This window comes from Ligilactobacillus sp. LYQ60, assembly GCF_045033015.1.
Taxonomy (GTDB): domain Bacteria; phylum Bacillota; class Bacilli; order Lactobacillales; family Lactobacillaceae; genus Ligilactobacillus.
This window is the reverse complement of record NZ_JBJFZV010000001.1, coordinates 115,343-567,073: the sequence shown is the minus strand read 5'-3', so window position 1 is coordinate 567,073 and position 451,731 is coordinate 115,343. Positions and strand designations below refer to the sequence as shown.

Below are 451,731 nucleotides of genomic sequence, written 5' to 3'. Positions count from 1 at the left end.
GTTCTTGCAAGGGATTCAAGAGCAAATATTATAAATAATTATGGGAAACGGGTTTACCAAGAATAGCGGGTTTACCCATTTTTTAATTCCTGCGTAAGTGTAGAAATCTATTGATATTAATTACTACTTTTTGTAAATAACGGTCAAAATAACGGTCAACATTTCAGTCTGTCTAATAGCTGTTCAATTTGATTATCACTTTTAGCTCGGTATTCATCTATCAAATAGGCGTAACGCTCCGATGTGATTGTCATGTTGGTATGCCCAAGGCGTTTACTGATTGCGTATAGATCAACACCGTTGTACAGCAAGTAAGCCACGTGTGAGTGCCTCAAACTGTGGAAATGGAACCCTTGTTTAGTTATTCCTGCCGATGCCATAACTTTGTGGAGAGTTTTGTTAGCACCTATATAAGAAGGCGGTAACCCGTCAGACGGTTTTGCGAAAACCAGTTCGTTATCATTGACCTTTAAATCGTGTAAGCACTCCAGCAAACCATCATTCACTTTCAGCGTACGGTTACTTCCTTCTGTTTTAGTGCTTTTAAATTGACTATTAATGAAGTCCCACGCTTTATTTACGTTAACCGTGTTCCACGTAAAGTCAATATCTTTCCATGTTAGCGCCGCGATTTCTCCAATACGCATGCCCGTATAGATGGCGGTTAAAATCATATAATACGAGGGCGCTTGTGGTGTCATTCGTTCTTTACATGCCTTAATAAGGTGTACGATTTCGTTAACGCTCATGTATTCGACTTTGCGTTCCCTTTCCTTGTTGCCGGTAAGGTAAACTTTCTGCGTAAAATCTATGGTAATGTAACGGTCGTAGATTGCCGAGTTGACGCATGATCTGATAAGCGCATTAACTTTCCGCACGGTTCCCGGTGCATGTGTTTTCCCGTATTCATTGATAAGTTTCTGATAATCATAGCGGGAGATTTTATCAATGCGCTTGTTCAGCTGCATATGTAACAATGTGCTGACAGCGTTGTAACGCTTAATTGTGTTTATTGCTAGTCTGCTCTCTTTGTAAGTTTGAAACCAATCGTCAAAATAAGCGGGGAACGAAACGTTAGTTGGTCGTTTTCCGCTATTAAGTTTATTCTCCATCTCAACAGCATAGCGTTTAGCTTCTGATTTTGTTTTAAACCCGCCTTTAGACACTTCTTTTTTTATCCCATTATCATAGTATGTTATCCGTGCTTGCCATTTATTGCCACGTTTGCGGTAGAACGCCATTGTCATCCCTCCTGAACGTACGTTCGATTAGTATGCTAAATAAAACCCCCGAATAGGGGGAGAGCAAAGTTAATTGCCTTGCTCCATACTATGTTGTAACTGTAATTCACCAGTTGTTTTCAAATTGTCCGGCGTAGCGTCCAGTGCTTGCTGGGCTGTCATGCCGTCATGTTGCATTTTGTAAGCGGCGGGTGACATGCCATAGCGATTCACGAAGTCGTGCAAATTGTTAGCAGTAGCAGGCTGGTTTTGTGGTTGAGTGTTCCGTACAACTGCCTGCTTGTTAGCGGGTTGTTGCTTACCGGTAGCCTGCTGTTTGACCTGACTGGAAAGAGATGATGATGATGAGCTACTACTACTCTTTGAACTTGAACTACTGATTTTACTGGAACTTTTATGCGTTTTAGGGTGGTGGCCGGTCGTGTGATGAGTTGAACCGCCGCAACCAGCAAGCCCAAGTGACGCTAACAGTACGATTGATAGGGCGATAGATTTTTTCATGCTAGTTCTCCTAAATTTTTATAGTCCTAATATTTGCTTTTTCTTAGCGTCAAATTCTTCCTGAGTTAAAATTCCATCATCAAGTAATTGCTTGAATTGCTTGATTTGTTCTACGTCAGACAAATTTTGTGACTTTTCCGGAGAACGATTAGAGCTTTGATTTTTTGTTTGATTAAATTTTTTTATTTGGGAGTTTAGTTCATCACGAAGTTTTTTAGCCGAGTTTTTCGTTATGTTGCGCAGGCTGACGCTTCCAAAATCAGATGTAATTTTTATTCCCGCAAGTACCAACCCTGCATTTATAGACACTGCGCTTATTTTATTGAGCGGAATATCCGTAATATTCCCACCAACAAACATATTTGCGTTATATAGGAATACACGTTTGTCGGTGGTGACTGCAAGGACAGTATGCCCGTCTTCGTCGGTGCCCGTAGTTGCAAAAATAATTAACTCATCATTATCAAGAACGTCTTTAAGACGTGACACCTCTTTTTTTGTGTGCCAAACATCATGATTGTCAATACACACTTCTTCCAGTCGGTCAATGATTTTATCTGTTTGTTTGTCTCGTCCTTTTAGACGGTTAAGCGACTTTAGTTGCATGATATATAACCCCTTAAAGTATTTTCCGTAGCTTTTTACGTCTTCAACTGTTGGACGATAGGTAACCCTCTATTCGTTCTCTTACCAGGTTTTCAAGATGAGCTGGTATCAATAAGCATTCCATTAGATCATTTACATTGGCCTTGGACCTATCCCTTTCACTAAAATATAACGGCAAGAGCAAATCAATCGCCATTTTGTTTGCTTCACATTCAATTTTTGCTCGGCTCCCGTATGTAGCCCGATAGAATGCAATATCGCAGTTTGAGTGGAGCAAAACATGACCAATCTCATGTGCTAACTGAAATGGTATCTCACGTTCCTTGTGCCAGTGTCTGTTCATTACTATTCGCTTTGCGTAAGATAGCGAACAGGGTGGCGTATATTCATCTAACTCATCAACCCAGAAGATACGAATGCGGTTGTACTTGGCTATCCCTTCCAAGTAATCACGCACAATTTCGTTCATCTACTTATCCCCATATTCTCCTGTTTCCAAAATTCTTTTGATGAGTTCTAAATCCTTTTTTGGTATGCGTTTACCTTCGTAGGTAAATATTGCACTGTCGTCAATTACAGGTGACAACTCAACCCGCTCTTTTGATTGCCCATTTAATAGGTAATCGACAGTTACAGAGTATAATTCAGCAATTTTGGATACTACCTCAAAATCTGGTTCACGAGAACCGTATTCGTAATTAGCGTAAGTCTGCATACGTATCCCTAATAATTTCGCAACGTGTGTTTTGCTCCAACCTTTTTTAGTACGTAACATTGATAATCGTTCACTAAATGCACTCATAAATTTCACCCCCTAACTATTCATATCGTTTAACTAACACTTGCATTATATAGTAATGTACACGTCTTAGGAATATTTTTTCTCAAAAAGTAAAAAAAAGTATTGCACTTACACGTATTGTGTAATATTATAAAAATGTCGATGAGGGGAGGGACAGCAAATGGCAATCGTTAAAGAAAACGCCGCAACGATTTTAAAGCAGTACATTAAGGATAACGGTTTAAAAAAGGCGTTTGTTGCTGAGAAAGCTGGATATAGTCCACAGGTTATGTCAGCGATTTTGACGGGAAGAAAAAAGTTTGATGGAGATGTTGCTTTGCGTATGGCAAAAGCACTTAATGTCGAAGTAGATATTTTTTTAGCCTGAAGTTAAACAAAATGTGTAATTAATACACGTAAATAAACGAAATGAGGTGATTACATGCAAACATTAGAAGCTCACGTATCAATCAAAGTTCCCGAGGAATATGTGCTAGTTAAACGAACTGAACTTCAAGAACTCAGGGACGAAACGGAGCGTGGTGTTACGTGGGGACTTGCTGATATGAAGCGAGAGCTACACATTCCAAAATCATTGCCATGGATAAGGGAGGCTGTGCTTAAACCGAACCGCCAAGAGATTGACAGGAAGAATGGTGGCTGGTGTGTGTTCGGTGAAGGTACGGGTCACCGTTATTCCGTTCAGCCAAGCGGAGCGAGGAAGTGGTTTGAAGAAAACTGGAAGCGAATTGATTGGGACGAACCCTTGGAGGGTTACGAATAAAGATCACGTGGAAGGACGTAGTTGCGATTGTCGTTGGTTTAATTCTGGGGTTGCTTATCCCGAAAGATTAGGAGGACAAAACATGAATTGGAGATTTGCTTCATTACTGGTTAGTGCATTCGCATTGGGTGCTTCGTTCGTCATGCTGTTCAGCTATGTAACGTGCTTCTACGGGCTGGGTATGATGATTGGTTTAATTGCTGGGTGGTTGGGCTACTTCTGGGGGCGTTCCGATGAAGCACGAGGGCATTAAAAAAGCCACCGCTGGAGACGGTGGCCGAAAAAACAAAAACTTCATCAGTGAGTGTATGCCAAAAGAATTACAGTGTCAATACTTCTTTGGTGGGCTGCACCGAGTAATGAAGGAGTTATCGCCTAAAAAGCAAGGATTACTGCTGGAAATGTTAATCACGATTAATAAAGGAAATGAGTTTGAGCAAATAGCGCTACATGAACGGAGGAATACAAAATGAACGAACTTACAGCACAGCCGAAAGTCACGTATACCCCGGCGAAAATTGAGCTGAACAACCACGAGAAGATTGCAGAACTGGTTAAGCGAGCGGTCGAAAAGTATGACGGACTGGTGGTAACGCCGGAAACGTTGGCAGAATGCAAATCGTCACGGGCTGAGTTGAATAAGCTGATTAAAGCTCTGAACCAGAAGCGTATTGATATTCATAAAGAATACGAGAAGCCGTACAACGAGTTCAAAAAACAGATTGACGGTTGGACGAACGAGCTTTCAGTGGTGGTTGCCCAACTCAAGGACGGCATTAGCGTCGAAGAAGAAAAAGAGCAGGAAGAACGAAAAGCGGTAGTGGAGCAGTTGATTGCTGAAATGAGTGAGAGCTACCACGTGCCAGCAGAAAACATTGAAATCACTAAGAGTTGGTTAAACAAGGGCATGTTCACCAAGACGATGAAGCCAGCGAAGAAACTGCTTGAAGCCGTTAAGGGTGCGTTTGATGTAGCACTGCACAAAAAGGACGCAATCGAAACTGTCCGCCGGTACGCTCACAACATGCACGTTGACGCCGAACCATACGTCCGCCCGATGTTAGCGCCTGAATGGAACGGAATTGCCAGCGATGTAATGGCGCTGATTGATGAGGATTGTGAGAAGCGGGAAGCATTGGCGGAAGCTGAACAGGAACAAGTCGCAGCGCAAAAAGAACAGTTAGGCAAGACCAGCAATGGAGAATTAGTCAATCAAGAAACAGGCGAACACGTTCAAGAGATACAGCAAGTTACTTTCACGCTGGAGGGGACGAAGGAAGCCATTGATAAGGTCGCCCAAGCAATCATTGAGAGTGGCGCACAAGTCACTTATAAGACCAGCCGGAAAACCATTTTGAAAGGGGCTGAATAACCATGACGACAAGTAAGCGGGAAGAAATCATCAAGAAGTTATCAGCGGTAGACGTTAAGCCGTTTTTGAAAGAAAAGATGAAGCTGTCGTACTTGAGCTGGGCGGACGCATGGCGTATCTTAACCGGCTTATATCCGAATAGCACTTACGAAATCAAGGAATATCCGCAGTTTGAAGTGGTAGACGGGAAAGCAGTTCAGATTGGGACAACCGATTACCGCTTAACCAATGCGGGGTGCGAGGTTTCAGTGACAGTCAACATTAACGGCGAAGCGTTCTCAATGAGCCTGTACGTCATGGATAGCCGGAACAAGGCGGTTAAACAACCTGACTACGCTCAGATTAATAAGACGCAAATGCGGTGCTTAGTTAAGGCGATTGCGTTAGCAGGTTTGGGGCTGAACGTATACGCTGGCGAAGATATACCGACTGATGAGAGCTTGAAGCGGAATGGCGTGGATAAAGAGAGTCAGCAGAAACAAGTGGAGTTGAAAGCTAAGCGTCAAGCGTACACAAAGATGTTAAGCCAAGCGTCTGGCGGTGATAAGAAGCTGGCGCAGATGTTCCAACAACGGGCGCAGAAAGTTGCCAGTGAAATGGACGCTACGTTTAGTGCAATGGAGCCGTTGCAGAAAGCCACATTGATGATTAAGGCACTAAACAAGGTTATTGCCGAACAGCAACAGGCGCAACAAGAAGCCGAGGGTGTAAGTGATGAAACCGAGTTCCCAATCTAGTTTCTACGGCACGCTGGAGAGCGTCGCTGGCAAAACGTTATCAGTTGCTTTGGCAGATGATTTAGACCTCGCAAAAGTAAATAGATTAGCGAACGGGAAAAAGCCTGTAATCGAGCTAAAAGTGGCAGACGGGCGGGTAATTAGTCCAGAGCAACGCAAGCTGTTCTTCGCCTTGCTTCGTGATTACTGCGACTACACCGGTTACCTCATGGCAGAAGCCGAAGATATGTTCAAGTGGATCACCGAGCGGACGTTCCAAGTAGAACCGTTCAGCATGAGTGATTGCAGTGTTAGTCAGGCGAACCTGATTATCAGCGTGCTAATTGAGTACATGTTCGAGTACGATATTCCGTTCAAATACAAAACATGGCAGAGCATTCCGGACTACTTCCCAAAGCAAATGTTGTGTTTGCGAAAACGGCGGTGCGTGATTTGCGGACGACCGGCTGACCGAGCGCACGTGTTCGCCGTTGGCATGGGACGTAACCGAGAAAAGGTTCACCACGGCGGAAATTATGTTATGAGTTTGTGCCGGGTTCATCATACAGAGCAACACAAAATTGGCATTAAGCGATTTATCGAGAAATACCATATCAAGCCAGTCAAAGTTAATCGGGAGGTGGCAAAGCAAATTGGTTGGAAGTATTGAGCGTTGGGAGGATATCCCGGGTTACGAAGGACTGTATCAGGTATCAGATTACGGCCGGGTTCGCATGGAGAACAGCCGGCGGTTGTTGAAGCCGTTCGATAACGGCAAAGGTTATCTCCGTATCAAGCTGAACAACGATAGTGGACGGCGAGCGTTCTACGTTCACAAGTTGGTTCTAGCAACATTTAGCGATAAACCACTGAATTATCCGTTGGAGGTCAACCACCGAAACGAGATTAAGAGCGACAACCGGTTGGCAAACTTGGAGTGGGTAACCAGACGAGAAAACATGAATTATGGTACAGCGCATATACGCATTGTACGAGCACTCCAGCGTCCTTGTGTTCTGGTAAGAAACGGACAGGCGATGTATTTCAGTGGCGAGAATGAGGCGTCACGGGCGTTAGGACTGCATTGTGACGCAGTTAGTGGTGCATTATCCCACGGCTACAAGGTTAGCGGATATGTGGTGAAACGTATCGAGAAAAAAGAAATGGCAACAATCTAGGGGGGACGAAATCATGAATATTACAGCATTAGTTGGGCGATTAACAAAAGACCCGGAACTGCGATACACGCAGAGCGGAACGGCAGTGTGTGAGTTTACGCTGGCCGTTCCCCGGGACTTTAAAAACGCACAAGGCGAATACGAGAGCGACTTCATCCGGTGCATTGTCTGGCGCAAGAGCGCAGAGAGCTTTGCTAACCATTTTCACAAAGGTTCCCGGACGCAGGTAACTGGACGTATTGAAACTGGAAGCTACGAGGACAAGAACGGGAACACGGTCTACACGACAAAGGTGGTTGTCGAAAATTGGGGGTTCATTGATACGAAAACCGAAAACGACCAGTACCGGCAGAGTAACGGAAACCAGAGCAATAACCAACCGCAAAGCAACCAACAAGGCGGAGGTTCTGATTGGCCACAGGGTGGCGGCACAACAACGATTTCCGACGAAGATTTGCCGTTCTAAAGGGGGAGATTTAAATGACAAAATCGAAGCAAAGCAAGGAAACATTCCGTACCGGAAGCGAAATTGTGAGCGTGTGTATTCCGCTAGCACTTATGCGGTCGGCGAATTTATCTTCCGAGGACAAGTTGGTGTGGGTGTTAGCGAAAGTGCAGGAGAAACTGGAACTGGAGATTACAGCAGATGAACTTGCCGCTAGGTATCATCTAGATCCATATTCGGTTGATGAGAATATTAACAACCTGTATGCGGACGGTTACTTAATCGACAAAAAAGGATGTTAGGGGGAGATTTAAATGACACGTTACGGAAAATGTTTTTGGGAACAACGGATGGTCGTTCCAAGTACGCTTTTGCGTACAAAGCACCTAATGGATAGCGACAAGCTGGTGTACTTCCTGCTGTCAGCGCTGGACGGAGATAGCCGTCACGTGAGCGCAAAGGAAATATCCAAGTACTGCGAGATGAACGAGAAGCTGGTTGGCATGTGCCTTAACCGGTTGACAGAAGCCGGTTACCTAGATGAAGAAGGTGATTTCGATGAATAGCTTATTAATCGAAGAACCACCGCTACAAGTTTTGCCAAGTTTAGCGTGCAAGGTGGGGTTGAATGAAGCAATCGTCTTACAGCAGTTCCACTACTGGTTACAGCGGTCAAACAATGTTCAAGACGGTTATAAGTGGATATACAACACGTATCAAAACTGGAATAAACAATTTCCGTTTTGGGGAGAACACACCTTACGTCGGGCGATTAATAGCCTGGAAAAACAAGGATATTTAATTTCAGCCAACTTCAATAAGGCAGGGTTTGATAAGACGAAATGGTATCGGATTGATTATCCAAAACTACTGGACAGACGATGTGTCCAAAATGGACAGACGAGTAGGCCAGATTGGCCAGATGGAACAGGCCAAAATGGACAAACCAATACCAATAGACTACCAGAGAATAACAAACAAGAGACTAACAGTAATAATGTCGAGCGGCAAACCGCTCCCGCCAGCAAGCTGGAGCAGGCCACTGAAATTGTCGGCTACCTGAACAAACGGGTTGGCACACACTATCGAGCAACCACCCGTAAAACACAGACGTTGATTAAAGCCAGATTGAATGAAGGCTTTACGGTTGATGACTTTAAACGAGTTATTGATAACAAGGCGGATGAATGGTTGGGCGACCGGAAGATGGAAAAGTACCTGCGTCCGGAAACACTGTTTGGAACGAAGTTCGAGGGCTACCTGAACGAACGAAGTACGCCACGGGTTGGTGGTGACGGCATAGTAGTTGGCACTGATTACGCCAAGTTGGCAAAAGAGCAGGACGAAGCCTATCAGAAATCACTGGAGGACTTGGGCGAAGTTCACGATAAGGAATTGCCGTGGTAGGAGGTGGTTGCGGTGCAAAGCACATGTTCCTTGTTGAATAAGCGGGTGTTGATACGCCTTGCCCGAGAACACGGAGTGCCGTTGGACGTGATTAACCGTCGGGAAACGCCGGAAGAACGCCAGAAGCGCAAAGCAAAAGAGGAACGGGAATTAACAGCACAGTTTCTGCGCCAAGAAAAGCAACAATTTCTGCGCAGGTGTTCGTTGGTCGATAGTCGTAAGGAGTTCTGTAAAACGTTCAACCAGTTAGATCAGAACTCCAGTGCGGAATATAAGCAAGCTGCCCGCAAGGTAGTTGGTGAGCTTATCCCGGCGTGGTTGGACGGCAGTACGGGCAACCTGTTGCTGGTAGGTAAACCAGGTGTCGGAAAGACGTTGCTGGCGATTTGTGCGATTAACCGATTGAACGAAGCGAACCAGTCCGACAAGACGTTTAAGCCACTGTTTATCTCAATGGCACGGCTAAAGGACGTGATTATGCGTTCCCGGCTAGAACGTGATGAGCGGGCTAGTAATGCGGTTCATTGCGTAATGAGTGCGGTTAACAAGGCAAACCTGATTGTCCTTGACGATTTAGGGGCAGAAAGTGATATGAGCCGAAATGGTGGTGCGTACCAGACGATTAAAGAAGCTCTGTTGCAAATCGCCAAGCGGTATGACGAGATACCGTATATCCTCACCAGCAATCTTGATACGGACGGCATTGTGCAGTTATACGGTGACCGGGTAGCAGATAGGTTAGTACCGAAGAAAAACGGCACGGTTATTCGGTTGACAAAGACGAACAGTCACAGGGGGGTGTAGTTATGCGAGTGGTGCGAGTAGTAGCTAACGGTTGGGCAATGGCGGTGACTACCGATAACGGTAACGAATATCGGTTTGTGGGTGATAACTGCCCACGAGTAGTTGTGGGTGAGGAGCTTCCGGTTGGTTGTCACCCGTACAAGGTGATTACGTCATTAGGACAAGTGATTGAGTTGGGGTAGCGCTAGAACTCACCCAGAGCGCCATAGGAGCGTTTTGAGTGATGATGAGAGGAATTGCACATAAAGACAATAAAACGCAATCAGGAGGTGATTAACGTGGTTAGAATGTTAATCCCATATGAGCCGGTCGAACAAGCCCGCCCACGGTTCACCAGTCGAGGAAAATTTGTACGGGTGTACGACCCACCAAAGGTAGCCAAATATAAAAAGCTGGTACGGCAATACGTTGCTGAAACAATGGCAATGCGTGGCATTGAGCAGTACCACGATATGGCGTTGAAGGTCACGTTTGTGTTCTTTCGTCCCATTCAGAAGTCGGTTAGCAAGACAGAACGCTACCGGCGGTTGACGAACAAGCATAAGCCGGTACAGAAGCCGGACACGTCCAACTACATTAAGTCGCTGGAGGACGCATTAAACGGGTTACTGTGGGACGATGACAGCCGGATAACGCAGATTAAGGCATTGAAGCGTTACGGTGAATTACCGTCAACGGAAATCATAGTAGAGGAGGATAGATAATGCTAGGGACGATTGTGGCTGAATATTTTAGCGAGAAACGACCCGATTACGAATACTACGCTGGGAAACTGGAAGCCCGGCTTTATGACAACGGGTGTGAGGACTGGTTCGCTGAACCAACGTACAACGGTATCGAAGTCATGTGGCGCAACCGCATTATGTTCGCCACGTATTATTCAGACGACCACCAGATCAGGGTATGCAGTACCGGATTAATTCCTAACGATTACCAAATAGCGTTGTTTCTGACGAGCGGGACGGTTGATGAGATACGAAAGGAGCAGGCGAACCAAGATGAATGTGATTAGTAAGTATGAAGTGACTGACGTTTATGAATATTTATTGAGCATTGATTTATGCGGTGTTGGTTTAGTAACAGACTTAGAAGATATGAGTGCGAGTGAGAAACAGAAACTAGCGGATGATTTTGCCATGATTGAGGTTCGACGGTTTAACAAGAACAAACACTGTCGAGTCTTTTCGGAGCGGGAAATCATTGAGCATTGGGCGGAAAAAGGCGTGAAAGTTCAGGTGAAACGAGTATGACACCGGAACAGTATTACCGGGACTATATTTCCGGCGACCCGTTACGGCGGTCGGCAGAGTGGGAACGGAAGTACAGCGAAGAACTGTTTTTCCACGATGATCTACCGCCGATTTGGTTGGAGATGAAAAGTGTTGAATGCCATTTAACGAAACAGCAGAAAGAACAAATTCTATACGAAGAGTTGGCAAAGGTTGTCAACCCGGCGTGCGAATTATAAAAGTAAACTAGCAGCCGAAAGTGAGGAACGTGGATAATGGCAGAATTACAGCCTGATTACTACAAGGGAAAAGATGGTAACGACTTGTTCGACCGGTTTGAGCATGGACTGCTGACGCCTGATGAAGTAGCTGGTTTCTATAAGGGAAACGTGATTAAGTACCTGACCCGGTTCAAAAAAAAGAACGGGCTGGAAGATTTGAAAAAAGCACGGGTATATCTAACACGGCTGATTGATTTTGAGGATGTTAAGGAGGACGAAAAATAATGGAATCACGATTATTAAGTGCATGGACGCACAACGGAGTTCGTTGCTGGGTGCGAGAGGTAAAGGTCAGCGATGAAAAATGGTACTGCGGTTACGTTGAGTGTGTGTTTGCCGAAGTGGCGGCAAGTGATTATTTGACGTTTTCAGAGTACATTACGTTCAGCGACGATATGGCAGAGTTATTGAACCGTGACAACGTGCCAACGGACGAGGGAATTCCGGCGATTGGGTTCGATACGCAGGGCGAGCCAGACCAGGCGTTCGAGGACACGTTTAAACGAACTGAACGACTGGCAGACGAGGTTGCCGAGGTTAATCAGAAGGTGCTTGATTTGTACCAGCCAGAACACCAGCTGACTTTCGAGGACTTCACGAAGAAGGTTATCGACTGGGCAGACGATAAGCACCTGCTAATCGAGCGAAACGCTGATACCGGAGAATTTGCTAAACAAGCGAATATCAAGCGCTCCCGGCAGTTACTCAAGTTCCACGAAGAATGCGGTGAGCTAACCGAAGATTACCTCAAGGGCAATGCCAAGCATATCGTGGATAGTTTCGGGGACGTGCTAGTGACGCTAGTTATTTTCGCCAAGCAAATGGATATTCCGCTGGATAAGTGCTGGAATAGGGCGTGGTCGCATATCAAGAACCGGACAGGCAAGACCATCCACGGGACGTTCGTAAAGGACGGTGATATGTAGTGGACGCAATCGAGAGAGCCAAAACAGCATTCTACGATTACGAATGTGAGTTATACGGAGAATATGGCCATTCTTATTCAAAATTGCCGGACGATCATCCCAAAATTGTTAAGTTGCAAGCGCTGATGAATTGTTGGTGTGGTTTACTCCATAATAAGCGAGCAAATAAAGCTCCGGGAAGAAAACGAAAGAAGCTAGTACAAGGACGAGAATCACTAGCACAAGTTGATGAGTGTATAAAAGCACGCTGTTTTTTCCAACTGGATAAGGTGAGCCAAGCGCACGTTAAGCCACTGACGGATGATGAACGCCGAGCAGCGATAAAGGTTATGCGTCAGGGTGGATCAGTGAGTGATTTAGGCAGGGCAATCCACCGTGACCACGACGGCGTAATGCGGGCAATCGTTACCGGTGTCTTTGACATAGATGATGTTGCTGAATGGCGGTGGTTAATGAACCATCGTTATATGGCAAGGTCGAATGACGGGAAAATTGTTTATGCTAAAAATGTTGGTGATATTAGATTAGCAACAGGACTACACTGGGTTGATACAAAGAAAGCATTGGACGAAGCCGTCCCAGTTAAACAATGGACGTTAATTAAGATGAATCACGATAATATCCCCCAAAATACCTTAATCTAGCGCACGTCAGCGTTATCTTAGCAGGTAAAATATGGTATGTAAGCAGTTCACTTTGTGTCGCTGGCGCAGGATTACAAAAATACATGTTTCTTTTACTTACGCCGTGCCTGCCAAACGGTTCGTGACCGTTGTCAGTGATTCACCCTAAGGGGTGGCGTAATTAGTTATCTGGTTTACGGCTACGGTTAGCTTGTCTGGGTTCAACTCCCGGAGCGTAAATTCGGCACATAAAAAAGGTTTGGAAAGCCTGTGCCGAAAAGCAATTACAATTTCCACTGTTTCAGTTGCCGTACCGGTATTGTGGTGGTTCAACTCCACCAGCGGCAGTTTATCGGGGTGACCCGGTAAAAATAAACAAACGTGATTTGTGCTATCGGTAGTGGTGCAATTCCGCTGGCGATATTTGCCGGAGATACCGGTGACATTAAAACAGCTTTAGTAGTAGACCCGGTTCGCCGGGTTTTGTTTGATTAAAAGAGGTGATTGTGTGATTGACCTGTTAGAAAAGTTAGATTATGACGCAACCGCCAAGCGAGTTGATTATTACCTGTCCGTGGTCGTGGCAAGATTGCTACGGATAGCGAACGAAAACCCAGCCGTGTTGAAGTCACCAAGCATGGACGGGATGCCGAAAAATCCGCATTACGAAAATGTAAACGAAACAAAAATGCAGAAGTACATTGATGCCAAGACAGAGATTAATGCGGTGGGAATGGTAATTATGCGGTGTTCAAGTGTGGCACAGGCCATACTCACGAAGCTGTATATTAATCATCTACCGAACGTTATTGTTTGCGATAGTATCGGATACTCTCATTCACAATTCGCACACTTGAAGAAGGAAGCACTGAACGAGTTTGCTGACCGGTTTGAATGCGTCAAAGGTGGGCGGGATTTACATGTGTTCCGTCAGGACTAGAACTTTAATAACTTTTCACAATTTTTGTGTAATTTTTACATCCATAATCTGGGTTGATCTTGTATTATTAGTCTTGCTAAGAGATAGCTTTTAGCTCGGTAAATGAAACTAGGAGAGCACCAACATTGTATCGGTGCTTTTCTGTTTTATTCTTACTTCCATATAAATAAAGTGATATACTTCCCAACGGTAGGAGTGCATAAGGCACCATAGCAAAACAATCTCCTTTTTACCGTTTATTAATTTAGTGCTTTGCATTATGCCTTATGTTCTTCTAAAAAAGCGACGTTAACGGATAGTAGGTTTCCTTTGTTAACGTCGTCTTTATATTAGTAGAGAAAGTTTGTGTTGACTTATAAAATAAGACCACCAGAGTAAAAACTCCGGTGGTCTTATAAATTTTGCAAGTAGCAAGATAATTAAGATGGACTATCCGTGGTTAGTATATTAATTATTTGAAACCGCTATAAAACTTAAGTAGACGGTTAATAATACATATGCTATTCTACACGGGTGAGCCAGAGAAATTCTGTCTCCAAAGACTTTCTCTTTTGGCTCACAACACGTTTCTATTGAACGGCGACATTACCAGCAGTAATCTTTTTATTTATCATTATGCTGGATGTCGTCGTTTATTTCGTCAAGGAGTATAACACATATTTGTGATTTTTGTTTATTTTTAATTACCATGCTGTTTTAAAACTTGCTGAATTTTTTCTTCAAACCCACTTAAAGCAGCGAATGGAGTAAAGATTGCAGCTCGTTGTTTCTTCGGCATTCGCGGATAGCGCAGGTGGGATTGGTAATCAGCGTTAATTAGTGTGGTTTGATTGTATTTCATACAGGTATACCTCCAAAACGTTATATGCGAACAAGTGTTCGATATTAAATATAATCGTCCTTTGGATTAAAAGCAAATCGGAATTTTTGTCAAAAAAATATTGACATGTACTCTAATGAGTGTATTATGATGAGTGTAAGGTAATTGCGAAAGGAGCGATAGCGATGATTAATCGAACAATTACAGTAGAGTACATGATTAACAACGAGACGGGTAAGATTGGTTTTAGTCTGAAAGAAATTGCGGAACCGGGTCAACATGGTTGGGAGGTTGATTGTCAAGAAAAAGAGCGATTGTTTACTCGGTTTACTAACAAGGGTAAGGTGTCAAAGCCACAGAGATCATCGTTGGCGATTATCAACGAAAGGGCGGAAGAGCTGCTACAACAAGAGTTACAGATTGAATCTGAGCGGGAAGTAGATACAGCGCGGGCGTTAGAGCTGGTGGAAATTGTAGATAATGCGTTTATGAACACGGATAAAAATACTAAATGGGTTACGATTAAGACGAAAACAAGCCACTCGGCATGGTATCGTTATGGCGGACAATTGCACACGCCGTCCTTGTACTTAACACAAGTTCCTGCTAGTGTTGAGGAGCAGGCGAGAGAATTGCAGTCAATTCGTCGTAAGCACCAGAACGACAGCATGTTCGACTTTAACAAGACGTCTTACTTGAAACAGGAGATACGAATTGCTGACCACGATAACGGGGGGTATTACTAATGTTTGTGAGTTACGATAGTACAGATCTAATTGCCGAAGTCAAAGAGGATATTTCGGTGTTCGGCGAACGGATGGAGGTCTACGCCATCTATTCGTTGTTCCCGGATTTTGACAAACTGTTCATCACAGACTACGTTTACGCCGAAAAACCAGAGCGGGACGAATACATGACTGACGATGAGTATTCGGGATTAGTTAAGTCATACAACGAACAAATCGCATCACTTGATAAAACCAAGCACGAATTAATGACGCTTGATGAGTTACTAGCTGCTCTAGAGAAACAAGATGCGTTGATGTAATAATAGATAGGGTGATTTGCGTGGTAATGTCAGAAGCCCGAAAAAAGGCGAATAAAAAATGGAATCAGAATAATAAGGAACGTATAAGGTATCTCAATGCACGGTCGGCGGCACGAGGATTTATCCGCAACAAGGCAACTGCTGATGATCTAGACGAGTTGCTAAGTTTGATTGATGAACGCAAGAAGCAATTAGAAATCGGAAACTGACCGGACATTTACTGGAAAAAGACCGGACACACACCGGACAAACAAGAGTGTATATTGATAGCGTAAAGAATGGCGATAGCGAAATGCTGTCGCCTTTTTTGATTGGTTGATGTTCAGCACACCGGTAAAGGAGGTGAGTAGAATTGCCATGAAAGTAACACAAAAACAAATACTTTTCGCAGATGAGTATTTGCGAAGCGGAAACGCCTATCAGTCGGCGATTAAGGCGGGTTACTCCAAAAACTACGCTAAGGCGAAATCGTCCAGCTTGTTGGAAAAGGTTGGAATTAAGGACTACATTGCCGAGAAGCGTAGAGAGATTGAATCGCACAAAATCGCCGACGCAAGGGAAGTCATGGAGTTCTATTCATCCGTTATGCGCGGCGAAACAAAAGAAACAGTGGTCGTTTCAACACCGCTGGGCATGAAGCAGACGGTGAAGGAAGCTGATTTAAAAACAAGAATACAGGCTGGTAAGGAATTAATGAAGCGTTATCCGGGCAATGATCCGGTTGTTGAACAGCAGTTACGGAAACTCAAGGCAGACGCACGTATTTCGGAGCAACGGGCAAAGGCAATGGAGGAAAGCGGCAATGCTGGGATAACGGCTATCAAGTTCGTTGATGATTTGGGGGACGATGAAAGTGGCACAGGTGACGAACAGTCTTAATACGATTGTCGGTGGCGGGTATAACGTTTACTGGCACGATAAGCACTTTTACCGTGTCGTCAAAGGCTCTCGTGCCAGCAAAAAGAGCAAGACCACGGCACTGAACATGATCTACCGCATTATGCGTTATCCGTGGAGCAACGTGTTAGTTGTCCGGCGATACTCAAATACAAACCGGCAATCAACGTACAGTGATTTAGTGTGGGCAATCAATAAGTTCCACGCCCAGCATTTGTTCAAGCTGAACCCGTCCATGCCCGAGATTGTATACAAACCAACCGGGCAAAAGATCATGTTTCGGGGGCTGGATAAGGAATTAAAGCTGACGTCCGTTTCCGTGACACATGGCGTGCTTTCGTTTGTGTGGGTCGAAGAAGCGTATGAAATTGAGAGCCAAGACAAGCTCCAGACGTTGGCCGAAAGTATTCGTGGGAAAATTGATGACCCGGAAGGCTTTAAGCAGATTACGGTGACGTTTAATCCGTGGAACGAAAATCATTGGTTGAAGCGGACGTTTTTCGATGAAGATACCCGGTTGAGTGATACGTTCAGCCTGACAACCACGTTTCGGTGTAATGAGTGGTTAGACGAGCAGGATAAGCAACGCTACCTTGACTTGTACCGGACAAACCCTAGACGAGCGAAGGTTGCGTGTGACGGTGATTGGGGAATAACCGAAGGGCTGGTGTTCGAGGACAATATCGACCAGCAAGAGTTTAATATTCAAGAGAAGCTAACCGAATGCGGGTTAGCTTCTTTTGGTTTGGACTACGGTTTCGGTTCAGACCCGAACGCCTTTGTTGCGGTGGCGATTGACCGCAGGCACAAAGAGCTGTGGGTATATGACGAGATGTACAGTCACCACCAGACAACGCCGAACACGGCGGAGTGGTTGAAGTCACACGGTTACGAGCGAGCGAATATCTATTGCGATAGTGCGAACCCGGAACGAACAGCCCAGTTGAATGATTGCGGGGTCGTTAATGCGGTGAGTGTGCAGAAGACACCGATTGAGGTTGGTATCGACCAACTATGGCAGTATCAGATACACGTTCATCCGAAATGTAAGAACCTGTGGCGTGAGCTTAATTCGTACGTGTTTGACAGCGACAAGTTAGGCAACACGTTGAACACGCCGAAGGACGAAAATAACCACGAAATTGACGCCCTTCGTTATGCCATGCGTCCATATTTGAATGACTATGACGGGTCGTTGGGTGTCAACTGGAACGAGCAATACGAAATTGGCGAAAGAATGGGGGTTAACTACTGATGAAGATTGAGAAAAAACAGCGTTTTAACGGGCAGGCAAACCGAGTGTATCGAGTGCCAGTTACCCGTTTTAATGCAATTAAGGATAACCCGAATGCCTTAATGGAGTTGGCGTACCAGTTTATTCAAAACCACCAGAATTACCAAGTGCCACGCATTCAGGAGTTAAAGCAGTACTACTTGGCGCAGAACGACATTAAGAACAAGGCGGACAGTCCGAACCCGTATCACTCCAACAATAAGATTGCGAGTGCGTTCGCCCGTTACATTACTAATATCCGGGTTGGGTACTTCTTGGGTAACGATATTCAGTTTAAAGTGCAACAGACGGGCAGCGTTCAGCAGAGCGTTGCTGATAAGTTGGACGAACAGTTGCAGGTGTTCAACCAGACGAGCGATGAGAGCTACATTGAGGAACAGATTAAGAAAGATTTGTCGGTGTGTGGTCGGGCGTATGATCTGGTGTTTGTGAACCCGGGTGAAACCACGCTGAATTTAGCGGTTGTTGACCCGGAAACAGCGTTTGTTGTCTATGACGACAGCGTGAAGGAACAGCCGTTGTTTGCGGTGCGGTATTACCAGACTGGCGTACTGGATAATGACCTGGTGGAACAGTACGAGATTTACACCAGCGATACGGTGTTCCGCTTCCACACTGACGGTGGTTTTCCGGAAATGAATACGCCTATGCCGTACGCCGTGCTGGATAGCCAAGAGCCGTTGTTTTTCGGTCGGGTACCGATGACCGAATACTACAACAATGATGAACGGACGGGTGACTGGGAGCCGGAGCTTGATTTGATTGACGCACTGGATGACAGCGTATCGAGCATGGCCGATTTTCAGGACGATTTCGACAACGCCAACATTATTTTGACGGGTAAGTTCGCCAACCTGACTGAACCAGTGTATAAGCTGGATAAGGACGGAAAGAAGGTAATCGGTGCGGACGGACAACCGATTGTGCTGGAGCCAGCGCACCCGAACGTCAACCCACACAACCATTTGTGGTACTTGGAGCCGTACGCCCAGCCAACGGGTATCAACGGCGGACGAGCAATGGTAAACCCAGACGCCAAGTACCTAACGAAGACGTACGACAGTGATGGTTGGAAAGAGTACACCGACTTCTTGATTGGCGAGGTTCACAAGTACACGAACACGCCGAACGTTAATGACCCGAACTTCGCTTCTAACGCTTCTGGGGTTGCCATGAGCTACAAGCTCTGGGGCGCAGACCAAGAGCGGAAAATTCAGGAAGCCTTATACAAAAAGGGGTTGTTCAGTCGGCTATGCGCTTGTGTGGCGTACTGGCAGAAGCTGAATATCCTACCGCAGGCAGTCAATACGGCTACGTTGGCGCAGGTCATCCAACCGAACTTCGTGCCGAACCTGCCGAAGAACGACCAAGAAACGGCGTTGCTGGTGCAGACGTTGAACGCTACCGGATTGTTCAGTGCCGAAACATTGCGTGAGTTAGCTGAGCCAATTACGGGAGTTTCAGCAGATACGGAGCAACAGCGGGACGATGACGAAACGGTTAAGCAACAGAACGCTACGGACGCCTACAATCAGGGCGTGACAGGGATTGGTAAGGTGTTTGCCACGGGTGAACCGGCAGTGGTTGAACAACCGGTAAAGGGTGATGAAAATGAACCAGCAGAAACTGATTAACGACCTGAACCGGGTATTTAATCCGAATGACAAGAGCGTTAAGGAGTTATTGCGGTTGGTGAGTGCCGCTAAAGGGAAGCAGGTTGCTGATTTAAGCTATTACATCAACAACGGTATTCAGTGGAATGCAGACGCTAAGCCGGAGGATGTAGTACGTGTTCTGAATGATCTAAAGCAGTTGCAGGTAGAAGTTCACAAGGCAGAGCAAAACGGCGTAGAGGGCTTGTCGGCGGCGTGTGGTTTGATATTAAACGATCTACCGTACAAGACTAATGCAGACGTTGCAAAACTCCAGTCACGGGTGAATAACGCTAAATTGGGGTTGGACGTGTACAACGCCTTAACCGATAAGCAGTCCGATGTGGTCGATAAGATTGCAAACGTGGTTTCACATGATGTTAAGCCGGCACCAATTAAACATAGTGCTGAAATGGACGAACTCATGCACACGAACTTTGATCGATATCACCCGCAAGCAACCCGAAAAGCACTAGCGAAGATTGCTTACCGTAACGCCACGGATAAGTCACCAGTTGAGTTGATTTACCACCACGTTAACGAGATGAGTATGGACTTAGATAACGTGATTGATTTTGCGTTGAAGAATAACGTCAACCAAAACGTACTCAAGGATAAGGTGCGCAAGGTGATCGCCAAGAACCAGCAGAAAGATTTGCTGGACGGCAAGTGGGAACGTGCGGTCAGTCAGTCATTCTCAAAAGAAGCTAAGAACTTCCAGCGTATTTTTGTGACTGAGTTAAAAGCCCGGCAGGTTCAAGCGTCGGCGGCGGCATTTAAACACATGGGTTACAAGCGATTTAAAACGTACACCCGGCATTCTAATAACGTGTGTCGGTATTGTATGGGGATGGACGCCAAGGCGGCGTACATTGATGATTTGCAGCACGGCGTGAACGCACCGCCCTATCATCCGTATTGTGGGTGCAACATTGAGCCAGCAATTTAATATCTTGTCCCAAGTAAGACGTTAAAAGGCTTATTTTTTTATCGCCGACGGGCGCTAAACGGAATCTAGCCGACGGGCGTAAAACGGAGGAGGTTTTGTCATGAACGACGAAGCAGAAGAAAAGCAGGGACAGGTTACGGAAAACTCCGAACCAACATTTACCGACGAACAACAAGAACGTATCGACCAGTTAATCGCCCAGAAGGTCGCCAAAGAACGCAAGAGAAGCGAACTTAAAATGGCGGAGCAAGAGAAGCAGTTCAATGAGCGACTGGAAAGCGAGAAGAAAAAGATTGCCGAGCGTGCCAAGATGTCCGCCGAAGAACGAGCACAGGCAGAACAGGCTGACCGTGAGAAGGAATTGCAAGCTAAGAGCGCAGAGTATGACAAGAAGCTCAACGAGTTAACCACGAAGTCAATGCTCATTGACGAGGGAATTAGCCGTGACATGCTCCCGCTTGTCATGGGACGGAATGAGGATGAAACCTCACGTAATCTGGAACTGTTGAAAGCATACGGACAGCAGATTAAGGAAAGCGTGACGGCTGAACTACTGAAAGGCAAGCAAGCCCCGGCGGCTTCGACACCACGTGCCCCGCAGATTGCGGTCAAAGATAACCCGTGGTCGGAGGACGCATGGAACTTGACGGAACAGCAACGTATTTGTACGGAAGACCCGGACAAAGCACGGGAATTGATTGCTCAAGTAGGGACAATTAGCCGTTATCACGTTACGCCGGTTGAGTAATAAAGGAGAGATGTAGAAATGACAGTAGATTATACGCAAGCAACGCACTTATCCGATATGCAAGTGCCGGTCAACTGGGCACAGTACATTATCGAACGGTCAACAGCAAGTAACGCCTTTTTCAAGAGCGGTGTAGTTGCTGATAACACACCACAGCTTCACACGCTGGGGACGGGTGGATCAGTCGTTAATATCCCGGCATACAAGCCGTTAGATATTGCTGACCCGCAACTCCCGGACGACACCACGGACTTACAGCTTCACAGAATTACGACTGACCTGTATCAGGCACGTAAGTTGGGCTTCGACCAGGCATGGAGCGCTACGGACTTAGCGACTGAATTATCTGGTTCAGACCCGTTGACAGCTATTGGTGAGTCACTGGCGGACTATTGGAGTTCAGTTTACGAGAAGGTCTTGGTCGCTACGTTGAACGGGGTATTTGCTTCTTCGAGCATGAAGGGTGTTAACCAGTTTGACGCAACGTCTGGCAAGGACGCCACATTCAGCCTGACAAACTTCAACGAAGCACGGTTCATGTTGGGCGACCACTACAAGGACTTAGCACTGGTTGTAATTCATTCAGATATTCTGAAAGCATTACAGAACGCTAACCTTGTTGACCCGAAGAGTGGTTCATCAAACACGTTCGTTATCAACGGTAACGCTAACGTGCCAACAGCAATCACCGCACCAGACGCTGGCGACAGTATCAAGGGTGTTCAGATTGTTGTAGATGACGCTCTGGCAAAGGACAGCTCTGGCAAGTACACGTCATACCTGTTCGCTAAGGGTGCAATTTCATACGCCGAGTTCCCGGTAGAACACGCCGTTGAAACGGGTCGTGACTCACTTGTTAACCATGGGGTGGACTTCCTTGTTAACCGGCGGCGGTTCGTTATGGCGCCACAGGGTGTGTCATGGAACGAAACAGCATTCGGGACGGACAAGAAGTTCCCGTCACTGACTGACCTTGCCAACGGTGCCAACTGGGTGAAGAAGTTCGACAACAAGCAAATTCCGGTCGTTAAGTTCGTAACGTCCGCAGACGCAGTTGCGGCAACGACGACTTCTACGGCTTCAAGCCATTAATTAGGAGGTGGACGCAATGGCAATGACGGATATTGAGCGAATTAAGACGCTGGTTGGCGTAGCCGTTGATGAACAGACGGAAGCCCGGCTACAAATCTATATCGACAACGCTAAAAAGGCCATTTGCGTCTTTATCGGTAAGGACGTGACCGACTTTCCGGATGAGTTGAGTTATATCGTGGACGCAATCACGCTGGCGAAATACAACAAATTCCATAACGAGGGCATTAACAGTATCAGTGAAGCTGGACTGTCGATGACCTTTAATGCGAACGACCTACAACCGTATTACAACGACCTGCAAGCATGGTTAGACCGTAATACAGGGTTAGGCAATAGCGGAATTGCGGTCGGTTGGGAGTGATGTGGTATGCGTTACGACCAAGACGTAATTTTGCTTAAACGCCAGCCAAGCACGAATGATAATACCGAAACGTTAGATCATGTTGACACGTACACAGAAACCCGGGTCAAGGCAAACTTGCAACGGGCGAACGTAACGGTCGGAACGGGTGAAACGTATGAGGCAACCATTATTCGGGTGTTCGGCGAGTACGAAGCGGATAAGATTGCTTTTCCGCAGACGTATAAGCCCGGGGACGATAGCACGATGTATAACGTTCAAACGGTGCAACACCATTTCCGGCGCACTGATTTCTTCATTGCAGAAAGCGAAGTGGTATGGCATGTCGGATAACGAGTTACCAACAGTTAAGTTTGGAGTAAATCTGGACGCATTTAAGCAGGCCAGGACAGCGGCACAAGCGTTAGCGGACGCTGGTATGCCGGAAGCGTTGGCCGAGTTTGACCGTGAATTTCAGCAAGCGCAACGATTATCCCGTCAGTTCGTCCTCCAAGCTGGCGCCAAAGAGGTGGACGCTGCGCAGAAATTAGAAAGTTCATTGGTCGGGCATAGCAAGAGCAGATATGTACCTACCGGAACGTTGCAGGGGTCGATTAAGCCGGAGATTAGCCCGGACGGGTTATCGGTATCAGTCGCACCACACGCAACAACCGCTCAAGTTAAGCAAGCCCGAGGAGGGAAAGCAGACGGCAAGGTAACACCGTACGGCCCGTTCGTTGAATTTGGGACGTACAAAATGGCACCTGAACCGTTCATGAAGCCCAGCGGTGAACGAGTAGCAAATGAACTGAAAGGCGATTTTGAAAACACGGTACGGCGAGCAATCGAATAGGAGGTGAACCGATTGTCACCAGAAACAGACCTGTTGCTGGCTGTTAAACGGCAACTGAAACAGATTGGTGTTCCGGTTTATGACTTCGGGGAACAAGTGCCAAACAAGTTCCCGCAGATTGTTGTAAACCTCATGAACGAACAAGAGCAGAACGACTTACGGCAGATGGACTACATGAAAGTATCGCTCATGGTGGACGTTTATACCAAACGTAATCTCATGGGACGAGCCTATGACGTAGCCCACAATGTTCGAGTTGCAATGCAGACAGTGGCAACTACGTATTGGCCGATTAGGTACGACACGTTTAGTGAGCGGACGATGACCGATACAACGCAGGGTGGCGACAAGCTCCTGCGGATCAATTATATTTTTGACTATTTTGTTTACGGAAAGAAAGGGGTATAGATTATGGCGATTGAATGGCAACACGACGCTGAATTAGACGTAGAAAGCGCAGATAAGATTGTTTACGGGATTAAGTTCCCGTGGGACAAGCCAACTGACCTTATCCGCATGTTAGGGGTACAGGCGGCAACGTCAACCACAAACACCCGGACAGTAACGAACGTGAACACCAAGAAAGGTGTGCTTCACGCTTCTGGTTCTAAATCCGAAACGTTTGTCGTTGATAGCTATTGGTTAATGGGCGACACGCTCCAGGAAATGCTCAAGCGTGCCGTTGATGAGGACGTCGAAATCGGTATTTGGCGGATTGACCTGAACCAAGTTAAGTCTAGTGGTGGTAAGCGGTACTTCCGAGCAGACTTCGCCGAAGCAACGCCTAATGGTGTTCCTGAAACCGAAGCGGTTAACAACTTACTGCACTCTAACATCACGTACAACATTAACGGTTCTTCACAGCCGGGAATTCTGTGCGAGGACGAGTTAGACCCGAAGATTTTGGAAATGAGTATTAAGCTGTTCAACTTTGCTCACAACACAGACTTTGGGGGTAAGGAAGACCCGAAGCCGACTGTTTGGGAAACATGGCAACAGTCACACACTGTTGACCAGCCTTCAACTGTGGCAAAGCCGAATGTTGAAGGCAGTTCATCAACGAACAGCGAAACGGGAAAGGCAGAAACAACAACTGCCACTACCACAAACGGTGGTAAGTAGGCTTAATAACAATACAGATTAGGAGGAAATCTAGTTATGGAAACACTTAACATTAACAACAACGCATACACACCGAAGTTTAACTTTGCATTCTACAAGCAGGTTTCAAAGGAAAATGCCGCTGATAATCAGGACGGGTTCACAATGCTGGTTAATGACCTGTTAGCCGGTAGCGTGGACGCAATCGTGTCTGCATACTACTACGGCATGGCATGGTACAAGCGTAACCAGCCATCACAGGAAGCCATTGTGGACGCATTAAGCGATACGGTATTTGCGGACGAAGGCCGGACGCAAAAGGAATTTGACAACATCATTGAGGAGATGAAAGCGTCAAATTTCTTGAAAGCTCGTTTGAACCAGTTCGTCAAGGATATGGACGAAAACATGGACTTAATGCAGGAACGGGTCGACAAGGAAGCGGACGACAATCCGGACAAGGATACGGAAGCAGCCGTACTTCGGCGGATGACGGGTCAGCTCGACCACCTGAAACAACTTATCTCGACACCATCAGTTACGCCCGGCGTATAGGGTTAAGTGTTTCTGAACTGGACGAAATGTCGCCGGTTGAGTTTCGGGCGGCAGAGCGGGGGTATCAGTTACGACTGCTAGATGAGCAGGAGCAACGTCTGACCCCACAGATTGCCGTAGACGCTTCGTTGCAAGGTTCTCTGACTGATTATGTCGAGCGGACGCACCAGAGCGTTGGCGAAGCCCGCAAGAAGATACTGGAAGAAGCCAAGAAACAGAAGGTAAAACCGAAACAAACCGTAGCGGCGTTAGCTTTACAGGAGATTCTCAAAGAAAGGGGGTAGAGCCATGGCAGTTGTCGAACAGCAATTCGTGTGGAAGTTCATTGACCAAGTTACGAACGGCGTAAACCGTGCCAAGCAGGCAATTATGGAAGCCCAAGAAGCCGTCAAAGGCAGTGGGACAGAGATTGCGGCACAAGGCGCACATTGGGCGGAATACAGTGCCAAAGCCACCAACGCAATGGACAAGGTGCAACATGACGCTGTAAGCCTCAAAACGGACGTGGAGAGCGCTATTAATGGTACAGATGACAAGGTTAAGAACGCTGGTAGTAGTTGGTCGAGTTTCAGCACGAAGGCTAAAGAAGCGATTGATAAGGTCGTCAACACCGCAAAGAACATGAAAGAGGGCGTAATGAACTCTTTAAGTGGTGCTGAAAAGAACGTTGACCGCTTCGGGTCGGCAATTAACAAGCTCCCCCGTGAAAAGACCACCGAAATCAAGGCAAAAATTGAGGACGGTAATCTAGGCAAGTTCTCCCGTGAAGTCCGTGACGTGCCTAAGCGCAAGGTCACGGAAATCAAAGCGGAAACGAACCAAAGTGTCTTATCACGTATTATCAACTCATTTAAAAAAATACCGAGCCATAAGGAAGTAAACGTTGAAGTGAAGGATCATGCTTCTAGTGCGTTATCTTCCATTGGTGAACGGACGAGTGAAACGGGACACCGTTTTAGCGCATTAAAGGATATAATGCTGGGAACATTCGTTGGCGGTGCAATTACGGCCGGAATTGGCGCATTGGGCAGTAAGTTGTCTGAATTAGGACATGAAGCCAGCGAAACTGCCAAGGAAAATCAGGTCATGTTGCAAACGTGGAACACCTTAACTGGTAGCGTTGGCAAGGCAAACGATATGGTTGCCAGCATTCAGCATTTGAGCGTTACGACCGGGCAATCGGTTGATTTGGTAAACGAACTGGAGCAGAGCTTCTATCACTTGAATAGTAGCAAGTCACAGGCGGATAACCTTACGCAATCCATGTTGAACATGGGTGACGCCGTTGGGTTGTCTGGTGAACAGTTAAAGGCCGTGTCGCAGGACATGACGCACGCCATGGCAACGGGAAAAGTTACTGCTGGTGAATTGAACCAGATTGGGGGCTACTTCCCGATGATTGACGAAGCAATGGCGCATGCGTGCCATACTTCGGTTGCTGGGATGCGCCAAATGGCAAGGCAAGGTAAGATTTCGGCTTCAACGTTGGAGCAGGTGTTCAACGAGTTAGGGCAGGATAAGTACGGCAAAGCTGCCGAGAATATGTTGCAGACCATGACTGGTATGGAACGGACAATCAAGGCACGAGTGCCAATGTTACTGTCTGATTTCGAGAAGCCATTTCTTGAAGCTAAAAGCCCAGTCTATGGCGCTATTTCTAAGTGGGTCACCGACAAGAGTACGGACACCGCATTTAAGCGGTTGGGTGACGCTGTATCAAAAGGTATGCAAGTGGTTACGAAGGCGTTTATTGGTTCCGGTGACACTCAAACTATCGAGCGTGAGTTTAATCGAGCAATCGCCAACATGACACGTGCAGTTACCAGTTTCTCAAGTTTTGTAGCGCAACACGCTGACACTATTAAGGCAGCATTCAGCTCCATGGGTTCGGCCGTCAAGATTGCGTTTGAGGTTGTTGGTTCGGCAATTAAGACCGCAGTCAATGTGCTGGGTAGTGTGATTGGTATGTTTACTAAGACTGGCGATAGCGGTAAGAAATCGGCAAACGCCATGCAGACCGTTGCCAGCGCATTGAAGAAGCTGTCCGAGAACAAGGCGGCAATTAAAACACTAGGTGACGCACTGCTGGCGTTTTTAGCCGTGAAGAAGTTTACCGGCTTTGTTAGTGGTTTGAGTAAAGTTGGCGGAGCAATTAAGGCGTTAGGCGCAACTAAGAACGTTATTAGTGGGTTGACTGCTGCATTTGGTGCTCTAAACGTTTCAATGCTTCCAGAAATAGCGATTGCTGCTGCGATTGCGGTAGGTGTAATTGCTTTGGGATTTGCCTTTACGGAGGCGTATAAGCATTGTGCTACGTTCCGGGGTATTGTTAATGGAATTGGCGATATTCTAGGGAACCTTGCTAAGGCGTGCGTAAACCTTGTTAAGGACGGAATTAACTTAATCGTTAGCGCATTCAAGCTACTAGGCGTGATTGCAAAGAGCGTATGGAATGCCATCCCAAGTTCTTTCAAAAAAGGCATTAGTACCTTAATCAAAGGCATTGCCGATTTCATCAAAGGTGATGTAAAAGCATGGCAAAACTGGAGTAAAGGACTTCTTGAATTGACGGAAGGCCATTGGGGAAAAGCAGGCCGATATTTCTCTAAGGGCTTTAATTCGTTGTTTAAGGGCTTAAATAGCTGGATTAAATCCTCACAGAAAGCGTGGGGACAATGGACTAGAGGTCTTTTGCAACTAATAACCAAGCATTGGGGTTCTATCGGTAAGTTGTTTAGTAAAGGCTGGAAAGACGTTCAAAAGTTATTTAAGAGTGGAAGCAAACTTCTGCAAAAGGGCTGGCAATCACTTACCAAATCTATTCAAAACTTATGGTCGAAATCATGGAACAAAGTTTCCTCAATTACGGCAAAAGTTTGGAAAGATATTACGTCAAAGGTGTCAAAAGGTGCTGAACGAGTGCGTAATTCTGTTTCGCAAGGGATTAGCAGAGTTAAGACTGAGTGGGATAAAGATTGGAATAGGATCAGTTCTACTACTGTTCATATCTGGAACGGTATTAAAGACAAGGTGAGCGAGGGAATAAGTCACGTACGTAGCGATATTTCAAGCAAAATGAACCGTATCAAAGGAGATTGGAGTTCTGCATGGAACACTATTAGTTCAGTTGCTTCCCGTATTTGGGGGACAATTAAGTCAAATATTCAGAGCGTGATTAATTCTATTGCCAGTCACATTAGTAGCACGTTGAATACCATTTCTGGTGCTTGGTCAAGTGCATGGAACGGCATGAAATCAGCATTTCGTAGTATTTGGAATGACATTAAAGGTGCCGCCGAAAGTGGTATGAACGGTGTCATTAACGTAATTAATGGTGCAATCAGCGGTATTAACAAAGTTTGGTCTTTCTTCACCGGGAAAGGAACGGGACTGAGAGAAATCGGACACGTTCACTTTGCAAAAGGTGGTATTGTCGGCGAACGTAAAGGTGCGTTATCCGTCATCAATGACGGCGCTGGCCCACACTGGAAAGAACTGGTGCGGACACCAAGTGGCGAATACTTTATGAGTAATCAACGAAACTGGACAGGACTGCTTCCGGTTGGTTCCCGGGTGTACAGCGGCGAAGAGACGCACGCTATTATGCAAATGGCCGGTGTAGAACACTATGCAACCGGCGGTATCGTTGGCATGCAAGCGCAGCACTTTGACGGTGGTGGCTGGGTTCAGGAAGGTATCGACTGGGCTAAAGGCGCATGGAACAACGTTAAGGACTGGCTCGGTGATAAGCTAGACGCTTTGGATGATTTTCTGGATGACCCGATTAAGGCGTTGAAAGGAATTATCCAGAAGGCGGCAAATGCACTGCTGGGGCTTGTTCCAAGTCAGTACCGTGGTATTGGTAAGTGGGTCGTTGATAAACTACCTTCCGCAATGAAAGACTGGGCTGTTAAAATTCTGAAACCGATTGAAGAAAAATTATCGGAAGAAGAAGGCGGCAGTGGAAACTGGCGTGAAGTTATTCATCATGCCGCACATTTAATGAACGTTCATCTTTCGGAAAATCAGGTCAGTCGATTACTCCGGCAAATTCAAACGGAATCAGGCGGTAATCCGCATATCCGACAGCAAATTACCGATATTAACTCAATCGAAGGACACCCGGCGCAAGGGCTGTTGCAGTTCATTCCGTCCACGTTCAATGCGTGGGCAATGCCGGGACACCATAACATTATGAGTGGGCTAGATCAGATTATGGCGGCAATTAACTGTCTGAACCACGGTGGCGAAGGTGGTTGGGGCAACATTGGTAACGGTCACGGCTGGTGGACTGGTGGCGAAGTTTGGGGCAAACAGTTAGGCTGGGTTGGCGACAACACGGAAGGTCACGAGTACGTGATTAACCCGTATGCTCCAAGCGCAAAACCACTGCTGGAGAAAGCAGTCAACGAAACCATGCTGGCGCAACCCGAACCGTCACAGGCACCGGTTCATGCGGATAGTGCAGACGGTGACAAGTTGGACGAAATTGTCGAGCTGTTAAAGATGTTGGTTGCTAAGGATATGACGATTAGTCTGGAAGACAGCGCACAACGTCTGCGGAAACAAGACGCACACGTGCTACGTATGCAAACGAAACAGGGGGTGTTCTAGAATGCAAATTTTCTCAAAACGAACCGACAAGCCCCACGCTTATAAGTTTGGGGAATACCAGAACCCTCTAGCTTATGACCCGGTAGAGCTTGCTATCAGTGAAGACGGCAAGAACTGGGTATCGGCGTTTGATGTTGGCGATATGGACGGGATATACCTGTACGACTATGATTGGCAAACACCAGTCACCGCCGACACGTATAGCACGTTAGGGCAACGGAACGGGCAGAATCTAACCGCAAGTCGTTATGACAGTCGGCAAATTACGCTTACGTTCCTCGCCCGGTGTCTGGACGAAGATGACGAAAAGCTGGCACTCAAGGCAATTACCAATTACCTTGTTAGCCGGACGCCATACTGGATTACGTTTGCAGACTGCGGTTACCGGATGTATCTGGTGAAATACACTAGCATGACGGCAACGTATATCAGTGAGAAAAATCTTGAGATACAGGTAACGCTTACTAATCTTACTGGGGTTGGGCAGAGCGTAGTTAGTTCATTAAACATTGATAATGCCGTGGCATTCGGGTTGGGGTTACGAGAGAACGAGAATTACAGCTATCAGTTTAGCGGTAACTCATTCACGGTCTACAATCCGGGTGATCTACCGGTTGACCCGATTGTGCAAAATGATTATTTTGTGCTGACAATTCATGCGAACGGGAAGCCGAGTATCAAGAACAACGATACTGGCGACACGTTCGTCATGAACAACAACGTCAACAAAAGTCAGTCGTTGGTATTGAACGGGGTTAACCCGTATCTTGACGGAAACGGGTGCGGTAATCAGACGAATAACGGGGTCATTCGGTTGCAACAAGGGGAAAATCACCTAAGCGTGTCGGGGTGTAACAACTTCTCTTGTTCGATTGACTTCTTTTTTAAGTACCTAAACTGATGTATCAGTACCCAACAATTACGGTGCAAACCCGGGACGGGGCGACACGTGAACGATTACCTATCCCGGATATGCAGGCTTCCTTCAAGGAAACATGGAACGTCAATGATACATGGCAGATCGAGTTTACGGTGATGGATAACGCTGGTTACCGGACGGCGATAGGGTTGTTGGCGGTTGAGAATATCATCAACTACGGCGGACAGCAGTTTTATATCAACAGCATTAACCGGGTAATTAACAATGGTACGAGTACGTATAGTGTGACGGCAACGCACCAGTATTTCACAGACAGTGCTAATTTACGGATTAATGGTTCGCCGAATAGTGGTAACTCAGCGGATAGCAACGGAACGCCAACCAGCTTTCAGGACGCCGTGAACAAGTTCTTGAACGGTAACGACCAGGGTATCAGTGCCGAGTTTCACGGTAATTTTCCGATTGCGACTATCGAAAGCCCAAGCGGGTCATTCCAAAGTTTCTTTTCATCACACGCTGGCGACTACAATGCGGTTGTGGTTCCGAACGGCAAGCACTGGGTGTTTTACACCACAGACGCTTTTCGGCAAGATAACGGACGCACAATGTTCTACGAACACGACAGCGAAGACGTCAAGCTAGGCATGGATAGTAGTTCGATTGTTAATCAGGCGCAGTGCTACGGCAAGGCCAACCAGAATGACAATAATACGACCACGTATGCGGTTAACTTCTTGTGGAGCAATCAGGGGTCAATCGACCGTTGGGGGCTTCATCGAGGAGACGTTGTTCAGGATGACCGGTTTACCGACCAGAACTCAATGCAGCGTTATGAGGACAATCACCAGCAAATTGACCCGAGCATTACGTTAACGTTGAATGCTTTTAGTGATGAGGGTTACCAGAAAGGCGAAGTCATCCACCTTATTATTCCTAAGTATGATTGGAAAACCACGGTAACGCTGAACCACATTGAGCGTAACCCGTTCAACGAGAAGGACGTGCCAACGCTGGCATTCGATAATACTGCAATCAGTGTTAATGACGTAAACGCCGCTTTACGGCAACAAATCAAAGGTATCCATGAACACGTGGGTTCGATGATCGGCGTTGTAAGTAGCGGTGGAACTGATATTGAAAACCACATGGCGGACGTAAATGTTACGTGGTCGGAAGGCGAGGTGGAAGATTTACATGGCAAACTCAAGCAACTCTACGGATAGTTATGGTGTGGGGTTTGGTTACGACAGTACCTTAGGCGAAGGTAAATGCTTTGGGTACACCGACAACGGCGTATTTCATGGCAAAATTACCCCATTAGGAATTGTCTACGACCAGACAGACGCTGACCGCATTTGGTCGCTTATCAAGGATAAGCTAACGCAGAGCCAGCCGGTTCTGCAGCTTCCACTTTACGTGGTAAATGCCAGCGGGAAGCACTTCATGATTGACGTTGACAACTACGGCAATATCACGGCAAGGGGGATTGACAATGACGCAACTACCAACGGTCACAATTAACCTTTGGGACGGTTCGCCGGGGAGTTTAAATCCAACTAATTTAGGGAACTTCAAGGCTATTCAAAACTTTCTGACCCAGCTATCCGAAGTTGAAAGTTCATTCATTCCAGTGTTGGGCTACACGTTCGATTTGACCGATATTGCGGTTGCTGACCGAGCGGCACGGTTGCAGTGGTTGAAGAATGCCCAGACCTTGCTGGATATGCTCCCGGAGCTTGTTAATGATAGCCGATACACCGATTACGACTTCGAGTATGAAGTGCCGGTTATTCCGCAGGGACTAGAGCTTGATAAGGACGCCCTGAACCAGTTCTGGAAAGCAGTCGCTGATGATATCGGTTTTGCGGTCAGAGAATTACAACACATGATTAACGAATTAGAAACACCTGCTAATCAGTAGGTGTGTTTTTTTAAAGGAGATGATAAGACGTGAATGACGCAGATATTACGGCAATCATGCCGGAAGAAGAGATTTATCAGGTTGCTGAACCAAGCACCGTTAAGATGGTTAATGGTCAGTTGGTATATATCATGCTGGATATTTCTAAGCCGGTTAATACGTTTCTTGACTTACGGAAGTACTTCAACGGCGGGCAAGGCGACCACGGTAACGTTCTACCATTAATGTTCGCCCAGAATGGACGCCCGTTAAATACGGCAGGCTACACGGTCAAAATGCAAGGGGAGTACCCAGACGGAACGCTGTTTGACCTAACCGCTACGCCGTCGGGTTCGGGTAACGCCATTTTCAATCTTAAATTTCTACCTGGGTTCTTCCAAACGGTTGGTCGGTACACTTTTAGGATTGTGTTAGACAATGGAACAAACAAACTTTCATCCAAGGCGTGTTTCTTTGACGTTGAGCCCGATTTGCTATCCATAGCGATAGATTTCGTGGACGGGGTATCGCCCTTCGACAATGAGTATGAAGAATGGAAGGCTAAGGTTCAGCGGGAAGTAAACCAGTTAACGGAAGAAGTTACCACCTTAATGGCAAGTGCTAGTGATTGCAAGGCGTTATTAAATCAATACGTTAAGAGTGCGCAGGCGTTTGTCGACGCCGCAGTTACCAAGGCATTGGCGGACGTGCCGAAGCTGGACGGGAATAATATCTATTCGGGGATGAATACGTTCAATGGCACGGTGCGCGGGAAAAACGTAATGGCCGATAACTTTATGGGTAATCTTAACGGGAACGTTAATGCTCAAAACGTAGATATCCTGGGTGGTTTGAAATTTGAGGATGACATACTGAAAGATGTCGGATTTGATATGCGTCACGCTTTATTTTCGTGTCAATACGAAGCGAACGCTTCACCGGGCGGTTGTAGCGAAGGGCTAACAATCCTCAATAATGGCATCCAGAAGTCACAAAGTTCGGACAACAATTATTTCCACTTTATGGGGTTCAGGTTTTACAATCCGGCAGGGAACTACGAGATTTGCATGATGGAAATTCATGCCAACTGTTCTCTTAATCCAGACGCTATGGGCAAGCCGATTATTCAGTTCCCAATTAATTTCCATTTTTTGGAAGGGTTGGATCAAACGCCATTTATGCTAGATGGCCACGAATTGATGATTGACCAACAGAATAAGACGTTAGTTTATCTCAACAAAATTGAGCGGTATAACTCATCGGGTGCTTGTCCGAATGATTGCCATGACGCCAAGATGATTTAGGGGGTGCAGAAATGAAATATATCTATCGCTATGACGGACAGTCACCAACGGGGATGGTAACGGTCGAAGTTGACGATGATTACACGTTGAAGGCAGGCGAAGCGACTGAATTGCCGGCAGGATTCACTCCGTATAAGTTAGTTGACGGCAAATTAACCGCTTCTACCAAAGAAGAAAGCGACGCATTCTATCAGAAGCAAAACGGCAATAGCATGGCAACGGCACCGCAGATTACGCCAACGCAACAAATGATGGCGGTGTTTACTAAACAGATGAGTACGTTGTCTGGGCAAGTCACTGCCTTAGAACAAACAGTGGCCGTTCAAAACAAACAGATTGCCGAACTTAAAGGAGGAAAATAGTTATGGGAAATGACGTATTATTCGAGATGATTAAAACACAGTGGTCGTGGGGTGTCTATAAGAGTATTGATGATTTGCAGGTTTACGTTAACGCCGGGTGGATCACCGCTGAACAAGCCAAAACGATTGCAGAACCAGCTTCAAGCGGAGCTGGTTCTGTTGCTTCTCCGGCAACTTCGAGTAACTAACTTTAATCAAAAGTGGTGGGTGGGCAGTGGAATAGGAGGTGTGCCATGGCAAACCTAAACGGACAATTAGTGATTGCTAACGGACAGTATGAGTTCAAACACGGCGATACGAACAGCGAAATCCAGTTCGTAGCCTATGATATGCAGGGCTCCAAGGTGTCACTGCAAAAGGACGGGTCAGCGAAGTTCGTCATCAGTAATACCATGGGCGTTTGCAAAATGCTGACTGCCACAGTAGCAGCGGGCTATATTTTTAAGCTCAAAACGAGCGACCTATCTGCATTGCCAGCAGGTAACTACACTGTTGAGCTAGACGTGTTGGACGCCCAAGGTGGTAAGCGGATATTCCCCGTGGATAACAGTGCCACGGTGATTACGGTTACCCCCGACGCTTTGACCGTCACCAACGGTGTTGTGCCAACAAGTTCGTTGAGTGATTTTGAGGATGACCTTAAAACTTATACTCAACAACAAACAGCGCAAGCTATGGCGGACGTAAATAAGGCGACAGACGACATTAAAAAGGATTTCGACCAGTACGTTAATCAAATCGGCACTTCAACGGTGGCTAAAGTTAATGCAAATAGTACCGCAATCAGTACTAACGCAGATAAAATCGGTAAAGTCTCGGATATGGTTGATACAATGCCTGATATTGTTTCATTACTAGCAAATCTGAACAGCGTTAATCTGTGTTGGAACTCAGATTTCTTAGGCAATGAAGGGATATGGGTCGAATGGGGACTCCCTGCGGATTGGGGAAGCAACGTAACGGGCCATCAACCAAGTGGAACGAATAATTGGTATGGGCACCGGGCATGTAAAGCTAATGATTGGGTAGACGAGAACACCGTTTACTTCAGTCGACCAATCAGAATTGGGAATGGGTTTGATAGTAATAACTTTACGATTTCGGCCAGCGTTCAGTCTTATGTATATAGCCAGAGTAATAAGGGTCAAGTTGTATATATGGTTCAATACGACGATAACCGGGAATTTAAAAATCCGATTAATGTTGTAATCGGGGTCAATGACGACAAGAGTGCTGGTTGGAAATTGCTGAAAAAGGAAAATATCCAAATTCCGAATACGAAACCATGGGTACGGTTCGCTATGAGGGCCAAAGGAAATACCGTAGACGACATTAAGGGTGCTTATGATATGTTCAGCGAACCGATGATTGTTCGCGGTAGTACGGTACCTAGTTATGTTTCGAGTTCAACGTATAAGGGGGGATAAGGATGACTTTTTTAGGCATAAGTCTTGAGGATTGGACTGCAATCATTGGTATTGCGGGAACGTTTCTGACAATTCTAATTCGGGGATTTAAGTGGGCGTTTCATAGTGCTTACTTGGAAGAAAGCGAGGAGAACAAGAAGACTTTTGACCGCTTAACTGACACGGTGAGTACATTGAATCGCACAGTAGAAAGTCTGCGGGATGACCTATCGAAAAACAATAGTGTCCTTAATGAACACGAAAAACGATTGATTGTATTGGAGACAAAAGAGGGCATTTATGACGACGTAAAGGTCAGAAAGGGTGATTATGATGATGAATGAGATTACACAAATCGTGGTTGCGGTGGCAGGCATTCTAACGCCTGCCCTTTGTTTATGGGTCGCAAATTTGGTTAAGAAATATATTCCAACAAAGCCCTTGCTTCAAGCGCTAGAACAGTTTGCTAAGGACGCCGTAGTGCTGGCAGAAAAGGCTGGCGCTCCGGATAAAATGCAGTATGCCGAGGTTATGCTCCAAGATATGCTAGTACGGGCAGGGTTTGATAAACAGGACACCGACTTATTACGGGGGTGTCTGGAACACGCCTACTGTGAGCTGAAAGAAGATATTGAGCGGGTTTACAGCACGCCCAAGATTAAACCAGCCGAACCGTCCGGAGGTGAGGATTAATGAAACATAAACGCCTATTAGCGTCCGTCCTGGTGGCCGGCGCTTTTTTGTTAGCACAAAGTCCAAATAGTGTGAGTGCGAACCGCTCACAAGGGGTCGATTTAGCCCGGTATCAGGGTTATACGGCGCAGTTTGGGCGAGCTGATGATGAGTTCGCTATTTGCCAGATTGGTGGGTATCAGGGTGGACTGTACTTACAGAACACCTACAATTCGCAGGTGGCGACCACGATTGCGCAAGGTAAACGGGCACATACGTATATCTGGTACCAAGTTGGCGGTAATGCGGGCTTAGGACGGCAGGTGGTTGATTACTTTCTGCCTCGGGTGCAAACACCGAAAGGGTCAATCATTGCGTTGGACTACGAAGCCGGGGCTGGTTGGAACGTGGAAGCGAACACGGACGCCATTATCGCAGGTATGAATAAGATTAAGCAGGCGGGCTACACGCCGGTTTACTACTCATATAAACCATATACGGTAGCGCACGTAGACGTTAACCGTATTGTGCAAGCATTCGGTAACCAGTCTGTCTGGATAGCAGCGTATCCGTGTCCGGGGAGTGCTTCGCCGAACTACAACTACTTTCCGTCCATGAACGGGGTCAGCATTTGGCAGTTTGATGATAACTACAACCGCCAGGGTATTGACGGTGACGTGGACTTAACCGGTATTACGCATAACGGTTACCACGGTAACAATCAGCCAAAGCACGAAACCCCAGTAATTAAGCAGGGACAACAGGCTGACAAGACCCCGAAACGGGAGATTAAACCGGGCTATACGGTTAAGGTCAACTTCTCCGCTGACTGCTGGGCAACCGGGCAACGTATTCCGAACTGGGTAAAAGGCAAGGCTTACGCGGTACAGGAAGTCCGAGGTAACCGGGTCTTATTGTCTGGCATTATGAGTTGGATCAGTAGAAATGACGTGGAGATATTACAGACTGCCCACCAAGCACGGACGGAAAACGCCACTCCAGTTAGCGGGACGTATGTAGTCCAAGTTGGTGACACGTTAAGCGGGATTGCCAGCCGGTACGGCATAACGTGGCAGGCGTTAGCTAGTCTGAACCACCTGTCGAACCCGAATTACATCTATGTTGGGCAACGGTTGAAGTTACGTGGTGGTACAGCTGGGGGACACAGCTACGTCGTGCGTCCGGGCGACAATCTCTCCACGATTGCCAGCCGGTTAGGGACATCCGTTTCGCATTTATCTTCATTAAATAGTATTCGGAACGTGAACCTGATTTATCCGGGTGAAAAATTGAATTACTAGCAATCAGCCTTCCGCATTCGTGCGGGGGCTTTTTGTGTATAGTATAGACATATGTAATAATGTAGTTACTGGGAGTTAAGCTCCACTTATTAAGACGACCCCAAGCTGTATGGCTGGGGTCGTTTTGTACATATCAGTCAAAAATAGCGTATAATAAAAACACCCCCGCCGGGCTAATAGCCGTTCGAGAACGGAGTTACCCAACGGGGAGCGACCAAAAGGTCTTTCAATAGACTTATACCTAGCACGCTGATTAGACGTGTCCCTTTCTATAACATCTACTACTGGTTAGGTAGCTTTTAAATTATACCACCAGCTAATTGAATTTGGTGGTTAATGTGTTATTATGTAGGTGTTAATAGACTTATACCGACCTTTCTTGGGTCTGCAAGCTGATTACTTGCGAGATGTGAGGGTGGTATCTCACAAGGGCGGGGCTGTGGTTAAGCACAACGCCCATACATATAACGACTTCCTACTGTGGTGGTGGGAAGTCGTTTTTGTTATACATATAGAAGTGACGTAAAGAAAGTAAAAGACAATAAAAAAGACCGTTTTTGGCGGCTTAACGGTCAAAAAACGGTCATACAGCCTACAAATACCTACATATAAGTAAAGTATAGGTTCTTGCAAGGGAACTTTCCCGCCGTTATGAATACCGGCGGCGTATTTGCGGTTTGTTGGCTTATCCGTGTGGCTTATTAGTAATGCTGTTGAGTATTATCGGTGCGGTACATTGGTGGTTAATGCCAATGCTTCACCAGTTTGTTCCACCGCGGCAATCTTCAACGCTTGATTGGACATTGGTAGTTCGAATAATTATGGGAGCTATTTTGTGCAGCGGCGGGGTATATTGCAGTCGGATAGTTATCTGGTGGTGGCGCCAGCGTTCATTAAACCGCCATATTTGGTACAGCCAGTTACCGATCATTGGTCGCTTTTATCGGTACTACTGTGCGTACATTATTAGTTTTAATCTAGGTCAGTTATTAGTAAGCGGACTTGAACTTGCGCAGGTTGGTGAATTGTTGTTACGGTTTCCCTCAGGTAGTGTTCTTTATCAGCTTGGAGCAGAGTTTACCCAGACAATGATGGTGGGAAAGGCGATTAGGAATTTTACTGAACAAATCCCTTTTATCCCCGATGAAATTGCGACCTTTTTTGAGCGGGGTCAGGCAACAAGAACAACCGGACAAGCGCTTTTGATGTTTGCTGATGTAAGTTATCGTCGATTTGTGCAGGCGCTTGACCGCTTATTAACGTGGATTCAGCCGCTTTTCTTTATTGTGATTGCGGTGTTGATTATTGGAACTTACGTGGCAATTTTAGTTCCACTATATTCGAGTATTGGGAGGATAAATTGATGTTTAAAAAACGGGTACCGGCGTTTACGCTGATTGAAATGACGGTTGTTCTTTTTATCATTAGCCTATTGATTTTAATCGTGCTACCCAATTTAAGTGCGCAACGGAAAGGAGCTAATAAGGTAAATAATCATGCTTTGCAAACGGAGCTTAATACTCAAGCGCAGCTTTATATGCAGGCCCACAATATTGATAATCCCCGCAACGTTCACCTGAAAGAACTGCAGGATGAGCATTATTTATCAGCGGCGCAGGTGAAAAAAATTAATGCGGAAGGGTTAAAGATTGATGGGACGACGGAGTAAACCGGGATTTACGTTAATTGAGACGACCATTGTTCTTCTAATTGTCACTATACTTGCGGGAATGGTTACTGTAGGGCCGGGAAAACGGTGGCAGGCTGCCTGGCAGGAACGGTGGTTTTTTAAACGGTTTAATGCTATCTGGATTGAGACTGTGACTAATCCCCGGTTGCTTCAGACGAACAAAACAGTCGTCTTTACGAAAAATCAAGTGCGGTTTATCGTTGATCAACATGAGTGCCACGTAATCGCTGTCCCAGCATCACTGCACCTGTTGCGGTATCAGGTGGTGAAAGTTGCACCCAGCGGAAGCGTAACGCCAGTAACGGTATGCTATCAAAGCCCGTCAAATAGGTGCAATAAGGTGCTTGTTTTTCAATTAGGATATGGAGGGCAATATAAGTATGAGGAAATTCAACGGTAAGCAAAGTAATGGTTTCTTATTAGTTGAGGCCGTTACTGGATTAGTATTGCTGGGAGTAACGCTTGAGATTACTGCGTTTTTTGGTAGTGCTCTTTTGCATGAAACCCGGCAAGCATACGGAGAGCTTCATCGCGCCCAATTGATGGATGAGCGGGTTCACCACATCGATGTCCACCAACAGCGGCGGATAGTGATAACAGATCGGAGCGGGAAAAATGAGATTACGTGGTAGCGCGGCCTTTACGTTGGTAGAAACGATAATTACCCTGCTAGTTGTTGCGGTGATCGGAACGAGTGCGGGGGTTACTATTCGTTGGTTAGGGACTCAGGAACGGTTTTTGCAACCAACGGTTCTTACATGGCATTCTTTTTGCCGTTTATTAACCGATGATCGGTTTCGCTTTAAGGTCGATCGGGTTATGACTCACGAACTGCATTTAATCAGTTTAGAAGATCACCAGCGCTATGATTTTGAATGGCGCGGGAATGAAATTCGAATGTATCGTTTGGGGCATGGTTATATGCCAATTTTACGAAATGTGACGGCGTTTAAAACCGTTGCACATCCGCCTATTATTCAACTGGACGCAATGGTTGATCACCGTCATTATCAAGCAACATTGTATATGAGGGAGTAAGAAATGCGGGGATTTACGTTTTATTTTAGTATGGTTGCGATCATTACCGTGACGGGGGTTTTATTGGGATTAACGATAATTGACCGGGGAATAATTATGGGGATGAAAGAACAGACCAATTACTACATTGCACGGGCGCTGGCAACGCTTGCTATTCGGCGAAAAGAAAATGGTAAGTTAGTAACTAATAGAGGAACAGTTGATGTTCAGAATAATGTCGTTACTGTGCGGCTTCGAGAAGGGCCGGTAATTCAGTTTAAGCGTTAGGGAAGGGTGTGATAGAATAAGCGGTAGTTATCTTATTTGAAATGGAGCTGGGCTTAAGTGGCGCTTGAAGACGTAAAGAAAGAATACGCGAAGATTGTTGCGGTGGTAAAAACGTTGCAGGATACGCTAGATATTTCGTACTTTGACGCGCTAATTGAAACAGCTGACAATCTGGCGGCCGGTGAGGTGCACGTTGAAGATGGTCAGCCAAGCGAAGAGGTTCAGCATCAGTTGCTTGAACGGTATCAGAAAATTCATTTAGATTCCTTTTCACGGGATGAAGCCCGGCAGTTACTTCAATTGTTAATTTTAAATGCGTACCGTGAGGAACGAGTTCAGGCTAACCACCAGATGACGCCAGACACGGTTGGAATTCTGGTGGAGTACGTGATTGAAAAAATTATTCCTCATAAAGATTTGCAAATTCTTGATATTGCTGTTGGAACGGGTAATTTGTTAATGACCGTTGTTAACCGTCTTCAAACTGTAAGTGATCACCAGATAACTGCATACGGGGTTGATAACGATGATACACAATTAGCACTTGCCGGCGTGATGGCGGAGTGGGGACAAGCACCCGTTGAACTGATTCATCAGGATGCGATTAGCCAGTTGATGGTTCCACAAACTGACCTAGTAATTGGTGACCTTCCCGTTGGGTATTATCCGATCGATGAACGGACGGCTACGTACGAAACAAGGGAGTCTGCAGGGCATTCCTATGTTCATTATTTAATGATCGAGCAGGCGCTCCGTAATCTTGTTCCGGGTGGATGGGGTGTTTTTATTGTTCCCGTCAATTTGTTTAGTGACGAACATGCGCAACGTCTTTTGGAGTATATCAAGGAAGTTGGGTATCTTCAGGGAATGTTGGGGTTACCCGCTGATTTATTCCAAACAGAGGTTGCCCGGAAGGCGGTCTTGATTATTCAAAAGCAGGGAGGAAATGCTAAGCAAGCCCCCCAGATTCTTTTAGGTGATTTTCCCTCCTTTAAGGATAAGGAAGAATTTCATAAATTTTTGAACAGCATTACGCAGTGGGAACGACAATCCTTTACGAAATAGTAAAGAGGGAGATCTAAAGTGAAAAACACCGAAAAAAAAGAACGGCGAGCCGCTCAAATTGCAAAGAAGAATGAGCGCATTAAGGAACAGGCCAGTGAGCTTATTATGCAAAGTGATACGCGAATGTTGATTGACGGTCGTCCTTACGAATTGGTTAAAAATTATAGAGATGGTTTTCAGGTTGAAAAGCTCCAGGAACGTTTTAGTCATGTTTTAACGAAATATGACTACATTGTTGGTGACTGGGGATACGATCAGCTCCGGCTACGGGGATTCTATCGTCACGGGAGTAAATTCGGATCGTCCACGCAGAGTATTGATTTGTTGGAGGATTACCTGACAGAGTATTGTAATTTTGGGTGTGCGTATTTCGTTCTTCATAACTTAGATGTTCAGGTTCCTAAAATGCCTCGGCATCGTCGACGGCAAGGGAGTAACATTCGGTGTCGTGTAAATAAGCGCCAGCCGTCAAAGGGCTATGCAATTCATCGTAGAGAAAAGTCAACGCCTTCATCTCCCCGGAATGGTTCTCGTCCGGAAAATGGAAGGCGACACTTTACTATTCAACAAAAAAAACATAAACGGGGTTAGGGATTAAGGATGAAACAGTATCGCGGTTTTTTAATTGATTTAGATGGAACTATTTATCGTGGGGCGGAACCAATTCCTGCTGGGAAACGATTTATTGAACGTCTTCAAGATAATCATATTCCGTTTTTACTCTTAACTAATAATAGTACGCGAACCCCGCAGATGGTGGTTGACCACTTAGAGCATAATTTTGGAATCCACGTTACCACAGATAATGTGTATACATCCGCAATGGCAACGGCTGATTATTTGGCGAACCAACAAGCTAGCGAACCGCCAACGGTTTACCCAATTGGTGAACGGGGGTTAAAAGAGGCACTTTTTCAGCAAGGGTTTAAGTACGATGAAATTCACCCGGATTACGTTGTTGTTGGATTAGACCGGGATGTCACTTACCATAAGTTTACGGTTGCGACGCTTGCTGTTCGGCGGGGAGCACGGTTAATTGGGACGAATGCTGATAGTAATTTGCCGAGTGAATGGGGAATGATTCCAAGTGCTGGTCCCCTGGTAACTTTCATGGAGTACGCAACGCAAACAAAGGCGCAGTATATTGGAAAACCAGAACCACAAATTATGGACGTAGCGGTAAAACGACTTGGATGTCCGCGTGAAGCGTTGGCTATTGTTGGTGATAACTACATGACTGATATTAAAGCAGGAATTAACGCTCAGGTTGACCAAATTCTTGTTTACACTGGTCTCTCTACCCCAGAATTAGTTGCAGCCCAACCCGTTGCTCCAACGTGGGAAGTTCAGTCGTTGGATGAGGTTCCCGTTAACTCCCATGCTTAAGGTGCGGTTAACAAGTTGGGGCTGGTGGACCGTTATCTTTGCCACGCTGGTTTGTGGAACAGTAACCATAACGATTAACTGCTTTCCGCTGTACGAATGGTTTGTCTATAATCATCACCTAGGAGCGCAGGTTGGGTGGCCTGCTAGGCGGGTAATGATATATTACCTGCAGTTATTGGAGTTTCTTCAGATTCCAGGAGTTCATTTAGGACGCAGCCTCCCCATTACGGCTAAAGCAATGTTTCATCTTCATCAGGTGAAGGTCTTTATGATGATTAATAACTGTTTTACCTGTGGTTTAATTCCCGTAGCTTGGATTGGCTGGCGTCATCTTAGGGCTCGTCGGGAGCGGTGGTTATTACTACGCCCATTGGCATGGACTGCTTTAGGATTAATTATGGTGATGGGTTGGATGTGCCTTGATTTTAATTCCTTTTTTATTACCTTTCACCAGATCCTTTTCCAAAACAATGATTGGCTATTTAATCCAAAAACGGATCCCGTCATCAAACTTCTTCCAGAATCGTTCTTTGCTGCAAGTTTTGGGGTGGTGGTTGGATTAATTGGAGTTGAGATGGCCATGATATGGTGGATCTGCTGGAAAGAATTATGGAATGATGAGGCGAGTGGTTTAGGATAATAACCGGAAAAATGCAGGCAACTAACTGGCAATATGGTATGATATTGAAGGAAAATGGTTCGGTCTTGTAACCAGCTATTAATCTGCGCCGGAAGAAAATTCACGGCAAAGAGGAATGACGATATGCCAAGGATTATTGTGACACTTTTGATAACAGCGTTAATTGCAACGCTTTTAACACCGTTAGTTCGGAAAATCGCGCAGCGGATTGGTGCGTTGGACCGCCCGAATGCTCGGCGGGTTAACCAGGTTCCCATGCCGACAATGGGTGGATTAGCAATTTTTATTGCGTTTACTGTTGCTAATTTTTGTTTGTTGCGGGATCAATATCCCGGGCGCCAGCTAACCTGGTTGTTTGTTGCAGAGTGCGTAATTATTATTACGGGAATGCTCGATGATCTTTTTGAGCTCCGTCCGTTTCAAAAATTAATTGGAATAACGATTGCGGCTGTAATAACGTATTGTGCAGGAATTCGGATGGCAATGGTTACCTTACCGTTTACCGGAGAAGTGCATCTGCACTGGTTGAGTTTGCCAGCAACATTAGTTTGGATTATTGCAATCACTAATGCCCTTAATCTAATTGACGGGCTAGACGGCTTGGCTACCGGGGTGGCATGCATTGCATTGACGACAAGTGCGCTGATTGGTTACTTTTTTCTGGGGACGGCTAATATCTTTGTTTCGATTATGATGTTGGTGTTAGTTGCGGCAATGCTGGGCTTCTTGCCGTACAATTTTTATCCAGCTAAGATTTACTTGGGTGATACCGGATCGCTGTTTATCGGGTTTATGATTGCTGTTTTCTCACTTTATGGGTTGAAGAACGCCACAATCATTTCAGTGATTATTCCCGTGATTATTTTGGGGGTGCCTATCACTGATACGGTGTCGGCGATTCTCCGTCGGGCGCTCAACAAAAAGCCCATTATGCAGGCGGATAAACATCATCTTCATCACCGTTTAATGGCCATGGGTTTATCCCACCGGCAAACAGTGCTGGTAATTTACGGGATTGCTTTAATCTTTTCGTTGATTTCGTTGCTATACGCACTGTCTAGTTTTTGGGGAGCGCTAATTTTAACGGTAGCCGTTTTACTAGGGGTGGAATTGTTCGTCGAAGCAATCGGACTTGTTGGTAGTCACCGGCAACCATTGTTAGACTTGATTCGGATTATTGTCTTGCGGGAAGAGCCGCAGGATGGTCGGCGCCATTAATGATAGGGACAATAAAAAAGCTGGGACATGGTGATATGTCTCAGCTTTTTACGATGTCTTGTTTTACATAGCACTAAACAATTGTCGTTCCGTGAACCTGGCTTATTTTAAGGGCGGTAACTAGTTTTTCGTAGTTATCACGGGTAACACCACCGCCTGGCATAATTACAATTCGTTCGGCGGCATAGTCGATTAGCTGGCGGAGGTGGTCAAGATTGGCTGTAATTGGATTTGATGCAGCTCCCCCGTGAGTTAAAATTCGGTCGAATCCCCGGTTAACCAGGTAATCGATTGTTTGTTTTTGTTGCGGCCATGCTAGTTCATCGAAAGCCATGTGCATGACTAGTTGCATTCCTCCAGCAGCTGCACTTAATTGGTCCATTACCTCAACGTCAAGTGTTTTTTGGGGGGTGAGAGCGCCAAAAGCAACGGCATCAATTCCAAGGGCTTGAGCCTCAAAAATATCTGCCTCCATTATTTTGACTTCAGTGTCAGTATAAATAAAATTTCCTCCGCGTGGCCGAATCATTGCAGTTACTGGGATATGAAACTCAGCAGCATATTTATGGGTTTCTGCCATTACCCCCTTACTTGGAGTAGTTCCACCAACGGCGAGGTTGTCACAGAGTTCAATTCGCCGGGCGCCGTTTTGAATGACGGTCGGAACGGCCGTAAAGTTTTCAACGCATGCTTCCTTAATAATCATAATTGTCTCTCCATTTCTAGTTGATTAATGGTTAACGGGATGCGCAAATGAGACACAGATGGCCTCTGGAGTAGCAATTCCTTGTTGGATAATGGTTAATTTTCCGGTTTGCTGATCCCGGGCATAAAGGGTGCCGCTATCGCTTTTTTGGTTAACCGCAAGAACAAAATGCTCTGTAGGGTCAAGCGCAAAGTCTCGTGGAAAGTCGCCTGCCGTACTTATTTGTTGGATAAGGTTTAGGGTTTTATTTTGGGTAGCGAAGACGGCAATCGTGTTATAACCCCGGTTTGAAACGTATACAAACCGACCGTCTGTGCTTACCCGAACGGCTGCACAACCGTTATATTTTGTCCAGTCGGTCGGGATTGTGGGAACAGTTTGTTCAATCCGGAAAAGACCGGTGAGGGGCTCGTATTGTAGGCGAGAAATCTGACTACTTAGTTCGCCAACAACGTAGGCCGTGTTTGAATGGGGGACGAATGTAAGGTGCCGCGGGCCGTAACCGGCCGGGAAATGAACAACTGCTTGAACACTAAGCTCTCCGTGGCTGGTGACGTTATACGTTGTTAACGTATCGCTTCCGAGGTCAATCGCAAAAAGGCGTTTGTCTGGGGTAAGCCCACACATGTGAACGTGAGCGCTCTTCTGTTCTGGCCGGGGACCACTTCCTGTGTGCTGGATGGTAACGCCCCGACTTAACGTATGATCAGGATTTAGCCGGTAGCTCGTGATTGTTCCTTTATGATAATTGGCGGCAAAGGCCAGTTGTCGGTCATTATCAATGCACACGTGGCACGGGTTAGGACCGTCGTCTAGCACCCGATTGTTTAACCGGTGGCGGTTCATCGCGTAACTTAATACGCCGCCTTGGCCCCACTGGGAAGCAATGCTAATTAACTGGCCATCAGGCGTTTGTTGTAAATAGGTAGGGTTTTCGACCTCGAGGTATAGTTGCGGTTCATCCACTTGCCCCGTGATGGTGTCAAGGGTTCCGGCGTAAATTCCTTGGCTGGTTTTTTTGGTATACGTTCCAAGTAAAAAGTGCTCTTTCATTCCATTACCCTCCGTATAATTACTCTGTTTTAGTATATCATTTCACCCACAGAAGCGAAGGTGCAGTGTGGTAAAATGAGAGCTGAATTGATAGGAGTGACGGATGATGAAAGCTGTAGTTAAAGAAATTGGATCCGATGCGCTTCAACAGGGTGATCCATTTTTGGTCTTATTCGAAGAAGACGCGGCGCCCATGCTCCGGCAGGTAGCGGTTCTTCAGCAATTTATTGACCGAACACCGGTAACCTTACAGGCAGGAAAGCAGATTATGATTGGCGATCAGGAGTACACGATAACTTTTATTGGTCCGGTTGCAAATGAGAACTTAATAACGATCGGGCACACTGTTTTGGTTTTTGATGACGTACCAGCAGAGCCGCGGCATAACGGAATTTACCTTACACCTAAGCGGATACCCCGAATTGAACCGGGAATGACCATCACTTACGGGGAGGAATAGTAGTGGCTAAGCAAAAAAAACTTAAAAAAACAAACGAGGAACGGTATTTAGACCAACATGGGATTGTGTATACCGAGAAGAACTTTGACTGGGTTGGTCGGGGGCAGGCGGCCCTGGATGATGCAGCTGCTGTGGGAGTGGCTGCTAAGAGTATTCTAAAAACGATTGTGTTGCAAGCTAACAATGATCCGCACGACTACCTGGTTGTTTGTTTACCGGTTGAAGATGAAATTGATTTGAAGACCGTTGCCCGGGAACTAGGGAAAAAACAGCTTCATTTAGCTGATGCGAAGCGGCTAGTTAACATTACGGGATACGTTCATGGAGCCAATACACCGATCGGAATTCATGCGAATAAGGGATTTCCAATTTACTTCGACGAACGAATTCGGGAGTTTTCAGAAATTTCTGTATCGGCTGGAAAGCTTGGCCGGTCTGTTCGGGTGAACAGGGCGGCATTGGTTAATTTGGTGGAAGGCCAGTATATCCATGTTATTCACGGATAAGGGTTGTGTTCTAGAAGTTAACGTGTTAGATTAAGAATGCATTTAGCAATTATTTAATTGGGTTGTTGCTAATCATTAACGTAGCCGTTCGCCGTGCCCACACCGAATGGTTACGCTTTTTTTATGGATGAAAGAGGAATGGATTATGACTAACCATATTGTGTTATTTGAACCGCTGATGCCTGCTAATACCGGAAACATTGCCCGAACCTGCGCGGGAACTAATACGGTCTTGCACCTCATTAAACCGTTAGGGTTTTCGACAGATGATAAGTATCTTAAGCGGGCAGGGTTAGACTATTGGGATAAGGTTAGGATTGTGTACCACGATAACTTACCCGCATTTATGGGAACGTTAACGGGGGCCGAAGACCTTCATATTGTTTCTAAGTTTGCGCTGCATGATTATGCTAGCGTTAATTATAACCGCCCAGAACGTGATCAGTATTTCCTGTTTGGAAAGGAAACAACGGGATTGCCTGAGCCGTTTATGCGTCAACATCCTGCCGAATGTATTCGGATTCCTCAAAATGATGAACATATTCGGGCGTTGAACTTATCCAATACCGCGGCAATTATTATCTATGAGGCGCTCCGGCAGCAGGCTTTTCCGCATCTTGAGCGGGTTCACCGGTACGAAAACGATAAATTAAAGTAGGGAGGGACACCATGGCACGGAAGCAAACAACTCCCCAGAAGAAATCAGCTTCCCGGAAAAAGAGGGCTAAAAAGGCTTCTCAACAAGTAAGCGCCCGTTCTTTGCGGGTTAGCGGGGTAGTGGTGACATTAGTGGCCGCTCTTGGCCTTTTTAAGCTTGGCTTTATTGGAACATTAATTGATAACGTTGTTCGGCTTGTTTGGGGTGATGCCTACCAACTGGGAAATATCTTGGGGCTTATTTTGGGGGCCTTTTTATTAGTTACTGCTAAGTGGCCTAAGATAACAGCGCGGTATGGAGGCGGTGGAGCTCTCGTTTACTTCGGGGTAATGCTCTTTTTAACCATTCATACCACTACGGCCCTGGGAGCGCATAGCCACTTTATTCGGATTACGTGGAACACAATTGTCAACGATCTGCTCGGAGAAAGTGTTGCCAGTTCGGTTGGGGGCGGACTAATCGGAGCAGTGGCATATACCGGGACGTTTTTCCTAGTTGCCCAACCAGGGAGTTATTTGGTGGCTGGGTTGGCAGTAATTATTGGTTTGTGCGTTCTTAGCGGGGTAACCGTTCAGGAAATGATTGATGGAATGGGACGAATTATGCAAGCCGGGTTACAGCATTGCGGTATGTGGGGCCACCAGTTAATGGCAACGTTGCGGGAACGTCGGGCAAGCCAGCAGACCGCTAAGGAGCAAAAGCCCGCTTGTGTGACCCCAACGGCTTCTCCGAAGCAAGATGATGTCGAACAGTTCCCGCAGTCGGTGGCTGACCGTACGGGGAACAGCGTTAAGGAAAGTACACTTAATACGCAGGTGGCAAACTGGAGTGACCAATCCCCCGCCCCCCAAAAGTCTGCTGCTCAATCAGTTGAGATTTCAGCAACCAAGGCAAATCCTAACTACCAGTTACCGCCAATCAGCCTGTTGCAAGATGTCGCCCCAACCGATCAGAGCAAGGACAGGGAAATTATTGCTAAGAATCAACAGGTTTTGCAGCAGACCCTGACAAGCTTTGGGGTGGATGCGGAGATTAAGAATACCATTCTTGGCCCGGCGGTAACGAAGTACGAACTGCACCCCGCGATTGGGGTAAAGGTCAGTAAGATTGTGAACTTAGCGGACGATCTCGCATTAGCGCTGGCAGCCAAGGATATTCGAATTGAGGCCCCCATCCCTGGAAAAGCTTTAATTGGAATTGAAGTGCCTAACCAACAGGTAGCGACGGTTGCGTTTAAGGATATTATTTCTGCCCAGCGAAAGGATCCAAAGAAACCCCTGGAAGTTCCGTTAGGACGGGATGTATCGGGGAACCTAGTGACAGCTGATTTAGCGAAGATGCCCCACCTCTTGATTTCTGGTTCAACTGGAAGCGGAAAATCGGTCGCAATTAACGGCATAATTACGAGTCTCCTAATGAAGTGCCCTCCGGATCAAGTTAAGTTAATGCTGGTGGACCCCAAAAAAGTTGAACTAGCGGTGTATAACGGGATTCCTCACCTGTTGACGCCCGTGGTGACTAACCCGAAAAAGGCGGCAATGGCCCTTAATAAAATGGTTAAGGAAATGGAGCGGCGGTACGATCTATTCGAAGATACTGGTCAACGAAACATCGCTGACTATAACGCGATGGTTGCGCGTCAGAACGCAGATCAAGGGACCGAAGAGCCGACCTTGCCGTACGTTGTTGTAATCGTTGATGAGTTATCTGACTTAATGATGGTTGCTTCGGATGCGGTTGAAGGCGCGATTATTCGACTTGCACAAAAAGCGCGAGCTGCCGGGATCCACATGATTTTAGCGACGCAGCGGCCGTCTGTCGATGTTATTACTGGGTTAATCAAGGCCAATGTTCCGTCCCGAATGGCCTTTGCGGTGGCGTCAGGAACGGACTCACGGACAATTCTGGATGTGACGGGTGCAGAAAAGCTATTAGGCCGTGGTGATATGTTGTTCAAGCCAATTGATGCGAATAAACCTGTTCGGGTTCAAGGAGCATTTATTTCGAGGCAGGACGTTGAAAATGTGGTTAACTTTGTCAAGCAGCAACAGGAAGCAGAGTACGATGAAGCGTTAAATATTTCAGATGAGGATATCGCGGATTCTCAGCCGACTGAATCAGGGGAGGACGCTTTGTTTGATCAGGTAGTTGATCTTCTTCGCCACGAACAGCGGTGCAGCGTATCGATGTTACAGCGGCGGTTTAAGATTGGGTACAATCGGGCGGCCCGAATTGTTGATGAGTTAGAAAAGAAGGGAATTGTTGGTCCCCAGGATGGGAGCAAACCCCGACAGGTTTTTTTGCCAAAAGATGAATAGCGTTCGTAACATGTAGTGGAGATTAAGTAAATCTCCACTACATGTTGTTTAATAACGGTGGTGTGCATGATAGAAATTATAAATAAGGATTAAATGAAGGGTGAATTAAATATTTGATGCATTCGTTATGATGATTTTTACATCAGCCCAGCGGATGGTCCTCAGGTAAATTACTATTTGTGGTGAAGTGCCTTAGGGGGCTAGTTGATACCCTTAGCGGAGGAATTGGACCGGTTTAAAAAGTCAGGTAGGAAATTAACGGGGATGAGACGATTGGGGGAATAATGATTATTCACGAATGGTTGGTTGGGAGGCTGGTACCCTGAAGTTAACCAGTGAGAAATAGGGGAGCGGCCGTTTTAGTTCTAGAGTGTTCGGTGTATAATTATCCCGCGAATTAATACGGAAGGAGGCGCAGGTATGCGCCGAAGGTTAACAACGGGGGTTCACCTGATGGTTCTCCCTACCAGTCAGTTTAAAACTATCCGGGTGATGGTTTCATTTGCAACGAAGATTATCAGTCCGGAACAGCTTGCTCAGCGGGCCCTCCTAGCAAACATTTTGGAGGTTAGCAGCATGCGGTATCCAACTCAACGGGCGGTTGCGCGGGCGCTGGCGGAGTTGTATGGGGCAAATTTTGGCACGACCGTGGTGCGGAAGGGGACCCGGCATGTGATTAACTTTATTTTAACCATTCCGGCTCCTCAATTTATTCCGGAGCATCCGGCTCTTCTGACTGCTGGCCTTGATTTTTTGCGGGAAATGATTTTTCATCCGTTATTACAACAGGGTCATTTTGAGGATGGCATGGTTGAACAGCAGCGACAGATATTGGATGACTACTTAACAGGAATGGTAGACGATAAGCAGACGCTTGCGGCCCAGCGATTGGCTGAAGAGTACTTTAATGACCCGGCGCAGCAGGTGGGCCCGCTAGGAGCGGTTACTGATGTGCGTATGCAAAATGCGATGACATTAGCGGTTGCCTACCAGCAAATGTTAACGGCAGATGAGGTCTTTATTGGTGTTACGGGTGCCGTGGATGAAGTGCCGGTAATTAATGCGGTGGCGGAGCGATTACCGTTTGATCCCCGGTGCCCCCTTGAGCGTGAAGTGACATATCATCAACCAGAACGGGCAATCGTTACTGATCGGGTGTTAAAATTACCTGTCAGTCAAGCTAAGTTTGACCTTGCATTCCGGTTACCAATAGCGTACGGGACGCCGGACTATTATGCTGCCGTGGTAATGAACGGCCTCTTTGGTGGAACGGCGTTATCGTATTTGTTTACAACTGTGCGTGAACAGGCCAGTCTAGCGTATTATGCTAACAGCACGTATGATGTGTTCCGCCAAACCGTAATTGTTGAAACGGGAATTGAAGCCAAAAACGTTACGGTGGTCCGGAATAAGGTGCTGACTCAGTTGCACCGGTTGCAAACGGGGGAGATTTCCTCCGCTCGGTTAGACCAAGTTAAGGCAACGTTGATTAACGATTATCGGGCTAACCTTGATTTACAGGGTACTCCGCTTAATAGGGAACTTACGCGTCAGTTGATAGGACAGTCAGTTAGTGTTGCCAAGGTAATACGACGGATAGAAGCTGTCACGAAGCAAGCCGTTATGCAGGCTGCCCGGAAGTGTCAGTTACAAGCGACAATATTATTGAAAGGGGCGACCGGGGATGCGCCAAATTAAGTACGATCAATTACATGAGACCCGGTATCAGTTAACGTTAGCCAATGGATTACGGGTTAACCTAATGTCGCGTGCTGGGTACCAAAGGAGTTATGCGTTACTAACGGTTAATTACGGTGGAATTGACACGGTCGTAACGTACCGGTCGGGAAAGCGGGTAACGTATCCGGTGGGGACTGCTCATTTTTTGGAACACAAAATGTTTGAAAAACGGGATCACGATGCGCTTGACCTCTTTGGAAAATACGGGGCGGATGCAAACGCCTTTACGAGTTACACCCAAACAAGTTATCTGTTTAGTACAACTACTCACTTAACGGAGTGCTTGCAAATTTTAATTGATTTTGTAACCAATCCGTACTTTTCAGCAAAAGGGGTGGCAAAGGAGCAGGGAATTATTGGGCAGGAGATTCAGATGTACCAGGATGATCCTGAATGGCGACTTCTGGCACAACTGGGACAAAATATGTATCCGCAAACAGCGTTAACTGCTGACGTAGCGGGGACTCAAGAATCGATTGCAGCAATAACGCCAGCAATGTTGTATGCATGTTGGGCAACGTTTTACCAGCCGGCGAACATGACGCTGTTTGTTACGGGCGGGTTTGACGTTCAACGAATTGCCACGTTTCTTCAGCAACTTCCGTTACCTGTCCGGCCGGCGCCGGCGTTTGTCCGGCAGCCTGTTTTATTGGCTTCTCCGGTGCGGTCAACAACGTTGCGGTTGGCGGTCACCCGGCCACGAATTGCGGTAGGATTACGGGGGACAACAGCATCTATTTCAGGAATTCCAGGATTACGGGCCCGCCTTGCCGGGCAAATTGGGCTGTACATGCTCTTTGGTGAAGAGACGACGTTTTATCAGCGACATTATGAAGCTGGCTTGCTGGATGATAGCTTTAGTGCCACCTATGAGTATGAACGGGGCTATCATTTCATGACAATTACGGGGGAAACACCCCGGCCACAGGAATTACGGCGGGTTATTTGCCACCAGCTTACTCAGGCATCGTCGTTATTGTTGAATGCAAACGGCGCATTTGCGCGGGCAAAGCGGGAGTATACGGGACGGTATCTTCAAGCAATTAATTCGCTTGAGGCGGTGGCTGATTCTGCGGCAGCGTTTCCGGGTGATGTGACGTTATTTGAAGCGTTTGGTGAATTGCAGCGGTTAACGCTAGCGGAAGTACGGGCGCAAATGAAAAACATGGTAAGCCAAAAACCGTGCGTAGTAATACTTTTACCGGGAGATGATTAATAATGAAGTGGGCGTTAGTTTGTGGGGCATCCGGTGATATTGGAACGGCCGTTGCGCGGCGGTTAGCGGCGCAGGGTTGGTCGTTGTATCTACATTATCATACGGGAAAAGAGCGAATAGCTTCCTTGATAACTGAGTTACAGACGCAATATTCACGTCAGGATTTTCTCCCCATTGGGGCTGATCTGAGCGCGTTAACCGCTGCGCCGACAATTGCCGAACAGTTATTTAGCTTAGATGCTGTTATTTTTTCTCAGGGAACCACCGAATACGGATTATTTCATGACAGTGATCCGCAACGGTTTGCTTCCATGTTAAAGGTTCAGCTGCAAACACCACTACGGCTGGTGCAGTTGGTTGAAGATAAATTAGCTCACAGTCAGGCCGGCCGAATTGTGTTTGTGGGTTCAGTCTACGGGGGAAGAGGAAGTGCAATGGAAGTGATGTACAGTACCATTAAGGGGGCGTTGAGTGCATTTGCACAGGCCTACAGTCAAGAGGTGGCAGCAACGGGGATTACCGTTAATGTCGTTGCTCCTGGGGCAGTGGATACGCGGATGAATGCAATGTTTGATGATGAAACGCGCGCGGCAGTAGCTGCCGAGGTGCCCGCTGGTCGGTTTGCAACTCCCCAGGAGATTGCGTACTGGATAACGGGGCTACTTCAGCCGGAAGCACAGTATATGACGGGGCAAACGCTTTATGTCACCGGAGGTTGGCTTAAGTAGAAACTGCGGTTTTAAACGGATGGAATGTGCTATACTGATGAGGAACTTGAAGTGGAAATCATTGCTTATTGGAGAGATTCCTGATGGATAATATTGGACAAACATTGAAAGCTGCGCGGGAGAAGAAGGGGTATACCCTTGATGATTTGCAGCAGATTACTAAGATTCAAAAGCGGTACTTAATCGCAATTGAAGAGAACAATTTTGATGCACTTCCAGGGCAATTTTATGTGCGGGCGTTTGTGCGCCAATACGCTAATACCGTTGGTCTCGATGGAGACGCGGTTGTTGCTCAGTTAGTTAAGGAGGGGGCTTCTAGTAGCGCAGCAGGGACGACCGAGCAGCCTCTTTTGCGGCGTCGGCAAAATGGTTCCGTTCCGGTAGCAAAGGATAATGTGTTGGAGCGGGTAAAGCAGCAATTACCGCTAATTACCATTATTGGGGTTGTTGTTTTGATTATTGGCGGGGTTGTGTATGCATCTGTTCGGAATCAGCGGGCAACGCAGCACCAAATTGCACAAACAAGTCGGAAAGTGGCGATCAATAACAACGTTCGCCATCACCATTCAGCGGTGCCGCAAAGTTCCACTAACAGTAATCAGGTAGCCGAAAACGTTCATTCGGCTGCTGTAAGTAGTTCGGTGACATCAATGACGAGTCGTTTGGCTTCTTCGCAGTCTTCAATGACCGCGCATCACAAGAAACAATCGTTTAAGTTAACTAGGAAGAGCGGGAAGACCTTTGTTTACAAAATGAAGAACAACGATGGAAATAACGTGATCCAGTTAACGGGGAAGGCCGCTGAATCGTGGTGTTCCGTTGCCGTTAACGGGGAAACCCTTTGGCAGGGAACGTTAACGGACGGGGTTAGCCGGCAAATTCAAATTCCGGCAGCAGCAACTAACGTTCAGATTAGTCTGGGAAATTCCAAGGGAACGCTAATTAAGTTCAACGGACGAAAATTTAATTTTTTGAAGGCGAACCATAAACTAACCGTGCGAAGTATCGTTATTAACATGGGGACGGTTTCCTCACAAGCAATCAGAACCAAAACAGACGGGACGTTGCAAGCAGCGAACCGGAACTATTAACATCTAGGAAGGAATTAATAGAAAATGAACTTACCAAATAAGTTAACGGTTGGCCGCATCGTGCTGATTCCTATTTTTATGATTTTATTGGCGGTTCCGTGGCAGTGGGGAACTATAACTGTTGCTGGGACGGTGATTACTTGGTCTCACTTAATTGCGGCGCTTGTATTCGCAGGGGCATGTGTGACTGATTTTATTGATGGTCAGATTGCCCGGCGGCAGCACCTTGTCACTAATTTTGGCAAATTTGCTGATCCTTTAGCGGATAAGATGTTAGTGATGACGGCTTTTATCTTTCTTGTTCAGTTGGGAAAGGCTCCGGCTTGGGTGGCAGCAATTATCGTTTGCCGGGAGTTAGCGGTAACGGGGCTGCGCTTAATCGTTATCGAAAACAACGGACAAGTAATGGCAGCAGCGATGCCAGGAAAGATTAAGACGTTTACGCAGATGTTTGCAATTATTTTTCTCCTGTTGAATAATGTCTTTTTTGCTGCCCTTAACTTTCCGATTGGGTTAGTGTTGCTTTATATTTGTTTGTTCTTTACGGTTTACTCGGGGTGTGATTACTTTTACCACAGCCGGGCAGTGTTTGCAGATTCATTCGGGAAAAAATAAGGATGTGATTAAAATTGCGGGCTTGGTAAGCACCATAGCGGTGATTGCTCGGGCCTGTAATTTTTAAATTAATAGAAAACAGGATGATTAGTGCAAGATTAACACGTTAAGGGCGTAATTAATAAATGAAGGGGTTCATGTAATGGAAGAATTGCAACAAGTTGCCCGTCAGGTGGGGGCTAGCTTAATTGAACGTGGACAGACAATTACTGCGGCTGAGAGTTTAACCGGCGGCCTTTTTCAGGCCACGCTAACGGCGGTTCCTGGAATTTCTGATGTTTTTCCGGGCGGGTTTGTAACTTATTCCAACGAAGCAAAGAGTGCATTGTTGGGGATTCCAGCGCCGGTAATTAACCAGTTTGGGGTTGTTAGTGAAGAAGTTGCAGTGTGGATGGCACGCCAAGCCCGTAAGATTATGCGGACAGACATTGCAGTTTCATTTACTGGTGTGGCTGGCCCCGCTGAGTTGGAAGGAAATCCCGCTGGAACGGCGTGGATTGGGATAGTAAGTGAACAAGGAAAGGTTACACAGAAATACCGGTTTGATGGTGATCGGGATAGTGTTCGGCAGCAATGCGTGTTAACGGCGTTACAGCAGGTTTTTACGGAGCTGGGCAAACATTAGTTCGCGTTTTTCTTGATTTTTAAGGATAAGTCCGGTATTCTAAGGAAGGTAAGCCGGAGTTCGGCAGAAAAACTTGGACGGAAAGTAGGAATGATTTTTGGCAGATGAACGACAAACAGCGCTTGATAACGCATTAAAGAAAATTGAAAAAAGTTTTGGAAAGGGCTCCATCATGAAGATGGATGAGCAGGTTAATACGGAAATCGAAACCGTTTCAAGTGGATCGATTGCCCTTGACGAGGCGCTTGGTGTTGGCGGATATCCGCGGGGACGGATTATTGAAATTTACGGTCCTGAAAGTTCGGGAAAGACAACGGTTGCCCTCCATGCTGTGGCTGAGGTGCAGAAAATGGGTGGCAAGGCTGTCTATATTGACGCTGAGAACGCGATGGATCTTTCGTACGCCAAAGCACTCGGCGTTAACACAGGTGATTTGATTCTTTCTCAGCCTGATACTGGAGAAGAAGGTCTTCAGATTGCGGATATGTTGGTTACTTCGGGAGCAATTGATATTATCGTTGTTGATTCAGTTGCTGCGTTAGTTCCACGAGCTGAAATTGAAGGCGAAATGGGTGACGCCCACGTTGGATTGCAAGCCCGGTTAATGTCCCAGGCACTGCGGAAGCTTTCTGGTTCAATTAATAAGACCCGGACGATTGCAATCTTTATCAATCAAATCCGGGAAAAAGTGGGGGTTATGTTTGGAAACCCCGAAACGACTCCTGGTGGTCGGGCGCTTAAGTTCTATTCAACGATTCGGTTGGAAGTTCGGCGGGCCGAGCAAATTAAGCGTGGGAGCGATATTATTGGTAACCGGGTTAAGATTAAGGTCGTAAAGAATAAGGTTGCGCCGCCGTTTAAAGTTGCTGAAGTTGATATTATGTACGGCGAAGGAGTTTCTAAGACCGGCGAGTTGCTTGATATGGCCGTTGAAAAAGATATCATTAAGAAGAGTGGCTCATGGTTCGCGTATGGTGATGAGCGTATTGGACAGGGACGGGAGAATGCGAAAACTTACTTGAAAGAACATCCTGAGGTGATGAAGGAGGTCACCGCAAAAGTACGGACCGCTTATGGAATTGCATCGCCGGAAGAGGAACAAGAAACACACCCGGATGAGCTTCCGTTGGATGATCAAAAGTAAAGGGAATTAATCGTTGATCGGGCGTGAAATCGCTGGATTGACGATTTTATTCTTTAATTCGGCAATTTGATTGATTGGTTATCTGAGTATTGACACTGCTCGCACCGGACGCTTAAAATAGTGCTGTGTGCAATTAATCAAATAACATCTAAAACTCGATTTGCTAATTAGACGATGTGGAGGTGTAGCATAATGATGATTTTTGCTATCCTCGCCGTCGCCGTTATAACGTTAGTGGTTGGTTTTGTTTCAGGAACGGTTTTTCGGAAGCGGACTTACGAAGCGCACCTTGATCAGGCTACGCAGACTGCCGATGGAATTATTCAACAGGCAAATAAGGATGCTCAGGCTGCTAAGAAGGAAGCACTTTTAGAAGCCAAGGACGAAAATCACCGTTACCGGAAAGAGGTTGAACGCGAATTAAAAGATCGACGGGCTGAGGTTCAGCGGCAGGAAGACCGATTAATTCAACGGGAGGCCACCCTTGATCACAAGGATGAATCCCTTGAAAAGCGGGAACAAACGCTTGAGCATAAGGAGAATCGGTTGGCCAACGATCGTAAAGCGCTCGAAAACAAAAACAAGAAGGTTGACTCACTCGTTGCGCAACAGCAGGAACGACTTGAGGAAATCGCTTCGCTAACTGAGGACCAGGCAAGGGGTCAGATTCTTGCTAAAATGAAGGATAAGTTGAGCCGGGAACGGGCAATTATGATTAAGGATTCCGAGGCGGAAGCGAAAGCTGAAGCCGATCGCCGCGCCAAAAATCTAATTACCCAGGCAATTCAGCGGTCTGCTGCGGACACCGTATCTGAATCAACGGTGTCGGTAGTCAACCTTCCAAACGATGATATGAAGGGACGGATTATCGGTCGTGAAGGACGGAATATCCGTACCTTAGAAACATTAACGGGAATTGACTTAATCATTGATGATACTCCCGAAGCAGTGGTGCTGAGCGGGTTTGATCCCGTGCGGCGTGAAATTGCGAAAATTGCCCTTGAAAAGTTAATTCAGGATGGGCGGATTCATCCGGCCCGGATTGAGGAAATGGTCGAAAAGGCTACCAAAGAAATGAATAGCAAGATTCGGGAAACCGGGGAGCAGGCTATTTTTGATCTCGGTTTACATTCGATGCACCCTGACTTAATTAAGACGGTTGGCCGGATGAATTACCGGACTAGTTATGGGCAAAATGTTCTCAATCATTCGATTGAGGTTGCAAAGCTAGCAGGAGTGCTGGCAGCTGAGTTAGGCGAAGATGTTACAATGGCGAAGCGCGCAGGATTGTTACATGATATTGGTAAGGCCATTGATTATGAAGTTGATGGCTCACACGTTGAAATTGGGGTTGAATTGGCGAAGAAATACCACGAAAGTAAGGTTGTGGTTAACACCATTGCCTCCCACCACGGTGATGTGGAACCCCAATCAGTGATTGCGGTTCTGGTTGCCGCAGCGGACGCGATGTCTGCTGCACGGCCAGGCGCTCGGAGTGAATCACTTGAAAGTTATCTTCATCGGTTGAAGAAGTTGGAGGAGATTGCGAAGAGCTTCAAGGGTGTTCATAAGAGTTACGCAATTCAAGCCGGCCGTGAAGTGCGGGTGATTGTTGAACCAAGGAGGGTTAATGATCTGCAGGCGACAACACTTGCTCACGACATTAAGGCAAAAATTGAAGATGAGCTCGAATATCCGGGCCAGATTAAGGTGACGGTAATTCGGGAAACCCGGGCAATTGACTACGCTAAGTAGGACTCCGGAAAACGTGACGGTCATGACACTGATTATGACCGTCACGTTTGTTTTACAACTCCTTAGCGATATAATTCCCGCAGGATGATTATGATAGAATAATAACGAAATTAATAAGAAGGGCGTCTAAACCATGCAGTTTTTATTTATCGGTGACGTGATGGGTACGGCGGGCCAACAAATGGTTACGGAATATCTGCCTGGATTAAAGAAAAAATATCACCCCCAGTTAACCATCATTAACGGGGAAAACGCTACTCGGGGTCGGGGAATCAACGAAAAGGTTTATAAAAAGCTTTTGGCGGCCGGAGCAGACGTAATTACGATGGGAAACCATACGTGGGATAATTCGCAAATTCAGGATTTTATTGACCATGCTGATAAACTGATTCGGCCGGCTAATTTTGCGGCAACGGTTCCGGGAAAGGGGTACTGTACCGTGAAGGTTAACCAGCATAGGGTTGGTATAATCAACTTGCAGGGGCGAATTTTCATGAATCCGTGTGATGATCCGTTTGCAGCAGCGCACCGGATTATTAAGCAGCTTAGGGAACATGACCACGTTGATGCAATTTTTGTTGATTTTCATGCGGAAACAACGAGTGAAAAGGAGGCGTTTGCCTGGCACTTTGACGGGCAGGTGACCGCGGTTGTTGGGACGCATACACACGTTCAAACAAACGATGCCCGCGTATTGCCAAAGGGCACCGCGTTTATGAGCGATGCGGGGATGACCGGACCGTACGATGGCATTTTAGGAATGGAACGGACCGCAGTAATTGATCGGTTTTTAACCCAAATGCCCGTTCGGTTTACCGTTGATGAAGACGATCGGGCAACGTTGTGCGGTTGTGTGGTGGAAACGAAGGATACTAATCCGTTCGTTGCCCGGCGCATTTTTCCGGTTCAAATTAGCCCGGATCAGCCCTTCTTTGAATAGGCGAGTTTGGTGTGGAGGTGAGAGAAGCGATGGCAAAAAAGACAACGCCAATGATGGAACAGTATCTGGCGATAAAAAAACAGTATCCGGATGCATTTTTGTTTTACCGGCTTGGCGATTTTTACGAAATGTTTTATGACGATGCGGTGAAGGGTGCCCAGCTTCTGGAACTAACCCTCACTGCTAGGAATAAGCAATCAAAGGAAAAGGTGCCAATGTGCGGGGTACCCCACCACGCAGTGCAGAATTACATTGATATTTTAGTTGACCAGGGGTACAAGGTTGCGATTTGTGAACAGATGGAGGATCCCAAGCTAGTAAAGGGAATGGTTAAACGGGAGGTTGTCCAACTCATTACTCCAGGAACGTTGGTTGGTCAGACGGAGACCAACGCCAAGGACAATAATTACCTAACAGCGCTCCACGAATCACAGGATGCGGTTGGCTTGGCTTACGTTGACTTATCCACCGGTGAATTGCAGGTTACCCACCTCACTGATCTGCCTGCAGTGGTAAATGAACTAATCAGTTTACAAACTAAAGAAGTTGTCCTGGATGAAAGCGTTACGACTGCAACTAAGAAGCAGTTAAAAAAACTCCGCATATTACAGTCAACACAAATTCAGGTTAGTGATCATGCTGAGGTAGGATTTGCTAGTCAGGGGTTAACTGACCAGAATGAATTGGCGGCAGTTAAGCACCTTGTTTCCTACCTCATTGTCACCCAAAAGCGGGCGCTTACTCACCTTAAACGGGCAGTTAGTTATACCCCAACAGCGTTTTTAAAGCTCGACCATTCTGCCGTAACTAACCTTGATTTGGTGAAAAATTCACGGACGGGGAAAAAAGCAGGGACGTTATTATGGTTGTTGGATAAAACCAAGACGGCAATGGGGGGACGGATGCTTCACCAGTGGATTCGCCGGCCATTGCTTGACGCTTCGGTAATTCATGACCGGCAGGAGCGGGTGACCGTATTACTGGAAAACTTTATGGAGCGTTCGGCCCTGCAGGAAGAATTAACTCACGTATACGACCTAGAACGACTGGTTGGGCGGGTTGCCCTGGGAAACGTTAATGGGCGTGACTTGGTGCAACTCCGAACGTCTTTGGAACATATTCCCCAACTCCGGCACATTGTTACCGAACTTGATACTGGAGCGTTTACGGCATTATTGGATGATTTGGATCCGGTAAGTGACGTTACGGACCTTATCCACCATGCAATCGTTGATGATCCGCCCGTGACCATTACCGCCGGAGGGCTTATTCGACCGGGGTATAGTGCGCAACTTGACGAGTATACGGAGGCAATGACGAACGGGAAGCAATGGATTGCTGACCTAGAGCAGCAGGAACGGAAAACAACCGGAATTAGTAAGCTTAAAATTGGGTTTAACCGTGTTTTTGGTTACTATATCGAGGTTTCCCGGGCCCATCTTGATAAGGTTCCACGGGGCCGGTACCAGCGGAAACAAACGTTGGTTAATGCTGAGCGGTTTATTACGCCTGAATTAAAGGAAAAAGAACAACTGATTCTTGGAGCTGAGGACCATGCCGTTGCTCTTGAACACCAGCTCTTTATGGAAATTCGGGAGCAAATTAAACAGGCCATTCCGCGATTACAACGTTTAGCAGCAGCCGTTGCCCAACTTGATGTTCTTCAAAGTTTTGCTACGGTAAGCGAGGAGGGACAGTTTGTTTGCCCAACGTTCGATCTCAAGCACAAGGACATGGTAATTGAGCAGGGATGGCATCCTGTAATTGCTAAGGTAATTGGGACGGAAGAGTACGTTCCCAATGACGTGCAATTGACGCAGGATGCACAGATTTTACTGATTACCGGGCCGAACATGTCCGGGAAAAGTACCTATATGCGGCAGGTTGCCCTTACGGTGATTATGGCACAGATAGGATGTTATGTTCCGGCTAAAAAAGCACAGTTACCGTTGTTTGATCAAATTTTTACTCGGATTGGGGCGGCGGATGACTTAATTGCGGGAAATTCGACGTTCATGGTTGAGATGCAGGAGGCTAACGCAGCGCTAAGTAACGCCACCGCTAATAGCCTGTTGCTCTTTGATGAACTTGGACGAGGGACGGCGACGTATGATGGCATGGCGCTTGCCCAGGCAATTATCGAATATGTTCATGAGCATGTGCGTGCTAAAACACTCTTTTCCACCCATTATCACGAACTCACGCAATTAACGGCGCAACTTTCGCACCTCAAAAACGTGCACGTTGGGGCGGTTGAACGGGACGGAAAGTTAATTTTTTTGCATAAAGTGGCACCAGGGCCGGCCGATAAATCTTATGGGATTCACGTTGCTAAGCTGGCGGGAATGCCAGAATCATTAATTAAGCGAGCAACCGTGATTTTACAACAGTTGGAAAAAGCGGGTGATTCGCAGCCGGCGGTTCCGGAAGCGAAAGCAGATGAGCAGCTATCGTTGTTTGTTCCGGAAACGTCTTTGGTTCCGCATTCGAAAAAGGATACAGTTGCTGATCCGATTGTGACTGAGTTACGGCAATTAAACTTAATGGGAATGACGCCCCTTGATGCGATGAACATTCTTTACAAGTGGCAACAACAACTTCAGGGAGGTGGTAGTGATGACACGAATTCATGAGCTTCCCGAAAATCTGGCGAACCAAATTGCTGCCGGGGAGGTAATTGAGCGGCCGGCTTCGGTGGTAAAGGAGCTGGTTGAAAATGCGATTGATGCCCACGCTCAACGGATAACGGTTGAGTTGACGGATGCCGGATTAAAGACGATTACGGTAACTGATAACGGGACGGGGATTGCCGGCGAGGATGTTCCGGTGGCATTTCGGCGGCATGCGACAAGCAAAATCACGGACCGCACCGACTTGTTTCGGGTGCATACCCTTGGTTTTCGGGGCGAAGCGTTGCCAAGTATTGCGTCAGTCGCGGACGTGACGCTCACAACGGCGACTAAGGAAGCGCAGGCGGCGACCATGATTCGCATTAAGGGTGGCGAGCAGGTGGCCTTCGAGCCAACGGCGCATCGTCCGGGAACTGTGGTGACCGTTGCGGGGTTGTTTTATAACACTCCCGCCCGGTTAAAGTACCTTAAAGCGCCTGCGACCGAACTCGCCCATACCAGTGACCTTCTTAGTCGGATGGCTCTTGGTCACCCGGAAATTTCGTTTAGGTTGGTTAATAACGGGCGGACTTTGCTGCAAACTGCCGGGAACGGTAAAATGCAACAGGTCATTAGTGCGGTCTACGGCGTCCGGGTTGCCCGGGAAATGCTTGCGGTTGATCAGCAGGACCTTGATTTTCACGTTACCGGGTACATTGCCAAACCCACGATGACCCGTGCGGCTAAGAAATACATGACAACCCTGATTAACGGCCGAACGGTGATTAATCCTGTGTTGCGGGCGGCAATTCAGGAGGGATACGGCACAAAGTTAATGGTGGGGCGGTTTCCCATTGCGGTAATTAATATTCAACTTGACCCGTTATTAGTGGATGTGAACGTACATCCTACTAAACAGGAAGTACGGTTAAGTAAGGAAGATCAGTTGGTAACATTGATTACCGCTGCGATTCAGGAGGGGCTCGCAGGTGCGAATTTAATTCCTGCCGCTACTGGTCATCATGGTCACTGGGAAAGTTCTTCCCGAACAAAACATAGCCAGCAGCTGGATTTTCAGACCAGCCTTCATGCCCAAGCGGTTCGTAATCGGGTACACGCCGCAGTAATGGGGGCTTCTCCTGTCGCGCCTTCCCGCGCGCAGAAGGAGCAAGTTGTTGCTACGGATGATCACCCGGCTACCATTACAATTAAGAGTCGGGCAGACCTTACCAGTCCAATAATGCAGGCGTGGGATCGGCACTATCAGGTAAAGGTTAGTGGCGAAAACGGTAAGGTACATGAGGGTGAACGCTTTCCCCGGTTGCAGTATCTTGGACAGGTTCACGGGACGTATTTGTTAGCTGAGGGCGCTGATGGATTATACTTGATCGATCAGCATGCGGCCCATGAACGGGTGAAGTACGAAGAAATCACTACTGCTGCAGCAAATGAACACGTTTCAATGCAAGAATTGCTTGTGCCGGTGGTGTTAAGTTACCCCGCGAGTGACGCACTAATTGTGAGTGAGCGCTTAGGTGATTTAAAACAGTTGGGGTTAACGTTAACGGATTTTGGTCAGAACACGTTTATTGTACGGGAACACCCGACATGGATGGGCAGGGCTGATGTTGCTGAACAAATTAGGACGATTGTGGATACTGTGATTACTCACCGAAAGATTACCTTGGCCCGGTTACGGGAAGCGGCGTTGGCCATGGCTAGCTGTAAACGAGCGATTAAGGCAAATCATCATCTTGAGCCGGCGCAAGGACAAGCTCTTTTGGCTCATTTAGCGGAGTGTACTAATCCGTATAACTGCCCCCACGGCAGGCCCACAACGATCCATTTCACGGCCAATGAGTTGCAGCGAATGTTTAAGCGAATTCAAGATCCCCACCATAGTAAGCGGTCGTGGAACCAGTGATTAAGGAGGGAAACCATGTATGAGTACTTAACGGGGTTAATTACTGCTATAACCCCCGGATACATTGTTGTGGATGTGGCAGGCGTTGGTTATCGGGTGCAGGTAGCGAATCCGTTTCGGTTTTGTGAAAATGAAAAACAGCGGGTATACGTGTATCAGGCTGTCCGTGATACGGCCGTTACGCTCTATGGCTTTAGCTCCCTGGAAGAAAAAGAACTTTTCTTACGTCTGATTAGTGTTGCAGGAATTGGTCCTAAGAGTGCGCTGGCAATTTTAGCCAACGAAGACCATGCCGGTTTCATTGCGGCCGTTGAGGCGGATAACGTAAATTATTTGGTTAAGTACCCGGGGATTGGTAAGAAGACCGCCAAACAGATTATCTTGGATCTTAAAGGGAAGCTGGCGCCGGTAGCCGTTGAATCGCCTAATAAGGAAGTTGTTCAACCACCCACCGATGATCCGGCTCTCCGAGAGGCGGTGGCTGCTTTAAGTGCCCTGGGATATACTAAAGCGGAGGTTAAGCGGGTGACCAAGAAGCTTCGTGACTTTGAGGGTCAGTCGACTGATGAGTATCTTAGAGAAGCGCTCCGGTTGATGATGAATTAACGAGAGGAGGGATCGAATGGATGATGAAGAACGGTTAGTTTCGGCTGTAAACAGTGATGCGACTGAGGAACAAGGGGAAGGTTCGTTACGTCCCCAAACATTGGGTGATTACATCGGGCAAAATAAGCTCAAACAAGAGATCGGAGTTTACATCAAGGCTGCTAGACAGCGGGAAGAAGCGTTAGACCATGTTTTACTATACGGTCCGCCGGGGCTCGGGAAAACAACGATGGCCGTAATTATCGCTAACGAGTTAGGAGTTAGCCTTAAGCAGGCGAGTGGCCCGGCAATCGAACGGCCGGGTGATCTAGTGGCGCTTCTTAATGAATTGACGCCGGGAGACGTATTATTTATTGATGAAATTCACCGTCTTCCCAAGAACGTCGAAGAAATCTTGTATTCGGCCATGGAAGACTATTACATTGATATTGTTGTTGGTCAGGATGCTGGTGCCCACGCCGTTCACTTTCCGCTTCCGCCGTTTACCCTCATCGGGGCGACCACCCGCGCAGGAATGTTGGCGGCACCGCTGCGAGACCGGTTTGGGATTAACGGTCATATGCAGTATTACACCGAGGATGACCTGGTGGCGATTATTTGCCGGTCAGCGCAAGTATTGCACACGGCGATAAGTCGGGAAGGGGCTCATGCGATTGCTCAGCGGTCCCGGGGGACCCCGCGGATTGCAAACCGCCTTCTTAAGCGGGTACGGGATTTTGCGGAGGTTGCTGGGAAGGAAACGGTTGACCCTGAAATTGTGGATTATGCCCTTCAATTATTACGTATTGATGAACGCGGACTGGATGAAAACGACCGGCGGGTTCTTACCACAATGATTGAATTATATGGTGGTGGCCCCGTTGGGCTAACCACGATTGCGGCTAATACGGGCGAAGAGGCAGAAACAGTAGCGGATATGATTGAGCCGTACCTTATGCAAATTGGGTTCTTGAAACGAACGGCGCGGGGACGGGTAGTAACACCGGCAGCTTACGAGCATTTAGGGATTCCGTATAAGCGAGGTTAGGACGGTTGGCAAGAGCGGTCGTTTTTGGTATGGTTATGTTTAGACTATAACTAAGGAGTGTTATTAATGGGCTCGGTTACGACCATCATAATGTTTGTGGTTCTTTTCGTTTTGATGTACTTCATCATGATTCGGCCACAAAAAAAGCAGCAACAGCAGCACCAGGAAATGATTAACAACTTACATGTTGGGGATCACGTTGTCATGATTAGCCGGTTACACGGAAAGATTGACAAGATTAATAAAGCGGATGGGACGATTTCCGTTGATTGTGACGGGATTTACTTGACGTTTGACGTAAATGCCGTAATGAACGTGATTCCGGCAACGGCGGGTGACGAGATTTCCGTTGATAAAGAACTTGCTGAAAAAGATAAGGAAGAGCAACAGGATGACGCCGATGCGGCGGAGGATAATTCTTATAACGCGAAGTAATTAATTGCAATAAAAGCGTCTCTTTGACAGAAGAGGCGCTTTTATTATGTTATACAGATGGTTTTCTTTCCCTCTAGTATCTTTCAGAAAAATAATGTTTATTGATATGATTTGACAACCTTATAATAATGAGGTAGAGTACTTTGTGGAGCTAAACAATAGCTCGATGAAAGGAAGGTGCGTGTGATGCCAGTGATGAACGCGCAGGAGATTATGGACTTGATCCCTAATAGAAGTCCGATTTGCTACGTTGATTACGTTGACGAGATCGTTCCGGACAAGATGATTCGGGCAACGAAAAATGTCACCATTAATGAAGATTACTTTCGGGGACATTTTCCAGGAAATCCGGTAATGCCTGGGGTGTTAATCGTTGAGACTGCTGCACAGGTTGCTTCCATTTTGATTTTAAAATCACCAGCTTTTAAGAATAAAACCGCGTACCTGGGTGCTGCCAATAAGGTTAAGTTTCGGCAAATGGTACGTCCTGGGGCAATTCTTCATTTTACCGTTGAAATTATTAAACAACGACGTAACATGGGAATTGTTCGCTTCACCGCGACGCTTGCTGATGATAAAAAAGCTTGTAGCGGTGAGTTGGTCTTCATTGTTGATAACCAAGAACGGCGACAGTAGGTAATTGTAATGGGAGTAAGGGAATGAAAACGGGAATTAAAATTGTGGCAACGGGAGCGGCAGTTCCAGAGCGGATCGTAACGAATGATGATTTGAGTACGTTTTTGGATACGTCAGATGAGTGGATTAGGCCGCGGACGGGAATTGAGTCCCGCCACATTAGTACCGGCGAAAACACCGCTGATTTGTGCACCCGGGCAGCTCAGCAAATGCTAGCGCGGAGTGGATGGGACCCTGCAAGTTTGGATTTGATTATCGTGGGAACAATGTCACCCGATGCATGTACGCCAGCGACAGCGGCAATCGTTCAGGGACGGATCGGGGCGGTTAACGCTGCATGCTTTGATCTTTCCGCTGCATGTTCTGGATTTGTGTACGGTCTCCAGGTTGCCCAGCGATTTCTGGCAACTGGAGCACGTCGGGCCCTTGTTATTGGGGGCGAGGTGTTATCCAAGTTGGTAGATTGGCAGGATCGGCGAACTGCAGTGTTGTTTGGAGACGGTGCTGCTGGGGTTCTTTTGGAAACGCAGCCTAATGATGAAAGTGCCGCATTTCTGGCTGGCCAGATGTGGGCGGACGGAACGGCATATGATAAACTACAAGCAGGGCAGACAGCCCCCTTGCAGTCGTTTCCTCCGCAGCAACAGCGGTGGGAGTATGCTCCGTTTACAATGGACGGGCATGCCGTCTACCGGTTTGCAACAAACGAAGTTGCACGGTCGCTAATGACGACATTGGAAGCGGCAGGGATGACTGCCGCTGATGTCGACTATTTTTTGCTACATCAAGCAAATTATCGTATCATAGATGTGATTGCTAAAAAAATTGGTCAGCCGGTTGCCAAGTTCCCAGTAAATATTGCGAAGTATGGAAACACATCTGCAGCAAGTATTCCGCTCTTACTGGACGAACTGGTGACCCGAGGGACGCTCCGCCCTGGAGCAGTGATTGCGCTGAGTGGTTTTGGCGGTGGTCTGACTGTGGGAACACAAATTATTCGATTCTAAATCATGGTAAAGGAGTTATATCAATGACTGAAGAAGAAATTTTTGCTAAGGTACAGGAAATTGCAGCCGAAGAATTAGACGTTGACAAGGCGAAGATTACGCTGACGACGAACATCAAGGACGATTTGGATGCTGATAGCTTAGACCTCTTCGAAATCATGAGCGAACTTGAAGACGAGTTCGAAATTGAGCTGGAGGCCGACGAAGATATCACGACGGTTGAGGACGTTGTTAAGTACGTTAAGAAGGAACTTGACGCTAAGGACTAATTTAATTTGATTTAGATAGGAACTGAACACCATGAAATTCGGGATTTTATTTAGTGGTCAGGGGGCCCAGTATGCAGGAATGGGTTGTGATCTGTACGCAAATGATGACTTATTCCGAAAGGTTGTTGATGCGGCGAGTCCGCATGTAGGTTACGACGTTGCTGCAGTCCTCAGTGATGAGGACCGGCTAAACGAAACGAAGTATGTTCAACCAGCCATTGTTGCTGTCGAACTCGGATTAATAGCGATGCTCAAACGGGATGTGCCCACGCTTGCCGTTGGCGGAATGGTGGGTTTATCGCTTGGTGAGTACGCTGCATTGATTGCGGGTGGCGCGATGCCGTTTAACGCCGGAATGGATGTTTTACGGGCTCGGGCGGCAGCAATGCAAGCAGACGCCGATGCCCGGCCAGGAGCAATGGCAGCGGTATTAAATCCTGATGTTGAGCAGGTTAGACAGGTATGTGCGGCGTGCTCTGATCAGGGCAATCAGGTCGTGATTGCTAATTATAATTCCCCGAAGCAAGTTGTCATTGGTGGTGATCAGGCTGCAGTAGCCGCAGCAAGCAAACAATTAAGGGATGCTGGTGTGCGGCGCGTGGTTCCATTAAAGGTAAGCGGGGCGTTTCACACCCCGCTTTTTGTAAATACGCAGCAGAAGTTGGCGGCGGTATTGCCGCGACTTACGTATTGTCAGCCTGATTATCCGGTAATTAGCAACACCACGGGAAGACCATTTGAAAAGGATGAAATTGCGGCGGTGCTCACCAAGCAGGTTAGCACGCCGACCCACTTTGCTGATTGTGTTCGATTTATGATTACTAAAGAACGGATTACGGCAACCATTGAGGTGGGGCCAGGACAGACGCTTAGTAAGTTTACCAAGCAGATTGACCGGCAGGTGACGCGGTACCACGTTGATAGTTTGGATGGATACCAGCAACTGCTAGCGATGTTACGGGGGGAAGAGTAATGAAATTAAAGGATCAGGTTGTATTTATCTCGGGTTCGTCCCGGGGACTGGGGGCACAGATGGCCGTGCGATTTGCCGCTGAAGGTTGCAAGGTGATTTTAAACGGCCGGAAGGGGATCCCAGACGAATTAATTGACCAACTCAACGAATATGGAGTACAGTACGCAACGGTACTGGGTGACATTTCAAAGGCAGAAGACGTTAAGCGAATGACAAAGGAAGCCTTTGAGGCGTTTGGTCGGGTTGATGTTTTAGTTAACAATGCCGGAATTACTAAGGATACCCTGCTTGTGGGGATGAAAGAAGCTGACTTTGAACAGGTAATCAACGTTAACCTGAAAGGAACGTTTTTGATGACTAAACTGTTCATGAAGCGGATGAACAAGCAACGTTCAGGGTGCATCATTAATATGGCAAGTGTTGTTGGGTTACACGGCAATGTTGGCCAAGCAAGTTATGCCGCAAGTAAGGCGGGGGTAATTGGTTTAATGAAAACAACTGCCCGGGAAGGTGCTTTGCGGGGGATTCGGTGTAACTGCATTGCTCCTGGGATGATTAAATCTGATATGACCGATGCCTTAAGCGATAAGGTTAAGAAGCAAATTATGGAACAAATTCCGTTAAAGCGGTTCGGAACGCCCGATGATGTAGCGGACGTTGCCTTGTTCCTGGCTAAGAGTGATTACGTAACTGGTCAGGTAATTTCCGTGGATGGCGGAATGACAATTTAGTTGGAGGGATAGCATGGCGAGAGTCGTTGTAACGGGGATGGGCGTTGTTGCGCCAAACGGAATTACCCGGGATGAATTTATTGAAAACACGTTTGCGGGGAAGGTTGGTATTAAGCCAATTACTAAGTTTGATGCCACGGATACCGGAATTAGCGTGGCTGGTCAGGTTGACGGGTTTGATTATAAGGACCGTGTTGGCCGGGAAGGGCGGCGGATGGACCTCTTTTCACAGTACTCGGTTCATACGGCGTTAGAGGCAGTTGAGCAAGCTGGAATCACCCCTGAAAACACCCGCGGGGAAGATATGGGGGTAATTTTTGGAACCGGAATTGGCGGCCTTTCTACCATCCAAAAGCAGATTTTAAAAATGGGGAAGCGGGGTCCCCGGGCGGTCTCGCCGCTGTTCGTTCCGGAAATTATTCCGAACATGGGGGCCGGCAACATTGCAATTCGGCTTGGTGCGAAAAATACGTGTATGACGATTGTAACGGCGTGCTCAACGGCAACCAATTCAATCGGTGAGGCTTTCCGGCAGATTAAGGAAGACCGTGCTGAGGTGATGATTACTGGTGGCGCAGAAGCACCAATCGATATGATTGGAATCGCGGGTTTTGCCTCCCTTACGGCATTATCCAGGGAGAGTGATCCGCTGAAGGCATCTACGCCGTTTGATGAAAACAGGAGTGGTTTTGTGCTCGGTGAAGGAGCCGCTGCTCTTGTCCTTGAAAGTTACGACCACGCAGTATCCCGGGGAGCGAAAATTTTAGCCGAGGTTGTTGGTTATGGAAGCACGTGTGACGCTTACCACATCACTGCTCCTGATCCAACCGGGGCCGGTGCGGCCCGGGCACTTAAGCAGGCTATGGATGAAGCGGGGGTTACCCCTGACCAGGTCGGCTACCTAAATGCTCACGGAACGGCTACGCACGCCAATGATGTTGGTGAAGCAAAGGCAATTAACCTTGCGTTTGGGACTAATAGTGACCTGCAGGTTTCAAGTACCAAATCAATGACCGGTCACCTCTTAGGAGCAGCTGGGGCGGTTGAGGCCGTTGCAACGGTTGCCGCTCTTCAACGGGGGGAACTTCCGCCGAACATGGGGATGACCAAGCAGGATCCGGAATGTCAGATTAACGTGGTAACTGAACCTGGGACCAAGGCCCCTGATTTAGAGTATGCGATGAGTGACTCCCTTGGCTTTGGGGGGCATGATGCGGTACTAGCATTTAAAAAATGGAGTGACTAAGCGTGAATTTTAATGAAATTAAGGACTTAATGGCGGAGTTTAATGCGTCCCCGACCCGGGAATTGGAGATTACCGAAGAAAATGGATTTCGGATTCGGCTGAGTAAGAATGATGCGCCACAACAGGACGGAAACGATTCCCCGGTAGTAGCGCCAGCTAGCCAGCCAGTAGCTCCAGCACCGGTTAAACCAACGCAACCGGTTGAAGTTTCTCAACCAAAAGAAGAACCGGTTCAAGCTAAGGCAACCCAACAAGAAGGCCCCGTAATTAAGGCGCCGATGGTAGGGACGGTTTACTTACAGGCTAAGCCAGATAGTCCCGCTTACGTGACGGTTGGTCAGCCTGTTCATAAGGGCGACGTTGTTTGCATCATCGAGGCAATGAAGATGATGACGGAGATTAAGAGTGACGTTGACGGGGTGATTGCGGAGGTCCTTGTTGATAATGAAGACCTTGTTGAATTTGATCAACCCCTCTTCCGCGTAACGGAGGGATAACAATGGGAATGGACATTAATGAAATTAAAAAGATTATTCCGCACCGTTATCCGTTCTTACTAATTGACCGGATTGAAGAAATTGTTCCTGGTGAAAAGGCGGTTGCTATTCGGAATGTGACAGCCCACGAAGAAGTGTTTAATGGCCATTTTCCGGATAATCCGGTCCTTCCGGGAGTGCTGATTGTTGAGTCGTTGGCGCAGACCGGAGCGGTGGCGTTACTGTCACAACCGGAATTTAAGGGGAAAACGGCGTTTTTTGGCGGCATTAAAAACGCCAAGTTTCGGCGGATTGTTCGGCCGGGTGATCAGTTACGCCTGGAAGTAACGCTCGAAAAGTTGAAGCATAATATCGGTACCGGAAAGGGAATCGCAACGGTCAATGGCAAGAAAGCTTGCTCGGCAACGTTGACGTTCTTTATCGGTGATGACGAAGAGACGGGGCGGTAAGTGCATGTTTAAGAAAGTATTGGTTGCTAACCGGGGCGAGATTGCTGTTCGAATTATTCGTTCCTTAAAGGAAATGGGAATTAAAACGGTTGCGGTATACTCGGTAGCGGATCAACACAGCCTGCATGTTCAATTGGCTGATGAAGCTGTCTGTGTTGGCGGAAACCGGCCGCAGGATTCGTATTTAAACATGAAGAATATCCTTGCGGCGGCTGTTGGCACTGGGGCAGAGGCGATCCATCCTGGATTCGGATTTCTTTCAGAGAACAGCGAATTTGTTGAAATGTGTGAGGCTTGTGGGATTACGTTCATTGGACCGCGTTCGGAAACCATCGAGTTAATGGGAAATAAGGCCAACGCCCGGGTACGGATGCAGCAGAGTGCGGTTCCCGTAATTCCGGGGAGCGATGGGTTTATTGCCGATGCGGATGAGGCGCTTAAGGTGGCGGCTAAGGTTGGTTATCCGGTAATGCTCAAGGCAGCAGCTGGTGGTGGCGGTAAGGGTATTCGCCGGGTTGACCGGAAAGAGAATCTGGTAGCGGCGTTTAATAATGCGCAGCGCGAAGCTCAGAGTGCGTTTGGCGATGGGCGGATGTACCTTGAAAAGATTATGACCAATGTCAAACACATTGAGGTGCAGGTGTTCCGGGATAGGAGTGGACATATGGCGTATTTCCCGGAACGGGATTGTTCTGTTCAACGAAATAAGCAAAAAATGATTGAGGAAAGCCCGTGTAGTCAGTTAACGACAGCTGAGCGGGCGCACCTCGGTGAGATTGCCCTACGCGCAACCGAAGCGATTGATTATTTGAATACCGGGACGATTGAGTTTTTAATGGATCAGGAGCACCACTTCTACTTCATGGAAATGAACACTCGAATTCAGGTTGAGCATACGATTTCAGAAATGATTACTGGGATTGACCTCGTAAAGGCCCAAATTATTGTTGCTGCTGGCGGCGACTTACCGTTTACGCAGGATGATGTGCAGATTTCTGGACACGCGATTGAATGTCGGATTAACGCCGAAGACCCCCAACGGGATTTTATGCCGGCGGTTGGAAAGGTCACAAAGTTGTACCTGCCGGTTGGAAATCTCGGTGTTCGAATTGACTCTGAGCTGTACCCGGGAGCAACCATTTCACCATACTATGATGCGATGATTGCCAAGGTGGTTGCATGGGGGCACGATCGGGCTGAAGCAATTGCCAAAATGACGCGGTTACTTAAGGAAATGCGCGTCGAAGGGGTTACCACTAACCAGCAGTTCCACCTTGAAATATTAAAAGACCCGGTTTTTCGGGCTGGGACATTTACGACGGATTACGTCGAGACACAGGTTTTGCCGCGTTGGAAAAAGAAGATGGGTGATAAATAATGCGACTGTTTGACTTGAAGACCCTCCGCAGCCAACACGTTAAGGCTGATAAGGAGGCCATGGATAAGGTGCCCGAGGGACTATGGCAAGCGTGTCCAAAGTGTCACCAAACGGTTTACCATAAGGAATTAGGGAAGTATAAGGTTTGCCCTCAGTGCGGGTACGGGTTTCGAATCGGTGCCCGGGAACGGTTAAGTTGGTTGGTTGATAAGAACCAGTTTACCGAGTATGATGCAGACCTTCAGACGAATGACCCGTTATCCTTTCCGGGATACCGCGATAAGATTGCTGTCTGTCAGGCAAAAACAAATCTCAATGATTCGGTTTTGACCGGAGTAGCAATGATTAAGAAGCAGCGGTGTGCCTTGGGAATCATGGATCCCCAGTTTATTATGGGTTCCCTTGGCGGAGTCACTGGTGAAAAAATCACACGGCTTTTTGAACGGGCAACCCGAGAACAGTTACCCGTTGTTTTGTTCACGTCATCTGGCGGCGCGCGCATGCAGGAAGGAATTGTTTCCCTGATGCAAATGACCAAGATTTCCCGGGCGGTGAAGGATCATGGCGATGCAGGGCTCTTTTATTTAACGGTCTTGTGTGATCCGACGACCGGGGGAGTTACGGCAAGTTATGCGATGCAGGGTGATATTATCCTCGCAGAACCTCGTTCGTTAGTAGGTTTTGCTGGGAAACGGGTAATTGAACAGACAATGCACCAGAAAGTTCCGGCTGATCTTCAGGATGCTGAGACGGTTTTAAAGGATGGATTTATCGATGCGATTGTCCCGCGGGATAAAATGCGCGCAACGGTTGCGTGGCTTTTGAAGTATAATGTGATGGGAGGAAGAAACAATGGCTAAAGGTGATAAGCAAACAGCGGCGGCCATTGTTGCTGCCGCCCGGGGGCCAAAAAAGATTACGACCCCAGAACTGATTCGCGGCTTATGCAGTGAGTTCATGGAACTCCACGGTGACCGTGGGAACGGGGATGACCAGGCTGTTATCGGTGGAATTGGGATATTCAACCAACAGCCGGTGACCTTAATTGCAACGGATAAGGGAACAAGCGCCGAGGAGCGGATTGCCAAGAACTTTGGAAGTCCGCTACCGGCTGGTTACCGGAAGTCCAGGCGGTTAATTATGCAGGCGGCTAAGTTTCACCGGCCGGTTGTTGCGCTTGTTAATACGTCTGGAGCGTATCCGGGACAAGCGGCAGAGGAAAACGGTCAGGGCGAGGCTATTGCACGGAATCTTCTTGAGTTAAGTACCGTACCGGTTCCCATGATCACCATTATTTTTGGTGAAGGAGGAAGCGGCGGGGCCCTTGCCTTGGCCTGTGGTGATGAGGTGTGGATGCTTGAAGATTCAATGTACTCGGTTTTATCACCAGAGGGATTTGCATCAATTCTGTGGAAGGACAGCAGTCGTTCAGCGGAAGCTGCTGAGCTTCTTCAATTGACACCCCAGGCGCTATTAAAGCAGCAGGTTATTGAGGGAATTATTCCCGAACCTGGTTCGCACAAGAAAGTTGTGCGGAATATTGCTGACGTCCTTAAACGTGAGTTACCCCGGCTGCAACGGATGACAACGACTGAACTGCTTGAGCGGCGGAAGCAACGCTATCGGAAGTTTTAAGTAAAGGAGTAATGGAAAGTGGGATTATTATCAGGAAAAAAGATTCTCGTTATGGGGGTTGCCAATAAACGCTCCATTGCCTGGGGATGTGCGCAGGTAATGGAAGAGCAGGGTGCGGAGATTATTTACACCTACCAGAATGAGCGGATGAAGCGTGGAGTGAGCCGGTTGGTTGAGGATGATAATCGGCTCGTAGAATGTGATGCTGCTAATGATGAAAGTATTCAGCAGGCATTTAAAACCGTGAAGGAGCGTTTTGGCAAAGTTGACGGCATTGTTCATGCAATTGCGTTTGCCAAAAAAGAGGAGCTCGAGGGAAGCATTTTAAATACAAGTCGTGATGGCTTTGCGCTTGCTCATGATATATCGGCATACTCCCTAATTGCCGTTGCAAAGTACGGGAAGGATATCCTAAATAATCCGGCAAGTATTGTCACTCTTACTTACTTTGGGTCAGAACGGGCCATTCCAAGTTACAATGTAATGGGAATTGCTAAGGCATCGCTGGAAGCAAGCATGCGCTACCTTGCCCGGGATATGGGCGAGGACGGCGTGCGGGTGAACGCCATTTCTGCCGGAGCAGTTCGGACATTAGCCGTTACGGGGATTCACGGGCATTCAGATCTGCTGAAGATTTCAAAGGAACGAACGGTTGATGGTCAGTCCGTAACAACTAAGGAAATTGGTGGGCTATGCGCCTTTTTGATGAGTGATCTGTCAACCGGGGTTGTTGGTGATGTAATTTACGTTGATAAGGGTGTTCACTTGATTTAATGATTAGGTGATTAAGGCCTGAATAGAGCAATAATTATATTATTATGTTTTTCGTTAAGGTTGAGGCGTTAGTCTCAACTTTTTTTATGGTAAAAGTTAGGGGAATTTGAATCGTCCTGTTGTTAATTAGTGGGTTTCTCGCTAAAATGGTGGTGAATACTCTGGAAAGTGGTGCGAGAATAATAATGACAAAAAAGCAGAAGGCGTTGTTCGTAATCTTCGGCGGAACGGGGGACCTTGCACGGCGGAAGCTCTATCCGTCCCTTTTTAAGCTGTACCGGAAGGGGTTTCTTGATGACGACTTTGCGGTGATTGGGACTGCTCGCCGGGAGTGGACTGATGATCATTACCGCGAGGTTGTCTTGGATTCGATTCGGAAGTTAGTGCCAACCACGATTGATCCGAACGAGTTTGCGAGTCACTTCTACTACCAGGCTCATAACGTGAATGATACGCAGCACTACGTAACCCTCCGGCAACTAGCTGAGCGCCTTAATGAACAGTACCAGCTTGGGGGAAACCGAATTTTTTACATGGCAATGTCGCCTAAATTTTTCAGCGTGATTGCCAAGCACCTTAAGACCCAGGGATTGGTAACCCCGGAAGGGTATAATCGGTTGGTAATTGAAAAACCATTTGGAAACGACCTCGAAAGTGCCCGGAAACTTAACGCTGACCTGCGCAAATACTTCCCGGAGGAATCGATTTTCCGAATTGATCACTACCTTGGAAAAGAAATGATTCAGAATATTTCCGCATTGCGTTTTGGGAATAACCTGTTTAATGCTTTGTGGAATAATCGCTACATTGATAATATTCAGATTACGCTTTGCGAACCGCTTGGGGTGGGAACCCGGGCTGGGTACTATGAAGGAGCAGGTGCTTTGCGGGACATGTTTCAGAATCATGTCTTACAAATTGTCTCGCTATTAACGATGAATTCGCCGGCATCATTTACTGATGAGGATATCCGGCGGGAGAAAATGAGCGCTCTTAAAGCACTTAAATTTTACAGTGCCGATGAGATTAAGCAAAACATTGTTCGGGGTCAGTACGACGCGGCGAACGGAATGAAGGGGTACCGTGAAGAAACAGGGGTTGACGAGTACTCTGGGACCGAAACGTTCGTGGCGGGGAAGCTGATCGTGGACAACATGAGTTTTGCTGGGGTGCCAATCTACTTCCGGACAGGAAAACGGATGCGGTGCAAGCAGTCCCGGGTGGACGTTGTGTTTAAGAACCTGCCAGCACGAATTTTTAAGTACGGTGAAATTCGGCAGAATGTGCTGTCGATTGAGGCGGACCCGCATTCTCGGATGTCATTGCAGCTCAATACCAAGAAGGAGGGGCAAGGATTCGCCATCCGGCCGATTAATCTTGAGTTTAAGGCCAACGAAAACGAAATTCCTGGGGCTTACGAGAAACTGCTTTTGGACGTTTTATACGGGAATGCCATGAACTTTACTCACCTGGAAGAGCTGCTTTATTCGTGGCAGTTTGTGGATGCCATTGAGCAGGTCTGGGATGACGAAGGAACGCCGGCAGATTTTCCAAATTATGACTGTGGAACGATGGGACCCCGGAGTGCAATGGAATTGCTGGCCCGGGACGGAAAGTTCTGGGTATATGATCCAGAATAAAGAAGTAAATTACGGGGCCGTGGCGGTTGTCACGGCCCCTTTAATTCAGTAAAGGAGAAAGTAGATGTATTCGGTTCAGGAAAAGCGGTGCCCGTTTTATCTACGGGGTAATTTTTGGATATTGTGTATCATTGGGATGTTACTCGTTATTGGCAGTGTGGGTGGCATCCGGTGGAGAATCTGGCAAGTACGGACCTATGAAGTGCAACGCACCGCAGCGGTTGCCTCACGGGTGCACTTATCGTCTAAAAGACTGGCACAGTATACGGGAGCGCATGGCCATGCGCCCGCTTCTGAACAGGTTTTGGGTGTTCCGGATCTCCAACAGGATATGGCTAGTCGGTTTACGGGAAATTCGTGGGCCTACCGCTTTCGGAAACCGGGAGGATGTAATTATGTTCATTCCGTTGAAGCGCCAACTCCGCGGAAGTCAGGTTTTATATCCCAGCATTAGTTGGCGGATTGGAAGGGATATTCGTCCAGGATTGTATCAGATGACATTAACCGCAACTAATAGTGACCCGGCAGGGATTGAGGTGGATGGTGGGTTGGCCTACCTAAAGCCACATCCCCGAAAGAAACGCCAGTTTAATTCAGTAACGGTCGCACTTCATCGTGGTTAGGAAATTAAGAATGATTCTGGGGTGTTGTGTTTTAAGTAATTGGCCCCACTTAAACACCCCCGGTCATTGTTACTTATAGATATGGAATACCAAATTGGGAAGGACCTTCCGGCGGGGCGGTACCGGATAATTGCTGAACAGGGGAAGGCGCGGGTTAAAATCCAGAAAAAACGGCGATGAGATAACAACCAAAAAGATTAAGCCTAACGGGAAGCGAACGAGTGTAGTCGTTACTTTTTATCGGGGTGAGAAACTCGAATCCGGTCCGAATATTTTTCGGTTAGTCCCAATGAAAAAGTGACGGGGAATTAGGGGTTAATTATTTACTTTTTATTTAAAATACGGTATTGTGAAGTGGTTGTTTGTTAAGAAATTGATAAGGAGTAGTTTCACCAATGTATACCATTAAGAACGATAAAAAACCGCTATACCGCCGGTGGTGGTTTTGGCTAATACTTGTGGTGATTCTTATGGGGGGCAGCTTCATGGGAACGGTGGTGCATGATGTGCACCGGATGGCTCAAACCGAACGGCGTACGCCTAAGAAACACCATAAAACTGATCAGGCGGATAAGAAGGCTGAACAAGCTCAGGAAAAGGTGCCCCGGGCGATTGCCGCTCCCAACAAGCAGCAGCGGGAGCAGCTTGTTAGTCAGGCAAAGAGTGGGGCGGATTTGCAAGCAGTCACGGCGGGCCAGCCTCAGGTAATTCATTTTGACCAGGACGACCAAACTATTAAGACAACGGTAGATAATAATGGCCAGATTAAACCTGGGCGGTACGCCGTCAAGTTGACGCGGGCCAATAAAAATTTTGATGATGATTTTCATGAATTATCGTTTGAAGCACATAATAACATCTATTATGTGAATGGCGCCCAAACTGATAACATTATTCAGGGGGTAGCAAACCTACCTGCTGGCCGGGAAGTGAAGTTGAAGGGGGGTAAGGGTGATACCATCACCTTAATCCCTCTTAAAAACCAGGAGCGGGCCGACCAATTTATCTATAATGGTGATTCGGTCCGGTCAACCGCTGATGTGCAACCGGGAATTTATCAGGTAACCTACTGTGATACAACGAGGGCTGATGATCAATCTATTGTGTCATTTGATGGTAATAATTGTTATGACTACTTCACACTATATGCTCATCCAAACATGAAGAAGCATCACTACACAAGTGTGGTGGTAGCCATCCAGAAAGACCAGAAGATTGAAGTGGCTAGTGGTGCGGTTCACCTCCAGCGGGTTCAGCTGCCCCCCAAGCCCCATAACCTGATTCTTGGTTCAGCCGTATACGCGGTGGGGCAAGACTTACCAGCCGGGCGGTACAAAGTCCGGGTTTTGAGTGGCTCGGGTAACATTGGAAAGGCGGATGGGCTTACAACGTTTGCTCGCCTTAAAAAACACGAAACAACAACGGTAACCTTAAAGAAGGGGACAAAGATTGAGATTAACCCGGACGTAGTTTCGTTGACCTATATTGGAAACTAGGAGGTGAAGGGAATGAACGAATTGGGACTAACCCCAACGACGTTGCTTTGGATTTGGGCCGGCCTGGCGGCGCTCTTTCTTATCATCGAGTTGTTTACGACCCAGTTAGTGGCAATTTGGTTTGCCGTTAGTTCAGTCGTTAGCCTGGGGTTGCAGGTGTGCCACGTTAGCTTAACGGTTCAGCTAGTTCAGTTTTTAGTAACCGGGATTATTCTGGGAGTAATTTTTCACCCGCTTGCCAAGCACTTGCTACAACGGCATGGCTATCACCCGCTCAATATTGCGGAAACCGTGATTGGAAAGCACGGGCGGGTAACGGTTGCGGTTAAGGATGGTACTGGTCGGGTAACGGTTGCAGGGGATGATTGGAAAGCAACAGCTGATCATGATTTACCCGTTGGTTGCCAGGTAGTGGTCACTGCGCTGAATGGCGTTACGGTGACAGTGGAAAAAATTAAGCAGGAGGATGACAAATGATTTTTTTAATTTTATTGCTGATTTTAGTTGCGGTAGTTGTGTACGTACTCGGTCATATTCGGGTTGTTAGTCAGAGTCAAAGCTGGGTTGTGGAGCGATTGGGAAGTTACTACGCTACCTGGACAAACGGTGTTCACTTTCTGGTTCCGTTTGTCGACAATGTGGTAGCTAAGAACTCCCTTAAGGAACAGGTAATGGATTTTCCACCACAGCCGGTGATTACGAAGGATAACGTTACGATTAAGATTAATACCGTGGTTTATTCTCAGGTGACGGATTCTAAACTGACGACTTACGGAATTGAAAACCCGGTCGCCGCGCTTGAAAACTTAACGGCAACGACGCTTCGGAACATTATTGGGGATTTGGATCTTGACGAGACATTAACGAGCCGGGACATCATTAATACCAAAATGCGGACCATTTTGGATGGCGCCACCGATAAGTGGGGAATCAAGGTTAACCGGGTGGAAGTAAAGGATATTACGCCGCCGGCTGAAATTCAGAATGCCATGGAAAAGCAAATGAAAGCTGAACGGGAACGCCGGGCTCAGGTGCTGGCTGCTGAAGGAAACAAGAAAGCCGCAATTCTGCAGGCGGAAGGGCAAAAAGAATCTCAAATTTTGCAGGCTCAGGCCGATAAGGAATCAGCGATTCAGGTCGCTGAGGGGCAAAAGCAGTCCCGAATTTTGGAAGCTGAAGGGCAGGCTGAGGCAATTCGGCAGGTTCAACAGGCCACAGCTGACGGACTGAGTGCAATTAGTCAGGCGGACGTAACGGATCAGACGTTAACCGTTAAGGGCTTAGAGGCCGTTAAGCAGTTGGCGGATGGACAAGCAACAAAGTTGGTAATTCCGAGTGAGTTGCAGAACATTGCGAGCCTTGGCTCCGTGTTTAAGGCCAGCGTAACGGATGCTCCCGCTAAAAAACAGGCCACGACTGACCAGCAGAACTAACGCGCCGAGGATACTCAATGGAACGGAAACAGTTTAGTTATGGTGTCCGGAAGGCTCCTAAGCAGTCGGGGGAAAACGTCCCGTCCAAGAAGGGGATAGCACGGTTATGGACGCTTGCCATTATACTAACCTTTGTTGAGATGGCGCTGAATTTTACTGCGGAAATATTTTTGAGGCATTCTTCGCTCTATGCGCAGGTCGTCGTTTCACGAATTATGTGGTGTGGTTACGTATTAATTGCTTGGCTACTAGCGTGGTGGACGTTACGCAATGTTCTGTCATTACGTCAAAGTGGGTTTGCCGCTCTGGGGGTGATGATGGTGACCGTTATCCTAGGATGGATTGCGCAGATTGTGATTGTTGAAACGATGGACCGGTGGTTGATGGCGGCTGCATTACACGGTGCAGATAAGGCGATGGCGGGGATTAGTCTTCTGTGCGATTTTGCGATGGCTAATGTATTCATTATTACCGCAGTTATAACCACCATTGTTTTCTTTGTGGTTAGGCATGTTCAGCAGCGATGATGATTTTTACGAAAAATAAGCATTTCACCGTGAGGGATTTGAATATGCGAGGGGTTGGATCATAGATTCCGGCCTCTTTTTTAGCGTAAAATTAAAAGAAGTTGCACGAACACGTGTGCGGCGTTTTAATAAAAGGAAGAACGATTGTGGGGATGATTTTGTGGTTGGACAACGAAAAATTATTCACGTCGATATGGACGCCTTCTACGCATCAATTGAAATGCGGGATCACCCAGAATTACAAAACGTGCCGCTTGTGGTAAGCCGGAATCCTCGACATTCCGGGGGACATGGGGTAGTGGCAACTGCCAATTACATTGCGCGGCAATACGGGATTCACTCGGCCATGAGTGCACAAGAGGCCCTTCGGCGGTGCCCACAAGCTCACTTTCGGCGGCCAGACTTTCCCAAGTATCACCGGGTTTCCGACCAGATTCATGCGCTTTTTCACGAGTATACCGATATGATTGAACCGGTTGCTTTGGATGAGGCATACTTGGACGTTACGCGAAATAAACAGGGAATCCGGTCAGCAATTGTGGTTGCCCGCCAGATTCAACGGGCCATCTTTGAGCAAACCCACCTGACTTGTTCGGTAGGGGTGGCGCCAAATAAATTTTTAGCAAAGCTTGGATCGGAATACCGTAAACCAGTTGGTGTGGCGGTTGTCCGGCAGGAGGATGTGCGGGCCTTTCTTGATCCGCTTCCCATTGAGACCATTCGGGGCGTGGGGAAGAAGACCGTTGTAAAAATGCATGCTATGGGAATTGAAACGGGGGCGGACTTATATGCGGTGAGCGATACGGAGTTAATCCGGCGCTTTGGTAAGGCGGGTCACCTGTTTTATGAACGGATTCGGGGGATTGATCCCCGACCAGTTGAATGGCAACGGGAGCGCAAATCAATTGGAAGTGAACGAACGTTTGACCAGCCATTGATGAGTGGTGTTGAAGTTGAGCGCGTAATGCATGCGACGGCCGAACGGCTTGTTAGTGAACTTCACCGGAAACAAAAACACGGGAAGACGCTTGTCATTAAGGTGCGGAATGCGGCGTTTGAAACGGTTACGCGGCGGATTACCCTGGATGATTACTTTGAAAATGATGTTCAAGAAATTCAACGGTATGGGCAGCAATTATTTGACGTGGTTCAACCGGATGCTATTAACGTTCGGCTGTTGGGTTTGACGATGACTAACCTGGATGACGTTGCCTTTGAGAACATCCGCCTCCCGCTTTAGGCGGGGAATTTGCTATACTGGGTAACAGGAAGGTTTTGAAGAAGGGACCGATAAGGATGACAGTACAAGATGAAATTATTAATAAGATTGAAGCTGCACCAACGATTATTATTCACCGCCACCAGCGGCCGGATCCGGATGCCGTGGGAGCTCAAGCAGGGTTGGCAACCATTTTGCGGGCAAGTTTTCCGGGTAAGCAGGTCTATCAGGTTGGGCAAGACGTGCACAGCCTTGATTGGATTGCCAAGGAACAGACCATTGACGATGCGGTTTATCAGCACGCTTTGGTGATTGTTTTGGATACGGCAAATGCGCCGCGGGTTGACGATGCCCGGTATACTACGGGAGCTGATCTCATTAAAATTGATCATCATCCAGCAGAAGATCAGTATGCGCCGTTAAACTGGGTTGTCCCAGAAGCATCAAGTACGTCTGAACTGATAGTGGACCTTGTTTCAGCGAGCCACGGGAAGCTTCACTTAACGCCCGAAGCAGCCCGGATGCTGTATGCCGGGATTGTTGGGGATACTGGCCGGTTTATGTACGATAATACGACACCGCATACGTTGGAGGTTGTTGCTAAACTTTTCCGGCAGGGAATTGATGCTCCGGCGGTTAACCGGAAGTTAAGCGATATTTCCCTTCCGGAGGCGCGGTTGGCTGCATTTGTATATCAAAATATGGAGATTACAGCGCATCACGCTGCTTTTGTTGTGATTAAACTGGAAGATATTGCCCGGTTAGGAATTAAGGATGCTGGGACGTCCAGTGTTGTTTCCCTTCCCGGGATGATTGCGGATGTTTTGTGTTGGACCGTAATTGTTGAGCAACGGGACGGAACATACCGGCTCCGAATTCGGTCAAAGGCGCCGGTGATTAATGAATTGGCAAAGAAGCACGATGGTGGCGGTCATCCCCTTGCTAGTGGAGCGGTTTTACATGATGAAGAGCAGATCCCGGACTACGTGGCTGAGTTAGATGCTCTCGCAGCGAAGTATGAGGAGGAACACCAGTGATGGCGACCTTTGCAGATTTTAAATTTCAGCCGTTTATCATGAAGGCGTTGGCAGCGATTAACTTTAGCCGTCCGACGGAAGTGCAGCAACGGCTAATCCCAACGATTATGGCGGGGAAAAGTGTTGTGGGGCAATCTCAGACTGGAAGCGGGAAGACGCATACGTTTCTTCTTCCGATTTTTAACGCGGTTGATCCCCGGATTCAGTCGGTTCAAGCTGTTATTACAACCCCGAGTCGGGAATTGGCTTATCAAATTTACGATGCCGCCAAGCAGATTGTGCGGTTTAACCCGGCGATCGTGGTGCAAAATTACGTGGGAGGAACTGATAAACAACGCCAAATCAGCAAGCTTCAGCGGGCACAACCCCAGATTGTTATTGGTACCCCAGGGCGAATCAATGATTTGATTCGGCGAGGCGCGCTTGATGTTCACCGCACTAAAATGTTGGTGGTTGACGAGGCTGATATGACGCTCGACCTCGGTTTTTTAGCGGAAACGGATGCCATTGCCGGAGCAATGCCGCGTGATCTTCAAATGATGGTCTTTTCCGCCACGATTCCGGAAAAATTACGCCCATTTTTACGGAAATACATGGAAAATCCGGTAGTCGAAGTGGTGGAAAACCAGCATGTAATTAGTCCCACGATTGATAACTTCTTGTTATCAACGAAGGGGCGTGACCGAAATCAGCTGATTTTGCGGCTACTCACTATGGGAGAACCGTACCTGGCATTAGTATTTACTAATACTAAGGAACGGGCTGATGAATTGAGTACTTATCTGCGGCACCAGGGATTACGCGTTGCTACCGTTCACGGGGGAATTCAACCCCGTGAACGAAAGCGGGTTATGCGTGCAATTCATAACATGGAATACCAGTATGTGGTTGCGACTGACCTTGCAGCCCGGGGAATTGATATTGAAGGGGTGTCTTTGGTAATTAATGATGATCTTCCCCGTGATCTAGAATTTTTTGTTCACCGGGTTGGGCGAACCGGGCGCAACGGATTGTCCGGGACAGCAATAACCTTGTATGGGCCGGGCGATGACCGCCAAATTAAGGAACTTGAAGGGATGGAAATCCATTTTAAGCCTAAAGAGTTAAAAAATGGTCGGTTAGTTGATACGTACGATCGACGTCGGCGCCAGCAGCGGGGAAAACGTCAGGATCATATGGATCCGCAACTCCGAGGAATGGTCAAGAAGGCTAAGAAGAAGCATAAACCGGGATACAAAAAAAAGATTAAGCGGGTAATTGCAAAGGATGCTCAGCAAAAACGCCGGATTGAACGGCGTCAGAAAATGCGAGCTCAGCGTAAGCAACACCGTGATAACTGGTAATTGACAACTAGGGAGGACGTTTGCTATTCTTAGGTGCGGCAGGATATGCGGTCTGCTAGCGTTCTGCAGCGAGGATCCTGGTGGTGCGACGGATCTAGAATGAGGTAGCCTGTGCTCCCTGACTTAAAACTAAATGAACTAATTATTAAGAGGTAAACGACTAGCATCGTTGCAAGTAAGGTGGTACCGCGCAAAGGCGTCCTTACGTTGTGACGGTGCTTTTTATCGTTGGAAAGGAATTGTTACTATGAAAAAACTAACGAGTGCTCAGGTGCGCCAGATGTATCTGGACTTCTTTAAGAGTAAGGGGCACGACGTGAAAAAGAGTGCGCCGTTAATTCCACACGATGACCCGACGCTCCTATGGATTAATTCCGGGGTAGCAACGATGAAGAAGTACTTTGATGGGACGGTTGTTCCTAAGAACCACCGGATTACAAGTTCCCAAAAGTCTATCCGGACAAATGACATTGAAAACGTAGGACACACTGCCCGGCACCACACGTTATTTGAAATGTTGGGGAACTTCTCCGTGGGAGACTACTTCAAGGAAGAGGCGATCACGTGGGCGTGGGAATTACTTACGAGTCCGGAATGGTTTGCGTTTGATGCGGAAAAACTATACGTAACGGTTTACCCGAAGGATACAGATGCTAAGCGGTATTGGCAAGAGGTTGGTGTTTTACCAGGCCATATTTATGAGGCTGAGGATAATTTCTGGGACATCGGTCAGGGACCAAGTGGTCCGGATTCCGAGATTTTCTATGATCGTGGGCAGGAAATGAATAACGTTGCTGAGGATGATCCTGAAAATTATCCGGGAGGGGAAAACGAACGGTACCTGGAAATTTGGAACATTGTGTTCTCTGAATTTAACCATAAGCCGGATGGCAATTACGAACCACTTCCGCATAAGAACATCGATACTGGAATGGGGCTGGAACGGATTGTTTCCATTTTCCAAAATGCGCCGACAAATTTCGAAACGGACCTGTTTTTACCAATCATGGACGCCACGGCGGCAATGGGTCCTGGCGTTAAGTATGGGGATGCACCAACAACCGATGTGTCGTTTAAGGTCATTGCTGACCATATCCGGGCGGTTACCTTTGCGATTGGCGATGGGGCCTTACCATCTAATGAAGGGCGCGGTTATGTCATTCGGCGGTTAATCCGCCGGGCGGTCATGCACGGTCAAAAGTTGGGAATTAAGGGCGCGTTCCTTTACAACCTTGTCCCTGTTGTTGGTGAAATTATGAAATCTGCGTATCCGGAAGTGCTTGAACAGGCGGATTATATCCAGAAAGTTATCCGGATGGAAGAAGAACGCTTTAACGAAACCTTAGCCGCAGGAATGCAGTTGCTAGATGATTTAATTGCTGAAACAAAGCAAGCCGGAAAAACGGAAATTCCGGGTGATGGGGCGTTCAAGATGTATGATACGTACGGCTTCCCGTTTGAATTAACCCAGGAATACGCGCATGATGCGGGCATGGTGGTTGACCAGGCTGGGTTTGACGCTGCCATGAAGGAGCAGAAGGACCGGGCTCGTGCTGCTCGGAGTGATGCTAAGTCGATGGGGGTTCAAAACGGACTGCTCACTGATATTAAGACGCCGAGTGAGTACGTGGGGTACCGCCAGTTAAGCATCGACGGAACGTTAAGGAACATCATTGTTAATAATGAACTAGTTGATCAAACCGCCCGGGGCGGGGCCCAGTTAATTTTTGATAAGACTCCGTTTTACGCTGAGATGGGCGGACAGGTCGCTGATCAGGGAGTAATTAAGGATGAAGACGGTGAGGTTGTTGCCCGCGTTACGGACGTCCAACATGCACCAAACGGGCAAAACATGCACACGGTTAAGGTGCTTGGCCCGCTGGTAACGGGCCGCACCTATAGCCTTGAAGTTGATCGGGAATTCCATAATAAGGTAAAGAAGAACCATACCGCAACGCACCTTTTAGACCAAGCTTTACGCGATGTTTTAGGTGAGCATACGCATCAGGCAGGTTCATTGGTTGAACCAACGTACTTGCGGTTTGACTTTACCAACCTGGGGGCCGTTACACCGGGGGATCTCGAACGGGTTGAACAGATTGTAAACGAAAAGATTTGGGCGGCACTTCCGGTAGAGACGGTCGTTACGGACATTGAATCCGCCAAGAAGATGGGGGCCATTGCCCTCTTTTCGGAGAAGTACGGTGATACTGTTCGGGTGGTTAAAGCTGGTGATTACTCGATGGAATTCTGTGGTGGGAACCACGTTGATAACACGAGTGAACTGGGACTCTTTAAGATTGTTTCTGAATCTGGGGTGGGTGCCGGGACCCGGCGGATTGAGGCGGTCACTTCCAAGGAAGCGTACGAATACCTGAAACAGCATGACAACTTACTAACAACGGCCGCCGCAAAGGCAAAAGTTGTTCAAGTAAAAGATTTACCAGAACGGGTCGACCAGCTTCAGGGGACCATTAAGCAGCTTGAACGGGAAAAACAATCCTTAGAAGACAAGTTTGCTTCCCAGCAGGCTAGTGACGTTTTTCAGGACGTTCAGGAAATCAATGGTAAGACATTAATTGCCGCGCAGGTAAACGTTTCTGGCATGGGTCAACTCCGGCAGCTTGCCGACCAGTGGAAGGCCAACGGCTACTCAGATATTTTGGTACTGGCAACGGCCACGGAAGACGGTAAGGTAAACCTCATCACCGCAATGAGTGATGCGCAGGTTAAGGCTGGCTTGAGGGCCGGTGATCTGATCAAGGCGATTGCGCCGCTTGTTGGTGGTGGCGGTGGTGGCCGGCCAAACCTCGCACAGGCTGGGGGAAAGAAGTCGGCTGGTATTCAGGATGCCCTTAAGCAGGCAGCTGAGTGGGTAGCACAGCAGTAAATTAAACGGGCAGAATAGAAGTTGCAAACCGACTGAATTGTGAAGATCGGTTCGGAGGGGACGCACTTTTACTCAGCCCGTTTGTTTTATATGCGTAAAAAAAGCGAGAAGGTTGCGGTTTATCTTCCCGCAACTCTTGTTTTTAAAACGGTTATGGTATACTGAAAGCAGATTATGTACGGGAGCTTAGTTCGGAGGTGGCATGATGAAACCAACTGATAAAACAGTATTCTTTAATTTTGATGCTGATAATCCCCAAAGTGTTCATGATACGCTCGTGACCGTTTACCAGGCATTGGAGGAGAAGGGATATAACCCAATTAATCAGATTGTTGGTTACCTTCTATCTGGCGACCCGGCTTACATTCCACGGTTAAATAATGCCCGTAACTTGATCCGAAAGCACGAGCGTGACGAAATTATTGAGGAGCTTGTGCGGGCATACTTGAATAAGGAGGACTAGTACGCGTGGGACGATTGATGGGATTAGATGTCGGCTCACGGACCGTCGGTGTGGCAGTGAGTGATCTTCTTGGGTGGACCGCCCAGGGGGTTGAGATTGTTTCGATTAACGAAAAAGAAGAGCAGTTTGGCCTTGAGCGGATTGCCGCCCTTATCACTGACCATGATGTGAGTGCTTTTGTAGTGGGATTGCCCAAAAATATGAATAATACGGAGGGTCCCCGGGTAGAAGCAGCACGGCATTATGGTGAATTACTTAAGGAACGCTTCGGGTTACCGGTAGATTATCAAGACGAACGGCTAACAACCGTTGCGGCGGAGCGGATGCTGGTTGAGCAAGCGGATACCTCCCGGGCAAAGCGCAAGAAGGTTATTGATAAGTTGGCGGCAAGCCTGATTTTGCAAGGGTACCTTGACCGGAAGGGACCGTTGACTGCAAAATTAAATTAGAAACGAGGAGATTAAATGGCACAGGAACAGGACGACTTAATTACGTTGGTTGATGATCAAGGCAATGAAAGTCTTTACCGCATCCTTTTTACGTTTGATTCGGAGGATTATGGTAAGTCGTATATTCTGTTGGTTCCAGCTGATGCTGAACCAGACGAACAGGTGGACGTGTTGGCCTTTTCGTTTAAACCGGATGAAAACGGAGAAGCAAAAGACGCAGATCTATTTGAAATTGATGACGACGATGAATGGGACATGGTTGAAGGTGTGCTTGACACGTTCCTCAATGACGAAAATATGCAGTAGTGGTTGATTAATTAGAAGCACAAGGAACGTGAACAAAAAACGAGGTTGGAACTTAGCCGTTCTAACCTCGTTTTTTAATGTGTTATGTTTGCCGGAACATACGTTGGCTGAATATTTCCTGCGTGAAGCGTTACATGACCAGAAAGGAGGTTCTTAATTGTCTGATTGAAGGCGGGGAACTGGTTTGCCGGAAGAGTAATTGTTGTGGTAACGGCTGTCGTGTAGTCGGTCGTTAGTAGCGGAATATGGTGCTGTTGTAGGTAATTTTGGAGGGTTTGAAACCGTGCATAATCGGTTGTAACGGTGATAGTTTGCTGGGAGCGCTTTGTCATAATGGTTGTTGCATTGATTGCGGCGCTTGTTACTTTCCGATAAGCCCTAATTAATCCGCCAGTTCCTAGTTTAATGCCGCCAAAATAGCGGGTTACAACTGCCGTGACATCGTGGAGGTGGCGTTGCTGAAGGGTACTGAGAATGGGAACGCCTGCTGTTCCGGAAGGTTCGCCGTTATCGCTCATTCGTTGAAACTGGTCGTTGTCACCGATAACGGTGGCAAAGCAGTTATGTCGGGCCTTACGTTCAGTTGTATTAACCCGTTCAATAAAAGCAGTTGCCTCTTTTGGAGAAGTTGTGCGGGTAATTCGGCAAATAAATATTGATTTTTTAATTGTGAGGGTGGCCTTTCCAGGAGTTGTAATCGTGTAATACGGTGTCAAAGCTAATTCCTCCGATAAATTATTCCCCTTTAAGCGTAATTATATGGTGAAGGAGGGATTGGGATGGAAAAGAGCGAACTATACGGGCGGCTTGTGGCAGGTCCGTTACCCGCCGGTCTAAGGAATAGCCCACAAATCCAACAAGTTCCGGTGATTCACAGGTGGGGGCCGGTAGTGTGGTGTTTACGGTGCGGGCAGGTAACGTGGCGGCAAGGGCGGTTGCCGCACCATCACGCATACTGTCCCCAGTGCCTTCAACTCGGGCGGGTTAGTACATTAACTTCATTATACACTATTCCCGAGCCAAATGATTTTCACTCTGATGGGAGCCGGTGCGTATGGCGGGGAAAGTTGTCGCCTGCGCAAGCCCGGATAGCAGAAAAGATTAAGCGGGCCGTTCAGCAACGGCGCCGTTTTCTGGTGTGGGCGGTGACGGGAGCTGGGAAAACGGAAATGCTTTTTCCAGGACTGGAAGCGGGCCTCGCTGCCGGTTGGCGGGTTGGGGTGGTTACCCCCAGGATTGATGTTTGTCGGGAACTTTTCCCCCGGCTACGGACTGCATTTCCAGCTGTGACTGCCATTCTTCTTACGGGGGATGAGTCGACGCCATACCGGTATACACAACTAGTTGTCGCGACGACCCACCAACTTTTGCGGTTCTACCGGGCGTTTGATCTTTTAGTAATAGATGAAGTGGATGCTTTTCCGTTTATTACGGATAAAAGATTACATTATGCTGCTGCACGGGCGATTAAGGAGGATGCAGCGGTGCTGCTTCTTACTGCTACGCCGTCATCCCAATTGCTTAAAGTTATACGGCGGCATCGCTTCCAGATTGGGATGCTTCCTGCCCGGTACCATGGCTATCCTCTTCCCGAACCCGTGTTTGTTCGGATTGGGCATTGGGAACGCTTAATTCACCGACAGATGTTCCCCACAAAGATTCAAGCAGCGTTAGCAGGATGGCAGGAGCGTTGTTTACCAGTATTAATTTTTGTTTCCCGGATTAAGTGGTTAAAACCAGTCCTGCGTGCGCTTCAACGACAGTTACCGGCTTGGCGGGGAACGAGTGTCTATGCGGCTGATCCACGCCGGCAAGAAAAGGTTGCTGCAATGCGGAAACATCGGGTGCAATATCTAGTTACCACAACGATTCTTGAACGAGGAGTAACCTTTCCGGACGTTCAGGTTATTATTTTAGGAGCGGATGATCCGGTGTTTACTGTTGCGGCTCTTGTTCAAATTGCTGGCCGGGTTGGACGATCCCCCACCGCACCAACGGGAACCGTTTTATTTGGATGTACCCGGATAACGCCGGTTGTTCGGGCGGCTTACCGTCAAATTCGCGCCCTTAATCGGGCTGCCCGGAGGATGGGATGATGAATTGCTTGTTATGTGGGAGAGCTTTAAAAACCTTGTCCTCCTTTAGGTGGGTGTTATCGTGGCAGAGAATACAGGATGATTACCTGTGTTCCGCTTGCCGAAAAGAATTTGTACGACTTACCGGGTCAACGTGTCCGGGATGTGGCCGTAAATGGCCAGAATTGTGTCCGGACTGCCGACGATGGCGAACCCAACAGCCGTCTTTGTTATGTAACCGGGCATTATACGCGTATAACAATGCAATGCGTACTTATATGCAACGGTATAAGTTTCAGGGCGATTATCGGCTTCGACGAGTTTTTAGCGATGAACTTCAGACCGCTTTAACGAAATGGTATCCCCGGTGGCAGGGATGGATATACGTCCCATTGCCGGTTGATGATATAACGTGGCAAACACGTGGGTTTAATCAGGTGGTGGGGTTTCTTTCCGGCATTGCTATTAAAGAGGGATTAATGATGATCCCTTCTTGCCACCAAAAGCAAAGTACTAAGACTCGCACCGCCCGGTTACAAACTAAACAACCGTTTCAGGCTAAGCCAAGTGCCGCGCGGTTCGCGCGTGTCGTGTTGGTTGATGATGTTTATACTACGGGACGGACACTGTATCATGCGCGAAAAGCCCTGACTGCAGTGGGGGTTCAGCACATTCGTTCGGTAACTCTGGCTCGGTAAGAAAGGGAGATTTCTTAGTAGAGATAATTGTTTCCGGTAGTGCTTTATCATATAATATAGATGTAGACGAGATGCACTTGCACCGCGTTAGTAAGCGCGTTCACTTGAATGTACTTACGTGTGAAAGGAGAGGGTACTATGTTAAAGTACAACGTTCGTGGTGAGAATATCGAGGTTACGGCAGCAATTCGAGAATACGTGGAGAAGCGGTTAGCCAAGTTAGAAAAGTACTTTGCTGATGCGACAAAGCCAACTGCGCACGTTAACTTAAAGGTTTATCCTGACAAAACCGCTAAAGTGGAAGTAACGATTCCGTTACCGTACCTGGTTCTACGGGCTGAAGAAACTTCTTCTGACATGTATGCAAGTATTGATTTAGTCACTGATAAACTTGTTCGGCAGATTAAGAAGTATAAGACAAAGGTTAACCGGAAATCACGGGAAAAGGGCGTTAAGGATATGGCCTTCGTGACGCCCGCAACGGATGATGATCAGTCAGACCAGCAGTTTGAAATCGTTCGGAACAAAAACATTGCCTTAAAGCCAATGGATGCTGAAGAAGCGATTCTACAAATGAATATGTTAGGGCATAATTTCTTTATCTACCGTGACGCCGAAACGGCGGATGTTAATATTGTCTACAAGCGGCGTGACGGACGGTATGGAATGATTGAAGCGGCTGATTAGCATTAACTTTGGTGATACGGAAGCGGGGTTTATAGGATGACCCCGCTTCTCGTGTTTTAAAAAGTTGCACGGCATCAATAAATTTGATAGTATCAAACATACTATGAGGGGTGATATGTAATGGCAAAAGCAAAGTTAGCGGTCGGCGATAAGGTAACCTGCAAGAAGATGGGGGCTTTAAAGCATGATTTTGAGGGTACCTTGGAGAAACTATACGATAATTCGGGGTTGGTTTCTATTACTAAGTATGATGACGAAGACCGGATTGCCGTTAGCGATTACCATGAACGGGTAATTATTGCCCAGAAGAACATGAAAAAAATCTCGTAATTCACATGACAAGCGAAAATGAGTATGGTATACTAACTTTCGTTCGATGCGGGTGTAGTTTAGTGGTAAAACTCCAGCTTCCCAAGCTGGCATCGCGAGTTCGATTCTCGTCATCCGCTTAAGTGACATCTCATTGTTTGTGGGATGCCTTTTTAATACCTGATGAGAAAGAAGAGTACTGCAGAGGAGGACAAAAGCGAGTCTGGAAGGGTGGAAGCCGGGCGTTCGGCCTGCAGGAAGCGCGCTTTTGAGGGTTTAGTTAAATATCAAAGTGGATTGAAGATCAATTAGAGTGGTACCGCGGGAAGCCTCGTCTCTTTAATAAAGGGACGGGGTTTTTCTGCTGAAAGGAGTTAAAATGGTAGACTATAAGCAACAAATTGCGGCTCGGATTTCCGCTACGCTCGGTGCGCCAACCCCTGCTGAAGAAATTATGGATAAGGTTGAGGTTCCTAAGGAGATTGCGCGTGGGGATTACGCCTTCCCGGCATTTATCTTAGCTAAGGTCCTCCACAAGGCACCGCAGCAAATCGCAGCTGATTTGGTCACCCAAATTGACAAAACGGGGTTTGAGAAGGTCGAAGCGGTTGGCCCGTACGTTAACTTTTTCCTTGATAAGGCGAAGTATAGTCAGGAAATTTTGGCAACGATTTTAAAGAAACAGGAGCATTATGGCGACCAGGATCTCGGCCACGGAGGGAACGTGACGGTAGATATGTCCTCCCCTAACATTGCTAAACCGTTTTCAATGGGTCACCTCCGATCGACGGTAATTGGGAATGCAATTGCACTCTTGCTTGCGAAGACGAATTACCATCCAATTAAGATTAACCACTTGGGTGATTGGGGAACCCAGTTTGGAAAGCTCATGGCGGCGTACACGTTGTGGGGGAGTGAAGAAGAAGTCAAGCAGGACCCGATTAACACCTTGTTGAGGTACTACGTGAAGTTCCATGAGGAGGCTGAAAAGGATCCAGCGCTTGATGATCTGGGCCGGAACTGGTTCAAGCGGCTTGAAGACGGTGATGAAGAAGCAACCCGACTGTGGAAGTGGTTCCGGTCGGAATCATTGAAGTCGTTTATGCGAATTTACAAGAAACTGGGAATTGACTTTGACTCGTACAACGGGGAAGCCTTCTATAACGATAAGATGGATGAGGTTGTTGACTTGCTGAAACAAAAGGGGCTTTTGCATGAAAGTCAGGGAGCTCAGATCGTTGATTTGGAGAAATACAACCTTAATCCGGCATTAATTATGCGTTCGGACGGTGCTACTCTCTATATTACCCGGGACCTGGCAGCAGCCCTGTACCGAAAGCGGACATACAACTTTGTTCAGTCTTTGTACGTTGCCGGTAACGAACAAACAAATCATTTTGATCAACTAAAAGCCGTTCTAACGGAGATGGGGTACGATTGGGCCGATGAAATTCATCACATTGGGTTTGGCCTTATTACCAAGGACGGGAAGAAGATGTCCACCAGAAAAGGGCATGTAGTGCTCCTTGATCAGGTGCTTAACGATGCGATTGGCCTAGCGGAGAAACAAATTGCCGCCAAAAACCCGACATTAGCTAATAAAGACAAGGTCGCCAGTGCTGTGGGAATCGGGGCGGTAGTCTTCCACGACTTAAAGAACGAACGGCTAAACAGCTTTGACTTTAATCTGGACGAAGTTGTGCGGTTTGAGGGAGAAACTGGGCCGTACGTTCAGTATTCCCACGCTCGGGCAATGAGTATTTTGCGGAAGGCAGGGAATCCGCAACTAACAGCAGACCAGGCATTTGCCGTTGATGATCCGCAGGCCTGGGAGACTCTGCGGTTACTGGGAGATTTTCCGGCGGTTGTCAAGCGGGCGATGGACGAATACGAACCATCCGTGGTCGCCAAATACGCGTTGCACCTTGCGAAGGCGTTTAATAAGTACTACGCACACTCCCGAATCCTGACGGAGGATGCCGGCCGGAATGCTCGCCTAGCACTTGTTAAGTGCGTTGCCTTAGTTCTCAAAGAAGCCCTGCGACTTTTAGGTGTTCAAGCACCAGACGAAATGTAATAAAAAGTATTACCATCATGGAGGATGAGCCGTTGTCTTGTCCTCCTTATTGTTTCATTCCAAGTAAATGGTTGGGGGAATGAAGTGGAAAAGGTGTATGGGGCGTCAATTTATATTTTGGAGTGTGGCAACTTTCAGGTGGGATTCTTTGTTTAAAAGCTGCCGCATCTTGCTTCTAATCCGGGTATAATGCTAAAATAAGAACCGATATTCTATTGGATTACGGCCCAAGTGCCGGGACTTGAAAATATACGACTGAGAAGGGATTAAATCAATGACAAACATCCTGAAAAAATGGGTCGAAAGTGATAAACGTGAACTGCGACGACTAGGAAAAATTGCTGATAAGGTCGAGGCGCTCGCTGATAAAATGGCGGCTTTGTCTGACGAAGAATTAAAGGCGCAAACTCCCGCGTTAAAGGAGCGCTATGCAAAGGGGGCGACCCTTGATGAACTTTTGCCGGAATCCTTTGCGGTCTGTCGGGAGGGGGCCAAGCGGGTTCTTGGGTTATACCCGTACCGGGTTCAGATCATTGGGGGAATTGTCCTCCACGAAGGAAACATTGCCGAAATGAAAACCGGTGAGGGGAAGACCCTGACGGCAACGATGCCGGTTTACTTGAATGCACTTGCTGGTAAGGGAGTTCATGTAGTGACGGTTAATGAATATTTGGCCGGCCGGGATGCCACGGAAATGGGTGAACTGTACGAATGGTTAGGGTTAAGCGTTGGATTAAACGTCGCCAATAAGTCACCCGAAGAAAAGCGGCAGGCGTATAACTGTGATATTACGTACTCGACGAACAGTGAACTTGGCTTTGATTACCTGCGGGATAACATGGTGGTCTACAAAGAAGACATGGTTCAGCGGCCGTTAAATTTTGTGATTGTCGATGAGGTAGACTCAATTCTGATTGACGAAGCCCGGACGCCACTGATTATCTCGGGGCAATCAACTGGGAAAACTGTTCTTTACAAACGGACGGACCGGTTTGCAAAGACCCTTACCAAGGAAGACGATTTTAAGATTGACCTTGAATCAAAGACCGTATCGCTGACAGAGCAGGGAATCCAGAAGGCGGAGAAGTACTTTGCCTTACGGAATCTGTTTGATCCGGATAATACGGCTTTGACGCACCACCTTGATAATGCTTTGCGGGCAAATTACATTATGCTTCGGGATAAAGATTACGTTGTGCGCGATGGTGAAGTACTAATTGTTGACCAGTTTACCGGGCGGATTATGGACGGCCGGCGGTACTCTGACGGGTTGCACCAGGCCATTGAGGCTAAGGAAGGTGTTAACATCGAGGAAGAAACCAAGACGATGGCCAACATTACGTATCAAAACTTCTTCCGGATGTACAAGAAGTTATCCGGGATGACGGGGACGGCTAAGACGGAACAGGAAGAATTCCGTGAAATTTATAACATGGAAGTCATCACAGTCCCAACCAACAAACCAGTTATTCGGAAGGATAAGGCGGATTTACTGTACCCAACGTTAAAGAGTAAGTTTGCGGCGGTAGTCGAAGACATCAAGAAGCGGCATGCCAAGGGGCAGCCAGTTCTGGTTGGGACCGTTGCCGTTGAAACGTCTGAATATCTGTCAGGATTACTTGATCAGGAAGGGATTCCCCACGCTGTTTTAAATGCTAAGAATAATGCCAAGGAAGCCGAGATTGTCGCTAATGCTGGTCAAAAAGGAGCCGTAACCATTGCGACGAATATGGCCGGGCGGGGAACTGATATTAAACTCGGTCCTGGGGTCCGGGAAGTTGGCGGTCTTGCCGTTATTGGGACGGAGCGGCACGAATCCCGGCGGATTGATAATCAGCTGCGGGGACGGTCTGGTCGGCAGGGTGATCCGGGATTAAGTCAGTTTTATCTTTCGCTCGAAGATGATCTAATGCTTCGCTTTGGTTCAGAAAAGATCAAGGCCGTGTTAGAGAAAATGAAGGTTGCTGATGACGATGCAGTTATCCAATCCCGGATGATTACCAAGCAGGTTGAATCCGCCCAGAAGCGGGTTGAAGGAAACAACTACGATACGCGGAAGCAAGTCCTTCAGTACGACGATGTAATGCGGGCCCAGCGGGAAGTAATTTACGCCCAACGGCAACAGGTAATCATGGAAGAAGAAAGCTTAAAGCCGGTAATCATGCCGATGATTAAGCGGACCGTTAAGCATGTTGTTGAGGTGCACACCCAGGGAAACAAGGATGAATGGGACTTAGAGGCCATTCTCGATTTTGCCCAGTCAAGCATGGTAAAGGAGGATACGATTGCCCTTGATGATTTAGAGGGAAAGGATCCCCAGGAAATCATGGGTTATCTGGACGAACGGGCTGAGGAAGTCTACGCTAAAAAGCAACAACAATTACCTGATTCGGAGCAGATGCTTGAGTTTGAGAAGGTCTGCATTCTTCGGGTAGTTGATACCCGGTGGACTGATCATATCGATGAGATGGACCAGCTCCGGCAATCAATTGGACTCCGGGGCTACGGACAGTTGAATCCGCTAGTTGAGTACCAGTCCGATGGCTTCACGATGTTTGAACAAATGGTTGCTGACATTGAAGAAGACGTAACGCAGCTGTTCTTGAAAGCGGAAATCCGGCAAAACGTTAGGCGGTAGCTGATAGGAACGAAACATGGTGGGGAGGTGCGGATGAAAATCCCAGCCTCCTTTTTGGACGGAGGAGATTTTGAATGGAATTAAGTGATTACCGGCGTGAAATTAAGGTAATGAATGAAAAAGTCGCAGACTTTGGGAGGTCTCTTTGACTTAGATCGGTTAGCAGAAGAAATTGCCGATAATGAGCACCAAATGGCAGCTCCGGGTTTTTGGGACAACCAGCAGGCCGCGCAAAAAGTGATTGCCGCCAATAATCAATTGAAGGCAAAGTATGATAATTATAAACAGCTTGGAGCAGCGCTGGAAGATTTAACTGTTTTGTGTGAGATATTAGCAGAGGATCCAACTGATTCGGACGTGCAGGTTGAGTTAGCCGCAAACTTTGAAGCGGTTCAAAAGAAGTTGGCAGACTACCAGCTGCGGATGCTGTTAAACGAACCATACGATCAAAATAACGCTATTTTAGAAATCCACCCAGGAGCTGGGGGAACCGAGTCCCAGGACTGGGGAAGCATGCTTTTTCGGATGTACCAGCGGTGGGCTGACCAGCACGGGTTTGCCGTTGAAACGGCGGACTACCAGGTGGGGGATGAAGCCGGAATTAAAAGCGTAACCCTTCTGATTAGGGGGGATAACGCGTATGGATACCTTCGGGGCGAAAGGGGGGTTCACCGATTGGTCCGGATTTCTCCGTTTGATGCGGCGGGTCGCCGGCATACTTCGTTTGCGTCGGTAAACGTAATGCCCGAACTTGACGATTCCGTTGAAGTTGAACTTCGGCCTGAAGATATTAAAATGGAGGTTTTCCGGTCAAGCGGTGCCGGGGGTCAACACATTAATAAGACATCTTCTGCTGTTCGGTTAATTCATATCCCAACGGGAATTGTAACTTCCAGTCAGGCGGAACGGTCCCAGTTTCAAAACCGGGCAACCGCAGAAAAAATGATGCGGGCTAAGCTCTACCAAATGAAACTAGAAGAACAGGCCAAGAAGAAGGCTGCTATTCAGGGAGAGCAGCTTGAAATTGGGTGGGGTTCCCAGATTCGCTCGTACGTTTTCCATCCATACACGATGGTTAAGGATCACCGGACCAATTATGAAACGGGGAACGGTCAGGCGGTTATGGATGGTGATTTGGATCCGTTCATTAATGCGTACCTTCAGTGGAAACTGCAACAACAAAATCCCCAGTAGGAGTTAGTAAATGAAAGTAGTTGGGTGGCTCCTCGGAGCGATCGTATTTAATCCATTATTATGGTTGGGTGGCGTGATGCCCGGAATTAATTACCTGGTACGAATTCGTCAGGAACGCCACCAGTGGCGCCAAGCCGTTGACCGTGATTGGTATGAGGGCCGGCACTTTATCATGGCTTTTGGCGGAATGGCTCTCATTGGTATTGGCGGGACAATTTTGATGCGGGTAACCGTAAGTTGGGAGTTGGTGGCTGTTTATGGTTTTCTCGCTGGAATAGTGGCATTAACCAATTGGTGGCATAATTTAACACCGCTGTTGATTTTAGTTCCAGTTGGGCTGACACTGATTACCAAGGATGGTGGTGCACTGCACGCTACTTTAGTATTTACAGTGTTTATTTGTATCACCCGGTTAATTTTAAGCTTGTTTGGTGGTCAGAAGGTTAGTCCCCGGATGGTAATGAACCGGCGTCACCATGTCTTTGCGCGGTACGAGTGGCGGGAAACGACCATCCTACCGGTGTTTGTGATGGTAGGAACCCGTCAAGGCCCGATTCCCATTATCATATTTTTCCCAGTAGGGATTCACCGGGTAATTCAGGAAAAAACAACGGCACCGGTAGTGCGCCACCTTCAAATGGTGACTGGCATTCAGTGCGGACTGGCGCTTTTAGGAAGCTTTACGGGGTACTCGGCGCTCCGGGCGGGGCTAGGTGTTGCGTTGGTAATGGTGAGCTGTTACGATATTGGCAATCAATGGTGGCGAATCCACCATCACTCCCCGGTTGTGACGGCCGCAACGGATGGAATCCGGGTAGTCGCTGTTCGTCCAGCAACGCCAGCAGCGCGGATGGGATTACGTCCGGGTGATGTTGTGGTGGCGTGCAATGATGCGCCGGTCCATAATCACCGGGAGTTGTACGCGGCCCTGCAACGCAGCGCAGCGTATTGCCGCTTGCGCGTTCGGACAGTGACGGGGGACATGAAGTTAGTTGAGAGTAGTTTATATGCGGGGGTTCCCCATGAAGTGGGAATTGTGACGTTCCCCGCAGCGGTTTATTCACGGGTAGGTGAGCTAAAATGAAGGAATCCCGGATTCACCGGTCAACACAAAATAAGTTTTTATTAGGCGTTTGTGGTGGGTTAGCGGCCCACTGGGGAATCAGGGCAAACTACCTGCGCGCAACGTGGGTAGGGATTACCGTTATCTGCATGTTGTTTCCCCGAATGGTTGTCTTGCCGGTGGGATTATACCTGGTATGTTACCTGCTGATGGGGGCACCGGAAGATGGTGAGTCGACTAATTCGCGGTCGGCGTGGACTGATATGTTTACTAACCGGACGACCACTTCAGCGCGGCAGAAGCGCCCAGCGGGAAGAAAGATTATTACTGATGTTCATGAACGAGACGTCCATGAACACCGAGAGGACGATTAACGTGGGTTTTTGGAAACGAATTATCATTAATGCCATTGTTTTCTTAGCGGTAGCGGGCTTTTTCCCGGTAGGTTTTCATGTGGCCAACATTTGGGTTTCCCTGATTGCGGCTGTTGTCTTGAGTGTCCTTAATATGGTAGTTAAGCCGTTATTAACGGTTATTTCATTACCAATTACTGTGCTGACACTAGGACTCTTTTCGTGGGTAATTAACGCGGTAATGTTGGAGTTAACCGCCTTGGTGGTTGGAGGAGCATTTGCCTTTGCTAACTTTGGGTGGGCGCTGGTAGTGGCGTTAATTATTAGCGTGGTTAATGTAGTGATTACAAACTATTTTACGGATTAGTGAGGCGAATTAGATGACGGAAAATAAGCGTCGTTTTAAAGTGGAAATTGGCGGCAAGGAATACATTATCATTGGGGAGGCTAGTATGGCCCGCATGAATGCGGTCGTGGGTATAGTGAACCAGCAATTGGCAGCGATTAAGGAGCAGATGCCCGGGATTTCAGATGAACGGGCGGCAATTTTAACAGCTGTAAATGCAGTGGCCGACCAACTTGCGCTCCAACAAAAAAGCAAGGAGTAAACGTCCTTAGGAGGTTGACGGGATGGTTTCCGTAATTATTGTTCTGTTACTATTGTTAGCGCTGCGGCATGGTTACCGGCGGGGATTAATTCGAGGAATTTTGAATTTTATTAGCGTGATCGTTACGTTTATCATCAGTATTCGGTTGTCCGGTACGGTGGGCCGTTTTTTGGCGGGAATTTTTCCAGCGGTTGCGAATACCGGAGACTGGCTTCTTTTGCGCGCTAACCTGAACCTGATGTTTTATAAGTTCGTTGCGTTTTGGGTCGTGGCGATTATTTGTGGGATTATTGCACGGTTTATTGTTCGGGCAATCAATCGGATTGCAGATTTGCCGCTTCTTGCAACGCTTAACCGGTTAGCAGGGGCGGTGTTTTCATTTTTAACGGCCTACGTGGTTATTTTCGGTGGGCTCCTTTTGTTAAGCGCTTGGCCAGTAGCATCTGTTCGGCAAGCAGTCAGTACGTCAATGGTGGCGAATGCCATGTTAATGAAGACCCCGGGGTTGTCAACTATGACGACTAACAGCGTTACTCCTGCAGAGCAGGGGGGGTCTGGCCAACAACAACCGGTTATTAACGAACAATAGCCGTAGGGGGGATATGATAATGAATAAAAAAACCCTGATTACCTTAGAGTATGCAAAAATTAAACATGCTGTGCGGGAAGAGACGACAACGGCGATGGGAGCGCAACTCGTTGACCAACTAACCCCCCACACGGATTTGACGTGGGTTAAAGAGCAGTTAGCTGGTACCCAGGATGGAATGGATGTGTTGCGGTTGAAGGGCGGGATCCCGCTTCCACAACTTGTAACAATTACCCCCGCGCTTAAACGGCTTAAAGTGGGAGCAACCCTTAACGGGAAAGAGCTTGCTTCAATTGCCCGGGTGCTCCGCGCGGCAAACGAGGTGCGGGTGTTTTTTAAGCAGTTGACTGCAGAGCAGGATGCGCAACTCCCCGTTATTACGCACCTTTTAGAACAGTTGGTAACACTTCCTAAAATTGGAAGTCGTTTGATTCGCTCCGTTGAGTTTGATGGTCACGTTACTGACGATGCTTCGCCGGAACTAAAACGGCTTCGGCACCAGATTACTAGTACGGAAGCAAATATTCGGGCGGAACTAAATAGTTATACGCACGGCGCAAATGCGAAGTACCTGAGTGATGCGGTTATTACGTTGCGGGATGACCGGTACGTTATTCCGGTCAGAGCGGAAAACCGCGGCCGGTTTGGGGGTGTCGTTCACGACCAGAGCGCATCTGGCCAAACGCTCTTTGTTGAGCCAGAACAAATCGTTACCCTTAACAACCGGCTTCGCCAGCAGCAGTTAGCAGCAGCTGAAGAAGTTCGACGAATATTAGCGGAATTATCAGCGTTACTTGCGCCGTATACGACTGAGCTTGCAGGGAACGCGGCGGTATTAGGCCAGCTTGATTTCATTAATGCCAAGGCCCGGTACGCTAAACACCTCCGGGCAACCAAGCCGGCGATTTCCCCTAAAAATGACGTGTATCTCCGTCAGGCATGGCACCCACTTTTAGATCCAAAGAAGGCGGTGAAAAACGATCTCGCTATTGGGGCGGATTATCAGGCGATGGTAATTACGGGGCCCAATACCGGGGGGAAAACAATTACGTTGAAGACGTTTGGGTTGATTCAGTTGATGGGACAGTCCGGGATGTTTATCCCCGCGGCTGAGGAAAGCCGGATTGGCGTCTTTAGTGATATTTTTGCCGATATTGGGGATGAACAGTCCATCGAGCAAAGTCTTAGTACATTTTCAGCGCATATGACAAACATCGTTGCGATTATGCGGCAGGCGGATGCGCGCGCGTTAGTCCTCTTTGATGAGCTTGGTGCTGGAACGGATCCCCAGGAAGGAGCGGCGTTAGCAATTGCCATTCTGGATGCAGTTGGCGCGCGGGGCAGTTTTGTTGTGGCGACGACGCACTATCCAGAATTAAAGGCCTACGGGTACGAACGGCCAGGAACAATCAACGCTTCAATGGAATTTGACAGCAAAACACTTCAGCCAACGTATCATCTGTTGGTTGGAATTCCTGGACGGAGTAATGCGTTTGATATTGTCCAGCGGCTGGGGATGGATCCGACGGTAGTTACAGCAGCTCGTAATTTAACTGCTGATGATAACCAGGATCTCAACGATATGATTGCCGATTTAGTTGCAAAACGCCGGCAACTTGAGAACGATCAGGTTGCGCTTAATAAAAACCTTGAGGCGGCGACGGAACTGCACGCTGATTTGAGTAAACGGTTTACTCAATTTATCAACGAGCGAGAGCAACTGATGAACCAGGCGAAACGGTCCGCTAACGAACTGGTTGCCAATGCTAAAAAGAAGGCTAACGCAGTTATTAGCGACCTGCGGCGGATGCGGAACGAGCAACACGCCCCCGTTAAGGAAGATAAATTGATTGCGGCCCAAGGAAAGCTAAATGCCTTAGAGCAGAACCCGACGTTAAGGAAAAACCGGGTATTGCGACGGGCAAAGCAACAGTATGTTTTTCATGCCAACGATGACGTTCTTGTTAAATCGTATGGCCAACGCGGAGTGCTTCTTCGTAAGGTCGGGAACCACCAGTGGGAGGTTCAGCTGGGGATTTTGAAAATGAAGATTGATGAGGCGGACCTGGAGAAGGTGCGTGCCCCGCGAAAGAAATCCGGTGGAAAACGGGCACATCCAACCGTTAAAACGGCCCGTGCAAGTCACGTATCACCCACGTTGGATTTACGCGGAGAACGTTATGATGCCGCAATGACGAAGGTTGATCGTTACCTAGATGCCGCTCTTTTAGCCGGGTATCAGTCAGTGACGATTGTGCACGGAAAGGGAACCGGAGCACTTCGAACGGGTATTACAAACTACCTTAAGAATAACGCAGCAGTAAAGAGCTTTAACTTTGCAGCCCCGAATGCGGGCGGAAACGGTGCAACGGTGGTACACTTTAAGTAGTTTCGGTGGAGGCATCTGATGCACCGGGAAACATAAACTGTGTTATAATTACTTACGAAAAGTAAGAAAGAAGGGGTTAACATGGAAGAGTTAACGACAAAGAATTTTGATGAGAAGACTGCACACGGCGTATCGTTCACCGACTTTTGGGCAACATGGTGTGGTCCTTGCCGGATGCAGGGACCGGTTGTTGAAGAGCTTGACGATGAAATGGGTGATCGCGTACATTTCAGCAAAGTGGATGTGGACGAAAACCAAGAGTTGGCCCAACAGTTCGGAATCATGAGTATCCCAACGATGTTAATTAAGAAGGACGGGAAAGTTGTTGATACAATTGTGGGTTACCATCCAAAGGAAGCCCTAAAGAAGGAAATCGAACAATATTTGAACTAAGTGTAAACAATAAGCAGGTCAGTGTTAGAAAAACGCTGGCCCGTTTATTGTATTAAGCCTAAGCTGTAGAACAAGTGGTGATTGTCACGGCGTAGCTTGTTCGGCATAATGGAAGCAAGTTGATTGGAGGGTGATTACGTGAAAAAGACGGTTGTAGTTGCAACGGGCAATGCGGGAAAAGCGCGGGAATACGCAGCGCTTTTTGCCCCAAAGGGATTGACCGTTAAAACGTTGGCGGATTTTAACGATGTTCCGGTAATTCATGAGACGGGAACAACCCTTAGGGAAAACGCCATGATTAAGGCCCAAACAATTGCTGAGGCGTTGACAATCCCCGTTTTGGCGGATGATACAGGGTTGTTTGTAGATGCGCTGAACGGAGAGCCTGGAGTATATACCGCCCGGTATGCGGGTGATCACGATGATGCAGCCAATCGCGCAAAATTGCTGACGAACCTTGTAGGGGTTCCAGTGGAAGAGCGAACGGCCCACTTTGAGACGGTCATTGTGGCGGTTAAGCCTGATGGAAGTGCGCCGTTAATTGCTACGGGACGGTGTGACGGTCAAATTACGCTGCACGAACAGGGGGTTGCCGGGTTTGGGTATGATTCACTTTTCTATTGTCCGAAAGTGCACGCAACGTTTGCGGAGACAACGGTGGCTGCAAAGAATAAGGTAAGTCACCGCGGTCGGGCAATGCAACACTTAATGATGCAGTTTGATGAGTGGTGGAATTAGCAGGAGTGGACTGTGAAAAGGGAAGCACATTATATCCAGGACCGGTTAATCTTTTGGTGCCTTACTACAATGATCCTGTTTGCTGCAAATATTCTGCTTCAGAGTCAGTTCCTTGCATGGGTGGTTTTGATGGCCGTCGGGTGGTGCGTGGTGTTACTGGTTTTATGGTTTCTCGCACTGATAAAAAAGTAGTAGTTAAGAGTTGACAATAGTGGCCGAACCTGTATAATAGTAAGAGTACTTTTGGTATTGCCCGTTGGTCAAATTGGTTAAGACGTCGCCCTCTCAAGGCGGAGTTACGGGTTCGATCCCCGTACGGGTGATAAGCAGAACATGTGCGATGGACTGTGATTAATCACAGTCCATTCTTTGTAGTACTAGTTGCAGTATAAAATTGTTATAATAGAGTTAAAGATGGAACTGTCAGAAAGGAGATCAACATGCTAAGAAGAACTAAGAACCTTTTACGTGCGTATGGTGTTTCTTACGATAAAGAGCACGTTAATCCAATGATGGTACCTGAGCGGGTGTACGTTCTACGCTTTGGCAAGGATCCGGATAATCTGAACAACCGGTTTATCGTTGATTATAATTATACGATTACTGGCCGGATTAAGATTAACAAGATTTCACTTCGCCTGCATAAACAGGTGCATCCGCGGGAATTTGACAATGAAGCGCAACTGTTAAGTTATTTGAAGCGGAAGGCATACCGTTATACCGGGAAAAAGCAGTGTGAAATGCACGTGGCTAAAGGAAAATAATAAAGGCGAAAGCGGTGCTGGGAGATTTTCCGGCGCCGCTTATTGTATTTTTATTAAGGATAGCCATAATTTAAAATAATATTATTTATAGCAACGGTTCGCTCGACTTACTAATTTGGTTTCATTATACTAGAAGCAGACGTTAATGAGCTTAGGTGAAAGGATGAAAATAATGGTTAAACGTAAAGCGATTATGATTGGTGCGGGGTTAGCGAACATGGCGGCCGCTGTGTATCTGATTCAGGAAGGAAAGTGGGATGGCGAAAACATCACATTCTATAGCCTTGATGACCATGGTTCCAATGACGGATCAACCGATAAGGCGCAGGCCGGCGAGTATTGGAACAAGAATTACCCGATGAATAATACAAAGGGTTTTATTGCCCGGGGTGGCCGGATGTTAAACTACCGGACGTATGTAGATTTGATGGATCTACTAGCGCGGGTCCCATCAGTAACGGAGCCGGGAATGACGGCGGCAGAGGATACGCGCGATTTTGACGCTTACCATCGGACGTATGATAAGGCACGGTTATTAAAAGGCGGTGTCGGCATCGTTGATGGCGGGAAACTTGGATTGAATAATAAGGATCGTTTGTTATTAACGAAGCTGGTGATGATGCCGGATAGTCAGGAAGAACTGCTTGATAACGTAACAATTGCTGAGTACTTTAAGGATGACCCGCACATGTTTCAGACGAACTTCTGGTACATGTGGGAGACAACCTTTGCTTTCCGAACACAAAGCTCCGCACAGGAATTACGGCGTTACATGCACCAGATGATTTACGAATTCACCCAAATTGAGCATCTTGTGGGGGTTAATCGAACACGATACAACCAGTATGAAAGTATCATGTTACCCCTGATTAAGTATTTACAAGGACAGGGATGCCACATTATTCTAAACCGGCGCGTTACGGATTGGGAATTTAAGGAAACAACCATGCAAGATGAGATTACTGTTACGGGATTGGTAATGGAAAATACTGAAACGGGGGAAGAAGAACACGTTACCGTTGATGATGATACGGCGGTAATCTTTACTAATGGTTCAATTACCGACGCCGCTACTATCGGGGACTTTAATACACCTGCATCTGAAAACATGGACTATGGGGCGGCTTCAAGTCTATGGAAGAAGGCCACGGAGCACTTCTATAACCTTGGGAATCCGGATAAGTTTTTTGCAGATCGTGATGCGAGCGAATGGGTTAGCTTCACGTTAACAACGAATAACCATCTTCTGTTAAACGAAATTACGCGAATTACCACCCAAGAACCAGGAAATGCCTTGAACTCCTTCATTTCAACGGAACCGATTACGCCGCTTGGTCACGAGGACGTCAATATGTCGATTGTGGTGCATCATCAGCCGCACTTTACAACCCAGAAGCCGAACGAGACTGTTTTGTGGGGGTATTTCTTGTATCCGCGGCGCCACGGTGAGTTCGTTGACAAGCAGTACATTAAGATGACCGGGAAGGAAATGCTTGAAGAATTAATTGGGCAGCTGTCTAAGGTTGATCCGGGGCCGGTAAATATTAAATCAAAGAAAAAGGAAATTATGGCCAGCGTAGTTAACTGCATTCCAGTTTACATGCCGTATGCTTCCGCCTTGTTTAACAATCGGGCTAAGAGTGACCGGCCGGAGATAATTCCGGCAAACTCCACGAACTTAGCGTTTACGGGGGAATTTGTTGAACAGCCGTATCAGATGATTTTTACCGAACAAAGCGCGGTTCGTTCTGGCGAAATTGCTGCGTTCCACTTTGCGGGAGTACCGATGAAACGGTTAGTTAAAAACCCGCGGTACGATAAGGATCCGAAAACGTTATTCCGGGCAACTAAGAAGATGTTTGAGTAGGATAATTAGTAGTGTTAATGACGTCCCAGCTGGGACGCCATTTTTTTGCGAAAAAAACGCGAAATGTTATTGACAGTAAAGGAATAAATTAATATACTGTAAAAGTCGGTTGATAATTATTGGGCATTAGCCAAACTGGTAAGGCAGCGGACTCTGAATCCGTAATGTACTGGTTCGAATCCAGTATGCCCAATCACTGGGAGTTCACGGAGGTGGGCTCTTTTTTTATATCTAAAGGGGGGAAAAGAAGCGATGTTTGCCCAAACAACGGCGTTATTAAACCAAATGATTACGACCGGCGTAGTCCCGGGAATGGCGTGGGCGCTAATTCACGGCGATACGGTAATTAAGCGTGTCGAGGGGAAGGCGGCCGTGATCCCTCAAGCCGAACCTCTCCGTCCAGGAATGTTATATGACGTAGCCTCCCTTACAAAGGTAGTGGGGACGACTACGGTGTTGTTGCATTTGATGGAGGCTGGACAGCTGGATGTGGATTGTCCGGTAGTAACGTATCTTCCGGAGTTTTTTGATTCCCGCGTTACTATCCGGCACTTGTTGACCCACACGGCGGCAATTAGCGGTTATATTCCCCACCGGGACCAGTTAACGGGTTCCCAGTTAATTAATGCATTGATGGGCCTTCATATTGGTTCACGGTTGGGGCGGCAGGTGCGTTATACGGATTTGGGATTGATTTTTGCTGGTTTAGTGGTTGAGGCTGTGACGGGAATGCCCGTTCAAGAGGCCATTAGGCGCATTGTCCTTCGACCGTTAGGAATGCGGCACAGTACGTTTACTCCGCGTGATCCGGCTAAGTGCGTTCCCACTACGGTGACGCCAGGCGGGAATGTTTTACGTGGTGTTGTTCATGACCCGAAAGCCCGGCAATTACAGCGTAGGTGTGGGTCAGCTGGTTTGTTTACAACGCTGGATGATTTAATTACCTTTTGTCAGTGGATGATGACGGATGAATTCCAGCACCCGATTATTAGCAGCGCGCTTATTAACCGGCTTTTCGCTGATTGGACTCCAACAGGAACGCTGGGGCGGTCTTTGGGATGGGATCTTCGATATACGTCTAGCGGGCAGGTATGTCTTCACCACACAGGTTATACCGGGCCAATGCTGTTGATTGATAAACAGGCGCACGATGCGTTGATTTTACTGACTAATCGGGTGCACCCGCAGCAAGATAATCACACGTTTATTGATCGACGAGCGGAGGTAGTGCAGGTTTACCTTGCTGAAAAGGAGTCGGTTTCATAAGTCTAGTATATGGGAGAAAATAATTTCAGGGGGAATGAACAATGGGTGAACCATATTTCTTAACGCCAGTTTTTCAGGAGAAAATGTGGGGCGGTACCCGGCTTCATGATGAGTTTGGCTATGATATTCCCAGTGATCACACGGGAGAATGTTGGGCCATATCCGCCCATCCGCATGGACTGGCCACGGTGGCAACCGGACCGCATCGGGGAATGTCCCTTGATCAGGTGTGGGCCAAGCACCGGGATGTGTTTGGGAACGCCCCAGGAAATGTTTTCCCGTTACTCACTAAGATTTTGGATGCGAAGATGGATCTTTCCGTTCAGGTACACCCGGATGACGCATACGCAATGGAGCATGAGCACGAACCGGGGAAAACGGAGTGCTGGTACGTGATTAAGGCCGATCCGGGTGCAACGATGATTTATGGTCATCATGCTAAGAACCGGGCGGAATTACGGAAAATGGTTGAAACGGGACAATGGAATCAACTCCTTCGGCGGGTTCCCGTTAAGGCGGGCGATTTCCTGTACGTTCCGAGTGGGACTGTTCATGCTATCGGAAAGGGAATTATGGTCCTTGAAACGCAGCAGAGCAGTGATACAACGTACCGTTTTTACGACTTTGACCGTGTTGATCCGATAACGGGGAAGAAGCGGCCGCTTCACATTGAGCAATCCGTTGCGGTGACGAACGTTCCGCATAGTGATCCGCAGTTAACCCTGGAAAAGACCATCATCGGGGACGTTAGGGTAACACGATTTGTAAAGACGCCGTTCTTTACGGTTTATCGCTGGCAGGTTGTTGATGGAGCCGGGACGTTTGCGCGGGGAGAAGCTCCATATACGTTGGTTTCGGTACTGGATGGTGTTGGTAGCATTACGGTTAATGGGACCGCCTATTCATTGCGAAAGGGACAACATTTTATTCTACCTAATGATGTAAGGCGGTGGACGCTAGCAGGAAATCTCGTGGCAATCGCGTCGGAGCCGGGAGAACGGGTATAAAATATAATTTTTTGCTCGTGTAGAATAAAAAACCTATTACCGCCATTTGAAGTGGTAATAGGTTTTTTATAATGGATGTTACTTTAATTTATGTTCGTGATGCCATGTGAACTGTAAGTACGCAATATATAGCGTAATTAATTGGAACGTATTATGTGGGTCAAGTTCGAATATTTTTTTGATACTTAGTAAGCGATGGTTTAACGTATTGCGATGGATATGCATTTTATTAGCGGTAATTTTAATACTTTGGTTATAACGAATGTATTCGCCAATTGTGGCAATCAATTCTTGGCCGAAAGTAGTTTGGGATAACCGGTTAAATCTATCTACTAATGATTCCAAATGAAAATTTTGGCTCATTAAATCACTAATTAGAGCGACATCTTTATAATAAATCATCTTTGGATTATGAAGAATTTGCTGGATTTCAATCGTTTGATAGGCTTGATCAGCTGAATTGCCAAGGTTTATATTGGGTTCTCCAATTCCTAAAGGTAATTGTTTGGTATGACAAATTTTAATCAGGTGATTAATTGTTGATGCTTGGTAGGTAATTACGATTGAGGTTGACCCAGTTGGGGAGAGTGTAAAGTCCTTTGGATTAACATAAATTGAACGGATAAATTGTGGTGTACAGCGAACCGCAAGGACACGCCACTGGTGATTCAGGTTAATTTTAAGTTGTTGTGCCTCCAGAACAAAGGTTGTGCGTTGCATAATATCCGTTTTTATTTTGATCCATTGATTTAAAAAACGGTTAAGTTGATCATGGTGCGAATTTTGTTGGCGGTTAATTTCAGATTGGTGAAGTAATAACTCAGCGGTGGCTTGTAATAGAGAAGCCAGCGGGGTAACGGTTTGGGGATTACCAGTAATTCCAATCACACCAATAACTTCTCCGCCATAGAATAACGGCATGTTGACTCCTGGTTGTCCATGGGGTCCGAACGATGCATCCATGGGTAAAATTTTACGTTCTTCAATTGCTTGTAACGCACCAACATGAAGTGTATTAATTCTGTCGTGATTGCCACTAGCAATAATGTATCCATGTTCATTCATAATATTGACATTATACGGAATTCGTTCCATTGCGGCGTTGACGATTTCCTGGGCTAGATCAGCTGTTAATTCCATTTGGATTCCTCCATATTTGTTTTAGCAAGTAAAACGGGATGGGATTTGATGAATCCCCATCCCGTGTTAATTTATTAGGAGTGCATGAAAGCTTTGATTAAACGGCCTACTTCCTCGGCCGTTTGTGACAAATCATGTCTTGTGTCGGCTAAAGCTTGTTTTAACGGTTTGGCGCCGGTTGGGGTTGAAAAGATGGCGTCAATTCCATCAGAGCTGTATAGAGTATCGATTCCTTTACCAATATTACCCGCTAGCACAATGACTGGCGCATGCGGAGCAACGGATTTGGTTGCGCGTGCGACGCCAAAAGGAGTTTTACCATATTGTGTTTGAAAATCAATTTTTCCTTCACCCGTAAGCACAACATCAGCATCTTGGGCACGTTGTTTTAGTTTAACCGTATCGATTATTAAGTTGACCCCTGCTTTTAATTGTGCGTGGCAAAAGGCCAACAAGCCAGCTCCTAATCCTCCGGCAGCGCCGGCGCCGGGTGATAATTCAACGTTCATTCCTAAATCACGGGTAATGAGCTGGGCGTAGTGATGGAGATTTTTATCCAAAGAATTAACCATTGATGGGGTTGCCCCTTTTTGAGGGCCAAAAACCATTGCAGCACCATTTTTACCAGTAAGCGGGTTAGTAACGTCAGAAGCAATTTGGATTTGGGTATGGCTAATCCGGGGATCGATTTCCGCAATGTTAATTTGTTCTAATTTGTCCAGCATGCCACCTCCCCAGGATAGTTCTTTCCCTTTTTTATCAAGTAAGTGTGCTCCCAATGCCTGCGCCATTCCCGCACCACCGTCGACTGTTGCACTTCCGCCGATACCAATTAAGATTTTTTTGACATCATGATCAAGTGCATTTTTAATTAATTCGCCAGTACCGTAAGTGGTTGCTACTAATGGATTTAGTTCCTTTGATTGCATTAATTCCATCCCGCTGGCTGCTGCCATTTCGATTACAGCTGTTTTATGGTCGCCAAGAAGGCCGTATCGGGCGTTGATTTTACGCCCTAAGGGGTCATGTACTGGCGTTGTAATAAAATGACCATTGGTGGCATCGATTAAAGATTGGACCGTTCCTTCGCCGCCATCTGCCATTGGAATAAGTTCGTAATCTGCTTTTGGAAAAACACGTTTCATCCCGGTCATCATTAATTGGGCCGCTTCTTTGGCGGTAACTGACCCCTTAAATGAATCTGGAGCAATAACAATTTTCATTATAATCATCCTCCAATTTTATTTTATAAATGTAATAATCCGTACATTATGGTAGCAGTAATCATAGCGGCTGTTCCGCAAAGCGCCTCAAAAATGATGGCCTTGGACCGTTCTTTAATATTCATGTGCATGGCATTTTGCGTAACGTGAAAGTAGTTTCCTTGGGGAAGTGAATCGATTACGATTGCACTGCAGTGAACCATTGCTGCTGCTGCTAATGGGGCGACGCCAAAATCTAGAATTGCTTTCGAGAAAGCTTTTGTAGCCAGGATAACGCCAGTAGAAGTTGAGGCGGCAGCGCCAGACATTAATAGTCCTGACAATGGTGCAAGTAAAACGCCAGGAATATGCATTGTTTTAATTCCAGTGATTAATAATTGCGGGAACGTTGATTGCGTTATTGTTGCGCCAATTGCACCTGCTCCGATTAAGATGAGGACGACATCGGTCATTTTACTAATTCCGGTTGCCGCAAAGGAACGAAGGTGCTTCCCTTGGTGCATTGCAAGTGCACCGATTATGGCGGCAAGGGGTAAAACGTACATTGCGTCTAAATTACATTTTTCTAACCATGCTAGATGAAAAATTGCGCCAATCGGAGTCAATAACAGGAGAATGATTGCGACGGTCGGCGCAACTAATGCACTCCCAAGTGAAGGTAACTGTCTTTTGGCGTTCTCAGTATCCTTAATGTCTGCGGAAGTAACTTGACTTCCAAGGTGTTGAATACATATTACGACAATGACCGTTGTCGCTAACGTTGTCAATGCAGGAACAAAATCTGCAATCATTACTTGGCTAAGTTGCAGTCCAAAACCGTGAGCAGCGGCAATTGTATTGGCATTTGGTGAAATGATATTACCTGCTTTGCCGCCGCCCGATAAGGCAATTAGTAGGGCAAGTTTAGAGATGTTTAGCTTTTTGCCGACTTCTAGGGCAATTGGGGCCATAATAATAACCGTTACTGGAATAAATACACCTACTGCAGTAATAATCATTGAGGCCAATGCTAACGCTAAAATAGCAAACCGGTCGCCTAGTTTATGTACAATTGTTCGTGCAAGGGTATCGGCAGCGCCTGATTCCATCATTACACCTGCTAGCATTCCTGCAGCAAGGACGCGCATAACCGTACCCATTACGTTAGCGGCGCCGTGAACGATAACGTTAATTGCCTGTGTTAAGCTGGCTCCGCCCAAGATTGCACCAATTAAGGCACCAACCATTAATGAATACACCGGATTAAGCTTCTTTAAAATTAAAATGATTGCAAGGGCTAATCCCAATAATGCTCCCCACCATGTGATCATAAAATCTCCCCCTTTTTTATTGTGATAAATTATACTATATTTGCAGTTTAAGAAAGAATATGTGGGAATTCAATGTTCATTTGCATAATAATAACCGCTAAAATACAGGAATATTTGTGTATCATTGTTTTTTGCTGTGAATGCAGAACAAGTGACAAAAATCACTAGGTTACGTAAAAAAATAACCATCCACGGTGAACGAGAAATTTACGTGAATGGTACAGCTGAAAATGTTTAGTACGTTGGTTTGATTTTTAATGCTTTCGCCGCACTCAAATCCGCGTCGGGATACTTGCGTTTCAAGGCAATGAGAAGCAGGCGTTTTGCTAGTTCGCCGTTTCTAGCAAGCACCGGGCCGTGAAAGTACGTACAGAAGGTGTTTTTATGAATGGCCCCTTCCGTTCCGTCCTGACCGTTGTTTCCGTGGCCCTCGATGACTTGCCCAAGCGGCCGTTCGTTTTTTCCGAGGAAGGTCATTCCGTTGTGGTTTTCAAATCCATGGTAGATTTGTCCGGTTTCGGCATTTTTAATTTTAATGTCACCGATAAAACGGTTATTTTCCTGGGTTTCAGTGCGGTGGTCCAGGGCGTGGATCCCCTTTATCTTAGTGCCATCCGCCCCGACGTAGTATTCACCAAGAAGCTGGTAGCCTCCACAAACGGCAAGCAGCGGGCCGTCCGTTTCAATGTATTGGATAATGGCATCGCGCTTTGTTTGAATGTCATCAGAAACAACCTTTTGTTCCAGGTCTTGTCCCCCGCCAAAGAGAACCAAATCGGTGTTATCTGGGTCAAATTGCTGGTCAAGGGAAATAACTTCGGGGGTAATGTGGATGTTCATCTGCTTGGCATAGTACTGAAGCGTTAGGATATTTCCGATATCACTGTACGTATTAAGAAGGTTTCCGTATAGGTGGGTTAAGTGTAATTCGTATTTCATTACTTCATCTCCCCGTTAATGTATCCATCACTGGCAAGGAGCGCGCGCAACTGCAGCACCGCGGTGTACGTTGCGAGAACGTATACGTGTTTGGTGGGCATTTGTTTGATTGCTGTAACTACATCCTTGAGGTTTTCTTTGTGGTCAAAATGTTCTTCCGGAACGCCGGCAACCCGCAAGCGGAACGTAATATCGCGGTACCGCTCGCCACCGGTAAGAACCGCTGGAATCCGCTCGAACGGGAGGTCTTCAAACCGGCCGTCCCAAATCCAACTGGTATCAATTCCATCGGCGTAGTTCGCGTTCAGGAGGACCGCCAGCGAAAACGGTTCGTTGTCGGTTTTAATCATTTGTAATACCTGGTCTAATCCAACTGGGTTCTTAACGAGGATAAGCGTAACGTCCTTACCATCAAGGGGAATAACTTCCTGGCGGCCAAAGACCTTCTTGTCATTCGTGCTAAGTTGATGGACAATATCTTCCGGCAAAACGCCCATTTCCCGGGCAACGGCGTACGCGGCCAAGGCGTTGTAGATGTTATACGTGCCCCCAATGTGGAGGGTAATTTTATGGTTATTAATCATAAACGTTGATGATTGCGGCGTTTGGTTAACGATTGTTGTTACCTGGTAGGTTAGGCCTGGCCGGTGGAAATCACAGTGGGGGCAAAAGTACTTCCCTAGATTACCGTAAACCAGTTCCTTATACCGTAGAATGTGGTGACATTTAGGGCATAGCAATCCGTCCGTGTTAGCAGGGGCATTCTGGATTTTATCAGGCCGATTAGCAAACCCATAGTATATGATTTTGTTAGGAAGGGTTACGCTGTTGAAGATGGGTGCATCTCCGTTAGCGATAATAAGTGCATCGGGGTGCATTCGTACTCCCTTAAGGATCTTGTTATATGTGGTGTAAATTTCACCGTAGCGGTCCAGTTGGTCACGAAAAAGATTCGTGAAGACGTATGCTTTAGGGTTAACGTATTGCGAAATTAACGGGACGTTTGCCTCGTCGGTTTCAATCACCGCGAGGTGTCTTCCGCTTTTAGCTTTTTGGTTAGTTAAAAATGCCGTAACGATTCCCTGCATCATGTTTGACCCGCTGGGATTTGTTAGGATGTGCGGGAAGGCCGGGCGAAGCGCTTTAACCGTTAAATTAGTGGTAAGGGTTTTGCCGTTTGTTCCCGTAATGATAATGACCTCGTAGTTTTTAGCAAGTGTTGTTAGCACGGCTGGGTCAATTTTAAGTGCCAGGCCGCCGGGAAACGAGGTTCCGCCGCGGTGAAGGACATCGTGAAGGAGCCGGTACGATGATTTCCCCGCAAGGGCTGCAAATGAACTTCTAAGTGTCATGCCTTTATTATCCTTTCGTATCAAAAGCTTCCCCTGAATTTTATCATAAAACGAGTGCGGCGGCGGGATCGGACTACCAGTTGGTGCATTTTAGCGTAAAATCAGCTATACTTAGACGGAAAGACTGATAGAGGATGTGAAGTAGGGTGGCACAGCTTTTTTTTCGGTACGGTGCAATGAACAGTGGGAAAACCATTGAAATTTTAAAGGTGGCCCATAACTACGAAGAAGAAGGAAAACAGGTCATCATCATGACGAGCAGTGTTGATGATCGGGCAGGTCAGGGAGTAATTGCGAGCCGGATCGGACTAAAGCGAAGGGCGGAAATTATTTATCCGGAGACAAACGTTTTTGAACACGTTAAGGCGGTTCCCGGAAAGGTTTCGTGTGTACTGATTGACGAAGCAGAGTTTCTTCAGCGACACCATATCATGGAACTTACCCAGATTGTTGATGAGCTAGGGATTCCGGTAATGACGTTTGGGTTGAAAAATGATTTTCGGAATGAGTTGTTCGAAGGGACTAAGTATCTTCTCTTGTATGCCGATAAAATTGAGGAAATGAAGACGATTTGCTGGTTCTGTGAACGGAAGGCCACGATGAACCTTCGGGTTAATGAAGGGCATCCCGTTTACGATGGCGAACAGATTCAAATTGGGGGTAACGAAGCGTATTATCCGGTTTGTCGGGAACACTACTTTCATCCGAACGAGGAATTAATCCACCAGAACGTAAAGGAGGATTACGATTAATATGGATAAGTTATTTGACCGGTTACAAATGTTAGCTGACCGGTATGAAGAATTGGGCGGATTGTTGTCAGATCCGGACGTCATTGCTGACACCAAGCGGTTTACGAAGTTGTCCAAGGAGATGGCTGACCTAAAGGAAACCGTTGAAAAGTATGACCGTTATAAGAAGGTTGTTCAGCAGATCAAGGATGATGAGGAAATGCTTGATGCGGGCATGGATGATGAAATGACGGCCATGGTTAAGGAAGAACTCGCGGCCTCTAAGGAGGAGAAGGAGCAGCTCGAAGATGAAATTAAGATTCTGTTGATTCCCAAGGACCCTAACGATGATAAAAACATCATTATGGAAATTCGGGGTGCCGCCGGGGGAGACGAAGCGAGTCTCTTTGCTGCTGATCTTTTTTCGATGTACAGCAAGTACGCTGAGCGGCAGGGATGGAAGTTCCAGGTAATTGATAAGAATCAGACTGAAGTCGGGGGCTTCAAGGAAGTTGCAGTTTTGATTAGTGGGAACCAGGTATATTCAAAGTTAAAGTACGAGAGTGGGGCCCACCGGGTACAACGGGTACCGGTAACCGAATCAGCTGGCCGGGTACATACCTCAACAGCGACGGTGGTAGTTATGCCTGAAGAAGAGGACGTTGAGATTGAAATTGACCCAAAGGATATTCGGGTTGACGTTTACCGGTCGTCCGGAGCTGGTGGACAGCACATTAATAAGACGTCGTCTGCGGTACGAATGACCCATTTACCAACGGGAATTGTTGTTGCAATGCAAGATGAGCGTTCCCAACAACAAAACCGGGCGAAGGCGATGCAGATTTTAAAAGCGCGGGTGTACGACTATTACGCAACGAAGGAACAAAATGAGTACGACGAAAACCGGAAGTCAGCGGTTGGAACCGGAGACCGGTCAGAGCGAATCCGGACGTATAATTACCCCCAAAATCGGGTTACGGATCACCGAATTGGGTTGTCCTTAAATAAGTTGGATCGGATTATGAACGGAGAACTTGAAGAGATTATTGATGCCCTTGTTCTTTACGACCAAACCAAAGCGCTGGAAGAGCTCCAAAATGATTAGCCAGCCGACGTATTTTGAAGCCCAACAGTGGGCTTTTTCTTATGTTGCAGCCCATGGTGGTTACCGGGAAGATGCAACGTGGTTATTGCGTGCCCCTCATGAGTGGGATGCGACCGCGTTGCTCGTTCATTTGCAAGAGCCCATGCCGGTTACAGAGTGGCACCGGTACCAAGTCAACGTTCAACGGGTATGTACCGGTTGGCCGCCCCAGCAGCTGGTCGGGAAAGCACCGTTTTTTGGACGGTGGTTTACCGTGACGGAAGATACGTTGATTCCCCGGGTGGAAACGGGTGATTTGGTTGAGTGGCTCCTTGCAGATTATCCGGGGAGTGCGCCCAAGCAAGTTGTTGACATTGGGACCGGGAGCGGCAACATTGGAATCACGCTGAAGTTAGCTCATCCAGAGTGGCAGGTAACGTTAACGGATATTTCACCGTGGGCTGCACGGGTGGCGCGCCTCAATGCCCGTCAGTTAGGGGCAGTTGTTAGCGTAACAGTTGGAGACTTAACCGCGCCGTTAACCGGACAATATGACGTGCTTGTTATGAACCCGCCATATATTGCGATGACGGAGCAATCCCAGATGGATATAAGCGTGCGTAAGCATGAGCCTGTCAGGGCACTTTTTGCCCCGGAAAACGGGTTAGCAGTGTACCGCCGGTTAGCAAAAGAAGTGTTTCGGATTTTATCCCCCCACGGGCGGATATACCTTGAGATCGGCTGGCATCAGGGGGAAGCTGTTCGCCAACTCTTTGAAGGGCAGTTTCCAGCTGCGCAGGTAACAGTCCGTCAGGATGAAGCGGGCCATGACCGTATGGTGCGAGTATGTTTATAGTGAAAATGAGGACTATGGTGAAAGGAAGCGGTAATAATGATGATTACGCGGATTTATCAGCCAGACGAATACGAAGCTGCGGCAAAGGAGATTCAGCTTGGCGAATTGATCGCTTTTCCAACGGAGACGGTCTATGGCCTTGGTGCGGATGCCACTAATGAGCAGGCGGCCAAGCGGGTATACCTGGCAAAGGGCCGCCCGTCTGACAACCCGTTGATTGTGACGGTTAGTTCACAGGCGATGATGGAGCGCTTTACCGGACCGGTGGATAAGCGGGCCCAACGGTTAATCGACCATTTCTGGCCAGGTTCGCTGACGTTAATCTTTAACGTTGCTCCGGGAAAACTATCCAAGACGGTGACGGGGGGGCTGACTACGGCGGCATTCCGGTGTCCTGCCAACGAAACAACGCGGAAGATGATTGCGGCGGCTGATACGCCAATCGTTGGACCATCAGCCAACACTTCTGGAAAACCAAGCCCAACAACAGCCCAACATGTTTATCACGATATGAATGGTCGGATTGCGGGAATTATTGATGACGGACCGACAAAGGTGGGTGTTGAATCAACCATCCTTGATCTTAGTAAGGGGCAGCCGACAATTCTTCGTCCTGGAGCGGTTACGCCAGAAGAAATTGAGGGCGTCCTTGGTTGTCCGGTATTAGCTGATAATCATCACGTCGGGAAAACTGAAATTCCCAAGGCACCTGGGATGAAGTACAAGCATTATGCGCCAGCCGCTCAGGTACTAATTGTCGCTACTGATGAGTGGCCGGAGGCACTTCGATGGGCTGACCGGCAGGAAAAAAAGGTTGGCGTAATGGCGTCAGCGGTGCTGAAAAAACAGACGTCCCACCCGTTCTTTGATATAGGGGCGGATGTCGCAACGGCTAGTCGCAGGCTCTTTGCTGGATTACGGTATTTTGATAGCAACGTACCTGTTGATTACATCCTTGCTCCCGCATACCCTGAAGAAGGGCTAGGAATGGCGTACATGAACCGGTTGCGAAAAGCAGCAGGAGACCAGTTCTTCCACGGTTAGTATGGTATGATTATGATGATTAAGCCGGTACCGTGATGCCGGGATAGGAGCGTGACAGCATGAAAAACTTTACGGTGGTTAGTCACCCGTTGGTTCAGCATAAATTGACGATTATTCGGGATAAGGATTGTAGCACAAATCAATTTCGGCAATGCGTGACGGAAATCGCCCAGCTGATGACGTATGAAGCAACCCGGGATTTTCCCTTGGAGGATGTTACGGTAACGACGCCAATGGGAACGGCAACGGAAAAGAAGCTTGGCGGGAAGAAGCCTGTCGTGGTTCCAATTTTACGAGCCGGAATGGGGATGCTGGATGGAGTGTTGGATATGCTTCCGTCTGCTAGGGTAGGATTCATCGGAATGCAACGGGACGAAGAAACCCTGGTTCCGGAAGAGTATTATGCTAAATTTCCCCATAAACTTAGTGACAGACAGGTAATCATCATCGACCCGATGTTAGCAACGGGGGGCTCTGCCATGATGGCAGTCGAGGCGCTCAAGCAACGGGGGGCAAAACGAATTAAGTTCCTAAGCATCGTGGCGGCTCCTGAGGGGGTTGATAAACTGATGGCTGCTCATCCTGACATTGAGCTGTATGCAGCAGCCCTTGATGACCGTCTTAATGAAATTGGGTACATTGTTCCGGGGTTAGGTGATGCGGGTGACCGGTTATACGGAACAGTCGATGTGAATTAGGGTAATAATTTCCGGATTTGGACGGGGAATCGGCTGAATCCGGTTTTTTGGTATGCGGTTTATTATTCGCTGTTTTGGGAATAACGCTGCCTTATCGGGGTGTTGTTAGGACAGGATTGTTCGGTATTGGCCTAAGAAATTTCCAAATTAACTTTGTGAAATTGAGGTGTAAGTGGTATGATTCTACATGTATTCACGGGATTTTTGCCCCTGAATTCTCTTATGGTTCGACCTTATTGTTTAACCGTATGATTTTATTTGAAAAGAGGTGAGACTTGTGGATGAATCGTTTCAAATTGTGAAACTTTTTGGGATTCCCTTCAACGTAAGTAACATCATCTCTGGGACCCTAGTGGCATTTGTTTTTCTTGCCCTTGTTTTTTGGTTTTCCCGTGACTTGAAGCTTAAGCCGACGGGACGGCAAAATATGCTGGAATGGCTAATTGATTTCACAAACGGGATCATCAAAGGAGTTCTTCCCGATGAAGAAGGTAAGAAGTACCGGCTGTTCGCTTTCGTACTTTTTGCATTTATCTTCATCGCTAACCAGGCAGGGCTGATCTTCCAATTTGATATTGCAAAGCACGGACAGGACTTTAACTTCTTCCGGAGTCCGACGGCATCAGCAACAACAACACTGACGTTGGCGTTGATGGTGCTGGTTCTGTCCCATGCTGCAGGGGTACAGAAATTTGGCTTTAAGGGTTACGTTAAGAATACGTACTTAAAGCCGTTCTTTTTCCTATTTCCGATTAACCTGCTGGAACAATTCACCAATTTCATGACGCTAGCACTCCGTTTATTCGGTAACATTTACGCCGGGGAAGTACTGTTGGAGGTTATTGGAGGTCTTGTTAAGGCAGGACCGGTTGGTTTTGTTTCATCAATTCCGCTTGAAATGATTTGGCAAGCATTCTCGGTCTTTATTGGAGCGATCCAGGCATATGTCTTTGTCACACTGACAATGGTGTATATTTCACAAAAGGTCGAAGAAGAGTAGTGAAGTTGGAAGCAACTTCGTGAGAGGTACATTAAGGAGGAATTTTATTATGGCTTCTAGTATTATTACAGGTTTAGCTTTACTTGGTGCAGGGCTCGCCGCAGGGTTGGCTTCTGTTGGTACTGGTGTTGGTAATGGGCTCGTTATTTCGAAGATGCTCGAAGGGATGTCACGGCAGCCAGAATTAACTGGTCAGTTACGGACAAACATGTTCATTGGTGTTGGGCTGATTGAAGCTGTGCCGATTATTTCAATCGTTATTGCCTTCATGTTACTTGCTAAGTAGTTCCTTATATCAGCTGCGTAAATATAGTAATAAGGAGGTGCTAAGCGATGAATTCGATGCTTTTAAGCGCAACGTCTGGTGTTCAATGGGGCGATTTCCTCTACTACCTGATTTTGTTCATTGTCATGGCATTAGTTGTTAAGCATTTTGCTTGGGGACCAGTGACTAAGATGATGGATAAACGGGCTGAGAAGATTGCTAGTGACATTGACTCTGCAGAAAAGTCCCGGCAGAAAGCCGAACAGCTTGCTGCTCAACGCGAAGAGGCGCTGAAGAATTCACACGTTGAGGCTTCCCAAATTGTTGACCGGGCGAAGAAGAACGGCGAACAACAGAAGGCTGACATCGTTGATGCCGCCCACAAAGAAGTCGCAACGCTGAAGGCAAACGCAAAGAAGGACATTGAGCAGGAACGGCAAGAAGCCATTGACGGTGTGCGGAATGATGTTGCTGAATTGTCCATTGAGATTGCTTCGAAGGTTATCAAGAAAGAACTTTCTGCTGATGACCAGAAGGCCTTAGTTGACTCTTACATTGAAGGGTTGGGGAAGCAAAATGTCACAAAGTAATGCAACGATCGCCCGGCGTTATGGAACGGCGTTGTTTGAACTTGCGCAGGAAAAGCAAGTACTTGAAGATGTGCAGGTTGAGTTAACAACGCTTAACCAGGCGTTTAACGAAGAATCACAATTTATGTTGTTCATGACCAGTCCTCAGATTACAGAGAAGGCTAAGCAGGCCATGTTAACAGCGATAACTGCCGACCTGTCACCGGTAACGAAAAACCTGGTAACTATGCTGTATGATTACCGGCGATTAGTTAACTTTGATGGGATTGTCAGTGAATTTAACAGATTAAATGATGAGTACCATAGGACGGTCCGAGCAACCGTAACGACCGCCATTGAGTTGGATGATGAGCAGAAGGACAAGCTTGCCTCTTCATTTGCTAATGTTGTAGGTGCAAATAAGGTTGTGGTTGACACGGTTGTTGACGAGTCGATCATTGGTGGGGTAATTCTCCATTCAAATAGTTACATCTATGACGGTTCAATCAAGTCCAAGATTGAGCACATCAAGCGTCTGTTATTAAAATGATTTAAAGAGGTGAGACTTTTATGAGCATTAAAGCTGAGGAAATCAGTGCTCTGATCAAACAGCAATTAGCAAATTACCAAGATGAACTTACTGTTGAAGAAGTCGGTACCGTAACGTATGTTGGGGACGGAATTGCCCGGGCAAACGGGTTAGATAACGCCTTATCAGGTGAACTGTTAGAGTTTGCTGACGGTACCTACGGAATGGCACAGAACCTGGAACAATCTGATGTCGGAATCGTTATCCTGGGGGACTACAAGGGAATCCGGGAAGGCGATACCGTTAAGCGGACTGGCCGGATTATGGAAGTACCAGTTGGTGAAGAATTAATTGGTCGGGTTGTCAACCCTCTTGGGCAGCCGGTTGATGGTTTAGGTGAAATCAAAACGACGAAGACACGGCCAATTGAGCATAAGGCTCCTGGCGTTATGGAACGGCAATCTGTTTTTGAACCTCTTCAGACCGGGTTAAAGGCGATTGACTCCCTGGTTCCAATTGGCCGGGGACAGCGTGAGTTAGTGATTGGTGACCGGAAGACCGGGAAAACGTCCGTTGCTATTGATACAATTATTAACCAGAAAGATCAGGATATGATTTGTATCTACGTTGCTATCGGGCAGAAGGATTCGACCGTGCGTGCTCAAGTTGAAACGCTGCGGAAGTTCGGCGCAATGGATTACACCATCGTTGTAACTGCTGGACCGTCATCACCAGCGCCGATGCTGTGGTTAGCACCATATGCTGGGGCAGCAATGGGCGAAGAGTTTATGTTTAACGGTAAGCACGTCTTAATTGTTTACGATGACCTTTCAAAGCAGGCCGACGCTTACCGTGAACTGTCACTTATTTTACGGCGGCCGCCTGGACGTGAAGCATATCCAGGGGACGTTTTCTACCTGCATTCCCGGCTGCTTGAACGGGCTGCCAAGCTAAGCGATGATCTTGGCGGTGGCTCGATGACAGCTCTTCCGTTCATTGAAACGAAGGCTGGCGATGTTTCGGCCTACATTCCAACGAACGTGATCTCAATTACTGATGGTCAGATCTTCCTTGACAGTGACAACTTTTACTCAGGAATTCGGCCGGCGATTGATGCCGGAACGTCTGTTTCTCGTGTTGGGGGCGCTGCCCAGATTAAGGCAATGAAGAAGGTTGCCGGAACTCTTCGGTTGGATCTTGCTTCATTCCACGAACTAGAGTCGTTCGCTCAGTTCGGTTCAGATTTGGATGCGGCAACGCAGGCTAAGTTGAACCGTGGGCAACGGACGGTTGAGGTATTAAAGCAGCCGCTTCACAAGCCGCTTCCAGTCGAGAAACAGGTGTTGATTCTGTACGCCCTGACGCATGGGTTCCTAGACACCATCGCGGTTGCTGATATTTTAAGATACCAGAATGAAATGTTTGCTTTCTTTGATAGTAACCACAAGGATTTGTTAGATGTCATCGCTAAGACGGGTGACTTACCGGATACTAATAAGCTTGATGCTGCAATCAAGGAATTTACTGAAACATTTCAGCCAAGCGATAAGGGTAGCAAATAAGAAGGGTGGTGACATAAATGGCTGGTTCACTGCAAGCAGTTAAGCGGAAGATTGCTTCAACTAAGAAGACGAAGCAAATTACCAGTGCAATGCAGATGGTTTCAACGTCCAAGTTGAACCAGATTCAACACCACACAACGAGTTACCGTGAATATGCCGATAAAGTACGGAGTGTGATTACCCACCTTGCTAAGTCCCACTTACTTGCTGCTGCTGCGGCTGGTTCTGAGGATGCGCCTGCTGAAAGGAAGAGCGGCCTTGGAATGCTGATCCAGCGGCCTGTCCATAAAATTGGGATTATGGTAATCACCTCGGACCGAGGGCTGGTTGGAAGCTATAATAGTAATATCATTAAGCAGACAATGGAAGTTATCCAGAAGGGAAAGCACACCAAGGATGACGTTGTGATTCTTGCAATTGGCGGAACCGGTGCGGATTTCTTTAAGAAACGGGGATTCACCGTGGAATACGAGTACCGGGGTGTTAGTGACGTGCCGACGTTTCGGGAAGTGCGGCCAATCGTGCGGGAAATTATTCAGCGGTATGACGAGGCTGAGTACGACGAATTATACGTTTGTTACAGCCACTTCGTCAACACGTTAACGTCTGTTTTCCGGGCAGAGAAGATGCTCCCGATTTCAGCAGAAAATTTGGGGCATGACGATCTCACGGATAAGAAAACAGCGGATACAGATACAATCAGTAGCCTGTACGAGACCGAACCGTCAGAAGAAGCAATTCTCGAGGCCGTTCTTCCGCAGTATGCGGAAAGTCTGGTTTATGGTTCGATTCTTGACGCCAAGACTTCCGAACACGCCTCAAGTTCAACCGCAATGCGGTCGGCTTCGGATAACGCGAGTGATATTATTGCCAATTTGGAATTACAGTATAACCGGGCTCGGCAAAGTGCCATCACGACGGAAATCACGGAAATTACGGGTGCACAAGCTGCCTTAGAATAAGAAAACAGGAGGAATAACGAATGAGTACTGGAACAGTCGTTCAAGTTATCGGTCCTGTTGTTGATGTTCAGTTTCCATTAAATGAAGCATTACCAGAAATTGACAACGCCTTAAAGGTTAAGCGTGAAGATGGTAGCGAATTAGTTATCGAAGTTGCCCTCGAATTGGGTGACGGAATCATGCGGACAATCGCCATGGACGGAACGGACGGTTTGAAGCGTGGCGCGCAGGTTGTTGATACGGGGGCTTCAATTAGCGTTCCTGTTGGAAAGGAAACGCTCGGACGGGTATTTAACGTCCTTGGGGAAACCATTGATAACGGTCCAGAGTTTGGTGAAGATGCACAGCGGAATCCAATCCACCGGAATGCACCTGACTATGATCAATTGAGTACGGGAACTGAAATTCTCGAAACGGGGATTAAGGTTATTGACCTCTTAGCACCATACGTTAAGGGGGGAAAGATTGGTCTGTTCGGTGGTGCCGGTGTTGGTAAAACCGTGCTGATTCAGGAATTAATCCATAACATTGCTCAGGAACACGATGGAATTTCGGTATTTACTGGTGTTGGTGAACGGACCCGTGAAGGGAACGACCTGTACTACGAAATGAAGGAATCCGGTGTTCTCGAGAAGACAGCCATGGTTTTTGGGCAAATGAACGAGCCGCCTGGAGCCCGGATGCGGGTTGCGTTAACCGGGTTAACGATTGCTGAGTATTTCCGGGACGTTGAAGGTCAGGATGTGCTGTTGTTTATCGATAACATTTTCCGGTTCACGCAGGCTGGGTCAGAGGTGTCCGCCCTTCTTGGACGGATTCCGTCAGCCGTTGGGTACCAGCCAACACTAGCTACTGAAATGGGTCAGTTGCAGGAACGGATCACTTCTACGAAGAAGGGGTCAGTTACGTCAATTCAGGCCGTTTACGTGCCTGCTGATGACTATACCGACCCGGCTCCAGCAACGACGTTCGCCCACTTGGACGCAACGACGAACCTGGAGCGGTCATTAACGCAGATTGGGATTTACCCGGCCGTGGACCCGCTCGCATCAACTTCAAGTGCTCTTGCACCTGAAATTGTAGGTGAGGAACATTATCGGGTTGCCACGGAAGTTCAGCATATTCTCCAGCGGTACCGTGAGCTACAGGATATCATCTCGATTCTTGGGATGGATGAGTTGTCTGATGAAGAAAAGGTCATTGTTAACCGGGCCCGGCGGATTCAGTTCTTCTTATCACAGAACTTCCACGTAGCTGAACAGTTTACGGGGGTTCCAGGGTCCTATGTTCCTGTTGAAGAAACCGTTAAGGGCTTTGATGAAATCCTGAAGGGAAAGTACGATGACCTTCCGGAAGATGCGTTCTTATCAGTTGGTCGGATTGAGGAAGTTGTTGAAAAAGCAAAAAAGATGACTAACAATTAAGGAGGGAACGTCTAATGGCTGAACCTGTTTTAACTGTTAACGTCGTAACGCCGGATGGAACGGTCTACAATGACCAGTCCACATTGGTGATTTGCAAAACAACTGGTGGTGAAGTCGGGATTATGCCGAATCATATTCCGTTGCTTGCTTCACTTGCAATCGATGAAATTCGGGTGAAAAAAGGCGAGGATCAGTTTGATGAAATCGCAGTGAGTGGCGGTTTTTGTGAATTTTCTGATAACACCTTAACCGTCTTGGCATCGGCTGCGGAGCGCAAAGAGGATATCGATATCTCACGGGCTGAACAGGCCAAAAAGCGTGCTGAAGAAGCAATCGCTGCCGCAAAGCAGAAACATGATGATGCTGCAATGCGGCGGGCGGAGGTTTCTCTCCGGCGGGCAATTAACCGGTTGAACATTACAAAACATTAAGAAAATTGGTTACCTTCAATGAAGAGGCTAGGGACAATTGCCTGGTCTCTTTTTTGTTGTCTATTTTTTGTTATTTCTAAATAAATTGAGAATTAGAAATTACGATTCGTGGTTCGTACGATTTACTATTTGTGATTAGTCCTTTGGGGAAGAAGGTTATTAATTAACCTTATTAAAAAGATTAAAATTACGGGAACATTACATTCTGGTAACGGTTTTTATGCTATGATGAGAGCGAATTTATTTGCGGAGGAAGGCAATGAAACTATACGGTATAATGGCGCTTTTAACCTTAATAAGTCACTTTACGTTTATCGCAGTGACGTTTTATATGCTTCAGGGGTTACGGCTTGACCGTTTCTTTCCCTCTGAGCAGCAGTGGGCAGTACGGTTACTAGTTGTTCTAGGGGCGGTTGCACTGGGATTCACGTGTAGTCAGTTTTTCCTTAGCTTTATTACTAATGTCCGGAATCTTGGTTACTTGTTATAAGACGAATAAAATTAACTTGTGAAAGGATCATTTCAATGGAAAAGATTATTGTTCATGGCGGGCAGCGGCTACAAGGAACAGTTGCTATTGAAGGAGCAAAAAATGCGGTCTTACCGATTTTAGCGGCGGCAATTTTACCGACGGAGGGGCGCACCGTCTTGACAGACGTTCCGATTTTAGCGGATGTGTACACGATGAATAACGTTATTCGGTTTCTCAACGTTCAAGTTGGTTTTGAGGAGCGGGAAAATACGATTACCCTGGATGCAACGGGAAATTTATCGTACGAAGCACCGTTTAAGTACGTATCAAAGATGCGGGCGTCCGTCGTTGTTTTAGGACCGCTTCTTGCCCGGTTAGGTCGGGCTAAGGTGGCAATGCCCGGAGGATGCGCGATTGGTTCTCGGCCAGTTGATCTTCATTTGAAGGGATTGCGAGCACTTGGCGCAACAATCGAGCAACATGACGGTTACATTGAAGCGCAGGCAGACCACCTTAAGGGGGCCCGGATATACCTTGATTTTCCAAGTGTTGGGGCAACCCAAAATATTATGATGGCGGCGGTCTTAGCCGAAGGAACAACGGTAATCCAAAACGTTGCGCGGGAACCGGAAATCGTTGACCTAGCAAATGCCCTTAATAAAATGGGTGCGCGCGTTGTGGGGGCAGGAACGGATACCCTTAAAATTATTGGAGTGGACCACCTTCACGGAACAACATACCAGGTAATGCAAGACCGGATTGAAGCCGGGACTTTTATGACAGCGGCGGCAGTTACGCACGGAGACGTTTTGGTTAAAAATGCGGTAGCAGAACATAATAAACCGTTGATTTCAAAGTTACGGGAAATGGGCGCACAGGTAATGGTTAGCGCGGCGGGCATCCGGGTTGTCGGCCCCCAAGAACTCAAGCCTATTGAAGTAAAGACGTTGCCGCACCCGGGTTTTCCGACGGATATGCAACCGCAAATGACGGTGTTGCAACTCGCTGCTCGGGGGACGAGTGTGTTAACGGAAACGGTTTTTGAAAATCGCTTTATGCACTTGGAAGAACTTCGGCGAATGAACGCTAACTTCAAGGTGGAGGGAGATACCGTTGTGTTGTACGGACCGACTAAGTTTAGTGGGGCCGAGGTGGCTGCGACCGATTTACGGGCAGGAGCGGCGCTGGTAATTGCCGGCCTTGTCGCCGATGGAATTACGCAGGTTACACACTTGGAATACCTTGACCGGGGATATTATCATTTCCATCAGAAATTAGCGGCTCTTGGTGCTGAAATCAAACGGGTTGATGATATTATTCCGGAAAGTGTACGGGTAAAGGCTGAGTCAAAATAGAATAATGGTGAACAGGAAACGAGGATCGTTACGCGAGGGTTTACGGTCGTGGTTTCCTGTTTTTTGAAAAGATGAAATTAGAAAATCGCCGCGAATGAATCGGAGAAATACCTATGATTATGGTATAATCGGGAGGACATGGACGGTGAATTGTCCAATGACGAGGAGGTTAGTAGCATGACTGCTACACGGAGGTTTTTGTTTGGAAAGCGCACAGCGACAAAAAATATTGGTGTTGATTTAGGAACAGCAAATGTCCTAATTAATGTTCAGGGTGAAGGAATTGTCGTGAATGAGCCGGCGGTTGTTGCCGTTGCTGATGATAAGCATAAAGTTGTTGCGGTGGGAAATGAGGCGGCTGCCATGGTGGGACGGACACCCGAAAATATTCGCGCTGTTCGTCCATTAAAGGGCGGTGTCATTGCCGATTTTGATATGGCTGAGGCAATGTTAGCCCATTTTATTAAAAAGCTGAACGTGAAGGGCTTTTTAACGCGGCCCAACATTATGATTTGTTGCCCGACGGATACTACCGACGTTGAGCAAAAGGCGTTAATTCAGGCGGCGGAAAAATCCGGCGGTGGTCAGGTGTTTTTGGAGAAGGAGCCTAAGGCGGCCGCAATTGGTGCGGGGCTGGACATTTTTAAACCCCACGGCAGTATGATTATTGATATTGGTGGGGGGTCAAGCGACATTGCCGTGTTATCACTTGGCGGAATTGTGACGAGCGCATCACTCCGGAAGGCGGGGGATACGTTCAACGCTGATATTGCTGCATACGTTAAGCAACACGATAACCTCTTGATTGGTGAACGGTCAGCTGAGCAGGCTAAGGTTGAAATCGGAACGGTTATTAAGGATCACCGGGACGCTGAATTACAGGTTCGGGGGAGCGATACTGTTGACGGGATGCCCCGGACTATTACATTGACTTCTAACGATGTTGAGGATGCAATCCATGAGACGATGGCGGAAATTGTTGTGGCGGCAAAAAAGGTGATTGCCCACACCCCACCGGAACTTGTTGGAGATATTATTGAGTCAGGGGTTACTTTGACAGGCGGCGGGGCGCAGTTTGATGGGATTGCGGAGTTACTTGCGGATGAATTACGGGTTCCGGTAACCGTCGCGGAAACACCGTTAGATGATGTTGCGGTGGGGACAAGTAAGTTGCTTGCCAAGAAGACAGCGACCACCAAAAGCGAGTCTAGTTCTACGAAATGAAACGTTATTTTTTAGCGGGATTACGGTTTTACCAGCGTTACATTTCGCCTGCATTACCGCCGGCATGCCGGTATTATCCAACTTGTTCGACCTACATGATGAACGCAGTTGAACGGTTCGGTGTTATCCGTGGCGGATTAATGGGAATCGCGCGGTTACTTCGGTGTAATCCTTTTTGTCGTCCTGGTTATGATCCGGTTCCGGATCACTTTTCGCTTCATCGTAACCGGGATGCTCACCTGGATTTATCTGACCTAGACCAGTATATGGAGCAAATATCTGATAATGAGGAAAGTGAGGATTATAGTGGCACGCAAGGAAAAAAACATTGAAATTGTTGCGAACGAAAAGATGGATCATGGCACACTTTTAACGGAGTATGTTGTCGGAAAGGATGTTATTGGTCGGGTGTTGCCGGTTGATGGTGCGTTTCAAGCAGAGCTTCCTGACGGGCGGCAGTTTAAGTTACCGAGTGAAGATGAGGCGGTTAATGCCTTGATTCGGGAATACCATCTTCATAACTAGTGAAGGGAGCCGGTTAACGTGAAACAACAACAGTTACGGCGGGAAAACGAAGCCCGGGTTGATTGGGGGATCATTTTGTCCGTTCTCTTATTGGCGGTAATTGGAATGGCGGCCCTTTACGTGGCGGTTAAGCACGATACGAGTACGACAAGTGTCCTCCATGCATTGGTTTCTCAGGCGGTGTGGTACATTATTGGAGTCTTACTTGTAGTTATTGTGATGCGCTTTGATGCCGAACAGCTTTGGAAACTTGCACCCATTGCGTACGGAATTGGAATTACATTACTTGTTCTTTTGCTGGTCTTTTATAGTCGGGCGTATGCGCTTAAGACCGGGGCGAAGAGTTGGTTTGCTCTAGGACCGCTGACGTTTCAGCCATCGGAAGTGATGAAGCCGGCCTATATTCTAATGCTTGGGCGAGTAATTGCAAAGCATAACTCAGTTTATCCGCAGCATACGCTTGAGAGCGACTGGCGGTTAATCGGGAAGATGTTTTTGTGGACCCTACCGATTATCGTGTTACTGCATTTGCAAAATGATTTCGGGACGACGCTTGTTTTTGCCGCTATTTTCTTTGGAATGGTGCTTGTTTCGGGAATTAGCTGGCGTATCATTGCCCCGGTAGTTGCAATGGTCGCGGCCCTGGGAGTTACGGCAATTTTACTGGTAACTTATGGGCGGGGGATCCTCTTACATCTGGGATTCCAAAATTACCAGTTTCAACGGATAGATGCGTGGTTGCATCCGGCAGCCGGGTCAACCGGGAATAGTTATCAGTTATGGCAGAGTATGAAGGCGATTGGGTCCGGTCAGATTTTTGGGAAGGGCTTTGATGTTTCTACCGTCTACGTCCCTGTCCGGGAATCAGATATGATTTTCTCGGTAATCGGAGAGAACTTCGGTTTTATTGGCGGCTGTGTCCTGATCTTTATTTACTTGTTATTGATTTTCCAAATTTTACAGGTGACCTTTGATACAAAAAACGTGTTTTACGCCTATATTTCAACCGGGGTCGTAATGATGATTTTGTTCCACGTGTTTGAAAATATCGGGATGAGTATTGGCCTCCTTCCGTTAACTGGGATTCCGCTTCCATTTATTAGTCAGGGAGGGTCATCCCTAATTGGGAATATGCTAGGAATTGGAATGGTAATGTCAATGAGGTATCACTACAAGAGTTACATGTTTAGTGACCGGACAACGTTTGATTAATGGAATATAACGGCTGTGACAAGTGACACAGCCTTTTTTTGTCGAGGGAAGATAGTTGTTTCCCGTCGTTTTCGCATGGTAAAATGGGTTTTTAGAAAGAAAGGCTAAAACTAAATTTATAGGGGAAAATGCCATGACAAAAAAATTACACATTGCATTGCTATTTGGCGGGAATTCATCAGAGCACGACGTTTCAAAACGCTCTGCTCATAACATCTATGATGCGCTTGATCGGAATAAGTACGATGTGTCGGTTTTCATGTTTACCAAGGATGGTTTCTTACTCGGAAACGAAGACTCAATGAAAATTTTTAACGGAGCCGATGAAGAAACGGTGGTCGCAGAAGCAACGAAAGGCGTTGATTTTAGTAACCCGCTGGCAAACATTCAAAATCTGTCAGAAGTCCGTGATGTTGATGTTTTCTACCCGGTGATCCATGGAAATATGGGAGAAGATGGGACGGTTCAGGGCCTTTTTCGGCTACTGGATAAGCCGTGGATTGGGAGTGGAATTGCGTCGTCAGCCATTTCCTTTGATAAGGACCTTACCAAGCAGTTGCTAACCTATCACGGAATTCGCAACACGAAGTATGTGGTCATTACGCCAGAAAATAAGGATGAATTGACATATGCAAAGTGTAGTCAAAAACTTGGGCGAATGCTGTTTGTTAAGCCAGCCCGGCAGGGATCTTCTGTGGGGATTCATCGGGTGGATAATGAAACAGCCTTTAACGATGCGGTAGCAGATGCGCTCCAGTATGACTACAAGGTACTAATTGAAGAGTGTATTAAGAACCCCCGCGAAGTAGAATGCTCTGTCTTGGGAAACCAGCACCCGCAGGTTTCTAAGCTAGGAGCGGTCACTGTTCCAGAAGCCGACGAGTTCTATGATTATAACAATAAGTTTGTTGATGCTTCTGGGGTAACGTTTACCATGCCGGTTGACTTACCTGCTGACCTGGCAAAGGAAATTCAGAACATGGCGCTTCAGGCTTTTAAGGTGCTCGGGAACCGGGGAATGGCCCGGATGGACTTTCTGGTTGATGAGAACAACGTCCCGTACCTTGGTGAGCCAAATACATTGCCAGGATTTACGAATATTTCGCTATATCCACAGTTGTGGGAGGTTTCTGGGATTAAGTACAGTGCTTTAATTGACCGGCTAATTCAACTGGCCATTGATGAGTATAACGACAACGCGAAACTTCACTACGACTTCATTAAGTTGGGAGAGGAGCACGTTGGCAAGAAGATTTATAGGGAGTAAACTGGAGACAGTTAAGTAACGATGAGACAGTGGTTGTGAATAACACAATCACTGTTTTTGTAACTAGGCTGGGATGCGTGAGCGAACTAGTTTAAAGGAGTGCTAGTCAAGTGGATGAACGGCAAAAAACAATGTTGTTAAGAATTGTTCTGGGATGGGGAGCTTTCCCGGGACTATTGTTTTTAATGAAGCAAACAGGATGGGGGATTCTTTCGGTAATTATCGGCGCCCCCGTTATTACCGCCATGATATTGGCCCCCAATAGGCAGTTTTCTTTGCGAGCTTTTGGACGAATAATTAGCGCTTGGGTGTTACTTGCGTTGTGGCTTCTTCCGTTTGGGGGGATTCGGTTACTCCTAGCGTGGTGTGCACACCTTGTTTTATCCGGCCAGGTTGTTACCTGGGTGGTGCTTCACCGGCGGAATATCGGGTTTATGGGCGGAGTCCTTTATATTGGCTGGTGGTTGGGGATGGCTCGGTTGGTACCTGCGTTTTTTATCGGCGTTCATGGGGCCGTGCACCCGTTTAAAGCAGCCTGGCAGAATAGCCGGGGAAGGTATTGGCGGCAGCTGGGAATAATGGTAGGAAGCGGGATGTTTTTTGTTATTGCCAAGCAGGTTGTCTTTCAGGGAGCAGTGTTAGTCCACCAGTTATTTCCGGCAAACGTGGTGGTGGCAACGTTGCTCATGATTGGTGGGCAACTGCTCGTTTTGGGTTTGTTTTGGGCATGGATGTTCTGGCTTTTTGAGGTTAATGGGGGAACCCAGGTTTTCGCGACACTTAGACGTCAAACACGGTGGGGCGGTTGGTCATGGCTCGGGTTAATGCTCATGGTTGGCGGCTGGAGTGGAATTGGTCTGCAAACTGCCCGGATTCTTGATCAACCGCTTAGGTCACCCGTCAAGGTGATTGCGCATAAAGGGATGAGTGACGGGGCTGGGCGTCCTAATTCGATGCAGGCGTTAGTGACGACCAGCCAGCGAGTGCATCCGGCCTTGAGTGAGTGTGATGTTCAGGAGACCAGGGACCACCGGTTTGTCATAAACCATGATTCGACCGTTACTGTGTACGGAAAACGGGTTGCTATTCGTAGTCTTTCATTGGCTCAGGCCAAACGAATCAGGGTAACCGATGACGGGAAAACAAGTTATTTGAATGGTGCGGGGGCATACATTAAAGCGGCGCGAAAAGCTCATCAACCCCTTTTAATTGAGATTAAGCCGGCTCCCCACGCACAGGCAGTCGTCCGGTCGTTTCTTCGTGATTACCAGTCCGGGTTACCAGCCGGTTCTCAATTTCATTCGCTTGACGGTGCAATGATTACAACTTTGGCCAAACAGGCTCCCCACATTAAACGGGCGTTAATCTTGCCGTTTGTCTTATGTGGTTTTCCGCGGGGAAAAATCCAACAGTGTTCGCTGGATTATCATACCTTAACGCCGGTTGCATTGCGGATCTTACATGCACGGCACGTTGCGGTGTGGGGGTGGACGGTTAATCATCAACGGATTGCCATGCAGTTAATTGCTGAGGGATGCGACGGGGTGATTACTGATCGGCCTGAAATGGTGCGGCGGGTAATCCGTGATTTGCATTCGCCAGCGGTCCGGATTACAGCCCGGATGCAAGTGATGTTACAAGAATGCGATTAAATGGCGTAGTTATAAGGTAGGGGTGATGAAATGCCAAAGTGTACATGGGCAGGAATTAATGAACTGGTGCGGGAGTACCATGACCGTGAATGGGGGCGTCCCGTTCATAATGATGACCGGTTATTCGAAATGTTGAGCTTAGAAATTTTTCAAGCTGGGCTACGGTGGACGCTAATTTTACAGCGGCGTAATGCGTTACGGGAGGCGTTTGCGCGGTTTAGGATTACGGAAGTTGCCCAGTACGATGAAGAAATGATTAAGCGGTTAATTGCGGACGCCCGAATTATTCGAAATAAGCGAAAAATCACGGCAGTGGTGCAGAACGCGCGGGCAATCGTCACACTCCATGAAAATGACATGTCATTTGATGAATTTGTGTGGCAGCATAAGTCCCCGGTGGTTAATCATTGGCAAACAAGTGACGAGGTGCCACAAGCTCCGGCTGCCGCGAAAGCTTTGGCCCACCGGTTAAAACAGGCAGGGTTTATGTTTGTGGGACCAGTGGTTTGTTATTCGTTTATGCAGGCAGTAGGGATTGTGAATGATCATCTAATGGGTTGTCCTGCAAGGGATAAATATGATGGGAAGAAACGTGATTGATGAGGGGCACGTTTTTTGGCAATATTATTATTATGGTAGAATAGCACGCTTAATATTACTCATTTCATTCACATTATAATCTAATTTTGCTATAATCGGATCAAAATAGGATTCCTAGTAGGTTGTGGGGGAATGTTAATGAGTAACAAGTTACGGCTAGTAAATGATAATCGCGCCATTTATCTCGGTAGTCTTTTTATTTATAATTTGGCACGTGTCTTACCCCATGCAGTATTAACGGTGATTTTATTAAATAAAGGGATGACCGTTGCCAAAATCGCAATTATTCAGAGTTTCTTCATGTTGGCAGCAATTATTTTTGATTTACCTTCAGGATTTTTAACAGATTTATGGTCTGAGAAGCTTACGTATGAGGTATCTTTGATTCTAATTACGGTATCTTATATGCTCACAATGGTTTCATCTTCATTTATTGTACTGTGCTGCTCGTGGTTTATTTATGGGATAAGTTCAGCGACAATAAATGGGTCATTAGATGCCTATTTTATTAGGCGTGCAAATGGTGATAATGAACAAATTAAGCACGTAAACGTTTTAATTAATCATACAACGTTATATAGTGGATTGATTGGCGGGGGCGTTGGATCATTTATCTATCAGTTTATGAATATTAGGATGTATTGGCTTTCGTTAATTTTACTAGTCGTTGCGTTTGGACTAATTGTGGGTGGGTTTCATCCGCAGAGAAATGAAAACGATGGCCACAGCGTACGCCCGTCATGGCGGAACGTACTGAGTGATTTTAAAATGTTACTTGGACGTCGTCGGATTTTATGTGTGATTGGATTATGTAGCGTTTATCAAATCGTGGCACAGTTATTTTTTCAATTTTGGCAAATTAATTTTTTAAAGCAACACTTTTCAAAGGCGTATTTTGGGATTTTTTACGTTGTTTTTCAGGTAATTGCAATTATTAGTAATCATTGGTTTAGTCACTGTGATTTTAGTCAGGCCTTAACAAAGTTGGTTATTCTGTTGGGGGGAGGGTTTCTCTTAGCCATAATGGCTCCAAGTAAATATATTTTTTTACTTTTAGTTATTTGCTTTTTGTTTCCATTTAATATTTATAATAGCCAGCTAATGGTAAACATGCAGCAGGAGGTCACGGCGAATGTAATGTCATCAATGATGTCGCTAACGGAAACCTGTGCCAGCGGGATTTCAATTTTAACTTTGTGGATTGTCGGGTTACTTGACCAGCACCTTCCATTTTTACAGGTTGAAGGGGTATTGGTGTTTGTTTATATTATTAGTTCGTGTTGGTTGATTTGGCTTTATCAGGGAAAACGGTATCATTCATAGTAAAATAAAACGTCAGCGATATACGCCGACGTTTTATTGTTTATAAGTTGATTTTTAGTTAAAACGCACCTTTATTTGTAGCTTCCCGCTCCCGTTGGATTTTCCGTCGTTCCGCTTCCGTAGTGAAGTGGTTATTAGTATCCGTCCTTACAACGAGAACGTCACACGGTGCTGTCCGGGTAACGTGTTCTGTTACCGAACCAATTAAGAGCCGCTCAACTGCGTTTAACCCGGTTGCCCCGATAATAATCAGGTCAATACCTTCATCTTCCGGGAGCTCCTTAGCAATTACCGCTTTAGGGGCACCGTACTCAACGGAGTAGTCAACATTGCTAAAACCGTTCTTTTTAGCATCGTCAACGTACTCCTGCATGGTCTGTTTAGCGGTATCGGTCACCTGCTCGACCATTGCAGTATCGAAACTAGAGATGTTTTGAAATGCCCGTGTATCAACGACATGGACCAGGTGAATCCGGGCCCCATCGCCGTTCCGCTTGGCAACTGCGACCGCCTTCTTGAAGGCCAATTCTGCTTCGTACGATCCGTCAACGGGAACTAAAATATTCTTGTAGTTTTGTAACATTGGAATCACCCTTTCATCATCTTTACACCTTTATTCTACGTTATCAGTTCCAAAAATGAAAGGGTTTCACCACGTTAATCGATTTATTTTGTTGTATATGCCCAGCCAATAACGGAAAGACCCGTTACTCCGATGGCGTCCAGTACAAGCATAACGGCTACAAGTAACTTACTGGTGGTAAAAACGACTACTAGGGTGGCGCCCGCTAGGATAACCAACAGTAGTCCCCAAACCGTAAGGAGAATGCGAAGTCCATGGTTGTTTTCAGGGTGGAGAACAAGGAGTTGACGGTTACGGTGAGTAAGAACGTAACCTCCAAGAAGCAGGACGATGATTGCAAGGAGAATCAATAAGAATTTAACTATTCCGGTCAATGGTAATCCCCCATTCATTAAACGGTACGTAAATCAAGTAAAAAGAAGGGGGATTGCGTAAGCGCAATCCCCTAGTCCGGTAGTGCCGTTAATCGTCCACGTAGTTGAACCCGCGTCAACGCAGGATGAACCCATAATCTGCCTTCTGGCGTCCGGACAACCGGCTTGTCATCCGACCAGAGCTCCAGGTTCCATATGATAAAAGTGTTCGGTCAACCTTACATTAAAGGACAATGCGTACACCTCAGAAACAACGTAATGGTACCACGTTTAGCTCAAACAGACAACTACCGGGAATGACGCTTACGGGCTGCCTTGAGTCGCCGGAGTTGGGTAGCAAGAGCCTGTTCGTACCGTCCGTTTTCCTTGGGGTGGTAATATTCCCGGTTTTTCAGGGTAGCGGGGAGGTAGTCCTGTTTGACCCAGTCATGCGGGTAGTCGTGCGGATACTTATACGTTACCCCGCGTCCTAACTGATCAGCTCCTTGGTAGTGGCTATCACGGAGATGATCAGGGACAATGCCAGCATTGCCGGCATGAATATCTCTAAGCGCCGCGTCAATGGCGGTAATGCCGCTATTTGACTTGGGAGAAAGGGCGAGTTCAATAACCGCATCAGCGAGGGGAATCCGGGCTTCGGGAAGACCTACCTGTTCGGCGGCCTTAATTGCCGCAATGGTATGGGTTGCTGCTGCTGGATTTGCTAACCCAATGTCCTCGTATGCAATAACTGCAAGCCGGCGCTCAATGCTTGGAAGGTCGCCGGCGTCAACTAAGCGGGCAAGGTAGTGAATGGCAGCATCTGGGTCCGATCCCCGAATTGACTTTTGGAAGGCTGAAAGCACATCGTAATGTGCGTCACCGTCCTTATCGGCCACTAACCCCTTGTGTTGGAGACATTCTTGCATGATTGCGCGGGTTAGGTGAATGGTTCCATCAGGCGCGGGAGTAGTTGATTTAACTCCGAGTTCCAAGGCGTTAAGGACGCTGCGAAGGTCCCCATAGGTGGCCGTTATCAGGAGTTTTCTAGCGGTGGGATCAAGATTAATCTGATAGTTTCCGAGTCCGTTTTCCTTATCGGAGAGTGCCCGGTCAAGGGCCGTGGCAATATCGGCGGCGGTTAGGGGTTTAACCTCGAAAATTTGAACCCGGCTCCGGATAGCGGGGTTAATGGTAATATAGGGATTTTCCGTTGTTGCCCCAATGAGGATAATTTGACCGTTTTCGAGGTGTGGTAGTAAAAAATCCTGCTTGGGGTTAGTCAACCGGTGAATTTCGTCAAGCATTAAAATAACCGTCCCGCTCATTTTAGCCTCAGCGACGACTTGTTCGAGGGCCTTTTTTGAATCGGTTACGGCGTTAAGTTTCCGGAAAGCGTATTTTGTTGTTCCGGCCAAGGCGCTGGCAATGCTCGTTTTTCCCGTTCCCGGCGGGCCGTATAGAATCATTGATGAAAGCATCTTTGCCTTGACCATGCGGTTGAGGATTTTCCCGGGGCCGACAAGGTGCTGTTGCCCAACGATTTGATCGAGTGAAGTTGGCCGCATCCGGTACGCCAATGGTTTCATGGATTACTCCTCCAATCTAATTAGTTTCCCCTTAAGAATAGCACACATTCTTTCTTCGGTTTGCTGAGGGAGTAAATGGTATAATGGCTGCAATAATGATCCGGGAGGAATGGCACGTGGCGTTAGATGAAATTGGGAAGCAAATAGTTGATAACGGCCTGTTAATGGTTTTGAAAAACATACGGTGGCAGGTTCAACGGCACCTTGTTGTTTGCGATCGTGCGGGGAATCCGGTTAAAGAGAATCCGTTTGTTTCCGGGGAGACGCTTCGGGTGAACGGACCGAAATTAACGGCGATAACGTATCCAACAATTGGGATTGATGCCGGGATCACCGCTGTAAGACGCCAAACAGCACTGCTTCAACAGGAGTTAGCCCAGCAGAGATTATTGCTATTGCCAGATCAGAAAAAAAATAAAGGGGGGACCGTCCGGCTAATGCTTCCGGAAACCTTTTTAACGGAGCTATACGAACGGGGATTTCAGTCCATGGAATTGGATTACGGGGTGTTCCGGGACCAAATTTATATGAAACTTGCCCAGGGCCTTGCCCTTCACCGAGTTGTTTTATCCCAACAGTGGGGTCAGGAATCGGAGAACTGGCAACTTCCGGATTATCGTACGCCAGCGCGGTACGTTCAAAGTGCTGTTTCCGGGAAGATGCCGGTTATCTTACAGGGTGCTACGCAAAACCAAGGAATTAGTCTGTTGGAGTTACCAGGATGGAGGTTAACCTCCAAGTACCCGGAAATGATTGCACCGATGATGCTTCGTACCTTAGCGATGGTGACAGGATATGTTCTGCTTACTCCTGGAGTTCCGCCAGCCGAATGGGATAATGTTGCCTGTAAAGTGCAAGAAACTGCGGTTTCTCCGGCACAATGTATCCGGTTGTGGACAGCTATCGAACGGTTTGCGCTTAAGTACGGGCTAGTTGACTGGCAGGGGCTTTGTCGCCAACTGTTAGCGTCGGCAGCACCAGTAGCTGATGACGAGTGGTCTCCTAAAGTGGGCGCGCAGCTGCAGCAGCAGGCGGATGATTTGGCCGCGACGCTTGATAGCAATTCACAGTCATTGGCCGGAGCCGCTCTCCGGCAAGGGGTGGCTTGGCAAGTTGTTGATGCTTCCGCAGGTCTTTTACGGATAAACGGGCGGTTAGTGAAAAACGGGGTAACTACCCAAAAGAACCAGGCGGTTGGGGTTGCTTTGAGTTCGGATAAGGATGCCGTAAAGCGGCTGGTTGCCCGGCAAGCTGTTCCGGTTTTGAACGGATGGGTGGTTACTAACCGGCATGCTGCCCAAGAACTGTACCCGTATATCCAGGGGCGAGCGTTAACCGTTAAGGCTGCCCAAACAGCAGTGATGAACACTACTGTTTTCCGGTTAGCTCCCCGGCAAGATGAATTTATGACGGCCATAAACCGGATCCTGGTAACGGGACATGTGGCATACGTTGAAGAGGTTTTGCCTGGTTCGTGTTACCGGGCGTTGGTCATAAACGATCAAATTTGTAGTTTAGTTGAACGGATTCCTGCTAACGTAGTAGGGGATGGACACCGCACAATTCAGGAACTGGTAAGGGTTACTAATCAGCGATATCCTGATCGGGTTCCTTTGCATCTGGGGAAACTTGAGCGAGAAACTTTGATTCGGCAAGGATTGGGGCCAACAAGTGTTCCGTCCCGGGGAACGCAGGTCTTTCTCCGGTTTGATGCAACGAATGGGACGGGCTTTCAAACCCGCGAAGTTGGTTCTAGTGTGGATGAATCCTACCAGCGAATAATCGTTCAGACGCTAAATGCGGTGGGATTACATGATGGTGGGGTGGATGTGATTATCCCGAATATCTACCAGCCATACACGCAGAAACCGGGGCAGTTTGCTTTTTTAGGGATTCATTCAACGCCCCAGTACGGGATGCATGAACGGGTTCTTCTTCAGCCAACTCCCCAGGATATTGCGGGTAAAGTGTTAGCCATTTTATGTAAGTCAAAATCGTCGCGTTAAGCCGAAGGGAAAGCGTACAATGGAAGTGAAGGGATGAGAGGCAATGAAGGAAACAACGCGAACAACGGCAAAAATGATGATTACTAAGCGGGTGAAAACCAGCAAAAGTTTCCATATTACGTTAACAACGTGGAAACGAGACCGACGGATTGAAATTATCGCAAATAACGGTGCGTTTGTTTTTCGAGAAAATGGTTATGACCGGCTTAATAAGAAGGGATTAAATCAGCAAAAGGTCCTTACACTTCTTGATAAGCAAATGAACGTAGAGTTTCCCCGGAGTCACCGGTTGTTCATTGGGATTAAGTAAATAATCCTCCATAGTACACAAAAACAGGAATGCGTCAAGTAGCGCATTCCTGTTTTTGTGATCGAATCCGAATTACAGCTTGTTGTAGTATTCAACAACGAGTGATTCGTCGATATCCATATCAAGTTCATCCCGCTCAGGAAGTCGTACCAGGGAACCTTCCATCTTGTTCTCATCGAACGTAACGAATGGTGCCCGGCCAACAACTGCCTCAAGGGCATCCTTAACGATTTGCAGGTTCTTGGACCGCTCACGTAAGGAGATCACTTGGCCTGGTTGAACTTCGTATGATGGAATGTCAACCCGCTTACCATCAACCGTAATGTGGCCGTGGTTTACAAGTTGCCGTGCTTGTCGCCGGGTAGTTGCTAATCCCAGCCGGTAAACAACGTTATCAAGCCGTTGTTCAAGCAAAATCATGAAGTTGTCACCATGCTTTCCTTCGCGGATTTTACCGGCCTTCTTAAAGAGGTTGGCAAATTGCCGCTCGGTCAAGCCATACATCATCCGTAGCTTTTGTTTTTCTTGCAGCTGCATGCCGTATTCGGACAGTTTCCGCCGGTTGTTTTGACCGTGCTGTCCTGGGGCGTATGGCCGCCGTGACAATTCTTTCCCGGTACCCGAAAGGGAAATTCCTAGGCGCCGTGAAACTTTCCAACTTGGACCTGTGTAACGTGACATAAGGTAATTCCTCCAATAAAAGTTTTTTGGAGTAAAATAACGAATGTGAACTTAGTATTCGTGCAGTTCGTTTTGACCGTTCACCCTTGCAGCTGGGTTACTTGTAATACTGTTGCCAGCAACGAACTGGGGACGTGTTTACCGTCCACTGCTGCATTATTTTACACGAGTCCCAGTTTACCAAGAATAGATGGCGAAATCAAGGTAATTAATTGGGGCTTTATGCGTAAAAAAAGAAGTGAATATGGTATAATTAAAGCTGGATTTTTACCGGAAATTTGTAATTTAATTATAATAATGGTAATTAATTAATGTGATGAAAAGGACGGGATCGTGATGGCATTATTCTTCGTGGCAATTATTATTATCGCCGTGGGTATTTATCTGGGGATTTTGTATTTCCAACAGTCCTACGCCGATCAAATTGCACGGGACAAGGGAAACCTACAGCAAATTGAAGAAGTTAATCTCGATAAAGAATTAGCGGCGATCAATCGGCTTAACTTAACGGGGGAAAGTCTCGCCGAGTTTGAAAAACTCGATCAGAATTACCGGGAATTAAAGGCGAAAACTATTCCGGAATTAACTGATAGTATTGAGCGAGCTAAGCAGTATAATTCACAGTATCAGTTTATTAAAACCCGGAATGAAATGCATAACTATGAGCAGCAATCAAGCACTGCCATTAACAAGATTCGTGCCACTAAGGAACAGCTAACAGAGATTCAACAAAGTGCTGATGAACACGCGAAGGCAATTGAACAGTTACGGACTAAGTTTAAGGAAATGCATAAGGTATTATTGGCCGATAATGCTGAGTATGGCGAAGCGGCAACTCCCCTTGAAGAACGGTTAGCTGATGCGGAGAAGGAATTTGATGATTTCACCGCCGTTTCGACGAGTGGAGACTTAGTCACTTCAGGGAAAACACTGGCTGAACTGCGGAAGAAGATGGCTTCCCTAGAGGAGTTAATGGAAAAGATTCCGCCGCTTCAGGAAAATCTTGTGCATGCTTTTCCGGAACAACTGGATGAAATTGAAGAAAATTTCAGTAACTTTACCGCGAATAACTATGCATTCAGCGGTGATTTTCCGCAATTGTTGAAGGAAATTAGTGATAACCGACGGGATAGTTTAACTGACCTGAAGAAGCTTAACATTACAAATGTTGAAGGCTATGACAAAAAGATCAGCAAGGCAATTGATCATGCCTATGATCTACTCGAACAGGAATACCAAGCCCGGCAACGTGTTGAAAAACAACAAAAGACCCTAAGTGAGTTCATTGCGCATGCTGTTAAGCAGGAACATGATCTATTAATTGAGCTTGACCGGATTCGGCAAAATTACGAATTAACACATGGTGAACAAGAGAACGCCCAGGAGCTTGATAAGAAGCTTAAGATAATTCAGAAAGATTACGATGAGTCGTTGAAACAGTCAAGCAACGGACCGGTTCTGTACAGTGCAATTCAAAAACAGCAGGAACGGATGAAGGAGCAACTGACGGCAATTGAACGGCGGCAAAAAGCAATTCGTGATGGAGTTACGCATCTGTGGGATGAGGAAAAGGTTGCACAACAGGCGGTGTCAGCATTTGACGTCCAGATTCATAATATGCGGCGTGATGTTGAGCGGCTTAACCTTCCAGGGTTGAAAGATGAGTACCTAAATTTCTTCTTTAATGTGAGCGATAAGATTGAACAGCTGGATCATTCCCTCAATCGGCTCCAGGTTAACATGGATCAGATTAGTACCATGGTTCAGGATACTGCTGCTGACCTGACTGTTCTGGGAAATAAAACCAAGAAGATTATTGAAAGTTCGATTCTGACAGAGCAACTGCTTCAGTACGCTAACCGGTATCGGAATCAAAACGAGGCCGTGGCGCAGGCATATGAGAAAGCGACTGCTCAATTTGAGCAGCAGTATGATTATGCGCGGGCGTTGGATACCATTGCAACAGCGCTCGGCAACGTTGCGCCGGGAATTTATAAACAGCTCTTAGCGGAATACCGGCGGACAAATCGGGTTGAGTACCAAATCCCGGATGTTCAGTTAACACCGCCGGCTGTTGATGACGACGAATTGGCTGAGAAAGATCAACCAAATTAATAGAAATACATGGTTAGTACGGGGAGACTGTGACATAAGTTGCAGTCTCTTTGCTATTTCCAACTAATCCAGTATCAAAATAAACGAATTCCAGTGAAAGTGAACCAGTCGCTGAATTTATTCTTTATGTTCTGGTTGGTTCGTTATATCCCATAGCCGCCACGTCCGTTTTCGTTGTGTGAGTCTCCCTTTTTAAACCATTATTTGTGAAGAAACGAAGAGTGCGGAGAGTTCTTTGCTGTGATAGAATAGAGCGTGATTTCCACGTTATAAGATAGCGGTTTACCACAATAAATAAATTTAATGAAAGGAGTAGCCATGATTTATTTTGATAACAGTGCAACAACAAAGGTTGCCCCGGAAGTGCTGGCGACGTATGACAAGGTTAGTCAGCAGGTTTGGGGCAATCCATCGTCGCTAAACGCGCTTGGAATGCAGGCGCATAATCTTCTTGAACAGGCCCGACATCAGATTGCGGATCTTCTGGGAGTAGCTGATCATGAAATTTTCTTTACGAGTGGTGGCTCTGAAGGTGATAATTGGGTGATTAAGGGAACGGCAATGGCAAAGTACATGCATGGTAAACATCTGATTACTTCAAGCGTTGAACACCCTGCTGTTTTAAGTACGATGGCACAATTGGAGCGGTTGGGGTTTGACGTGACCTACTTGCCGGTTGATCATCAGGGGCGGGTTCGGCCGGCTGATCTGAAAGCAGCGCTGCGGTCAGATACAATTCTTGTTTCAATAATGGCAGTGAATAATGAAGTAGGTGCAATTGAGCCAATTAACGAATTAGCAGCTGTCTTGCGCGCTTACCCGAAAGTTCACTTTCATGTCGACGCGGTGCAAGCGCTTGGGAAGGGCGTTCAATCCCTTTTTATGAACGACCGGGTTGACTTTGTTAGCTTCTCTGGGCATAAATTCCACGCTCCCCGGGGAGTGGGGTTTGTATACAAAAAGAGCGGACGAAAGTTAGAACCTTTAATTACTGGTGGCGGTCAAGAAAAGAACCAGCGGAGTAGCACCGAAAATTTACCGGCAATTGTGGGAATGGCTCGTGCAATGCGGCTGCTCCTCGAACATGAAGACGAAAACGTTCAACAGGAACAACGTGTGCGGCAGGCTATTTTTGACCACATTAGTTCTAAGGAAAAGGTCCACGTTTTTTCGGCAATGGGGTCAACGTTTGCTCCCCATATCTTAACGTTTGCAATTGAAGGGGTGCGCGGCGAAACTGTGGTGCATGCTTTTGAGCACGAAGGAATCTATTTATCGACAACGAGTGCCTGTTCCTCTAAGGACAGTGCAGGTTCTGGCACTCTCAGTGCGATGGGGGTTGCTCCGGAACTAGTGACTGGAGTCGTGCGAATAAGTTTGGATGGGTCCAATACACTTGAAGAAGCCCACCAGTTTAACGCTGTTTTTGACCGGCTTTACGAACGGTTTAAGATGATTAATTCATAGGAGGATGCTATGCAGTACACCGAAATTATGGTGCGGTATGGGGAACTTTCAACGAAGGGTAAGAACCGGCAAAGTTTTATCGACCGGTTAGCCCATAATACCCGGCAAGCACTGCGGGATTTTCCGCGTCTTGAAATCAAAGCACACCGGGATAGGATGCACATTAAACTTAACGGAACAGATTCAAAGGCAGTTACCGCACGGCTTGATCGGATTTTCGGGATACAAAATTACTCACCAACCGTGCGGGTTGAAAAGGAATTTGCTGCCGCTAAGCAGGCGGCGATTGCACTGGTTAAGGAACGGTTTGAACCCGGAATGACGTTTAAAGTTAACACCCGGCGGGCCGACCATAAGTTTAAGTATGACACCAACCAGATGAATGATTTACTAGGGGGAGCAATTCTTAAAGCGTTTCCGGGAATTAAGGTGCAAATGAAGGACCCAGAGATTCTTATTCGTGTTGAGGTTCGGATTGATGGAATCTATCTTTCATTGGGGAAAATTAAGGCTGCCGGTGGAATGCCAGTAGGCACTGCCGGAAAGGGAATGATGATGCTTTCAGGGGGGATTGATTCACCAGTGGCCGCCTACCTTGCGATGAAGCGGGGGGTGGAGGTTGAAATGGTTCACTTCTTCAGTCCACCGTACACGAGTGAGCAGGCCTTAAATAAAGCGAAGGAATTAACGGCGAAGTTAACGCCGTATACTGGGACAATTAAGTTTATCGAAGTGCCGTTCACTGAGATTCAAGAAACAATTAAACACAATCTGCCATCTGGTTACCTGATGACCGTTCAGCGGCGGTTTATGCTTCGATTGACGGAAAGAATTGCCGAGCAACGGCACGGGTTAGCCATTTTTAACGGGGAAGCGCTTGGACAGGTAGCTTCCCAGACGCTTGAAAGTATGGCTGCAATTAACGACGTGACAACGATGCCGGTAATTCGACCGGTGGTCTCATTGGACAAGACGGAAATTATTGCGTTAGCTCAGAAAATTGGAACGTTTGATCTTTCGATTCAACCATTTGAAGATTGCTGCACGATTTTTGCTCCGCCGGCTCCTAAGACCAAACCCCGGATTGAGCGGGCCCGCGAATACGAACAGCGGCTTGACGTGGACGGGCTGATTGACCGAGCCCTTGCCGGGACAAAGATTAGTGCCATTCATGTAGGAGAACAATTTCTTAATCAGCAGCAGGAAGAGTTTGCTGATCTATTGTAGCTTGACAATTAGGGAATTTTCGCTAAAATGGTGGGGTAATAAGGAAAAGCGATGACCAAGAGGCGGCTACCGGTCTTCCGGTACAGCGAGGAACGCATGGTGTGATGTTCTCCGGGAGGTAGCCGTGTAGCTTGTGGAAGCTGTTGGGTTGAATTAGTAGGCCTAACCGGAATGATCAACCGTTAATGAATGATTAAAGTGGGGGATGTTCCCCAATTTAGGTGGTACCGCGGCGTAGTCGTCCTATGATGGATGGCTGCGTCGTTGTTTTTTTAGAAGGGATTGTGATGAAAATGACACGGGAAATTGACATGGCGCCCAAGTATAATCCGCAAGACGTCGAACCGGGCCGTTATGACAAATGGGTTAAGGATGGGGTCTTTAAGCCGAGTGGTAATCCGGATGCAAAACCATATTCGATTGTAATTCCACCGCCGAACGTAACCGGCAAACTCCACTTAGGCCATGCCTGGGACACAACATTGCAAGATATTTTAATTCGGTTAAAGCGGATGCAGGGATATGATACGTTGTGGGTTCCGGGAATGGACCACGCTGGAATTGCTACTCAGGCAAAGGTGGAAGCCCGGCTAGCTGAGGATGGAATTTCTCGTTATGATCTAGGGCGAGAGGAATTTGTCAAGAAAGTTTGGGAATGGAAGGATGAGTATGCCGCAACCATTCACCAGCAATGGGCAAAAATGGGGATTTCCGTTGACTATGACTGGGAACGCTTCACCTTGGACGAGGGACTGTCCAAGGCAGTGCGGAAAGTCTTTGTTACCCTTTATAAGAAGGGGTTAATCTACCGTGGCGAATACATCATTAATTGGGACCCGAAGGCGCGGACGGCGCTGTCGGATATCGAAGTAATCCATAAGGATGACAAGGGGGCCTTTTACCACGTTAAGTATCCGTTTGTTGACGGAACAACGTTTAACGGTAACAACTATATCGAAATCGCGACGACCCGACCAGAGACAATGATGGGAGACGTTGCTGTTGCCGTTAATCCGGATGATGACCGGTACAAGGAACTTGTTGGAAAGGAAGTTGTGCTTCCCCTTCAAGGGCGTCACATTCCGATCATTGCTGACCAATACGTTGACCCCGAGTTTGGAACCGGAATGGTAAAAATTACGCCGGCGCATGATCCCAATGACTTTGAAGTCGGAAACCGGCACAACCTTAAGCGGATTAACACGATGAACGAGGATGCAACGATGAACGCCAATGCCGGAAAATATGAGGGGATGGACCGGTTTGAGGCCCGGAAGGCGATCGTTAAGGATCTTGAAGATCAAGGATACCTGTTAGAGGTGGAACCAATCGTTCACAGTGTGGGTCATTCTGAACGGACTGGCGTGCAGGTAGAAGCGCGCTTGTCAACGCAATGGTTCGTGAAAATGAAACCCCTCGCAGAAGCGGCTTTAAAGAACCAAGAGGGTCCTGATAAGGTTAACTTTGTACCGGAACGGTTTGAACACACGTTTAAGCAGTGGATGGAAAACGTCCATGACTGGGTTATTTCCCGGCAGCTTTGGTGGGGCCACCAGATTCCGGCGTGGTACCACAAGGAGACCGGGGAGATTTACGTTGGGGAAGAAGCTCCGCAGGACATTGAAAACTGGGAACAGGATCCGGATGTGTTGGATACGTGGTTCTCAAGTGCTCTTTGGCCGTTTACAACAATGGGGTGGCCGGATACGGATAATCCTGATTACAAGCGGTACTTCCCGACAAGTACCTTAGTAACCGGGTACGATATTATCTTTTTCTGGGTTTCTCGGATGATTTTCCAAAGCCTTGAATTTACCGGAAAGCGGCCGTTTAAGGATGTAATCTTGCACGGATTAATTCGGGACGAACAAGGGCGGAAGATGAGTAAGTCGTTGGGAAATGGAATTGATCCGATGGACGTGATTGATAAGTACGGAACCGATGCGCTCCGGTGGTTTTTAACGTTTGGAACAACCGCCGGACAAGATATTCGTTTCTCCTACCAGAAAATGGATGCAGCTTGGAATTTTATCAATAAGATTTGGAACGCAAGCCGGTACGTCATCATGAATTTGGATGATAATACCACCACCGAACTGCCTGCTAAGGGCGATTGGCAGTTAGCTGACCGGTGGATCATTAGCCGGTTAAACCAGACGACGAAACGGGTACTCCGTTTCTTTGAAGAATATGAATTTGGTGAAGCTGATCGGGCCCTTTATAACTTCATTTGGAACGACTTTTGTGATTGGTACATCGAGTTTACAAAACGAGATTTGAACGGGACAAATACGCACCGTAAGCAAGTTGTGCAGCATATTTTATGTCACGTTCTGGATCAAATTTTACGGTTGATGCACCCGATTACGCCGTTTGTAACGGAGAAGATTTGGTTAACGATGCCTCATGACGGGAAATCAATCGTAACGGCCGCTTACCCAATGGTCCACGAAGACCAGCTTGATGCGGATGCGGAACGGCAGATGGAGGTCCTAATTGGATTGATCAAGGCGGTCCGGAATATCCGAACAGAGGTTAATGCGCCGATGTCAAGTGCCGTTGACGTTCTAGTTAAAACAACTGACGAGCAGGTTCAGACCATCTTAACGGCCAACGCTGATTACATTACTGCGTTTTGTCATGCAAAGGAACTAACGATTGGCGCGGACGTACAGGCCCCGCAATTAGCTGTTACCAAGGCAATCTCAGGTGGGGAGGTTTTACTTCCGCTTGCTGAATTAATTAATCTGGAAGATGAGATTGCGCGGTTAAAGAAAGATGCCGCTAAGCTTGATGCAGAAGTGTTGCGGGCACAAAAGAAGCTTGGAAATGAACGCTTTGTTTCGAATGCACCGGCAGCCGTTGTTGATAAGGAACGGGCAAAGTTGGCGGATTACCAAGAAAAATTAACTGCGACTAAGGCACGGATTAATGAATTGAGTGCCGTAAAATGAATTTAATTACTGAAGGCGTGTTGGTTTCGGTGTAAACTTAAACCGGACACCAAGAAAGAGGAACTGGGTGACCGGTTGCTCTTTTTTAATGGGGGGAAAATGATGAATTACGATGAAGCACTGGCGTTCATTCATAACCGGCCGCGCTTAAAAAAGGCACCAACGTTAAGACGGATGCGGCAATTTCTGGCGCTTTTAGGAAATCCTCAGGAACACGGGCGGTTTATTCACGTAACCGGAACAAACGGAAAGGGCTCAGTAGTTGCCATGCTTCGGAATCTCCTAATCGGGCAGGGATTAACCGTTGGGACGTTTACGTCGCCGTATATTGTTAGGTTTAATGAACGAATTGCGGTTAACGGCAAAATGATTACGGACGCCGAGGTTGTCACCCTGGTAACGAAGCTGGAACCAATAATTAAACAAATGGATACGACGGGGGAAGGCCCGACTGAATTTGAGGTCGTTACCGCAATGATGTTTTGTTACTTTGCAACACATCCAGTTGATTTTGTTATCTGTGAGGTAGGGATCGGGGGAACGTATGATTCAACTAACGTGCTGCCGCATCCGGTTGCGAGTGCAATTGTGACAGTTGCGTATGATCACATGAAGCTTTTAGGCAATTCCATCACGGCAATTGCTGCCCAAAAGGCGGGAATTATAAAACCGCGTTGTCCGGTTGTTGTGGGACAGGTTCCTGATGAAGCTTATCCGGTGATTCGGCAACGAGCGATTCAGCAACATGCGCCGCTAGCGGTGTATAACGAGGATTTTTTAGTGCTGGATCATCACCAAATGCCTACCGGAGAGCGGTTAACGTATCACGATAAGAACTGGCCGGTATTAACGGTAACAACCGCATTAAAGGGTCAATATCAGGTGATTAATGCGGCGGTGGCCCTCCGGCTGTTTGAAATATGCTGTGAGCAAGCACATATTACCCCCCAGCCGGGAGAAATTACCCGGGCGTTAGAAGACGTTCGGTGGCCGGGACGATTAGAGCAGGTTGTTGGCGAGCCACTTGTTCTCTTAGACGGAGCCCATAACTCTGCAGCAATAACAGTATTAGGAGACACGCTTAAACAGCGGTACCGTGGTAGGACAATCAATGTTATTATGGCAATTCTTGCCGATAAAGATGCAGTAGCGATGGTGCAGCAATTGAAACGAATTAAGGGCGTACGGGTGGTATTGACGGGATTTGAGTGCCCTCCGCGACCATTAGTTGGGGCAAAGGATGCGCAGGAGTTAGGCGTTGAGTACATCGCAGACTGGCGGGCTGCATTCATGGCGATTATTCAGAACGCTACGGCAGATGATGTTATTTTATTCACTGGTTCGTTATATTTTGTTGCAACGGTGCGTCCCTTTTTTAAAAAATAAGGTTATGAATTAAGGATACGGAGGACAAAATGGAAGGAACGGTTCATTTTTTTGATGACAAGAAGGGGTATGGTTTTATCACCCCGGACAAAGCAGCAGATGATGTTTTTGTTCACTTTACCGCAATTAAGGAGCGGGAATTGCGAAGGCTCATGGTTGGGCAAAGAGTGACCTTTCAAGTAATGGAAGGTCACCGGGGGTTCCAGGCGATTAATGTTCGGTTAATTGGGGAGAATCCGCTTGAATCTGATAACGATTGTTAGAACGAATGTGGTATAATTGCGGTACGAATAACGGTTTTGATTGGCCGAGGTAGGTAAAGGGATGAAGAAGAGCGTGTTTGGATTCGGGACGAGAAATATTGGAATTGATTTGGGGACGGCGAATACTATCGTGTACGTTGAAGGTAAGGGAATTGTTTTACGTGAGCCCTCAGTTGTTGCCCAAAATACGCGAACAGGGGCAATTATTGCGGTCGGTTCTGACGCGCGTGATATGATTGGCCGGACGCCTGAAAGTATTATTGCAACCCGGCCGATGAAAGACGGTGTTATTGCCGATTATGATACGACGGTTGCGATGGTGAAATACTACATTGAAAAGGCCGTTGGGGGACGACTTGCTGGCCGGCCCAATATTATGATTTGTGTTCCAAGTGGGGCAACTGAGGTGGAAAAACGGGCAGTGATTGATGCCGCACAGGTTGCTGGTGCCCGAAATGCGGACGTGATCGAGGAACCCTTCGCTGCAGCAATTGGAGCGGATCTTCCAGTTAATGATCCCACTGGAAGTATGGTGGTTGATATCGGTGGAGGAACAACTGATATTGCGACAATCTCATTAGGTGGGATTGTATCTAGCCGGTCAATTCGGATGGCTGGTGATAAGCTAAATGAAGCAATTGCGAACTATGTGCAAGAGCATTTTCAGTTGTTAATTGGGATGCGTACGGCCGAACGACTAAAGTTTGATGCCGCATCGGCGTCATTAAAGAAGGCGGATGAATTGGATGATCAGCCTGTTCGGGGACGTGATCTCGAGAGTGGATTGCCACAAACAGTTGACATTCCAGCAAGTGCGGTTGCACAAGCTATTCAGCCAGTAGTAACGGCAATTATCACGTCAATTAAGGACATTCTGGAAGAGACGCCACCGGAAATTTCGGCAGACGTAATTGACCGAGGAATTGTATTAACCGGTGGGGGCGCGTTATTACGGAATTTAGACGAAGTAATTGCGGATGTAACGAAAGTACCCGTTTTTGTTGCAACGGACCCGCTTGACTGCGTTGCGATTGGAACCGGTGAGGCCCTTAAGGGGTTTGGTGCGATTAAGAAGTAGCTTTGTGGGAGAGAGTTAGAGGGTGGTTTACGCCAGCCTCTAACTTTTTGAATGGTAGTCAGGTAGGAGGATAATTCATGCGGAAGTTTGGGCTAAATAAGAAACTCGTTGTAGCGTTGGTGGCGATAATTGGGAGTTTCTTGTTAATTGCTTTTTCAATTGATGTACGGAATAACCGGCAAACACCGCCTTTTATTCAGCAAATTGGGAATGATGCAGCAACTATCGTTGATGACGTTGTTGCAGTTCCTTTAAACGGATTAAAAACGATTGGAAGTTCAGCAGCGGCGTTAGAAAATACGTATCAGCAAAACGAACAGCTGAAGAAGCAAATAACGGAGCTGGGGGAGCAGCGGGCGGAAAACCGAGCGCTGCGTCAGCAGAATAAACAACTTCAACAAGAGTTATCCTTAAATCATAGTTTAACAGCATACGAAAAAGTTACGGCTGCCGTAGTAACGCGGGCCCCTTCGAGTTGGCAAAACATTATTGTTATTAATAAGGGCTCCCGGGCCGGAATCAAGAAAAACCAGGCTGTAATGTCACAACGCGGTTTAATTGGTCGGATTATTGAGGTCAGCCAAAATAATAGCAAGGTTGAGCTTTTATCGACGAAGGATGATGCCGTTGACCGGTTCCCGGTAGAGGTTCAGAATATTAAGGGAACTACCGTTAACGGGCTAATTACCGGCTACAACAGTACGACTAACCAGTTGATCATGGGGCAAGTTACTAATAAGGACGCCGTTAAGGTAGGGACGCAGGTTACGACTTCGGGACTTGGTGGTATCACCCCGAAGGGATTGCTTGTTGGAAAGGTTACCCGGGTTGAGAGTGCTGATTATGGGATGCCTGCTAAGATTTACATTCAACCAGCAGCTAATATGACAAACCTTAGCGTTGTAACGGTTATCAAACGGTAGGTGAAGAAGCATGCGAATCGCGAAGATGAGGTATTTTTTCCCGATAGGATTATTTCTGGCGTTAATGTTAGACGGATCTTTAAGTCACCTTTTTTCCACCCAGTTCTTTTCAACTACGATTTCAGTGGAGAGTCGGCTTGTTTTATTGTGGATTGTAATGACGATTTGTGTCTGCGGTGACAGGGTTAAACACATTGGGTTATGGGCGGTAATTGCTGGCTTGTTTTTTGATATGTTCTATACGGGAATTCTCGGTGTATACGTGTTGATTCTACCCGTGATGGTGATTTTTACCCGGTGGATTGCCCAGTACTTCGCGCCATCGTTTTTGGTGACAATTATGATCTATTTAATTGATGTTACTGTAATGACGGTTTTGTCATACGGAATTTATTCGTTTTGGATGGCAAACGGCTCGTTGATTGCGATGATTGCGCAGACGCTAGGCCCAACGTTGGCATTTAACTTAGCGGCATTTGTTTTGTTGTATTACCCGCTGGATCGGTTCTTAAGGCGGTATTCATAAATGAACGGAGAAGTCATGAAAGCAGTAAGTTTAAAAGGATATAAGGATCGGTTTGAACTGGTGGTTCACGATACGGCTAGCTTTACCCAGATAAAAAAAGAACTCGCGGATCTTTTAGCGAAAGTGAATGAGGATAAACAGTATAAGAATAAAGAAATGACCGTGACCGTTCAAACCGGAATGCGTCAATTAACGACCCCGCAGGAGGATGAGCTAAAGAAGCTGTTCAAACCATACCCGTTGTTGTCAGTTGTGGGGTTTAAATCAACGGTTGTTTTACGTACGACCGCAGCGAAGGTTGTCGCAGATGTTCAAACGCGGGTTGATACGAGTATCGTTCGGAGTGGTCAAGACAAACAGCTAACCGGTGATGTTTTATTCATGGGAACTGTTCATGATGGCGGGACTCTTCGTGCTGAAGGAAATATTTACGCACTAGGGGCGCTTGAAGGAATCATTTGTGCTGGGACCAAGCGTGCCGATGCAGTGATTGTTGGAGATTTGAGTAAGGTGCAACAGGTGCGGATTGGAACAATCGTTGCAATTATTGCTGATGAGGATGAGACGCAGTTAAGCGCTCCAACCACCGTTGCTTTTGTCGAAGATGAGACGGTTAAGTTTGCGCCGTTAATTGAATTTTTAAAGAAAAAGCCAGAGTTCTTTGCAGAAAAGGAAGTGTTTTAAATGGGAACGACAATCGTTGTAACTTCGGGGAAAGGCGGTGTTGGTAAAACAACAACGACCGCAAACGTTGGAACGGCTCTCGCCCTAAAAGGGAAGCGCGTATGTCTCGTTGACCTTGATATTGGGTTACGAAACCTTGATGTTGTGATGGGGTTAGAAAACCGGATTATTTATAATATTGTTGACGTTGCAGAAAAGCGTGCAAAGCTACACCAGGCCCTGATTAAGGATAAACGGTTTGATGATCAGCTGTATGTATTAGCAGCGGCCCAAAACACGGATAAGTCTGCGCTGGAACCCGAGCAAACGAAAGAAATTGTGACCCAGTTAAAGAAGGATTTTGATTATGTCTTGTTGGATTGTCCAGCGGGTATTGAACAGGGCTTTATTAATGCAGTTTCAAGTGCGGATCAGGCAATTGTTGTTACGACCCCGGAGAATTCATCGGTTCGGGATGCTGATCGGGTAGTTGGCTTATTAGAACAGCAGGATTTAGAAACAGAGCCGATGTTAGTGATTAACCGGGTACGCCCTGATATGATGAGTAACGGTGAGGTAATGGATGTCGATGAAATTACTCACCACCTGGCAATTAAGCTGGTGGGGGTGATTGCTGAAGACGATGGGGTCATCGCGGCAACCAATAAGGGGGAACCGGTTGTCTTAGACGAAGGGAACCAGGCCGGTCAGGGTTACCGAAACGTTGCTCGCCGGTTAGAGGGAGAAACGGTTCCTTTGATGAAAATTAACGGAAAAAAGTATGGGGAAAGGAACCATGGTGGGTTCTTTAGCCGGCTACGGGCATGGTTTAAGCGCGGTTAGTTTGTAAACAGGATAGCGTAATAAAACGGGGTTTAGTGGCGTTAACGTGATATGCTAAACATCGTTTTTTTTATGGCATAATTGCGTATGGTAAAATTAGGACGATAATACTGTGGAGGTTAGGAGCGCGAATTAGTGATTTGGCAAATTATCATTGCAATTCTTTTTTTAAACATCATCGCGGCTGTAATTACGGTTTTCCGCGAGAAGCGAGATATTGCGGCGACATGGGCATGGTTGCTTGTGTTGTTGCTTTTACCGGGAATCGGTTTTATTATCTACCTTTTTGCGGGGAAAAAGATCTCGCGTGAACGAATTTTTAATTTAAAGATGCAGGAACGGTTGGGAACTGATAAGCTGGTTACGGCACAGAAGGACGAATGGCAAGCGGGACGGTTGCTACCAGCAGCACTTTCCAATAATGATTCTCGCCAGCTGTCTCGGTTGCTCCTTGATGTCGATCAGGCGGTGATGTCGCATGACAATGCGGTTCGTCTTTATACGGATGGCGTTGCGAAATTTGATGCGTTGTTAGCTGATATTGCGCAGGCGCATGATCATATTCACTTGGAATACTATACGTTTTTTAGTGATGAGATTGGTACCCGGATCCGGGATGCCCTTATTACCGCTCTTGATCGGGGGGTAGAAGTGCGGGTAATTTATGATAGCATGGGCTCGCGGGGACAGCGGCATTCCTTTTTTAAGGACTTTGAACGACATGGTGGTCAGGCAGAACCATTTTTAGGATCGAAACGCGCGCCGATTCATAGTCCCCGGTTAAATTACCGGGAACACCGGAAACTCGCCATTATTGACGGTAAGGTTGGTTACATTGGTGGATTTAATATTGGTGACCAGTATCTCGGGAAGAATCCCCGGTTTGGAAACTGGCGGGATACACACATGCGGATTGAAGGAACTGCGGTTCTCGCGATGCAGACCCGTTTTTTGATGGATTGGAATGCAACAACAAAGGGAACGACTGCCCAGGTTGACTATGCGGATCACTACTTCCCGGTTCACTATGGTTACGGAGCAACGAATATCCAGGTTGTTTCTTCGGGCCCAGACAGTGATACAGAGGCAATTAAACTTGGATATTTAAAGTTAATTAATAGTTCGGACCACTACATTAATATTCAAACGCCGTACCTGATTCCAGATGATTCTGTTTTCGAGGCATTGTGTGTTTCGGCATCTTCAGGTATTCGGGTGCGGATTATGATTCCATGCATGCCAGACCACGCGTTTGTTTACCGGGCTACCCAGTATTATGCGCGGGCGTTAATTGAAAATGGGGTTGAAGTTTACCAGTATAACAACGGTTTCTTGCACGCTAAAACGTTTGTTAGTGATGGGGAAATTTGCTCGGTGGGATCGGCTAACGTCGATTTTCGAAGCTTTAAACTTAACTTTGAATGCAATGCGTTCTGTTATGATCGGGAGTTAGCGACAGAACTGGCGGCAACGTTTGAGAATGACCTTGCAGATTGTACCCGCTTAACGGCGGAAGATTTCGACAAACAGTCCGGATGGTTGAAGTTTAAGCAGTATTTTTCCCGATTATTATCGCCCATTTTGTGAAATTAGCATGAGTTGATTGAATTTTGGACTAGACCGGTGTACAATGTACTTGTTTTTAGAAAGCGATTACATGTTCCTTGAAAGGGGTCTTGTATATGGCAAAGCACGGGTTTGGTACATTAAATTGGGTTGTGTTAATTGGTTATCTAATTTTGATGTTGTTTGTGGGTTATTATTTCAAAAAGCGAAGTAATAAAAATTCACAGGAATTTTTCAAAGCTCGAGGGAGTCACGTTCCAGCCTGGGCAGTTGGTTTTAGTATTTTTGCAACAACGCTAAGTGCAATTACTTATATGTCGACGCCAGCTAAATCTTTTGATACTGATTGGGCGTACGCTTTTGGGAATTTGTCTATCTTTTTAATTGCACCAATTATTATCAGTTTATATATTCCTTTTTTTCAAAAATTAAACGTAACTACAGCATATGAATATTTAGAAGCAAGGTTTAACCCGTTTCTCAGAATATTTAGTAGCTTGTTATTTATACTATTCCACATAGGACGAATAGCCATTGTTATTTATTTACCAACGGTTGCGTTGGAATCGATCATTAAGATTAATCCGTACTGGGTTGCATTGTTAATTACAGGATTATGTATAGTTTATACGTATCACGGTGGTATGGAAGGTGTTATATGGAGTGACGTTATTCAAGGGATTTTATTGTTAAGTGGTGCAGCAATCATAATTGGATTTGCAATTTATCGGACTCATGGTGGATGGAATTCAGTAATGAGGACAACGGTTAGTCAAGGAAAAATCTTAACTCGGAGTGATTTTTCATGGAGTCTTGTTAAAGCAACTGTTCCAGTTATTCTATTGGGGCAAATTTTTAATAGTTTATATCAATATACGGCTTCTCAGGATGTTGTTCAGCGGTATACAACGTCGACGGATCGAAAACATATTGCTAAGTCAATCTGGACAAATGCAATTTTATCATTAATTACAATTCCATTATTTTATGGAATGGGGACTGTTTTATTTAGTTTCTATCACAATGGCGGGCATTTACCGGTAGGTTTTAACACTGCTGCAATTGTCCCATACTTTGTTTTAACCCAAATTCCAGCAGGAATCGCAGGGTTAATTATTGCCGCTATTTTTGCAGCATCACAAGCAACGATTGCCTCTAGTTTAAATAGTACCGCTGCTTGTGTAGTAACTGATTTTCAAAAACGGTTTATGAAGGATAAAAGCGATGAAATGAGTATGAAATTAACTCGTATTACAATTTTAGTAGTTGGGTTGATGAGTCTTATCTGTACGTTAATGTTAATTAAAGTTCATCGGGAAGATATGTTAGATGCATATCTGTCGCTTTTCGGTCTTTTTGGTGTTCCAATCGCCGGGACGTTTGCGTTGGGGATTTTAAGCCAACGTGCTAATGGTTTTGGCGCTACGTTAGGAATGTTATTGACATCTTTAATTTGTTATTTCATTCAATCTCACGGAGTAAACGCACTGTTGGTAAGTTGTATTGGCTTCATTGGAAGTATGGTCTTAGGATATGTTTTCAGTTTGTTTAAAAAGAGCACTAAGGATATTGTTGGATTAACATTAAAAACTATCAATAAAAATATTAAATAAGGAGTGAATAAAAATGCAAAAGGTATATTCAGCATTGATGACGGCGTTTGACAAGAATGGTAATCTTGATGAACAAGGGACTCGGGAAATTATTCGTTATAACATTGATAAAATGCACGTTGATGGGCTATATGTAGGCGGAAGTACAGGTGAAGCATTTTTAATTGATGAAGAAGAGAAAAAGAAGATTTTTAAGATTGCAATTGAGGAAGCGGCTGGCGCATGTGATTTAATTGCTCAAGTGGGATCACCCAATCTCGTTCAGGCAAAAAGGCTGGCAAATTATGTAGTAAATACTCTTGGTTATTCAACGATTTCGGCGGTAACGCCATTTTACTATCATTTTGATTTTGATGAAATTAAAAACTACTATGATACCATTGTTGAAGGTTTAGATACACGATTAATTGTATATTCAATCCCGGCGTTGACGGGGGTGGCTTTGTCACTTAAACAATTTGAAGAATTATTAGCAAATCCTAAAATAGTTGGGATTAAATACACAAACAATGACTTTTATCTGTTAGAACGTCTCAGGAATAAATTTCCGGATAAAAAAATTTATTCTGGGTTTGACGAAATGTTATTATCAGCACTTGTGCTTGGGGTTGATGGCTGTATTGGTTCAACATTTAACGTTAACACTCCGCGGGTAAAACGGGAAATTAAAGCGTTTAATGAAGGCGATATTATTACAGCTAGGGAAATGCAGCGGCAGTCTAATGATTTAATTTCAGCGATTCTCGACAATGATTTATATAACTGTATTAAATTGCTTTTACAAGAGCAAGGTGTGCATGCTGGATTTACCCGTGAGCCAATGAGGAAACCTACTGCTGAAATGAAACGGAAAGCTCATGAAATTGCAGTTAAATATTTGAAATAGTGTAAAGGAGTGTAGGTAATGAATGCTTTTTTAGAACAAACGCAAGGCAAGCTAATTGTTTCGTGTCAGGCTTTAGAAGATGAACCACTGCATAGTTCGTTTATTATGGCTAGGATGGCAAGGGCGGCGAGCCAGGCAAATGCTGCAGGAATTCGAGCTAATTCAATTGTTGATATTCAGGCAATTCAGGATGAAGTTTCATTGCCAATTATTGGAATTATTAAATGTGATTATGATGACAGTCCAGTGTATATTACACCAACAATGAAAGAGATGCGGGCTGTTGCTGCAACTGGGGTGGCAGTAGTTGCAACGGATTGTACTAATCGACCGCACCCTCAGGGGACTGATTTAGGAGCAATGGTTAAAAAATGTCATGTGGAATTTCCAGAAACATTGGTTATGGCCGATACGGGTTCGATTGAAGATGTGCGTGCTGCAAACGAATTGGGATTTGACTTGATTGGAACAACAATGCATGGGTATACTCCGGAAACTACGGGATTAAACATCGCAGACAACGATTTTGAATATCTTAAAGAGGTTTTAAAGGTGGCTAATGTTCCAGTAATTTGTGAAGGAAAAATTGATAGTCCAGCGAAAGCACGGCGGGTCATTGATTTAGGTGCTCATGCGGTTGTGGTTGGAGGAGCCATTACGCGCCCACAGCAGATCACTAAAAGATTTACAGATGCTTTGGAGGGTTGATTATTTAGGAAGGTGATTGGTCGTGAACAAGTACCTTGCTTTTGATGTGGGCGGAACCACTATTAAAGCGGCATTGATAGACGAATCTCAAGGGATTACCTATGTCGGTAAGTATTCAACAAACCGTAATCAAAATGATTGTATTCTTAAAATAATTGATCAAGTTAGTCGTAAAGTTTGTGCGTGTGAGCATTGCAGCGGGGTGGGGATTAGTACCGCTGGTATTGTTGATGAGAAAAATGGTCGGATTATGTATGCTGGGCCAACCATTCCAGGGTATATGGGGACTGAACTGGGGTCAACACTTAGTGCAAGTGTTCATCTTCCTATTCGCGTGGTAAATGATGTTGATGCGGCATTGTTGGGTGAGTTGTTGTGTGGTTGCGCACAATCGTATACAGATGTGTATTGTGTAGCCCTGGGAACAGGAATTGGGGGAGCTCATTACGTTGATGGAAAATTAATCAACGGCGCTCATTGGCGAGCAAACTCAGTAGGATATATGGATGCTGGTCTTGATAACTATTTAACATGGGAGCAGCGTTCATCCACTATTGCTTTAGAAAAACGATTGTCAGGTCTAGGATTAACACCTATTGACGCTTTTGCGCAGATGGATAGAGATCCAAATGTCGGGCATATTATGATGAAATGGTTTGATGAAATTGGAAGAGGACTTGCTAATATTATTCTGATTATCGATCCGGAATTATTATTGATTGGAGGAGCAGTTTCTCTTCAAGAAGAATGCCTAATTAAGCCTTTAAAAACGGCTGTTAGGCGTCATTTACCAAAAGGATTTCTTGATACCGAAATCAAAGCTGCACAGCTACATAACGATGCAGCGCTTTATGGTGCAGTCGCGCCATTTATAATGGAGTGATTTTAGATGAAGGTGATTATTAACACAGCTGTATTTGGTAATCAAATTCCAAATAAGATGACACAAGTTCAAGCAGTTCAACAACTAGCAGGACTTCCAATTGATGGCATTCAAGTTCGAAGTGAATTATTCAATCCTGCAACAATGAATAAAGAGTTGAGCTTAATCCGTGAGGTATGTTACCAAAACAACTGGAAATTTTATTTGTCGGTAGCGCATGATTTTTTTGATGCTTCTCAAATAAATGGACAAATTTTTGATTATTTACGTCTGGCAAAGGATTATGATTTGGATGAGTTGAAGTTTAGTTGGGGAAAACAACCAGTAATAGACGATGGTTTAGAACATTCATTGAAGGAAGTATTTTGTCAGGGGATGCTGGTTGAACTTGAAAACCAACCGAACAAGTATGGTCGCTTATCGGTAATTGAATCTAATTTTAAGCATTTATTTGGACATAGTGTGCGGATAGGATATTGTTTTGATAGTGGAAATTGGCGTTGGATTGAAGAGGATAGTATGCGTGCATTCGAGCACTTATTACCGCAGATAACTACATTTCACTTAAAAAATATTATTAATCAAAAAAATGTTGAACTCAGTAGGTTGGGGGAGTATAACTGGCAATTAATGGTTAGCCGCCTTCCGGCAGAAATACCTGTTGTTATTGAGTATGCTATTCCTTCAATGAATAAATTATTAGTAGATATCAATATGATTCGCGAAATAGGCGTTAAGGGTGTTGATAATAAATAATATATATTTGAATTTATATTAACGATTAACAAAAATATTCAACAAAGCAGTTTAGTAGACTGCTTTTTGTTTTGCGATTATTAAGTTTACATGAGTGTTAATAATCGAAACAAAATTCAAATATTACTTAGCGTACCATACATGTGAATTAACTAGAATGTGAAGTGTTAATTCACATGTATGCTAATTATTTACTAATTATAAAGCATAATTATAATTTAAATATAGCAAACAAATTAATTTGGTTACAAAGTCGTGATAAAAAACAATTTCATAGAAAATTTATTAATACTGAACCCCCATGCCGTTGAGGATTATTGGCTGATTATATTTATAAATCTATCATTGAACGTGACTGTTATGGATAAGTCGTTTGTATTAATAACCGATAAGAGCGCCAACTGAGCCAATAATTACAGCACCCACAGTAAAAATCAACATTATCCATACAACGAACATAGTAATTTTTTGAAATGTTGATTTTTTCTTTTTATTACGCGCCATTTTAATCATTCCTCATTTTAAACTTCACGTGGTAGTTTACCGGGGAATGATAAAAGTGTCAATGGTGGGAGCGTTGCATTCTAAGGGGGGAGCATTATAATAATGAGGAGTAGGTCGTGCGAAACGGAGGATATTTCATGATTACACACTGGTACGGACAAATTACGTTAATGGTAATTTTATGGCTAATAATGAAGTTTATTCGCCGCTTGTTTCCCCGTTTTTGGCCCGCACGGTTGCATTTGCTTGATGTGGAGTGTGTGTTGTTGTTAATTGGAGCACATTTTTTATCCGTTCAAGTCTTCGCAATTTCAGTATTACCATTTATCGCAGTAATCATTGCGGTAATGGGTTTATTAATGGCGATAGTTATTTTTATAAAAGATACGCCGTTTCGAATAACAACGTTCTTTATCCGAATTTGGCGCTTGTTGGATTTGTTAATGGTAGTCACCTATGTCGGCCTATTGGTTGGATTGGCTAGTAAGTTTATTTAGTTAAGTACAATATTTAAGCCTGTAGAAGAGGTTGCAACAAGAGTTGCGACCTCTTTTGTTGTATTTAAAATCGTCGCTTTTTGGAATGAATATACCCCGTAAAAGTTTCTTAATTAGTGTGGAGGAGAAAGCTAGTTTTAGCTCTCCGGAACATGTTTATTAAAAAAGGATGAAGTGGGAGATTAGGGTAACCATGTGGTTGAAAGTGGGGGATGGTGGTAGTATCATTAAGACTGACGTAATGGAGGGTGGTGAAGTCCGATGTTTATGGGTGAGTATCGGCATACCGTTGATTCAAAGGGACGGTTAATTATTCCGGCAAAATTTCGGGATGTACTAGGCCCGCAATTTGTGATCACTCGGGGCATGGACGGCTGCTTGTTTGGGTATCCACTAACTGAGTGGAATAACCTTGAAGAAAAATTACGTCAGCTTCCATTAACGAAGAAGAATGCGCGGGCATTTGTTCGGTTCTTCTATTCGGCAGCTACGGAGTGTGAATTTGATAAACAAGGACGGATTAACATTCCCAAGACACTTCGGGCGCATGCTGCGCTTAATAAGAAGTGTGTGGTAGTCGGTGTTTCTAATCGGTTTGAAATTTGGTCAGAAGAACGCTGGAGCGAATTTTCTGATAATGTTGAAGAGAATTTTGACGAAATTGCCGAAGATATGATGGATATTGATTTTTAGGAGACTTTTATGAGCGCCTTTAACCATATTACTGTTTTGAAGCGCCAGGCGGTTGATTACCTTAATGTACAGCCCACTGGATTGTATGTTGATTGTACGCTTGGCGGCGGTGGACATACCGGTGAGTTATTACACCGGTTAGGTTCTACCGGGAAAGTGGTTGCGTTTGATCAAGATCGAACGGCAATCACCTTTAACGAAGAACAGTACCAGAGGGAGATTACTGCTGGTAAGTTAGTGCTTGTTCAGGATAATTTTCGAAATCTCCAAAAACGTTTAGAAACACTGGGGATTACAACGGTTGATGGTGTTTTATATGATTTGGGGGTTTCGTCGCCACAATTTGACGATGTTACCCGCGGGTTTAGTTATCGGAACGATGCGCCGCTAGATATGCGGATGAATCAAGAACAACAGTTAACTGCCAGAACGATTGTTAACGAGTGGTCATATGCTGACTTAGTGAGAATCTTCTTTCGTTATGGTGAAGAAAAGTACGCTAAATCAATTGCCCGCCATATTGAGCGGGCCCGGGAAGAAGCACCAATTGGAAGTACGGGTCAGCTGGTTGAATTAATTAAACAAGCGATTCCGGCTAAAGCCCGGCGAACGGGAGGGCATCCCGCTAAGCGAACTTTTCAGGCAATTCGGATTGCAGTGAATGATGAGCTTGGTGCATTGGAAGAATCATTGGCACAGGCGCTTAGCCTATTGGTACCAGGTGGTCGGATTAGTGTAATTACTTTTCAGTCGCTAGAGGACCGATTAGTAAAACGAATGTTTCGGGAGCGGGCGATGGTTCCCAATCTTCCTGCCGGATTACCGGTTATTCCAAAAGAGGATCAGCCGGATTACCGGTTGGTCGTTCGTAAACCGGTTACCCCGCCCGTGGATGAGGTGACGGTTAACCGACGAGCACATTCGGCAAAGTTACGTGTAATTGAACGGATCAAATGATTTAAAGTGAGGATGACAAGGATGGCACGAACAAGTACGGCACGGAAAGTAACTCCACAGAACGCTGATCAGGTGATAACGCATCGACACCAAGTTACGTTACGACGGCCAACGCCATTGCAGAAGCATGAGAAAGTTAGCTTTGCGCTTGCGGGAGTGTGGATGTTTTTACTTACGCTCGGGGTGATTGCGACAAATATTAACCAAACACATGCCGAGTTTAATTATCAAACCATTACCGATCAGGTGACGAGGGTTCAGACCCGGAACGCCAACCTTAAAGAAGAAATTGGCACGTTGGGAAGCCGAACGCGGTTGATGGGGATTGCCAAACAAAAAGGCCTCACAATGAACAAAAAGAACGTAAGGAATGTAGTTAAATGAATAAACGTCAAAAGCAATCGGTAAAAAAGAAACCAAATAAGCTTTACGGTCAAGTGCTTTTCTGGGCGGTAATCCTTCTTTTTGCGATTTTTATCGGTCGCTTTTTTTATGTAGGAATCACCCATCACGCAGATGGACAAAACCTTTCTGTTCGTGTGCGCGAGATGTATTCTAATGCGATTGATATTAAGGCGAAACGTGGGAATATTTACGATGCGACGGGGCAACCGATTGCGGAAAACGCAACAACGTATACGGTTTACGTGGTCCTTTCTAAGAAGGCGCAAGCTTATGGGAAAAAGCAGTATCTTCCGCAAAGCCAGAAACATAAAGCGGCCCAAATTCTTGGGAAGAACCTGGGAATGGAGCCGAAAAAGGTTTATCGGATTTTAAATCCTAAAAACAGTGATCTTTATCAAGTTGAATTTGGGAGCGCTGGAAGGAACATTTCCCTGGAAACGAAAGAGAAAATTCAATCGTACCATCTAAGCGGGGTTAAGTTTACTCCTGCTCAGGCGCGGATGTATCCTTATGGCGTGTTCGCGTCGCATGTCATTGGGATTGCCCAGCAAAAGAACGGTAACTTAACTGGTGTAATGGGGATTGAAAAACAGTATAACAAGTATCTTGCAGGGCATAATGGGGTACGAAAATATGCTGCGGATCGATTAGGAATCAAACTTCCGAGTTCACGGATGAAGTACCGGAAACCAGTCAACGGCGATGATATTTACACGACATTTAATCCTAAATATGAGAACTATTTGGAAGAAACGTTGACCGCCGCCCAAAAGAAGTATCATCCCCAAGAAATGCAGATTATTTTGATGGATCCGCACACCGGTAAAATTTTAGCGGCCGGGCAGCGGCCATCCTTTAACGCGCAGACAAAGGTTGGATTGGATCAGATTTGGCGGAATTCTTTAATTGAAGAGGCATATGAACCAGGATCGGTCATGAAGACTATTACGTTAGCTGCTTCAATTAACAGCGGTCATTTTCAACCTAACGGATACTATCAGTCGGGGAAATATGAACTTGATGGTGGATTGATTACTGACTGGGATCAAAACGGTTGGGGGTCAATTTCGTATAGCGAAGCCTATTTGAAATCGTCGAATGTTGGTTTTGCCCATCTAGAACAACAGATGGGAGAAAAGACGTGGTTGGATTACATTAAACGATTTGGCTTTCTTAAAAGTACACATTCTGGTCTCGGAATCGAACGTTCAGGAAGCGTACTGTTTAAATTACCGATTGAACAGGCAAATACTTCTTATGGGCAAGGCATTGACGTGACGTCAATGCAGATGATTCAAGCGTACAGTGCAGTTGCTAATAAAGGAAAGATGGTGCAACCACGATTCATTAATAAAATTGTGAACCCGAATACAGGGAGGATTATTTATCGAACGAAAACAAGGGTTGTTGGTAGGCCTATTACAGCCAAAACGGCTGCTCAGGTACGAAATATGATGCAAATGTATGTAACTAATCCAATTGCGTTAGGAACGAAACCATTTCATATTAAGGGATTCCAGACTGGAGCAAAGGATGGCCAAGCACAAATTGCTCGCTCAGATGGACGAGGGTACATTAAAGGCGGTCCAGGTCAATATATTTTTGATGTCATGGGGATTGCACCGGTTAAGTATCCTAAATATCTCTGCTACGTGCTTGTTAAACAACCAAATGTTTTAAAAGACGGGCTTGGCGATGAAACTATAGGTGATGTGTACAAAGGTTTTATGCGTAAGGTTTTGAATAGTGATAAGGAAACCTCGGCGCAGAACATTGGAACTAAAACAATTAAAGCGCCTAACGTTTCAGGGATGGAAACACAGATAGCGGTTCAGAGGTTGAATAGGTTAGGCTTGACTCCGGTGGTCATTGGAAAAGGAGAAAAGGTTACAAAACAGTTGGATGAGAGCGGTGCTGCAGTTGTGCAAGGAAGTAAGATTTTTATGCTTACGAATGGACAATTAACTATTCCGAATATGCAAGGGTGGTCCCAAAATGATGTTGCTAAATTTTCTAAATTAGTTGGGTTGAATGTTTCCTATAAAGGAACTGGTTTTGTTACTAAACAAAGCATTAGACCAGGAAAATCTTTTAATCGGAGCCAGAGGTTATTCATTAAATTAAAATAGAAAATTGTAAAGGAGCTAATAATGGTGCTTGAATTGTTAATACCCTTTGTGACGAGTTTTATTTTAGTAGTGTTACTGATGCCGGTTCTCATCTGGTATGATCGGCGGAAAAAATTAGGTCAGGCAATATTTGAAATAGGGTTATCATGGCATGAGAAAAAGAGTGGTACCCCAACAATGGGAGGGTTAGTGTTTAACTTTGCTATCGTAATTGTAAGTCTTGTTGGAATGTTTTTAACTAATACATTACACTTTGATACTATAATTTTGGTAACAACATTGGTTTTATATGGTGTAGTAGGATTTGTGGACGACGTAATTAAGATGATAGAGAAGCATAATCGAGGATTATGGGCATGGCAGAAAGCTTTACTTCAAGTGATTCTTGCACTTCTCTTTGCATTTGGCTACTGGCATGCTGGCTTCCCATTAAGCATCACCATTTTGGGACAACCAATTCAACTGGGAATTTTGTACGTTTTATTTATTATCTTCTGGTTGGTTGGATTCTCGAATGCGGTTAATCTAACTGATGGGATTGACGGGTTAGTTGCTGGTCAGGCGGCGATTGCCTTTGCGTTATATGCATGCCTTGCTTATTATCAGGATCAATTTGGTATTATGCTTTTCTGTGTTGCAGTTGTTGGTGCGTTAATAGGCTTTCTCATTTTTAATCATAACCCAGCAAAGATTTTTATGGGTGATATGGGTTCGTTGGCATTAGGTGGAGCGCTCGCGGCGGTTTCACTTCTTTTGCAACATCCATTTTCGTTGCTATTTATTGGAATCATCTTCGTTATTGAAACAGCAACCGTTATTATTCAGGTTACTTATTACCACCGAACCGGGAAACGGTTATTTAAAATGACGCCAATTCATCACCAGTTTGAAATGGACGGGTGGAATGAATGGAAAATTGATACGGTCTTTTGGTTGGTCGGCGCGGTTGTTGGGGCAATTACGTTAGTAGTTATTATTTGATAGTTTATAAAGGAAGTTGCAGTGATGAAAAAGGTTAGCGATTATCGGAATAAAAACGTTCTAGTTCTTGGATTAGGAAAAAGTGGGGTAAGTGCGGCCAAGCTGTTGATACGCCTTGGAGCAAACGTAACGGTGAATGATCGGCAAACTCCTAAAGATCTGAAAGAAGTCGCTGCATTGGAACGGGCTGGTGCTAAAGTGATAACTGGGAGTCATCCGCTTTCCCTTTTGGACAGGGCGGATCTCATGGTTAAAAATCCAGGGATTCCCTATAATAATCCCCTTGTTGCTGCTGCGGTTAAACGAGCCATCCCGGTGATTACTGAACCTGAATTAGGGTATGTCGTGTCAGAGGCGCCGTTTATTAGTGTTACGGGAACAAACGGGAAAACAACAACGACGACGTTAATTACAAAGATGCTTGATGAATCGCTGATAGGACATGCTTATTCTGTTGGAAACATTGGCGTTCCGGTGACGCAGGTTGCGCCTCAAGTAACTAGCGATGATTATCTAGTAACTGAATTATCAAGTTTTCAGTTAATGGGAATTCAACAACTCCATCCCCATATTGCGGTGATTACTAACATTTATACAGCACATACGGATTACCATGGTTCCAGGGAAAACTACGTGCAGGCTAAGATGAGAATTATGATGAACCAAACACAGGATGACTACCTCGTGATCAATTGGGATAATCCTGAGTGGCAGGAGATAAGTGTGCATACTAAAGCACAGGTTGTTCCGTTTTCCCGGGAAAACCGGATTCAAACAGGGACTTACGAACAGAATGGGGACCTGTATTTTCGCGGTGAGCGGATTATGGCAGCGAGTGAAATTAAGGTTCCCGGGAGCCATAATGTTGAAAACGCGCTCGCTGCGATTGCAGTTGCGAAGTTAATGGACGTTGACAATTCCGTTATTAAACATATTTTGACCACGTTTAATGGTGTCCGGCATCGAACACAGTACGTTACAACGATTAATGATCGAATCTTTTATAATGATTCGAAGGCGACGAATATCGAGGCAACGTTAAAGGCGCTCGCTGGTTTTAAGGACCACGTTGTTTTATTGGCTGGAGGATTAGACCGGGGGTTCACTTTTGAACGGTTAGCGCCAGCCATGCATAATAAGGTTGATACGTTGATTGTATTTGGTGAAACGGCCGATTTAATTGCTACTGCCGGAAAACAGGCGCAGGTTCCACAGATTATTCACGTTAACGATGCTGTGGCAGCTGTTCCGGTTGCATATGAGCATAGTCAACCAGGAAGTACGATTTTACTATCGCCAGCGTGTGCAAGTTGGGATCAGTGGCCAACGTTTGAGGTTCGTGGTGATAAGTACATTGAAGCAATTGAGCAATTGAAAAATGAGGTGGTCTAGGTGCGGTTAATTATTTCTGGTGGTGGTACAGGGGGACACATTTACCCTGCATTAGCTCTGATTGAAACTGTTAAACGGCATGAGCCTGACTCAGAAATTCTTTACGTTGGGACCGAAAAGGGGCTTGAAAGTCAGATTGTTCGGGATGCTGGAATTGCCTTTAAGTCGATTAAGATTCAGGGATTTAAACGGTCACTTTCATTTGAAAACATTAAAACTGTTGCACTTTTTTTGCGGAGTATACAGGTGGCAAAGGGAATTATTCGGGAGTTTGCACCAGATGTTGTTGTTGGAACTGGTGGTTACGTTTGCAGTGCGGTGGTCTTTGCCGCTAGCCGGTTACATATTCCAACAATGATTCATGAACAAAATAGCGTTGCGGGGGTCACCAACAAATTTTTGGGACACTTTGTTGACAAGGTAGGGATTTGTTTTCCGGATGCAGCGCCAGCCTTTCCTTCAAAAAAAGTCGTTTTAACGGGAAACCCCCGGGCACAACAGGTAAACCAAATGCACCCGACTGGGCGTTTAGCAACTGAATATGGGTTAACGGCGGATAAACCAACATTATTGATTTTTGGGGGATCACGGGGAGCTCTTCATATGAATGAGGCTGTTGCAGACGCTTTACCATTGTTTGGACAGCATCCGGAATATCAGGTCCTTTTTGCGACGGGGAAAGCGCATTATGACATGGTAATGCAGCGCATTAAGAATAAAGTTCCTAGTAACGTGGTTGTGAAGTCGTATATTCCGGACATGCCTGCTATCTTACCGGAAATTGCCTGCATTGTTGGTCGGGCAGGGGCAACGAGTTTAGCTGAAATCACGGCGGTGGGAATTCCGTCGATTTTAATTCCGAGTCCGTACGTTACGAACGATCACCAAACAAAAAATGCTAAGAGTTTGGTTAAACGGGGTGCTGCAGAACTTCTGCCTGAAGAGGGATTAACTGGAAAGAAGCTCTTTGTTAGCGCTAATGAGTTAATGGCAGATGGTTCAAGACGGCAGAAAATGACGGTGAGTGCCCGACAGGCTGGGGTCCCAGATGCTGCTGACCGTGTATATGCAATCCTTCGTGAATTAATTACCACATCACAGAAATAAGGGGGGATAAGCATGGCAAGCATTTTTCACCGCCCGCACCAAGAGGCTTTGACGCCTTGGGAACGAGCGGAACGGCGCAAGAAACGGGCAGAAAAACATCATACCAAGTTGGGCAATGTAACGGATAAACCGCAAAAATTACCGGTGGCTGCAAAACTCAAGAATGAAAAAGGGGCACTTCGTTGGCTGCAAGAAAAAACGGTAACTAAGCATTCTCTCCGACAGCAGAAGCGTCATTCTGATGAAAAAAACGAAAAGTTAACGCCAAAAGCGCAGCAATTACTGCGGGATACTAGTGAGCAAGTCCCATTAAAGGAAGAAGCGGGCAAGCGGCTGCCGGAAACTACAGTACAAGGGCCAAGGAAGGAAGCACGTCGATTGTCACGGGTGCGTCGGCGGGCGCTGGTATTGGTAATCGGCTTTTCAGTTGCTGTAATGGTTACAGTTATTAGTGTGCTTCCGATTAGCCGGATTTCTTCGGTTCGGGTAACGGGAACTGATAACGCAACGGGACAGGCAATTGTGCAAGCCAGTCAACTCCAACCACGGCAGTCATTAATAATGGTTTATCCACGAATGGTTGAGGTTGATCGCCAAATAAAGCAGAAAGTTAATTCTGTTCGGAGCGTAACGGTTCAAATTGTTGGCCGGCAAGTTGTTTTGCGGGTACGGGAATACCCAATTGTTGGTTATCAACGGAAAGCTGGTCAGTATTATAAGGTTTTAGCAAGCGGTGCTGTTGGACAAACGAAAATTCAACGAATTGACGGTAATTATCCTATTTTTTACGGGTTCAAGGCACGTGAATTGCGTGCAATGGCGGCACAGGTGAATCGGTTACCCACAAAAGTGCGGCAGGCGATTTCAGAGATTCATGCTCAACCGAACAGGATTGATCCGCAGCGTGTTCACTTATATATGAACAGTGGTAATGAGGTCATCGCCAGGGTTGATACGTTTGCTGCTAAAATGAAGTATTATCCGGCAATTGCCGCTAAAATGAAGGCGAAGGGTGTCGTTGACTTTGAGGTCGGCGCGTATTCTTATCCTTTTAGTGATAAAAACAAGTAAAACTCTAGCGGAACTATGGTTTTGCGTCCTTGATTTGTGTATACTAAAATTATGCAAGTTTAAGGCCGGATATAGCGTCCGCTTTTACATTTAATTAGCAAGATATTATAGAGATAGGAGGGTAATTTGATGGATGATTCTGGAATTTTTGCAGGCCTTGATATTGGAACGTCAACCGTTAAGGTGATAATTGCAGAATATATCAATAATCAAATTAATATTATCGGTTACGGTAATGCTCCATCTGCTGGACTTAGTCGTGGTGTGATTGTAGACATTGATCAGGTGGTCGGTGCTATTCAGTCTGCGGTTAAAGAAGCCGAGCAGCGTTCCGGGAAAACCATTTCAGAAGTCACGGTTGGGATTCCCGCTAACATGCTTCAGATTGAACGCTGCCGCGGCGTAATTGCCGTAAGTTTAGCGGGTGATAGTGCGTCAAAAGAAATCACTTCAAACGATGTGTGGCGTGTAACCCAGGCCGCTCTGGTGCAAAACCTACCGCCCGAACGTGAGGTTATCGACATTATTCCTGAGGAGTTCATTGTTGATGGTTTTGACGGGATCCAGGATCCGCGAGGAATGCTCGGTGTACGGATGGAAATGGACGGTGTTATGTACACTGGTCCTAAGACAATTGTACACAACGTTAAAAAGTGCATTGAGCGGGCGGGCCTTGAAGTTAATGGAACGGTTGTGATGCCGTTGGCGGTTGCTGACGTTGCATTAACTGATGATGAGCGTGATTTCGGTGCGGTAACGATTGATATCGGCGGTGGGCAAACGACCGCCGCAGTTATTCATGATCATCAGTTGAAGTATACATACGTCGATCAAGAGGGTGGCGATTTTGTTACCCGTGATATTTCGGTTGTGTTAAATACTTCAATTGAAAGTGCTGAGCTTCTTAAACAAAATTATGGTTATGCAGATACCACGATGGCTTCTAAGGATGATGTTTTCCCCGTGCAGGTTGTGGGCCAGCAAGAACCGCAACAAATTACGGAGGAGTATCTTGCTGAAATTATCGAGGCGCGACTAGAGCAAATCTTTGAAAAGTTACGGGATGAGTTGGAACAGGTTGACGCATTATCACTTCCGGGGGGAGTTGTCCTTACGGGAGGAACAGCGGCATTGCCTGGAATTAAAGAGCTGGCAGAGGATGTTTTAGACGTGAATGTGCGTGTTTACGTCCCGCAAGAGATGAATCTGCGTGATCCTAAGTTTGCTGGGGTGCTGGGGTTGACACAGTATATTGCCCGGCAACGTGGCGTTGATCGCATTGTTAAGGATGCTCTTGCTAGTGATAATTTCCAGGAACAACCTCTTGATGAGGGTGCAGAGGAAAGTTCTTCTACAGAGATTGAAGAGCGGCATCCACGGCCATTTCGACCATTCCAATCACGGAAACAGGGAAATGAGCCAGTTCGTGAAGTAGCGTCCAAGCAACCGAAGGAAAGTGGTACCTCGAAGATTGGAACGCTTTTTCATCGTTGGTGGCAGAAGCTATCTGAATTCTTTGAACGGGCAATGGATTAATGAAAATGGAGGATGAAGGGATGGAATTCTCAATGGATTCAAACGAAGTCGGCGCAAAGATTAAGGTCATTGGTGTTGGTGGTGCCGGTGGTAATGCTGTTAACCGGATGATTGAAGATGACGTTAAGGGCGTTGAGTTTATCGTTGCTAACACGGATATTCAAGCATTGAAAAAGTCTAAGGCGGAGACTAAAATTCAAATTGGTCCCAAACTTACAAAGGGACTTGGAGCTGGTTCAAATCCGGAAGTTGGTGAGAAGGCCGCTGAAGAGAGTGAGGATGCAATCGCTCAGCAGCTTGACGGCGCTGATATGATTTTTGTTACTGCCGGAATGGGTGGAGGAACCGGAACGGGGGCTGCTCCCATTGTTGCTAAGGTTGCAAAAGAACAGGGAGCCCTTACTGTGGGAGTTGTAACCCGGCCATTTAGTTTCGAAGGACCGAAGCGAGCAACTTTTGCGGCTGATGGAATTGCAAAACTGAAGGAACACGTTGATACGTTGGTTATTATTGCCAATAATCGGTTACTTGAAATTGTTGATAAGAAGACACCGATGCTTCAGGCCTTCCAGGAAGCTGATAACGTTCTCCGGCAAGGTGTTCAGGGGATTTCTGACCTGATTACCTCGCCGGGATACGTTAACTTGGATTTTGCTGACGTTAAGACGGTTATGCAGGATCAAGGCTCTGCCTTAATGGGGATTGGAACTGCAAGCGGTGAAAATCGGACGGAAGAAGCTACTAAGGCAGCAATCCATTCACCACTTCTTGAGGTTTCGATTGAAGGAGCACAACAAGTACTGTTAAACATTACTGGTGGTCCGGATCTGAGTTTATTCGAAGCACAGCAGGCTTCTGACATTGTTGCTCAGGCTGCGAACGATGATGTTAACATCATTTTTGGAACTTCCATTAACGAGAACCTTGATGAGGATACTGTGATTGTTACGGTAATTGCAACGGGAATTGATGCTAATAAGAAGAAGGCTGGTCGGAACCGTAACCGGGGAAGTCGCGGAAATGGAATGCAGCAATCAGTCGCTTCCCAGTCACGGCAAAGTGGAAATGCTGGGATGAGTCAGGCTTCAAACCAACATTCTGATCCGTTTAACAATTGGAACTTAAGTCGGGAAAACGGGAATAACCGGCAGGCCTTTCAAAATGAACGGGAGAATGCCTTTCGGAATATTCAAAAAGATGATTTCAACGTCTACAACGACCAGCAGAATAATGCCGATGCCAAGGAAGAGGATGAGTTAAGTAAACCACCTTTCTTTCGGCACCGGAAACGGTAATTAAAGCTAGGGGGAATTAGCAAAGGATGATTGGACAAATTATTCAGGGCCTTTTTCAACTGTACTCATTGCTGATTTTGGTGTACTGCATTATGTCCTGGTTCCCGAATGCTTACCAGACAAAGCTCGGTCAATTACTGACGCGTCTTTGTCAACCATATTTGGAAATTTTTGAGCGTTTTATTCCGCCAATTTTCGGGATTTCATTTGCCCCGTGGGTAGGATTAATTGCTTTACAGTTTATCGAGTATGGTGTATTTGTCGTTTTGCGGATATTGTAGTTAAACATGAACGCAAATATTTACCAGCATTTCCGCCCCGCCGAGCGGCCGTTAATTGACCAGCTTAGCGGGGTGGTTGCACAAGCGGAAAGTGAATACCGGCCGGTAACGACGCACTTTCTTGATCCGCGGGCACAGTATATATTACGCACACTCGCTGGAAGTAGTTCCGTGAAGGTGGCTTTTTTCGGCGGTTATTCGGAAGCTGAGCGTTGTCGAGCACTTGTTTTTCCGGATTACTTTTCCCCGAGAAACGCTGATTTTGCAGTTACACCGCTTACGATTCGGTATCCAGTTAAGTTTGCAACATTAGCCCATCGCCAAATTTTAGGGACACTGCTTAATAGTGGAATTGACCGGAATGTACTGGGAGATATTATTAGCGATGGAACAGTGTGGCAGTTTATGTGCGAGCAGAGAATTGCAACGTACTTGCAAACGCAAGTTGTGCGAATTGGTCAGGTTAAGGTTAGTCTAGTTCCTACAGTAACGGTCATTACGCCGCAGAGCGATTGGCAACCAGTACGGTTAACTGTTGCATCGATTCGCCTTGACGTAGTTATTGCGGCGGTGTTTAATTTTTCCCGGCAACGGGTAAGGGAAATTCTTACTCACCAATTTGTTCGGGTTAACTGGGGTGTGGTCGATCAGGGTAACTATTCTGTGGCCGAATATGATATTATTTCTGTAAGAAAAGCGGGACGGTTTCGCATCACGCGGATAGCATCGGAGCGTACCAAGAAGGGAAAACTGTGTGTTAGTGGCGAGGTTATCCATAGTCACCGGTAAGCTTGCTTTTCTAGATAAAAGGTATACGATTAACAAGGAGATAGTTAATGGAGGTGTCGGGGATGGCATTGACCCCAAGAGATATTCATAACAAGGAGTTTCAGATAAAGTTTCGTGGGTTCGATCAGGATGAGGTTGTTGACTTTCTTGACCAAATTCAAAAGGATTACGAGGCTTCGCTCCGGGAAAATGACCGGTTGAATGAAGAAATTCGGCAGTTTGAGGAGAAACTAAAATACTTTAACGATTTAAAGGATTCACTAAATCAGTCAATTATTGTTGCTCAGGAAGCAGCTGACAAGGTTAAGGCAAATTCACAACGGGAAGCCGACATTATTAACCGTGAAGCACAAAAGCAAGGGCAAGACATTATTGACCAGGCGAATGAGAAGGCCCGTCACATTATTGATGAGGCTGCAGCTAAGGCTAAACAGCTTGCAATTGAAACTGATGACTTAAAGAAACAGGCGCGGATTTTCCGGCAGAAGTTACAGGTAATGTTGGAGTCGCAGCTTGAAGTTGTTAAGGGGAGCGAGTGGGATGAAATTCTGAAGCAAGGGGATACAAGTACCTATGAAGAAATTCAGAATGCTATTCGCGAAGACGATGCGATGAATAAGGAAGATGCAATGACGGTTCAGTCCTTTACTGCAAATGTACCGCAAGAACAGCAGGTAGTTCCAGATACAAACGACGAGTCTGAATCCTCTGTTAGCGAAAATCAGCCTGATGTAGCTGAGGATGGCACTAATGACGATGAAGAGCAGACGGTCGTAATTTTCCCTGAGACGAACGATAAGCCAACTGGGCGGCATTACGGTCAGGGGAATGTCGTTGATGATAACGAACAGTAATATTAATTTCCAAACAGTAACATGTGGTGGACGTGATTAGGTTCAGCGAGCTACGATGGTGTGAGGTAGTCCTCCCTCCGTTCATTGCGATCGGTTGCTGGGATGTGGTTCTGAACTAAATTAGGGACTACCGGCTTAATGCCGTTATCTTTACACTAAGGGGAGTGATTGTCACTCCTAAAGTTGGGTGGTACCACGAAAATCTCGTCCCGAGCGACGGGATTTTTTTGTACTTTTAAGAAGGAGAAGAAATTTATGCGAATCAAAAAAACTCTTAATATGGGGAAAACAAAGTTTCCAATGCGAGGAAACCTTCCCGTAAAGGAAGTTGAGCGCCAGAAACAGTGGGAAGACAATAAGGTTTATGAACAACGGTTAAAATTAAACGAAGGAAAGCCAAGTTTTGTCCTTCACGATGGCCCTCCGTACGCTAACGGCAACATTCACATGGGGCACGCCATGAATAAGATTTCCAAGGACTTTATTGTTCGTTCAAAATCAATGATGGGGTATTACGCGCCGTTCGTTCCTGGATGGGATACTCATGGGCTTCCAATCGAGCAACAACTTAAAAAAGAAGGGGTTGACCGAAAGACTCTTTCAGTCAACGATTTTCGGGAAAAATGTCGGCAATATGCCCTTAAACAGGTTGATAAACAACGCGCGGATTTTAAGCGCCTTGGGATTAGTGCCGAGTGGAATAACCCGTATCTTACCCTAAAGCCAGAATTTGAAGCAGCCGAAATCCGGGTCTTTGGTAAGATGGCTGAACGAGGATTGATTTATAAGGGATTAAAACCCGTTCGGTGGTCGTGGTCATCAGAGTCGGCATTAGCAGAAGCTGAGGTTGAATACCACGATGTAACGTCGCCATCAGCATTCTTTGCGGAGCAGGTAATTGATGGTAAGGGTGTTTTGGATAATGACCAAACGTATATGATAGTGTGGACGACAACCCCGTGGACGATTCCAGCATCAGAGGGAATTACCATTGCAGCGAATTTCGATTATGCAGTAGTGACACATGATGATGACGAGCGGCGGTTTGTGATGGCCGCCGAGTTAGTTAATAAGAATGCGGAGCTTTTTGGTTGGAAGAATGTTCAGGTTATTAAGACGGTTCGGGGGGCGGAACTTGAAAACGTTGTTGCGGCGCACCCGTTTGATGCCTCCCGAAAGCTAATTACCATGCTTGGTGATTTCGTAACCCTCGATGATGGAACGGGTTTGGTTCATACTGCACCTGGTTACGGGGAAGACGACTACATAGTCGGAAAGAAGTATGGGTTACCAATTTTTGCGCCGGTTAATGATCAGGGATACTTGACTGCTGAAGCGGGTGCGGACTTTGACGGTGTCTTTTACGAGGATGCCAATGATATTGCGCTCAAGAAGCTGGCAGATCAGGAACTCTTGTTAAAGTCTATGCCATACACGCATAGTTATCCGTTTGACTGGCGGACAAAGAAGCCGATTATTTTTCGGGCGACACCACAGTGGTTTGCATCAGTTGATAAGATTCGCGATGAGATTCTTACTGCTCTTAATGATGTTCAGTTCCATCCAGAGTGGGGCCAGAAACGGTTGCATAATATGATTAAAAACCGGGGAGACTGGGTCATTTCCCGGCAACGTGTTTGGGGAGTTCCTTTGCCAATTTTTTACGGTGAAGATGGTGAAGCAATCATTACGCAAGAAACCGTTAATCACGTTGCTGACTTGGTTGCTAAGTATGGTTCGAATGTGTGGTTTGAGCGTGAGGCGAAGGATCTGCTTCCAGAAGGATTTACTAGCCCACATTCACCGAATGGTCAATTTACCAAAGAAACGGATATTATGGACGTATGGTTTGATTCCGGTTCTTCTTACCAGGGGGTTTGTGCTGAGCGTGATTACTTAACTTACCCAGAGGATCTGGTTCTAGAGGGTTCGGATCAATACCGGGGATGGTTTAACTCCAGCTTGATTACAAGCGTTGCTATGACTGGCAAGGCACCATACAAGGAGGTTATTTCCCAAGGGTTTACCCTTGATGGCAAGGGTCGAAAGATGAGTAAGTCGCTAGGAAACACTATTGTCCCCGAAAAGGTAATTAAACAAATGGGGGCTGAGATTATCCGGTTATGGGTTCTCAGTGTTGATACGTCAGCGGACGTTCGTGTTTCGATGGGAAGTTTTCAACAGATTGCTGAAAGTTACCGGAAACTACGGAATACTTTCCGCTTCTTGTTGGCTAATACGGCAGACTTTGACCCGCAGGAAAATCACGTTGCTTTTGATGATTTACTTCCCCTTGATCAGTACATGGAAATGAAGGCTAACCGGCTTACAAAAACTATCTTAGATGACTTTGCAACGTATAATTTCATGGATATTTACAAGCAGATTCTTAATTTTGTAACCGTTGACCTGTCCGCTTTCTACATGGATATTGCTAAGGATGTTATTTACATTGAAACGCATGATAGTCACGCCCGGCGTTCCATGCAAACGGTAATGTATGACATTGCGGTTCGGTTGGCTAAATTATTAACACCAGTTATTCCGCATACAACCGAAGAAGTGTGGGAGTACCTAAAAGAACCGGAAGAATTTGCTCAGTTGGCTGAAATGCCGGCAGTGGTACATCAAAATCACGAGGACCGTGTTCTTACTGATTGGGAGCAGTTCATGAAAGTCCGGTCAACCGTTCTTAAGGCGCTGGAAGAGGCCCGGAATGCAAAGTTAATCGGGAAGTCGTTTGAAGCGCGGGTTAACCTTTACGTAAATACTTCCGTACAGGAGTTGATCGCGCGGCTTGGGGTAGATGTTCGTCAGGTAATGATTGTTTCGCAGTTAGTAATTCGGCCCCTCGATGAAGCGCCGGCAGATGCACTTCAGGGTGAGGGAGTTGCCGTATCGGTTGAGCATGCTACCGGTGAAGTTTGCCCCCGGTGTCGGATGTACCGGGAAGATCTAGGAACCGATAGTGAGTTGGCACTGTTATGTGGGCGGTGTGCCGCAGTTGTTCGGCAGGATTTCCCGGAAGCAATGACTGATGGATTAGAAGAATAATAATTTATTATAAAATAATGAAGGTGGGGACAAGATGTTAGCGGAAAGTGCAGTTGTTGAGTTGTTGAAACACGCACACCTTTTTAAGGAGGCCGTTCAGAATAAGCAGTGGACTTATTCTTTTCCAAAGATTGATTCAGCAACGGGATTAACAGCTATTTCGTACAATTCAAAGCAAAGTGATGCCCACACCCTCTTCTTTTGTAAGGGTCGTAATTTTAAGCGTGCGTATCTCGATGAAGCAATTCAGGCAGGCGTATCGGTGATCGTTACGGAGGACGTTTTTTCTAAAATTCCGGCGACCGTGGTGCAGTTAATCGTAACTGACATAAAAAAGGCGATGGCTGTGGTTGCCCGGGCATTTTATGGTTACCCTGATAAGGAATTTAAGTGTCTAATTGGTTTCACTGGAACTAAAGGAAAGACGACGGCAGTATACTTTACCCGGCATATTCTTCAGCACATGGTACCAGGAAAAGTGGCGCAGTTTTCTTCCGTTGAAAATTCGGTTGATGGGATGCATTACACGGAATCTAAGCTAACGACGATGGAATCATTTGACCTTTTCCGGTCAATGCGGCAGGCCATTGATAATGGGATGAAATATCTCGTAATGGAGGTTTCCAGTCAAGCATATAAAACTAACCGGGTATATGGAATTATGTTTGATATTGGGGTTTTTCTCAATATTTCTCCTGATCATATTAGTCCGGTTGAACATCCTTCTTTCGATGATTATCTGTATTGTAAGACCCAGTTGTTTAAGAATAGCCGGGTAATGGTAATTAATGCAGAAACGGATTATGCATCTTTATTATTAGCTAAGGCGCGGGCAAAGTGTTCCCGGGTGATTACGTATGGAAAACACCAAGGAGATTATCGGTATGCAAATGATTCGGCCAACGAGCAGGTTTTTTCGTTATTAAATATGAATACTGCCGTTCCGCCGGTGAACGGACAGTATGAAATGAAGATGGTCGGGGCGTTTAACCACGAAAATGCTGTTCCGGCAATCATTGTGAGCCGGTTGTGTGGTGCTGATGTGCCGGCCACCGTTGCTGGGGTAGCGGAAACAACTATTTCTGGGCGAATGGAAATGCTTAAGGCGGAAGATGGTCTTACGGTTTGCGTTGATTATGCACATAACTACATCAGCTTAAAGCGGGCCCTCCAGTATTTACGCCGCACACACCCTCACGGCCAAGTTGTGGTTGTTGTTGGGGGAGTTGGCGGAAAGGCAGAATCCCGGCGCGCGGATATTGGACGGGCCGTTTCCGAGGAAGCCGACGTGGCATACATCACCGAGGATGATAGTGCTAACGTAGATCCGCGAAAAATTATGCAGGCGATTATCGCCCACATTGCACCCAACGTGACGGTTCATCAGATTATTGATCGAAAACAGGCGGTAACTGCAGCGATTAACAATGCCCGTGCGGATGATGTAGTGTTATTGGCGGCAAAGGGCCGGGAAAAGTTTATTTATAAAAACGAGGGACACGTCCCATATGCTGGTGACTATTATCTAGCGCAAGAACTTTTGAAGCACCGCAACTAGAAGGATAAATTTTAATGAGGTGAGCAAAATGCCGATTGTAAATATGAACGACCAGGCTGAATTGAAACAGTACATGGATTTTTTGGCGGCTAGTCCTAACCGGAAGCTAACTCAAACTGTTGAGTGGGGACGGGTGAAGTCGAACTGGGAACCGTGCTATGTGTACGTTACAGATGATGCCGGTAGGCTCGAAGGGGCAATGTCCATTTTGATGATTGCCAACAAGCAAGCTGACGGGAAAAAATTAGCATACTGTTCAAAGGGACCTGTATGTGATGTTCATGATGTGGCGCTTGTAAAACGACTTTATGATGAGGCAAGCGATTACTTACAACAACAGGATGTGTTTGTCTTACGTGCTGATCCGGAAGTGGAATATACAGAAAAATATGATCATGCGTTACGCGAAGCCGGATTTACTGTTCGGAATAAGAACGTTGTTGGCCATGGTACAATTATGCCGCGGTATAATATGCTTCTTAATATATCAGGATATACTTTGGATAATATTGATGAGTTGTTAATGTCATTTCATAGTAAAACTCGCTATAATATTCGGCTCGCTAAAAGGAAGGGTGTGACCGTTGATTATGCAAATTCTTCGCGAGCGTTGGATCTTTTTTACCATACTCATGAAATAATGGCAAAGCGGCAGCATATAACTTATAGACCTAAAGAGTATTTTGAACGAGTTCTGGATATGTTTGGCAATCATGTTCGGGTTTATTTGGCACATGATGATGAAGAAGTTCTTTCTGGAGCAATTGCGATGAATTATGGTGACCGGGTATGGTATATGTACGGTGGTTCGACCAATAATAAGCGCAATTTAATGCCTAATTATTTAATGCAATGGGAAATGATCAAGTGGGCAATTGAAACAAATAAAGAAATATATGATTTTGGGGGGATTTTCGAGGTTGATCTAGATGATGGATTATATCGTTTTAAAAATGGTTTTACAAATGGCGTAACCGAATACATTGGTGAAATTGACCGGGTTTTCGATGAAAAAGCCTACCGGAAGTATAACGAACACATGGAAAATTTATAACTTAGCAGTAAAAGGAGGTTAGGACGTAGGTCTTAGCCCCCTTGTTGTTTTGGGGGAAGAAACTAGTGGCGGTGAAGCAAGCGAGGATGGGAAATTTGTGTTGTATGTTTCGTTTGTGTTTTTCCGCTACGTATCTTAGCGCACCTTTCTTTTGGGTATGCTACAATTAAACGGTGAATTTAATCGAAGGGTGGCGGTGAAAATCAACTTTAAAGAACACGTTGAAGGTGAGCAAACAGTTTATCACGGGGCAATTCTTGATCTTACGTTGGAAAAGGTGCGCCTCCCTAATGGTCGCCCGGCAAACCGGGAAATTGTTCATCATCATGGGGCAGTGGGATTAATTCCGTTTACAGAAGATGGCAAGATTATTCTTGTAAAACAGTGGCGGGAACCGTTGCGGCAGGTAACGCTGGAAATTCCTGCCGGAAAAATTGAACCAGGAGAGGCTCCCCTGCAAACGGCAAAGCGGGAACTAAACGAAGAGGTGCGGATGAAAGCCGCGCATTTAAAGCAGATTGCCCAGTTTTACACGTCACCGGGTTTTGCTGATGAAAAGATGACCCTATTTTGCGCTACGGGGTTGGCGGCAGTGACCAATGAATTGCCCCAAGATGACGATGAATTCCTCGAACTTGTTTCCCTGACACCTACAGAGATGCAACAGCAAATTGCAACTGGGTTAATCTGTGATGCTAAAACAATCATGGCTTTATGGTACTGGCAGTTGAAGGAGGATACCATTGATGGGCGATGAGCGGTTAAGGCGGCGCCAACACGAAGAATTTGATCAGGAGTGGGATGCAGCGCAAGGTGAACAAGCTGAACACTTTCACCGGGAAGATCCTGAGTGGGCCCGGCAAGCTGATGAGGACGAACCACTCCCTACTAGGAAAGAGCACCGGTTCGCGGAACAACAGGCCATTAATGATGAAAAAACACGGCGATTAGGACGCAAACTTAACCGGGTGATTCTAGTGCTTGTGATTTTAATTGTGTTAACGTATTTATTTATGCGGTTTGTTAATTTTTAAGGAGGCACATTATGCGGTACGGAATTTTATGTGCGATGGAAGAGGAAATTAAGGAGTTACGCCGGCGGCTAGTGAGCCGCGAAGATGTAGTAATTGCGGGGGCAACGTTTTCAACGGGAACGTTAAACGGACATGCTGTAGCAATGGTTGAATCAGGAATTGGCAAGGTTCAGGCCGGGATGATGACGGCGATTTTGATTGATCATTTTAAGGTTGACTGTGTAATTAATTCTGGTTCGGCCGGCGGAATTGGTGATGAATTGAAGGTTGGTGACGTGGTGGTCTCGACAAAGGTGGCGTACCATGACGTGAACTCTACTGCCTTTAATTATGCACCTGGTCAGTTACCGGATCAGCCGCGTTTCTTTGAGGCGGATGCGACGTTGGCGAACCAAATTGTTAGTGCGGCGCAGAGCGTTGGGATGCCCGTTAAGCGTGGTTTGATTGTTTCAGGGGACCAGTTTATCAGTTCAACGGCACAGATTAATCATATTAAGAAACTTTACCCCGATGTTTTATGTAGTGAAATGGAAGGGGCCGCAGTAGGGCAGGTTGCTCACCAGTTTGCTGTACCATTCGTGGTCATTCGGGCGATGTCGGATACTGGTGATGAAGAAGCAAGCCAATCATTTGATGAGTTTATTCTCCAAGCTGGAAAACGGTCTGCCCAGATGATTCTCAATTTCTTTGAGCGGGCGGAGGATTGATAAAATGGAGCGAATTTATCTGGATAATGCGGCCACTACGCCCATGGATCCAGCAGTGATTGACCAGATGACAACGGTGATGAAAACAATTTTTGGAAATGCATCCAGCGTTAATTCGTTTGGGCGCGAAGCCCGCGCTATTCTTGATGACAGTCGGCATACTATTGCACAGTCAGTTAATGCTGCTCAGGATGATGAAATTGTTTTTACGAGTGGTGGGACCGAAAGCGATAACACTGCAATTCTTCAAACGGCACTTGCTCGTCAAAGTGAAGGACGGCATATCATTACAACTGCGGTTGAACACGAAGCGGTTTTAAAACCGATGCAGTACTTGGAACGTCACGGGTTTGAAGTAACATACCTTCCGGTTGATGGACGCGGAATGGTTCGGATTAATGATTTAAAGGCGGCGTTGCGGGATGATACAATCCTTGTTTCCATAATGACGGGGAATAATGAGGTGGGGGCCCGAATGCCGATTCATGAAATTGGCGAACTCGTAGCGCCAACCAATGCGTGGTTTCATACGGACGCGGTACAGGCGTACGGATTACTCGATATTGACGTTCAACGTGATCACATTGACTTGCTAGCAACTTCGGCGCATAAACTTAACGGGCCTAAATTCATGGGCTTTTTGTATCGGCGTACGGGCTTAAACTTCCCGCCTTTAATTAAGGGGGGCGAGCAGGAACTAGACCGGCGCGCGGGAACGGAAAACATTCCGGCAATCGCAGGATTTGCAAAGGCGGTTGCACTGCTTGATTCGACCACTAAACGTGCTCGACGGGAACATGAGCAGGCCCTAAAGGAATTCCTTATTGATAAAATGACGGAAGCAGGGCTTGACTTTGAAATTAATGGGGGGCTTGGTGTGGATTATTTGCCCCACGTATTAAGTATCTGGTTCAAGGGGATTCCCAATGATGCATTGATTACCAACCTTGATTTGGCTGGAATTGCGGTGGCCGCAGGGTCAGCTTGTACGGCGGGTTCGTTAGAACCATCCCATGTTTTACGGGCAATGTATGGTGATTCACCGCGGATAAGCGAAACGATCCGTTTTAGTTTCGGCCCGATGAACACGGAAGCAGAGATTAGCACGGTTGTCCAAGAATTAGCGCGGATTATTAACCGAATGAAAAGGGGATAAATAAAATGACATATGAAAACCAGGTTCAATTAAAGGGTGATTCACGCCGATTTGGGTTAGCAACAACGATTAAGAAGTATACTTTGCGGGATACTGGGTTTGTTTCAACCAAAGCAGGTCGGTTTCAACTTAACCAGAAACTTAATCCGGATGAAGCTGATAACCGGAGTGTGCGGCTTAAAATTACCGTTAATCAAGATTTAACTGGGTTTAAGATGGCGGTAGTTACTGCTAATGAAATGCAAACGGTTAATATTTTTAAGCAACCTGAGAAGTATGCAACCGAACTCGAGCAGTTAAATTTTACGTTGCAGGAATTAATTGACCGCGGAGCGTTAACTAAATGTTAGCAGGTAAGGAAATTGTAATATAAGGAATCTTTTCCTTACTATTTCCGCATTATTGGGTGCCAACATAAACGGGCTGAATGAAAAATCGTAAACCGTCTCGGCGATATTCATGGGGCGTTTGGTTTACTGTTTTCATTGCGTCCGTTTTCTTTGTTTGGGCACCTTCTCTTTTAATTAGTAAGTTACATGCCAGCGTGCTATGATTAGGAAGACTGAATTACGTGACCTTCAATCCGTTGATTCAGAATTTAACGAAATGATGGTGATGAGAGATGAAGGATAAGCAGCATACTCGCGTGGTTGTTGGTATGAGTGGCGGGGTGGACTCCTCCGTTGTTGCGTACCTGTTAAAACAGGAGGGCTACGACGTAGTGGGGGTTTTTATGAAAAACTGGGATGAAAAGAAGGATAGCGGTGTATGTACGGCAACAGAGGATTATGAAGACGTCGCAAAAGTCGCTAATAAAATCGGAGTTCCGTACTACTCGGTTAATTTTGAGAAGGAATACTGGGACCGGGTATTCACATATTTCTTAGATGAATACAAACGAGGGCGGACCCCTAATCCGGATGTAATGTGTAACCCAGAGATTAAGTTTAACGCGTTTTTAGATTATGCCCTGAAGCTTGACGCCGATTACATCGCAATGGGGCATTACGCGCAAACTCGGCGGGATGCGAACGGAACGGTGCACCTCTTACGGGGGACTGATCCGAACAAGGATCAAACCTACTTTTTGAGTCAATTAACACAGCACCATCTTGAGCGGGCGCTCTTTCCGATCGGCGGGATGCTAAAGAGCAAAGTTCGGCAAATTGCGGAAGAGGCGGGGCTTGCGACTGCCCATAAAAAAGATTCAACTGGAGTATGTTTCATTGGGGAACGAAACTTTGGCAAGTTTCTAAGTGAGTTTTTACCAGCCCAACCGGGAAAGATTATGACCTTTGACGGTGAGGTAAAGGGGGAACACCACGGGTTAATGAACTATACGATTGGCCAACGGCGGGGGCTTGGAATTGGCGGAAACGGAACAAGTAACGAACCGTGGTTTGTCGTTGGAAAGGACCTTAGCAAAAACATTTTGTATGTTGGACAGGGCTACGATAACGAAGGATTGTTTGCCGATGAATTAGATGCATCGAAGTTAAATTTTATTGCGCCGATTGATAACCGTGGGGATGAATTTCACTGTACAGCTAAAATCAGGTATCGCCAGAAAGATGATGGGGTAACCGTGCGCTTTAATACTGACCGCACAAAGGTTGATGTGTTATTTGATAAACCAACACGAGCGGTCACCCCTGGGCAGGAAGTTGTTTTTTATGATGGCGAGGAGTGTCTGGGAAGTGGAACGATTGATCATGCATACTGGAAGGGTGAATTACGCCAGTATGTGTAAGGAAACAAATCCCATTAATAAGGGCTTTAGGTCACGGAATTTAGGTGCGGCCGGGAAGAACGAAGTATTGAAAAGCTGGATTAAGTCCGGCTTTTTTTAGTTCAGGCAATGTGTGATAATGAAAGCGGAAGGAAGAGAGAGTATGACAAAGTTTTATTTTATTCGGCACGGAAAGACACAATGGAACCTTGAACGGCGGTACCAGGGAGCTGGGGGTGATTCCCCGTTACTCCCTGAAAGCATTACAGCAATTCAGGAATTAGCTGACTACTTAAAGGGCGTTCACTTCGATCACGCGTACGTTAGCCCACTTTCCAGGACAAGAACAACCGCACGCATTTTAATCGACGATTTAGGGACAACGATTCCCTTAACGGTTGATGATGCCTTTAAAGAATTTAATTTGGGAAAACTTGAAGGAATGACATTTGAGGCGGCAGCAGCGAAGTATCCGCAAGAATGTAATGCGTTCCGCCATCATCCTGATCAGTACCGAACCGAGCGAATTGGTGGGGAATCATACGTGGACGTAATCAACCGGGTGACTCCCCGGTTACAGGCCATTGCCCGCAAATTTCCTACGGGAAACATCTTAGTGGTTACTCACGGGGGGGTATTGTGTGCGGAGTTAGGCCACTTGTTAGGTTATTCCTTAGCGGACCTGCGTCAACGGGGAGGCCTAGTTAATACAAGCACTTCGATTTTCGAAACGAGCGATAAGGGAGCACATTTTAAGTGCATCGCCTTTAATGAAACTAGCTATTTACACCGGCAAATTGATGAAAGTGATACCGTGTAAGGGGTAATTTTATGGGAGAACGGAAAGAAAGACAGGCCCAAATTCAACAAGCCATTAAACAACTGGTAGCTGCGGTGGATGCACATCCAGATGAGGTTGAGCGGTACTATGAATTAGGGATAGCCCTTACGGAACAACAGAGTTATCCGCAGGCAGAGGAACTGTTAAAACGGGCGTTAAGCCATTTTAACGGTGATAACCATGCTGAAAGTTTACTACGTTACGGGTTAGGTAACGTTTATTACGCTAGTGGTTTATACCAAGAAGCTCTCGGAGAGTTTCAGCAGGTTCGGGATGAATATTTAAAGGGACAAGCATACATGATGATTGCCCAAACATATTATGCTCAAAAGAAATATCAACAGGCGCTTGTATTTGCATTGACTGCGAGCGAACAGCTAAAACGGGACAGTGCCCCCCTGACATTGATGGGAAATATTTTTATGGCGCTGGGAAACTTTGAAAAGGCGTATAGTTACTATACGAAAGCATTAACGGTTAATGGGCAGGATTTACAGGCACGGTTTCAGCGGGGAGTTGTCTTAACGGTTCAGGGAAAGGATCCGGCAGCAGACTTTGCCTTTGTTAAGCGGCAGAATTCAGCATTTTATGAGCGGATGCAGGCCCGCTTAGCGGATACCCAAAAATTTATGCAACAGACGGTTCGTCACCAACAGGAGAAGAACGATGAGTAGCGAAAACCAGGGGATGCACATTCTGACGGGGAAAATCACCCATATTATTTTCGCAGCACCGGATTCATTTTATAAGGTAATTGCGGTAGCGGTGACTGACACAGATTTCAAATGGGATGACGATGAGTTAACTGTTGTTGGGGATATGCCGACTATCCAGCAAGGCGCAACGTATCAGTTTAGTGGCGAGCTGGTCGCTCACCCGAAGTACGGTCAGCAGTTTCGGGCGCAAATGGTTACCGCTACGGCACCAACTAGCGAAGCGGGGGTAATCGATTATCTAGCGGGAGAAGATTTTCCGGGAATTGGACGGAAAACAGCTGCTCGGATTGTAAAGGTTTTGGGAGCAGATGCGGTTAACGTTTTAATGGAAGATCCGGAACAAGCAAACCGGTTAGGATTAACTGCAAAGCAAAAGAAAACGCTGATGAAAACGCTTCGTCGGAACAATGGTGCTGAACAGGCTGTTATTGAGCTTAATAATTACGGCTTTTCTGGGCGTTTAGCTAGCAAAATTTATGACCATTTTCGGGAAGCAACCATGGATATTCTTCATGATGATCCTTACCGGATTGCAATCGAAGTCCCCGATGTTAGTTTTCGGCGAATTGATTCCTTAGCCCCTCAGCTTGGAATGGCACCGGATAATCCGTCCCGGTTACGGGGGGCATTGTTTAACCAGTTGGAACTCGCAGCGGTAAACGGAGACACCTACGTTGATGATCGGAAATTGATTATCACAACCCAACAGTTGTTAGGGGGTGTCGTCGAGGAGCAAAAATTAGCTGTGCACCTTCAGGAGTTAATTAAGGCAGAACACGTTGTCCTCGATAAGCAGGGGCGGGTTTTTATGCGGCAGCTTTACGATGCGGAAGTTGAGATTGCTGCGCAGTTTAAACGGTTGCTTGATCAGCGTCCGAAAAAGGTGACCGGAATTGACCAGAAGCTTAACCGAGTGGAGCGCCACCTTGAGATTGAATACAGTGATGATCAGCGGGTCGCGATTAAGGAGGCAATTCAACATCAATGCTTTATCCTTACTGGCGGTCCTGGAACCGGGAAAACCACGATCATTAATGGTTATTTAACCCTTTTTGCGATGATTCATGACCTTGACCCGGACGATTTGGATGCAAAACCGGGACGGCCTAGTCCAATTTTACTTGCGGCGCCAACTGGCCGGGCGGCTAACCGTTTAAGTGAAGCCACCCATTTGCATGCTTGTACAATCCACCACTTGTTAGGGATTACCGGGCGGGGAAGCCGGCTTCCAGAAGAGGTGGAGGAATTAAGCGGGGCATTGTTAATTATTGATGAGACATCAATGGTTGATACGGAATTGATGCGATTGTTGGTAAAAAGTATTCCGAATAACATGCAGGTACTTTTTGTTGGTGACAAGGATCAGTTACCGTCCGTTGGCCCGGGACAGGTTTTTAATGACCTCCTCGCAAATGCGGAAATTCCGCGGGCAGAATTACACAGAATTTTTCGGCAACAAGCGGGGTCAGCAATTGTTACGCTTGCGCATGAGATTCAGGCCGGGCGGCTTCCCGCTGATTTTTTAAGTAAGCAGCAGGACCGGTCGTTTACTGTGTGTTCGGCCAACCAGGTAACGCCGTTAATTACACAAGTTGTGGCAATTGCCCTTCAAAAAGGAATTGTTGCGGATGATATTCAGGTTTTAGCCCCCATGTACCGGGGGCCAGCAGGGATTATTGCCATTAATCATGCTCTTCAAGAAATGCTTAATCCACAACATCCGGAGCAAAAAAACGTGGTGGTAAATGACCAGGAGCTTAGAATTGGGGACCGCGTATTGTACCAAGTTAATAATCCGGATAAGGAAATTTATAACGGCGATATTGGAACAATCATTAGTTTAATAGCAGCGGATGCGAAGAAAAAACAAGGAGCTGTAATGACCATTAACTTCGACGGCCGGGAGGTTGAACTTGGACGGGAAGATTGGCACCACCTTCAATTGGCGTACTGTATGTCGATTCATAAGGCGCAGGGAAGTGAGTTTCCGGTTATCATTATGCCGTTGGTTCGCCAGTTTCACCGAATGCTTGCGCGGAACCTACTGTACACTGCGGTTACCCGGGCAAAACAGAAATTAATTTTACTTGGTGACCCCCAGGCTTTTCATGAAAGCGTGGTTAATCCTGGGCTGGACCGGTTAACGGCACTTCCGGACCGGTTGCACGCATATCTCCAGGGAGAGGAGGAGCCGCGGCAGGATTTTCAGCCTGTTGATAAGCAACAAACAGAAGCAGAACAGACCGCAGAGGCGGCGTTTACACTAACAACAGCATTGATCACAAATGAAACGATTGATCCAATGATTGGCATGGAGGGAATTACTCCCCAAACGGTAAAGACGGTTAATTAGTAATAGGTTCGCATAATAAAAGATAAGCGTGATGGAAGTTTACGTACTTTCACCACGCTTATTGTCTAAAAATCATTTTATTCAAAAAAAGAGGTTAGAGCTTTTCCTCTAACCCCAGAACATTTAACTTGCAATTAAATGGTTACAAGCATTGGGAGTACCATCGGGTGGCGCCCTGTTTTGTTGTATAAGAACGATTGAAGGTCAGCTGTAATGGCGTTTTTCAGCGCATTAACCGTAACGTTTTCGCCCTTAAAGGAGCGCTTAATTGTCCGGTAAATTCTGCGTCGGCCAGCAGTGATTAGCTCGCCAGACTCACGCATGTAAATAAATCCTCGCGAAAGAAGGTCAGGCCCCGCCAGAACACGATGGTTTTTCATATCAAGGGTAGCGACAACGACCACTAACCCGTCCTCCGAGAGAATTTTACGGTCCCGCAAAACAACATTCCCGATGTCACCAATTCCTGAACCATCAACATACACATCACCAGCACTAATATGGCCAGCACGACGGGCTGAATTTGCGGTTAACGCTAGAACGTCCCCGTTACGCATAATAAACGTATTTTCTTCGGGAACATCGCACTGTTGAGCAAGTTCGGTGTGAATCTTTAACATCCGGTATTCACCGTGAACGGGCATGAAAAACTTAGGTTTCATTAACCGAAGCATCAGTTTTTGTTCTTCCTGTCCACCGTGCCCAGAGGCGTGAATATTGTTTATCTTCCCGTGAATAACGGTTGCCCCTGCGGCTTCGAGTTCGTTGATTACCCGGTTTACACTCAGTGTGTTTCCTGGAATTGGTGAACTAGAGAAGACCACGGTATCATCCGGTTGAATCGATACTTGCCTGTGGGTCCCGTTGGCAATTCGACTGAGCGCAGCCATTGGCTCACCCTGTGACCCGGTGCAAAGAATCATAACCTTTTCTGCCGGAAGGTGGTTGATTTCTTGGGGTTCAACTAGTGCATCATCGGGAATGTTCAGGTAGCCAAGTTCACGACCATTTACGATGGCCGCCTCCATGCTCCGACCAAAGACGGCAATCTTTCGTCCTCTGTTTACCGCTGCATCCGCAGCCTGCTGAATACGGGCAATGTTTGAGGCAAACGTTGCGAAAATAATCCGCCCGGTTACCGTTTCAAAGATATGGCGGATGGATTTACCGACCCATCGTTCTGACTTGGTGAAGTTTGGAATTTCGGCGTTAGTACTATCAGACAGCAGACATAGCACCCCTTCTTCTCCCAACTTCGCCATTCGCTGCAGGTTCGGCGGTTGTTTGGTAATTGGAGTCAGGTCGAATTTATAATCTCCCGTAACCACAATGGTTCCGGAAGGAGTGTGCACCGCAACCCCTAAAGTATCGGGAATAGAGTGAGTTGTCCGGAAAAACGTAACGCTAGTTTTACCAAACTTCAACTCCGTGTCTTCGTCGATTTCATGCAGCTTCGTTGTCCGGGTTAAGCCATGTTCTTCTAGCTTGCTTTTAATCAAGGCAAGGGGAAGGGGACCAGCATAAATCGGAACGTTAACCTGCTTCAGAAGGTAAGGAATCCCTCCAATATGATCTTCATGACCGTGGGTAATGACAAGAGCCTTAATTTTATCCTTATTAGCGACCAAGTATTGGTAGTCTGAAATTACATAATCGATCCCGAGTAAATCATCTTCCGGAAACTTAATCCCGGCATCAACCACGATAATTTCATCCTGGTATTGGACGACATACATGTTTTTCCCAATTTCGCCCAACCCGCCGATCGCGAAAACGGCAACTTCGTCGCTCTTTACCTTAAGTTTACGCATTATTTGTTAAACTCCGTAAGCTTAAAATCAGGATTTTGTTTTTCGTATTCAAGGGTTGCGTCATCAAGCGCCTCAACCTGTTCAATGTTGTAGTTCGTTTGATGTTCAACGGCGTTCATTACGGCAACCTTTGAATCAGCCTCAACGTACATGGAACGGGTGTTTTCCCGTTTAGGATTTTGCGTCTTAGTTGGCTGGTAATAAATCTTAAAAACCATTTAAATCGTCTCCTTGTAATTAAATTGTGTTTCCGAACATGATTATTAGCTTCTATTCTAGCATACCCAAACGGATAAGTATAGAAAGGACTATAATGAAACTAATTAAAACGAATGGAGTGAGGAAGATGGGATGGCTTTTGGCGGGAATAGTTGTGGTTTTAGGTGGAGCAGGGATATTTATTGGTATTAAAAAAATCCAGGAAAGCAGGAGGTCACGCCATCTACGGATTGTTAGTCAGCAGATTGTAACCGGGGCACTTACGAATGTTTTAGCTCGTTTTCCACAATTGCGGGGGCTGCGGGAGGTTGATTCTACAACAACTGCGGTATGGGGAACAGCCGTGATGTTATTTGAATTTGTTTTTGAATGGCAGGGGGGAAAGGAGATAAAACTCCCTGAACTTCGGCGGCAACTAACATGCGCTTTAACCACGTACGCTTACCAGCAACAACTTGAAGGCTTTCAAGGAATGCCAGTATTTGTCATTTCTGATATGTGGTTGCTTAAAGGAGAGTTGCACGTTGATGTGGCGTATGTGGTTAACCGGCAGACAAAGGAATACCTCGACGATGTTAACCGGGTTGAACATTAGTGCGTGAGGATGAAACAATTATTGATAATGAGACGCCCCCAAACCCTAGACTTATTTATCCGGGATTGGGGGCGTGTGTTATTCAAGTAATAGGGTTCCTTCAGGAGCGGTAAACGGGTTGTCCTTGTTAATGTGGTCAAAGAACAGAATTCCGTTAAGATGATCAATTTCGTGTTGCACAACGATTGCTGGGTAGTTTCGAAGACGCACAACGTGTTCTTCGCCATCAAGATCAAACCAGCGAAGCTTGATTCTGGCATGCCGGGGAACGTATCCAGGGACGTCGCGGTCAACCGAAAGACAGCCTTCGCCTTCAGCAAGGGCTGCTAACTGAACAGATTCGCTGAGGATGGTAGGGTTGACGAGAACGTGTTTGAAAGCGGGTTTATCTGGTTCTTTCCCGGGAACAAGGACAGCGGTCATTCGCTTTGAAACGGCCACCTGTGGAGCGGCAAGCCCCACTCCGGCACGAAGCCGATATTTCTTAGCAATCTCTTCATCCTGGCTATTTTCTAAAAATTTCATTAGGTCGTGAGCAAGTTGACGCTCATCTTCCTTAAGCGGAAAGGTAAGCCGGGCCGCGCGGGCGCGGAGCAATGGGTTACCTTCCCGAATAATGGTATCCATTGTAATCATGGTAATCCCTCCAGTATTCTTCACGTGCATTTTACCATAAATAGGACTTTAAGAGGGGGAAACCGGCTATGTTATAATGAGGCGAGAAGTTTTGATGGGAGGAGGGATGATTATGACAAATAAGGTGTTAATTTGTGGTGGCGATGCGGTGACGACAGCGTTTGTTCGTTCATGCATTCAAAGTGACCTCCGGTACAACTGTACGTGGTTTCTCCCCACAGATGGACTGGTTAACGCGGCAACCGTTGATGCGTTGCTAAGTGATACCCTTTTTGCCAACCGGTTTGTGCTTGATAAAAATGCAGCACCAGCGTATGCCGATTACGAGGTTTTGTTAATTGCTCCCCCAACGAATGATGCTGATGAAACAACGAACATCGCGTGGTTACAGCAAATTCTTAATGCGGCGATGGCTGCGGGCTTTAAGGGAAAGGTATGCTTAGCGTTTAATAATGATTACTTGCCTGTCTATTTAGCGCAGCACTTTTCGGGTTTACGGCCGGAAAATATTATTGGAATTGGCACCCTTCCGGAGTCGTTAATTGTTAAGCAGCTCCTCAGTAAACGGTTTCGAATTGAGCCCCGGAGTATTACGGTCAACGTGTATGGCATAACATCTAATCCGTTCATTTGTTGGAGCCAGACCCAGATTTCGGGGGTGCCATTGCAGTCCTTCGTGGATGGTGATAATGCAGTTTTTAATGCGGATCAGTTAGCGTCAATTAGTCAGCGCTCCCAAAGTTTGGCCCAGTCAGCCCACGTGATTGCCGAAATTCGGGGACTTCAGCTTGTGCTAAATGCCCTCGTTCTTGGGCGCGCTGTCATTGCACCAGTTACCCACATTGAAGAGATTACCCCAACCCCAAGTGCAATTAGTACGCCGGTTTTATTAGGGCAAAACGGAATTACGACGTTTACAATCCCAGCAATGACGGCTGATGAGGAGCAACAGTTGGCTCGAATTAAGGCGGTTGTTACCCAGGCAATCGTGGCATACACGCAAAGGTAGGTGGGATGAATGAGTAAACGCATGGTTGTAAATTACCCGCTTTTTCCGGAATGGACGACTGCCGAAGTAATTACGGTAACTAATTTTTACGCTTTGGTGGAGCAGTACTATGAACGCGGTGTTAACCGGGAAGACTTTTTGGTAGCATATGCTGCTTTTCGTAGAGTTGAGCCAACAATTATGGCCCAGAAACAGCTTGACCGGGCGTTTCAACAGGAAGCGGGTTACAGCATCTACCGGGCGGTTAAGGATGCGCAGCAGCAAACAACGAAAAGAATTAAGTATCGGGGTTGACTAGGATGGAGTTGGCAAAAATTGATGAACTTGTTTATTCTTGGATGCAACGGGCACGGGAAATAATCCTTACGGGGATGCAGTGTACACTGACCGTTACGACTAAGACCAGTCGGAATGACCTAGTAACTAACATGGACCGGCAGGTGGAGCAGTTTTACTATCAGCGGATTAAGGCAACCTTTCCGGCATCCGTGATCCTCGGGGAGGAGGCTCAGCATCACCCAGCACTGGTACCAGGACAGGGAATGCTATGGGTTATTGATCCGATTGACGGAACGATGAACTTTGTCCGGCAGCGGACAGACTTTGCAACGATGATTGCACTCTTCGTTAATGGTCGGCTTGTGCGGGGGTACATCCTTGATGTTCCCCGAAACGAATTGTTTTGGGGAGGCCCAGGAAAGGCCGTTTACCGTAATAAGCAGCAATTAGCTGCCCCAGAAAATGTTTCCCTCAAAGATGGGTTAGTTCAGGTTAGTAACAGGTTTATCTTGAATGATTACGCGCACAGCAAAGCGATAATTAACGCGAGTTCTGGATTGCGGGTGTTTGGCAGTGCGGGGATTAGTTTTATCCATCTGTTGACGGGGCGGTGTATCTTATACATGGCTAAGCTTAAACCGTGGGATTTTTTACCGGGAGTGGCACTAGCGATGGGAGCTGGTCTGCAGGTGGGATTGCTTGATAACAGGCCAGCAAAATTAGAAGCAATTTCTTTGGCAGTAACGACACCGGCGGCATGGCCGGCAATTCAACGAATAATGTACGGGGAATAGTCCCCGTTTTTTAATAAAAACGCTCACTATGTATTGAGTCCGACGAACGGACAATGTAAAATTAAACTGAGATGTTATGACGTAAATACGTCATTAAAAACGAAAGGAAGAGCAAGCTTGAAGTTACGTGATGATATTCGGAACGTCGCCATTATTGCCCACGTTGACCACGGGAAGACGACGCTTGTTAATGAGATGTTGAAGCAGTCCGACACGTTAGATGAACACACGGAAATCGGTGATCGGGCCCTTGACTCTAACGCACTTGAAAAAGAGCGCGGGATTACGATTCTTTCCAAGAACACGGCCGTTAAGTACAAGGATAAGCAGATTAACATTCTTGATACTCCAGGGCACGCTGACTTTGGTGGTGAAGTTGAGCGGATCATGAAAATGGTTGATGGGGTTTTACTGGTTGTTGATGCCTTCGAAGGAACAATGCCACAGACCCGGTTTGTACTGAAGAAGGCCCTTGAACAGCACTTAACGCCAATTGTTGTTATTAATAAGATCGATCGGGAAGGAGCTCGACCAGAGGAAGTTGTTGATGAGGTGCTTGACTTGTTCATTGAACTTGGGGCGGATGAGGACCAGTTAGAGTTCCCGGTGATCTACGCTTCGGCTGTTAACGGGACGACCTCGATGGATCCGGATCCATCGACGCAAAAACACACTATGGACCCGATTTTTGATACAATTTTGGACACAATTCCGGCACCGGTTGACAATTCTGACGAACCACTGCAGTTTCAAGTTGCAATGTTAGATTACAATGATTTTGTGGGCCGGGTTGGTATTGGCCGGGTTTTTCGCGGCAAGATTAAGGTTGGAGACCAGGTTACGGTGATGAAATTGGATGGAACCCAGCAGAACTTCCGGGTTACGAAATTATTCGGATTCTTTGGGCTAAAACGGTTGGAAATCAACGAAGCGAAGGCCGGCGATTTAATCGCTGTCTCTGGGATGGATGATATTTTCGTAGGGGAGACGGTTTGCCCGGTCGATCATCCTGAGGCACTTCCGGTTCTTCGAATTGACCCACCAACACTACAGATGACTTTCAAGACAAATGATTCACCGTTTGTTGGGCGCGAAGGGGAAAACGTTACGGGCCGGAAGTTGGAAGACCGGCTGAAGTTGCAGCTCCAAACGGATGTTTCTTTGCGCGTTGAGGACACGGAACAGCCGGACGAGTGGATAGTTTCTGGTCGTGGAGAACTCCACCTGTCAATTTTAATTGAAACGCTTCGGCGTGAAGGGTTTGAGCTTGCTGTTTCCCGGCCAAAGGTTATTTACCGGAAGATCGACGGTCAGTTATGTGAGCCGTTCGAGAGTGTTACGATTGACACGCCGGATGAGTATTCTGGTTCTGTGATTGATTCAATGGCCCAGCGGAAGGGCGAAATGACTAACATGGAAACCGGTGCTAACGGGACAACGCGGATTGAGTTTACCGCGCCAACCCGGGGGTTAATTGGGTACGACTCTCAGTTTTTGTCGATGACACGGGGTTATGGAATTTATAATCATACATTCTCCGAGTACAAACCGGTTATCCGTAACTGGGAACCTGGGCGGCGGAACGGTGCCTTGGTTTCAATTAATCAAGGAAAGGCCACAACCTACGCAATTATGGGGGTTGAAGGCCGGGGAACAATTTTTGTCGACCCAGGGACGGAAGTTTATGAAGGAATGATTGTGGGGGAATCTTCCCGGGAGCGGGATATTTCTGTCAATATTACCAAGGGGAAGAATCTAACGAATGTCCGGGCGGCTGCCAAGGATCAGACGGCTACGATTAAGAAGCCGACCCACCTTTCACTGGAAGAATCTCTCGAATTCTTGAACGAAGACGAACTGCTTGAAATTACACCGGAAAGCATTCGGCTCCGCAAAAAGATCCTGCAGACAAATATGCGGGAAAAGGCCGCTAAGCAGGCTAAGAAGGCGACGAGCGATAAAAAATAATCAGTAAATTTACTGGAAAAGGAGGCTGTGACAGAAGGCGCAGCCTCCTTGTTCTTTCCGTAATCCCAAGTAGGTTGGGGAAAGTTTGTCATCCATCTTATCGACCTTTTGTGATTTGTTCGGTTTGCTGCTTTCACTCTGGCTGCATTGTTTGAATAGTTATTATGCAAAAGCAAGGCCCCCAATCAGCGGGCGTGATGAGCGGGAATAGTTATTGATATTTTGTCTCATCTGATGAGCGGTAGTTGGTGAAACGATTCTGTATGCTATAATTAGCGGGAGTGGCGGTCATTGGACTGCTGAACTAGGATAACTAAAGAGAGTTGAGCCAAACATGAACAACTTTGAAACAATGCGGTCCAATATTCGGGCTAAATTTCAGTATTTTGATTATTATTTGTTTATTCCATATATTATTTTGTGTTTAATCGGGGTCATTATGGTTTATTCTGCCAGTTCGGTTGACTTGACCTACATGGGATTGGCAACGACAACATACATGGATAAGCAGTTGATTTACGTTGTGATGGGTGTTCTTTTACTTGCGTTAATGGTCCATTTAAATCCCCGCTTTTGGGTTAATCAGAAGATGGTTAATATTGGGTACTGGCTAGTACTTGGGCTGTTACTGTTTGCTAAGATTTTATCACGGGCGGTTAACGGAGCAAACGGTTGGATTAATTTGGGGATTATTAATATTCAGCCCTCTGAACTATGTAAGCTTTACCTTATCATGTACTTATCTTATTGGTTTACTAAACGCCAGAAGAAACTACAGCTCGGGTTAGAGCCAGTTAATATGCGCCGGTTATACTTAAAGGTAGGACTACTCTTGCTGGTAATTTTGATTGAGCCTGATTTTGGGGGGACAATCATTAACTTTATGATTGTAATTACAATTTATAGTGCCAGTTTGAGTGACTCTAAGCGAGGGCTTAAAGTATTAGGTGGTATTTTAGCGTTAATGTTTGTTGGAATGCAGCTTTTCCGGTTTGATTGGTTTGTTCGAATTATTAAATCAATTCCTAAAATTGGCTACGTTGCAGCCCGTTTTCAGGCACAGTTTACGCCGTTTAAGTTGATTCAGAGTAGTGGAAAGCAACTTGTTAATTCCTTGTATGCAATCAGTAACGGAGGAATGTTTGGGTTAGGTCTTGGAAATGGAATTCAAAAACGGGGATATCTTCCTGAACCACACACCGATTTTATTCTTGCGGTGATTGCTGAAGAGCTTGGCGCAGTTGGTGTACTAGTTGTTTTAGGACTACTTGCGTGGATTATTGCCCGGATCTTTTTAATTGGAATTCGATCAAAGACTAGATATAACACGTTGTTCTGTTACGGGGTTGGAATGTTTATGCTCGTCGAAACTCTGTTTAACGTTGGCGCGGTTAACGGCTTACTTCCAATTACGGGGGTAACGTTACCGTTTGTTTCGTATGGAGGATCGAGTATGTTAGTTCTATCAATGGCTCTGGGAATGGTAATGAATATTTCTGCAAATGAACGGCGTGATAACGAGGTGGATCTTGCCCGGTATATCAAATAGAAGTTAAGAATAAAGAAGGAGACGATTGTATGACACTTTCGGTTCCACAACGGCAGGGGATAATTGTATATTTTCGGGGGATGCGCCAGGTGCGGCAGTTGCGACGCTTTGGGACTGTGCACTACGTTTCTCCGCGGATGCATTATGCGGTTCTATATATTAATCAGGACCAAATTGATCAAACCGTTAGCCGGTTAAAGAAACAACGGTTTGTGCGGCGGATTCAGTTATCCGTTCAGCATGAACTCCGTGCAGCGTTGGTTGATGGGGAAGAAAATCCCCTTGCTCCGGTAACATTTTGGCCAACAGAACAACGGGGGAGGGATCAGTAGTGCGAATTATTGCGGGTGAATATGGTGGTAGACGATTGAAGGCTGTTCCTGGAATGAAGACGCGGCCAACTACCGATAAGGTTAAGGAAGCAATGTTCAATATGATCGGACCGTATTTTAACGGGGGACAATCGTTGGATTTATTCGCTGGAAGCGGGGGATTAAGTATTGAAGCCGTTTCCCGTGGAATCACGACAGCCACGTTGATTGATCATCAATACCAGGCGATTAAAACGATTAGGGATAACGTTGCCGTGACGAAGCATCCGGAACGGTTTAATGTATATAAAAATGATGCTGTTCGTGCAATTCAGGTTTTGGCGCGGAAAAATAAACAGTTTGATTTGGTTTTTTTTGATCCGCCGTATAAGCAGCAACAAATCGTTAAGATGATGATGCAGCTGCAGGACGGGCACCTTCTCTCACGGGCAGCAACGATTGTGTGTGAAACAAACCAGGAAGCACATTTACCTCTCTGGTTTGCCGGGTTCACGGGCGTCAAGCGTGCTAATTACGGAATAACGCAGGTAACGATTTACCGGTTTGGGGAGGAATAGTCATGCAAGCGCTTTTTCCAGGAAGCTTTGACCCCATTACGGTGGGGCATGTTGATTTAATTACGCGGGCAAGCCATCTTTTTTCTTCGGTTGTTGTGGTGGTAGCCGATAATCCTGATAAGCACGGATGGCTTTCCGTTGCGCAGCGGGTTGCACTGATAGAAAAAGCGATAGCAGTACTACCTAACGTAACGGTTACCGCAACGGATGCATTAACGGTTGCCTTTGCCCGGAAAGTTGGCGCGCAGGTAATTGTTCGGGGAATTCGGAATACGCAAGACGATGAATTTGAACGAAATTTAGCAGCGGTCAATTACCACCTTGATCCCACAATTGAAACGGTTTTGCTTCCAAGTAAACCACAACTAACGTTTGTTTCGTCAAGCGCAGTTCGTGAGATCATTCGGTTTGGGGGTGATCCTAAGGGATTGGTTCCTCCGGTTGTTGTGGAAGCCTTAGGAAGGATGCGTGATAATGAACGAACAAATTAAACGGCGGCGCAATGTTTTTACGTGGATCTGTGCTATTACAATGGCAATCATTTTTTTGGTAGCTCCGGTTCCCCGATACATTGAGTTTCCGGGAGCAGCGCAAAATATTGCCCAGTACGTCCACGTTGACAATCACAAGAAACAGCCTCACGGCGCGTTAATGCTTGTGTATGTAAGTATGATCCGGGCTACGCCAATGACTTATACACTGAGTTATTTTTCACCTTTTGCTGAGCGGGATACTAGTCAAAGTGTTCTTGCTGGAAACAATAATGCGCAGTTTAACCGGGTACAGCAGTATTATATGAGTGATGCTGTGAATGAGGCGAAGTACGTATCATTGCGGCTTGCTCATCTTCCAGTACGGCAACGATACATTGGAATTTACGTAATGCAGGTGATGAAGCAGTCTAAGTTTAACGGGAAACTCCGGGTGGGAGATACAGTTACCGCTGTTAACGGGCGGCACTACTCCAACGCAACGGCATTCCAACGGGTTTTAGGAAACCAGCGGGTTGGCCAACGAGTAACAATTACATACCTGCGAAACGGACAAAAACATCGGGTAACCGGACCGGTTATTAAGCTTCCGGGGACTTCTAGGACGGGGCTTGGGATTGAACTAGCTAACCGCTCAACGGTCCGAACTCCTGTTAAAATCAAAGCTGATATGGGACGCATTGGGGGGCCATCAGCGGGGATGATGTTAACCCTTGAAATGTATCAGCAGTTAACAGGAAAAGACCTAACGAAGGGCCGACGAATTGCCGGAACCGGGACAATTACCGCGAGCGGGGCGGTTGGCGACATTGGTGGTGTTGACAAAAAAGTTGTTGCGGCAAGCCGCGCAGGAGCGCAAATTTTCTTTGTTCCTAATAATCCGACGCCGGCGGTAGTAAAACGGATTGATCCCCATGTTCAGAATAACTACCAGGAAGCACGAGCGATGGCTCGTAAAATTCAAACCCCGATGAAGATTGTCCCGGTTAGAAATGTTCGGGATGCTATCCGTTATTTGAATCGCCACTAAAAAATACGGAATTTCACCTTAATTGGTGAGATTCCGTATTTTTATTCCTAGTTATAAGGTGAGGGGGTGATGATGAATGATGGAATTATGGGAACGACTTATTGATTTTTTTGAGCGTTTTCGTTTAGTTATATTTACTCTTTTTCTTGTTATTGTGATAGCTTTGTTGGGAGTTGTAAAGTGGAACAGTGAAATCAAAAAGGGATCACCTGAACCATTAGCAGCAACCAAAGAATCAACTAAAGAAATGCTTGGTCGTTCCCACGTATTAAAAAAACGGTTGGATTGTTTTGTTGATGTTGAGGGAGCGGTTAATTCCCCGGGCGTTGTTCGGCTTACGAGTGGGCAACGGGTAGTAAATGCAATTGCACGGGCTGGTGGGATGAATGGCCAGGCAGATAGCGTTCGCGTTAACCTCGCGAAGAAAATCAGTGACCAGATGATGGTGTATGTTCCCCGAAAGGGTGAAAAGAGTAGTCCTGTCGGAGGTGATTTGGCAACTACGAATTCCACTAGCGAAACAGCACCAGTTAATTTAAATAGCGCGACTGCTGAGCAGTTAATGACAGTTGATGGAATTGGAACAAAGAAGGCACAAAAAATTGTCCAATTTCGGGAAGAACACGGGCCATTTGCTAAGGTTAGTGATCTTCAGCGTGTTGGAGGATTTGGCCCTAAATCAATTAGTGCATTAGCGCCACGACTTACGGTGGAGGGTTAAACAATTCCAGCAGGGTGTATACTAGCACCAAGAAGATTATGAAGGAGCGATCAATGATGGTAAAACGAATTCCGTGGGACCAATACTTTATGTTGCAAGCTGTTTTGCTATCGTCTAGGAGCACATGTAAGCGATTATCTGTAGGAGCAATTTTAGTTCGTGATCACCGAATTATTGCCGGCGGTTATAATGGTTCGGTCGTGGGAGATACACACTGCATTGACGACGATTGTTACCTTGTTGATGGTCACTGTCAGCGGACTATTCATGCGGAAATGAACGCCGTACTTCAGTGTGCTAAATTTGGTGTACGTACTGATGGTGCTGACATTTACGTAACTGATTTTCCGTGTCTTCAGTGTACAAAGATGTTGTTGCAAGCGGGAATTAACAGAATCTTCTATCTGCGAAACTACCATAACGACCCATATGCAATGCGACTTTTATCCTTAAAAAAGGTTGCCGTTAATCAGGTTCAAGTAGATATGCACTATTTGGAAACTGTATTGGCGGATAAAGGATTAACCGATTAATTATCATGCGCAACGCTTTATATTAGTCAGTTGTGTTGATATTGTCCTCCTAGCCTGGATACTAGTGCGATGGTCTTGGTTAGGATTAGCTTTTTTGGGGTTATGGCAGGTTCGAATTCTGTTTATGCGGCGTTCAGGTATATTGTTTTGGTCAGTAGGATGCCTTGTTATTGGGAGTATTGTTATTAATCAGCGATTACACCACCATCAACTGATGCGAATGACAAATCCGCATAATATAATACAAAACCATGTCGTTGTATCGGGCGATGAAATCACTCAGATGGGGAGGGTGATTACCTTTACGGGATGGTGGCAAGAAGGACATCAGCGCATCAAGGGAAGGGTTAGTCAACAATGTCATAATATTTCCACTGATAAAAAATACACTGTTGTTTTTGATGGAACGGTTCAAGCAATTGCGGTACCAACTAACGAAGCCCAACATGATTGGCGCCTTGAAGCGCAAGCGCGGGGAATTGTGAATGACCTTAAAATTAATAGGTGTCGTTTTATTCCTACTCCTTTGAAAATAGGCGTAGATTACGTTAAAGCGTTTCGGGGAGCATTAATTAGGTATTGTAGCTGTCTTAATGAGCCACTTAGATGGTTTGCACTGGCGTTATTGACAGGGAAGCTTGAAAATACCGAATTAACGAATCAAGTGCGGCAATTAGGGATGTTGTACTTGTTCTGTTTGTCAGGATACCATGTTTTTTTGATTCGGTGGTTAGTTAGCCGATTAGTCCGATTATTAGGGGGAACATCTCAGTGGGAAAGGTGGTTTTTTATTGGAGGACTACCCCTGTGGGTGGTAATCGGTGGTAGTAGTCCTGGATTAGTCCGAGCGGGGCTCATGGTTTTCTTGATGGATATTGTTTATTGGAAAGGCCGGCGCGTGTTTAATGGAATTGAAAGCTGGGCAGTAGTGCTAGCTGGAAATGTATTGTGGTCACCAGCGGCTATTTTTCAAATGGGGGTACAATTAAGCTACCTGTTAACGTTGGGACTAATTATTTTTGCTGAGTTACACTTGAAGGTATTTCGATTAAATATGGCCCTTAATATCTTAGGGTTACCACTAATCTTATGGCATACCTTTCAATTCAATCTATTAACGGTCCCGCTTGCTATTATTGGAACGATTGTTTTTAATGTGATTATTGTTCCGGTAACGGTATTAGGAGTAGTCTTTCCTGGCTTGCAAGGCGTTGCCGTTGAAATTTTAAGGTTGATTACCGCTGGAATTGGTTTTCTTAGTACGCTTTCAACTATCATTACGGTCGGGCGACCAGCAGTAATATTTTGTGTTGGGTGGATAATTGGTTGTTTGCGGTGGCCGCCTGAACGTTGGTGGCGGTACGTGCTTCTTGGAAGTTGCCTATTAATCCAATGGCTAGTTATCAGGGCCCCTTTATCAGATGAAATCGTTTATTTTGATGTTGGTCAGGGAGATTGTAGTTTAATTAGAAGTGAAACCAGCCATAACATTACGATGATTGATACTGGTGGCCGAATTGGGGGGCGCCATTATCGTCAGGGAACACCAGAAATTCAGGCTGTGGGTGACTACCTACTAAGTCGGGGGATTAATCAGATTGATCAATTGATTTTAACGCATAAGGATACGGATCATATTGGTAATTTTCCGGCGTTAAGTCACCGAATTAAAGTTCGTCGGCTTTTTGTTCCTGCGGGTATGGAACGACAACGCCGTTTTAAAGTGGAAGTACAACAGGCTACACTTAATTCCACTCAACTGATCCCCTTAACAACGCGTAACGCTTCACAGTTGTGTGGTATGACGGTTTTATGGCCTCCTACTCAAAGCAATGGGGACAATTCGTCGTCAGTCACGGTAATAACTAATTTTCACGGAATAAAGTGTTGGTTTAGTGGTGATTTAGAACAATCGCAAGAACAAAAAATTATCCAAACTTATCCGAATTTACAAATCGATGTTTTGAAGTGTGGGCATCATGGAAGTAAAACGGCAACCAGTCCAAAGTTGGTTACCCAAACCCATCCGCGGTTAGCGGTTATTTCAGTTGGTAAAAACAACCGGTACGGTCATCCCGCACCAGTAACCTTTAAAACGTTAGCGCAGCATCAGGTACCAGTCTTTATGACAAGTCATGATGGCATGGTAAAGCTTGAATGGCGATGGTTAAACAGGGTAAAATTTAAAACGGTAGTTACTCGAAGGAGGGGAATTTGTGGATAGCGAACAATTACAAAAAAATATTAAAAGTGGAACCGTAGCGCCGGTGTACCTCATTACTGGTAATGAGCAATATCAGATTGATGAGATTCATCAGCTGTTTGCTTCCCTAATTCCTACCGAGGAGCAGGGGTTTAACCTAGCACAGTATGATATGGCGACAACGCCAATTGAAGATGCGGTTGCTGCCGCCCGTGACTTACCTTTTATGGGTGAACGGCGGGTAATTATTGCTAACCGAGCGGATTTTTTGGCTACTAATGGGGTAAAATCAAAGGTTGAGCACAACGTAACTGAATTAAGGGATTATGTTATTAACCCCGAACCAACATCAGTGCTCGTCCTTTTCGTTCCGGCGTCTAAGCTTGATGGACGTAAAAAAGTTGTTAAGACTTTGAAAAAAGCGGCGGTTGTTGTTGAAACTGAGCAGTTAAGTGCGGAAGCCTTGCGTCAACGAATCGATGCTCATCTCAAGCAAACCAATGCGGCATTTGCTGATCAACAAGTTAGACAATTATTTATGAACCGAGTCGGAAATGAACTTGCGGCGGTAATGGCCAGTCTTACTAAGTTGGCTTTGCTTGCACAGAGTAATGATGGGATAATTACTCGAAATGATGTTGTGGGGATGATTCCTGCTAACCTTGAAGAGGATGTTTTTGATTTAACCGATGCGGTGCTTCGAGGACAGGGAGGGAATGCACTTCAAATTTATCAAAATTTAATTGCCCACCGGGAAGAACCCGTTCGAATTAACGCGGTTTTACTTGGACAGTTTCGGCTGCTTCTCCAGGTTGCAATTCTTAAACGAAATGGATATGATCAAGGAAATATTGTTAAGACGTTAAAGGTTCATCCGTATAGAGTTAAGCTTGCGCTTCAGCATGTTAGTCATTTACACTTTAAGGTATTAGTTCAGGGATATCACGAACTGTTAATAATTGATGAACGCCTAAAAACAACGCAACAGGATCCAAAATTGTTATTTCAAATGTTTTTAATGCGTGTAATTCCTGTCCAAGCAAAATGAGTATTAGACAATGATAAACGGTATATGAAGGAAACGAGTGTAACAAAAGTTGAAAACCACCGAATTATATAATATAATTCGAGAATTTTCGAGCTTTTGTTGCGCTCATTTATTTTGGCATTAGAAGATCTAGGAATAAAAAAGAGGTTGGAACTCATACGTTCCAGCCTTTTTTAAGTCATATGAATAACGGAGACAATTCGTGATGAATCATCTCCGTTTTAGTTATAGCCATGTTACTTTGCAAGGCGAGCAGCCATCCGCGACTTATCACGGGCAGCCTTGTTTGCCTTAATCAGGCCTTTAGCCTTGGCAGAATCAACCGCTGAAACAGCAGCCTTAAAAAGTTCATCTTTGTTGGCTGCATTTGCCATAACGGCCTTGTCGAACTTCTTAACGGCCGTCCGCATAGCGCTTAACTGTTGTGCATTCCGGGCGTTTGCCTGTTCGCTTACCTTAACCCGCTTAATAGCTGACTTAATGATTGGCATGGTGTCACCTCCGCTTGCGCGATAATTACGATAATAAATATCATGAAAATTCAACAGGAACTATTATACAAGAGGTGTCATGGTAATGCAATGTTTATTCCGAGAAGATATTGTTCAATGAAGATTAATAAAATCATTTGCAATGGTTAGCTTTTTTCGATAGACTAATGGAGTGCGGAAAGCATAGACCCTGACTTAGTTTACCGCTAACTCACCGACGCTTTACTCGGTTAAGGGTTTCACTAATACAGAAAGGTGGGAACAGCTTTATGGCTATTTCACAGGAGAAGAAGAACGAAATTATGAAGAAGTACGCCCGGCATGAGGGCGATACTGGTTCTGCTGAGGTTCAAATTGCTGTTTTAACGGCAGATATTAATGAATTGAACGAGCATATTCGGAACCATAAGAAGGATTATGCATCTCAGCGGGGACTAATGAAGAAAATTGGTCACCGGCGGAACTTGTTAGCATACCTTCGGAAAACAGATATTCAGCGGTACCGTGAATTAATTAAGAGCCTTGGTTTACGGCGGTAATTAATCAGTTTTTATGGTTAGGATGAGCCATGACAATTTTGTCATGGCTCTTTTTATAATGAAAGCATCCGACATAGGCTTCTTTGAGGACTTCGTGTTTCAGAATTAACGTGGTATAATTAATAGTCAGATATCGAATGAACGAAATAAAGTATGATATAAGGTGAGGTGGAACCATGAGCAAGGTTAAGATCATTCCACTTGGCGGTGTTCGTGAAAATGCTAAAAATATGTATGCCGTTGAGGTTGGAAATGAGCTATTCGTTTGCGATTGTGGTTTGAAGTATCCCGAGGGAGATTTACTGGGAATTGACAGTGTCATCCCTGATTTTAGTTATTTGCGGGAAAACGCACAGCGAATTGTAGGTGTCTTTTTAACGCATGGTCATGCTGATGCGATTGGGGCATTGCCGTACTTTGTAAGTGAGTTTAACGTGCCTGTTTTCGGGTCAGAATTAACGATTGCCCTTGCTAGGCTATATTGCAAAGGTGTAGCTAAAGCTAAAAAATTTAATGATTTCCATGTGATTGATGATCAAACTGAGATTGACTTTGAGAACGCAACTGTATCATTCTTTCAAACAACACATTCAATTCCGGAATCCTTAGGGGTAGCCATTAAGACTGATCAGGGAAACGTGGTCTACACTGGTGATTTTCGGTTTGATCAGGCGGCTGGAGCGGGGTACAAAACAAATTTTGCCCGAATCGCGGAAATTGGTAGTGAGGGCGTTCTTGCGTTATTGAGCGACTCAGCGAACGCAGAAAATATTAAGCCGACGCTGAATGAGCAAGAGGTTTATGATCGCCTGCGGGAACCATTTGAGTATCATAAGGGACGGATTATTGTTGCCTCGATTTCATCAAATATTCTGCGTATCCAGCAGATTTTCAACGCGGCAGCTGCAAGTGAGCGTAAGGTTGTGTTGACCGGTCACCGGGTTGAGGAGATTATTCGAACGGTAATTAGGTGCGGAAAGTTGCGGCTGCCGGTTAACGATTTATTAATTAACGTCAATGAAATTGATAAATATGATGATCAGCAGCTTGTTATTTTGGAAACTGGATTGTCAGGAGAACCGTTGAAGTCGCTCCAACGGATGGCTCAGGGTAGAAATAAGCGAATCGGGTTACACGAAGGGGACCTTGTTTTTATCACGACGACCCCATCCCATGCCGTTGAAACGATGCTGGCCCGTACAAAAGATATGATTTATCGGGCAGGAGCTGACGTGCTTGCGTTAGCGGATGAGTATAATACTGCAGGACACGCTACCCGCGCTGACTTACAGTTATTAATGAATTTGTTAAAGCCAAAATACGTTTTCCCTGTGCAAGGGGAGTACCGGTTATTGGCTGAAAATGCGCGGAGTGCGGTTGAGATCGGAGTACCACAGGATCATGTAGTAATTCTTTCTCGTGGTGATGTTGCTGAGTATGAGCGCGGAAAATTTGTTGTTGCATCCTCAGTTGAAGCAGGCGACACCATGATTGATGGGAGTGGTGTTGGTGACATTGGAAATATTGTTTTGCGGGACCGGAAAGTTTTGTCAGAAGACGGGATCTTTATCGCGGTTGTTACAATTGACCAAAAGCACCGACTGATTATTGATTCTCCCCAAATTACGTCGCGGGGGTTTGTTTATGTTAAGGCAAGCAAAGAGTTAATTAATAAGAGCATAGCGCTTGTTCGCCAAGTTGTTCAGGCCAACTTAGATAATAAAAATCTTGATTGGAGTCACCTTAAACAGGATATTCGCGAAAAATTAGGGCATTATCTTTACGAGCAAACCCACCGGCACCCAGTGATTTTACCGGTTATTATGGAGATTAACCAGCATCGTGGCCGGCGGCGAAAAGACAGACATTCAGACAAAGAAAATTAACGAAGCAATTAGCAGGTTAGCTGAGCCATATATTAAGAAGTGACAGCGGCCTGTTTTTTTATGGGAGGATATTAATGCCAGCGGATGACATAAAAGCGGGAATTCAAGCACTAAATGATGGTCAGTACCGAAGGGCAACAATTCTTTTAACGGCTTGTTATCAAAAAAACGCCACATTTCGAGTGAATTATTTACTAACACGAGCACTCGCTAAAATGGGAGATTATGTGGCAGCTTATGCAACTGCTAAGGATTATCCGCGGGAATACTTAGAGAATGACGATTATTTTGTCCAGTACATTGAGTACGGGTGCCAGGCAGGAGCTGTTCTTGAAATTGTAATGTTGCTCACGGAGATTAGCCACTTTTTGTCTGCTACCGAGAAAGAACGGTTTGGCGGGGTAATTAAACGGGCAACAATTCAGTATTGGAATAATCAATCTACGACAGCAACTCAGGTGATGAGTCAACTGGCCCATTGCGGTGGAGAAGGGGTGTTAATCCAACGCCAACGGGTAAAGGCGGCTAATGCGCTTACTCCACGGCAATTTGTGGATGCCAGTCGGCTTCCGTTAATTGACCCGGCAGTTCATCCACTTGTTCGGGCAACCCTAATGGATGATTTGCGGCGACTAGCTGTTTTTCGCCACATAATGATTCAACCGTTAATCGGTTCGCCACAAAGGGTTGTTCCAGGGAGCCTTGATGCACTTGACGATGCGCCAGTTGTCCGTCATTACTATCAGGAGATTATTGAGTGTGAAAGTGAAGAACCACTCGCGCTTCGGTTACAACGGTACGCTGAGGTGCGATTAAAGTTAATGGTTTTATATCCCTTTCAGGATGATGTAATTAATGATGCAGAGCGGTGGCGATTGATTCTGTTGAATCAACAAGATGAACTTTCAACTAAGGAGCGGGAAAAGGCGCACCTTTTGGAAAGAACCATTCAACAGTGGCGGGTATAGAAAATTAATGATAAGTATTTACAAATAGAGAATGCCTCTATATAATCGACTACGGAATTCTTCTTCCGGAGGAGTGGAGCGGAGTTTTCGTTGCATTCTAATTAGGAAGTAGTATAATAAACACTAAAGTAATTATCGGCTTTTGCGCGGGTAATTCTTGTAAAATTACAGGAGGTTCGTATAATGGCTAAAGAACATTACGAAAGAACAAAACCCCATGTAAACATCGGTACGATTGGCCACGTTGACCATGGGAAGACGACTTTAACGGCTGCAATCACGAAGGTACTGTCAGAAAAGGGTCTGGCTCAGGCTGAGGACTATGCTGACATTGATGCAGCTCCTGAAGAAAAGGAACGTGGTATCACGATCAACACCGCCCATGTTGAATATGAAACGGAAAAGCGTCACTATGCCCACATTGATGCTCCAGGGCATGCTGACTATGTTAAGAACATGATTACTGGTGCTGCTCAGATGGATGGTGCCATCCTGGTTGTTGCTGCTACTGATGGCCCAATGCCGCAGACGCGTGAACACATTTTGCTTGCTCGTCAGGTTGGTGTTGAATACATCGTTGTTTACCTCAACAAGACTGACTTAGTTGATGATGACGAACTGTTAGACTTGGTTGAAATGGAAGTTCGTGACCTTCTTAGCGAGTATGACTTCCCTGGTGACGATATTCCGGTTATCCGTGGTTCAGCTCTGAAGGCCCTTGAGGGTGATGAGAAGGAACAGGAAACGATTATGAAGTTAATGGACACCATTGACGAATACATTCCAACGCCAGAACGTCCAACGGACAAGCCGTTCTTGATGCCTGTTGAAGACGTCTTTACGATTACTGGTCGTGGGACCGTTGCTTCAGGGCGTATCGACCGTGGGACTGTTAAGGTCGGTGACGAAGTTGAAATTATCGGTTTAACGGACAAAGTTCTTAAGACGACGGTTACGGGTGTTGAAATGTTCCGGAAGACTCTTGACCTTGGGGAAGCCGGTGACAACATTGGTGCACTCCTTCGTGGAATCGACCATGACCAAGTTGAACGTGGACAGGTGCTTGCGGCTCCTGGTTCAATCCAGACGCACACTAAGTTCAAGGGTGAGGTTTACGTGTTGACGAAGGAAGAAGGCGGTCGGCACACACCGTTCTTCTCAAACTACCGTCCTCAGTTCTACTTCCATACAACGGATGTTACGGGTGTTATCGAATTGCCAGAGGGTGTAGAAATGGTGATGCCTGGTGACAACGTTACGTTCAGTGTCGAACTGATTAAGCCGGTTGCCCTTGAAAAGGGAACGAAATTCACGGTTCGTGAAGGTGGCCGGACTGTTGGTGCCGGTGTGGTTTCAGAAATCGTTGAATAATATTACGGCCTAATGGCTAAAAAAGAGGGTTGTGACTGCGTTCACGACCCTTTTTTTATTACAAGGAATCATTTACTTTTTTTCGCGGGTACGGTAAACTGATTAAGTATGCAAGTAGCTTATTATTTGCGAATTAATAGCTCGGAGGTAGGACAATGTCTGTTAAATGGGAAAAAGAAGACGGTACAAATGAGGGGAAATTAACTTTCGAAATTGCACCGGAAAAAATTAAGGAAGGGTTGGATATCGCGTTCAACCGTGTAAAGAAGAATCTGAATGTGCCTGGATTTCGGAAGGGTCGGGTGCCACGGCAGATCTTTAACCGGATGTACGGTGAAGAAGCGCTTTATCAGGATGCGCTCAATGCTTTACTTCCAAATGCATATGCTGATGCTGTTCAGGAAGCTGGAATTAAGCCGGTTGCCCAGCCAGAAGTAAACGTTGAATCGATGGAAAAGGATGCAGCGTGGGTTTTAAGTGCTAAGGTTACCGTTGAGCCAGAGGTTGAGCTTGGTCAGTACAAGAACCTTGAAGTTACCCCGCACTCAACCCGTGTTCTTAAAGCAGATGTTGAGGCCGAATTAGAGCGACGGCGGCAGCAGCAAGCAGAACTTGTTTTAAAGGAAGACCAACCTGCTGAAAAGGGCGATACCGTTGTAATTGATTTTGATGGTAAGGTTGACGGTGAATCATTTGAAGGTGGCAAGGCAGATAACTATTCACTTGAACTTGGCTCAAATGCCTTCATTCCTGGTTTTGAAGATCAGTTGATTGGTCACAAGGCAGGCGACAAGGTTGAGGTTAAGGTGACGTTCCCGGACGATTACCAAGCTAAGGACCTTCAAGGGAAGGATGCCGTCTTTGAAACAGAAATCCATGAAGTTAAGGAGAAGGAGTTACCGGAACTTGACGATGAGTTTGCCAAGGACGTTGACGAGGACGTTGATTCTCTTGAAGAGTTAAAGGCAAAGATTAAGGATGAGTTGAAGGAACAGAAGGTTCAGGCCGCCCGGGAAGCTATTCAGGATGAAGCGGTTGATGAAGCGGTTGCAAACGCTAGGATTGGTGACATCCCAGAACAGATGATTGAAGATGACGTTCAACGGCAGATGGACCAGTACTTTGCTGGAATGCAGCAGCAAGGTGTTACGCCGGACACGTACTTCAAGCTGACTGGAACTTCTGAAGAAGAGATGCGGAAGAACCTGCGGGACGGTGCCGAAAAGCGGGTTAAGACGAACCTTGTTCTGGAGGCAATCGTTACTAAGGAAAAGATTGACCCGTCAGAGGACGAAATCAATGATGAATTGAAGAGTCTTGCAGAGCAGTACAACATGGATGTTAAGGCCGTTCGCTCTGCTCTTTCAGACGATATGTTAAAGCATGATATTGCCATCCGGAAGGTTGTTGATGAAATTACGGATTCTGCTAAGCAGACCAAAAAGGAATCAAAGGATGACAAGGAGTCAAAGTAAACCCTAAGGGGGAACTTTGATTGCAGACCCCGTAAAGGAATTATTCCTTTGCGGGGTTTTATAGATGGACAAAGAAATACACAGAATGATGGGTTGTTCGGATAGCACCTGAAAGCCTTTTTTGCTAGAATAAAAGAGAAGTTTAACCAGGGGAGAGGTTTGTTGATGCAAGAAGACAAGGAAAATACAAAGACAGTTGCGACCTGTTCTTTCTGTGGTAAGACTGAAGATCAGGTCGAAAGTATGATCTCTGGCCCGGGGGTGTTCATTTGTAATGAATGCGTTGCACTTGCGCAGGCGATCATTACGGATGAACGAAAGGCCCAAACAAAAGAGGAGTTGGGACGGATTCCAACGCCCCGGGAGATTGTTGCTTTCCTTGATCAGTACGTTATTGGTCAAACTGAAACAAAAAAGACCCTTGCTGTTGCCGTCTATAATCACTATAAGCGGGTTAATGCAGCTTTGGATGCTGATGATAATGATACTGAACTTCAAAAGAGTAATATTTGTTTAGTGGGACCGACTGGTTCAGGAAAGACCTTTATGGCCCAAAACTTAGCACGGATGTTAAACGTTCCGTTTGCGATTGCCGATGCGACTACTCTGACTGAGGCGGGATATGTTGGGGAAGACGTTGAGAACATCCTATTAAAGCTTCTCCAAAATGCTGATTATGATGTTGAGCGGGCGCAACACGGAATTATCTACATTGATGAGATTGACAAAATTGCAAAAAAGAGTGAGAACGTTTCAATCACGCGTGATGTATCAGGAGAAGGGGTTCAACAGGCTTTGTTGAAAATTCTGGAAGGAACCGTCGCCAACGTTCCACCGCAGGGGGGACGGAAACACCCGCAACAGGAATTTATCCAAGTGGATACGACTAACATTCTCTTTATTGTTGGGGGAGCGTTTGACGGAATTGAAACGATTGTTAAAAACCGATTAGGGGATAAAACAATTGGTTTTGGAACAGACTCTAAGAATCAGTTGGATGACTCTAAGAGTATTATGCAGCAGGTGATTCCAGAAGATCTCTTAAAATTCGGACTAATTCCTGAATTTATCGGTCGTTTACCAATTTTAACGGCCCTGGAAAAGTTAACGCAGGATGATTTGGTTCGCATCCTCAAGGAGCCAAAGAATGCGCTCGTTAAACAGTACCAGCGGCTGCTTGAACTTGATGGGGTTAAGTTAAAATTTGATGATGACGCCTTGCAGGAGATGGCGCGTCAAGCAATCGAACGGAATACTGGTGCCCGGGGATTACGGTCAATCATCGAAGCGACAATGCGGGATGTGATGTATGATATTCCGAGTCATGATGATATCACGCAGGTAACGATTACACGGGATACAGTACTAGGCAAAAAGCGCCCGTCAGTTAAGAAAAAAGTAACAGGTAAAACTGCGACGAAAGGCTAGGAGGTCATTTTAATGGATAAACCACAAATTGGTGTTGTAGGGATGGCAGTAATGGGGAAAAACCTTGCGCTTAATATTGAAGATAAGGGGTATACCGTCGCTGTTTATGATTGGGATTCGAGTTACACGAAGAAGGCAATGGCGGATCATCCGGATAAACGGTTTGTGCCAAGCTACTCAATCGAAGATTTTGTTAACTCGCTTGAACGGCCGCGGAAGATTTTGATGATGGTTAAAGCAGGGGCCCCAACGGATTCCACGATTCATAACTTGTTACCTTATCTGGATAAGGGTGATATTTTAATCGACGGGGGTAACACCTTCTTTAAGGACACAATTCGGCGGAACAAGGAATTAGATAATTCCGGAATTAACTTTATTGGAATGGGGACTTCTGGTGGTCAGAAGGGGGCGCTCCATGGACCTTCCTTAATGCCTGGAGGGCAACAAGAAGCTTATGATTTGGTTGCTCCAATTCTTAAGCAAATCGCTGCTAAGGCGGATGATGGTGAGCCATGTGTTACGTATATTGGGCCTAACGGGGCAGGACATTACGTTAAGATGGTGCATAATGGAATTGAATACGGCGATATGGAATTAATCGCTGAAAGTTACAACATTATGCGGAACCTATTAGGGATGAGCGTGGCGGAAATTGCTGATGTTTTCAATGACTGGCGTGACTCAGAGCTTAATAGTTACCTAATTGACATTACGGCGAAAATTTTGACTTGTCCGGATGATTTAGATACCGGGAAGCCGGTAATTGACGTAATCTTAGACCGGGCAGGAAATAAGGGAACCGGAAAGTGGAGCTCTCAGAGTGCTTTGGAATTAGGAGTTCCGCAGTCCTTAATTACTGAATCAGTATACGCACGGTACATCTCGGCAATGAAGGATGAGCGGGTAACGGCAAGCAAACAGCTTAAGGCGCCAGCTAAGTTTGATGCGAGCGGATTAGATACGAAGCAGGTTATTGATCAGTTACGGCAGGCGCTTTATTTCAGTAAGATTATGAGTTACGCTCAGGGATTTGAACAGATCCGGGTTGCTTCGGAACACTATAACTGGAGCATTAATTACGGCAATCTAGCAAAGATTTGGCGGAATGGTTGCATTATTCGAGCCCAATTCCTTCAGAAGATTACCGATGCGTTTGCGCGCGATGCACAGTTAAAAAACCTGCTCCTCGACCCATACTTTACTAGGATTGCCGCTGATTATCAGCAGGCAACCCGGCAGATTGCCGCGTTGGCTGTTCAGGCAGGGGTGCCATGTCCGGGATATACGGCAGCAATTACGTACTATGATCAGTATCGGTCAGCGGTTCTTCCAGCCAACATGATTCAAGCACAACGGGACTACTTTGGGGCGCATACGTATGAACGGAACGACCGTGAAGGGACGTTCCACTACAAGTGGTACCACGAAGAATAGGAGCATTTTTTAAGTAACAACGTAATCCCCCACTTTGTTATCTACCTTGAATTGTAGTGGGTAACGGAGCGGGGGATTAGTTTATCAACGATGTTATGAATTTATTGGTAACAATGGTAAAATAAGCGGTGACAATTGATAATACGGGTTTGTCAGGAACCTAATAGGAGTGATAGAATGAGCCGGATTTTGATTATTGAGGATGAAAAAAACCTTGCCCGGTTTGTTGAATTGGAATTACAACATGAAGGTTACGAAACAGCCGCATGTAAGAACGGGCGGGAAGGATTAGAACTGGCCCTTAACGAGGACTGGGATGCTATTCTACTTGATTTAATGTTACCAGAGTTAAACGGATTGGAAGTATGCCGGCGGATCCGCCAGGTGAAGACAACGCCAATTATAATGATGACGGCGCGGGATTCAGTTATTGATCGTGTCTCAGGGTTGGATCACGGTGCGGATGACTATATTGTAAAGCCATTTGCGATTGAAGAGTTATTGGCTAGATTGCGGGCAGTTCTTCGCCGGGTTAAACTTGAAAGTACGCAAAACGAAAATCAGCAAACGCTTGTTAAATTTAAGGATCTCACGATTGAAAAAGAAAACCGGATTGTACGCCGGGGAGATGAAATAATCGAATTAACCAAGCGGGAATACGAGTTGTTGCTCGTTTTAATGGAGAACGTAAACGTTGTTCTGGCGCGTGACGTCCTCTTACGGAAGGTATGGGGGTACGAGAGTCAGATTGAAACGAACGTTGTTGATGTTTATATTCGGTATCTTCGGAATAAAATTGATCGCCCAGGAGAAGATAGTTATATCCAAACCGTTCGGGGAACCGGATATGTAATGCGGTCGTAATGATGAAACGCGTTGGAAATCAGCAGGTTACGCAACGGCGGTTTATGTCGATTAAGGTGAAATGGGCGGTTGGAACCGGTCTTGGGGTATTGGTAATCTTTGCTATTTTTGCTCTGCTTCTCTTCCAAAGTTTCTCAAGTTTACTATTACGAGAACAACGTCAAGAAACGCAGACGGTGGTTCAGGCAGTTACCAGCCGGTTAAATACAACCACTGAAATGACGCCAGCAACTGTTCGGACGGCTCTTGGACGCCAGCACCAAACGGGTAATTATCAGCATGATGTGTATTCGACCCTTGCGCAACGAAATCTTTGTGCAACGGTATATGGGCCAACAGGACGGTTACTGTTTATGACGCATAAACCGGCAGTGTCGTTTTATAGGCATGCCCCAGAAGAGCGGGTTACTACAGTTCAGCATCATACGGTATTGGTATTAAAGCAGCCTGTCCGGGGGAAAAATAATCAGTTGCAAGGATATGTTCAGGTTGAACGGCGATTGCAGGCATATGATCAAACACGCATTCGGTTAGCGGTTACGTTTTTAATCTTAGGGATAACGGCTGCGTTTGCGAGTGCTTTGTTAGCATATGGATTAGCAGCATGGTTTATTCGTCCAATTGACGCGATTAATACTACAATTGGTAAGATTAATGCTGATGATGAGGGACAAGCGCTGGCAAACGTTCGCGTTCCAGTGATGTCGACCAATGATGAACTCACGGAGCTTGCTGTTCTGTTTAATGATATGTTGAACCGAATGAACCGGTACGTTGAACAGCAACAGCAGTTTGTTGAGGATGTCTCACACGAACTCCGGACCCCAGTGGCCATTATTCAGGGTCACTTAGACATGTTAAACAGGTGGGGGAAAGACGATCCTGAGATTCTAACGGAGTCGATTAGCGCATCGTTGCAGGAAATTAACCGTATGAAAAGTCTTGTGCAGGAAATGCTTGATTTAACCAGGGCTGAACAGATTGAGATTCATTTTGGGGACGAATTAACGGATGTTCGGGAAGTTGGAATTCAGACGTTCAATAACATTCGAATGATTCATCCGGACTTTGACTTTGTTTTGGACAACGAGCTAACTGGGCCGACGATGGTTAATGTTTACCGGAATCATTTTGAACAGATTTTAATTATTCTACTGGATAATGCCGTTAAGTATTCCCAAAAGCGAAAAGAGATTCATGTTTCTATGGACCGGGATGAACGTAGTGTGCAGATTGTTGTACAGGATTTTGGGGAGGGAATTGCTCCTGAAAATATTAAAAAAATCTTCAACCGGTTCTATCGGGTGGATAAAGCACGGAGTCGGGATAAGGGAGGCAATGGTCTTGGATTAGCAATTGCCCAGCGCCTAGTTGAGGGGTATCGCGGTGAGATCACCGTTGAAAGCGTTCTGGGCCATGGTTCACTTTTCCGGATTACCCTTCCACTTGCTAAAACGAATACCGGGTGATTGAAAAGCGAGCAAGAAACGAAAGGTTTAGGTGCCATATTACTTCTGAACGATTTGGTACTACTTAAATAACCGTGGTGGAAGGTTGTTACCTCCACCACGGTTATTTTCATTGTTTAGCTATGTCTATTATTTTTGGTTATTCTTCTTTTCGGTGTTGTTTACCAGCATTGCGTTCCCGGTTACTTAACTCGGATTGTTGTTCTACTTGTTGTTCAATCTTTTCTTCCTTGGGAAGGGCGATTGATTCTGGAGGAACTACTTCGAACTCGGCCGCTAAGCGTTTTTCAATTCGGGGCCGCATTAAAACGATGATTAATGTTTGGAGGCAGGCAAAAATTCCCCCAACAAAGAAGTACAGTCCTAATCCGGCTGGTGAAATATAGGTCATGAAACCAATCATTATTGGTGAGTAAAGCATCATGGCGTTCATCATTTTTTTCTGTTCCTTTGGCACGCCAATTGTTGCAAGCCAGCCCTGAAGGGCATAAATTAGGAACGACAGCATTACTAGCCAGAAGCACCGGTGTCCCAAATTAATCCCCATAAAGGTTGAACGTGACAACTCAGGAGAATACTGAATGGCTGCATATAGCGCAGCAAAAATTGGCAGTTGGATAAGGAGAGGAAGGCATCCTATTCCCCCGGTCACTGAAATATCATTCCGTTTGTATAATTGCATTAATTGCTGACTAAGAGCCATTTGTTCGGCCTGAGATGAGACGTGTTGCATTTTTTCCTGGATTTGTTGCATGTATGGCTGAATTGCCTGCATTTTAACTTGCTGGACAGTTGCCTTTTTGGATTGTTGGACCATGATCGGCATCAAAATAAGGCGAACAGCAAACGTAATAAGGATAATTGACCACCCGTAACTTCCCCCTAAAAGGTTAGCTAGCCAATTTAAAAGGTGTTGGGTTGGAATTGCAAGGTGGGTATACGTCCACCCAATCGGACGACCGTGTGCGTCCCGCCGAACGCATCCGCCCAAAAGAAGCGCAATGCTACCGATTGTCGCTAAAATTAGCAACTTTTTCTTGTGTTTCATATGATTAAAATTGTCCTTTCGTGGGTTAACTAGTACTGCTTAATACTGTACTCCGAATAAGGCGTGGTTTTCAACCAGACTAATAATACGTTACCCGAAAATCATTGTAGGAAGCGGGGGCGATTTTTTCGCTTGTTAGGTGTGTGACGTGTCCTGCTGGGGTAGGGCATGCCTGAACTTGCTTAATAAATTGGCGAATGAGCTGCGCATTACCCTGGGCGATAATATCAACCGTTCCGTTTGGAAGGTTACAAACGGTTCCCTTAATTCCAAGTTCATCGGCAAGGGCTTTAGTACTGTAACGAAACCCCACTCCTTGTACAAGTCCGCTGACATTAAGATGAACGGCTTCTTCCATAATAAATTTGTCCTTTCGTTATCAAATTACTTTCATTATACCGTAGTTTACGGTAGGGGGTTATCTATAGGTTGAGAATTAATTTGTGCTATGATTATTGACAGCATGAGTTTCGGGAGGGATCAGAGATGAAGATTGGGATTGATCGCATTGCGTTTGCAACGAGCAATCAATTTGTTGATATGGCAGAGTTAGCTCACGCACGGCATGAGGATCCTAATAAGTATTTAATTGGGATTGGGCAAAAGAAAATGGCCGTTATTCCACCAACGCAGGATATTGTAACGATGGCTGCAAGTGCAGCTAACAAGATTTTAGGCCCTGAAGAGCGGGCCCACTTAGGAATGATTCTCTTTGCGACTGAATCGGCTATCGATAATTCCAAGTCAGCCGCAGCGCCGTTGATTCGGCTTCTTGACCTTAATCCGCACGTGCGCGTTGCTGAATTGAAGCAGGCATGTTACACGGGAACGGCCGGATTACAGCTGGCGAAAGGGCAGGTTGCTCTTCATCCGGATCAGATTGTGCTAGTCATCGCTGCAGATATTGCACGGTATGGTTTAAAGACCCCTGGAGAACCAACTCAGGGAGGCGGTGCGGTTGCAATGACTGTCAAGGCAACTCCCCGGATTCTTGCGCTTGAGGATGATGCTGCCGTGGTTACGAAGGATATTATGGATTTTTGGCGGCCGTTTGGGTGTGATGCTGCATTTGTAGACGGTAAGTATTCAACTAAAGTCTATTTAGACTTTCTGGCTGATACATTTACTCATTACCAGGAAATGAATGGGCGGACAGTGGATGACTTCGCTGCGTTGCTGTTTCACCTGCCATTTACTAAACTTGGTTTAAAGGGCTTGCGCCAGTTAATTGCTGATGCTGATTTAAAAATAGGTGCGCGGTTGGCTCAGCAATTTGAGGCTGCTCGGGAGTATGGGAGTCAGGTTGGGAACCTGTATACTGGTTCATTATATCTAAGCTTAATTTCGTTATTAGAAAATAGTACAACGCTTCGTGCGGGAGAGCGAATTGGATTGTATAGTTACGGTTCTGGGGCGGAGGGTGAATTTTATTCTGGGATTCTCCAACCGGGATTTGCAGCACAGTTTACAACTAGGCCAACAGGACAGGCACTCGCTAGTCGGAAGCAAGTTAGTGTTCAAGAATATGAAAAACTGTATGACGCTGCCGTTCATGGCCCAGCAGAGAGTGCATTAAGTGCGGATGATGATCCGGCTGATTTTATCTTTACTGGTGTTCATAACCATATCCGGCAATACGAGCAACGGGGAAATTAAGCTTTTTGAGAAATGACGGGTTTGATAACGCCGTTAAATCTTGTAAAATAAAGACTGTAGTAACTTTGAGAAATCAAAGGTTTAAAGGAGAAGTTCGATGAGTAATGCGAACATCAACTTAACGGAAACTCAACCGTTAGTAAATAAAGTAACAAGTAAAATTGATTTTTTACAGCAACTTCAGTGGGCAATTGAAGCGCATGACGACCGTCAAGTATATGCGCTGGTTGACCAGCAACGGTATAACCACGAAATCCGGAAGAAGGATGACGAGAAACAGCTAGATAACACGGCGTTAATCAGCGATGTATTTCCCGAATTGAGTTCTTTCCTAAGTACCAAACTGGTTGAATATTTACACAGTGTATATCCGTTTTTCTACTTTGAAGAAACACCAGAAGGGCAATATCAGTTCTATTTTGGTAATTGGTGGGGCCGGCGATTATTTGGAACACTTGACGTATTAAATGTTAAGCTGGTTTTTGATGACGAAGAATATAAGAAAGTAGCAACAGCCTTTGCCCTTGAGGGGGAGCATAAACGCTACAATAGTGATCAAATTGATGAGTTATCTCAGGAAAACGACCGGTTGCAACAACTAATCGATGAGCAAGATAAGCGTGATCAACGAAAAGCTGAAATTCGAACGAAAATTCGACAACTTTCTCAGGAGAAGGGAATGTTTTTTGGTGGGACTAAGCAACGTGATGAGAAACAACGGCTGAATGCGGAATTATCTCACATAACCGCCCTCGATGAAGAGGCGGATAATGCTTATGACATGATTAAACAAAATAATGAGAAAGTCTTGGCGTTATCAAAGGAAGATACGCTAATTGGCTATGAGAAGCAGAGCATTGTTGATCAGTTTGGAAGTTTTAAGAACTTCGAACAGCGAAATAACTCGTTATACCGAGATTACATTGCTCAGTTAATTGCTGCCCAGAACTAGTAGGTGATCAAAATGAGTGACGAACAGGAAAAACGAGTAATTAATTCGCGTGAGCAGGGTGATGAGCTGAGCACAACCGGGCGGCTGATGAACTATAACGAGCAGCTTAAACGGGAATTAAATAAGGGATTAGATTTTACACGTCAGCTTGACCGGTTAATTACAACCACGGATCCGCATGAATTATTTGCGGCTGCTGATAAATTAACAGCATTTCAATTGAATTCCGCTTACCTTATCTATCCCCAGCAGTTTAGTAAGGCTGATTACTACCTAATTTTTCTTAACCGGCTGCTTCAACAACATCAAAACGAGACCGTCACACTTCGGGCCGATGAAGACGCTGATGAGCTTTATCATGAATTTCCTGAAATTACGGAAGATGGCCATTTTACGTTTACGTTTGCTGATAACACTGAGCAAGGAGCGTATTACACTGAGCGGACAACGGGAAATGCGCTGTTCTATTTGAATTTTCAGGAAAAAGTTATGCGTATTAATAGTCATGCCGTGACGAATTTGATGGTCTTAGACTATACCAAGCGCTATCATTTTGAAGTGATTCACCGATTTGAGCAGTATCTATTGGCTATTGGGGAATACCTTCAGCAGGACTTTGATTTTGATGTTGACTTCAGTGTTCTTGATCCCGCAAACGGTCATTTCCATCCTTTTCGGCAGGCGGGGCGGCCAGAACAGGCGCTTGACAAGCTCTTTATTTTGGCTTCAAATGCGGGTCGAATGCTGACAACTAGTGGAGTTAATAATGCAGTTTTAGATTTAGGAATGGGGACGAGCGTTCAGATTATAGCCAACCCAAATGGTAAGGCAGCGCAGTGGGGGTTAGTCGTGACGGATGATCAACAACAGGTTTCATGGTTTGACCTTCTTTTTAAGTACGAATTCTTACGTGACTGGTATATGGAAAACATTGAAATCCTTGAAATTGCTGCCGATGCTCGTTATTTTAACGATTAGGGGTGGTTAGATATGGATATTGCACGGATGGCGCGATTAGCGTATCAAAGCGAGGTTCAGTCTGTTCTGCCCGTGCGGCATCCTTCGGAAAATGAGCGGTGGGCGAGCGGAATGGTTGCGGTAAATGTTGCGTTAGCGAACCTCATGCCGTTAGTTCGCCAACAAGAAAAGTTGGCGGATCAGTTATTAGCTACTTATTGTGAAGCTTTGCGTGCTTTTTTAGAAATTGCTAATGATAAGCAATGGACATCATTTTTATTTATTGATGACCAGCAATTAGCAGCCTTTCAAGAAAAGTGGACGAATAGGTCGGATAATGCAGTGTACTTAATTATGCAACAACAGCTTAATAAGAGTTATTTTGAACACCGCTATCAACCGTTTGTACGGGCATGGCATGTTTTCTTAAAATTTGGTTTTTCTCGGCTGCGCCTTGATCCGGTGACGGTTGAGGTGCAGTATGTGACGATGTTTAGTTAATTGACACTACCAGGAACGATTAAGTATAATGTTCCGGTAGTTTTATGGTTCGGTAGCTCAGCTGGATAGAGCATCCGCCTTCTAAGCGGGTTGTCGTGGGTTCGAGTCCCACCCGAATCATTGTGTGGCTAATTATTGATCTGTGAGGTGAACCGTGATGTTTTTGACAACCGGTGGAATTAATAATGCTTACGCAATTAAAGGAATTGTGAATGCAACCGTTAAGCGAACATTAACCGCGGAGGAAATTGATGCGGTGGACCAGTATGATGAATTATATACCGAAGTTAAGTCCAAATTAATTGAACGGGCGGTTACTAAGGAGGGGGACGGAATCATTAATGTTCGGTTTGAACCGCAGATCGTGCGTGTTTCGGTTGGCCCCAAGTATATGATGTTGCATGGTTACGGGACGGTTATTAAATTGGTACGGAACAAGTAATCAGGAAAAGGGTACGGAAAGTTATAATGCATGGCGGGGCTTTTGTTACTATTTTTAAATAACCTAATGTTAAAAAACGGATCATAAAATCTATCGTGATTTTATGATCCGTTTATTTTAACTAACCCTTTTTTGCTGACCATCAATTCGATGGTTCAGGATGAATTCCCCGGTAAAGCATCATTCCTGCAGTGTATATTAAAATTCCAATGACTAACCAGGTTAATAATTTGGTATTAAGGTTTTTGAATAGGGTAACTGCAATGATTACTCCAGGAATTGCGCCAAGTGCAATCCAGAAAGAAGCTTTTCGGTCATAATCTTCGTTCTTAATAAACTCTCGGCTAGCTACTGGTTGGAGTAATGCACAGGACGTCATCATAATTGGGAACGCGCACGCCGGGGTCAGTCCTAGAAGGTAGGTCAGGGCCATGCACGGGGCGTATAGCCCGATTCCAGCGGTCATTAATGCGCCCAAAATAAAGTTTCCTCCGATACCGAGTAAGAGACGTCCGCCCGTTAACCCAGTGGCGGTATTTCCCTGTCCGAGTGTCGCCATTACGCCGGTGATTTGCATTGTCATTAAGATTGCCGTTGCTAGTAATGCAATCCCCATAATAATACGGATACGACGTTCGTTAAAGTGCGCAATTATTCGAGAACCAATTGATGCGCCGATTATAGCAGCAAAAACCATGCTAATCAAGGTTATTCCGTTGACCTTAATGGTTCTAGCGAAAAGGGTCGCCTCTAATAAAACGGCAGCTGTACAACTAACGTTGAGCGTCCCCGGGAGTAGGCGGTCATTTTTAAGGGAATGCGTTATTTTTAATCCCAGCGTTGCAACGGCAAAGCTGCCAATACCGAGGGAATCTAAAAAGTTGGCAATAAACCCGATTATAGTAGCAACCCATTTGCCAGGTTGGTTAACGGTTTGCCAGTGATGATAGATATCGGTGAGAAAAATCTTCCAAAAATAAATACATCCGAGAACAAGAAATGTTCCAATAAGAAATGCCATATTAATTACTCCCTTAACTGTGTCGTTGTTGGTGAAGGGCGGCTGCTTCCTGCGATGACAGTGCTCCAAGGTGGACGAGCTGTTGTTCAATCTGGTCGAGTAATAGGTTTCGGTCTGCAGGACGTTCAACAAAGTCATACTGGTCGCCATCAATAATCATTATCGGACTCCGGTTATAATTCTTTTCCCAGTTTGCGTAGTATTGTAGGAGGGTGTGGTAGTACTCAACGAGGGACGGATCTGTACTGATTTGCTCGTAATCCCGTCCCCGTTTCTCAATCCGATGAATCATGGTATCGTATGAAACCCGGATATAAATTAATAGGTCGTGAGTATTAGTGGATTTCATAGTATCAAGTTCCGTAAGCATATTATGCAGAAGTTCTTCGTATACCGATAGTTCAAGTTGCGTTGCGTTTCCCATATCCGTATTCATTTTCATGAACATTTCGTCTTCAAGAATGGAGCGATCAAGGATGTTATTTCGACCCGTAATTGCTTTTTTAATCATTGCGAAGCGCCGATTGATAAAAAAAGTCTGGAGTAGGTATGTGTACGGATTAGAAGCGTCTGGGTTGCCGTTTGCACGGGCCTTAGCAGCCTGCTCGTTTCCTTTATAAAAGAGGGGAAGAACGGGATTATCTGCGACGGGTTCGAAGAACGGAATTGTGTGTAACTCGTCAGCGAGAATGCGGGTAAGGGATGATTTCCCAGATCCAATTACGCCAGCAAGGGTAATCATAAGGTGCCTCCTAATTAACAAGTATTCTTAGTTAATTTTACTGATCAGTTGGTGAAGTTGCAACGGGAGGGAAAAAAGAAAATGCCCCCGGTAAATTATTTTCTCCAAAAATTCACAATTTACGTCAAAAATAGCATTATGCGAAATGCATGGATTATTGTATGCTCATAGCATAACTGTTTCTTTGCGAACGCCAGTAAAATGGTATTAAATTCCACTGGAGGTGGCAACGATAATTAATAGTATTAATAGGCAGAAAGTGTTGACCGCTTACTTTGAGCAGACAGCAATTTTTACACCGCCCCAGCAATCGTTTCTTTTTTACAGTCCTGAGGTCCAGGTCGTCGAATATGGACGCCGTGAAATTATTTGTCGTGAACACCCCCCGCACCACAACTTATATTATCTTTTCCGGGGATTTGTTGGGATGGCAACGAATGATATTGTGGGGAACCGGTTGGTTACTTTGTTACCAGCACATCATTATTTCCCCCACGATGTTTATCAGCCAAACCATCCTCACTATCCGGTTGAGGTTCAAGTATATTCACCGGTCGTCCAAGCAATTATTTTTCCTCACCGCGTTGTTAAGGTTCTTCTTGAAAATAGTCCCGCATTTCAGCGCGAATTAGCGTATGATTTGTACAACCAGTTTCGAATGTTTCGAACATTGGTGGAATACGAAGAAAGTCCGGTAGTCCGCCTCCGGGTTCGAAAGGTACTTCAGTATTTGGGAAAGCACTTAGGACGGGATTCTAATGGAAGTTGTGTTTTACCGGTAACGGTAACGGGTGGTGTTTTGTCCCGGCTAGCGTGTATTTCACGAGCAACAATGGCGAAAAATATTAAACTCTTAGAGGATTTACATTTAATTGAACGGACCAGTGATGGAATTGTATTAACCGCCCGCTTTTTAGCAATGGCCGACGATGAACTTCTTCGCTAATTATCCTGAAAATTGGTATAATGTGCCTATATTTAGCGTAGGGAGGAGCACATGAAAAAGAATCAGCGGCAAGAATTAATTAAGCGCCTTATTCAACAAAATCGCGTTCGAACTCAGGAGCAGCTTCTTCAATTAATGATGAAGCAGGGGATTACCGTTACTCAGGGAACGGTCTCAAGTGATTTACGTGAGATGGGCGTGGTTAAGGAGCGGTTGGCTGATGGAACAAGTGTGTACGTTTCTGCTAAGGGAACAAAGGACCAATCTCGCACGGACATAATGGATTTGATTTTAACCGTCACACAAGTTGAGTTTTTATGCGTTATTAAGACGGCGCCCCAAGATGCTGACTTATTAGGTGTCTTGTTAGATGAGAGTTCATTTTCAGAGGTAATTGGCACACTTGCTGGTTATGATACCGTGGTAGTGATTAGTCACTCAAAGGCTGCGGCAGCACGTCTTGTTCAGCGGTTGCAGCCGGCTAACTAGAAATGGTTGGGAGACGACGAGTATTCATGAAAAGGCAAACGGAACAACAGGGTAGTACTAGGTTTGGGCGGTGGTTCAAGGAAAAGTGGCATCGATTTCAACTCGGAAAGTGGCTCTTAATTATCTTTTTGAGCTGCTTTTTGATTGCGAGTGTTCGCCTCGTATATATTGCGAAGACGGCCCACGTGCGGGAATTAAAGAACGCGCTTGAACAGAATACTGTTATCTACGATGAAAACGGGAATAGAGCAGGAACGCTTTATTCTCAAAAAGGAACGTGGGAACCGCTTAGCCGAATTTCACCGAACATGCAAAATGCCGTGTTATCGACCGAAGATCGGAATTTTTATCATGAGTACGGTTTTTCAGTTAAGGGAATTGGGCGGGCAACCCTTTCGTATATCAAAAACCGCCTCCTTGGACGTGACTACATTAGTGGCGGGGGAAGTACCCTGACACAACAGCTGGTAAAGAATGCCTTTTTATCGCAAGAACAGACGTTTAGTCGGAAAGCAAAGGAGCTATTTATCTCCGTGCAGGTTGAAAACGATTATAGTAAGCGGCAAATATTTACAATGTACCTAAACAACGCTTACTTTGGAAAGGGCATTTGGGGGGTTGAGGATGCAGCCAAGCGTTATTTTGGGGTGCACGCACGTGATTTAACCGTTCCCCAGTCGGCGGTGTTGGCAGGAATGCTAACAAATCCTAATGGGTTTAATCCGGTTGATTATCCCAAGGCCGCTTTGGCACGGCGCAACCTCGTTCTACAGTTTATGTACGAAAACCATAAATTAAGTGTACGTCAGATGCGGCAGTACCAGCGGACGCCAATTATTACTCGTGATACGTACCGGTACCAGTCAGGATACAGGTATCCGTATTACTTTGATGCGGTAATTAATGAAGCACACCGAGATTATGGTTTATCCGAACAACAAATCATGAACCGGGGATACAAAATTTACACGAGTTTGAACCAAAACTACCAGCAACAACTGCAACGGAACTTTGCAAACCCTAGTTTGTTCCCGGTTAATCAGGATGGGGTAAAAGCACAAGGGGCAGCAATTGCGATGAATCCTAAAACTGGTGGGGTAACGGCGGCTGTTGGTGGCCGGCAGGGTGCCCATGTTTTCCGGGGATATAACCGGGCAACCCAGTTATCGCGCTCACCAGCATCGACGATGAAACCCATTGCGGTCTATTTACCAGCAATTCAAAACGGGTATCACTATGATTCGATGATTCCGGACCGAATTGAATCGTATGGGTCAAACCACTATACGCCGCATAACTGGAATAATGAATGCGTTGGGAAGCTGCCGTTATACCTTGCTTTGGCGCAAAGTAAAAATACCAGTGCAGTATGGCTCCTTAACAGGATTGGTGTTCAGAAGGGGTATGCAATGGCAAGGAAGTTTGGGATTCCGGTCACCAAACGGGATGAGAACCTTACCTTGCCACTTGGTGGCTTGTCTAAGGGGGTCTCACCGTACCAGATGGCGGCGGCGTACTGTACGTTTGATAATGGTGGTGTGAAGGAGCAACCACACTTTATTACCAAAATTGTGGACGCGGATAGCCACGTTGTGCGCCGAAAAAAGCCACTTACGGCTAAGCGGCTGATGTCACGTCACGATGCTAACGTAATGACCAGTATGATGATTGATACCTATAAGGTAGGGGTTGGAAAGAACGCTAAGCCGACCGGGTATGAAATCGCCGGAAAGGACGGAACGGCGCAGGCGACAACTAAGGATGCGCCCCCGATGAGTCAAAAAGATTGTTGGTACATTGGTTATACACCAGACGTTGTATTGGCAACGTGGGTCGGGTTTGACAACGGAGCGCCATTTCCCACTACCGGCATGCGTAATGGGACGAGTCTTTTTAAACAGTCGATGGAAGACATTCTGCCATACACTGCTGGAACTAATTTTACCGTAACGGATGCTGCAACGAAGATGCAGCGGCTTGATGCTGGCGATCGTGCTCAATCAACCGGGGAAGCAGGTTGGAGTCATTTTAAGACCCAACTTCAAAACGGATGGAGTCATATGAAAACGCAGCTTGGAAATTGGGGCAATGCCGCTAAAAACTATATTCAACGGTACATTCCGTAAGCGTAAGGGTGTTAGGGGATAAACTGTGCTCGAGGAAGGAAGGATAGGCCATGCAACGGAAGATTTATGATTATGCTGATGGGGATGAAGTTAACCTATTTATGGTAATTAAGGACGCTGATGTGCGGGTTGCAAAGAATGGTAATAAGTACATTGCCTTTACTTTTAGTGACCCGTCGGGAGCCATCACGGCGAAGTACTGGGATGCCCACCCAGATGAGATTGCCCGTTTTCAACCCGGAAAGGTTGTATTGGTTACCGGGAAAAGGAATGTGTACCAAGGAAAGCCACAAATTAAGCTGCGTCATCTTCGCTTGGCTAATACGAATGAACCAAATGACCCAGCAGCCTTTATTCCTGCTGCGCCGTGTTCACAAGAACAACTTGAGGAAGAAATCAATCAGTATGTTAAGGCAATTACGAACGCAAACTGGCGGCAAATTGTGGAGTTTATGTTACGGCAGTTTCACGATGCCTTTTACACTTATCCTGCAGCTAAAACAAATCACCATGCCTTTTTAGGAGGTCTTGCATACCATACGGTTTCGATTTTACGTCTTGCCAGAGCGGTAGGAGAGCAATATCAGGATGTTCGCTGTGATCTGCTTTATGCAGGAGCAATTTTACATGATTTGGGGAAAACAATTGAACTGACCGGGCCGGTTGCAACGCAGTATACCGTTGCAGGGAATTTACTCGGCCATATCGTTTTGATTGATGAGCGGATTGTAGAAACGTGTGCGGCGCTTGGAATTGACCAGTATGATGAGGACGCACTCCTTCTGCGGCACATGATAATTGCTCATCACGGTCTGTTAGAGTACGGTTCACCCGAGCGTCCTGCCCTCCTTGAGGCCGAAATTTTACACCATCTTGACGATTTGGATGCAACCATTCAGATGGTGAAAGGGGCACTTTCTCAAACAGAACGGGGACAGTTCAGTTCCCGTGTCTTTGGCCTGGATAATAGGCGGTTTTACCGTTCACAACAGGGTAGTAATGATGATTAGTTATATGGGTGACGTGAAGGGTGAAGGAAAACGCATAGAAAAGAAGACGGGCACGAAGGAACCGGTTACCTGAATGAATTGTGGGCATGAACTTAGTGGTTAGCAACTTTTTAATTCAGTCCGCTTGTTTTGCATCAGATTATGCGGACATAATAAAAAGGCTGAGACTTTATTAAAGTCCCAGCCTTTTTATTACTAATAATTGGGGTTACTGTGGATTTTGTTGTCCACCAATATAGTTAGAAAGAATGTTCTTAAGATCCTTATCCTTAATTTGAACATTTCCGTTCTTGAGAACCTTTTGGGCAACCCGTTGCAGGGTGGTTTGATTATTCATCTGTTCGTCAATAATCTGGTTTTGTAATGCTTGCTTGTGGTTAGCCATCTTTCCCTTTGCTGGATGTTTGATGCAGTAGATAATGACATAACCATAGTCCGTTTTAACAGGTTTTTCAGTAAACTTACCCGTCTTTAACCCAAAAGCGGCGTTCTTAAACGTGTTATCTAGCCCAGATGTTTCGTTATTAAACGGCGGTAACTTTCCACCGTTATTCTTTGTTTGGTTATCAATAGAATTCTTTTTTGCCAGCTTTGAGAAGTTAGCGTACGTTCCGTTTTGTTTTAGCTGGTTAATGATGTTATTAGCATCATCTTCGTTTTTAACCACAATTCGGGCAACCGTGATGTTGGGCTGGTACTTCTTCCATTGCTTCTTAAGCATTGATGGGGTGATGGTTGTATTAGCTTTTACCGCGGCCCGTAAAAGAAGATTCGACCGTAACTGTTGTCTAAAAGTTGCCTCCGTTAGGTTCTGCCGTTGTAAAACGGTATCGAAATTTTGACCGTAACGCTTTTTGTAAGCATTAAATTCGCTGGCGACCTGTTTTTGGGTAACCTGTTTACCGTAGTCCTTCTCAAGCACTTTGGTAAGAATCATTTGTTGAAGCACCTGCTTGCCAGCAGGGGTTTGCTTCATCTTATCGTAGTACTGTTGTTCGGTAATCTTCCCACCGGAGGTTGTTGCAACTGTTTTTGAACACGATGCAAGACCGAGTGACATGAGGACGGCCGCTGCGCCGACCAGCCATTTCTTTTTTGTCATTCTATTGTTCACATCCTAACTTAGTTAATAAGTAACGCTCTCATGGTACCATAATCGTCCTTTATTGAGTACGGTTAAAACGAAAGTTTGATTAATGTTTAGTTTTATTTGCTGCTGTCTAAAGAAGATGGGGAGGAGCAAAATTGGTGCCAGGCATGCTTCATTGCTTGGGTATCATTAATCACATCCTTCCCCGCAGTTATTAATTGTTGAAAATCACGACCTAAAATGCGAAGCCGAATTGCTTTTTTGGCAACTGTGCGGCTAATTTCATTCCGGTAGTGATAGCCTCCCAACAGGAGAGCCCCCCCAATTAACCCAGTTGTAAGTGGATGTTTCATGGTTAATCCTCCAAGTGAACTTTGATGTTATCAGCAATTCGTTGTAAATCAGCGTTCGTGTATTTATCCGTATTATCCTTAAACTTCATTGCAAAATCATCGTGGTCGGTGTACCGGGGGATAAAGTGAATGTGGGAATGGAACACTGATTGATAGGCCACCTTACCGTTATTATTAACAATGTTTAATCCCTGAATGGTGGGATCGGAAGCCTTGATTGCCCGGGCAATCAGGGGAACACGGCGAAAAACGTCCTGGGAAAGTTGGTCGTCATATTCAAAAATATCGCGTACGTGCTTTTTGGGAACAAGGAGAGTATGTCCGGGTGTTCCCTGTGAAATGTCAAGAAAAGCCTTAACCTGATCGTCTTCATACACCGTTACACTTGGAATATCACCGTTAATAATTTGACAGAAAATGCAGTCATCCATTCTTAAACGCCACCTTATTAGTTTTGTTTCCATTATACACTAGTGGCTTTCGTTGCTGTGATATAATTCAAACGACAACATTGGAAGGAGTCAAACGGCATGGTACTTGAAGTAGATAATCTTATAGGAGGGTATTCCCGCATCCCGGTGCTTAATGGAATTAGTTTTAAGGTGGCTGCTGGTGAATTAGTGGGGTTAATTGGCTTGAACGGTGCTGGTAAGTCGACAACCATTAAACATATCATTGGGCTTCTTCAACCACATTCGGGAACAATCAAGGTTGCGGGGATAACGGCCACAACTGACCCTGCCACATATCACCGCCAAATTGCATACCTCCCGGAAACACCGGTATTATATCCGGAATTAACATTACGAGAACATATTGAAACAACGATTAAGGCGTACGAGCTTGATGAAAAACAGGCATGGGAGCGTGCTTGTCGGTTACTTACAATGTTTCGGTTAACTGACCGTCTTGACTGGCTGCCGGTTAATTTTTCAAAGGGAATGCGGCAAAAGGTAATGATTATCTGCGCGTTTATTACGGATGCCAAGTTATTAATTGTTGACGAGCCGTTTTTGGGGCTTGATCCCGTTGCAATTCACGATTTTCTTGCATTAATTAAGGAAAAACAACAACGCGGGACGGCTGTCCTGATGACTACGCACGTGTTACCAACTGCCCAACGGGTGTGCGATCGGTTTGTTTTTATTCAAAAAGGTCGGATACAGGTAACGGGAACGTTAGCAACAATCCGCGCGCAGCTTGCAATGCCTGATGCAAGTCTAGAGGAGATTTATTTGCACCTCAATCGGGAGGCGATTCATCATGGATAAGGTGTGGCACCAACGACTAGCCGCTTATCATAAAGAATTATTTCGGTATGCAAAGTACATTTTTAATGATCACTTTATCATTGCAGTGCTTTTTTTATTGGGCGGATTTGGTTATGAATACGCCCAGTTACTTCAAGGACCCGTAACCCACCGGCTTCAGTGGGGTGCTTTTCTTATTACTATTTGTTGTGTGGTGATTACTATCAATTTTGGGCGCTGGATGACGTTAATGAAACCTGCTGATTGGGTCTTTCTCCGGCCAGAAACTGTTCGAATGAACCAGTACCTCCGACCAGCATGGAGATATAATCTGGCAGTCGGATGGGGCGTTCCGTTATTAGGCGGCATTATTGTGACACCGTTGTTGCACTACGTTTGGGGAGTGTCTCGGGGGTCTATGGTTTTCTTTATCGCGGGGTTAATTATTATGCGTGAGGTGATAATTACTGCGGGGTATCATGAAAGTATGTTACCTAATGAACCTGGATGGCAAAAGCAGCTTATTTTTAAGGGGATACTCCCCGTAGTAAGTGGGCTACTGATGTTGGTTAGTCCATGGGTGGCGCTCATAATTGTCCTTACCTGGTTGGGAGGTGGGCTTACCTTAGCGCGACAGCAAGGAATGATTCAGTGGCAGCAAGCCATTATAACCGAACAACACCGAATGCAGCGGTTATACCGCATTATTAACCTGTTTGTGACTGTTCCGCAAGTGGCAGTTCGGGCTCATCGGCGGCGGTGGGCTGACGGGCTGGTTCGGCTACTTGCAGGTCAAGATGCAATGCAGGGATTAGTTGCCCGGGCGTTTGTGCGGAGCGGTGATTACCTGGGAATGTTTATCCGCTTGCTACTGGTAGGAACTGTGGGGGTAACGGTAGTTCATAACGGGTGGTTAGCTATTGCTCTTGCAGTGATCATCAACTATTTGATTATCTTTCAATTATTTCCGTTAGAGCACCACTTTGATGATACTGTTTTTGTGCGAATAACGCCGGTGCTGTGGGCACAGCGAGGAAGGGCGGTTCGGCGCGTGCTTTCACGGTTGTCTTGGGTTCCGCTAGTTTGTTTTATGGGAGCGATACTATGCGGAACGCGGGACTTGGTCCTTGCTGGATTAAGCGGTGTGTTAATTGCGGTAGAAAATTATTTGTTAAGCGCGTTATTTCAACGGTTTCGTGGTAGAAGAAACGCTTGACATGGACATAACAAGTTTGTAGACTAATTGTGGTTATTTGACGTTGATAAGGAGCGGTGCCGGATGGACTTTGAATTGGATGACGGGTGGCAGGTCCTTCCGATTAAGGGTGACACTGGAACGGCCTACATGGGGATTAAACAGGACCAGCGGATTTTTTTAAAACGGAATCCGTCACCATTTCTTGCGGCTCTCTCAATTGAAGGGATTACGCCCCGGCTGATTTGGACTCGGCGGACAACTTCGGGTGATACGTTAATTGCTCAGAAGTGGTTGAATGGTCGGTGTCTCACTAAGGAGGAGATGAAGACCTCACGGGTACGACGGTTATTGTACCGGGTGCACCATTCTGATATTTTACGCAGCATGCTTCGGCAAGTTGGTGGTCAAGTACTAACGCCGAGTTCTTTTTTAAGAAAGGTTCTTGCTGGATTAACGGTTGATCTTCAAGAACATCCGTTAATTCAGCAGACGGTTACGCTTCTTCAAACAGAAATTCCGCGAACGGTTAAGCAAAATTACCGGGTTTGTCATACTGATTTAAATCACAGAAATTTATTGTTATCAGAAGTGGGTCAGCTTTACCTGGTTGATTGGGATCATGCCATTATTGCAGATCCAGCAATTGATTTAGGAATGTTATTAGCCGATTATGTTTCCCTTGGTCAGTGGGATGATTGGTTGACAGGGTATTACGGTCACTTTCCAAATCGGGTTTGCCGGCAAGCGGTCTTTTGGTATGCCACCGGGGCGCTTGTTCAGCGGATTGCAACGACGCATCATGCGGGGCGGTACCATGAGATGAATCAGGCGCTCCTTCTTCTTAAAAGGGTTGCGCCGCTTTTAGCGGAGCAAGGTTCTGGGTACCACACGCCGGGTATCAGCTAAGTGGATTGTTTAGTGGAATGATGAAAGCTCCCTCCATTTGTTTGGACCGGGGCTTTCCGTGTTTTAATAATTGGATTTAAGGAGAAATTATGCGGTTAAAAAATAAACCTTGGGCCCGGCCGTTAATTGCGGCTAATCCCCAGTACGTTGTAACGGAACCAGCAAAGTTGCGCGGGACTTGGCAAACCCGTTTTGAGCGGCCAGCGCCCCTTTACCTTGAATTAGGAATGGGGAAAGGACGGTTTATCGTTGAAACGGCTAAGCGCCATCCGGAAAATAACTATATTGGCATTGACCTGCAGCCGGTAGCAGTTGGAATTGCTTTAAAAAAGCAGTTGGATGCTCAGTTACCTAACTTGCAGTTGGTTGTTGCTGACGGCGCTGCCCTAACAAGTATTTTTGCTCCGGCGGAGTTAACGGGAATGTACTTAAACTTTTCTGATCCGTGGCCTAAGAACCGACATGAAAAACGACGGTTAACGTACAAAACATTTCTAGCACAGTACCAGCAAGTCGTTGCCCCGGGGGGGTACCTTGAATTTAAAACGGATAACCAAGGGTTGTTTGAATATTCGCTTACCAGTATGAATAACTTTGGATTACACTTTGAACGGGTATGGCTTGATCTGCACGCCGATTCGGAAGTAACGGATAACGTTATGACCGAGTACGAAGAACGGTTTAGTAGTAAGGGACAACCAATTTATAAATTAGTTGTTCGGTTTCCGGTTAAAAAGGAACGGAGCATATGATAGATGAAGGAAAGACAAGGAACAATTAATTTGCCGGCGACGGTTTTATCGCGGATTGGCGTATCACTAGGTGATCAAGTAATGGTAACGGTGGATGGGAACCGGCAGCCTGAACTTCGTGTGCGGCCCCTTCGTTCTGCTGAAAGTCGGTTAGCACCGTTGTACTATTTAATTCCGGCGGTAATTTGTGCACTACTTTTTTTAGGCTATTTTAGTGGCTACCGGCATATTCACCAGGTTCCGCTTGCAGGACAGTGGTCGATTGCAAGTGGGACAATTTTACTGGGAATTGCGAGCGGGACTTTGGTTTTTGGGGGGACGTATTTGCGCCGGCGCCATGAAATTCAGCAGTGGCTCGGGAAGGGGCTTTATTGGCGAAGCATCATTACGATTATGGCTTCGTTTATTATGTTGTTGGGAATCGGGTTAGTAGCTGCTTTTTGGCTAGCGGCAACCTTTTTTAAGGGCCTTCATTTTGGGATGGGGACCGCAACACTCATAGTTTTCTTAGTGACAGCGGTGGTAAATTACTTGATGATCCGGACTGCTGCGGGAATTGCGCCAGCCGTTATTTTTCGGCTGTTGGTGCTTGTCCTCTTTGCAGGGGCGTCCCTATCAATTGTTTCTAATAGTGATAAACGCTGGTGGCAGTATAACATCAGCTTTTTGGGCTCTAATCGTGCAAGTGATAGTTGGCAGTTTAACATTACGCTGGTTGTGGTTGCGCTGTTAATGGTATGTTTATTTGACTACCTTTTTTCTGCACTTCAACTGAAATTAGGGTTTCGGTGGCGCACGGTGATTTTACATTGTTTGTTGACGGCGTTTGCGCTTTTTTTAGGGGCAATCGGAATTTTTGCAAACAACGGCGGAGTTATGCATGAGCTGCATATTCGGGTAGCGGCTGACGCAATTTACACGTTACTATTAGCGATTGTGCTGATTCGTGTATTGCTCCCTGAAAGCCCCCGTAACTTTCAACTTCTTTCGTATGGTCTGGGAATTGGGTTGTTTGGGACGGCATTTTTATTTCAGGGAATTCATTATCTCTCCCTAACGGCATTTGAAATTATTGAGTTTTTGATGGTTCTCGGATGGCTACTTTTGTTTTTTCAGGTTTTAGAGGACTTAGTTAGTGATACGAATGACGTGTACGTGGTTACGATTCAGCCAATGCACCAAAATGATGATACCAGTTGGGATGATTAATCAAGTGGGGTGAGGGTAAGAATGTGGCCGGTGGTTGCGTCAGCAACAAATGAGTAGGTTTTTAATTGTCCTTTTTCGTCACGGGTAATTCCGCCGTAGAAGCGGTGTCGGGGAGCAGTTGCGGGTGAAGCAACCGTTTCTTCTTCAATCCATGAACCTACAATGGGAGCCTGTTTTCCTAGTTGGGCCTTAACGGTTTTTAAGACCCGGTTAGCGGCAGAGTGCTGTTTTTGCTGGATGTGTTTAATAATGTTGTAACCTGTGATTGCCAGGATTCCGCAGCCGATTAAAAATGTTCTTCTTTTCATAATGAATCCCCCCAAGAATGTTGCTGCTTTTATTGTAGCATGAACGGAAAGGAAAATTGTAATTTAGGGAAGAACAGGGTAGAGTAAGGGAAGATAATTAGTTTTAGGAGGAAGGCTCATGGAAAAGCTTACCCAAATGAACTTGCAAACGTTGGAGCAGCAGTTAGTAAGCGGGACAACCGTGCTCTTTTTTACGGCTGACTGGTGCCCGGATTGCCAGTTTATTAAACCTGTGATGCCAGAAATTGAACAGGAATTCTCTCAGTACCGGTTCGTTTTAGTCGACCGGGATGAAAACATTGATTTGTGTGCCGAACTTGGGATTATGGGGATTCCGAGCTTCGTGGTTTATCGTGATGGGGCAGAGGTTGCCCGGTTTGTTGACAAAAACCGAAAAACGAAGGAACAAGTTGAACGCTTTTTACGTAAGATTGGTTGAACGAAGGGAACGATTAAATTGTTAATTTCTTGTTATAACCCCCAAGAACTTGGGGATGTCCTAATGGTAGTTACGGGGCAAACGCGCGGAAAGCAGCGGGTAACTCAGCACGGCAATGTTGTGCGGATTAGTGATGCAAAGACTGATACAACCCTCGGCTACAATTTTTGGCATGCCCAGAATGTTGTTTCTGGATTAACAGGTCGAGGTCAGGTTCAACTGACGGTTACTCAGGTTGAAGAGTTAAACCGGGCGCTTGCGGCGGCTGATTTTGAAGCGGATCTCGCCGTTGATGATACCCCTAAGTTTGTGGTGGGCTATGTTGAAGAGATGAAAGCCCATCCTGATTCTGATCACCTGCACGTGACTGAAACCCGGGTTGATGATGGTAATGTTTTGCAAATCGTTTGTGGTGCGCCTAACATTGCCGCTGGTCAGACCGTTGTGGTAGCTAAGGTGGGAGCAATGATGCCAAACGGGGTAATTATCTGGCCCGGAAAATTGCGCGGGGTTGCTAGTGACGGAATGATTTGTTCAGCCCGGGAACTAGCGCTTCCAAACGCGCCCCAAAAACGTGGAATTTTAGAATTGCCGGCGGATCAGTTTACTGCTGGTGAACCGTTTGATTTTAAAAAGGGCGCCATGGTTTTAAAGGCACAAGCTTAGTTTTTGAGGAAGGAAACGATGAGGATGGAACACTATGATGGTCCTGCTTTTTTAAAGCAAGAAAAGCAGGCGCACACGCGGAAACGCCGGTCAGCGTCCCGGTCAGGTCAGTTTAGTCGGGCGCCCCGCACGCAGTTTCAGGGGCAAGAATACCACCGGCATGCTTTCCGGCCGAAGTATGTTCCACCGGCCCAATCACGGACTAAAATGACGGAGGAGTCTCCTGAGCAGCTTGTTGAGCGAATGATGGCTGATAAGGAAAATTATTTCTTATTTGGTGAACGGGAAGCCGCTGATGAACGGTTACCGTTGTTGACGGGAAGATCAACCAAGTCAGCGGTAAAGGAAGCAGTGGTTCACCCTGAATCAGAAGTACAGGAATCATTGCCACCGGTTCAAGAACAGGCTCGGCTGGCCCACCAACACCTTCGGCCGCGCACTTCGGAAAAAATAACTAGTGTTGGGGATGCAGCCACACAAAAAGAGGAGAGCTACCAGCACCGCGCTCACGGGCGGCTTCATCCTCAACAGGTCCGACGGTTAAGTCAAACTCTTGGGACAGCAAGTGATTTGGACTACGATGGTCCGGCAATTACCCGGAAAGAAGCCGCGCAGTCTTCGACTGATAATCATGATGGCTCGGCGATTACCCGCCAGAAGAAATCCAATGGGACAGCAACTTCAGATAGAAACACCGTATCCCAGGTTAGTGAAGCGCCGGCAGGTCATCTTGATAGTGAGTTACTTGATTCTGATATTTCGTCCAAATTAACCCCTAAGCAGGTGGGGAAGCCGTTGGATGACGATTCATTGAATACGGTAACCGTTCAGGAAGTAAGTAACGGTACTGAAGAACCAGCTGATATTCCGTATTTTAAGCCGGCGCCAGAGGAACCGTCTTCGCGGATGGAGATGACTGACGATTCCGCTAAGGCTTCGACGAATTTTGAAAATCCCGCGAATGTTTCGGATGTTCAGCCCTCAGTTTCGCACAATCCAGCTGTTCAAACAAAAACAACGGTTTCCATTCAGGGATACGAATATCCCCGGCCTGAACTGTTACCGGACCCAGTGCTCGAGGGGGATCCTTCGATGGATGAGTGGGTCATGCATCAGATTGATGTGTTAAACGAAACCCTTCAAGCCTTTCACGTTGATGCGAACGTGAGTGATTGGACGGTTGGGCCAACGGTAACGCAGTTTGAAGTGACCCTAGGGCGGGGAGTGCGGGTTAATAAGATTGCCAACCTCGCTGATGATTTAAAGTTAGCCTTAGCTGCGAAGGATATTCGGATTGAAGCGCCAATTCCGGGAAAGAGTAGCGTAGGCGTGGAAATTCCCAATAAACATTCTCGGCCCGTTCTCCTGTCAGAGGTTCTTCGTTCCCAGAAGTTCCAGGAGGCGGATTCTCCGTTAACGGTTGCGTTAGGGGTGGATTTGTTTGGGCAACCACAGATTACTGATCTTAAAAAAATGCCCCATGGGTTAATTGCCGGGGCAACCGGTTCAGGAAAATCAGTTTTCATCAATAGCATGTTGATTTCGTTGCTATATAAGGCTAATCCAGCGGAGGTTAAGCTACTCCTTATTGATCCTAAGGCGGTTGAAATGGCACCATACCACGATATTCCGCACTTGTTGGCTCCCGTTATTTCTGATCCTCAGGCGGCGGCTGCAGCCCTTCAATGGGCAGTTAATGAAATGGAAGAGCGGTACCAACGACTTGCTGCAAGCGGGACGCGGAACATTGAGGCCTTTAATGCCAAAGCAGAGACGCAAGGTAAGTTTGGGCTGAAGATGCCGTATATCGTAATTGTGATTGATGAGTTAGCCGATCTGATGATGGTCGCGTCCTCTGAGGTGCAAGATTATATTGCCCGGATTACGCAAAAGGCACGGGCAGCAGGAATTCACCTGATTATCGCAACGCAACGGCCGAGCGTTGACGTGGTCACCGGAACAATTAAAAACAACATTCCAACTCGCATTGCGTTCATGGTTTCAAGTCAAGTTGATTCCCGGACAATTCTTGATTCTGCTGGGGCTGAGCGGCTTCTTGGACGCGGAGATATGCTTTATCTTGGAAACGGGGCTAGTCAACCAATGCGGCTTCAAGGAACGTTTGTGGAAAATGAAATTGATGCTATTACGGACTTTGTGCGCCAGCAGGGGAAACCGCAGTACGCGTTTGATCCTGAAGGATTAAAATCAGCGGTAAATGAATCGGCGGTTCACGATGAACTGTTTCCGCGGGTGCTCGAATACCTTGTTAACGAAGACACGATTTCAACGTCGAAGTTGCAGCGGGTCTTTTCAATTGGGTATAATCGGGCTGCGAACATCGTCGATGACCTTGAAAAGGAACGGTATGTTTCCCCCGCGCATGGTTCGAAACCGCGGGATGTATACGTTACCGAAGAGACGGTGGCCGAACGGGCAAATGATTAGTTAAGTGATAATAAGAGAGGGACAACTAAGTTATGAAAATGGATACAACGTATTTTTTTGTGGGAATTAAAGGAACTGGAATGAGCTCACTTGCACTGATTTTACACGATAAGGGGTGCAAGGTGCTTGGATCAGATATTGATAAATATACCTTTACCCAGCGGGGGCTTGAACAGGCAGGAATCGAAATTCGGAGTTTTGATGCTACCAATATTCAACCAGGAATGACGGTAATCCGGGGGAACGCCTTTGGGGATGACCAGGTTGAAATTGCTCGGGCCCATGAGATGGGGCTTCCGGTTAAAACGTACCCGGAGATGGTGCAGGACGTTATTGCTGAAACCACAAGTATTGCCGTTGCTGGGGCACATGGGAAAACTAGTACTACCGGGCTGCTTGCTCACGTTTTAAGTGGTGTTTCTCCTACTAGTTATTTAATTGGGGATGGGACCGGAAAGGGAACACCTGATCCCCGTTTTTTTGTTGTGGAAGCTGACGAGTACCGGCGGCATTTTGTGGCTTACCACCCGGATTACACGATTATGACCAACATCGATTTTGATCATCCGGATTACTTTACGGGAATTGCTGATGTGCGGGATGCCTTTGAAACGCTGGCTAACCAGACAAAGAAGTGTATTTTTGCGTGGGGAGATGACGCCAACCTTCGGCAATTAGAAACAACAACCCCAATCCATTATTACGGGTTAAACGACACGGATGAGTTTCACGCCAAGAACATTAAGCGGACGATTAAGGGGTCGACCTTTGATGTCTACCGGGAAGATGAATTTTTAGGAACGTATACCATTCCGTTATTTGGGGAGCACAACGTCCTTAATAGTTTAGCCGTAATCGCCGTGGCACAGATGGAAAAGATTGGGCATGATGAAATTGAAAAGGAACTCATGACCTTTAAGGGAGTTAAGCGGCGGTTTACCGAAAAGAAAGTGGCGGATATGGTAATCATTGATGATTACGCGCACCACCCCGCTGAAATTAAGGCGACAATTGATGCAGCCCGGCAGCAGTACCCTGATAAAAAGATTATTGCGGTCTTTCAACCCCATACGTTTAGCCGGACAATTGCGTTATTGGATGACTTTGCCACTAGCTTGAATTTGGCTGATCAGGTATACCTCACCGAAATTTTTGGGTCAATTCGGGAAAAAACGGGGAACGTCTCTGCGGTTGATCTTGGGAAAAAGATTACTAAGGGAGGCACCTTACTGCAGCTTGATAATATGTCGCCACTGCTTGATTACCATAATGGCGTGGTTATTTTTATGGGTGCGGGTGATATTCAGAAGTATGAGCTGGCATACGAAAAGCTTCTTAGTACGTTAAGCTTAAATAATAACTAAAACCCTCATTTTCGCTAATGTGGGATGCTTCTAGTAGGTAGTTGTTCGGAAAATGTGCTATGCTCCTCTTTACGAAGATAAATTTAAGTGAAGGGAGTAAGAAAATTGAACGAACCAGTAATTGATACGCAAACCCAGCAGGGATTGAATCATTTTTTAGTACGGGTGTACTCGTACATGGCCGCTGCGTTAGTAGTTTCCGCTGTTGTTGCTGGACTAGTTGCCACACGGTGGGGGAATGGAGTGAACGAATATTTGGGGAGTCATCCGGTAATCTACTTGGGGTTGATTGCCCTCCAATTTGGAATGGTGTTTGCCCTGTCATTTAATCCCCAGCGGTCACCGATTGTTAGCGTAAGTTGTTTGTTTATTTTTGCGGCACTTGAGGGGCTGTTCTTTAGTTCATTGCTTACCGTTTATGCAGCAACCAACGTGACAATGGCATTTGTTGCTGCAGCGGTGATGTTTGGAATACTTGCTTTTTTGGGCACAACAACTACCAAAAACCTTGCAGGCTGGGGGCGGCAGGCGTTTGCGGCGTTAATTGCGATGGTGATTATTTCGTTGGTTAATTTGTTTTTGCATAGTTCGTTGGTAGTGATTATTTTGTCCTTAATCGGGGTTGTGGTTTTTGGCATTTTGTCAGCGTGGGATGCCCAGCGAATTAAACAGATTTACTTTCAGCTCGGCGATGAAGTCGCCCAAACAAGCGGGATTGTTATGAGCGCAGCGTTGCAGTTGTATCTCGACTTTTTGAATCTTTTCTTGGAGTTGCTTAATATCTTTACGTTATTTACTAATAATCGTAATTAATTTGTTTAGGAATATAAAACCCGTTGCGTTGTAGCAACGGGTTTTATTGTAGTTTGAAATTTTGCTAAAATGAGACTGACAAGTTTATGAAACGAGGGATTAGTATGGCGGCACCAGTTAAGAAACTTTTATTGATCGACGGGAACAGTATTACCTTCCGGGCGTTCTTTGCCTTAAGTCACTCCGGTCACGGTTTTTCAACTAAGGGTGGCTTAAATACAGCGGCTGTTCTAGGGTTTAAGAATATGCTCGACCATATGTTAGCGGCGGCCCAGCCAACGCACGTTTTGGTTGCGTTTGATGCTGGTAAAAAAACTTTTCGGACAAAGATGTACGGAGAATACAAAGGAGGACGAGCAAAAACGCCGCCAGAACTGCTTGAACAGTTTCCATACATTAAGCGGCTAGTGGAAGGGTACGGGCTTCATCATTACGAGCTTACAAATTATGAAGCTGACGATATTATTGGAACTCTTGCTAGGCAGGCTGATGATGCTGGTTTTACCACGACAATTGTGACTGGCGATCGCGATTTAACCCAACTTGCTACCGCCCAAACAACGGTTGCGGTTACCAAGCGGGGAGTGACTGACGTGGAGTACTACACGCCAACGCACGTTGCTGAAAAGTATGGGCTTATCCCGGAACAAGTTATTGACATGAAAGCCTTGGCGGGAGATAGTTCGGATAATTATCCGGGAGTTACTAAAATTGGGGAAAAGACTGCAATTAAACTGTTGAAACGGTATAAATCGGTGGCAGGAATTTACGCGCACTTTGATGAAATAAAGGCGTCAAAAATGAAAGAGCACCTCGAAGAGGACCGGGAAACGGCCTTCTTGTGCCGGGATCTTGCAACCATCAAACGGGATGCACCAATTGAAGTGACAATTGAAGATACGGTGCGTTTATCGCAGGATACAGCCGCATTACGTACACTCTACCAGGAATTAGAATTCAACCGGGCCCTAAGTGAATTAGCATCGTCTGGGGATGAACCTGAGCGCCCCCAAGAAGAGGAAGTGGCCGTTTCACCCCTGACGCTGGATAAAGTTGCGCATCTTCCAGTTACGAAGCGGGTTGCATTATACGTCGAATTAGGCGGGGCTAACTATCACCGGGCGCCGTTTGAAGGGTGTTGTTTGGCTGTCGCGGGAAAGTACTACGTTACGCGCGACTGTACGGTACTGGCCAGTTCAACCTTGCAAGAATATTTAAAGCAGGTCATCGTCGATGTTTTTGACGCGAAGCGCACAATTGCCGCGATGCACCGGCTAAGGGGGCAGCTGCCAACGATTGGGTTTGACCTGCTTCTTGTATCGTATCTGTTGGATTCAAGCCAGAATAGCAATGATCTGGGAATTATTGCGCAGCAGCACGGGAATTACACCGTCCAGCCTGATGAGGCGGTTTACGGTAAAAATACTAAGCGGCGGGTTCCTGATGATGATGAACAATTCTTCCAACACCTCGCCCATAAGGTGCAGGCGATTGAGGAATTACGGGCGCCATTGATGACCGCACTCGCTAAGCATCAGCAAGAACACCTGTACACAAAAATTGAGTTACCGCTTGCTCAGGTGTTAGCCCAAATGGAGATTGATGGTGTGCGGGTTGATCAGCAACGGCTGACGGAACTGGGAAGTACTTTTACCGAACGGGTAGCAACGCTTGAGCAGCAGATTTGTCAGGAAGCTGGTGAGGAATTTAACATTAACTCGCCCAAGCAGCTTGGTCATATTTTGTTTGAAAAGCTTAACCTGCCGGTAATCAAGAAGACGAAGACGGGCTATTCAACTGCGGTTAGTGTGTTGGAAAAACTGCGGGGAATGGCGCCCATCGTTGATCATATTTTGGAATACCGGCAGTGGAATAAATTGAAAACAACTTATGTTGATGGCCTGATGAAGGTTCTTTTTCAAAATGACAGTAAGGCCCACACGATTTATACCCAAACGCTGACGGCAACGGGGCGCCTTTCGTCGGTTGACCCGAATTTACAAAATATTCCGGCCCGTGGTGATGGGCGGATTATCAGACAGGCCTTTGTTCCAAGCCAGAAGGGGTGGCAGATCTTTTCTTCAGATTATTCTCAAATTGAATTACGGGTGTTGGCCCACATTTCAGGGGATAAAAATATGCAGCAGGCATTTAAGGAGGACTTGGACGTTCACGCTAACACAGCCATGCGTATTTTCGGGCTTGATAGTCCTGAAGATGTTACTCCGGAAATGCGCCGGCAGGCCAAGGCGGTAAACTTTGGTATTGTCTATGGAATTAGTGACTACGGGTTAGCGCAGAACATCGGGATTAGTCGGCGGCAGGCTAAGCAGTTTATTGAAACATACTTTGCGGAGTTTCCGGGGGTGCACGAGTATATGCAGCAAGCGGTTGCCTTTGCCCGGAAACACGGGTACGTGGAAACACTATTGCACCGGCGGCGGTACCTTCCGGATATCAAAGCGCATAACTTTAATCAGCGGTCCTTTGCTGAAAGGACGGCAATGAACAGCCCAATCCAGGGGAGTGCGGCGGATATTATCAAGGTAGCAATGATTAATATGCACAAGATGTTACGAAAGCAGCACCTGCAGGCACGGATGCTGATGCAGGTTCATGATGAGCTGCTGTTTGAGGCTCCAAGTCAAGAAATTCCGCAATTACGAAAATTTGTTCCTCATGTGATGGATGCGGCCGTGTCGCTTGACGTTCCGTTAAAGGTTGAGAGTGCCGTAGGTGATACGTGGTATGACGTTAAGAAATAGGAGGAAGCAAGATGCCAGAGTTACCAGAAGTTGAAACGGTTCGGCGCGGGATTAATGCCTTAGCGGCTGGGCGGACAATTACGCACGTTGACGTACTTTACCCGAAGATGATTATTGGTGACGTGGAAGAATTTAAACGTCAGCTGGTGGGGGAAAAATTAATGACGGTTGACCGACGGGGAAAGTATCTACTTTTGCGGTTTAGCGGAGATAAAACGGTTGTCTCGCATCTCAGAATGGAAGGAAAGTATTACGTGAAGGCGGAAGGAACGCCGGTTGAAAAGCATACGCACGTTTTATTCCACATGGATGATGGGCAACAACTCCGGTATAACGATTCGCGAAAATTTGGGCGGATGCAATTGGTTGCTACCGGGAAGGAGATGACGTTACCCGGAATTAAAAAGCTAGGGATGGAGCCGTTTTCTGAAACGTTTGCTGTGGACCAGTTTATATCCCGAATGAAAAAGAAGAAAAAGATGATCAAACCGGCGTTGTTAGATCAGACGGTTGTGACCGGGTTAGGTAATATTTACGTTGACGAATGTCTGTGGTTAAGTAAGATTCATCCGGAAACGCAGTGTGTAGTGTTGACAGATGATGAATTACGCCGACTTCACGATAACATTATTACGGAAATTGATCATGCGATTGATGCGGGGGGAACAACGATTCGGTCATATACGGATGCTTTCCAGCATGAGGGGGGGTTTCAACTTAAACTGCACGTTTATGGGCGGCAGGGAACGCCGTGTGATCGGTGTGAAACATTGATTGAGAAGGTTAAGGTCGGTCAACGGGGAACGCATTTTTGTCCGCACTGTCAGGTTAAGAGGGTGAATTAGATGACCTACGTTCTTGGTTTAACCGGCGGAATTGCAAGTGGGAAATCCACCGTGAGTGCGCTGTTTCGGCAACTAGGGATCCCTGTGATTGACGCTGACCAGGTGGCCCGGAACGTGGTAGCTCCGGCAACTTCGGGATTAGAACGGATTAAAATGGTGTTTGGCGCGGAAATGGTTACCGCTAACGGTCAGTTGGACCGGGCTCGTCTGGGAAACCTTATTTTTGCACACCCGCAGGACCGGCAGCGCTTGGATGCGATTATAGCACCGCTTATCCGGCGGCAAATTACGGCACAACTTGTTAGTGCACAAAAGCACCGAAAAGCGATGGTTGTGTTGGATGCTCCTTTGTTGATTGAACAGCATTACGGTGAATTATGTGACGGAATTATGGTGGTGAGCGTTACGCCGCCAACGCAGTTGAAGCGGCTTATTTTACGGGACCATTTAAGTGTCCAGGCGGCCCGCCAACGAATTGCCGCGCAGATTAGCGATAGTGAGCGGCAGCGCTTTGCTACGGTCGTGGTTGATAATAACGGTGAAGTTGAAGCAACGCGGCGGCAGGTGATAGAATGGTTACAAACTAATGGTTGGGAAGAATTAGCCAGTAAACGGGGTGAAAGCAGATGAAGTGCCCGAATTGTCAATCACAAAGCTCGCGTGTTGTGGATAGCCGGCCGGCTGATAGTGGGCGGGCAATCCGGCGCCGCCGGGAGTGTGAAAAATGCGGTTACCGGTTTACCACTTTTGAACGGATTGAGGTCACGCCGTTGTTGGTGGTTAAGAAGGACGGCGCCCGTCAGGAATTTAGTCGTGATAAGGTGATGCGGGGAATTATGCGTGCCACTGAAAAACGGCAGATTAGCAGTAAACAAATTACTGCAATTGTTGATAAGGTTGAGGCGCGGGCACACGCGGTTAATGGTAACGAAATTTCAAGTCAACAAATTGGCGAGTACGTGATGGAAATTCTTGCTGACGTGGATGATGTTGCGTACATTCGGTTTGCCAGTGTTTACCATGAATTTAAGGATATGCAGTCATTTGCGGCGGAACTTAATGACCTGCTAGGGCGGGAAGCCCGGCGAAAAGAACGGGCCGCAAAGGAGCAGAAGGATGATCAATAAGAAGTGTGATGTGACAGCGGGAACACCGTACCGCGTTCAAATCCCTGCGCGCCTTCAGCCGGACGATTTAGCAATAGTGGGGGACCTTTACTTACCTCTGATTGGAGCGCTTGCCAGTGCATTGTATCATCAATTAGCTGGGACCCAGAAGGAATCTTCTCGCCGCCACAGTGTACTCTTAATCGCGCTCGGAAACGTCGCGCCGCAAGACTTATTTGCGGCCCGATGTCGTTTAGAGGCGCTAGGATTGTTACGAACGTTTCAGACGACAGAACATGAAACTCGGATATTAAGTTATCGGGTTCTTCGCCCGGTAACGCCTGCTCAGTTTTTTGCTGACGATCTTCTCAGTGGGCTGTTGCTGAGTTGGATTGGAGCTGATGAATTTAATCGATTGTTAGAAAAGTGGGTCCCCAACCCACCACTGCCAGCGGGGACAGAAACAACTGCTCAGTTAACGGAGGTATTTGATATGCCTGCTTCAGAGCGGTTGCACGCTCCCCGGGAGGCTGGGGATGAAAATCAGCTCCACACTTTAGGAGCAGCAATTGATTACCAGCAGCTTGATCAATTATTAGCGCGGTCTTACGTTGACCGGCAACAGGTGGCCCAAAATAAGCAGCGGATTGACGCGCTGGTAACGTTATATGGGTTGGACGAGTTACAGGTGAAGGAGCTGCTTGAGCAGGCGACTAATTTGGAAACAAACCGGGTTAATTTTGAACAAGTAAAAGCCCTTGCGGCAGAGCAGTATGCTGGCCCCCGTCCGGCAAGTCCTGTAGCTCCGGCAACTACAATTAAGGCGACCGCTGACCATCAGCTTTCCGCTACGGATCAACAATTGGTTCAGGCTGCTCAGATGTATGCGCCGATGGAGTTTTTGGCAACTTTAAAGGAGCAAAATCATTCCTTTATTGCGCGGTCGGAACGGCAAACACTTGAGCGGGTAGTTAAGTACCAAAAATTACCACCGGCGGTAGTTAACATTTTGATTCACTACATTATGGTCGATCAGGGGAATGACATGTTGCCGGCACCATTGTTTGAGGCAATTGCGGCTGACTGGGCTAGCAAGCGGATTGATGCGCCAGCGAAAGCTATTTGGCAAGCGCGCCACTTTAATCAGCAAAAACAAGCGAAGAAACAATCTTCCAAGCGGCGGTCCCGCCGGTTGGTTCAAAAAGAAAACCTGCCAGCGTGGGCCCGATCGGACAATGCGCATCCTTCCCAGCAAGCACCGAAAAAAAAGGACAAGGCAGCGTTGGATAAGCAGCGCCGTGAACTACTTAACCAGCTGCGGTCGTAAGGAGGGGTCCAGATGGAGCCAATTGCAAATGAATTAAACCGGCGTTTTAAAAGCCATCCAGAATTTCGTCAGCGGTACCAGCAATTAATTGATACAACGTTGAAGGATGAGGATGTACGCCGTTTCTTAGAAGCGCACCGGGATGAACTTGCTCCGAAAACGGTTGATCGCGGGATGAGCAAACTGTACGAATTTGTTCAAACGAAAAAGGCGCTTGCTGCGGGGAAACCAGTTGCTTTGCCAGGTTATCTTCCCCGCCTCGTTCTTAGTAAGCATCAAATTGAAGTGCAATACGTTCCAAGTGACCGTTTGCAGGCTCAGCGTGCAGAACGGGCCCGGCGACACCGGGTGATGCTGTATGGAATGCCTAAGAGTATTGCCGCTGCAGATTTAACAACCTATGTTCCTGATAACCGAGAAGAGGCCTTAAATGCGGCTATTAAGTTCACGGTGGATTATGAAGCGGCGCCTACGCAGTTTCACAAGGGATTATACTTAGCGGGCAGTTTTGGTGTTGGGAAGACGTATTTGCTGGGTGCAATTGCTAACGAGTTGGCAAAGCACGGGTTTAAAACGACCATGGTGCACGTACCCACGCTTGCAACCATGATGCGAGCGGCGATTGATAAGCACAAAACAAACGATTTGCTCGCGACGGTGAAGGCCACGCCAGTCTTGATGCTGGATGATTTAGGCGCAATGGCAATGAGCAGTTGGTTCCGGGACGAGATTTTTGGGGTGATTTTGGAGTATCGGATGCAGCAGGAGCTGCCAACCTTTTTCAGCGCTAACATTACCATGGATGAGCTTGAAAAAAATTATTTGGCAGTGAATACCCGGGATGAAGTTGAACCACTCAAAGCTAAACGGCTGATGGAGCGGATTCGGTTTTTAGCAACTGAGTATGACTTAGTTGGAAAAAATTGGCGAAATCCCTCATAAGTTCTTGCGTTCATATTAAGATGTGTTAGAATAGCCGTAAGTTAGCTTAGAAGCTAGCAATGGGACAAACGGAAACATTGAATTCAGGGAGTGGGGTCGTGACTGAAAGCCTCACAAAACGATGGTTCTTACCACCCATGGGTTTCGCGGAATCAACCGCGACGTTACCGTGCGTTATGCGGGTAAATGAGGAGGCCAAGGCCTTAAAGATGGGTGGAACCACGTTGAAAGACGTCCCTAGGATAGTATCCTAGGAACGTCTTTTTATTAATGTTTTTGTTTGGAGTTATTAGTAATTTTCAAGTTATTAGGGAGGAAAAAGTTATGGCAACGGTTAATCTTGAATTTCCCGATGGGAACAAAAAAGAGTTTGATGCGGGGATTACTTCGCTTGAAGTCGCTAAAGATATTAGTGTTAGTCTTGGAAAGAAGGCGGTTGCAGGAAAGTTAAACGGTAAAGTGCTTGATTTAAGCGCGCCGATTACAATGGACGGAAAGATTGAAATTATTACGAAGGATGACGAGCAAGATGCGCTTCCGGTTGTCTGGAATACGGCGGCCGTTGTTTTAGGAGCGTGCTTAAATAAGCTATACCCGGAAATGCATTTTGGTGATAGTGGAGTGACAGAGCACGGATTCTTTGTTGATACGGATAACGCTGCGGGTCAGGTTGCGGAAACCGATTTTGAAAAAATCAGCGCTGAAATGGATGCTTCCATTAAAGAAAACGTTGCGGTTGAACGGGTTGAACTGGCAGAAGATGATCTTCTAGCCCAGTTTGCTGATGACCCGTACCGGAAAGAGTTAGTTGCTGAAAAGGCAGTTGACGGGGTGGTTATTGCCCACCGGTTAGGCGACTATGTTGACCTTTCCGTCGGGGCTTGCCTCCCATCAACGAAGCTGATTAAGGCGTTTAAGATTCTTTCTGTTGCCGGTGCTTACTGGAAGGGGATGTCCAGTAACCCGATGCTGCAGCGGGTATACGCAACGGCGTTCTTTAAGCAAAAGGATCTGGAGGTTGAATTAAAGCGGCGTCAGGAGGCCCGCGAACGGGATCACCGGGTAATCGGTAATAAGCTTGACTTGTACTTCGTTGATCCAAAAGTTGGAGCTGGCTTACCTTACTGGATGCCAAAGGGTGCAACGATCCGGCGGACAATTGAACGCTACATTATTGATAAGGAAGTGGCGGATGGTTATCAGCACGTTTACACGCCGGTTCTGATGAACTTAGACGCCTACAAGACGTCTGGTCACTGGGCACATTACCGGGAAGATATGTTCCCGCCAATGGACATGGGCGATGGTGAATTCCTTGAGCTACGGCCGATGAACTGTCCATCCCATATTCAGATTTACAAGCATCATATCCGGTCATACCGGGATCTGCCAATGCGGATTGCCGAAATTGGGATGATGCACCGGTACGAAAAATCAGGGGCCCTTTCTGGTCTTCAGCGGGTGCGGGAAATGGAATTAAATGATGGCCACACGTTTGTTGCGCTGGACCAGATTCGGGAAGAGTTTGCTAAGATTCTTCGCTTGATCATGGACGTTTACAAGGACTTTGATATTACGGATTACAGTTTCCGGTTGAGTTATCGGGACCCGAAGAACACCGAAAAGTATTACGCTAACGATGAAATGTGGGAGAAGGCCCAATCAATGTTGAAGGGGGCCATGGATGACCTCGGCTTAGATTATTACGAGGCTGAAGGAGAAGCAGCCTTCTACGGTCCAAAGTTAGATATCCAGACTAAGACGGCTCTTGGTAACGAGGAAACAATGTCGACAATCCAGTTGGACTTCATGTTACCGGAGAAGTTTAACCTCACATACGTTGGCCAGGATGGTGAGGAACACCAGCCGATTATGATCCACCGGGGCGTTGTTGGAACGATGGAGCGGTTCATCGCGTACCTGACTGAAATCTACAAGGGAGCTTTCCCAACGTGGCTTTCACCGGTTCAGGTTGAGTTAATTCCGGTTAAGAACGATCTTCATATGGATTACGCAAACGAGCTGCGCTCTAAGTTGATTGCCCATAACATTCGGGTTGAAATTGATGACCGGAACGAAAAGATGGGCTACAAGATCCGGCAAGCACAGGTTAACAAGGTACCGTATACCCTGGTTCTGGGGGACAAAGAAGTTAACGACGGCAACGTGACGGTTCGGCGGTACGGCGAAGAAGAAACGGCTACCATGACGTTTGATGAGTTTGTTGGTAAACTAATGCACGACATTGAAACATACAGTCGGGAAGATTAATCTCTTCCTTGACAGCTGAAGGAAACTTCGATATCCTTTAGGGGTTGAGAAAAAAGCAGAGGCACTCGCTTCTCGCCTAGGGGACAAGGGTTCCCGGGCAGAATTACGATATTAATTCCGGTTAACCGGGCGAACGGGTGCGCTTGCAAACAGCAACGTACCCGTTTTTTCTGCGTTTTCTCTTGATTATAAATGGAGGTGAAACGTTATAGCATTCGATAAAATGGTAAACGGTGGCATTCGCGCTCGTGAGGTACGGTTAATCTCAGCTGGTGGTGACCAGCTCGGGGTAAAGTCCAAGCAAGATGCGTTAAGGATGGCAGAAGATGCTAACCTTGACCTTGTATTGGTTGCTCCGAAAGCCAAACCGCCCGTTGCTAAGATTATGGACTACGGGAAGTACCGCTTTGAATTGCAAAAAAAGCAGCGGGAAGCCCGGAAAAAGCAGAAGACCGTAAGTGTTAAGGAAGTGCGGTTAAGCCCGACAATTGACACGAACGACTTCAACACGAAGGTGAAGGCGGCATTCCGTTTCTTGAAAAAAGGGAGTAAGGTAAAGGTCTCAATTCGGTTCCGGGGCCGGGCTATTACCCATAAGGATATTGGCCGGGAAGTTTTGAACCGGTTTGCCAACGAGACAAGTGAGGTTGCAACGGTTGAATCAAAGGCTAAGATGGATGGGCGGAGCATGTTTTTGATGCTTGCTCCTAAAAAGGATTAACCGTAAACGAACCGGGAATTCCCGGGAAACTTTAGATTTAGAAGAGGAGAGATTATTATGCCAAAGATGAAGACACACCGCGCATCAACAAAGCGTTTTAAGCGGACTGGAAATGGTGGCTTGAAGCGGCATCACGCTTATACTTCCCACCGGTTCCACGGAAAGACGAAGAAGCAGCGGCGGCAATTACGTCAGCCAGGGATGGTTTCAGCTTCTGACATGAAGCGGATTAAGCAGATGTTAAGCCAAATGAAGTAGGCTTTGCACCAGAAATAACGAAAATTAAGACGAGGGCTCGCTTTGAGGGTCACATTTTAAGGAGGAATTTATATGCCACGTGTTAAGGGTGGATCAGTTACGCGCCAACGCCGTAAAAAGATGATTAAGCTAGCAAAGGGTTACCGGGGAGCAAAGCATATCCTGTTTAAGACTGCCAAGGAACAGGTAATGAAGTCCTACCAGTATGCTTACCGTGACCGGAAGAAGACAAAGTCTAACTTTCGGAAGCTCTGGATTGCCCGGATTAACGCTGCTGCTCGGATGAACGGAATCAGCTACAGTAAGTTAATGCACGGTTTAAAGTTGGCAAGCATCGACATTAACCGGAAGATGCTTGCTGACCTTGCCGTTAACGATATGGACTCGTTTAAGGCAATCGTTGATGAAGCCAAAAAAGCACTCAATTAATTAACCTTGGGTAAGTAATAGGAGGCTGCGCCAAAGGGCGCAGCCTCCTATTATTTTGTGTAATCTGCCACCGAAATAAACGGGCTGAAAGGAAGTGCAGCAGCTGGCGAATCTAATGTTTCGCGATTCGTTTGGATTTATTGCTTTCATCACGCCCGTTTTTGGCTTTATTATATTGGTTCAACATGCTGAGACCTTCTCACTTTGATAATGGGCTGATGGTTGGTTTTCGGCAAGCGATAATGTAGAATAAAAAGGAATATGACATGTGAGGAGTACGGCTGAATATGCTTTCAAAGTTCAAACCAACGTGGACAATTGAGTCTATTTTTAATATTACCCCGGCAGAGGTTAACCGGCGGGGGATCCGCGTGATTTTAACTGACCTGGATAATACGTTGATGGCGTGGAATAACACGGACGGTGATCAAAAACTACGGGCATGGTTACAGACTATGAATCAAGCTAAAATCCCTGTAGTAGTTGTTTCTAATAATAATCCAGGGCGGGTTGAAAAGGCGGTTCAGCCGCTTGGAATTCCGTACTTTGCCCGTTCGCTTAAGCCATTAACCCGGGGAATTCGGCGGGTTCAGCGAAAGTATCAGCTGGAAAATGATGAGGTAATTCTTGTTGGCGACCAGTTAATTACTGATATCTGGGGTGCTAACAGGGCAGGGATTCGGAGTGTGCTGGTAAAGCCGCTCGTTAAGTCTGATAACTGGAATACAAAGCTAAACCGGATGGTTGAGCGCCAAATTAAGCGGCTCCTTAACCGGCAGGGATATGTGTTTGATTGGAGGCATTCGCTTGATAAAGAATAATTCTGAAGAATTGCACTGTATTGGGTGCGGGACCTTGATTCAAACCAATACTCCCAAGCAATCAGGCTACACGCCGGCTTCGGCTTTAGAGAAAGCTATGGCAACCGGAACGGTATATTGTCAGCGGTGTTTTCGGCTGCGCCACTATAATGAAGTGACTGATGTTGAGTTAACGGATAAGGACTTTATCCGGATTTTGCAGCATATCGGGGCGACTAATGCACTGATTGTTAATGTAGTTGATATTTTTGACTTTAACGGTTCGCTTATTCCGGGGCTACACCGGTTTACCGGGAAGAATCCCGTAATTCTGGTAGGAAATAAAGAGGATCTTTTGCCAAAATCACTACATCGTTCTCGAATTCAGGATTGGCTCCGGCAACAGGCAAACCAGGCGAGGTTGCACCCGAAGCAGGTAGTGCTAACCAGTGCAACGAAGAACCATGCTGTCGATGAGTTGCTTGCGGTAATTGAGAAGTACCGGAACGGCCGGAATGTCTATGTGGTGGGAACGACTAACGTTGGAAAGTCGACCCTAATTAACCAAATTATTAAGCAAACGACCGGAATGGCAGACGTCATCACTACGTCCCGCTTTCCCGGAACAACCCTCGACCAAATTGAGATTCCCCTAGATGACGGGCACTATTTGGTCGATACTCCGGGAATTATTCACCGGGAGCAAATGGCGCACTATTTGACCGGTAAAGAACTCCGGTATGCGTTACCTCAGCGGGAAATTAAGCCCAAAACCTATCAGCTTAATTCGGAACAGACCCTTTTTTTAGGGGCGTTGGCCCGTTTTGATTACGTGGCAGGTCCCCGGACCGGGGTAACGTTGTACCTTGAAAATAACTTAAAGGTTCACCGCACAAAATTGGCAACCGCTACGCAATTTTATCACCGGCATGCGGGGGAACTCCTTCAACCCCCGTTTCCACAAAATATTAAGGATTACCCGTCCCTTGTGCGCACTGAGTTTAAGGTTACCACTAAAAGTGACCTAGTGTTTGCCGGGTTAGGCTGGATAACGGTGCATCCGGGAATGGTTGTTGCGGGGTGGGTTCCAAGGGGAATGACCATAACGCTTCGACGGGCAATGATTTAGTGAGGATGAATGGGAGAAACTATGAAACTACGCGGAAAGCAAAAACGATATTTACGCAGTTTAGCTCATCCAATGCGGCCAGTAGTTCAGGTTGGAAAGGATGGGTTGGACAGGCAGTGGCTTTTACAGGTTGAAGAAACGATTGAAAAACGTGAACTAATTAAGGTTTCAGTGTTACAGAATGCGTTGGAGGAGCCGGCGGATGTGCAGGCCTTTATTGAACAGCACAGTCAGATTCAGGTAGTGCAAGTTATTGGGCACACGTTAGTGTTGTTTAAACGAGCGGACAATAAGGAAAATCGGCGAATTTCGCGTGACGTTGCCAAGATTTAATGGGGGAGATAAGGTGAGCTACCGGAAGAAAGTTAATAAGCCAACGGTTGCGGTGCTTTCTCAGGTCGAGTTTTCCGCCCCACGGCATCGGGTTGGCATTATGGGGGGGACGTTTAACCCAGTGCATAACGGCCACCTAATAATTGCTGAACAGGTACGGAGTCAACTTGATTTAGACAAAGTGGTGTTTATCCCCGATAACGAACCGCCCCACGTTGACCCCAAAACGGCAATTGCGGGGGCTGATCGTCTAGCAATGCTCAAACGAGCGGTAGCCGGTCAGCCACAGTTTGCCGTGAGTGATATGGAACTTGTTCGGGGAGGAAAGAGTTATACAATCGACACGATCAAAGAACTCCGTCAGCGCCACCCGGAAAACGATTATTACTTTATTATTGGGGGGGATATGGTGGCCGACCTTCCTCAGTGGTATCAGATTGATAAACTGGTAAAACTGGTCACCTTTGTTGGGGTGGTACGGCCGGGATATGAACGAACCAGCGCGTACCCGATTACCTGGGTGGATGTCCCGGAATTTGCGGTTAGTTCGACGTTGATTCGGCGACTGATTAAAATGGGTGGTTCGATTAAGTACCTTGTCCCGGGAAGTGTCCGCGAATACATTGAAGAAAAGGGGTTATACCGTGAATGAAGTTGAATACCAGAAGCACTATTATCCTGGGACCCGGAACGAATTGGTTGCCCGGTTACGCGAACAGTTGAGCAAATTTCGTTTTGAGCATGTTATTCGGGTGGAACATACTGCAGTGAAGTTGGCTTCCCGGTACGGGATTGACGAGGAGAAGGCGAGCGTTGCTGGCTTGGTTCATGATTACGCTAAGGAATGTAGTGATGAGCAGTTTAAGGCGGTAATTCAAAGTGAACATTTGGATCCGGATCTGCTTAACTGGGGAAACTTTATTTGGCACGGTGAGGTTGGTGCGTGGATTATTGGTCAGGATCTGCGGATAACCGATCAGGAGATCCTTGATGCGGTCCGGTTCCATACCGTGGGAGCACCACGTATGACCCCGTTGCAACAACTAATTTATGTTGCCGATTTTATTGAACCAGGCCGGGATTTTCCAGACGTTGCAACGGCCCGTGCGGTTGCCCAAACGTCATTGGAACAAGCAGTAGTGTATGAAACCAAGCACACCTTGACATATTTGATGGCGAACGACCGGCCAATTTACCCGGCGGCAATTGCAACGTACAATGCGTGGATTGGAAAAAGAAAGTAGGGATATGATGGATAGTAAGCAGTTATTGGCAACCGTTGTCCAGGCGGCAGACGGGAAGCGAGCAGAACAGATTGTTGCGCTTAACGTGCAAAACGTTAGTCTATTAGCGGATTACTTTGTAATTATGCAGGGAAACTCTGAGCGGCAGGTAAAGGCGATTGCTGACAGCATTGATGAGGCTGTTACGGAGGCTGGCGGAACGATCAGGAACGTTGAGGGGAAAAACGGCGCTAACTGGATTCTTCTTGATCTCGGCGATGTAGTGGTGCATGTTTTTCAAGAGGAGACCCGGCAGTTTTACAACCTTGAGAAGTTATGGTCAGATGCGGAGCGCGTTGATGTTTCAGCGTGGGTTAACGATTAATGATTTATACCACCTTTGCCCAGTTGTATGACCAACTCATGGAACCTGCCTTCTATACGCAGTGGATGGTATACGCCCGTAAACGGTTAATTCCAAGGGCGCCAACGCTTGACCTTGCATGCGGGAGTGGGCGGTTGAGCGTTGCGCTTGCGCAGGCGGGTTATCCCGTAATAGGACTGGATCAAGCAGAAGATATGTTGACTCTTGCTGGTGAGCACGCGGCTACGGCGGGGGTAACCGTTACCTTGGTTCAGGGGGACATGGCAGACTTAATGGGCCTTCCCCTAGTAGAAAACGTGGTGTGTGCAGCGGATTCTCTGTGCTACCTTCCGGATCACGCCACCCTTGTTCGAACATTTAAGGCTGTGTACCAGAGATTAAAACCAGGTGGGGTTTTCTTATTTGACGTTTTAACCCCATACCAGGTTGATCATGTTTTCCCGGGATACATGTACAATTATGAGGATGACGAGCAAGCGTTTATGTGGACAAGTTATTCGGGGAGTGAGCCCCATACCGTTGAGCATGATCTGCGCTTCTTTGTGTGGAATGAAGCACTTCAGGGATATAGGCGGTACAGCGAACTTCATCGCGAGCGGACAGAGTCGTTAGTGGCATACCGGCAACTCCTGCAAGTAATTGGTTTTACGGCAATTGCCGTTACTGATGTCATGGGGAACCCAGCTAGTTCACAGGCAGATCGGTGGTACTTTGCGTGCCACAAACCAGAAACGGCGGGTGAATAGGATGGAAGCGGTCGGAATCATTGCGGAATATAACCCGTTTCATAACGGTCACCTGTATCAGCTTCGGCAGGTAAAACAGCGGTTCCCCCATAGTGTCATTGTGGTTGTCATGAGTGGTAATTACCTGCAACGGGGAGAACCAGCGTGTCTTGATAAGTGGGTTCGGGCTCAAATTGCGCTTCTTAATGGGGCGGATGTAATTGTAGAATTACCGGTCAGAGCAAGTGTGCAGCCAGCCGACGTATTTGCCCAGTGGGGGGTACGCATCCTTGCTAATCTTGGGGTTTCTATCCTTGCTTTCGGCGCGGAACACGCGGGGTATGACTTTGCATCGTTGGCTACCCAAACAGCGGCGGTGCAAGGAGATTTTACGGTTCATGATCAATCGTACGCAGCGACATACCAGCAGGCCATTGCGGCAAAGGTCGGGTATCCTATAGATCAACCAAATGATGTATTAGGGTTAGCGTATGCAAAAGCAAACCAAAAGCTTGCTCATCCCCTTCGGCTTGCACCAATTCAACGGCACAACGCGGCGTATCTGGATGCCGACCTGGCAGCTGGTTCCATTGCAAGTGCAACTGCAATTCGGCGGGCATGGCAGAATGGTAAATATACGGATGTTTACCGATATGTTCCCCGGGAAACGGCTAGGGCTTTACGCCATGGTGCTTTTGTTAACTGGAAGCAGCTGTGGCCGGGACTCCGGCAGCGCCTTGTAACGGTGTCTCCGGTTCAGTTACGATTAATTGTTGGGATGACCGAGGGAATTGAGTACCGGTTGATTCGGTTGGCACAAGAATTACCCCCATCAACGTCATTTGAAACGTGGCTGCATGCGGTTAAATCTAAGCGGTTTACTTATACGCGGTTAGCGCGGTTGGCGATGAACGTAGCACTTGGAATTACTGCAAACGAGGTTACGACGTTTACTGCTCATCCGTATACTCACTTATTAGGATTTACCACGCAAGGGCAGCAGTATCTACGTTGGGCTAAGCACCATTATGCTTTTCCGGTGTTAACTAAGATTAACCAGAAGGATAAGAATGGGTTTTATGCTCCCGACTACCGGGCAGGGGTCCTTTATCAGTTAGCAGCTGGTGGTCAGGAGCAGGATTTAAAGCGGGCGCCTGTCCGCGTAACAAGGGAGGATGACAATGGAAGTACGGTGGTCATTAAATGAGTTAGCCCAGCTTGGAATTGACGAGCTTCCGGTTGACGCTGTGTTGGATGTTAAGAAAGCGGTCAGGGAACGGAACGCCCAGGTTCAGGATGTTGCTCCGGTGAAGGTAACCGGAGTAATCGCGCAGGATCAACGGGGAGTTATCGCAACGATTCATGTGGCAACGACGGTGACGCTCCCATCGAGTCGTAGTTTAACCGCTGTTGCTGTTCCGGTCGCTTTCACCTTTGCGGAATACTACGTTAGCGAACACGAACAGGATTTTTCCCGTTTCACCAATGACGATGTTGTAATCCAGCCAGAACACGACGTGGTTGATCTAGCAACAGCCGTGGCGGAGAACATTGTTTTACACTTGCCCCTTAAGGTTTTATCCCCGGAAGAAGAACGGGGTGGTAATTTTCAGAGGGGGAACGACTGGCAGGTAGTGAGTGAAGAGCAACTCACTTCCCAGCGCCGAAAGACGGTGGATCCCCGGTTGGCAAAGCTGAAGGATTTTTTTGACGATGAGAATGGCGATAAAAACTAAGGAAGAGTTGCAATTTACCGTAAAAACAAGTACAATCTAACACGTTAGGCAATTTGCAATGAGAGATTAACGAAGGAGGTGTTTACTGATGGCAGTCCCACCACGGAAAACATCTAAGACGCGGAAACGGTTACGGCGGACGCACTACAAGCTCCAGATTCCTGGGATGAGTGCTTGCCCGAACTGCGGCGAATTACGGAAGTCACACTACGTATGCCCGAACTGTGGGTACTACGGTGACCGCGAAGTTATTAAGGTGAACAAGTAATTAAGTACAAATAGTGGGGATGGAATTGTTCCATCCCCACTATTTGTGCTATATAAACGTAATGTTCGTGGTTACTTGGCTTTTTCACATAATTTAAAATTAAAACAAGCGGACTGAGTGGAAGGTGCAATCCTTTAAGTCGGTGTTTTGCGATCCGTGCAGCTCACTGTGCCTACTTGGTCCGTTTGTTGTTTTGGTGTACGTTTTAACTATTATGCGTTCTTTTTCGCTTTATCAGGATCTTGAATGATAAAGTGAAGAGCGTTGATGATGATAAAAGCACCAATCATCGCAATGATTCCACTGGTAAGTGGTGCGAACGTCGCATTGGTTAAGGGGGCAACGATGTAACCAAAAACCTCGCCGTAGATAAATCCCCAGAAGAGGATGGTTAATTCCTTTGCAATTAATTTTGCCATTACAAGCACCTCACATTCACTATTATCGTACCATACTTTTTGACAAAGGGTGGGGACAATTCTAGTGATTTGGTATAATAAACGCGAAGTTACTACGGGAAGGAGGGAGCTTGGTGAACGGTCCACTTCAGGTAATCAGTTGTAATAGTATTTTACAGAGTACCTTACGGGTTAAAGATTATGTTGCGGTAGCTCAAAAAATGGGGTACACCACGCTTGCACTTACAGACCGTAATGTTATGTACGGAACGCTTTCTTTTTATGAAGCGTGTCACCAAGCAGGCATTAAGCCTGTTTTAGGCATTACGTTGGAATTGAATAACCCGGCAACAACTTCTTCGTGGAACCGGCTTATTGTGCTTGCTCAGGACGCAGCCGGATACCAGAATCTCTTACAGCTTTCTTCGTTAAAGTTAGGGGTTAACGCGGATCAACCAGCTAACCACGCGGTAACACCAGAAGAAATAGCACCATACCTAGGTCATACCTTTGTGGTGACTGACCCACTGCATAGCTCCCTGCGCCTTCCTTCTACGGATTCAGAATGGTTGCGGCCGCTGGTAACCGCTGCGGGGCCTGACCACGTATTCGTAGGAATTAGCCCGCAGCAGGATAACGCCCAAAACGAACAGCTGATTACCCGGGGGCGACGATTAGGGATTGCCCCTGCTGCCGTTTGGACGGTGGAGTACTTAACCGCACATGATTATGGGGCTCTTCAAGTTGCCCGGGCCATTCAGCGGGGGATTACGGTTGACGATGGCGTTGCTTTAACTCATCGCACGGGCGGAGCAGCACTGGTTTCTCCGGAAAAACTGGAACGCCAGATGAATTCCCTTCCGGCAGTGGCTCGGCGAAATACCCGGCGAATCATGGAGACAGCGACCGTTACGGTTCCGTTCAAACATCCCGAATTGCCGGCATTTCCGGTGCCCGCAGGACAAGTTGCCGCTGATTACTTGAAAGCACAGTGTGAGGCGGGACTAGCCTCCTTGGTTCCGTCAGCTAAGCGGGCGCCTTATATTGCCAGGTTAAACCATGAATTGGCCGTGATCCACCGGATGGGCTTTGACGATTACTTTTTGATTGTGAGTGACGTGGTCCGGTTTGCCCATGACCATGGGATTATGGTGGGTCCGGGGCGGGGATCAGCCGCTGGTTCGTTGGTTGCTTATGCTTTAGGAATCACCACGATTGATCCACTAGCTTCCGGATTACTTTTTGAGCGATTCTTAAACGAGGAACGCCAGCAAATGCCTGATATTGACCTTGATATTATTGATTCCCGCCGTGAAGAAGTGGTGCGGTATGTACACCAAAAATACGGGGAGGACCGCGTCGCGCAGATTATTGCCCTGTCGACGATGGGACCGCGGCAGGTTATTCAGGACGTAACGCGTACGCTAGGATTACCGCAGTACCGGCAGGCTGAATGGAGTCGGGCACTCCCCAGAGGGGTTACTTCCCTCCAAGAAGCGTACCAGCAGTCTGGCCGGCTCAGGGATTTAGTTGATGCGGATGAATTGGGCCGGGCCTGTTTTAAAATTGCCCGTACCCTAGAGGGGCTTCCGCGGCAAACGACCGTTCACGCTGCGGGAGTAGTGCTTAGTGCGGCCCCTCTTACCAGTGTTGTTCCCGTTCAAATGGGGAATAACGGCATTCTCTTGTCGCAGTATGCAAAGGGAGACGTTGAGCGGGTTGGGCTGTTAAAAATGGACTTTCTTGGGTTGCGGAATTTAAGCGTACTTCAAACGACGCTGCGGCTCGTTAACCGGCACAAGAAGGTGCCGCTGCGGGAAGCAGATATTCCGTTGAACGATCCAGCGACCCTCAAAATGATGGCGATGGGGCAAACATCCGGCGTATTCCAATTTGAGTCCGCGGGAATTAGGCGCGCACTTCGTCAGGTTGCGCCGACTACGTTTGACGATATTGTTGCGGTGAACGCCCTGTACCGACCGGGTCCGTTAGCTAACATTGATGAATTTGCCGCTCGACGGCACGGGCGTAAACCGGTGACGTATCCTGCCCCGGCAGTTCGTCCGATCCTAGCAGCAACCAGTGGGATTATTATTTATCAGGAACAAGTGATGCAGGTTGCCGCAACCCTTGCTGGGTTTTCGATGGCGCAAGCCGACCTGCTCCGGCGGGCGATTAGTAAAAAGGACCAACAGGCTCTTGATAACTTGCGGACGGCCTTCATAAGGGGCGCGGTTGCCCGGGGGACGACCCAGCAGGCTGCCACCCAGGTCTTCCAGTACATTGAGCGGTTTGGTAATTATGGGTTTAATAAGTCGCACGCCGTTGCCTACTCTAAATTGGCGGTGCAACTTGCATACCTTAAGTGCCATTATCCAGCGGCGTTTTACGTTGCACTGTTGAATAGTACCATGGGAAACCGGGCGAAGATGCAGCAGTACGTAAGTGAGCTTCAATACCAGCACATTTCGGTAGCGCCGCCCCTGATTAACCGGGCGGGGAGACTCTTTACGTTACACCATGGACGGGTAGTTTTTGGTTTGCGGATGATCCGGGGCCTTCGGAGTGACGTGGTTGACTCCGTTTTGACCGAGCGGAAAAAGAACGGTCCGTTTACGTCGTTTAAGAATTTTGTTGATCGTCTTGATCAGCGATTCCGGCAGGTTGAGTTAATCACCCCGTTGATTTATAGCGGGGCATTCGATGAGTTTGGAAGTAACCGGGCACAGTTGGTGGCGGAACTTCCCGGGACGTTAACGGCCGAAAATCTAAGTGGAACAAGCGCTGAGTTAAAGGATGTTTTGGCAAGTAAAATACAACCGGCTACCAAATTGACGTTGGTCGACCAGCTGACTAAGGAACAAGAGTACCTAGGCGTGCGGGTTTCGGGACATTCTACGGACCAGTACCGGCTATTAGGCCAGATTATTGGAGCAACGCCCGTGGCACGGGTTACACCGGCGCAGCACACCGTGCGGTTAATTGTAATGGTTAAAGCCGTTCGTAAGATTACGACCAAAAAAGGGCTGCCAATGGCGTTTGTTACTTGTGAGGATGCGGGAAAGAGTATTGAGCTAACGGTTTTTTCACGGGTGTACTTACAAAATAAGGGGCGGCTTCGTCCCGGCCAGTTGGTGGTAGTTACCGGGCGATCCGAGGAACGAAACGGTCAGGTTCAAGTAGTAGTCGACCAGCTGTTGGATGTTACGGCGGTTGATATGAAAAAGTGTTTCTTACGTTTGCCAGCATCACGGGCAACATCGCGGGAGAAACTTCATCAGATACTAATGACCGCCCGCCGGGGGAAAATGCCGGTAATTTTAGTCGATGATGAGCGTCATTTTCGGCAATTGTTACCTAAGAAGTACTGGCTTGATGAACGAATGGTTCCATCGGAATTGAAAATGTTACTGGGATCAGAGAACGTTGTTATTAAGTAAACGCTTGCTTACAGTTACTTAAGACATGATGAAAATTAATGAAAGACTAATTGAAAAGTTTCACAATTAGGCAGATTTTTACGGATAAAAGTGATAGTATAGCAGGTGGAGAATGTATAGCTTTTACTTGAGGTGAAGAAATGAAACGGATTGGGATCTTAACGAGTGGTGGCGATTCATCAGGAATGAACGCTGCCGTTCGGGCCATTGCTCGGTCAGCAATGAACGCAGGGCTCGAAGCATATGGAATTAACTATGGTTACAAGGGCCTGGTTGAAGGAAACATTTTCAAACTGGAAACCAAGGAGCTTGATGGGATTATTAACCGTGGTGGAACAATTTTGTACTCTGCGCGGTTTCCTGAGTTTGCTCAGGAAGAAACCCAGTTAAAGGGGATTGAGCAGTTAAAGAAATTTGGAATTGACGCATTGGTTGTTATCGGCGGTGATGGTTCCTACCATGGTGCTGAAAAGTTGACCAAACACGGGTTCAACTCAATTGGTGTTCCGGGAACGATTGATAACGATATTCCGGGGACGGACTTTACGATTGGGTTTGACACGGCGGTGAACGTGGCTACCGAAGCCCTTGACCGGATTAACGATACGGCAACGTCCCACCAGCGGACGTTCGTCGTGGAAGTAATGGGACGGGGAGCCGGTGACATCGCATTGTGGGCTGGAAATGCTGCCGGTGCTGATGAGATTGTTATCCCGGAGCACGATTACGACATTGCTAAGATTGCCCAGCACATTAAGGATAACGCGAAGAACGGGAAGGATCACTTCTTGATTGTCCTTGCTGAAGGGGTGATGTCTGCTCAGGACTTTAAAGCTGAGTTAGATAAGCACGGGGACTTTGATAGCCGTGCAGTGACGTTAGCCCACGTCCAGCGTGGCGGAACGCCAACCGCTAAGGACCGGGTCCTCGCTAACAAGCTTGGGGATTACGCAATCCAGTTACTTATGCAGGGGAAGGGTGGCTTGGCTATCGGGATTCACAATAACCAGTTGGAAGCCCACGATATTATTGATACCCTTGAAAACCACAAGCATGAGACGGACGTTTCATTGCTTGATTTAAACGCTCGCGTTCGTTTCTAAATAATACGCGCTAAATCAACGGTAATGACTGACATAAAAGTCGTTATATTATTTCAATAAGGAGCGATTTCACTTATGAAAAAGACCAAGATCGTAAGTACTCTTGGACCAGCCAGCAATGATCTCGATACGATCGTTAAGCTGATTGAAGCAGGTGCGAATGTTTTTCGGTTTAACTTCTCCCATGGTGACCATGAGGAACACCTGGGGCGGTTAAACCTGGTGCACGAAGCTGAGAAGAAGACCGGCAAGACGGTCGGAATCCTGTTGGATACAAAGGGAGCTGAAATCCGGACAACCGTTCAGAAGGATGGCAAGATTCCATTCCATATTGGGGATGAAGTGCGGATTTCAATGGATGATTCCCTTGAAGGAACCAAGGAGAAGATCGCCGTTACCTACCCGGGGTTGTATGATGACGTCCACGAGGGTGGTCACGTGTTATTCGATGACGGTCTGATTGACATGTTAATTGAAAAGAAGGATGACGCAAACAAGGAGCTTGTCTGCAAGGTCCTTAACGAAGGAGTTTTAGGTTCCCGGAAGGGAGTTAATGCTCCTGGCGTTTCAATTAACCTGCCAGGGATTACGGAAAAGGACTCAAGTGATATTCGCTTCGGTCTTGATCACGAAATCAACTACATCGCCGCTTCGTTTGTGCGGAAGCCGCAGGATGTGCTGGACATTCGTGAACTGCTCGAAGAAAAACACATGGAACACGTTCAGATTTTCCCGAAGATTGAATCACAAGAGGGAATCGACAACTTCGATGATATCATGAAGGTTTCTGATGGATTAATGATTGCTCGGGGTGATATGGGGGTTGAAATTCCGCCAGAAAACGTGCCGTTGGTTCAGAAGGACTTCATTAAGAAGTGCAATGCATGGGGCAAGCCGGTTATCACAGCGACGCAGATGCTTGATTCCATGGAAGAGCATCCACGTCCGACGCGGGCTGAAGCTTCTGACGTTGCTAACGCCGTCTTTGATGGAACGGATGCAACGATGCTTTCAGGTGAAAGTGCTAACGGGGACTACCCGGTTGAATCCGTTGCGACGATGGCTCGGATCGACGTGAAGGCTGAAAACGCCTTGCGGCAGCACCGTAACCAGACATTTGAAGAATTCGATAAGACTGATGTTACGGAAACAATTGGCCGGGCTGTTGCTGAAGCAGCTAAGAACCTGGACATTAAGACGATTGTTGCCGCAACTCGTTCAGGACACACTGCTCGGATGATTTCCAAGTATCGTCCAGATGCTGATATTCTTGCCCTGACGTTTGACGAACGGACACAGCGTGGTTTGATGGTTAACTGGGGCGTTTACCCGGTTGTTACTGACAAGCCAGCTTCAACTGATGATATTTTCCGTCTGGCAACTGATGAAGCTAAGAAGCAAGGCTTTGCTAAGGATGGCGATTTGATCCTGATTACGGCTGGTGCCGGTGAAGAAGGAACCACGAACCTGATGAAGATTCAGCTGATTGCTTCTAAGTTGGTTGATGGCCAGGGAGTTGGCGAAGAGACTGTAATTGGTAAGGCAGTTGTTGCAACGTCAGCCGATGAAGCTAACAAGAAAGCCGTTGAGGGCGGAATTCTTGTTACGAAGAACACGGATAAGGATTACTTACCGGCCATTGAAAAATCATCTGCACTGGTTGTTGAAAACGGTGGATTGACCTCTCATGCGGCCGTTGTCGGAATTTCAATGGGAATTCCGGTAGTTGTTGGTGCGAAGGACGCAACCAACATTTTGAACGATGGTCAGCTAATTACGGTTGACTCACGGCGGGGTGTTGTTTACGACGGCGCTTCAAGCTCAATTTAATGTGAATCTTGATCTAGGAAGTGCACGCGGTGCACTTGCTTAGGGATAAGAAAACTCCCGAAGATGGTGACGACCAATCTTCGGGAGTTTTTGTGTTGTCAGCTAATTAAGGAGTTGAGAGGTGAGCGTAAGTTTTTGGAGATGTTTGATTTCCCGGTCGACCTTATGAATTTCCTTATCAGGGGTTTTCTGCGTAGTTTTGCGGAATGCGTGCATGAGAGTATAATCTCCATCCTGAGCCAAAAACATTAACCGGTATTTTCCAAGCCGAATTTTGTACAGGTGTCGGTATGGTAGCCGGAGAATCATGCGTTTTACGGTTGGTCTGGTAAGGGGCAGCGTTTGAGCTTCCATTTGCTTAAGCATGGAATTCACCTTCCGGTAGATACTGGGATCCTTTTCTTTGATTTTTTTATACCACGTAGTGAAGGGGACGTTTCCCCGATTATCTTGGTAAACATAGATTGCCATGCGGGTTACTCCGTTTCTCAATTATTTTCTCTAACCACTAATTGTAACATTTGTTTGCTAAAAGAACGGCGGGGGTGCTTGCTGGTTCTTAGTGAATTATGGATAATGGGAAGCGACATGGAAAATCACAATAGTTAGTATGGCGGTTCTTGCCGTATTTATTAATGGAGGGTGGAACGTGGAAAGTTGGTTATTTTTATTAGTAATTTTGGCGGTAGCCTTTTTGAGTAAAAATACATCCTTAACGGTGGCAGCAGTGGTTGTCTTGGTACTGAAGGCTATTCCGTTTAGTGGACGGTTAATGCAGGTGATTGACGCTCGGGGAATTAATTGGGGGGTAACGATAATTTCCATTGCCATTTTAGTACCAATTGCGACGGGCCGGATTACTTTTGAGGATCTATTTCGGGTGATGAAGTCGCCGGTTGGTTGGATTGCAGTGGGATGCGGTGCACTGGTAGCAATTTTGTCAAAGCACGGGGTTGGGTTACTAGCAGCATCACCGGAAATTACCGTTGCCCTGGTATTTGGGACAATTATTGGAGTAGTGTTTATGCGGGGAATTGCCGCAGGACCGGTAATTGCCAGTGGAATTACCTACTGCATTATCACACTGTTACACCTTACAGTTTAATGGGAGGGATGAATGGAATGTTAGTTGATTTAATTGGTCGGACGATTCAGGCAAGGGTTACGGATGAAAACGACCGCTTTATCTTTGCACAAGCAGCCGGAGAAACGTTTCGGCTCGCTAAAACCGAATTACATTCAGTTCCCTCAAGGGGGGCACTAATCACGGGATTTGCGTATGAAAACGCAGCTCACCAGTTGCAGCTAACGAAAACGGCCCCGAAAAGTGGGATTGACCGGTATGCGTGGGGAACGGTAGTTGCGAGCAGACGTGACCTTGGTGTCTTTGTAGATGTTGGGTTACCGAATAAAGATGTAGTGGTTTCTCTCGATGATTTACCGACAGTTTCGCGATTATGGCCGCGCCAGGGAGACCGGTTGTTGGTGGCTCTGCGGGTGGATGATAAGGCCCGGATGTGGGCAGTCTTAGCTACCGCTGACCAAATTCGTCAGGTAAGTGTTTTAGGGGACCAACGGTTGCGAAATCAAAACGTTACCGTAACGGTCTACCAGCCCAAACTAGTCGGTTCATACGTGTTAACGCAAGATTATGTGCGGGGGTTTATTCATCCTACTGAATGGGATGAAGAACCTCGCCTGGGGGCGACCTTACAGGCGCGGGTAATTGGGGTTCGTCCCGACGGAATTCTTAACTTATCAGTTAAACCGCGGGCATACGAAGCCATCGAACCTGATGCGGCGATGCTAAAAGCTGCCTTGGAGCATACGCCAGAGCATTCCCTACCGTATTGTGATAAGAGTTCGCCTGCAGCCATTCGTTCCTACTTTGGCATCAGCAAGGGACAGTTTAAACGGGCTTTAGGGCACCTTCTAAAGGCTGGGATAGTTGAGCAGGATAACGGGACGATTCGGCTCCGGACACCTTTTGACGATTAGGGCGTAGGTGTGCTACCCTAGCATATGTGTTTAGGAGGATTAGGGGGAGACTAGGATGTTGTATAAGTATAAGGATGATTACAGGAAGGTTGCGATGGGTCTGCTATCGTTTATTCCGGAATTAAAAGAGATTCCACACCTAAAAAAGGAATTGGCGTGGTACGATGCGGATGAGTACCGGAACCTATTTTTGTGGAAAAATGACAATGGTAATTTTAGTGCGGTAATTGGTACGGAAATTAACCCTGATAACCGGACAATCATGGTTCGCCGGGTAGCGGTTACGCCAAATGAGCCACGGGACGTTCAGTTTCAGATGTTGACGGCGCTAGCAAACCGGTTTCCTGAGTATAAAGTAATGGGGAACTTTGCAACGTCAGGGCTAATTACCGCGTGGGAAAAGCAAACTAATGAGTAGTAAGAAGAATGATAATTCGCAGCAGGTCCCAGCGGCGCTAACCCTTAAGCTTGAGCAATTTGAGGGGCCGCTTGACCTGCTGCTCCATCTTATTAAAAAAAATAAAGTGGATATTTATGATATTCCTGTTGCTAAAATTACTTCCCAGTATGTCGCTTATTTGCACCAAATGAAGGAACTGCGGCTTGACATTGCTGGGGAGTATTTAGTTATGGCGGCCACGCTTGTTAACATTAAAAGTCGGATGCTTCTTCCCCAGCAACATGCACAGGATGAACCGGAAGAAGAGGAGGACCCCCGGGTAGAATTGGTAAATCAACTGGTTGTTCACCAGCAGTTTCAACGGGCAGCTGCCGAGTTAGGAGCGCTGGTCGAAAAACGGAGTGGGGAGTATGGTAGGCCGGAAGCTGCTTTACCAGCAGACGCTCACTTAGGGCAACTGGCCCCTGCAGGGAGCGATATTCTTACTCAGATGCAGCAAGTAATGCTGAAAATGACACAGCGGGCAGTTAACCGGCGTCTTAGCCGCCAACCCCGGCAGGTAAAGCGGGAACGCTATACCGTTAAGCACCAAATGACTTACTTACGGCAACGGCTTAGGCGCTGCCATAAAGTAGAGTTTATGATGCTCTTTTCGTCAACGGCGGCCCCTGAACAATACGTAACAACTTTTATGGCACTCCTTGAATTGATGCGGCGACAGGACGTGGTTGCTGAGCAAGCGGAAAACTACGGACCAATTATGATAAGTGAGGGACGGCATGGCAACAAACCAAGCAAAGATTGAAGCCCTGCTCTTCGTGAGCGGAGACGACGGAATTACGGTAACGGAACTAGCGCAACTGGTTGGAATCTTAAAGCCGGCAGTTTTGGAACAGTTGGCGCGCTTGGAGCAGAAATATTCAGCAGACCGAAACGGGAGTTTGACCCTAATTCATGCGGAAGACAGGTACCGGTTGGTTACTAAACCGGGTGTTGCTACCGTTGTTCGCCGTTACTTTGAAGCGCCCGCAATGGCGACTCTTTCGCCTGCAGCCCTTGAAACCCTGGCCATTATTGCTTACCGGCAACCAATTACGCGGGTTGAGATTGAAGGAGTCCGGGGAGTGCGGGCGAGCACAATGTTGCAGAAACTTCAAGCGTGGGGCCTAATCGCAGTTATCGGTCGGCTTGATGCGCCGGGGCGGCCTGCCCAGTACGGAACAACACCCGCGTTTTTAAACTATGTTGGGTTGACTGCCCTTACGGACTTGCCACCACTTCCCGTTGAGGATGATGCGTTGAACGGTGAGAGTTCTAATCAATATATGACCCTTTTTAATGCAGCGCTGACAGATGAGGAGGATGATCAGGATGCCTGAACGATTACAAAAAGTAATGGCTGCTGCTGGAGTTGCATCCCGGCGGGCAAGTGAACGCCTAATTCAAGCGGGACGGGTGGCGGTTAATGGTCAGCAGGTGACAACGTTAGGGACGAAGGTTACTCCTAGTGACGTAATCACGGTTGATGGCAAGGCAATTGACCGGGAAAAAAAGGTGTATTATGTGTTCAACAAGCCACGCGGGGTGATCACTGCTGCAAAGGATGACCGTAACCGCCGAGTAGTTACCGATTACTTTACTGCGGTCAAGGAACGGGTATACCCAGTTGGCCGGCTTGATTACGACACAACGGGTATTCTTGTTATAACTAATGACGGAACGTTAGCAAATCAGTTAATGCACCCCCGTTACGGGGTTAATAAGACATACGTAGCAAAGGTTTTGGGGGTTCCTACGAACGCAGAACTGGAACGACTACGACATGGGGTACGGATTGATGATCGCCGCCCTGCAAAGGCGCGGGTGCATGTAATTAACTATGATTCTGACCAGCAGCATGCCGTTGTTAGTTTAACAATTCACGAGGGCCGTTACCATCAGGTAAAACGAATGCTTGAAGCTGTGGGGCATCCGGTGGTAAAGCTGCGCCGGACGGCGTACGGGCCGCTCACTGATCAGGGGTTAGCACCGGGCCAGTACCGGCCGTTGACTCACCGGGAGTTACAAACTCTTAGGAAAAATGTCGAGTAATTCACAAATTAATGCTGACAGCGGTTTCTAGATGTGGTAAATTATGGGTAGAATATTAGAGTGTTTATTCTCGAGACAGGGCGTAAATCCCGACCGGTGGTGATAGTCCACAAGCCGTCATGCCGACGACAAGACTGGTGGAATTCCAGTATCGACAGTATAGTCTGGATGGGAGAGAATTCACAAGTTCGATTTCAACGGGGATAAGCAGTCCGATATTAAATAAATTAATATGGAGGGATGCGCAGTGCGTCATCATCGTTATTTGCAACGCTTTACGCTCACCGCGTGCCTAGCGTGCATTGCTTATCTACTGTTGTATTTTTCGTTTACGATTATTCCAATTGTTCCGTACCTTAAAGTTGATTTAGCATTGATTCCGATTCTATTTGGATTCTTTGTTTTAGGACCACAGTGGGGGTGTGGGGTAGTTTTCCTGCAAGCGGCCGTGTACTTTGTTTTAACGGGCCCCTCGGTTGGTCATTTGATTGGGGTTTTAAGTAATGTGTTGGCGGCATTGTCATTTTGCTTACCGTTTTATTGGACGATGCGGCCATGCGTGCGATGTGGAAAGCCTTCCTGGATGCGAGAGGGGCTGGCATTGGTAACCGGAACGGTAGTGATGACTGTTGTGATGGCCTTGGCCAACTGGCTGGTGTTAACGCCGTTATATATTAACGTGATTGGAATGCGTCTTGCGTTGCCGCTTCCTAAGCTAGTGTTGTTTGGGATTATTCCGTTTAACCTGATTAAGGGAGTAATCGTGGGAGGCTGCTTTGCGGTTTTATATCACTACACTGCCCGGTGGGTTTTGCGGGAGTGTCACCAGTTAGAAGAGTAATAGGATAGTAAATCATAACCGGTGAAGGGGACGTTAACTGCGACTCCGTCACCGGTTTTATGAACCCGTGACGTTAACGCGAAATTTGCGCTAGAATAAAAACAATTATAGTAGTTAATGGAGTGATTAGTATGGATCGTTTTGTTAAGTCGGCATGTGCTTCCGTACTGGTTGTATGAAACACTGGCGATGTTGGTTGAAGCGCACTACGACGAGTTTATTCAGGATGACTTGGATTACCAGAATGAATTAACGCAGTGGGCGCACGCTAGGATTCGTCAAGTTGACAAGGAGGGCCGAATAACTGGGGCGGCGTTAACAACGTACCTAACCAAACAAAACCACGCTATTGCGATCCACTTCAACGAACACACGCTGGACTTTATTTTGGAATTAGTCGCACGGGGAACCGAATTTTCCCGGTTAACGTTTAAGATGGCCCCAAACCTATAGGAGGATGAACAATGGTTAGTATGCGGCAACTTGCCCGGTTAGCCGGTGTTTCTCCGGGACTTGTTTCGCGGGTTTTGAATCATGATCCGACACTGGCGGTTGCCCCGGCAACCAAACAACGGATTCAGACCCTTGCAGCGCAGTATCACTGCGTTCCTGGTAAACGAGGACCCGGGAAAAAATGGATTAATTCACTGTGCGTTATTACAGCTGTGGCAGAAAAAGATGAGGTCTATGATGATTATTTTAAGGTCATTATGACCGGAATTACCACAGCCGCCCGGGAAAACGGGTTAAGTGTTAAGACCATTTATAGGTTGCCGGAAGGTCCGGAGATGCCGGACATTGAAAAGTACGCAGGGGTTATTATGATTGGCTCGATTGCACAAGAAGCGGTAGCCACCATTGCGGCCCGAAATATTCACGTTGTTTTAATTGATAACCAGGTGGTAACAGCGGATTATCCGGCCGTGGGAGTTGACTTGGCAGCGATGACCCGGGATGCACTCATGGTCTTTACGGCTCGTAACGTTACACCAGTCGGTTTTATCGGAAATACGGTTCGAGGGATGACGCTAGCGGGAAAGTTGGGTGTAGAGATTGCTGGTGGTCGGTTGGCGGAGTACCGCCGTTTTTGTCAGCAAACACAGCAACCCGTCTATAATATTTTAGGAGCGTGGGATCCTGCGTTTGGTTATAGAGCAGCCCGCCAGCTTTTGACCGCATCTCCTGAGATTAAGGCGCTCCTAATTGCCTCTGATCCGTTGGCACTGGGGGCATTACGAGCGGTGGCGGATTTGCATATCCGGGTCCCCGCTGACCTTGAAATTTTAAGTTTTGACGATCTGGATTATGCTCGGTACCTCGTTCCACGACTTTCGACGGCAAAGCTTCCTACCCTTGAGTTGGGCCGGCGGGCAGTGTCGCTTCTTTACCAGCAACTTACAACGGCGCAGGTTATTCCCGAACAAATTACGCTTCGGGGCGAGCTAAGGATGCGTGAAACAACGAAGGCAGTTCAAAAGAAGATGGATTAGAAGAGGTTGTGCTTGGGCGCGCCTCTTTTATTGTTTTAGATAGCGTGGTTTCTAATGAAGGGGAAAAAGCCAGTTAAGCTGAATGTTTGGCGCGGTTTTTCCGGTAAAATATTGCAGAATTAAATGAAAGCGTTATACTAAACACAAAAAAGTGTTTAAGAAAGAGTGATTACTTTGAAATTTGAAAATAAAGCGATGTTAATTACTTACCCGAACCGAATGGGAGCCAACCTTGCTGATTTAACCCGGTTACTTACGGGGCCCCTTGCCAAAGCTTTTGGCGGCGTTCATATTCTGCCATTTTACTATTCAAGCGGGGATGCGGGGTTCGCGCCGTACCGATATGAGGTTGATCCGCAGTTTGGAACGTGGGCGGACGTGGAACGGTTGGCGCAAAACCACTACCTAATGTTTGATTTCATGGTGAATCACCTTTCGCCTAAGTCGCCGGAGTTTCAGGATTTTGTGGCCCATCACCGGGAGTCTAAGTTTGCGGACTTGTTTTTGAGTTGGGATCAGTTTTGGCCAGCGGGCAGGCCAACTAAGGATGATGTTGACCAAATTTACAAGCGAAAGGATAAGGCGCCTTTTATGCCGGTACGGTTTGCGGATGGAACTACCGAAAAAATCTGGAATACGTTTGGCGACCAGCAAATGGATCTGGATGTTCGGACGGAAACGACGATGCGCTTTATTAAACAAAACCTAAAGCACCTTATCCAGCATGGTGCCAGCATCATCCGGCTTGATGCCTTTGCATACGCTGTTAAGAAGTTAGGAACCAGTGATTTCTTCGTTGAACCAGAGACGTGGCACCTGCTAGATCGGATTAAGGAAATGCTCATGGGAACGGACGTAACCCTGTTACCAGAAATCCACGAGAACTATACGTATAACGAGAAAATGCACGCCCATGGATACTTTAGCTATGACTTCGTTCTTCCAATTATTACCCTGCATGCCCTGTATTCCCACAAGGTAAAAACACTGGTTGACTGGTTTAACCAGGCGGATATGTACCAGTTTACGACTTTGGATACTCATGATGGTATTGGGGTGGTTGACGGGAAAGACATCCTAACTGATGATGAACTAGATTATACCGTTGACCAGTTGTATAAGGTTGGGGCGAACGTCAAACGGGCATATTCGAGTGCGAAGTACCATAACCTTGATATTTACCAGTTAAACACGACGTATTACTCAGCAACGGGAAATAACGATGCGGCGTACCTGTGTGCCCGGGCTCTTCAGATATTTGCTCCGGGAATTCCGCAGGTATACTACGTGGGGTTGTTAGCCGGTAAGAACGATACGACTCTCGTTGAACAAACCCGGGAGGGCCGGGACATCAATCGTCACTTCTACACGCTTGATGAGGTACACGCGGAATTGCGGCGACCAGTGGTGCAGAAGGTGCTGCGGTTGTTAGAATTGCGGAACAGTTGCGCGGCATTTGATTTAGAAGGCACAATTACAGCGGTGGCGGTGGACGATCATACAATGCAGGTAACGCGCATGAATCAAGCTAAGACGGCCCGGGCGATTCTCACCGCGGATTTAGCTCAGATGCGCTACACCATCGAAGTGAAGCAATAGTTTTTAAAATAAGCGCTCAAACTTTGTTAAACAATGGTATAATACGGGTGATTAAATTAAGGAGGAGTTTCACATGAAGATTATTGCCTATGGTATTCGTGACGACGAAATCCCGTACGTTGACGAATGGAAGCAGGCACACAGTGACGTTGAGGTTAAGATTGTTCAGGAACTGTTAACGATGGACACCGTTGACCAGTGCAAGGGTTTTGATGGATTAGTTTCATACCAGCAGAAGCCGTACACGGCGGAACTGATTGATGCAATGGGGGCAAACGGCATTAAGTTCTGGTCACTGCGGAATGTGGGAATTGATAACATTGATTTTGACGCTGTTAAGCGGAACAATATCGTGCTGACAAACGTTCCGGGATACTCACCGGAAGCGATTGCTGAATTTTCAGTTACCCAGGCACTTCGGTTACTGCGGAACACTAAGCAGTACGAAGCGAAGATGCGTAACGGAAACTTTATGTGGGCACCAGAGATTGCCGATGAGCTGAATGAAAAAACCATTGGGGTAGTTGCTACGGGTCGGATTGGCCGGTTTGCAATTCAGTACTTCCAGGGATTTGGCTGCAAGGTAATTGCTTACGATCTGTTCCACAACCCTGACATTGAAAAGCAGGGGTTATACGTTGATACGCTGGACGAATTATTCGCGCAAGCTGACGTTATTGACCTGCACGCCCCAGCTACCAAGGACAACTACCACATGATTAACGCCGATTCCATCGCTAAGATGAAGGATGGTGCTATTGTCATTAACACGGCCCGGGGTGAACTAGTTGATACTGAAGCACTACTGAAGGCCGTTCACGGTGGTAAACTAAGTGGGGCTGCGCTGGACACGTACGAAGACGAAGTTGGGAAGTTTAACAACGACTTCGGGAGTTTTGATGCTATTCCGGATGACGTGCTGAAAGGCATGGTTGAAGATGGCCGGATCCTTGTTTCACCACACATTGCCTTCTACACGACGACGGCTGTGCGGAACATGGTTCAGGTTGCTTTAAACAACAACAAGCAGCTAATTGAAAGTAACGGGGCAAAGGCTGACTTCATTGTTAAGTACTAAGCACCATTAGTTTAAAATAAATGAGAAGCTTCGACGAGGGTTGAGGCTTCTTTTTTTGCGCTTTTCACCCGGAAGGACCGGTGGTATGGTGGTACTAGCTATTATCATTAGTTGAACGGAGGTGCAGTAATGGCGTCAGCGTGGTTATTTTTCTTTAGTGCTACTCAGGGCAGGCGCCCGGCGGTGATTCGAAAATTGGTACGTAACCAGGCGACGAGTTCAACACTCTTTTGGGCAATGATTTACGGGCTGCTTGATTGGCAAAATACCATTCCGCACCTCGATGAGCAGCAGTTTACTGCGGCTTTACGGCGGGACCAGCACCAAGGGTTAGTGCGTGTCCAGGACGATGAATTGTTTTTGACTCCTAAAGGCAACCGTAAGCGCCAGGAAGTGGTTGCCCACCGCCTTGTTTTAACAACGCCTGAACTATTTCGGCAGGTCGCGGTGGCTGATTGGACCCAGATGGTACGTTTTTTAGTGCAGGTTGCTTCCGAGGCAAGTTACCATAACGTTAAGTACGTTGTGGCGACTGACCGGTTGCAGTTTAAGGTAACGCTGAAGCAGTGGTTGCGCGCTGGCCATTCGCTTGGCGAACTTCGGGATGTCCTCCAGTTATCCCTTGCTGCTGTTTTGAAGACATTTCCTACTAACCAGGCAGACTGTTATGCGCAAGGATTGGTTGGTCATGGGTACTACGGACACACGATTGCCCAGCGAGCGACGACACAGTTAACCGTTCAAGATGTTCAAGTGAATGATCAAAACGTTGCCCTTGCGCTATGGCAACGGTGGCAAAAGTGGCCGGCGGGAGCAGCGTTAATGACACCGTTTCGGCGGCCAGAACTAGCCCCATCACTGGTAACAACGGGGAGAATGATCACTTCCGGGATGTCTCTTGCAACGATTGCCCGGCGGCGGCATTTAAAAATGAGTACGGTGGCTGATCATGCGGTAATGCTTGCATTATACCAACCGGATTTTCCGGTAATGCAGCTATTAAGTGCGGCGCGAAGCGCTCAGTTAGATCAGCTAGCGCCAGCAGACTACGTTCATTGGGCTTACCGAGATGTGGTGGCAGCGGATGAAACCATTACTTTTCCGGAATTTCGGCTTTACCAGATTAGGAGGTGGCGGCGTGAACACGAGTGAAGTGGCGTTAACGGCGCAGTTAAACCAGCTGTTTGATTTTGATACGTTTCGACCGGGGCAATTAGCGGTGATTCAGGCGGTGTTACGGGGAAACGATACCCTCGCAGTTTTGCCAACCGGAACGGGGAAGTCGTTATGCTACCAGTTTATTGGGCGGATGATGGGGCGGCCGGTTATTATCGTTTCGCCGTTGTTATCATTGATGCAAGATCAGGTTGAACAGCTCCGTGCAGCGGGTGAAAAACGGGTAGTGGCGCTAACCTCAACGCTTACTCGGCAGGAGCGGGTATTAGCCTTAAAAACCCTTGCGGCTAACCGGTTTATTTACCTTGCTCCGGAAATGGCGGTGCAGCCAACAATTATTCGCCGGCTTAAAGCGTTGCATCCGGTTCTCTTTGTGGTGGACGAAGCCCACTGTATTTCACAGTGGGGCCCTGACTTTCGACCGGATTACCGGCGGTTAGGGCAGGTGCGGCATGCATTGGGAGATCCAACTACCCTTGCACTAACAGCAACTGCTTCTCCCCGGGTGCAGCAGGATATTGTAAAAACATTGCACTTGAGTAATCCCAGCGTTCAGGTTCATTCCGTGGACCGGCCCAATATTTTTCTTGCAGTTGAGGCGGTTGAAAGCGAAAAAATTAAGGAGGAGCGGCTCGTTGACTTAGTTCGGGCTTTTCAGGGCCCGGGGTTGGTGTATTTTGCAAGTAAGCGGCGGGCAAATGAGGTTGCTTGCATGTTAGAACAGCAGGCGGGCATTCAGGCTGCTGCGTACCATGCGGACCGGACGAGCGCTGACCGGGCAGTTATTCAGCAGCAGTTTTTACACCACCAACTTGACGTTGTGTGTGCAACGAGTGCGTTTGGGATGGGAGTGAATAAGGAAGATATTCGGTACGTTATCCATTACCATCTTCCTGCCGACCTTGAGAGCTACGTGCAAGAAATTGGGCGGGCTGGTCGGGATGGGAAGCAAAGTTTGGCAGTTTTACTGTATCAAACGGGCGATGAAACCATTCAGCAGCGGTTGGGGACGGCGAACCTGTTGCCACCGGCTGAAGTGCAGTTTTTAGCTGAACATCAGCACGAGGAGCGTTTCTTTCGTGACGAACAAACAGAGCTAGTGCGGACGTTGTTGGGGGTTGGAATGCGGCCAGCAGCGATTACGACGTACTTTGACCACCGGCGGCAAGAGAAGCAGCGGGCTCTTCGGGCAATGATGGAATACGTCCAAACAACCGGTTGTCGCCACCAGTTTATTACGGACTATTTTGGGGAACAAACCAAAATTACGCACACGGACCGGTGTTGTGCACCGATGAATAGCCCGGTTACTCCAGAACAGCTGGGAATGGTCACCCGTCAAACTGTAACGGAACCTACCGTGCAATCGGGATACGCGGCAATTCTGCAACAGTTATTTAATCTTTAAGAAATCGGGTACTAATTCTATGGTAGAATAGCAGTTAGCAAAGCTGAGGAGGCATTGTTGATGGCGCAGAATGATCAACACCAGCACGAGAAAAAACCATGGGAAAGTAATTTTGAAGGAAACCGGGATGAAGCGGGTAATTACTCCCGAACGGTGAGTCGGCGAAATACGCGGAATAATACGATGATTACGACGTCACTGTTAGTAATTTTTGTGGTGATTATTGTTGGAACCATTGCCCTGTATTTTGTTTCACAGCATTCGGCAGCAGCTCAGAAGCAAGCGCCACGGGTGGCGGTAAGCTCTCGGGTTCATGGTGATAAAAAAACGGCGAGCAAACCTAAAAGCATAAAGTATCACCATAAAACAACCCAGGAAAGTGCACAATCAGTTGTGGCTAGTTCCCAACAGCAACCCCAGAACAGCGCGCAGCAGAGTGGCGGTGAGTACGCTACCGTTCAAGCAGGCCAGGGGATGTACCGGGTGGCGGTCAATCATGGTTTAACGGTTGCTCAGTTAAAGCAGCTTAACCCTGGTTTAACGACGCTAAGCCCAGGGCAGCAGGTTCGGGTCCGGGAATAACCGGAAAGCTAAGGGTAAATTAATGATGGATTAAGGCTGGGGTGTCCGGAACACCGCAACCTTTTATTATTGAACGGAGGAAACAATGAAAAAGATACAAATTGCAATTGATGGACCAGCATCGGCCGGAAAGAGTACGGTCGCGAGGATTATTGCCCGTAAGTTAGGGTACGTATACTGTGATACGGGAGCAATGTACCGGGCAACGACCTATGCGGCCCAACAAGCGGGGATTGCATTTGATGATGACGCTGCGCTGAAGGCGATGCTTCCTACAATGAAACTGAAGTTTATTCCCGGAGAACCAGAGCAGCGAGTGATTGTTAACGGTACGGACGTTACGCGGACGATTCGTCTTTCGAAGATTACCAATAATGTATCAGTGGTTGCGGCCCAACCAAGTGTGCGGGCTGATCTTACCCAACGACAGCAAGAAATTGCCGCGGATGGTGGTATTGTGATGGATGGTCGCGATATTGGAACGACGGTTCTCCCGCACGCGGCAGTAAAGATTTTCCTTGAAGCTAGTGTTCATGAACGGGCACTCCGGCGGTTTAAGGAAAACCAGGAGAAGGGAATTGAAACGCCGCTTGCCGTGCTTGAACAAGAGATTGCGGCCCGGGATAAGAAAGACTCAACGCGGAAGATTTCGCCATTAACCAAGGCTTCGGATGCGATAACTGTAGATACAACTGCCATGGGGATTAATCAGGTTGTTGAGCGGATCTTGGAAATCGTTCGGAAAGCGACTGCTTAATAAATTTGTAAATTATGTTTGAAGTGTGACGCGAAATAAGATAAGATATAGTCTAGAGTTAGTCGTTAAGGAGGACACAGTCCATGAGTGAGACAGAAGCAAACAAGGATTTGTTAGAAGCTTTGAATAGCGTACATGAAGTTAAGGTTGGTGAAGTTGTTAAGGGGGAAGTTCTTGCCTTTGACGATTCAAACCAAGCGATTGTCGGGATCGAAAATACCGGCGTTGAGGGCGTTGTTCCTGCTAAGGAGTTCAACCTTAAGCCGGACGAGATTCAGGATAAGGTCAAGGTAGGGGATGTTTACGACCTCGTCGTTATCTCCAAGATCGGTTCTGACAAAGAAGGCGGCAGCTATCTGCTGTCACAGCGGCGTCTCGAAGCCCGGAAGGTGTGGGACGAAATTGAAAAGAAATTCGAAGCTGGCGAAATCATCAAGGCTCCTGTTACACAGGTTGTTAAGGGTGGTTTAGTTGTTGATGCTGGCGTTCGTGGTTTCATTCCTGCATCAATGGTTTCAGACCACTATGTTGCTGACCTTAACCAGTTTAAGGGTCAGGAACTTGAACTGAAGATTATCGAAATTGAACCGAGCGAAAACCGGCTAATCCTTTCTCATAAGGAAATCGCTCATGAACAGCGGGAAGCACAGAAGAAGGAAACGCTTAGCAAGTTGGTTGCTGGCGACATCGTTGAAGGGAAAGTTGCCCGGTTAACCAATTTTGGCGCCTTCATTGACCTTGGTGGGGTTGATGGGTTGGTTCACGTTTCAGAGATCGCCTTTGAACGGGTTGACAAGCCATCAGATGTGCTGAAGGTTGGCCAGGATGTTAAGGTTAAGGTTCTTTCTGTTGATCCTGAAAAGGAACGGGTTTCACTGTCAATCAAGCAGACGCTCCCGCAGCCATGGGATGACATTGACCAGAAGGTTGCTGAAGGGGACGTTCTTGACGGGACCGTTAAGCGCCTGACAAGTTTTGGGGCCTTCGTTGAAGTCTTTCCTGGGGTTGAAGGGTTAGTTCATATCTCCCAGATTTCTCATAAGCACATCGCGACGCCGAATGAAGTGCTAACTTCTGGTGAGAAGGTTAAGGTTAAGGTTCTCAGTGTCAACGCTGCAGATCACCGGTTAGCTCTGTCAATCAAGGCGCTTCAGGAAAAGCCTGCTTCTGAGGAAGATAACAGTAGCAATAACCGGGGAAGCCGTCGGGCATACCGGGACGAGCGCGTTGATCTTCCGGAAGAAAGTACGGGCTTTACACTTGGTGACTTAATCGGTGATGAGTTAAAGAAGAACAACTAAGCGTATTCAAGCGTAAATTTAGGCTGGTTCAGGAGCGGCTCGCTGTTGAACCAGCTTTTTTATTGCACCTTATATAGTGAAGGAGGGATTATGATGGCAAACCCTACGCTAGCGATTGTTGGCCGGCCGAATGTCGGGAAGTCGACGATTTTTAACCGAATTGCTGGGGAACGAATTGCAATTGTGGAGGATACTCCCGGAGTTACCAGGGATCGAATTTATGCTCACGGTGAATGGTTAGGACGAAAATTTAATATTATTGACACTGGTGGGATTGATATTGGCGACGAGCCATTTTTAACCCAGATTACCGAACAAGCCAAAATTGCGATTGATGAGGCGGACGTAATTGTTTTCGTGACGAGTATCAAGGAAGGGGTAACTGACGCTGATGAACGCGTTGCGAAGATTCTTTATCAGGCTGATAAACCGGTTCTTTTAGCCGTTAATAAGGTTGATAATCCGGAACTCCGAAACGAGATTTATGATTTCTACTCACTAGGCTTTGGGGACCCCGTTCCAGTTGCCGGAACCCACGGGATTGGAATTGGGGACTTACTGGATAAGGTCTGTCAGGCCTTTCCTGATGACCAAAAGCAGGTTGACGACCAGTCAATTAAGTTTAGCCTGATTGGCCGGCCGAATGTTGGTAAATCATCCCTGGTAAACGCAATTCTTGGGGAGAACCGGGTGATTGTTTCAAGCGTTGAAGGGACAACGCGGGATGCGATTGATACGAAGTTTGTTGCGCCCGCTGGAACCGAGTATACGATGATTGATACGGCCGGAATCCGGAAGAAGGGGAAAGTATACGAAAACACTGAAAAGTATTCCGTGCTCCGGGCAATGCAGGCGATTGATCGGTCTGATGTGGTCTTGGTTGTCCTGGATGCTGAAACCGGAATTCGTGAACAGGATAAGCACGTGGCTGGCTACGCGCATGAGGCTGGGCGCGGGATTATCATTGTGGTGAATAAATGGGATACCGTTGAAAAGAACGGTTATACCATGCATCAGTTTGAGCAAACGATCCGTGAAGAGTTTCAGTACCTAAGTTACGCGCCAATTGTGTTTGTTTCCGCCAAGACCCATCAGCGGTTAAATCGGCTCCCTGCCTTAATTAAGCAGGTGGATCAGAACCACTCCCGGCGGATTCAATCGGCCGTTCTCAACGACGTTTTAATGGACGCAATTGCGCATAACCCCACCCCGACAGAGAACGGGCGGCGGTTGCGGGTGTACTATGCAACGCAGGTTGCGGTCAAACCGCCTACATTTGTGATTTTTGTAAATGATCCCGAGTTGATGCACTTCTCGTATGAACGGTATCTTGAAAATCAAATTCGTGAAGCATTTGACTTTACCGGAACCCCGTTACACCTAATTGAACGAAAAAGAAAGTAAAAATCGTTAAGAGACCACGGTAAAAGGTTGTCACATTAAGGTTTGTATGCTATCTTTATACCCGAACAGTGGTTTTGTAATTGCTAGTTCAGATCCCAGCATGGGGTTAGCACGGGACAATGGTTCCATGGGAGGTGAAACACATGGCAAACAAGGCACAGTTAATCGAAAGCGTTGCTGAAAAGACGGGCCTCACGAAGAAGGATGCAACTGTTGCTGTTGATTCAGTATTCAGCTCAATCCAGGACTTCCTGAAGAACGGCGAAAAGGTTCAGTTAATCGGTTTTGGGAACTTTGAAGTACGGCAACGGGCCGCACGGAAGGGACGGAACCCGCAGACCGGTGCTGAAATCCAGATTCCTGCAAGCAAGGTTCCGGCATTCAAGCCAGGAAAGGCGCTTAAGGACGCTGTTAAGTAGTTCAGCCCTTAAAAACATATGACCTCTATCCGGTGGGATAGGGGTCTTTTTGTATTCTTTGAGCTAATACGGAGAATTCGCGAAGATTGTTCGCAATAGTACGAACTAAACGTAAATAATATCCCGATTTTTGTAAATAATGTTCGACTTTTGATTGACTTTGCCGGGACTGATTGCTATTCTTATGATGAATAAGGAGGGATTACCATGAGCGCAGAGATTAGTATTGTCATGGGGAGTTCGTCAGATTGGCCGACAATGAAGGCGGCTGCTACGATTTTGGATGAATTTGGGGTGGCGTATACCAAACATGTGATTTCCGCCCACCGGATGCCGCAAGAAATGTTTGCCTTTGCGCAGGATGCGGCTGGTAACGGGTTAAAGGTAATTATTGCAGGAGCGGGTGGCGCAGCCCACTTACCGGGAATGTTGGCGGCAAATACCGTATTGCCGGTGATTGGGGTTCCGGTTCAAACCCATGCACTAAGCGGGATGGATTCTCTTCTTTCGATTGTTCAGATGCCTGCGGGGGTGCCAGTGGCTACCACTGCAATTGGAACGGCGGGAGCGAAGAATGCGGCGTTACTTGCGTTGGAAATTCTTGGAGCAACGGATGCCGCTCTTTCCCAAAAACTCCAGAATTATCGCCGGCAGATGCATGATATGGCGGTAGAAAGCGAGGCGCACCTTGACTAAGATTTTTCCCGGACAAACGATTGGGATTATTGGGGGCGGCCAATTGGGACAAATGCTGACGTTTGCGGCTAAGCAGGCGGGATTTCGGGTGGTCATTTTGGACCCAACCCCTGCCTGTCCGGCGGCCCAAGGAGCTGACGAGCAGATTGTTGCTCCCTACGATGACCAAGCGGCCATTGAGCGTCTGGCAACTACGGCAGATGTTCTCACGTATGAGTTTGAAAACGTTGATTTGACTGCCCTTGAGGCGGTGAGTGACCGGGTAAGTATTCCTCAGGGAACCGAATTGCTTCGGATCACAAAGGACCGGGTTCGGGAGAAAACCTTCCTGCGGGATAGCGGGTTACGGACGGCTGCTTTTGCTCCGGTTAATTCAGAAAGTGAGTTGCAGCAAGCGGTGACGATAATTGGGCTTCCGGCTATTCTAAAGACCTGTGAGGGAGGCTACGATGGTAAAGGACAGGTAACGTTGCGGGCAGCCGCCGACCTGGAACTACCGGTTGTGCGTGAAATTCTCGCAACGGGCCAGTGTATTTTAGAACAAATGGTTGCCTTCACCTGTGAGTGTTCGGTAATGGTTGGACGCAGCGTTTCCGGGGAAGTTACTGTTTTTCCGGTAAGTGAAAACATTCACCGAAATCATATTTTACACGAAAGCATCGTTCCCGCCCGGATTAGTCCGGAATTACGTGATGAGGCCACGCGCGTTGCCCGGACGATTGCCGCAAAGTTGGATTTGTGCGGGATCTTAGGGGTTGAGATGTTTATGGGAAAGGACGGTCACGTTTACGTTAACGAGTTAGCGCCGCGGCCGCATAATTCGGGTCACTATTCCATTGAAGCGTGTGATTTTTCACAGTTTGCCGTGCATAACCGGGCGATTTGTGACTGGCCGATGCCAACGGTCCACCTGCTTCACCCGGTAGTGATGGTTAACGTGTTAGGCCAGCACGTTAATGGCGTGCGGCGCTTAATTGCGCTGAAACCGCAGTGGCATTTCCATGATTACGGAAAGGCTCAAGTGCGGCGGAACCGGAAGATGGGGCATTTAACAATATTAACGGATGATGTTGATGCGACGTTGGCGGAGATTGACGCGACGGGCGTATGGCAAGAAGAATAATAGAAAAGGAGAATAAAGATGATTGATCGCTACACCCGCCCGGAAATGGGGCGGTTATGGACGGATGAGAAGAAGTATGAGTGCTGGTTGGCCGTTGAATTAGCGGCGGATGAAGCCTGGGCTAAGTTGGGGAAAATTCCGGCTGCCGACGTTGAAAAATTGAAAAAGAACGCTAAGTTTGATGTGCAGCGAATTCAGGAAATTGAAGCCGTTACTAAACATGATGTTATTGCGTTTACCCGGTGTGTTTCGGAATCTTTGGGACCTGAAAAGAAATGGGTTCATTACGGGCTGACGAGTACAGACGTGGTTGATACCGCTCAGGGTTACCAGCTAAAACAGGTTAATGATTTATTGCGGGCAGATCTGCGGGAATTCCGTGCCGTTGTTGCCCGGAAGGCGAAGAAGTACAAGCATACGGTGATGATGGGCCGGACGCACGGAGTGCACGCAGAGCCAACAACGTTTGGGCTGAAGTTGGCTCGCTGGTATGCGGAAATTAACCGTGATATTGAGCGCTTTGAGCATGCTGCTGCCGGGGTTGAGGCCGGCAAGATTAGCGGGGCCGTCGGAACGTTTGCTAACATTGATCCGCAGGTTGAACAGTACGTTTGTGAGAAGCTCGGAATTCGGGCCCAGGACGTTTCTAGTCAGGTGCTTCCCCGGGATTTGCATGCGGAGTACCTTGCGGCCATGGCCCTGATTGCTACCAGTTTGGAAAACTTTGCTACTGAGATTCGGAGCCTCCAGCGGACCGAAATTCACGAAGTGGAAGAGCATTTTGCGAAGGGACAAAAAGGGTCATCGGCAATGCCGCATAAGCGAAACCCAATTGGTTCAGAAAATATTTGCGGGTGTGCCCGCGTCATCCGGGGCCACATGGTGACGGCTTTTGAGAACGTTGCGTTATGGCACGAACGGGATATTTCCCATTCTTCCGCTGAGCGGATGATTTTACCGGATACGACCGCACTATTAGACTACATGTTACACCGATTCGGTAAACTTCTGGATAATTTAGATGTTTTCCCGGAGCGGATGAAGGCTAACATGGACCAGACGCTGGGGTTAATTTACAGTGGCCGCGTGCTTAATAAGTTGGTTGAAAAAGGGATGAGCCGGGAAGAAGCATACGATACGATTCAGCCGAAGACAGCGAAAGCGTGGGCTGAAAAGGTGCCGTTCCGGCCGTTACTGGAGGCGGATCCAGCGATCACGGCCCGGTTGTCGACCGCAGAACTGGATGATGCGTTCGATTACCATTGGCATCTTCGGCACGTGGACGAAATTTTTACCCGTGTTGGGTTAGCCGAAGAGTAAGGGCTTTGGAAATGATGGCGCAAATAATCACCCCGGTTGATTTTTAGGCCATTTTGAAGGGATAAAGAGGTTAGGATGAGACCTAACCTCTTTTATTTTTAAAAATAAGTAACTAAGGTTAAGTGCAACACCAGTCGGCGATTTATTAGCATTGTTTTGTTATGGTTGCCACAAAATAGAATTTATGATACACTAATTTTGTCTTTAGAACTCGTAGCGGAGTGAGCAGCAATGCTCACTCTTTTTAATGCGACGGGTGATTTCAGGCAAAGGAGGGCCATTGTGAGCAAGAATGTTGTTGAAACGGTCACAGAACTGGTAACCCCTATTTTAGATGCCCACCACTTCGAACTCGTTGACGTTGAGTTCGTTAAGGAGGGAAAGGGATGGTACCTTCGGGTATTTATTGATAAGCCGGGAGGAATTAATATTGAGGAATGTGCTTTAGTCAGTGATCAGTTAAGCGAACAGTTAGACGAGTGTGATCCTGACTTGATTCCGCAGGCATATTACCTGGAAGTTTCGTCTCCCGGGGCTGAGCGCCCGTTGAAGAAAGAACGGGACTACGAACGGGCAATTGGTGAGTATGTCCACGTATCACTGTACCAGCAGTTTAACGGGAAAAAGGTTTACGAGGGGACGTTAATGGCGGTAGCACCAACGGAGTTAACCATAGAATATGCTGATAAGGCGCGCACTAAGACAATCGTCATTCCGCGAACCCAGGTTGCTCAAGCCCGCCTAGCAATTAAGTTTTGATACCGAGAAAAGAGGAATAGCAGTGAGTAAAGAACTACTAGATGCGCTCGATGTTCTTGAAAAGAAAAAGGGCGTTAAGCGCGAAATCGTAATCGACGCCTTAGAAGCAGCGTTAAGTTCAGCATACAAGCGGAACTACGGACAGGCTCAGAACGTGGCGGTCGATTTTGATGAGAAGAAGGGAAACGTGCACGTTTACGCCGTGAAAACGGTCGTTGACGAGGTAGCTGATCCCCAACTAGAGGTGAGCCTAAAGGATGCTTTAGATATCAATAAGGCATACGAGCTGGGAGACACGATTAAGTTTGAGGTGACCCCGGGTAACTTCGGGCGAATTGCCGCTCAGACTGCCAAGCAGGTTATCCTTCAGCGTGTGCGGGAAGCTGAACGGGAAAAGATTTATGATGAATACATTCAGTACGAGCATGAAATCGTAACGGGTGAGGTTGAACGGCAGGATTACCGGTTCATTTACGTTAACCTTGGTGACGTTGAGGCGGTAATGTCTCGGCGCGACCAAATTCCTGGCGAACAATACAACTCCCACGATAAAATCAAGGTGTACATCTACAAGGTTGATAACGCCACACGGGGGCCGCAGGTGTTTGTTAGTCGGGCTCATCCTGATTTATTAAAACGGTTGTTTGAACAGGAAGTACCAGAGATTTTTGATGGTACGGTTGAAATTAAGGCTGTTTCCCGTGAAGCGGGTGATCGGGCTAAGGTAGCTGTTTGGTCAAATGACCCGAACATTGATCCCGTTGGAACGTGTGTCGGACCCCGGGGTCAGCGGGTTCAGGGAATTGTCAACGAACTCCACGGGGAAAACATGGATATTGTTCAGTGGAGTGAGGATCCGGCGGAATTCATTGCTAACGCCCTTAATCCAGCAGATGTCTTGGAAGTGCGGTTTGATCCGGAAAATGAGCGGGCATGTACGGTAGTGGTTCCAGAAGATGAGTTATCCCTTGCAATTGGGAAGCGTGGACAAAACGTCCGGCTGGCAGCCCAGTTAACGGGGTATAAGATCGACATTAAGTCCGAAGAGGAAATGGCAGCACTTGATGCTCAGGCGGCTTTAGCGCCGGAAGAACCCCTTGATGAAGCGGAAGCTACGGATAATGCGGCAGAAGAAGCGGCCGTTGAAGAAGATTCGGACATCGTTACTGACGGCGATAAACAGGAGGACTAGCAATGGGACAACGGAAAGTGCCGATGCGTAAGGACATTGTAACCGGAACAATGTGGCCGAAGAAGGAACTTGTCCGGGTGGTCCGTAATAAGGAAGGCGAGGTTAGTATTGATCCGACCGGTAAGAAGAACGGGCGGGGAGCGTACATTGCGTTAGATGTTGACGTTGCGAAGAAGGCGCAGGCCGAACGGACGTTTGACCGGGCGTTTGGGGTAAAGATTGCCCCGGAGTTTTATGATGAACTGGTTGCGTACGTTGATCACCAGGTTGCCCGGAGGGAACTGTTCGGCGATGCCAAGTAACCAGATTAGTGGCCTTTTGGGGTTAGCCCGGCGTGCCCGTAAGTTAACGACGGGGACAAATCAGGTGCTAACCCGCGTTCGAGCACACACAACGTTTTTGGTTGTGCTCGCAAGTGATTGCGGAAACCGAACGAAGAAGACGGTGACGGATAAATGTCGTAGTTTTGGAATCCCACTTGTTACCCCGTTGACCAAAGCAGAACTTAGCGGGGCAATTGGACAGCAACGGAGCGTAGTTGCCGTTAACGATGCGGGATTTGCAAAGAAGATTACGGTACTTGCCCGGCAGGCTACAAACCAGAATTAAGACTACTCCTATAATCACAGGGAATAACCGCAGTGGGTAAATTTGACTATCCACACCTGAAAGCGGGATGAAAGGGAGAGTGAAGTTATGAGTAAGAAACGGATTTACGAACTAGCGAAGGAACTCAACGTTGCAAGTAAGGAAGTCCTTCAAGCAGCTAAGAGTCAAGGAATCAAGGTGGGTAATCACATGTCAGCTGTTACCCCGGACGAGGAACAGCGCATTCGGACGGCCGTGAAACCGGCCACTAAGAAGAAGGCGGTAAAACCGGCTGTCAAGAAGCGTTCTGCTGCAAAGAAGGTAACTAAAAAACCTGCTAACTCGAAGATCAAAACGGCCAAGAAAAAGTCAAGTACAAAGCCCAGTAACCAAAACGGTAAAGCGACTCCCCAAACCGCCAAAAAAAAGCGGCCGCAGGCAACTACAAGTCCCCGGAAGGACCGGCAACAGGGCGAAGAGGAGAGCAGTTATGGCCGCTCAAACCGTGACCGGCAAAACGACCGGAAGTTTAAGCAAAATGGTAAGCGAACGGGGAATAATAACCGCCGCTTTGGTAATAACCAGAACCGTTTTAGCAAGAAGAACCGGAAGAACAAAAAGTTCCGAAAGCAACAAAAGAAGCAACCGGCAACCCCGCGGAAGAATAAGCCGTTACCGGATACGCTCGTTTACACGGTCGGAATGAACGTAGCGGATATTGCTAAGAAGATCCACCGGGAACCAGCTGAAATCATTAAGAAGTTGTTCATGCTTGGCGTGATGGTTAACCAAAACCAGTCACTGGATAAGGACACGATTGAAATCCTGGCCGACGAGTACGGGATTAAGGCTGAGGAAAAGGTGGAGGTTGATGTTTCTGATATCGATAAGTTCTTTGAAGAAGAACAGAAGAACACGGACCACCTTGAAAGCCGGCCGCCCGTTGTAACGATTATGGGGCACGTTGACCACGGGAAGACAACGTTGTTGGATAAGTTACGTCACTCGAATATTACTGCCGGAGAAGCCGGAGGAATCACGCAGCATATCGGGGCTTATCAGATCAAGCGGAACGGCAAGACGATTACCTTCCTTGATACGCCGGGACACGCTGCTTTCACGAACATGCGGGCGCGCGGAGCAGATGTGACGGACATTACCGTGTTGGTTGTGGCTGCGGATGATGGAGTTATGCCGCAAACAATCGAGGCCATTAACCACTCTAAGGCTGCTGGGGTGCCGATTATTGTTGCGGTTAACAAGATTGATAAACCAGGTGCCAATCCGGACCACGTTATGGAACAGTTGACGGAGTATGAGTTGATTCCAGAAGACTGGGGCGGCGACACAATCTTCGTTAACATTTCGGCGAAGTTTGGCAAGAACATTGATGATCTGTTGGACATGATTTTACTTGAGTCCGAAATGCTTGAGTTAAAGGCCAACCCGGACCAGCACGGGGCGGGGTCTGTCATTGAAGCGCGGTTGGATAAGGGCCGTGGCTCAGTGGCCACTCTTCTGGTTCAACAAGGAACCTTGCACGTTGGCGATCCGATTGTTGTTGGAAACACTTACGGACGGATTCGGACAATGACGGACGCATACGGTAAGCGGGTAAAGAAGGCAACCCCAGCTATGCCGGTTGAGATTACCGGGTTAAACGATGTGCCGGAATCCGGCGACCGCTTTATCACGTTTGATGATGAAAAGACGGCGCGGGCTGCCGGTGAGGAGCGGGCTAAGCGTGCTCTGATGAAGGAGCGGAGCCAAGTTAACCACGTCACGCTTGATAACTTGTTTGATACGATGAAGGAAAACGACATGAAGAAGGTCGACCTGATTATCAAGGCCGATGTTCAAGGATCGGTTGAAGCCCTTGCTCAGAGTTTCCAAAAAATTGATGTGGACGGCGTGCGGGTTAACATTATTCATCAGGCCGTTGGGGCTATCAACGAAAGTGACGTGACACTAGCGGAAGCATCCAACGCAATTATTATTGGGTTTAATGTTCGGCCAACGCCCCTTGCAAAGGCCCAAGCGGAAAGCAGTAGCGTCGATATTCGGTTGCATAACGTCATCTACAAAGCCATTGATGAAGTTGAAACCGCGATGAAGGGAATGCTAGAACCGGTCTACAAGGAAAAGGTAACCGGCCAGGTTGAGGTGCGCAAGACCATCAAGGTTTCCAAACTGGGAACAATTGCGGGTTCTTACGTTACGGACGGTGTTATCAAGCGGAACAGCGGTGTTCGGTTGATTCGGAACGGCATCGTAATTTACGACGGCAAGTTATCCAGCCTCAAGCGGTTTAAGGACGACGTGAAGGAAGTTAAGGCCGGCTACGAGTGCGGGTTGATGATTGAAAACTACAATGATATTAAGGTTGGCGACCAGATTGAGGCCTACGTTATGGAAGAAATTCCGGTTGACCAGCGTTAGAAAACGGTGGTGAGAAAATGGTACAACAGTTTCGCGTTGGACGGCTTTCCCAGGAGATTCAGCGGGAAGTCACTGATATTTTGCAAAAGAAGGTGCGTGATCCTCGTGTTCAAGGAGTGACGGTCACGGGCGTTGATGTGACGGGTGACCTACAACATGCAACCGTCTATTACAGCATTCTGGATGATAAGGCGTCGACCGCCGCGAAGGTTCAAGCTGGCTTAGATAAGGCTACCGGGTTGGTTCGCGGTGAGCTTGGGCACCGGTTGAGCATTTATGTGACGCCGGAGTTGAAGTTCGCGCAGGATGATTCGGTTCGTTACGGTAATCGGATCGATCAGCTGTTGACTCAGCTTCATCAACAGGATAAGTAATCATAGGAGGCCCAAACGATGAAAATGAGCAGCGGGGAAGTAAGAAATCGTCTAGAACAGTTAGTAGTGGTTCAGCGAAGACAAACCCCTGCTTACTTTAGCGCCCAGTTTGTTCGTTTCGGGGCCGGTGATGTAAAGAAAAACAAAGAGGCTGAGACGGAAGTCCCAACCTCTTTTTGTGATTAATGAGGTGTGTTTTATGAACGGAATCTTACCCCTTTATAAGGAGCGGGGAATGACCAGCAACGACTGCGTAATGCGGTGTCGGCGTTTGTTTCATACGCGTAAAGTTGGGCACAGTGGAACGCTTGATCCGGCGGTGGCGGGGGTTTTACCCATTTGCATTGGCCACGCAACTAAGGTTGTTAACTACCTGATGGCTTCCGGCAAGGTGTATCAGGGGGAGTTGATTTTGGGGAAGGCGACGGAAACCGAGGACTTAGAGGGAAGTGTGATTGCCCAAAAACCGATTACAACGCCCTTTACCCCAGAAGAGCTTGATCATTCCATGGCGCAATTTTGTGGGACCATCACCCAGATTCCGCCGATGTATTCGGCGGTAAAGGTTAACGGGAAACGGCTGTATGAATATGCCCGGGCGGGGGAAAAAGTTGACCGCCCAGCCCGGCAAATTTACGTGGACTACTTTAAGCAGTTACGGTCAACGACCTACGATGCTGCTGCGCAAGAACAGCACGTTTTCTTTGAGGTTGCGTGCGGGAAGGGGACCTACGTTCGAACATTGGCGGTTGACCTTGGGCGAGCGTTGGGAGTTCCCGCGGTGATGGCCCGGTTAACCCGGATTAAGAGCGGTGGCTTCACCAGCGAGGAGACGGTGACGCTCGCTCAGTTGGAGGAAATGGATGCGCAGCAACGCCAAGATACGCTAGTTTCTGTGGATCACGCTCTGCGTACCCTTCCGCACCACCAGTTAACCACCAGCGAGTGGCGGCGGGTGCAAAATGGCGGTTTTCTTCCGGAAAGCCAGGTAACCACAGGGCAACCGGTTCCCCACGTTGTTTTACAAACCGGGCTGCGCGTCCGGGCGGTCTACTGTTATAATGAAAAGCAGCACCGGTACCAGCCGGAGCGGATGATTGATTTAAGTGAGTAGGTGATGGAATGGAGACGGTGGAGATTACGAGTGTGACGGACGTCACCCGGACTGCCGGTGCGCCGGTAGTGCTTGCACTCGGTTTCTTTGATGGTGTTCATCGGGGCCACCAGCGGGTGATTGAAGCGGCTAAGAAGGAAGCTACCCGGCGGCATGTTCGGTTAGGCGTGGTGACGTTTGATCGGTATCCGAAATTAACGTTTCAGGGTATGCGGTGGCACCCCTTCCGGTACCTGACATCACCTGCGCAAAAAGCTGCCCACTTTGCCGCCTTGGGGGCTGACGTAGAGTACATTCTTACGTTTGATGAAACCCTCGCGGAGATGGCTCCGCAGGATTTTGTCGATCGTTACATTGTGGGGCTGAATGCAGTGGCAGTGGTTGCCGGGGAGGATTATACGTTTGGAAATCCTCGCGTGGCTAATATGCGTACCCTTCCACAGTACGCGCAGGGCCGGTTTGATGTTTTACCAGTATCCCATCTCCTTCAGGATAACGACAAAATTAGCTCCACCCGGATTCGAAAAGCAATTGATGGTGGGAATGTGCAGTTGGCAAACCGGTTATTGGGGTATCCGTACGAAACGAACGGGTACGTTGTTCACGGGTTTGCCCGGGGGCGACGTCTGGGCTTTCCAACGTTAAACATCGCGGATGGGAACAACTTGCGCCTTCCAGCGATTGGGGTGTACGCCGTGCGGGTGAATGTGCAGGGAACCTGGTATAACGGGATGGCTTCGTTGGGACGAAACGAAACGTTTGGTGACCATAATGACGTGGTTCTTGAGATTAATCTGTTCGACTTTGACCAGATGGTTTACGGTCAGTTCGTGAGGGTGCAGTGGTTTGACTTTATTCGGAGGCAGCGGAAGTTTGCGTCTGCTGGTGAGCTGGTTACTCAGCTAAAGCAGGACCGGCAAACGATTCAAACGTGGTTTGCCCAGCAGAAGAAAAATTAAGCCAGAATATTGACGAATGCCAATCAATTTTGTATATTATAGGTGACTTAGCACTTAGCAATTATGAGTGCTAAGTGCTAAAAGAGGTGATTGTGGTGTTAACGGAACGTCAACTGTTAATTCTTGAGACGATCATAAAGGATTATACGGATGTCGGGCAACCAATTGGTTCAAAAACGTTGCAGGAGCAATTACCAGTCCATGTGAGTTCAGCAACAATCCGCAATGAAATGGCGGCGTTGGAGAAGAAGGGGCTAATTCGTAAGGAACATTCCAGTTCCGGACGGGTGCCCTCGATTAAGGGTTACCGGTACTACGTCGATAATATTTTAACGCCAGCTCAGGTTGACCAGCAGGCTCTCGCGGATATTCGTTCGTCCTTTCAGGGGGACTTTTCAAAGGTTGACGAAATTGTGGCGACGTCCGCCAACATTTTGTCAGACCTGACAAACTACACGACAATTACCCTGAAGCCGGAAGTGGAGGATGTCCTCTTAGAGGGATTCCGGATGGTTCCGTTGGGTAGTCAGCAGGTGATGGCAATCCTTGTTGCCAGTGACGGGACGGTTGAAAGTAAATTGTTCCAATTGCCTGCGGGCGTGACGGGTGACCAGGTTGAACCCGTGATGCGCATGATTAACGATCAGCTTGTTGGGGTACCGCTCCGGCAGATTCCGGCCAAGTTGACTGCCAACCTTGGCTTGATTGCCAAGTATTTCAAGCAGCCTGCCGGGATGGTTGATGTTGTGAGCGATATTCTGCAAAAGATTGCGCACGAGCAGTACTTTGTTGGTGGTAAGATGAACGTTTTCAACTTTGCTAACGATGGTGATTTGAATGAAGCCAAATCGCTGTATACGTTGATGGAGCGGGCACCGGAGTTATCTGACATTGTTGATCCCCAGGACAAGGATATCACCGTCAAAATCGGTGATGAGATGACGAACCAATTATTGCTGAATTATAGTGTGGTTTCAGCAACTTACGATGTTGACGATTACGGAAAGGGAATGATTGCTATTCTTGGGCCGACCAACATGCCGTATTCCAAGGTAATTGGTCTCTTAGGAGCGCTCCGGCAGGAATTAACGCGTAAGATGTTGAACTACTACCATAATTTTGACGAGTAGAAAAGGGGTGTTGACGTGGCAGCGGATAAGGAAAAAGCAAGCCAAGCAGCTACAACCGCTAAGAAAAAGGTTCAGGGTTCTAAGCACGATTCCCAAAAAGATGCAGCCGCTAAAAAGGTTGCTGCCCAAAAGAAGCCGACGACAAAGGATCAGTTGAAGGCAGCGCAAAAACAGGTTGCTCAGCTTACCAAGGAAAAGGATGAGCTGGAAGATAAGTACCTGCGGGCTGAAGCGGAAATGGCCAACATGCAAACGCGCTACAAAAAGGAGCAAGAGCAGCTGTTAAAGTATCAAAGCCAACGACTGGCAACTGCTGTTCTGCCGGTAATTGATAACCTAAACCGGGCCCTTGAGATTGAGGTGGATGATGAAGCATCCAAGAACCTCAAGCAGGGGGTTGAGATGGTGGTGAAGGATCTAAACAAGGCTTTTACCGATAACGAGATTACAAAGATTGAATCTCTTGGGAAAAAGTTTGATCCAACGCTCCATCAGGCAGTCAAAAGTGTTCCGGTTGAGGACGGCCAGGAACCCGAAACAATTGTCGAAGTGTTCCAGGACGGTTACATGTTAAAGGATCGTGTTTTACGACCGGCCATGGTTGTTGTTGCACAGTAATTTAAGAAAAAAGAGGTAAGGTAGATGTCAAAGATTATTGGAATTGACCTTGGGACAACGAACTCAGCAGTTGCTGTCCTTGAAGGTAAGGATGCAAAGATTATTACCAATCCTGAAGGAAACCGGACAACGCCGTCCGTTGTTTCCTTTAAGAACGGGGAAACACAGGTTGGCCAGGTCGCAAAGAACCAGGCGATTACTAACCCGAATACCGTTTCGTCAATCAAGCGGCACATGGGAGAAACCGACTACAAGGTTGACATTGATGGTAAGAAGTATACCCCGCAGGAAATTTCAGCCATGATTCTTCAGTACATCAAGGACTACGCGGAATCATACCTGGGGGAAGACGTGACACAAGCCGTTATTACGGTACCGGCTTACTTTAACGATTCTCAGCGGCAGGCTACAAAGGATGCCGGCAAGATTGCTGGGTTAAAGGTTGAGCGGATTGTCAACGAACCAACGGCTGCGGCATTAGCCTACGGGCTTGATAAGCTGGATAAGGACGAAAAGATCCTTGTGTTCGACCTTGGAGGGGGAACGTTTGACGTTTCCATCCTAGAACTCGGCGATGGGGTCTTTGAAGTGCTCTCCACGAACGGGGATACCCACCTTGGAGGGGATGACTTTGATAACAAGATCATCGATTGGATGGTCGCCAACTTCAAGGAAGAACATGGGGTTGACCTATCCCAGGATAAGGTTACGCTGCAACGGATGAAGGAAGCTGCCGAAAAGGCGAAGAAGGACTTATCCGGAATGTCTGAGACGCAGATTTCACTGCCGTTTATCGCTTCTGGTGAAAACGGTCCGCTGCACCTGGACATGACGTTAACGCGGGCAAAGTTCAACGAACTGACCGCCGACCTGATTGATCGGACGAAGGTTCCAGTCCGGAACGCCTTGAAGGATGCCGGCTTAACGAACAGTGACATTGACGAAGTCATTCTGGTAGGGGGTTCTACGCGGATTCCGGCCGTCAAGGAAGCCGTTGAAAAGGAAACCGGTCACAAGCCAAACGAGTCAGTTAACCCGGACGAAGCGGTTGCTTTAGGGGCTGCCATTCAGGGGGGCGTGATTACCGGAGACGTGAAGGACGTTGTTTTACTTGACGTTACACCACTGTCCCTTGGAATTGAGACCATGGGAGGGGTCTTCACCAAGTTAATCGACCGGAACACGACGATTCCAACCAGCAAGAGTCAGGTCTTTTCAACTGCGGCTGATAATCAGCCGGCCGTTGACATTCACGTGCTGCAAGGTGAACGCCCGATGGCTGCAGACAACAAGACGCTTGGGCGTTTCCAGTTGACGGACATTCCGCCAGCACCGCGTGGCGTTCCGCAAATTGAGGTTAAGTTTGATATTGACAAGAACGGAATCGTTAACGTTTCAGCTAAGGATCTTGGAACTAACAAGGAACAGAAGATTACCATCAAGAGTTCATCAGGTCTTTCCGACGATGAAATCGACCGGATGGTAAAGGAAGCTAAGGAAAACGAAGCGGCTGATAAGAAGCGGAAGGAAGAAGTTGACTTACGGAATGAAGTTGACCAGTTACTCTTCCAGTCTGAAAAGACCTTAAAGGAATTAGACGGGAAAGTTTCTGAAGATGAGGTCAAGAAGGCTAAGGATGCCCGCGAAGCCCTGAAGAAGGCGCAGGAGTCTAACGATATAGATGCTATGAAGAGCAAGAAGGACGACTTGACTAAGATTATTCAGGACCTGTCAGTCAAGCTGTATCAGCAGGCTCAGCAGGCACAGAATGCGGCTGGTCAGACTGATAGCAACGCTACCGGAAATTCAACTAACGGTGGAAATACCGACGACAACACGGTTGACGGCGACTTTAAGGAAGTTGACCCGGACGATAAGAAGTAAACGCTGATTTGAGTGGTTGCATTCCAGGGGGGTGGCAGAGGCCACGCCCCTGGTTGGTTTTAATGGAGGAAGAAAATGGCTGAAAGTGATCCGTATAAGGTATTAGGCGTTGACCGGGATGCCTCGGATGCCGAAATAAAAAAGGCGTACCGGCGGCTTTCTAAGAAATACCATCCGGACTTGAACCACGAACCAGGCGCAGAAGAGCGGTTTAAGGAAGTTAACGACGCCTATGATATTCTTGGCGACCCGCAAAAGAAGGCCCAGTACGATCAGTTTGGGTCAACCGGACAGCAGTTTAATGGTGGTGGCGCCGGTGGCTTTGGCGGGGCCAACTTTAACGGTGGGTTCGGCGGTGGCTTTGATGACATCTTTAATTCATTCTTTGGCGGCGGCCGAAGCGCAGCCCAGCAGGCTACCGCACCGCGGCAGGGTCGCGACTTGCAATACGAGATGCATCTAACCTTTAAAGAGGCTGTCTTCGGGAAGAAGACGGACATCGAATACACCCGCGAAGATACGTGTAAGGACTGCCATGGAACGGGTGCGAAACCGGGAACTTCACCGGTAACGTGTTCCCGGTGTGGCGGTCGCGGCTTCATTCAGGTTCAACGGCAAACCCCGCTTGGTCAGATGGTTTCCCAGCAAGAATGTAACGTGTGCCACGGAACCGGAAAGGAAATCAAAGAAAAGTGTCCAACGTGTGGGGGCAGCGGTCACGTCCGGGAGCGGCACGCCATTGAAGTCACCGTGCCGGCCGGCGTTGAGGATGGTAACCAAATGCGGCTTCAAGGCCAGGGTGAAGCTGGTGAGAACGGTGGGCCGTATGGGGACCTCTACATCGTATTCCGGGTTGCCCCAAGCAAGCAGTTTAAGCGTGACGGAGCGGAGATTTACCTTGATCAGCCGATCAGCTTCGTGCAGGCGGCGCTGGGAGATGAGATTAAGGTTCCAACCGTTCACGGGGATGTTGAGTTGCGGATTCCAGCAGGTACCCAGACCGGAACGACTTTCCGGCTGCGGGGCAAGGGCGCACCGCGGCTACGGGGAACCGGCAACGGGGACGAACAGGTGACCGTCCAGATTCAAACACCAAAGAAGCTTTCCAAGAAGCAAAAGGAAGCACTGCGAAACTTTGCGGTGGCCTCCGGGGAGAGCGTGGCGAGCGAATCGTTGTTTGAACGGATTAAAAATAAGATCAACAAGTAGTGTTCTGTCCCCCTAGCGTTTCCTAGGAATAAATGCTAAAATGGTTGCTGTTAGCCTAGCGCTAGTAGAATATATTCGAATAGTTTGGAGGTTAGACGCATGCGTGAACATATCACATTAGAGTGCACAGAATGTGGTGAACAAACGTACCTTTCAAGTAAGAATAAGCGGAACAATCCGGACCGGATTGAACTGAAGAAGTACTGCCCAAAGCAGCGGAAGGTTACGTTACACAAGGAAACGAAGTAAATAACGAGGGGACCGTAATGTTGATTACGGCCCCCTTTGTGGTTTTTAAGGAGAAAATGATGGATAAAAAAACGGCCCGGCGCCGGCAACTTGAGCAAATTAGCATAGCAGTGCGGACAGGACAGCAGGATTGCGACGAAAAGGGTATTTTAGCCCACCTGTACCAATCACCGGAATGGCAAAGTGCCCAAACAGTCGGCGTGACGATTAGTAGCGGCACTGAGCTGGCCACCCAACCCATTATTGAGCATGCGTTAGCAGAAGGTAAACGGGTGGCAGTGCCGCGGTGTTTACCCCACCGCCGAATGGCGTTTTGGGACTGTCAGCAACCAGAGATAACGTGGCAGCAAAGTCCGTTTGGGGGAATCTGGGAGCCGCATACAACACAACCGGCGCTTGCCAAGGAGGCCATCGACCTCATCGTGGTCCCGGGGCTGGCGTTCAGCTTGCAGCATGATCGGTTAGGATTTGGTGGGGGCTACTATGACCGCTACCTGCAGGACTATCCGGGCGTAACGGTGGCCTTAATGGATACTGCCCGCCAAGTAGTCCAAGCTGATTGGCCCGTGGACCCGACTGACGTGCGGCTTAAACTTTTGATTGGGGTGAATGGGATTGACCGAAACGTGGCGGAATAAACCACTGGTGACTGATCTGTTGATTGGAATCAACGTGGTGGTTTTCATTGCGATGGTACTTGCGGGAGGACCGACGAAGCCGCAGGTCTTGGTAGCCTTTGGGGCAAAAATCAACCAGCTAATTAATGTGGGTCAGTGGTGGCGGCTGGTCACGCCGATGTTTTTACACCTGGGAGTGCAGCACATTGTGTTAAACATGGTGACGCTTTATTTTTTGGGTGTGGCGACCGAACCACTCTTCGGCCACTGGCGTTTTCTAATAATTTACCTGGGGAGCGGAATAGCAGGTAATATTGCCAGTTACTTTTTTACGCCGGCCGTTTCGGCAGGGGCCAGTACAGCCATTTTCGGCCTGTTTGGTGCGTACCTGATGTTGGGTGTGGCGTTTTACGAGCAACCGGGAATCCGGCAAACGGCCCGAACTTTTCTAACGTTGGTCTTGCTTAACGTGGTGTTTGATATGTTTGGTAGTGGAATTGACCTTGCAGGGCACCTTGGTGGTTTGCTTGGTGGTTTTTTACTGGCGTATGTGTTGGCGGCTCCCCGGATTGGCCGGGTGCCTCGCTGGCAGCGGGGGTTAGCGTTAGTGGCATTAGGGGTAATCGCGGTAATTGCCGGCTATGGGTTGATGATGAAAGCGGTCTAATCTGCGGTTTATTCAGCGCCGGCGGTATGCTATAATGCTACCGTGTTGCCTTGGCAGAATGAGTGCAGTAAGGGGGCGAGCAGGATGAAAACCCTGTACGATGTCCAGCAATTATTAAAACAGTTTAATGTCTTTGTCTACGTGGGCAAACGGTTATGGGACATCGAGTTAATGGCCTTAGAACTGGATCACCTGTACGAGGCGGGCGTGGTTGATAAGCAGACCTTCGTGAAAGCGAAGCTCGTGTTGAACCGTGAGCATGCGGTTGAGGAGAAGCGCGAGCAGGCCAAGCAGAATTAGGCAGGAGGCATACAAAAAGATGGAAAAGAAGCTCATTGGGGTTGATTTGGGCGGAACAACGATTAAGTTTGCGATCGTTACCAAGGATGGCGAGATTCAGCAGAAATGGAGCATTGAAACCAATATTTTAGATGACGGCTCCCACATTGTGCCGGACATTATCGAATCAATTAATCACCACCTGGATATGTACAACATGACCCCGGATGACTTTTACGGTATTGGGATGGGGACGCCGGGAACGGTTGATATCGCGGCCGGGACGGTGGTCGGTGCGTATAACCTGAATTGGCGGACCATCCAAAACGTGAAGGAAAGTATTGAAGCCGGGACGCGGATGCCGTTTGTGTTGGATAACGATGCGAACGTTGCCGCCCTTGGTGAGCGCTGGATGGGCGCCGGCGAAAACGCCAACGACGTGGTCTTTGTGACTCTCGGAACCGGGGTCGGTGGTGGAATTATTGCTGACGGTCACCTCCTCCATGGAATGCGGGCTGCCGGGGAAATCGGGCACATCAACGTTGAACCGGAAGGCTACCTGTGTACGTGCGGCAACCACGGTTGTTTGGAAACGTACGCTTCTGCAACTGGGGTGGTGCACATCGCCCACGATATGGCGGAAGAATATGCTGGCAATTCCGAACTCAAGAAGATGAGTGATGCGGGGGAAGAGGTTACGTCTAAGCTGGTCTTTGATCTGGCAAAAGAGGGCGACCCACTCGCTAAAATGGTGGTCGATAAGGTATGCCATTACCTGGGGATGGCTTGCGCGAACATTTCAAGCATCCTTAACCCCGCCTATATCGTGATTGGTGGCGGTGTTTCGGCGGCTGGTAAGTTCTTGCTGGATCAAGTTGAGCACTATTTTGAGCACTATGCCTTTCCGACAATTCGGGAAACGACGCAGTTGCGGCTTGCCCAGTTAGGAAACACGGCTGGGGTTCTCGGGGCAGCTTCACTGGCACTTCAGTTTGTTGATTAGGAAGAGGGATTGTTGTGAAATCATCAATTTGGATTTGGATTGATATTATTTTAATTGCGCTATTGGCGTGGATGTTCATCGGCCCGTGGCTGAGCACGTTAAACGCCAAGCGCTACGCAAAGTTGCTGGAAAACGACGAGTTTAAAAAGGGGCTCCACACCGCGCAGGTGATTGACGTACGTGAAGAGCGAAGCTTCAAGAAAAAGCACATTATGGGAGCACGGAACATGCCGTATTCCCAGTTTAAGCTCTTCATCAGCGCTTTGCGGAAGGACCGGCCCGTCTACATTTACGAAGACGGGAAAACGCTAGCCGTAAAGGTGGCCAAAAAGCTCAAGAAGGCGGGCTTTACTGATCTGGCAATTCTAAAGAACGGCTTTAGTGACTGGGACGGTAAGGTTAAGACCGGGCACTAGGACGTGTGAATTTTAGGTTAAAGGACTGATTTCCACCTAAGGGATATCAGTCTTTTTTAGTATTAAGGATTGTATTATTTATGCAGTTAATTATAATTAAATTAATAATAAATGAGAACCGCTCACATTAATTAAATGGCTAGCCGTTAATGAAAAGGGAGGAAAGTGTAATGAAGGTACATGCGTTAAGGGTAAACAGCGTATTTCAATTCTTCCACTATCTTTTTCATCAAATCGGATTAGTAAAACTAACCTTAGCAGCCTTAATTATTACTTTGTGTGACGTCGGTATTTGTAGTCAACCGTTCATTTTAGCACGGATTATGCGGCACCAAACGGTTGATTACAGGATGTTGCTATTGTTTGCGGTAACGCTACTCCTTCCGGCAGTTGTTAATTTTATTACTAGTTTTTTGGTACAAATGGTGCGGAAGTATTCTAAATTAACTGTTTTTCACTTTCTAACCCGCCAACAGTATGAATATTTTTTGGGATATAAGGACGCAGCCCTTGAAAGTATTGTGAGCGAAATTTCGCTATCCTTGCGGCGAATTATTCACGACGTATTAAATAATCTATTAAAGTCAACGATTACGCTAGTCGTTTATGCCATTGCGTTAGCAACGATTAATGCTTTTTTAGGAAGCGGATATATTATTCTTTTCATTTTGTACTTGTTAGGATCGATTTTGTTATCCCGTCAAAATAAAAGGGGAATTAAAGATGCGCTCAATAGTAAGATCATTGCTGACCAGCAATTGGATGATTATTTAAAAAACAAAAACACTGTTTATTCATATCGTTCCTTTGCATTTGAGGGTGATGCCTATCAACAAGTCCTTGAAAGTGAACGTCAAGCATACAGTAGGGTTCAAGGGCGGATTGATCGGCTGAATATGGCACAACAGTTCCTATTAACGTTGTGTGTAATTTTATTGTTTGGATGGGGAAGCATGGTAACAAGGGGAACAGTTCAGGCAATTACCCTTATTTTGGTAATTGTGTATTCAATTATGAATTTATCGCATTTTGGGAGTGATTTACTTGCCGGAATGGAGCTTTTCGGCCGCTTAGTCGAAGCCTTACGGCAGTTGAACTTTAATATGATTGATTTGAATCAGAGTTCTTCAGTAAAACAGGGTGGAACAGCTGAAATCCGCTTACAAAATGTTTCCTATCAGTATAAAAAGGGGGAGCCACTTTTAGATGGATATACCGCACGGTTTCCCCTCAATGCGTCAAGCGCGTTAGTGGGCGTTAATGGAGCGGGAAAGTCAACAATCCTTAAACTAGTTGCGGGAATTTTAACGCCTGCCAAAGGAAGTGTTTTGATTCCCCGGCAAATAAAAGTTACGTATGTTAATCAAGATGCTGTGCTGTTTAACCGGAGCATTTACGATAATATTGCGTACATGAACAGCGAAGTCGATGAGCAACAGGTAGTGAAGATGATGCGGTATTTTGACTTTTCGCCCAAGCTCATTAGCGGATTTAAAGAGCAAACAAGCGGGGAACTGATTAATTCTTTGTCCGGGGGTGAACGGCAGAAATGTTTAATTATTCGCGCCCTTTTATCTTCGGCGAATGTCATCCTGTTTGATGAAATTACCAGTGGGCTTGATCAGAAGGCAACGCATAAGTTTTTCAAACTACTTCAAAAATACCAATCGTCAAAAACGTTCATCTGTGTCACTCACCGTGAAAATGAGTTGGGGTACTTTGATCGTCAGGTTCAGGTTTGATTAAATATAGCAAGAAGCGGACTAGTAATTACTAGCCCGCTTCTCTTTCTAGTTATGTGCTTTTCTTAGCCCTGGTGGGCTGAACGGCTCTTCCGTAAAGCCCGCTTCCGGTGCTCGTCTAAAACGGCTTCCCGTTCTTCAATCGGGTCAACGACCGTCTTCTTGAAGTAGTACGCGCACCCGGCTAATGCTCCAAGCGTTGCGCCAACACCAACAACAAATCCTTTACCAAATGTCTTCATTAAGTCCACCTCACTTTGCTTCGTTCCGTTACCCTTATTATGGCGGATTGGCGGAAAAAATACTAGGGAATACGCTTAAAATTTCTCCTAAAATGGTATAATGCGGGTTAGAATTTAACCGGAAAGAGGTGGGCGGATGAAACCGAAAGTACTGTTAATTGTGGGCCCGACCGCGGTGGGGAAAACGGCGTTGTCGTTGGAATTGGCCCAGCGGTTTGGCGGGGAAGTCATCTCTGGTGATTCAATGCAGGTGTACCGCCACCTCGACATTGGGACGGCTAAGGCCACGCCGGCAGAGCAACGGGTCGTGCCCCATCACCTAATTGACATTGTGGCCGTAACGGACCGGTACTCCGTGGCGGACTTCATGCACGAAGCGACTTGTCAAATCAACGCAATCACGGCGCGGGGCCACCTACCGCTCTTAGTTGGAGGGACGGGCTTTTACCTGCAGGCGCTGGTGGATAACCTAACACTGGGAAACGACCATTATACTGACGATACAATCCGGCAAAAATGGCATACATACGCGGCAGCGCACGGACGGCAAGCGCTATGGGACCAACTCAATGCCGTGGATCCGCCGGCAGCCACTAAGATTCCGCCCAATAACGAGCGGCGGGTGATCCGGGCACTGGAAGTTTACGAGCGGACCGGGCAGCGGTTTTCTGCCCAGCAGGCGAACGCGGCCTTGTTTGACCCGTACATTATCGGACTAACAACGGCACGCGAAGTATTGTATGCACGCATCAATGCCCGTGTCGACGCGATGGTTAAGGCGGGCTTAGTCGATGAAGCGCGGTGGTTGTACGAGCAGGGCGGCGCCAATTTGCCAGCCGGGAAAGGAATTGGCTATAAGGAGCTTTATCCGTACTTTGCGGGGCAGGATTCCCTGGAGGATGCGGTGGCATTAATTAAGCGAAATTCGCGCCGGTATGCGAAGCGGCAGTTAACGTGGTTCCGTAACCAGATGACGGTGCACTGGTATGACTTGGTAGCCCACCCGGAGCAGCAACAGCAAATTGAAGTAGACGTTAAGCAGTGGTTACAAGATGGAGTGAAGTAGATGAAAAATTGGATGGCCGGCTTGCCGGTAACGTTACAGGACATGATAAAAGAAGTTGATCAGCAGATTGCACCGCGGCTGGCGGAAATTGACGAACAAGTGCTCTACAACCAGCAGCGTGTGTTGGATTTGTACCGTGAACACCACGTGGCGGAAGAGGATCTCGTAGGTTCGACCGGGTACGGCACGGATGATATCGGGCGCGATAAACTCGAGGCAATTTTTGCCGATTACTTTCAAACGGATGACGCGTTAATCCGGCCGCAGTTGGCAACGGGCACACACGCCATTTCCACCGGACTTTTTGCGTGCTTACGGCCGGGGGATACATTATACTACATGACCGGGACGCCGTACGATACGATTCAGGAGGTCATCGGGATTGCCGGCGATAACCCGGGGACAATGAAGGACTTTGGCATTGACTTTGACACAACGGAGCTCTTGTCAAACGGAAAGGTGGACTACGATGGGGTGGCCGCAAAGCTGCGGGCCAACGACCACATCAAGGTGGTTGCCATCCAGCGGTCCTGCGGGTACGCGACCCGGGCCAGCTTTACCGTGGCGGAAATTAAGGAAATGATTGCCTTTGTCCGCCAGCTTTTGCCCAACGTCATTATTTTCGTGGATAACTGTTACGGCGAGTTTTCGGAGACGGAGGAGCCGACATTCTACGGAGCTGACCTTATGGCGGGATCGTTCTTTAAGAACGCTGGCGCCGGGTTCGTTAAGTCTGGTTCGTTTTTGGTTGGCCGGCAGGATCTGATTGATGCGTGTGGTGCGCGGTTGATGGCGCCCGGGATTGGCAAGGCCGAAGGGGCGACATACGCGTACATGCGCGACTACTTTGAGGGCTTCTTCATGGCACCGCACACGACGGGCGATGCCATTAAGGGGGCCATCTTTGAGGCGGCGCTCCTTGAAAAGATGGGGCTGGATGTTAGCCCGAAGTGGGACGAGCCGCGGACGGACATTGTCCAGAAGGTGATTTTTGGCAAACCAGAGCCGATGATTAAGTTCTGCGGGGCCATTCAGCACCATTCCGCGCTGAATGCCTTTGTTGACCCGATTCCAAGCTACATGGATGGCTACGAGGACAAGGTTATCATGGCATCGGGAAGTTTTATCGAGGGTTCAACGATTGAGCTGTCGTGTGACGGTCCACTGCGTGAACCGTATTGCCTGTACATTCAGGGGGGCTTGGCGTATGCCCACATTAAGGTGGCGGTAGCTCACGCGGTGGCGGAAACCTTTTTTGCCCCCGAACAGTAATCTGTGTTAGAAAAGCTAACGTGAAACGTTGACTTATATTAGGGGGCTTGCTATGATAGGCACATACGAGGAGGAAGGATATGCGTGAGAAGGAACTACGGCGTTCACTTGCCGTCCTACCGATTGGAACAGTAATGAAGCTGACGGACTTGTCTGCCCGGCAAATTCGCTACTACGAAGAACACCAGCTGGTCGTGCCACAGCGAACGGAGGGAAACCACCGGATGTACTCGCTTAACGACGTTGACCGGCTCCTCGAGATTAAGGATCTGTTGCACGATGGGTTTAACATTGCGGGGATTAAGCGGGTGTACGCTGAGCAGGAGCAAAAACGCCGGCGCCAGCAAGCGAAGTTGCAGCAGTCGTTGTCTGACGACGAGATGCGGCGGATTCTCCGGCAAGAATTCATGAACATCGGCGGGATGAATGAGGGCGCTGAGCAGCCTTTCCACCACAGTCTTCGGCCTTGAAAATAAAGGAGCGATAATCGCATGGTAAAGCATAATTACACGAAGGACGACATTCGGCGCATTGCTAAGGAAGAAAACGTTCAGTTTCTCCGTCTTATGTTTACAGACCTGTACGGGACGATTAAGAACGTGGAGGTCCCGGTGAGTCAGTTAGATAAGCTGCTGGACAATAAGCTGATGTTTGACGGTTCTTCAATCGACGGGTACACCCGGATTGAAGAGAGTGACATGTGGCTGTACCCGGACCTGTCAACGTGGATGATTTTCCCGTGGGACAGCGAACACGGGAAGATTGCGCGGGTGATCTGCAAGGTGTACAACGCCGACCGGACCCCGTTCATGGGTGATCCGCGGAATAACCTGATGCGGGTGCTTGACGAAATGAAGAAGTTAGGCTTTACCGATTTCAATATCGGGCCGGAACCGGAATTTTTCCTCTTTAAGATGGACGAAGACGGTAACCCAACAAAGAAGCTCAACGACCAGGGAAGTTACTTCGACTTAGCTCCGGTGGACTTAGGGGAAAACTGCCGGCGGGAAATTGTGTTAGAACTCGAAAAGCTTGGGTTTGACGTGGAAGCTTCCCACCACGAAGTCGCTCCTGGCCAGCACGAAGTCGACTTTAAGTACGCTGATGCCCTCCACGCCTGCGACAACATCCAGACGTTCAAGTTAGTGGTAAAGACCGTTGCCCGGAAGCATGGTCTCCACGCAACGTTCATGCCAAAGCCGCTGGCCCAGGTAAATGGTTCGGGGATGCACATCAACATGTCACTCTTCAAGGGTGACCAGAACGTCTTCTTTGATGAAGAGGGCGCCGACCAGCTGTCTGACGAAGCCCGCTGGTTCCTTGGTGGTTTGCTGAAGCACGCCCGGAACTTTACGGCCGTTACAAACCCGATTGTTAACTCCTACAAGCGGTTAGTACCAGGCTTTGAAGCCCCGGTTTACGTTGCTTGGTCTGGGCGGAACCGGTCACCGCTTGTGCGGGTGCCGATTGCCCGGGGGATGGGTACCCGGCTTGAACTTCGGAGCGTTGACCCGTCAGCTAACCCGTACCTGGCGATTGCAGCCATCTTGTCAGCTGGGCTTGACGGATTGAAGAACAAGATTGAGCCTGCTGCCGCAGTTGATCGTAACATCTACACGATGACGGACGAAGAGCGGGCTGCAAATGGCATTGTGGACCTGCCGTCAACGTTACACAACGCCTTGAAGGAACTCCGGAAGGACGACGTGATTAAGGATGCCCTCGGCAGTCACCTGTACAACAACTTCGTGGAAGGTAAGAAGATCGAGTGGGACGCTTACCGGCAGCAGGTAAGTGACTGGGAGCGTAAGCAGTACTTCCAGATGTACTAAAAAGCGATTAACGTAAAAACAAACCCCGCAGCCATGTGCTGCGGGGTTTTATGGTTTTAACAATCATCCTAAGCTAGTGCTTACTTGGACTGGTTAGGTTGTTGCGGCTGACTCGGACCAAGGTCCTTATAAATGTTTTCGATTGGCTTCATCAAGCTGCTATTAATGTCGTTTAGTAGTTGGTTGAGGGCTTGTTCGGCTTCCATCAGGCTCTGAACTGGCTTCATGTCTTGCATTTGTTTGGCAAGGTTCTCAAGCTGCTTGAGGTCGTCTTCATTGGGCTGTTGGCCCGTCATTTGGTTAGTCCGCATCTTGGCTTGTAAATCCATGAATTTCTTGTAGGTGTTATAGGCCATCAGGTCGTTTTTTAGGGCAGCAAAGGCGAGCTTGACGTTACCGTACTGCTCGGTTTGCGGGAGCTCCTTAGCAAGCTGATTGACCGTGTCGTAAATGTTAATTGCCATATAAAGGCCTCCTTTGATTTCATCTATCCTAAATGTACCATACAAGCCGGTAAACCGGTACTATCAAGGGAGATGACGGGAACGTAAAGGGGGGATTGTGTAATGAAAACAGTATGGTGGCTGGATTAAATATAATGAAGGCTCAGTGTTTTGAAACGTTGGTAAAGTAGCATGGATTTATGTCTAAGCGGGGCTCACGTCTTTTAGACGTGTTTTTTTTAGAATAAAAAGAAAGCGTTTTATTCTAATGACAGATTAGTTAAAATAAGGGTAACGCTCACTAAGATGAAAACAAAATATGGAAAGTAGAATACAGAATTTAGACTATGTAGGAGGAACGGTATCAATAGATAATAAAGTTTGAATACTATGATTTTATAAGCATATTCAGCAAGTTAGATACTGACGTCTAAGCAGAATAATAATGTGAAATTATCTTAGAAATATTATTATTGTAGAAAATATTTTATTCATAGTAAAGAAATATCCTTAATGGTTATTTATGAATAAGTATTGATAATAATTTTTAAAGTGATCAAATGAATGTTATTCTTAGGTGATTATATAATTAAATGATAGTTAAGAAATTGATTAAATTTAAGCTAATTTGGGGGATACGATAAAATGAAAAAATATTATGTTGGTTTAGATATTGGAACTTCATCGGTTGGTTGGTCGATTATGGATGAAAATTATCATTTGTTAAAAAAGAAACACAAGAAGACGATGGGGGTTACTTTGTTCAAAGAAGGACAAACGGCAGCTGATCGGCGTGGATCTAGAACAAATAGAAGAAGATTGTCACGGCGAAAATGGCGGTTAAAATTATTAGAAGAATTTTTTGATCCTTATATGGCAGAGGTCGATCCAACTTTTTTTGCGCGTCTAAAAGATTCAAATATTTCACCGTTAGATTCAAATAAAAAATTTCAAGGTTCATTATTATTTCCTGAGAAGAAAGATGCAAATTTTTACGATGAATATCCGACAATTTATCATTTAAGGGATAAGTTGATGAATGAAAATAAGAAATTTGATTTACGTGAGATTTATATTGCAATTCATCACATTGTAAAATATCGAGGTAATTTTCTTAAATCGACACCAGTTAATTCTTTTAATACTTCAAAAATTGACTTGAAAACAGATATTGATGCTATCAATCAACTTTTGGATGATAAGAAAGTAGTAATTAATAATGAAAATATTGATGAATGCGAAAAATTACTTTTAAATTTTGAGTTACGTAAACTTGATAAGCAAAAACAAGTTAAAGAGTTATTTTTTGAAAAGACTTTAGATAAGACTTTGTTAAAGGCTAATAAGCAAGTTACTGATCAATTTGTGAAAGCAATTATTGGTTATAAAACCAGGCTAAATGTTTTTTTACAAAAAGAGGTTGATAATCAAAATGATTGGACATTTTCTTTTGATGATGAAGGAATTGATGATAAGTTAGCCGGTTTGGAAGCAGGGATGGATAAGAATGAAATTGAATTAACTGGTTTAGTTAAGGAGATTCATGATTGGGTAACATTGAATGAGATTGTTCCAAATGGCCAAAGTTTATCGCAATCAATGATTGAAAAATATGAAACGCATCAAAGTCAACTCAAATTATATAAAAAATTAATTAAAAAAGTTGATAAAAAAGATGCTGAGTTATTAAAACAAGCATATTCAAATTACATTAATCGTAAAGATGAAAAATTGAAACCGTATTCTAAGGACGATTTTGCAAATAAGGTTTCTAAGGTCTTGAAGAAATACGATGAATTTAAAGAAGTAACTACTTTACAAGAAGCAATTGAACTGGATAATTTTATGCCAAAGCAGAGGACATCTGCAAATGGCGTAATTCCGCGGCAACTTCATCAAAGAGAGCTTGATAAAATTATTGAAAATCAAGCAAAATATTATCCTTGGTTAGCTGAATTGAATCCAAATAAAAAGCGACGTAATGAAGCTAAATATAGATTAGATGAGTTAGTTGCATTTCGTGTTCCATATTATGTTGGGCCAATGATTGAAAAAAATGATACCAACAAGGATAACAACGCCAAATTTGCATGGATGATCAGAAAAGAGCAGGGAAGAATCACTCCATGGAACTTTGACGAAAAAGTTGACCGAAACCAGTCGGCAGAAAATTTCATCAAGCGAATGACAACTAAGGATACGTACTTACTAGGAGAAGATGTTTTACCCGATAATAGTTTGTTATATCAAAGATATAAAGTTCTTGATGAATTGAATACGATTCGAATAAACGATAAAAAATTGACTGTTCCCGAAAAACAAAGAATTTTTGAGAACCTATTTATTCAAAATAAAACAGTGTCGATAAATAAATTGCAGGATTACTTGGAAAGTACTGGGGAATATTTAACAACGCCTCGAATTTCAGGATTATCAGAAGATAAAATTAAATTTAATTCAGGTTTATCTACGTATTTGAAATTTAAAGATATTTTTGGAGAAAAAGTAGATAATCCTAATTTCACGGATGATTTAGAGAAAATTATTGAGTGGGCAACGGTATTTGAAGATAATGATATTTTTATGGACAAACTTCAAAAAATCTCGTGGTTGTCTGAAGATGAATATTGTAAGTTGAAAGGATTGAGACTGCGGGGATGGGGCCGGTTATCAAAGAAACTTTTAACTGGGATTTTTGATGAGAATGGACAACGAGTTATTGATCGGATGTGGAATACAAACGATAACTTAATGCAAATTGTTACATCTAATAATATTGCAGAACAAATCGCTAAATATAATGAAAAATTTTTAGATAAGAGCGATGTTGAAGTTGTCTTAGAAGATGCATATACTTCGCCGCAAAACAAAAAAGCAATTCGGAAAGTTATTAAGGTAGTTAATGATATTGAAAACGTGATGGGTAACGCACCAACTGCCATTTCAATCGAGTTTACGCGGAGTAATGAAAAATCAAAACGAACAAAATCAAGACTGCAGTACATTCAAAATGTATATAAGAATATTGCAAAAGAAATTACAGATGATCCGTTATTAACAGAATTAAAGAGTAAAAATAATAATAAAAACTATTCAGACCGATTATATCTATACTTTACCCAATTAGGACGGGATGCTTATACGGGTAAAAAGATAGATATTGATAATCTAAGTAATTATGATATTGATCATATTCTTCCCCAAGCATTCATTAAGGATGATTCATTGGATAATCGAGTTCTCGTTTCGCGTGCAGTTAATAACAGTAAATCAAATAGTGTACCGTCAAATTTATTTGGAAACAATTTAATGCCGGATCAGGTATTAGGAGCAAAAACAATTCGTGGTTTTTGGGAAAAATTGAGGGAAAATAATTTGATTTCAAGGAGGAAATATCTGAATTTAACGACTGATCCTGGAACAATCGGAAAGTATGTTAAAAAAGGATTTGTAAGGCGACAATTAGTTGAAACTTCACAAGTTGTTAAATTAGTTTCAACAATTTTAACTGAGAAGTATCAAAATAAAAGTACTAACATTATTGAAATAAAGGCAACATTAACGCATCAAATTAGAGAGAAATTTGGGTTTACTAAGTTACGGAATTTAAATGATTTTCATCATGGATTTGATGCATATATTGTAAATATAATTGGACTTTATCTATACAATCGGTATCCGAAATTAAGAAGTTATTTTGTATATAATGATTTCAAAAAATTAAGTGACAATGCGGTTAAAAATTTAAAGACATTTAATTTCCTTAGAGATATTGAGAATGAAGATGTAATTGAATACGATGGACGAATTGTAATGGATAAGCAAGACGTGTTTAAACATCTTGAACGAGCTTATATGGCCAAAGTTGTGCCGGTTTCAAAGGAAGTTTATACGAATGAAAACAATATGTTTAAGCAGACTATTTTCCCAGCTTCAACTGCATCATCTAAAAAGTTGATCCGAATTAAAAATAATAAACCAGTTGATATTTATGGCGGATACACTTCAAATAATGATGCTTATTTAGCAATTGTAAAGCAGAAAGATAAATATCAAGTTGTTGGAGTCCCGATGCGTTCGTTAAATAAATTGCAACAAGCAGAAAGAAAAGGTAATCAAGAATATCTTAGAGTATTAAGAGAGGAATTGACTCCTCAGTTTATTCAAGTAAAGAAAAATAGAATAACGGGTGAGGTAACTAAGAAAATTAAGAAATTTAAAATTGTACTTGGGAAAGTTTCCTTTGGTCAATTGGTAGTTGACGGTGATCAGAAGTTTACCTTAGGAAGTTCAACATACAAATATAATGCGAGTCAATTAACGCTCTCAAGGAAGTCGATTAATGTTCTTGCTCGAATCGGGAAAAGAGAGAATACGGATGGAGAGTTAGAAAATGTGTATTTAGATATTCTTGATAAAGTGAATAAGTATTATGCATTGTATGATATTAATAAATTCAGAGAACGATTGAATAACGGATTTGATTTATTTAAAGAGTTAAACATTGAAGAAAAAGAGAATGTTTTAAATAATATGTTGGATGGGTTACATGCCAATGCTACTTTTGGGGATTTAAAGAACATAGGAATAAAAACTCCATTCGGATTTTTACAAGTTCCTTCAGGAATTAAATTATCACCTAATGCTGAATTAATTTATCAATCACCAACAGGCTTAATTGAAAGAAGGGTGAAGTTAAAAGATTTATAAAAATTTAACATAGGAAAAACCGCTCTCTAGCAAGAGCGGTTTTTAACTGGCTGTCATAGAACAGCTCACAAATTTAAACTTGGCAAGAAGCCTTGTTTGATTTCAACTTAGGATGTTAAATCAATAAGTTCAAATGCTCGGGAGCCACCCGACACTTTGATTGTATAAAGTGAATAACTAATTTGTCAAGGAGGAATTTTTATGGGGTGGCGATCGGTGATTATAACGCAACATGCCAAGTTGTCTTATTCTGCACGTATGATGAGGGTTCAAACTGGAGGTGGAATTAATCAAATTCCACTCGAAGATATTGATTTATTATTAATTTCCACGACGCAAGCGGTTATTAGTAGCGCTTTAGTAAGTGAACTCGCGCATCAAAATACAAAAATTATATTTACGGATTTGAAAAATCAACCAGTTTGCGAAACAGTGGGGTACTATCCTAATAATCGTTCCTTAAGCCTTTTAGAAAAACAAATTTCTTGGGAAGATAATCGTAAGCAAAAACTTTGGACGAAGATTATTAAATTGAAACTGATAAATCAGTTGAGAGTATTGAAATTAAGAAAGATTGAATACGAAGATTTAAAGCAAGAAATTAATAAATTAAAAATTGGTGACCCGACTAATCGTGAAGCGGTTGTTGCTCAAAAATATTTTCCAAGATTATTCAATAAGCAAAATTTTAGTCGTCGTAATTCGTCAGCAGTTAATGCAGCGTTGGACTATGGTTATTCAATTTTATTGTCAACAATTAATAAAGAAATTGTTTCGGCAGGATATTTAACTCAATTAGGTATTCATCATCATAGTGATGAGAACCAATTTAATTTGGGCTCTGACTTAATGGAATGTTTTCGCCCAATTGTTGATTATTGGGTGTCAGGACAGAAATTTAATGAATTAACTCCTGATATTAAATACGGGTTAGTTGATATGCTGAACATTGAATTAAGTTATAACGGGAAAACAATGTTATTAAGAAATATTATTCCTTTCTATGTGAGAGAGTGTATGAACTATCTAAATAAAGAAACCGATTCAATGCAGATCGAGGTGGAATTCAAAAATGAGGTACCGAATAATGCGATTAATGGTTATGTTTGATTTACCAATGGAAACAGGCAGACAACGAAAAGCGTACCGAATTTTTAGGAAGAAGTTGATAAATGAAGGATTCTTAATGATTCAATATTCGGTTTATGTCAGAGTATGTGTTAATCGAAAGGCTGCTAATTTTTTGGAAAAGAGAATAAGTACATTTTTACCAAAAGAGGGAATTATTCAAACTTTAATGTTAACGGAGAAGCAATATAATGATATGCATTTTTTAGTTGGGAAGGAGAAGGATGATGTGCGAAATTCATCAGAAAGGACGATTATATTATGAAAATGAATTATGAAGGGCATAAACCATTCGAGCTGTTATCAGGGGAGATTACAGTTTTAGGGACAAATAATCGTTCGGTATACTCAGATGTTATTTTAGGTCTGCAGGGATTTAACGATAAAATCAATTTTTTTGATGATGATTATCAACGAATCGATATAAGCAAGGCGATGGATTGGGATGGCGATATCATTGATAGTCAAAACCTAATGAGTAAATATAACACTGAATTAGTAAATGCGCTTGTTGCTTCTATAACTGATGAACAACGAAATCAGATTAATAAATGTGAAAATGATTTATATACTGCTATTCAAGATGCGATGTTTTATATGGATTTACCTTTGGAAGTTTCTTATGATGGCGATTTAAAGAGGGTATTTAAGAATAGTAAAATTCATTTGTCACCTTCAATTCGTATGAACCCATATGTTATAATTGAAACGGATTTTAAATTGCATAAGGAATGTAATGATACTTCTTGTATTGGGTTAAGTAACGTCGCTAATTATTTATCTCAGAATCAATTACAAGAAATTGTTAGATTGAATGCAGAGCTCGAAACTTCGGCCTTAATTGTTGAATTTATGGAATTAGAAGATCTTAATTTTTATAAAAACTGTAAGTGTTACTATATTGACGGGGACTTTGTTGATTGGCAGCTTTGAAATTATGAGAGCATGATTATAGAATGCCGGTTTCAGAAGGATGTTAAATCAATAAGGTTGAGTGCGTTGCGTCATAGCCGGTTTGGATAAATTGAGTTTCAGAAGGATGTTAAATCAATAAGGTTGAGTGCCAGTTGCCGGAACCGGACACACCAATTGTTGTTTCAGAAGGATGTTAAATCAATAAGGTTGAGTGCCCGACAAACGGGACTTTCATCTGCTCCATGGTTTCAGAAGGATGTTAAATCAATAAGGTTGAGTGCGCAGTTGTTTACCTGTCAGGACGGGGTCATGTTTCAGAAGGATGTTAAATCAATAAGGTTGAGTGCCCAAATACGTTTGCATTTTCGGCTTGGGCAGTTTCAGAAGGATGTTAAATCAATAAGGTTGAGTGCTATTTTTGCTGAAAGTTTCCTTTCGGCTCGGTTTCAGAAGGATGTTAAATCAATAAGGTTGAGTGCAAAGGCGATATCGACTTCATTAAGAGCTATGTTTCAGAAGGATGTTAAATCAATAAGGTTGAGTGCCACTCAACTGGCTTCTTAATACCCAAAGATTGTTTCAGAAGGATGTTAAATCAATAAGGTTGAGTGCGATTTATCCGGGTGAAAAATTGAATTACTGGTTTCAGAAGGATGTTAAATCAATAAGGTTGAGTGCATTTTGCGCATTATCACTCACCTCCTCGCAGTTTCAGAAGGATGTTAAATCAATAAGGTTGAGTGCTTAATTACGTTTTTTTGCCTGAAAGGATTAGTTTCAGAAGGATGTTAAATCAATAAGGTTGAGTGCAAAAAACGGTTTAATTTAAAATTGTATTCCAGTTTCAGAAGGATGTTGAATCAATAAGGTTGAGTGCTAGCCTCAATTTCTGGGTTTTTGGCCGTTAGTTTCAGAAGGATGTTAAATCAATAAGGTTGAGTGCTACAAAAGCACTACGGTGCGGACGTCCCGTGTTTCAGAAGGATGTTAAATCAATAAGGTTGAGTGCACAAACGCACCTACTGATTAGCAGGTGCTTGTTTCAGAAGGATGTTAAATCAATAAGGTTGAGTGCCTTGCTCATGTTGATTCGATTTAAGTTCCAGTTTCAGAAGGATGTTAAATCAATAAGGTTGAGTGCCATAATACTCATCATCGTATGGGTCAGTAGGTTTCAGAAGGATGTTAAATCGAAAGCATTTCGTCAAATTAGCTCTCTATCACCAAATGCTGATAGGTAATTTTGAAATAGTTTAACGGTTTTTCGTTAAGCTATTTTTTGTGTATTTAGGTGGCCGAACCCAATATATTCGTTACGGTAGAATAAGAGGATCCGGATGTGGAAATGATTAAAGTCCAATAACTATACGCGACGCGTTTAATTACTTTGGTTTTATTATTAATTCCTTTAACTAAGCCGCTTGAAAGCTGACACTTAAAGCTAGCAATAATCTTCAGTGGCATGTTTGCGGAAGATGCGCTGAACACGTTTTAATGCCTCAGGAAAGCGCTGAAGTGGAAACGTAATTAACTGTTTAAAGCGCTTATCATTATGATGATGACTAATAAGCGTAGGTAGTGACCAGCGTTTGATCCATTTTTAGAAGCCATGTAATTACTTCGTTATCAGTCAAGGTAGCGTAACAAAACGCCGGAAGTGTTGATAATTAACCTTAGTTTGATTTTAACTCAACAGTTCCCAATAACGCTTTAATGCCCGGCCAACATGACTTTTCGCGCCATGCATCCATGTTCACCATAATCCATATGATTTGTTGGTGGGTAGTTAGCTGCCAGTTACTATGATCTTGGACAGGTGAGTAAGGGTGCTGGGCGCTGATCCACCCGGCGATAGCGTCTTGTACATTTTGCGCTAGTTCCAATATTGTTTTTCCTTGGGTGACCGTGTCTTTAATGTTTGGCGACGTGGCAACGTAGTAGTGACCGTCGTCATGAACTTCTTCAACAATAACAGGGTACGTAACAATATCCAAAGGGGAGACTCCTTTTTGTTGACATTCTTCTGTAAGATATTTATTTCTCAATCTTAAAGATGAAATATAGCATTTGCATAGCCATCAATAAATCGGTCATTCGCAAATGATCAACCGGTTAGTTCCCTTTTCCATACTGTGCTGTAACTGGATTTCACCAGCCGTTTTCATGCTATTTGGGGTTGCCTCTAATGCCTGTTGGGGTGTCATTCCTTCACGCTCAACTTTATATTCAGCGGGGGACATCCCGTATCGCTTTACGAAATCATGTATGTTAGTAGCAGCTATAGGGAATTATCCCGGCCGCTTTTTTGTGCTACCCTAACCATAGACATATCAAGGAGGAATGATACATATGCAACATAAAATGACAGCGCTGGCCTTAGTTGGGTTGGCCGGGATGACGCTTGCAGGGTGCGGTGTTCAGCACCACGCCAGTTCAACGCAACATCACGCAACGCCGACGAAGAAGGTTATCCAGAAGAGTACGGCGGGGAATTCCACTGCTTTAAGTAGCAAGCAGGCCGCTCAAACCAGCAGTTCGTCTGATCAGGGTAAGCAGTTTGCCTTCCCGCAGAACATGCAGGGGACGTGGTACGGCGTGGATCCGTTTGACGGGAAGATGCACACGCTGGTAATTAAGGGAAATGAATTGACGGAGGACGGCCACACGCTTCAGTGTATGACCATGAAGGCGTGGACACCGGAAGACGAGTCGATTATTAATAATCCACAGGAAGCCCAGAACACGTGGAAGCAGGACCACTGGGGGAAGGCGCAGTGGATGGATGCACAGGGACACCGGTGGGCAAATATTCGTGGTTGGTACCAATCAGCGGGTGACGGTGAATCGTACTGTCTTGACCAGGAAAACGTGAACGGGCAGAACGTCCCGGTTATCATTGAAGCGAGTGGAGCAATGTTTAACACTGATAACACTTACTACCGGAGCCAGAGCCTGGCCAAGCAGGCCGCGGCCCAGAGTAGTAGTTCTTCGCAGCAGCCAGCCGACCAGGATGATAACGATGATGATTAATTAGCTGTTTTAGGAGCGATAGACGCCTGAAATAATATTAAGAAGGAACTCAGCATTTTCTGTGCTGGGTTTCTTTTTTGGCGGCAAAAGTGTTTAATCAAATAAACATTTATGACAAAATGGAATATTTGTTTAATCGAATGAATATTTACAGCGAAATAAGTTATTTATTTAATTAAATGGACAAATTACAAGGACAATTAATGATTACCGTCTTGCTCCCGCTAGCGTAACTAAGAAACGTGCTATAATGAAACAACGCATAACAGTAAAGAAGGGACGATGGCATGAGCTTTTCAGAACAGACGCTGGACTTGCTAACAGCAGGCCAGTACGAAGAAGCCAAGAAGAAGTTTGCGTGGGCTTTGCGAAAGGACGACGATGAGATGGTCCACAGCCTGGCCGAGGAGTTGGCGGCTCTTGGGTTCACCAACATGGCTAAGCGGGCGTATGAGAAGTTGCTGGCGCGTTATCCGGATGAAGATGAGTTGCGGGTAGACTTAGCGGAATTAGCGGTCAATGCTGGGGATGACGATCAGGCGCTTGATTACCTGGCGCAGATTCCCCCAACGTCACCGGCGTACCTGCAATCGCTGTTGGCGGCAGCGGACCTATATCAGACGCAGGGACTGTTTGAGGTGGCGGAACAAAAGCTCTTAGAGGCATTGCGGTTAGCACCAGACGAACAGGTGATTCAGTTTGCTTTGGCGGAGTTGTACTTTGACATCAAGCAGTACCGCCAGGCGGTGACGTACTACCTAGGATTGATTAAGCAGGGGGTTACTCACTTTGCCCAGGTTAACCTGGTTCAGCGGCTGGGCGTTTCTTACGCCGAAGCCGGGAAGTTTGTCCAGGCGCTCGGGTACCTCGAACAGATTCACGAGGAGGACCTCGACGCGGATGCGCGCTTCCAGCTGGCATTTACGCAGTTGCAGCTTAAGCATTACGATGATGCGCGCAAGAACTTTGAGAAGCTGCGCGAGCTCAACCCGGACTACGCGACACTGTACCCGTACCTGGCTGACATCTACGTTCACCAGGGTAATCCGCGCCAGGCGTTGGCCACCCTGCAGGAGGGGATCGGGGTCGATGAATACAACCCGCAACTGTACGAGCGAGCCAGCCGGCTGGCCGAACAGCTGGGGGATGACAAGTTGGCCCGGCAATACCTACAGACCATCGTGGACCAGGATCCGGATAACGTGACAGGCGTGCGTTTATTGAGTGACTTGCTGGTCCGGCAGGGAGACGCGGCGGCCAACCGTGAACTGCTAACGACTTATTTGAAAGACGGCAGCCCGGACGCCCACCTGTTGTGGAACCTTGGGCGGGCCGATGTAGCACTGGACAATTATGATGCGGCCTTACAGCACTACGATGCCGCCCGGGCAGAGCTCATGACTGATGCGGAATTTGTGCGCGATGCGGCGTTCTTTTACCGCAATGCGGGCTGCCGCGAAGCCGCGCAAGAATGCGTAGCGGCAGCCCTGCGGTTTGAGCCGGATGACCCGGACATGCTGCGGTTGCAGGATGAGTTGTTGGGTTAGGGTGTATCTGGCCAAAAGCTGGGTGTGTGGGGAACAACCCATGTATTGTAAGCGGGGATGAAACAAAGTACGTTTTTTTACTTAGCCTGGTTATTTTGAAACTAGGCCATATTGAAATAAAAAGGAGACTGTGACAAATGAAGTGCCTTACAATTGTTAGACAAAAAACTAATGATTGTGAGGCACTTCTTGCATGGTTAAATATAAGACTGAATTAAAGGCGCAGATTGTTCATGAATATCTTTCAATTACGCAGAGTACCAATGATTTAAGTAAGAAATACCATATTGAGAAAAGTCAAATAGCTGAATGGATTCAAAGATACCGGTTGAATGGTCCTGATGTCTGATGTCCTCAAGCGGCGACGGCATAAACGGAATTTTATTACTGATTTCAAATTAAATGCGATAAACTACTACCAAACTCATGAGGATTCGACGACTAAAGTAGCGGCACGCTTTAATTTTTACCGTCGTAGGTTTTTACCTGGCGTTTAATGTTTGAACGGGAAGGAATTATTGTCTTGAATCCTCAGCCGAATGGCAGGCCACCTCAAGTAAACCATCCTAAAAAACAACGGCGTCAGCCGGCACAGCAAAGTGAGTTTGACCGCTTAAAAGAGGAATTGATAAAGAAAAATTAAGAACTCTATGAAACCAAAATGGGATGCGACATCTTAAAAAAATCGCTATCCCTGTTCGGGCCCTTAAAGCACGGAAGAAAACGTAAATAGTGGATCAGATCAGGGACGACCAAATATCACTGCCTAAGAAGCAACGCTATAAGATTGGCGATTAACTTATTACGATGAGCGTAAACGGATCGCTAATCTTCATGATAAATATGCAAAAGCGAAGAGAATGATTCTTCAAATCGCACAACGTTTTAAGGTTCGGAGGCGTTGGACTGCGAGCTAAGGAAATTTCCCAAAATTATATTTAGTATTTTAATAATGTTAGAACGACTTTAAAAACAAAAGGCATAACTCCGGTTGAGTATCGGAATCACGCCTTAGTAGCTTAATAATTTAATCATGTTTAACTTTTGTTTTGCATTTCAGTTATTATTTATCATGATGTATTACAAAATTTAATGTTTGATAAGTGGAATTATCATAATAAAAGCACGTGTAACTATTCAAGTAATTCGGTATCTAATCGAAATCTTCAAGATATTATTGATCATAGTATAGTTAGCTCATTTGATCCAAAATTAATAGTTAATATTGATTATCTTTAAAGACGAATGTGTTTTTAATGTATAAGAGGGTATAGTAAAAAATATATAAAAGCAAAAGTGATAGCGAAAATATGGGATGCACTGTGTAGGTGCATCTTTTTTATGTTTCAAAAAAGGCTTTGACAATATAGCAAACGGGTTATATTTTGTTAGAGAGGATAGATATAACCATGGTGAAAAACAATGTTTCTTCTAACAAGGAAACGATGACTATTATCGATGGGTTAGCGTTTCTTCGAACTGAGAGGATAAAAAGAGGTATTTCACAAGCTGAGCTTGCTAGAAGGCTCGGCATGTCACAACCACAATTAGCTAAAATTGAAAAACTTAGTTCAATTTCTTCGTTAAAAACGTTAAATCGTTATGCTAAGGGATTGGGATATGAAATCAAGCTAAGATTTGAGCCAATTAATCAACAGTAGAATAGGATGCAAGAATGAAAGTAAAATTCAATGATTTATTTAACAATTTAATAAATGTAATTTATGGTTTCTTAGTAATTATAGGGATTTTAGGAGCATCTAATCGATTATTAGGAGTATTTACAAATAATCTAAATAGCAAAGATGTTTTGATTTTAGATGTAATCGCAATAATTGGAATTTTAATTTTCAAGTTTCGTAAAAAAATTTCGATTAAGAAAATTTCAATTTTATTAGGAGTATTGTTAGTTGCATGGCAGATGTATATCGTGAAGACATGTTCTGGTTTTAGCACTTGGGATCCTGGAATAGTTATGCTAACAGCTACGGAACATTTTAGTAAGGTTTGGGTAAATATAAATCAGTATTTTTCAACTAATCCTAATATGATTCCGTTGTTGTTAATTGAACATGGCTTATGGTGCTTATTTAACAAACCAAATCTGACCGTCTTTACGGTGTCGTTAGGAATATTAAATATTTTACTGATCAATATTTCGCTTGTGCTGATTAGTATTTCAACTAAAAAGATGTTTAAATCAAGTATGATTAGTAATACTGCTAATTTATTTGGGCTTATAATCATGGGAATCACACCATGGATGTGTATTATTTATTCTGATAATATTGCCTTTTTCTTAGCAGCTGTCGAATTATTAATAATTTCACTATGGAAAGAAAAAAGCAATAAAGGAAAATTGTCATTGAGTGCGATTTTAGGGGTAGTCTTTATTGTTGATTTATTAATTAAGCCTTCAACGATTATATTCTTCATTGGAATAGCTGTAATAGCTATATTTAACTTTAAAAAAATTAAATTTACTAAAAAGTCACTAGTATATTTGATTACATTTGCAATTGCATTTTTAGCAATTGGGACAGGATATAAGGCTCTTCAAAGCAACAATTCGCTTGTAAAAATAAATAAGTCAGAAGCTTTGCCATTATCACATTTTGCAGCAATGGGTATTCAAGGAAATGGTGGTTATTCATTAAAAGATGTGGAAACTGATGATGCAATTAAGAATCCTCAGCAACGTAACCAAGTTGCTCAAAAGCGATGGAGAAAACGGTATAACAATATGGGCGGATTAGGCGGATATGAACGATTCTTAGTAAATAAGCAATCAGTTAATCTAGCAATGGGATCTATGAATTGGGGATGCGAAGGTATCTTTTTAACTCCGTTCAATCAGTCTAAAAAAGCTAAAGCAACTTTACCAAGGAAATTATTTACATCCAACGATGGAATAGCGCACACCTATGCTCCGCCTTTTTTTGTTTTCGTCCAATTTTTCTGGTGCCTAGGACTTATTTTAATGTTAGGAGCTGTGTTGGATAGACGCGTTGTTTCTCAACTTTTAAAAATCATTTTCATCGGTTTTTGTGCATTTCTATTATTATTTGAAAGTGGAAGGAGTAGATATTTAATTCAATTTTTGCCATTCATTTTTACTTTGATTGGAATTGGAAACGTTAAAATAGGAATTCTTTATAAAAAAATAAAATAAATTTTAAATTAAAAGTCATTATTAACTTTTGAAGATATGATGAGATGCATTGTAATGATGCATCTTTTTTAATAATCCATTGACTTATACGTGCAATATAATTGCAAGTTAAAGGAGGCGTGAGAGATATGCCAATGAAACCTGCTAAAATGATTCGCTTGTTAAAAAAGAACGGATTCTATGAATTGCCTAAGCAAGTCGGACATTGAAGATTTACTGATAATAAAAGGCATCTTACCGAAGTTCCAATGTACTCCAAAGAGTTGAAGAAAGGTATACAAGATGCAAGTTTAAAACAAGCGGCTTTGAGATAAAATGACAAGCAGCTTTTAAGGCTATTTGTTTTGGCGTATCGAAATCAAATGAAAGATATTGCAACATATCTAGGGATTGTTGGACACTTTAATGATGAAGCCGGAGAATACTATGTTGTAACTTCTCCTAACATTAAAGGACTAGTAACACAGGGTGATACGATTAATGAGTTAGTAGCGAATGTACAGGATGTTAGAGGTTGATCAATATGTAACTGTATTTGGATCAATTTAGTTAGATATAGAAGTACCTAGTGAGATGATTAAGATTAATCATTTGTATGAAATGGCGCAATATGAAGAACCATTCGGAAACGGACGAAGACGTTGAAACCATACTTTGAAACTGGCAAACAATCTAATATCAATACATTCTTCCCTCAAAATGTAATCGAGGGATATGTGGATGAAAAAGGACAACATTGATGGTCATTATGATGGCAATGACATTATCTTTGATGAGATTGAATAAAAAATAGAAAAGGTTAACGGAATTGGATATTTTGATTTAGAAAAAAGCATTTACTAACTAAAGGAAATAGATAGAAATGTGTAAATGTTTAAAAACGGAGGATGCACATTTGGAAAGTAACGGTGTAAATATGACGCCTGACCCGAATGTTTATATGGGAAGCGATAATTTTTAATATGTTAAAGATGATTGCACTGAGGCAGAATCGTCACACGGTCTGATCTGCTGGTTTAACTGAAACTAGCAAAAAGAAAAATTGAACCGTTCACTTTAAGGTTGCAGCTTTTACTGGCGGTATTGATCTCCCTAAGGTAAGAGAACGCTCGAATACTGGAATCGAACCAGTGACCTCCTGTTTATAAGATAGGTACTCTGTCAGCTGAGTTAATTTAGCAAATGGTAAGTGAAGAGTATACTTACTATCGAGTAAATAAATTTAGGAAACCATATACAAGTTTACATAATTAATTTCTATTTACTTTGTGCTTCGTCCTCAATGCGGTCTTCCGGGGCATAGGTGAATCCTTCCCCGACAACCTCATTGACGTCCAGAATTGAGATGAAAGCCTTGTTGTCAATCCGGTCAACAATCCGTTTAACCGTGGTTAGTTCCCCCTGGTTCATTACGCAGTAGACAGCCTTACGTTGTTTGCCAGAGTAGGCGCCTTCGGTCATCAGGTAACTGGCCCCCCGGTTGGTTTCGTCCATGATGGCGTGGGCCACCTTTTCCGGAAACTGCGTCATGATAATCATGCCACGGGCACTGTATGCGCCATCCTGAATGAAGTTAACGATCCGGGAGAAGACAAAGGAGGCTAATAGGGTGTACATCATCCGCCGCAGGTCAATGTAGGACAATGAGGCGGTCAGCACACACGCATCCAGGGCAAAGAGGGTTTGGCCCATCGGAATACCCATCTTGTGTTCAAAGATCTTAGCAATTACGTCAGTACCACCGGTCGTGCCACCGAACCGGTAAACTAATCCGGAACCGCCCCCGCCGAGAATTCCGGCTAGCACCCCGGCGATAAAGAGGTCGTGGTGAATGTTGATGTGGATGACGGGAAACCGCTGCCAAATCCAGATCCACAGCGATAGCATGACCGTCCCGTAGACGGTGTAAATCAGGGATTTTTTCCCGAGATAGTGGTACCCGATGATGATCAGGGGAATGTTGATTAACAGCGTTGAGTAGGCGGGGTTAATGCTGAACCAGTACCGTAAAATCAACGTAATTCCCGTTACGCCCCCCTCGGCCAGCCGGTTGGCGATGTTAATGAACACCAGCCCGAACGCGTAAATGGCAGTCCCCGCACAAATCATTAAAAAATCCACCAGGCGGAAACGTTCGTCATTTGTTGTTGTCATAGAAAAACCTCCTTTATTTTTAGTCGCTTTGCATATCGTATCATACGGGATAGCTGCTAGTGAAGGGCGATTACCGGGAACGAACCTGGCGGGTGTGCTAAAATGGGAGGCAGTGAATTATGCGGAATGGAGGGACGAGTTAATGAAGATTACGAACCTACCACCATCCTTTGAGAAGGCTAAACCAGTATTAGCTACGATTGAGCAGGGCGGCTATGAAGCGTACTTTGTTGGCGGCTGTGTCCGCGATACGCTTTTGGGAATTCCACTCCACGACGTTGACATTGCGTCGAGTGCCTATCCTGCTGAAATCAAACAGCTCTTTAAGCACACCGTTGATACCGGCATTGAACACGGAACGGTGATGGTGTTGGATCACGGAACGGGCTATGAGGTGACGACTTTTCGGACGGAATCGGCGTACCAGGATTTCCGCCGGCCCGATCACGTAGAATTTGTCCGGTCGCTCGGTGAAGATCTTAAGCGGCGGGACCTGACGATTAACGCGTTGGCCATGCGCCTTGATGGGACTGTCGTTGACCACTTTGACGGGCTGACCGACCTCAAGCACGGCATAATCCGCGCGGTGGGAACACCCGCCGAACGGTTCCACGAAGACGCCCTTCGGATGATGCGGGCGGTGCGGTTTGGCAGCCAGCTAGACTTTCGGATGGATCCGGCGACGTTTGCGGCCATCAAGGAAAACGCGCCGCTTCTTAAGAAGATTGCGGTCGAACGGATCCACGTGGAGTTTATCAAGCTCCTCTTGGGAAAGAATCCGCGGCAAGGAATCGAACAGTTTACGCAAACGGGCCTGTACCAGTACTGTCCGGGCATGGCGCAGGCCCGCCCAGCACTGGAACGCCTAGCGCAGTTACCGGCCATTGATTTGCCGGACGAAAACGCGGCGTGGACGCTTTTGACGGCGGTGATGGGGCTGACTTCCAAGCAGACCGTCAGGTTCTTGCGGCAGTGGAAGTGCGCCAACGAAACGATTACGGCGGTGAGCGCTGCGCGAACGGCGTTGACGAAGTTGCAGGCAGGGGGCATGGATGCCTGGACGGCGTATACGGTAGGTCGGTCAGCCCTGGGACGGGCGAAGGTGGTTGCCGGGTTACTTGGCATTTCCGTTCCGGCGGGGCTACTGGTTCAGTATGATGCCTTACCAATCAAGGATAAGCACGAATTACGATTAACCGGGCAGGACTTGATGAACGAATTAGGAGTGCGTCCGGGGCCGGCGTTTGGCCGGGTGCTTGCACGGGCAGAGCACCGCGTGGTTGCCGGTGAGTTGCCAAACGACCACGCTGCTTTAATTGCGTTTGCCCAAACCGTCCTGAAGGAGATGAGCGACTAATGCAAACGTTACGGGTGGAACACCTGACAAAGACCTACGGCGAAAAGACACTGTTTGATGACCTGAACTTCATCGTGAATGAACACGACCGGATTGGTGTGATCGGGACGAATGGTTCCGGGAAAACGACGCTGATGAACGCCCTGAGTGGGGTGGATCCGGCCGATTCTGGGCAGCTGGTTAAACCCAACGACTACCGGATTGGCTACTTGATGCAGACTCCCCAACTGGATCCGGATAAAACGGTGCTGGCGGCCGTCTTTGACGGGGCAGCACCGGTGTTTCAAACCATCCGCGAATACGAAGCGGCGGTCGCAGCGTACGGGAAACACCCCGATGATTCGCAAGCCGAGCGGCGCTACGTGCGGGCGGAAGAACGGATGAACCAGGAAGATGCGTGGAACGCGGATACCGAAGCCAAGGCCATCCTGACCCAGTTGCACATCCAAGACTTTGACCAGCAGGTTGGCACGTTATCGGGGGGGCAGCAAAAGCGGATTGGCATGGCGCAGGTGCTTTTGCAGGCGCCCGACTTGTTAATCCTGGACGAACCGACCAACCACCTCGATTTTGATTCGATTGCGTGGTTGGAGGAGTACCTTCAGGGGTATAAGGGAGCGTTAATCATCGTCACCCACGATCGGTATTTCCTCGATCAGGTGGCGACCCAGATTTTTGAGTTATCGTTTGGAAAACTGTACCAGTATCCCGGGAACTACGAGGACTTTGTGCGGCAAAAGGCGGCGCGGGTTGACCGCGAGTTAACCCAGGAGCATAAGCAACAACAGCTCTACAAGAAGGAGCTCGCGTGGATGCGGACCGGGGCGAAGGCACGGTCGACTAAGCAGCAGGCGCGGATTAACCATTTTCACGAGTTGGCGGATAACCTGGGAAACGTTCAGGTGGACGGCCAGGTCAACATTAACCTGGGGCAGCAGCGTCTCGGGAAAAAGGTGCTGGAGTTAAAGGACGCCTCGTTGACGCTGGGCAACCATCCCATTATGCAGGATTTTAACCTGTTGATTCAGGGGGGCGCCCGGATTGGAATTACCGGAATGAACGGCGCCGGGAAGACGAGCTTTTTGAACGCGTTGGTTGGTGCCCAGCCCCTTGATCAGGGCACGGTGATTCGGGGTGAGACTGTTCGGTTAGCCTACTATAAGCAGCACATGGAGAAGTTACCGCCGGATAAACGGGTTATTAGTTACTTAAACGAAGTTGGCCAGAGCGTTGTTAATAAGGACGGCGAGCGAATCAGCACAACTCAGCTACTCGAGCAGTTCTTGTTTCCGCGTTTCATGCATGGGACCCTTATCCGGAAGCTTTCTGGCGGGGAGCAGCGGCGATTATATCTTCTCAAGCTTCTGATGAGCCAGCCGAACGTTTTAGTGCTTGACGAACCGACAAATGACCTGGATGTTGGTACCTTGACGGTATTGGAAGACTACTTAGAGCAGTTTAAGGGGACCGTGATTACGGTTTCCCACGACCGCTACTTTCTGGATAAGGTAGTGGATCAGCTTTTAATTTTTGAGGGGGATGCGCACATTGAGCGCTACACCGGACGCTTTACGGAGTACTTAGCGGCTAAGCAAAATACAGCCCAGGTTAAGAATAAGGAGAAGGCAAAGCCCAAGGCTGCGCCAAAACCGAACGAGCCGGTCACACAGGATACCCCGAAAAAGAAGCTGACCTACGCGGAACAGCTGGAGTTTGATAAACTAGAAGAAGAGATTGATGCACTTGAGGAACAAAAGCAGGCCGTTGCGCAGGAGATGGCGGCTAGCACGGGCGCTGATTACCCCCACCTGGCGGCCCTGCAACAACAGCTTGATGATCTCAACGCCCAGATTGATGCGAAGATGGCGCGGTGGGATGAACTGAGTGCGTACGTCGACTAACGAAAGGGGTAGGATGCATGGCAATTGTTGAAACGCCGTACTTGGAAATGATGCGGGACGTGTATGAACACGGACATAGTAAGGATGATCGGACTGGTACGGGAACGCGGAGTTTGTTTGGCTACCAGATGCGCTTCCACTTAGCAGACGGGTTTCCGTTACTGACCACAAAGCGGGTACCGTTAGGTCTGATTAAGAGTGAACTTCTCTGGTTTCTTCACGGGGATACCAATATTCAGTACCTGTTGAAGCATAACAACCATATCTGGGACGAGTGGGCTTTTGAGAAGTGGGTTGCGAGTGCTGAGTATCAGGGACCGGATATGACCGACTTTGGGCTGCGTTCTCAGCGGGACCCGGTGTTTAACGAGGAGTATCAGAAGCAAAAGAAGCTGTTCTGTGAGCGGATTGTGAACGACGATGCGTTTGCGGCGAAGTATGGCAATCTTGGAAACGTCTACGGGGCCCAGTGGCGGCACTGGCAAACCCGGCGGGGAACGACGATTGACCAGCTTGCCAACGTGATTGAACAAATTAAGACGAACCCGACGTCCCGGCGGCTGATCGTGTCGGCGTGGAACCCAGAAGATGTCCCGGCAATGGCACTGCCACCGTGCCACACGCTCTTCCAGTTCTACGTGGCGGACGGGAAACTGAGCTGTCAGTTGTATCAGCGGAGTGGGGATATCTTTTTGGGAGTGCCGTTTAATATTGCCAGTTACGCGCTCCTCACGCACCTGGTGGCCCGGGTAACAGACCTTGAAGTTGGCGACTTTGTGCACACGCTCGGAGACGCCCATATTTATAAGAACCACTTTAAGCAGGTAGAAGAACAACTGAGCCGAAAGCCGGTGGACGCGCCAACGCTGTGGCTTAACCCGGAGAAACACGCCTTAGCTGATTTTGATTTGGACGACATTAAGGTTCAGGATTACCACCCGGCCGGCGCAATTAAGGCGCCCGTGGCCGTTTAGGAGGTGCTGGGATGCTTGCATTTATTTGGGCGGAGGATTCCGCCCACCACATCGGAGTTGATGGCCACCTCCCGTGGCGGTTACCGGATGACCTGCAATATTTTAAACAAATAACGCTTAATCACCCGGTGGTGATGGGGCGGAAGACGTTCCAGAGCTTTCCGCATCCTTTACCCCACCGCCACCACGTAGTGTTAACACACGATCAGCAGTTGGCAGCCCAGTATGCGGGTAATTCGCAGGTGGAGTTTGTGTTTACCCAGGACCAACTGGATGATTGGTTAGCAGCCCATGATGATGAGCTGGTTTTCATTATTGGGGGCGCAACCCTTTTTCGCATGTATGCTGAGCGCGTGGACCGGTTATACGTTACGCGAATTGAGGCTGAGTTTCCGGCTGACACGACGATGCCGCCACTTGATTACAACCGGTTTGAAGAAGTTCGCCGGGTTGCCGGAAAGGTTGATGAGCGTAACTGGTACCCGCACACCTTTGTGGTCTACCAGCGGAGGACGAAGTAGTTGGTCTAAAATTTGAAAAAATTATTAAGCTAGCCGCACGGTGGTGTGCAGCTAGCTTTTTCATTTGGAGGTGGTTTGGTATAATGAATCAGGAATTTAGTACGAATAATCAACTATGGGAGTGATAGTATGACCGCGTTAACGAATAAGGTCGCAATTGTCACGGCATCCAGCCGCGGAATTGGCTTTGCGATTGCACAAGAAATGGTGGCGGCGGGCGCCATTGTTTATATGGCTGTCCGGGATAGCGAGAAGAACCGTAACCTGGTTGCAAAGTTACACGCAGAAAACGACCGGTACCGGCACGTAATTTACAACGCGTTTGAGTTTGAGACGTACGAACCAATGATTAGGGAAGTAGCCCAAAAAGAAGGGCACGTGGATATTCTCGTGAATAACTTTGGCCGGACGGATCCTGAAAAGGACCTGACGGTGACAACGGGCGACCCGGAAATGTTCTTTACAATTTTAAAGACTAACGTAGCAAGCGTTTACTATAGCTGCCGGTATGCTGTTAAGCAGATGCAGCAGCAAAAGACCGGGGGCAGCATTATCAACATTTCGTCGGTTGGGGGAGCGACCCCGGACATTGCCCGGACGGCGTATGGTACGTCCAAAGCGGCGATTAACATGCTAACCCAGCAGGTGGCCACGCAATACGCTCATGATGGTATCCGGTGCAACGCAATCATGCCGGGGCTGATTGCGACTGACGCCGCCGTTAATAATATGCCCGCTCAGTTCTGGGACACGTTTATCAAGAACGTGCCGTTGAACCGGCCAGGAAAGCCGACAGATATTGCGAAGGCGGCGGTTTTCTTGGCAAGCGATGATTCGTCCTACATTACGGGGCAATTGCTTCCAGTGGCTGGTGGGTTTGGAATGCCAACCCCGATTTATAATGCGACGTTGGGCAAGGATAATCATGTTGAAGGGTAGTCAGATAAGAATTTACAAAATAGTATAACGGGTGTGGTGAAGGTGTCATCCTTTGGATCGCGCGCAGTAGGGATTCGAAGGGATAACCTTAATCAGTCCGTTTATTTTGGCACCAGATTATCTGGAAGAAGCAAGGAAGAATGCGCTTCGGGACACGGTCTTTCTTAGGTGGGTCCATCTTTTTATAAATGTAATCGTTCTTCCGGCTGATTTTGTGTTCATCAATTCTAGAGATATGGTAGAATACCACTGATGGTTCGGATTTTCGAACATGGAACAAACCTTGAGGAGGACGGACATGACGGACGTAAAGTATAAGCGCGTACTGTTAAAGTTAAGTGGGGAAGCTCTTGCCGGCGAACAGGGCCGGGGGATTAACCCGCCGGAGATCATGAAGGTTGCGAGGGAAATCAAGGATGTCCATGATCTTGGCGTGCAGGTTGCCATCGTTGTTGGCGGCGGTAACATGTGGCGCGGGGAAGCCGGGGCCCAGATGGGAATGGAACGTTCCCAGGCGGACTACATTGGCATGTTAGGAACGGTGATGAACGCCCTGGCATTGCAGGATAACCTCGAGCAGCTTGACGTACCAACTCGGGTTCAAACATCGATTGAGATGCGGCAAATTGCTGAGCCGTACATCCGGCGGAAGGCGATCCGGCACCTTGAAAAGAATCGGATTGTGATTTTTGCCGCTGGAACGGGTTCTCCATACTTCTCAACGGATACCACCGCAGCGTTGCGGGCGTCTGAAATTAATGCGGACGTGATTTTAATGGCTAAGAACGGGGTTGACGGGATTTACTCGGCTGACCCGAAGACTGACGAAACGGCCACGAAGTTTGATAAGTTGACCCACATGGACATCATTAACCGCGGGCTTCACGTAATGGATACCACGGCTTCATCCCTATCCATGGAGAACGACATTCCGTTAGTGGTCTTTAACATGAACGAACGGGGTAACATCAAGAAGGTTGTTGAGGGCGCCCCAATTGGAACAACAGTGGAGGGCAAGTAAAAATGAAGGTTACGGATCCAGTATTAAAGGACGCACAAGAAAAAATGAAGAAGGCTGAGCAAAACCTCCAGCGGGAACTCGGTAATATTCGTGCTGGGCGGGCCAATGCAAGCCTTTTAAACCGGATTATGGTGGATTACTACGGCGCACCGACGCCGTTAAACCAGATTGCCCAGATTACCATTCCGGAAGCGCGGGTTCTCTTAGTCACGCCGTTTGATAAGAGTTCCTTGAAGGATATCGAAAAGGCTATTCTGGCATCTGACCTAGGAATTGCGCCGATGAATGATGGTTCGGCCATTCGGCTGGTAATCCCGCAGTTGACCGAAGAGCGGCGAAAAGAACTCGCCAAGCAGGTTAAGGCCACCGGTGAGGAGGGCAAGATTGCTGTTCGACGCGTCCGGCGTGAAATGATGGATAAGCTCAAGAAAGCGCATAAAGCCGGCGACCTAACGGATGACGATCTGCATGACCTAGAAGAGCAGGCCCAGCAACTTACCAACGAAGGAATCAAGCAGGTTGAGGATATCGTGGCCGCTAAGGAGCAGGAAGTCCTTGAAGGTTAGAAGGAAAATAACAGGGGCCGGTCCCGGCCGGCCCCTGTTTTTTCTTTTGCGTTTGCTTAAAGGAGGAACGAGATGGAAATCGGGTTTAAAAACCACCGGCAGAATACAGCAGTCCCAGAACTTGATCGCCAGCGGATCCCGCACCACGTTGCAATTATCATGGATGGAAATGGCCGGTGGGCGCAGAAACGCCACTTACCCCGGATTGCGGGGCATAAGCGCGGGATGGAAGTTGTTAAGGAAATTACAAAGGCGGCCAGTCACCTGGGAATTAAGGTGTTGACACTCTACGCGTTTTCCACGGAAAACTGGAAGCGCCCGGATGCGGAGGTCAACTACCTGATGGCTTTACCGGTAAAATTTTTCAGTACGTTTGTCCCGGAGCTAATTGAAAATAACGTGCGGGTGAACGTAATGGGATACACGGACCAGTTGCCGGTAAGCACACAGCAGGCTGTCAACGACGCCATTGCCCAGACGGCCCATTGTACGGGGATGGTACTCAACTTTGCGCTGAATTACGGTGGCCGGGCGGAAATCGTTACTGGGGTTCAGCAGATTGCCCGGGAAGTGCAGGCCGGTAAAGTTACGCCGGATGCAATTACCGAAGAAACGCTTAGTGCCCACCTGATGACGGCTTCCCTTGCTCCGGATACCGATCCGGACGTTTTAATCCGAACGAGTGGGGAAGAGCGAATTTCTAACTTCCTGTTATGGCAGTTAGCGTACAGTGAGCTGGTCTTTACGGACGTGTACTGGCCGGACTACACTTCTGAGGAATTGGTGCAAAACATTGTTGCGTTCCAACAGCGGCACCGGCGCTTTGGTGGACTTGATGACGGAAAGGACGAAAAATAAATGAAACAACGTGTGATTACGGCCATTGTGGCCATGATTATCTTTATTCCGCTGCTGGTTTGTGGCGGGACGCCATTCAGTATCCTGGTAGTGGCAATGGGGCTGGTGGCAATGGCGGAAATGTTGACGATGAAAAAGAAGCTTTTGGTATCCTTAGAGGCCGGCCTTAGTTTTTTGATGATGATGGGGATGCTGGTGCCGGATTCATGGTTACGGATTATCCCGGGAATGACGCACGGTGGCTTGTTGTATTTCTTTGCTCTGATCCTGTTATTGTACACGGTGGCATCCAAGAACCGGTTCTCGTTTGACGATGCTGGGGCGTTGGTTTTGTGTGCCGTATATGCTGGATTGGGGTTCCACTACATGATTGTCGCCCGGAACGTTGGGCTGGCAACAATCCTGTACGGGTTGTTAATCGTGTGGATTACTGATAGTGGGGCCTACATGATTGGCCGGCAAATTGGAAAGCACAAGTTGGCCCCGAAAATGAGCCCCAACAAAACGTGGGAAGGATCAGTCGGAGGAACCGTTGCAGCCGTGATTCTGGTGGGACTTTACCTGTTCTTCTTCCCACTTAAGAAGTACTCCTTGCCGGTCATGCTCCTGATCACGCTGGTGCTGTCAGTTGCCGGTCAAATTGGGGACCTGGTTGAATCGGCCTTCAAACGGCATTACGGGGTAAAGGATTCCGGAAAGATTTTACCGGGTCACGGTGGGATCTTAGACCGGTTTGATTCATTACTATTCGTATTACCGCTGATGCACCTTTTTGGCTTAATTTAACGGGGGACGCCGATAATGATTGTCACGATTATTGCGTTTATTATTGTTTTTGGGGTGTTAGTAACGGTGCACGAGTTCGGGCACTACTACGTTGCGAAGCATTCCGGAATCCTTGTGCGGGAATTTTCCATTGGAATGGGGCCCAAGCTCTTTGCGTACCGGAAAGGCGGCACAACGTATACGATTCGGATTCTTCCGTTGGGCGGCTACGTCCGGATGGCGGGCTTGGATGACGAAGACGCTCTTCAAAAGGGCATGGCGGCTCTTTTGACAACGGATGAGGATGAGGTTGTTTTGACCATTGACCTGCGCCGGGATCACCCGAGTTTAACCGGTTTGCCGCTGGAGATCACGGACTGGGACCTTCAAGACGAGTTGTGGATTGAGGGGTATGAAACCGGAGCAGAAGAAAAGGTGCACCGGTTTGCGGTTGCCCGGGATGCGACGGTGATTGAGCCGGACGGCACGCCGGTGCAAGTGGCGCCCCGTGATGTCCAGTACCAGGCAGTCAGCGTGTGGAAACGAATGTTAACAAACGTGGCGGGACCGTTTAATAACGTCTTGCTGGCAATTGCTGCGTTTATGTTGGTTGCGTTTTTGCACGGTGGTGCCCCCCAGGTAACCAACTCTGTTGGGAGCGTTGAACCTCACTCGGTGGCGCAGAAGGCGGGGTTGCGCGCAAACGATCAAATTCTCCGGGTTGGTGATCACCAAACTACCACCTGGACAGAACTGACCCACGCAATCGAACAACGGGGCGGTCAGAAGACGACGTTTACCATTCGCCGGGGCCACCGGGAGTGGAAGACGACATTGACGCCTAAGGTGGTTAAGCAAAACGGGAAACGGCTTGGCCAGATTGGGATTATGGGTAAAGTAGTCTTAAACCACCACTTCTTTGCAATGGTGGGGTACGGTTTTACCCAGACGTGGACGATGACTAAGGCTCTTTTCGGCGCGTTGGGGACGATGATTACGCACGGGTTCCACTTGAACGATTTAGGGGGACCGGTGGCCATGTTCTCGTATACCGAACACGCCGCCAAGCAGGGGTTAATCAGTACTGTGAGCCTCACGGCGTTCCTTTCAATTAACTTGGCAATCATTAACTTACTGCCGATTCCGGCCCTTGATGGGGGGAAAATCCTGTTAAACCTAGTGGAGGCGGTCCGGCGGAAGCCAATTAGCCAGAAGGTGGAAGCGACCCTCACGTTAATTGGGTTTGGGTTTTTGATGGTGCTAATGTTTTTAGTAACGTGGAACGATTTGCGCCGGTATTTTTTCTAAGTAATAAAAATGAACCGATAAAAAAGGTTGGGACTTATACATCCTAACCTTTTTGTTTTAGTACATTTTTTCTTATTACCACTCTTTGCACGCCGCCTGCATGAACGTCACCGCATCGCCCACGTAGCGGTAGTCCGCGTAGTCAAAGATTGGTGCGTGGGGATCGGTGTTCACCGCAATGATGGTGCCGGCATTTTTAACGCCTGCTAAGAATTGGGATGAACCTGATACACCTAATGTGATGAGGAGCCGGGGGTGAATGGTTTGGCCCGTTAGGCCGATTTGCGCCTGCACACCAAAGCCTGGAAGAAGTGACACCGGGCGGGTAGTCATAACAGCCGCGTCCAGTTGGTGGGCCAGTTGCTTTGCAAACCGGAGCCCCTCAGGAGTTGCGGCTCCCCGTCCCAGAGCAATGATTCGGGTAGCCTCCTTTGGGTGGTGTGGCGTTGTAGGGGCGGTATCCGTTTTTTCACCGGTCAGCTGGCTCAGGGGCACGGGAAACGGGGTGACCGTTACCTGGGGCTGAAGAAGGGATGTTGCGGGTACTGCTGAAGGAGTGGGGAAAACGCCCGGCCGAACACTTGCCATGGCCGGGGTTGTGGTGGTCATGATGGTGCAAGCCACGTTGTCCCCATAGGCCGGTTTGGTCTGAACGAGTTGCCCATCCTTAAACGCTAGGTCCGTGCAGTCTGCACTCAAGCCGGTGTGAAGGAGTCCTTGAACATACGGGGCCACACTTCGGCCAAGTGGGGTTGCGCTAAAGAGCACAAATGCTGGATCAATTGTCCGGATGTGGGCGGCTAAAACGGCCGCTTGTTGGGCAATGGTGGCGTCATCCGGAACTGGAATGAGCGTGGCGTGGGCGATCCCTGTGTCCTGGAGTTGGCGCTGGAGAGCGGGATGGTCCCCAGTCGACCCGAGAACTGCCATGTTTAGGGGCACCCCATCCCACTTCTGGGTGTGGGCGGCTAACTCCAACACACCCGGAGCGAAGTGGCCGTTGTGATATTCACCAAAAAGCCATCCTGTTGTCATTTGATTACCTCCCGTGATTGTTGAATAAGGGTATCTAGCTGGGTTACGGCAGTAGTTGCATCAGTTGCCAGGGTGGTTGTCGAACGCTTTGTAGGGTGAACCGGTGTCAGCGTGGTTACAGTTGTCGCAGAGCCAGCCTGACCAACCGTTGTTGGGGCACACCCGATTGCGGTGGAGTCCCATGTTTGGCATTGGCGGGTCGGATTAAGTGCCGCTGCTTGGGCAACCGTCATGGCTGCTGGAGCGAACGTTGCCGCCGTTCCGACCGTTAAAACTGCCTGGGTAGTTAGGGTAATCGTTGTTGCGGTGGTGCCGAGTTGACTGGTAACCACTGCTGGTTCGGCCGGCACAATGCGCGTGATGTTGGGGAGAAGTTCCCAGCCTAACTGAGCGGCGATGTTTCCGCCCACCTGACCGGTATCTGCATCAGTGGACTGGGTTCCAGTGATTACCAGCCGGACTGCCTTGCAATGTTGAATGGCGGCTGTGAGGGCGGTTGCGGTTGCTAGCGTATCCGCCCCCGCAAACGCCTTATCGGTTAGAAGAATAGCGCGGGTTGCTCCCATAGCAAGGGTTATTCGTAAGAGGCGTTCGTTATTGGGAGCGCCCATGCATACCGTAATGATGTCCTCATCCGGGGTGAAGCGAAGCAGCTTAGCCGCGGCCAGCGCATACCGGTCAGCCGGGTCAAGGTGGATTGCCGTTGTGGTTCGCTCAAGGTGGTGGGTTTGCGGGTCAATGGCCACATGGTCACTGACCGGAACCCCCTTAACGCATACGATAATACTCATTTTTGAGACCTCCTTAATTAACGTTGGCGGTGCATTGCGGCAAACGTGACGATGGCTGCCCGCTGGTCGTTAAGTACTGTCAATGTTTGGAGAAGTTGACTACCGGCGACCCAGCTGGTCCACTGGTCCTGATTACGAATCCCAAATGCCTTGAACGTGGCCGCCATCCGGGTGGTAATGATTCGTTGGTTAGTGCCCGCCGTAATCATGGCAACTGTTAGGGCTTCGTCTTGCTCATCATCTTGTTTGGCGGTTGTTAACGTCAAGGAATTTAAAAAGGCGGCGTGCCGTTGTGTGCTGGCGGCCATGGCGGTTAACCGAGCAATTTGGTATTGCATGGCGGGTTGCATGGCTAAGTTGCCGTTTTGGTGGGGAACGTTTTTCCCGTATTCGACCAGGTATCCCGTCATTGCTTGTTGCAAAGCACCTGCAATGGTAACTAACATGCGTTCAAATTCGCGTCGTTTGTGGGGAGTAGCATCGGCAAGGGCACCTTGAAGCATTGGGGCTGTCATTGGGGGATTTATCCCTAACTCCCAGTGAGCAGCAAGGTGGATACTCCACCGGGGAACTGCTGGGGCGGTGCGTTCAAGGAGCGCTGTCATTACCGGGGCTGGGGGCTGGTCAAGTAGCCCGCGTTCCTTTGCCCCTTCCCAGAGGGTGGTTGGCTCAGGAAGCGTTGGTGTTGCCGTTAAGTAGTCATCGCAAAACTGGGTGACAAGCGGCTTAATTAAGTCGGTTGCAATCATTCTAATTCCTCCTTGTCTATCTTGGTGAACCAATTATCCCATGATATTTTTGTGACGGGAAATATCTTGCTTGGTAATTTCGGGGTAGCTGGAGGAAGCCGGTAAAATTTGGTATCATAGGAGGCGATTATTGATACGCGGAAGCGGAAGGGGATAGCTATGAAACAATCACGGATGTTAATTCCGACACTTAAGGAAACACCGAAGAAGGCCGAGGCAGTGAGTCACCAACTCATGTTACGGGCAGGCTACATCAAGCAGATTTCTGCGGGGATGTATGCGTACTTGCCCCTGGCTTTTCGGGTGATGGAAAAGATCCAGGCCATCATTCGGCAAGAAATGGAGCGGATTGATGCCGTTGAGATGCTGGTCCCTGCCGTTGTTCCCGCTGAACTGTGGGAGGAATCGGGACGGTACGCGACGTACGGGCCGGAGTTGTTTAAGTTTAAAAACCGGCACGAAAGGAACTTCATTCTCGGACCAACCCACGAGGAGACGATGACGACCATTATACGGGACAGTATTAAGTCGTACAAAAAGTTGCCGTTGTCGGTCTATCAGATTCAAATGAAATACCGGGATGAAGACCGGCCACGTTACGGACTACTTCGGGGGCGGGAGTTTCTGATGCTCGATGGGTATTCATTTCACGTTGATGATGATAGTTTGGACGAAACGTTCCGGGCAATGGATCAGGCCTACCACAATATTTTCGACCGGTGTGGGCTTGATTACCGTGAAATTATTGCGGATTCCGGGGCGATGGGCGGAAAAACTTCTAAGGAGTTTATGGCAATCGCTCCAATCGGGGAGGACACGGTGGTGTACTCCGATCAGAGTGACTACGCGGCTAACCTGGAAATGGCAAAGAATCTCCGGGTGGCGAAAAAGTCGCATGAATCGGTTCGGGAATTGACTAAGGTGGCGACCCCGGGCAAAAGGACAATCGATGAAGTGGCGGCCTTCCTTGGCGAGAAACCGACTAATCTAATCAAGACAATGCTGTACATTGCTGATGGGAAACCAGTTATTGCCCTGTTGCGGGGGGATGACCAGTTAAATGAAACCAAGTTTACAAACCTTCTCGGAGTTAACGACTTACGCCCTGCAACCCCGGAGGAAGCGCAGCAGTATATGAACGGGGCGTCGTTTGGTTCGCTGGGGCCAGTTGGGATTGATGACCACATCAAAATTTATGCCGACCAGGATGTTGCGGGCATGATGAATATCAGCGTTGGGGCCAACGAAGACGGGTTCCACTATCAGAACGCGAATATTGGGCGCGATTTTGACGTTGAGCAGTTTGCCGACCTCAGAAGTGTCGCGGAAGGCGAGTTATCCCCAGATGGGCAGGGAACGCTGCAGTTTACCCGTGGGATTGAAATCGGCCATATCTTTAAGCTGGGAACCCGTTATTCGGAGAGCATGCACGCAACGGTGTTAGACCAAAACGGCCGGGACGTTCCGCTTAAGATGGGGTGCTATGGAATCGGGGTTTCCCGCCTGCTGTCTGCCATCATTGAACAAAATAATGACGAACACGGGATTATTTGGCCGCGCCAGATTGCGCCGTTTGACGTCCACGTTGTTCCGGTTAACATTAAAAACGACGAGCAACGGACGCTCGCCGAAAGGATTACATCAGAGCTTGAAGACCACGGCTACAGTGTCTTGCTTGATGACCGGAAGGAACGGGCGGGCGTCAAGTTTGCTGATTCCGACCTGATCGGGTTGCCAGTGCGGATTACCGTGGGGAAGAAGGCAGCCGATGGAATCGTTGAGGTTAAACTCCGGCGGGCCGCTGAGCCGATTGAGGTTAAGGTCGCCGAGTTACAAAACTCACTGGCAATCCTGTTGAAGCAGGCTGAATAGGAAAATTAGGATAAAAGGTAAGTCCCGGTAGTGTGGTCGGTTGGCCAGTCCGGGGCTTTATGTTTCTGAAGGAGGCAACGTGAATGGCGCTTGATAAGCACGCGCTTTTTGAAAAGTTATGTACGCAGGCCGGGTGGAATGCAACGGAGGATCCCACGGGTGCGCTGACGGACGCAACGGTTAACCAGGTGATCGTCCACGAACATTCTAAACGGTGGGAAATCGTTCTGGGAGTTCAGCGGGTCATTCCGTTTAAGGTGTTTTTGCGCTTTCATCAGCAGGTTAACGCGGCTTTTCAGGGAATTGTAGATGTTACCCTGCGCGTGGAGCCCGTGGAGCCGGCGGTAACTGAGCAGGAAGTTCAGGACTACTGGCCGTTTGTGGTGGCGCATAGTGCCGCAAACGAGCAGGTGGTTAACCAGGTGTGTGGCCGGGCTCCCAAATTGGTAGGGAAAACCTTACACCTTCAGGTGACGGGCGCTAACCAGGCAGCGTTGCTGAGTGAGACAACGTTGCAGGGACTTGCGGTTGGCTACCAGCAGGTGGGGTTTCCTAAGTACACGATTAAGCCGGTGATTATTGCTGGTGAACAGGCGGATCACGTACAGTACCAGGAGAAACGGGCACAAAGTGATGCGGAATTAACCAAGAAAGCCATGGCAGCTATCCAGCAGCAAACCCAACAACGAGCCGCTAAGAAAAAAAAGAAGACGGTACTAAAAGCTGAAGGGCCAGTGCTTTTGGGGCGAAAAATCAAGGATGATATTCCCGTAACGCAGATGGGTGCAATCACCGAAGAGGAACGCTCCGTGATTGTTCAAGGGTACGTCTTTAACGCTGAGGTGCGGGCCCTTCGCTCCGGGCGAAAGATTATTACGCTCGAAGTAACGGACTATAGTTCTTCGTTTGTTATTAAAAAGTTTTCTAATAGTGAAGAGGATGAAGCTCAGTTTGCTAACCTGACGGCCGGAAAGTGGATTAAGGTGCGGGGAAGTGTGCAGGAAGACTCCTACCTGCGTGACCTGGTGATCATGGCCCGCGATATTAATGAAATCCACCACACGGAACGGCAAGACACAGCGGAAGGTGATAAACGCGCTGAGCTTCACCTCCACACGACGATGAGCACGATGGATGCCACCAATTCAATCACCGACTACGTAGCACAGGCTGCCAAGTGGGGGCATAAGGCCATTGCGGTTACCGACCACGGAGACTTGCAGGCCTTTCCAGAAGCCCATTCTGCCGGCCAAAAGCACGGCGTTAAGGTGCTGTATGGGCTGGAAGCAAACGTTGTTGACGGCGGGCAAAACATTGCGTATAACGATGCTCACGTCAATCTAAAAAATGCGACCTACGTCGTCTTCGATACCGAAACCACGGGGCTGTCGGCTCAGTACGATAAGGTGATTGAACTGGCTGCCGTTAAGATGAAGGGTGGTACGGTGGTTGATCGTTTCGAAGAGTTCATCGATCCTGGGCACCCACTGTCGCAGACAACGATTAACCTAACCAGTATTACCGACGAGATGGTTCGGGGATCCAAGTCGGAGGGTGAAGTCTTTCGGATGTTTAAGGACTTTTGTGCCGGATGCGTGATTGTCGGGCATAACGCAACGTTTGACGTGGATTTCATGAATACGGGGTATGCCCGCCACGATCTTGATCCGATTAGCGAGCCGTGGATTGATACGCTTCCGTTGGCCAGGTTCCTGTACCCGGAGATGAACGGGTTCCGGTTAAACACGTTAGCCCGAAAGTTAAACGTGGCCTTAGAACACCACCACCGGGCAATTTATGATGCGGAAGCTACGGGCTATATTTACTACGCCATGTTAAAGGATGCGCAAGAACAGTACCAGATTATGTTTCATGATCAGCTTAATGATCACGTAGGAGAGAACGGGGCATATAAGCACGAACACCCGTTTCACGCCATTATTATTGCCCGGACGCAGGCAGGAATGAAGAACCTTTTTAAGCTTACATCGGCGTCAATGACCGAGTACTTCTACCGCGTACCGCGGGTGCCGCGCGCACTGCTGGAAAAGTACCGGGAAGGTTTGCTAGTGGGATCAGCGTGTGCGGACGGCGAAGTCTTTACTGCAATGATGCAAAAGGGGTATGCGGTTGCACGGGAAAAAGCGAAGTTTTATGACTACCTTGAGGTGCAACCCAAAGCTGCGTACGCGCCGTTGTTAGAGCAGGAATTAGTGAAGGACAACGCGCGCCTTGAAGAGATTATCAGTAACATGGTGAAGCTGGGTCATGAGTTAGATAAACCCGTTGTGGCGACTGGGGACGTTCATTTTATGAATAAGGAGGATGCCATCTACCGGCGGATCCTGATTCATTCTCAGGGAGGAGCCAACCCGTTAAACCGGCTTAAGGACTGGCCGGACTTGCACTTTCGCACGACGGACGAAATGCTGGATGATTTTGCTTTTCTGGGGGATGAAACGGCGCATGAAATTGTTGTTACTGCTCCCCAGCAGGTCGTTGCCCTGGTTGATGACAACGTTTCACCGGTAACGGATAAGACCTACCCGCCGAAGATGCCGGGGGCCGAAGACGATATTAAACGGATGACGATGGAGCGGGCCCACGAGTTATACGGCGATAAATTACCGGCAATTGTAGCTGACCGGCTTGACCGGGAGTTGGACAGTATTATTGGGAACGGGTTTGCCGTGCACTATTTGATTGCCCAGAAGTTGGTGGCGAAATCAAATAAGGACGGGTACCTGGTCGGGTCCCGAGGTTCCGTTGGTTCGAGTTTAGTTGCCACGATGGCGGGAATTACTGAGGTGAATCCGTTGCCTCCGCATTACCGGTGTCCGAAGTGTCAGTGGACCGAGTTTTATACTAAGGGAGAATATGGTTCCGGGTATGATTTGGAAGACCGGGATTGTCCGGAATGCGGAACGCCGCTAGTGAAGGATGGTCAGGATATTCCATTTGAAACCTTCCTGGGATTCAAGGGGGATAAGGTGCCCGACATTGACCTGAATTTCTCCGGGGATTACCAACCAATCGCACACAACTACATGAAAGTCCTCTTTGGCGCGGATAACGTATACCGGGCCGGAACGATTGGGACGGTGGCTGATAAGACGGCCTACGGATTCGTGAAGGCGTATGAACGGGATACCGAACAGAATTTACGCGGGGCCGAGGTGGACCGCCTTGCTAAGGGGGCAACCGGGGTTAAGCGGACGACCGGGCAGCACCCGGCCGGAATCTTGATTGTGCCGGCCGATAAGGAAATTTACGACTTTACGCCGATTCAGTATCCGGCGGATGATCAGAACGCTTCGTGGGAAACGACGCACTTTGATTTTCATTCCATCCACGATACACTCCTGAAAATGGATATTTTAGGGCACGATGATCCGACGATGATCCGGATGCTGCAGGATTTGTCGGGGGTCGACCCGCAGTCAATCCCGACCGACGATCCGGGAGTGATGCAGTTGTTCCAGGGAACGGAAGTGTTGGGCGTTACCCCGGAACAGATCCACTCAAAAACCGGAACACTGGGTATTCCTGAGTTTGGGACCCGGTTTGTTCGTGGGATGTTGGAGGAAACAAAACCCAAGACATTTGCGGAGTTATTGAAGATTTCCGGTCTTTCTCACGGAACCGACGTGTGGCTGGGCAACGCCGAAGACTTGATTAAAAACGGAATAATCACCATGCCGGAGGTTATCGGGTGTCGGGATGATATCATGATGGACCTGATTCACTGGGGCGTACCAAACGACGTGGCGTTTAACACGATGGAACACGTGCGGAAGGGCCGCGGAATTCCGGAAGAATGGCAAAAGATTATCCGGGACGCTGGGGTGAAGGAATGGTACCTGGAAGCTTGCTTAAAGATTAAGTACATGTTCCCGAAGGCGCATGCTGCCGCCTATGTTTTGATGGCGCTGCGGATTGCCTACTTCAAGGTTTATTTCCCGTTAGTGTACTACTGTGCCTACTTTTCCGTGCGCGCACGCGATTTTGATATTGTTGCAATGGCTCGGGGAAAGGATGCCGTTAAGGAACGGATGCAAGCCATTGAGGAGCAGGGAAACGATGCTTCGGCTAAGGATAAAACGCTTCTGGTTGTTCTTGAGCTAGCGAACGAAATGCTTGAGCGGGGCTTTAAGTTTCAGATGGTTGACCTGGAACGTTCCGCTATTTCAGAGTGGTTGATTGACGGGGATACGTTGATTGCACCGTTCTCGGCAATTCCGGGACTCGGGGAAAACGCCGCTAAGCAAATCGTGGCGGCCCGGGAAGAAAAGCCGTTTTTGTCTAAGGAAGACCTGATGAAGCGTGGGCACGTTTCGCAAACGATTATTGATTTTATGACGGAAAACCACGTATTAGACCAGTTGCCAGACGAGAACCAGCTGAGTTTGTTTGATAATATGTTTTAACAAGGTGCGGAGCCCGATTAAGGTAAGGTGCGAAGCCGCGCTCTTATCCCCATAACGATAATCAGACGAAGGGTTGGCGTAGTTGAACCACTACGCCAACCCTTTTTACTGTCCTTTCGTGCCTTTCCGCGGCATAATAAAGGGGAGTTTACAATGAGGAGGAACTAGTGATGTTAGGAGCAACGTTACTCGGAACGGGCGGCAGTATTCCACTTCCTGACCGGTACTTATCAGCGGCCGTCTTAAATTATAAGGGACGGGAAATTTTAATGGATGCCGGTGAAGGAACCGGGGTGTCCATGCGGGCTGCGCGGACGGGCTTTAAGAACTTGGATGTAATTTGCATTACCCACCTTCATGGCGATCACGTGATTGGGCTACAAGGAATCTTAGGAACGACGAGCAATACCGGCCGGACCGAACCGATTACGATTATCGGGCCGAAGGGCATTAAGGATGTCATGAAGGGCTTCCGGGTAATCATGCCATGGCTAGCTTATGACATTAACATTATTGAGGACCCGGAGCCGGGGAAGCCGATTATAATTAATAACAAATACATCCACGGTGACCTCAGCATTACGCCGCTTTTCGTTAAGCATACGCGGCCGTGTTTTGCTTACCGGGTTGATATTAAGCGGGCGCCGAAGTTTGACCCCCAGCGGGCGCGGGAGAACAACGTTCCGCAGCAATTATGGGGAAAGCTTCAAAAGAGTGAAGCACCGGTTGAACTTGACGGTCAAACGTACACCCCTCAAATGGTTTTAGGAGCACCGCGGAAGGGGCTGCGGTTTGTGTGGATTACTGACACGCGGCCAGTTCCGGAATTGCCAGAGTTCATGAAGGATGCGGACATGATTTTTAGTTGTGCTAATTTTGGTGCCAATGAGGATGAAGCTAAGGCCAAAAAGAAGCTTCACATGACTTTCGCAGACGCGGCTACTAACGCTAAAAATGCCCACGCTAAGGAGCTCGTTCTCACGCATTTTTCGCAGGCAATGCGGCATCCGGAACAGTATAAGGAAAACGCAACGAGCATTTTCCCGAATACCATTATTGGGAAGGATCACATGCACTTTGACCTGAACTTTGACCAGGATTTCGCAGAGCCAACAATCATTGAAACCCGGATTGAAGGGGAAGGCGAGGAGTAACACTAGTGAAATGGGGATGAAACAACGTATTGGTAGGAAGTAGTTTAGTGGCATTTTATTGGGCGCGATTCTTTATGATGATTGTAATCAGATAAAATAGTGGTTGGCTTTAACTGTTTCCGCTTTTAGATTTAAAGTATTGTGAAACGGGTGGTTTCCCAATGCAGCGATTTCCTGAACAAACACCCCCGGCTATTGTTAGCCGGGGGTGTTTTAGTTTGAAAATTGTTAAGATAATTGGATTGTTGTAATCAGCGCTACCTTACGCTTTAGCGTCTAAGTTTTTGATGTAGTGGTCATGTTTATCCTGACTAAATTCATGCTCTGATTTACCAATGACTAACGTGGCCGTTACGTTACCAATTACGTTAACTACCGTCCGGCCCATATCTACTAGCCGGTCAATTCCCGCAATTAGTGCAACTCCTGCAGCAGGAATTCCCGCAGTGCCTAAGGAAGTCATTAATACGATAAAGGAAGCACCAGGAACGCCCGCCATTCCCTTAGAAGCAACCATCAAAACAACTAGAAGAGTGAGTTGCTGGGTAAGGGATAGGTGGATGTGGTAAGCCTGAGCAATGAAGATTGCTGCTAATGACTGGTACAGTGCGGAACCGTCAAGGTTAAACGTGTATCCGGTGGGGATAACAAACGATGCAATGGATTTGCTGATTCCTAAATCCTGTGTTTTTTGCATGAGTCCGGGGAGGGTTACCTCGGAACTTGCCGTCGTAAACGCTAGGATAAGTTCATTCTTAACGGCTCGTAACTGTTCCGTAATTTTAAAGCCGAACAGGCGGGAAGTGATTCCTAGAACAATAAGAATAAACCCAACCATGACCGCATAGGCCATCGCAATGAATAGAAGGAGGGGCTTTAGGGTTCCAATTCCCATTTCGGCAACGGTGGCTCCCATCAGACCTGCTACTCCAAACGGTGCAAAGTGCATAATCCAGTTGGCAATCTTAAACATTACAGCGGAAACGGCGTTAAGGAAGTCAATGATGATTTGCCCACGCTCACCAATGGCTGCTGTTCCTAATCCAAAGAATACGCAGAAGAAAATAACGGGGAGCATTTTACCGGTCGACATTGCGGTAAAGATGTTTTTGGGGACAACGGAAAGAAGTAACGCCCCAAACCCACCGGAAGTGGTCTTCGCGGCGTGAACATACTGGGATATATCGGCAGCCTTTAACTTAGAAAGGTCGATCATTGCTCCTAGGTGCGAAATGTTAGAAACGATTAGGCCAATAATAAAGGCAATCGTTGATAGCACCTCGAAGTAAATGATTGTCTTCAAACCGATGCGTCCCAGTTTTTTTATATCACCGAGGTTGGCAATTCCAACGGTTAAGCAGGTAATCACGATGGGAAGAACAATCATGGAGATTAAGTTGATGAAGATCGTGCCTAAACCATTGGCAAATGCGATGAAGGATTTATTTCCGTTGAAAAAGTATCCCAAAAGAATTCCCACAATTAGTCCGATGATAATCTGGAGTCCAAGTGATAAATGATAGTGATGATGTGATGATGACATATAGTTTCCTTCTTTCTCACTTATTTTTAATTACTATATCCGTATAATAAAACAAAAACAGGTTTTTTTTCAACCTATATACGAACTATTGTTGGATAATTTTTTGTCTTATGCGTTAATCATGAACGTTAAATTAAAAATTACCAGCGCAACTAATTAGAGAAAAATGGCAAATACCATTGCTTTTTAATTTAATTCGGTATATTCTATGACTAATCTAATTAGATGCAACTTTAGTATAAACAGGGGTGATTAAATGAAAAGGCGTTTCCTCATTATGTTTAGTGTGTTGACGGCATTGGGATTAGTTCTTGGTGGGTGCCAGTCACATACTAAACGTTCAGCTGACACCCAAACATTAAATTGGGATGAGTCGGCTGAAATGCCAACAATGGATTTATCCTTAGCAACTGATAGGGTTAGTTTCAATAGTCTAGGGAATACTTTGGAAGGACTGTATCGGATTGGAAAGAATGACAAGATCGAACCAGGCGTTGCAGTTCAGACCACCGTATCACCTGACAAGAAGACGTATACGTTTAAGTTGCGTCATTCGAAATGGTCAAACGGTGACCCGGTAACTGCGCACGACTTTGTATATTCTTGGCGCCGGACGGTTAACCCTAAGACAGCGAGTCAGTATTCATACCTGTTTTCGGGAATTAAAAACGCAGATGCAATTATTAACGGGAAAAAGAAACCCCAAACGCTAGGAATTAAAGCAGAGGGAAATTATAAATTAGTTGTAACACTCAGTAAACCGATTCCATACTTTAAATTACTGATGGGATTTCCGGTATTCTTTCCGCAAAACCAACGGGTAGTTGAACGCTACGGAAGCAAGTACGGCACGGCTTCAAAGTATATGGTATACAATGGTCCCTTCAAGTTAACCGGTTGGACCGGATCGAATTTAAGTTGGAAGTTGGTTAAGAACCCCACTTACTGGGATCGAAAGCATGTTCGGTTACACAAAATTGTCGTTAATGTAAATAAGAGTACCTCAACGTCTTACAACCTGTATGAAAGTGGGCAACTCGATATGACGCCACTTACTTCAGTACAAGCCAAGCACCTCCAGGGGAACCCGGATCTTCGTGTTTTGCAGGGGGCAACGACGGCATACTTAGAGTTTAATCAGAAGCGCGTGCGGGCCCTTCGGAACCCGAATATCCGGAAGGCAATTGCGTTGGCAATTAATCGTCGGCAATTTGTAAAGCAGATTTTGGGTGATGGTTCTGTTGAGCCTAAAGGATTTGTCAGTGCAGGGCTTGCTAAGTACAACGGAAAAGATTTTGCGGCCCAAGCCGAGGTTCCTCAGGCAGTGGAATACAACCAACGGTTAGCCCGGCAGTACTGGCGTAAGGGATTAAAACAAGAAGGAATTAAACACCTAAACTTAGAGCTGCTTAGTGATGATACGGACGCCGGGAAGCAGTCAACGGACTACCTTCAAAGTCAGCTTGAAATGCACTTACCAGGCTTAAAAGTAACAACAAACAACGTACCCTTTAAAACACGGCTATCGCGGTCTACGAGCGGAAACTTCGACATGGTGATTACGATGTGGGGGGCAGACTTTTCAGACCCGATTACGTTTATGCAGTTATTGACTAGCGACAACCCACAAAACGATGGTAAGTGGAAGAACCCTCAGTATGATAAGGACATTAAGCGTGCACAGGGAGCAGATGCAGGAAACCGTGGCCAGCGGTGGCAGGACATGGTGGATGCAGAACGTGTGTTGATGAATTCGGAAGGTATTGCGCCGCTGTACCAGCAGAACCAGTCAATTTTACTTAATCCGCGGGTAAAGGGCTTAATCGTTCATCGCGATGGAGTGCAGTACAATTGGAAGAATACGTACATTGCTAAGTAAGGAGAGAGGTTCATGAAGAAATATCTATTAAAACGAATTTTAGCAATGATAGTGACGTTGTTTTTGATTGCATCAATTACGTTTTTCTTAATGCGATTGATGCCGGGGACACCATTTACAAACCAGCAGAAGCTGTCTCCTGCTCAGTTGCATATCATGAAGCAACAGTATGGGTTAAATAAGCCGTTATGGGAGCAATATCTGATTTATATGGGAAATTTGCTTCATGGAAACTTGGGAACGTCATTTCAATTTAACAATCAGCCCGTAACCGCGTTAATTGCAAGTCGGATTGGGGCGTCAGCACAATTAGGATTACAAGCAATGATTTTTGGGGTGTTCTTTGGAATTGGAATTGGTGCGATTGCAGCCGTCCACCGGAACGGTTGGGAGGACACAACCGCGACGGTAGTTGCCATTCTTGGAATTTCCGTCCCGAGTTTCGTATTGGCAATCCTATTACAGTATTATGTTGGATTAAAGCTTCATTGGTTACCGGTTGCTGGCTGGGGAAACTTTTCACATACAGTTTTGCCAACAATTGCACTGGGGGTTGGTCCGCTGGCGCAAACGGCCCGGTTTGTTCGGACTAAGATGGTTGATGTTTTAGGATCAGACTATATTCAATTGGCTAAGGCTAAGGGGCTAAGTAAGTATGAAATTGTCTTTAAACATGCCTTACGTAATAGTTTAATTCCGTTAGTCACGTTAATGGGACCGTATGCGGTTGCATTGATGACTGGTTCAATGGTAGTCGAGAACATTTTTTCTGTTCCAGGAATTGGTGAGCAATACGTTAAGTCAATTATTACAAACGATTATCCGACAATCATGGGCGTGACGCTGCTCTTCTCCGTTGGGCTGGTTGTAATTATCTTAATAACTGACTTAATATACGGATTGATCGATCCGCGAATTCGGCTAACGGGAGGCGAGAATAAATGACAGAAAGTAGTCAATTACTAGCAGATGACTTCGAACGGGTATCAACACAAAATCCTGAGCAAACTGAACAGGTAACTGGTAAGTCGCTAACCTTTGCTCAGGATGCATGGCGGCGGTTAAAAGCCAATAAGGGAGCGTTAGTTTCCCTGGTTGTAATTGTGATTATGGCACTAACGGCCTTTGGTTCAAGTCCTTTTATTACCCAGAAAACCCTTGTACATTCTAATGCAACTTATGCAAATCTTCCCGCCAAGGTGCCGGGATGTCCAATCAATGGCTTAAACGGAAAACAAAAGGTTAACGGCCATTGGGTGGATGAATATAAGGCTGCGGGTGTTCCACGGAATAAGTGTTTTGTATTGGGAACTGATAATATGGGACGTTCGTTAGCGCAACGGATTGTTTATGGGACTAAGATTTCACTGATTGTCGCCCTTGTGGCATCGTTTTTTGACGTGATTATTGGGGTGTCATACGGAATTATATCAGGTTGGTGTGGCGGCAAGGTTGACAACGTTATGCAACGAATTATTGAGATTATTTCTGCTGTCCCTAATTTGGTTATTGTGGTGTTGATGTTGGTTGTTCTTAAACCAGGATTAACTTCAATTATTTGTGCAATTGCCATTTCAAGTTGGACGACAATGGCCCGAATGGTTCGGGCTGAAACCTTACAATTGAAGTCGACGGAATACGTACTGGCTGCCCGGACACTGGGCGAGTCTCCGTGGAGAATTGCCTGGCGCCATTTGGTTCCCAACCTACTGAGCATTATTATTATTCAGTTAATGTACACGATTCCAAATGCTATTTTCTTTGAAGCCTTTTTGAGCTTTATTGGAATCGGGATTTCAGCACCAGAAACGTCGTTAGGGGTTTTGTTAAACGAAGGGCAAAAGAATTTTCAGTTCTTACCGTACCAGATGTGGTTCCCGGCAATTGTTCTCTGTGTATTAATGATTGCTTTCAATTTATTAGGTGACGGTTTGCGGGATGCATTTGATCCAAAGACAAAGGAGTAACGCGATGGGAGAAACTATTTTAAATGTTAATAATTTACGAGTCACGTTTCACACCTATTCTGGTGATGTTCAGGCGATTCGAAAAATTAACTTTCACCTTAATCGCGGGGAGACCTTAGCGATTGTTGGTGAGTCTGGTTCGGGAAAATCAGTGACCGTAAAGGCAATTATGGGATTGTTAGCGCAAAATGCTGAACTAAAGGACGGACAGGTACTTTTCCACGGAAATGATGTGCTTCATATGAAAAAGCATCAACTTGAAGAATTACGAGGAAAAGATATTGCGATGATCGCCCAGGACCCGATGACGTCGTTGGACCCAACGATGCAGGTTGGGAAGCAGGTTGCTGAACCACTGATTAAGCATAAGCACGTTGAAAAAGCAGCGGCATGGCGGGAAGCGGTTCGGTTCTTAAAGCTTGTTGGAATTCCTAATGCTGAAAAACGGGCGCATGATTATCCGCACCAGTTTTCTGGAGGACAGCGGCAACGGATTGTAATTGCGATTGCATTGATTTGCCATCCTGAAATTTTAATTGCAGATGAACCAACGACTGCACTTGATGTGACGGTGCAGGCGCAAATTCTTGATTTAATGCGGACAGTTCAACGGAAATTCGGGACATCAATTATCTTTATTACCCATGATTTAGGGGTTGTTGCGGGAATTGCTGATCGGGTAGCAGTAATGTATGCCGGACAGATTCTCGAGTATGGGACGGTTGATGATATCTTTTATAATCCGCAACACCCATATACATGGGGGTTATTAAATTCAATGCCAACGTTAGCTACTAAGGATCGGTTAGATGCAATTCCGGGGACTCCGCCAAACTTAATTAATCCTCCCGTGGGGGATCCGTTTGCTGCCCGTAACCCGTACGCTTTAAAAATTGATCAGCGGCGGCAACCCCCGTTTTTCAAGGTTTCAGCAACCCATGCTGCGGCAACGTGGCTACTGCATCCTGATGCTCCCCAGGTGACACCGCCGCCAGAGATTCAACGCCGGTGGGCGCAGTTTGCTAAGTTGAATAGTAAGGAGGTTCCTGTTAATGACGCAAAAAATTCTTGAGGTTCAACATTTAAAACGTTACTTTGAAAGGGGCAACGGAAAGGTTGTTCGGGCGGTTGATGACGTCAGTTTTTCTGTATACCAGGGAGAAACGTTTGGGCTTGTTGGGGAGTCTGGCTCTGGTAAAACGACAACGGGACGGAATATTATTCGGTTAGATCACCCTACGGCTGGGCGGATTGTGTTTGATGGGCAAGATATCAGTGAAATTCATGGGCGGAAGGAACAGTTGGCCTTTGCCCAAAAGGCCCAGATGATTTTTCAGGATCCCCAGGCTTCATTGAACCCGCGGATGACTGTAGAAGACATCATTGCAGAGGGGATCGATGTCCATGGCCTTGCCCAAAATAAGGAAGAACGGCATGCAATGGTTGCCCGCTTGCTAAAAACAGTAGGGTTGAATTCAGACCATGCTAGTCGGTATCCGCACGAGTTTTCGGGAGGGCAACGGCAACGGATTGGGATTGCACGTGCTTTAGCAGTTAATCCGCAGTTCATTATTGCTGATGAACCCATTTCTGCGTTGGATGTCTCAATTCAGGCACAGGTTGTTAACTTAATGAAGGATTTACAGCGCAAACGTGGGATTACGTACCTGTTTATTGCCCATGATTTATCCATGGTTAAGTATATTTCTGATCGAATCGGGGTAATGCATCACGGTAAGTTATTAGAGGTTGGTCCGGCAGATGAAGTGTACGAACATCCCCTTCATCCGTATACCGAAAGTTTGATTTCGGCGGTTCCGGTTCCTGATCCGCATATTGAGCGGGCACGGCACCGGAAGGATTACGATTCAAGTGTTGAAAAACAGGTGGAGGGGCGGAAGTTACGCGAAATTACTCCCCAACACTTTGTGTGGTGCACTGCTGAAGAGGCGCATGATTACAAGCAGCGATCGGCTGCGGTAACAGCTTAGTAGTTGCGTTTGGGGGTTAAATGTAGCTTATAATGGGACGCCGACAGAATCGCTTCATAATTGTGAAGCGATTCATGGAACGACGTCCCATTTTTAAGCGAGTGATAATGTTTCTTGGTGTACATGATGTTGAAATGGAGACTAATACCGTTCTGGTAAATTGGCCTCCTAATAGGTTATTAAAATAAGCGAAAGCGGATGTTTAATGATAACAATAAAGGGGAAAATTAATAATGAAGAAGGTAATAATTTATAATGGCCTGTCTAATATTATGTTAGAGCTGGTCATGTGGATGATTTATTTAAAACAAATGGGCTGGTCCGTTGGTGAAATTGCATTACTAGAAAGTGTATTTACCATTTGTCAGTTTCTTTTTGAATTTCCAACGGGGATTATTTCTGATCGACTAGGTCATAAAAATGCGTTATTGTTGGGGGAAACGTTAAGTATTTTGTATTTAATTACGTATTTCTTCCCGGCCCAACATTGGCTATTGTACGTTGGTTTTGTCTTATTTGCTCTGGGGTTAGCGCTCATTTCTGGAACGGACGTTTCCTTGATGTACGAATCAGTGCCGGAGGCTGAGAAAAAGAAATTTTTAAAATATTCCGGTTACTTTAACATGGTAGCAATTTTTGGAATGGCAATTAGTAACGCTTTAGGCGGAGCGATTGCAAAATATTCATGGGTGGCTTTATTTGCCTGCTGTATTTTAATTCGGGCGTTAGCTTTCTTTACGGCCTTAAGCATTAATCCCGCTGATTTTGGTGGTGATGAAGTGGAAGATTTACAGTCGTTTAAGCAGATTTGGCACCGGTTCGGGGTGTTTGTGCGCGAAAGCCAAGCATTTCGGTGGGTGATTCTGTTAATGTGTACTTCATCAGCAGCCGTTACGATTAGTCATCAATACGGGCCATTAATGCTGACTAAGGGAGGCCTTTCCGTTGCCCAAGCAGGGTTTATTTTCGGATTGATGGCATTGATTGCAGGACTTATTTTGGCTTTTCTCTATAAAATAACAAAGGTTATTAAACCGCTAGTTTTATCGTTTGTATTGCAATTAGGATGTCTAGTATGCTTTGGAAGTTTTCTTTGGCACCAATTATCGTTTGTGTTAATCGGATTGATGTTTATTAACATTGCTTTTGAGCTGTGGAATGCAATTTTTGAAGCGGAAATTCAGCGAATGTCTTACGAAGGAATCCGAGCTACCGCGATGTCCGTTATCTATTTTGGCGAATCCTTGTTAATGACGGTTGGTTCATGGACGATTAGTTTATTTAGTCGAACTTATAGTTTGACAAGTATTGTGGGTATTTTAGGAAGCATTTTATTTTTAATTGCATTATTTGGCTTAATCGGATACGCGCGGATTACTTCTAGGAAATATGAAGGTGATTAATTAGAAACGGGTAAATTAGAATAATTTAAAAATATCGGTTAGTATATTTAATTACTGCGGTAGAATTGGTTAACATAAAAACAGATAATAAAAGCGACGGAATACAAATGTAGTATTCCGTTTTTGTTGTCAATTTAATGATGAATTGCATTTTAGTGATAAAAGAGTAAAATAAGTCTATGTGTCGATGAGTAAATGACAAGTAAATTATAATAAAGGACTGATGATTATGGACACATTATCAGCGGATAGCGAAGCGGCCTGGTCTGGCCGGGCAAAACGCAATGTATGGCTCTATGTTTGGATTTACGGGTTATTAGGAGCCGTTACGGGGATTACAAACTACGCACTGATGTCGTATTACCAAATTGTGGCTCCCCAGTTAGTGAAGGGGTTTAACCTGTATAGTTCAATTGGAACGTTAATCCTTTCATTACTAATTGCCCTAATTCACCGGACAGGGTTTAAGAAGATTATGTTAATCGCGCCGCCAATTACGGTTGCTGCACTAGTAGTTACCGTAATAACAAATAATGTGCCGTTGATTATCATTATGTGCGTTGCTTCAACCATTACGATTGGGATTTATGATTACCTGTACCCAATTATGTTTGCGGTATACATTCCGCGGAAAAAGCAGACCAAATGGATGACGTACATACTGGTGGATAATCTGGTATGTCAGACGGTATTGACGTTCCTCGGCGGAAAGCTGGTTGTGTACTTTTTTGCACTGCTGCAACATATTTCCTACGGAAAAGCATCAGCCTTATCAGCTCATCAGGAAGCCATGCATGGTGTAATGCTAGCGAACTACACAACTGCTTACCGGTGGGTGATTGTAATTGCAGCGGTCCTTGCAGGATTAGCGTTTATTTTCGCGCTATTCTTCCGGGAGAAGCCAAGTGACTACCGTGAAACCCCTGTTGAACGGGAACGGGACGAAGCAGCTCAGCGTCCAAGTAACTTTAAGCAGTTAATGACTAAGACGGTATTGATATGGGTATTATACCTGGTGCTTGTACGGTTTGGGGCGTTATTGGTAACGCCGTACTTCCCGATTTACCTGAACAATTACCTGCACATGCCACGGGGGGTAGCTGCAACGGTTAATACGTTCCAGAACGCTGCCATGTTCTTGGGTTACTTGTTAGCGCCATTCCTGGAAAAGAAACTAGGATCAATTGTTTCAATGGCAGCGGCAGGAATTACCGTTGCTCCGATGATGATTCTAATGGCCAATGGGCGTGCCTTAGGGACCGGAACGGTCGCCGTTGTTATTGTTGGTGTGGTTTTGTTCTTGCGGTCAGGTATTGCGAACGCAACGGCACCAATCCAGCAGTCATTGCAGATGGCGATGGTGTCAAAGGATTTACGGCCAGCCTTTAGTTCGGTTGTGTCGTTGGTTAACTCATTGATGGGAGTTGTTTCCGGACTATTCTGTACGTTCTTCCTCTTTAAGTCATTATCCGGATATGCAACTGCATACTACATTGCGGGCGCACTGTACGTTGTTGCAGCGGTCTTCATCCTAATCTTCTTCAAGAAGAAGTACAACCGGATTATGGATGAAGTACCAACGCAAGCGAAAAGCGATGCGGTAGTAGCTGAAAAGGAAGACGGCGAAGAGTAGGAACCAAGGTTAGTTTTGAATTAAATGAATTTGATTAGGCGGTGACGATAAACGACACCGCTTAATTTGAAGCTGCATTTGAAAACGCTTTATTATACAATGAAACTGAAAGGAGCGGTGGACATGAAAAAGATTATTAATGATCCAGCAAATGTTGTGCCGGAAATGCTGCGGGGAATGGTGGGAGCATATCCGCAATATATCAAACAGATCCCCGAAATGATGGCCGTTGTCCGGAATGATGAACAATCGATGGTCGGGAAGGTTGGCATCGTAAGCGGTGGTGGAAGTGGTCATGAACCCGCTCACGCTGGTTACGTTGGAAAAGGTATGTTGAGTGCGGCAGTAGCGGGACAGGTCTTTACGTCGCCTACTCCCGACCAGATTTACGCAGCCATTCAAGCAGCCAATCACGGGAAAGGAGTGTTTTTGGTAATTAAGAACTACTCCGGTGATGTAATGAACTTTGAGATGGCACAGGATATGGCAGCAATGGATGATATTCCGGTTAAATCTATCGTCATTGACGATGATATTGCCGTTGAAAACAGCCTGTATACTCAAGGTCGCCGGGGCGTCGCTGGAACGGTTTTGATGCACAAAATTTTAGGAGCGGCTGCGGATCAAGGAGCGAGCCTTGATGAAATTGAGCAGCTTGCCCAGCGAGTCCTTCCGCACATTAACACCATTGCGGTGGCCCTATCCGCGGCGACCGTTCCCGAAGTGGGTAAGCCGGGATTCGAACTTGCTGCCGATGAGATTGAGTACGGAGTGGGAATTCACAGTGAACCAGGGTATCGGCGGGAAAAGATTAAGCCGTCCAAGGAGCTGGTTGCCGAACTCCTTGGTAAAATTGATGATAACCTGCATCTCGATGCGCAAAAAGACTACGCGGTGCTCGTTAATGGCATGGGAGCCACGCCGCTAATGGAGCAGTATATCTTTAGTAACGATTTGCTGACGCAGTTAGCGAACAAGAAAATTAGACCAGCGTTTATGAAGGTTGGAAATTACATGACGTCAATTGACATGGCAGGGATTTCCCTGACCATTATGGAAGTGGCGGATAAAAAGTGGCTGGAGTACCTGAATTATCCGGTTGCAACGATTGCATGGTAGGAGGGAAATTATGAAACTAACGGTTGAAAGGGACGTTCAGTGGATGACAAATTTTGCACAACTTATTACGGCGCATAAACAAGAACTGAATGACCTTGATGATGCGATTGGCGATGGTGATCACGGAAGTAACATGGTGCGGGGGATGGATGCGGTCATGGCTACCCTTGAACCAGCACCAGCGACCCTTACTGAAGCCCTAAAGAAAACGGCTATGGCATTAATTAGTAAGGTTGGTGGGGCGGCGGGACCGTTATACGGCACGGCCTTCTTAGAAATGGCGAAGAAGAGTGCGGTAACGAACGATGCGGGCGAACTGCTTGCTGCCGCGGCTGCCGGGGTAATGAAACGGGGTGGTGCCCACCCCGGCGATAAAACGATGGTTGATGTCTGGCAGGTGGTAGTTCCTCAGATTCAGGATGATACTTTTACGGAAGAAGCTATCCAAACGGCGGTTGAACACACCCGCGATCTCGTTGCGCACAAGGGCCGGGCTTCTTACCTTGGTGAACGGGCGAAGGGTCACCTTGATCCCGGGGCGGTTTCCACCGGATACCTGCTTACTGCTTTATTAGACGTGGGGGTGGAATAATGCTTGGAATTACCGTTGTGTCCCACGTGCCAGAAATTGCCGCGGGTGTCGTTCAGTTGCTCAAACAAGTTGCGGGAGAAACCCCCATTACGTTTGCGGGGGGAACCGATGATGGCCGGATTGGTACTAGCATGGAAAAAATCACCGCTGCCTTTGCGGATAACCCGGCGGATACAATCCTGGCTTTTTACGACCTTGGCAGTGCTAAGATGAACTTGGAAATGGCGAGCGAACTCACCGATAAGGAAATTCATATCTATAATGTTCCGTTGATTGAAGGCGCGTACGTTGCAGCGTCGCTCATTCCGACGGGAGCAACACGTTTGCAGGTTGAGGAGCAGTTGGCACCACTAATGGTGAAAGGTTGATTTTTACCGTGAATTGGGGAATGTAAGCTTCTAGTACGGGAAAAATTCACTAATAAGGTGATGAGAGCGTCCATTATGCGGTGGATGTCTCCTGTTTAGCTGGTGGTTTTTGTGTTTGGTGGGGGGATGAACCCATCATGATTGGAATTACGAAGATTTAGTTAAAGTGTATTTACACGTCTAATTTAAGGAAAAGGTTGGGAAAAAGGTCCCGATCTTTTTGTTTCTTCCGGGCAATCGGGTGTTCCCTCCTGGTTTGTTACCGCTTTTATATGGTCGGGGAATTGAAAATAGCAATTTTAATAGAATAATTATAAAATAGGATTAGTTATTTTACTGATTAAGGGGTGGTGCAACGATGAACCACGGTAAACGGATCGGGTTGCTTGGACTTATTATGGTAATGATAATTGGCATGGTAGGAGGAGCACGGTTAGCGTACGCTTCCAAAACGAGGAAAAAACAACCTCAGGTGGTAACGTTGTTCGTGCACGGCTATGGGAGTAGTGCGCACGCGGAACAGCATATGGTGCAGGCTGCTGAACGCGCTGGGGTGACTCATACGGTGGTGCGCGCCGATGTTAGTACTCGCGGGAAGGTGCGTTTGTCGCGGACGTTTAACCGGCAGGCTAAGAATCCCATCGTAGAAGTGCAATTTGCGGCTAACCGGGAATCCCAATCAACCCAAAACGCGGCATGGTTGCACCGAATTATCGTCCAACTTCAACGGGACGATCACGTTCAGCGGATTAACTTCGTGGGCCATTCAAAGGGAAACGTTGATATTATGACCTACCTGTTACGGTACGGGAGTGATCCTAACCTGCCGCGGGTAGAAAAGCAGGTGGCAATTGCCGGACCGTTTAACGGGGTACTTCGGATGGCCGGAAGTAATTCTGCGTTAACCAAGGAGGGCGTACCAACCCATCCAACCGCTACATATCAACGAATTGCGCAACTTCGGCGAACCTATCCGCAGGGAATCCGGGTGCTGAATATTTACGGCAACATTAACGGAACAAATGCAGACGGGACGGTCGGGAATAATTCTTCCCGCGCAATGCGGTCCCTTACGGTGCGGGCTAAATCGTACCGTACGGTCATGATTTCGGGATGGAAGGCTCAGCATAGTCGATTGCACGCCAATCACCAAGTTGACCAGTTATTGATTCATTTTCTGTGGCAAAGATAAGATTAAGGAGGTGCGGTGATGCCAGAATTAACGGTAATTATGCCTGTTTATAACGTGGCGGCGTACCTTAAGCAAACCCTGGCAAGCTTGCAGCAGCAAACGATGCCTGAATTTAAGGTCATCATTGTAAATGACGGCTCAACGGACGAAACAGGTGCAATTGCAAAGGCAGTATGCGCGCGCGATTCCCGCTTTACGCTGGTAACTACCCCGCATAGGTCGGCTGCGCATGCCAAAAACGTGGGGGTCCAACGGGTGACGACGCCGTACGTTACGTTTGTTGACGGGGATGACGTCCTTGATCCGACGGCGTTTGCGGGGTTAGTCCCGCTTTTAAAACAAATGCCGGATTTAATTATCAGTGACATTGCGTTTGATGGTCCGGGCAACCAAGAACGCCAGTCGCACTTAAACCTGCCACCGAAGATGGACCAAGCGGCGTTCATTGCTGCTTTTCCCCAATTGTATGCTGCTGACGGGATGTTTTATAACTGTAATAAGGTATACCGGCAGACGTTATTACAACCGCTTACTTTTCAGAATTTACCGGTGGGCGAAGATACGGTTTTAAATTACCAGTATTTCTATCAGTGTTCGGTGGTCCTTACTAGTCCAAGTGCGTACTACCATTATCAGCAACGGGTTGGTTCGGCGGTTAATCACTATGATGAACACCGGCTGGCTGTTCGGGCAACTGAAACGGCAGCACTTTGTTCCTTATTGAATCAATGGCACAGTCCGGCGACTGCCACGCTAATCACTGCGGACTGGTTAAAAACCCTGACGTTATGTCGCAAAAATATTTACTTTTCCCGCCCAGACGGAACAAGGTTATCGCCGCCAACACGACTTAAGCAGTTACATGAGGTGCTGGTGGAGTGCTTACGGCATATTGACGAACAACAGTGTTCGTCTTCTCAACGCCATCAGATTGAACAGTACCGGCAATTATTACAGGATCCGGCGGCGTTACGACAAGCGGATAAGCAATGGTTTACCCAGAATAACGATATTATGTTTTAGAAAAGCAAAGAAAATAAGGATGGTTTAAAACAAACAACGGGCGTGGTGGAAGAAGCCCGCCATACGGATCACGGGAGATAGGGTCGAATGACTAGTACCAATCTTTTGTGATCGTTTTTTGTACTGAATTATGCGAAAAAGTAAGGAGGCCGTAGCTCTCACCACGACCTCCAATTGGGTTATTTAATTATCATACGCAACGTGCTCAATTTGGCTAGGGCGGATAATCCGCTTAACTTTTTCCCCGGGGACGGTCAGAACCAACGCATCAGTGGCGTTTAGCCAATTAAGAATGCCGTGGAGTGGAGCTTCACCCGTTGTGAGGGTCACGGTGACAGGTGTTTGACCGTCAACCAACTGACTAAGTGGCGTGGTTTCAGTGGTAACCTGACGCTGAACCGCCGCTTCCGGCGAAAAGAAATACTCGAACTGCGAGTTTAACTGGTGTAAAAAGGTCGCAATCGACTTACGCGTTAACATGAACTTATCCCCCTTCTTAACAAGATGATGACTTTATTATACAAACGAGCGTTCGAAATCGCAACAGAAAATTACGATTAAGTTACAAAACATTGACAGTTTGTAACCTAACCCTTGTCAGAATGGGGCATTCCGCCGTATGATGGTTACAATAAGTTTGATTAAGGGTGAGAAGAGGAAGTATGGCGAAAAGAGGAATGTTGATCGTTTTATCCGGGCCGTCGGGTGTCGGCAAGGGGACGGTTCGGAAGCGGATCTTCGAACAGGACGATAATAAGTTTGATTATTCTGTTTCAATGACTACCCGGAAAATGCGCCCGGGGGAAATCAATGGGAAGGACTACTACTTCGTTTCGAAGGAGGAGTTTGAGCAGGAAATTGCAAACGGGGGCATGCTGGAGTATGCCCAGTACGTCGATAACTACTACGGTACGCCGTTGAAGTACGTTAACGAAAAATTGGATAGCGGAAAGGATGTTTTCCTCGAAATCGAGGTTAAAGGCGCGATGCAGGTGCGAAAGAAGTGTCCGGCTGGACTCTTTATCTTCCTGACACCGCCGGATTTGATGGAGCTCCGGCAGCGGATTATTAACCGGGGTACTGATGACATGGCGACGATTGATAAGCGCATGAACAAGGCCAAGGGTGAAATTGAAATGATGCAGAATTACGATTACGCCGTTGTGAACGATGAGGTTGATAAGGCTGCGGAAAAGATCAAAACCATTATTCGGGCAGAACGGTGGCGGGTGAAGCGCTTCCTACCTGATTACAAGAAACACTTAGGAGATGAACTCAAATGATTTTATACCCATCAGTTGATAAGTTATTAGAGAAGGTTGACTCCCGGTATTCACTGGTGATGCTGGCTGCTAAACGGGCTCACGAACTCGATCTAGGAGCTTTACCACTATTAAGTAAGTATAATTCAAGTAAGAACGTGGGGCGGGCCCTGGAAGAAATCGCGGCTGGTAAGCTGAAGATTAAGGGTGCTGACCAGGAAAAGTAGGCAGTGATGAACCGGGTGACCGGTTCTTTTTTTTACCCGTAAATCTTGCTAAAATGAAGGCATAATTAACGCAATTATTTAAGGAGGAAAGGAGCATGTCAAAGCACATTGTAGTAGCAGTCACCGGCGGAATTGCGGCGTACAAGGCAGCTACCGTGGTGCGTACCCTAATAAAGGATGGTTGGGATGTGCGGGTAATGATGACCAACCAAGCGACCAAATTTGTTACGCCCCTGACGTTTACTACGCTAACGGGCCATGCAGTGGTAACTACTTTGGGTCCGGCTAATCAGCCCCTCGCACACGTTGAACTTGCACGGTGGGCGGATGCAATGGTCGTGGTTCCAGCAACGGCAAATGTTCTGAGTAAGGTTGCCTTGGGAATCGCGGACGATGTAGTGACAACAACCCTGTGTGCGGCTGTTTGTCCCCGGCTCTTTATCCCCGCAATGAACGATCAAATGTATGCTAATCCAGCGGTTCAGCGCAACATTACCCGGTTACGGGCGGACGGGGCTCGGGTGATGGAGCCTGCTACGGGGATGCTTGCTGAGGGCTATGCTGGAAAGGGGCGCTTACCCGCACCCGCGGAAATTAGCACGTGGCTTTACCAACAACTCGTTCCTGGCACGGCACTTGCCGGGAAGCATGTCCTGGTAACTGCTGGTCCGACCCGGGAGTATCTTGATCCGATACGGTACATTACTAACCCTTCAAGTGGGCGGATGGGGTATGCGCTAGCAGCCGCGGCCCGCAATCAGGGGGCGGAAGTCACGCTGGTTAGCGGACCGACTGCGCTGCCTCCGGTTCCGGGGGTTACCTTGGTTGCGGTTCAGACAAGTGCGGAAATGGCGCAGGCCGTTTTTGCCCGCCAGACCCAGGCAGACATAATTATTGCCGCTGCAGCGGTCGCGGACTACGGCGTTAAACATCCTGCGCCCCAAAAAATCAAGAAGAATGGCGCTGAGTTAACCCTCCATTTGCACCAGACGAAAGATATTATTGCAACGGTGGCGCAAAACAAACGGCCAGACCAGTATGTGGTGGGCTTTGCAGCGGAAACCACGGCGGTGGCAGAACATGCCCGTGCCAAACTTCAAAGTAAGCAGCTTGATATGGTAGTGGCAAATGATGTGGGGAAGCAAGCGATCGGGTTTGGGAGCCGGAAAAATGCGGTGACCATTTTTACTCCTGAAGAGACGCCCCAGGCAGTTGCGCAGGCTTCAAAGCAAACGATCGCGGCAACAATTATTCAGGCCATTGCACGGCATTTAGGGCAGGTGAGTGACCATCAGTAAGTACGTTGGGGTGATTGTCGATGTTGCAACTCAGCAAACTAACCGGCCGTATACGTACCGGGTACCCGAAGAATTGACGACTGTTGTTGCTCCGGGGATACGGGTGGAGGTGCCGTTTGGCAAGCGGCAAGTCCAGGGCTTTATCGTTGAAACGGGAGATCAAGCCCCAGAGGGGGTGCAACTCCGTGCCCTCACGCGGTTAGTTGATGTTAGTCCTGTTCTGGGAGAAGAACAGCTCCGCCTTGCTGACTGGTTAGTTGCACGGACGTTTGCCTTTAAGATTAGTTGCTTGCAGGCTATGTTACCGGCTGCCATGCGCGCCCAGTACCAGAAAATAATTACGCTTATTGCGCCGGAGAAAGTGCCGGCAAGCGTGCGGGCTTTATTCGGGAAGGAAAAGGAGATAGCGTTTGATGATGACCGCCTTACCCCGGCGATGATGCGGACGATTGTTGAGTTGCAGCGAGTCGGGGTTGTCAAGGTTGATTACCATGTGACTGAGCGTGGGCACAAGAAGACCGTTTCGCAGGTTGTACCGTGCAAAACAACTGCGGAATACCGCGAATTAGCAACGCACGTCCGGGCCAACGCTGTTCGTCAGCGGGAATTACTCAAACGCTTAGCACACTTTGACGCACCGGTTCTTCAGGCGGAGTTTCTACGGGGGACGAACTTAACAACTAGTCACCTGCGGACCGCTGAACAACAGGGGTGGCTTGTTCGTAAGCAGGTTGAGCAGTACCGTGATCCGTTTAATGCGCCGGTAAAGAAAACAAGGATGCCCCACCTGACTCCGGACCAAGAAAGGGCCGTTGCGGCAATTACCGCTGCGGAAGAGGACAAGACGCCAACGCCTTTTTTACTTGAGGGGGTGACGGGAAGCGGGAAGACGGAGGTTTATCTCCGGACAATTGCCGCTGCTCTTCAGCAACAGCGAACCGCATTAATGCTCGTTCCAGAAATTGCACTGACCCCGCAAATGGTAAACCGGGTTCGCAGCCGGTTTGGGCACCAAGTGGCGGTGTTACACAGTGGGTTGTCAGTGGGCGAGAAGTATGATGAGTGGCGGCGAATCGCCCGGGGAGAGGCTAAGGTTGTTGTAGGCGCCCGGTCAGCTGTTTTTGCCCCATTGAAAAACATTGGCGTCATTGTCATTGATGAAGAACACGAAGGAAGTTATAAACAGGATAGTATGCCCCGGTACCATGCCCGGGACGTTGCTTTGTGGCGAGCGCGGTATCACCAGTGTCCCGTCGTGCTTGGGAGCGCAACACCGGCACTTGAATCCCGGGCCCGGGCACAAAAGGGTGTTTATCAGTGGCTGCGGCTACCGCACCGGATTAACGGTCAGGCTTTGCCCCGTGTGGAGCTCGTTGATATGCGGCACATGCTGGGGAAAACGCAGGTGGCGGATTTTTCGCCACAACTGGTTACGGCTCTCCGGGAGCGTCTTGCGCGCAACGAACAGGTTGTGCTAATGCTCAACCGGCGCGGGTACGCCGCGTTTGCGATGTGTCGCGAATGTGGGTTCGTTGTTCAGTGCCCGAATTGCGATATTTCATTAACGTTTCACCGCGACCGGCGGCGGATGCAGTGTCACTACTGTGGGCACGAACAACCGGTTCCCCGAAAATGCCCGCAGTGTGGGAGTCGCTACATTGGGTTTTACGGGACCGGAACGCAAAAGGTTGCCGAAGAGTTACACCAGTTAGTTCCCGCAGCGCGGGTTTTACGAATGGACGTTGATACGACCAGGCGAAAGGGCGCGCATGAGCGAATCTTAACGCAGTTTGGCAATCACGATGCGGATATTCTTTTGGGAACGCAGATGATTGCCAAGGGACTTGATTTTCCCGATGTTACCTTAGTGGGCGTCTTAAACGCAGATACGGGGTTAAGTTTACCCGATTTTCGGGCAAGTGAACGGACGTTTCAGTTGCTTACCCAGGTGAGTGGCCGGGCTGGTCGGGCACAAAAGGCCGGCGAAGTCATTATTCAAACGTTTAATCCGGACCACTACGCAATCCAAATGGCGGGTAAGCAGGATTATGAGGGCTTTTTTGTGCGGGAAATGCAGGTGCGGCACCAAAACGATTACCCGCCGTACTTCTACACAATTCAGCTGACAGCAAGCGGGCCGCAGGAAGCACAAGTGTTGCAGGTTCTTACGAAGATTCGGGCAGCATTAGCGCGAATTTTGTCACCGCAAGCGCGGTTACTCGGTCCCACCCCGCAGATGGTAACGCGGGTAAATAATCGGTATTATTACCAATTAATTATTAAGTACAAACAAGAACCCCAGTTGCAGGCGGACCTCCGAGAACTTGTTTTGCACACCCAACGGCTTAGTCGGCAGCACATTCAGTTAATCATTGACCGTGATCCGCAGGGGTTTTAGGGGAAGGAGTTAGCAATGACATCAGTAGTATTTATGGGAACGCCGCAGTTTGCCGCTTCGATTTTAACGGCGGTAATTGACGCGGGATATGACCTTCTGGCGGTTGTTACCCAACCAGACCGGCGGGTGGGACGGAAGCGACAACTTGTTGCTTCGCCCGTTAAACAAGTTGCCCTTGGGCACAACTTAAAGGTGCTTCAACCAGAAAAAATTAGTGGGAGTGCGGCCATGGAAGAAATTATTGCCATGCAGCCTGATTTCATTATTACCGCGGCGTACGGCCAATTTTTACCGGAAAAACTGCTCCGGGCGGCAAAGGTGGCGGCCGTTAACGTTCATGGGTCATTGCTTCCCCGGTACCGCGGGGGAGCGCCGGTGCAGTATGCTATCATGAACGGAGATGAGCAAACGGGAGTTACCATCATGTATATGGTGAAGGCTATGGATGCGGGGGACATTCTTGCGCAAGAGTCGTTGCCAATCGGCCCTAACGATGACACGGGGACGATTTTTACGCGGATGAGTGGCGTGGGGGCGACGCTTCTGCTCCAGACGCTTCCCCGCCTGATTAAGGGGCAGGTTAACCCGGTTCCGCAGGACGAATCGCAGGTTGTCTTTTCTCCAACAATTAGGCCTGAACAGGAGCAGCTGTCGCTTGCGCTGACCGCATCGCAGGTTGATTGGCGTGTGCGGGCTTTGCGGCCTCAGCCGGGGGCATATTTTGCGCATATGAACGGGAAGCGAACAAAGCTTTGGCGGGTAACTCCCCTAAGTGAGGTGACAACTGCTCCAAGTGGGACCGTCACTATCCGGACAAAGCACCGGCTTGTCCTTGCGGCCGCTGAAGGGACCCAGTACGAAGTGAACGAACTGCAACCGGCAGGCAAGGCCCGAATGGATATTACGGCTTATCTGAACGGGGGCGGCCAACAGATTAAGGAAGGAATGCAGGTAATTACCGATGCAGATTAATGAAACACCGCGGTACCTTGTGGTTGATATGCTTGACCGGGTAATGCGGCAGCACGCCTATTCAAATCTCACCTTAAACCAGGTCCTCAGCCATCACCCTCTTACTCAAAAGGATCAACGGTTGTTAACGCAGCTTTTTAACGGGGTATTACAGCACCGGTTAACGCTGGAATATTGGTTAACCCCGTTTATTCGGGGAAAGCAGCTAGTTCCCTGGGTTAATGAGCTGTTGTTAAGCGCCCTGTACCAGATGCACTACCTTGATCGGATTCCTGACCGGGCGGTGTTTAGCGAAACGATTGAGATTGCTAAGCGGCGTGGTCATGCGGGAATCCGCCGGTTTGTAACTGGGGTTCTCCACGCCGTTCAGCGCCAGGGAGTCCGACCGCTCAGTGTAATTGCTGATCCGGTAAAAAAGCTTAGCATCACGGCAAGCGTTCCGCAGTGGCTCGTACAGCAGCTGATTGCGGAACACGGGTTCCCCCGAATAGAGCGGATGTTGGCAACAATTAACGACCCCCCGGTGCAGAGTGTACGAGTGGTTCATCCGGCTACGCGCGTCCGGGTAGTTGAGGCGCTGCGACGTGCGGGGTTAGCGGTAACCCCAAGTCCCATTACACCAGTAGGGCTACGGGTGACGGGGGGGTTTGTTCCGGCAACCGCGGCTTTTAAACAGGGATTGATTACCGTTCAGGATGAAAGTGCACAGCTCGCGGTGGATGCCCTCATGGTTCGTCCAGCGGATCAAGTGCTAGATGCGTGTGCGGCCCCGGGCGGGAAAACAACCCAAATTGCCGGGAATTTAACTACCGGAAGAGTTACGGCCCTTGATCTGCATGCCCATAAGATAAAGTTAATTAAGCAGAATGCTACCCGGTGTGGGGTGGCCGCACGGGTTAACGCCCGTCAATTAGATGCGCGGCGAGCAGCCACCACCTTTACTCCTGGTTGTTTTGACCGGATTTTGGTGGATGCGCCGTGTTCGGGGATTGGATTACTCCGGCGTAAACCCGAAATTCGGTACATGAAAACGGCGGCGGATTCTAAGCAGTTACACGCTATTCAAGGAGCAATTCTTGACGCTGTCGCTCCCACGTTGCGGGTTGGCGGCCGGTTAGTATACAGTACCTGCACCATCTTGCAGCAGGAAAACGAGAAAACGGTGACGGCTTTCCTTGCCCGCCATCCCGAGTATACCCTTGAGCGGGTACAAACGACCAAGGGGATTAAGACCGACCGGGGAACGGATTCTTTAACCATTTACCCGGATGATTTCATGACGGACGGGTTCTTCATTGCAGCTCTCCGGCGCATTAAGTAGGAGGTGGTTTTAGTGGATGTGGATTATGAAACGATTACCGGGAAGGTACGGCAGCATAACGAAGATGCCGTGCAGCTTGTTACTAATCAGGGCGGTGTGACCGCAGCAATCGTTGCTGATGGGCTTGGAGGACATCAAGGGGGGGAAATTGCGTCTAAGATGGCGGTTTCTAGCCTTGGGTTTCAGTTTCAGCAAACAACTCTCACCACCCCTAGTGCCATCGAACCATGGCTTCAGCAAGTAATTCCCCAGGAAAATAGCGCTATTATTGAGCGGTCGCGGGAATACCCTGACCTTGCAGGGATGGGGACGACCCTGGTGTGTGCCTTTATTTTTCCACGGGATTTTGTGGTTGCCCATGTTGGGGACAGCAGGGCGTACGTTTTTCGAAAGGGACGGCTACAACAACTTACCACTGATCATTCCCTGGTTAATGAATTATTAGCAGCGGGGGAATTGCAACCAGAAGAAGTGGCGACGTTTCCCCATAAGAACGTTATTACCCGAACCTTAGGAATTTCGGACCAGGTTAAAGCGGACGTCGCAACGTTTCCGTTTCTTCATGAAGATCAGCTGCTTTTGTGTACGGATGGTCTTTATAAGTTGGTGGACCAGTCTACGATGGAGCAACTGTTGACAACGGCGCCAACGGTTACGGCGGCGGTTCACCGGCTGGTAGAAGCGGCTAACGTTGCGGGGGGGACTGATAATATTACGGCGCTTGTGGTTAAGAATGAAGGAGGCGAGTAGGATGAAGATCGGCTACATCTTAAACGAACGGTACCAGATCAATGCGCTCATTGGCGAAGGCGGCATGGCCAACGTTTACCGCGCGCGGGATTTGATCCTTAATCGGGACGTAAGCGTGAAGCTATTACGCTTGGATCTCCGGGATAATCCGGACGCAATGCGGCGGTTTCAGCGGGAAGCGTACGCCTTAACTGAACTTACGAACCCCCACATTGTAACCATCTATGATTACGGGGAAGAAGGGGGCATGCAGTACCTTGTGACCGAGTATGTTGCGGGGACTGATTTGCGGACATATATTAACCAGCACTTCCCGTTCCGGTACACGGAAGTGATCCGGATTATGGACCAGATTCTGGACGCGATGGCGGCAGCCCACGCGCACAATATTATCCACCGGGATTTAAAACCGCAAAACATTTTGATTGATAATCAGGGGAATGTAAAGGTGACGGATTTTGGCATTGCACTTGCTGACACCATGACACGCACTAACGCCATGGTAGGGTCGGTCCACTACATTTCACCAGAACAAGCCCGGGGCGGAGCGGTAACGGCGCAGTCTGATATTTATTCCCTGGGGATTATCCTGTTTGTGTTGCTAACCAATACGTTGCCGTACAACGGGGATACTCCCGTCGCAATTGCCCTTAAGCACAGTAAAGAAGCAATGCCGTCCGTACGAAAGTATGATGTGGGAATCCCCCAATCATTAGAAAACGTGGTTTTACACGCCACGGCTAAGAAACGACCGGATCGTTACCCGACGGTGGTCGCAATGAAGAAGGACTTGGATTCTGCCCTGTCATTTGAGCGGCAAGGAGAGGTACGCTGGGAACCGCGCTCCTATGTAAACGAAGAAACAAAGGTATTACCAACGTTAAATACGGCGGCACCGGCACCGGCGGTAGAAGCCCAGCCCAACACGCCAACAGAGCGACCAGTTTCTTCAAAAAAAGAGAAGGTTCCCGTTTCTCATAAGGCAAACCACCGGCGTCACCATCCCCGGCGATGGCGGTGGGCCATTGCAGGCGTTGGGGTTATTCTGCTTGGAATTTTAGGTGGTGGCGCTGTGTGGGCGTTAGTTCCCCAGCAGGTTCCGGCAGTTGCCGGCATGACAGTTGCAACTGCCCGAACTGCGTTGCAGGAAAAACATCTCCGCGTTGCGGGAGTGACAAAGCAATATAATTCCCATTACTTAGCTGGCCAGGTAATTACGACGACCCCCGGTCAGGGGAAGAAGGTTCGCCGGAATGGCGCCGTGAGGTTAGTTGTTTCCCGGGGAGCGGACCGCAAACGGTTCGGCGATTATCAGGGGCAGTCGTTTAACCAGGTTAAACGGCGTTTGGAGCACCAGGGAATGACGGTGCTCCGTCAAAACGTGTACGTTCCTGGGATGACGGCGGGCCAAATTATGGATCAGAGTATTGCCCCGGGGGAGCGCGTTGTTCCTCAGCAGACAACGGTGACGTTGACCGTTAATACCGGCCAACAGTTGTTTCACGTTAAGAACGTGACGGGATGGTCACTTAAACACCTGAAACGGTATGCAACGGAGGAGAGTTTGCGGCTGGTGATTATTAATAAATCAACCAGCGATTACCCGAATAATACGGTAATTAGTCAACAACCGGCTCCTCGGGTATACGTGCGGCACGGGGCTGTGCTGCGGGTTGTTGTTGCGGTTAAGCCGGGAAGCATGACGCAGACGACAACGGAAGTCCCGGTCAGCAATCCCGGGACTTTAAGGAGGAACTAAATGGAAGGACAGGTGCGGCAATCGTTAAGTGGCTACTATGACGTGGAAAGCGGCGGGCACATGTATCGAACCAGGGCCCGCGGGAAACTCCGGCAAAAACGCTGTGCTCCTCTGGTAGGTGACCGGGTTGAGTTTAAGGTTGATAAGGGGACGGAGTACGGTTACCTCTTGCGGGTGTTTCCCCGGAAGAACGAATTGGTGCGGCCACCAGTAGCGAATATTGATTGCGCCATCGTGGTCACAGCCGCAGTGGAGCCCGCCTTTAACCAAAACCTACTGGACCGGCAGCTGATTATGCTGACGGCCCAACAAATTACACCGGTACTATACTTTTCGAAGGGGGATTTAATGCTTCCCGAGCAGCGAATTAAACTGGCGGAAAAGGTCGCGTATTACCAGCAATTTTACCGGTGTTTTTTCCCGGCAAAAACGGATGACCAGGACACGCTTACGGCGTTGCGCGGAACCCTCACGAACCAGGTAGCGGTGGTAATGGGGCAAACCGGTGCGGGAAAATCAACGCTCCTCAACCAGTTAGCGCCCGAATTAGCTTTGGAAACGGGAACCGTATCTAAGGCGCTTTCCCGGGGAAAACACACGACACGGCGGGTGACACTTCTTTCCGTTGGTACCGCGTTAATCGCTGATACACCAGGATTCTCATCGTTTGAGCTTCGGAATCTTACCCGGGAAAACGTTCCTGGGTTGTTTCCGGAGTTTACTAGCAGGCAAATAGGGTGTAAGTTTCGTGGATGCCTACACCTTAACGAACCCTCCTGTGCCGTAAAGGCGGCCGTTGATGACGGCCAAATTGATCAACAGCGGTATGCTGATTACGTGCAGTTTCAGGACTGGCTGGCTCATCAACGGCCCCGGTACGGAAAAAATAAGGGGGGTATATGATGCAACAGGTAAACGTGTTAGTCGGGGGACCAGCAGAGTTTCTTCCGGAAAATGTTTTTGCTCGTGCCGGCCAGTGGCTTGGCGTTGATAAGGGGGCGGTGGCACTTGTTCGTCACCACTGCCGAATGGTTGCAGCAATCGGTGATTTTGATACCGCTGGTCGGATGGGCTGGGCGGTTAAGCAGGTAACGCCATGGGCAAATACTCTGGTGCAGGCTCCCCCAGAGAAAGATGATACCGATACTGAGTTAGCCTTGCGGTGGTTGGCAACAACCATGCCCCAAGCGGCCATTACGGTATACGGGGCGACCGGAGGACGGTTAGACCACCTGTTAGCTAACATCTTGTTTCCCCTGCGCCCTGAATTACGGCGGTTAGCTCCTCATGTGACGCTTCGGGACCGGCAAAACGTAGTTCAGTTTTACCTGCCGGGAACGCATAAATTAGTGCCGGAAAACCAAATGAACTACCTTGCGGTGATTCCATTAATGCCCGTTATGGGACTGACACTGCGTGGGTTAAAGTATCCATTAACGGAAGCGCGGTTTACAACCGCTCGGGCCCTTGTCAGCAACGAGTTTAATGCCACAACGGCTCAGATGAGTTTTACGCAGGGGGTAGTGTGTGTAATTCAAAGTAAGGACATTGTCAGAAAATAGTGGACAAAGAAAAAGCATGCATTTCCAACGACTAAGAGGGAATACATGCTTTTTGGTAATAAAAAAGACTCCTAAGGGAGAGGAGCCTTTCACTAACTATACGCGCTTAACCTTACCTGACTTAAGCGCCCGGGCTGAAACGTAAACCTTCTTCGGCTTACCATCAACCATGATGCGTACCTTCTGCAGGTTCGGCTTCCAGCTCCGGTTTGATGAGTTTAAAGCGTGGGAACGCTTCTTTCCGAAGGTGGTCTTCCGGCCAGTGATGTAATCCTTTGCCATCGTTAATCCTCCCTTAGCACTAGATTGCAAGTAATACTTGCTCATTCAGTTAATAAAGTTATCATAGGATCCTAACGATTGCAAGGAAAAGTGTAAAGTAAATTTGCTTGGCAGGATTTATTTTTAGTAATCGGGATGAAGCGTAACTTTTAATCTGTCGGGGGCTGTGCTATTATCGTACTATGATTATTTGACCATTAAGGGAGGCTGGGTGCTCATGGCAGTTAAAATTCAAAACCAGTTTGGGAGCATTGATATTGATAACAACGTAATTGCATCTGTTGTTGGCGGTGCGGCCACTGAGGTTTTTGGTATTGTTGGGATGGCCAGCAAAAACCAGATTCGGGATAACCTAAACGAGATCCTGAAGCGGGATAACTTTGCCAAGGGTGTCGTTGTCCGGCAGGATGGCGAGCAGATTGCCGTGGACGTCTACATTATTGTGGGATACGGTACGAAGATTTCTGAGGTTTGCCGGAACGTCCAGAATAAGGTCAAGTATAACCTGGAATCCATGCTCGGAATCACTGCTGATGCGGTGAATGTAATTGTGCAAGGCGTTCGCGTGATCGACGTTGAAGCTGAGCGTAGGTAGGAGGATATGGTCTTGAAGGTTTCCGAAATAACTGAAACTGAATTTCGTAAAATGGTCGCGGTTAGTACCCGGCGGCTCAATGAAAATGCTGATTTTATTAATAAGTTGAACGTCTTCCCCGTTCCGGATGGCGATACGGGGACAAATACCAGTATGTCACTTGCGAGCGGTGCAAAGTACGTCGCAGAATCGGCGGCAACGAGTGTTGGCGAGCTGACGACGGCCCTGGCTAAGGGATTGTTAATGGGTGCTCGGGGTAATTCTGGGGTAATCTTGTCTCAAATTTTTCGGGGATTTAACCGGTCAGTGGGCAAGAAAAAGACGTTAACAGCGCAGGACTTAGCTGACGCCATTACAAATGGGGCTGAAACGGCGTATAAAGCGGTGATGAAGCCTACTGAAGGGACCATTTTAACGGTGGCCCGGAAGGCGGCGGAGGCTGCTCGTCATACCGTTAGGCAAACAAACGATGCGGCTCAGGTTATGCAGGCGGCGGCGGCGGGTGCGGCTAAAGCGTTGGCAACGACTCCCGATTTGCTTCCTGTCTTAAAGGAGGTTGGCGTGGTTGATTCTGGAGGGCAGGCGTTGACGTTTGTTTACCAAGCGTTTGCGGATGCCTTAACCGGAAACGTTGCGGTTGATGAAACGCACCAACCGACCCCGGGCGAAATGGAAGGCATGGTGAGCGCTAAGCACCAGGAGGCCGCTCAGACCCAGCTTAATCCGGAAGATATCAAGTATGGTTACTGTACTGAAATTATGGTGCGGTTAGGGGCCGGGAAGCTTGTTGATAAGCAATTTGATTATGATGAATTCCGGGGGTACCTGAATAAACTGGGGGATTCCCTCCTGGTAATTGCTGATGACGAAGTTGTTAAGGTTCACGTGCACACGGAACATCCGGGTAAAGTACTATCTTATGGTCAGCATTTCGGGGCTTTGATTAAGGTGAAGGTTGATAACATGCGCCTTCAGCATGAAACTATCTTGGAAGAAAACGGCGTAGAAGACCAGCCCGCTCCACAGAAAAATGAGGTTGCGGGGGACTACGGAATTATTGCGATTGCTTCCGGTGACGGGATTGCTAAGATGTTTACCGGATTAGGGGTAACCAATGTTCTGAGTGGGGGCCAAACGATGAACCCAAGTACGGCTGACATTGTCGCTGTAATTAAGGCGACAAAGGCTGATAAGGTCATTATTTTACCAAACAACAAGAACATTTTCATGGCGGCAGAACAGGCCGCCGAAGTGGTTGACGCGGATGTTGCCGTTGTTCCTACTAAGACCATTGCGCAGGGGATGACGGCGTTACTTGATTTTAATAAGGATCTGTCCCTTGCGGAGAACGCAAAGAACATGGCCGCTAACCTTGACGACGTTAAGTCCGGTCAGGTAACGGTTGCTGTCCGGGATACAACGATTGACGGGCGAGCAATTCACAAAGGCGATTATATGGGAATTGTTGATGGTACCATCGTCGTGACAAATACCGACCAGAAGAAAGCGGCTGTGGAAATGGTTGGTCACATGTTAGATGAAGACAGCGAAATTGTAACGATTATTTACGGGGAAGACGGCAGTGAAACGGAAGCACAGGCGATTAAAGCGGCCGTTTTAACCCTGGATGATGAACTCGAGGTTGAAATCCATGCGGGTGATCAGCCGGTTTACCCGTACCTGATTTCAGTTGAGTAAAAATCCCTCCGGGTGATTGGTCCGTGTGGCCGGTCACCCTTTTTGTGGTTTAGTGGAGGTGAATGGTATGGACGAACTTGCCCAGCCCGTGACCGTGCTAACGGGAGTCGGGCCCAAGAAGCAACAGGCCCTCAATAAACTGGGGATTAACACAATTGAGGATTTACTGGTTGATTACCCGTTCCGGTACGATGATTTCACCACGAAAAAGATTGATGAAATTGCGGATGAAGAGAAGGTAACTCTCAAGGGAGTTGTCGGTTCCGAGCCGGTTTTAACCCGGTTTGGTTGCCGAAAAAGCCGATTAAATTTCCGGCTGATTCTTGATTCAGCAGTTATCATGGTGACGTTTTTTAACCAGCCATACCTCAAAAAGCAACTAACGCTTGGGGCAGAAATTGGGGTTTACGGGAAATATAATGCGGCCCGCCAACGGCTAACCGGGATGAAACTGATTAATCTGCAGAAGATTAAGGATCGCGGTTTTCAGGGGGTCTATCGGGCTTCCAATGAGATCAAAGCCAATGCCATTGAGCAGCTCGTCCGGCAAGCGTACGACCGGTTTCATTCCGCTATCCATGATGTGGTTCCAGTAGGTCTCCGTCAAAAGTACCGCTTAGAGCCACGGGAACAGATGATTCATGATATGCACTTTCCGGCCACCATGCAGGCGGCGAAACGGGCGCGCCGGTCGGCGATTTTTGAAGAATTTTTTCGGTTTCAAGTGGAACTTCAGTACGTGCGGCGCCGGAACCAGCATGAAGCGGGGTTAGCAATTAAGTATGACGTCACTACCCTGCGGGACTTTATTCGCCGGTTGCCCTTTGAATTAACGGCCGCCCAAAAGCGGGTGGTAAACGAAATTTGTGCGGACATGCTCCGGCCCGTTCACATGAACCGGTTACTGCAGGGGGACGTTGGATCAGGGAAAACGGTTGTTGCTGCGATAGCCATGGCGGCTGCGGTTAGTGCAGGTTTTCAAGCGGCGCTGATGGCACCTACTGAAATTCTGGCCGAACAGCACGCTGCTAAGCTTGCTAAGTTGTTTGAACCCTTGGGAATTACTGTGGGATTGCTTACAGGAAGTTCAGTGTCCCGGGCAGCCCAACGGCGGGAATTACTGGCACACTTGGCCAACGGAGACGTTGATATCATTGTGGGAACGCATGCGTTGATTCAGGAGCCAGTTGGGTTTCATAATCTCGGGCTAATTGTAACCGACGAGCAACACCGGTTTGGGGTTAACCAGCGCCGGACGCTGCGGTTAAAGGGGGGAAACCCCGACGTACTGGCGATGACCGCGACACCGATTCCTCGAACTTTAGCAATCACGGCGTACGGTGAAATGGATGTTTCCATTATTGACGAACTACCGGCGGGCCGGAAACCGATTAAGACCACCTGGTTGCGGAAAGCCCAGTTAAATGACGGCTTAGGGTTCATCGAAACCCGCCTCCAAGCTGGGGAGCAGGCCTATGTTATTTCTCCGCTCATTGAGGAAAGCGATGCGGTTGAGTTGCAAAACGCCACGGCCGTCTATGAACGACTGACGACACGATTTGCTAGCTACCGCGTAGGATTACTCCACGGACAAATGAGTGCGGACGAAAAGAACGCAGTAATGCGGGCATTTAAGAACCATGAAATTGACGTTTTGGTCTCCACAACGGTCATTGAAGTTGGGGTGGACGTCCCTAACGCCACGACCATGATGATTCTTGATGCCGATCATTTTGGACTAGCGCAACTTCATCAACTCCGGGGGCGGGTCGGTCGGGGAGCCGTCCAGTCGTACTGTTTGTTAGTGGCGGATCCTAAAACGGATTACGGGAAAAAGCGACTTGAGACGATGATTCAGACAGCCGATGGTTTTGTGATTGCCCAGCGGGATTTGGAATTACGTGGGCCCGGTGAAGTAATGGGCGAGCGTCAATCGGGACTGCCCGCATTTAAGGTAGGGGATCCGGTTCAGGACCTAACTATCCTTGAAGTTGCGCAGCAGGCAGCTCATGCGGTGGTGTTTGCGGCGGACTTTACAACTAATCCGGCGTATGCAACGTTACGTAGTTACCTGAGAGACCGTGTTTTACGGGTAGGTAATTTCGATTAGTGTTAATTTAGGGTAAAATAGAAAAGAAGTAAATTAAGTATCGTGAAGGGAAGAGAAAGTATGATTAAATTAGCAGTTGATGCGATGGGCGGTGACAACGCACCAGCAAGTGTTGTTGCGGGGGTTGAACGGGCCCGGAATGAATTTAACGACGTTGAGTTTATTTTGTTTGGTGATGAGGCTAAGGTGCGCGCTGTTTTAAAGAACGACGAACGAATTACGCTAAAGCAGGCGGATGAAGTCATTACCATGAACGATGAGCCGGTTAAGGCGGTCCGGAAAAAGAAGACGTCTTCAATGGTGATGGCCGCCAATGCCGTGAAGGAGGGTGAAGCGGATGCCCTGTTCTCGTGTGGAAATACGGGGGCGCTCTTAGCATCTGGTCTCCTGATTGTTGGGCGAATTCGGGGGATTGTACGACCGGGATTACTGTCAACATTGCCGGTAATTTCGTTGAAGGGGGGATCCTTTAACTTACTGGACAGCGGGGCTAATGCTGACAGTAAGCCAGAACAGCTGTACCAGTATGCCCTTCTCGGGAAGTATTACGCCAAAACTGTTCGGGGAATTAAGAATCCGCGAATCGGTCTGTTGAATAATGGAGAAGAACCACATAAGGGAAGTAAGTTAACGGTTGCGGCCCACCAGTTAATTGCTGCTGATGCAAGCATTAACTTTGTCGGAAACGTTGAGTCCCGGGCAATTGTAAGTGGAGTGTGTGACGTCGTTGTTGCGGATGGTTTTACCGGTAACGCCGTACTTAAATCAATGGAAGGCACCGCCTCGGCTTGCATGCACCTCTTAAAGGACGCAGTTCTTGACGGGGGAATTGCCGGAAAGTTAGGAGCTATGCTGATGGGAAAGAGTTTAAATAAGGTAAAGGTCATGATGGACCAGTCCCAGTATGGTGGCGCCGTTCTCCTCGGAGTTAAGGCACCGGTTGTTAAGGCTCACGGTTCAAGTGATGCCCGGGCGGTTTATGCGACAATCAAGCAGATTCGGGACATGATTAACGGTGAAATGTTACCGCGGTTTAACCAGTTCTTTGCCGCTCAACGGGCTGCCCAGAAGGAAGAAACGGCTAGCCACGCCGAATAGGGGGAATGCGACCGTGATTATTGGACTCGAACATCACTTGGCCACCACTTTTGGCATCCATTTTCATAATCCTGCTTTATTGGATGAAGCTTTTACCCAGGCATCGTACGTGAATGAGCATCCCAAAGAGCACCTCAAATACTACGAACGGATTGAGTTCTTGGGGGATGCCGTTATGCAATTGTGTGTCTCGGAATACCTGTTTAAACGGTATCCGACAATGCCGGAGGGGAAGTTATCCCGGTTGCGGGCTGCCATGGTGTGTGAGGATAGTTTTAGTAAGTTTGCCAAGGAGTGTCACTTTGATGAATATATTCGGCTCGGGAAGGGGGAAGAGAAGGCGAATGCCCGGCAACGGCCGTCCCTTCTCTGTGATATTTTCGAATCGTTTATTGGAGCGCTCTACCTCGACCAGGGGAAGGATGCCGTTGTACGGTTTATTAGTCGGGTAGTTTTTCCCAAGCTTGATATGGGGTGGTTTGATCACTTACTTGATCATAAGACCGAATTGCAAGAACGGTTGCAAGAGAACGGGGATTGTTGCATTGAATATCGCCTAAAAGCAGCTAGTGGACCGGATAATGACCGGCAGTACACGATGACCGTATGGGCGGATGGCCGCCAAATTGGGGAAGGAACGGGCCATTCAAAGAAAGCCGCCGAGCAAGCAGCAGCGGCGCAAGCGTTGCGCGAAATGGTCAACGGACGGAGTGAAGAACGTTAATGAAATTGAAATCACTGACGCTAACCGGCTTTAAGTCGTTTGCGGATAAAACAGTAATTGATTTTCAACCCGGAGTAACCGGAATTGTGGGCCCCAACGGGAGCGGGAAGAGTAATATCACCGAAGCAATTCGGTGGGGGCTAGGTGAACAGTCTGCTAAGAGTTTACGGGGCGGGAAAATGGCCGACGTCATTTTTGCCGGAACGAGTACCCGTTCGCCACTAAATAGGGCTGAAGTCGTTTTAACCTTTGATAATAGCGACCACCTGTTACCGCACCAACCCGAAACCGTTGAGGTTATCCGGCGGCTATACCGGGACGGCACCAGTGAGTTCTGGTTAAACGGCCGTCAGGTGCGGTTACGGGATATCGTGGACCTTTTTTTGGATACAGGCCTGGGAAAGGAATCATTTTCGATTATTTCACAGGGACGTGTTGAAAAAATTTTTAATAGTAAGCCAGAAGAACGCCGGGTAATCGTCGAAGAATTAGCCGGTGTTTTGAAGTATAAGCAAGAAAAGAAGCGGGCGCAGCAGGAGTTGGTGGGCACCCAAGAACACCTGGATCGGGTAGTTGACATTATTACCGAACTAAAAGCGCAACGGGAGCCCCTTAAGGAGCAGGCTAGTATTGCCCGTGACTACCAACACCAGAAGGAGCAGTACGATTACTTATATCAAAGTAAGCTGGTTGTTGAACTTGAGGAAAATAAACGTCGGCGGGTTCAATTAGCAGCGGACGTTGAACAGGCCAGTGAATTAGCAGCTAAAACCGGAAATGACCGGCGTGAACGGCAACGGGCTGTCGCGGAAGTACGGGCAACATTACAGGAAAAGGAACGGGTGCTTGATCAGCTTCAAGAGAATGTTGTGCACCTAACCCAGCAGCACGAGCATCTTGTAAGTGAACAGCGGGTTCAGCAACAGGATGCGACTTTCCAGCAGGAACGGGTTGCAGCTGGAAAGAAGGAATTAGTCCGGCTGGAGGCGGAACAAGCGCAGCAAACCATTCAAGTTAAGCAACTACAACGGGTTGTCACGCAACTTCGCCAGGAATATGAAACGGCCACTAAACGAGTGGCGACGCTTGCGCCAGCAGAATGTGCCGATGACCAGTTAGCCGCTGCTCTTAAAAGAGCTCAGGCCCAAGTAGCTAAGTTAACAACGGCAAGGTCCGTTGCCAATGCCCGTATTACGGATTTACAAACCCGTCAAAGCCAGGAAAACGAGCCCAACGCCCAAGAAGTTACTGCCACCCACCACCTCGAAGAGGCTCAAAAACGATTGGCAGTAATGCAGCAGGATGTTCAGCAAACAACGCAGCGGCTTGAGGAAATGACAACCCGCCAGCAGGAACTCACCACCAGGCTTCAGGCGGCTGCGGATAAGGAACGGCAGCTTCGGCGGCAGGGCCAACAAGCTGATCGAATTTACCAGCAGGCGACCACCCGGATGGAAACGTTAAGGGGAATGGCCGCAAATTATAACGGCTACTACCAGGGAGTACAAGTAGTGATGAAGGCCCACCTTGACGGGGTAATTGGCACTGTTGCTGATGTGTTAACCGTCCCAGCTCAATATGCCATGGCCATCGAAACGGTGCTTGGTGGTCAGTTACAAAACATCGTTGTTACCAATCAGACTGTGGCCCAACAGGCCATTAAGTATCTTCGGCTGCACCGGTCTGGCCGGGCAACGTTTTTACCCCGCCAATCGGTTACGTCCCGGCAACTAACTCCTGAGCAGCAGGCGCGGGCTGCTCAAATTGATGGGTTTCAGGGAGTGGCTGCCGATTTGGTTACCAGTGCGCAGGAGAATGTTCGGGTAGTTTCTCACCTTTTAGGAGCAACGGTGGTAGCTTCTGATTTAGCGGCGGCTACCCGAATTAGTAACACCTTAAACCGCCGGGTCCGGGTCGTGACGCTCGCCGGTGATTTGATTAGTGCGGGCGGGGCGATGACCGGGGGAGCGATGCAGCACAAGCGCCCGGGAATTCTGGCGCAAAAGCAGCGCCAAGACGAGTTAGTCGTCCAGGTAAAAACGATGCAAACGCGCCTTCAAGCACTCAATCAAACAATTGAAGAAACGCATATCCAAGTGGAAAAACAACGGCAACAGGGTGCCCGGTTAACCCAGGATATTGAACACCTGCGGGCAACCTTAGCGTCTAAAAACCAGGCTATGACCACCGCTGAAGGGACGGTAGCCCGGTGGCAGCAAACCGTTGCCGCTGAAACTAAGTCCCAGCAGACGGCAGCGGCCACTGCCCGCCGGATTAAGGAATTAGAAAAAGAATTAGCGACCACCACAACGGCTTTACACCAGGCAGAACAGCAGGTTGATGAACTGACCGCCAAGCAACGGGCTAAGGCGGTTGCTCGGCAAAAACAAGCTGCTGAGTACACGGCCGCAACGACCACGGTAACGGCAAAGCAGGCGGCGTTAACCGCCCAGCAAGACCGGCTCGCGGACGCAAAGCAACGGTTAATGGCGGTAACCACACGGATTCGTGAACAGCAAAAGGAACTTGCTGGGGCTAAACAACCTATTTCACTTGATACTGCGGCATCCCTTGAGCAAAAGGTGACCGCCATGCATGAGCGGCTAGTGGCCGCTACTGCTCAGGTGACCGCCGCTAAGGAAGCGCGCCAACAGCTCCACGTTCAGGTAACTGCGATTGAACGCCAGCTCACCCGGGCTCAGGAATTGGCCGCGGATGCACGCGATGAGTTTCAGCGGCGTCAAACAGCCCTTGCAGCGTGTGAGGAGCTCATGGACCACCACCTCGAGACCTTACGTACTAAGTATGGGGTGACGTATGAGGCGGCTGCAGCAGCAAAACACGAGACCGATTTAGCGGTCATTAACCGGCAATTGCCACTCCTTAAACGAGGAATTGATGAATTGGGAACGGTAAACCTGGGCGCTATTGAAGAGTTCGACCGGGTTGATCAACGGTATCAGTTCCTTGCCCACCAGCAGGCTGACTTACAGGCAGCCTGTGATCAATTGACAGCTACCATTAATGAAATGGATGGCGAAGTGGTTACTAAGTTTAAGGGAGCGTTTGAACAACTCCGGACAGCGTTCCAACAGATTTTTCCTCAGGTTTTTGGTGGGGGACAAGCCGACCTAAAATTAACGGCGCCGGATAATTTGTTAGAAACGGGAATTGAGATTACCGCTCAGCCACCAGGAAAGAAGCAGCAAAACATGCGCCTTCTTTCGGGGGGAGAGCGAGCCCTAACGGCCATTGCTTTACTATTTGCAACGTTACGGGTGCGGCCGGTTCCGTTTGTTATTTTGGACGAAGCGGAGGCTGCCCTGGATGACGCTAATGTTGCCCGGTACGCGCAGTTTTTACGGCGGTTTGATACTGACACACAATTTATCGTGATTACTCACCGAAAAGGAACCATGATGAATGCGAGCGTCCTGTACGGGGTAACGATGCAGGAGGCCGGTGTTTCAAAGATGGTTTCCATTGCTGTTGATGACGCAGTGAATTTAAATCGGGAGTAAAGTTTGGTAGAATGTTACTCAGAAAAACGCACGAACGGGGAGGATTTTCATGGGATTATTTGACCGCCTGAAACGGGCATTTCGGGGAACGTCGAAGGAAACTAGCAATCAAGAACAGGAGCGCGAAAAGCAACGTGTTTCCCTCACGGAAACGGATCAGGGAACGCCCGTAGAAACCCAGTCTTCACCGGAAGGGCCAGCGGCGAATGAAACACCAGAAAAAGTGGCACGGGTATCCCAAAAGCAGGCCGCGCCTCTTTTAGAACCAGGTAAAAATGAGAAAACCACTACTGCTTCCCAAAACCAGGGACAGGGAGAAGAAGACCAATCCTTTTCTGCTGCTGGGCTGGTTTCCAAGAAGTCCTGTCAGCGGTCTTCGGACGAATCACCTACGTCAGAAAAAAAGGAAGTTGCGGATAACGTGGAAGAGTTGCCCGGAAAGCCGACGGTAACCGAACAAGGTTCTTCATCTACGCCCGCAACGGAAACCGTTGAAGAAGGACACTATGACCGGGGATTAGCCAAGACCCGGCACGGGTTCGGAGCGAAGTTAAAACAACTCCTTGCTAATTTTCACCGGGTGGACGAAGATTTCTTTGATGACCTTGAAGAAACCTTAATCGAGGCCGACGTGGGTTATGAAATGGCCCTGAAAATCAGTGATGCTCTGCGGGATGAAGTAAAGTTTCGGAACGCAAAAAGTAAGGAAGATGTTTCTAACGCCGTTATTGAACGCATGGTCGAGATCTACGACGCAGAGGGAAAGGATGAGGATAACACCCTTCACTTTGCGGCAGTAGGGCCGACAATCTACCTTTTTGTGGGGGTAAACGGTGTTGGTAAGACGACGACCATCGGAAAATTAGCCCATCGCTTTAAGAAGCAGGGGAAAAAGGTATTACTTGCGGCTGGGGATACTTTCCGGGCCGGGGCCATTGAGCAGTTGGTTGCGTGGGGTGACCGGGTAGGGGTGCCCGTTGTGCAAAAGCCTGCGGGTAGCGACCCGGCGGCAGTGGTGTTTGACGCCGTAAAAAGGGCTAAAGAAGAGAACTACGATATTTTGCTAATTGATACGGCTGGCCGTCTGCAAAATAAGGTTAACCTGATGAAGGAACTAGAAAAGATTGGGCGCATTATCAAACGTGAGGTGCCGGATGCGCCCCACGAAACTTTGCTGGCCTTAGATGCAACGACCGGACAAAACGCCCTTGCTCAGGCTAAACAGTTCCGGGAGGTTACGCCTTTAACGGGAATTATCCTTACGAAACTGGATGGGACAGCCCGCGGAGGGATTGTGTTGGCAATCCGGAATGAACTACATCTGCCCGTTAAGTTAGTGGGCTTGGGTGAGCAAATGGATGATCTGCGGGACTTTACCCCTGAGGAATTTGTTTACGGGTTGTTTAAGGGACTTGTTACCGCCAAAATTGTTGAGGATGATTAGATGGCAATCGAGAAAACAAACCGGATTAATGCCCTGCTTGATTTTTACGAACCGTTATTAACTGCCAAGCAGGCGGAATACATCGATCTATACTACCGTGACGATTACTCATTAGGAGAAATTGCCGCAAATTATTCCGTTTCGCGCCAGGCGGTGTATGATAACATTCGGCGCACAGAGCAACTTCTTGAAAACTACGAGGAACGGTTGCATCTGTACCAGCATTTTACTAATCAAAGTAGCCAAACTGATCGGCTCCGGCAGTACGTTACGGCGCATTATCCGGATGATAACCAGCTTAATCAGTTGATTGCCCAATTAGAACGAATAGAAGAAGCGTAGGTGAACCACATGGCATTTGAAGGATTAACGGAACGAATTCAAAACGCATTTAAAAAACTCCGGAAGGGGAAGATTACCGAAAGCGACGTCAAGGAAGTTATGCGAGAAGTTCGGATGGCCTTATTAGAAGCCGACGTCAACTTTAAGGTTGTCAAGGACTTTATTAAGAGCGTGCGGGAGCGCGCGGTTGGCACTGAAGTCCTCGATAGTTTGCGTCCTGACCAACAAATCATCAAGATTGTAAATGAGGAACTGGTGAAGGTGATGGGTCAAGAGGCCGTTCCGCTGAACAAAGCCCCAAAGATCCCAACAGTTATCATGATGGTCGGGCTTCAGGGGGCCGGAAAAACAACCACGGTCGGGAAATTAGCCCTGAAGTTAAAAAACGAACAGCATGCGCGGCCGTTGATGATTGCGGCCGATGTTTACCGACCAGCGGCCATTGACCAGTTGCAGGTCATTGGTAAACAAATTGACGTGCCGGTCTTTTCACTAGGGACTAACGTTGATCCGGTTGAGATCGTTCGGCAAGGGATGGCTGTTGCTAGGGAAAATAAAAACGATTACGTCTTTATCGATACGGCTGGTCGGTTGCAAATTGATGAAAAACTGATGCACGAACTGCAGCAGATTGCTGGGTTAGTGCATCCGAATGAAGTATTACTGACGGTCGATGCGATGACCGGGCAAAATGCGGTGGAGGTTGCCCAGGGCTTTAACGACCAGCTTGATCTTACCGGGGTCGTCCTTACCAAACTTGATGGTGATACTCGGGGCGGTGCGGCCCTATCAATCCGGGCGGTAACCGGCAAACCAATTAAGTTTGTTGGGCAGGGAGAAAAGATGACTGACCTGGACGTCTTCTACCCGGACCGGATGGCTTCCCGAATTCTTGGCATGGGTGACATGCTGACATTAATCGAAAAAGCTCAGCGGGAGTATGATGAGAACCAGGCAGCACAGCTCGAAGAAAAAATGCGGGCTAACACTTTTGACTTTAATGATTTTCTTGATCAGGTTGGACAGGTACAAAAAATGGGGTCGATGGATGATCTCATTAAGATGATTCCGGGTATGGCGAATAATCCAGCTCTTAAGAACATGCAGTTTAACCCGAAGGATATTGAGCATGAAAAGGCGATTGTTTATTCAATGACCCCGGCTGAGCGGCAGAATCCAGATCTATTAAATCCAAGTCGGCGCCGGCGGCTAGCCCGGGGAGCAGGCCGGCCAATTCAGGAAGTCAACCGGATGATTAAACAGTTCAAGCAGATGCGCGAGATGATGAACAAGGTCTCAAACGGAAATTTTGCGGGAATGGAAAACCTCTTCGGTAGCGGTATGACTGGAAAATTAGCCAAGATGTCAATGAACCGAATGGTCCGTAAAACGAAGAAGAATAAACTTAAGAAAATTAAGAAGGCAAACCGAAAGACGAACCGGAAAAACAAGAAAAAAAAGAAAAAACGGAAATAAATAAGAGCTGTCAAGAATTTATCCTTTACAGGCATCCAAATTCTTGGTATATTATTACCCGTTGAGTAATTAGGTAGGAGGTGGACAGAATGTCAGTTAAGATTCGTTTAAAGCGGATGGGGTCCAAGAAGCGGCCGTTCTACCGGATTGTCGTTGCTGATTCCCGGTCACCACGTGATGGGCGGTTCATTGAATCAGTCGGGACATACAACCCGTTAACCGACCCAGAAACGGTTACCCTGAAGGAAGACCAGATTATGAGCTGGTTAAATAACGGTGCTCAGCCGTCTGCAACGGTTAAGAACATCCTTTCCCGGCAGGGGATCATGAAGAAGTTCCATGAAGCTAAGTTTTCAAAGAAGTAAGGTAGAGCAATGACGGTCGAAGACGTGAAGACGTTGGTGGTAACGCTTGTTAAGCCACTGGTTACCCAACCGGATGATGTAAGTGTTACCCTTGATGATCAACCCGATTTTCTTAACCTGAACTTAGCGGTTGCACCCGCTGACATTGGGCGGGTGATTGGAAAACACGGGCGGGTTGCACAGGCAATTCGAACGATTATTTATAGTATTCGCTTATCCGGTTCAAAGCGGATCCGGTTGAATATTGTTGATGATTAATAAAAGGTTCCTGACCATCTGGTGGGAACCTTTTATCGTACGGAGGAAACCATAAATGGAAGCTTATTACCAGGTTGGACAAATTGTAAATACTCACGGAACCGGGGGAGAGGTCCGGGTATTAGCAACGACTGATTTTCCAGAAGAACGGTTTGTCCCGGGAGCAACCCTCACCGTTTTTGTTCCGGGACAGGTACCCCGTAAATTAACGGTTACGGGCCACCGCAAACACAAACAGTTCGACTTACTGACGTTTGCGGAAATTACTGATATGAACCTCGCGGAACAGCTGAAGGGGGGGAACCTTAAGGTAACCGCTGAACAACAGGATGACCTTGCAGAGGATAACTATTATTACCGCGATATCGTGGGACTTCAGGTTGAAACGCAGGATGGCCGTATCTTGGGAAAGATTACTGAAATTATGACTCCCGGTGCGAACGATGTGTGGGTTGTTGCTCGGGAAGGACAAAACGATCTTCTTTTACCCGCTATTAAGGACGTTATTAAACAAGTCGACCTTGAGCATCACCGGGTAATTATTGATTTACTGGAGGGGCTTGAATAATGCGGATCGATATTTTAAGTTTGTTTCCAGAAATGTTTACCGGCCCCTTAACGGAATCAATTGTCGGTAAAGCGGTTGAGAAGGGAATTCTTGATATTGAAGTCACTAATTTTCGGGATTACACGACTGACCGGCAAAACCACGTTGACGATTATTCCTATGGTGGCGGCGCGGGTATGCTATTACAAGCCCAACCAATTTTTGATGCACTTGATGCGGTCCAGCAAAAAGCGCCAATTTCCGGGAAAGTAATTCTACTAGATCCGGCAGGACGGCGCTTTGACCAACACGTGGCCGAAGAACTGGCTCATGAACAACATTTAACCTTTATTTGCGGACACTATGAAGGATATGACGAACGGATTCGGACTCGCGTGACGGACGAAATTTCACTGGGAGATTACGTTTTAACCGGGGGAGAACTGGGGGCGATGGTAATAATTGACGCCACGGTTCGCCTCCTTCCCGATGTCTTGGGAAATGATTCGTCCGCCATGGACGATTCCTTTTCGACGGGGTTGCTGGAATATCCTCAATACACCCGGCCAGCCAATTTTCGCGGGTTAAAGGTCCCGGACGTTTTGCTTAGTGGCGACCATCAACGAATTGCCCGGTGGCGAACAAAAGAAGCACTACGGCGTACCCTTGAACGGCGGCCTGATTTACTGGAAAATTATGCACTTTCCCGGGAGGAACGGCATCTTTTACGGAAAATCAAGGAAGAAACGAATTGTCAGGACAAATAAGACGTGGTATATTGGTTAGTGGCTATGGCCACACATTAACGGCATTCCGCTGTCAGTGAATGGGACAAGAATGACGGTGAAAGGAAGATTTTATTATGAATCCATTAATCAAGAAGATTACGGAATCACAATTACGTGATGACATCCCGGATTTTTGTGCAGGAGACACGGTGCGGGTTTACGCCCGGATCGTTGAAGGTTCGCGTGAACGGATCCAGGTCTTTGAAGGGGTTGTTATCAAGCGGCACGGTGAAGGTATCAGTGAAACGTACACCGTCCGGAAGATGAGTAGCGGGGTCGGTGTTGAACGGACGTTCCCGGTTCACTCACCCCGGGTTGACAAGATTGAGGTTGTTCGGCGTGGTCGTGTTCGGCGGGCTAAGCTGTACTACCTGCGTGAACTTCACGGAAAGGCTGCCCGGATTCCAGAACGGCGCCGGAAGTAAGAATAGCGATCAAATTAAAGAGAGGCTCTTGGCTAGCGGTGGCCAAGGGTTTTTTTAGTGTTAAAATTCGTAAGTTATAAACTATGACGAGAATTTATAATGATTTGTTCGTATTAATACCAACTATTTTGTTGAATACGATGCTATTATTAAGTATCATGAAAGCAGTCATACTATTACGGTATTAGCAATCTGGAGGCACCGATGACAACTGCGATTGAACTTTCCCATGTTACTAAGACGTATCGGCGCAAACGCCGTTCCCGTCGTCTTTGGCAAAACCTTATCCGCCCTCAATATGAGCACCATGAAGCACTTCACGACATGAGTTTTACGGTGCCAACTGGTCAAATTATGGGTTATATTGGGCCAAATGGGGCGGGAAAATCAACCACAATTAAACTAATGACGGGGATTTTACAACCTGATAAGGGTAGTTGTCGTGTGCTGGGGGTTAATCCCCTGATTAACCGGGAACAATTTGTTCGCCAAATTGGGGTTGTCTTTGGGAATCGCTCTAACCTTCTGTGGGATTTACCTGTAATCGATTCCTTTACCATGATGAAAACCATCTACGAAATTCCTGCCGCCCAGTTTCAGCGGCGGTTAACCCGTCTCACCAAGACAATCGGAATTAGTGATTTGTTATCTATTCCGGTTCGCCAAATGAGCCTGGGGCAGCGGATGCGCTGTGAGCTGGTGGTTGCCTTACTCCATAACCCGCAAATTCTCTTTTTAGACGAACCCACCCTCGGCCTTGATGCGGTTTCAAAGATTGCCATGCATCAATTTATCCGCCGGTTGAACGTGGAAACGGGACTGACGGTGGTGTTAACAACGCATGATATGGGCGACATTCGTGAGTTGGCTGACCGAATTATCGTTGTGGGGAAGGGAATCAAGCTGTACGATGGCCAACCTGAAACGATTATTCGCCGGTTTGCAGACGTTCATAAGGTTACCCTAAAAACGAAAAAAAATGCTTCTATTTTAGCCACCATTCATCAGGAATGGCAGCAATGTAAGGTAATTCAAGAGTTTCCCGGACTGGTAACCCTTGAAGTGGCGGATCAACAAACCCTTGAAACCCTTATTCCCGTAGTTGCCAGTCATCCTGACGTTACCGCTTACCAAGTTGCTGCGCTTTCAACCGAAGAAGTAATTGCCCGTTTTTATCAGCAAGCTATGGTGAAAGGAGGAGTTGTTCATGCGCCGCTATCTTAGCGTTGCCGTCGCTGAATTTAAGCGGGGATGGCAGTACCGCCATTCGGCAACAATGAGTATGCCATTGTATTTTTTGCGCGGTCTTTTGTCAATTGCGATTATCTGTGCGTTTAGTGCAGCGCAGCATTCTAATTTAACGGCTACTAGCAATTACTTATGGCTTATTAATCTTTTTTACCCGGTTGTTTCGGCGTGGGTGGTGGATTACGACCTGAATACGATGATCAAGAATGGAAACGTGGCGTATGAATATATTAAACCCCTTGATATCTACTTTTCTTGGTTTACCCGGTTACTTAGTCGTCGGGTTAGCCAACTATACCTGGCGAGCTTTCCTGTTATCATGATTGCCGTTTTGCTCCCAGGGCACTGGGGATTTCACGTGCACGCTACGTTGATTCAGTGGGTTGTTTTTCTGTTTCTCATCGTCCTAGCCTTATGCTTAAATGTGGTCCTTTCACTTCTAGTGTATATTTCTGTTTTTTATACATATTCGATTACCGGCTCGTTGCTAGTATTTGGATCCATCATGGAATTTATGGGGGGAACGGTGATTCCGTTTAGCTTTTTCCCCACCGGGATGCAGGCAGTGTTTCGGCTGTTTCCATTCTGGTACGGAGCGGCGTTTCCGTTTCAGTACCTTACCGGTGGGCTTAGCTGGCACCAACTTTACGGGGGCGTTGGCGCCCAGCTTGTGTGGTTGGTCGTTCTAATTGCCGGTGGGCGGTGGTGGTTGGATCACCGCCTTCACCGCATTGTTATTCAGGGGGGATAGGAATGCAAAAATACCTTTGTTTACTTGGACGGACAATTTGTGCACAAATGGAGTATAACCGGTCCGTTATTCTACTGCTGATTGGTGAATTCATCGCCCAGTTTACGTTTATCCTGAGTTTTTTAATCCTATTTCATTCGTTAGGAAACGTCCGGGGATACCGTGTTTGGCAAGCGGTTCTCATTTACGCCACGGTTAATATTTGTTACACCATTGCTGAGATGGGGGGAAAGGGGATTAACGACCTGGGTAAAATCGTACGTTCCGGGAAACTCGACGTTTACTTTTTACGGCCAATGCCAATTTTGTTGCAGGTAATGGGGAACGCCTTTGAGTTTTCGCGGGTTGGGCGTTTAGTACAAGCTGTTTTAATTTTTGGGATTGCGCTGGGAGCCGCACATCCCCGGTGGAACGGGCTTACGCCTTTTATTTTAGTGGGGATCATCGTTGGGGGAATTGCGCTTTTTTTATCAATTTACCTGTTTTTTGGAACGCTAACAATTTTTACAACTAATCCCATTAGCATTGCGGCCCTCTTGATGGGGAGCGGGTCTGATGTCTTACACTACCCCACAAATTCATTGCCAGGTGGGGTGCGGTTTCTGCTAACATTTATCCTGCCGTTTGGGTGTATTAATTACCAACCATTTCGCTATCTGTTTGGTTTTACGACTAACTGGCTGGTGGGACTCAGTCCATTAGTTGGGCTTGGCTGTTTGGGAGGGGTTCTTCTTTTTTGGCATTTTGCACTGACCAGATACTCGTCAACCGGTTCTTAGTTGTTTTTTACAGGAAATAATTGCCTTCATTTGGCAGAAGGTGGCGGATGATTATCGAAGGAAGTTCAAGTGTAAAGGATGGAAAATAATGACAACAACCGCAAAACTCTTACAGGATACGTGTCTGCTTGCCGGGAAAATTATGATTTCTAGTGGCTCGGAAACGTATCGCGTTGAGGATACCGTGCAGCATATCGCGCGGAGTGCTGGGGTGAATGATGAGATTGTTTTTACCCTGCCGACCGGGATTTTTGTGAGCAACCAGCATAACCGGGCCATGCAGCAACGGGCAATTTTTAACCGGGTGACTAATCTCCGAAAAGTGCACGAGGTAAACCGGCTATCCCGCCAGTTTGCCGCCCACCAGCTTACCCTTGAAGAGCTTCATTCGCGCCTAGAAGAAGTTGATCATGACATTCGCCGGTATTCGCTGTTTTTTCAACTCCTTGCAGTGGCGGTAATTAGCGCCATGATGATTCCCATCTGTATTCCGGGATATCATGCAAGTACGATGCTGTGCGCGGCAGTTGCGGGGTGTACCGGTTACGTTGTTAATTCAACGGTTGAACGGTTATTACGGATTAGTTTTTTTAGCCAACTTCTGGCAACGTTCGTGATTGGGTTAATTGCCCAAGAAGCACTTGCCTTACATCTGGTTCCAAGTGCCGGTAACGTTGTGATTGGGGCGGTAATGGCCCTAGTTCCGGGGGTTGCGATTACTAACGCGTTCCGGGACCTATTGGCAGGACACCTGCTGACAAGCGTTGCCCATGGACTTGAAGCCTTATTTTGTGCGGCGGCATTGGGAACCGGAATTGCCTTGGCTTTCCGGTTTTTCTAAGGGGTGGTTGCGATGAATAGTAGTTTTTGGCTTCAGTTAGTTGCCAGTTTTCTTAGTTGCTGGGGGTTTGGGGTGTGTTTAAACGTTCCTAAAAACGCGTTTATTGCAACGGGCTTTACTGGAATGGCCGGCTGGTTAGGGTACCTGGTATATTATTGTCATGCTAATTACAGTGCGGTGGGGGCGAGTCTTGTTGCAACCGTCATTATCGGAATCGTTGCGTTGATTTTCGCCCACCGGCTTCAGATGCCCGTTACCATCTTTACCATTCCGGCGCTGATGCCCCTAGTGCCGGGGGAGGTTGCCTTAGAAGCATTGCGAGCGCTCATCGCAGGGCGCGTGTTACAAGCACAAGTATTATTCGTGCACATGCTAATGATTGCGGGGGCCATTGCGGTGGGCTTTATGATTGCGGAGATTTTTGCCCAGTACTATACCAAGATAGCGCATTGGTGGAGAAAATAAGTGATTAGTTTTAAAAATAGAACAATGGAATGACGTCTTCTAAGGGGAAGGCGTTTTTTTAATAGCAACCAGTTACCGGGAAAGCGGTGCCGTTTATCGCTTAATATCCACCAAACTTTGGAAACCATGCGATACTACCGGTGACAGGGAGGTGAAGTAGGGTACTATTAAGTAAACCATTACAGAAAGGAATTAGGAAAATGAAGGTTGTTTTTCAACAAGTGCCAGCACTGCGAGAGCCTCGGGTAGCGGTGCAGGCCGCAACTTTGGATGAACAAGTTGCCCAAACAATGCGGGCCGTTTCTCGGGTTGTGGCCGCCACACCACTGACGCTAACGGTTGACGCTGTTCCCATCACGATTCAGCTAGCGAACATTACCTTTGTAGACGTTGCGGGTGACTACGTAACCGTTCATACAACTACCAAAACGTATACGGTCCGGCAGCGATTAAAGGTGCTCGCTGCACAACTAGTCCAGCCGCAATTTATTCGGGTTTCACGGAGTGCCATCGTGAACCTTGATGCGGTGGATCACTTTAAAAACGTTTTGACGGGGAACTACGTGGCTATCTTGAAACAAGGAGATTGGGTTCCCGTATCACGGCGCTATTGGCAGCAGGTTAAGGAAAGGGTGTTAGGAAAATGAAACGGAAGGGATTAATGTTTTTCCGGATTATGGTTCTGGGAGCCATGATTGCGGTATGTTGTCAGGTTTTAGGAGCGCTTGTTTTTCAAACAACGGTTGTGATTAGCCGGGCAGAACTCGGAAGTCTTTTTGTTTTTGGGGCCCTTGGCGGGTTACTTTCATACTTTGTTGTTGTGCAGGAATACCTCCCGCAAGTCTTAGCCGTTTTTTTGCATTTCGTGGTATTTTGGGGCGGAATTTTATTAATCAACTTGGCTTGGTTGCACGCCTTTCCGGGAACGTTAGTGGCCTGCGCTGGGTACACGGTCAGCTTTGTGGCGATGTATGTTATTGCGTGGGGCATTGCGTTGCTGGTTAACCACCACGTTGTTGCTTTGGTAAACAAGAAATTGCAGGAGCGGCGGTAATAACACTATTAGTGACAATAAAATTAATGGGTTACTTTGGTGAGGAGTAATCCATTTTTGTATTCTTTATCATTTAAGAAGAAATGATACTGAAAGAAGCACCTGATGAGAGAATTTGACTATCTCAAATTGAACAATTTGGTAATTACCCCAGAAATGAACGCCTAACTAAATCACCTTTGCGAGTTGCGGGGATATGTAGCGAATTACCATCCCCACATGAAGGCGACGTTTAATCGGTTGCGAGCAATTATGGCGGATAAAATCCAACCTGCTAACCAAAGTGAGGCGGAAATTGCCAGGTACCGGGATGTTCTTTCGTTAATTTACGAGAATGCTGAATTCATTGAAATTAATCCAACTAATATTTTAACGCTTCATAAACGGTTATTAGGATATACGGGAGCCGAATGGCGGGGCCGCGCAACTAAGTACGTCCTTAATGCCGATAGTGATAACCCTTCTAATTGATGATAGAATAAAATAGTTAATTAGATAGAGAGGATGATTTGATGCAACAACGCACTACGGCTAACGATTCGTGGCTTTTATGGGTTGTAATGGAAATTTTGGCAATTGGGATGACGGCTGTTTCGGCGGTTGTCATGGATGTGTCTTCCCTGATCGCCATCATCGGGGTTGTTTTCTTTGGACTAGCGGTGGTATTTTTCCCGTTTATGGGAATTATCCTGTGCCTAAAGCGCCCCCTCGTGATGATTGACGAGACAGCCCGTGAAATCGTTATCAACACCTTTATTCCGTTCCGCAAAAACGGCCAGATTCGGCTCCGTTTTGATGAATTAAACCGGTTATCGCTCACTAACATGATGGGAATTTCCTTTCTGTCCGTGGAAACTAAGCAACCCAAAGAGTTGATTTTAAACACGGCTCCGCGGAAGGATAACCAGTACGGTTTATATTATCTGCGACTTCGGGACTATAAGGCCCTCCAAGCGGCCGTAAAGCGGGTGCAGGCACAAATAAACGCCCCCAACGATGTAGCTGAATAACTAAGAAAAGAGGTTGAAACCGTCGTCTCAATCTCTTTTTTTACGCCATCAAAGCGGCAACTTCTGCTTGAAGGGCGGCGATATTTAAACCCTTCGTTGGGTTTTCTGACGTACACCATGCGACCAGCACGCCCGCTAACCCCGTAAGAAGAAAGGCCTGCCGAGAAGCGGATTGGGAACACAGCCAAGGAAGGGTGGGTGCGCATGCCGTCATGTTTGCCAGAAACATTCCTTGTAAGTGGTGCTGGATTAACACCGTTAACTGGTCCCGGTAATCATTCCAGTAGAGGAAAAAGGCGCCGCTAAATGCTTCCCAGTCCGTTGGGGATGCTGCTTGTATGGCCGCTTCAAAGTCCTTCTGCCAGTCAGCAATCGCCTGGTTGAGAACGTCATCCTTTGACTTAAACTTCCGGTAAAACGTCTTGCGGGAAAGCTCCGCGGTCGTATAAATTTGCTCGACGGTAATTGTTGCGTAATCCTGGTGCTTCATTAACTGAAACAGGGCGTCAATGAGCCACTGGCGGGTAGTTCGGGTAATTCGGCTTGCCATAATAAATCTCCAGCTTTCTTTTTAGTGTATTGAATGGGATATTTTGATACATCTGTATCATTATGTAACAAGATGTTAATGATCACAAGTATTTTCGGAAAAGAAACCATTAAAGTACTAATCAAGACTGAGCTGCTTGACAGTTGCCGGTAAAATCACTACTATATTGAAGTTATACTAATTAATTGTAAGTAAGGAGTGAGTAATTCAATGAAACACCATCAGTTGCCAGAATGGCAACATAATCTCCACGTTTTGTGGTTGAATAATTTTATAATCGGTATGGGTTTCCAGTTAATTATGCCCTTTATGGCCCTTTACATTCGTCAGTTAGGAAATTTCACCCGTTTCCAACTAAACATGTGGAGCGGCTTAGTCTTTGCGGCCACGTTTCTTGTATCGTCATGGATGGCGCCAATCTGGGGAAAAATTGCTGATCAGCGGGGCCGGAAGGCGGTTATGCTGATCTCCGCTGCGGGTATGGGCACGACGATGACGTTAATGGGAACTGTAGGCAACGTTGAGGAATTAGTGTTGCTCCGGTTACTTCAGGGTTTTTTTGCTGGTTACGTGGCAAATACCTCTGCGCTTCTTGCTTCGATGGTCCCGCGAGAACAAAGTGGGAAAACGATGAGTACCCTTGCGACGGGGACGACTGCCGGAATGCTAGTGGGGCCCCTCTTTGGTGGGGCTCTGGCAGATTTGTTTGGGTACCGGGCCACGTTCTTTATTACGGGGATGGCATACGCCCTCGTCTTTATCCGAACGATTTTCGGTGTTCATGAAAGCAACTTTCAGCCGGTTTCCCGCGAAAAAATGGTGAACACCCGTCAACTTTTCGGCCAGTTAAAGTACCCGCACCTGATCATTGGAATGTTTGTTACCACGTTAATCATTCAGGCGGGAAATAACTCCATTTCACCGGTTATTAGCCTGTACGTGCAGCGACTTCTTCACGGGCATGGAAGCGTTAACTTGGCAAGTGGTATTGTGGCGGCACTCCCGGGAATCGCTACGATTTTTACGGCTCCTATATTGGGTGAGGTAGGGGATCGAATTGGAACGCATAAGGTTCTCTTCGGGGGATTAATTTTTGCTTTTTGCGTCTTCTTGCCCCAGGCTTTTGTGCATAACGTGTGGGAATTTGGAATTTTACGGTTTCTCGTTGGAATTTCCGACGCAGCGCTCCTTCCGCAGGTCCAAACCCTACTCACAAAGTACTCGCCGGCGCATTTTTCCGGCCGAATTTTTAGTTTCAACCAGGCCGCCCAGTTTATGGGAAACATCTTCGGGCCAATGATTGGAGCAACGATTTCGGGGACCTTTGGTTATGCGGGTGTCTTCGTTTCCACGGCGTTGTTAATCCTGGTTAACCTGGGATGGGTGCGGCGGAGTACGCGGCCGCTTTGGCACAAGGAAACACCTGCTACGAAGTAGAGGATAAAAATAGGGATGTGGTTCTGTGACCACATCCCATCTTTTTTATTTAATAGAATTGAGACAATTACCGGCGGGTAACCTTCATATTTGTAACGTTTCCGTGAATGTTGCCCGTAGCGTTTAACTTGTCAATAGACATCTTAATTGTCATGTTTGACTTGCCCTTGAGTCCCTTTTGAAGGCTTCCCTTCATGTCAGAGAACGTGAAATCAACGGTCTTCCCCTTGTATTTCACACCATCGCCTTCAAGGTCCTTTAAGTCCGGGTTCGTTTCCTCTAGCTTGTTAAGACTAAAGTGGAGAATAAGCTTGTCATTTCCCTTAAATTCGTAAGTTCCAAGGGCGTCCTTTCCCTTGACATAGCTGGCAACCGACTCCTTTGAAGGAACCTTTGCCTTCTTCAGGTCGTAGAATTTTCCGTTCTTCGCAAGAACAAACCCCACTTTTCCGTTCATGAAGGAAGCGCTGTTAGTTTCCTTTTGACCAAGCATGTGCATTGTCATCTTTGAATCTGTTTGCTTGAAGGTAACGTAACTGTTTGGCATGTAGTCCTTCATCGTGTGGGTGAAGTGGTAGTAGTAGCCACCACCACACAAAGCCAACACAATCACGATCACAGCACCGATGATTGTCGGAACGAGCCACTTCTTCGGCTTCTTATTAGCCGTGCCTTCAGGCGTTGCCGTTTGTTCCGTCTGCTTTTGTTCTTCCTTATCCATTCGAATGATTCCTCCCAGTAAATAAAAATTATCTTAAATAAGACTTAAGATACTTTACCATAAATTTCTTCAAATTGAAAGGAATCCCTCATTAATAGATCCTTAATCAAGGTCATCCTGGGCCATGTTATGGGCAAGGTAGCCCTCCGCGCACGCCTGGATGGCTGAAATACAGTCATCGAGCATTGTGGCAATCCGGCCACCGTTTTTTTGATTCTGATCGAGACGCCGGGCAGTGCTTGATTTATGCACGTCCAGGTAGCCGAAGTTCGATACGGCAATTGACCCGTACAGCTGGGCAATCCCGTTAATTGCTAGCATTTCATCCACGCCAAAGTAGTTGTTATCTTCTGCGATGATGGTTTGTAGTGGTTCGGGTAGCTTGTGTTCGTTTGCTAAGTTATCCAGGGAAAGGGCCACCAGCAGGGCGTTAAGGACTTCCCGCTTCTTTAAAACCTTGCCTACGGCCAACTGTGCTTCGTCGATGGTAATATCTGGGTTAAATTGAACCTGGTGATCGTAAGCGTGCTGGGCAATCATGGCGAGCGAAATGTCGCGTTTCGCAAATTCTTGGTCAACGTATTCCCAAATTTCCCGGTCAGGGTAGATTTTAGTTGTCATTTTAATTACCTCACTTTCATCGTAGTCTTCTATTCTACTTAGTTCTTGGGAGGAAAGCAATTGTTTCATAGCGGGATTCCGTTTAGTAAACATTATGCAATGTTGCCTTGATTTTTTAGTAACGTTTAGTATAATGAAAGCGTAAAGAAAGCGGTTACTTGTTGATAGGAGGGGTTATCATGAGCAAAATGATCACGTTTGATGAAGAACAGCGGGTTTTTCACCTGCATAACGATCAGGTTTCGTACCTATTCCAGATTGAAAAGGGGGATTTATTAAGCCACCTGTACTACGGCCAGCGGATCCATGCCTACCACGGGCAGCGCCAGTACCCGTACGCTGATCGGGGCTTTTCGGGTAATTTGCCGGGTTCCCTTGACAGGACATACTCCCCGGATTCGCTGCTTCAGGAATACACTCCCAATGGTATCGGTGACTACCGGATTCCGGCGGTGATTGTCCGGCAGGAAAACGGTTCGCGGGCAACACGCTTCAAGTACTCCGATTACCGGATTGAGACGGGAAAGCCAGCGCTTAAGGGGTTGCCGAGTACGTACGTTGAGGACGGTGATGAGGGCGAAACCCTCGTGGTCACCCTTGTAGATGAAGTGGCGCACCTGGAACTAGAACTCCGATACTCCATCTTTATGGGGCGCGCGGTAATTGCCCGGTCAACCCGCATTATTAACCACGCTGATACGCCGGTTTACCTGGAAAAAGCGGCATCATTACAGTTAGACTTCGCTCCACGGGACTTTGAGATTATTAGTTTACCAGGGGCTCACGCTCGTGAACGCCAGATGGAGCGGACACCACTGAGCCGTGGCGTGCACTCATATGAAAGTCGGCGGGGAACCACCAGCCACCAGATGAGTAACTTTATCGCTTTGGTGGACCCGACCACAACGGAGAATACGGGGGAAGCATACGGAATTTCCTTAATTTATTCGGGGAATCACGCTATGCAGGTTGAACGTGATCAGATTCAACAGACGCGGGTAGTTGCGGGAATTAACGATTATAACTTCACGTGGAAACTGAACCCGGAGGATGACTTCCAGACTCCCGAAGCACTTGTGGCGTACTCACCAAATGGACTTAACGGAATGAGTAACACCCTTCAGCACATTGCACGCGAGCGGATTGCCCGCGGAAAGTGGCGGGATCTTGAGCGCCCAATTCTGGTTAATAACTGGGAAGCAACGTTTATGGACTTTAACGAAGAACGCTTAACCCCAATTGTTGATGATGCCAAGAAACTCGGGATCGAAATGTTTGTGTTAGACGATGGTTGGTTCGGCCACCGGGACGACGATAACAGTTCTTTAGGCGACTGGTTTGTGGACCAAAAGAAGTTTCCGCACGGGATTAAGCACTTCGTGGATTACGTTCACGCACAGGGGTTGAAGTTCGGGCTGTGGTTCGAACCAGAAATGATTTCATTTGATTCCAAGCTATATGAAGATCATCCGGACTACCTGATGCAGGTTCCTGGGCGCCAGCCGTCACCGTCCCGTAACCAGTATATCCTGGACATTACCCGATCAGAAGTTCGGGATAATATTGTTGCTCAGGTGGAAAAAATTCTCCGCGAAAACAACGTTGATTACGTGAAGTGGGACATGAATCGTCATTTGGCCGATGTTTACTCCCTTGGATTAGCGCCTGATCAGGAGGGGGAGGTTTACCACCGGTTTGTTTTGGGATTGTACGACATGTTAGAGCGGATTACGACGGATTTACCGGACATCCTGTTTGAAGGATGCTCTGGCGGTGGTGGCCGGATCGACTACGGAATGCTGGCATACATGCCGCAGTCCTGGACGAGTGACTGTACCGACGCTTATGAACGAGAGAAGATTCAGTACGCAACGTCCTTGTTCTACCCGAATAGTGGCTTCACGGCGCACGTTTCGGTTATTCCCAACCAGCAAACGGGGCGGAGCGTTTCCTTTGCAACGCGGGGGGCCGTGGCCATGAGTGCAACGTTTGGCTACGAGCTTGACCTTACGAAGTTAACGGCAGAAGAGCAGAAACAGGTTAAACAACAGGTTGCCAAATATAAGGAAATTCGCCCGCTTGTTCAGTTTGGTGACTTTTATCGTTTGCGGAATCCATATACGACAAACGGGTGTGGCTGGATGTTTGTCTCTCCAGATAAGCGGGAAGTGGTCGTTGATACATTCCACACGCAATCCAGCGGTCAGCCGTGCGCGCACGTTACTAAGCTGGTCGGACTTGACCCACAGAGACAGTACGAGGACCTAGCAACCCATACGGTATACGGTGGTGATGAGTTAATGCGGATGGGGTTGTATGATCCGCTTGTGCACGAGGATTATACCGCTAAGACCTATCACTTTAAGGCGCGGAATTAAGGATAACAGTCTATCAAGAAATATTAATTTAAACAACCAGGGCATTTTAAATGTTGCCCTGGTTGTTGTGATTCATTGGCAAGAAAGTGGTTGCTATTACTGATGAATTGCGGTGCAATAACTGGTATACTCGGGTAAAGTATCACTAAAGAAGACAGGTTGCTGTAGCGTTGAACTAGAAAAGGAATTAGATGATGGCGCGAATTTTTGTTGTTGAGGATGATTTAGCAATTACAACCCCGTTAATTGCTGCCTTGAAAAAGTGGCAGCATACGGTGGCAACGGTTCAGTCGTGGGCAAACGTGACCGCCGAGGCCGTTGCGTTTAAACCGGCATTAATTACAATGGATATTACGCTCCCAACGTATGATGGTTTTTACTGGACTGCCCAACTTCACCAGGCATTACCAACCGTTCCCATTATTTTTATTACGGCAGCAACAACCGCAGAAGCGGGCAGCAGGGCAATTGCTGCTGGCGCAAGTGATTTCATCGAAAAGCCACTAACTATCGACTACCTTCTTGCCAAAATTAACCTCCTTCTTCAGAATACAGCAACTAATAAAGTCATTCGGGGCACCTATTCCTTTAACCCGGTTACTAACCAACTTACGTGTGGTGGCACTACGATTCGGGTAACGCCCACGGAAGGAATCATTCTGCGACTACTGCTCACGGCAGCACCGGAACCCGTAATGCGTTCAACGCTGGTAAGTGCGCTGTGGAGCGCTGATGTTTTTATTAACGACGATGCATTAACAACAAATGTTAGTCGCCTTCGGAAAAAGGTTGCAGTTCTCCGCAACACACACACGCCGATTGAAACTGTCCGGGGGAGGGGTTACCGGTGGAACGAATAACAAAAGTTATGCGATGGGTCATTGCCGCGCTGTTTCCAATTATTATTGGGTACGGAGTGGTGCTGGGTATTCTTATAGTTCTCACAGAATTGGTTCCTGGGACCCACCAAATTGTCCTCCTATTTTTTCAGTTTTCCTGGCCAATGGTTGTTGTGTGGGGGGCCGGCAGGCTAATTCGTTTTTTTCAAGTTCGTTCCCGGTTACGCCAGCATGATTATGCTTTTACGGCTTCTTTCCGTGATCAACTTTATCTTCACGAATTAAAACGGTTAGGGCGGGAGAAGCGGAACCTTGAGTTAGAAATTAGTAAGTTAACGGATCAGCGTCACGAATACCTTGAATTGTGGGCCCACGAACTTAAAACCCCGCTCACAGCGCTTAAGTTAGAAGCCCTTCAGTGTCCACCACGGCAGCGTCAAAGGTTAACAACCCAACTAACGGCGGTTAATCATCAGGTTGAAATGTTGCTCGCGGCGGAACGGTTGCGTCTTATTCATAATGACCTTGGATTTACGGTGGTCAACCTCCGCAGATCAATCGCCGGAACGATCCGGCGGTTAGAGCCGGTTTTTACCGGGAAGAACATTGCAGTCACGTTAGACGTTTCTCCGACAATCACGGTACTCACGGACCCCACCTGGTGGACGTTTGTAGTACGCCAGTTATTGCTTAACGCTGTTCAGTATAGCTTACCAGGAAGGACCATTATGATTAGTGTTCATGATCAAACGGTTTTGATTAGTGATCAGGGGTACGGGATCCCCGTAACTGATCAACCGCAGATTTTTAAGGAGGGCTTTACTGGACACAATGGGCGCATCCATAATCCTAATGCAACTGGAATGGGGCTGTACCTCGTTCGTCAGGTATGCACCGTTTTGGGAATTAAGGTGACGGTCTCATCAGTTATTGATCAGGGAACGACCTTTCACCTTACGTTTACACCGAACAAACTGAAAAATAACAAATTGTAAGGCTGCTGGCAGTTTTGTAAGGAAACGGGCCAGTGGTTCTTTATATACTGGGATTATCAAGAATAAGGAGGACTTTAAAGTGGTTTTTTTAAAGCTAACCCATGTTAAAAAAACGTTTGGGCGGGGGATGAACCAGGTCCCCGCCCTGCGTGATATTAATCTGACCGTTGAACGGGGATCATTTGTTGCTATTATGGGGGAATCCGGGGCGGGAAAATCAACCCTCCTTAATATCATTGCCACCCTTACCCCAGCAACCGCGGGGACGGTGATGCTTGCTGGGCATGACATTACGTCTCTTAGCGAAGCGGCTTGCGCAAGGTTTCGCCGGCAGCACATTGGTTTTATTTTTCAGCACTTTAACCTGTTACCAGAGTTAAATAATAAGGACAACATTCTTTTACCCGCGATTCTTGCGGGTAAGAAGGGAGGGTACTATGAGAAGCAGGTTAATGAATTAGCGGAATCACTGGGAATCGCTGCTCTCCTGGCGCGGTATCCGGGCGAAATTTCGGGTGGCCAGCAACAACGGGTGGCGGTCGCACGGGCGCTGATTACCCACCCTGACCTTATCCTGGCAGACGAACCAACGGGTGCCCTTGATTCGCAAACAACCCAGACCCTATTGACAACGCTGCAGGAAGTTCACGCTCACCAACAGACTATCGTAATGGTTACCCATAGTGCTGAGGCCGCCAGTTATGCCCAGCGGACCCTCTTTATCAAGGACGGGGTGGTGTTTAATGACGTTTACCGCGGAGACCAACCGCGAACGGCGTACGCCGCAACGTTAATTCAAACCCAACTGGCCCTTAGTACTGCGCCGCAGGAAGGAGGAATGGGCTGATGATCGCTCTTAAACTTGCATTTCGGGGAATGCACGCCAACCGGCGAATTTACGGTCCCAATTTGATCGCCATGGCGCTGCTTGTAGCGGTTAACTACATCATCCTTGCGGTAACCGCTAACCAAAGTATTCACCACCTTCTTTTCGGCAAGCAGCTCGTTGTTCTACTTCACTTGACGTTTGAACTATCGATAATTATCACGATTGCTTTTTTGGTGTACGTTAGTTCCATGACAGCGCGGAGTGAGGCCCACGAGTTCCGCGTATACACGCTTCTCGGAATGGCTCCGCTTAACAAGCGACTTATCATCGTAATTCGGCAAGCATGCGTTACGGTGGGGGGCTTAGGATTAGGACTTTTACTGGGAATTAACTTTGAGCGTTTCGTTTTTATGACGCTAGCCCGCATTCTTGGTATTTCACACTTTCATGCGCCGCTCTTGGTTGGCCCGCTAGAAACGTGTGGGGAGATATTTATTATTATTTCCGGCGGGTTAATTTTGTTCCGCCTGTTCTATCATTCAGCCGGCAAGTCAAAGGGACAGCCGACTAACCGGCTTCCGTGGTTGGGGGGAATTGCCGGAATTCTTACGACCGTGACGGGCTACTACTTGTCAATGACTAGCAAACCGGGGCTGGACGCCATTCCCACCTTTATGCTGATCATCGTTCTGGTAACTGCGGGCATGTACGGGTGCTTTATTGCGGGAAGCATTCTCGTATTAAACTTGTTGCAGCATAACCGGCAGCTATACTATCACCGGCGACGGTTTATTATTATTTCTGGTCTCCGGCAACGCATGCGGCAAAACGGAGCAAGCCTTGCGGGCATCTGTGTCATGGTAACCAGTGTTCTGCTTTCTATGATTGCGGTTGTTAGTTTAATGGTAGGGGAGCGTAGCTTAATTCGGTTGTGGAATCCTGAGGATGTTATTACGGCAACGGTTAAACCGTTTTCTCCAGCACAGCGGCAAATAATTAATCAGACCGCGCACCGGCACCATTTAGCGGTTACTGATTACCAACAAAGTGTCATGACCGCGCCTATTATGGGGAATTTAACGAAGAGCGGGCAGTTTACTCCAACAAAGCCACGATACCAGCTTGCCTTTGTCCCGGTTGATGAGTATAACCGGGTTACCCGCACTCATTACCACCTTCAGGATAACCAAGCACTTGTTTACTGTCCGGATAATCAGTTGCAACTTACCACCCTTACCATTAATCAGCGTCATTTTACGGTAGTGCACCAGCTGAAGAAGTATCCGTTATTTTATGACTACCAGCACGCGATTTACCAACCAGTGTTTGTAATTTTAAGTAACCGCAAACAGTGCGTCCAAACGAGTCGTACCCCGTGGTTGTTCACGACATTCTTTAATACGGTTGGGAAAAAGCATGCCAAGATACGGTTTGCGGATGACCTGCAAGCGCGGTTACACCTTACAAACGAGGAATACACCGCGAAGTACCAGCAGGGTCCCTTTTTAGCAACCTTGTTTGGGGGCGCATTCTTTATAGGAATCATCATCAGCGTCGTTTTTATTATTGTGACGGTCATGCTAATTTATTACAAGCAGTTAGCTGAAGGTCTCCAGGACCGGGCTCGCTTCCAAACGCTTTTTCAACTGGGACTGAGCGCGGGGGAAGCGCGGCAGATTGTATGTACTCAGGTGCTAACGGTTTTCCTCCTGCCACTTGCTGGTGCACTCCTGAACACGTGTTTTGCTTTTCCGGCAATACGGAGCATGTTAAAGCTGTTTTCCATTTATAACGGAAGAATGGTTCTCCTTGTTAGTTTGACAACTGCCGGGTTAATCGGGATAGGATATGCGTTAATTTACCTTTTAACGGCACGTAATTATTATGCGATTATTCATGATTACCGGACTAATAACGATGTTAGCAATTGGTGAAGTATTTGATGATCATTGTTTTTATAAAAAGCATGATTATTTATAAACCGCTAACAACGCACATCTTTTAGTAGTTTCACTGAAACAAATACATCCCAGTCAGTTATTATTTTTAAATTTGAATAAAGGGATGCCATACAAAGCGGGGAACACCGTTGCATTAAGCTAATTATTGCCAATAACTAGCTACGGATTAGCGTGCAATAACTTCACTGGTCCGTGTGTAGCGAGTAGTTCTTTAAGCTTTATCCAACTTATAGGTGATGATTTTTTAGGATATACTAATTGGGTTTAAGGAGAATTGTGGTAAAAATACTTGGATGTGTAACGAGTTGGAAAAGAACGTTTCGGCATGGGATGTTAAAATGGGAATGGTTCCCCATTTTTTAATGGCTTTAAGTTATAAAAAGTTATAAAATAAAAATGTAGTTATAAAAAGTTATAAAAGAAGAAAACAGGGAGGGAATCAGGATGAATCCGTTTAATCCTAATTTTGGCCGGATGCCGCAACTTTTTCTGGACCGCGATCAAATTGTTCAAGATTATGTTACTGAAATTAATGAAGGATTTGATACACCAGTTCAAACAACTGTGATCTACGGTGTACGTGGGGCCGGGAAAACGGCACTGCTTACTGATATCTGCAACCAATTGCAGCAGCGTGATTGGTTAGTTATTAATCTAATTGGAACCGGTGAAATTTTGGCCTCCCTTGTTTCTCAGCTTTATCATATGGTTACCCCGCCACTTCAAAAAGCGTTTAATCATATTCAAGGAGTTCAAGTTGCTCATATTGGTGTGTCATTTACCACAGAAACGCCGGAAACAACGGCCCAGTATCAGTTCATTTTGATGACAATGTTACGGAAGGTTGCCGCCCATCATATGCGGGTAATGCTTGTTATCGACGAGGTTAAATCCACCAAATCAATGCGGACCTTTGCGAGTTTATACCAGTTATTTATTCGGGAAAATCTACCGGTTGCTCTTATTATGACTGGACTTCCCGAAAACATTTCCGAGCTACAAAATAACAGTGTTTTGACTTTTCTTCTGCGAAGCCATCGAATTGAACTGCACCCCCTTAATCCAGCAATCATGATTCAGTCGTTTGCAAAAAAATTTAGCGAAGGGAAGCGCCAGGTTAGCATGCCACTTCTAAACCGGATTACGTCATTGACTCACGGGTATGCGTACGCTTTCCAGTTAATCGGCTATCTCATTTGGAAACATACCCAGGCGGGGGACGTAATTGATGAGCGTTTAATTAATGATCTTCTTCCCGAATATCAGTTAGGCCTAAGTCGAAATGCATATACTAAAATTTACCAGGATCTCTCCGAGCATGATCGGTTGTTTATCCGGGCGATGGCCGCTGAATCAACCGCAAAAGTTAAGATGAAGCAAATTCAGGAACGAACGCATAAACCGGTTAATTACCTTTCAAATTACCGGCAACGGCTATTAGCCAGTCAGATAATTCAGCGTGCGGGGTATGGTTATGTTTCGTTCACATTACCGTTATTTAAAGAATTCGTACAATGGTATGGGGCGTACGATGATGCCGGGTTTTAATAGAGTTGAGTTAAGAGTATTTCATATGGCGTAACCGTGGGGAGACTGTGATAAGAATCGCAGTCTCTTTGTTATTACTACATAATTTATGTGTTAAAACAAGCTGATATAAAAAGCGGTGTTTCAATTCTATAAATCAAGTTTTTGATTGGTTCTTATAACAATTTTAAACTTAATAATAACTTTAAACTTATTTTCCAAATTCCAAAGTTTCGTCATAAATTCATGGTTAAATAAAAAAGAATCCTTATGAACGTGGGGTGATTCTTACGGGTTTTAAACAAAACTTAGGAAGATATCAGAAAACATCCTTATTATCGATGAGCTTGGGAGTTTAGGGAATGTTAGGTAAATTTGAACTTTACTATCCAATTGTCATGTCTTTGGTGTGGATAATTGGGTCCGTCTTCTTTAACCTAAGTGAGCGTCATTTCTTTAAAAAGCCGGATGGTGTTGAAGATGATGGCCCGTCCGTGGACGTGGTCATGTCGTGCTTTAACGAAGAGGCGGTTTTGGAAAAATCTGTTCGCTCTCTGGAACAGATTTCATACCGAAATTTCCATGTGGTTCTTGTTGATGATAAGAGTACCGATGGAACGCTGGACATTATGCGGCGGCTTGCGATGAATTATACCAATATCGTCGTGATGGCCCAGCCGGTTAACCGGGGCAAAGCCGCTGCACTAAACCGGGCGTTAAAGGAAAGTACAGCAGAGTATATTCTGTGCATTGATGCTGACACAACCTTTGAAAAACGATCACTCAGCCTCTTAGTTGCCGCCATTAAGGCAGATAATCGGATTGCCGCCGTTACGGGCCGCCCAGTAGTTAAGAACGTTCAGACGCTCGTGGGAAAGTTACAGTACCTGGAATACGTGATGAACATTGACATGATTAAGCGAGCACAGTCCTTTTTTCTGGGACATATTCTGACGGTTTCTGGAGTATTAACCCTTTTTCGGCGCACCGCCCTAAATGCGGTTGGGGGGTGGAGTACCGGGGCAATGACTGAGGATATCGATGTTACGTGGCGACTGTACGATATGGGATATTACTGTACGTATCAACCCCGCGCGTTATGTAAGATTTACGTTCCGGAAACCATTCGGGGGTTTGTCAGACAGCGGATTAGGTGGGGGCGTGGTGGATTAGAAGTTCTTCGGAAACATATCGGATTCTTTCCGTTGTTAACAACCGGCCAGAAGTTATTAGCAACCGACATGTGTTGCAGTTACTTGTGGGTCTTTGCCGTTTCTTTTGCGATTACTCGCGTATTCTTCAAGTATGTGTTTTTGCACAACCTGACAATTAACCTAGGAGTGTTGATTGCGTACTATGCGGTAACAGTGCTATTTTACTGGGCTTCTAAGAAATTTAATTTTAAAAACGCCTATGTCTCTTATAAGCATTACTGGTTGTATTTACCGTTTTTCTTCTATACGTATTGGCTTAATAATATTGTTGTTGTTTTTGCTGCGTTTTATCACCTCTTTGATTCAGTGAAATTCGCAGCATGGGGTGCATCAGATCGGGGGAAGATTGATGATTAAAAAGTTTGTTAACTGGTTTAAAAAGGCATTTAGCTTAGGTTATATGTTAGTTGGTAATGTTATTCAAGTGTTCATCTTTGCCATTTTGGCTCTTTTCCTTATGCGGCATTTTAGTGATTGGATGGTTGACATGTATGTCTTGACTAACTGTAACCAAACAGTCTTTCATGCAATGAGCATTGTTCTTTTCATTGCGATGAGCGTTGTTTGCACCTGCGCTCTTCTTCGGTTCGCATGGTTCCGGGTTTTGTATCCGCTTGAGCGGAAGCGGCGGGAGAACTAATGCTTAAGGCCATTTCTTGCCTAATTAAACGTTATTGGCATACTTTTTTTATTACGATTTGTTTTACCCTGGTTGCTGTGATTGGCTATCAGGAATACCAAGCGTTTGTGGAACAACAAACCATTCAGCGTGAAGTTAGTACGGGACATCTTACTAACCAGGAAATTCACTCAAACGGAATCTTAGTCCTGTGTTATCACCGGGTTGCGCGACGGTCGATTTTTCGGACAATTACACTAACGTTATCGAATAACGATCAGATTCATGATTATTCCGTTACGCAACAGCAGTTGACCCAGCAGCTTCTTTTTCTTAAAAAGCATGGAGTACGGATCATTTCAATGGACAAAGCAATTAAGCTTGCCAAGCAATCTAAGCCATTGCGTCACAAATATGTTACCCTGACGTTTGACGATGTTGATGCAACGCTTCCGGAAAATGCTACACCGGTGCTCAACCGCCTTGGCCATTTATCATATCTTGCTTTTATCGTAACGGGGAATACGGGGCGGTATGATAACGGAACACGGTTAGCAACGTGGCCGCAACTCAAAGAAATGCGGGATGACTCTAACGTCACGTTCGGGGTGCACACCTACAACATGCACCGGTTACAGCAAAACAAACCACTTTTGATGTACGCTAAAAATTATCGCTGGTTTACGCGAGATTTTTGGCAATCTGAACAGGCCCTCAAAGAGCATATTGGGTATAAATCCCGGTATTTTGCATATCCATACGGGGAGGGGACCAATAAGGAACAACAATACTTTGCCCGGCATGGCATAATTACTTTCTCCTTAAATAATGCCATTATTGAACCCGGCCAGGATTTGTCACAACCTTTACCCCGAACAATGATTGACGGGGATGCTTGGCAAAAAATTGTCCGACCATGGGTTTTAGGGAAGGTTCCCCATTAATTTAAAAACCTTAATATTCGTATAAGAGCGTAACTCCAGATCAACCATGGGGTTGCGCTTTTTTTGATAAATCTTTTCTCCCCAGAATTAAAGAATTTATTGGATCTTCCTCAAGGGAATTCAAAGTTGTTGGTTAATAATTAACAGATCATTCAGAATATACCAGCAATCTTTTACTAAATTAGGAGCATAATATTCACTGTAAATGAGAGATAGAATAAGGCCTAGATTTAGAAAGAGGATTACCGTGAAACATTATTACTTAATTCCGGTGAATAACAAGTACGCAACAAACCAACTGACGGTTTACGCAACTGATTACCAAACAAGTACTCACCAAACCCGGATCGTATCTGCAACGGTGCCGAACCTCCATGATGCGTTTCGGGCGGTTGATGCGAACAATACTTACCGTAACCACATCGTTCATATTATTAGTGCCCGAACCAAGTGGGGAATTAATCGGCAAAAGCAGCAGTTATTTCGGATGCGGGAGTGTCCTGAAATGCAGGTTGTTCATGCGTAATGGTTAAACTGAATAATTTTAACAACTGGCAATGCTGGTTGTTTTTTTATTTCACAGTGGTCAAGGCCTCACGTTCTCGTGATAATTATGCTTATTTTGCGAAGGAATCAGAATAACTCTATAATCAGTAATTTTAAAACAGATCCTTAACGGTCTGTTTTTTATATTGTTCAGTTACTAGTAAAAATGAGTATATAATAGAGGGCGGTTTATTAATTATTATCATGGAGGAGAAAGGAAAATGCGCATGTTCCAGCAGCACCTCAATGGACGCTTAATTATCTTTTTTATTCTCGGACTTATCCTTAACGCGAGTGGCAACGCCCTTACCGTTGCATTAAATCTGGGGAGTCCGGTGTGGACTGCTGCGTGCGTTAACGTAGCGCACGCCCTGCATATTTCACTTGGTTTCATTATGATATATTGGGGTGTGGCGTTGGTAATCACAACCATCTTAATTACCCGAAAAATACAGGGTTGGCGGACATTTAAGAACGTGATTTTCATGGTTTTATTTGCTGCGCTCGTTAACTGGTTAAGCAAGTGGTTTGAGCATACTTCTTTGATGACGCTTCCGATAATTATGCGGGTTTTTCTTGATTTTAGTGGAATTGTTCTGATTGCCGCCGGCGTTTCGTTATACCAGCGGGTTAACTGGATGTTACATCCGTGTGATGACTTGATGCAGATTGTGCGGTTTAAATTCTTTGAAGGCAATGCTAACCGCGCAATGTTAGCCGTTTACTTACCAGCAGTTATTATCACGTTGCTTTGTGTTTGGCTGACGCATCGTTTGTGGGCAGTAAATATTGGAACCATCTTTGCGTTAATTTTTCAAGGCTGGCTAATTGGCGTTGCAGATCGCCGGTTATTCCGTCAGCTAAAGCACCGTGGTTTTGATGATTAGTGGTCGTGATTATCCATCTTCTCATTATAATAACCGAACGCAACTGCTCAGCGCGTCTCTCAGCACACATTAAATTGGACTAACTATCGAAAAAATATGTGACCGAATTATTTTTGGATAAAAAAGATCGTAATAACCAGTATGTTATGTAAAAAACCCCCTGGTTCAGCTTGACGATTTCTGTCATTAAAACTATAATTTTAATAACAAGTTATTCGGAGCAGACGCATCTCCCCCGTAACCAAGATTTCATTTTAAGGAGGATTTTTATCCATGGATCATGATCGGTACTTACCGTTAATCAAAAAGGAATTGCAGCACTTACCGGATTATATCCGTGATTTTTACTTGCAGACGAATCATTCGGTCACAACAATTTACCAGTACCTGACTGAATTTCGACGGTTCTTTAACTGGCTGCGGGAAGCTGGCATTACGGCTGCAACTGAAAATACGACTGTATCAGTTGATACGCTAGCTAAACTTCGGCGAACGGACATTATGCTATACATTGATTATTTGAAACATTCACCGAACAAGCAAGGCCGTTCCAATTCACCAACGTCCATTAACCGGTCGATTAACGCACTCCGCTCACTCTTTAAGTTTTTAACGGTGACTGCCGATACGGTTGACGGTAAGCCGTATTTTACCCAAAACGTCATGCTCAAGGTTGATTCATTGAACGCGACTGAAACCTTGAACTACCGGGCGCATAATTTGGAAACCCACATGTACACTGGCGAACGAAAATATGAGTTTATTGAATACATGCAAAATCAGTACGAAAAGGACTGTGATCCGCGTGCTAAGGCAGCGTTTAAGAAGAATAAGGAACGGGATATCTGTATTGCTGCTCTAATTCTTGGTACCGGGGTTCGGGTGTCGGAAGCAGCAAATATTAACGTGGCGGACTTACACCTGACGGATGGCATGCTAGATGTTATCCGGAAAGGTGGAATGCGGGACGCCGTGCCGATTGCCCCGTGGGTTATGCCGTATATCCAAGATTACGTGGCAATTCGGCAGGAGCGCTATAACCCGCCGAAGGAGCAGCGCGCCTTTTTCCTAACGCAGTACCACGGAACAGTCCGCCGAATTACGTACAATTCAATTGAAAAATTAATCAAGAAGTATTCCACCGCGTTTGGTCACCCGCTCACTCCTCATAAACTACGCCACACCCTTGCCTCAGAGCTCTATGGAATCACTAAGGATCAGGTGCTGGTGTCCCAGCAACTTGGACAAAAAGGGACTTCCGCAACGGACCTGTACACCCACGTTAACCAGGAAGCCCAGAAGGATGCACTAAAACAATTAAAATAGCCAATTAAACCACCCGCACCAGTCATAAAAATGATGTTTGGGTGGTTTCTTAATTGTTTAAAGTAAATGATCAGCAACCAAACATTCGGCAATCTGAACCGTATTCCAGGCTGCCCCCTTCAACAGGTTATCCGCGACAATCCACATGTTAAAACAGCCAGGATTTTCGTTATCGGACCGAATCCGGCCAACATACGTTTCCCGGTGGCCTTCCGCGGTTAGTGGTTGTGGATAGACCTGATTATCTGGATCATCTAGCACAACAACTCCCGGCGCTGTGCTTAACACCTGCCGCAAATCAGCGGCCGTTGCTGTCGGATCCCCCGTATCAATATAAACTGATTCTCCGTGTCCGATTGCAACCGGAACCCGAACACAGGTAGCGGAGACCTTAATAGCTGGATCATTCATTTCCCCGCACATAATCTTTTTGGTTTCATGAATCATTTTCCACTCTTCGTGTGAGTAACCATCGTCTTCAAATACGTCAATTTGCGGCAAAAGATTAAACGCTAATGGATAGTGCTGGGGTTCTCCCTTAGTTGGAAAAATGGTTGTGGTCATTGGTTGTTCTTCAAGGTGTTGGCGCGTTTCGGTATATAACTCGTTTAACGCCTGCTGCCCTGCCCCTGATGCTGCCTGATAGGTAGATACAATAACCTGTTGTAAACCAAATGCCTGTTGTAATGGAGCTAAGGCAACTACCATCTGAATGGTTGAGCAGTTTGGATTGGCGATGATCCCGTGGTGTTGTTTTAAGGATGCCCTGTTTACCTCTGGAACAACTAGGGGAACGGTGGGATCCATTCGAAAGGCACTTGTATTATCTACGCACACGGCTCCATGATTAACTGCCGCCGGTAATAGGGCCTTAGAGACCGCTCCCCCGGCCGACGCTAAAACAAGGTCAACCCCCGTAAAGCTATCCGGAGTGGCTTCTTCGACAGTAACCGGAGTGTCATACACCCGTAATTTTTTCCCAGCGGATCGCGCCGACGCTAATAACTTAACGTGGTTAACCGGGATTGTCGATTGTTCTAATTGTTCAATAATGCGGTTTCCAACCGCTCCGGTTGCCCCTAAAATCGCAACGTTATAACTTTGTGGCATGTTAAAACCCCTTTTCTAATTTAAACGCTTATCTTGTTTCATAAAATTTTCCAACCGCTGCATTGCTTTTTTTATCTGGGAAAGTTTAGTGGCGTACGATAGCCGAACATACCCAGCGCCGCCGGGGCCAAAAATTTGTCCCGGGATGCACCCAACGCCTGCCTGATTTGCTAGTTTCAGGGCAAATTCACGATCATCAGTTCCGTATTGTTCAGGAATACGCATAAATAAGTAAAACGCTCCTTGTGGCTGAACATACGAAACGTTCATTGCTGTTAATGTTGCTGTTAGGTACTGCTGACGTTTGTAGTACCGGGAACGTGCAGAATTAGCAGGGCGAACATCCCGGTACGCTTGAACCGCTGCATACTGCGCAGGGTTGGACGGAGCGGTGACAAGGTATGAATGTAGCTTTGCAATTTTTTGGATTAACGCCTCTGGTCCAACAACCGATCCAATACGGTAGCCAGTCATTGCATGCGACTTTGAAAGACCAGTTACAACGACGGTTCGTTCCGGGATAAACCGCGCTAATGAAACATGTGGTTGGTTGTACGTTAGTTGCCCGTATATTTCATCAGTGATCACAATTAAATGGTGAGCTTTAATAATCCGGGCAAGTTCCCGTAACTCCCCTTCCGAATACGTTGTTCCGGTCGGATTGTGGGGATAATTGAGGATAATTGCCCGTGCATTTGGCCAGCGTTCCAATTCACTAGTTAAGCGTGCCGCTGTTAATTTAAACCGGTCAGGAGCGGTGTTAAGCGTAACGGGCTGGGCCCCAACGAATGTCAGCAGTGGAATGTATAGTGGATATGCCGGGGTGGGAACGATTACCTGATCACCGGGGTTGAATAATCCCATAATTGCGGTGGCTAAGCCTTCGGTTGATCCGACAGTCGTAATAATCTCAGTGGCGGGATCATAACTAATCCGTTGCGTTTTAGCCATAAACCTAGCGACCGCTTTTCGCAACGGAAGAATCCCTGCAGCAGCAGAGTAATGGGATTGATTTCGCCAGATACTCACGGTTGCTGCTACCTTAACGCTTAGAGGGGTTTTTAAATCCGGCTCCCCTACCGTCAACCTAATCAGGTGCGGAATTGAGGAAATTTGATTATTAAATTCCCGAATTCCTGCGGGTTGAAGCGCCGCTAACACCCGATTGGTTTGGGATTGAACGTCGTTACCTAATAAAACCATTTTCTTCCCTCCTTACAGCAGATTTTCTAACCCAACAACCATGTGATCAAGTGCGGTAACTTTCTGAAGTGCAATGCGCACTCCTGCCATAAAGGATTCCCGGTCAAAGGAATCCTGACGAATTGTCAACGCTTCTCCCGGCGCTCCAAAGAGCACCTGTTCGTGAGCAACATAGCCTGGAAGCCGGACTGCATGGACTGGTACACCATTACATAAAGCCCCACGTGCTGCTAAATTTTCTGATTGCGTATTTGTCTTTTGGTTACGGGCAGCAGCAATTGCTTGCGCCGTCGCAAGCGCTGTTCCGGACGGTGCATCCTGTTTATCGGCATGGTGCATTTCTACAATTTCTGCGTCAGGAAAATACTGCGCCGCAATTGCCGCAAACTTCATTAATAAGACGGCGGATAACCCAAAGTTGGGGGCAATAATTCCCCCCCGGTGTAATTGAGCGGCTTGTGTAATAAGCTGATGTTGTGCTGCCTCGGACATGCCGGTTGTTCCTACTACCGGGAACATTCCATGAGCAAGTGCGAATGCAACGTTTTCAGCCGCTGCCTCTGGAACGGAAAAATCAACCCAAATCGTAGCGTTTTGATGAATTTCGTCGAGCGCAGTAAAGACGGGGACATTTTCTGCTAAAGCATAATCTGTAGGATTTTGGCTGGGAGCGGTTGGTGAATACACGGCACCAACTTCAAAACCAGGCATTTGGTTAATAAGGTTCAGCACCTTTTTCCCCATTGCACCGGTGAATCCGGCAACAAGTACTTTAGTTGTTTTCATTATGAGTTCCTCCTAAATTTAGTGGTAAGGGATGAGCAAATGCGTCAGCCGCTAGCCCCAATGCTTCTGCCAACTGTTCTTGTTCCGGGGTTGTTAGTGGGACTAACGGCAACCGGACGTTTGGTGTTGTACTTCCCTGCGCTGCCAGTACCGTTTTAACCGGTGTGGGTGACGGAAACATGAACAGTGCTTCCATTCGCGGGGTTAGCCAGCGCTGAATGCGTCCGGCTTGGGAAACGTTCCCGGCTGTTAGTTCGGCGTACATGGTGCGCATTTGTTTGCCGTAAATATGAGCAGCAACCGAAATAATTCCGGTTGCGCCAATCACCCGGGCAGAAAGCGCTTGCGCATCTTCACCACTGTATACCAAAAAATTGTTGGGGGTCTGTTCCACAATCTGTTCAAGCTTTTCTAATGAAGAACACTGCTTAATCCCAATAATCCCCGTAACATTGGCTAACTGAATAACCGTTGTGGGTTCCATTTCAACCCCGGTTCGTCCGGGAATGTTGTAGATCATTATTGGGAGTGAACTAGCTTGTGCAACGGCTGTGAAGTGGGCGATCATCCCTGCCTGGCTCGGTTTGTTATAGTAAGGAACAACGACTAACGCAGCGTCAATTCCCGGAATGGCTGCAACTTCTTGGGTAAACGTAACGGTCTGGGCCGTATTATTACTCCCCGTACCTGCAATTACGACGCCCCTGCCCGCAACCATCTGCGCAAACCGCTGATACAATGTAATTTTTTCATCATGGGTGAGCGTTGGCCCCTCCCCCGTTGTTCCTCCAATGACAAATCCCCGGGTTCCCGTTGCGAGCAGTCGGTTAGTTAGTCTTTCCAGTGCAGAATAATCAATTTTTCCGGCTGCAGTAAATGGTGTAATAATTGCGGTAATAATATCTGCTTCGCTAAACCGTGTTCTTAACTGTGAATTCATTTTAATTTTCCTCCATTCTTGTAATTAAAAAGTTAACCATTGCATTCATTCCCGCGCTTAATGCAGCTTCATTAGGGGCAAACTCGGCGGAGTGAAGTGATGCATCTGTTCCAACTCCCAGCCAAAACATTGTGCCCGGAAACTTACTGAGTAGGAAGCCAAAATCTTCTCCCGTCATTGCAGGGGAAGTTGGAATAAACGTGATTGCAGGATTACTCTTCATATATTTAATAAACCGGGCTGTTAACTGCTTATCGTTAACGACGGGAAGATAGCCCCCCTGATGCATTGTTAGGTCCGCCGTACAATTAAAGCTGGTTGCAATTCCATCACTAATGGCTTGTAACCGCTGCTTAATCTGAAGAATCGTTTCCTGTGTTAATCCCCGAATTGTTCCTGTAATGCGGGCCGTTCCGGCAATCACGTTGCGGATTGTCCCGGCAGTCGCGTTCCCAATCGTTACCACCCCACTTTTGAGTGGATCGATGTTCCGTGCGACAATCGTTTGGGCCTGCATGATGAATGCCGCCATTGCAACGACCATGTCATTAGCTCGGTGAGGAAAGGCTGCGTGTCCTTGTTTACCGTGGAGCGTCAGGTCAAATTCAGTTGTACCCGCAAAGAGCGTCCCCTGCCGGCACCCAATTGCCCCTGCCGGCAGTTCGGGGTTAACATGAAGCCCGTAAAATTCAGTCGGACACCACTTTCCTGTAAATACCTTATGGTCAAATGCGCGCTTCCCGCCGTAGTCCTGTTCTTCGGCTGGTTGAAAAAAGAATAACAGGTCGTCTTTCGGCTGGTGTTCACTGAAATAATTCAAAATTCCCAGTGCCACCGTCATGTGAAAATCATGCCCGCATGCGTGCATCTTCCCGGAAAACTTTGATGCATACGGCAAGCCGGTTTTCTCCGTAACGGGGAGCGCATCAATGTCTGCTCGGTAACCGATAATTCGCTGTGATGCACTCCCTTGAACACGGACCAGTAAGGCGGTTGGAAGCTCAGGAATCGTCCGAATTGTCAGGTATCGTTGGTTAAACGATTTAACAATTTGGAGGAGTAATTCGTGCGTCCTTGCTTCGTGGAGGGCAAGTTCTGGAATTTGGTGCAACTGACGCCGAATTTGGACTAAATCATTATCCGTAAACTGTGTCATCAATCCAGCCCCCTTAATTCATCCTCAAGTGCTGTTTTGTTTGCCGTTCGGTTATCTTTCTTTTTAATAATCCGAGCTGGGACCCCAGCAACGACGGTGTTGGGAGCCACATCATGTGTCACCACTGCGCCTGCGGCAATGACTGCCCCGTAGCCAACCCGGACGCCTTCTAGTACAACTGCATTGGCGCCAACCATAACGTTGTCCTCAATAACAACTGGTTGCGCGCTTGCCGGTTCAATTACTCCGGCTAAAACGCTCCCCGCGCCAATATGACAATGCCGGCCGACTTGCGCTCGGCCCCCTAGGACTACGCCCATATCGATCATCGATTCTTCCCCGATTACAGCGCCGATGTTAATGATAGCCCCCATCATAATGACTGCCCGGTTTCCAATTTTAACCTGGTCCCGGATAATCGCTCCGGGTTCAATTCGAGCATCCGTGTCAATGTAGTCTAGCAGCGGAACGGCGCTATTTCGAGCAAGTACTTCGACGTGGGTTGTTTCAATTACTGTGGCATGCGCCGTAATAAAGGGCTTAATCTTTCCCCAATCACCAATCAAAATTGCCATGGTTGGTGTATGAAAACTGGTGATTTCTGCTGGGAACGTAACAGTCGTAAATTTTCCTTGAAGATAAACCCGAACGGGCGTTGTTTTAGGGGCGTTTCCAATGTAGTTAATTATTTCTTGGGTATTCATTTGCTTCATTTTTAATTACTCCCTTCATACGGCAAATCATTAATTACTAGTTGTGAATAGCTTTCACGTCGAATTACGAGTTGCGAATGTCCGCGCTGTGCAAAAACGACTGCCGGTCGGCAATTTCGGTTGTAATTAGATGCCATTGAATAACCATATGCGCCGGTTACTGGTATCGCCACAATGTCTCCTGCGGATAACGGTGCAATTCGTAAATCATCCACTAAAACATCTCCCGATTCGCAGTACTTTCCAACTAACCGAATCCGGTTAATTGCGGGGGCGGTTGGACATGCAGCATTTAATGCAGTGTAGTGGGCATCGTATAGGGCTGGTCGAATGTTATCGCCCATCCCCCCGTCGACGGCGACGTACGGTAATCTCCCGGGGAGGTGTTTTTCACTCCCCACGGTATATAGCGTAGTTCCGGCGGGACCAACGATGGCCCGCCCGGGTTCGACCCACAAGGCTGGCAGTGGCAAATGGGCTTGCTTAAAAGATTGTTTGACAGTGGTGGTAATTGTTTGAAGAATCGTCTTCACGGGAACCGGGTGCTCATCATTTGTATACTGAATGCCAAATCCCCCGCCAATATCAAGTACGGCGGGGATTACCGCAAAGTTACGGGCCCATTGTGCAATAAGGGTGCATAATCGGTTAATTTCCGTAACGAAGCCATCCGGTACAAAGATTTGTGAACCGATGTGAGCATGAACCCCAATGAAGTTCATGCGGGGACAGGCTAAAATCCACTGCAACGCGGTAGTTGCCTGCCCTGAAGCGAGATCGAACCCAAACTTACTGTCAATTTGGCCAGTCGTAATGTATCGATGAGTGTGTGCCTGTACCCCAGGCGTCACCCGAAGCATCACGTTGACCGTAGCGTTCTGGTTAGTCAAAACCTGCTTTAGTAAGTTAATTTCGTGGAAATTATCAATAACAATTGTTCCGACATGCTTGGTAATTGCAAATTCTAGCTCTGCTTTTGTTTTATTATTTCCGTGAAAACAAATTCGCTCCGGTGGGAAGTGAGCTTGAAGCGCAGTATAGAGTTCTCCCCCTGATACCACATCAACATGACACCCTAAACGGGCCATTAACTGGTAGATTGCGATACACGAGAATGCCTTACTTGCGTAACAAACGGCAGATGTGAGCTCCGAAGCGGCAAGTGTTTGTGTGAATTGAGAAACAGCCGCCTTAAGCTGGTCAACGTCGTATACGATTAGTGGCGTTCCGTATTTACGGGCAAGTGTCAGGGCATCACATCCCCCGAGCATTAAGTGACCAGTTGGCGTTGTTGCGAATTGGTGTGAAAATGACATTTTAATTCCCCCATACGTTTTGAGTACAGGGCGCTAAAAAAATCCCCCGTGTGCGCGTCACACAGGGGAATCTACGTAATCGTTAATTAAAATTAGTGTAGAAATCCGATGTCGATAGCGCCCCGCAAGCCTTTATTTTCTTGCGACAGTCTGAAGTCTCTTAAACTTCAACCCAGCAAACCAGAAATAAAATTCCCTTTCCAGCGCTTCGGCGACCGCTCCTTTCACTTGGGATCATCGTTCGGGAATAAACTAACCCAAGATACTGATATTGGCCGCGCCTCTTCGACTTGCTTTTAATCTACACTGCTATTTACTAAATGTCAATCGCTAATTGAAATTTAATTTTCATTATTTTTTTCTTCCTTAGATGGCACCACTATTTGTTATTTTTATTTTACTTTAGGTGTTGACAGCACCAAATGCGTTATTAAAATAATACGTAATCTTTCACAGAATTCTTATTTGGAGGGGAAATTACATGAAAGTCGTTAAGTTTGGGGGAAGTTCGCTCGCAGATGGGCCACACGTTGAGCAGGCAATCGCAATTATTAGGGAAGACCCGAAACGCCGAATAATGGTGGTATCTGCTCCCGGGAAACGTTCAGCCGATGATGTTAAGGTGACGGATTTATTAATTGCATACGCAACCGCCGTTCTTCACCGTGATGATTACGCTGCAATTCGGGAAGAAATTATTCACCGGTACTTCGAAATTGCTGCGTACTTTAATTTACCGCAAAGTGACTTACAGTTTATTCCACAAACGATTATTTCCTTAGCGGAGACTTCCTTCCCGAACGCAGACTATTTAATGGCCGCGTTTAAGGCTACTGGGGAACGGCTAACAGCCTTTCTGATCGCTGCCCTCCTCAACTATCAGAAGATTCCTGCTCGTTTCATTGATCCCAAAGAAGCGGGAATTGTTGTAAGTGATCAACATGGCCCCAATAATGCAACGGTTCTCCCTGAAACCTATGATCACCTGGTGCGGCTCCAAGCTTTCCAGGAAGTTTTGGTGGTTCCGGGATTTTACGGCTATACTTCTGCCGGAGAAATTGCCACGTTTTCTCGCGGGGGATCAGACATTACTGGCGCTATTATTGCGCGGGGAGTGGCAGCTGAATGCTACGAAAACTTTACGGACGTAGATGCGATTTATGCGGCCAATCCAGCAATTATTTCCAATCCGCGTCCCATCAAAGAAATGACGTATCGGGAAATGCGCGAACTGGCATACGCCGGTTTTTCCGTGTTTCACGATGAAGCCCTTATTCCAGCAATTGCGGGGGAAATCCCAGTCATCGTAAAAAATACCAACGCTCCCCATCACCAAGGAACCCGCATTATTCCCGCCAATGATTTCACCCCCCAAACAACGATCACGGGGGTTGCTTGTGCGCAGGATTTTAGTGCCCTATATCTGCACAAGTATCTGTTAAATAAGGAAGTTGGCGTAACTCTTAAAATTTTAAAAATCCTATCAGCGCATGGTATTTCGTATGAACACATGCCGTCTGGAATTGACGACCTAACCATTATCATGCGCTCCGCTCAGTTAACACCTGTTCGCCGGCGGCAAATTACCCTTGACATTCAAGCGGCAATCCAACCAGATAGCCTTGAGTGGATTGATGATTACGCAATTATCATGGTTGTTGGGGAAGGAATGCACGATCGGATTGGAACAACTAACGGAGTGACTGCGGCCCTTGCGCAAGCAAACGTTGCTATCCACATGATTAACCAGGGAGCATCGCGGATTTCCATTATGGTGGGCGTTCGGGCAAACGATGCTAACCGCGGGATTGCTGCAATTTATAATTATTTTGAAAAAGAAGGTGCTTAAAGTGAAAATCTTTCGTGTACATGGTTCAGAGAACCGGTTTGCTCTTGTTCCGCCACCGCTGTCTACTCAGCTACCCGTAATAGAAAGCCGGTTCCCGGATTTTTTACGCCAAAGGATTCCCGTTCTCCGGGATATTGATGGTGTATTATTAGTTCAACCATCAACGCAATCAGACTGTCAGGGACGCATGGTCATCATTAACAGTGATGGAACCCATGCCAAAATGTGTGGTAATGGATTGCGGACGGTTGCAAGGTATTTGGCCCACAAAGCGCCTACGTTGTCATTTAAGGTTGCAACTGACGAGGCGGCGCTTGCCGTCCAGGTTCATCAGGACCTTGCTCCTGGGGTACCAGCAATTGGTGTTGAAATTTCACCCGTTTTGTTTCAACCAGCGGCGTTACCTATGACTAATTTAGGAAATGATCCAGTGGTGAATGCCGTTATTCCCGCCTTTGATCCCCACTTACGTTTTACGGCAGTTGCAGTGCCTAATCCGCACTTAATTAGCTTTGTTCCATCGGTTCAAGCGACACAAGCAACCCTGAAGCGATTAGGAACAACCCTGAATGCTCCTAACCGTTACTTCCCAGATGGTGTGAACATTAGTTTTGCTGAAATCCGCAGTAAGAACACGTTATTTGTACAAACCTACGAACGAGGAGTTGGCTTTACGAACGCCTGTGGTACGGGAATGGCAGCAGTCAGTCTTAGTTACGTTACTGCTTACCATCCGGAGTTAGTTGAACAACCACTCACTGTCTTAAATCCCGGGGGAATGGTTCGAATAATTGTTCATCGTAAAAAGGATGGGCGAAAGTGGATTGAGCTAATTGGGAACGCCACGATCACCCATGAAATTGAGGTAACGGCCGCGTTTGCGCCCCTGTCAGTTTCACAAACTAATGAAGAACAGGCTTATCAACAATGGATTCGCGACCAACTGCTACCTAAATAAACCCTACTTTTAAACCAAGTAAAAACATAGAAAAACACCCGAGGTTTGTGGTAAACCACTCCGCGGGTGTTTTTTATTATTTCTGGCACCATACCACTATAAGTAGAATAGCCTGTGGATTGTCCTGCTTTACTTGACGAATCAACCATTTATTTTAGTTAATTTTCGTCTAGCAAAAATTTGTATTTTTTAACGCATAAAACACGGAAACCGTAACTTTTAATCCCTATTTTTTTGCATTATTCATTAATTATGTTCTGCTTGTGACCGAATTTCCTGAACGAAATCCCGGCGAATAAAGTATGAAATTGCAAAAGCGATTAGATCAATGATGATGAAGGCAACAATGGTAACCACGTAAGTATGCAATAACTGGTGAGTAACCGATAGAAGGATTGGTCCAACAATTCCGGCTGCAGCCCAAGCAGTTAATACGTACCCGTGAATTGCGCCGAGTTGCTTAGTACCAAAAACATCACCCAAGTAAGCAGGAATAACAGAGAACCCTGCGCCATAGCAAGATAACAATAAACATAATGCAATAGTAAAAATTAATGGGAGCTTAAGCGCCAACATAATGATTAACATAATAATGTCGACAACAAAAATGAGTGAAAACGTATTTGGACGTCCAATATAGTCGGATAATGCTGCCCAAACTAAGCGGCCAAAACCATTGAATAATCCAATGATGCCGACCATAATGGCGGCTTTCCCAACGCTCATACCCGTCATTGCTTGAGCCATTGGTGACGCTGCCGAAACCAACCCAATGCCACAAGTAATGTTTATAAAGAACATAAACCATAATAACCAGAATGAACGCGTCTTAAGTGCTTCGTTTGCAGTAAACTGCTTTCCATCAAGATACGTAGATTTAACGACTGTTCGCTGATTATCAATGCATGGAATTTCGTTCGGCTGGGGCCGTTTAATAAACTGAGCAGCAATAATCATCACGATGAAGTAAACAATTGCTAAAACATAAAAGGTATTAACCAATCCAACGCTCTTCATTAAAAATTGAGCAACCGGACTAGTCAACAATGCAGCAAATCCAAAGCCCATAATTGCTAGCCCTGTCGCTAATCCCCGCCGGTCAGGGAACCACTTAATAATTGTTGATACGGGCGTAACATACCCTGCTCCTAAGCCGATACCACCGATTACTCCGTAACCTAAGTAAAGCAATAATAACGAGTGGGTGTGAATTGCAAGACCAGTTAATGCAATTCCTGCGCCAAAAAAGAAACTTGCAAAAGTTCCTGTTTTTGTCGGCCCAAATTTTTCGACGGCATGTCCCATAAAAGCGGCGGACATACCAAGACAAAAGATTGCCAAACTAAAGGCAAACGATACTGCTGATTCAGTCCAATGAGTAGCAGCGATGATTGGTTTAGAAAAAACACTCCAAGCATAAACCGAACCAATCATTAAATGTAAGGCAACGCCAGCTAAAGCAACAATATTCCTCTTTCTCACAACAAACACCTTTCTATTATTATATAAGTGCTATTTTCCAATAAAACGCGCATTTTGTATCACATAGCGCTATTATCATATCACGTTCATTATTATGCATCAACCCGATAAATGTTCGTATATTTTTAAAAAAAATCATTATTAACCCTATAATCCAATGATGTCATACCATATAACGAATGATTCTTTGACTTTCACCATTATTTCCCGTACAATTTGTTTCAGTAAGTAGGTAACGAATGATAATTATTTATATTCATAATTTATAACTTCTCATCCAAATAAAATGCGAAAAAAAAGTTTGATTACATATTATTTATTAATAAACTGCTTATATGCTGCTGGGATTGGAATTTGGTCTGGAACCATTTATTTATACATGCGGCATATTGGATATTCCAACGGGGCAATTGACTTTTTTTTATTAGTATTTTGGATTGTTAGTTTTTTAACTGAAATTCCAACGGGAATGCTTGCAGATAGAATCGGGCAATTACCATTAACGATGATTAGTTGCATCTTTCGTGCGGCTGGTTTATTAGCTATTATTGCATCACAATATAAAATTACTGTTTTGTTATTGGGAGCAAGTCTGACCGCATTAGGCCAATCATTATATTCCGGGTCGTTAGATTCATGGATAATTAATTGCATTAAAGCGAATTCCACCGTCATTAGTAAAGTGTTTACTTACAAGGCTTTTCTTAACACGTTAACAACCATGATTAGCGGTTATATTGGTGCAGAATTTTTAGGGAACATTGATTTACGCTACCCTTTATGGGGAGGAATTCTTTTATTGTTATTATCAGTCCCGCTCATCCAGTTGTTAATCATTCGAACCCATACTGTTCGACCAACTAAGAGTAAGAATGACCTTACAATCAAGTGCAAAATTCGCTATCCTAAAATTTCGCGCAACCAGCTGATTTATTTTATATTTTTGTTATCGGTACTATTCATTACTACTAATCCCTATAATCAATGGCAATTATTTTTTCAAAAGCCGCAACAACATTTAAAGACAGGTGATATTCTCGTATTAATAAACATTGCTGCTCTTATCGGGGAAATAATTACAAAATACATTAAAACAAAAAAGACAAACCAATTATTTATGTGGCAGGTATTCTCTTTAACGGTATTTCTTTTTATAGTTATACAATTACGTCATTATAGTTTATTGTTATCGATTATTAGTTTTAGCATATATACTCTAGTAGCAGCGACAAACGAAGTTCTTCAATCAATTTTATTGCAGCAAAGCATTACAACAACCCGGTATCGCACGACGTTAACATCTGTATTTAATTCTCTTGAATCATTATTTTCCATTTTAATTATTGGAATCAATGGATTATTAGTTAACCGTTTTGGGATTGGCATAACCTGGTTAATTCTCGCAGTAGTTGGTTTAATAATCCTTGGCTTTAGTAAGGGTTATTTAAAACGAACATTGACTAGATAATCCTATGAAGGATGTTTATTGTTAATAAAAATAAAAACAGAAAGGCACAGGACTCGTGCTTTTCTGTTTTTAATATCCTAATTATTAGGACATTGTTATTTAAATGATTGCTGCTAAACAGCGAACCTTTATTCTTATTTTTTTTATAACATTTATGAAATACTGATCATCCTTCCCTACTGGATCTTCAATATTCCACTCAATTTTTTGGGTACATGGAACGTAGGGACAGTTTACGCCACACCCCATAGTAACTAGTACATCAATTTTATGCGGTAGTTGTGATAGTGACTTGGGATATTGTTCCGGTTCCATATTAATTTGATAAACGTCTTTCATTATTCTAACAGCAGCAGCATTAATTCTTTTTGCTGGGTTTGTTCCGGCAGAATAACATGCACAATGCGGTAAATATTTTTTCGCAAATGCCTCTGCAATTTGACTACGACAGGCATTTTGAACACATACAAAAACAACATTTTTCATATATTATTCTACCCCAGTAAAAAATTAAAGCCAAAACCAATTAAAATAATCCCCAACGTCCCAATTGCAATAAACGTTGCTAGCAGCTTGTTTTTGAGTACTTTTTTTAACATAATCAGTTCGGGTAAAGATAGCATTGTGACTGCCATCATGAACGCAATGAGTGTTCCGATTGGAACTCCCTTGGTGAATAATGCAGTAGCAATTGGAATTACACCAAATACATCGGCATACATCGGTGTCCCAATTAGAACTGCTAAAATTACGGAAAACGGATTATGGTTCCCCAAAACTAATTGGATAAGGTGCGTAGGAATCCAATCATGAATTATCGCACCAATTCCAACTCCAATTAAAATGTACGGCCAAACCCGGCCGACAATATCCTTTACTTGGTGCCAACCAGCTGCAACACGGGCTTGCCATGATAATTGCCGTTGTACGGCCGCTTCTGCATTATTTCCATTAATGTTATGAATATAATCAGCAATTTGGTTTTCCATGTGAAGGTGCTTAATAATTTCACCACCAATTACTGAAAAGACTAGGCCAACAACTATATAACTAAGCGCAACCTTCATTCCCATAAACGATGCAAGCAATACTAACGACGCAATATCAATCATTGGCGAAGCAAATAAAAAGGAAAAGGTAACTCCTAATGGTAGGCCACTTGATGTGAACCCAATAAAAATTGGAATACTAGAGCAACTACAAAACGGTGTTATTCCGCCTAAACATGCGCCTACTAAATTGCCACCAATTCCATCGATTCGACTTAAAATACGCTTTGTTTTTTCTGGAGGAAAATATGATTGGACAATCCCCATAATAAAAACCAAAACTGACATTAGAATAAAGATCTTAACCGTATCGAATAAGAAGAAATGAAGCGAACTAGCAATTCGATTAAATCGTGAAAAATGAAAACACTGGTACAACAACCAATTAAAAAAACGACTTAACCATAACATGCGGAACACATTGTTAGTAATCCAACTAAACATTAGTCCCCCTTCTTCCTAAATAATCCCATTATCATGCATTAATTTATTAATTTCTGTGGATGATAATAAAGTGCCTTGAGATACCACCTTTCCCCTAATTAACAGTGCTGGCGAGGACATAATACCTAACTGCCCCATTAAAACAGGATCAGTGACATATTTAAACGAGCAAGATGCGGTGGTTCCCGTTTCAACTGCTTGCTGAGCATTGGTAGCTAATTTTTTACATTTAGGGCAACCAGTTCCTAATACTAAAACATCAATTTTCTTAATGTCCATAACAATTCCTCCTAATTTTGCACTTTATCAAGAATAGCTAAACTATCGACAAATTCGTTAATGTGTTCAAAGGCCGTTACATTCAACGTATAGTAATGTGATCGCCCTTCTTTGGTGTCAATAATGAGTTTTGCCTCGACTAAGATTCGTATGTGGTGTGAAATTGTTCCCTGAGTTGTTTTAAATTTAGCTGCAATTTCACAACCACAAATTCCAGGATCCCTAGCAATTAGCTTAATGATATTAACGCGCGTTTTATCAGCTAATGCCTTAAAAATAGTAACCATTTAGTCACCTCCTACCAGTGCGATTATACTTCAATAGTTTTATAACTGTCAATGTATTTCCGGTATCCTGTTATTTAAAAATAGAATTATTGATGTTGCTAAATTACCTGATTGGACCGCTTTGATTTAACAATTAGGATAGTGATCACGATAATCACATTTTATAATCATTTCACATTGTACTTTTTAAAGCTCAATGTTAATTGATGAAATTAACATTATTCATAAACAACAAAATGAACATTTTTCACTTTGTTGCAACCGCTTTCTTAAGACTGATACAATCTAATTATCTGGTAATGAAGGAGTAATGCATATGAATAACCGGCTATTTTTACGAACAATACGAAATTTAATTATAATTAGTTTAATTAGTATTCTTTGTTTCACACCAGCTGTTGCAGTAGCTGCTCAGGTTAGTGCGACAGCTATTTCATCAACTAACATTAAGGCTACATCATCATCCCAACAATCGAAAATTTCTTTAACGTCAGCTGCTCAATCTACGACTAATAATCACTCTACTGAAATTAGTCACGTTAATGTCTCAAAGAATGCTGTAGCACAATCGACCTCTTCTAAAATTGCAGTTTCTAAACCTGCTACTTTAATGTCTAGTTCCTCAGTTACACCTTTATATAAAACTAAACCATTGGTGGCATCTACTTCTAATAATTCTTCTATTAGTCAATTAGTTCAGGGAAAATCTGCGTTACAGCTTGCGCACCTTATTAAAAACGGAACAATAACTCCCCAAGAATTACTTGCATACACCTATGAAAGAATTAAGCAGCTTAATCCACAACTAAATAGTGTTATTTATACAAACCCGGCCTATGCTGAAGCGCAACTTAAAGCGTTACAACAACATAATCCGCAAACAATGCCTTTTTATGGCGTTCCGCTATTAATCAAAGGACTTGACCAACCGTTGAAGGGATACCCTAATACAAATGGCCTTACCTTTGAAGCTAAGCAAACATATTCGTATACTGGTTCCTTTGTTAAGCGGCTTCAACAGCTCGGATTCATTGTTATTGGTGAAACTAATTTTCCTGAATTAGGATTAATTAACGTCACCACTTCGCTGCTTCATGGAACTGCCCATAACCCGTGGGATTTAACGCGTAATCCAGGCGGGTCATCTGGAGGATCAGCAGCCGCTGTGGCAGCAGACATTGTTCCAATTGCAACAGGAAACGATGCAGGCGGATCTCTTCGAATTCCAGCTTCTTGGTCGGGGGTTATTGGTCTTAAACCAACTCAAGGATTGATTCTAGGTGATCCGACAACGCCATCCGTTGTTAATTTTGTTGATGCCCGGAATGTTTCAGATATGAATACATTACTGACTTATTTAGCTAAGCCTGATCAAGTTAGCAAATTACAAGCTGTTCCTACCGATTTAACACGCCTTAAAATTGCTTATACCGATGAATCTCCTGTTGGCACCCCAGTTAGTCCTGCTGCCCGGCAGGCAGTCCATCAGGCTGTTGATTTCCTTCGGGCGCATGGTTTTACCGTTGTCCGTCAGGATGCACCAGTTAATGGTGTAAAACTAATGCAGAATTATTTCTTAAGGGCGTTATCAGACGGTCAAGTAGCTAATTTTCTTTGTCAACATTTCCTTCACCGTAATTTAACTCCTAACGACATTAATACGGTAGTTAGTCCAATGACCGTAGCGTTGTACCTAGCAAGCCTTAAGGCGCCGCATGACATCGAAAACCAGTGGACACATGAAATTCAATTAATTCACCAACAAATGACTGCTTTCCACCAAGAATATCCGCTATACCTTACCCCAACTACGGCTACCGTTGCCCCGAAAAATGATGACCCCGCTTTTTTACCACACGAAGTAGCGTTATTACGTCAAATTAATAAATTACCTTTTAATGCTCAAATGAAATTAATTTATAACGCATGGTTACACGGACTTACGAAAACACCATTTACACAGTTAGCCAACCTTGCAGGCGAGCCCGCTATCAGTTTGCCAACTTATATCAGTCCGGCTGGCTTGCCATTGGGAATTCAGTTTGAAGGTTCACAGTACAGTGACCGAATTTTGCTTGCTTTAGCACAGTTTTTTGCTGATCATGGACAATTTAAGTGGTCACGAACAACACAACTAAACACTCTGACTACACAACGAACACCAACAAAACATTTCTGTTACCGCGCTAAGTCATCAAGCTACTCCTATTCCCCTACCCGTTGCAATTATTGTCAGAAAGCGCCAACATCCGGCTATAAATATCAAACACTGCAAGTAGTGGCATCTGGTAGTAACCCTTCTTCTTTTGCTAATAAGAAAATGCACATTAAAAAATTACCGGCAACTGGGAACCATCTGGCACTCGGAATCATATTATGTGGTTGGGGATTACTGGGAGCCGCAACAATTTTTATCAAAATTACGCGAAAACATTAACCACTAGTGGTTAATTTAGGAGATATTTTATATCTAGTTGAGAAGCGAAAACGGCTGAATTATCCGCCGTTTTCAGTTTAATTAAACATAGTGTTTTATGGTCACTGTTACCCGCATACCCTAATTAGCTTAAATAGTGTCATCTTTTTAAATTAAATGGTTCGTAATTTCAATTAATTTTGTGTACAGATTATTAACGCTGTGTCTGTATTTCAACAAAGAGATTAAAAAAATACGCCACCTAAAATTGGTGACGTATTTTTTTAATTGATGGGATTTAATAAAGAATCCATACTATAAACCTTATTAGTATGCGTCTAATCTGACTTAAAATTAAACCAGCACCTTTAATAGACATGCTAAAAAGCCGCCAACGATTGGCCCAGCGATTGGAACCCATGCGTATTTCCAGTTAGCATCACCCTTATTAGGAATTGGTAAGAGAGCATAAGCTAAACGTGGTCCTAAGTCCCGCGCTGGGTTAACGGCAAAGCCGGTTGTTCCCCCAAAAGCCATTCCAATTGCGGTAATAATCAATCCAACAATCAATGGTTTTAATCCAGTGGTAAACGAACCTAGGTTTAATAGAATGAAAACAAAAATAAAGGTTGCAATTAACTCACTGACAAAGTTAAACTTATGATCTTCAATAGCAGGACTAGTTGCAAAAATACTAACTGTATTTCCTTCCTCTTCAGTTTGAGCGTGTTTAAATTGAGCATAATAAGCGCCAATAACCAATCCGGCACCACAAAAAGCACCTAAAAACTCACCGATTAAGTACGGTAAAACTTGTCCCCACGGGAATAAACCACATAATGCCGTTCCTAACGTAATTGCGGGATTAATAAAACCTTTTGAACCAATTGTTCCGGCAACATAAACGCCGAAGGATATTCCTAATCCCCACCCGAGTGAAACGAACAACCAATTTTGATTTCGACTAAATGTCTTAGAAAGATTAACTCCTGCACCTACGCCAACACCAATTGCTGTCAAAATTAAAGTGCCAAAAAATTCGCCTAAGAATGACGATATCACAATGACCACTCCTTATCAATAAAATCTCACAAGGAGCTATTGTAACATCATTATTTAAAATAAGTTTATTTTACATCTTAGAAATAATTAAATATTAATTATCGAATAAGCTAATTAAATAAATTAAGGCTTGTTGCCAAATCTATATCTGATGTAATCGTTTCAAAAATGCTTTTGTTCGGTCATTTTGGGGGTGATTAAATATTTCTTCTGGACGCCCTTCTTCAACAATATATCCCTCTGCCATAAAGACTACCTTATCCGCAACTTCCTTTGCAAACCCCATTTCATGGGTGACAATTACCATTGTCATTCCGTCATCAGCTAATTTTTTCATTACCGCTAAAACATCATCAACCATTTCAGGGTCCAATGCTGAAGTAGGTTCATCAAACAGCATTATATCTGGATTCATTGCCAATGCCCGGGCAATTGCTACCCGTTGTTTCTGTCCACCGGATAATGATTGGGGATACATAGTAAACTTATCGCTTAATCCTACTAATTTTAATAACCGTTTTGCCGTTTGTTCAGCAACAGTCGCCGTTTGTTTTTTTAATTCCCGGGGTGCAAGCATAATATTTTCACCCACAGTTAAGTTATTAAATAAATTGAAGTGTTGAAAAACCATTCCAATGTTTTCGCGCGCCTTATCGATATTAACTCGCGGATCCGAAATATCTAACTGATCTACCACAATTTTTCCTGAAGTTGGTGTTTCCAGCCGGTTTAAACAACGTAATAACGTGCTCTTCCCAGAGCCAGAAGGACCAATTAAGACAACTACCTGCCCTTCATCTACCTTAAAATTAATATTTTTTAACACCTTATTATGTCCAAATTGTTTGGCTACTTGTTGTACTAAAATCTTTGCTTGCGTCATTTTATACCTCCAATTTCCGTTCAATCCACTTTGAGAGTAGCGTTAAAACAGTGATTAATACCAGGTACATTACAGCTACAATCAGCCATACCTTAAATCCTTCTAGATTCCGGGCAATAATAATCTTTCCCGTTTGGGTTAACTCGACAATTCCAATAATTGACAAAATTGAGGTATCCTTTAAGGTGATAATAAATTGATTAATAAATGAAGGAATCATCATCCTAATTCCCTGTGGCAGCACTACTTTACGCATCGCAATTCCAAATGGTAGTCCTAAACTACGCGCTGCTTCCATTTGGCCACGATCAACCGCTTGAATTCCCCCTTTAACAAAAGCTGCAATATACGCACCTTCATTTAAGGTTAATGTGATGATTCCCGCGATAAATGCCGGAATTTTCATTCCGATTAAACTAGGAATTCCATTATAAATGAATAATGCTAAAACTAATAATGGCAATCCCCGAAAAACATAAACAATCGCTGCTGCTAACATATTTAGAACACGATTAGGAACCACCCCGCATAGTCCAACAATAACGCCAAAAATAGTTGCACAAATAATAGCAACTAAGGTTAGTTTTAGCGTCTCTGTTAATCCACTTAAAAATGCGCCACTATTTTGTTTTATTAATCCCCAAAATGTATGACTCGACGCTGCATCCTTCACTGCTTTATTTTTAGTATACTTATTGATAATTTTTTTGTACTGACCGTTCCGCTTAAGCTTAGTTAATCCCGCATTAAACTTTGTCATTAATTGCTGGTTTGTCCCCTTCTTAACGGCAAACCCGTAGTTTCCAATTGCTGTTGGTTTCGTTACAATTTTTAGCCCTAATCCCGTTTTGATCCCATACTTCAACACAGCATCATCATCAAAACAAGCAACCGAATTTCCTGTCTTTACGTCGTTATAGACATTATCTGAATCGTCGAATGTTACCACGGTAAAACCATACTTCTGTTTGATTGAGTTAGCATAATTGGCACCAGCCGTTCCCGTTTTGACCGCAACCTTTTTCCCGCGTAGTTGGCTTAACCGCCGCACGCTACTTTTAGGGTTAACTGCCATTACTATTCCGGATGAATAATACGGGTTTGAAAAGTCAAACCGTTCCCGGCGTTCATTTGTAATGGTCATTCCTGCAATCATGCCATTAACTTGACCAGAAGTAACCGCTTGAATCGCTGCATTAAATCCAATTGGTTTAAACCGCACCTTAAAGCCTTCCTCACGGGCAACTGCTTTCATTAGGTCGATATCAATCCCCGTAAGTTGATTATGATTATTTGTAAAGACAAATGGTGGGAACGTCACGTCGGTTGCAATTGTGTATGTTGGTTCTTTTGTGGTTGATTTGGCAATGACGTGTTTCGTATTCCCTCCAACTAATTCTGCCAATAAAACAACACACATTAGCACCCACACTACTAAATGCCGTTTTAAATGTTTCATATTCACATTCCTTTCACTTAATGTTTTTTAATAATGCAATATTTACCAACAACTATAAGTTTAGTTTTGGATCGTAATATTTTTAACCATTGTTAATCATAAACATACTAAAATCCCAGTTGGTGTGTGTTAATAAAAGTTCAATCAGTTTTTCTAGATAGATTTGATCGTTTTTTTCATAAGCCTCGGTCATCTTTGCATCCATATCTAGTACTCCTAGAAGGTGTTGGTCCTGAATTACTGGGACCACAATTTCGCTCATTGCAGCTGAATCACATGCAATATAATTGGCATGGTTAGCAACATTTTTAACAATGATAGTTGATTGCGTTGCTGCTGCTGTACCACATATTCCTCTACCAAGAGCAATACGTCCGCATGATACTTGACCTTGAAAAGGTCCCAAAACTAATTCCTGACCATCAAATAGGTACCACCCCGCAAAGACAGTGTTTGAGAAAGTTGTTTTTAACAGCGCACTGGTATTTGCAAGGTTTACCAGAACATTATGTTCATTGGCGAAAAGGGCCTTAGCTTGTGCTAACATGAGTTGATATTGTTTAGTTTTATCATCAATTTGCATAGATTTCTCCTTTCGAGTATTTTCTGCTTTTTAAGCGTTCTTTTTATTGTTTTACCGTGTACTGTGATTAAGGATAAACTAAATGTGTCGCAAAATAAATAAAAAGTAGGATAGTGAGTTAAACCCACTAGGCTACTTAGAAAAACATTATTTCTCGTTTAGCGAATGTCGATGACTGTACAAGAAATAAATTAATACGCCGAGAACTAACCATAGTAACATAAAGAACTTAGCGCTCGTTCCTAGTCCTAGAAATACTACTAAAGCTGCTAACGTTGCTAAAGTTGGTAAAACCGGATAAAACGGCATCCGAAAAGCAGGAACCGGAATATCGTGTCCTTCACGATGGCGTAAAGGATAAATTGCAACGGCAACCATGATAAAAGCAATTAAGGTTCCAGCAGAAATTAACTGTGAAAGAAATGCAAACGGGAAAAAGGCACTAATAATTAACATCACCGTAGTAATTGTTACCAAGGCATTTCGCGGTTGCTGTTTTGCATTTAATTTTCCTAGCCATGACGGTAACATCCCATCCCGACCAAACGAATAAATTAACCGTGAACCAGCCATTGTAATTCCGATTAATGCCGTCAACATTCCGATAACAGCGATTGTTTGGACAACAACAGCAACTCCACTATGGCCAGTTGCCCGGAGGGCCATACCAATTGGTTCTGCTGAATTGTGGTATTTTGTATACGGCATCACGCCGATCAAAACAAAACTAACCGCAATAAAAAACACTGCTGCAATTACTAATGATCCAATAATTCCCCTCGGCATGGTGCGTTTTGGGTTTTTAGCTTCAGCTGAATTCGCAGCAATAGAATCAAACCCAATATAGGACAAGAAAATCATTGACGTTCCAGCGTAAATTCCCTGCCACCCACCAAAGGCACCGTTGGCAGTATGCCGATACGCCGGGATAAAGGGATGAAAGTTAATCATCTTAACGGCTTGTAACCCTACAAACACGAATAACATGATGGCGGCAACCTTTAAGATAACAAGCAAATTTTCAATACGCGTTGCATGTTCTGCTCCCGCGTTAAGAAGAATAGTTGTAATAATAATTGCTAAAATAGCAACACCGTCGAATAATCCCCCCTGAACTCCAAGCGGATGCGCGCACCAGGCAGGAAAAGTGATGTTCCAGGATGCGAGGAGTGCACGTAGATTCGCTGAAATCCCGGAAGCAATGAACGCACCAGCCATCAAATATTCTGCTAATAAAGCCCAGCCAACAACCCAACCAGGAAGTTCACCAAAAATAACGGTAATCCACGTATAAGCTGACCCGGCGAAAGGCATCGCACTTGACATCTCTGCATATGCGAACGATACTAATCCCGCTACAATGGCAGCTAATAGGAAGGAAACGATTACTGCCGGCCCCGTATGCATCGCAGCAACCTCACCTGGTAAGGTAAAAATTGACGTCGAGACAATCGTTCCTACACCAAGACCAATAAAATCCTTAGTAGTCAGTGTCCGTTCCAAATGGCCGTCCAAATTTTGGTAAACCTGTGGATTTTGACGTCGAAATAATGACTTAAAATAATTCATACCCTAACCCTCTTTCCATGTAATGATTAAATTCTAATATGAAAACAATTAGAATTCAACGCAAATGATTACAAAAGTTAGGGAAATTTCAATTAATATTATAAAATACGAGCATATTGCGAATAAAATACATTATTTTAAGTCGAATAATCTTTAAAGTTACGATGTCAAAATTTCTGCAAGAAAATGTTGCAACCGCGCTGTATGAGGATGGTTAAACAATTGTTCTGCCGGCCCCTGTTCCTGAATTGTCCCATCGGCCATAAACCAAATTTCGTCTGCTACATGGCGGGCAAACCCCATTTCATGGGTAACACAAACCATCGTCATTTTCTCTTGAGCTAATTGTTTCATTACTTCTAAAACCCCACCAACCATTTCAGGATCGAGGGCACTTGTTGGTTCATCAAATAAAATTACTCGCGGGTTCATTGTTAATGCCCGTGCAATTGCCACCCGCTGTTTTTGACCACCAGATAAACTTTGCGGCCGAGCATCTTGTTTATCGCTCAACCCGACCTGTTTAAGGTTCTTAAGTGCGGCATGGGTGACCTCCTCGTGGGAACGGCCCTCCACAATCGTGGGAGCTAAAACAAGATTTTCCAAAACAGATAAATGGGGAAATAAGTTAAAATCCTGAAAGACCATTCCGATTTGTTTACGAACGTTCATTAACGTTGCCTGGCTCGCGGTTAGTAAATCAACTTGATCGTTAAAAACAACTGTTCCTCCGTCTGGATGCTCAAGGCCGTTTAAACACCGTAAAAACGTACTCTTTCCCGCACCGGATGGACCAATAATACAAATTACCTTTCCAACAGGGACCGTTGCTGTAATTGAATGAAGTACCGTTTTATTATCAAACCGCTTAACTAAATTATTAATTTCAAAAACATTAGTCATGGTTAATTCTCCTTTCACCCCAGTTTAGTAGCCGGGTTAGCGTAAATGTTATGACGAAATAAATCACCATCGTAACGGCTAGTGGTAAAACTCCCTGATAAGTAGCTGCTTGCACCATTTGTGTTTGGTACATTAACTCGCCAACTCCGATTACTGAAACTAATGAACTTTCCTTAATTAACGTGACAAATTCATTCCCCAATGCAGGCCAAATATTACGTAAGGCTTGCGGGAGGATAATATAACGATACATTTGACGGCGACTCATTCCCAAACTAACCGCTGCCTCGGTTTGTCCCTTGTCGACTGCCATAATCCCTGAACGGATAATTTCGGCGACATATGCACCGGAATTAAGGGCAACTGCGATAATTCCGGCAACCAGTGCTGGAAGGTTTTTAATTAACATTCCCACACCAAAGTACATAAACATAACTTGCACCATCAGTGGTGTCCCCCGAACAAACTCAATATAGGCAATTGATAACCACTTAAGAATTTTATTTGTTCCTAACCGTAGTAATGCGAGAAGTGTTCCTAAAACAACCCCAATTCCGGTAGAAATTACGGTTATTAAAAGGGTAATTTCTATTCCGCTAATAAAGTAATTAGTGTAATTCCATACATGACGCTTACTTTTATGACTCATCATCAGGGCTACTGCATGGGGAGCATAGTGCTTATCAATTGTTTGCTTTTTTTTCAACTGGGTAATTTCATGGTTAGCTAAACTAATGAGTGACTGTGATGCTGACCCCTTCGGGAAAGCAATCGCATTGGCCGGTGATTGACCAGTAAATCCGGCATGGAGACAACTTAAACTATGATCATTTTGAACGTAAGCCTTAGCAGTGGCCTCATCCATTACGACCGCGTTAACTTTACCAGTCTTTAGTGCAATTACCAGTGAATTAAGCTTTGTAAGTCCCTTCGTTTTAACGTGGGGTAACTGTTTCTTAACCAACTCTGCTTGTACTGACCCGGTTTGTACGCCTACGGTACTGTGGCTTGTTAAATCCTTAAGCCCAGTGATTTTGTCTTTATCATTCTTTCGAATTAATAAGTCATTGCCATCCGTATAATATGATTTAGAAAAGGCAACGCTTTTTTCACGTTGTGGGGTGGGATTCAGCGCCGCAATCACCATGTCAACCTTGTGGGTTTCAAGGGCGACAAGCAATGAATCAAAATCCATGTTTTTAATTTCAAGTTTAACGCCTATCTTATTAGCAATATCACGAGCAATATCCATATCAATTCCTTCATATTTGCTCCCTTGTTTAAATTCAAACGGCGGATAATCTGCACTTGTTCCAACAATTAATTTACCGCGGTGTTTAATCCGGGTTAATAATTGTGGCGTTGCATCTGCCTTGACTGGTTGCCTATTATTATTGCCGTTAACCATAATTCCAAGCGATGCTAAGGACAAACCTATGCATATCAAAAACATTGTTATTTTATGAATCACTTTATGCATAATATACCCCTCTTTATTATTTATTTGCTAATATTATACAATAAATGGCTTTGTTTTCAATATATTTTGAATGTTTATTAGGAAACTACTCTAAAAATAATTATCATCCTTCGATAAAGTCCAAAATAATTGGCAGTAGAAGTTATTTATTATAGACAAAGTTTTTAATAACTACGGAATTTGCAATAAAGGATCATGGGGATTCCCATTAACCAATGAATTAAAGCACACAGCTAGTCCGACAAACGCTAGCATTATATTCTGATTAATTAAGTTACTATTTTAGTAATGGCGTTAGTAAAATAAGAACGTGGTTTAAAAACCACGTTCTTATTTAATTAATATTAATAAAATTATTCACCAGCCGTATGTGCACAATAATTTATTAACTCTGCTGGTGATTTAATTTCAATGTTAGCCAATCCCCAACAAGTTGAACGACTAAAACCAGAATTAATACTAATACGGTAGCAACAAGCGTAACATCATTATTAAAGCGGTCGTAACCATACGTAATTGCAGTATTTCCTAATCCACCTGCACCGATCGCACCAGCCATCGTTGTTAAGCCAATTAAACTAATCAACGTAACGGTTGAAACCCGAACCAGTTCTGCGCGTGCTTCCCACAAATATACATCAATAATAATGTCCCAATTAGTTGCTCCTAAAGATTGAGCGGCCTCTACCTTTCCGTGATCGACTCCTTCAAGGGCCACTTGAACTTGCCGGGCATAAAAGGGAAATACTGCGATTGACAATGGAACCATGGCGGCAACCATTCCAATCTGAGTACCGACAATTAACTGGGTAACTGGTGCAATTACCGCTAACAGGATAATAAATGGGATGGAGCGAAAGAGCGATACGATCTTATCGAAAAAATTAAACCAGGATTTGTGAGGCGAAATTCCGGTCGGTGCAGTTAATACCAACCCAAAGCCAAATACTAACCCCAAGATTCCACCAATAATTCCAGGAACAATTGTCATGGCAACTGTTTGAAAAAGTGCTGTTCCCCAACCAGTGTCCCCCCACCATCCAAGATTCATAACATTGGGTAAAAGTTGCTTTATAAAGACTGTCATACTTATTACCTCCGGTCATTAATTGTTGTTACGGTTACACCAGTTTTCGTTAGTGATGGGGGAACTTGCTTAAGTTGTTCTTGGGTTCCACGAACTAAAATAAACATCGTTCCAACTGGCTGATCATTTAAAAATTCCATATTACCGTAAATGATTGAAACTTCAACACCAAGCTTTTTATAAAGTGATAAGGTTATCGCCTCCTGCAGAGTAGAAGCTGAAAATGTAATTTGAAAAATTTGCTCGTTTGATGCTTGTTCGTGCTTAATTGTTTCCAAAACTGTTTTTGCTGCTAAAACACCGCCCACAAATTGTTGGGTTAATTTCTTTTGGGGGTGTAAGTACACGTCTAAGAGCTGACCTTGTTCAATAATCTGCCCATCACTCATTATTGCAATCTTATTTGCAATTCTTTTTACTGCATCCATTTCATGGGTGATTAAGATAATTGTTAACCCGTATTTGCGATTTAATTTTTTTAGAAGATCTAAAATTTGAATAGTATTTTGAGGATCAAGAGCTGACGTTGCTTCATCTGAAATTAAAATTTCCGGATCATTCGCTAATGCTCGTGCAATGGCAACACGTTGCTGTTCCCCTCCAGATAACTGAGCAGGATATGTGTCAATTTTATCCTGCAGTCCCACTAATTCAAGTAATTGTTTTACCCGTACTTCACTTTCGTGAGCAGTTAACTTCGTATGCTTTAGCGCAAAGTAAATATTTTGCCCCACGGTTGATTCATTTAACAAGTTAAAATGCTGAAAAATCATGCCAATTCGGCGTCGCTTTTGGCGTAATTCGGCAGTACTAATTAATTGATGGTGGTCATGATATAAAACAGTATTTCCGACCTGAACTGTCCCAGACGTTGGCTGTTGAAGGAGGTTAATTGTACGCACAAGCGTCGATTTCCCTGCACCAGAGTACCCAACAATTCCAAAAATATCACCTTGCTGCACAGTTAAGTTAGCTTTTTTAACGGCTGTCAATGTAGTGTGCTGTGGGGTCGTAAATTGAACTGTAACGTTATGGAGTTTCACCGCATCCGTCATACTTTGACCCCCTTACTTCAAGTTTAGGTTCCAGGCAGGTAACTCCGTCTTCCCGTAGTAATGGCGGTAAATCCGTTGGACTGCAGGTGTTTGGTAAGCTTTGACAACATCTTGGTAAATCCGCTTATGTTGTTGTCCCCGTTTAGCGGCGATTACATTAATCCATTGTTCAGAATCGCGGTTAACCGGTTCAACATAAATGGTTTGACGCTTCCCTAATTTAGCCGGAATTGCATAATCATTGTTAACTACTGCCGCATCAACGTCGCTAAGTGCATGTGCTGTTTGGTCATCCGCTAATTCTTTAATTTGAAGATGCTTAGGATTCTGGGCAATATCAGCGATTGTAACTAACTTCCCTGCACTCTTTTTCAGAGTAATTAACCCAGCATTTTTTAATACATATAGCGCCCGACTTTCGTTTGCAGCATCATTTGGAATCGCAATCGTTGCGCCGTCGGGTAAAGCACTTAACCGGTGATATTTGTTTGAATATAACCGAATAGGAGCAATATACGTTTTCCCAATCGCAACAACTTGATTACCATTCTTTTTATTCCATTGGTCTAAAAAGACATAGTGTTGGAAAGCATTCAGGTCAGTTTCGCCAGCGGCCAATGCCTTATTTGGTTGGGTGTATTCCGTAAATGTTTTTGTTTTAACCGTAATTCCATACCGTTTTTTGGCTGTTTTGGCCACTTGCTTCCAAATTTCTTGCGTTCCCTTATCATTTCCAACAATTCCAACTGTGACAGTCTTACTTGCTTGCTGGTGTTGATGAACACCCCATAAAGCACCCCCAATAAGAAGAACAATAATTCCAATTACAACAAATAATCCCGTATAATTCTTTTTCCTCATAAGCTTTCTTCCTTTCTGTAAATTCATTAACAACTTTTGCTCACGAAATAAACAAAAAAATAACGCCCTTAGAAACAAGGACGTTATTTTCGTGGTACCACCTTTATTTATTACTTCCTCACAGAAGTAACCTTACCGAGTCACGCCGACAGCCTATGTGTCAGAAAGACCCTGCACTAATAACGGGTGCATCACCGTCACCGGTTAACCATTCACCGATGCCATTCCAAGCCCATCTTCACTAACCGCCGTCCATTCCTTCACACCACCCAGGAACTCTCTGTGAGCATAAGCTAGTTACTCTGCTTTTCATGATGTTTATCTCTTTGATTGGTTTTATTATAATCTAATCGCCATTATTGTCAACATAATTTTCATCGATTTATCATCATTGGATTAAAATAAAGCCACTTTTACAGAAATAAAAGGAGTTGCACCTAAAACTCTCCTCTTATTTAAGCGTTATTTATAACAGGTCTTAAAAAATAAATCCTTCATCAAGGATCCGCCTGTCCGGGACCTGCATTGCCTTGAGCTGCTGTTCAACGCTGGTCATCATCGGCGTGGGACCGCATATAAAGCAATTTAACGGGCGTTGCTGTTTAAGTTCTGGAATTTGCCGAATTAAAAATTCCTTATCAAGATATCCTAATTCACTATCGTCGTGCAGAATAACCTGAACGTGCGGATGAGTTACCCGTAACTGCGTCAATTCCTCACTAAAACAAGCATCTTCCCGGGACCGCACACTCCAAATCAAGTACCCGGTTTGGTTGTGGGGCAACGACTGCAACATACCAACGCACGGGGTAATCCCAATTCCCCCAGCCACTGCCAATATCGGTGTATCGTCAATTGGTGCAGTAAAATGTCCATATACTCCCCGAATTTTAATCTGGGTTCCAGGAGCAACGTGTGCAAGTTTAGTCGTAAAATCGCCAACCTGCTTAATTCCTAAGGTAAGTTCAGTTCCATCGTGGTTAATTTGTAATACCGAAAACGGATGGTACTCGTTAGGCATCGCAAACGGAGCGTGGATAAAAACAAATTGACCACCTTGTGCAGTTATAATATCTCCCTTAGCATGTTTTAGCGTGAGTTTAAAGACGGTCGCCGTTTCCCGTTTAATTCGCGTAACCGTGTACCGAGCAACGATTAACCGTTGGTAAATCCCCCAGTAAGCATATCCGAGGATAAACAACGCAAAGTACCCGCAGAAGAACACCATAAACCATACCAGGCGGTTAAACTTATGGATTAACACCACGTGAAAAAAGACCATAACAACGATCAGCGGTGATAGCATATGAACTAAGAGCACCATTTCTCGCGTAATTCCAATTTGGGCTAATCTCTTACGAAGCATTCCAATCCAATTCCCTAAAAACGGCACACGGAGGACTTGGCTGGTAAGAAAGCCCACTGCGAGGATAACCGTTGCAATGGCCCCGTAAAATGCGCCCCATCCAAGAAGCGCAGCAAACCCGTGCAGGTGACTCATTTCAATGTGACACGCAGCCCCAATCACAGCAATAATTGCGAGCAGGCCATGCAGACAATACAGCTTCTTTAACTCTATCAAACGTTCAATCCACTCTGGTCGCAATCCAAGAAGCACGTCAACAATAAACAGACAGTACGCCAATTCCCCAAAGAAATATTTCATTTTCGTATGTCCCGTTACGAGTAACGGGAGCGTCATCACTACTGGAAGTGCGCACAACAGAAGGTACACCACCGGACGAGTTTTATTTTTCATCCTTTTTCCTCCGCAAAACTATTTTATCAATTGTTTTTATTATAGTCTCAATCTAACGGTATTAAAAATTATTTTCTTGTAAATTTTAAAAAGAACATTAAAAATATAAGGCCGCGATGGCTGTTCTGTCCCAAATTAATGCGCGATAGTTGCTAATTATTCCATGTTGCTAGGTAATCCAGAATTACTCTCATTATCCGGGGATTTTCGGCCGGAATGCCGTGGGCTAAAATTTCTGCCGGCGATTGCCGGAGGACGGAATCCTTATCATACGCCGCATCATTAACAACAATTTCGCGAAGATTAGCCACCAAGGGTTCAAAGTGAAATTGAAATCCCACAACAGGATGTTTCCTAAAAACAAATGCCTGGTTGGTGACTCGTTCCCCCTGGTAAAGTAATTCCGCTTCATCTGGAATGGAAAACATATCCTGATGCCAGTGTAATACCTCTGCCGTTGTAGGTAAGCCCGGAATTAGGGTGCTAACCCGCTGAACAGGAGCCCACCCGACTTCTTTAACCGGCGCAGCGGTTACCAAGTAGCCACACGCCTTGGCAATCTGCTGTGCCCCTAAGCATACCCCTAAAACTGGAATATTGCGCGTAATCGCTTCCCGGATTAAATCACGTTCAGTAGTTAGCCATTCAAGATCATCGTTTGGACTCATTGGCCCTCCTAAAATTACTAGCATCCCCGTATCCTTAAGCGCCGGTAACCGGCCAAATTCTGCCGGATGGTAAACCGTCATAGTATGTTGGTGTTCGTGACACCACGTCGCAATAACCCCCGGTCCTTCGTTTACTGCATGTTGTAAGATATTTACCCGCATTTTTTAACCACCCTTTCATTTTAAGCTTATCTTAGCACGCTAATAATCCGAGGAGAATGGTGAAGCTTCGTTTGGTTCACTTTAAATTAGCAGTTAATTTTTACTGATTACGTTCTGTAATGTTATTTAATCTCCCATTTCGAAAGCGAATTCACTATTATTTTAATAGTATCTGCGGTACAATGTGAGTGATTCTATAGAAAGATTGAGGGAACCTACATGGCTGAATTTACACACTTATATGAAAAATTCCACCCGGAACACTACGACCTTAAGATTGCCGTTGACCGGGAGCATAAAACAATTGAAGGAACTTCCACTATTACGGGGGAAGCATTAACCCCCAAAATTGTCGTTAACCAAAAATTCATGACGATCAAGAGCGTTCAAATAAGTGGACAAGATGTTCCGTTCACCTTCGACGACGACTCTGAGGCCATCCATATTACCCTCCCAGCAAGCGGAAAGGTAACGCTGGTGATTGCCTATCAGGCCCCCCTCACAGACACGATGATGGGAATATACCCGTCATACTATGAGGTAAACGGCGAACGAAAGCAGCTAATCGGAACGCAGTTTGAAACCACGTTTGCCCGTCAGGCCTTCCCGTGTATCGACGAACCAGAAGCCAAGGCCACGTTTGATTTGGCCATTAAGTTTGACGAGCACGCTGGGGAAACAATTATTGCCAACATGCCTGAAACCAAGTACGAAGGTGGTTTCCACTACTTCGACACAACCGTTCGGATGTCCACGTACCTCGTTGCGTTTGCTTTTGGGGAAATGCAAAGTAAGATGACTACTACCAAGAGCGGAGTCAAGGTTGGCGTGTTCGCCACAAAAGCTCACCAACCAAAGGAGCTTGACTTTGCGTTGGACATTGCTAAGCGCGGAATTGAATTTTACGAGGACTTCTACCAGACCCCCTACCCGCTTCCGCATTCATGGCAGTTGGCCTTACCGGACTTTTCAGCTGGCGCCATGGAAAACTGGGGGTTAATCACGTACCGGGAAGCAACCCTAATGCTTAACCCAGATAACACTTCCCTTGCCCGGAAGCAATACGTTGCAACGGTGATTACCCACGAGTTGGCCCACCAGTGGTTTGGGGACCTTGTTACAATGAAATGGTGGGATGACCTGTGGTTAAACGAAAGTTTTGCTAACATGATGGAATACGTTTCCGTGGATGCCCTCGAGCCAGATTGGCACATTTGGGAACTCTTTCAGACATCCGAAGCCCCTCTTGCCCTCCAACGGGATGCAACTGATGGTGTACAACCAATTCACGTTCACGTTCAGGATCCGGCTGAGATTGATGCCATCTTTGACGGGGCGATTGTGTACGCCAAGGGATCACGAATGTTAGTAATGGTTCGGGCCCTTATCGGGGACGACGCAATGCGGAAGGGCTTAAAGAATTACTTTGAAGCCCACAAGTACCACAACGCTACCGGGGATGATCTGTGGCAGGCACTGGGCGATGCTGCCGGGATGGATATTGGTAGCATCATGAAGTCCTGGTTAAATCAACCAGGCTTCCCGGTGGTTATTGCTAAGGTGGAAGACGGCAACCTGGTCCTTAATCAGCAGCAATTCTTTATCGGCGATGGTAAGGAAGCTGGTCGGACATGGCAAATTCCGCTAAATAGCAACTATACTGCCGCTCCAACGATCATGAAGGATAAACGGCTTGTTTTAGGTAACTACCAGGAACTGCGAGAAAAGGAAGGCGTTCCGTTCCGGCTAAATGCAGATAATAACTCACACTTCATCGTTAAGTACGATCAACGATTATTGAATGACATTTTAGCTCACAAGGATGAACTTGACCATATCACCCAGCGGCAACTTCTTCAGGACCTGCGTCTCCTGGCAGAGGGACGGCAAATTTCATACGCCGAACTTGTCCCACTATTGAACGGATTTGCAGATAGCACCTCATCCATTGTCAACGATGCCCTCTATGCAATTGCTGATAAGCTAGACCAATTTGTTACCCCAGAAACGAACGAAGAAAAGAACTATCAGTTCTTACTCAATAAACTGAGTGCCCACCAGGTTCAACGGCTTGGTTGGCACCCGGCAACGACCGAATCAAAGGATGATCAAATGACCCGGCCGTACGTTTTAAAGGCTGCCATAGCCGCCAACAACCAGGACACGATTGCAGCCGCCCATGAGCTCTTTACTGCAAATCTCGCAAACCTTGAAGGAGTTAACGCCGACATTCGGCCGTTAATCCTCAAGAGTGAGGTTCAGCACTACGGCAATGATGAACTGGTTAACGCTTTATTGAATCAGTACGTTACAACGTCTGACCCGAACTACAAGGCGGATATTTGCAATGCCCTCACGGCAACGAAGGACCACACCTTCATAACCGAGTTATTGACAAAATTTGAGGAAGCCGCTGTTATTAAGCCACAGGACCTTCGCTCTTGGTACAATGGATTACTAACCAACCCGGCCGGAGAACAGGCAGCCTGGGACTGGTTACGGACTGAATGGGATTGGTTAGAAAAAACGGTTGGTGGTGACATGGAATTTAGCCGGTTCATTACGGTAACGGCCAACGCTTTCCATACCGAAGAACGGTTGGATGAATTTAAGGGCTTCTTTGAACCAAAGATTAATACCCCAGGGTTAACCCGTGAAATTACAATGGATATTCGAATCATTGAGAGTCATGTTGCGCTGGTTGCTAGTGAACGGCGAGCCGTCAATAAGGCGCTGGCAGCGGAATAATAAGGCGCGAGGATAAAAAAAAAAGACACATAAGTAATGGACCCCCATCCATAGAGCTTTTATAGTTCTTATGAATGGGGGTTTTAAGACTAATTAATATCTTTGGACTGCGGTTCAGCGGCTATCACAACCACACAGCACTAAGTTTGAAATTACTGTTCAGTAAGATTAACAGGCTGAAATACTAGATTCCCAGCAATATTCTGTTAACATGTAGCCTTGCCATTCCATTATGACAAAAATGTTTGTATGCTTCTTTGCTAGTGAAAAGGTAATTTTAGCTTCTTCGTTTGACACCTGATACTCGTCTAACAAAATTTTAATCCTAAGTGGTATTGCCAACAGTTCCTATCAAGAAACTAACTTTTAATTAGTTATTTGGCCGTGTATAATAGTCTTGGTTAATCAACAGAAAGGAGGTTTTGTTATTGATTTTAACCCCTAAGTTAGGAATCATCTTAGCCCTCGTGACGTTTGTTTCCGCGCTCGTTCAGAGTACGAGTGGGTTTGGCTTTGGTATCCTTAGCATGGCTATCTTGCCGTTTTTCTTCCCCTACCGGAAATGTACGGTCATTGTCGTGGCAACCGTGCTCATCCTCCAACTTTACACGATTTTTTCGATGCGTAAGCACCTTAAGTGGAAGATGGTTTTTTATCCGGCAATTTCCTCCCTAATCTGTGGGTTTATCGGCGTGTACATGATGGTTCGGTTAAGTTCTCGCACCATGGGGCTTATTCTCGGTTTCTTCATGTGGATCCTTGCCCTGTACTTAATCTTTGGAGTTAGGTACGTCCACCTGAAACGCAACCCGTTAGTTGGGTCAATTGCGGGCGCCCTTGGGGGGTTTATGGATGGCATGTTTGCCATTGGGGGACCGCCGATGGTCGCCTACTTTGATTCCGTTATGGATGATCCCCTTGAATACCAGGTTACCCTGCAACTGTACTTTGCGATTACGACGGTAAATGTTTTGGTTAACAACATTGCGTGCGGCAATTTTACCGTTCAAATGATCGGTCCGCTGTGCGTCACCATCATCGCCTGCGTAGTTGGAACAACCATCGGCATGCGCATTATGCACCATGTTTCAATGAATTTTGTCCGTCGGATGGCCTACATTGTTATGTTGGCGGCCGGAACCTATCATCTCTTACAGGGCTTCGGAATTATTACAATTCACTAATTGCCCAAATGGCGTAGTAGAACTAACTCGCCGAACCAAAACAAGGAAGATCGATTCAGCAACTAATATTTTTTAATTTAATTCGTTTGTTTTGATATATGAAGCAACAGGAGGCTGCAACTTACGGCGCAACCTCCTGTTATTGTTTTAATAATTTTATTCAGAAATTTGTCTATACATTTCGCGGTGTTCGGTGCAAAATTTCCCCAACGCTTCGCCGTACCCAGAAGAAATTAACGGCCACTAATCCAGCGGTTGACAAAAAGACCGCCCCGTACCCGCAAAGTCCGGAAACAGTTGACCCAAGCAGCGAGCCGACAATGTTTCCGGCAAACTGCGCGGACTGGTTATAACTAAAGATCCGGCCGGAGTACCGGGAGTTTGAATACTTCGCCAGCATGGTTTGAACCTGTGGCAGTAAGGCAGCGTCCGAAATGCCCACTAAAAAGCGCAGGATTCCCAGTTCCCAAACATTCCGAACAAAAGCTTGCGGAATAAACACAATAAAAGCAAAAATAAAGCCTGCCAATAAAATTTTATGCGTGCCGATCCGGTCCCCCCACGCCCCAAAGGTCTTCGCTACTAAAAGAGTCGAAATCCCGGGTAAAGCCGCAATAATTCCGCTGACAAGGGCTACCCGGCCCTGACCATGCATGAGTTGCCGGATATACAAACTAATTACCGGCGAAATTGAGTTATTAGCCGCTTGAATAATCAGGGTGGTTACAATCATTCCCACGATAATCCGCGGGTGTTTTAAACTATGAAACAGTTCGTTAGTCGAGAGCATTTCCCGTGCGGAAAGCGGCGTAAAGTGTTTTTCCCATACAAAAAGCAATGTAAAACCACACACGAAGTATAATGATAATCCCGTAAGGATAAAGGTAAGACGGTACCCAAACGTATTGGCAATTACCCCGCCAAAGAACGGACCGATTAACATCCCAGCCGTTGTCCCAGTTGACAGTAAACTCAACGCCTGGCCGCTCCGCTCTCCCGGAACGCTGGCTGCGATTAAGGCAGACGTATTACTAATGTAGCCCGAAAAAAAACCTTGTAATAACCGGCACAGTGCTAATTCGTAAACATTTGTTACCGACCCCATGAGGGTCACCATGGTAGCCATCCCGGCGGATGATAGTAATAGCACCTTCTTACGCCCGTGTTGATCCGCAAACTTCCCCCAAATTGGTGCCATCCACGAGGAAACGCAATAAGCTGCACAGAACACAACCCCACTCCACATGTTTAACTGAAACCGATTAAAGGATCCGAGTGTCCGGATATAGAGCGGAAAAAACGGCATAAATAATTGGAATCCCATCGCAACGATAAAGTTTCCAATCCACAAAATATATAAATTATGCCGCCATTCTGAAACGGTCTTTTGTCCCGTCATGCTAATCCACTTCCTATTTATAAGCTACATTTTTAATACCGCTTATTATCGCCCTTTCACCGTAAAAAAACAATCCCCATCCCGTGGTACAATGGAAACCGATAACACGATGATAAAGAAGAGATGAGCCTTAACTATGATGCATTGGATAATCACACTTTGCTGGCTGGTGATTGCGGGAATTGCCGCGGGGACCGTTAGTTCGGCAGCGGGATTAGCCTCGCTTGTTTCGTATCCAGCCCTTCTCCTAATGGGAATGACACCGGTAGCCGCCAACGTCACTAACAGTTTAGCCCTGGTAACGTCAGGACTTAGCGCCGTTCTCTCATCCCGTTACGAATTAAAGGGCCAGGGGCGCCGCCTCTTGATTCTTTTACCAATGACAATTGTGGGCGCGATTCTAGGGGCACTCCTTTTATTTGCGCTCCCAGCAACAGTTTTTAAAATGGTGGTTCCCTTCTTTATCGCCCTTGCCGGAATTATCATGCTATTTCCTCCGCGATTTCACCAGAAGGAGCAACATAAATCTCCGCTCCATCGACTGGGCGCGTGGGCTCTTGCCTTTCTTGTGTGCATCTACACGGGGTACTTTGGCGCTGGCGGCGGGGTGGTAATGCTTTTAGCCCTCTTTACACTTATTCCGGGAACCTTTGCCCAGGTCAACGCGGTTAAAAACGCTGTTCTTGTAGTTGCTAATCTATTGACGGCGATTGTGTATCTCATTAAAACACAAATTACCTGGCAATTTGTAATCCCCATGGCATGTGGCTTCTTTATCGGCGGATATTTAGGTCCCCTCCTTGTACGTCACCTTCCCGATAAGGTGATGCACCGCATCGTTGGGAGTGGTGCCATTGTTTTAGCCATTGTTTTGTTTTGCCGGTACTGCCTTTAGCCTTACGGCTTAATGTACGCAAACCCGGCTTCCTGCTTTCGAACAAGTTCAATTACCCCGCTAGCCACGATTGTCATGGTATCAGGGAGTTGAGCGGGCTCAACGTTAAACCGGCGGAGAGAGTTTTGACATACTGCAACGGTCACTGCAGGTTTAGTTGCTAAGCGCGCAACCGCATCGTTTTTAGGAACCAGCGCCCGGACTGCCGGCCCATTAACCACCAATTCAACGCTTATCGCCGGGATTTCATCTAACACGTTATCAATGTTTCGTACCGCACCAGATAACCGTGCGGGCTCGTTCACATGAAATAAAACTTGCATTCTTTTCACCTCACCCTTATTCTAACAGCATTCACTTTGGGCGGCGGAAGGAACGCCCTGGACAAGAATTCAACCCGAAACGGAGGAATAAATATGCTTAATAATCTTTTTAACGGTCCTCATGGTGACCGCAATAAACACTATGTTTGGTGGCAACTAGGCTTATTTGGCGGCCTCTTTTTGGCATTGACGTTTACTAGCCAACGAATCTTTCTTTGCGCTCTAATTGGAACGCTAATCGGTGCGATTTTTGATCGGTGGTTAGGGGCACTTGTTGGTTTGGGAATTGGCTTTTTCATTGGAAGTAGTGCGCTCCTTAGTCTCATTGGATTTGGAAGTGGAATGTTTTACATTCTTCGCCACTACCAACACCAGCTTATTCCTGGCGAAAACGGTCAGTGGATGCGCTCTTTATTAGCACTTCTTATTGCCTTAGCCTGCCTCTTGTACGTTGCTAATCCTGCCAACAGTAATCAACAAATTGAATCCCACCCGTTTCACACAACGGTAAATAGTCATGTTTGATAATTATAACGGAGAAATTCAAATGAAACAGTGGACAAATAATATTTACCAGATTACGTTTCCGGCCCCGCATCCCCACGCCCGAGCAGCGAACAGTTTTTTGCTTTACCACGAACGGCTGCTCATCGACGCGGGCTTTGCGGGAACGGCAAACTATGCCCGGTTAACGGCCGCATTAGCGCAACTTAACTTACAGGTCACCGACCTCCGGGGCGTAGTGGTTACCCACCACCACCCAGATCATGTGGGGTTATTAGAAGCACTTCCTCCTGAAATTCCAGTTTATGCCGCTCCGGGACTCGCCTTTTACGGTACCTCGGCTTATCAGCAAGCGATTGATCGCCTGAAGCTTCCCGTTGTCGTTCCTCCAGCGGTTTGCCGCAACGTTCAACAACGCTTAGAAACCCGGTTAGTACCGGCACTCAGAAAGCGGACATTTTATCCTCTTACGGCCCTCACCCAGTTTGGCCTGCACTCTCGCACCCTAGCCGGACACAGTGCCCAAGATACGATTATTACAGACGAAGCTGGCCACTGGTTCACTGGGGACCTTCTCCTTGCCGGGATTATTTTTAATTCACTCCTCGACATTGATCCCATCAGTCAAGAAGTTGTTCCCCATTTACGAACCCGTTACCGGCAATTTTTACGACAGGTAGAAACACTCTTTCCTTCAACCGCCACCCTCTATCCTGGACATGGGATTCCGTTTACGATGAAAGAGGCCACACGAATTGCCCGCCAAAACCAGCGTTTTATGGCTCGTATTGCCGAACAACAAGCGGCCCTCCCTGCTAAGGCGTCGTATGAAACCGTGGTTCAAGCCACCCTACACCAGCTGCACGTTCCCGCTTACTTCTACGTTTCAGCGTTATATTAAAATAAATGAGCACGGCAAGTTGTTTGAAGCCGAACCGAATTACTGCATTATAACGCGGTTCGTTTTTAGTCCTTGTCCTGCTCATTTGGTTTAAATTATCAAGTAATTATTAAAAGGCGGCAGGCATCATTTGCCTTTTTCTTACCTCTCAATCCGTAAATAACTCCCGGTACTGGTCCAGGGTAAGGACGTGCTCCAGTTGTAGGTCCATCCCCACCGTTTTCTTACCGTTTAACACCTCTTCTTGAATACTGGTCGGCACGACTTTAACTTCTCCCAGGTAAGTAAACGCCTTCCGCCCATCATCCCGTTTCACAAATAAAAGCATTTTCACTTGCTGGTGCCCCGCACTAACTCCTGCCAGTAACTCCTGAACTTCAGGCGACCTTAACGTTCGCGGACTACGGGTGTACCATCGCAAACGATCGCCCGAACGTAGATCGTTCTTGTACCGTGCACTTCGCTGGCCGGTGGCCTTCTTGACGGTGATAAAAATGGGGCACACCCCATCAATAACGCGATAACCGTATAGTGGTGCACTAATATCCTTCGGCCAGTTTAACAGCCGGCACACATCTTT

At 46.5% G+C, this 451,731-nt stretch carries 466 protein-coding genes, 5 tRNA genes, 1 other RNA gene, 1 pseudogene, 1 CRISPR repeat array, 2 riboswitches and 3 other annotated features (1 of these 479 running past the window's edge); of the genes and pseudogenes, 397 read left to right on the top strand and 76 right to left on the bottom strand.

Annotated elements, in window-relative coordinates:
* Positions 1-155: 155 nt before the first annotated feature.
* The 5 genes from ACI3EZ_RS02880 to ACI3EZ_RS02860 all read right to left on the bottom strand — a co-directional run bounded on the left by ACI3EZ_RS02880 (position 156) and on the right by ACI3EZ_RS02860 (position 3,150).
* Complete coding sequence (locus tag ACI3EZ_RS02880; RefSeq protein ID WP_405025453.1) at positions 156-1,241, bottom strand: tyrosine-type recombinase/integrase; 1,086 nt, start codon at positions 1,239-1,241, stop codon at positions 156-158.
* Between the two features lie 69 nt (positions 1,242-1,310).
* Positions 1,311-1,742: a hypothetical protein gene (locus tag ACI3EZ_RS02875; RefSeq protein WP_405025452.1), complete on the bottom strand. Its 432-nt coding sequence runs from the start codon at positions 1,740-1,742 to the stop codon at positions 1,311-1,313.
* 18 nt (positions 1,743-1,760) lie between these two features.
* On the bottom strand, positions 1,761-2,348 hold the full coding sequence (locus ACI3EZ_RS02870) for a PH domain-containing protein (protein WP_405025451.1): 588 nt from the start codon (positions 2,346-2,348) through the stop codon (positions 1,761-1,763).
* A gap of 43 nt (positions 2,349-2,391) precedes the next feature.
* Positions 2,392-2,817, bottom strand: coding sequence for an ImmA/IrrE family metallo-endopeptidase (locus ACI3EZ_RS02865; RefSeq protein WP_405025450.1), 426 nt, complete (start codon positions 2,815-2,817; stop codon positions 2,392-2,394).
* Positions 2,818-3,150, bottom strand: coding sequence for a helix-turn-helix domain-containing protein (locus ACI3EZ_RS02860; RefSeq protein WP_405025449.1), 333 nt, complete (start codon positions 3,148-3,150; stop codon positions 2,818-2,820).
* 160 nt (positions 3,151-3,310) lie between these two features.
* Here ACI3EZ_RS02860 and ACI3EZ_RS02855 point away from each other — a divergent pair, with 160 nt between their 5' ends.
* The 22 genes from ACI3EZ_RS02855 to ACI3EZ_RS02750 all read left to right on the top strand — a co-directional run bounded on the left by ACI3EZ_RS02855 (position 3,311) and on the right by ACI3EZ_RS02750 (position 13,834).
* A complete protein-coding gene (locus ACI3EZ_RS02855) occupies positions 3,311-3,517 on the top strand; it encodes a helix-turn-helix domain-containing protein (RefSeq protein WP_405025448.1) in 207 nt (68 codons plus the stop codon).
* A 54-nt stretch (positions 3,518-3,571) separates the two neighbouring features.
* On the top strand, positions 3,572-3,913 hold the full coding sequence (locus ACI3EZ_RS02850; RefSeq protein WP_405025447.1) for a DUF771 domain-containing protein: 342 nt from the start codon (positions 3,572-3,574) through the stop codon (positions 3,911-3,913).
* 82 nt (positions 3,914-3,995) lie between these two features.
* Positions 3,996-4,166, top strand: a complete 171-nt coding sequence (locus ACI3EZ_RS02845; RefSeq protein ID WP_405025446.1) for a hypothetical protein — start codon at positions 3,996-3,998, stop codon at positions 4,164-4,166.
* Positions 4,147-4,386 (top strand): hypothetical protein, encoded by a 240-nt coding sequence (locus ACI3EZ_RS02840; protein WP_405025445.1) that lies wholly within the window; start codon positions 4,147-4,149, stop codon positions 4,384-4,386. Before ACI3EZ_RS02845 ends, ACI3EZ_RS02840 begins: the two co-directional genes overlap by 20 nt.
* Positions 4,383-5,285, top strand: coding sequence for a DUF1351 domain-containing protein (locus ACI3EZ_RS02835; protein ID WP_405025444.1), 903 nt, complete (start codon positions 4,383-4,385; stop codon positions 5,283-5,285). Before ACI3EZ_RS02840 ends, ACI3EZ_RS02835 begins: the two co-directional genes overlap by 4 nt.
* Before the next feature lie 2 nt (positions 5,286-5,287).
* The gene (locus ACI3EZ_RS02830; RefSeq protein ID WP_405025443.1) at positions 5,288-6,022 is read left to right on the top strand and encodes a DUF1071 domain-containing protein; all 735 of its coding nucleotides are present in this window, start codon (positions 5,288-5,290) and stop codon (positions 6,020-6,022) included.
* Positions 6,000-6,671, top strand: a complete 672-nt coding sequence (locus ACI3EZ_RS02825) for a putative HNHc nuclease (RefSeq protein ID WP_405025442.1) — start codon at positions 6,000-6,002, stop codon at positions 6,669-6,671. The genes ACI3EZ_RS02830 and ACI3EZ_RS02825 overlap by 23 nt, the downstream gene beginning before the upstream one ends.
* Positions 6,655-7,179: an NUMOD4 domain-containing protein gene (locus tag ACI3EZ_RS02820; RefSeq protein WP_405025441.1), complete on the top strand. Its 525-nt coding sequence runs from the start codon at positions 6,655-6,657 to the stop codon at positions 7,177-7,179. Before ACI3EZ_RS02825 ends, ACI3EZ_RS02820 begins: the two co-directional genes overlap by 17 nt.
* Before the next feature lie 13 nt (positions 7,180-7,192).
* Positions 7,193-7,645, top strand: a complete 453-nt coding sequence (locus ACI3EZ_RS02815) for a single-stranded DNA-binding protein (RefSeq protein WP_405025440.1) — start codon at positions 7,193-7,195, stop codon at positions 7,643-7,645.
* A 14-nt stretch (positions 7,646-7,659) separates the two neighbouring features.
* Positions 7,660-7,926, top strand: coding sequence for a hypothetical protein (locus ACI3EZ_RS02810; protein WP_405025439.1), 267 nt, complete (start codon positions 7,660-7,662; stop codon positions 7,924-7,926).
* A gap of 12 nt (positions 7,927-7,938) precedes the next feature.
* The gene (locus ACI3EZ_RS02805) at positions 7,939-8,190 is read left to right on the top strand and encodes a hypothetical protein (protein WP_405025438.1); all 252 of its coding nucleotides are present in this window, start codon (positions 7,939-7,941) and stop codon (positions 8,188-8,190) included.
* Positions 8,183-9,031, top strand: a complete 849-nt coding sequence (locus ACI3EZ_RS02800) for a conserved phage C-terminal domain-containing protein (protein WP_405025437.1) — start codon at positions 8,183-8,185, stop codon at positions 9,029-9,031. The genes ACI3EZ_RS02805 and ACI3EZ_RS02800 overlap by 8 nt, the downstream gene beginning before the upstream one ends.
* Before the next feature lie 12 nt (positions 9,032-9,043).
* A complete protein-coding gene (locus tag ACI3EZ_RS02795; protein WP_405025436.1) occupies positions 9,044-9,835 on the top strand; it encodes an ATP-binding protein in 792 nt (263 codons plus the stop codon).
* Positions 9,836-9,837: 2 nt separating this feature from the next.
* On the top strand, positions 9,838-10,017 hold the full coding sequence (locus tag ACI3EZ_RS02790) for a hypothetical protein (protein WP_405025435.1): 180 nt from the start codon (positions 9,838-9,840) through the stop codon (positions 10,015-10,017).
* A gap of 105 nt (positions 10,018-10,122) precedes the next feature.
* The gene (locus tag ACI3EZ_RS02785; protein WP_405025463.1) at positions 10,123-10,539 is read left to right on the top strand and encodes a RusA family crossover junction endodeoxyribonuclease; all 417 of its coding nucleotides are present in this window, start codon (positions 10,123-10,125) and stop codon (positions 10,537-10,539) included.
* Positions 10,539-10,847: a hypothetical protein gene (locus tag ACI3EZ_RS02780; protein ID WP_405025434.1), complete on the top strand. Its 309-nt coding sequence runs from the start codon at positions 10,539-10,541 to the stop codon at positions 10,845-10,847. Before ACI3EZ_RS02785 ends, ACI3EZ_RS02780 begins: the two co-directional genes overlap by 1 nt.
* Positions 10,834-11,085, top strand: a complete 252-nt coding sequence (locus ACI3EZ_RS02775; protein WP_405025433.1) for a hypothetical protein — start codon at positions 10,834-10,836, stop codon at positions 11,083-11,085. The genes ACI3EZ_RS02780 and ACI3EZ_RS02775 overlap by 14 nt, the downstream gene beginning before the upstream one ends.
* Positions 11,082-11,303 carry a hypothetical protein gene (locus ACI3EZ_RS02770; protein WP_405025432.1) on the top strand — a complete coding sequence of 74 codons (222 nt, stop codon included), beginning with the start codon at positions 11,082-11,084 and terminating at the stop codon, positions 11,301-11,303. Before ACI3EZ_RS02775 ends, ACI3EZ_RS02770 begins: the two co-directional genes overlap by 4 nt.
* Before the next feature lie 36 nt (positions 11,304-11,339).
* Complete coding sequence (locus ACI3EZ_RS02765) at positions 11,340-11,570, top strand: DUF3310 domain-containing protein (RefSeq protein WP_405025431.1); 231 nt, start codon at positions 11,340-11,342, stop codon at positions 11,568-11,570.
* Positions 11,570-12,271 carry a MazG-like family protein gene (locus ACI3EZ_RS02760; RefSeq protein WP_405025430.1) on the top strand — a complete coding sequence of 234 codons (702 nt, stop codon included), beginning with the start codon at positions 11,570-11,572 and terminating at the stop codon, positions 12,269-12,271. Before ACI3EZ_RS02765 ends, ACI3EZ_RS02760 begins: the two co-directional genes overlap by 1 nt.
* Entirely contained in the window at positions 12,271-12,915 is a 645-nt protein-coding gene (locus tag ACI3EZ_RS02755) for a hypothetical protein (RefSeq protein ID WP_405025429.1), read from the top strand. Before ACI3EZ_RS02760 ends, ACI3EZ_RS02755 begins: the two co-directional genes overlap by 1 nt.
* Before the next feature lie 487 nt (positions 12,916-13,402).
* Entirely contained in the window at positions 13,403-13,834 is a 432-nt protein-coding gene (locus ACI3EZ_RS02750) for an ArpU family phage packaging/lysis transcriptional regulator (protein WP_405025428.1), read from the top strand.
* Positions 13,835-14,513: 679 nt separating this feature from the next.
* Here the strand turns inward: ACI3EZ_RS02750 and ACI3EZ_RS02745 are convergent.
* Positions 14,514-14,675, bottom strand: a complete 162-nt coding sequence (locus ACI3EZ_RS02745) for a hypothetical protein (protein WP_405025427.1) — start codon at positions 14,673-14,675, stop codon at positions 14,514-14,516.
* 164 nt (positions 14,676-14,839) lie between these two features.
* Here ACI3EZ_RS02745 and ACI3EZ_RS02740 point away from each other — a divergent pair, with 164 nt between their 5' ends.
* The 39 genes from ACI3EZ_RS02740 to ACI3EZ_RS02550 all read left to right on the top strand — a co-directional run bounded on the left by ACI3EZ_RS02740 (position 14,840) and on the right by ACI3EZ_RS02550 (position 44,929).
* Positions 14,840-15,400 carry a hypothetical protein gene (locus tag ACI3EZ_RS02740; RefSeq protein ID WP_405025426.1) on the top strand — a complete coding sequence of 187 codons (561 nt, stop codon included), beginning with the start codon at positions 14,840-14,842 and terminating at the stop codon, positions 15,398-15,400.
* The gene (locus tag ACI3EZ_RS02735; RefSeq protein ID WP_405025425.1) at positions 15,400-15,702 is read left to right on the top strand and encodes a hypothetical protein; all 303 of its coding nucleotides are present in this window, start codon (positions 15,400-15,402) and stop codon (positions 15,700-15,702) included. The genes ACI3EZ_RS02740 and ACI3EZ_RS02735 overlap by 1 nt, the downstream gene beginning before the upstream one ends.
* A 26-nt stretch (positions 15,703-15,728) precedes the next feature.
* Positions 15,729-15,911, top strand: a complete 183-nt coding sequence (locus ACI3EZ_RS02730) for a hypothetical protein (protein WP_405025462.1) — start codon at positions 15,729-15,731, stop codon at positions 15,909-15,911.
* Between the two features lie 148 nt (positions 15,912-16,059).
* Positions 16,060-16,581, top strand: coding sequence for a terminase small subunit (locus ACI3EZ_RS02725; RefSeq protein WP_405025424.1), 522 nt, complete (start codon positions 16,060-16,062; stop codon positions 16,579-16,581).
* Complete coding sequence (locus ACI3EZ_RS02720) at positions 16,550-17,854, top strand: PBSX family phage terminase large subunit (RefSeq protein ID WP_405025423.1); 1,305 nt, start codon at positions 16,550-16,552, stop codon at positions 17,852-17,854. Before ACI3EZ_RS02725 ends, ACI3EZ_RS02720 begins: the two co-directional genes overlap by 32 nt.
* Positions 17,854-19,527, top strand: a complete 1,674-nt coding sequence (locus ACI3EZ_RS02715; RefSeq protein ID WP_405025422.1) for a phage portal protein — start codon at positions 17,854-17,856, stop codon at positions 19,525-19,527. The genes ACI3EZ_RS02720 and ACI3EZ_RS02715 overlap by 1 nt, the downstream gene beginning before the upstream one ends.
* Positions 19,505-20,494, top strand: a complete 990-nt coding sequence (locus ACI3EZ_RS02710; protein WP_405025421.1) for a hypothetical protein — start codon at positions 19,505-19,507, stop codon at positions 20,492-20,494. The genes ACI3EZ_RS02715 and ACI3EZ_RS02710 overlap by 23 nt, the downstream gene beginning before the upstream one ends.
* Before the next feature lie 100 nt (positions 20,495-20,594).
* Positions 20,595-21,242, top strand: coding sequence for a DUF4355 domain-containing protein (locus tag ACI3EZ_RS02705; RefSeq protein ID WP_405025420.1), 648 nt, complete (start codon positions 20,595-20,597; stop codon positions 21,240-21,242).
* Positions 21,243-21,260: 18 nt separating this feature from the next.
* Complete coding sequence (locus ACI3EZ_RS02700; RefSeq protein ID WP_405025419.1) at positions 21,261-22,334, top strand: major capsid protein; 1,074 nt, start codon at positions 21,261-21,263, stop codon at positions 22,332-22,334.
* A 16-nt stretch (positions 22,335-22,350) separates the two neighbouring features.
* Positions 22,351-22,698 (top strand): phage head-tail connector protein, encoded by a 348-nt coding sequence (locus ACI3EZ_RS02695; RefSeq protein ID WP_405025418.1) that lies wholly within the window; start codon positions 22,351-22,353, stop codon positions 22,696-22,698.
* A gap of 6 nt (positions 22,699-22,704) precedes the next feature.
* A complete protein-coding gene (locus ACI3EZ_RS02690; protein ID WP_405025417.1) occupies positions 22,705-23,031 on the top strand; it encodes a hypothetical protein in 327 nt (108 codons plus the stop codon).
* Complete coding sequence (locus tag ACI3EZ_RS02685; protein ID WP_405025416.1) at positions 23,021-23,530, top strand: HK97-gp10 family putative phage morphogenesis protein; 510 nt, start codon at positions 23,021-23,023, stop codon at positions 23,528-23,530. The genes ACI3EZ_RS02690 and ACI3EZ_RS02685 overlap by 11 nt, the downstream gene beginning before the upstream one ends.
* A gap of 12 nt (positions 23,531-23,542) precedes the next feature.
* Complete coding sequence (locus tag ACI3EZ_RS02680; RefSeq protein ID WP_405025415.1) at positions 23,543-23,938, top strand: DUF3168 domain-containing protein; 396 nt, start codon at positions 23,543-23,545, stop codon at positions 23,936-23,938.
* Between the two features lie 3 nt (positions 23,939-23,941).
* Positions 23,942-24,652, top strand: a complete 711-nt coding sequence (locus ACI3EZ_RS02675; protein ID WP_405025414.1) for a phage tail protein — start codon at positions 23,942-23,944, stop codon at positions 24,650-24,652.
* A 36-nt stretch (positions 24,653-24,688) separates the two neighbouring features.
* Complete coding sequence (locus tag ACI3EZ_RS02670) at positions 24,689-25,186, top strand: tail assembly chaperone (protein ID WP_405025413.1); 498 nt, start codon at positions 24,689-24,691, stop codon at positions 25,184-25,186.
* A gap of 26 nt (positions 25,187-25,212) precedes the next feature.
* Positions 25,213-25,470, top strand: coding sequence for a hypothetical protein (locus ACI3EZ_RS02665; protein WP_405025412.1), 258 nt, complete (start codon positions 25,213-25,215; stop codon positions 25,468-25,470).
* 4 nt (positions 25,471-25,474) lie between these two features.
* Positions 25,475-29,800 (top strand): tape measure protein, encoded by a 4,326-nt coding sequence (locus ACI3EZ_RS02660; protein WP_405025411.1) that lies wholly within the window; start codon positions 25,475-25,477, stop codon positions 29,798-29,800.
* Position 29,801: 1 nt separating this feature from the next.
* Positions 29,802-30,701: a phage tail domain-containing protein gene (locus ACI3EZ_RS02655; RefSeq protein ID WP_405025410.1), complete on the top strand. Its 900-nt coding sequence runs from the start codon at positions 29,802-29,804 to the stop codon at positions 30,699-30,701.
* Positions 30,701-31,903, top strand: a complete 1,203-nt coding sequence (locus ACI3EZ_RS02650; protein ID WP_405025409.1) for a prophage endopeptidase tail family protein — start codon at positions 30,701-30,703, stop codon at positions 31,901-31,903. The genes ACI3EZ_RS02655 and ACI3EZ_RS02650 overlap by 1 nt, the downstream gene beginning before the upstream one ends.
* Positions 31,875-32,201: a hypothetical protein gene (locus tag ACI3EZ_RS02645; protein ID WP_405025408.1), complete on the top strand. Its 327-nt coding sequence runs from the start codon at positions 31,875-31,877 to the stop codon at positions 32,199-32,201. Before ACI3EZ_RS02650 ends, ACI3EZ_RS02645 begins: the two co-directional genes overlap by 29 nt.
* On the top strand, positions 32,173-32,601 hold the full coding sequence (locus tag ACI3EZ_RS02640; RefSeq protein WP_405025407.1) for a hypothetical protein: 429 nt from the start codon (positions 32,173-32,175) through the stop codon (positions 32,599-32,601). The genes ACI3EZ_RS02645 and ACI3EZ_RS02640 overlap by 29 nt, the downstream gene beginning before the upstream one ends.
* Positions 32,602-32,630: 29 nt before the next feature.
* Entirely contained in the window at positions 32,631-33,884 is a 1,254-nt protein-coding gene (locus ACI3EZ_RS02635; RefSeq protein ID WP_405025406.1) for a hypothetical protein, read from the top strand.
* 11 nt (positions 33,885-33,895) lie between these two features.
* Positions 33,896-34,246 (top strand): hypothetical protein, encoded by a 351-nt coding sequence (locus ACI3EZ_RS02630; RefSeq protein WP_405025405.1) that lies wholly within the window; start codon positions 33,896-33,898, stop codon positions 34,244-34,246.
* A 2-nt stretch (positions 34,247-34,248) separates the two neighbouring features.
* Entirely contained in the window at positions 34,249-34,434 is a 186-nt protein-coding gene (locus ACI3EZ_RS02625; RefSeq protein WP_405025404.1) for an XkdX family protein, read from the top strand.
* 45 nt (positions 34,435-34,479) lie between these two features.
* A complete protein-coding gene (locus ACI3EZ_RS02620; RefSeq protein ID WP_405025403.1) occupies positions 34,480-35,673 on the top strand; it encodes a hypothetical protein in 1,194 nt (397 codons plus the stop codon).
* A gap of 2 nt (positions 35,674-35,675) precedes the next feature.
* A complete protein-coding gene (locus tag ACI3EZ_RS02615; RefSeq protein WP_405025402.1) occupies positions 35,676-35,996 on the top strand; it encodes a hypothetical protein in 321 nt (106 codons plus the stop codon).
* Positions 35,989-36,345: a hypothetical protein gene (locus ACI3EZ_RS02610; protein ID WP_405025401.1), complete on the top strand. Its 357-nt coding sequence runs from the start codon at positions 35,989-35,991 to the stop codon at positions 36,343-36,345. The genes ACI3EZ_RS02615 and ACI3EZ_RS02610 overlap by 8 nt, the downstream gene beginning before the upstream one ends.
* Complete coding sequence (locus ACI3EZ_RS02605) at positions 36,345-37,625, top strand: LysM peptidoglycan-binding domain-containing protein (RefSeq protein WP_405025400.1); 1,281 nt, start codon at positions 36,345-36,347, stop codon at positions 37,623-37,625. The genes ACI3EZ_RS02610 and ACI3EZ_RS02605 overlap by 1 nt, the downstream gene beginning before the upstream one ends.
* Before the next feature lie 707 nt (positions 37,626-38,332).
* Complete coding sequence (locus ACI3EZ_RS02600; RefSeq protein WP_405025399.1) at positions 38,333-38,989, top strand: type II secretion system F family protein; 657 nt, start codon at positions 38,333-38,335, stop codon at positions 38,987-38,989.
* The gene (locus ACI3EZ_RS02595) at positions 38,989-39,294 is read left to right on the top strand and encodes a prepilin-type N-terminal cleavage/methylation domain-containing protein (RefSeq protein ID WP_405024814.1); all 306 of its coding nucleotides are present in this window, start codon (positions 38,989-38,991) and stop codon (positions 39,292-39,294) included. The genes ACI3EZ_RS02600 and ACI3EZ_RS02595 overlap by 1 nt, the downstream gene beginning before the upstream one ends.
* Complete coding sequence (locus ACI3EZ_RS02590) at positions 39,278-39,715, top strand: prepilin-type N-terminal cleavage/methylation domain-containing protein (RefSeq protein ID WP_405024813.1); 438 nt, start codon at positions 39,278-39,280, stop codon at positions 39,713-39,715. The genes ACI3EZ_RS02595 and ACI3EZ_RS02590 overlap by 17 nt, the downstream gene beginning before the upstream one ends.
* A complete protein-coding gene (locus ACI3EZ_RS02585; protein WP_405024812.1) occupies positions 39,696-39,947 on the top strand; it encodes a hypothetical protein in 252 nt (83 codons plus the stop codon). Before ACI3EZ_RS02590 ends, ACI3EZ_RS02585 begins: the two co-directional genes overlap by 20 nt.
* Positions 39,931-40,353, top strand: coding sequence for a hypothetical protein (locus ACI3EZ_RS02580; RefSeq protein WP_405024811.1), 423 nt, complete (start codon positions 39,931-39,933; stop codon positions 40,351-40,353). The genes ACI3EZ_RS02585 and ACI3EZ_RS02580 overlap by 17 nt, the downstream gene beginning before the upstream one ends.
* Positions 40,354-40,356: 3 nt before the next feature.
* Complete coding sequence (locus tag ACI3EZ_RS02575) at positions 40,357-40,620, top strand: hypothetical protein (protein WP_405024810.1); 264 nt, start codon at positions 40,357-40,359, stop codon at positions 40,618-40,620.
* 57 nt (positions 40,621-40,677) lie between these two features.
* Positions 40,678-41,685, top strand: a complete 1,008-nt coding sequence (locus tag ACI3EZ_RS02570) for a class I SAM-dependent methyltransferase (protein ID WP_405024809.1) — start codon at positions 40,678-40,680, stop codon at positions 41,683-41,685.
* 18 nt (positions 41,686-41,703) lie between these two features.
* Positions 41,704-42,276, top strand: coding sequence for a YutD family protein (locus tag ACI3EZ_RS02565; RefSeq protein ID WP_405025398.1), 573 nt, complete (start codon positions 41,704-41,706; stop codon positions 42,274-42,276).
* Between the two features lie 9 nt (positions 42,277-42,285).
* Complete coding sequence (locus ACI3EZ_RS02560; protein ID WP_405024037.1) at positions 42,286-43,071, top strand: TIGR01457 family HAD-type hydrolase; 786 nt, start codon at positions 42,286-42,288, stop codon at positions 43,069-43,071.
* The gene (locus ACI3EZ_RS02555; protein ID WP_405024036.1) at positions 43,043-43,711 is read left to right on the top strand and encodes a TIGR01906 family membrane protein; all 669 of its coding nucleotides are present in this window, start codon (positions 43,043-43,045) and stop codon (positions 43,709-43,711) included. The genes ACI3EZ_RS02560 and ACI3EZ_RS02555 overlap by 29 nt, the downstream gene beginning before the upstream one ends.
* Before the next feature lie 123 nt (positions 43,712-43,834).
* Positions 43,835-44,929, top strand: a complete 1,095-nt coding sequence (locus tag ACI3EZ_RS02550; RefSeq protein ID WP_405025397.1) for a glycosyltransferase family 4 protein — start codon at positions 43,835-43,837, stop codon at positions 44,927-44,929.
* Positions 44,930-45,002: 73 nt separating this feature from the next.
* Here the strand turns inward: ACI3EZ_RS02550 and ACI3EZ_RS02545 are convergent, their stop codons facing one another.
* The gene (locus ACI3EZ_RS02545; protein WP_405024034.1) at positions 45,003-45,635 is read right to left on the bottom strand and encodes a copper homeostasis protein CutC; all 633 of its coding nucleotides are present in this window, start codon (positions 45,633-45,635) and stop codon (positions 45,003-45,005) included.
* Positions 45,636-45,659: 24 nt separating this feature from the next.
* On the bottom strand, positions 45,660-46,688 hold the full coding sequence (locus ACI3EZ_RS02540) for a lactonase family protein (protein ID WP_405025396.1): 1,029 nt from the start codon (positions 46,686-46,688) through the stop codon (positions 45,660-45,662).
* Positions 46,689-46,794: 106 nt separating this feature from the next.
* Here ACI3EZ_RS02540 and ACI3EZ_RS02535 point away from each other — a divergent pair, with 106 nt between their 5' ends.
* From ACI3EZ_RS02535 to ACI3EZ_RS02320, 44 genes are all read left to right on the top strand, one after another.
* On the top strand, positions 46,795-47,148 hold the full coding sequence (locus ACI3EZ_RS02535) for a PTS glucitol/sorbitol transporter subunit IIA (protein WP_405024032.1): 354 nt from the start codon (positions 46,795-46,797) through the stop codon (positions 47,146-47,148).
* A 2-nt stretch (positions 47,149-47,150) separates the two neighbouring features.
* On the top strand, positions 47,151-47,654 hold the full coding sequence (locus ACI3EZ_RS02530; RefSeq protein WP_405024031.1) for a YbaK/EbsC family protein: 504 nt from the start codon (positions 47,151-47,153) through the stop codon (positions 47,652-47,654).
* A 145-nt stretch (positions 47,655-47,799) separates the two neighbouring features.
* Complete coding sequence (locus tag ACI3EZ_RS02525) at positions 47,800-48,312, top strand: tRNA (cytidine(34)-2'-O)-methyltransferase (protein ID WP_405024030.1); 513 nt, start codon at positions 47,800-47,802, stop codon at positions 48,310-48,312.
* Positions 48,313-48,323: 11 nt separating this feature from the next.
* Positions 48,324-50,630: a DNA translocase FtsK gene (locus ACI3EZ_RS02520; protein ID WP_405025395.1), complete on the top strand. Its 2,307-nt coding sequence runs from the start codon at positions 48,324-48,326 to the stop codon at positions 50,628-50,630.
* Between the two features lie 420 nt (positions 50,631-51,050).
* Positions 51,051-52,328: an EF-P 5-aminopentanol modification-associated protein YfmF gene (gene yfmF, locus ACI3EZ_RS02515; RefSeq protein ID WP_405025394.1), complete on the top strand. Its 1,278-nt coding sequence runs from the start codon at positions 51,051-51,053 to the stop codon at positions 52,326-52,328.
* The gene (gene yfmH / locus ACI3EZ_RS02510) at positions 52,315-53,586 is read left to right on the top strand and encodes an EF-P 5-aminopentanol modification-associated protein YfmH (protein ID WP_405025393.1); all 1,272 of its coding nucleotides are present in this window, start codon (positions 52,315-52,317) and stop codon (positions 53,584-53,586) included. The genes yfmF and yfmH overlap by 14 nt, the downstream gene beginning before the upstream one ends.
* A gap of 2 nt (positions 53,587-53,588) precedes the next feature.
* Complete coding sequence (gene ymfI / locus ACI3EZ_RS02505) at positions 53,589-54,314, top strand: elongation factor P 5-aminopentanone reductase (RefSeq protein ID WP_405024026.1); 726 nt, start codon at positions 53,589-53,591, stop codon at positions 54,312-54,314.
* Positions 54,315-54,397: 83 nt separating this feature from the next.
* Positions 54,398-55,405 (top strand): helix-turn-helix domain-containing protein, encoded by a 1,008-nt coding sequence (locus ACI3EZ_RS02500; RefSeq protein ID WP_405025392.1) that lies wholly within the window; start codon positions 54,398-54,400, stop codon positions 55,403-55,405.
* Between the two features lie 24 nt (positions 55,406-55,429).
* A complete protein-coding gene (gene pgsA / locus ACI3EZ_RS02495) occupies positions 55,430-56,020 on the top strand; it encodes a CDP-diacylglycerol--glycerol-3-phosphate 3-phosphatidyltransferase (RefSeq protein WP_405024024.1) in 591 nt (196 codons plus the stop codon).
* A 142-nt stretch (positions 56,021-56,162) separates the two neighbouring features.
* Positions 56,163-56,645, top strand: coding sequence for a CinA family protein (locus ACI3EZ_RS02490; RefSeq protein ID WP_405025391.1), 483 nt, complete (start codon positions 56,163-56,165; stop codon positions 56,643-56,645).
* A gap of 97 nt (positions 56,646-56,742) precedes the next feature.
* Positions 56,743-57,789, top strand: coding sequence for a recombinase RecA (gene recA / locus ACI3EZ_RS02485; protein WP_405024022.1), 1,047 nt, complete (start codon positions 56,743-56,745; stop codon positions 57,787-57,789).
* Positions 57,790-57,978: 189 nt separating this feature from the next.
* Positions 57,979-59,544, top strand: coding sequence for a ribonuclease Y (rny, locus tag ACI3EZ_RS02480; RefSeq protein ID WP_405024050.1), 1,566 nt, complete (start codon positions 57,979-57,981; stop codon positions 59,542-59,544).
* Positions 59,545-59,677: 133 nt separating this feature from the next.
* Complete coding sequence (locus ACI3EZ_RS02475) at positions 59,678-60,484, top strand: TIGR00282 family metallophosphoesterase (protein ID WP_405024021.1); 807 nt, start codon at positions 59,678-59,680, stop codon at positions 60,482-60,484.
* Positions 60,485-60,513: 29 nt separating this feature from the next.
* On the top strand, positions 60,514-63,117 hold the full coding sequence (gene mutS / locus ACI3EZ_RS02470; RefSeq protein ID WP_405025390.1) for a DNA mismatch repair protein MutS: 2,604 nt from the start codon (positions 60,514-60,516) through the stop codon (positions 63,115-63,117).
* Positions 63,101-65,017, top strand: coding sequence for a DNA mismatch repair endonuclease MutL (gene mutL, locus ACI3EZ_RS02465; protein WP_405025389.1), 1,917 nt, complete (start codon positions 63,101-63,103; stop codon positions 65,015-65,017). The genes mutS and mutL overlap by 17 nt, the downstream gene beginning before the upstream one ends.
* Positions 65,018-65,032: 15 nt before the next feature.
* Positions 65,033-65,623, top strand: a complete 591-nt coding sequence (gene ruvA, locus ACI3EZ_RS02460; RefSeq protein ID WP_405025388.1) for a Holliday junction branch migration protein RuvA — start codon at positions 65,033-65,035, stop codon at positions 65,621-65,623.
* A gap of 16 nt (positions 65,624-65,639) precedes the next feature.
* A complete protein-coding gene (gene ruvB, locus ACI3EZ_RS02455; RefSeq protein ID WP_405024017.1) occupies positions 65,640-66,650 on the top strand; it encodes a Holliday junction branch migration DNA helicase RuvB in 1,011 nt (336 codons plus the stop codon).
* A 66-nt stretch (positions 66,651-66,716) separates the two neighbouring features.
* Positions 66,717-67,085, top strand: coding sequence for a preprotein translocase subunit YajC (gene yajC, locus ACI3EZ_RS02450; RefSeq protein ID WP_405024016.1), 369 nt, complete (start codon positions 66,717-66,719; stop codon positions 67,083-67,085).
* A 186-nt stretch (positions 67,086-67,271) separates the two neighbouring features.
* Positions 67,272-67,721 (top strand): 3-hydroxyacyl-ACP dehydratase FabZ, encoded by a 450-nt coding sequence (gene fabZ, locus ACI3EZ_RS02445; protein WP_405024015.1) that lies wholly within the window; start codon positions 67,272-67,274, stop codon positions 67,719-67,721.
* A 23-nt stretch (positions 67,722-67,744) separates the two neighbouring features.
* Positions 67,745-68,728 (top strand): beta-ketoacyl-ACP synthase III, encoded by a 984-nt coding sequence (locus ACI3EZ_RS02440; protein WP_405024014.1) that lies wholly within the window; start codon positions 67,745-67,747, stop codon positions 68,726-68,728.
* A 23-nt stretch (positions 68,729-68,751) separates the two neighbouring features.
* The gene (locus ACI3EZ_RS02435) at positions 68,752-68,997 is read left to right on the top strand and encodes an acyl carrier protein (RefSeq protein WP_283581407.1); all 246 of its coding nucleotides are present in this window, start codon (positions 68,752-68,754) and stop codon (positions 68,995-68,997) included.
* Positions 68,998-69,028: 31 nt separating this feature from the next.
* Positions 69,029-69,970 (top strand): ACP S-malonyltransferase, encoded by a 942-nt coding sequence (locus tag ACI3EZ_RS02430; protein WP_405025387.1) that lies wholly within the window; start codon positions 69,029-69,031, stop codon positions 69,968-69,970.
* Positions 69,970-70,701, top strand: a complete 732-nt coding sequence (gene fabG / locus ACI3EZ_RS02425) for a 3-oxoacyl-[acyl-carrier-protein] reductase (protein ID WP_405024012.1) — start codon at positions 69,970-69,972, stop codon at positions 70,699-70,701. Before ACI3EZ_RS02430 ends, fabG begins: the two co-directional genes overlap by 1 nt.
* A 13-nt stretch (positions 70,702-70,714) precedes the next feature.
* Entirely contained in the window at positions 70,715-71,947 is a 1,233-nt protein-coding gene (fabF, locus tag ACI3EZ_RS02420) for a beta-ketoacyl-ACP synthase II (RefSeq protein ID WP_405024011.1), read from the top strand.
* Between the two features lie 2 nt (positions 71,948-71,949).
* Positions 71,950-72,444, top strand: a complete 495-nt coding sequence (gene accB, locus ACI3EZ_RS02415) for an acetyl-CoA carboxylase biotin carboxyl carrier protein (protein WP_405024010.1) — start codon at positions 71,950-71,952, stop codon at positions 72,442-72,444.
* Between the two features lie 2 nt (positions 72,445-72,446).
* Positions 72,447-72,893, top strand: coding sequence for a 3-hydroxyacyl-ACP dehydratase FabZ (gene fabZ / locus ACI3EZ_RS02410; RefSeq protein ID WP_405024009.1), 447 nt, complete (start codon positions 72,447-72,449; stop codon positions 72,891-72,893).
* 4 nt (positions 72,894-72,897) lie between these two features.
* Complete coding sequence (gene accC / locus ACI3EZ_RS02405) at positions 72,898-74,271, top strand: acetyl-CoA carboxylase biotin carboxylase subunit (protein WP_405024008.1); 1,374 nt, start codon at positions 72,898-72,900, stop codon at positions 74,269-74,271.
* A complete protein-coding gene (gene accD, locus ACI3EZ_RS02400; RefSeq protein WP_405024007.1) occupies positions 74,271-75,131 on the top strand; it encodes an acetyl-CoA carboxylase, carboxyltransferase subunit beta in 861 nt (286 codons plus the stop codon). Before accC ends, accD begins: the two co-directional genes overlap by 1 nt.
* Positions 75,124-75,906 carry a carboxyltransferase subunit alpha gene (gene accA, locus ACI3EZ_RS02395; RefSeq protein WP_405024006.1) on the top strand — a complete coding sequence of 261 codons (783 nt, stop codon included), beginning with the start codon at positions 75,124-75,126 and terminating at the stop codon, positions 75,904-75,906. The genes accD and accA overlap by 8 nt, the downstream gene beginning before the upstream one ends.
* Before the next feature lie 18 nt (positions 75,907-75,924).
* A complete protein-coding gene (fabI, locus tag ACI3EZ_RS02390) occupies positions 75,925-76,680 on the top strand; it encodes an enoyl-ACP reductase FabI (RefSeq protein ID WP_405025386.1) in 756 nt (251 codons plus the stop codon).
* Between the two features lie 185 nt (positions 76,681-76,865).
* Positions 76,866-78,320 (top strand): glucose-6-phosphate dehydrogenase, encoded by a 1,455-nt coding sequence (gene zwf / locus ACI3EZ_RS02385; protein ID WP_405024004.1) that lies wholly within the window; start codon positions 76,866-76,868, stop codon positions 78,318-78,320.
* 64 nt (positions 78,321-78,384) lie between these two features.
* Complete coding sequence (locus ACI3EZ_RS02380) at positions 78,385-78,774, top strand: hypothetical protein (protein ID WP_405024003.1); 390 nt, start codon at positions 78,385-78,387, stop codon at positions 78,772-78,774.
* Positions 78,716-78,943 carry a hypothetical protein gene (locus ACI3EZ_RS02375; RefSeq protein ID WP_405025385.1) on the top strand — a complete coding sequence of 76 codons (228 nt, stop codon included), beginning with the start codon at positions 78,716-78,718 and terminating at the stop codon, positions 78,941-78,943. Before ACI3EZ_RS02380 ends, ACI3EZ_RS02375 begins: the two co-directional genes overlap by 59 nt.
* A 395-nt stretch (positions 78,944-79,338) precedes the next feature.
* Positions 79,339-80,439 carry a hypothetical protein gene (locus tag ACI3EZ_RS02370; protein ID WP_405024001.1) on the top strand — a complete coding sequence of 367 codons (1,101 nt, stop codon included), beginning with the start codon at positions 79,339-79,341 and terminating at the stop codon, positions 80,437-80,439.
* A 12-nt stretch (positions 80,440-80,451) separates the two neighbouring features.
* Positions 80,452-80,916, top strand: a complete 465-nt coding sequence (locus tag ACI3EZ_RS02365; RefSeq protein WP_405025384.1) for an NfeD family protein — start codon at positions 80,452-80,454, stop codon at positions 80,914-80,916.
* Positions 80,913-81,872, top strand: coding sequence for an SPFH domain-containing protein (locus tag ACI3EZ_RS02360; RefSeq protein WP_405023999.1), 960 nt, complete (start codon positions 80,913-80,915; stop codon positions 81,870-81,872). The genes ACI3EZ_RS02365 and ACI3EZ_RS02360 overlap by 4 nt, the downstream gene beginning before the upstream one ends.
* Before the next feature lie 17 nt (positions 81,873-81,889).
* Positions 81,890-82,399: a hypothetical protein gene (locus ACI3EZ_RS02355; protein ID WP_405023998.1), complete on the top strand. Its 510-nt coding sequence runs from the start codon at positions 81,890-81,892 to the stop codon at positions 82,397-82,399.
* 160 nt (positions 82,400-82,559) lie between these two features.
* On the top strand, positions 82,560-83,639 hold the full coding sequence (dinB, locus tag ACI3EZ_RS02350; protein WP_405025383.1) for a DNA polymerase IV: 1,080 nt from the start codon (positions 82,560-82,562) through the stop codon (positions 83,637-83,639).
* 56 nt (positions 83,640-83,695) lie between these two features.
* Positions 83,696-84,655 (top strand): bifunctional oligoribonuclease/PAP phosphatase NrnA, encoded by a 960-nt coding sequence (locus ACI3EZ_RS02345; RefSeq protein ID WP_405025382.1) that lies wholly within the window; start codon positions 83,696-83,698, stop codon positions 84,653-84,655.
* Positions 84,655-85,998, top strand: a complete 1,344-nt coding sequence (locus ACI3EZ_RS02340; protein ID WP_405024049.1) for a DEAD/DEAH box helicase — start codon at positions 84,655-84,657, stop codon at positions 85,996-85,998. Before ACI3EZ_RS02345 ends, ACI3EZ_RS02340 begins: the two co-directional genes overlap by 1 nt.
* A gap of 247 nt (positions 85,999-86,245) precedes the next feature.
* On the top strand, positions 86,246-88,888 hold the full coding sequence (gene alaS / locus ACI3EZ_RS02335) for an alanine--tRNA ligase (protein ID WP_405025381.1): 2,643 nt from the start codon (positions 86,246-86,248) through the stop codon (positions 88,886-88,888).
* A 205-nt stretch (positions 88,889-89,093) separates the two neighbouring features.
* Entirely contained in the window at positions 89,094-89,351 is a 258-nt protein-coding gene (locus ACI3EZ_RS02330) for an IreB family regulatory phosphoprotein (protein ID WP_405023994.1), read from the top strand.
* Between the two features lie 5 nt (positions 89,352-89,356).
* A complete protein-coding gene (gene ruvX, locus ACI3EZ_RS02325; RefSeq protein ID WP_405023993.1) occupies positions 89,357-89,800 on the top strand; it encodes a Holliday junction resolvase RuvX in 444 nt (147 codons plus the stop codon).
* Positions 89,801-89,815: 15 nt separating this feature from the next.
* Positions 89,816-90,106, top strand: coding sequence for a DUF1292 domain-containing protein (locus ACI3EZ_RS02320; protein ID WP_405023992.1), 291 nt, complete (start codon positions 89,816-89,818; stop codon positions 90,104-90,106).
* A gap of 74 nt (positions 90,107-90,180) precedes the next feature.
* On the opposite strand, the gene ACI3EZ_RS02315 is transcribed toward ACI3EZ_RS02320, so the two are convergent.
* A complete protein-coding gene (locus ACI3EZ_RS02315; protein ID WP_405025380.1) occupies positions 90,181-90,822 on the bottom strand; it encodes a YigZ family protein in 642 nt (213 codons plus the stop codon).
* A 63-nt stretch (positions 90,823-90,885) separates the two neighbouring features.
* Here ACI3EZ_RS02315 and ACI3EZ_RS02310 point away from each other — a divergent pair, with 63 nt between their 5' ends.
* The 23 genes from ACI3EZ_RS02310 to manA all read left to right on the top strand — a co-directional run bounded on the left by ACI3EZ_RS02310 (position 90,886) and on the right by manA (position 110,821).
* On the top strand, positions 90,886-92,202 hold the full coding sequence (locus ACI3EZ_RS02310) for a DEAD/DEAH box helicase (RefSeq protein WP_405025379.1): 1,317 nt from the start codon (positions 90,886-90,888) through the stop codon (positions 92,200-92,202).
* 53 nt (positions 92,203-92,255) lie between these two features.
* The gene (locus ACI3EZ_RS02305) at positions 92,256-92,879 is read left to right on the top strand and encodes a ComF family protein (RefSeq protein ID WP_405025378.1); all 624 of its coding nucleotides are present in this window, start codon (positions 92,256-92,258) and stop codon (positions 92,877-92,879) included.
* Between the two features lie 138 nt (positions 92,880-93,017).
* Positions 93,018-93,566, top strand: a complete 549-nt coding sequence (gene hpf, locus ACI3EZ_RS02300) for a ribosome hibernation-promoting factor, HPF/YfiA family (protein ID WP_405023988.1) — start codon at positions 93,018-93,020, stop codon at positions 93,564-93,566.
* Positions 93,567-93,686: 120 nt separating this feature from the next.
* Positions 93,687-93,896 (top strand): DUF2187 domain-containing protein, encoded by a 210-nt coding sequence (locus tag ACI3EZ_RS02295; RefSeq protein ID WP_405023987.1) that lies wholly within the window; start codon positions 93,687-93,689, stop codon positions 93,894-93,896.
* A gap of 48 nt (positions 93,897-93,944) precedes the next feature.
* Positions 93,945-94,015, top strand: a tRNA-Gly gene (locus ACI3EZ_RS02290).
* A gap of 239 nt (positions 94,016-94,254) precedes the next feature.
* A complete protein-coding gene (argS, locus tag ACI3EZ_RS02285; RefSeq protein ID WP_405025377.1) occupies positions 94,255-95,952 on the top strand; it encodes an arginine--tRNA ligase in 1,698 nt (565 codons plus the stop codon).
* 274 nt (positions 95,953-96,226) lie between these two features.
* On the top strand, positions 96,227-98,590 hold the full coding sequence (gene secA / locus ACI3EZ_RS02280; protein WP_405025376.1) for a preprotein translocase subunit SecA: 2,364 nt from the start codon (positions 96,227-96,229) through the stop codon (positions 98,588-98,590).
* A gap of 74 nt (positions 98,591-98,664) precedes the next feature.
* Positions 98,665-99,784, top strand: a protein-coding gene (gene prfB, locus ACI3EZ_RS02275; protein WP_405025375.1) for a peptide chain release factor 2 whose coding sequence is annotated in 2 segments (ribosomal slippage) — positions 98,665-98,736 and positions 98,738-99,784 — 1,119 coding nt in all. Because the reading frame shifts where the segments join, the coding sequence is not laid out codon by codon here.
* Between the two features lie 10 nt (positions 99,785-99,794).
* The gene (locus tag ACI3EZ_RS02270; RefSeq protein WP_405025374.1) at positions 99,795-100,868 is read left to right on the top strand and encodes a PDZ domain-containing protein; all 1,074 of its coding nucleotides are present in this window, start codon (positions 99,795-99,797) and stop codon (positions 100,866-100,868) included.
* Positions 100,865-101,221, top strand: coding sequence for a PspC domain-containing protein (locus ACI3EZ_RS02265; protein WP_405023982.1), 357 nt, complete (start codon positions 100,865-100,867; stop codon positions 101,219-101,221). Before ACI3EZ_RS02270 ends, ACI3EZ_RS02265 begins: the two co-directional genes overlap by 4 nt.
* Before the next feature lies 1 nt (position 101,222).
* Positions 101,223-101,567: a phage holin family protein gene (locus tag ACI3EZ_RS02260; protein ID WP_405025373.1), complete on the top strand. Its 345-nt coding sequence runs from the start codon at positions 101,223-101,225 to the stop codon at positions 101,565-101,567.
* A 13-nt stretch (positions 101,568-101,580) separates the two neighbouring features.
* Positions 101,581-101,808 carry a cell division protein ZapA gene (gene zapA, locus ACI3EZ_RS02255; protein ID WP_405023980.1) on the top strand — a complete coding sequence of 76 codons (228 nt, stop codon included), beginning with the start codon at positions 101,581-101,583 and terminating at the stop codon, positions 101,806-101,808.
* Positions 101,809-101,830: 22 nt separating this feature from the next.
* Positions 101,831-102,397, top strand: coding sequence for a CvpA family protein (locus ACI3EZ_RS02250; protein WP_405025372.1), 567 nt, complete (start codon positions 101,831-101,833; stop codon positions 102,395-102,397).
* Positions 102,398-102,416: 19 nt separating this feature from the next.
* Entirely contained in the window at positions 102,417-104,786 is a 2,370-nt protein-coding gene (locus tag ACI3EZ_RS02245; RefSeq protein ID WP_405025371.1) for an endonuclease MutS2, read from the top strand.
* A gap of 81 nt (positions 104,787-104,867) precedes the next feature.
* Positions 104,868-105,179 carry a thioredoxin gene (gene trxA / locus ACI3EZ_RS02240; RefSeq protein ID WP_405023977.1) on the top strand — a complete coding sequence of 104 codons (312 nt, stop codon included), beginning with the start codon at positions 104,868-104,870 and terminating at the stop codon, positions 105,177-105,179.
* A 138-nt stretch (positions 105,180-105,317) separates the two neighbouring features.
* The gene (locus ACI3EZ_RS02235) at positions 105,318-105,917 is read left to right on the top strand and encodes an XTP/dITP diphosphatase (RefSeq protein WP_405023976.1); all 600 of its coding nucleotides are present in this window, start codon (positions 105,318-105,320) and stop codon (positions 105,915-105,917) included.
* Positions 105,918-105,929: 12 nt separating this feature from the next.
* Positions 105,930-106,109 carry a hypothetical protein gene (locus ACI3EZ_RS02230; RefSeq protein WP_405025370.1) on the top strand — a complete coding sequence of 60 codons (180 nt, stop codon included), beginning with the start codon at positions 105,930-105,932 and terminating at the stop codon, positions 106,107-106,109.
* 58 nt (positions 106,110-106,167) lie between these two features.
* Positions 106,168-106,240, top strand: a tRNA-Glu gene (locus ACI3EZ_RS02225).
* 117 nt (positions 106,241-106,357) lie between these two features.
* Positions 106,358-106,681 carry a hypothetical protein gene (locus tag ACI3EZ_RS02220; protein WP_405023974.1) on the top strand — a complete coding sequence of 108 codons (324 nt, stop codon included), beginning with the start codon at positions 106,358-106,360 and terminating at the stop codon, positions 106,679-106,681.
* Between the two features lie 172 nt (positions 106,682-106,853).
* Entirely contained in the window at positions 106,854-108,548 is a 1,695-nt protein-coding gene (locus tag ACI3EZ_RS02215; protein ID WP_405025369.1) for an oleate hydratase, read from the top strand.
* A gap of 120 nt (positions 108,549-108,668) precedes the next feature.
* A tRNA-Gln gene (locus ACI3EZ_RS02210) sits at positions 108,669-108,741 on the top strand.
* A 59-nt stretch (positions 108,742-108,800) separates the two neighbouring features.
* Positions 108,801-109,814, top strand: a complete 1,014-nt coding sequence (locus tag ACI3EZ_RS02205; RefSeq protein WP_405023972.1) for a serine hydrolase domain-containing protein — start codon at positions 108,801-108,803, stop codon at positions 109,812-109,814.
* Between the two features lie 41 nt (positions 109,815-109,855).
* A complete protein-coding gene (gene manA, locus ACI3EZ_RS02200) occupies positions 109,856-110,821 on the top strand; it encodes a mannose-6-phosphate isomerase, class I (protein ID WP_405025368.1) in 966 nt (321 codons plus the stop codon).
* Positions 110,822-110,899: 78 nt separating this feature from the next.
* Here the strand turns inward: manA and ACI3EZ_RS02195 are convergent, their stop codons facing one another.
* From ACI3EZ_RS02195 to ACI3EZ_RS02175, 5 genes are all read right to left on the bottom strand, one after another.
* Complete coding sequence (locus ACI3EZ_RS02195) at positions 110,900-111,961, bottom strand: CdaR family transcriptional regulator (RefSeq protein ID WP_405025367.1); 1,062 nt, start codon at positions 111,959-111,961, stop codon at positions 110,900-110,902.
* A 74-nt stretch (positions 111,962-112,035) separates the two neighbouring features.
* A complete protein-coding gene (locus ACI3EZ_RS02190) occupies positions 112,036-113,184 on the bottom strand; it encodes a glycerate kinase (protein ID WP_405025366.1) in 1,149 nt (382 codons plus the stop codon).
* A gap of 23 nt (positions 113,185-113,207) precedes the next feature.
* Positions 113,208-114,494 carry a GntP family permease gene (locus ACI3EZ_RS02185; RefSeq protein ID WP_405025365.1) on the bottom strand — a complete coding sequence of 429 codons (1,287 nt, stop codon included), beginning with the start codon at positions 114,492-114,494 and terminating at the stop codon, positions 113,208-113,210.
* A gap of 234 nt (positions 114,495-114,728) precedes the next feature.
* Positions 114,729-115,433 carry a type 1 glutamine amidotransferase gene (locus tag ACI3EZ_RS02180; RefSeq protein WP_405025364.1) on the bottom strand — a complete coding sequence of 235 codons (705 nt, stop codon included), beginning with the start codon at positions 115,431-115,433 and terminating at the stop codon, positions 114,729-114,731.
* Entirely contained in the window at positions 115,433-116,785 is a 1,353-nt protein-coding gene (locus ACI3EZ_RS02175; RefSeq protein ID WP_405025363.1) for a MurT ligase domain-containing protein, read from the bottom strand. Before ACI3EZ_RS02175 ends, ACI3EZ_RS02180 begins: the two co-directional genes overlap by 1 nt.
* A 146-nt stretch (positions 116,786-116,931) precedes the next feature.
* On the opposite strand from ACI3EZ_RS02175, the gene ACI3EZ_RS02170 reads away from it, so the two are divergent.
* The 23 genes from ACI3EZ_RS02170 (at position 116,932) to ACI3EZ_RS02060 (ending at position 137,570) form a co-directional block, all read left to right on the top strand.
* The gene (locus ACI3EZ_RS02170) at positions 116,932-117,537 is read left to right on the top strand and encodes a thymidine kinase (RefSeq protein ID WP_405025362.1); all 606 of its coding nucleotides are present in this window, start codon (positions 116,932-116,934) and stop codon (positions 117,535-117,537) included.
* A 1-nt stretch (position 117,538) separates the two neighbouring features.
* Positions 117,539-118,621: a peptide chain release factor 1 gene (prfA, locus tag ACI3EZ_RS02165; RefSeq protein ID WP_405023964.1), complete on the top strand. Its 1,083-nt coding sequence runs from the start codon at positions 117,539-117,541 to the stop codon at positions 118,619-118,621.
* Positions 118,614-119,456 (top strand): peptide chain release factor N(5)-glutamine methyltransferase, encoded by an 843-nt coding sequence (gene prmC, locus ACI3EZ_RS02160; protein ID WP_405025361.1) that lies wholly within the window; start codon positions 118,614-118,616, stop codon positions 119,454-119,456. Before prfA ends, prmC begins: the two co-directional genes overlap by 8 nt.
* A gap of 36 nt (positions 119,457-119,492) precedes the next feature.
* Positions 119,493-120,500: an L-threonylcarbamoyladenylate synthase gene (locus ACI3EZ_RS02155; RefSeq protein ID WP_405025360.1), complete on the top strand. Its 1,008-nt coding sequence runs from the start codon at positions 119,493-119,495 to the stop codon at positions 120,498-120,500.
* Positions 120,501-120,559: 59 nt separating this feature from the next.
* Complete coding sequence (upp, locus tag ACI3EZ_RS02150; protein ID WP_405023961.1) at positions 120,560-121,198, top strand: uracil phosphoribosyltransferase; 639 nt, start codon at positions 120,560-120,562, stop codon at positions 121,196-121,198.
* 277 nt (positions 121,199-121,475) lie between these two features.
* A complete protein-coding gene (gene atpB / locus ACI3EZ_RS02145) occupies positions 121,476-122,198 on the top strand; it encodes a F0F1 ATP synthase subunit A (protein WP_405025359.1) in 723 nt (240 codons plus the stop codon).
* A 49-nt stretch (positions 122,199-122,247) separates the two neighbouring features.
* The gene (atpE, locus tag ACI3EZ_RS02140; RefSeq protein ID WP_283581459.1) at positions 122,248-122,484 is read left to right on the top strand and encodes a F0F1 ATP synthase subunit C; all 237 of its coding nucleotides are present in this window, start codon (positions 122,248-122,250) and stop codon (positions 122,482-122,484) included.
* Between the two features lie 47 nt (positions 122,485-122,531).
* Positions 122,532-123,053 (top strand): F0F1 ATP synthase subunit B, encoded by a 522-nt coding sequence (atpF, locus tag ACI3EZ_RS02135; protein ID WP_405025358.1) that lies wholly within the window; start codon positions 122,532-122,534, stop codon positions 123,051-123,053.
* Positions 123,040-123,582, top strand: coding sequence for an ATP synthase F1 subunit delta (gene atpH / locus ACI3EZ_RS02130; protein WP_405023958.1), 543 nt, complete (start codon positions 123,040-123,042; stop codon positions 123,580-123,582). The genes atpF and atpH overlap by 14 nt, the downstream gene beginning before the upstream one ends.
* 20 nt (positions 123,583-123,602) lie before the next feature.
* Positions 123,603-125,123 (top strand): F0F1 ATP synthase subunit alpha, encoded by a 1,521-nt coding sequence (gene atpA / locus ACI3EZ_RS02125; RefSeq protein ID WP_405023957.1) that lies wholly within the window; start codon positions 123,603-123,605, stop codon positions 125,121-125,123.
* Between the two features lie 17 nt (positions 125,124-125,140).
* On the top strand, positions 125,141-126,085 hold the full coding sequence (locus ACI3EZ_RS02120) for a F0F1 ATP synthase subunit gamma (protein ID WP_405023956.1): 945 nt from the start codon (positions 125,141-125,143) through the stop codon (positions 126,083-126,085).
* Between the two features lie 20 nt (positions 126,086-126,105).
* Complete coding sequence (atpD, locus tag ACI3EZ_RS02115) at positions 126,106-127,509, top strand: F0F1 ATP synthase subunit beta (RefSeq protein ID WP_405023955.1); 1,404 nt, start codon at positions 126,106-126,108, stop codon at positions 127,507-127,509.
* A 14-nt stretch (positions 127,510-127,523) separates the two neighbouring features.
* On the top strand, positions 127,524-127,940 hold the full coding sequence (locus tag ACI3EZ_RS02110; protein ID WP_405023954.1) for a F0F1 ATP synthase subunit epsilon: 417 nt from the start codon (positions 127,524-127,526) through the stop codon (positions 127,938-127,940).
* 259 nt (positions 127,941-128,199) lie between these two features.
* On the top strand, positions 128,200-128,430 hold the full coding sequence (locus tag ACI3EZ_RS02105) for a DUF1146 family protein (protein ID WP_405023953.1): 231 nt from the start codon (positions 128,200-128,202) through the stop codon (positions 128,428-128,430).
* A gap of 35 nt (positions 128,431-128,465) precedes the next feature.
* The gene (murA, locus tag ACI3EZ_RS02100; RefSeq protein WP_405023952.1) at positions 128,466-129,767 is read left to right on the top strand and encodes a UDP-N-acetylglucosamine 1-carboxyvinyltransferase; all 1,302 of its coding nucleotides are present in this window, start codon (positions 128,466-128,468) and stop codon (positions 129,765-129,767) included.
* A 177-nt stretch (positions 129,768-129,944) separates the two neighbouring features.
* On the top strand, positions 129,945-130,991 hold the full coding sequence (locus ACI3EZ_RS02095; protein ID WP_405023951.1) for a rod shape-determining protein: 1,047 nt from the start codon (positions 129,945-129,947) through the stop codon (positions 130,989-130,991).
* Positions 130,988-131,323, top strand: a complete 336-nt coding sequence (yidD, locus tag ACI3EZ_RS02090) for a membrane protein insertion efficiency factor YidD (RefSeq protein ID WP_405025357.1) — start codon at positions 130,988-130,990, stop codon at positions 131,321-131,323. Before ACI3EZ_RS02095 ends, yidD begins: the two co-directional genes overlap by 4 nt.
* Positions 131,298-131,516 (top strand): DUF2969 domain-containing protein, encoded by a 219-nt coding sequence (locus ACI3EZ_RS02085; protein WP_405023949.1) that lies wholly within the window; start codon positions 131,298-131,300, stop codon positions 131,514-131,516. The genes yidD and ACI3EZ_RS02085 overlap by 26 nt, the downstream gene beginning before the upstream one ends.
* An 18-nt stretch (positions 131,517-131,534) precedes the next feature.
* A complete protein-coding gene (locus ACI3EZ_RS02080) occupies positions 131,535-132,728 on the top strand; it encodes an FtsW/RodA/SpoVE family cell cycle protein (RefSeq protein ID WP_405023948.1) in 1,194 nt (397 codons plus the stop codon).
* Positions 132,729-132,861: 133 nt separating this feature from the next.
* A complete protein-coding gene (locus ACI3EZ_RS02075; RefSeq protein WP_405025356.1) occupies positions 132,862-133,995 on the top strand; it encodes a D-alanine--D-alanine ligase family protein in 1,134 nt (377 codons plus the stop codon).
* 110 nt (positions 133,996-134,105) lie between these two features.
* Positions 134,106-135,647 (top strand): glycerophosphodiester phosphodiesterase family protein, encoded by a 1,542-nt coding sequence (locus ACI3EZ_RS02070; protein ID WP_405025355.1) that lies wholly within the window; start codon positions 134,106-134,108, stop codon positions 135,645-135,647.
* 30 nt (positions 135,648-135,677) lie between these two features.
* On the top strand, positions 135,678-136,247 hold the full coding sequence (locus tag ACI3EZ_RS02065; protein ID WP_405023945.1) for a DNA-3-methyladenine glycosylase I: 570 nt from the start codon (positions 135,678-135,680) through the stop codon (positions 136,245-136,247).
* A gap of 138 nt (positions 136,248-136,385) precedes the next feature.
* A complete protein-coding gene (locus tag ACI3EZ_RS02060; protein WP_405025354.1) occupies positions 136,386-137,570 on the top strand; it encodes an MFS transporter in 1,185 nt (394 codons plus the stop codon).
* A 58-nt stretch (positions 137,571-137,628) separates the two neighbouring features.
* Here the strand turns inward: ACI3EZ_RS02060 and ACI3EZ_RS02055 are convergent, their stop codons facing one another.
* The 4 genes from ACI3EZ_RS02055 to ACI3EZ_RS02040 form a co-directional block, all read right to left on the bottom strand.
* Positions 137,629-138,153 (bottom strand): universal stress protein, encoded by a 525-nt coding sequence (locus tag ACI3EZ_RS02055; protein ID WP_405023943.1) that lies wholly within the window; start codon positions 138,151-138,153, stop codon positions 137,629-137,631.
* A gap of 83 nt (positions 138,154-138,236) precedes the next feature.
* A complete protein-coding gene (locus ACI3EZ_RS02050) occupies positions 138,237-138,527 on the bottom strand; it encodes a hypothetical protein (RefSeq protein ID WP_405023942.1) in 291 nt (96 codons plus the stop codon).
* Positions 138,528-138,596: 69 nt separating this feature from the next.
* Positions 138,597-138,781, bottom strand: a non-coding RNA gene (gene ssrS / locus ACI3EZ_RS02045) — 6S RNA.
* 33 nt (positions 138,782-138,814) lie between these two features.
* A complete protein-coding gene (locus ACI3EZ_RS02040) occupies positions 138,815-140,095 on the bottom strand; it encodes a replication-associated recombination protein A (protein WP_405025353.1) in 1,281 nt (426 codons plus the stop codon).
* Between the two features lie 83 nt (positions 140,096-140,178).
* Between ACI3EZ_RS02040 and ACI3EZ_RS02035 the strand changes: the two genes are divergently transcribed.
* Positions 140,179-142,101, top strand: coding sequence for a hypothetical protein (locus tag ACI3EZ_RS02035; RefSeq protein WP_405025352.1), 1,923 nt, complete (start codon positions 140,179-140,181; stop codon positions 142,099-142,101).
* Between the two features lie 43 nt (positions 142,102-142,144).
* Positions 142,145-142,411 (top strand): hypothetical protein, encoded by a 267-nt coding sequence (locus tag ACI3EZ_RS02030; protein ID WP_405023939.1) that lies wholly within the window; start codon positions 142,145-142,147, stop codon positions 142,409-142,411.
* A gap of 72 nt (positions 142,412-142,483) precedes the next feature.
* On the opposite strand, the gene rpsD is transcribed toward ACI3EZ_RS02030, so the two are convergent.
* Complete coding sequence (gene rpsD / locus ACI3EZ_RS02025) at positions 142,484-143,092, bottom strand: 30S ribosomal protein S4 (RefSeq protein WP_405023938.1); 609 nt, start codon at positions 143,090-143,092, stop codon at positions 142,484-142,486.
* Between the two features lie 336 nt (positions 143,093-143,428).
* Here rpsD and ACI3EZ_RS02020 point away from each other — a divergent pair, with 336 nt between their 5' ends.
* The 17 genes from ACI3EZ_RS02020 (at position 143,429) to ACI3EZ_RS01940 (ending at position 162,949) form a co-directional block, all read left to right on the top strand.
* A complete protein-coding gene (locus ACI3EZ_RS02020; RefSeq protein WP_405025351.1) occupies positions 143,429-145,207 on the top strand; it encodes a septation ring formation regulator EzrA in 1,779 nt (592 codons plus the stop codon).
* A gap of 318 nt (positions 145,208-145,525) precedes the next feature.
* The gene (locus ACI3EZ_RS02015; RefSeq protein ID WP_405023936.1) at positions 145,526-146,674 is read left to right on the top strand and encodes a cysteine desulfurase family protein; all 1,149 of its coding nucleotides are present in this window, start codon (positions 145,526-145,528) and stop codon (positions 146,672-146,674) included.
* A 9-nt stretch (positions 146,675-146,683) separates the two neighbouring features.
* Positions 146,684-147,901, top strand: a complete 1,218-nt coding sequence (thiI, locus tag ACI3EZ_RS02010) for a tRNA uracil 4-sulfurtransferase ThiI (protein ID WP_405025350.1) — start codon at positions 146,684-146,686, stop codon at positions 147,899-147,901.
* Positions 147,902-147,943: 42 nt separating this feature from the next.
* Positions 147,944-148,150 (top strand) — a binding site (T-box leader).
* A 44-nt stretch (positions 148,151-148,194) separates the two neighbouring features.
* Positions 148,195-150,855 carry a valine--tRNA ligase gene (locus ACI3EZ_RS02005; RefSeq protein WP_405025461.1) on the top strand — a complete coding sequence of 887 codons (2,661 nt, stop codon included), beginning with the start codon at positions 148,195-148,197 and terminating at the stop codon, positions 150,853-150,855.
* Between the two features lie 102 nt (positions 150,856-150,957).
* Entirely contained in the window at positions 150,958-152,241 is a 1,284-nt protein-coding gene (locus ACI3EZ_RS02000; protein WP_405023934.1) for a bifunctional folylpolyglutamate synthase/dihydrofolate synthase, read from the top strand.
* Positions 152,242-152,270: 29 nt separating this feature from the next.
* The gene (locus tag ACI3EZ_RS01995; protein WP_405023933.1) at positions 152,271-152,504 is read left to right on the top strand and encodes a cold-shock protein; all 234 of its coding nucleotides are present in this window, start codon (positions 152,271-152,273) and stop codon (positions 152,502-152,504) included.
* 73 nt (positions 152,505-152,577) lie between these two features.
* Positions 152,578-153,582 (top strand): rod shape-determining protein, encoded by a 1,005-nt coding sequence (locus ACI3EZ_RS01990; protein WP_405024047.1) that lies wholly within the window; start codon positions 152,578-152,580, stop codon positions 153,580-153,582.
* A 77-nt stretch (positions 153,583-153,659) separates the two neighbouring features.
* A complete protein-coding gene (mreC, locus tag ACI3EZ_RS01985) occupies positions 153,660-154,505 on the top strand; it encodes a rod shape-determining protein MreC (RefSeq protein WP_405023932.1) in 846 nt (281 codons plus the stop codon).
* A gap of 10 nt (positions 154,506-154,515) precedes the next feature.
* A complete protein-coding gene (mreD, locus tag ACI3EZ_RS01980; protein ID WP_405023931.1) occupies positions 154,516-155,031 on the top strand; it encodes a rod shape-determining protein MreD in 516 nt (171 codons plus the stop codon).
* The gene (locus ACI3EZ_RS01975; RefSeq protein WP_405023930.1) at positions 155,032-155,715 is read left to right on the top strand and encodes a septum site-determining protein MinC; all 684 of its coding nucleotides are present in this window, start codon (positions 155,032-155,034) and stop codon (positions 155,713-155,715) included.
* Positions 155,716-156,537 (top strand): septum site-determining protein MinD, encoded by an 822-nt coding sequence (minD, locus tag ACI3EZ_RS01970; RefSeq protein ID WP_405025349.1) that lies wholly within the window; start codon positions 155,716-155,718, stop codon positions 156,535-156,537. It begins immediately after the preceding gene.
* 135 nt (positions 156,538-156,672) lie between these two features.
* Positions 156,673-158,124, top strand: coding sequence for a cardiolipin synthase (gene cls, locus ACI3EZ_RS01965; RefSeq protein WP_405023928.1), 1,452 nt, complete (start codon positions 156,673-156,675; stop codon positions 158,122-158,124).
* Positions 158,125-158,219: 95 nt separating this feature from the next.
* A complete protein-coding gene (locus tag ACI3EZ_RS01960) occupies positions 158,220-159,716 on the top strand; it encodes a sodium:solute symporter (protein ID WP_405023927.1) in 1,497 nt (498 codons plus the stop codon).
* 13 nt (positions 159,717-159,729) lie between these two features.
* Complete coding sequence (locus tag ACI3EZ_RS01955; protein WP_405023926.1) at positions 159,730-160,602, top strand: N-acetylneuraminate lyase; 873 nt, start codon at positions 159,730-159,732, stop codon at positions 160,600-160,602.
* Positions 160,603-160,620: 18 nt separating this feature from the next.
* The gene (locus ACI3EZ_RS01950; RefSeq protein ID WP_405023925.1) at positions 160,621-161,310 is read left to right on the top strand and encodes an N-acetylmannosamine-6-phosphate 2-epimerase; all 690 of its coding nucleotides are present in this window, start codon (positions 160,621-160,623) and stop codon (positions 161,308-161,310) included.
* A gap of 22 nt (positions 161,311-161,332) precedes the next feature.
* Positions 161,333-162,193 (top strand): ROK family protein, encoded by an 861-nt coding sequence (locus ACI3EZ_RS01945; protein ID WP_405023924.1) that lies wholly within the window; start codon positions 161,333-161,335, stop codon positions 162,191-162,193.
* Between the two features lie 6 nt (positions 162,194-162,199).
* Positions 162,200-162,949, top strand: coding sequence for a hypothetical protein (locus ACI3EZ_RS01940; RefSeq protein ID WP_405023923.1), 750 nt, complete (start codon positions 162,200-162,202; stop codon positions 162,947-162,949).
* A gap of 378 nt (positions 162,950-163,327) precedes the next feature.
* On the opposite strand, the gene ACI3EZ_RS01935 is transcribed toward ACI3EZ_RS01940, so the two are convergent.
* On the bottom strand, positions 163,328-163,453 hold the full coding sequence (locus tag ACI3EZ_RS01935) for a DUF4044 domain-containing protein (RefSeq protein ID WP_405023922.1): 126 nt from the start codon (positions 163,451-163,453) through the stop codon (positions 163,328-163,330).
* A 137-nt stretch (positions 163,454-163,590) separates the two neighbouring features.
* Here ACI3EZ_RS01935 and ACI3EZ_RS01930 point away from each other — a divergent pair, with 137 nt between their 5' ends.
* From ACI3EZ_RS01930 to ACI3EZ_RS01805, 26 genes are all read left to right on the top strand, one after another.
* Complete coding sequence (locus tag ACI3EZ_RS01930) at positions 163,591-163,950, top strand: DUF3397 family protein (protein ID WP_405023921.1); 360 nt, start codon at positions 163,591-163,593, stop codon at positions 163,948-163,950.
* Positions 163,951-164,211: 261 nt separating this feature from the next.
* A complete protein-coding gene (mraZ, locus tag ACI3EZ_RS01925; RefSeq protein WP_405025348.1) occupies positions 164,212-164,643 on the top strand; it encodes a division/cell wall cluster transcriptional repressor MraZ in 432 nt (143 codons plus the stop codon).
* A gap of 9 nt (positions 164,644-164,652) precedes the next feature.
* Positions 164,653-165,600 (top strand): 16S rRNA (cytosine(1402)-N(4))-methyltransferase RsmH, encoded by a 948-nt coding sequence (gene rsmH / locus ACI3EZ_RS01920; protein ID WP_405025347.1) that lies wholly within the window; start codon positions 164,653-164,655, stop codon positions 165,598-165,600.
* A 21-nt stretch (positions 165,601-165,621) separates the two neighbouring features.
* Positions 165,622-165,984 carry a cell division protein FtsL gene (gene ftsL / locus ACI3EZ_RS01915; RefSeq protein ID WP_405025346.1) on the top strand — a complete coding sequence of 121 codons (363 nt, stop codon included), beginning with the start codon at positions 165,622-165,624 and terminating at the stop codon, positions 165,982-165,984.
* On the top strand, positions 165,981-168,134 hold the full coding sequence (locus tag ACI3EZ_RS01910) for a penicillin-binding protein (RefSeq protein ID WP_405025345.1): 2,154 nt from the start codon (positions 165,981-165,983) through the stop codon (positions 168,132-168,134). Before ftsL ends, ACI3EZ_RS01910 begins: the two co-directional genes overlap by 4 nt.
* A gap of 21 nt (positions 168,135-168,155) precedes the next feature.
* Positions 168,156-169,115, top strand: coding sequence for a phospho-N-acetylmuramoyl-pentapeptide-transferase (gene mraY, locus ACI3EZ_RS01905; protein WP_405025344.1), 960 nt, complete (start codon positions 168,156-168,158; stop codon positions 169,113-169,115).
* Between the two features lie 24 nt (positions 169,116-169,139).
* Positions 169,140-170,507, top strand: a complete 1,368-nt coding sequence (murD, locus tag ACI3EZ_RS01900) for a UDP-N-acetylmuramoyl-L-alanine--D-glutamate ligase (RefSeq protein WP_405025343.1) — start codon at positions 169,140-169,142, stop codon at positions 170,505-170,507.
* A complete protein-coding gene (gene murG, locus ACI3EZ_RS01895; protein WP_405025342.1) occupies positions 170,508-171,614 on the top strand; it encodes an undecaprenyldiphospho-muramoylpentapeptide beta-N-acetylglucosaminyltransferase in 1,107 nt (368 codons plus the stop codon).
* 12 nt (positions 171,615-171,626) lie between these two features.
* Positions 171,627-172,685 carry a cell division protein FtsQ/DivIB gene (locus ACI3EZ_RS01890; protein ID WP_405025341.1) on the top strand — a complete coding sequence of 353 codons (1,059 nt, stop codon included), beginning with the start codon at positions 171,627-171,629 and terminating at the stop codon, positions 172,683-172,685.
* 129 nt (positions 172,686-172,814) lie between these two features.
* The gene (ftsA, locus tag ACI3EZ_RS01885) at positions 172,815-174,221 is read left to right on the top strand and encodes a cell division protein FtsA (RefSeq protein ID WP_405025340.1); all 1,407 of its coding nucleotides are present in this window, start codon (positions 172,815-172,817) and stop codon (positions 174,219-174,221) included.
* A 20-nt stretch (positions 174,222-174,241) separates the two neighbouring features.
* Positions 174,242-175,516, top strand: a complete 1,275-nt coding sequence (gene ftsZ, locus ACI3EZ_RS01880; protein ID WP_405025339.1) for a cell division protein FtsZ — start codon at positions 174,242-174,244, stop codon at positions 175,514-175,516.
* Positions 175,517-175,542: 26 nt separating this feature from the next.
* A complete protein-coding gene (locus ACI3EZ_RS01875) occupies positions 175,543-175,797 on the top strand; it encodes a YggT family protein (RefSeq protein ID WP_405023910.1) in 255 nt (84 codons plus the stop codon).
* A 6-nt stretch (positions 175,798-175,803) separates the two neighbouring features.
* Positions 175,804-176,586: an RNA-binding protein gene (locus ACI3EZ_RS01870; protein WP_405025338.1), complete on the top strand. Its 783-nt coding sequence runs from the start codon at positions 175,804-175,806 to the stop codon at positions 176,584-176,586.
* A gap of 62 nt (positions 176,587-176,648) precedes the next feature.
* Entirely contained in the window at positions 176,649-177,440 is a 792-nt protein-coding gene (locus ACI3EZ_RS01865; protein WP_405023908.1) for a DivIVA domain-containing protein, read from the top strand.
* Positions 177,441-177,695: 255 nt separating this feature from the next.
* Complete coding sequence (gene ileS / locus ACI3EZ_RS01860; protein WP_405023907.1) at positions 177,696-180,494, top strand: isoleucine--tRNA ligase; 2,799 nt, start codon at positions 177,696-177,698, stop codon at positions 180,492-180,494.
* A gap of 34 nt (positions 180,495-180,528) precedes the next feature.
* A complete protein-coding gene (murE, locus tag ACI3EZ_RS01855) occupies positions 180,529-182,052 on the top strand; it encodes a UDP-N-acetylmuramyl-tripeptide synthetase (RefSeq protein WP_405025337.1) in 1,524 nt (507 codons plus the stop codon).
* 28 nt (positions 182,053-182,080) lie between these two features.
* Complete coding sequence (locus ACI3EZ_RS01850) at positions 182,081-183,106, top strand: lipid II:glycine glycyltransferase FemX (RefSeq protein WP_405025336.1); 1,026 nt, start codon at positions 182,081-182,083, stop codon at positions 183,104-183,106.
* A gap of 202 nt (positions 183,107-183,308) precedes the next feature.
* Positions 183,309-183,863, top strand: coding sequence for an NUDIX hydrolase (locus tag ACI3EZ_RS01845; RefSeq protein ID WP_405025460.1), 555 nt, complete (start codon positions 183,309-183,311; stop codon positions 183,861-183,863).
* Positions 183,853-184,140, top strand: coding sequence for a hypothetical protein (locus ACI3EZ_RS01840; RefSeq protein ID WP_405025335.1), 288 nt, complete (start codon positions 183,853-183,855; stop codon positions 184,138-184,140). The genes ACI3EZ_RS01845 and ACI3EZ_RS01840 overlap by 11 nt, the downstream gene beginning before the upstream one ends.
* Before the next feature lie 11 nt (positions 184,141-184,151).
* Positions 184,152-184,847: a 5'-methylthioadenosine/adenosylhomocysteine nucleosidase gene (locus ACI3EZ_RS01835; protein ID WP_405025334.1), complete on the top strand. Its 696-nt coding sequence runs from the start codon at positions 184,152-184,154 to the stop codon at positions 184,845-184,847.
* Positions 184,848-184,851: 4 nt separating this feature from the next.
* Positions 184,852-186,003: a cysteine desulfurase family protein gene (locus ACI3EZ_RS01830; protein WP_405025333.1), complete on the top strand. Its 1,152-nt coding sequence runs from the start codon at positions 184,852-184,854 to the stop codon at positions 186,001-186,003.
* A 5-nt stretch (positions 186,004-186,008) separates the two neighbouring features.
* The gene (locus tag ACI3EZ_RS01825; RefSeq protein WP_405023901.1) at positions 186,009-186,353 is read left to right on the top strand and encodes a cysteine desulfurase; all 345 of its coding nucleotides are present in this window, start codon (positions 186,009-186,011) and stop codon (positions 186,351-186,353) included.
* Positions 186,354-186,625: 272 nt separating this feature from the next.
* Complete coding sequence (mnmA, locus tag ACI3EZ_RS01820) at positions 186,626-187,753, top strand: tRNA 2-thiouridine(34) synthase MnmA (protein ID WP_405025332.1); 1,128 nt, start codon at positions 186,626-186,628, stop codon at positions 187,751-187,753.
* A gap of 142 nt (positions 187,754-187,895) precedes the next feature.
* Positions 187,896-188,552, top strand: a complete 657-nt coding sequence (locus ACI3EZ_RS01815) for a histidine phosphatase family protein (protein WP_405023899.1) — start codon at positions 187,896-187,898, stop codon at positions 188,550-188,552.
* A gap of 11 nt (positions 188,553-188,563) precedes the next feature.
* Entirely contained in the window at positions 188,564-189,247 is a 684-nt protein-coding gene (locus tag ACI3EZ_RS01810) for a tetratricopeptide repeat protein (protein ID WP_405025331.1), read from the top strand.
* On the top strand, positions 189,240-191,642 hold the full coding sequence (locus ACI3EZ_RS01805; RefSeq protein WP_405025330.1) for an ATP-dependent RecD-like DNA helicase: 2,403 nt from the start codon (positions 189,240-189,242) through the stop codon (positions 191,640-191,642). Before ACI3EZ_RS01810 ends, ACI3EZ_RS01805 begins: the two co-directional genes overlap by 8 nt.
* Positions 191,643-191,776: 134 nt before the next feature.
* Here ACI3EZ_RS01805 and rnjA read toward each other — a convergent pair whose 3' ends face one another.
* Both rnjA and ACI3EZ_RS01795 read right to left on the bottom strand, forming a co-directional pair.
* Positions 191,777-193,453: a ribonuclease J1 gene (gene rnjA, locus ACI3EZ_RS01800; RefSeq protein ID WP_405023896.1), complete on the bottom strand. Its 1,677-nt coding sequence runs from the start codon at positions 193,451-193,453 to the stop codon at positions 191,777-191,779.
* On the bottom strand, positions 193,453-193,671 hold the full coding sequence (locus tag ACI3EZ_RS01795) for a DNA-directed RNA polymerase subunit epsilon (RefSeq protein WP_405023895.1): 219 nt from the start codon (positions 193,669-193,671) through the stop codon (positions 193,453-193,455). The genes rnjA and ACI3EZ_RS01795 overlap by 1 nt, the downstream gene beginning before the upstream one ends.
* A 95-nt stretch (positions 193,672-193,766) precedes the next feature.
* Between ACI3EZ_RS01795 and ACI3EZ_RS01790 the strand changes: the two genes are divergently transcribed.
* Entirely contained in the window at positions 193,767-194,267 is a 501-nt protein-coding gene (locus tag ACI3EZ_RS01790) for a hypothetical protein (protein WP_405023894.1), read from the top strand.
* Between the two features lie 78 nt (positions 194,268-194,345).
* Here ACI3EZ_RS01790 and def read toward each other — a convergent pair whose 3' ends face one another.
* Entirely contained in the window at positions 194,346-194,903 is a 558-nt protein-coding gene (gene def, locus ACI3EZ_RS01785) for a peptide deformylase (RefSeq protein WP_405023893.1), read from the bottom strand.
* A gap of 112 nt (positions 194,904-195,015) precedes the next feature.
* On the opposite strand from def, the gene ACI3EZ_RS01780 reads away from it, so the two are divergent.
* From ACI3EZ_RS01780 to holA, 13 genes are all read left to right on the top strand, one after another.
* Positions 195,016-195,912 (top strand): hypothetical protein, encoded by an 897-nt coding sequence (locus tag ACI3EZ_RS01780; protein ID WP_405025329.1) that lies wholly within the window; start codon positions 195,016-195,018, stop codon positions 195,910-195,912.
* Between the two features lie 9 nt (positions 195,913-195,921).
* Positions 195,922-196,206: a UPF0223 family protein gene (locus ACI3EZ_RS01775; protein ID WP_405023891.1), complete on the top strand. Its 285-nt coding sequence runs from the start codon at positions 195,922-195,924 to the stop codon at positions 196,204-196,206.
* A 5-nt stretch (positions 196,207-196,211) separates the two neighbouring features.
* Complete coding sequence (locus ACI3EZ_RS01770) at positions 196,212-196,985, top strand: inositol monophosphatase family protein (protein ID WP_405025328.1); 774 nt, start codon at positions 196,212-196,214, stop codon at positions 196,983-196,985.
* A 117-nt stretch (positions 196,986-197,102) separates the two neighbouring features.
* A complete protein-coding gene (typA, locus tag ACI3EZ_RS01765; RefSeq protein ID WP_405023889.1) occupies positions 197,103-198,953 on the top strand; it encodes a translational GTPase TypA in 1,851 nt (616 codons plus the stop codon).
* Between the two features lie 352 nt (positions 198,954-199,305).
* Positions 199,306-200,502, top strand: coding sequence for an FtsW/RodA/SpoVE family cell cycle protein (locus ACI3EZ_RS01760; protein ID WP_405025459.1), 1,197 nt, complete (start codon positions 199,306-199,308; stop codon positions 200,500-200,502).
* Between the two features lie 29 nt (positions 200,503-200,531).
* On the top strand, positions 200,532-200,834 hold the full coding sequence (locus ACI3EZ_RS01755) for a YlbG family protein (RefSeq protein WP_405023887.1): 303 nt from the start codon (positions 200,532-200,534) through the stop codon (positions 200,832-200,834).
* Positions 200,834-201,391: a 16S rRNA (guanine(966)-N(2))-methyltransferase RsmD gene (gene rsmD / locus ACI3EZ_RS01750; protein WP_405023886.1), complete on the top strand. Its 558-nt coding sequence runs from the start codon at positions 200,834-200,836 to the stop codon at positions 201,389-201,391. The genes ACI3EZ_RS01755 and rsmD overlap by 1 nt, the downstream gene beginning before the upstream one ends.
* Before the next feature lie 2 nt (positions 201,392-201,393).
* On the top strand, positions 201,394-201,882 hold the full coding sequence (gene coaD, locus ACI3EZ_RS01745) for a pantetheine-phosphate adenylyltransferase (protein WP_405025327.1): 489 nt from the start codon (positions 201,394-201,396) through the stop codon (positions 201,880-201,882).
* Positions 201,866-202,912 carry a SepM family pheromone-processing serine protease gene (locus ACI3EZ_RS01740; RefSeq protein WP_405023884.1) on the top strand — a complete coding sequence of 349 codons (1,047 nt, stop codon included), beginning with the start codon at positions 201,866-201,868 and terminating at the stop codon, positions 202,910-202,912. Before coaD ends, ACI3EZ_RS01740 begins: the two co-directional genes overlap by 17 nt.
* Before the next feature lie 76 nt (positions 202,913-202,988).
* Entirely contained in the window at positions 202,989-203,633 is a 645-nt protein-coding gene (locus ACI3EZ_RS01735; RefSeq protein WP_405023883.1) for a helix-hairpin-helix domain-containing protein, read from the top strand.
* A gap of 53 nt (positions 203,634-203,686) precedes the next feature.
* On the top strand, positions 203,687-204,166 hold the full coding sequence (locus tag ACI3EZ_RS01730; RefSeq protein WP_405023882.1) for a ComE operon protein 2: 480 nt from the start codon (positions 203,687-203,689) through the stop codon (positions 204,164-204,166).
* 94 nt (positions 204,167-204,260) lie between these two features.
* On the top strand, positions 204,261-206,390 hold the full coding sequence (locus ACI3EZ_RS01725; protein ID WP_405025326.1) for a ComEC/Rec2 family competence protein: 2,130 nt from the start codon (positions 204,261-204,263) through the stop codon (positions 206,388-206,390).
* A complete protein-coding gene (gene holA, locus ACI3EZ_RS01720; protein ID WP_405025325.1) occupies positions 206,383-207,417 on the top strand; it encodes a DNA polymerase III subunit delta in 1,035 nt (344 codons plus the stop codon). The genes ACI3EZ_RS01725 and holA overlap by 8 nt, the downstream gene beginning before the upstream one ends.
* Positions 207,418-207,653: 236 nt before the next feature.
* On the opposite strand, the gene rpsT is transcribed toward holA, so the two are convergent.
* Complete coding sequence (gene rpsT / locus ACI3EZ_RS01715) at positions 207,654-207,908, bottom strand: 30S ribosomal protein S20 (RefSeq protein WP_405023879.1); 255 nt, start codon at positions 207,906-207,908, stop codon at positions 207,654-207,656.
* Positions 207,909-208,177: 269 nt separating this feature from the next.
* On the opposite strand from rpsT, the gene rpsO reads away from it, so the two are divergent.
* The 9 genes from rpsO (at position 208,178) to ACI3EZ_RS01670 (ending at position 219,345) form a co-directional block, all read left to right on the top strand.
* Positions 208,178-208,447, top strand: coding sequence for a 30S ribosomal protein S15 (gene rpsO / locus ACI3EZ_RS01710; protein ID WP_283581541.1), 270 nt, complete (start codon positions 208,178-208,180; stop codon positions 208,445-208,447).
* Between the two features lie 176 nt (positions 208,448-208,623).
* Positions 208,624-210,333, top strand: coding sequence for a ribonuclease J (locus ACI3EZ_RS01705; RefSeq protein WP_405023878.1), 1,710 nt, complete (start codon positions 208,624-208,626; stop codon positions 210,331-210,333).
* A 74-nt stretch (positions 210,334-210,407) separates the two neighbouring features.
* Positions 210,408-211,301, top strand: coding sequence for a hypothetical protein (locus tag ACI3EZ_RS01700; protein WP_405025324.1), 894 nt, complete (start codon positions 210,408-210,410; stop codon positions 211,299-211,301).
* A 183-nt stretch (positions 211,302-211,484) separates the two neighbouring features.
* Positions 211,485-212,672 (top strand): elongation factor Tu, encoded by a 1,188-nt coding sequence (gene tuf, locus ACI3EZ_RS01695; RefSeq protein ID WP_405023876.1) that lies wholly within the window; start codon positions 211,485-211,487, stop codon positions 212,670-212,672.
* 155 nt (positions 212,673-212,827) lie between these two features.
* Positions 212,828-214,147 carry a trigger factor gene (gene tig / locus ACI3EZ_RS01690; protein WP_405023875.1) on the top strand — a complete coding sequence of 440 codons (1,320 nt, stop codon included), beginning with the start codon at positions 212,828-212,830 and terminating at the stop codon, positions 214,145-214,147.
* Positions 214,148-214,312: 165 nt separating this feature from the next.
* Positions 214,313-215,575 (top strand): ATP-dependent Clp protease ATP-binding subunit ClpX, encoded by a 1,263-nt coding sequence (gene clpX / locus ACI3EZ_RS01685; protein WP_405023874.1) that lies wholly within the window; start codon positions 214,313-214,315, stop codon positions 215,573-215,575.
* 12 nt (positions 215,576-215,587) lie between these two features.
* Entirely contained in the window at positions 215,588-217,012 is a 1,425-nt protein-coding gene (gene gndA, locus ACI3EZ_RS01680) for an NADP-dependent phosphogluconate dehydrogenase (protein WP_405025323.1), read from the top strand.
* Positions 217,013-217,189: 177 nt separating this feature from the next.
* Positions 217,190-217,876 carry a response regulator transcription factor gene (locus ACI3EZ_RS01675; protein ID WP_405023872.1) on the top strand — a complete coding sequence of 229 codons (687 nt, stop codon included), beginning with the start codon at positions 217,190-217,192 and terminating at the stop codon, positions 217,874-217,876.
* A gap of 2 nt (positions 217,877-217,878) precedes the next feature.
* On the top strand, positions 217,879-219,345 hold the full coding sequence (locus ACI3EZ_RS01670) for an ATP-binding protein (RefSeq protein WP_405025322.1): 1,467 nt from the start codon (positions 217,879-217,881) through the stop codon (positions 219,343-219,345).
* Between the two features lie 139 nt (positions 219,346-219,484).
* Here ACI3EZ_RS01670 and yidC read toward each other — a convergent pair whose 3' ends face one another.
* Positions 219,485-220,393: a membrane protein insertase YidC gene (gene yidC / locus ACI3EZ_RS01665; RefSeq protein WP_405025321.1), complete on the bottom strand. Its 909-nt coding sequence runs from the start codon at positions 220,391-220,393 to the stop codon at positions 219,485-219,487.
* A gap of 79 nt (positions 220,394-220,472) precedes the next feature.
* Positions 220,473-220,751 (bottom strand): acylphosphatase, encoded by a 279-nt coding sequence (locus ACI3EZ_RS01660; protein WP_405023869.1) that lies wholly within the window; start codon positions 220,749-220,751, stop codon positions 220,473-220,475.
* A 128-nt stretch (positions 220,752-220,879) separates the two neighbouring features.
* Here ACI3EZ_RS01660 and ACI3EZ_RS01655 point away from each other — a divergent pair, with 128 nt between their 5' ends.
* The 6 genes from ACI3EZ_RS01655 to ACI3EZ_RS01630 all read left to right on the top strand — a co-directional run bounded on the left by ACI3EZ_RS01655 (position 220,880) and on the right by ACI3EZ_RS01630 (position 224,901).
* Complete coding sequence (locus ACI3EZ_RS01655; RefSeq protein WP_405025320.1) at positions 220,880-222,049, top strand: hydroxymethylglutaryl-CoA synthase; 1,170 nt, start codon at positions 220,880-220,882, stop codon at positions 222,047-222,049.
* 97 nt (positions 222,050-222,146) lie between these two features.
* On the top strand, positions 222,147-223,001 hold the full coding sequence (locus ACI3EZ_RS01650) for an exonuclease SbcC (RefSeq protein ID WP_405025319.1): 855 nt from the start codon (positions 222,147-222,149) through the stop codon (positions 222,999-223,001).
* A gap of 12 nt (positions 223,002-223,013) precedes the next feature.
* Positions 223,014-223,979, top strand: coding sequence for a hypothetical protein (locus ACI3EZ_RS01645; protein ID WP_405025318.1), 966 nt, complete (start codon positions 223,014-223,016; stop codon positions 223,977-223,979).
* A 12-nt stretch (positions 223,980-223,991) separates the two neighbouring features.
* Entirely contained in the window at positions 223,992-224,459 is a 468-nt protein-coding gene (locus tag ACI3EZ_RS01640) for a hypothetical protein (RefSeq protein ID WP_405023865.1), read from the top strand.
* 46 nt (positions 224,460-224,505) lie between these two features.
* Positions 224,506-224,579: transfer RNA gene (locus tag ACI3EZ_RS01635), tRNA-Arg, on the top strand.
* Positions 224,580-224,616: 37 nt separating this feature from the next.
* Positions 224,617-224,901: a hypothetical protein gene (locus ACI3EZ_RS01630; RefSeq protein ID WP_405023864.1), complete on the top strand. Its 285-nt coding sequence runs from the start codon at positions 224,617-224,619 to the stop codon at positions 224,899-224,901.
* 142 nt (positions 224,902-225,043) lie between these two features.
* Here the strand turns inward: ACI3EZ_RS01630 and ACI3EZ_RS01625 are convergent, their stop codons facing one another.
* Positions 225,044-225,922: a sulfite exporter TauE/SafE family protein gene (locus tag ACI3EZ_RS01625; RefSeq protein ID WP_405023863.1), complete on the bottom strand. Its 879-nt coding sequence runs from the start codon at positions 225,920-225,922 to the stop codon at positions 225,044-225,046.
* 13 nt (positions 225,923-225,935) lie between these two features.
* On the bottom strand, positions 225,936-226,664 hold the full coding sequence (locus ACI3EZ_RS01620; RefSeq protein ID WP_405025317.1) for a deoxynucleoside kinase: 729 nt from the start codon (positions 226,662-226,664) through the stop codon (positions 225,936-225,938).
* A gap of 223 nt (positions 226,665-226,887) precedes the next feature.
* Between ACI3EZ_RS01620 and ACI3EZ_RS01615 the strand changes: the two genes are divergently transcribed.
* Genes ACI3EZ_RS01615 through ACI3EZ_RS01600 form a run of 4 tightly spaced genes read left to right on the top strand, consistent with a single transcriptional unit; the run spans position 226,888 to position 231,235 of the window.
* Positions 226,888-227,610: a hypothetical protein gene (locus ACI3EZ_RS01615; protein ID WP_405025316.1), complete on the top strand. Its 723-nt coding sequence runs from the start codon at positions 226,888-226,890 to the stop codon at positions 227,608-227,610.
* Between the two features lie 51 nt (positions 227,611-227,661).
* Positions 227,662-228,099: an arginine repressor gene (locus tag ACI3EZ_RS01610; RefSeq protein ID WP_405025315.1), complete on the top strand. Its 438-nt coding sequence runs from the start codon at positions 227,662-227,664 to the stop codon at positions 228,097-228,099.
* Between the two features lie 26 nt (positions 228,100-228,125).
* Complete coding sequence (locus tag ACI3EZ_RS01605; RefSeq protein ID WP_405025314.1) at positions 228,126-230,225, top strand: PBP1A family penicillin-binding protein; 2,100 nt, start codon at positions 228,126-228,128, stop codon at positions 230,223-230,225.
* Positions 230,226-230,275: 50 nt separating this feature from the next.
* Positions 230,276-231,235, top strand: coding sequence for a 3'-5' exoribonuclease YhaM family protein (locus ACI3EZ_RS01600; RefSeq protein ID WP_405025313.1), 960 nt, complete (start codon positions 230,276-230,278; stop codon positions 231,233-231,235).
* Between the two features lie 208 nt (positions 231,236-231,443).
* Here ACI3EZ_RS01600 and ACI3EZ_RS01595 read toward each other — a convergent pair whose 3' ends face one another.
* From ACI3EZ_RS01595 to ACI3EZ_RS01585, 3 genes are all read right to left on the bottom strand, one after another.
* Positions 231,444-232,337 carry a peptidylprolyl isomerase gene (locus ACI3EZ_RS01595; RefSeq protein ID WP_405023857.1) on the bottom strand — a complete coding sequence of 298 codons (894 nt, stop codon included), beginning with the start codon at positions 232,335-232,337 and terminating at the stop codon, positions 231,444-231,446.
* 104 nt (positions 232,338-232,441) lie between these two features.
* A complete protein-coding gene (locus ACI3EZ_RS01590) occupies positions 232,442-232,678 on the bottom strand; it encodes a hypothetical protein (protein WP_405025312.1) in 237 nt (78 codons plus the stop codon).
* 2 nt (positions 232,679-232,680) lie between these two features.
* Complete coding sequence (locus ACI3EZ_RS01585; RefSeq protein WP_405025311.1) at positions 232,681-233,109, bottom strand: HIT family protein; 429 nt, start codon at positions 233,107-233,109, stop codon at positions 232,681-232,683.
* A gap of 99 nt (positions 233,110-233,208) precedes the next feature.
* Between ACI3EZ_RS01585 and ACI3EZ_RS01580 the strand changes: the two genes are divergently transcribed.
* From ACI3EZ_RS01580 to ACI3EZ_RS01560, 5 genes are all read left to right on the top strand, one after another.
* Positions 233,209-233,949 (top strand): ABC transporter ATP-binding protein, encoded by a 741-nt coding sequence (locus ACI3EZ_RS01580; RefSeq protein WP_405025310.1) that lies wholly within the window; start codon positions 233,209-233,211, stop codon positions 233,947-233,949.
* Complete coding sequence (locus tag ACI3EZ_RS01575; protein WP_405025309.1) at positions 233,942-235,144, top strand: ABC transporter permease; 1,203 nt, start codon at positions 233,942-233,944, stop codon at positions 235,142-235,144. The genes ACI3EZ_RS01580 and ACI3EZ_RS01575 overlap by 8 nt, the downstream gene beginning before the upstream one ends.
* Before the next feature lie 63 nt (positions 235,145-235,207).
* Positions 235,208-236,032, top strand: coding sequence for a phosphotransferase family protein (locus tag ACI3EZ_RS01570; protein ID WP_405025308.1), 825 nt, complete (start codon positions 235,208-235,210; stop codon positions 236,030-236,032).
* A gap of 89 nt (positions 236,033-236,121) precedes the next feature.
* Positions 236,122-236,784, top strand: a complete 663-nt coding sequence (gene trmB, locus ACI3EZ_RS01565) for a tRNA (guanosine(46)-N7)-methyltransferase TrmB (protein WP_405023851.1) — start codon at positions 236,122-236,124, stop codon at positions 236,782-236,784.
* Between the two features lie 3 nt (positions 236,785-236,787).
* A complete protein-coding gene (locus tag ACI3EZ_RS01560; RefSeq protein WP_405025307.1) occupies positions 236,788-237,993 on the top strand; it encodes a hypothetical protein in 1,206 nt (401 codons plus the stop codon).
* Here ACI3EZ_RS01560 and ACI3EZ_RS01555 read toward each other — a convergent pair.
* Positions 237,990-238,301 carry a hypothetical protein gene (locus ACI3EZ_RS01555; protein WP_405025306.1) on the bottom strand — a complete coding sequence of 104 codons (312 nt, stop codon included), beginning with the start codon at positions 238,299-238,301 and terminating at the stop codon, positions 237,990-237,992. The two genes, ACI3EZ_RS01560 and ACI3EZ_RS01555, sit on opposite strands and share 4 nt — an antisense overlap.
* 118 nt (positions 238,302-238,419) lie before the next feature.
* Here ACI3EZ_RS01555 and ACI3EZ_RS01550 point away from each other — a divergent pair, with 118 nt between their 5' ends.
* From ACI3EZ_RS01550 to rpmF, 25 genes are all read left to right on the top strand, one after another.
* A complete protein-coding gene (locus ACI3EZ_RS01550; RefSeq protein WP_405025305.1) occupies positions 238,420-238,740 on the top strand; it encodes a thioredoxin family protein in 321 nt (106 codons plus the stop codon).
* An 18-nt stretch (positions 238,741-238,758) separates the two neighbouring features.
* Complete coding sequence (gene ytpR, locus ACI3EZ_RS01545) at positions 238,759-239,406, top strand: YtpR family tRNA-binding protein (RefSeq protein WP_405025304.1); 648 nt, start codon at positions 238,759-238,761, stop codon at positions 239,404-239,406.
* Positions 239,407-239,424: 18 nt separating this feature from the next.
* Entirely contained in the window at positions 239,425-241,854 is a 2,430-nt protein-coding gene (locus ACI3EZ_RS01540) for a DNA translocase FtsK (protein WP_405025303.1), read from the top strand.
* 32 nt (positions 241,855-241,886) lie between these two features.
* A complete protein-coding gene (gene murC / locus ACI3EZ_RS01535) occupies positions 241,887-243,218 on the top strand; it encodes a UDP-N-acetylmuramate--L-alanine ligase (protein WP_405023845.1) in 1,332 nt (443 codons plus the stop codon).
* A gap of 105 nt (positions 243,219-243,323) precedes the next feature.
* The gene (locus ACI3EZ_RS01530) at positions 243,324-244,031 is read left to right on the top strand and encodes a Bax inhibitor-1/YccA family protein (protein ID WP_405025302.1); all 708 of its coding nucleotides are present in this window, start codon (positions 243,324-243,326) and stop codon (positions 244,029-244,031) included.
* A 104-nt stretch (positions 244,032-244,135) separates the two neighbouring features.
* Positions 244,136-246,796, top strand: a complete 2,661-nt coding sequence (gene polA / locus ACI3EZ_RS01525) for a DNA polymerase I (RefSeq protein ID WP_405025458.1) — start codon at positions 244,136-244,138, stop codon at positions 246,794-246,796.
* Positions 246,797-246,807: 11 nt separating this feature from the next.
* A complete protein-coding gene (gene mutM, locus ACI3EZ_RS01520) occupies positions 246,808-247,641 on the top strand; it encodes a DNA-formamidopyrimidine glycosylase (protein ID WP_405025301.1) in 834 nt (277 codons plus the stop codon).
* Positions 247,642-248,271, top strand: coding sequence for a dephospho-CoA kinase (gene coaE, locus ACI3EZ_RS01515; protein WP_405023841.1), 630 nt, complete (start codon positions 247,642-247,644; stop codon positions 248,269-248,271).
* Positions 248,268-248,768 carry a transcriptional regulator NrdR gene (gene nrdR / locus ACI3EZ_RS01510; RefSeq protein ID WP_405023840.1) on the top strand — a complete coding sequence of 167 codons (501 nt, stop codon included), beginning with the start codon at positions 248,268-248,270 and terminating at the stop codon, positions 248,766-248,768. The genes coaE and nrdR overlap by 4 nt, the downstream gene beginning before the upstream one ends.
* Positions 248,758-250,074, top strand: a complete 1,317-nt coding sequence (locus ACI3EZ_RS01505) for a DnaD domain protein (protein ID WP_405025300.1) — start codon at positions 248,758-248,760, stop codon at positions 250,072-250,074. Before nrdR ends, ACI3EZ_RS01505 begins: the two co-directional genes overlap by 11 nt.
* 12 nt (positions 250,075-250,086) lie before the next feature.
* A complete protein-coding gene (gene dnaI / locus ACI3EZ_RS01500) occupies positions 250,087-251,016 on the top strand; it encodes a primosomal protein DnaI (RefSeq protein WP_405025299.1) in 930 nt (309 codons plus the stop codon).
* 324 nt (positions 251,017-251,340) lie between these two features.
* The gene (gene thrS, locus ACI3EZ_RS01495; RefSeq protein WP_405025298.1) at positions 251,341-253,287 is read left to right on the top strand and encodes a threonine--tRNA ligase; all 1,947 of its coding nucleotides are present in this window, start codon (positions 251,341-251,343) and stop codon (positions 253,285-253,287) included.
* 47 nt (positions 253,288-253,334) lie between these two features.
* Positions 253,335-253,466: a sequence feature (ribosomal protein L20 leader region), on the top strand.
* 44 nt (positions 253,467-253,510) lie between these two features.
* Complete coding sequence (gene infC, locus ACI3EZ_RS01490) at positions 253,511-254,008, top strand: translation initiation factor IF-3 (RefSeq protein ID WP_405023836.1); 498 nt, start codon at positions 253,511-253,513, stop codon at positions 254,006-254,008.
* 57 nt (positions 254,009-254,065) lie between these two features.
* On the top strand, positions 254,066-254,266 hold the full coding sequence (gene rpmI / locus ACI3EZ_RS01485) for a 50S ribosomal protein L35 (protein ID WP_283581584.1): 201 nt from the start codon (positions 254,066-254,068) through the stop codon (positions 254,264-254,266).
* Between the two features lie 72 nt (positions 254,267-254,338).
* Positions 254,339-254,695, top strand: a complete 357-nt coding sequence (rplT, locus tag ACI3EZ_RS01480; protein WP_405025297.1) for a 50S ribosomal protein L20 — start codon at positions 254,339-254,341, stop codon at positions 254,693-254,695.
* Positions 254,696-254,982: 287 nt separating this feature from the next.
* The gene (locus tag ACI3EZ_RS01475; RefSeq protein WP_405023834.1) at positions 254,983-255,516 is read left to right on the top strand and encodes a YqeG family HAD IIIA-type phosphatase; all 534 of its coding nucleotides are present in this window, start codon (positions 254,983-254,985) and stop codon (positions 255,514-255,516) included.
* Positions 255,503-256,624, top strand: coding sequence for a ribosome biogenesis GTPase YqeH (gene yqeH / locus ACI3EZ_RS01470; protein ID WP_405025296.1), 1,122 nt, complete (start codon positions 255,503-255,505; stop codon positions 256,622-256,624). The genes ACI3EZ_RS01475 and yqeH overlap by 14 nt, the downstream gene beginning before the upstream one ends.
* Positions 256,625-256,645: 21 nt before the next feature.
* Complete coding sequence (gene yhbY, locus ACI3EZ_RS01465) at positions 256,646-256,957, top strand: ribosome assembly RNA-binding protein YhbY (RefSeq protein ID WP_405023832.1); 312 nt, start codon at positions 256,646-256,648, stop codon at positions 256,955-256,957.
* 13 nt (positions 256,958-256,970) lie between these two features.
* On the top strand, positions 256,971-257,609 hold the full coding sequence (locus ACI3EZ_RS01460; protein WP_405025295.1) for a nicotinate-nucleotide adenylyltransferase: 639 nt from the start codon (positions 256,971-256,973) through the stop codon (positions 257,607-257,609).
* A complete protein-coding gene (yqeK, locus tag ACI3EZ_RS01455) occupies positions 257,602-258,201 on the top strand; it encodes a bis(5'-nucleosyl)-tetraphosphatase (symmetrical) YqeK (RefSeq protein WP_405025294.1) in 600 nt (199 codons plus the stop codon). Before ACI3EZ_RS01460 ends, yqeK begins: the two co-directional genes overlap by 8 nt.
* A gap of 7 nt (positions 258,202-258,208) precedes the next feature.
* Positions 258,209-258,565 carry a ribosome silencing factor gene (gene rsfS, locus ACI3EZ_RS01450; protein ID WP_405024045.1) on the top strand — a complete coding sequence of 119 codons (357 nt, stop codon included), beginning with the start codon at positions 258,209-258,211 and terminating at the stop codon, positions 258,563-258,565.
* Entirely contained in the window at positions 258,565-259,311 is a 747-nt protein-coding gene (locus tag ACI3EZ_RS01445) for a class I SAM-dependent DNA methyltransferase (protein WP_405025293.1), read from the top strand. The genes rsfS and ACI3EZ_RS01445 overlap by 1 nt, the downstream gene beginning before the upstream one ends.
* A 1-nt stretch (position 259,312) precedes the next feature.
* Positions 259,313-260,497 (top strand): nucleotidyltransferase, encoded by a 1,185-nt coding sequence (locus tag ACI3EZ_RS01440; RefSeq protein WP_405025292.1) that lies wholly within the window; start codon positions 259,313-259,315, stop codon positions 260,495-260,497.
* Positions 260,472-261,026, top strand: a complete 555-nt coding sequence (locus ACI3EZ_RS01435) for a YceD family protein (RefSeq protein WP_405023827.1) — start codon at positions 260,472-260,474, stop codon at positions 261,024-261,026. The genes ACI3EZ_RS01440 and ACI3EZ_RS01435 overlap by 26 nt, the downstream gene beginning before the upstream one ends.
* An 88-nt stretch (positions 261,027-261,114) precedes the next feature.
* Positions 261,115-261,294: a 50S ribosomal protein L32 gene (rpmF, locus tag ACI3EZ_RS01430; protein ID WP_405023826.1), complete on the top strand. Its 180-nt coding sequence runs from the start codon at positions 261,115-261,117 to the stop codon at positions 261,292-261,294.
* Between the two features lie 212 nt (positions 261,295-261,506).
* On the opposite strand, the gene ACI3EZ_RS01425 is transcribed toward rpmF, so the two are convergent.
* A complete protein-coding gene (locus tag ACI3EZ_RS01425; RefSeq protein ID WP_405023825.1) occupies positions 261,507-261,713 on the bottom strand; it encodes a YjzD family protein in 207 nt (68 codons plus the stop codon).
* A 113-nt stretch (positions 261,714-261,826) separates the two neighbouring features.
* Here ACI3EZ_RS01425 and ACI3EZ_RS01420 point away from each other — a divergent pair, with 113 nt between their 5' ends.
* From ACI3EZ_RS01420 to pyk, 3 genes are all read left to right on the top strand, one after another.
* The gene (locus tag ACI3EZ_RS01420) at positions 261,827-265,132 is read left to right on the top strand and encodes a DNA polymerase III subunit alpha (RefSeq protein ID WP_405025291.1); all 3,306 of its coding nucleotides are present in this window, start codon (positions 261,827-261,829) and stop codon (positions 265,130-265,132) included.
* A 140-nt stretch (positions 265,133-265,272) separates the two neighbouring features.
* Positions 265,273-266,235: a 6-phosphofructokinase gene (gene pfkA, locus ACI3EZ_RS01415; protein WP_405023823.1), complete on the top strand. Its 963-nt coding sequence runs from the start codon at positions 265,273-265,275 to the stop codon at positions 266,233-266,235.
* Positions 266,236-266,310: 75 nt separating this feature from the next.
* A complete protein-coding gene (pyk, locus tag ACI3EZ_RS01410; RefSeq protein ID WP_405023822.1) occupies positions 266,311-268,065 on the top strand; it encodes a pyruvate kinase in 1,755 nt (584 codons plus the stop codon).
* A 102-nt stretch (positions 268,066-268,167) separates the two neighbouring features.
* On the opposite strand, the gene ACI3EZ_RS01405 is transcribed toward pyk, so the two are convergent.
* Positions 268,168-268,536: a type II toxin-antitoxin system RelE/ParE family toxin gene (locus ACI3EZ_RS01405; protein ID WP_405023821.1), complete on the bottom strand. Its 369-nt coding sequence runs from the start codon at positions 268,534-268,536 to the stop codon at positions 268,168-268,170.
* Positions 268,537-268,714: 178 nt separating this feature from the next.
* On the opposite strand from ACI3EZ_RS01405, the gene ACI3EZ_RS01400 reads away from it, so the two are divergent.
* The 41 genes from ACI3EZ_RS01400 (at position 268,715) to ACI3EZ_RS01200 (ending at position 304,987) form a co-directional block, all read left to right on the top strand.
* Positions 268,715-269,170 (top strand): DUF441 domain-containing protein, encoded by a 456-nt coding sequence (locus ACI3EZ_RS01400; RefSeq protein ID WP_405023820.1) that lies wholly within the window; start codon positions 268,715-268,717, stop codon positions 269,168-269,170.
* Between the two features lie 17 nt (positions 269,171-269,187).
* Entirely contained in the window at positions 269,188-270,063 is an 876-nt protein-coding gene (locus tag ACI3EZ_RS01395) for a S1 RNA-binding domain-containing protein (RefSeq protein WP_405025290.1), read from the top strand.
* Positions 270,064-270,118: 55 nt separating this feature from the next.
* Positions 270,119-270,481, top strand: a complete 363-nt coding sequence (locus ACI3EZ_RS01390) for an N-acetyltransferase (RefSeq protein ID WP_405023818.1) — start codon at positions 270,119-270,121, stop codon at positions 270,479-270,481.
* Positions 270,474-271,268 (top strand): segregation and condensation protein A, encoded by a 795-nt coding sequence (locus ACI3EZ_RS01385; protein WP_405023817.1) that lies wholly within the window; start codon positions 270,474-270,476, stop codon positions 271,266-271,268. The genes ACI3EZ_RS01390 and ACI3EZ_RS01385 overlap by 8 nt, the downstream gene beginning before the upstream one ends.
* Complete coding sequence (gene scpB / locus ACI3EZ_RS01380; protein WP_405025289.1) at positions 271,243-271,842, top strand: SMC-Scp complex subunit ScpB; 600 nt, start codon at positions 271,243-271,245, stop codon at positions 271,840-271,842. Before ACI3EZ_RS01385 ends, scpB begins: the two co-directional genes overlap by 26 nt.
* On the top strand, positions 271,835-272,554 hold the full coding sequence (locus tag ACI3EZ_RS01375; protein ID WP_405023815.1) for a pseudouridine synthase: 720 nt from the start codon (positions 271,835-271,837) through the stop codon (positions 272,552-272,554). The genes scpB and ACI3EZ_RS01375 overlap by 8 nt, the downstream gene beginning before the upstream one ends.
* Positions 272,555-272,616: 62 nt before the next feature.
* A riboswitch (FMN riboswitch) is annotated at positions 272,617-272,738 on the top strand.
* A gap of 63 nt (positions 272,739-272,801) precedes the next feature.
* Positions 272,802-273,395 (top strand): ECF transporter S component, encoded by a 594-nt coding sequence (locus ACI3EZ_RS01370; protein ID WP_405023814.1) that lies wholly within the window; start codon positions 272,802-272,804, stop codon positions 273,393-273,395.
* A gap of 141 nt (positions 273,396-273,536) precedes the next feature.
* Positions 273,537-273,848 (top strand): hypothetical protein, encoded by a 312-nt coding sequence (locus tag ACI3EZ_RS01365; RefSeq protein WP_405023813.1) that lies wholly within the window; start codon positions 273,537-273,539, stop codon positions 273,846-273,848.
* Positions 273,849-273,859: 11 nt separating this feature from the next.
* A complete protein-coding gene (locus ACI3EZ_RS01360) occupies positions 273,860-274,885 on the top strand; it encodes a LacI family DNA-binding transcriptional regulator (RefSeq protein WP_405023812.1) in 1,026 nt (341 codons plus the stop codon).
* A 174-nt stretch (positions 274,886-275,059) separates the two neighbouring features.
* The gene (gene gtfA, locus ACI3EZ_RS01355; protein ID WP_405025288.1) at positions 275,060-276,484 is read left to right on the top strand and encodes a sucrose phosphorylase; all 1,425 of its coding nucleotides are present in this window, start codon (positions 275,060-275,062) and stop codon (positions 276,482-276,484) included.
* A 73-nt stretch (positions 276,485-276,557) separates the two neighbouring features.
* Positions 276,558-277,562 (top strand): D-2-hydroxyacid dehydrogenase, encoded by a 1,005-nt coding sequence (locus ACI3EZ_RS01350; protein WP_405025287.1) that lies wholly within the window; start codon positions 276,558-276,560, stop codon positions 277,560-277,562.
* A 129-nt stretch (positions 277,563-277,691) separates the two neighbouring features.
* Complete coding sequence (locus ACI3EZ_RS01345) at positions 277,692-278,714, top strand: helix-turn-helix domain-containing protein (protein WP_405025286.1); 1,023 nt, start codon at positions 277,692-277,694, stop codon at positions 278,712-278,714.
* The gene (locus ACI3EZ_RS01340) at positions 278,701-280,146 is read left to right on the top strand and encodes a RecQ family ATP-dependent DNA helicase (RefSeq protein ID WP_405025285.1); all 1,446 of its coding nucleotides are present in this window, start codon (positions 278,701-278,703) and stop codon (positions 280,144-280,146) included. Before ACI3EZ_RS01345 ends, ACI3EZ_RS01340 begins: the two co-directional genes overlap by 14 nt.
* 60 nt (positions 280,147-280,206) lie before the next feature.
* Positions 280,207-280,728, top strand: coding sequence for an SAG1386/EF1546 family surface-associated protein (locus tag ACI3EZ_RS01335; RefSeq protein WP_405025284.1), 522 nt, complete (start codon positions 280,207-280,209; stop codon positions 280,726-280,728).
* 85 nt (positions 280,729-280,813) lie between these two features.
* A complete protein-coding gene (gene cmk / locus ACI3EZ_RS01330) occupies positions 280,814-281,485 on the top strand; it encodes a (d)CMP kinase (RefSeq protein WP_405025283.1) in 672 nt (223 codons plus the stop codon).
* Between the two features lie 83 nt (positions 281,486-281,568).
* A complete protein-coding gene (rpsA, locus tag ACI3EZ_RS01325; protein ID WP_405023805.1) occupies positions 281,569-282,786 on the top strand; it encodes a 30S ribosomal protein S1 in 1,218 nt (405 codons plus the stop codon).
* Between the two features lie 93 nt (positions 282,787-282,879).
* Positions 282,880-284,190 (top strand): ribosome biogenesis GTPase Der, encoded by a 1,311-nt coding sequence (gene der / locus ACI3EZ_RS01320; protein WP_405023804.1) that lies wholly within the window; start codon positions 282,880-282,882, stop codon positions 284,188-284,190.
* A gap of 143 nt (positions 284,191-284,333) precedes the next feature.
* Entirely contained in the window at positions 284,334-284,609 is a 276-nt protein-coding gene (locus ACI3EZ_RS01315; protein WP_283581618.1) for an HU family DNA-binding protein, read from the top strand.
* A 207-nt stretch (positions 284,610-284,816) separates the two neighbouring features.
* The gene (purE, locus tag ACI3EZ_RS01310) at positions 284,817-285,305 is read left to right on the top strand and encodes a 5-(carboxyamino)imidazole ribonucleotide mutase (protein WP_405025282.1); all 489 of its coding nucleotides are present in this window, start codon (positions 284,817-284,819) and stop codon (positions 285,303-285,305) included.
* Positions 285,298-286,428: a 5-(carboxyamino)imidazole ribonucleotide synthase gene (gene purK / locus ACI3EZ_RS01305; protein WP_405025281.1), complete on the top strand. Its 1,131-nt coding sequence runs from the start codon at positions 285,298-285,300 to the stop codon at positions 286,426-286,428. The genes purE and purK overlap by 8 nt, the downstream gene beginning before the upstream one ends.
* Before the next feature lie 18 nt (positions 286,429-286,446).
* Complete coding sequence (purB, locus tag ACI3EZ_RS01300) at positions 286,447-287,748, top strand: adenylosuccinate lyase (RefSeq protein WP_405025280.1); 1,302 nt, start codon at positions 286,447-286,449, stop codon at positions 287,746-287,748.
* Between the two features lie 231 nt (positions 287,749-287,979).
* Positions 287,980-288,507, top strand: coding sequence for a ribosome maturation factor RimP (gene rimP / locus ACI3EZ_RS01295; protein ID WP_405025279.1), 528 nt, complete (start codon positions 287,980-287,982; stop codon positions 288,505-288,507).
* Positions 288,508-288,529: 22 nt separating this feature from the next.
* Positions 288,530-289,699: a transcription termination factor NusA gene (gene nusA / locus ACI3EZ_RS01290; protein WP_405023799.1), complete on the top strand. Its 1,170-nt coding sequence runs from the start codon at positions 288,530-288,532 to the stop codon at positions 289,697-289,699.
* 2 nt (positions 289,700-289,701) lie between these two features.
* On the top strand, positions 289,702-290,001 hold the full coding sequence (gene rnpM, locus ACI3EZ_RS01285; RefSeq protein WP_405023798.1) for an RNase P modulator RnpM: 300 nt from the start codon (positions 289,702-289,704) through the stop codon (positions 289,999-290,001).
* Entirely contained in the window at positions 289,991-290,308 is a 318-nt protein-coding gene (locus tag ACI3EZ_RS01280; RefSeq protein ID WP_405025278.1) for a L7Ae/L30e/S12e/Gadd45 family ribosomal protein, read from the top strand. The genes rnpM and ACI3EZ_RS01280 overlap by 11 nt, the downstream gene beginning before the upstream one ends.
* An 87-nt stretch (positions 290,309-290,395) precedes the next feature.
* A complete protein-coding gene (gene infB, locus ACI3EZ_RS01275; protein WP_405025277.1) occupies positions 290,396-292,726 on the top strand; it encodes a translation initiation factor IF-2 in 2,331 nt (776 codons plus the stop codon).
* A 17-nt stretch (positions 292,727-292,743) separates the two neighbouring features.
* Positions 292,744-293,100, top strand: a complete 357-nt coding sequence (gene rbfA, locus ACI3EZ_RS01270; protein WP_405023795.1) for a 30S ribosome-binding factor RbfA — start codon at positions 292,744-292,746, stop codon at positions 293,098-293,100.
* 18 nt (positions 293,101-293,118) lie between these two features.
* Positions 293,119-293,286, top strand: a complete 168-nt coding sequence (locus ACI3EZ_RS01265) for a hypothetical protein (RefSeq protein ID WP_405025276.1) — start codon at positions 293,119-293,121, stop codon at positions 293,284-293,286.
* A 13-nt stretch (positions 293,287-293,299) separates the two neighbouring features.
* Complete coding sequence (truB, locus tag ACI3EZ_RS01260; RefSeq protein ID WP_405023793.1) at positions 293,300-294,214, top strand: tRNA pseudouridine(55) synthase TruB; 915 nt, start codon at positions 293,300-293,302, stop codon at positions 294,212-294,214.
* 8 nt (positions 294,215-294,222) lie between these two features.
* Positions 294,223-295,173 carry a riboflavin biosynthesis protein RibF gene (gene ribF / locus ACI3EZ_RS01255; protein WP_405023792.1) on the top strand — a complete coding sequence of 317 codons (951 nt, stop codon included), beginning with the start codon at positions 294,223-294,225 and terminating at the stop codon, positions 295,171-295,173.
* A gap of 95 nt (positions 295,174-295,268) precedes the next feature.
* Positions 295,269-296,303, top strand: a complete 1,035-nt coding sequence (gene hrcA, locus ACI3EZ_RS01250; RefSeq protein ID WP_405025275.1) for a heat-inducible transcriptional repressor HrcA — start codon at positions 295,269-295,271, stop codon at positions 296,301-296,303.
* A gap of 15 nt (positions 296,304-296,318) precedes the next feature.
* Positions 296,319-296,921 (top strand): nucleotide exchange factor GrpE, encoded by a 603-nt coding sequence (gene grpE / locus ACI3EZ_RS01245; RefSeq protein ID WP_405025274.1) that lies wholly within the window; start codon positions 296,319-296,321, stop codon positions 296,919-296,921.
* A 24-nt stretch (positions 296,922-296,945) separates the two neighbouring features.
* A complete protein-coding gene (gene dnaK, locus ACI3EZ_RS01240) occupies positions 296,946-298,805 on the top strand; it encodes a molecular chaperone DnaK (protein ID WP_405023789.1) in 1,860 nt (619 codons plus the stop codon).
* A gap of 75 nt (positions 298,806-298,880) precedes the next feature.
* Positions 298,881-300,014, top strand: a complete 1,134-nt coding sequence (dnaJ, locus tag ACI3EZ_RS01235; protein ID WP_405023788.1) for a molecular chaperone DnaJ — start codon at positions 298,881-298,883, stop codon at positions 300,012-300,014.
* A 99-nt stretch (positions 300,015-300,113) separates the two neighbouring features.
* Positions 300,114-300,263, top strand: coding sequence for a 50S ribosomal protein L33 (rpmG, locus tag ACI3EZ_RS01230; RefSeq protein ID WP_283581633.1), 150 nt, complete (start codon positions 300,114-300,116; stop codon positions 300,261-300,263).
* Positions 300,264-300,322: 59 nt separating this feature from the next.
* Positions 300,323-300,901 (top strand): 5-formyltetrahydrofolate cyclo-ligase, encoded by a 579-nt coding sequence (locus ACI3EZ_RS01225; protein ID WP_405025273.1) that lies wholly within the window; start codon positions 300,323-300,325, stop codon positions 300,899-300,901.
* A complete protein-coding gene (locus ACI3EZ_RS01220; RefSeq protein WP_405025272.1) occupies positions 300,879-301,547 on the top strand; it encodes a rhomboid family intramembrane serine protease in 669 nt (222 codons plus the stop codon). The genes ACI3EZ_RS01225 and ACI3EZ_RS01220 overlap by 23 nt, the downstream gene beginning before the upstream one ends.
* Before the next feature lie 84 nt (positions 301,548-301,631).
* A complete protein-coding gene (locus ACI3EZ_RS01215; RefSeq protein WP_405023785.1) occupies positions 301,632-301,847 on the top strand; it encodes a YqgQ family protein in 216 nt (71 codons plus the stop codon).
* A 19-nt stretch (positions 301,848-301,866) separates the two neighbouring features.
* Positions 301,867-302,829, top strand: coding sequence for an ROK family glucokinase (locus ACI3EZ_RS01210; protein ID WP_405023784.1), 963 nt, complete (start codon positions 301,867-301,869; stop codon positions 302,827-302,829).
* A 14-nt stretch (positions 302,830-302,843) separates the two neighbouring features.
* On the top strand, positions 302,844-303,245 hold the full coding sequence (locus ACI3EZ_RS01205; protein WP_405023783.1) for a rhodanese-like domain-containing protein: 402 nt from the start codon (positions 302,844-302,846) through the stop codon (positions 303,243-303,245).
* Between the two features lie 170 nt (positions 303,246-303,415).
* Positions 303,416-304,987, top strand: coding sequence for an ATP-binding cassette domain-containing protein (locus ACI3EZ_RS01200; protein WP_405025271.1), 1,572 nt, complete (start codon positions 303,416-303,418; stop codon positions 304,985-304,987).
* Positions 304,988-305,052: 65 nt separating this feature from the next.
* Here ACI3EZ_RS01200 and ACI3EZ_RS01195 read toward each other — a convergent pair whose 3' ends face one another.
* Positions 305,053-305,229, bottom strand: coding sequence for a DUF3042 family protein (locus ACI3EZ_RS01195; RefSeq protein WP_405023781.1), 177 nt, complete (start codon positions 305,227-305,229; stop codon positions 305,053-305,055).
* Positions 305,230-305,365: 136 nt separating this feature from the next.
* Here ACI3EZ_RS01195 and miaA point away from each other — a divergent pair, with 136 nt between their 5' ends.
* The 4 genes from miaA to glnA all read left to right on the top strand — a co-directional run bounded on the left by miaA (position 305,366) and on the right by glnA (position 309,399).
* Positions 305,366-306,295 carry a tRNA (adenosine(37)-N6)-dimethylallyltransferase MiaA gene (gene miaA, locus ACI3EZ_RS01190; protein WP_405023780.1) on the top strand — a complete coding sequence of 310 codons (930 nt, stop codon included), beginning with the start codon at positions 305,366-305,368 and terminating at the stop codon, positions 306,293-306,295.
* Positions 306,296-307,567 carry an aminotransferase class I/II-fold pyridoxal phosphate-dependent enzyme gene (locus tag ACI3EZ_RS01185; protein WP_405023779.1) on the top strand — a complete coding sequence of 424 codons (1,272 nt, stop codon included), beginning with the start codon at positions 306,296-306,298 and terminating at the stop codon, positions 307,565-307,567.
* Between the two features lie 80 nt (positions 307,568-307,647).
* Positions 307,648-308,037, top strand: a complete 390-nt coding sequence (locus ACI3EZ_RS01180) for a MerR family transcriptional regulator (RefSeq protein ID WP_405023778.1) — start codon at positions 307,648-307,650, stop codon at positions 308,035-308,037.
* A 21-nt stretch (positions 308,038-308,058) separates the two neighbouring features.
* A complete protein-coding gene (glnA, locus tag ACI3EZ_RS01175) occupies positions 308,059-309,399 on the top strand; it encodes a type I glutamate--ammonia ligase (protein ID WP_405023777.1) in 1,341 nt (446 codons plus the stop codon).
* Positions 309,400-309,479: 80 nt separating this feature from the next.
* Here glnA and ACI3EZ_RS01170 read toward each other — a convergent pair whose 3' ends face one another.
* On the bottom strand, positions 309,480-309,863 hold the full coding sequence (locus ACI3EZ_RS01170; protein WP_405025270.1) for a YlbF family regulator: 384 nt from the start codon (positions 309,861-309,863) through the stop codon (positions 309,480-309,482).
* A 624-nt stretch (positions 309,864-310,487) separates the two neighbouring features.
* Between ACI3EZ_RS01170 and cas9 the strand changes: the two genes are divergently transcribed.
* The 4 genes from cas9 to csn2 all read left to right on the top strand — a co-directional run bounded on the left by cas9 (position 310,488) and on the right by csn2 (position 316,613).
* Positions 310,488-314,552 (top strand): type II CRISPR RNA-guided endonuclease Cas9, encoded by a 4,065-nt coding sequence (gene cas9 / locus ACI3EZ_RS01165; RefSeq protein ID WP_405025269.1) that lies wholly within the window; start codon positions 310,488-310,490, stop codon positions 314,550-314,552.
* A gap of 201 nt (positions 314,553-314,753) precedes the next feature.
* Complete coding sequence (gene cas1 / locus ACI3EZ_RS01160) at positions 314,754-315,662, top strand: type II CRISPR-associated endonuclease Cas1 (RefSeq protein ID WP_405025268.1); 909 nt, start codon at positions 314,754-314,756, stop codon at positions 315,660-315,662.
* Complete coding sequence (gene cas2 / locus ACI3EZ_RS01155) at positions 315,640-315,945, top strand: CRISPR-associated endonuclease Cas2 (protein WP_405025267.1); 306 nt, start codon at positions 315,640-315,642, stop codon at positions 315,943-315,945. The genes cas1 and cas2 overlap by 23 nt, the downstream gene beginning before the upstream one ends.
* Positions 315,942-316,613, top strand: coding sequence for a type II-A CRISPR-associated protein Csn2 (csn2, locus tag ACI3EZ_RS01150; protein ID WP_405025266.1), 672 nt, complete (start codon positions 315,942-315,944; stop codon positions 316,611-316,613). The genes cas2 and csn2 overlap by 4 nt, the downstream gene beginning before the upstream one ends.
* 29 nt (positions 316,614-316,642) lie before the next feature.
* Positions 316,643-317,736: direct repeats of the CRISPR family, unit length 36 nt; unit sequence GTTTCAGAAGGATGTTAAATCAATAAGGTTGAGTGC.
* A 146-nt stretch (positions 317,737-317,882) separates the two neighbouring features.
* On the opposite strand, the gene ACI3EZ_RS01145 is transcribed toward csn2, so the two are convergent.
* Both ACI3EZ_RS01145 and ACI3EZ_RS01140 read right to left on the bottom strand, forming a co-directional pair.
* Positions 317,883-318,059 (bottom strand): transposase, encoded by a 177-nt coding sequence (locus tag ACI3EZ_RS01145; protein ID WP_405025265.1) that lies wholly within the window; start codon positions 318,057-318,059, stop codon positions 317,883-317,885.
* 209 nt (positions 318,060-318,268) lie between these two features.
* Positions 318,269-318,589 (bottom strand): type II toxin-antitoxin system HicB family antitoxin, encoded by a 321-nt coding sequence (locus tag ACI3EZ_RS01140; RefSeq protein WP_405025264.1) that lies wholly within the window; start codon positions 318,587-318,589, stop codon positions 318,269-318,271.
* Positions 318,590-318,944: 355 nt separating this feature from the next.
* On the opposite strand from ACI3EZ_RS01140, the gene ACI3EZ_RS01135 reads away from it, so the two are divergent.
* The 6 genes and pseudogenes from ACI3EZ_RS01135 to ACI3EZ_RS01110 all read left to right on the top strand — a co-directional run bounded on the left by ACI3EZ_RS01135 (position 318,945) and on the right by ACI3EZ_RS01110 (position 324,344).
* Positions 318,945-319,625 carry a hypothetical protein gene (locus tag ACI3EZ_RS01135; RefSeq protein ID WP_405025263.1) on the top strand — a complete coding sequence of 227 codons (681 nt, stop codon included), beginning with the start codon at positions 318,945-318,947 and terminating at the stop codon, positions 319,623-319,625.
* A 287-nt stretch (positions 319,626-319,912) separates the two neighbouring features.
* Entirely contained in the window at positions 319,913-321,172 is a 1,260-nt protein-coding gene (locus ACI3EZ_RS01130; RefSeq protein ID WP_405025262.1) for a tetratricopeptide repeat protein, read from the top strand.
* A gap of 193 nt (positions 321,173-321,365) precedes the next feature.
* Complete coding sequence (locus ACI3EZ_RS01125) at positions 321,366-321,521, top strand: helix-turn-helix domain-containing protein (protein WP_405025261.1); 156 nt, start codon at positions 321,366-321,368, stop codon at positions 321,519-321,521.
* Positions 321,522-322,123: 602 nt separating this feature from the next.
* Positions 322,124-322,195, top strand: a pseudogene (locus tag ACI3EZ_RS01120) (hypothetical protein); the annotation flags it as partial.
* A 386-nt stretch (positions 322,196-322,581) separates the two neighbouring features.
* Positions 322,582-322,833 carry a helix-turn-helix domain-containing protein gene (locus ACI3EZ_RS01115; protein ID WP_405025260.1) on the top strand — a complete coding sequence of 84 codons (252 nt, stop codon included), beginning with the start codon at positions 322,582-322,584 and terminating at the stop codon, positions 322,831-322,833.
* 14 nt (positions 322,834-322,847) lie between these two features.
* On the top strand, positions 322,848-324,344 hold the full coding sequence (locus tag ACI3EZ_RS01110) for a hypothetical protein (protein WP_405025259.1): 1,497 nt from the start codon (positions 322,848-322,850) through the stop codon (positions 324,342-324,344).
* 1,106 nt (positions 324,345-325,450) lie between these two features.
* On the opposite strand, the gene ACI3EZ_RS01105 is transcribed toward ACI3EZ_RS01110, so the two are convergent.
* A tRNA-Ile gene (locus ACI3EZ_RS01105) sits at positions 325,451-325,524 on the bottom strand.
* Between the two features lie 77 nt (positions 325,525-325,601).
* Positions 325,602-326,498: a YitT family protein gene (locus ACI3EZ_RS01100; protein ID WP_405023766.1), complete on the bottom strand. Its 897-nt coding sequence runs from the start codon at positions 326,496-326,498 to the stop codon at positions 325,602-325,604.
* 142 nt (positions 326,499-326,640) lie between these two features.
* On the opposite strand from ACI3EZ_RS01100, the gene ACI3EZ_RS01095 reads away from it, so the two are divergent.
* From ACI3EZ_RS01095 to rseP, 10 genes are all read left to right on the top strand, one after another.
* On the top strand, positions 326,641-327,855 hold the full coding sequence (locus ACI3EZ_RS01095; RefSeq protein WP_405025258.1) for a CCA tRNA nucleotidyltransferase: 1,215 nt from the start codon (positions 326,641-326,643) through the stop codon (positions 327,853-327,855).
* Complete coding sequence (locus tag ACI3EZ_RS01090) at positions 327,855-329,756, top strand: ABC-F family ATP-binding cassette domain-containing protein (protein WP_405025257.1); 1,902 nt, start codon at positions 327,855-327,857, stop codon at positions 329,754-329,756. The genes ACI3EZ_RS01095 and ACI3EZ_RS01090 overlap by 1 nt, the downstream gene beginning before the upstream one ends.
* A gap of 17 nt (positions 329,757-329,773) precedes the next feature.
* Positions 329,774-330,730 carry a thymidylate synthase gene (locus tag ACI3EZ_RS01085; RefSeq protein ID WP_405025256.1) on the top strand — a complete coding sequence of 319 codons (957 nt, stop codon included), beginning with the start codon at positions 329,774-329,776 and terminating at the stop codon, positions 330,728-330,730.
* An 11-nt stretch (positions 330,731-330,741) separates the two neighbouring features.
* Positions 330,742-331,251: a dihydrofolate reductase gene (locus ACI3EZ_RS01080; protein WP_405025255.1), complete on the top strand. Its 510-nt coding sequence runs from the start codon at positions 330,742-330,744 to the stop codon at positions 331,249-331,251.
* Between the two features lie 129 nt (positions 331,252-331,380).
* Complete coding sequence (locus tag ACI3EZ_RS01075; RefSeq protein WP_405025254.1) at positions 331,381-332,190, top strand: SDR family NAD(P)-dependent oxidoreductase; 810 nt, start codon at positions 331,381-331,383, stop codon at positions 332,188-332,190.
* Positions 332,191-332,488: 298 nt separating this feature from the next.
* Positions 332,489-333,211 (top strand): UMP kinase, encoded by a 723-nt coding sequence (gene pyrH, locus ACI3EZ_RS01070; protein WP_405023759.1) that lies wholly within the window; start codon positions 332,489-332,491, stop codon positions 333,209-333,211.
* A gap of 2 nt (positions 333,212-333,213) precedes the next feature.
* Positions 333,214-333,777: a ribosome recycling factor gene (gene frr / locus ACI3EZ_RS01065; RefSeq protein WP_405023758.1), complete on the top strand. Its 564-nt coding sequence runs from the start codon at positions 333,214-333,216 to the stop codon at positions 333,775-333,777.
* Positions 333,778-333,849: 72 nt separating this feature from the next.
* Positions 333,850-334,635 (top strand): isoprenyl transferase, encoded by a 786-nt coding sequence (locus ACI3EZ_RS01060; RefSeq protein WP_405025253.1) that lies wholly within the window; start codon positions 333,850-333,852, stop codon positions 334,633-334,635.
* Positions 334,636-335,421: a phosphatidate cytidylyltransferase gene (locus ACI3EZ_RS01055; protein WP_405023756.1), complete on the top strand. Its 786-nt coding sequence runs from the start codon at positions 334,636-334,638 to the stop codon at positions 335,419-335,421.
* 15 nt (positions 335,422-335,436) lie between these two features.
* Positions 335,437-336,708: an RIP metalloprotease RseP gene (rseP, locus tag ACI3EZ_RS01050; protein WP_405025252.1), complete on the top strand. Its 1,272-nt coding sequence runs from the start codon at positions 335,437-335,439 to the stop codon at positions 336,706-336,708.
* Between the two features lie 75 nt (positions 336,709-336,783).
* On the opposite strand, the gene ACI3EZ_RS01045 is transcribed toward rseP, so the two are convergent.
* The 3 genes from ACI3EZ_RS01045 to ACI3EZ_RS01035 are packed head-to-tail and all read right to left on the bottom strand — an operon-like array spanning position 336,784 to position 339,283.
* Positions 336,784-337,743, bottom strand: a complete 960-nt coding sequence (locus ACI3EZ_RS01045; protein WP_405025251.1) for an electron transfer flavoprotein subunit alpha/FixB family protein — start codon at positions 337,741-337,743, stop codon at positions 336,784-336,786.
* Entirely contained in the window at positions 337,740-338,534 is a 795-nt protein-coding gene (locus ACI3EZ_RS01040; protein WP_405025250.1) for an electron transfer flavoprotein subunit beta/FixA family protein, read from the bottom strand. Before ACI3EZ_RS01040 ends, ACI3EZ_RS01045 begins: the two co-directional genes overlap by 4 nt.
* A 17-nt stretch (positions 338,535-338,551) precedes the next feature.
* A complete protein-coding gene (locus tag ACI3EZ_RS01035) occupies positions 338,552-339,283 on the bottom strand; it encodes a hypothetical protein (protein WP_405025249.1) in 732 nt (243 codons plus the stop codon).
* Between the two features lie 159 nt (positions 339,284-339,442).
* Here ACI3EZ_RS01035 and ACI3EZ_RS01030 point away from each other — a divergent pair, with 159 nt between their 5' ends.
* The 3 genes from ACI3EZ_RS01030 to ACI3EZ_RS01020 all read left to right on the top strand — a co-directional run bounded on the left by ACI3EZ_RS01030 (position 339,443) and on the right by ACI3EZ_RS01020 (position 346,736).
* Positions 339,443-341,155 carry a proline--tRNA ligase gene (locus ACI3EZ_RS01030; protein ID WP_405025248.1) on the top strand — a complete coding sequence of 571 codons (1,713 nt, stop codon included), beginning with the start codon at positions 339,443-339,445 and terminating at the stop codon, positions 341,153-341,155.
* Between the two features lie 83 nt (positions 341,156-341,238).
* Entirely contained in the window at positions 341,239-345,582 is a 4,344-nt protein-coding gene (locus tag ACI3EZ_RS01025) for a PolC-type DNA polymerase III (RefSeq protein WP_405025247.1), read from the top strand.
* Between the two features lie 170 nt (positions 345,583-345,752).
* Complete coding sequence (locus ACI3EZ_RS01020; RefSeq protein ID WP_405025246.1) at positions 345,753-346,736, top strand: ribonuclease Z; 984 nt, start codon at positions 345,753-345,755, stop codon at positions 346,734-346,736.
* A gap of 262 nt (positions 346,737-346,998) precedes the next feature.
* Here the strand turns inward: ACI3EZ_RS01020 and ACI3EZ_RS01015 are convergent, their stop codons facing one another.
* The gene (locus tag ACI3EZ_RS01015; protein WP_405025245.1) at positions 346,999-348,279 is read right to left on the bottom strand and encodes a dicarboxylate/amino acid:cation symporter; all 1,281 of its coding nucleotides are present in this window, start codon (positions 348,277-348,279) and stop codon (positions 346,999-347,001) included.
* A gap of 256 nt (positions 348,280-348,535) precedes the next feature.
* Between ACI3EZ_RS01015 and ACI3EZ_RS01010 the strand changes: the two genes are divergently transcribed.
* The 12 genes from ACI3EZ_RS01010 to ACI3EZ_RS00955 all read left to right on the top strand — a co-directional run bounded on the left by ACI3EZ_RS01010 (position 348,536) and on the right by ACI3EZ_RS00955 (position 361,446).
* On the top strand, positions 348,536-350,158 hold the full coding sequence (locus ACI3EZ_RS01010; protein WP_405025244.1) for a peptide ABC transporter substrate-binding protein: 1,623 nt from the start codon (positions 348,536-348,538) through the stop codon (positions 350,156-350,158).
* Between the two features lie 12 nt (positions 350,159-350,170).
* Positions 350,171-351,103: an oligopeptide ABC transporter permease gene (gene opp3b / locus ACI3EZ_RS01005; RefSeq protein WP_405023746.1), complete on the top strand. Its 933-nt coding sequence runs from the start codon at positions 350,171-350,173 to the stop codon at positions 351,101-351,103.
* Positions 351,100-352,125, top strand: coding sequence for an ABC transporter permease (locus ACI3EZ_RS01000; RefSeq protein ID WP_405023745.1), 1,026 nt, complete (start codon positions 351,100-351,102; stop codon positions 352,123-352,125). The genes opp3b and ACI3EZ_RS01000 overlap by 4 nt, the downstream gene beginning before the upstream one ends.
* A 4-nt stretch (positions 352,126-352,129) precedes the next feature.
* On the top strand, positions 352,130-353,197 hold the full coding sequence (locus ACI3EZ_RS00995; protein ID WP_405025243.1) for an ABC transporter ATP-binding protein: 1,068 nt from the start codon (positions 352,130-352,132) through the stop codon (positions 353,195-353,197).
* Positions 353,178-354,116 (top strand): ABC transporter ATP-binding protein, encoded by a 939-nt coding sequence (locus ACI3EZ_RS00990; protein ID WP_405023743.1) that lies wholly within the window; start codon positions 353,178-353,180, stop codon positions 354,114-354,116. Before ACI3EZ_RS00995 ends, ACI3EZ_RS00990 begins: the two co-directional genes overlap by 20 nt.
* A gap of 233 nt (positions 354,117-354,349) precedes the next feature.
* Positions 354,350-355,519 carry an MFS transporter gene (locus ACI3EZ_RS00985; protein WP_405025242.1) on the top strand — a complete coding sequence of 390 codons (1,170 nt, stop codon included), beginning with the start codon at positions 354,350-354,352 and terminating at the stop codon, positions 355,517-355,519.
* Between the two features lie 229 nt (positions 355,520-355,748).
* Positions 355,749-357,152 carry an MFS transporter gene (locus tag ACI3EZ_RS00980; RefSeq protein WP_405023741.1) on the top strand — a complete coding sequence of 468 codons (1,404 nt, stop codon included), beginning with the start codon at positions 355,749-355,751 and terminating at the stop codon, positions 357,150-357,152.
* A gap of 123 nt (positions 357,153-357,275) precedes the next feature.
* Positions 357,276-358,271: a dihydroxyacetone kinase subunit DhaK gene (gene dhaK, locus ACI3EZ_RS00975; RefSeq protein ID WP_405025241.1), complete on the top strand. Its 996-nt coding sequence runs from the start codon at positions 357,276-357,278 to the stop codon at positions 358,269-358,271.
* A 10-nt stretch (positions 358,272-358,281) separates the two neighbouring features.
* Positions 358,282-358,863 carry a dihydroxyacetone kinase subunit DhaL gene (dhaL, locus tag ACI3EZ_RS00970; protein ID WP_405025240.1) on the top strand — a complete coding sequence of 194 codons (582 nt, stop codon included), beginning with the start codon at positions 358,282-358,284 and terminating at the stop codon, positions 358,861-358,863.
* Positions 358,860-359,231 (top strand): dihydroxyacetone kinase phosphoryl donor subunit DhaM, encoded by a 372-nt coding sequence (dhaM, locus tag ACI3EZ_RS00965; RefSeq protein WP_405025457.1) that lies wholly within the window; start codon positions 358,860-358,862, stop codon positions 359,229-359,231. The genes dhaL and dhaM overlap by 4 nt, the downstream gene beginning before the upstream one ends.
* A 358-nt stretch (positions 359,232-359,589) precedes the next feature.
* Entirely contained in the window at positions 359,590-360,423 is an 834-nt protein-coding gene (locus ACI3EZ_RS00960; protein WP_405025239.1) for an alpha/beta hydrolase, read from the top strand.
* 18 nt (positions 360,424-360,441) lie between these two features.
* Positions 360,442-361,446 (top strand): glycosyltransferase family 2 protein, encoded by a 1,005-nt coding sequence (locus ACI3EZ_RS00955; RefSeq protein WP_405025238.1) that lies wholly within the window; start codon positions 360,442-360,444, stop codon positions 361,444-361,446.
* A gap of 183 nt (positions 361,447-361,629) precedes the next feature.
* On the opposite strand, the gene ACI3EZ_RS00950 is transcribed toward ACI3EZ_RS00955, so the two are convergent.
* Entirely contained in the window at positions 361,630-361,926 is a 297-nt protein-coding gene (locus tag ACI3EZ_RS00950; protein ID WP_405023736.1) for a hypothetical protein, read from the bottom strand.
* A 182-nt stretch (positions 361,927-362,108) separates the two neighbouring features.
* Between ACI3EZ_RS00950 and gmk the strand changes: the two genes are divergently transcribed.
* The 10 genes from gmk (at position 362,109) to ACI3EZ_RS00900 (ending at position 372,995) form a co-directional block, all read left to right on the top strand.
* Positions 362,109-362,729, top strand: coding sequence for a guanylate kinase (gmk, locus tag ACI3EZ_RS00945; protein ID WP_405025237.1), 621 nt, complete (start codon positions 362,109-362,111; stop codon positions 362,727-362,729).
* A complete protein-coding gene (gene rpoZ / locus ACI3EZ_RS00940; RefSeq protein ID WP_283581771.1) occupies positions 362,726-362,935 on the top strand; it encodes a DNA-directed RNA polymerase subunit omega in 210 nt (69 codons plus the stop codon). The genes gmk and rpoZ overlap by 4 nt, the downstream gene beginning before the upstream one ends.
* Before the next feature lie 95 nt (positions 362,936-363,030).
* Positions 363,031-364,233, top strand: coding sequence for a bifunctional phosphopantothenoylcysteine decarboxylase/phosphopantothenate--cysteine ligase CoaBC (gene coaBC, locus ACI3EZ_RS00935; RefSeq protein WP_405025236.1), 1,203 nt, complete (start codon positions 363,031-363,033; stop codon positions 364,231-364,233).
* Positions 364,226-366,631 (top strand): primosomal protein N', encoded by a 2,406-nt coding sequence (gene priA, locus ACI3EZ_RS00930; protein ID WP_405025456.1) that lies wholly within the window; start codon positions 364,226-364,228, stop codon positions 366,629-366,631. Before coaBC ends, priA begins: the two co-directional genes overlap by 8 nt.
* A gap of 15 nt (positions 366,632-366,646) precedes the next feature.
* Positions 366,647-367,603, top strand: a complete 957-nt coding sequence (gene fmt / locus ACI3EZ_RS00925; RefSeq protein WP_405023733.1) for a methionyl-tRNA formyltransferase — start codon at positions 366,647-366,649, stop codon at positions 367,601-367,603.
* The gene (gene rsmB / locus ACI3EZ_RS00920; protein WP_405025235.1) at positions 367,593-368,924 is read left to right on the top strand and encodes a 16S rRNA (cytosine(967)-C(5))-methyltransferase RsmB; all 1,332 of its coding nucleotides are present in this window, start codon (positions 367,593-367,595) and stop codon (positions 368,922-368,924) included. Before fmt ends, rsmB begins: the two co-directional genes overlap by 11 nt.
* 12 nt (positions 368,925-368,936) lie before the next feature.
* Positions 368,937-369,674 carry a Stp1/IreP family PP2C-type Ser/Thr phosphatase gene (locus ACI3EZ_RS00915; RefSeq protein ID WP_405025234.1) on the top strand — a complete coding sequence of 246 codons (738 nt, stop codon included), beginning with the start codon at positions 368,937-368,939 and terminating at the stop codon, positions 369,672-369,674.
* A gap of 1 nt (position 369,675) precedes the next feature.
* Entirely contained in the window at positions 369,676-371,433 is a 1,758-nt protein-coding gene (gene pknB / locus ACI3EZ_RS00910) for a Stk1 family PASTA domain-containing Ser/Thr kinase (RefSeq protein ID WP_405025233.1), read from the top strand.
* Complete coding sequence (rsgA, locus tag ACI3EZ_RS00905; RefSeq protein ID WP_405025232.1) at positions 371,434-372,336, top strand: ribosome small subunit-dependent GTPase A; 903 nt, start codon at positions 371,434-371,436, stop codon at positions 372,334-372,336.
* Positions 372,336-372,995, top strand: coding sequence for a thiamine diphosphokinase (locus ACI3EZ_RS00900; protein WP_405025231.1), 660 nt, complete (start codon positions 372,336-372,338; stop codon positions 372,993-372,995). Before rsgA ends, ACI3EZ_RS00900 begins: the two co-directional genes overlap by 1 nt.
* Before the next feature lie 96 nt (positions 372,996-373,091).
* On the opposite strand, the gene rpmB is transcribed toward ACI3EZ_RS00900, so the two are convergent.
* Positions 373,092-373,277: a 50S ribosomal protein L28 gene (gene rpmB / locus ACI3EZ_RS00895; RefSeq protein WP_283581763.1), complete on the bottom strand. Its 186-nt coding sequence runs from the start codon at positions 373,275-373,277 to the stop codon at positions 373,092-373,094.
* Between the two features lie 217 nt (positions 373,278-373,494).
* Between rpmB and ACI3EZ_RS00890 the strand changes: the two genes are divergently transcribed.
* From ACI3EZ_RS00890 to ACI3EZ_RS00780, 23 genes are all read left to right on the top strand, one after another.
* On the top strand, positions 373,495-373,872 hold the full coding sequence (locus ACI3EZ_RS00890; protein WP_405023727.1) for an Asp23/Gls24 family envelope stress response protein: 378 nt from the start codon (positions 373,495-373,497) through the stop codon (positions 373,870-373,872).
* A gap of 12 nt (positions 373,873-373,884) precedes the next feature.
* Positions 373,885-375,570, top strand: a complete 1,686-nt coding sequence (locus ACI3EZ_RS00885) for a DAK2 domain-containing protein (protein WP_405025230.1) — start codon at positions 373,885-373,887, stop codon at positions 375,568-375,570.
* 67 nt (positions 375,571-375,637) lie between these two features.
* Complete coding sequence (recG, locus tag ACI3EZ_RS00880) at positions 375,638-377,680, top strand: ATP-dependent DNA helicase RecG (RefSeq protein ID WP_405025229.1); 2,043 nt, start codon at positions 375,638-375,640, stop codon at positions 377,678-377,680.
* A 60-nt stretch (positions 377,681-377,740) separates the two neighbouring features.
* Entirely contained in the window at positions 377,741-378,778 is a 1,038-nt protein-coding gene (gene plsX, locus ACI3EZ_RS00875; protein ID WP_405025228.1) for a phosphate acyltransferase PlsX, read from the top strand.
* 13 nt (positions 378,779-378,791) lie between these two features.
* Entirely contained in the window at positions 378,792-379,502 is a 711-nt protein-coding gene (gene rnc / locus ACI3EZ_RS00870) for a ribonuclease III (protein ID WP_405023723.1), read from the top strand.
* Complete coding sequence (smc, locus tag ACI3EZ_RS00865) at positions 379,502-383,023, top strand: chromosome segregation protein SMC (RefSeq protein ID WP_405025227.1); 3,522 nt, start codon at positions 379,502-379,504, stop codon at positions 383,021-383,023. Before rnc ends, smc begins: the two co-directional genes overlap by 1 nt.
* A 49-nt stretch (positions 383,024-383,072) precedes the next feature.
* Positions 383,073-384,467 carry a signal recognition particle-docking protein FtsY gene (gene ftsY / locus ACI3EZ_RS00860; protein ID WP_405025226.1) on the top strand — a complete coding sequence of 465 codons (1,395 nt, stop codon included), beginning with the start codon at positions 383,073-383,075 and terminating at the stop codon, positions 384,465-384,467.
* On the top strand, positions 384,468-384,809 hold the full coding sequence (locus ACI3EZ_RS00855) for a putative DNA-binding protein (protein WP_405023720.1): 342 nt from the start codon (positions 384,468-384,470) through the stop codon (positions 384,807-384,809).
* Between the two features lie 9 nt (positions 384,810-384,818).
* On the top strand, positions 384,819-386,285 hold the full coding sequence (ffh, locus tag ACI3EZ_RS00850; protein WP_405025455.1) for a signal recognition particle protein: 1,467 nt from the start codon (positions 384,819-384,821) through the stop codon (positions 386,283-386,285).
* Positions 386,286-386,374: 89 nt separating this feature from the next.
* Positions 386,375-386,650, top strand: a complete 276-nt coding sequence (gene rpsP / locus ACI3EZ_RS00845) for a 30S ribosomal protein S16 (RefSeq protein ID WP_405023719.1) — start codon at positions 386,375-386,377, stop codon at positions 386,648-386,650.
* Positions 386,651-386,659: 9 nt separating this feature from the next.
* Positions 386,660-386,908, top strand: coding sequence for a KH domain-containing protein (locus ACI3EZ_RS00840; protein WP_405025225.1), 249 nt, complete (start codon positions 386,660-386,662; stop codon positions 386,906-386,908).
* 55 nt (positions 386,909-386,963) lie between these two features.
* Entirely contained in the window at positions 386,964-387,476 is a 513-nt protein-coding gene (rimM, locus tag ACI3EZ_RS00835) for a ribosome maturation factor RimM (RefSeq protein ID WP_405025224.1), read from the top strand.
* Positions 387,476-388,222 (top strand): tRNA (guanosine(37)-N1)-methyltransferase TrmD, encoded by a 747-nt coding sequence (gene trmD, locus ACI3EZ_RS00830; protein ID WP_405025223.1) that lies wholly within the window; start codon positions 387,476-387,478, stop codon positions 388,220-388,222. Before rimM ends, trmD begins: the two co-directional genes overlap by 1 nt.
* A 95-nt stretch (positions 388,223-388,317) precedes the next feature.
* On the top strand, positions 388,318-388,668 hold the full coding sequence (rplS, locus tag ACI3EZ_RS00825) for a 50S ribosomal protein L19 (RefSeq protein ID WP_405023715.1): 351 nt from the start codon (positions 388,318-388,320) through the stop codon (positions 388,666-388,668).
* 204 nt (positions 388,669-388,872) lie between these two features.
* Complete coding sequence (locus ACI3EZ_RS00820) at positions 388,873-389,892, top strand: ATP-binding cassette domain-containing protein (protein WP_405025222.1); 1,020 nt, start codon at positions 388,873-388,875, stop codon at positions 389,890-389,892.
* Complete coding sequence (locus tag ACI3EZ_RS00815; protein WP_405025221.1) at positions 389,876-390,667, top strand: ABC transporter permease; 792 nt, start codon at positions 389,876-389,878, stop codon at positions 390,665-390,667. The genes ACI3EZ_RS00820 and ACI3EZ_RS00815 overlap by 17 nt, the downstream gene beginning before the upstream one ends.
* 2 nt (positions 390,668-390,669) lie before the next feature.
* Positions 390,670-391,446 (top strand): ABC transporter permease, encoded by a 777-nt coding sequence (locus ACI3EZ_RS00810; protein WP_405025220.1) that lies wholly within the window; start codon positions 390,670-390,672, stop codon positions 391,444-391,446.
* 88 nt (positions 391,447-391,534) lie between these two features.
* Positions 391,535-392,287 (top strand): threonine/serine exporter family protein, encoded by a 753-nt coding sequence (locus ACI3EZ_RS00805; protein WP_405025219.1) that lies wholly within the window; start codon positions 391,535-391,537, stop codon positions 392,285-392,287.
* Between the two features lie 12 nt (positions 392,288-392,299).
* Complete coding sequence (locus ACI3EZ_RS00800) at positions 392,300-392,752, top strand: threonine/serine exporter family protein (protein ID WP_405025218.1); 453 nt, start codon at positions 392,300-392,302, stop codon at positions 392,750-392,752.
* Between the two features lie 200 nt (positions 392,753-392,952).
* Positions 392,953-393,399, top strand: coding sequence for a LytTR family DNA-binding domain-containing protein (locus ACI3EZ_RS00795; RefSeq protein WP_405025217.1), 447 nt, complete (start codon positions 392,953-392,955; stop codon positions 393,397-393,399).
* Positions 393,396-393,806 carry a DUF3021 family protein gene (locus ACI3EZ_RS00790; protein ID WP_405025216.1) on the top strand — a complete coding sequence of 137 codons (411 nt, stop codon included), beginning with the start codon at positions 393,396-393,398 and terminating at the stop codon, positions 393,804-393,806. Before ACI3EZ_RS00795 ends, ACI3EZ_RS00790 begins: the two co-directional genes overlap by 4 nt.
* A gap of 219 nt (positions 393,807-394,025) precedes the next feature.
* Positions 394,026-394,277 carry a hypothetical protein gene (locus ACI3EZ_RS00785; protein WP_405025215.1) on the top strand — a complete coding sequence of 84 codons (252 nt, stop codon included), beginning with the start codon at positions 394,026-394,028 and terminating at the stop codon, positions 394,275-394,277.
* 41 nt (positions 394,278-394,318) lie between these two features.
* Positions 394,319-394,816 (top strand): hypothetical protein, encoded by a 498-nt coding sequence (locus ACI3EZ_RS00780; RefSeq protein ID WP_405025214.1) that lies wholly within the window; start codon positions 394,319-394,321, stop codon positions 394,814-394,816.
* A gap of 40 nt (positions 394,817-394,856) precedes the next feature.
* Here the strand turns inward: ACI3EZ_RS00780 and ACI3EZ_RS00775 are convergent, their stop codons facing one another.
* Positions 394,857-395,366: a TetR/AcrR family transcriptional regulator gene (locus ACI3EZ_RS00775; RefSeq protein WP_405025213.1), complete on the bottom strand. Its 510-nt coding sequence runs from the start codon at positions 395,364-395,366 to the stop codon at positions 394,857-394,859.
* A 210-nt stretch (positions 395,367-395,576) separates the two neighbouring features.
* On the opposite strand from ACI3EZ_RS00775, the gene ACI3EZ_RS00770 reads away from it, so the two are divergent.
* Positions 395,577-396,803, top strand: a complete 1,227-nt coding sequence (locus ACI3EZ_RS00770; RefSeq protein ID WP_405025212.1) for an MFS transporter — start codon at positions 395,577-395,579, stop codon at positions 396,801-396,803.
* Between the two features lie 67 nt (positions 396,804-396,870).
* Here the strand turns inward: ACI3EZ_RS00770 and ACI3EZ_RS00765 are convergent, their stop codons facing one another.
* Positions 396,871-397,524, bottom strand: coding sequence for a hypothetical protein (locus tag ACI3EZ_RS00765; RefSeq protein ID WP_405025211.1), 654 nt, complete (start codon positions 397,522-397,524; stop codon positions 396,871-396,873).
* 102 nt (positions 397,525-397,626) lie between these two features.
* Positions 397,627-398,145 carry a phosphatidylglycerophosphatase A gene (locus tag ACI3EZ_RS00760; RefSeq protein ID WP_405023702.1) on the bottom strand — a complete coding sequence of 173 codons (519 nt, stop codon included), beginning with the start codon at positions 398,143-398,145 and terminating at the stop codon, positions 397,627-397,629.
* Between the two features lie 179 nt (positions 398,146-398,324).
* Here ACI3EZ_RS00760 and ACI3EZ_RS00755 point away from each other — a divergent pair, with 179 nt between their 5' ends.
* The 12 genes from ACI3EZ_RS00755 (at position 398,325) to xerS (ending at position 412,210) form a co-directional block, all read left to right on the top strand.
* Positions 398,325-400,523 carry an alpha-galactosidase gene (locus ACI3EZ_RS00755; protein ID WP_405025210.1) on the top strand — a complete coding sequence of 733 codons (2,199 nt, stop codon included), beginning with the start codon at positions 398,325-398,327 and terminating at the stop codon, positions 400,521-400,523.
* A gap of 194 nt (positions 400,524-400,717) precedes the next feature.
* Positions 400,718-401,383, top strand: coding sequence for a response regulator transcription factor (locus ACI3EZ_RS00750; RefSeq protein ID WP_405025209.1), 666 nt, complete (start codon positions 400,718-400,720; stop codon positions 401,381-401,383).
* Entirely contained in the window at positions 401,371-402,357 is a 987-nt protein-coding gene (locus tag ACI3EZ_RS00745; protein ID WP_405023699.1) for a sensor histidine kinase, read from the top strand. Before ACI3EZ_RS00750 ends, ACI3EZ_RS00745 begins: the two co-directional genes overlap by 13 nt.
* Positions 402,358-402,436: 79 nt before the next feature.
* Positions 402,437-403,204 carry an ABC transporter ATP-binding protein gene (locus ACI3EZ_RS00740; RefSeq protein ID WP_405025208.1) on the top strand — a complete coding sequence of 256 codons (768 nt, stop codon included), beginning with the start codon at positions 402,437-402,439 and terminating at the stop codon, positions 403,202-403,204.
* On the top strand, positions 403,204-405,120 hold the full coding sequence (locus ACI3EZ_RS00735) for a hypothetical protein (protein ID WP_405025207.1): 1,917 nt from the start codon (positions 403,204-403,206) through the stop codon (positions 405,118-405,120). Before ACI3EZ_RS00740 ends, ACI3EZ_RS00735 begins: the two co-directional genes overlap by 1 nt.
* A gap of 471 nt (positions 405,121-405,591) precedes the next feature.
* On the top strand, positions 405,592-406,695 hold the full coding sequence (locus tag ACI3EZ_RS00730; RefSeq protein ID WP_405025206.1) for an ATP-binding protein: 1,104 nt from the start codon (positions 405,592-405,594) through the stop codon (positions 406,693-406,695).
* A 341-nt stretch (positions 406,696-407,036) separates the two neighbouring features.
* Positions 407,037-408,245 carry a glycosyltransferase gene (locus ACI3EZ_RS00725; protein ID WP_405025205.1) on the top strand — a complete coding sequence of 403 codons (1,209 nt, stop codon included), beginning with the start codon at positions 407,037-407,039 and terminating at the stop codon, positions 408,243-408,245.
* Complete coding sequence (locus ACI3EZ_RS00720; protein WP_405023695.1) at positions 408,238-408,528, top strand: hypothetical protein; 291 nt, start codon at positions 408,238-408,240, stop codon at positions 408,526-408,528. The genes ACI3EZ_RS00725 and ACI3EZ_RS00720 overlap by 8 nt, the downstream gene beginning before the upstream one ends.
* On the top strand, positions 408,528-409,451 hold the full coding sequence (locus ACI3EZ_RS00715) for a polysaccharide deacetylase family protein (RefSeq protein WP_405025204.1): 924 nt from the start codon (positions 408,528-408,530) through the stop codon (positions 409,449-409,451). Before ACI3EZ_RS00720 ends, ACI3EZ_RS00715 begins: the two co-directional genes overlap by 1 nt.
* Positions 409,452-409,698: 247 nt before the next feature.
* Positions 409,699-409,977 (top strand): hypothetical protein, encoded by a 279-nt coding sequence (locus ACI3EZ_RS00710; protein ID WP_405025203.1) that lies wholly within the window; start codon positions 409,699-409,701, stop codon positions 409,975-409,977.
* Positions 409,978-410,218: 241 nt separating this feature from the next.
* Entirely contained in the window at positions 410,219-410,884 is a 666-nt protein-coding gene (locus ACI3EZ_RS00705) for a YitT family protein (protein WP_405023692.1), read from the top strand.
* A gap of 273 nt (positions 410,885-411,157) precedes the next feature.
* Entirely contained in the window at positions 411,158-412,210 is a 1,053-nt protein-coding gene (xerS, locus tag ACI3EZ_RS00700) for a tyrosine recombinase XerS (RefSeq protein ID WP_405023691.1), read from the top strand.
* Positions 412,211-412,267: 57 nt separating this feature from the next.
* Here the strand turns inward: xerS and ACI3EZ_RS00695 are convergent, their stop codons facing one another.
* The 7 genes from ACI3EZ_RS00695 to lysA are packed head-to-tail and all read right to left on the bottom strand — an operon-like array spanning position 412,268 to position 419,434.
* On the bottom strand, positions 412,268-413,320 hold the full coding sequence (locus ACI3EZ_RS00695) for an aspartate-semialdehyde dehydrogenase (protein ID WP_405023690.1): 1,053 nt from the start codon (positions 413,318-413,320) through the stop codon (positions 412,268-412,270).
* 15 nt (positions 413,321-413,335) lie between these two features.
* The gene (locus ACI3EZ_RS00690) at positions 413,336-414,523 is read right to left on the bottom strand and encodes an aminotransferase class I/II-fold pyridoxal phosphate-dependent enzyme (protein WP_405025202.1); all 1,188 of its coding nucleotides are present in this window, start codon (positions 414,521-414,523) and stop codon (positions 413,336-413,338) included.
* A 12-nt stretch (positions 414,524-414,535) separates the two neighbouring features.
* Positions 414,536-415,309 carry a 4-hydroxy-tetrahydrodipicolinate reductase gene (dapB, locus tag ACI3EZ_RS00685; protein ID WP_405025201.1) on the bottom strand — a complete coding sequence of 258 codons (774 nt, stop codon included), beginning with the start codon at positions 415,307-415,309 and terminating at the stop codon, positions 414,536-414,538.
* A complete protein-coding gene (gene dapA, locus ACI3EZ_RS00680; protein WP_405025200.1) occupies positions 415,296-416,249 on the bottom strand; it encodes a 4-hydroxy-tetrahydrodipicolinate synthase in 954 nt (317 codons plus the stop codon). The genes dapB and dapA overlap by 14 nt, the downstream gene beginning before the upstream one ends.
* 1 nt (position 416,250) lies before the next feature.
* Complete coding sequence (locus tag ACI3EZ_RS00675; RefSeq protein WP_405025199.1) at positions 416,251-417,405, bottom strand: N-acetyldiaminopimelate deacetylase; 1,155 nt, start codon at positions 417,403-417,405, stop codon at positions 416,251-416,253.
* Positions 417,405-418,118: a 2,3,4,5-tetrahydropyridine-2,6-dicarboxylate N-acetyltransferase gene (dapD, locus tag ACI3EZ_RS00670; RefSeq protein WP_405025198.1), complete on the bottom strand. Its 714-nt coding sequence runs from the start codon at positions 418,116-418,118 to the stop codon at positions 417,405-417,407. Before dapD ends, ACI3EZ_RS00675 begins: the two co-directional genes overlap by 1 nt.
* 2 nt (positions 418,119-418,120) lie before the next feature.
* A complete protein-coding gene (lysA, locus tag ACI3EZ_RS00665) occupies positions 418,121-419,434 on the bottom strand; it encodes a diaminopimelate decarboxylase (RefSeq protein WP_405025197.1) in 1,314 nt (437 codons plus the stop codon).
* A 106-nt stretch (positions 419,435-419,540) separates the two neighbouring features.
* Positions 419,541-419,728: riboswitch (Lysine riboswitch) on the bottom strand.
* A gap of 187 nt (positions 419,729-419,915) precedes the next feature.
* Between lysA and ACI3EZ_RS00660 the strand changes: the two genes are divergently transcribed.
* Positions 419,916-421,283, top strand: coding sequence for an aspartate kinase (locus ACI3EZ_RS00660; protein ID WP_405025196.1), 1,368 nt, complete (start codon positions 419,916-419,918; stop codon positions 421,281-421,283).
* Entirely contained in the window at positions 421,228-422,241 is a 1,014-nt protein-coding gene (gene dapF / locus ACI3EZ_RS00655; RefSeq protein WP_405025195.1) for a diaminopimelate epimerase, read from the top strand. The genes ACI3EZ_RS00660 and dapF overlap by 56 nt, the downstream gene beginning before the upstream one ends.
* Before the next feature lie 246 nt (positions 422,242-422,487).
* Here the strand turns inward: dapF and ACI3EZ_RS00650 are convergent, their stop codons facing one another.
* A complete protein-coding gene (locus tag ACI3EZ_RS00650) occupies positions 422,488-423,675 on the bottom strand; it encodes an OFA family MFS transporter (protein ID WP_405024041.1) in 1,188 nt (395 codons plus the stop codon).
* Positions 423,676-424,009: 334 nt separating this feature from the next.
* Between ACI3EZ_RS00650 and ACI3EZ_RS00645 the strand changes: the two genes are divergently transcribed.
* Positions 424,010-425,191, top strand: coding sequence for an MFS transporter (locus ACI3EZ_RS00645; protein WP_405025194.1), 1,182 nt, complete (start codon positions 424,010-424,012; stop codon positions 425,189-425,191).
* Positions 425,192-425,290: 99 nt separating this feature from the next.
* Here ACI3EZ_RS00645 and ACI3EZ_RS00640 read toward each other — a convergent pair whose 3' ends face one another.
* The 4 genes from ACI3EZ_RS00640 to ACI3EZ_RS00625 are packed head-to-tail and all read right to left on the bottom strand — an operon-like array spanning position 425,291 to position 427,250.
* Positions 425,291-425,677, bottom strand: a complete 387-nt coding sequence (locus ACI3EZ_RS00640; protein ID WP_405023680.1) for an arsenate reductase ArsC — start codon at positions 425,675-425,677, stop codon at positions 425,291-425,293.
* A gap of 8 nt (positions 425,678-425,685) precedes the next feature.
* Entirely contained in the window at positions 425,686-426,684 is a 999-nt protein-coding gene (locus ACI3EZ_RS00635) for a permease (protein ID WP_405025193.1), read from the bottom strand.
* Positions 426,685-426,699: 15 nt separating this feature from the next.
* A complete protein-coding gene (locus tag ACI3EZ_RS00630; protein WP_405023678.1) occupies positions 426,700-426,963 on the bottom strand; it encodes a thioredoxin family protein in 264 nt (87 codons plus the stop codon).
* Between the two features lie 11 nt (positions 426,964-426,974).
* On the bottom strand, positions 426,975-427,250 hold the full coding sequence (locus ACI3EZ_RS00625; protein ID WP_405025192.1) for an ArsR/SmtB family transcription factor: 276 nt from the start codon (positions 427,248-427,250) through the stop codon (positions 426,975-426,977).
* A 316-nt stretch (positions 427,251-427,566) separates the two neighbouring features.
* Between ACI3EZ_RS00625 and ACI3EZ_RS00620 the strand changes: the two genes are divergently transcribed.
* Positions 427,567-429,687, top strand: coding sequence for an amidase family protein (locus tag ACI3EZ_RS00620; protein WP_405025191.1), 2,121 nt, complete (start codon positions 427,567-427,569; stop codon positions 429,685-429,687).
* 333 nt (positions 429,688-430,020) lie between these two features.
* Here the strand turns inward: ACI3EZ_RS00620 and ACI3EZ_RS00615 are convergent, their stop codons facing one another.
* The 12 genes from ACI3EZ_RS00615 to ACI3EZ_RS00560 form a co-directional block, all read right to left on the bottom strand.
* Positions 430,021-430,725, bottom strand: a complete 705-nt coding sequence (locus ACI3EZ_RS00615) for an MIP/aquaporin family protein (RefSeq protein ID WP_405025454.1) — start codon at positions 430,723-430,725, stop codon at positions 430,021-430,023.
* 145 nt (positions 430,726-430,870) lie between these two features.
* Positions 430,871-431,611: an amino acid ABC transporter ATP-binding protein gene (locus ACI3EZ_RS00610; RefSeq protein WP_405023674.1), complete on the bottom strand. Its 741-nt coding sequence runs from the start codon at positions 431,609-431,611 to the stop codon at positions 430,871-430,873.
* 1 nt (position 431,612) lies between these two features.
* A complete protein-coding gene (locus tag ACI3EZ_RS00605) occupies positions 431,613-433,070 on the bottom strand; it encodes an amino acid ABC transporter substrate-binding protein/permease (RefSeq protein ID WP_405025190.1) in 1,458 nt (485 codons plus the stop codon).
* Positions 433,071-433,152: 82 nt separating this feature from the next.
* On the bottom strand, positions 433,153-433,653 hold the full coding sequence (locus ACI3EZ_RS00600) for a GAF domain-containing protein (RefSeq protein WP_405025189.1): 501 nt from the start codon (positions 433,651-433,653) through the stop codon (positions 433,153-433,155).
* Positions 433,654-433,800: 147 nt separating this feature from the next.
* Complete coding sequence (locus tag ACI3EZ_RS00595) at positions 433,801-435,222, bottom strand: APC family permease (protein WP_405025188.1); 1,422 nt, start codon at positions 435,220-435,222, stop codon at positions 433,801-433,803.
* A gap of 159 nt (positions 435,223-435,381) precedes the next feature.
* Positions 435,382-436,125 (bottom strand): amino acid ABC transporter ATP-binding protein, encoded by a 744-nt coding sequence (locus ACI3EZ_RS00590; RefSeq protein ID WP_405025187.1) that lies wholly within the window; start codon positions 436,123-436,125, stop codon positions 435,382-435,384.
* Positions 436,118-437,605 (bottom strand): ABC transporter substrate-binding protein/permease, encoded by a 1,488-nt coding sequence (locus ACI3EZ_RS00585; protein ID WP_405025186.1) that lies wholly within the window; start codon positions 437,603-437,605, stop codon positions 436,118-436,120. The genes ACI3EZ_RS00590 and ACI3EZ_RS00585 overlap by 8 nt, the downstream gene beginning before the upstream one ends.
* 385 nt (positions 437,606-437,990) lie before the next feature.
* Positions 437,991-438,692 (bottom strand): methionine ABC transporter permease, encoded by a 702-nt coding sequence (locus ACI3EZ_RS00580; protein ID WP_405025185.1) that lies wholly within the window; start codon positions 438,690-438,692, stop codon positions 437,991-437,993.
* Positions 438,693-438,697: 5 nt separating this feature from the next.
* Entirely contained in the window at positions 438,698-439,747 is a 1,050-nt protein-coding gene (locus tag ACI3EZ_RS00575) for a methionine ABC transporter ATP-binding protein (RefSeq protein ID WP_405025184.1), read from the bottom strand.
* A 12-nt stretch (positions 439,748-439,759) separates the two neighbouring features.
* Entirely contained in the window at positions 439,760-440,608 is an 849-nt protein-coding gene (locus ACI3EZ_RS00570) for a MetQ/NlpA family ABC transporter substrate-binding protein (protein WP_405025183.1), read from the bottom strand.
* 73 nt (positions 440,609-440,681) lie between these two features.
* Positions 440,682-440,930: a binding site (T-box leader), on the bottom strand.
* A 156-nt stretch (positions 440,931-441,086) separates the two neighbouring features.
* Entirely contained in the window at positions 441,087-442,367 is a 1,281-nt protein-coding gene (locus ACI3EZ_RS00565; protein WP_405025182.1) for an FAD-binding oxidoreductase, read from the bottom strand.
* 152 nt (positions 442,368-442,519) lie between these two features.
* Positions 442,520-443,197 (bottom strand): type 1 glutamine amidotransferase, encoded by a 678-nt coding sequence (locus tag ACI3EZ_RS00560; RefSeq protein ID WP_405025181.1) that lies wholly within the window; start codon positions 443,195-443,197, stop codon positions 442,520-442,522.
* Between the two features lie 219 nt (positions 443,198-443,416).
* Between ACI3EZ_RS00560 and ACI3EZ_RS00555 the strand changes: the two genes are divergently transcribed.
* Together ACI3EZ_RS00555 and ACI3EZ_RS00550 are read left to right on the top strand one after the other, a co-directional pair.
* A complete protein-coding gene (locus tag ACI3EZ_RS00555) occupies positions 443,417-445,945 on the top strand; it encodes a M1 family metallopeptidase (RefSeq protein WP_405025180.1) in 2,529 nt (842 codons plus the stop codon).
* Positions 445,946-446,373: 428 nt separating this feature from the next.
* The gene (locus ACI3EZ_RS00550) at positions 446,374-447,129 is read left to right on the top strand and encodes a sulfite exporter TauE/SafE family protein (protein WP_405023662.1); all 756 of its coding nucleotides are present in this window, start codon (positions 446,374-446,376) and stop codon (positions 447,127-447,129) included.
* 172 nt (positions 447,130-447,301) lie between these two features.
* Here the strand turns inward: ACI3EZ_RS00550 and ACI3EZ_RS00545 are convergent, their stop codons facing one another.
* Positions 447,302-448,528, bottom strand: a complete 1,227-nt coding sequence (locus ACI3EZ_RS00545; protein WP_405025179.1) for an MFS transporter — start codon at positions 448,526-448,528, stop codon at positions 447,302-447,304.
* A 136-nt stretch (positions 448,529-448,664) separates the two neighbouring features.
* Here ACI3EZ_RS00545 and ACI3EZ_RS00540 point away from each other — a divergent pair, with 136 nt between their 5' ends.
* Entirely contained in the window at positions 448,665-449,423 is a 759-nt protein-coding gene (locus tag ACI3EZ_RS00540; RefSeq protein WP_405025178.1) for a sulfite exporter TauE/SafE family protein, read from the top strand.
* 2 nt (positions 449,424-449,425) lie between these two features.
* Here the strand turns inward: ACI3EZ_RS00540 and ACI3EZ_RS00535 are convergent, their stop codons facing one another.
* Positions 449,426-449,746, bottom strand: a complete 321-nt coding sequence (locus tag ACI3EZ_RS00535) for a DsrE family protein (RefSeq protein ID WP_405025177.1) — start codon at positions 449,744-449,746, stop codon at positions 449,426-449,428.
* 93 nt (positions 449,747-449,839) lie between these two features.
* Here ACI3EZ_RS00535 and ACI3EZ_RS00530 point away from each other — a divergent pair, with 93 nt between their 5' ends.
* Together ACI3EZ_RS00530 and ACI3EZ_RS00525 are read left to right on the top strand one after the other, a co-directional pair.
* Positions 449,840-450,271, top strand: coding sequence for a hypothetical protein (locus ACI3EZ_RS00530; RefSeq protein ID WP_405025176.1), 432 nt, complete (start codon positions 449,840-449,842; stop codon positions 450,269-450,271).
* 22 nt (positions 450,272-450,293) lie between these two features.
* Complete coding sequence (locus ACI3EZ_RS00525; RefSeq protein WP_405025175.1) at positions 450,294-451,151, top strand: MBL fold metallo-hydrolase; 858 nt, start codon at positions 450,294-450,296, stop codon at positions 451,149-451,151.
* Positions 451,152-451,299: 148 nt separating this feature from the next.
* Here ACI3EZ_RS00525 and ACI3EZ_RS00520 read toward each other — a convergent pair whose 3' ends face one another.
* Positions 451,300-451,731: the final stretch of a DUF3427 domain-containing protein gene (locus ACI3EZ_RS00520; protein WP_405025174.1), read on the bottom strand. The gene runs 2,406 nt beyond the window's last position; the window shows 432 of its 2,838 coding nt (coding positions 2,407-2,838); its start codon lies beyond the right edge, outside the window; its stop codon occupies positions 451,300-451,302.

Coding starts and splice junctions, on each gene's coding strand:
- ACI3EZ_RS02880 (WP_405025453.1), bottom strand. CDS start 1,241: ATGGCGTTCTACCGCAAACGTGGCAATAAATGGCAAGCACGGATAACA.
- ACI3EZ_RS02875 (WP_405025452.1), bottom strand. CDS start 1,742: ATGAAAAAATCTATCGCCCTATCAATCGTACTGTTAGCGTCACTTGGG.
- ACI3EZ_RS02870 (WP_405025451.1), bottom strand. CDS start 2,348: ATGCAACTAAAGTCGCTTAACCGTCTAAAAGGACGAGACAAACAAACA.
- ACI3EZ_RS02865 (WP_405025450.1), bottom strand. CDS start 2,817: ATGAACGAAATTGTGCGTGATTACTTGGAAGGGATAGCCAAGTACAAC.
- ACI3EZ_RS02860 (WP_405025449.1), bottom strand. CDS start 3,150: ATGAGTGCATTTAGTGAACGATTATCAATGTTACGTACTAAAAAAGGT.
- ACI3EZ_RS02855 (WP_405025448.1), top strand. CDS start 3,311: ATGGCAATCGTTAAAGAAAACGCCGCAACGATTTTAAAGCAGTACATT.
- ACI3EZ_RS02850 (WP_405025447.1), top strand. CDS start 3,572: ATGCAAACATTAGAAGCTCACGTATCAATCAAAGTTCCCGAGGAATAT.
- ACI3EZ_RS02845 (WP_405025446.1), top strand. CDS start 3,996: ATGAATTGGAGATTTGCTTCATTACTGGTTAGTGCATTCGCATTGGGT.
- ACI3EZ_RS02840 (WP_405025445.1), top strand. CDS start 4,147: ATGAAGCACGAGGGCATTAAAAAAGCCACCGCTGGAGACGGTGGCCGA.
- ACI3EZ_RS02835 (WP_405025444.1), top strand. CDS start 4,383: ATGAACGAACTTACAGCACAGCCGAAAGTCACGTATACCCCGGCGAAA.
- ACI3EZ_RS02830 (WP_405025443.1), top strand. CDS start 5,288: ATGACGACAAGTAAGCGGGAAGAAATCATCAAGAAGTTATCAGCGGTA.
- ACI3EZ_RS02825 (WP_405025442.1), top strand. CDS start 6,000: ATGAAACCGAGTTCCCAATCTAGTTTCTACGGCACGCTGGAGAGCGTC.
- ACI3EZ_RS02815 (WP_405025440.1), top strand. CDS start 7,193: ATGAATATTACAGCATTAGTTGGGCGATTAACAAAAGACCCGGAACTG.
- ACI3EZ_RS02810 (WP_405025439.1), top strand. CDS start 7,660: ATGACAAAATCGAAGCAAAGCAAGGAAACATTCCGTACCGGAAGCGAA.
- ACI3EZ_RS02805 (WP_405025438.1), top strand. CDS start 7,939: ATGACACGTTACGGAAAATGTTTTTGGGAACAACGGATGGTCGTTCCA.
- ACI3EZ_RS02800 (WP_405025437.1), top strand. CDS start 8,183: ATGAATAGCTTATTAATCGAAGAACCACCGCTACAAGTTTTGCCAAGT.
- ACI3EZ_RS02790 (WP_405025435.1), top strand. CDS start 9,838: ATGCGAGTGGTGCGAGTAGTAGCTAACGGTTGGGCAATGGCGGTGACT.
- ACI3EZ_RS02785 (WP_405025463.1), top strand. CDS start 10,123: ATGTTAATCCCATATGAGCCGGTCGAACAAGCCCGCCCACGGTTCACC.
- ACI3EZ_RS02780 (WP_405025434.1), top strand. CDS start 10,539: ATGCTAGGGACGATTGTGGCTGAATATTTTAGCGAGAAACGACCCGAT.
- ACI3EZ_RS02775 (WP_405025433.1), top strand. CDS start 10,834: ATGAATGTGATTAGTAAGTATGAAGTGACTGACGTTTATGAATATTTA.
- ACI3EZ_RS02770 (WP_405025432.1), top strand. CDS start 11,082: ATGACACCGGAACAGTATTACCGGGACTATATTTCCGGCGACCCGTTA.
- ACI3EZ_RS02765 (WP_405025431.1), top strand. CDS start 11,340: ATGGCAGAATTACAGCCTGATTACTACAAGGGAAAAGATGGTAACGAC.
- ACI3EZ_RS02760 (WP_405025430.1), top strand. CDS start 11,570: ATGGAATCACGATTATTAAGTGCATGGACGCACAACGGAGTTCGTTGC.
- ACI3EZ_RS02745 (WP_405025427.1), bottom strand. CDS start 14,675: ATGAAATACAATCAAACCACACTAATTAACGCTGATTACCAATCCCAC.
- ACI3EZ_RS02740 (WP_405025426.1), top strand. CDS start 14,840: ATGATTAATCGAACAATTACAGTAGAGTACATGATTAACAACGAGACG.
- ACI3EZ_RS02735 (WP_405025425.1), top strand. CDS start 15,400: ATGTTTGTGAGTTACGATAGTACAGATCTAATTGCCGAAGTCAAAGAG.
- ACI3EZ_RS02730 (WP_405025462.1), top strand. CDS start 15,729: ATGTCAGAAGCCCGAAAAAAGGCGAATAAAAAATGGAATCAGAATAAT.
- ACI3EZ_RS02725 (WP_405025424.1), top strand. CDS start 16,060: ATGAAAGTAACACAAAAACAAATACTTTTCGCAGATGAGTATTTGCGA.
- ACI3EZ_RS02720 (WP_405025423.1), top strand. CDS start 16,550: ATGAAAGTGGCACAGGTGACGAACAGTCTTAATACGATTGTCGGTGGC.
- ACI3EZ_RS02715 (WP_405025422.1), top strand. CDS start 17,854: ATGAAGATTGAGAAAAAACAGCGTTTTAACGGGCAGGCAAACCGAGTG.
- ACI3EZ_RS02710 (WP_405025421.1), top strand. CDS start 19,505: ATGAACCAGCAGAAACTGATTAACGACCTGAACCGGGTATTTAATCCG.
- ACI3EZ_RS02705 (WP_405025420.1), top strand. CDS start 20,595: ATGAACGACGAAGCAGAAGAAAAGCAGGGACAGGTTACGGAAAACTCC.
- ACI3EZ_RS02700 (WP_405025419.1), top strand. CDS start 21,261: ATGACAGTAGATTATACGCAAGCAACGCACTTATCCGATATGCAAGTG.
- ACI3EZ_RS02695 (WP_405025418.1), top strand. CDS start 22,351: ATGGCAATGACGGATATTGAGCGAATTAAGACGCTGGTTGGCGTAGCC.
- ACI3EZ_RS02690 (WP_405025417.1), top strand. CDS start 22,705: ATGCGTTACGACCAAGACGTAATTTTGCTTAAACGCCAGCCAAGCACG.
- ACI3EZ_RS02685 (WP_405025416.1), top strand. CDS start 23,021: ATGTCGGATAACGAGTTACCAACAGTTAAGTTTGGAGTAAATCTGGAC.
- ACI3EZ_RS02675 (WP_405025414.1), top strand. CDS start 23,942: ATGGCGATTGAATGGCAACACGACGCTGAATTAGACGTAGAAAGCGCA.
- ACI3EZ_RS02670 (WP_405025413.1), top strand. CDS start 24,689: ATGGAAACACTTAACATTAACAACAACGCATACACACCGAAGTTTAAC.
- ACI3EZ_RS02665 (WP_405025412.1), top strand. CDS start 25,213: ATGTCGCCGGTTGAGTTTCGGGCGGCAGAGCGGGGGTATCAGTTACGA.
- ACI3EZ_RS02660 (WP_405025411.1), top strand. CDS start 25,475: ATGGCAGTTGTCGAACAGCAATTCGTGTGGAAGTTCATTGACCAAGTT.
- ACI3EZ_RS02655 (WP_405025410.1), top strand. CDS start 29,802: ATGCAAATTTTCTCAAAACGAACCGACAAGCCCCACGCTTATAAGTTT.
- ACI3EZ_RS02650 (WP_405025409.1), top strand. CDS start 30,701: ATGTATCAGTACCCAACAATTACGGTGCAAACCCGGGACGGGGCGACA.
- ACI3EZ_RS02645 (WP_405025408.1), top strand. CDS start 31,875: ATGGCAAACTCAAGCAACTCTACGGATAGTTATGGTGTGGGGTTTGGT.
- ACI3EZ_RS02640 (WP_405025407.1), top strand. CDS start 32,173: ATGACGCAACTACCAACGGTCACAATTAACCTTTGGGACGGTTCGCCG.
- ACI3EZ_RS02630 (WP_405025405.1), top strand. CDS start 33,896: ATGAAATATATCTATCGCTATGACGGACAGTCACCAACGGGGATGGTA.
- ACI3EZ_RS02625 (WP_405025404.1), top strand. CDS start 34,249: ATGGGAAATGACGTATTATTCGAGATGATTAAAACACAGTGGTCGTGG.
- ACI3EZ_RS02620 (WP_405025403.1), top strand. CDS start 34,480: ATGGCAAACCTAAACGGACAATTAGTGATTGCTAACGGACAGTATGAG.
- ACI3EZ_RS02615 (WP_405025402.1), top strand. CDS start 35,676: ATGACTTTTTTAGGCATAAGTCTTGAGGATTGGACTGCAATCATTGGT.
- ACI3EZ_RS02610 (WP_405025401.1), top strand. CDS start 35,989: ATGAATGAGATTACACAAATCGTGGTTGCGGTGGCAGGCATTCTAACG.
- ACI3EZ_RS02605 (WP_405025400.1), top strand. CDS start 36,345: ATGAAACATAAACGCCTATTAGCGTCCGTCCTGGTGGCCGGCGCTTTT.
- ACI3EZ_RS02600 (WP_405025399.1), top strand. CDS start 38,333: ATGCTGTTGAGTATTATCGGTGCGGTACATTGGTGGTTAATGCCAATG.
- ACI3EZ_RS02595 (WP_405024814.1), top strand. CDS start 38,989: ATGTTTAAAAAACGGGTACCGGCGTTTACGCTGATTGAAATGACGGTT.
- ACI3EZ_RS02590 (WP_405024813.1), top strand. CDS start 39,278: ATGGGACGACGGAGTAAACCGGGATTTACGTTAATTGAGACGACCATT.
- ACI3EZ_RS02585 (WP_405024812.1), top strand. CDS start 39,696: ATGAGGAAATTCAACGGTAAGCAAAGTAATGGTTTCTTATTAGTTGAG.
- ACI3EZ_RS02580 (WP_405024811.1), top strand. CDS start 39,931: ATGAGATTACGTGGTAGCGCGGCCTTTACGTTGGTAGAAACGATAATT.
- ACI3EZ_RS02575 (WP_405024810.1), top strand. CDS start 40,357: ATGCGGGGATTTACGTTTTATTTTAGTATGGTTGCGATCATTACCGTG.
- ACI3EZ_RS02560 (WP_405024037.1), top strand. CDS start 42,286: ATGAAACAGTATCGCGGTTTTTTAATTGATTTAGATGGAACTATTTAT.
- ACI3EZ_RS02555 (WP_405024036.1), top strand. CDS start 43,043: ATGAGGTTCCCGTTAACTCCCATGCTTAAGGTGCGGTTAACAAGTTGG.
- ACI3EZ_RS02550 (WP_405025397.1), top strand. CDS start 43,835: ATGCCAAGGATTATTGTGACACTTTTGATAACAGCGTTAATTGCAACG.
- ACI3EZ_RS02545 (WP_405024034.1), bottom strand. CDS start 45,635: ATGATTATTAAGGAAGCATGCGTTGAAAACTTTACGGCCGTTCCGACC.
- ACI3EZ_RS02540 (WP_405025396.1), bottom strand. CDS start 46,688: ATGAAAGAGCACTTTTTACTTGGAACGTATACCAAAAAAACCAGCCAA.
- ACI3EZ_RS02535 (WP_405024032.1), top strand. CDS start 46,795: ATGAAAGCTGTAGTTAAAGAAATTGGATCCGATGCGCTTCAACAGGGT.
- ACI3EZ_RS02525 (WP_405024030.1), top strand. CDS start 47,800: ATGACTAACCATATTGTGTTATTTGAACCGCTGATGCCTGCTAATACC.
- ACI3EZ_RS02520 (WP_405025395.1), top strand. CDS start 48,324: ATGGCACGGAAGCAAACAACTCCCCAGAAGAAATCAGCTTCCCGGAAA.
- yfmF (WP_405025394.1), top strand. CDS start 51,051: ATGCGCCGAAGGTTAACAACGGGGGTTCACCTGATGGTTCTCCCTACC.
- yfmH (WP_405025393.1), top strand. CDS start 52,315: ATGCGCCAAATTAAGTACGATCAATTACATGAGACCCGGTATCAGTTA.
- ymfI (WP_405024026.1), top strand. CDS start 53,589: ATGAAGTGGGCGTTAGTTTGTGGGGCATCCGGTGATATTGGAACGGCC.
- ACI3EZ_RS02500 (WP_405025392.1), top strand. CDS start 54,398: ATGGATAATATTGGACAAACATTGAAAGCTGCGCGGGAGAAGAAGGGG.
- pgsA (WP_405024024.1), top strand. CDS start 55,430: ATGAACTTACCAAATAAGTTAACGGTTGGCCGCATCGTGCTGATTCCT.
- ACI3EZ_RS02490 (WP_405025391.1), top strand. CDS start 56,163: ATGGAAGAATTGCAACAAGTTGCCCGTCAGGTGGGGGCTAGCTTAATT.
- ACI3EZ_RS02475 (WP_405024021.1), top strand. CDS start 59,678: ATGCAGTTTTTATTTATCGGTGACGTGATGGGTACGGCGGGCCAACAA.
- mutS (WP_405025390.1), top strand. CDS start 60,514: ATGGCAAAAAAGACAACGCCAATGATGGAACAGTATCTGGCGATAAAA.
- mutL (WP_405025389.1), top strand. CDS start 63,101: ATGACACGAATTCATGAGCTTCCCGAAAATCTGGCGAACCAAATTGCT.
- ruvA (WP_405025388.1), top strand. CDS start 65,033: ATGTATGAGTACTTAACGGGGTTAATTACTGCTATAACCCCCGGATAC.
- ruvB (WP_405024017.1), top strand. CDS start 65,640: ATGGATGATGAAGAACGGTTAGTTTCGGCTGTAAACAGTGATGCGACT.
- yajC (WP_405024016.1), top strand. CDS start 66,717: ATGGGCTCGGTTACGACCATCATAATGTTTGTGGTTCTTTTCGTTTTG.
- fabZ (WP_405024015.1), top strand. CDS start 67,272: ATGCCAGTGATGAACGCGCAGGAGATTATGGACTTGATCCCTAATAGA.
- ACI3EZ_RS02440 (WP_405024014.1), top strand. CDS start 67,745: ATGAAAACGGGAATTAAAATTGTGGCAACGGGAGCGGCAGTTCCAGAG.
- ACI3EZ_RS02435 (WP_283581407.1), top strand. CDS start 68,752: ATGACTGAAGAAGAAATTTTTGCTAAGGTACAGGAAATTGCAGCCGAA.
- ACI3EZ_RS02430 (WP_405025387.1), top strand. CDS start 69,029: ATGAAATTCGGGATTTTATTTAGTGGTCAGGGGGCCCAGTATGCAGGA.
- fabG (WP_405024012.1), top strand. CDS start 69,970: ATGAAATTAAAGGATCAGGTTGTATTTATCTCGGGTTCGTCCCGGGGA.
- fabF (WP_405024011.1), top strand. CDS start 70,715: ATGGCGAGAGTCGTTGTAACGGGGATGGGCGTTGTTGCGCCAAACGGA.
- fabZ (WP_405024009.1), top strand. CDS start 72,447: ATGGGAATGGACATTAATGAAATTAAAAAGATTATTCCGCACCGTTAT.
- accC (WP_405024008.1), top strand. CDS start 72,898: ATGTTTAAGAAAGTATTGGTTGCTAACCGGGGCGAGATTGCTGTTCGA.
- accD (WP_405024007.1), top strand. CDS start 74,271: ATGCGACTGTTTGACTTGAAGACCCTCCGCAGCCAACACGTTAAGGCT.
- accA (WP_405024006.1), top strand. CDS start 75,124: ATGGCTAAAGGTGATAAGCAAACAGCGGCGGCCATTGTTGCTGCCGCC.
- zwf (WP_405024004.1), top strand. CDS start 76,866: ATGACAAAAAAGCAGAAGGCGTTGTTCGTAATCTTCGGCGGAACGGGG.
- ACI3EZ_RS02380 (WP_405024003.1), top strand. CDS start 78,385: ATGTATTCGGTTCAGGAAAAGCGGTGCCCGTTTTATCTACGGGGTAAT.
- ACI3EZ_RS02375 (WP_405025385.1), top strand. CDS start 78,716: ATGTTCATTCCGTTGAAGCGCCAACTCCGCGGAAGTCAGGTTTTATAT.
- ACI3EZ_RS02370 (WP_405024001.1), top strand. CDS start 79,339: ATGTATACCATTAAGAACGATAAAAAACCGCTATACCGCCGGTGGTGG.
- ACI3EZ_RS02365 (WP_405025384.1), top strand. CDS start 80,452: ATGAACGAATTGGGACTAACCCCAACGACGTTGCTTTGGATTTGGGCC.
- ACI3EZ_RS02360 (WP_405023999.1), top strand. CDS start 80,913: ATGATTTTTTTAATTTTATTGCTGATTTTAGTTGCGGTAGTTGTGTAC.
- ACI3EZ_RS02355 (WP_405023998.1), top strand. CDS start 81,890: ATGGAACGGAAACAGTTTAGTTATGGTGTCCGGAAGGCTCCTAAGCAG.
- ACI3EZ_RS02345 (WP_405025382.1), top strand. CDS start 83,696: ATGACAGTACAAGATGAAATTATTAATAAGATTGAAGCTGCACCAACG.
- ACI3EZ_RS02340 (WP_405024049.1), top strand. CDS start 84,655: ATGGCGACCTTTGCAGATTTTAAATTTCAGCCGTTTATCATGAAGGCG.
- alaS (WP_405025381.1), top strand. CDS start 86,246: ATGAAAAAACTAACGAGTGCTCAGGTGCGCCAGATGTATCTGGACTTC.
- ACI3EZ_RS02330 (WP_405023994.1), top strand. CDS start 89,094: ATGAAACCAACTGATAAAACAGTATTCTTTAATTTTGATGCTGATAAT.
- ACI3EZ_RS02320 (WP_405023992.1), top strand. CDS start 89,816: ATGGCACAGGAACAGGACGACTTAATTACGTTGGTTGATGATCAAGGC.
- ACI3EZ_RS02310 (WP_405025379.1), top strand. CDS start 90,886: ATGGAAAAGAGCGAACTATACGGGCGGCTTGTGGCAGGTCCGTTACCC.
- hpf (WP_405023988.1), top strand. CDS start 93,018: ATGTTAAAGTACAACGTTCGTGGTGAGAATATCGAGGTTACGGCAGCA.
- ACI3EZ_RS02295 (WP_405023987.1), top strand. CDS start 93,687: ATGGCAAAAGCAAAGTTAGCGGTCGGCGATAAGGTAACCTGCAAGAAG.
- argS (WP_405025377.1), top strand. CDS start 94,255: ATGGTAGACTATAAGCAACAAATTGCGGCTCGGATTTCCGCTACGCTC.
- secA (WP_405025376.1), top strand. CDS start 96,227: ATGACAAACATCCTGAAAAAATGGGTCGAAAGTGATAAACGTGAACTG.
- ACI3EZ_RS02270 (WP_405025374.1), top strand. CDS start 99,795: ATGAAAGTAGTTGGGTGGCTCCTCGGAGCGATCGTATTTAATCCATTA.
- ACI3EZ_RS02265 (WP_405023982.1), top strand. CDS start 100,865: ATGAAGGAATCCCGGATTCACCGGTCAACACAAAATAAGTTTTTATTA.
- zapA (WP_405023980.1), top strand. CDS start 101,581: ATGACGGAAAATAAGCGTCGTTTTAAAGTGGAAATTGGCGGCAAGGAA.
- ACI3EZ_RS02250 (WP_405025372.1), top strand. CDS start 101,831: ATGGTTTCCGTAATTATTGTTCTGTTACTATTGTTAGCGCTGCGGCAT.
- ACI3EZ_RS02245 (WP_405025371.1), top strand. CDS start 102,417: ATGAATAAAAAAACCCTGATTACCTTAGAGTATGCAAAAATTAAACAT.
- trxA (WP_405023977.1), top strand. CDS start 104,868: ATGGAAGAGTTAACGACAAAGAATTTTGATGAGAAGACTGCACACGGC.
- ACI3EZ_RS02220 (WP_405023974.1), top strand. CDS start 106,358: ATGCTAAGAAGAACTAAGAACCTTTTACGTGCGTATGGTGTTTCTTAC.
- ACI3EZ_RS02215 (WP_405025369.1), top strand. CDS start 106,854: ATGGTTAAACGTAAAGCGATTATGATTGGTGCGGGGTTAGCGAACATG.
- ACI3EZ_RS02205 (WP_405023972.1), top strand. CDS start 108,801: ATGTTTGCCCAAACAACGGCGTTATTAAACCAAATGATTACGACCGGC.
- manA (WP_405025368.1), top strand. CDS start 109,856: ATGGGTGAACCATATTTCTTAACGCCAGTTTTTCAGGAGAAAATGTGG.
- ACI3EZ_RS02195 (WP_405025367.1), bottom strand. CDS start 111,961: ATGGAATTAACAGCTGATCTAGCCCAGGAAATCGTCAACGCCGCAATG.
- ACI3EZ_RS02190 (WP_405025366.1), bottom strand. CDS start 113,184: ATGAAAATTGTTATTGCTCCAGATTCATTTAAGGGGTCAGTTACCGCC.
- ACI3EZ_RS02185 (WP_405025365.1), bottom strand. CDS start 114,494: ATGATCACATGGTGGGGAGCATTATTGGGATTAGCCCTTGCAATCATT.
- ACI3EZ_RS02180 (WP_405025364.1), bottom strand. CDS start 115,433: ATGAAATACGAATTACACTTAACCCACCTATACGGAAACCTTCTTAAT.
- ACI3EZ_RS02175 (WP_405025363.1), bottom strand. CDS start 116,785: ATGACACTTAGAAGTTCATTTGCAGCCCTTGCGGGGAAATCATCGTAC.
- prfA (WP_405023964.1), top strand. CDS start 117,539: ATGGATAAGTTATTTGACCGGTTACAAATGTTAGCTGACCGGTATGAA.
- prmC (WP_405025361.1), top strand. CDS start 118,614: ATGATTAGCCAGCCGACGTATTTTGAAGCCCAACAGTGGGCTTTTTCT.
- ACI3EZ_RS02155 (WP_405025360.1), top strand. CDS start 119,493: ATGATGATTACGCGGATTTATCAGCCAGACGAATACGAAGCTGCGGCA.
- upp (WP_405023961.1), top strand. CDS start 120,560: ATGAAAAACTTTACGGTGGTTAGTCACCCGTTGGTTCAGCATAAATTG.
- atpE (WP_283581459.1), top strand. CDS start 122,248: ATGGCTTCTAGTATTATTACAGGTTTAGCTTTACTTGGTGCAGGGCTC.
- atpF (WP_405025358.1), top strand. CDS start 122,532: ATGAATTCGATGCTTTTAAGCGCAACGTCTGGTGTTCAATGGGGCGAT.
- atpH (WP_405023958.1), top strand. CDS start 123,040: ATGTCACAAAGTAATGCAACGATCGCCCGGCGTTATGGAACGGCGTTG.
- atpA (WP_405023957.1), top strand. CDS start 123,603: ATGAGCATTAAAGCTGAGGAAATCAGTGCTCTGATCAAACAGCAATTA.
- ACI3EZ_RS02120 (WP_405023956.1), top strand. CDS start 125,141: ATGGCTGGTTCACTGCAAGCAGTTAAGCGGAAGATTGCTTCAACTAAG.
- atpD (WP_405023955.1), top strand. CDS start 126,106: ATGAGTACTGGAACAGTCGTTCAAGTTATCGGTCCTGTTGTTGATGTT.
- ACI3EZ_RS02110 (WP_405023954.1), top strand. CDS start 127,524: ATGGCTGAACCTGTTTTAACTGTTAACGTCGTAACGCCGGATGGAACG.
- ACI3EZ_RS02105 (WP_405023953.1), top strand. CDS start 128,200: ATGAAACTATACGGTATAATGGCGCTTTTAACCTTAATAAGTCACTTT.
- murA (WP_405023952.1), top strand. CDS start 128,466: ATGGAAAAGATTATTGTTCATGGCGGGCAGCGGCTACAAGGAACAGTT.
- ACI3EZ_RS02095 (WP_405023951.1), top strand. CDS start 129,945: ATGACTGCTACACGGAGGTTTTTGTTTGGAAAGCGCACAGCGACAAAA.
- yidD (WP_405025357.1), top strand. CDS start 130,988: ATGAAACGTTATTTTTTAGCGGGATTACGGTTTTACCAGCGTTACATT.
- ACI3EZ_RS02075 (WP_405025356.1), top strand. CDS start 132,862: ATGACAAAAAAATTACACATTGCATTGCTATTTGGCGGGAATTCATCA.
- ACI3EZ_RS02065 (WP_405023945.1), top strand. CDS start 135,678: ATGCCAAAGTGTACATGGGCAGGAATTAATGAACTGGTGCGGGAGTAC.
- ACI3EZ_RS02060 (WP_405025354.1), top strand. CDS start 136,386: ATGAGTAACAAGTTACGGCTAGTAAATGATAATCGCGCCATTTATCTC.
- ACI3EZ_RS02055 (WP_405023943.1), bottom strand. CDS start 138,153: ATGTTACAAAACTACAAGAATATTTTAGTTCCCGTTGACGGATCGTAC.
- ACI3EZ_RS02040 (WP_405025353.1), bottom strand. CDS start 140,095: ATGAAACCATTGGCGTACCGGATGCGGCCAACTTCACTCGATCAAATC.
- ACI3EZ_RS02035 (WP_405025352.1), top strand. CDS start 140,179: ATGGCTGCAATAATGATCCGGGAGGAATGGCACGTGGCGTTAGATGAA.
- ACI3EZ_RS02030 (WP_405023939.1), top strand. CDS start 142,145: ATGAAGGAAACAACGCGAACAACGGCAAAAATGATGATTACTAAGCGG.
- rpsD (WP_405023938.1), bottom strand. CDS start 143,092: ATGTCACGTTACACAGGTCCAAGTTGGAAAGTTTCACGGCGCCTAGGA.
- ACI3EZ_RS02020 (WP_405025351.1), top strand. CDS start 143,429: ATGGCATTATTCTTCGTGGCAATTATTATTATCGCCGTGGGTATTTAT.
- ACI3EZ_RS02015 (WP_405023936.1), top strand. CDS start 145,526: ATGATTTATTTTGATAACAGTGCAACAACAAAGGTTGCCCCGGAAGTG.
- thiI (WP_405025350.1), top strand. CDS start 146,684: ATGCAGTACACCGAAATTATGGTGCGGTATGGGGAACTTTCAACGAAG.
- ACI3EZ_RS02005 (WP_405025461.1), top strand. CDS start 148,195: ATGACACGGGAAATTGACATGGCGCCCAAGTATAATCCGCAAGACGTC.
- ACI3EZ_RS02000 (WP_405023934.1), top strand. CDS start 150,958: ATGAATTACGATGAAGCACTGGCGTTCATTCATAACCGGCCGCGCTTA.
- ACI3EZ_RS01995 (WP_405023933.1), top strand. CDS start 152,271: ATGGAAGGAACGGTTCATTTTTTTGATGACAAGAAGGGGTATGGTTTT.
- mreC (WP_405023932.1), top strand. CDS start 153,660: ATGCGGAAGTTTGGGCTAAATAAGAAACTCGTTGTAGCGTTGGTGGCG.
- mreD (WP_405023931.1), top strand. CDS start 154,516: ATGCGAATCGCGAAGATGAGGTATTTTTTCCCGATAGGATTATTTCTG.
- ACI3EZ_RS01975 (WP_405023930.1), top strand. CDS start 155,032: ATGAACGGAGAAGTCATGAAAGCAGTAAGTTTAAAAGGATATAAGGAT.
- minD (WP_405025349.1), top strand. CDS start 155,716: ATGGGAACGACAATCGTTGTAACTTCGGGGAAAGGCGGTGTTGGTAAA.
- ACI3EZ_RS01960 (WP_405023927.1), top strand. CDS start 158,220: ATGGCAAAGCACGGGTTTGGTACATTAAATTGGGTTGTGTTAATTGGT.
- ACI3EZ_RS01955 (WP_405023926.1), top strand. CDS start 159,730: ATGCAAAAGGTATATTCAGCATTGATGACGGCGTTTGACAAGAATGGT.
- ACI3EZ_RS01950 (WP_405023925.1), top strand. CDS start 160,621: ATGAATGCTTTTTTAGAACAAACGCAAGGCAAGCTAATTGTTTCGTGT.
- ACI3EZ_RS01940 (WP_405023923.1), top strand. CDS start 162,200: ATGAAGGTGATTATTAACACAGCTGTATTTGGTAATCAAATTCCAAAT.
- ACI3EZ_RS01935 (WP_405023922.1), bottom strand. CDS start 163,453: ATGGCGCGTAATAAAAAGAAAAAATCAACATTTCAAAAAATTACTATG.
- ACI3EZ_RS01930 (WP_405023921.1), top strand. CDS start 163,591: ATGATTACACACTGGTACGGACAAATTACGTTAATGGTAATTTTATGG.
- mraZ (WP_405025348.1), top strand. CDS start 164,212: ATGTTTATGGGTGAGTATCGGCATACCGTTGATTCAAAGGGACGGTTA.
- rsmH (WP_405025347.1), top strand. CDS start 164,653: ATGAGCGCCTTTAACCATATTACTGTTTTGAAGCGCCAGGCGGTTGAT.
- ftsL (WP_405025346.1), top strand. CDS start 165,622: ATGGCACGAACAAGTACGGCACGGAAAGTAACTCCACAGAACGCTGAT.
- ACI3EZ_RS01910 (WP_405025345.1), top strand. CDS start 165,981: ATGAATAAACGTCAAAAGCAATCGGTAAAAAAGAAACCAAATAAGCTT.
- mraY (WP_405025344.1), top strand. CDS start 168,156: ATGGTGCTTGAATTGTTAATACCCTTTGTGACGAGTTTTATTTTAGTA.
- murD (WP_405025343.1), top strand. CDS start 169,140: ATGAAAAAGGTTAGCGATTATCGGAATAAAAACGTTCTAGTTCTTGGA.
- ACI3EZ_RS01890 (WP_405025341.1), top strand. CDS start 171,627: ATGGCAAGCATTTTTCACCGCCCGCACCAAGAGGCTTTGACGCCTTGG.
- ftsA (WP_405025340.1), top strand. CDS start 172,815: ATGGATGATTCTGGAATTTTTGCAGGCCTTGATATTGGAACGTCAACC.
- ftsZ (WP_405025339.1), top strand. CDS start 174,242: ATGGAATTCTCAATGGATTCAAACGAAGTCGGCGCAAAGATTAAGGTC.
- ACI3EZ_RS01875 (WP_405023910.1), top strand. CDS start 175,543: ATGATTGGACAAATTATTCAGGGCCTTTTTCAACTGTACTCATTGCTG.
- ACI3EZ_RS01870 (WP_405025338.1), top strand. CDS start 175,804: ATGAACGCAAATATTTACCAGCATTTCCGCCCCGCCGAGCGGCCGTTA.
- ACI3EZ_RS01865 (WP_405023908.1), top strand. CDS start 176,649: ATGGCATTGACCCCAAGAGATATTCATAACAAGGAGTTTCAGATAAAG.
- ileS (WP_405023907.1), top strand. CDS start 177,696: ATGCGAATCAAAAAAACTCTTAATATGGGGAAAACAAAGTTTCCAATG.
- murE (WP_405025337.1), top strand. CDS start 180,529: ATGTTAGCGGAAAGTGCAGTTGTTGAGTTGTTGAAACACGCACACCTT.
- ACI3EZ_RS01850 (WP_405025336.1), top strand. CDS start 182,081: ATGCCGATTGTAAATATGAACGACCAGGCTGAATTGAAACAGTACATG.
- ACI3EZ_RS01840 (WP_405025335.1), top strand. CDS start 183,853: ATGGGCGATGAGCGGTTAAGGCGGCGCCAACACGAAGAATTTGATCAG.
- ACI3EZ_RS01835 (WP_405025334.1), top strand. CDS start 184,152: ATGCGGTACGGAATTTTATGTGCGATGGAAGAGGAAATTAAGGAGTTA.
- ACI3EZ_RS01830 (WP_405025333.1), top strand. CDS start 184,852: ATGGAGCGAATTTATCTGGATAATGCGGCCACTACGCCCATGGATCCA.
- ACI3EZ_RS01825 (WP_405023901.1), top strand. CDS start 186,009: ATGACATATGAAAACCAGGTTCAATTAAAGGGTGATTCACGCCGATTT.
- mnmA (WP_405025332.1), top strand. CDS start 186,626: ATGAAGGATAAGCAGCATACTCGCGTGGTTGTTGGTATGAGTGGCGGG.
- ACI3EZ_RS01815 (WP_405023899.1), top strand. CDS start 187,896: ATGACAAAGTTTTATTTTATTCGGCACGGAAAGACACAATGGAACCTT.
- ACI3EZ_RS01810 (WP_405025331.1), top strand. CDS start 188,564: ATGGGAGAACGGAAAGAAAGACAGGCCCAAATTCAACAAGCCATTAAA.
- ACI3EZ_RS01805 (WP_405025330.1), top strand. CDS start 189,240: ATGAGTAGCGAAAACCAGGGGATGCACATTCTGACGGGGAAAATCACC.
- rnjA (WP_405023896.1), bottom strand. CDS start 193,453: ATGCGTAAACTTAAGGTAAAGAGCGACGAAGTTGCCGTTTTCGCGATC.
- ACI3EZ_RS01795 (WP_405023895.1), bottom strand. CDS start 193,671: ATGGTTTTTAAGATTTATTACCAGCCAACTAAGACGCAAAATCCTAAA.
- ACI3EZ_RS01790 (WP_405023894.1), top strand. CDS start 193,767: ATGAAACTAATTAAAACGAATGGAGTGAGGAAGATGGGATGGCTTTTG.
- def (WP_405023893.1), bottom strand. CDS start 194,903: ATGATTACAATGGATACCATTATTCGGGAAGGTAACCCATTGCTCCGC.
- ACI3EZ_RS01780 (WP_405025329.1), top strand. CDS start 195,016: ATGACAAATAAGGTGTTAATTTGTGGTGGCGATGCGGTGACGACAGCG.
- ACI3EZ_RS01775 (WP_405023891.1), top strand. CDS start 195,922: ATGAGTAAACGCATGGTTGTAAATTACCCGCTTTTTCCGGAATGGACG.
- ACI3EZ_RS01770 (WP_405025328.1), top strand. CDS start 196,212: ATGGAGTTGGCAAAAATTGATGAACTTGTTTATTCTTGGATGCAACGG.
- ACI3EZ_RS01760 (WP_405025459.1), top strand. CDS start 199,306: ATGCGGTCCAATATTCGGGCTAAATTTCAGTATTTTGATTATTATTTG.
- ACI3EZ_RS01755 (WP_405023887.1), top strand. CDS start 200,532: ATGACACTTTCGGTTCCACAACGGCAGGGGATAATTGTATATTTTCGG.
- coaD (WP_405025327.1), top strand. CDS start 201,394: ATGCAAGCGCTTTTTCCAGGAAGCTTTGACCCCATTACGGTGGGGCAT.
- ACI3EZ_RS01740 (WP_405023884.1), top strand. CDS start 201,866: ATGAACGAACAAATTAAACGGCGGCGCAATGTTTTTACGTGGATCTGT.
- ACI3EZ_RS01735 (WP_405023883.1), top strand. CDS start 202,989: ATGATGGAATTATGGGAACGACTTATTGATTTTTTTGAGCGTTTTCGT.
- ACI3EZ_RS01730 (WP_405023882.1), top strand. CDS start 203,687: ATGATGGTAAAACGAATTCCGTGGGACCAATACTTTATGTTGCAAGCT.
- rpsT (WP_405023879.1), bottom strand. CDS start 207,908: ATGCCAATCATTAAGTCAGCTATTAAGCGGGTTAAGGTAAGCGAACAG.
- rpsO (WP_283581541.1), top strand. CDS start 208,178: ATGGCTATTTCACAGGAGAAGAAGAACGAAATTATGAAGAAGTACGCC.
- ACI3EZ_RS01705 (WP_405023878.1), top strand. CDS start 208,624: ATGAGCAAGGTTAAGATCATTCCACTTGGCGGTGTTCGTGAAAATGCT.
- ACI3EZ_RS01700 (WP_405025324.1), top strand. CDS start 210,408: ATGCCAGCGGATGACATAAAAGCGGGAATTCAAGCACTAAATGATGGT.
- tuf (WP_405023876.1), top strand. CDS start 211,485: ATGGCTAAAGAACATTACGAAAGAACAAAACCCCATGTAAACATCGGT.
- tig (WP_405023875.1), top strand. CDS start 212,828: ATGTCTGTTAAATGGGAAAAAGAAGACGGTACAAATGAGGGGAAATTA.
- clpX (WP_405023874.1), top strand. CDS start 214,313: ATGCAAGAAGACAAGGAAAATACAAAGACAGTTGCGACCTGTTCTTTC.
- gndA (WP_405025323.1), top strand. CDS start 215,588: ATGGATAAACCACAAATTGGTGTTGTAGGGATGGCAGTAATGGGGAAA.
- ACI3EZ_RS01675 (WP_405023872.1), top strand. CDS start 217,190: ATGAGCCGGATTTTGATTATTGAGGATGAAAAAAACCTTGCCCGGTTT.
- ACI3EZ_RS01670 (WP_405025322.1), top strand. CDS start 217,879: ATGAAACGCGTTGGAAATCAGCAGGTTACGCAACGGCGGTTTATGTCG.
- yidC (WP_405025321.1), bottom strand. CDS start 220,393: ATGAAACACAAGAAAAAGTTGCTAATTTTAGCGACAATCGGTAGCATT.
- ACI3EZ_RS01660 (WP_405023869.1), bottom strand. CDS start 220,751: ATGGAAGAAGCCGTTCATCTTAATGTCAGCGGACTTGTACAAGGAGTG.
- ACI3EZ_RS01655 (WP_405025320.1), top strand. CDS start 220,880: ATGAAGATTGGGATTGATCGCATTGCGTTTGCAACGAGCAATCAATTT.
- ACI3EZ_RS01650 (WP_405025319.1), top strand. CDS start 222,147: ATGAGTAATGCGAACATCAACTTAACGGAAACTCAACCGTTAGTAAAT.
- ACI3EZ_RS01645 (WP_405025318.1), top strand. CDS start 223,014: ATGAGTGACGAACAGGAAAAACGAGTAATTAATTCGCGTGAGCAGGGT.
- ACI3EZ_RS01640 (WP_405023865.1), top strand. CDS start 223,992: ATGGATATTGCACGGATGGCGCGATTAGCGTATCAAAGCGAGGTTCAG.
- ACI3EZ_RS01630 (WP_405023864.1), top strand. CDS start 224,617: ATGTTTTTGACAACCGGTGGAATTAATAATGCTTACGCAATTAAAGGA.
- ACI3EZ_RS01625 (WP_405023863.1), bottom strand. CDS start 225,922: ATGGCATTTCTTATTGGAACATTTCTTGTTCTCGGATGTATTTATTTT.
- ACI3EZ_RS01620 (WP_405025317.1), bottom strand. CDS start 226,664: ATGATTACCCTTGCTGGCGTAATTGGATCTGGGAAATCATCCCTTACC.
- ACI3EZ_RS01610 (WP_405025315.1), top strand. CDS start 227,662: ATGAAAAAGAATCAGCGGCAAGAATTAATTAAGCGCCTTATTCAACAA.
- ACI3EZ_RS01605 (WP_405025314.1), top strand. CDS start 228,126: ATGAAAAGGCAAACGGAACAACAGGGTAGTACTAGGTTTGGGCGGTGG.
- ACI3EZ_RS01600 (WP_405025313.1), top strand. CDS start 230,276: ATGCAACGGAAGATTTATGATTATGCTGATGGGGATGAAGTTAACCTA.
- ACI3EZ_RS01595 (WP_405023857.1), bottom strand. CDS start 232,337: ATGACAAAAAAGAAATGGCTGGTCGGCGCAGCGGCCGTCCTCATGTCA.
- ACI3EZ_RS01590 (WP_405025312.1), bottom strand. CDS start 232,678: ATGAAACATCCACTTACAACTGGGTTAATTGGGGGGGCTCTCCTGTTG.
- ACI3EZ_RS01585 (WP_405025311.1), bottom strand. CDS start 233,109: ATGGATGACTGCATTTTCTGTCAAATTATTAACGGTGATATTCCAAGT.
- ACI3EZ_RS01580 (WP_405025310.1), top strand. CDS start 233,209: ATGGTACTTGAAGTAGATAATCTTATAGGAGGGTATTCCCGCATCCCG.
- ACI3EZ_RS01575 (WP_405025309.1), top strand. CDS start 233,942: ATGGATAAGGTGTGGCACCAACGACTAGCCGCTTATCATAAAGAATTA.
- ACI3EZ_RS01570 (WP_405025308.1), top strand. CDS start 235,208: ATGGACTTTGAATTGGATGACGGGTGGCAGGTCCTTCCGATTAAGGGT.
- trmB (WP_405023851.1), top strand. CDS start 236,122: ATGCGGTTAAAAAATAAACCTTGGGCCCGGCCGTTAATTGCGGCTAAT.
- ACI3EZ_RS01560 (WP_405025307.1), top strand. CDS start 236,788: ATGAAGGAAAGACAAGGAACAATTAATTTGCCGGCGACGGTTTTATCG.
- ACI3EZ_RS01555 (WP_405025306.1), bottom strand. CDS start 238,301: ATGAAAAGAAGAACATTTTTAATCGGCTGCGGAATCCTGGCAATCACA.
- ACI3EZ_RS01550 (WP_405025305.1), top strand. CDS start 238,420: ATGGAAAAGCTTACCCAAATGAACTTGCAAACGTTGGAGCAGCAGTTA.
- ACI3EZ_RS01540 (WP_405025303.1), top strand. CDS start 239,425: ATGAGGATGGAACACTATGATGGTCCTGCTTTTTTAAAGCAAGAAAAG.
- murC (WP_405023845.1), top strand. CDS start 241,887: ATGAAAATGGATACAACGTATTTTTTTGTGGGAATTAAAGGAACTGGA.
- polA (WP_405025458.1), top strand. CDS start 244,136: ATGGCGGCACCAGTTAAGAAACTTTTATTGATCGACGGGAACAGTATT.
- mutM (WP_405025301.1), top strand. CDS start 246,808: ATGCCAGAGTTACCAGAAGTTGAAACGGTTCGGCGCGGGATTAATGCC.
- coaE (WP_405023841.1), top strand. CDS start 247,642: ATGACCTACGTTCTTGGTTTAACCGGCGGAATTGCAAGTGGGAAATCC.
- nrdR (WP_405023840.1), top strand. CDS start 248,268: ATGAAGTGCCCGAATTGTCAATCACAAAGCTCGCGTGTTGTGGATAGC.
- ACI3EZ_RS01505 (WP_405025300.1), top strand. CDS start 248,758: ATGATCAATAAGAAGTGTGATGTGACAGCGGGAACACCGTACCGCGTT.
- dnaI (WP_405025299.1), top strand. CDS start 250,087: ATGGAGCCAATTGCAAATGAATTAAACCGGCGTTTTAAAAGCCATCCA.
- thrS (WP_405025298.1), top strand. CDS start 251,341: ATGGCAACGGTTAATCTTGAATTTCCCGATGGGAACAAAAAAGAGTTT.
- infC (WP_405023836.1), top strand. CDS start 253,511: ATGGTAAACGGTGGCATTCGCGCTCGTGAGGTACGGTTAATCTCAGCT.
- rpmI (WP_283581584.1), top strand. CDS start 254,066: ATGCCAAAGATGAAGACACACCGCGCATCAACAAAGCGTTTTAAGCGG.
- rplT (WP_405025297.1), top strand. CDS start 254,339: ATGCCACGTGTTAAGGGTGGATCAGTTACGCGCCAACGCCGTAAAAAG.
- ACI3EZ_RS01475 (WP_405023834.1), top strand. CDS start 254,983: ATGCTTTCAAAGTTCAAACCAACGTGGACAATTGAGTCTATTTTTAAT.
- yhbY (WP_405023832.1), top strand. CDS start 256,646: ATGAAACTACGCGGAAAGCAAAAACGATATTTACGCAGTTTAGCTCAT.
- rsfS (WP_405024045.1), top strand. CDS start 258,209: ATGGATAGTAAGCAGTTATTGGCAACCGTTGTCCAGGCGGCAGACGGG.
- ACI3EZ_RS01445 (WP_405025293.1), top strand. CDS start 258,565: ATGATTTATACCACCTTTGCCCAGTTGTATGACCAACTCATGGAACCT.
- ACI3EZ_RS01440 (WP_405025292.1), top strand. CDS start 259,313: ATGGAAGCGGTCGGAATCATTGCGGAATATAACCCGTTTCATAACGGT.
- ACI3EZ_RS01435 (WP_405023827.1), top strand. CDS start 260,472: ATGGAAGTACGGTGGTCATTAAATGAGTTAGCCCAGCTTGGAATTGAC.
- rpmF (WP_405023826.1), top strand. CDS start 261,115: ATGGCAGTCCCACCACGGAAAACATCTAAGACGCGGAAACGGTTACGG.
- ACI3EZ_RS01425 (WP_405023825.1), bottom strand. CDS start 261,713: ATGGCAAAATTAATTGCAAAGGAATTAACCATCCTCTTCTGGGGATTT.
- pfkA (WP_405023823.1), top strand. CDS start 265,273: ATGAAACGGATTGGGATCTTAACGAGTGGTGGCGATTCATCAGGAATG.
- pyk (WP_405023822.1), top strand. CDS start 266,311: ATGAAAAAGACCAAGATCGTAAGTACTCTTGGACCAGCCAGCAATGAT.
- ACI3EZ_RS01405 (WP_405023821.1), bottom strand. CDS start 268,536: ATGGCAATCTATGTTTACCAAGATAATCGGGGAAACGTCCCCTTCACT.
- ACI3EZ_RS01395 (WP_405025290.1), top strand. CDS start 269,188: ATGTTAGTTGATTTAATTGGTCGGACGATTCAGGCAAGGGTTACGGAT.
- ACI3EZ_RS01390 (WP_405023818.1), top strand. CDS start 270,119: ATGTTGTATAAGTATAAGGATGATTACAGGAAGGTTGCGATGGGTCTG.
- ACI3EZ_RS01385 (WP_405023817.1), top strand. CDS start 270,474: ATGAGTAGTAAGAAGAATGATAATTCGCAGCAGGTCCCAGCGGCGCTA.
- scpB (WP_405025289.1), top strand. CDS start 271,243: ATGGCAACAAACCAAGCAAAGATTGAAGCCCTGCTCTTCGTGAGCGGA.
- ACI3EZ_RS01375 (WP_405023815.1), top strand. CDS start 271,835: ATGCCTGAACGATTACAAAAAGTAATGGCTGCTGCTGGAGTTGCATCC.
- ACI3EZ_RS01360 (WP_405023812.1), top strand. CDS start 273,860: ATGGTTAGTATGCGGCAACTTGCCCGGTTAGCCGGTGTTTCTCCGGGA.
- ACI3EZ_RS01350 (WP_405025287.1), top strand. CDS start 276,558: ATGAAGATTATTGCCTATGGTATTCGTGACGACGAAATCCCGTACGTT.
- ACI3EZ_RS01345 (WP_405025286.1), top strand. CDS start 277,692: ATGGCGTCAGCGTGGTTATTTTTCTTTAGTGCTACTCAGGGCAGGCGC.
- ACI3EZ_RS01335 (WP_405025284.1), top strand. CDS start 280,207: ATGGCGCAGAATGATCAACACCAGCACGAGAAAAAACCATGGGAAAGT.
- cmk (WP_405025283.1), top strand. CDS start 280,814: ATGAAAAAGATACAAATTGCAATTGATGGACCAGCATCGGCCGGAAAG.
- rpsA (WP_405023805.1), top strand. CDS start 281,569: ATGAGTGAGACAGAAGCAAACAAGGATTTGTTAGAAGCTTTGAATAGC.
- der (WP_405023804.1), top strand. CDS start 282,880: ATGGCAAACCCTACGCTAGCGATTGTTGGCCGGCCGAATGTCGGGAAG.
- ACI3EZ_RS01315 (WP_283581618.1), top strand. CDS start 284,334: ATGGCAAACAAGGCACAGTTAATCGAAAGCGTTGCTGAAAAGACGGGC.
- purE (WP_405025282.1), top strand. CDS start 284,817: ATGAGCGCAGAGATTAGTATTGTCATGGGGAGTTCGTCAGATTGGCCG.
- purB (WP_405025280.1), top strand. CDS start 286,447: ATGATTGATCGCTACACCCGCCCGGAAATGGGGCGGTTATGGACGGAT.
- rimP (WP_405025279.1), top strand. CDS start 287,980: ATGCTCACTCTTTTTAATGCGACGGGTGATTTCAGGCAAAGGAGGGCC.
- rnpM (WP_405023798.1), top strand. CDS start 289,702: ATGGGACAACGGAAAGTGCCGATGCGTAAGGACATTGTAACCGGAACA.
- ACI3EZ_RS01280 (WP_405025278.1), top strand. CDS start 289,991: ATGCCAAGTAACCAGATTAGTGGCCTTTTGGGGTTAGCCCGGCGTGCC.
- infB (WP_405025277.1), top strand. CDS start 290,396: ATGAGTAAGAAACGGATTTACGAACTAGCGAAGGAACTCAACGTTGCA.
- rbfA (WP_405023795.1), top strand. CDS start 292,744: ATGGTACAACAGTTTCGCGTTGGACGGCTTTCCCAGGAGATTCAGCGG.
- ACI3EZ_RS01265 (WP_405025276.1), top strand. CDS start 293,119: ATGAAAATGAGCAGCGGGGAAGTAAGAAATCGTCTAGAACAGTTAGTA.
- truB (WP_405023793.1), top strand. CDS start 293,300: ATGAACGGAATCTTACCCCTTTATAAGGAGCGGGGAATGACCAGCAAC.
- ribF (WP_405023792.1), top strand. CDS start 294,223: ATGGAGACGGTGGAGATTACGAGTGTGACGGACGTCACCCGGACTGCC.
- dnaK (WP_405023789.1), top strand. CDS start 296,946: ATGTCAAAGATTATTGGAATTGACCTTGGGACAACGAACTCAGCAGTT.
- dnaJ (WP_405023788.1), top strand. CDS start 298,881: ATGGCTGAAAGTGATCCGTATAAGGTATTAGGCGTTGACCGGGATGCC.
- rpmG (WP_283581633.1), top strand. CDS start 300,114: ATGCGTGAACATATCACATTAGAGTGCACAGAATGTGGTGAACAAACG.
- ACI3EZ_RS01225 (WP_405025273.1), top strand. CDS start 300,323: ATGGATAAAAAAACGGCCCGGCGCCGGCAACTTGAGCAAATTAGCATA.
- ACI3EZ_RS01215 (WP_405023785.1), top strand. CDS start 301,632: ATGAAAACCCTGTACGATGTCCAGCAATTATTAAAACAGTTTAATGTC.
- ACI3EZ_RS01210 (WP_405023784.1), top strand. CDS start 301,867: ATGGAAAAGAAGCTCATTGGGGTTGATTTGGGCGGAACAACGATTAAG.
- ACI3EZ_RS01200 (WP_405025271.1), top strand. CDS start 303,416: ATGAAGGTACATGCGTTAAGGGTAAACAGCGTATTTCAATTCTTCCAC.
- ACI3EZ_RS01195 (WP_405023781.1), bottom strand. CDS start 305,229: ATGAAGACATTTGGTAAAGGATTTGTTGTTGGTGTTGGCGCAACGCTT.
- miaA (WP_405023780.1), top strand. CDS start 305,366: ATGAAACCGAAAGTACTGTTAATTGTGGGCCCGACCGCGGTGGGGAAA.
- ACI3EZ_RS01185 (WP_405023779.1), top strand. CDS start 306,296: ATGAAAAATTGGATGGCCGGCTTGCCGGTAACGTTACAGGACATGATA.
- ACI3EZ_RS01180 (WP_405023778.1), top strand. CDS start 307,648: ATGCGTGAGAAGGAACTACGGCGTTCACTTGCCGTCCTACCGATTGGA.
- glnA (WP_405023777.1), top strand. CDS start 308,059: ATGGTAAAGCATAATTACACGAAGGACGACATTCGGCGCATTGCTAAG.
- ACI3EZ_RS01170 (WP_405025270.1), bottom strand. CDS start 309,863: ATGGCAATTAACATTTACGACACGGTCAATCAGCTTGCTAAGGAGCTC.
- cas9 (WP_405025269.1), top strand. CDS start 310,488: ATGAAAAAATATTATGTTGGTTTAGATATTGGAACTTCATCGGTTGGT.
- cas1 (WP_405025268.1), top strand. CDS start 314,754: ATGGGGTGGCGATCGGTGATTATAACGCAACATGCCAAGTTGTCTTAT.
- cas2 (WP_405025267.1), top strand. CDS start 315,640: ATGCGATTAATGGTTATGTTTGATTTACCAATGGAAACAGGCAGACAA.
- csn2 (WP_405025266.1), top strand. CDS start 315,942: ATGAAAATGAATTATGAAGGGCATAAACCATTCGAGCTGTTATCAGGG.
- ACI3EZ_RS01145 (WP_405025265.1), bottom strand. CDS start 318,059: ATGCCACTGAAGATTATTGCTAGCTTTAAGTGTCAGCTTTCAAGCGGC.
- ACI3EZ_RS01135 (WP_405025263.1), top strand. CDS start 318,945: ATGCAACATAAAATGACAGCGCTGGCCTTAGTTGGGTTGGCCGGGATG.
- ACI3EZ_RS01130 (WP_405025262.1), top strand. CDS start 319,913: ATGAGCTTTTCAGAACAGACGCTGGACTTGCTAACAGCAGGCCAGTAC.
- ACI3EZ_RS01125 (WP_405025261.1), top strand. CDS start 321,366: ATGGTTAAATATAAGACTGAATTAAAGGCGCAGATTGTTCATGAATAT.
- ACI3EZ_RS01115 (WP_405025260.1), top strand. CDS start 322,582: ATGGTGAAAAACAATGTTTCTTCTAACAAGGAAACGATGACTATTATC.
- ACI3EZ_RS01110 (WP_405025259.1), top strand. CDS start 322,848: ATGAAAGTAAAATTCAATGATTTATTTAACAATTTAATAAATGTAATT.
- ACI3EZ_RS01100 (WP_405023766.1), bottom strand. CDS start 326,498: ATGACAACAACAAATGACGAACGTTTCCGCCTGGTGGATTTTTTAATG.
- ACI3EZ_RS01095 (WP_405025258.1), top strand. CDS start 326,641: ATGAAGATTACGAACCTACCACCATCCTTTGAGAAGGCTAAACCAGTA.
- ACI3EZ_RS01090 (WP_405025257.1), top strand. CDS start 327,855: ATGCAAACGTTACGGGTGGAACACCTGACAAAGACCTACGGCGAAAAG.
- ACI3EZ_RS01085 (WP_405025256.1), top strand. CDS start 329,774: ATGGCAATTGTTGAAACGCCGTACTTGGAAATGATGCGGGACGTGTAT.
- ACI3EZ_RS01080 (WP_405025255.1), top strand. CDS start 330,742: ATGCTTGCATTTATTTGGGCGGAGGATTCCGCCCACCACATCGGAGTT.
- ACI3EZ_RS01075 (WP_405025254.1), top strand. CDS start 331,381: ATGACCGCGTTAACGAATAAGGTCGCAATTGTCACGGCATCCAGCCGC.
- pyrH (WP_405023759.1), top strand. CDS start 332,489: ATGACGGACGTAAAGTATAAGCGCGTACTGTTAAAGTTAAGTGGGGAA.
- frr (WP_405023758.1), top strand. CDS start 333,214: ATGAAGGTTACGGATCCAGTATTAAAGGACGCACAAGAAAAAATGAAG.
- ACI3EZ_RS01060 (WP_405025253.1), top strand. CDS start 333,850: ATGGAAATCGGGTTTAAAAACCACCGGCAGAATACAGCAGTCCCAGAA.
- ACI3EZ_RS01055 (WP_405023756.1), top strand. CDS start 334,636: ATGAAACAACGTGTGATTACGGCCATTGTGGCCATGATTATCTTTATT.
- rseP (WP_405025252.1), top strand. CDS start 335,437: ATGATTGTCACGATTATTGCGTTTATTATTGTTTTTGGGGTGTTAGTA.
- ACI3EZ_RS01045 (WP_405025251.1), bottom strand. CDS start 337,743: ATGACAACAGGATGGCTTTTTGGTGAATATCACAACGGCCACTTCGCT.
- ACI3EZ_RS01040 (WP_405025250.1), bottom strand. CDS start 338,534: ATGAGTATTATCGTATGCGTTAAGGGGGTTCCGGTCAGTGACCATGTG.
- ACI3EZ_RS01035 (WP_405025249.1), bottom strand. CDS start 339,283: ATGATTGCAACCGACTTAATTAAGCCGCTTGTCACCCAGTTTTGCGAT.
- ACI3EZ_RS01030 (WP_405025248.1), top strand. CDS start 339,443: ATGAAACAATCACGGATGTTAATTCCGACACTTAAGGAAACACCGAAG.
- ACI3EZ_RS01025 (WP_405025247.1), top strand. CDS start 341,239: ATGGCGCTTGATAAGCACGCGCTTTTTGAAAAGTTATGTACGCAGGCC.
- ACI3EZ_RS01020 (WP_405025246.1), top strand. CDS start 345,753: ATGTTAGGAGCAACGTTACTCGGAACGGGCGGCAGTATTCCACTTCCT.
- ACI3EZ_RS01015 (WP_405025245.1), bottom strand. CDS start 348,279: ATGTCATCATCACATCATCACTATCATTTATCACTTGGACTCCAGATT.
- ACI3EZ_RS01010 (WP_405025244.1), top strand. CDS start 348,536: ATGAAAAGGCGTTTCCTCATTATGTTTAGTGTGTTGACGGCATTGGGA.
- opp3b (WP_405023746.1), top strand. CDS start 350,171: ATGAAGAAATATCTATTAAAACGAATTTTAGCAATGATAGTGACGTTG.
- ACI3EZ_RS01000 (WP_405023745.1), top strand. CDS start 351,100: ATGACAGAAAGTAGTCAATTACTAGCAGATGACTTCGAACGGGTATCA.
- ACI3EZ_RS00995 (WP_405025243.1), top strand. CDS start 352,130: ATGGGAGAAACTATTTTAAATGTTAATAATTTACGAGTCACGTTTCAC.
- ACI3EZ_RS00990 (WP_405023743.1), top strand. CDS start 353,178: ATGACGCAAAAAATTCTTGAGGTTCAACATTTAAAACGTTACTTTGAA.
- ACI3EZ_RS00985 (WP_405025242.1), top strand. CDS start 354,350: ATGAAGAAGGTAATAATTTATAATGGCCTGTCTAATATTATGTTAGAG.
- ACI3EZ_RS00980 (WP_405023741.1), top strand. CDS start 355,749: ATGGACACATTATCAGCGGATAGCGAAGCGGCCTGGTCTGGCCGGGCA.
- dhaK (WP_405025241.1), top strand. CDS start 357,276: ATGAAAAAGATTATTAATGATCCAGCAAATGTTGTGCCGGAAATGCTG.
- dhaL (WP_405025240.1), top strand. CDS start 358,282: ATGAAACTAACGGTTGAAAGGGACGTTCAGTGGATGACAAATTTTGCA.
- ACI3EZ_RS00960 (WP_405025239.1), top strand. CDS start 359,590: ATGAACCACGGTAAACGGATCGGGTTGCTTGGACTTATTATGGTAATG.
- ACI3EZ_RS00955 (WP_405025238.1), top strand. CDS start 360,442: ATGCCAGAATTAACGGTAATTATGCCTGTTTATAACGTGGCGGCGTAC.
- ACI3EZ_RS00950 (WP_405023736.1), bottom strand. CDS start 361,926: ATGTTAACGCGTAAGTCGATTGCGACCTTTTTACACCAGTTAAACTCG.
- gmk (WP_405025237.1), top strand. CDS start 362,109: ATGGCGAAAAGAGGAATGTTGATCGTTTTATCCGGGCCGTCGGGTGTC.
- rpoZ (WP_283581771.1), top strand. CDS start 362,726: ATGATTTTATACCCATCAGTTGATAAGTTATTAGAGAAGGTTGACTCC.
- coaBC (WP_405025236.1), top strand. CDS start 363,031: ATGTCAAAGCACATTGTAGTAGCAGTCACCGGCGGAATTGCGGCGTAC.
- fmt (WP_405023733.1), top strand. CDS start 366,647: ATGACATCAGTAGTATTTATGGGAACGCCGCAGTTTGCCGCTTCGATT.
- rsmB (WP_405025235.1), top strand. CDS start 367,593: ATGCAGATTAATGAAACACCGCGGTACCTTGTGGTTGATATGCTTGAC.
- pknB (WP_405025233.1), top strand. CDS start 369,676: ATGAAGATCGGCTACATCTTAAACGAACGGTACCAGATCAATGCGCTC.
- rsgA (WP_405025232.1), top strand. CDS start 371,434: ATGGAAGGACAGGTGCGGCAATCGTTAAGTGGCTACTATGACGTGGAA.
- ACI3EZ_RS00900 (WP_405025231.1), top strand. CDS start 372,336: ATGCAACAGGTAAACGTGTTAGTCGGGGGACCAGCAGAGTTTCTTCCG.
- rpmB (WP_283581763.1), bottom strand. CDS start 373,277: ATGGCAAAGGATTACATCACTGGCCGGAAGACCACCTTCGGAAAGAAG.
- ACI3EZ_RS00890 (WP_405023727.1), top strand. CDS start 373,495: ATGGCAGTTAAAATTCAAAACCAGTTTGGGAGCATTGATATTGATAAC.
- recG (WP_405025229.1), top strand. CDS start 375,638: ATGGACGAACTTGCCCAGCCCGTGACCGTGCTAACGGGAGTCGGGCCC.
- plsX (WP_405025228.1), top strand. CDS start 377,741: ATGATTAAATTAGCAGTTGATGCGATGGGCGGTGACAACGCACCAGCA.
- smc (WP_405025227.1), top strand. CDS start 379,502: ATGAAATTGAAATCACTGACGCTAACCGGCTTTAAGTCGTTTGCGGAT.
- ftsY (WP_405025226.1), top strand. CDS start 383,073: ATGGGATTATTTGACCGCCTGAAACGGGCATTTCGGGGAACGTCGAAG.
- ACI3EZ_RS00855 (WP_405023720.1), top strand. CDS start 384,468: ATGGCAATCGAGAAAACAAACCGGATTAATGCCCTGCTTGATTTTTAC.
- ffh (WP_405025455.1), top strand. CDS start 384,819: ATGGCATTTGAAGGATTAACGGAACGAATTCAAAACGCATTTAAAAAA.
- rpsP (WP_405023719.1), top strand. CDS start 386,375: ATGTCAGTTAAGATTCGTTTAAAGCGGATGGGGTCCAAGAAGCGGCCG.
- ACI3EZ_RS00840 (WP_405025225.1), top strand. CDS start 386,660: ATGACGGTCGAAGACGTGAAGACGTTGGTGGTAACGCTTGTTAAGCCA.
- rimM (WP_405025224.1), top strand. CDS start 386,964: ATGGAAGCTTATTACCAGGTTGGACAAATTGTAAATACTCACGGAACC.
- trmD (WP_405025223.1), top strand. CDS start 387,476: ATGCGGATCGATATTTTAAGTTTGTTTCCAGAAATGTTTACCGGCCCC.
- rplS (WP_405023715.1), top strand. CDS start 388,318: ATGAATCCATTAATCAAGAAGATTACGGAATCACAATTACGTGATGAC.
- ACI3EZ_RS00820 (WP_405025222.1), top strand. CDS start 388,873: ATGACAACTGCGATTGAACTTTCCCATGTTACTAAGACGTATCGGCGC.
- ACI3EZ_RS00815 (WP_405025221.1), top strand. CDS start 389,876: ATGCGCCGCTATCTTAGCGTTGCCGTCGCTGAATTTAAGCGGGGATGG.
- ACI3EZ_RS00810 (WP_405025220.1), top strand. CDS start 390,670: ATGCAAAAATACCTTTGTTTACTTGGACGGACAATTTGTGCACAAATG.
- ACI3EZ_RS00805 (WP_405025219.1), top strand. CDS start 391,535: ATGACAACAACCGCAAAACTCTTACAGGATACGTGTCTGCTTGCCGGG.
- ACI3EZ_RS00800 (WP_405025218.1), top strand. CDS start 392,300: ATGAATAGTAGTTTTTGGCTTCAGTTAGTTGCCAGTTTTCTTAGTTGC.
- ACI3EZ_RS00795 (WP_405025217.1), top strand. CDS start 392,953: ATGAAGGTTGTTTTTCAACAAGTGCCAGCACTGCGAGAGCCTCGGGTA.
- ACI3EZ_RS00790 (WP_405025216.1), top strand. CDS start 393,396: ATGAAACGGAAGGGATTAATGTTTTTCCGGATTATGGTTCTGGGAGCC.
- ACI3EZ_RS00785 (WP_405025215.1), top strand. CDS start 394,026: ATGAAGGCGACGTTTAATCGGTTGCGAGCAATTATGGCGGATAAAATC.
- ACI3EZ_RS00780 (WP_405025214.1), top strand. CDS start 394,319: ATGCAACAACGCACTACGGCTAACGATTCGTGGCTTTTATGGGTTGTA.
- ACI3EZ_RS00775 (WP_405025213.1), bottom strand. CDS start 395,366: ATGGCAAGCCGAATTACCCGAACTACCCGCCAGTGGCTCATTGACGCC.
- ACI3EZ_RS00770 (WP_405025212.1), top strand. CDS start 395,577: ATGAAACACCATCAGTTGCCAGAATGGCAACATAATCTCCACGTTTTG.
- ACI3EZ_RS00765 (WP_405025211.1), bottom strand. CDS start 397,524: ATGGATAAGGAAGAACAAAAGCAGACGGAACAAACGGCAACGCCTGAA.
- ACI3EZ_RS00760 (WP_405023702.1), bottom strand. CDS start 398,145: ATGACAACTAAAATCTACCCTGACCGGGAAATTTGGGAATACGTTGAC.
- ACI3EZ_RS00755 (WP_405025210.1), top strand. CDS start 398,325: ATGAGCAAAATGATCACGTTTGATGAAGAACAGCGGGTTTTTCACCTG.
- ACI3EZ_RS00750 (WP_405025209.1), top strand. CDS start 400,718: ATGGCGCGAATTTTTGTTGTTGAGGATGATTTAGCAATTACAACCCCG.
- ACI3EZ_RS00735 (WP_405025207.1), top strand. CDS start 403,204: ATGATCGCTCTTAAACTTGCATTTCGGGGAATGCACGCCAACCGGCGA.
- ACI3EZ_RS00730 (WP_405025206.1), top strand. CDS start 405,592: ATGAATCCGTTTAATCCTAATTTTGGCCGGATGCCGCAACTTTTTCTG.
- ACI3EZ_RS00725 (WP_405025205.1), top strand. CDS start 407,037: ATGTTAGGTAAATTTGAACTTTACTATCCAATTGTCATGTCTTTGGTG.
- ACI3EZ_RS00720 (WP_405023695.1), top strand. CDS start 408,238: ATGATTAAAAAGTTTGTTAACTGGTTTAAAAAGGCATTTAGCTTAGGT.
- ACI3EZ_RS00715 (WP_405025204.1), top strand. CDS start 408,528: ATGCTTAAGGCCATTTCTTGCCTAATTAAACGTTATTGGCATACTTTT.
- ACI3EZ_RS00705 (WP_405023692.1), top strand. CDS start 410,219: ATGCGCATGTTCCAGCAGCACCTCAATGGACGCTTAATTATCTTTTTT.
- xerS (WP_405023691.1), top strand. CDS start 411,158: ATGGATCATGATCGGTACTTACCGTTAATCAAAAAGGAATTGCAGCAC.
- ACI3EZ_RS00695 (WP_405023690.1), bottom strand. CDS start 413,320: ATGCCACAAAGTTATAACGTTGCGATTTTAGGGGCAACCGGAGCGGTT.
- ACI3EZ_RS00690 (WP_405025202.1), bottom strand. CDS start 414,523: ATGGTTTTATTAGGTAACGACGTTCAATCCCAAACCAATCGGGTGTTA.
- dapB (WP_405025201.1), bottom strand. CDS start 415,309: ATGAAAACAACTAAAGTACTTGTTGCCGGATTCACCGGTGCAATGGGG.
- dapA (WP_405025200.1), bottom strand. CDS start 416,249: ATGAATTCACAGTTAAGAACACGGTTTAGCGAAGCAGATATTATTACC.
- ACI3EZ_RS00675 (WP_405025199.1), bottom strand. CDS start 417,405: ATGACACAGTTTACGGATAATGATTTAGTCCAAATTCGGCGTCAGTTG.
- dapD (WP_405025198.1), bottom strand. CDS start 418,118: ATGAAGCAAATGAATACCCAAGAAATAATTAACTACATTGGAAACGCC.
- lysA (WP_405025197.1), bottom strand. CDS start 419,434: ATGTCATTTTCACACCAATTCGCAACAACGCCAACTGGTCACTTAATG.
- ACI3EZ_RS00660 (WP_405025196.1), top strand. CDS start 419,916: ATGAAAGTCGTTAAGTTTGGGGGAAGTTCGCTCGCAGATGGGCCACAC.
- dapF (WP_405025195.1), top strand. CDS start 421,228: ATGCTAACCGCGGGATTGCTGCAATTTATAATTATTTTGAAAAAGAAG.
- ACI3EZ_RS00650 (WP_405024041.1), bottom strand. CDS start 423,675: ATGATTGGTTCGGTTTATGCTTGGAGTGTTTTTTCTAAACCAATCATC.
- ACI3EZ_RS00645 (WP_405025194.1), top strand. CDS start 424,010: ATGCGAAAAAAAAGTTTGATTACATATTATTTATTAATAAACTGCTTA.
- ACI3EZ_RS00640 (WP_405023680.1), bottom strand. CDS start 425,677: ATGAAAAATGTTGTTTTTGTATGTGTTCAAAATGCCTGTCGTAGTCAA.
- ACI3EZ_RS00635 (WP_405025193.1), bottom strand. CDS start 426,684: ATGTTTAGTTGGATTACTAACAATGTGTTCCGCATGTTATGGTTAAGT.
- ACI3EZ_RS00630 (WP_405023678.1), bottom strand. CDS start 426,963: ATGGACATTAAGAAAATTGATGTTTTAGTATTAGGAACTGGTTGCCCT.
- ACI3EZ_RS00625 (WP_405025192.1), bottom strand. CDS start 427,250: ATGGTTACTATTTTTAAGGCATTAGCTGATAAAACGCGCGTTAATATC.
- ACI3EZ_RS00620 (WP_405025191.1), top strand. CDS start 427,567: ATGAATAACCGGCTATTTTTACGAACAATACGAAATTTAATTATAATT.
- ACI3EZ_RS00610 (WP_405023674.1), bottom strand. CDS start 431,611: ATGACGCAAGCAAAGATTTTAGTACAACAAGTAGCCAAACAATTTGGA.
- ACI3EZ_RS00605 (WP_405025190.1), bottom strand. CDS start 433,070: ATGAAACATTTAAAACGGCATTTAGTAGTGTGGGTGCTAATGTGTGTT.
- ACI3EZ_RS00600 (WP_405025189.1), bottom strand. CDS start 433,653: ATGCAAATTGATGATAAAACTAAACAATATCAACTCATGTTAGCACAA.
- ACI3EZ_RS00595 (WP_405025188.1), bottom strand. CDS start 435,222: ATGAATTATTTTAAGTCATTATTTCGACGTCAAAATCCACAGGTTTAC.
- ACI3EZ_RS00590 (WP_405025187.1), bottom strand. CDS start 436,125: ATGACTAATGTTTTTGAAATTAATAATTTAGTTAAGCGGTTTGATAAT.
- ACI3EZ_RS00585 (WP_405025186.1), bottom strand. CDS start 437,605: ATGCATAAAGTGATTCATAAAATAACAATGTTTTTGATATGCATAGGT.
- ACI3EZ_RS00580 (WP_405025185.1), bottom strand. CDS start 438,692: ATGACAGTCTTTATAAAGCAACTTTTACCCAATGTTATGAATCTTGGA.
- ACI3EZ_RS00575 (WP_405025184.1), bottom strand. CDS start 439,747: ATGACGGATGCGGTGAAACTCCATAACGTTACAGTTCAATTTACGACC.
- ACI3EZ_RS00570 (WP_405025183.1), bottom strand. CDS start 440,608: ATGAGGAAAAAGAATTATACGGGATTATTTGTTGTAATTGGAATTATT.
- ACI3EZ_RS00565 (WP_405025182.1), bottom strand. CDS start 442,367: ATGAAAAATAAAACTCGTCCGGTGGTGTACCTTCTGTTGTGCGCACTT.
- ACI3EZ_RS00560 (WP_405025181.1), bottom strand. CDS start 443,197: ATGCGGGTAAATATCTTACAACATGCAGTAAACGAAGGACCGGGGGTT.
- ACI3EZ_RS00555 (WP_405025180.1), top strand. CDS start 443,417: ATGGCTGAATTTACACACTTATATGAAAAATTCCACCCGGAACACTAC.
- ACI3EZ_RS00545 (WP_405025179.1), bottom strand. CDS start 448,528: ATGACGGGACAAAAGACCGTTTCAGAATGGCGGCATAATTTATATATT.
- ACI3EZ_RS00540 (WP_405025178.1), top strand. CDS start 448,665: ATGATGCATTGGATAATCACACTTTGCTGGCTGGTGATTGCGGGAATT.
- ACI3EZ_RS00535 (WP_405025177.1), bottom strand. CDS start 449,746: ATGCAAGTTTTATTTCATGTGAACGAGCCCGCACGGTTATCTGGTGCG.
- ACI3EZ_RS00530 (WP_405025176.1), top strand. CDS start 449,840: ATGCTTAATAATCTTTTTAACGGTCCTCATGGTGACCGCAATAAACAC.
- ACI3EZ_RS00525 (WP_405025175.1), top strand. CDS start 450,294: ATGAAACAGTGGACAAATAATATTTACCAGATTACGTTTCCGGCCCCG.